Origin of the sequence: Kushneria pakistanensis (genome assembly GCF_014652795.1) — a bacterium.
Taxonomy (GTDB): domain Bacteria; phylum Pseudomonadota; class Gammaproteobacteria; order Pseudomonadales; family Halomonadaceae; genus Kushneria; species Kushneria pakistanensis.
In genome coordinates this window covers 345,632-696,552 of record NZ_BMZM01000003.1, presented here as the reverse complement: position 1 = coordinate 696,552, position 350,921 = coordinate 345,632, and the positions used below count along the sequence as shown (strand labels likewise).

General features: G+C 58.6%; 300 protein-coding genes, 7 tRNA genes, 1 other RNA gene, 1 pseudogene and 1 riboswitch (1 of these 310 cut by a window edge). Of the genes and pseudogenes, 109 read left to right on the top strand and 200 right to left on the bottom strand.

Annotation, left to right across the window (positions count from 1 at the left end):
• Positions 1-161: 161 nt before the first annotated feature.
• The gene (locus IE123_RS13570; protein ID WP_189519067.1) at positions 162-914 is read right to left on the bottom strand and encodes a GntR family transcriptional regulator; all 753 of its coding nucleotides are present in this window, start codon (positions 912-914) and stop codon (positions 162-164) included.
• Positions 915-1,068: 154 nt separating this feature from the next.
• Here IE123_RS13570 and pabB point away from each other — a divergent pair, with 154 nt between their 5' ends.
• The 4 genes from pabB (at position 1,069) to IE123_RS13550 (ending at position 5,138) form a co-directional block, all read left to right on the top strand.
• Positions 1,069-2,436 carry an aminodeoxychorismate synthase component I gene (pabB, locus tag IE123_RS13565; RefSeq protein ID WP_189519065.1) on the top strand — a complete coding sequence of 456 codons (1,368 nt, stop codon included), beginning with the start codon at positions 1,069-1,071 and terminating at the stop codon, positions 2,434-2,436.
• A gap of 109 nt (positions 2,437-2,545) precedes the next feature.
• A complete protein-coding gene (locus IE123_RS13560) occupies positions 2,546-3,610 on the top strand; it encodes a FecCD family ABC transporter permease (protein ID WP_189519063.1) in 1,065 nt (354 codons plus the stop codon).
• Positions 3,607-4,413, top strand: coding sequence for an ABC transporter ATP-binding protein (locus IE123_RS13555; protein ID WP_189519061.1), 807 nt, complete (start codon positions 3,607-3,609; stop codon positions 4,411-4,413). Before IE123_RS13560 ends, IE123_RS13555 begins: the two co-directional genes overlap by 4 nt.
• Before the next feature lie 104 nt (positions 4,414-4,517).
• The gene (locus IE123_RS13550) at positions 4,518-5,138 is read left to right on the top strand and encodes a phosphoadenosine phosphosulfate reductase domain-containing protein (protein ID WP_189519060.1); all 621 of its coding nucleotides are present in this window, start codon (positions 4,518-4,520) and stop codon (positions 5,136-5,138) included.
• 77 nt (positions 5,139-5,215) lie between these two features.
• On the opposite strand, the gene cysB is transcribed toward IE123_RS13550, so the two are convergent.
• Positions 5,216-6,187 (bottom strand): HTH-type transcriptional regulator CysB, encoded by a 972-nt coding sequence (gene cysB / locus IE123_RS13545; protein ID WP_189519058.1) that lies wholly within the window; start codon positions 6,185-6,187, stop codon positions 5,216-5,218.
• A gap of 169 nt (positions 6,188-6,356) precedes the next feature.
• Between cysB and IE123_RS13540 the strand changes: the two genes are divergently transcribed.
• Together IE123_RS13540 and trxA are read left to right on the top strand one after the other, a co-directional pair.
• A complete protein-coding gene (locus IE123_RS13540; RefSeq protein ID WP_308430226.1) occupies positions 6,357-7,136 on the top strand; it encodes a sulfite exporter TauE/SafE family protein in 780 nt (259 codons plus the stop codon).
• 123 nt (positions 7,137-7,259) lie between these two features.
• Positions 7,260-7,583, top strand: coding sequence for a thioredoxin (gene trxA, locus IE123_RS13535; protein ID WP_189519050.1), 324 nt, complete (start codon positions 7,260-7,262; stop codon positions 7,581-7,583).
• Positions 7,584-7,679: 96 nt separating this feature from the next.
• On the opposite strand, the gene IE123_RS13530 is transcribed toward trxA, so the two are convergent.
• The 7 genes from IE123_RS13530 to IE123_RS13500 form a co-directional block, all read right to left on the bottom strand.
• Positions 7,680-8,765, bottom strand: a complete 1,086-nt coding sequence (locus tag IE123_RS13530) for an AI-2E family transporter (protein ID WP_189519048.1) — start codon at positions 8,763-8,765, stop codon at positions 7,680-7,682.
• Positions 8,766-8,829: 64 nt separating this feature from the next.
• Positions 8,830-10,032: a Bcr/CflA family multidrug efflux MFS transporter gene (locus tag IE123_RS13525; protein WP_189519046.1), complete on the bottom strand. Its 1,203-nt coding sequence runs from the start codon at positions 10,030-10,032 to the stop codon at positions 8,830-8,832.
• 63 nt (positions 10,033-10,095) lie between these two features.
• On the bottom strand, positions 10,096-10,587 hold the full coding sequence (locus tag IE123_RS13520; RefSeq protein ID WP_189519044.1) for an STAS domain-containing protein: 492 nt from the start codon (positions 10,585-10,587) through the stop codon (positions 10,096-10,098).
• Entirely contained in the window at positions 10,580-11,722 is a 1,143-nt protein-coding gene (locus IE123_RS13515; RefSeq protein ID WP_189519042.1) for a PP2C family protein-serine/threonine phosphatase, read from the bottom strand. The genes IE123_RS13520 and IE123_RS13515 overlap by 8 nt, the downstream gene beginning before the upstream one ends.
• Before the next feature lie 32 nt (positions 11,723-11,754).
• A complete protein-coding gene (locus tag IE123_RS13510; protein WP_189519041.1) occupies positions 11,755-12,495 on the bottom strand; it encodes an MlaA family lipoprotein in 741 nt (246 codons plus the stop codon).
• Positions 12,496-12,676: 181 nt separating this feature from the next.
• A complete protein-coding gene (hrpA, locus tag IE123_RS13505) occupies positions 12,677-16,660 on the bottom strand; it encodes an ATP-dependent RNA helicase HrpA (RefSeq protein WP_189519039.1) in 3,984 nt (1,327 codons plus the stop codon).
• Between the two features lie 150 nt (positions 16,661-16,810).
• Positions 16,811-18,499 (bottom strand): AMP-binding protein, encoded by a 1,689-nt coding sequence (locus IE123_RS13500; RefSeq protein WP_189519037.1) that lies wholly within the window; start codon positions 18,497-18,499, stop codon positions 16,811-16,813.
• A 188-nt stretch (positions 18,500-18,687) separates the two neighbouring features.
• Between IE123_RS13500 and cysK the strand changes: the two genes are divergently transcribed.
• Entirely contained in the window at positions 18,688-19,656 is a 969-nt protein-coding gene (gene cysK / locus IE123_RS13495) for a cysteine synthase A (RefSeq protein ID WP_189519035.1), read from the top strand.
• Between the two features lie 84 nt (positions 19,657-19,740).
• Here cysK and IE123_RS13490 read toward each other — a convergent pair whose 3' ends face one another.
• The 3 genes from IE123_RS13490 to IE123_RS13480 are packed head-to-tail and all read right to left on the bottom strand — an operon-like array spanning position 19,741 to position 22,776.
• Complete coding sequence (locus IE123_RS13490; protein ID WP_189519033.1) at positions 19,741-20,529, bottom strand: class II glutamine amidotransferase; 789 nt, start codon at positions 20,527-20,529, stop codon at positions 19,741-19,743.
• On the bottom strand, positions 20,522-22,306 hold the full coding sequence (locus tag IE123_RS13485) for a VWA domain-containing protein (protein ID WP_189519031.1): 1,785 nt from the start codon (positions 22,304-22,306) through the stop codon (positions 20,522-20,524). The genes IE123_RS13490 and IE123_RS13485 overlap by 8 nt, the downstream gene beginning before the upstream one ends.
• 5 nt (positions 22,307-22,311) lie before the next feature.
• A complete protein-coding gene (locus IE123_RS13480; protein WP_189519029.1) occupies positions 22,312-22,776 on the bottom strand; it encodes a hypothetical protein in 465 nt (154 codons plus the stop codon).
• Between the two features lie 51 nt (positions 22,777-22,827).
• Here IE123_RS13480 and IE123_RS13475 point away from each other — a divergent pair, with 51 nt between their 5' ends.
• Complete coding sequence (locus IE123_RS13475; RefSeq protein ID WP_189519027.1) at positions 22,828-24,921, top strand: S9 family peptidase; 2,094 nt, start codon at positions 22,828-22,830, stop codon at positions 24,919-24,921.
• A 110-nt stretch (positions 24,922-25,031) separates the two neighbouring features.
• On the opposite strand, the gene IE123_RS13470 is transcribed toward IE123_RS13475, so the two are convergent.
• The 7 genes from IE123_RS13470 to ffs all read right to left on the bottom strand — a co-directional run bounded on the left by IE123_RS13470 (position 25,032) and on the right by ffs (position 30,633).
• Positions 25,032-25,478 carry a YcgN family cysteine cluster protein gene (locus tag IE123_RS13470; protein ID WP_189519025.1) on the bottom strand — a complete coding sequence of 149 codons (447 nt, stop codon included), beginning with the start codon at positions 25,476-25,478 and terminating at the stop codon, positions 25,032-25,034.
• Positions 25,479-25,498: 20 nt separating this feature from the next.
• On the bottom strand, positions 25,499-25,807 hold the full coding sequence (locus tag IE123_RS13465) for a YcgL domain-containing protein (protein WP_189519022.1): 309 nt from the start codon (positions 25,805-25,807) through the stop codon (positions 25,499-25,501).
• A gap of 27 nt (positions 25,808-25,834) precedes the next feature.
• The gene (rnd, locus tag IE123_RS13460) at positions 25,835-26,989 is read right to left on the bottom strand and encodes a ribonuclease D (protein ID WP_189519020.1); all 1,155 of its coding nucleotides are present in this window, start codon (positions 26,987-26,989) and stop codon (positions 25,835-25,837) included.
• Positions 26,990-27,115: 126 nt separating this feature from the next.
• Positions 27,116-27,727, bottom strand: coding sequence for a recombination mediator RecR (gene recR, locus IE123_RS13455; RefSeq protein ID WP_189519018.1), 612 nt, complete (start codon positions 27,725-27,727; stop codon positions 27,116-27,118).
• 14 nt (positions 27,728-27,741) lie between these two features.
• Positions 27,742-28,068, bottom strand: coding sequence for a YbaB/EbfC family nucleoid-associated protein (locus IE123_RS13450; protein ID WP_189519016.1), 327 nt, complete (start codon positions 28,066-28,068; stop codon positions 27,742-27,744).
• A gap of 50 nt (positions 28,069-28,118) precedes the next feature.
• Positions 28,119-30,275, bottom strand: coding sequence for a DNA polymerase III subunit gamma/tau (gene dnaX / locus IE123_RS13445; protein ID WP_189519014.1), 2,157 nt, complete (start codon positions 30,273-30,275; stop codon positions 28,119-28,121).
• A gap of 261 nt (positions 30,276-30,536) precedes the next feature.
• Positions 30,537-30,633, bottom strand: an RNA gene (ffs, locus tag IE123_RS13440) — signal recognition particle sRNA small type.
• A gap of 192 nt (positions 30,634-30,825) precedes the next feature.
• Here ffs and IE123_RS13435 point away from each other — a divergent pair.
• The 4 genes from IE123_RS13435 to IE123_RS13420 all read left to right on the top strand — a co-directional run bounded on the left by IE123_RS13435 (position 30,826) and on the right by IE123_RS13420 (position 34,807).
• The gene (locus IE123_RS13435; protein ID WP_189519012.1) at positions 30,826-31,494 is read left to right on the top strand and encodes a response regulator transcription factor; all 669 of its coding nucleotides are present in this window, start codon (positions 30,826-30,828) and stop codon (positions 31,492-31,494) included.
• A 3-nt stretch (positions 31,495-31,497) separates the two neighbouring features.
• The gene (locus tag IE123_RS13430) at positions 31,498-32,865 is read left to right on the top strand and encodes a sensor histidine kinase (protein ID WP_189519010.1); all 1,368 of its coding nucleotides are present in this window, start codon (positions 31,498-31,500) and stop codon (positions 32,863-32,865) included.
• Positions 32,865-33,974 (top strand): ABC transporter substrate-binding protein, encoded by a 1,110-nt coding sequence (locus tag IE123_RS13425; protein ID WP_189519008.1) that lies wholly within the window; start codon positions 32,865-32,867, stop codon positions 33,972-33,974. The genes IE123_RS13430 and IE123_RS13425 overlap by 1 nt, the downstream gene beginning before the upstream one ends.
• Before the next feature lie 71 nt (positions 33,975-34,045).
• A complete protein-coding gene (locus tag IE123_RS13420) occupies positions 34,046-34,807 on the top strand; it encodes a TlyA family RNA methyltransferase (RefSeq protein WP_189519182.1) in 762 nt (253 codons plus the stop codon).
• A 6-nt stretch (positions 34,808-34,813) separates the two neighbouring features.
• Here IE123_RS13420 and mscK read toward each other — a convergent pair whose 3' ends face one another.
• Positions 34,814-38,173 (bottom strand): mechanosensitive channel MscK, encoded by a 3,360-nt coding sequence (mscK, locus tag IE123_RS13415; RefSeq protein ID WP_229819762.1) that lies wholly within the window; start codon positions 38,171-38,173, stop codon positions 34,814-34,816.
• Between the two features lie 246 nt (positions 38,174-38,419).
• Here mscK and IE123_RS13410 point away from each other — a divergent pair, with 246 nt between their 5' ends.
• The 4 genes from IE123_RS13410 (at position 38,420) to IE123_RS13395 (ending at position 40,438) form a co-directional block, all read left to right on the top strand.
• The gene (locus IE123_RS13410) at positions 38,420-39,325 is read left to right on the top strand and encodes a phospholipase A (protein WP_189519006.1); all 906 of its coding nucleotides are present in this window, start codon (positions 38,420-38,422) and stop codon (positions 39,323-39,325) included.
• Between the two features lie 93 nt (positions 39,326-39,418).
• Positions 39,419-39,745 (top strand): ElaB/YgaM/YqjD family protein, encoded by a 327-nt coding sequence (locus IE123_RS13405; RefSeq protein ID WP_189519005.1) that lies wholly within the window; start codon positions 39,419-39,421, stop codon positions 39,743-39,745.
• Positions 39,745-40,170 (top strand): phage holin family protein, encoded by a 426-nt coding sequence (locus tag IE123_RS13400; protein ID WP_189519004.1) that lies wholly within the window; start codon positions 39,745-39,747, stop codon positions 40,168-40,170. Before IE123_RS13405 ends, IE123_RS13400 begins: the two co-directional genes overlap by 1 nt.
• The gene (locus IE123_RS13395; protein ID WP_189519003.1) at positions 40,157-40,438 is read left to right on the top strand and encodes a YqjK family protein; all 282 of its coding nucleotides are present in this window, start codon (positions 40,157-40,159) and stop codon (positions 40,436-40,438) included. Before IE123_RS13400 ends, IE123_RS13395 begins: the two co-directional genes overlap by 14 nt.
• A gap of 42 nt (positions 40,439-40,480) precedes the next feature.
• Here the strand turns inward: IE123_RS13395 and IE123_RS13390 are convergent, their stop codons facing one another.
• Both IE123_RS13390 and gnd read right to left on the bottom strand, forming a co-directional pair.
• The gene (locus tag IE123_RS13390) at positions 40,481-41,662 is read right to left on the bottom strand and encodes a BaiN/RdsA family NAD(P)/FAD-dependent oxidoreductase (protein ID WP_189519002.1); all 1,182 of its coding nucleotides are present in this window, start codon (positions 41,660-41,662) and stop codon (positions 40,481-40,483) included.
• 82 nt (positions 41,663-41,744) lie between these two features.
• Positions 41,745-42,740, bottom strand: a complete 996-nt coding sequence (gnd, locus tag IE123_RS13385; protein ID WP_189519000.1) for a phosphogluconate dehydrogenase (NAD(+)-dependent, decarboxylating) — start codon at positions 42,738-42,740, stop codon at positions 41,745-41,747.
• A 350-nt stretch (positions 42,741-43,090) separates the two neighbouring features.
• Here gnd and IE123_RS13380 point away from each other — a divergent pair, with 350 nt between their 5' ends.
• Complete coding sequence (locus IE123_RS13380; RefSeq protein WP_189518998.1) at positions 43,091-44,362, top strand: acyltransferase family protein; 1,272 nt, start codon at positions 43,091-43,093, stop codon at positions 44,360-44,362.
• Positions 44,363-44,959: 597 nt separating this feature from the next.
• Positions 44,960-45,979 (top strand): acrylyl-CoA reductase (NADPH), encoded by a 1,020-nt coding sequence (gene acuI, locus IE123_RS13375; RefSeq protein ID WP_189518996.1) that lies wholly within the window; start codon positions 44,960-44,962, stop codon positions 45,977-45,979.
• A 46-nt stretch (positions 45,980-46,025) separates the two neighbouring features.
• Here the strand turns inward: acuI and IE123_RS13370 are convergent, their stop codons facing one another.
• The 11 genes from IE123_RS13370 to IE123_RS13320 all read right to left on the bottom strand — a co-directional run bounded on the left by IE123_RS13370 (position 46,026) and on the right by IE123_RS13320 (position 50,791).
• Entirely contained in the window at positions 46,026-46,322 is a 297-nt protein-coding gene (locus tag IE123_RS13370; protein ID WP_189519186.1) for a hypothetical protein, read from the bottom strand.
• 277 nt (positions 46,323-46,599) lie between these two features.
• Positions 46,600-46,687 (bottom strand) — tRNA-Ser (locus IE123_RS13365).
• Between the two features lie 82 nt (positions 46,688-46,769).
• Entirely contained in the window at positions 46,770-47,330 is a 561-nt protein-coding gene (locus tag IE123_RS13360) for an NAD(P)H nitroreductase (protein ID WP_189518994.1), read from the bottom strand.
• A gap of 14 nt (positions 47,331-47,344) precedes the next feature.
• Positions 47,345-48,169 (bottom strand): NADPH-dependent 7-cyano-7-deazaguanine reductase QueF, encoded by an 825-nt coding sequence (gene queF / locus IE123_RS13355; protein ID WP_189518992.1) that lies wholly within the window; start codon positions 48,167-48,169, stop codon positions 47,345-47,347.
• The gene (locus IE123_RS13350) at positions 48,170-48,943 is read right to left on the bottom strand and encodes an ABC transporter permease (protein ID WP_189518990.1); all 774 of its coding nucleotides are present in this window, start codon (positions 48,941-48,943) and stop codon (positions 48,170-48,172) included. It abuts the gene before it with no gap.
• Positions 48,943-49,893: an ABC transporter ATP-binding protein gene (locus IE123_RS13345; protein WP_189518988.1), complete on the bottom strand. Its 951-nt coding sequence runs from the start codon at positions 49,891-49,893 to the stop codon at positions 48,943-48,945. Before IE123_RS13345 ends, IE123_RS13350 begins: the two co-directional genes overlap by 1 nt.
• A gap of 330 nt (positions 49,894-50,223) precedes the next feature.
• Positions 50,224-50,299 (bottom strand) — tRNA-Glu (locus IE123_RS13340).
• 147 nt (positions 50,300-50,446) lie between these two features.
• Positions 50,447-50,521: transfer RNA gene (locus tag IE123_RS13335), tRNA-Gly, on the bottom strand.
• Positions 50,522-50,538: 17 nt separating this feature from the next.
• Positions 50,539-50,614: transfer RNA gene (locus tag IE123_RS13330), tRNA-Glu, on the bottom strand.
• Between the two features lie 4 nt (positions 50,615-50,618).
• Positions 50,619-50,693 (bottom strand) — tRNA-Gly (locus tag IE123_RS13325).
• Positions 50,694-50,715: 22 nt separating this feature from the next.
• Positions 50,716-50,791 (bottom strand) — tRNA-Glu (locus IE123_RS13320).
• 287 nt (positions 50,792-51,078) lie between these two features.
• Here IE123_RS13320 and IE123_RS13315 point away from each other — a divergent pair.
• The 5 genes from IE123_RS13315 (at position 51,079) to htpX (ending at position 56,767) form a co-directional block, all read left to right on the top strand.
• Positions 51,079-52,734: a gamma-glutamyltransferase family protein gene (locus IE123_RS13315; protein WP_189518986.1), complete on the top strand. Its 1,656-nt coding sequence runs from the start codon at positions 51,079-51,081 to the stop codon at positions 52,732-52,734.
• Between the two features lie 162 nt (positions 52,735-52,896).
• Positions 52,897-53,295, top strand: a complete 399-nt coding sequence (msrB, locus tag IE123_RS13310) for a peptide-methionine (R)-S-oxide reductase MsrB (RefSeq protein WP_189518984.1) — start codon at positions 52,897-52,899, stop codon at positions 53,293-53,295.
• Positions 53,296-53,419: 124 nt separating this feature from the next.
• On the top strand, positions 53,420-54,340 hold the full coding sequence (gene ylqF, locus IE123_RS13305) for a ribosome biogenesis GTPase YlqF (RefSeq protein WP_189518982.1): 921 nt from the start codon (positions 53,420-53,422) through the stop codon (positions 54,338-54,340).
• Positions 54,341-54,509: 169 nt separating this feature from the next.
• A complete protein-coding gene (locus IE123_RS13300) occupies positions 54,510-55,730 on the top strand; it encodes a pyridoxal phosphate-dependent aminotransferase (protein WP_189518980.1) in 1,221 nt (406 codons plus the stop codon).
• Positions 55,731-55,864: 134 nt separating this feature from the next.
• Complete coding sequence (htpX, locus tag IE123_RS13295) at positions 55,865-56,767, top strand: protease HtpX (RefSeq protein WP_189518978.1); 903 nt, start codon at positions 55,865-55,867, stop codon at positions 56,765-56,767.
• Positions 56,768-56,949: 182 nt separating this feature from the next.
• On the opposite strand, the gene IE123_RS13290 is transcribed toward htpX, so the two are convergent.
• Positions 56,950-57,648 carry a GNAT family N-acetyltransferase gene (locus IE123_RS13290; RefSeq protein WP_189518976.1) on the bottom strand — a complete coding sequence of 233 codons (699 nt, stop codon included), beginning with the start codon at positions 57,646-57,648 and terminating at the stop codon, positions 56,950-56,952.
• A gap of 55 nt (positions 57,649-57,703) precedes the next feature.
• Positions 57,704-58,858 (bottom strand): 4-phosphoerythronate dehydrogenase PdxB, encoded by a 1,155-nt coding sequence (gene pdxB, locus IE123_RS13285; protein ID WP_189518974.1) that lies wholly within the window; start codon positions 58,856-58,858, stop codon positions 57,704-57,706.
• Between the two features lie 165 nt (positions 58,859-59,023).
• On the opposite strand from pdxB, the gene IE123_RS13280 reads away from it, so the two are divergent.
• A complete protein-coding gene (locus tag IE123_RS13280) occupies positions 59,024-59,305 on the top strand; it encodes a hypothetical protein (RefSeq protein WP_189518972.1) in 282 nt (93 codons plus the stop codon).
• Here IE123_RS13280 and rlmKL read toward each other — a convergent pair.
• On the bottom strand, positions 59,302-61,512 hold the full coding sequence (rlmKL, locus tag IE123_RS13275) for a bifunctional 23S rRNA (guanine(2069)-N(7))-methyltransferase RlmK/23S rRNA (guanine(2445)-N(2))-methyltransferase RlmL (protein WP_189519180.1): 2,211 nt from the start codon (positions 61,510-61,512) through the stop codon (positions 59,302-59,304). The genes IE123_RS13280 and rlmKL overlap by 4 nt on opposite strands.
• A gap of 201 nt (positions 61,513-61,713) precedes the next feature.
• On the opposite strand from rlmKL, the gene rmf reads away from it, so the two are divergent.
• Positions 61,714-61,923 carry a ribosome modulation factor gene (rmf, locus tag IE123_RS13270; RefSeq protein ID WP_189518970.1) on the top strand — a complete coding sequence of 70 codons (210 nt, stop codon included), beginning with the start codon at positions 61,714-61,716 and terminating at the stop codon, positions 61,921-61,923.
• Between the two features lie 97 nt (positions 61,924-62,020).
• On the opposite strand, the gene IE123_RS13265 is transcribed toward rmf, so the two are convergent.
• The 5 genes from IE123_RS13265 to trmA all read right to left on the bottom strand — a co-directional run bounded on the left by IE123_RS13265 (position 62,021) and on the right by trmA (position 71,521).
• Positions 62,021-63,043, bottom strand: coding sequence for a quinone-dependent dihydroorotate dehydrogenase (locus tag IE123_RS13265; protein ID WP_189518968.1), 1,023 nt, complete (start codon positions 63,041-63,043; stop codon positions 62,021-62,023).
• Positions 63,044-63,109: 66 nt separating this feature from the next.
• Positions 63,110-64,288 carry a prolipoprotein diacylglyceryl transferase gene (locus IE123_RS13260; protein ID WP_189518966.1) on the bottom strand — a complete coding sequence of 393 codons (1,179 nt, stop codon included), beginning with the start codon at positions 64,286-64,288 and terminating at the stop codon, positions 63,110-63,112.
• A 115-nt stretch (positions 64,289-64,403) separates the two neighbouring features.
• The gene (locus tag IE123_RS13255) at positions 64,404-65,228 is read right to left on the bottom strand and encodes an MOSC domain-containing protein (protein ID WP_189518964.1); all 825 of its coding nucleotides are present in this window, start codon (positions 65,226-65,228) and stop codon (positions 64,404-64,406) included.
• 114 nt (positions 65,229-65,342) lie between these two features.
• On the bottom strand, positions 65,343-70,187 hold the full coding sequence (locus IE123_RS13250) for an NAD-glutamate dehydrogenase (protein WP_189518962.1): 4,845 nt from the start codon (positions 70,185-70,187) through the stop codon (positions 65,343-65,345).
• A 200-nt stretch (positions 70,188-70,387) separates the two neighbouring features.
• Entirely contained in the window at positions 70,388-71,521 is a 1,134-nt protein-coding gene (trmA, locus tag IE123_RS13245) for a tRNA (uridine(54)-C5)-methyltransferase TrmA (protein WP_189518960.1), read from the bottom strand.
• A gap of 244 nt (positions 71,522-71,765) precedes the next feature.
• On the opposite strand from trmA, the gene IE123_RS13240 reads away from it, so the two are divergent.
• A complete protein-coding gene (locus IE123_RS13240; protein WP_189518958.1) occupies positions 71,766-72,350 on the top strand; it encodes a DsrE family protein in 585 nt (194 codons plus the stop codon).
• Between the two features lie 113 nt (positions 72,351-72,463).
• Here the strand turns inward: IE123_RS13240 and IE123_RS13235 are convergent, their stop codons facing one another.
• From IE123_RS13235 to IE123_RS13215, 5 genes are all read right to left on the bottom strand, one after another.
• Positions 72,464-73,015: a hemerythrin domain-containing protein gene (locus IE123_RS13235; RefSeq protein WP_189518956.1), complete on the bottom strand. Its 552-nt coding sequence runs from the start codon at positions 73,013-73,015 to the stop codon at positions 72,464-72,466.
• 194 nt (positions 73,016-73,209) lie between these two features.
• Entirely contained in the window at positions 73,210-74,559 is a 1,350-nt protein-coding gene (locus IE123_RS13230) for a replication-associated recombination protein A (protein ID WP_189518954.1), read from the bottom strand.
• Positions 74,560-74,616: 57 nt separating this feature from the next.
• Entirely contained in the window at positions 74,617-75,279 is a 663-nt protein-coding gene (gene lolA / locus IE123_RS13225; protein WP_189518952.1) for an outer membrane lipoprotein periplasmic chaperone LolA, read from the bottom strand.
• 115 nt (positions 75,280-75,394) lie between these two features.
• Complete coding sequence (locus IE123_RS13220; protein ID WP_189518950.1) at positions 75,395-79,150, bottom strand: DNA translocase FtsK; 3,756 nt, start codon at positions 79,148-79,150, stop codon at positions 75,395-75,397.
• A gap of 184 nt (positions 79,151-79,334) precedes the next feature.
• Positions 79,335-81,278, bottom strand: a complete 1,944-nt coding sequence (locus IE123_RS13215) for a methyl-accepting chemotaxis protein (RefSeq protein ID WP_189518949.1) — start codon at positions 81,276-81,278, stop codon at positions 79,335-79,337.
• A 167-nt stretch (positions 81,279-81,445) separates the two neighbouring features.
• On the opposite strand from IE123_RS13215, the gene aat reads away from it, so the two are divergent.
• The 3 genes from aat (at position 81,446) to infA (ending at position 83,318) form a co-directional block, all read left to right on the top strand.
• Positions 81,446-82,135 (top strand): leucyl/phenylalanyl-tRNA--protein transferase, encoded by a 690-nt coding sequence (aat, locus tag IE123_RS13210; RefSeq protein ID WP_189518947.1) that lies wholly within the window; start codon positions 81,446-81,448, stop codon positions 82,133-82,135.
• Positions 82,136-82,208: 73 nt separating this feature from the next.
• The gene (locus IE123_RS13205) at positions 82,209-82,946 is read left to right on the top strand and encodes an arginyltransferase (RefSeq protein ID WP_189518946.1); all 738 of its coding nucleotides are present in this window, start codon (positions 82,209-82,211) and stop codon (positions 82,944-82,946) included.
• A 153-nt stretch (positions 82,947-83,099) separates the two neighbouring features.
• A complete protein-coding gene (gene infA, locus IE123_RS13200) occupies positions 83,100-83,318 on the top strand; it encodes a translation initiation factor IF-1 (RefSeq protein ID WP_007111068.1) in 219 nt (72 codons plus the stop codon).
• Between the two features lie 190 nt (positions 83,319-83,508).
• Here infA and clpA read toward each other — a convergent pair whose 3' ends face one another.
• The 3 genes from clpA to icd form a co-directional block, all read right to left on the bottom strand.
• Positions 83,509-85,782 (bottom strand): ATP-dependent Clp protease ATP-binding subunit ClpA, encoded by a 2,274-nt coding sequence (gene clpA, locus IE123_RS13195; protein WP_189518944.1) that lies wholly within the window; start codon positions 85,780-85,782, stop codon positions 83,509-83,511.
• A gap of 30 nt (positions 85,783-85,812) precedes the next feature.
• On the bottom strand, positions 85,813-86,202 hold the full coding sequence (gene clpS / locus IE123_RS13190; protein ID WP_189518942.1) for an ATP-dependent Clp protease adapter ClpS: 390 nt from the start codon (positions 86,200-86,202) through the stop codon (positions 85,813-85,815).
• Between the two features lie 240 nt (positions 86,203-86,442).
• Positions 86,443-87,708 (bottom strand): NADP-dependent isocitrate dehydrogenase, encoded by a 1,266-nt coding sequence (gene icd, locus IE123_RS13185; RefSeq protein WP_189518940.1) that lies wholly within the window; start codon positions 87,706-87,708, stop codon positions 86,443-86,445.
• A 111-nt stretch (positions 87,709-87,819) separates the two neighbouring features.
• Between icd and IE123_RS13180 the strand changes: the two genes are divergently transcribed.
• The 10 genes from IE123_RS13180 (at position 87,820) to IE123_RS13135 (ending at position 96,440) form a co-directional block, all read left to right on the top strand.
• Entirely contained in the window at positions 87,820-88,428 is a 609-nt protein-coding gene (locus IE123_RS13180) for a pseudouridine synthase (RefSeq protein WP_189518938.1), read from the top strand.
• On the top strand, positions 88,425-88,895 hold the full coding sequence (locus IE123_RS13175) for an NUDIX domain-containing protein (RefSeq protein WP_189518936.1): 471 nt from the start codon (positions 88,425-88,427) through the stop codon (positions 88,893-88,895). Before IE123_RS13180 ends, IE123_RS13175 begins: the two co-directional genes overlap by 4 nt.
• A gap of 105 nt (positions 88,896-89,000) precedes the next feature.
• Complete coding sequence (gene mnmA, locus IE123_RS13170; protein WP_189518933.1) at positions 89,001-90,143, top strand: tRNA 2-thiouridine(34) synthase MnmA; 1,143 nt, start codon at positions 89,001-89,003, stop codon at positions 90,141-90,143.
• On the top strand, positions 90,140-90,751 hold the full coding sequence (gene hflD, locus IE123_RS13165; RefSeq protein ID WP_189518931.1) for a high frequency lysogenization protein HflD: 612 nt from the start codon (positions 90,140-90,142) through the stop codon (positions 90,749-90,751). Before mnmA ends, hflD begins: the two co-directional genes overlap by 4 nt.
• A 72-nt stretch (positions 90,752-90,823) precedes the next feature.
• Positions 90,824-92,230, top strand: coding sequence for an adenylosuccinate lyase (gene purB / locus IE123_RS13160; protein WP_189518928.1), 1,407 nt, complete (start codon positions 90,824-90,826; stop codon positions 92,228-92,230).
• Positions 92,227-93,426, top strand: coding sequence for a cupin domain-containing protein (locus tag IE123_RS13155; RefSeq protein WP_189518926.1), 1,200 nt, complete (start codon positions 92,227-92,229; stop codon positions 93,424-93,426). The genes purB and IE123_RS13155 overlap by 4 nt, the downstream gene beginning before the upstream one ends.
• Positions 93,427-93,428: 2 nt before the next feature.
• Positions 93,429-93,860, top strand: a complete 432-nt coding sequence (locus tag IE123_RS13150; RefSeq protein ID WP_189518924.1) for a GNAT family N-acetyltransferase — start codon at positions 93,429-93,431, stop codon at positions 93,858-93,860.
• Positions 93,861-94,051: 191 nt separating this feature from the next.
• The gene (locus IE123_RS13145; RefSeq protein ID WP_189518922.1) at positions 94,052-94,519 is read left to right on the top strand and encodes an outer membrane lipoprotein; all 468 of its coding nucleotides are present in this window, start codon (positions 94,052-94,054) and stop codon (positions 94,517-94,519) included.
• Positions 94,520-94,670: 151 nt separating this feature from the next.
• A complete protein-coding gene (locus tag IE123_RS13140; protein WP_189518920.1) occupies positions 94,671-95,648 on the top strand; it encodes a lipid A deacylase LpxR family protein in 978 nt (325 codons plus the stop codon).
• Positions 95,649-95,867: 219 nt separating this feature from the next.
• The gene (locus tag IE123_RS13135; protein WP_189518919.1) at positions 95,868-96,440 is read left to right on the top strand and encodes an OmpW/AlkL family protein; all 573 of its coding nucleotides are present in this window, start codon (positions 95,868-95,870) and stop codon (positions 96,438-96,440) included.
• Positions 96,441-96,556: 116 nt separating this feature from the next.
• On the opposite strand, the gene IE123_RS13130 is transcribed toward IE123_RS13135, so the two are convergent.
• Together IE123_RS13130 and IE123_RS13125 are read right to left on the bottom strand one after the other, a co-directional pair.
• Positions 96,557-97,090, bottom strand: coding sequence for a gamma-glutamylcyclotransferase family protein (locus IE123_RS13130; RefSeq protein ID WP_229819761.1), 534 nt, complete (start codon positions 97,088-97,090; stop codon positions 96,557-96,559).
• Positions 97,087-97,443 (bottom strand): YqcC family protein, encoded by a 357-nt coding sequence (locus IE123_RS13125; RefSeq protein WP_189518917.1) that lies wholly within the window; start codon positions 97,441-97,443, stop codon positions 97,087-97,089. Before IE123_RS13125 ends, IE123_RS13130 begins: the two co-directional genes overlap by 4 nt.
• 285 nt (positions 97,444-97,728) lie before the next feature.
• Here IE123_RS13125 and IE123_RS13120 point away from each other — a divergent pair, with 285 nt between their 5' ends.
• The 4 genes from IE123_RS13120 to IE123_RS13105 all read left to right on the top strand — a co-directional run bounded on the left by IE123_RS13120 (position 97,729) and on the right by IE123_RS13105 (position 100,713).
• Positions 97,729-98,751 (top strand): DUF3549 family protein, encoded by a 1,023-nt coding sequence (locus IE123_RS13120; RefSeq protein WP_189518915.1) that lies wholly within the window; start codon positions 97,729-97,731, stop codon positions 98,749-98,751.
• On the top strand, positions 98,744-99,181 hold the full coding sequence (locus tag IE123_RS13115) for an ATP-dependent zinc protease family protein (RefSeq protein ID WP_189518913.1): 438 nt from the start codon (positions 98,744-98,746) through the stop codon (positions 99,179-99,181). Before IE123_RS13120 ends, IE123_RS13115 begins: the two co-directional genes overlap by 8 nt.
• A 22-nt stretch (positions 99,182-99,203) precedes the next feature.
• The gene (rimK, locus tag IE123_RS13110; RefSeq protein WP_189518911.1) at positions 99,204-100,112 is read left to right on the top strand and encodes a 30S ribosomal protein S6--L-glutamate ligase; all 909 of its coding nucleotides are present in this window, start codon (positions 99,204-99,206) and stop codon (positions 100,110-100,112) included.
• 157 nt (positions 100,113-100,269) lie between these two features.
• The gene (locus IE123_RS13105) at positions 100,270-100,713 is read left to right on the top strand and encodes a hypothetical protein (protein ID WP_189518909.1); all 444 of its coding nucleotides are present in this window, start codon (positions 100,270-100,272) and stop codon (positions 100,711-100,713) included.
• Positions 100,714-100,722: 9 nt separating this feature from the next.
• On the opposite strand, the gene IE123_RS13100 is transcribed toward IE123_RS13105, so the two are convergent.
• The 18 genes from IE123_RS13100 to IE123_RS13015 form a co-directional block, all read right to left on the bottom strand.
• Positions 100,723-101,514 carry a SanA/YdcF family protein gene (locus tag IE123_RS13100; protein ID WP_229819760.1) on the bottom strand — a complete coding sequence of 264 codons (792 nt, stop codon included), beginning with the start codon at positions 101,512-101,514 and terminating at the stop codon, positions 100,723-100,725.
• 138 nt (positions 101,515-101,652) lie between these two features.
• Positions 101,653-102,216, bottom strand: a complete 564-nt coding sequence (gene sufT, locus IE123_RS13095; RefSeq protein ID WP_189518907.1) for a putative Fe-S cluster assembly protein SufT — start codon at positions 102,214-102,216, stop codon at positions 101,653-101,655.
• 22 nt (positions 102,217-102,238) lie between these two features.
• Entirely contained in the window at positions 102,239-103,486 is a 1,248-nt protein-coding gene (locus IE123_RS13090) for an aminotransferase class V-fold PLP-dependent enzyme (protein ID WP_189518905.1), read from the bottom strand.
• Positions 103,483-104,811: a Fe-S cluster assembly protein SufD gene (gene sufD, locus IE123_RS13085; protein WP_189518903.1), complete on the bottom strand. Its 1,329-nt coding sequence runs from the start codon at positions 104,809-104,811 to the stop codon at positions 103,483-103,485. Before sufD ends, IE123_RS13090 begins: the two co-directional genes overlap by 4 nt.
• Positions 104,808-105,560, bottom strand: coding sequence for a Fe-S cluster assembly ATPase SufC (gene sufC, locus IE123_RS13080; RefSeq protein ID WP_189518902.1), 753 nt, complete (start codon positions 105,558-105,560; stop codon positions 104,808-104,810). The genes sufD and sufC overlap by 4 nt, the downstream gene beginning before the upstream one ends.
• Positions 105,561-105,652: 92 nt before the next feature.
• On the bottom strand, positions 105,653-107,095 hold the full coding sequence (gene sufB / locus IE123_RS13075; protein ID WP_189518900.1) for a Fe-S cluster assembly protein SufB: 1,443 nt from the start codon (positions 107,093-107,095) through the stop codon (positions 105,653-105,655).
• Between the two features lie 79 nt (positions 107,096-107,174).
• Complete coding sequence (locus tag IE123_RS13070) at positions 107,175-107,642, bottom strand: SUF system Fe-S cluster assembly regulator (protein ID WP_189518898.1); 468 nt, start codon at positions 107,640-107,642, stop codon at positions 107,175-107,177.
• A gap of 175 nt (positions 107,643-107,817) precedes the next feature.
• Positions 107,818-109,113 (bottom strand): adenylosuccinate synthase, encoded by a 1,296-nt coding sequence (locus IE123_RS13065; RefSeq protein WP_189518896.1) that lies wholly within the window; start codon positions 109,111-109,113, stop codon positions 107,818-107,820.
• A 56-nt stretch (positions 109,114-109,169) separates the two neighbouring features.
• Positions 109,170-110,354, bottom strand: a complete 1,185-nt coding sequence (locus IE123_RS13060; RefSeq protein WP_189518894.1) for an ATP phosphoribosyltransferase regulatory subunit — start codon at positions 110,352-110,354, stop codon at positions 109,170-109,172.
• Between the two features lie 172 nt (positions 110,355-110,526).
• Entirely contained in the window at positions 110,527-111,495 is a 969-nt protein-coding gene (hflC, locus tag IE123_RS13055) for a protease modulator HflC (protein WP_189518892.1), read from the bottom strand.
• On the bottom strand, positions 111,495-112,751 hold the full coding sequence (gene hflK, locus IE123_RS13050; protein WP_189518890.1) for an FtsH protease activity modulator HflK: 1,257 nt from the start codon (positions 112,749-112,751) through the stop codon (positions 111,495-111,497). The genes hflC and hflK overlap by 1 nt, the downstream gene beginning before the upstream one ends.
• Positions 112,752-112,928: 177 nt before the next feature.
• The gene (gene hflX / locus IE123_RS13045; RefSeq protein ID WP_189518888.1) at positions 112,929-114,245 is read right to left on the bottom strand and encodes a ribosome rescue GTPase HflX; all 1,317 of its coding nucleotides are present in this window, start codon (positions 114,243-114,245) and stop codon (positions 112,929-112,931) included.
• A gap of 14 nt (positions 114,246-114,259) precedes the next feature.
• Positions 114,260-114,508 (bottom strand): RNA chaperone Hfq, encoded by a 249-nt coding sequence (gene hfq / locus IE123_RS13040; protein ID WP_189518880.1) that lies wholly within the window; start codon positions 114,506-114,508, stop codon positions 114,260-114,262.
• Positions 114,509-114,628: 120 nt separating this feature from the next.
• Complete coding sequence (gene miaA, locus IE123_RS13035; RefSeq protein WP_189518878.1) at positions 114,629-115,573, bottom strand: tRNA (adenosine(37)-N6)-dimethylallyltransferase MiaA; 945 nt, start codon at positions 115,571-115,573, stop codon at positions 114,629-114,631.
• 12 nt (positions 115,574-115,585) lie between these two features.
• Positions 115,586-117,589 carry a DNA mismatch repair endonuclease MutL gene (gene mutL / locus IE123_RS13030; protein ID WP_189518876.1) on the bottom strand — a complete coding sequence of 668 codons (2,004 nt, stop codon included), beginning with the start codon at positions 117,587-117,589 and terminating at the stop codon, positions 115,586-115,588.
• Between the two features lie 36 nt (positions 117,590-117,625).
• Positions 117,626-119,101 carry an N-acetylmuramoyl-L-alanine amidase gene (locus tag IE123_RS13025; protein ID WP_189519174.1) on the bottom strand — a complete coding sequence of 492 codons (1,476 nt, stop codon included), beginning with the start codon at positions 119,099-119,101 and terminating at the stop codon, positions 117,626-117,628.
• Between the two features lie 70 nt (positions 119,102-119,171).
• Positions 119,172-119,657, bottom strand: a complete 486-nt coding sequence (gene tsaE, locus IE123_RS13020) for a tRNA (adenosine(37)-N6)-threonylcarbamoyltransferase complex ATPase subunit type 1 TsaE (protein ID WP_229819759.1) — start codon at positions 119,655-119,657, stop codon at positions 119,172-119,174.
• 66 nt (positions 119,658-119,723) lie between these two features.
• Positions 119,724-121,226, bottom strand: a complete 1,503-nt coding sequence (locus tag IE123_RS13015) for an NAD(P)H-hydrate dehydratase (RefSeq protein ID WP_189518865.1) — start codon at positions 121,224-121,226, stop codon at positions 119,724-119,726.
• A 353-nt stretch (positions 121,227-121,579) separates the two neighbouring features.
• Between IE123_RS13015 and queG the strand changes: the two genes are divergently transcribed.
• A complete protein-coding gene (gene queG, locus IE123_RS13010; RefSeq protein ID WP_229819772.1) occupies positions 121,580-122,692 on the top strand; it encodes a tRNA epoxyqueuosine(34) reductase QueG in 1,113 nt (370 codons plus the stop codon).
• 4 nt (positions 122,693-122,696) lie between these two features.
• On the opposite strand, the gene orn is transcribed toward queG, so the two are convergent.
• Positions 122,697-123,242, bottom strand: coding sequence for an oligoribonuclease (gene orn, locus IE123_RS13005; protein WP_189518863.1), 546 nt, complete (start codon positions 123,240-123,242; stop codon positions 122,697-122,699).
• Between the two features lie 152 nt (positions 123,243-123,394).
• Between orn and rsgA the strand changes: the two genes are divergently transcribed.
• The gene (gene rsgA / locus IE123_RS13000; protein ID WP_189518862.1) at positions 123,395-124,411 is read left to right on the top strand and encodes a small ribosomal subunit biogenesis GTPase RsgA; all 1,017 of its coding nucleotides are present in this window, start codon (positions 123,395-123,397) and stop codon (positions 124,409-124,411) included.
• A 77-nt stretch (positions 124,412-124,488) separates the two neighbouring features.
• Here the strand turns inward: rsgA and IE123_RS12995 are convergent, their stop codons facing one another.
• The gene (locus IE123_RS12995; protein ID WP_189518860.1) at positions 124,489-125,817 is read right to left on the bottom strand and encodes an NCS2 family permease; all 1,329 of its coding nucleotides are present in this window, start codon (positions 125,815-125,817) and stop codon (positions 124,489-124,491) included.
• A 189-nt stretch (positions 125,818-126,006) separates the two neighbouring features.
• Here IE123_RS12995 and IE123_RS12990 point away from each other — a divergent pair, with 189 nt between their 5' ends.
• The 3 genes from IE123_RS12990 (at position 126,007) to IE123_RS12980 (ending at position 128,126) form a co-directional block, all read left to right on the top strand.
• A complete protein-coding gene (locus IE123_RS12990; RefSeq protein WP_189518858.1) occupies positions 126,007-126,834 on the top strand; it encodes a sulfurtransferase in 828 nt (275 codons plus the stop codon).
• A gap of 87 nt (positions 126,835-126,921) precedes the next feature.
• On the top strand, positions 126,922-127,800 hold the full coding sequence (asd, locus tag IE123_RS12985; protein ID WP_189518857.1) for an archaetidylserine decarboxylase: 879 nt from the start codon (positions 126,922-126,924) through the stop codon (positions 127,798-127,800).
• Positions 127,801-127,829: 29 nt separating this feature from the next.
• Positions 127,830-128,126: a YciI family protein gene (locus IE123_RS12980; RefSeq protein ID WP_189518856.1), complete on the top strand. Its 297-nt coding sequence runs from the start codon at positions 127,830-127,832 to the stop codon at positions 128,124-128,126.
• Positions 128,127-128,252: 126 nt separating this feature from the next.
• On the opposite strand, the gene IE123_RS12975 is transcribed toward IE123_RS12980, so the two are convergent.
• From IE123_RS12975 to efp, 5 genes are all read right to left on the bottom strand, one after another.
• Positions 128,253-129,563 (bottom strand): cytochrome c, encoded by a 1,311-nt coding sequence (locus IE123_RS12975; protein ID WP_189518855.1) that lies wholly within the window; start codon positions 129,561-129,563, stop codon positions 128,253-128,255.
• Between the two features lie 2 nt (positions 129,564-129,565).
• Positions 129,566-131,179, bottom strand: coding sequence for a GMC family oxidoreductase (locus IE123_RS12970; RefSeq protein WP_189518854.1), 1,614 nt, complete (start codon positions 131,177-131,179; stop codon positions 129,566-129,568).
• A gap of 2 nt (positions 131,180-131,181) precedes the next feature.
• Positions 131,182-131,718, bottom strand: coding sequence for a sugar dehydrogenase complex small subunit (locus IE123_RS12965; protein WP_189518852.1), 537 nt, complete (start codon positions 131,716-131,718; stop codon positions 131,182-131,184).
• A 104-nt stretch (positions 131,719-131,822) separates the two neighbouring features.
• Positions 131,823-132,806: an EF-P lysine aminoacylase EpmA gene (gene epmA / locus IE123_RS12960; RefSeq protein WP_189518850.1), complete on the bottom strand. Its 984-nt coding sequence runs from the start codon at positions 132,804-132,806 to the stop codon at positions 131,823-131,825.
• Between the two features lie 83 nt (positions 132,807-132,889).
• Positions 132,890-133,456, bottom strand: coding sequence for an elongation factor P (efp, locus tag IE123_RS12955; protein ID WP_189518849.1), 567 nt, complete (start codon positions 133,454-133,456; stop codon positions 132,890-132,892).
• A 138-nt stretch (positions 133,457-133,594) separates the two neighbouring features.
• On the opposite strand from efp, the gene epmB reads away from it, so the two are divergent.
• Entirely contained in the window at positions 133,595-134,638 is a 1,044-nt protein-coding gene (epmB, locus tag IE123_RS12950) for an EF-P beta-lysylation protein EpmB (RefSeq protein ID WP_229819758.1), read from the top strand.
• A gap of 4 nt (positions 134,639-134,642) precedes the next feature.
• Here the strand turns inward: epmB and IE123_RS12945 are convergent, their stop codons facing one another.
• The 3 genes from IE123_RS12945 to IE123_RS12935 form a co-directional block, all read right to left on the bottom strand.
• Complete coding sequence (locus IE123_RS12945) at positions 134,643-134,972, bottom strand: protealysin inhibitor emfourin (protein WP_189518845.1); 330 nt, start codon at positions 134,970-134,972, stop codon at positions 134,643-134,645.
• Entirely contained in the window at positions 134,969-136,012 is a 1,044-nt protein-coding gene (locus IE123_RS12940; RefSeq protein ID WP_189518843.1) for a M4 family metallopeptidase, read from the bottom strand. Before IE123_RS12940 ends, IE123_RS12945 begins: the two co-directional genes overlap by 4 nt.
• Positions 136,013-136,179: 167 nt before the next feature.
• A complete protein-coding gene (locus tag IE123_RS12935) occupies positions 136,180-137,571 on the bottom strand; it encodes a lytic murein transglycosylase (protein WP_229819757.1) in 1,392 nt (463 codons plus the stop codon).
• A 146-nt stretch (positions 137,572-137,717) separates the two neighbouring features.
• Here IE123_RS12935 and IE123_RS12930 point away from each other — a divergent pair, with 146 nt between their 5' ends.
• Both IE123_RS12930 and IE123_RS12925 read left to right on the top strand, forming a co-directional pair.
• A complete protein-coding gene (locus IE123_RS12930) occupies positions 137,718-138,188 on the top strand; it encodes a DUF4385 domain-containing protein (protein WP_189518841.1) in 471 nt (156 codons plus the stop codon).
• A 41-nt stretch (positions 138,189-138,229) separates the two neighbouring features.
• Positions 138,230-138,559: a 5-carboxymethyl-2-hydroxymuconate Delta-isomerase gene (locus tag IE123_RS12925; RefSeq protein ID WP_189518839.1), complete on the top strand. Its 330-nt coding sequence runs from the start codon at positions 138,230-138,232 to the stop codon at positions 138,557-138,559.
• Positions 138,560-138,563: 4 nt separating this feature from the next.
• On the opposite strand, the gene IE123_RS12920 is transcribed toward IE123_RS12925, so the two are convergent.
• The 6 genes from IE123_RS12920 to pgi all read right to left on the bottom strand — a co-directional run bounded on the left by IE123_RS12920 (position 138,564) and on the right by pgi (position 148,281).
• Positions 138,564-140,294, bottom strand: a complete 1,731-nt coding sequence (locus IE123_RS12920; RefSeq protein WP_189518837.1) for a PilZ domain-containing protein — start codon at positions 140,292-140,294, stop codon at positions 138,564-138,566.
• A 97-nt stretch (positions 140,295-140,391) separates the two neighbouring features.
• The gene (gene serB, locus IE123_RS12915) at positions 140,392-141,606 is read right to left on the bottom strand and encodes a phosphoserine phosphatase SerB (protein WP_189518829.1); all 1,215 of its coding nucleotides are present in this window, start codon (positions 141,604-141,606) and stop codon (positions 140,392-140,394) included.
• Positions 141,607-141,696: 90 nt separating this feature from the next.
• Entirely contained in the window at positions 141,697-143,943 is a 2,247-nt protein-coding gene (gene parC, locus IE123_RS12910) for a DNA topoisomerase IV subunit A (protein ID WP_189518827.1), read from the bottom strand.
• 1 nt (position 143,944) lies between these two features.
• Entirely contained in the window at positions 143,945-145,825 is a 1,881-nt protein-coding gene (gene parE, locus IE123_RS12905; protein WP_189518825.1) for a DNA topoisomerase IV subunit B, read from the bottom strand.
• A 145-nt stretch (positions 145,826-145,970) separates the two neighbouring features.
• The gene (locus IE123_RS12900) at positions 145,971-146,594 is read right to left on the bottom strand and encodes a YqiA/YcfP family alpha/beta fold hydrolase (RefSeq protein ID WP_189518823.1); all 624 of its coding nucleotides are present in this window, start codon (positions 146,592-146,594) and stop codon (positions 145,971-145,973) included.
• A 43-nt stretch (positions 146,595-146,637) separates the two neighbouring features.
• On the bottom strand, positions 146,638-148,281 hold the full coding sequence (gene pgi, locus IE123_RS12895) for a glucose-6-phosphate isomerase (protein ID WP_189518821.1): 1,644 nt from the start codon (positions 148,279-148,281) through the stop codon (positions 146,638-146,640).
• Between the two features lie 188 nt (positions 148,282-148,469).
• On the opposite strand from pgi, the gene cmoA reads away from it, so the two are divergent.
• The 3 genes from cmoA (at position 148,470) to IE123_RS12880 (ending at position 151,364) form a co-directional block, all read left to right on the top strand.
• Positions 148,470-149,204, top strand: a complete 735-nt coding sequence (cmoA, locus tag IE123_RS12890) for a carboxy-S-adenosyl-L-methionine synthase CmoA (RefSeq protein WP_189518819.1) — start codon at positions 148,470-148,472, stop codon at positions 149,202-149,204.
• Between the two features lie 37 nt (positions 149,205-149,241).
• Positions 149,242-150,225 carry a tRNA 5-methoxyuridine(34)/uridine 5-oxyacetic acid(34) synthase CmoB gene (cmoB, locus tag IE123_RS12885; protein WP_189518817.1) on the top strand — a complete coding sequence of 328 codons (984 nt, stop codon included), beginning with the start codon at positions 149,242-149,244 and terminating at the stop codon, positions 150,223-150,225.
• Positions 150,226-150,389: 164 nt separating this feature from the next.
• Positions 150,390-151,364: a ChuX/HutX family heme-like substrate-binding protein gene (locus tag IE123_RS12880; RefSeq protein WP_189518815.1), complete on the top strand. Its 975-nt coding sequence runs from the start codon at positions 150,390-150,392 to the stop codon at positions 151,362-151,364.
• On the opposite strand, the gene IE123_RS12875 is transcribed toward IE123_RS12880, so the two are convergent.
• From IE123_RS12875 to IE123_RS12840, 8 genes are all read right to left on the bottom strand, one after another.
• The gene (locus IE123_RS12875; protein WP_189519168.1) at positions 151,299-151,859 is read right to left on the bottom strand and encodes a methylated-DNA--[protein]-cysteine S-methyltransferase; all 561 of its coding nucleotides are present in this window, start codon (positions 151,857-151,859) and stop codon (positions 151,299-151,301) included. The genes IE123_RS12880 and IE123_RS12875 overlap by 66 nt on opposite strands.
• Positions 151,860-152,041: 182 nt before the next feature.
• Positions 152,042-153,196, bottom strand: a complete 1,155-nt coding sequence (locus IE123_RS12870) for a porin (protein ID WP_189518813.1) — start codon at positions 153,194-153,196, stop codon at positions 152,042-152,044.
• Between the two features lie 231 nt (positions 153,197-153,427).
• Positions 153,428-155,659, bottom strand: a complete 2,232-nt coding sequence (locus IE123_RS12865; RefSeq protein ID WP_189518811.1) for a 5'/3'-nucleotidase SurE — start codon at positions 155,657-155,659, stop codon at positions 153,428-153,430.
• 280 nt (positions 155,660-155,939) lie between these two features.
• Positions 155,940-157,364, bottom strand: a complete 1,425-nt coding sequence (cysN, locus tag IE123_RS12860; protein ID WP_189518809.1) for a sulfate adenylyltransferase subunit CysN — start codon at positions 157,362-157,364, stop codon at positions 155,940-155,942.
• Between the two features lie 7 nt (positions 157,365-157,371).
• Positions 157,372-158,283 carry a sulfate adenylyltransferase subunit CysD gene (gene cysD, locus IE123_RS12855; RefSeq protein WP_189519166.1) on the bottom strand — a complete coding sequence of 304 codons (912 nt, stop codon included), beginning with the start codon at positions 158,281-158,283 and terminating at the stop codon, positions 157,372-157,374.
• 200 nt (positions 158,284-158,483) lie between these two features.
• Positions 158,484-159,227: a metallophosphoesterase gene (locus IE123_RS12850; RefSeq protein ID WP_189518807.1), complete on the bottom strand. Its 744-nt coding sequence runs from the start codon at positions 159,225-159,227 to the stop codon at positions 158,484-158,486.
• Positions 159,228-159,342: 115 nt separating this feature from the next.
• On the bottom strand, positions 159,343-159,792 hold the full coding sequence (locus tag IE123_RS12845) for a DUF1249 domain-containing protein (protein WP_189518805.1): 450 nt from the start codon (positions 159,790-159,792) through the stop codon (positions 159,343-159,345).
• Positions 159,793-159,796: 4 nt separating this feature from the next.
• Positions 159,797-160,426 carry an NUDIX domain-containing protein gene (locus tag IE123_RS12840; protein ID WP_189518803.1) on the bottom strand — a complete coding sequence of 210 codons (630 nt, stop codon included), beginning with the start codon at positions 160,424-160,426 and terminating at the stop codon, positions 159,797-159,799.
• A gap of 215 nt (positions 160,427-160,641) precedes the next feature.
• Between IE123_RS12840 and greB the strand changes: the two genes are divergently transcribed.
• On the top strand, positions 160,642-161,175 hold the full coding sequence (greB, locus tag IE123_RS12835; RefSeq protein WP_189518801.1) for a transcription elongation factor GreB: 534 nt from the start codon (positions 160,642-160,644) through the stop codon (positions 161,173-161,175).
• Positions 161,176-161,190: 15 nt separating this feature from the next.
• Here the strand turns inward: greB and IE123_RS12830 are convergent, their stop codons facing one another.
• On the bottom strand, positions 161,191-162,165 hold the full coding sequence (locus tag IE123_RS12830) for a class I SAM-dependent methyltransferase (protein WP_189518799.1): 975 nt from the start codon (positions 162,163-162,165) through the stop codon (positions 161,191-161,193).
• 111 nt (positions 162,166-162,276) lie between these two features.
• Positions 162,277-163,047 (bottom strand): methyltransferase domain-containing protein, encoded by a 771-nt coding sequence (locus IE123_RS12825; RefSeq protein WP_189518797.1) that lies wholly within the window; start codon positions 163,045-163,047, stop codon positions 162,277-162,279.
• Positions 163,048-163,121: 74 nt separating this feature from the next.
• Here IE123_RS12825 and IE123_RS12820 point away from each other — a divergent pair.
• Positions 163,122-163,198, top strand: a tRNA-Arg gene (locus IE123_RS12820).
• A gap of 24 nt (positions 163,199-163,222) precedes the next feature.
• On the opposite strand, the gene IE123_RS12815 is transcribed toward IE123_RS12820, so the two are convergent.
• A complete protein-coding gene (locus tag IE123_RS12815; RefSeq protein ID WP_189518795.1) occupies positions 163,223-163,645 on the bottom strand; it encodes a GNAT family acetyltransferase in 423 nt (140 codons plus the stop codon).
• Positions 163,646-163,828: 183 nt separating this feature from the next.
• Here IE123_RS12815 and IE123_RS12810 point away from each other — a divergent pair.
• From IE123_RS12810 to IE123_RS16210, 4 genes and pseudogenes are all read left to right on the top strand, one after another.
• Positions 163,829-164,686: pseudogene (locus tag IE123_RS12810) on the top strand (alpha/beta fold hydrolase).
• Between the two features lie 506 nt (positions 164,687-165,192).
• Positions 165,193-166,098 (top strand): SIR2 family protein, encoded by a 906-nt coding sequence (locus tag IE123_RS16220; protein WP_229819755.1) that lies wholly within the window; start codon positions 165,193-165,195, stop codon positions 166,096-166,098.
• A gap of 21 nt (positions 166,099-166,119) precedes the next feature.
• The gene (locus IE123_RS16215) at positions 166,120-167,007 is read left to right on the top strand and encodes a hypothetical protein (RefSeq protein WP_229819754.1); all 888 of its coding nucleotides are present in this window, start codon (positions 166,120-166,122) and stop codon (positions 167,005-167,007) included.
• Positions 167,008-167,157: 150 nt separating this feature from the next.
• Positions 167,158-169,020 carry a histone H3 family protein gene (locus tag IE123_RS16210; RefSeq protein ID WP_229819753.1) on the top strand — a complete coding sequence of 621 codons (1,863 nt, stop codon included), beginning with the start codon at positions 167,158-167,160 and terminating at the stop codon, positions 169,018-169,020.
• 273 nt (positions 169,021-169,293) lie between these two features.
• Here the strand turns inward: IE123_RS16210 and IE123_RS12800 are convergent, their stop codons facing one another.
• Together IE123_RS12800 and IE123_RS12795 are read right to left on the bottom strand one after the other, a co-directional pair.
• The gene (locus tag IE123_RS12800) at positions 169,294-170,364 is read right to left on the bottom strand and encodes a hypothetical protein (RefSeq protein WP_189518793.1); all 1,071 of its coding nucleotides are present in this window, start codon (positions 170,362-170,364) and stop codon (positions 169,294-169,296) included.
• A 178-nt stretch (positions 170,365-170,542) separates the two neighbouring features.
• Positions 170,543-170,812, bottom strand: a complete 270-nt coding sequence (locus IE123_RS12795) for a hypothetical protein (protein WP_189518790.1) — start codon at positions 170,810-170,812, stop codon at positions 170,543-170,545.
• Between the two features lie 146 nt (positions 170,813-170,958).
• On the opposite strand from IE123_RS12795, the gene IE123_RS12790 reads away from it, so the two are divergent.
• Complete coding sequence (locus tag IE123_RS12790) at positions 170,959-171,564, top strand: HAD family hydrolase (RefSeq protein WP_189518788.1); 606 nt, start codon at positions 170,959-170,961, stop codon at positions 171,562-171,564.
• Between the two features lie 189 nt (positions 171,565-171,753).
• Positions 171,754-172,944 carry a CynX/NimT family MFS transporter gene (locus IE123_RS12785; RefSeq protein ID WP_189518786.1) on the top strand — a complete coding sequence of 397 codons (1,191 nt, stop codon included), beginning with the start codon at positions 171,754-171,756 and terminating at the stop codon, positions 172,942-172,944.
• A gap of 94 nt (positions 172,945-173,038) precedes the next feature.
• Here the strand turns inward: IE123_RS12785 and IE123_RS12780 are convergent, their stop codons facing one another.
• Complete coding sequence (locus IE123_RS12780; RefSeq protein ID WP_189518784.1) at positions 173,039-174,091, bottom strand: glycosyltransferase family 4 protein; 1,053 nt, start codon at positions 174,089-174,091, stop codon at positions 173,039-173,041.
• A 41-nt stretch (positions 174,092-174,132) separates the two neighbouring features.
• Between IE123_RS12780 and IE123_RS12775 the strand changes: the two genes are divergently transcribed.
• Positions 174,133-176,208, top strand: a complete 2,076-nt coding sequence (locus IE123_RS12775; protein ID WP_189518781.1) for an HAD-IIB family hydrolase — start codon at positions 174,133-174,135, stop codon at positions 176,206-176,208.
• A complete protein-coding gene (locus IE123_RS12770) occupies positions 176,205-177,107 on the top strand; it encodes a glycosyltransferase family 2 protein (protein ID WP_189518779.1) in 903 nt (300 codons plus the stop codon). Before IE123_RS12775 ends, IE123_RS12770 begins: the two co-directional genes overlap by 4 nt.
• On the opposite strand, the gene IE123_RS12765 is transcribed toward IE123_RS12770, so the two are convergent.
• From IE123_RS12765 to IE123_RS12755, 3 genes are all read right to left on the bottom strand, one after another.
• The gene (locus IE123_RS12765; protein WP_189518777.1) at positions 177,098-178,285 is read right to left on the bottom strand and encodes a glycosyltransferase family protein; all 1,188 of its coding nucleotides are present in this window, start codon (positions 178,283-178,285) and stop codon (positions 177,098-177,100) included. The genes IE123_RS12770 and IE123_RS12765 overlap by 10 nt on opposite strands.
• Before the next feature lie 155 nt (positions 178,286-178,440).
• The gene (gene nspC / locus IE123_RS12760) at positions 178,441-179,598 is read right to left on the bottom strand and encodes a carboxynorspermidine decarboxylase (RefSeq protein WP_189518775.1); all 1,158 of its coding nucleotides are present in this window, start codon (positions 179,596-179,598) and stop codon (positions 178,441-178,443) included.
• 6 nt (positions 179,599-179,604) lie between these two features.
• Positions 179,605-180,804 carry a saccharopine dehydrogenase family protein gene (locus tag IE123_RS12755; protein WP_189518773.1) on the bottom strand — a complete coding sequence of 400 codons (1,200 nt, stop codon included), beginning with the start codon at positions 180,802-180,804 and terminating at the stop codon, positions 179,605-179,607.
• Between the two features lie 336 nt (positions 180,805-181,140).
• On the opposite strand from IE123_RS12755, the gene IE123_RS12750 reads away from it, so the two are divergent.
• Complete coding sequence (locus IE123_RS12750; protein ID WP_189518771.1) at positions 181,141-181,416, top strand: metal/formaldehyde-sensitive transcriptional repressor; 276 nt, start codon at positions 181,141-181,143, stop codon at positions 181,414-181,416.
• A 46-nt stretch (positions 181,417-181,462) separates the two neighbouring features.
• Positions 181,463-182,572 carry an S-(hydroxymethyl)glutathione dehydrogenase/class III alcohol dehydrogenase gene (locus tag IE123_RS12745; RefSeq protein ID WP_189518769.1) on the top strand — a complete coding sequence of 370 codons (1,110 nt, stop codon included), beginning with the start codon at positions 181,463-181,465 and terminating at the stop codon, positions 182,570-182,572.
• A gap of 127 nt (positions 182,573-182,699) precedes the next feature.
• Here IE123_RS12745 and IE123_RS12740 read toward each other — a convergent pair whose 3' ends face one another.
• Positions 182,700-185,027: a putative bifunctional diguanylate cyclase/phosphodiesterase gene (locus IE123_RS12740; RefSeq protein WP_189518767.1), complete on the bottom strand. Its 2,328-nt coding sequence runs from the start codon at positions 185,025-185,027 to the stop codon at positions 182,700-182,702.
• A 182-nt stretch (positions 185,028-185,209) separates the two neighbouring features.
• Here IE123_RS12740 and IE123_RS12735 point away from each other — a divergent pair, with 182 nt between their 5' ends.
• A complete protein-coding gene (locus IE123_RS12735; protein ID WP_189518765.1) occupies positions 185,210-186,598 on the top strand; it encodes a methyl-accepting chemotaxis protein in 1,389 nt (462 codons plus the stop codon).
• A gap of 101 nt (positions 186,599-186,699) precedes the next feature.
• Here the strand turns inward: IE123_RS12735 and IE123_RS12730 are convergent, their stop codons facing one another.
• Positions 186,700-187,281: a gamma-glutamylcyclotransferase gene (locus IE123_RS12730; protein ID WP_189518763.1), complete on the bottom strand. Its 582-nt coding sequence runs from the start codon at positions 187,279-187,281 to the stop codon at positions 186,700-186,702.
• 63 nt (positions 187,282-187,344) lie between these two features.
• Complete coding sequence (locus IE123_RS12725) at positions 187,345-187,710, bottom strand: hypothetical protein (protein ID WP_189518753.1); 366 nt, start codon at positions 187,708-187,710, stop codon at positions 187,345-187,347.
• Positions 187,711-188,014: 304 nt separating this feature from the next.
• Here IE123_RS12725 and IE123_RS12720 point away from each other — a divergent pair, with 304 nt between their 5' ends.
• A complete protein-coding gene (locus tag IE123_RS12720; protein ID WP_189518751.1) occupies positions 188,015-188,404 on the top strand; it encodes a hypothetical protein in 390 nt (129 codons plus the stop codon).
• 99 nt (positions 188,405-188,503) lie between these two features.
• Here the strand turns inward: IE123_RS12720 and IE123_RS12715 are convergent, their stop codons facing one another.
• From IE123_RS12715 to lgt, 11 genes are all read right to left on the bottom strand, one after another.
• Positions 188,504-190,921: a phosphoketolase family protein gene (locus IE123_RS12715; RefSeq protein WP_189518749.1), complete on the bottom strand. Its 2,418-nt coding sequence runs from the start codon at positions 190,919-190,921 to the stop codon at positions 188,504-188,506.
• Positions 190,922-190,968: 47 nt separating this feature from the next.
• Positions 190,969-191,127 carry a hypothetical protein gene (locus IE123_RS12710; RefSeq protein WP_189518747.1) on the bottom strand — a complete coding sequence of 53 codons (159 nt, stop codon included), beginning with the start codon at positions 191,125-191,127 and terminating at the stop codon, positions 190,969-190,971.
• Between the two features lie 36 nt (positions 191,128-191,163).
• On the bottom strand, positions 191,164-192,387 hold the full coding sequence (locus IE123_RS12705) for an acetate/propionate family kinase (protein WP_189518745.1): 1,224 nt from the start codon (positions 192,385-192,387) through the stop codon (positions 191,164-191,166).
• 196 nt (positions 192,388-192,583) lie between these two features.
• The gene (locus IE123_RS12700) at positions 192,584-194,680 is read right to left on the bottom strand and encodes an FUSC family protein (RefSeq protein WP_189518744.1); all 2,097 of its coding nucleotides are present in this window, start codon (positions 194,678-194,680) and stop codon (positions 192,584-192,586) included.
• Between the two features lie 2 nt (positions 194,681-194,682).
• The gene (locus tag IE123_RS12695; RefSeq protein ID WP_189518743.1) at positions 194,683-195,660 is read right to left on the bottom strand and encodes an efflux RND transporter periplasmic adaptor subunit; all 978 of its coding nucleotides are present in this window, start codon (positions 195,658-195,660) and stop codon (positions 194,683-194,685) included.
• A 13-nt stretch (positions 195,661-195,673) separates the two neighbouring features.
• A complete protein-coding gene (locus IE123_RS12690) occupies positions 195,674-195,883 on the bottom strand; it encodes a DUF1656 domain-containing protein (RefSeq protein ID WP_189518742.1) in 210 nt (69 codons plus the stop codon).
• Between the two features lie 321 nt (positions 195,884-196,204).
• Positions 196,205-197,350 (bottom strand): porin, encoded by a 1,146-nt coding sequence (locus tag IE123_RS12685; protein ID WP_189518741.1) that lies wholly within the window; start codon positions 197,348-197,350, stop codon positions 196,205-196,207.
• A gap of 383 nt (positions 197,351-197,733) precedes the next feature.
• Entirely contained in the window at positions 197,734-198,522 is a 789-nt protein-coding gene (locus tag IE123_RS12680; RefSeq protein ID WP_229819752.1) for a ProQ/FINO family protein, read from the bottom strand.
• A gap of 99 nt (positions 198,523-198,621) precedes the next feature.
• Positions 198,622-199,149 (bottom strand): dihydrofolate reductase, encoded by a 528-nt coding sequence (locus IE123_RS12675; protein WP_229819751.1) that lies wholly within the window; start codon positions 199,147-199,149, stop codon positions 198,622-198,624.
• Between the two features lie 20 nt (positions 199,150-199,169).
• Positions 199,170-199,964 (bottom strand): thymidylate synthase, encoded by a 795-nt coding sequence (locus tag IE123_RS12670; protein ID WP_189518739.1) that lies wholly within the window; start codon positions 199,962-199,964, stop codon positions 199,170-199,172.
• 13 nt (positions 199,965-199,977) lie between these two features.
• Positions 199,978-200,781 carry a prolipoprotein diacylglyceryl transferase gene (lgt, locus tag IE123_RS12665; RefSeq protein WP_189518738.1) on the bottom strand — a complete coding sequence of 268 codons (804 nt, stop codon included), beginning with the start codon at positions 200,779-200,781 and terminating at the stop codon, positions 199,978-199,980.
• Between the two features lie 175 nt (positions 200,782-200,956).
• Here lgt and IE123_RS12660 point away from each other — a divergent pair, with 175 nt between their 5' ends.
• Complete coding sequence (locus tag IE123_RS12660) at positions 200,957-202,498, top strand: sensor histidine kinase (RefSeq protein ID WP_189518736.1); 1,542 nt, start codon at positions 200,957-200,959, stop codon at positions 202,496-202,498.
• Entirely contained in the window at positions 202,491-203,855 is a 1,365-nt protein-coding gene (locus IE123_RS12655) for a sigma-54-dependent transcriptional regulator (protein WP_189518734.1), read from the top strand. Before IE123_RS12660 ends, IE123_RS12655 begins: the two co-directional genes overlap by 8 nt.
• Before the next feature lie 38 nt (positions 203,856-203,893).
• Here IE123_RS12655 and IE123_RS12650 read toward each other — a convergent pair whose 3' ends face one another.
• The 3 genes from IE123_RS12650 to IE123_RS12640 form a co-directional block, all read right to left on the bottom strand.
• The gene (locus tag IE123_RS12650) at positions 203,894-204,922 is read right to left on the bottom strand and encodes an acyltransferase family protein (protein WP_189518732.1); all 1,029 of its coding nucleotides are present in this window, start codon (positions 204,920-204,922) and stop codon (positions 203,894-203,896) included.
• 249 nt (positions 204,923-205,171) lie between these two features.
• Positions 205,172-207,433, bottom strand: a complete 2,262-nt coding sequence (gene ptsP / locus IE123_RS12645; protein ID WP_189518730.1) for a phosphoenolpyruvate--protein phosphotransferase — start codon at positions 207,431-207,433, stop codon at positions 205,172-205,174.
• Between the two features lie 79 nt (positions 207,434-207,512).
• On the bottom strand, positions 207,513-208,013 hold the full coding sequence (locus IE123_RS12640; protein WP_189518728.1) for an RNA pyrophosphohydrolase: 501 nt from the start codon (positions 208,011-208,013) through the stop codon (positions 207,513-207,515).
• A gap of 170 nt (positions 208,014-208,183) precedes the next feature.
• Between IE123_RS12640 and IE123_RS12635 the strand changes: the two genes are divergently transcribed.
• Both IE123_RS12635 and IE123_RS12630 read left to right on the top strand, forming a co-directional pair.
• Positions 208,184-208,864: a histidinol-phosphatase gene (locus tag IE123_RS12635; RefSeq protein ID WP_189518726.1), complete on the top strand. Its 681-nt coding sequence runs from the start codon at positions 208,184-208,186 to the stop codon at positions 208,862-208,864.
• Between the two features lie 244 nt (positions 208,865-209,108).
• Positions 209,109-210,578 (top strand): FAD-dependent oxidoreductase, encoded by a 1,470-nt coding sequence (locus IE123_RS12630; RefSeq protein WP_189518724.1) that lies wholly within the window; start codon positions 209,109-209,111, stop codon positions 210,576-210,578.
• A gap of 83 nt (positions 210,579-210,661) precedes the next feature.
• On the opposite strand, the gene IE123_RS12625 is transcribed toward IE123_RS12630, so the two are convergent.
• The 6 genes from IE123_RS12625 to IE123_RS12600 form a co-directional block, all read right to left on the bottom strand.
• Positions 210,662-211,189 (bottom strand): disulfide bond formation protein B, encoded by a 528-nt coding sequence (locus tag IE123_RS12625; RefSeq protein WP_189518722.1) that lies wholly within the window; start codon positions 211,187-211,189, stop codon positions 210,662-210,664.
• Between the two features lie 32 nt (positions 211,190-211,221).
• Positions 211,222-212,859, bottom strand: coding sequence for a glutamate--cysteine ligase (gene gshA, locus IE123_RS12620; protein ID WP_189518719.1), 1,638 nt, complete (start codon positions 212,857-212,859; stop codon positions 211,222-211,224).
• A gap of 162 nt (positions 212,860-213,021) precedes the next feature.
• Positions 213,022-215,382, bottom strand: coding sequence for a Tex family protein (locus IE123_RS12615; protein WP_189518718.1), 2,361 nt, complete (start codon positions 215,380-215,382; stop codon positions 213,022-213,024).
• 163 nt (positions 215,383-215,545) lie between these two features.
• Positions 215,546-217,102: a phosphoenolpyruvate carboxykinase gene (locus IE123_RS12610; protein ID WP_189518716.1), complete on the bottom strand. Its 1,557-nt coding sequence runs from the start codon at positions 217,100-217,102 to the stop codon at positions 215,546-215,548.
• Positions 217,103-217,347: 245 nt separating this feature from the next.
• On the bottom strand, positions 217,348-218,235 hold the full coding sequence (hslO, locus tag IE123_RS12605) for an Hsp33 family molecular chaperone HslO (protein WP_189518714.1): 888 nt from the start codon (positions 218,233-218,235) through the stop codon (positions 217,348-217,350).
• A gap of 78 nt (positions 218,236-218,313) precedes the next feature.
• Complete coding sequence (locus tag IE123_RS12600; RefSeq protein ID WP_189518712.1) at positions 218,314-218,706, bottom strand: RNA-binding S4 domain-containing protein; 393 nt, start codon at positions 218,704-218,706, stop codon at positions 218,314-218,316.
• A 179-nt stretch (positions 218,707-218,885) separates the two neighbouring features.
• Between IE123_RS12600 and nudE the strand changes: the two genes are divergently transcribed.
• On the top strand, positions 218,886-219,470 hold the full coding sequence (gene nudE, locus IE123_RS12595) for an ADP compounds hydrolase NudE (protein WP_189518710.1): 585 nt from the start codon (positions 218,886-218,888) through the stop codon (positions 219,468-219,470).
• Between the two features lie 134 nt (positions 219,471-219,604).
• Here the strand turns inward: nudE and IE123_RS12590 are convergent, their stop codons facing one another.
• Complete coding sequence (locus tag IE123_RS12590; protein ID WP_189518708.1) at positions 219,605-219,994, bottom strand: hypothetical protein; 390 nt, start codon at positions 219,992-219,994, stop codon at positions 219,605-219,607.
• Positions 219,995-220,444: 450 nt separating this feature from the next.
• Between IE123_RS12590 and IE123_RS12585 the strand changes: the two genes are divergently transcribed.
• The 4 genes from IE123_RS12585 to IE123_RS12570 all read left to right on the top strand — a co-directional run bounded on the left by IE123_RS12585 (position 220,445) and on the right by IE123_RS12570 (position 225,235).
• Positions 220,445-221,317 (top strand): glycosyltransferase, encoded by an 873-nt coding sequence (locus IE123_RS12585; RefSeq protein ID WP_189518706.1) that lies wholly within the window; start codon positions 220,445-220,447, stop codon positions 221,315-221,317.
• A 59-nt stretch (positions 221,318-221,376) separates the two neighbouring features.
• On the top strand, positions 221,377-222,525 hold the full coding sequence (locus IE123_RS12580; RefSeq protein ID WP_189518704.1) for a glycosyltransferase: 1,149 nt from the start codon (positions 221,377-221,379) through the stop codon (positions 222,523-222,525).
• 78 nt (positions 222,526-222,603) lie between these two features.
• Positions 222,604-223,533 (top strand): hypothetical protein, encoded by a 930-nt coding sequence (locus tag IE123_RS12575; RefSeq protein WP_229819749.1) that lies wholly within the window; start codon positions 222,604-222,606, stop codon positions 223,531-223,533.
• 61 nt (positions 223,534-223,594) lie between these two features.
• The gene (locus tag IE123_RS12570; RefSeq protein ID WP_189518702.1) at positions 223,595-225,235 is read left to right on the top strand and encodes a dihydroxyacetone kinase subunit DhaK; all 1,641 of its coding nucleotides are present in this window, start codon (positions 223,595-223,597) and stop codon (positions 225,233-225,235) included.
• A gap of 84 nt (positions 225,236-225,319) precedes the next feature.
• On the opposite strand, the gene lon is transcribed toward IE123_RS12570, so the two are convergent.
• The 9 genes from lon to nrdR form a co-directional block, all read right to left on the bottom strand.
• Positions 225,320-227,659 carry an endopeptidase La gene (lon, locus tag IE123_RS12565; protein WP_229819770.1) on the bottom strand — a complete coding sequence of 780 codons (2,340 nt, stop codon included), beginning with the start codon at positions 227,657-227,659 and terminating at the stop codon, positions 225,320-225,322.
• Positions 227,660-227,935: 276 nt separating this feature from the next.
• A complete protein-coding gene (locus tag IE123_RS12560) occupies positions 227,936-229,276 on the bottom strand; it encodes a DUF945 family protein (protein ID WP_189518698.1) in 1,341 nt (446 codons plus the stop codon).
• 97 nt (positions 229,277-229,373) lie between these two features.
• The gene (locus IE123_RS12555; protein ID WP_189518696.1) at positions 229,374-229,847 is read right to left on the bottom strand and encodes a phosphatidylglycerophosphatase A family protein; all 474 of its coding nucleotides are present in this window, start codon (positions 229,845-229,847) and stop codon (positions 229,374-229,376) included.
• A complete protein-coding gene (gene thiL / locus IE123_RS12550) occupies positions 229,844-230,863 on the bottom strand; it encodes a thiamine-phosphate kinase (RefSeq protein ID WP_189518694.1) in 1,020 nt (339 codons plus the stop codon). The genes IE123_RS12555 and thiL overlap by 4 nt, the downstream gene beginning before the upstream one ends.
• A gap of 85 nt (positions 230,864-230,948) precedes the next feature.
• The gene (nusB, locus tag IE123_RS12545) at positions 230,949-231,455 is read right to left on the bottom strand and encodes a transcription antitermination factor NusB (protein WP_189518692.1); all 507 of its coding nucleotides are present in this window, start codon (positions 231,453-231,455) and stop codon (positions 230,949-230,951) included.
• Positions 231,452-231,964, bottom strand: coding sequence for a 6,7-dimethyl-8-ribityllumazine synthase (gene ribH, locus IE123_RS12540; RefSeq protein WP_189518690.1), 513 nt, complete (start codon positions 231,962-231,964; stop codon positions 231,452-231,454). Before ribH ends, nusB begins: the two co-directional genes overlap by 4 nt.
• Before the next feature lie 96 nt (positions 231,965-232,060).
• Positions 232,061-233,221, bottom strand: a complete 1,161-nt coding sequence (gene ribBA / locus IE123_RS12535) for a bifunctional 3,4-dihydroxy-2-butanone-4-phosphate synthase/GTP cyclohydrolase II (protein WP_189518688.1) — start codon at positions 233,219-233,221, stop codon at positions 232,061-232,063.
• 88 nt (positions 233,222-233,309) lie between these two features.
• A complete protein-coding gene (gene ribD, locus IE123_RS12530; protein ID WP_229819769.1) occupies positions 233,310-234,473 on the bottom strand; it encodes a bifunctional diaminohydroxyphosphoribosylaminopyrimidine deaminase/5-amino-6-(5-phosphoribosylamino)uracil reductase RibD in 1,164 nt (387 codons plus the stop codon).
• A gap of 79 nt (positions 234,474-234,552) precedes the next feature.
• On the bottom strand, positions 234,553-235,062 hold the full coding sequence (gene nrdR / locus IE123_RS12525) for a transcriptional regulator NrdR (RefSeq protein WP_189518684.1): 510 nt from the start codon (positions 235,060-235,062) through the stop codon (positions 234,553-234,555).
• A gap of 386 nt (positions 235,063-235,448) precedes the next feature.
• On the opposite strand from nrdR, the gene IE123_RS12520 reads away from it, so the two are divergent.
• Entirely contained in the window at positions 235,449-235,712 is a 264-nt protein-coding gene (locus tag IE123_RS12520) for a GlsB/YeaQ/YmgE family stress response membrane protein (RefSeq protein ID WP_189518682.1), read from the top strand.
• A 175-nt stretch (positions 235,713-235,887) separates the two neighbouring features.
• A complete protein-coding gene (locus IE123_RS12515) occupies positions 235,888-236,136 on the top strand; it encodes a GlsB/YeaQ/YmgE family stress response membrane protein (RefSeq protein WP_189518663.1) in 249 nt (82 codons plus the stop codon).
• A gap of 100 nt (positions 236,137-236,236) precedes the next feature.
• Here IE123_RS12515 and IE123_RS12510 read toward each other — a convergent pair whose 3' ends face one another.
• The gene (locus IE123_RS12510; protein WP_189518661.1) at positions 236,237-237,250 is read right to left on the bottom strand and encodes a TerC family protein; all 1,014 of its coding nucleotides are present in this window, start codon (positions 237,248-237,250) and stop codon (positions 236,237-236,239) included.
• 341 nt (positions 237,251-237,591) lie between these two features.
• Between IE123_RS12510 and IE123_RS12505 the strand changes: the two genes are divergently transcribed.
• Both IE123_RS12505 and IE123_RS12500 read left to right on the top strand, forming a co-directional pair.
• Positions 237,592-239,361 (top strand): sugar phosphorylase, encoded by a 1,770-nt coding sequence (locus IE123_RS12505; protein WP_189518659.1) that lies wholly within the window; start codon positions 237,592-237,594, stop codon positions 239,359-239,361.
• A gap of 131 nt (positions 239,362-239,492) precedes the next feature.
• The gene (locus IE123_RS12500) at positions 239,493-242,048 is read left to right on the top strand and encodes an ExeM/NucH family extracellular endonuclease (protein ID WP_189518657.1); all 2,556 of its coding nucleotides are present in this window, start codon (positions 239,493-239,495) and stop codon (positions 242,046-242,048) included.
• A gap of 141 nt (positions 242,049-242,189) precedes the next feature.
• On the opposite strand, the gene IE123_RS12495 is transcribed toward IE123_RS12500, so the two are convergent.
• From IE123_RS12495 to IE123_RS12465, 7 genes are all read right to left on the bottom strand, one after another.
• A complete protein-coding gene (locus tag IE123_RS12495) occupies positions 242,190-243,857 on the bottom strand; it encodes an alkaline phosphatase (protein ID WP_189518656.1) in 1,668 nt (555 codons plus the stop codon).
• Positions 243,858-244,081: 224 nt separating this feature from the next.
• Positions 244,082-245,602 carry a TolC family protein gene (locus IE123_RS12490; RefSeq protein WP_189518655.1) on the bottom strand — a complete coding sequence of 507 codons (1,521 nt, stop codon included), beginning with the start codon at positions 245,600-245,602 and terminating at the stop codon, positions 244,082-244,084.
• 3 nt (positions 245,603-245,605) lie between these two features.
• Entirely contained in the window at positions 245,606-246,916 is a 1,311-nt protein-coding gene (locus IE123_RS12485; protein ID WP_229819748.1) for an HlyD family type I secretion periplasmic adaptor subunit, read from the bottom strand.
• Between the two features lie 32 nt (positions 246,917-246,948).
• Positions 246,949-248,715, bottom strand: a complete 1,767-nt coding sequence (locus IE123_RS12480; protein ID WP_189518651.1) for a type I secretion system permease/ATPase — start codon at positions 248,713-248,715, stop codon at positions 246,949-246,951.
• A gap of 142 nt (positions 248,716-248,857) precedes the next feature.
• Complete coding sequence (locus IE123_RS12475; RefSeq protein ID WP_189518649.1) at positions 248,858-250,078, bottom strand: glycosyltransferase family protein; 1,221 nt, start codon at positions 250,076-250,078, stop codon at positions 248,858-248,860.
• A gap of 21 nt (positions 250,079-250,099) precedes the next feature.
• The gene (locus IE123_RS12470; protein ID WP_189518648.1) at positions 250,100-250,918 is read right to left on the bottom strand and encodes an HAD-IIB family hydrolase; all 819 of its coding nucleotides are present in this window, start codon (positions 250,916-250,918) and stop codon (positions 250,100-250,102) included.
• A gap of 273 nt (positions 250,919-251,191) precedes the next feature.
• Entirely contained in the window at positions 251,192-251,380 is a 189-nt protein-coding gene (locus IE123_RS12465) for a hypothetical protein (protein ID WP_189518646.1), read from the bottom strand.
• A 523-nt stretch (positions 251,381-251,903) separates the two neighbouring features.
• Between IE123_RS12465 and IE123_RS12460 the strand changes: the two genes are divergently transcribed.
• Complete coding sequence (locus tag IE123_RS12460) at positions 251,904-252,119, top strand: hypothetical protein (RefSeq protein WP_189518644.1); 216 nt, start codon at positions 251,904-251,906, stop codon at positions 252,117-252,119.
• 391 nt (positions 252,120-252,510) lie between these two features.
• A complete protein-coding gene (gene mqo, locus IE123_RS12455; protein WP_189518642.1) occupies positions 252,511-254,199 on the top strand; it encodes a malate dehydrogenase (quinone) in 1,689 nt (562 codons plus the stop codon).
• Positions 254,200-254,290: 91 nt separating this feature from the next.
• Here mqo and IE123_RS12450 read toward each other — a convergent pair whose 3' ends face one another.
• The 12 genes from IE123_RS12450 to glyA all read right to left on the bottom strand — a co-directional run bounded on the left by IE123_RS12450 (position 254,291) and on the right by glyA (position 268,683).
• Positions 254,291-255,766, bottom strand: a complete 1,476-nt coding sequence (locus IE123_RS12450) for a mannose-1-phosphate guanylyltransferase/mannose-6-phosphate isomerase (protein WP_189518640.1) — start codon at positions 255,764-255,766, stop codon at positions 254,291-254,293.
• A 67-nt stretch (positions 255,767-255,833) separates the two neighbouring features.
• Positions 255,834-256,721 carry a sulfotransferase family protein gene (locus IE123_RS12445; protein WP_189518638.1) on the bottom strand — a complete coding sequence of 296 codons (888 nt, stop codon included), beginning with the start codon at positions 256,719-256,721 and terminating at the stop codon, positions 255,834-255,836.
• A 1-nt stretch (position 256,722) separates the two neighbouring features.
• Positions 256,723-258,024 (bottom strand): oligosaccharide flippase family protein, encoded by a 1,302-nt coding sequence (locus IE123_RS12440; RefSeq protein ID WP_189518636.1) that lies wholly within the window; start codon positions 258,022-258,024, stop codon positions 256,723-256,725.
• Positions 258,025-258,073: 49 nt separating this feature from the next.
• Complete coding sequence (gene cysQ / locus IE123_RS16365; protein ID WP_308430225.1) at positions 258,074-259,549, bottom strand: 3'(2'),5'-bisphosphate nucleotidase CysQ; 1,476 nt, start codon at positions 259,547-259,549, stop codon at positions 258,074-258,076.
• A 205-nt stretch (positions 259,550-259,754) separates the two neighbouring features.
• Positions 259,755-260,813, bottom strand: a complete 1,059-nt coding sequence (locus tag IE123_RS12430) for an acyltransferase family protein (RefSeq protein WP_189518635.1) — start codon at positions 260,811-260,813, stop codon at positions 259,755-259,757.
• Between the two features lie 387 nt (positions 260,814-261,200).
• Positions 261,201-262,589, bottom strand: coding sequence for an undecaprenyl-phosphate glucose phosphotransferase (locus IE123_RS12425; protein ID WP_229819747.1), 1,389 nt, complete (start codon positions 262,587-262,589; stop codon positions 261,201-261,203).
• Between the two features lie 28 nt (positions 262,590-262,617).
• Positions 262,618-263,916, bottom strand: a complete 1,299-nt coding sequence (locus IE123_RS12420; protein WP_189518633.1) for an O-antigen ligase family protein — start codon at positions 263,914-263,916, stop codon at positions 262,618-262,620.
• A 47-nt stretch (positions 263,917-263,963) separates the two neighbouring features.
• The gene (locus IE123_RS12415) at positions 263,964-265,226 is read right to left on the bottom strand and encodes a hypothetical protein (protein ID WP_189518631.1); all 1,263 of its coding nucleotides are present in this window, start codon (positions 265,224-265,226) and stop codon (positions 263,964-263,966) included.
• A 44-nt stretch (positions 265,227-265,270) separates the two neighbouring features.
• The gene (locus IE123_RS12410) at positions 265,271-265,801 is read right to left on the bottom strand and encodes a glycosyltransferase (protein ID WP_189518630.1); all 531 of its coding nucleotides are present in this window, start codon (positions 265,799-265,801) and stop codon (positions 265,271-265,273) included.
• Positions 265,798-266,232 (bottom strand): glycosyltransferase family protein, encoded by a 435-nt coding sequence (locus tag IE123_RS12405; RefSeq protein WP_189518628.1) that lies wholly within the window; start codon positions 266,230-266,232, stop codon positions 265,798-265,800. The genes IE123_RS12410 and IE123_RS12405 overlap by 4 nt, the downstream gene beginning before the upstream one ends.
• Positions 266,229-267,446: a glycosyltransferase family 4 protein gene (locus IE123_RS12400; RefSeq protein ID WP_189518626.1), complete on the bottom strand. Its 1,218-nt coding sequence runs from the start codon at positions 267,444-267,446 to the stop codon at positions 266,229-266,231. Before IE123_RS12400 ends, IE123_RS12405 begins: the two co-directional genes overlap by 4 nt.
• Positions 267,421-268,683, bottom strand: a complete 1,263-nt coding sequence (glyA, locus tag IE123_RS12395) for a serine hydroxymethyltransferase (RefSeq protein WP_189518624.1) — start codon at positions 268,681-268,683, stop codon at positions 267,421-267,423. Before glyA ends, IE123_RS12400 begins: the two co-directional genes overlap by 26 nt.
• A 252-nt stretch (positions 268,684-268,935) precedes the next feature.
• Here glyA and IE123_RS12390 point away from each other — a divergent pair, with 252 nt between their 5' ends.
• Positions 268,936-270,315 carry an O-antigen ligase family protein gene (locus IE123_RS12390; RefSeq protein ID WP_189518622.1) on the top strand — a complete coding sequence of 460 codons (1,380 nt, stop codon included), beginning with the start codon at positions 268,936-268,938 and terminating at the stop codon, positions 270,313-270,315.
• Positions 270,316-270,403: 88 nt separating this feature from the next.
• On the opposite strand, the gene IE123_RS12385 is transcribed toward IE123_RS12390, so the two are convergent.
• From IE123_RS12385 to IE123_RS12375, 3 genes are all read right to left on the bottom strand, one after another.
• Positions 270,404-271,363 (bottom strand): ATP-grasp fold amidoligase family protein, encoded by a 960-nt coding sequence (locus tag IE123_RS12385; protein WP_189518620.1) that lies wholly within the window; start codon positions 271,361-271,363, stop codon positions 270,404-270,406.
• Positions 271,364-271,924: 561 nt separating this feature from the next.
• A complete protein-coding gene (locus IE123_RS12380) occupies positions 271,925-274,504 on the bottom strand; it encodes an ABC transporter permease (RefSeq protein ID WP_229819746.1) in 2,580 nt (859 codons plus the stop codon).
• A complete protein-coding gene (locus IE123_RS12375; protein ID WP_189518618.1) occupies positions 274,501-275,316 on the bottom strand; it encodes an ABC transporter ATP-binding protein in 816 nt (271 codons plus the stop codon). The genes IE123_RS12380 and IE123_RS12375 overlap by 4 nt, the downstream gene beginning before the upstream one ends.
• 1 nt (position 275,317) lies before the next feature.
• Between IE123_RS12375 and IE123_RS12370 the strand changes: the two genes are divergently transcribed.
• Complete coding sequence (locus IE123_RS12370) at positions 275,318-276,016, top strand: arylesterase (RefSeq protein WP_373295802.1); 699 nt, start codon at positions 275,318-275,320, stop codon at positions 276,014-276,016.
• A 70-nt stretch (positions 276,017-276,086) separates the two neighbouring features.
• Positions 276,087-277,067, top strand: a complete 981-nt coding sequence (locus tag IE123_RS12365) for a zinc transporter ZntB (protein ID WP_189518616.1) — start codon at positions 276,087-276,089, stop codon at positions 277,065-277,067.
• Between the two features lie 12 nt (positions 277,068-277,079).
• Here IE123_RS12365 and IE123_RS12360 read toward each other — a convergent pair whose 3' ends face one another.
• Positions 277,080-277,364: an Rdx family protein gene (locus IE123_RS12360; protein WP_189518614.1), complete on the bottom strand. Its 285-nt coding sequence runs from the start codon at positions 277,362-277,364 to the stop codon at positions 277,080-277,082.
• 261 nt (positions 277,365-277,625) lie between these two features.
• On the opposite strand from IE123_RS12360, the gene IE123_RS12355 reads away from it, so the two are divergent.
• The 3 genes from IE123_RS12355 to ettA all read left to right on the top strand — a co-directional run bounded on the left by IE123_RS12355 (position 277,626) and on the right by ettA (position 280,272).
• A complete protein-coding gene (locus IE123_RS12355; RefSeq protein ID WP_189518612.1) occupies positions 277,626-278,063 on the top strand; it encodes a PAS domain-containing protein in 438 nt (145 codons plus the stop codon).
• Positions 278,064-278,233: 170 nt separating this feature from the next.
• The gene (locus IE123_RS12350) at positions 278,234-278,422 is read left to right on the top strand and encodes a PA3496 family putative envelope integrity protein (protein WP_189518610.1); all 189 of its coding nucleotides are present in this window, start codon (positions 278,234-278,236) and stop codon (positions 278,420-278,422) included.
• A 188-nt stretch (positions 278,423-278,610) separates the two neighbouring features.
• Positions 278,611-280,272: an energy-dependent translational throttle protein EttA gene (ettA, locus tag IE123_RS12345; RefSeq protein WP_189518608.1), complete on the top strand. Its 1,662-nt coding sequence runs from the start codon at positions 278,611-278,613 to the stop codon at positions 280,270-280,272.
• Between the two features lie 86 nt (positions 280,273-280,358).
• Here the strand turns inward: ettA and lpxL are convergent, their stop codons facing one another.
• From lpxL to IE123_RS12285, 12 genes are all read right to left on the bottom strand, one after another.
• A complete protein-coding gene (gene lpxL, locus IE123_RS12340) occupies positions 280,359-281,285 on the bottom strand; it encodes an LpxL/LpxP family Kdo(2)-lipid IV(A) lauroyl/palmitoleoyl acyltransferase (protein WP_189518606.1) in 927 nt (308 codons plus the stop codon).
• A 115-nt stretch (positions 281,286-281,400) separates the two neighbouring features.
• Positions 281,401-282,579: an alanine racemase gene (gene alr / locus IE123_RS12335; protein WP_189518604.1), complete on the bottom strand. Its 1,179-nt coding sequence runs from the start codon at positions 282,577-282,579 to the stop codon at positions 281,401-281,403.
• A 30-nt stretch (positions 282,580-282,609) separates the two neighbouring features.
• Positions 282,610-284,190, bottom strand: coding sequence for a TolC family outer membrane protein (locus IE123_RS12330; protein WP_189518602.1), 1,581 nt, complete (start codon positions 284,188-284,190; stop codon positions 282,610-282,612).
• A 307-nt stretch (positions 284,191-284,497) separates the two neighbouring features.
• Positions 284,498-285,481, bottom strand: coding sequence for an RNA polymerase sigma factor RpoS (gene rpoS, locus IE123_RS12325; RefSeq protein ID WP_189518601.1), 984 nt, complete (start codon positions 285,479-285,481; stop codon positions 284,498-284,500).
• Between the two features lie 110 nt (positions 285,482-285,591).
• On the bottom strand, positions 285,592-286,665 hold the full coding sequence (locus tag IE123_RS12320; RefSeq protein WP_229819745.1) for a peptidoglycan DD-metalloendopeptidase family protein: 1,074 nt from the start codon (positions 286,663-286,665) through the stop codon (positions 285,592-285,594).
• Positions 286,666-286,681: 16 nt separating this feature from the next.
• Positions 286,682-287,629 carry a DUF368 domain-containing protein gene (locus IE123_RS12315; protein WP_189518600.1) on the bottom strand — a complete coding sequence of 316 codons (948 nt, stop codon included), beginning with the start codon at positions 287,627-287,629 and terminating at the stop codon, positions 286,682-286,684.
• 171 nt (positions 287,630-287,800) lie between these two features.
• Positions 287,801-288,577, bottom strand: a complete 777-nt coding sequence (gene surE / locus IE123_RS12310) for a 5'/3'-nucleotidase SurE (RefSeq protein WP_189518599.1) — start codon at positions 288,575-288,577, stop codon at positions 287,801-287,803.
• 85 nt (positions 288,578-288,662) lie between these two features.
• Complete coding sequence (truD, locus tag IE123_RS12305) at positions 288,663-289,721, bottom strand: tRNA pseudouridine(13) synthase TruD (RefSeq protein WP_189518598.1); 1,059 nt, start codon at positions 289,719-289,721, stop codon at positions 288,663-288,665.
• Positions 289,718-290,236: a 2-C-methyl-D-erythritol 2,4-cyclodiphosphate synthase gene (gene ispF, locus IE123_RS12300; RefSeq protein ID WP_189518597.1), complete on the bottom strand. Its 519-nt coding sequence runs from the start codon at positions 290,234-290,236 to the stop codon at positions 289,718-289,720. The genes truD and ispF overlap by 4 nt, the downstream gene beginning before the upstream one ends.
• Positions 290,223-290,966, bottom strand: coding sequence for a 2-C-methyl-D-erythritol 4-phosphate cytidylyltransferase (gene ispD, locus IE123_RS12295; protein WP_189518596.1), 744 nt, complete (start codon positions 290,964-290,966; stop codon positions 290,223-290,225). The genes ispF and ispD overlap by 14 nt, the downstream gene beginning before the upstream one ends.
• Positions 290,963-291,328, bottom strand: a complete 366-nt coding sequence (gene ftsB, locus IE123_RS12290) for a cell division protein FtsB (RefSeq protein ID WP_189518594.1) — start codon at positions 291,326-291,328, stop codon at positions 290,963-290,965. The genes ispD and ftsB overlap by 4 nt, the downstream gene beginning before the upstream one ends.
• Before the next feature lie 195 nt (positions 291,329-291,523).
• Positions 291,524-292,099, bottom strand: a complete 576-nt coding sequence (locus IE123_RS12285; protein ID WP_189518592.1) for an NUDIX hydrolase — start codon at positions 292,097-292,099, stop codon at positions 291,524-291,526.
• Positions 292,100-292,180: 81 nt separating this feature from the next.
• Here IE123_RS12285 and IE123_RS12280 point away from each other — a divergent pair, with 81 nt between their 5' ends.
• The 5 genes from IE123_RS12280 (at position 292,181) to IE123_RS12260 (ending at position 296,974) form a co-directional block, all read left to right on the top strand.
• The gene (locus IE123_RS12280) at positions 292,181-292,846 is read left to right on the top strand and encodes a CoA pyrophosphatase (protein ID WP_229819744.1); all 666 of its coding nucleotides are present in this window, start codon (positions 292,181-292,183) and stop codon (positions 292,844-292,846) included.
• Entirely contained in the window at positions 292,843-293,568 is a 726-nt protein-coding gene (locus tag IE123_RS12275; RefSeq protein WP_189518590.1) for a 2OG-Fe(II) oxygenase, read from the top strand. The genes IE123_RS12280 and IE123_RS12275 overlap by 4 nt, the downstream gene beginning before the upstream one ends.
• A gap of 184 nt (positions 293,569-293,752) precedes the next feature.
• On the top strand, positions 293,753-294,913 hold the full coding sequence (locus tag IE123_RS12270) for a porin (RefSeq protein WP_189518588.1): 1,161 nt from the start codon (positions 293,753-293,755) through the stop codon (positions 294,911-294,913).
• A 10-nt stretch (positions 294,914-294,923) separates the two neighbouring features.
• Positions 294,924-295,349 carry a hypothetical protein gene (locus IE123_RS12265; RefSeq protein WP_189518586.1) on the top strand — a complete coding sequence of 142 codons (426 nt, stop codon included), beginning with the start codon at positions 294,924-294,926 and terminating at the stop codon, positions 295,347-295,349.
• A 2-nt stretch (positions 295,350-295,351) separates the two neighbouring features.
• Complete coding sequence (locus tag IE123_RS12260; RefSeq protein ID WP_189518584.1) at positions 295,352-296,974, top strand: diguanylate cyclase domain-containing protein; 1,623 nt, start codon at positions 295,352-295,354, stop codon at positions 296,972-296,974.
• On the opposite strand, the gene IE123_RS12255 is transcribed toward IE123_RS12260, so the two are convergent.
• Positions 296,966-298,306, bottom strand: coding sequence for an MFS transporter (locus IE123_RS12255; RefSeq protein ID WP_189518575.1), 1,341 nt, complete (start codon positions 298,304-298,306; stop codon positions 296,966-296,968). The genes IE123_RS12260 and IE123_RS12255 overlap by 9 nt on opposite strands.
• Before the next feature lie 225 nt (positions 298,307-298,531).
• Between IE123_RS12255 and IE123_RS12250 the strand changes: the two genes are divergently transcribed.
• The gene (locus IE123_RS12250) at positions 298,532-299,482 is read left to right on the top strand and encodes a lysophospholipid acyltransferase family protein (protein WP_189518573.1); all 951 of its coding nucleotides are present in this window, start codon (positions 298,532-298,534) and stop codon (positions 299,480-299,482) included.
• Between the two features lie 53 nt (positions 299,483-299,535).
• Here the strand turns inward: IE123_RS12250 and IE123_RS12245 are convergent, their stop codons facing one another.
• Entirely contained in the window at positions 299,536-300,021 is a 486-nt protein-coding gene (locus IE123_RS12245; RefSeq protein WP_189518571.1) for a YajQ family cyclic di-GMP-binding protein, read from the bottom strand.
• Between the two features lie 308 nt (positions 300,022-300,329).
• Between IE123_RS12245 and IE123_RS12240 the strand changes: the two genes are divergently transcribed.
• The 4 genes from IE123_RS12240 (at position 300,330) to IE123_RS12225 (ending at position 305,158) form a co-directional block, all read left to right on the top strand.
• A complete protein-coding gene (locus tag IE123_RS12240; protein ID WP_189518570.1) occupies positions 300,330-301,859 on the top strand; it encodes an AbgT family transporter in 1,530 nt (509 codons plus the stop codon).
• 58 nt (positions 301,860-301,917) lie between these two features.
• Positions 301,918-303,252, top strand: a complete 1,335-nt coding sequence (locus IE123_RS12235) for an amidohydrolase (RefSeq protein ID WP_189518569.1) — start codon at positions 301,918-301,920, stop codon at positions 303,250-303,252.
• The gene (locus tag IE123_RS12230; protein ID WP_189518568.1) at positions 303,242-304,720 is read left to right on the top strand and encodes a M20 family metallopeptidase; all 1,479 of its coding nucleotides are present in this window, start codon (positions 303,242-303,244) and stop codon (positions 304,718-304,720) included. The genes IE123_RS12235 and IE123_RS12230 overlap by 11 nt, the downstream gene beginning before the upstream one ends.
• 63 nt (positions 304,721-304,783) lie before the next feature.
• The gene (locus IE123_RS12225) at positions 304,784-305,158 is read left to right on the top strand and encodes a DUF4870 family protein (protein ID WP_229819742.1); all 375 of its coding nucleotides are present in this window, start codon (positions 304,784-304,786) and stop codon (positions 305,156-305,158) included.
• An 89-nt stretch (positions 305,159-305,247) separates the two neighbouring features.
• Here the strand turns inward: IE123_RS12225 and IE123_RS12220 are convergent, their stop codons facing one another.
• Together IE123_RS12220 and IE123_RS12215 are read right to left on the bottom strand one after the other, a co-directional pair.
• Positions 305,248-306,123 carry a pirin family protein gene (locus IE123_RS12220; protein WP_189518567.1) on the bottom strand — a complete coding sequence of 292 codons (876 nt, stop codon included), beginning with the start codon at positions 306,121-306,123 and terminating at the stop codon, positions 305,248-305,250.
• A 93-nt stretch (positions 306,124-306,216) separates the two neighbouring features.
• Positions 306,217-307,464: an MFS transporter gene (locus IE123_RS12215; protein WP_189518566.1), complete on the bottom strand. Its 1,248-nt coding sequence runs from the start codon at positions 307,462-307,464 to the stop codon at positions 306,217-306,219.
• Between the two features lie 180 nt (positions 307,465-307,644).
• On the opposite strand from IE123_RS12215, the gene tenA reads away from it, so the two are divergent.
• The 4 genes from tenA (at position 307,645) to IE123_RS12195 (ending at position 313,600) form a co-directional block, all read left to right on the top strand.
• Positions 307,645-308,310: a thiaminase II gene (gene tenA / locus IE123_RS12210; protein WP_189518564.1), complete on the top strand. Its 666-nt coding sequence runs from the start codon at positions 307,645-307,647 to the stop codon at positions 308,308-308,310.
• An 81-nt stretch (positions 308,311-308,391) separates the two neighbouring features.
• Positions 308,392-308,515: riboswitch (TPP riboswitch) on the top strand.
• Positions 308,516-308,599: 84 nt separating this feature from the next.
• Entirely contained in the window at positions 308,600-310,537 is a 1,938-nt protein-coding gene (thiC, locus tag IE123_RS12205; RefSeq protein WP_229819741.1) for a phosphomethylpyrimidine synthase ThiC, read from the top strand.
• 179 nt (positions 310,538-310,716) lie between these two features.
• Positions 310,717-311,484, top strand: a complete 768-nt coding sequence (locus tag IE123_RS12200) for a FadR/GntR family transcriptional regulator (RefSeq protein ID WP_229819740.1) — start codon at positions 310,717-310,719, stop codon at positions 311,482-311,484.
• Between the two features lie 139 nt (positions 311,485-311,623).
• On the top strand, positions 311,624-313,600 hold the full coding sequence (locus IE123_RS12195) for a beta-galactosidase (protein WP_189518560.1): 1,977 nt from the start codon (positions 311,624-311,626) through the stop codon (positions 313,598-313,600).
• A 121-nt stretch (positions 313,601-313,721) separates the two neighbouring features.
• Here IE123_RS12195 and IE123_RS12190 read toward each other — a convergent pair whose 3' ends face one another.
• Complete coding sequence (locus IE123_RS12190; protein WP_189518558.1) at positions 313,722-315,314, bottom strand: solute:sodium symporter family transporter; 1,593 nt, start codon at positions 315,312-315,314, stop codon at positions 313,722-313,724.
• Between the two features lie 253 nt (positions 315,315-315,567).
• Entirely contained in the window at positions 315,568-315,972 is a 405-nt protein-coding gene (locus IE123_RS12185) for a glutaredoxin family protein (protein WP_189518556.1), read from the bottom strand.
• Positions 315,973-316,141: 169 nt separating this feature from the next.
• Here IE123_RS12185 and IE123_RS12180 point away from each other — a divergent pair, with 169 nt between their 5' ends.
• Positions 316,142-317,080 carry an AEC family transporter gene (locus IE123_RS12180; protein WP_189518554.1) on the top strand — a complete coding sequence of 313 codons (939 nt, stop codon included), beginning with the start codon at positions 316,142-316,144 and terminating at the stop codon, positions 317,078-317,080.
• Here IE123_RS12180 and IE123_RS12175 read toward each other — a convergent pair whose 3' ends face one another.
• The 6 genes from IE123_RS12175 to IE123_RS12150 form a co-directional block, all read right to left on the bottom strand.
• A complete protein-coding gene (locus tag IE123_RS12175) occupies positions 317,081-318,073 on the bottom strand; it encodes an adenosine deaminase (RefSeq protein ID WP_189518552.1) in 993 nt (330 codons plus the stop codon). It lies immediately after the preceding gene.
• Positions 318,074-318,272: 199 nt separating this feature from the next.
• Positions 318,273-318,551 (bottom strand): peptidylprolyl isomerase, encoded by a 279-nt coding sequence (locus tag IE123_RS12170; RefSeq protein WP_189518550.1) that lies wholly within the window; start codon positions 318,549-318,551, stop codon positions 318,273-318,275.
• Positions 318,552-318,699: 148 nt separating this feature from the next.
• The gene (locus tag IE123_RS12165) at positions 318,700-318,879 is read right to left on the bottom strand and encodes a CsbD family protein (protein WP_189518548.1); all 180 of its coding nucleotides are present in this window, start codon (positions 318,877-318,879) and stop codon (positions 318,700-318,702) included.
• 155 nt (positions 318,880-319,034) lie between these two features.
• On the bottom strand, positions 319,035-319,205 hold the full coding sequence (locus IE123_RS12160; protein ID WP_189518546.1) for a CsbD family protein: 171 nt from the start codon (positions 319,203-319,205) through the stop codon (positions 319,035-319,037).
• Between the two features lie 168 nt (positions 319,206-319,373).
• Entirely contained in the window at positions 319,374-319,688 is a 315-nt protein-coding gene (locus tag IE123_RS12155; RefSeq protein WP_189518544.1) for a glutaredoxin family protein, read from the bottom strand.
• Between the two features lie 35 nt (positions 319,689-319,723).
• Positions 319,724-321,073 (bottom strand): hypothetical protein, encoded by a 1,350-nt coding sequence (locus IE123_RS12150; protein WP_189518542.1) that lies wholly within the window; start codon positions 321,071-321,073, stop codon positions 319,724-319,726.
• Positions 321,074-321,276: 203 nt separating this feature from the next.
• Here IE123_RS12150 and IE123_RS12145 point away from each other — a divergent pair, with 203 nt between their 5' ends.
• The 4 genes from IE123_RS12145 (at position 321,277) to IE123_RS12130 (ending at position 323,624) form a co-directional block, all read left to right on the top strand.
• Positions 321,277-322,320 carry a YihY/virulence factor BrkB family protein gene (locus tag IE123_RS12145; RefSeq protein WP_189518540.1) on the top strand — a complete coding sequence of 348 codons (1,044 nt, stop codon included), beginning with the start codon at positions 321,277-321,279 and terminating at the stop codon, positions 322,318-322,320.
• 106 nt (positions 322,321-322,426) lie between these two features.
• Positions 322,427-322,645: a hypervirulence associated TUDOR domain-containing protein gene (locus tag IE123_RS12140; RefSeq protein WP_189518538.1), complete on the top strand. Its 219-nt coding sequence runs from the start codon at positions 322,427-322,429 to the stop codon at positions 322,643-322,645.
• A 52-nt stretch (positions 322,646-322,697) separates the two neighbouring features.
• Positions 322,698-323,033 carry a DUF3140 domain-containing protein gene (locus IE123_RS12135; protein ID WP_189518536.1) on the top strand — a complete coding sequence of 112 codons (336 nt, stop codon included), beginning with the start codon at positions 322,698-322,700 and terminating at the stop codon, positions 323,031-323,033.
• 84 nt (positions 323,034-323,117) lie between these two features.
• On the top strand, positions 323,118-323,624 hold the full coding sequence (locus IE123_RS12130) for a PRC-barrel domain containing protein (RefSeq protein WP_189518534.1): 507 nt from the start codon (positions 323,118-323,120) through the stop codon (positions 323,622-323,624).
• A gap of 43 nt (positions 323,625-323,667) precedes the next feature.
• Here the strand turns inward: IE123_RS12130 and IE123_RS12125 are convergent, their stop codons facing one another.
• The 17 genes from IE123_RS12125 to IE123_RS12045 form a co-directional block, all read right to left on the bottom strand.
• Complete coding sequence (locus IE123_RS12125) at positions 323,668-323,862, bottom strand: hypothetical protein (RefSeq protein ID WP_189518532.1); 195 nt, start codon at positions 323,860-323,862, stop codon at positions 323,668-323,670.
• 188 nt (positions 323,863-324,050) lie between these two features.
• On the bottom strand, positions 324,051-326,288 hold the full coding sequence (gene glgB, locus IE123_RS12120; protein ID WP_189518530.1) for a 1,4-alpha-glucan branching protein GlgB: 2,238 nt from the start codon (positions 326,286-326,288) through the stop codon (positions 324,051-324,053).
• Positions 326,272-329,751 (bottom strand): maltose alpha-D-glucosyltransferase, encoded by a 3,480-nt coding sequence (treS, locus tag IE123_RS12115; protein WP_229819739.1) that lies wholly within the window; start codon positions 329,749-329,751, stop codon positions 326,272-326,274. Before treS ends, glgB (IE123_RS12120) begins: the two co-directional genes overlap by 17 nt.
• A 135-nt stretch (positions 329,752-329,886) precedes the next feature.
• A complete protein-coding gene (locus IE123_RS12110) occupies positions 329,887-331,860 on the bottom strand; it encodes an alpha-1,4-glucan--maltose-1-phosphate maltosyltransferase (RefSeq protein WP_229819738.1) in 1,974 nt (657 codons plus the stop codon).
• Between the two features lie 177 nt (positions 331,861-332,037).
• On the bottom strand, positions 332,038-334,263 hold the full coding sequence (gene glgX, locus IE123_RS12105; protein WP_189518526.1) for a glycogen debranching protein GlgX: 2,226 nt from the start codon (positions 334,261-334,263) through the stop codon (positions 332,038-332,040).
• A 51-nt stretch (positions 334,264-334,314) separates the two neighbouring features.
• Complete coding sequence (locus IE123_RS12100) at positions 334,315-334,776, bottom strand: DUF2934 domain-containing protein (protein ID WP_189518524.1); 462 nt, start codon at positions 334,774-334,776, stop codon at positions 334,315-334,317.
• A 97-nt stretch (positions 334,777-334,873) separates the two neighbouring features.
• Complete coding sequence (treY, locus tag IE123_RS12095) at positions 334,874-337,774, bottom strand: malto-oligosyltrehalose synthase (RefSeq protein ID WP_229819737.1); 2,901 nt, start codon at positions 337,772-337,774, stop codon at positions 334,874-334,876.
• Entirely contained in the window at positions 337,767-339,752 is a 1,986-nt protein-coding gene (gene malQ, locus IE123_RS12090; RefSeq protein ID WP_189518523.1) for a 4-alpha-glucanotransferase, read from the bottom strand. The genes treY and malQ overlap by 8 nt, the downstream gene beginning before the upstream one ends.
• Complete coding sequence (gene treZ / locus IE123_RS12085) at positions 339,749-341,545, bottom strand: malto-oligosyltrehalose trehalohydrolase (RefSeq protein ID WP_189518521.1); 1,797 nt, start codon at positions 341,543-341,545, stop codon at positions 339,749-339,751. The genes malQ and treZ overlap by 4 nt, the downstream gene beginning before the upstream one ends.
• Entirely contained in the window at positions 341,542-343,746 is a 2,205-nt protein-coding gene (gene glgB / locus IE123_RS12080; RefSeq protein WP_189518519.1) for a 1,4-alpha-glucan branching protein GlgB, read from the bottom strand. Before glgB (IE123_RS12080) ends, treZ begins: the two co-directional genes overlap by 4 nt.
• Positions 343,746-345,347, bottom strand: a complete 1,602-nt coding sequence (glgA, locus tag IE123_RS12075; RefSeq protein WP_189518517.1) for a glycogen synthase GlgA — start codon at positions 345,345-345,347, stop codon at positions 343,746-343,748. The genes glgB (IE123_RS12080) and glgA overlap by 1 nt, the downstream gene beginning before the upstream one ends.
• A gap of 219 nt (positions 345,348-345,566) precedes the next feature.
• Positions 345,567-345,740 carry a hypothetical protein gene (locus tag IE123_RS12070; protein ID WP_189518515.1) on the bottom strand — a complete coding sequence of 58 codons (174 nt, stop codon included), beginning with the start codon at positions 345,738-345,740 and terminating at the stop codon, positions 345,567-345,569.
• A 47-nt stretch (positions 345,741-345,787) separates the two neighbouring features.
• A complete protein-coding gene (locus IE123_RS12065; protein WP_189518513.1) occupies positions 345,788-346,855 on the bottom strand; it encodes a class I mannose-6-phosphate isomerase in 1,068 nt (355 codons plus the stop codon).
• Between the two features lie 74 nt (positions 346,856-346,929).
• Positions 346,930-347,823, bottom strand: coding sequence for a metal ABC transporter permease (locus IE123_RS12060; RefSeq protein WP_189518511.1), 894 nt, complete (start codon positions 347,821-347,823; stop codon positions 346,930-346,932).
• Between the two features lie 2 nt (positions 347,824-347,825).
• Positions 347,826-348,695 (bottom strand): metal ABC transporter permease, encoded by an 870-nt coding sequence (locus IE123_RS12055; protein WP_308430224.1) that lies wholly within the window; start codon positions 348,693-348,695, stop codon positions 347,826-347,828.
• On the bottom strand, positions 348,692-349,501 hold the full coding sequence (locus IE123_RS12050; RefSeq protein ID WP_189518509.1) for a metal ABC transporter ATP-binding protein: 810 nt from the start codon (positions 349,499-349,501) through the stop codon (positions 348,692-348,694). The genes IE123_RS12055 and IE123_RS12050 overlap by 4 nt, the downstream gene beginning before the upstream one ends.
• Positions 349,494-350,438: a metal ABC transporter substrate-binding protein gene (locus tag IE123_RS12045; RefSeq protein ID WP_308430223.1), complete on the bottom strand. Its 945-nt coding sequence runs from the start codon at positions 350,436-350,438 to the stop codon at positions 349,494-349,496. Before IE123_RS12045 ends, IE123_RS12050 begins: the two co-directional genes overlap by 8 nt.
• Before the next feature lie 186 nt (positions 350,439-350,624).
• Here IE123_RS12045 and IE123_RS12040 point away from each other — a divergent pair, with 186 nt between their 5' ends.
• A protein-coding gene (locus tag IE123_RS12040; protein ID WP_229819736.1) for a DUF1007 family protein crosses the window boundary here: on the top strand, positions 350,625-350,921 show its start. The gene runs 372 nt beyond the window's last position; the window shows 297 of its 669 coding nt (coding positions 1-297); the start codon lies at positions 350,625-350,627; the stop codon falls past the right edge of the window.

The following is a 350,921-nucleotide window of genomic DNA, read 5'->3' as shown; positions in this document are numbered from 1 at the left end:
TCAAAACAATCACCTGCTTCACTTCCCGCTGCCGCGTTGCGTTGTGCTCCGTGGCAGCGGATGCGTACTTTATAGATCGACCTTCGATCACGCAACCCTTTTCTGAAAAAGATTTCATTTTTTCTCAGGGCGCCTACGAAGTGCAGTAAAGGGATACCTATTCAGACAGAAGGAGGACGGCGAGACAGCGCCTTCCTGTTTCCCCCGGGCAGCTCGCGATCGTCATCCAGTGACATGGCGTAGCGCTCGGCGACCGTCTGCCTTGCAGCAATAACGTGGCGACGCATCAACTGTTCTGCAAGCTCTTCATCACCCGAAGCGATGGCATCCACGATACGGTGATGCTCTATAAAGGCGCGTTGGGGACGCCCTCCCCTTGCGCTATATTGCGTTCGATACAGCCGCACCAGGTAGTAGAGGTCATCACAAAGCGTCGTCATCAACATTCGATTGTGGCTACCGCGTACAATCAAATAATGAAAGTCGAGATCACCTTCACGCTGATAATAGGCTTCAGCCTGATCCAGATCGCCCTGCTCTTCATGCGCGACCAATACATCACGCAGTGCCTGGACTTCCTCTACTGTCATATGCCGCGCTGCCAGTCTGGCAGCCATGCTCTCCAGTGCCTCGCGCATATCAAAAAGCTCAAGCAGCTCACGCATGGACAGCTTGACGACTCTGGCGCCCACATGGGGCTCCCGCTCGATAAGCCGGTGTGCTTCCAGCCGTCGCATGGCCTCACGCAATGGTCCGCGCGAGATGCCATAGGCCTGGGCAAGGCCTGGCTCGGTAATCTTGCTGCCTGCCGGCAATTCACCCCGGACGATGGCATCCTGAAGCTGCTGAAAGACTCGCTCGGCGAGTGTCCGCGCTTCAAGAGGTATCTCACCGGAAGAAGTCGTTGAAGTCATGAGCATTGTCAACAATCAGGGAAACTCCATCACAGTACGACATACTGGTGCCAAAGACCAAAGTTCCCGCGTCATCCATACCCAAACAGGTAGCGCCTGCCATTGATCAGGCCTGTTAAACTGCCTGCTCCGTTAAAGCCTGCGATATATGACCATGTCTTCCGCTCAACTGCTGCTCCATCCCCTCCCCTACCGGGCTGATCCGGCTGTCTGGTTTGAAGGACTTCGCCATCGTCATGAGGCGATACTGCTTGATAGTGGCCGTCCTTATACGCAGTCCGGCCGCTTTGACATCATGAGCGCTGACCCGCTGGCCACCATCGAGATAGATGCTCAGGGACAGCATCACTGTACAAGACCGCTCTCGGCCGTCACGCCACTGGCCGCACAGCGTGAGCTTTTACAGCATCTTGAAACGATCCCCCCGGCAACTACCGATGAACTCCCCTTCGTTGGCGGCCTCATGGGCTACTGGAGCTATGATTTTGGAAGATTGCTCGAAAGACTGGAAAGCCGTGCAGTGGCGGATATCGATCTGCCACTGGCCAGACTTGGCCTCTACGACTGGGCCCTGATTCAGGATCATGACCTGGAGCGCAGCTATCTTGTCGCCACTGCCGAACGTCGTGATCAGGTGCTGGCATGGCTTGAACCTTCCCATGGCCGGCAGGGAACACCTTTTACCCTGACTTCGCCTTTCAGTGCCGATATCAATCGCGCCACTTATGGACAACGTTTTCAACAGGTCAGCGATTACCTTCACGCTGGAGACTGTTATCAGGTCAATCTGGCCCAGCGCTTTCAGGCGCGGTGTGAGGGTGACAGCTGGGAAGCGTATCGCCGTTTGCGCAATGCCACCCCTGCTCCCTTTGGTGCCTGGTTGTCCTGGCAGGGAGAAGATCACCGCGAACGCAGCATTCTGTCACTGTCTCCCGAACGCTTCCTGCATTTACAGGATCGTCAGTTGATCACCAGCCCCATCAAGGGAACACGGCCGCGCGGTCAGACAGCTCAGGAAGATCAACAGCTTGCCGATGAACTGCTCGGCAGCCTCAAGGATCGCACCGAAAACGTCATGATTGTGGATCTGCTGCGCAACGACCTTGGCCGGGTGTGCCGTGCAGGCACGGTAAGTGTGCCGGCGCTGGCTGCCCTTGAGAGCTACCGTAATGTCCATCATCTGGTCAGCACCATTACAGGTGAACTGGCACCAGGTCTTGATGCCATCGATGCCTTGGCAGCGGCCTTTCCCGGCGGTTCCATTACCGGCGCGCCGCGCATTCGTGCCATGGATATCATTGATGAGCTGGAAGGCACTCGGCGCGGGCCCTACTGCGGCAGTATCGGCTACATCGACCAGCGCGGTGATATGCATACCTCCATTGCCATTCGCACCCTGTTCCGGCAGGACGATACCCTTTATGTATGGGGGGGCGGCGGACTGGTTGCCGACTCTCATGAAGAAAGCGAATTCATCGAGACACTGGACAAGATTCGCCACCTGATGAAGGCACTGGCATAAACACGCCTGTACGCTCAGGCAGGCGATGTTTATGATTGATAACCATTCCAATCACCACGGGCATTCGTGCCCGCCGCACGAGAATGCCGATGAGCGCTGGTAGCTTTACATGACAGTCACCGCCCCCTCTACAGACACCAGTATCGAGCGATATCTTCAACGGCGGCGGCGTCACTACTGGCTATTGGCCATCACGGCAGTGCTGACGCTTTGCTCTTTGATAGCTGATGTAGCGACCGGCCCCGGTCAGTACGGGCTTGGCGATATTCTGCACGCCATTGTTTCACCCGACGACGCTCCGCGGGCCATTGCTGTCATCGTATGGGAGATACGCCTGCCGGTAGCGCTCATGGCCATCATGGTCGGCATGTCGCTGGCCAGCGCCGGGGCCGAAATGCAGACCATTCTTAACAACCCGCTGGCTGATCCCTTCACGCTGGGCATTTCGGCGGCGGCAAGCTTTGGTGCAGCACTTGCCATCGTACTGGGTGTATCGCTTTTTCCGGTCGCCAGCGAACTGCTGACCACCCTTAATGCCTTTATCATGGCCATGGTCGCTTCGCTTTTAATCTGGCTGGTCAGTCGCATGCGGGGGGTCAGTGTCCAGACGATGGTACTGATGGGTATTGCCCTGATGTTCTTTTTCAACGCCACGCTGGGCATCCTGCAATACGTGGCTTCAGCAGAGTCTCTTCAGCAGCTGATCTTCTGGTCACTGGGGTCACTGTCACGGGCCAGCTGGTCAAAAATCGGCATTGTTACCGCAGCGCTTCTGATCACGATGCCCATCTTCTTTTTCGCCGGCTGGCGACTGACGGCACTTCGCATGGGCGATCTGCAGGCTCGCGCGCTGGGCGTCAATGTGGGTCGTCTGCGACTGACCGTACTGCTTTGCAGCTCGTTGCTGGCTGCCACAGCCGTGGCGTTTGTCGGCATTATCGGATTTATCGGACTGGTAGGGCCTCATATCGCTCGCATGCTGGTCGGTGAGGACCAACGCGTTTTCCTGCCCATGTCAGCGCTGACAGGGGCGCTTTTAATGTCATTGACCTCGATTGTTTCCAAGACGCTGATTCCCGGTGTGCTGTTGCCCGTGGGCATTATCACGGCACTGATTGGACTGCCGTTCTTTGTCTCCCTGATCCTGAAAAGCCGGCGTGAGGTGTGGGGATGAGTCTCAAGGTTGAATCGCTGTCGGTACGCTTTGGGCGCACATTGATTCTGGATGACGTCAGCGGTCTAAAGGCGTGCCCGGGAGAGTTGACGGCTCTGATCGGGCCCAATGGAGCGGGCAAGTCCACACTATTGAAATCCATTGCCGGCATCGAGCGATCAACGGGTCTTGTCAGCCTTGATGACACTGTGCTGGATACGCTGGACATCGCCCGACGTGCCGGAAAAATCTATTACCTGCCCCAGGACATCACCTCCCGCGCAGCGCTCAGCGTATTTGAAGCCGTATTACTGGCGCGACGCACTACACACCAGACGGACCGGCAGCAGGATCTGAAGCGGGTGCAGCATACCCTGCAGACACTGGAACTTGAGCAATATGCCGAGCGTGACCTTGGCCAGCTTTCCGGGGGGCAGCGCCAGCGGGTTGCCATTGCCCAGGCGGTAGTGCGCGAACCACGCGTGCTCATGCTGGACGAGCCCACCAGTGCGCTGGATTTACACCATCAGTTACAGGTGCTTGAGTGGCTGGTGACCCTGGCCCGGGAGCAGCAGATGATCATTATCATCGCTATTCATGACCTGAGCCTGGCAGCACGTTTTTCACGCCACATGTGGCTGATGGGTACAGGTGGCAAGGTGCGCGCCGTAGGCCCGCCCGAGAAGGTGCTGACCGAGGAGCGTCTGCGCGAGGTCTATGCCATCAGGGCACATGTTGAATGGCCCGAAGGCGAGCCGCCACGCGTGACACCGCTGGCCGCCACGCGCCAGCTTGGCGCGCAAAATAGCCGACAGGACTTCTAAACTTTGAACCAAATGGTATTGGGGATGCGTTCAGGTGATTTGCTATCGTGCCTGCCATCTGCCCCTCCTGAAGGGCTATCTGCTACCGAAGACGGAGACATCACATGTCGCTGAATATCGATGAGATCAATGCAAGGCTGGGTAATGATCCTCAGGCATTGGTGGAGTGGGCGCTGTCGCTTGATAAACGCCCCATCTGCACCACCAACTTTCGCCCCTTCGAAGCCGTTATCCTGCATATGGTGACCCAGGTGCGTCCTGATGTTCCCATTGTCTGGATGGACTCCGGCTACAATACACCCGCGACCTATGCCTTTGCCGATGAGGTAAGCCAGAAACTCGGCCTCAACCGCATCATCTATCTGCCCCTGCGCTCGCGTGCTCACCGGGAAGCCGTGGAAGGGCCCACACCGGCACTCGATGATCCTCGTCATGAAGCATTCACCAGAGAGGTCAAGCTCGAGCCCTTTGAGCGTGCCCTGCGCGAGACAAATCCCGGTGTCTGGTTTACGGCACTGCGCGCCTCCGATACTGCCACCCGCGCACAGATGCAGCCGGTCAGCATCAATCAGGATGGTCTGATCAAGGTCGCGCCCGTACTGCACTGGAGCAGCAAGGACATGCACGACTATCTGGTCCAGCATGATCTGCCCAACAACTTTGACTATTTTGATCCAACCAAGGGTGAAGAAACCCGCGAATGTGGACTGCATCTGCAGCACTGACAAATATCGTCTCGAAGAAATAAAAAAGGCTCGCCAGATTGTCTGGCGAGCCTTTTTATATGGATGCAGCCATCCAGCTATCTGACGGGCAGCTCCATGTTTTCAAACAACGCATTTTCAGCATGCGGACTTGACTCCAGGGCCGCCTCGACCGTATCGCGGTCCAGATGGGCGGCAAACTCATGGATAAAATCAAACATGTAGTTACGCATGAAGGTACCGCGCCGAATGCCGATTCGGGTGACCGAGCTTTCAAACATGTGGCTGGCGTCGATGGCCACCAAGTCGTGATCCGCCACCGGGTCTACCGCCATATGAGCGACGATACCCACACCCAGCCCCAGCCGAACATAGGTCTTGATAACGTCGGAGTCTGCCGCCGTCAAAACCACATTGGGCGTGATACCGTGTGCCTTGAAGGCATCATCAAGCTGGGAGCGGCCGGTAAACCCGAAGGTATAGGTGACCAGCGGATGCTGCCCAAGCGCTTCAAGCGTCAGATGACGCGTTCCGGCCAGCGGATGATCCTTGGGTACCAGTACACATCGGTTCCAGCGATAACAGGGCAACAGAACCAGATCGTTGAATAGATCCAGTGATTCCGTGCAGATGGCAAAATCTGCCATGCCTTCACAGACCATCTGTGCGATCTGACGGGGCGTCCCCTGCTGCATGTGTAATGCAACGTCCGGGTAACGCTGGGTAAAGCCCCCGATAACAGCAGGCAAGGCATATCGTGCCTGGGTGTGAGTGGTAGCAATCGATAGGCTGCCCCGACGATCGTCACTGAATTCCTGCGCCACATGGCGGATATTGTCCACCTTGCGAAGCACTTCCCCCGCCAGCTCAACGATCGGTCGCCCGGCCGGGGTTATTCTCGTCAGATGTTTGCCGCTTCGCGCAAATATTTCGACCCCCAGCTCGTCTTCCAGCAAGCGTATCTGCTTGGAGATGCCAGGCTGAGAGGTGAAAAGACTCTGTGCTGTGGCAGACACATTCAGATTATGCCGGGAAACTTCCCAGATATAGCGAAGCTGCTGAAGTTTCAAGGCATTAACCTCCTGCAGGACGGGTCCGAAAACCGGGTAAAAAAGGACGAAAAATCGGCTGCTAATGCTATCAGGGTCTAAAATAATGAACAATCATTCCTTTTCAGAATAAAAGATTATCCCTAGATTCCTGCAGCGCAATGCTCTTGCCAATGCCATGGGATTTAGCATGTCACTTATCGATTTTCTACTTTATGTACTTGCCGGCGCGGGCGTCGGTATCGCGGTGGGACTCTCTGGCATCGGCGGTGGCTCACTGATGACCCCTATCCTGCTGGGTTTTGGATTTCCGCCCCACGTGGCCGTGGGCACGGATCTTTTGTACGCCGCCTTTACCAAGATCAGCGGCATCGCAAGCCATCAACGTCAGGGGCACATTGACTGGAAGGTCATGCTCCGTCTGACGGCCGGCAGTGTTCCTGCCGCGGTTGTGACGGTTTTTCTGCTCAACCGCTTTTTCACCGGCGCACATGACTACAGCGGGCTGATTACCACCACGCTTGGCATCATGCTGATCCTGACGGCCACGGTATTGATCTTCAAGACGCCCCTTCAGCGCTGGACCGGTCAGGGCGACCGCTGGGTCAATCGCCACGTTGTGCCACTGACGCTGGTAGCAGGGGTGGTGCTGGGCGTATGTGTCACGCTCTCTTCGGTAGGTGCCGGGGTCTTTGGTACTGCCGTATTGATGCTGCTGTATCCCTTCTTTGCGCCGGGTCGCATTGTGGGTACCGATATCGCTCACGCCGTTCCTCTGACACTTGTGGCCGGTGGCGGGCACCTGCTGCTGGGCAACGTTGACTTTGCCCTTTTGCTGGCACTACTCGTGGGTTCTGTACCGGCCATTCATCTGGGCGCCTGGCTTTCGAAGTATCTGCCGGAAAATCTGCTGCGTGGCATGCTGACACTGCTGCTGCTGACCATGGGGATTCGATACGCATTTTTTTGAACCAGCACCGGGGTTAATCGCTTTGCTCAATGACAACCATCGCAGAGACACATTTGCCTCACCCCCCGGTACCCGCTACCATCCCATGCATACAGCCTGTACATGTAATCACTGGAGTAAATCATGGCTAACAATGTTGACGTTACCAGCGCCAATTTCGACCAGGAAGTCATGCAGGCTGACAAGCCTGTACTGCTGAAGTTCTGGGCCCCGTGGTGCGGCCCCTGCAAGATGATGGCTCCGGTCATCGATGAGGTTGCAGAAGAGAAGTCAGGCGAGCTCAAGGTTGTCAGCATCAACGTTGACGATGCTCAGGATATCGCTGCTGAACAGGGTGTTCGTGGTGTTCCGACGGTCATGATGTTCAAAAATGGCACTAAGGTAGCTTCCTTGGTCGGTGCACAGTCCAAGACACAGCTGGTGCAGTTCATCGATCAGAACGCCTGATCCTGCATTACGGCTCTGCCAAAACGCTCCCCATCGGGGAGCGTTTTTTTATGTCTGTCTTAGATCCTGTCCGGTATCAGGTCTCATTAGAGCGGCTCAATCATCAGTCGGCATTCCTTCCCTGGCGCGCCGACGTCGTTCTCTATTGGGGCCCAGCAGTATCGACAGCCAGCGCGTATCGGGATGGCTATCGAGCAATATCTTGAGCGACATGGTCAGGGGAACAGACAGGAAAAGCCCTATTGGGCCGAAAAGCCAGCCCCAGAATACCAGTGACATGAAAGCTGCCAGAGTCGACATGCCCAGGGTCTGGCCCATGATGCGAGGCTCGATAAGATTGCCCAGCACAAAATTGATCATGACATAGGCACCGCTGAGAATGGCGGCCTTGACGGCTCCCCCATCCGGCATGATCAGGGTCAGAAGCACTGCCGGCACCGCTGCAATGATCGAGCCAATATTGGGAATAAAATTGAGGAAAAAGCCCAGCACTCCCCACAGCAGGGCAAACTCGACCTGGAGTATCAGACAGCAGGCAGCAATGAGCGAGCCGGTAATGGCGCTGATAACCGTTTTGACCAGCAGGTAGCGCTGCAGGGTTCTGGAAAACTGCGTAAAACGTGCAAGACTGCCGTGAGGCTGCTGAATGGCCTGGGAAAGCTTGTAGGGGAAGTCCAGCGTTTCATACAGAATAAAGATGATCAAAATGACAATGATGCCAAGCTGGGTAATGAAATTGCCAATACCGCCTAGAAGCGACGGCAGGGAATTCATGAGCATGCCGGGATCCAGATTATCCTGCATTGCTCTGACATCAAATGGCAGTCCCAGCGCATCAAACCACTGCAAAAGACCCGTATAGTGCTCTCTCAGGGACTGTTCGAGCTCAGGCAACTGATTGACCAGATCACCCAGGCGCGCCGTGACCAGCCAGATCAGTAGTGCACTGGCCAGGGCCACGACCAACAACACGCAAAGAATGGACAGATTGACGCTCACACCACGCCCGTGCAGCCATTTGACCGGCCGAGAGCACAGGATGGCAATAAACAGTGATAAAAGCACTGGAATGAAAAGGCCGGCACCCAGCTTGAGACCCGTGACAATAATGACCAGAGAAGCAAAGGTCAGCATGAGGTGATAGGGAAAATGATGCTGGTCCTGCTCGGGGTCGTGCTTCATGTCAGCCTCTCAGATACCGATATCGGACATTACAACGGTCTATACCGGAAGCGCAGTGCGCGTTTCAGGATGTCACCTTCCCGGCACGTGCAAGCGGGGCCAGTACACGCAACAGCGTATTGGCGCAAAGGCTTGCGCCCACCATGCCCAATACCATCGGCCAGATACTCTGTATCTGAAGCCCACTGACCAGTGCACCAGCAAGTCCTCCGGCCGTAAACTGCAAACTGCCCAGTACGGCGCTGGCCGTGGCACTCATGCCGGGGAAGTGATCCAGCATGGAAGAGGCGGCATTGGGCGAAATGAGGCCGTTGACACCAACAAAGAACATCACCAGCAGCACTATCCACCATAGCGTATCCAGCCCCGCAAGTACCGACAGTACGATCAGTACACCCGCTCCCAGCTGAATGCCAAGTCCCAGCCTGAGAAGCTGCTGAGGTGAATATCGGGACAACAGTCGTATGTTCAGGCGGTTGGAAAGTGCCATCACAATGATATTGGCACCAAAGACAAACGGGTAAAGCTGACTGGATACGCCGTAATACTCCATATAGGCATATGGAGAACTGGTAATAAAGCAGAACATACCGGCAAATGAAAATGATACGGCCGCAATATAGCCCATTGCCTCACGATGTCTGAGCACTTGCACGTAATTACGCATTACCTGCCCGGCCCCCGGCGGCACCTGATGATCGGGCGCACGGGTTTCAGGCAGATGATGGGCTATGAGATAAAACAGCGCAGCGCCATAGAGCGCGAGAAACAAAAAGATGGCCCACCAGTCGGCAAGCCCCAGCAACACGCTCCCGACGGCTGGCGCAACAAGAGGTGCCAGCATCAGGATCATGACCATCGTCGAGAGCACGCGCGCGGCTTCCCGCCCTGAAAAGCAATCACGCACGATGGCCGCCGAGTTGACCACACAGGCCCCGCCACCCAGCGCCTGTAAAAAACGCAATATCATGAGCGACCGAAAGGTATCTATCTGTGTCAGCAGCAGACTGGCCAGTGTGAAGGTAATGATTCCTCCCAACAGTACCGGCTTGCGCCCCACCCGATCTGACAGGGGGCCAAAAATCAGCTGTCCCAGCGCCATGCCCAGCAAGAAGATACTGATCGACAGCTCGGTCAGATGAATGTTGGCATCAATATGCAGGGCAAGGGCAGGAATGGCAGGCAGGTAGGCATCGATGGCAAAGGGCGCCAGGGCCGTATTGGCGGCAACCAGAAAGGCCAGACGTCTGGCCCCGATAATAGGCAAGTCATTCTCCAGATCAGACCGTGAGCGTTGTGTGATCTCCGGATAGGCACACGACCGTCACGATCAGTGCTCTCGCTGGGCTTCCAGCAGATCGATCAGCGGCTGAAACTCGATTCGGTTCTGCTCGCTCATCGCCGCCAGGGTGCGGTGTGCTTCAAGGATTCGTGCGCGCAGCTCTTCCTCGCTGCTTTCCATGGCCGGTATATCGCTGAAAAACGCAGGCTCTGACCATGGCATATCAATAATAGTGACATATTTCTGAAGCCCCATGACATCAAGCATGCGTCTGACATCAGGGTGATCAACGGCCACCAGCGGCTGGCCGGGAATGCGATGGCGCACGGCCAGCGCGATCTTGGCAAGAAAGCCCAGTGCCGTGGAATCCATGTTGATGACCTGGCGCAGATCGATGACGACACGCTCAAGCCCCGGCAGCTCCGCCAGCGGCTGTACCTGCTGGTCCAGGGTGGCACACAGTGTCAGGCGCACGTCGCCGGCCAGTCTGAGCACAAAGGTGCCCTTTTCGAAAGCCGCCTGAAGTCGTCCTTCATCCATCGTTGAAACCGCTCAGGGTAAGAAAGGTAATGTCATCCGGTAATGCATCGGACAGGGCCAGTGATGATTTCAGATCACTGATGCTCTGTGCATTGCCGATATGCTCGCACAGCGCAGAAAGTCGCTCTTCAAGATTATTTCCCGGCAGGCAGTCAAAGACACCATCCGAACAGAGCCAGAGCCGAAAATCCTCCGGCAGTTCACAATGATAGGTCGGGTATTCAACGTCCGGGAAAAGCCCGACGGCGGGCCCCTCGCCCTTGAGCTGACGCACACCGCCCCGAGTAGCCAGAATCGGCATGGGCATCTGCGCGCCCAGCGAATAATGCAGCATACGGGTATGGCAGTCGATGACACCCACCACGATGGCGGCATGCTTGCCGATACCGGTATCCAGCAGTTCCCGATTGAGCCGGGCCAGCCATCGCGCAGGCAAATTTTCCGGCAGGCGCGCATTCCAGCGCGACAGCCAGCGCTGAAAAAGTGCCTTCAAGAGTACCGTGACAAAGGCAGAAGAAGCGCCATGCCCCGCTACATCGGCAAAACAGAACAGGACGTGCCGATCACCATGGGCCTGATAGTCAAGAAAGTCTCCCGACAGATAAAGCGAAGGCGCCATCCAGTAATCACCTTCGATACCGTTGAGTCGGGTACACGGCATGGGCTGCAATCGCCGCTGAATCTGTCCCCCGGCCTGAAGATCGGTACGCAGCGTACACAGATGCGTCTGAAGCTGCTCGTTGAGCTGTTCCAGGCGATCCCGATCACGCAGCGTTGAGACCTGCAGACGGCGATAATCCAGCGCACGCAACATGAGGTGCATCAAAAGCTCCTCCTGCCCGACCGGATCCACCACGTAATCGAGGATGCCCGCCTCCACCGCTGCCAGCAGGTCACGGCTGTCGCGCGTCTGGCTGACCACGACGGTAGGCAGGCGTTTTACCAGCGACGCCCAGCATGATACCGGCACGATATCCGCGTGCACGATCAGACCATCCAGAACCTCGGGCAACGCCTCGATATTGTCAGCAACCAGCAATACGAACCGGTCGCACGCTGACAACGCCTGATAAAGCGCGTCACGACGCGCTCCCGGCTTATCGACAAGCGCTATCCTATCTACATTGACAGGCATGAACGCTTTTCCGCCATGGTCGTTCGAAGGATTTATTCTGCAAAGTCACTGTCATCGAATTCAAGATCATCACTGCCGAAGGGATCCTCACCGGCACGGCCATCATTGATCAAAAATTCCCGGCGCTGCAGGTAGGCATCGCGAATGAACGAGTAGCGATCCCCTCGGATCAACTGCTCCTGACCCAGCAGCGAGGCGCGCGTGTCCACCAGATTGATAAAGCGCACGCTCCAGCGGGTGACGTCATGGTCGATATAGGTAACCGGATCGGTATACCAGTCTACCGGCAGACCAGCCGTATCACGCACCGTGCTTGGCCCCAAGAAAGGCAGTACCAGATAAGGCCCTGAACCGACACCCCAGGTGGCCAGTGTCTGACCGAAGTCCTCATCATGCCGCTCGATCCCCATGCGCGATGCCGGATCAAGAAAGCCGCCAAGCCCCAGCGTGGTATTGATCAAAAGACGCCCGATCGAGGTACCTGCATTGGTCAGCTTCCACTGCAGCAGACTGTTGAAGGAGTTGCTGACTTCGCCAAGGTTGGAAAAGAAATTGCCGACCCCTTCCTGAACGGGCTCGGGCGTGACGTAGTCATACCCCTGCGCGACAGGCTTGAGCGCGTAGCGATCCAGCGTATCGTTGAAGGAATACACGCCACGGTTAAAGCCCTCCCACGGATCCTGGGGGTTGCTGTCCTGTGTCTGCGCACCGGCACATCCTGCCAGCGTGGCACAGGTAAAGGTTGCCGCGGCAATATTCGTCCATGTTTTCATTCGTTCACCTTGCCCCTTGTTGTCTGCAGCGCGCGCGGCAACTGCATCATATTCTACTGCGGCAACCACTTGCCTTGCTGCATCCACTGCGCTCTGATTTCAATAGCGCGCAAAGAATCCAAACGCCGCATTGTCAGCCGATTTCAGGTCACTGTACAGCCCAGCGGTCATCAGTCCAGAGTCAGGAAGCCGTGAGCTCCTGCCACTGACGCTCCAGACGCTTGGTCGATACCGGCGCCTGTGTTCCCAACTGCTGAGCAAACAGCGATACTCGCAACTCTTCAAGCCACCAGCCAAACGTTTCAAGCGTCTGATCCTGGGCTGACATGGCTCCATTCCTGCGCCGCCTTTCCTCAAGCCGGCGCTGAAAATCGTTGACCTCCTCCATGGCCAGCTGATCACGACGCACCTCTCGAGGCGCCTTTTCAAGCCGGATCAAGGCGGCTTCCATATAGCGTGGGTAGTGCGTCAGCCACTCTCCGGCAGCGCTGATAAAGCCGGGATGGATCAAACGCTGCATCTGGGCACGCACATCGCTCCAGCTCAGGGCGAGATTAAAACTCACGCGTCCCTTGAGCGCCTTGCTGACCTCAAGATGACGCTTGAGAATGCGCTCCAGCAGTGCCACGAGCGTCTCGGCCGTTTCATGCAGCCGCGCGCGCTCACCATCAAGACGCGCCTCAAACGCCGCCTCATCACGTGGTAGCGGATCAAAGGCAAAGACCCTTAAAAACACGGCTTCAATGAAATCATCCACCAGATCCCGTCGGGTACCCACATTGGCATAAAGCAGCACACAGCGCTCAAGACCGGGCAGGTCGCGCGCCAGAAAACGAACCTGATCCGGCAGGCGGCGCATGGCCAGTCGCTTGATGCCATGGCGATGCTGCTCGTGCGCCTTGTCGGGATGATCAAAAAGCGTCACTCCCAGCGTGTCACCCTCATCCACCAGTGCCGGCCAGGCCTCGACACGGATGCCGGCCTGATCACGCACGTGAGACTGCGGCAGCTCGCCGGCCGGAAACTGCGTCAGGCCCTGCTGGGACAGCGCATCCCCGGCCATGGCTTTCGTGCCGGCCTCGGCTTCCCGCTCGAAACGCTCGATCAGGGCATTCAGATCGCGCCCTTCTCCCAGCACATGACCGTCATGGTTTACCACGCGGATATTCATGATCAGATGCACCGGCAGCTGCTCCGGTCGCCACTCGTCGGCAGAGAGCCGAATGCCCGTTTTCTGACGCAAGAACTCTGCCAGCGCCGAGGTCAGCGATACATTGCCGGGCGTCAGTGCTGAAAGCGCTGCATCCGCCCAATCCGGAATCGGCACCACCTGCCGGCGATACTGCTTGGGCAGTGATTTCATCAGCGCGATCACCTTGTCGCGGCGAAGCCCTGGCACCAGCCACTCCAGCCGCTCACCCGGCAGGGTCGACAGCATGGAAGCCGGCACCGTGATGGTTACTCCATCATCCGGCTCACCAGGTGCAAAGTGATAGGAGAGCGGATAACGAATACCACCGCCCTGATAGCTCAGCTCGAGCGTATCGGGATACTGCTCGATGGTGACCTCGCTGGCTTCACGCGCCAGCAGCGTCTCCATATCAAGAAACAGAATATTGCCATCGTGCTGTTCGCTATGGCGCCGCCAGTGCTCGAAACTCTTGCCGTTGTATATATCGGCCGGAAGGCGCGCATCATAAAACTCAAACAGCGTTTGTTCATCCACCAGAATGTCGCGGCGGCGTGCGCGATCCTCGAGATCCTCGACTTCCTCGATCAGCGCCCGGTTGTGCTCGAAAAATGCCCCCTTCGTCTGGAACTGCCCCTCCACCAGCGCATGACGGATAAAGAGCTCGCGCGACTCCTGAGGCGCAATGGGCCCGTAATGCACCTTGCGCCGGGCCACAATGGGCAGACCAAACAGGGTGACCTGTTCATAAGCCACGACCTGAGCACGCTTCATTTCCCAGTGCGGCTCGCTGTAGCTGCGTTTGGTCAGATGTGCTGCCAGCGGCTCGATCCACTCCGGGCGGATGGCAGCCACCTGTCGGGCAAACAGACGCGTGGTCTCGACCATTTCACCGGCCATGATCCACTTGGGCGTACGCTTTGAAAGCCCGGACCCCGGATGGATCATGAACTTGCGGTTGCGCGCCCCCAGATATTCCCGCGGCTCCTTGTCCGAGCCGGCGTGCAGCCCCAGATTGGATAAAAGTCCGGTCAGAAGCGCCTGATGCAGTCGGGCAATATCTGGCTCCCCTTCGTTTTCCACCAGCGCCAGCTCACGAGTCAGCTGCTTGAGCTGGCGGTAGGTATCATGCCATTCGCGCAGACGCAGATAGCTCAGGTAGTTATCGCGACACCAGCGCCGCAGCTGGTTGCCCGAAAGCTCGGCGCGACTGGCCTCAAAGCCCTGCCACAGATTGATCCAAGCCGTGAAATCGGAATCCTTGTCCAGCCACTGGCGATGCTTCTGATCGGCCGCCTCGCGCTTGTCGGCCGGACGCTCACGCGGGTCCTGGATGGAGAGCGCGCTGACCACGATCAGTGTCTCGCGCAGGCTGCCAAACTCACTGGCCGCCAGCACCATGCGGGCCAGTCGTGGGTCGATCGGCAGGCGTGCCAGCTGGCAACCGGTTTTGGTCAGATGCTGACGCTCATCCACGGCGCCGAGCTCGAAAAGCAGTCGAAAGCCATCCTTGATAAAGCGACTGTCCGGCACATCCACAAAGGGAAACTTGCCGATATCTCCCAGCCCGAGTGACAGCATGGAGAGAATGACCGAGGCCAGGTTGGTACGCTGGATTTCGGGTTCGGTATAGGCCGAACGCGATAGATAGTCCTCTTCGCTGTAGAGGCGAATGCACACGCCCTCGGCAATACGACCACAGCGTCCACGGCGCTGATCGGCACTGGCCTGGCTGATCGGCTCGATCGGCAGGCGCTGTACCTTGGCGCGATAGCTGTAGCGGCTGATGCGCACCAGCCCCGGGTCAACCACGTAACGAATGCCGGGCACGGTCAGCGACGTTTCCGCCACGTTGGTGGAAAGCACGATACGCCGCCCCGTGTGCGGAGCGAAAACGCGGTTTTGCTCACTGTTGGAAAGGCGCGCATACAGCGGCAGCACTTCCGTATCACGCAGTTCAAGCCGCCGCAGCGTATCGGCCGTCTCACGGATTTCGCGCTCGCCGGGCAGAAAGATCAGAATATCGCGCGGTCCGGTGTACCAGCGCTTTTCGCGCTCGATACGGCTGATCTCCTCGACGGCCGCCACGATGCCTTCCTGCAGTGTCTGGTCCTCTTCCTCGCGCTCATCACGTACCAGCGGACGGTAGTGCGTTTCCACGGGATAGGTACGCCCGGAAACCTCGATCACCGGCGCCGGTGTGACGGTGCCATCATCATGATGTTGACCGAAGTGGCGCGAGAAGCGATCCACATCGATGGTGGCAGAGGTAATGATGACCTTGAGATCAGGGCGCTCCGCCAGCAGACGCTTGAGATACCCCATCAGGAAATCAATGTTGAGACTGCGCTCGTGTGCCTCATCAATGATGATGGCGTCATAGCGTAAAAGCTGCGGATCATGCTGGGTTTCGGCCAGCAGGATACCGTCGGTCATCAGCTTGACCCGGGTGGTCGGGTCGGTCTGATCGGTAAAGCGCACCTGATAACCGATGGCGCCGCCCAGCGAGGTGCTCGTTTCCTGCGCCAGTCGCTGCGCCACGCTGCGTGCTGCCAGCCGGCGTGGCTGGGTATGGCCGATCAGGCCACGAACGCCAAGCCCCAGCTCCAGACATATCTTGGGCAACTGGGTGGTCTTGCCGGAACCGGTCTCGCCGGCCACGACCACAACCTGATGATCACGAATGGCCTTTAAAATATCGTCGCGACGCTCGGCGACCGGCAGTTCCGGCGGATATTCAAGCGTGACCGGCTGATCGCGACGCCGTTTGACCAGTTCTGTCGAGCGCGTCAGCCGGGCATTGATATCCTTCAGGGCCTTATCCACGGGCTGGCCGCGCCGAATGCGGCCGGCCAGACGTTCCAGCCGCTGTCCCTGCGTCATGGCATCGCTGATCAGCGCGTCATCGAGGCGGCGACGCAGGGATGCAAGCGCCTCCTGCGCCGACTCACCGGAGTAAGTCACGTTATCGCTCAAGGTACCCTCTGGACTTTTGAAACCGCCGAGGCGGTGGTGACAACGGTCATGGTGCTGCCATGACCGTCTGAGAGAAAGGTGTTTCAGATACTGATAACAGGGGCATTATTGTAGCGCCATTCAGGCCCTGGCGGCCAACCGCCCGCCAGTTCAGGAGGCGTTCTGGCTGCTGTCGCCTGAGAGCTCATCACGCAGTGCCCGGCGCAGCACCTTGCCAACATTGCTGCGCGGCAACTGATCGCGAAACTCGAATCGTCTTGGCACCTTGTAACCTGTCAGCTCGCGCCGACACCATTTTTTCAGTGCTTCGGAATCAAGACTTGCCCCGTTTCGCGGCACAATGAACGCGACCACACTTTCACCACTGTCTTCATCCGGCACGCCAATCACGGCGGCCTCATGAACATCTTCATGTCCAAGCAGTACATCTTCCACTTCGTTGGGGTACACATTAAAGCCCGAGCTGACGATCATGTCCTTCTTGCGATCCACGATGCGCACAAACCCGTCTCGCTGCAGCACGGCGATATCGCCTGACCTGACCCAACCATCATCAAAAAGCGTTTTGGCCGTCTCTTCCGGCAAATTCCAGTAGCCCTTCATGACCTGCGGCCCCTGCACACACAGCTCCCCGGGCGTGTCATAACCCAGCGGCTGGTCGTTTTCATCAAGCACCTGCAGTCGGGTGCCGGCGACCGGTCGACCGATTGCGCCGGGCTGAATTTTGTCCGGTGGATTGACGCACACCACCGGTGAGGTCTCGGTCATGCCATACCCTTCCAGCACCGCAGAGCCGGTAATCTCGTACCAGCGATTGGCCGTGGTGGTATTGAGCGCCATGCCACCGGAGACACTGAGCTTCAGGTGACTGAAATCCAGCTTTTTGAAATCCTCTCGTCGGCACAGCGCTGCAAACAGCGTATTGAGACCGATAAAGGCGGAAAAGGGCTGTTGGGCGAGCGTCTTGACGAAACCGTCAAGGTCCTTCGGATTGGGAATCAGAATGCTGTGATTGCCGGTTTCACAGCCGAACATGCAGTTCACGGTGAAGGTGTAGATATGATAGACCGGCAGCGGTGCAATGATGGTTTCCTGCCCACGGGTCACGGCGCTGCCCAGCACCTCTCCGGTCTGGCGCATGTTGGCTACCAGGTTGGCATGGGACAGCATCGCACCCTTGGGGGTGCCGGTCGTGCCGCCGGTATATTGCAGGATGGCCAGATCATCATCGCGCCCCCAGCGCTGATCATCGACCTGCCCCTTTCCCTTCAAGACCTGACGCATCGATACGGCATTGGGCAGATGGTAACGCGGCACCTGGCGGGCGATATAGCGCGCGCCAAGGTTGTACTTGAGACGCGACGGCCAGGAATGCAGATCCGCCACCTCGGTGACGATGACATGCTCAATCGTCATGCGCTTGAGCACAGCCTCCAGCTTGTCGGCCATATGGGCAAAGATCACTACCCCGGTCACCCCGGCATCCGCAAACTGGTGATGCATTTCATCAGCGGTATAGAGCGGATTGGTGTTCACCACGACCAGTCCGGCCTTCAAGGCGCCGAACACGGCCACCGGATACTGCAGCAGATTGGGCAGCACAATGGCCAGGCGATCACCGGGCGACATCCTGGTCTGCGTGATGATCCAGTGCGCAAAGCGGTCCACCAGATCCTTCATGCCCTTGTAGGTCAGCGTACTGCCCATACAGGTAAAGGCGGGGCGGTCGGCATACTGCGCACAGGCTTTTTCAAACACGTCGAGAATCGACCGGTAACCGTCATCCTTCTCAAGCGCTGGCCCTTCAAGCAGTGCCGGTGCCGTCTTCATCTCGCTCATGCCTTCTCCCGATCATCATGGCGCTTGCAGCCAAATACCGTTTCATGGAAAGACCCTAAAATAGCATGAAAGCCTGTCACTGCGGCGGAAGGCTTCCAGGACTCGACGAAGGTCAACCCCCCCGTCAAAATAAGACAGATCCCTTTATCACTGCCCATGGTGGGCAGCCTACTGACACGGAGCACGCGATGAGCAGGATTCTGGAAGACAATTCCCAGACAATCGGACAGACGCCACTGGTCAGGATCAGACATCTGACCGATCACCCTCGCGTGTATGCCAAGCTCGAATCGCGCAATCCAGCGTTGTCGGTCAAGTGCCGGATCGGTGCCAACATGATCTGGGACGCCGAAAAGCGCGGCGCTCTCAAACCCGGCATGGAGATCATCGAGCCCACTTCCGGCAATACCGGCATTGCACTTGCCTTTGTGGGTGCCGCCCGCGGCTACAAGGTCAAGCTGACCATGCCGGCCTCGATGAGCATCGAGCGTCGCAAGGTGCTCAAGGCACTGGGCGCCGAACTGGTGTTGACCGAACCGGCGCGTGGCATGAAAGGCGCCGTGGAGCGTGCCACCGAGCTGCGCGATGCCGAGCCCGAGCGCTATTTCATGCCGGCGCAGTTTGAAAACCCGGCCAACCCCGAGATTCATGAAAGGACTACCGGCCCCGAACTCTGGGACGCTACCGATGGCGACCTGGATGTTCTGGTCGCCGGCGTCGGCACCGGCGGTACCATTACCGGCATTTCACGCTATTTCGAAAAGACGAAGGGCAAGACGCTTCACAGCGTGGCGGTAGAGCCGCTTGAATCGCCCATCATCGGCCAGCGCCTGCGCGGTGAAGACCTTACGCCTGCCGGTCACAAGATCCAGGGCATCGGTGCCAACTTCATTCCGGCCAATCTCGATCTGGATTATATCGATCAGGTGGAAGCGGTCAGCAGCGAAGACGCCATGGCCATGGCGCGCCGTCTGATGCGTGAGGAAGGCATGCTGGTTGGCATTTCATGTGGCGCCGCCATGGTTGCCGCCCTGCGCCTGGCCGAAGACCCGGCCTACAGGGACAAGGCCATCGCCGTTATCCTGCCCGACAGCGGCGAGCGCTATCTCTCTACCGCGCTGTTTGAAGGCATGTTTACCGAAGAAGAGCTGAGCTGAAAAAGTCTTGAGTTCAAAAAGGCGCCGCAGACATTGACCGTGTCTGCGGCGCCTTTTGATAAGCCATCAGTGACGTTTCAAACGTCAGGCCGTCATGGCTTCCGGGGTGCTGACATCACACCGCTCGCCGTCACAAAAGGCCATCGCCTCCCCCGGATGCATGTCCTGCCAGCCTGCCTCACTGGTCAGGGGCGATGTTGCCAGCAGGGTATAGACCGTGGCGCTATCACAGTTCTCAGCAAGGTCAATATGCTCGCCGCTGTCCAGTGAGGTCACGGTACCGAAGGGCGCACGCCGGGTCAGCCAGCACATTTTTTTGCTGCAGTAGGTATAAAGCGTCCGGCCATCGCTGAGCATCATGTTGAAAACGCCCATTTGGGCCAGTCGGTCACTACACTGGCGCAACAGTTCGCAGACCGCGGAAGAATTGTCGCAATCTTCTTCCGACAGCTGATCAAGCAGCCAGCAGAAAGCGTGTTCGCCATCCGTGGTGCCCAGTGGCGTAAATCGACCGGAAAGTTTCAGCGCTTCAAACCCTTCCAACTGGCCCTGCATGGTATAGCACCAGCGCCGTCCTTTCGTTTCCCGCGTAAACGGATAGGTGTTCTGGATTTCAATGCTGCCTTCATTGGCATGGCGAAGATGGCCCAGCATGATCAGGGCCGGGATATTGTCACGACCAAGCAGCTCCGCCAGCGGTGAATCCATCGCCGCGCGCACATCATGAAAATCGTGATAGCCGTCACGACGATAAAAGCCAATGCCGAACCCATCCCGATGGGGACCATTGTCTCCGCCTCGGTGCTTGAATCCACGCCAGCTGAAACCGGTATTGACCGGCTGATTGGCGCTCATGCCCAGTAGCTCACACACTCGGGTCTCTCCTGTGTCGGGGACGCTGACGTCGCAGGCGACGTCGTCTGAAGGCAAGCAATAGACAAAGCAATACCAGGACGGCGGCCACCCACCACGCGCGCGGGTCCTGCATCCACTGTATGGCCTGCGCCCTGGCCGCCGGCCAGTTATCCTGCGCCAGCTGCCACAGGCGCTGCAGTGACCATCTCTGTTCTTCCTCGTCATCGTCCTGACGGGACGCCATTTTTTCACTGCTGATCGTGTCACGATCAAGACGGGCACCGGACAGGCTGGTGGCCGCCTCACGGTTGAGCACCACCGGCGGCAGCGGGACGTCGTGTATCCGGTCATCCAGGGCCACCGTGGCCGTCAGCTCTACCGATACGGATTCCTCCGGCAGGGTATCGGGTAACGTGACCCGCCAGCGACTCTCCGCCACCGGCGTAACCTTCAGCGTTTCCCCCAGCAGCTGCGCATTGATACGGGTGTTATCCCGCGTCAGACGAGGATGGGCTGCGCTCAGCGTAATGTAGGCCTGGTCACTGGAAAGTGCGGCATCGATGGCCGGAACAACGTTGACGCTACGGGTCAACAATCGCGCAAAGGCATCGCCTTGCGCCTGAAGGGCCAGTTCGGCATTGCCTGTCTGATTGATGTGCTCAAGGCGCCCGCGGTAACGTCCATCCGCCTCGTGCGGCAGGCGAGCGCTGGTGATCTCACCGTTGGCACCTCGCAACACTGCATCTACGGCAGGTCTCTGCGCCGAGGCATCGTCCTGATCGGGCTGACCTTCCAGCCAGACCTCCAAGGGTAGATCGAAATGCTCGTACAATGTGGCCGGTATTTTGCCACTTCGCAATTGCAGTTTTGAGTCGATCAGGATACGTGAGCCTGCACCCACCGGCCCATCAATGCGCCACTGCCCGGCAGCAGGCTCGGGCACGGTAATCAGTTCATAGCGGTCATCATGACGCCAGCGGCTTGCGGCGCCCGGCGACTCGATACTCAGGCGCTCACCGGTGGGACTGATCAGCGTGACCGGACCTTCGTCCCGATCATGAAAGATCAGTGCCGTAAACTCACGGACCTGATCATCGACTTGGAACCGGCCATCTTCCAGCGGCAACTGCTGACGTGGCGCCACCTGATTGAGGACATCAAGAAAGGAGCGCAGAAGCGCCCGCGAATCCTCGGCTACCGAGGCAAGTCCGCCGGTCTGCTGCGAGATGTCACGCATCAGATCAATATCGGCATTGCGCGAAAGTGCAATGGTATGAATGACCACATGACGCTCGGCAAGATCCGGCGCGAGCGTCTCGATGATGCGCTCGCGCGAGGCACGATCCTGGGCCGGCTTGTCGCTGATGGCAGGTACATCCACCATACCATCGGTCAGCACGATCAGATGCGTGCGGCCATCGCTGGTCACATCCTGTGTGGCCAGATTCAGCGCTGACTCAAGGTCGGTGAACTGCTCGTATCGGGTCAGCTGCGGCAACACGGAGAGCGCACGCTGGCGCCACTGGTCGTTGACGGCCTCCATGGCCAGCGGATTGGCGACCTGCTGACCAAAGGTCCAGAGCCCGGCGCGAACATTGTCGGGCAATAGATCCACCATCAGACGGACGCCGCTGGCACGCAGGTTATCCGGATCGTTGTCCTTCATGCTGCCGGACACATCGATGGCCAGGCGAACATCACCCCGTTCAGTGCCGTCCTGCGGCGCTGCCTGTACAGGCAGTACCATCAGAGCCAGCAATAACCATGTACCTGTCACCAGCCACCGATACAGCATAGGGCCTATCTCCCGAGCGAAGGTTCTCGACGCGCCGGGGCACTGTCCTTGCGTCGAGGTGTCTGGTCACGGCCGGATGGACGCCGCTGTGTCCGAGTACCCTCGGCGCGGTCGTCATCTTCACTGTCGTGTCGGCCACGCCGGCCGATAAAGAAGGTGACCAGCATGCCCAGCAGCGCCCCGATGGCCATTAATACGCCGCCAAAAAGGACCTGACCGCCGTTATGCTGTAGAAAGCCGACAGCCGTGACGATCAGCGAAGGGGCCCAGCCTGAATAGCCAAGCTCCGACTCGGGACCGGGTACTGAAAAGAAGGCCGGCATCCAGAGCATGCCTGCTACCCCCCCGGCGATCAGCCAGCGAGGCAGGCGCGGCAGAAATGAAATGGCAAGATAGCCGCAGACCAGCACAATAACGGATAGTACGAACCAGCATAGCCACAATAGTGGGATCGAGTCTGAAATCAGCACGCCCTTGATACCTCCGGGTTAAATACAGCGACCAATGTTACACTGCACATTATGAAAGAACATCCATCCCCCGCGCCGGTTGCGCGCTTCAGGAAAGTCGAAGATCCCCACTGGCACTGGCTTGAAAACCGGGATCACCAGGAGGTGGCCGAGTTTCTTGAAGCCGTAAACCTTGAATGTGATCAGTGGTTTGAACCACTCGATTCGCTCACCCGTACCCTGTTTGACAGCCATCTTGCCCGTCGAGAACTGGCCGTGACGGGGCTGGCCACGCCCTTTGATCATTTCGTGTACTGGAGCGAGACGGCAGCCGATGCTGACTATCCGGTCTTCTGGCGCCATCCGATCGGGGATGACTTCGATCATCTGGATATTGAGCGCCGTGGTCATGAGTGCCTGATTGACCTGCAAGAACTCTCCCGCCACAGCAGCTTTATGGAACTGGGTGATCTCGCCCTGTCCGAAGACGAGCAGTGGATGGCCTGGACGCTGGATACCCAGGGCAATGAGTATTTTGATCTCTATCTGCGCCATCTACCTGATGGCGAGACCATCCGTCTTGAGCGCGGTATCGGGCCTGACCTGTGCTGGGCAGAAGACAACGCCACGGTACTCTTTACCCGTTATGACGCCACCCAGCGCCCGGCCACGGTATGGCGGCGTCATCGCGCCCATGATGAAGCGGTCTGTCTGTTTGAAGAAACCGATGTCGAGTTCTGGGTTGGACTGGACAAGACCCGTTCGCGTGAATGGCTTGTCATCCATAGTGCTTCCAAGGACACCAGCGAGAGCCACCTGGTTCCCGCTACTGCACCAGAGACGGCCCCACGCTGCTTTCATCCGCGCGAAACCGGTGTGGAGTATGGCATCGATCACCGCCCGGGCATGTTTTATGTGCTCCACAACCGTAACGCCGTGCACTTTTGTCTTGAGCGCGCCGATGAGTATGCACCTGATCAATGGGTGCCGATGATCGCGCATCGCGCCAATACCACCCTGGAAGATGTGGATGCCTTTTCCTGGGGGTTGGTACTGACCGAGCGTGACCATGACAGTGCTCAGGTCCACCTGCGCCTGATGCAGCTTGACGAGCAGCATGACGTGACGCGCGATGAATGGCTGCCCATTCCTGAAACGCCCTGCAGTCTTGGACTGGCCGACACGCCGCATTTCGATACGCGCTGTCTTCGTCTGCATGAAGAATCCTTTACGACGCCACCACGCTGGATCGAGTTCAATATTGACAGCGCAGAGCGACGCCTGCTGCGCCAGCAGCCCATTTATGGCGATCTCCAACCCGGACAGCTGGCCTGCCGCCGACTCTGGGCGACCTCCTTTGATGGCGAGCGTGTACCAGTCTCGGTGGTGGCACGTGCCGATCTGATCGATCGTGGTCCGCTGCCGACCCTGCTCTATGGCTACGGCGCCTACGGGCAGACGCTTGACCCCTGGTTTTCGATTTCACGCCTTGAGCTTCTGGCGCGCGGTGGTGCCTTTGCTGTCGCCCATGTGCGCGGCGGCGGAGACCGCGGCGAGCCCTGGTATCTGGCCGGCAAGCTGGAGCACAAGGAAAACAGCTTTCGCGACTTTCTGGCGGCACGTAATGTGCTGGTCGAGCACGGCATCGCACAGGAGCACCATATTGCCGCCTACGGCGCCAGTGCTGGCGGGCTACTGGTCGCGGCCAGCGTGAATCTCGATCCTCACGCCTTCTGTGCTGCTGTACTGGATGTGCCCTTTGTCGATGTCCTGCGCACCATGGAAAATCCGGATCTGCCGCTGACCACTGCGGAATATACCGAATGGGGCAATCCCGAGGAGCCTGAAGCCCATCGGCGCATCAAGGGCTATTCGCCGCTGAACAATCTGGTCCCGGCGCCATGGCCGGCCGTCTATCTGCAGGGCAGCTGGCACGATTCGCGCGTGCCCTACTGGGAGCCGGCCAAGCTTTATGCCCGCCTGATCGAGCTTGATAGCGCCCGCGGTCCGGTACTGCTGCGCACCGACATGAGTGCCGGCCACGGCGGCGCCTCGGGACGCTTTCACGCCTGGCGCGATGTGGCCCGACAGGATGCCTTTATCCTGTGGGCGCTGGGGCTGTCACAGGGCACTCTGTCACCTGACACGCCAGCGCAGGACGGCTGATACTACTCAAACATCGGCAGCCTGATCGAACAAAAGGCACGCTTCATGACGAAAGCGTGCCCCTTTTCTGCCAGGCCGATACAGCGCGCCAATGCTGCCCTTCCCGGGCGCTACTGGCAGGGGATTACGGCAATGATGTAATCCTCATAGTCACTCTCGGGAACCACCGCCTCACTGACGGCCATGCCATGCATGCTGATCCCGGCGCGGCGTGCACCTGACAAATCGCCGCTGCGCAGAGGATGCCATTTGGGCAGCGGTTTTGACTGCGCCAGACGCCGATAGCCACAGGTCTCGGGCAGCCAGTGGAATGCCCGAGCGCGCTCCGGAGTGAGCTGTAGACAGTCCGGCACCTTGTCAAAGCGATGCTCGTAATCACTGCAGCGACAGTCTTTTGTATCAAAAAGACGACAGGCCACCGACAACGTCACGATCTCCTGATTTTCTTCATCTTCAAGCCTGACCAGACAACACTGTCCGCAGCCATCGCAGACGGCCTCCCATTCCTGGGGCGTCAGGGCCTCCAGCGGAAATCTTTCCCAGAATCGCTCACGCATGCTGACTCCTGAAACGTCTATCAGCGCGCCTGATCAGCAGCATGATCGCTGACGTCAAAGGCAAGGTCACGTGATCGCGCATCACCGCCGGGGGGCATCTGCAAGTAATAGCCCTTTTCCTTCAGTGCCGTGATGACCTGTTCGGTATCCACGCGGGCCAGCGTTCGCTCCGGCGTCATGACCATCATCATGATGGATTGCGGGGTCCCAAAACCTGCCAGCAGCTCCTGAGGCACCACTTCCAGCCCACGCGTACGATCCACATACAGAAACATCTCTTCCTGTCGCGGACTCTTGTAGATCTGACACAGTAACGGTGTTGGGGTCATGGTGTTCTCCACAGGGGCATGGTGGTCTCAGCGCTTATCAGGAGCAGAGACTGGAGCACGCTCATTTTTTGACAGTGCCGATGCCAGAGCGTCATTGAGGACATCGCCACGCCAGCCGCTCAGGCTGGGCCAGTCAGTGTGCTGAAGATCGGCACTGATCCAGCGCTCAAGCTCACGACGGGTCACCAGCACTTCGGAGGGAAGTGACAGTTCACGAGCACGATCACTGACTGCAGCCTTCAGCGCCTTCATGCGCTTTTTGTAGGCGTCACTGACAGGGGAAGGCAGTACGGTAGGCAGCACGGATTCATCAAGCATCATCGCTTCCTGAATCAGTGCCAAAAGCGTGTCACCCTCGCGCTTGATCAGGGAAGGCTTGATGCCATCGATCCGGGAAAGCTCATAGCGATTACCCGGCAATGCCGCCGCGATCTCCATCAGAATGGCATCGCTTGCCAGCCAGTTACGCGGCAGATTTCGCTCGCGTACGGCACGTTCCCGCCAGACGCACAGGCGCTGAAAGGCCGCCAGTTGACGCGGCTCGAGCCGCCAGGCATTGCGATGACGCAGATACCAGCGCTCATCATCACGCACGCCTCGTGCTGCCTCGACCAGTGCATGACAGTCCTCAAGCAACCACGCAAGACGGCCCTGCTCGCGAAGAGGTATCTGCTGGCGCTGCCAGATTGATGACAGCCAGACCACGTCCAGCGCTGCATAGCGGCACTGCTCCTCGCTCAAGGGGCGTTGCAGCCAGTTGGAGCGGGTTTCTCCCTTGGGCACATGCTGCTGCTCCCAGTGATCCACCAACCGCTGATAACTGATGGAGCTTTCCTCCCCCAGCAGGGCATGCGCCAGCTGGGTATCCACGATCGGAGAAGGTACGTCCCCTGTCCAGTGCATGAAGATCTCCATGTCCTCACCGCAGGCATGCAAGATCTTCAGGGGCCCTTCATCACCCAGCAGTGTGCGCAGGGAAGCGGTGGGCGCCACCACGGTCGGGTCGATCAGGTAGACCACCTCGGCATCGCCCAACTGAATCAGTGCAGGCACCGGATAGAAGGTCGTTTCACGCATGAACTCGGTGTCCACACCGATCACCTCGCGGGTGGCGAGATCTGCGCAGGCGCGCTCAAGCGCCTCTTCGGTATCAATAAAGTGCCAGGTTACATCAGTGGGCATAGCCATTCCGTCTACTGCGGCCGGCCGGCACAGGTGCCAGCAGGTCATAAAATAAAACAAGCCGCACGGCGGCTTGTCGCATCCAGGATGCTCGTATTCACACAGGCGCTTTTGTTGCAACGGCTTCTAGCCCTGCTCGCCAAAGGGCTGACGTCCCATGAAGGCGCGTGACAGCGTACCGCCATCGACATACTCAAGCTCGCCCCCCATCGGAACGCCATAGGCCAGACGCGAGCAGCGCACGCCCAGCGCGCGAAGCTGCTCGGCGATATAATGCGCGGTCGCCTCGCCCTCCACCGTGGGATTGGTGGCCAGAATCAGCTCTTCTATCTGCTGTTGATGCACCAGCGCCTCAAGCTGATCCAGCCCCAGATCACCCGGACCAATACCATCGATGGGCGAAAGGTGCCCATGGAGCACAAAGTAACGCCCGCGAAAACCGCCGGCCTCCTCAATGGCCAGAAGATCGGCCGGAGACTCCACCACACACAGGGCACGATCATCACGGCGCGTATCCTCGCAGATACTGCAAAGATGACTTTCCGTCAGGTTACGACAGCGCTCGCAGTAGCCCACGTTCTCAAGCGCCTCGCCCAGCACGTACGCCAGCCGACGTCCGCCCTCGCGGTCACGCTCCAGCAGATGAAAGGCCATGCGCTGTGCGGTACGAGGCCCGACGCCTGGCAGCACGCGCAGCGTTTCGAGCAAACGGTCGATCAGGGGTGAAAAGGTCGCCATGAATGCTGCGTATCCTAGAACGGCATCTTGAAGCCAGGCGGCAGGTTAAGCCCCTGCGTGGCTTCTTCCATTTTAGTGCGCGAGTTGACTTCCACCTTGCGCACGGCATCATTGACGGCAGCCGCCAGCAGGTCTTCAAGAAATTCCTTCTCTTCCTGCATGATGGCCGGATCAAGTTCGATCGAGGTGACGTCGTGTCGACCATTCATGGTCACCTTGACCATGCCGGCACCGGACTCGCCATGCACTTCGGTATCAGCAATCTCTTCCTGAACCTTTTGCATCTTGTCCTGCATTTCCTGAGCCTGCTTCATCAGGTTACCCATGCCACCCTTGAACATGATTGCCTTCCTTGAGAGTCGTTGAATCAAACCGTTATCGATATCTACGTTCAGCTGCCGCTGCCAGCATCATCCTGCTCAAACGAGGTCACACTGCGCTCAAGCAGGCGGGCACCGAAGACTTCCTGTAGAGACTGAATATGTGGGTCATCACGCAAGGCTTCAATGGCGCGCTGCAATCGTGCCTTTTCCAGTCGGGCACGGCGCCGGGCCGGCGTTTCGATATGTTCATCAATGTCACCCACCTCAATGGCGACCCGGCGCGAAAGCCCTCGTGCCGTCAGGGCCTTTTCAAGGCGCTCACGATGCACTTCTGCATTCATGGCGCTCTGGGAGTGATGCAGCCACATCCCGAGATGGTGACCATCATCATGGTGCACAACGCAGTTGGCTACCAGATTGGCGGTCATCCCGGAAAGCCCCAGCCCAGGAAAGAGTTCAAGCCAGCGGACGTTATCAAGTGGCGTGTGATCGGCTTCGACCGGCAGGGTACTGATACCCTCGGAGGCCGGCGTATCGTCCGTCGCTGATGTGTCGGCCTCATCCGGCGAGGATTGATCGCAGAGCCCTTCGACCATTGCCTCCAGCGCCTGGCCGGCGGCGTTGTCGCCGAGTGCTTCGTTCATGTACTCGTCGAGCGCATCGTCCTGCTCATCATCTGCTGCAGGCTCATCCACTGTCGGCGTTACGGTCATCCGGGCAGAAGCATTATCCGTCAGCGACTGGCGTGTATCCGGTACTGCCGGTGCATCCGGGGTCACCGCCGGTTGCACAATATCTGCAGGCGCAGCCTCACCCACCTCTTCCTGCAAGGCCTCACCATAGGCGGCGCTCTCGGGCGCACTGACCAGCGAAACGCCTGCGTCGTCATCATTCCAGGGCGGCGCGGGCTCTGGAGCAGCAGAGGGTTCAACCTGACGCTGCTCAACAGGTGCTGTCGGTGTTTCGGCCGTCACCGATTCGCCCTGGGCAGGGGCATGTGGCTGTGAGCTGTTTGAGACCGGAGCAGCGTCAGCAGATGCCTTCTGCGATGCTGCGTCATCGGTCGTCGACGGTGCCGTCGATGTAGAGGAAGACGTCTCGGCCCGGATCGGTAGCGGCTTGTGCTCCGGCGCCGGCGCACCCTGCGGCCGGAAGGCGAGCATGCGCAGCAGTGTCATTTCAAGCGCTGTTCGCTGCTCGGGCGCGTTGTCCATATCGCCGCGGCCGTTCAACCCAATCTGGTAGTAAAGCTGCACGTCCTCGGGGGTAAAATGTGCCGCAAGCTCAATCAGTGTCTCGCGATCACCCTGGGCATTATCCAGTGCCGCCGGCACCATCTGCGCAATCGCCAGACGGTGAAACACGCCACACAGGGCATCAAGTACACCGGCAAAATCCGGGCCCTGCTCGGCCAGCTGGGCCACCCGCGCCAACACGTCTGCAGCATCGCCACCCGCCAGTGACTCGACCAGCGCCAGAATCTGGCGATGATCGAGGGTCCCGAGCATGGCAATGACGTCATTTTCACGCACTTCACCGTGGCCAAAGGCAATGGCCTGGTCGGTCAGTGACATGGCGTCACGCATGGAGCCGTCGGCGGCGCGCCCCAGCAGCCAGAGCGCCGCGGTATCAAAGGCAGTCTGTTCCTGGGCAAGGACGTGGCCGAGATGCTCGACAATGCGCTCGGGCGTCATGCGTTTCAGGGCAAACTGCAGGCAGCGCGACAGCACCGTGATAGGCAGCTTCTGCGGGTCGGTGGTCGCCAGCAGGAACCTGACATGCGGGGGCGGCTCTTCAAGCGTTTTCAACAGCGCATTGAAGCTGTGCGTCGAGAGCATGTGTACCTCATCGATGAGATACACCTTGTAGCGCCCCTGGGTGGGCGCATACTGCACGTTGTCGAGCAGCTCCCGGGTGTCTTCCACGCGGGTACGAGAGGCGGCATCCACTTCGATCAGATCGACAAACCGGCCCTGATCGATATCGCAACAGGTCTGGCACTGCCCGCACGGTCGTGAGGTCACGCCGGTTTCACAGTTCAGGCACTTGGCCAGAATGCGTGCCAGCGTGGTCTTGCCCACCCCGCGCGTTCCGGTAAACAGATAGGCATGATGTAGCCGCCCCTGATCAAGCGCGTTGACCAGCGCACGACTGACATGCTCCTGCCCTACCAGCTCATGAAATGTGCGCGGCCGCCATTTGCGGGCCAGTACCTGATAGCTCATGCAGCGCTATAGCCTGTAGTCAAAGCGGTGAAGTATCGACGTTGGAAAATCGAAAGGGGCGTCGAACCGATGGATAGGCCGACCATTCTATCGACTGGGTATGCAGGCGCCAATCGATCCCTGTCATGAAAGCGTCGATGGAATATCCAGGGCCATGTTGATCTGCCCCTTATCGCTGAAACAGCAAAAAGGTGCCATACAGGGAAGGCAGGCATCGGATAACAAAACGGGGAAGACACTGAAAGACTGGAGGGTGGCGACCCTCAACAGCCACATCCCGGCACACGCCTCCATCACTACCGTTGCTCCCTTCCGGGCCTGGCGGGGTTCGCGATATCGCGTTGCGAGAGGACCATCAAGGGTCACCATCATCGGATGTCAGGGCAGGATATTTACCGGCCGCTGGCCAGCCCCCGATCAACCGAGCGCGCATCTTACCAGCACGCCTGCCTTTATCGCAAGCGATGGCACGGCAGGTTGGGGACAGTCGTGATGAAGCGACCGACCAGGGTAGACTAACCCCCTCCCGTTCAGTCGCTGCGGAGCCTTCATGGCGCTACTGCTCATCGAAGATGACGTGCTGCTGGCACAGACTCTTGAAACACTGCTGCTCGAATATGATGATCAGCTGGACGTCATCACGCGCGGTGATCATGCCTGTGATCATCTCGCCACGCGTCGACAGCTCGATCTGGTGATTCTGGATCTGAACCTGCCCCACTGCAGCGGCCTTGAGGTGCTGGCCACGCTGCGCCGACATGACACTCACACGCCCGTGCTGATCCTGACGGCGCGCGCCTCGATCGAGGATCGTGTGGAAGGCCTTGATCTGGGCGCCGATGACTATCTCACCAAGCCCTTCTCGCTCAGCGAGTTCGAGGCCCGGGTGCGTGCACTTTTGCGCCGCGCGCGACCGACGGCCTCCGATACGCTGAAACTGGGCCAGCTTGCCCTGCACGTACCTACCCAGCGCCTTGAACTCAACCAGACCGTTATGGAGCTGCCGACCCGGGAGCTGCGGCTGATGGCCTGTCTGCTGCGCCATGCCGAGAAGGTCATCAGCCGCGCCGATCTGATGGCAGAAGCCTTTGGCGGTGACGACAGCCTGCGGGACAACGCCCTGGAGGTCTACATCCACCGCCTGCGCCGACGTCTTGAAGGCAGTGACATCCATATACGCACCGTGCGCGGCATGGGCTATCGTCTGGAGCTGCGTTGAATCATGGTGTCGGCCGCCAGTCTTCATCGTCGCCTGCTGGGCGGACTTTCCCTGCTGCTGTTACTGACCTGCACCCTGCTGCTGCTTCAGTCCTGGTACAGTGCACAGCGCAGCGCCGATCGCGCCTACGATCGACTGCTGGCCTCAGCGGCTCAGGTCATGAGTGATCATGTGAGCTGGCGCAACGATCGCCTCTGGTTCGATGTACCGGCCTCGGCACTGAACATGCTGGCTCCGCACGGCGATGAGCGCGTTTTTTATGCTCTCATCGACCGCGAGGGGCACCTCGTCAGCGGCAATGCCGCTCTGGTCGCACTGATCCAGGACCTGCCGGCCACGGGAAGCTTTCAGACCAGTTCGGCCACCTTCAATGGATTGTCGTTACGCGTGGGCGCCCTGGGCGCTCGCCTGACGGGCTGGCACAACCGCGCGCCCTACGCGCTGCTGGTCGCCCATACGCTGGAAGCACGGCACGCCATGACCTGGCAGCTTTTTCGCGACAGCAGCCTGCGTCTGGCCGGCATTGTGGCGCTGGCCGTGGCAGGGCTTTTGATGACCCTGCGCCTGGCACTGCGCCCGCTGAAACAGCTGCGCAGGCGACTCAAGGCTCGCACGGCACATGATCTCTCTCCCATCCATGTGAGGGTGCCGCGTGAGCTTGAAGAGCTTCTCGCCGCACTCAACGCCCTGCTGGCACGTCAGCGCCAGGTGCGCATCCATGAACAACGCTTCATTGGTGACGCTTCTCATCAACTGCGCACACCGCTTGCCGGCATTGCCGCCAGCGCAGAGCTGGCCCTTCGCAGCCAGGACAGTGCCCACTGGCATCAGGCACTACAGGAAATACAGGCCGGAACGCACCGTGCCACCCGTCTGGCCGAGCAGCTCCTGTCATTAACACGTCTTCATTCGCCAGAGGCCCCCCTGACACGACAGCCGGTGGCGCTGGCGACCCTGGCACGCGAGACGCTGGTGCGATTTCTGCCCGTGGCTGACAAAAACGGCATCGATCTGGGCCTTGCCGAGCCCTGTCCCGAGCTGTCTGTCGCTGGCAATCGCTGGCAGCTGGAAGAGGCATTGAGCAACCTGATCGACAATGCCCTGCGTTACGCGCGCTCCCGGGTGACCGTGGGCATTGATGCCGCTAACAGCGTGATTCATGTCGAGGATGATGGCCCGGGGATCAACAATGGCGAACAGGACGATGTCCTGCGCCCGTTTCACCGCTGCCAGGAACAGGGGCCCGGCAGCGGACTGGGACTGGCGATTGCCGACGGCGTGGCACGTGCCCATGGGGGAACCATTGTCATGCATCACCTGCCCGGCGGTGGGTTCATGATCGGCCTGCATCTGCCCGGAGAAATGACCTGATGCTCAAGCCCTGCCGTTACTGTTACCGCCTCATGTTGGTGGCATGGTCAGTAATAACGCTTGCCACGACTGCCAGTGCCGCCGAGCCTTCACTGTCCATTGAAGGTAATCTTCGATTTCAGGGTCAGGGCAACGAAACCCTCAACATACAGGGCGTGGTAGAAGCCGATATCCTGCGCCCGGTGCTTGAGGCCTTTCATCAGCGCTACCCACAGATCACGCTGCACTATCACGACGCCTCTCGCGGCGAACGCCCCCAGCCTGCCACGGTGCCGCCCAACGTCGACCTTTTGATGTCCTCTGCCATGGCGCAGCAGTATCAGCTGGCCAACGCCGGATATGCCCAGCCGCTGGGCAGTGGCGTTATCAACCCTGACTGGCCGGAAAGCGCTCGCTGGCGCGATGAGCTGATCGGACTGACCCATGAACCGCTGGTGATGGTCTATCGTCGGGAGCTGGCCGATATTGCTCCCCCGCCCGAAGATCACGCAGGCCTTCTGGCGCTTTTGAATCAAAAAAACACGGCGCTGACAGGACGTGTGGCCACCTATGACCCCGCTCGAAGCCCGACCGGCTTCATGGCCGTGGCTCAGGATGTGGCACGCTCGACGGAAGCCTGGGCACTGTTTGATGCCATGGGCGAGGCCGATACGCAGCTGCTGGATTCCACCGCGGACATGCTTGAAGGGTTGATCGAGGGCCGTTACCTGATCGGCTACAACCTGATGGGCTCCTATGCTCGCCGCGCCGTTCAGGATCATCCCGACCTGGCAATGCAGGTGCCGACCGATTACGCCCTGGCATTGCAGCGCCTGGCATTGATTCCGATGAACGCTCCGCACCCCGAGATGGCCAGACGCTTTCTGACCTTTATCACCTCAAGGCAGGGTCAGCAGATCATGACGACCCGAACACCGCTGGGCAGTCCGCTCCTGGCCTTCGAAGGCGCCACGTCGCCAGATGACTCACTTGAGCCCATCCAATTGACCCCGGGACTTTTAGCGCTGATTGACCCGCTCAAGCGCGAAGCGCTGCTGGATCGCTGGCAGACCATCTTTGATACCCGCAGCATCGCTGCTCCGAACATTGTCGAAGGCACGGTAGAATAGGTTTTCCAAAGGGTCCTGCCGATCGCGCAGGCCTCGCAACCCTTGCATCGCAGGACATCAACATGAGCAGGATGGTACGTGTCGATCAGCTTCTGGTCGCGCAGGCACTGGTACGTTCACGCACGCGCGCCCAGCGTCTGATTCGCCATGGACGGGTACAACTGATGGGGGATGGCCAGCCGCGCACCCTGACCCGACCCGGGGAAAAACTGCCCGAAGAGAGCCGGTTTCATGTCGTGGAGGACCCCGAGGAACGCTACGTCTCGCGTGCGGGCCTCAAGCTTGAGGCGCTGCTGGCTGCAACCGGCATAACGCCTCAGGACCTCACCCTGCTGGATGTAGGTCAGTCGACGGGCGGGTTTACCGACTGTCTGCTCCATCACGGCGCAGCACGCGTGATTGGCATCGAGGTCGGTCACGGCCAGCTGGATCCTATGCTGCGTGAGGACAGCCGTGTGCACTGTCTGGAAGGTGTCAATGCTCGCCAGCTGCCGACCGAGCAGATCATGGCGCTGGCACCTGACGGCATTGCAGGCGCGGTCATGGATGTATCGTTCATTTCCCAGACGCTGATTCTGCCCGAACTGGCACGGCTGCTACCGGCCGGTGCGCACCTGCTCAGTCTGGTCAAGCCGCAGTTTGAACTTTCCCCCGAACAGATTGGCAGCGGCGGTATCGTGCGTGATGCGCGCCACTTTGATCAGGTCGAGACGCGCCTGCGTATGTGCTGCGAGCAGACCGGATTCAGCCTGCAATACTGGGGCGACAGCCCGATTACCGGAGGCGACGGCAATCGGGAGTTTTTAATGCATGCCACACGCACCCCCTCCTGACAACGATCAGGGGATTTCTGCAGAGGGCGCATCACCCGATGAAGCGTCGCCCGGATCACCATCGTGCGCATTGCTGGCATGAGGTGACGGACGGCCGTCCTTCGCTGCTTTTTGCTGTACCAGACGCTTCTCGCCGTCTTCGTTGTGCAGCCAGACATCCATCTGCTGAAAGGCCACGCGCAGCTTGTTGGACTTGAACTCGGCATCGACTCGACGGTTGATCTCGTCGGTGACCACCAGTCGGTCGACCAATTCGTTGACGAACACGCGCAGCTCGAAGTTGAAGGCGCTCTGACTATAGGCCATGCAGAACACTTGAGGCTCGGGGTCGGCCAGTACCTTCGGGTGCTCGTCGGCAATGCGGCGCAGGATGCGATGAGCCAGGTCGAGATCGGTACCGTGTGCCACGCCGAAAGTCAGTACCACCCGCGTAATGTTATCGCTCAGCGACCAGTTGATCAGCTGATCGATAACGAAGGTCTTGTTGGGGATGATGATCTCCTTGCGATCAAAATCCGTGACCGTGGTGGCGCGGATGCGAATCCGGCTGACCGTACCGTGCAGGTTGCCCAGCGTGATGGTATCGCCAATACGGATAGGCCGTTCAAACAGGATGATCAGACCCGAAATGAAGTTGGCAAAAATCTCCTGCAAGCCAAAACCCAGACCGAGTGACAGGGCGGCCACCAGCCACTGCAGCTTGTCCCAGGTCACGCCAAGCGTGCCCAATGCCGCCACGATCCCGGTACCGATAATGGTGTAGGACAGCAAGGAGGTAACCGCGTAGGCACTGCCCTGCTTGAGATTGAGCCGAGAGAGCACCATGACTTCCAGAAGCCCTGGCAGATTGCGCGCCATGATCATCATTAATCCAAGGATGAACAGTGCGGTCAGCACATCGGCCAGCGTGACCACGTTGACGACACCGCCAGCCGCATCGCTTTCGCTGATCTGACCAATATTGACGTTGTCCAGATAGGAGAGCACCCCCAGAAGGTCGGCCCAGACCAGATACAACACGCTGATAAAGATCAAAAACAAAATGAGTTTGGACAGGCGCAGCGACTGCTGATTGACCTGCTCCATATCCAGCGGTGGCTCCTCGACCACATCTACACCGCTTTCGGCAGCACTGTCACGCCCCTGAGCACGCCGACGCGTCACCGCACGGCGATACGCCAGACGCCGCGCGGCTACGGCCAGCCCGCGCACCACGCTGGCCTCGACCAAAAGCCACAGCGCCAGAATATAAAGCGTCAGAATGAAGCGGCCGCACAGGCGCAGCGCCGTGTACTCGTAGCCAAAAAGAATCATGCCGATCAGCGCCAGCGGCACCATGGCAAGCGTGACACCCAGCAGCAGCCGGAAAAGGCGCACGCCCATCCATGGCACGTGGGCAAGAATCAGGCGCAGCATGAAAACGCTCATGCCCATCAGGCCCACCAGCATGACCAGCAGTGCCAGCGGCTGATCCGCCAGCCGACTGTCGGCCTGCTCGGCGATACTGGCTACCATGACCACCGGCGCCACACTGCAGCCCATCCAGAATATATTGCGCCGTAGTCGGTCAACGTAGGATGCGGGCCAGTGAAAATGGCGTGTTGCCACCCCATCAGGCACCAGCAGACGTCGAATAAGACCGAAGACCTGCAGGGCAAGCGCCAGTTGCAGCAGCGCTCGACCAAACGAGACGGCGAGCCCTTCACCGCCCAGCCACAGGGCAATACCCACTGCCAAAAGTATTAGCGGGGTCGTGGAGGAGAGAATGAGGTTGAGCACGATTGCTCGGGGCGTGTGCAGCTGCGTATCACGCTTGAGACGACCGATCTGATTGTGCAGCTCCAGCAGGTAGGCCTTGATGCGACGACGGAAAAAGGCCATCAGCCCGGCCATGATCAGAATGGGAACGGCCAGCAACGCACGTGGTGAAGGCATTGCCCATAGCGACCCCAGACTCTGAAACCACTGACCACCGAACAGCTGTTGTCCAAGGCGCTCCGGAAGATCACCAAGCCATGTCAATCCCAGCGGCTGGCCGTTGGCGACCCAGAAAAGCTGCTCTTCGATGGTATCGCGCACCGAACGGCTGATATCCAGAAGCTGCTGCTGGTTGAGCTGCACATCGATGGCCCGACTCAGCAGATTGCCGTACTCCCGGTCCAGCTGATCCAGCAGATCCCGACGCATCTCCAGTGTCTGAAGCAGTACCTGGCGTGTCTGACCGGTCAGCGGGTCCTCGTCCTGGAGATGCTCCTCGATATAGCGCGACGGATTGGCCAGTGCCTGGCGTGACTGACCGATATCAAACTGGCGCAGACGCAGATCACCAATCTCCTCCTGCAGGCTGTGCTGGCTCTGGACATCCGGCAGCGACCCGCGCTGCTGGCGCAGCACCCGTGACAACAAAAGGCTGCCACGCAATGCTTCGATCTGCTCATTGAGCGTGCGCTCGACCTGACGCACCTGTTCAAGCCGGGCCCGGGTATTGATGCCATCACGAATCATGGTGTTGGCGCGATCAGTCGTGTGCAAAAGCTCCTGGGCCAGCGCCCGATTCTGGGCTCTCGCCTCGTCTACCACCGGATTGCTGATCCGGTCGTTGTCACCAACGTGAGCCGCCTCGGCGATGGCCTGTTCGGAAGCATCCCGACGCTTTTGATTGATGGCCTCCTGCAGCACCAGCAGCGCGTTCTGGTTGATATCGATCTGGCGCGCCAGAAGCTCTCGGTGCATCTGGTTGACGTCACGCAGTATCGTGCTGTTGGCCAGCTGGCGCTGGCCCAGCTCGATTCGGGCATCCAGCAGCGCCATACGGACGTTCACCAGCTGTTGGCGCTCATTGCTCGGGGCGCCGCCATCGCCTGAATCCAGCGAATCATTGAGCTGCTGCTGCTCACGTCGCGCATCACTGATGGTGGCCTGCACCCGTTCCGGCAGGGTCTGGGCGCTGATCAATGCACGCGAGACCTCACCAAGCTGCTCCTGTTGCCGCTTGAGATCCTCGACGGTGCTCCCCAGTCGTTGCTCAAGCTGCTCAAGCGAACTTCTGCCCAGTGTTTCGCTGTCCAGCGCGCGATCACTCTCCATTCCCTGCAGCTGATCCTGGTACTGACGGCGCTGTTGATCGGCCCGATTGACCCGATCTTCCAGCGCTGCCTGTTCCCTTTGCGTATTACTCAGTGCCTCCAGCGCTTCACGTGTTCTGTTCAGCGTCTCCAGCACCTGCTGGTCAGCCGCACTCTGGGGATCATTGCCTTCAAACTGCCTTATCTGCTCATCAATGGATTGACGAGACGGTATGCCCTGCTCACCGGCCAGTGCCCGGGGTGCCACCAAAAAGAGCATCAATATCGTTAAAAACAGCATGCCTTGGCACGCCAAGACCCTGACAGGCTTTACCATGCTGGCCATACCTCACATGAATGAACATCTCTGGATTAGAACTTCCTGCGCAGACATAATATCGATCTACCAGGAAATAACTAAAACGCTACTCAAGGCTGCCGATAATCACGGTCATCTCGGCAGGGCGCACCCCATCATGGGGCATGTCGAATTCAGGGCGCCATGATAAGCTCATCACGACGTCTGTCACCTCTGGAATGGATCTCTATGACTCATCGTGTTCAACGTCTGTTGCTGGCTCTGCTGCCATGCACGCTGATGATCACTCCGCTGGCCCATGCTGACACCAACAGCGATGATACGCTCGGCCAGGAGCGCAATCGCCAGGCACTGGAACGGCAGGCCATGATGAACCCCGTGGCCATTACGGTGTACAAGCGCAACTATCTGATGCCTTACACCTATAACAGCCGCCCCAATGCCAAGGACTTCAAGGAAATCGACGAGGCCGGGGTTGATCGCGGTGAGGTGAAATTCCAGTTCAGCGTCAAGGTAGGTCTTCTGGACAACATCTTTGGCGACAATGGTGATCTCTATTTCGCCTATACCCAGCGCTCCTGGTGGCAGGCCTACAATGCTGACGCCTCGTCTCCCTTTCGTGAGACCAACTACGAGCCGGAAATCTTTTTAAGCTTTGACAACGACTATGATCTGGGCGGCTGGAACAATACGGCCAACCGGGTCGGGCTACTGCATCAGTCCAACGGGCGCTCCGACCCGCTGTCACGCAGCTGGAACCGCATCTATGTGGACAGCATCTGGCAAAAAGGCAAACTGACCCTGTCAGTGGCGCCCTTCTGGCGCATCCCTGAATCCAGCAGCAATGATGACAATCCCGATATCGAAGACTATGTCGGATACGCCGATATTACGGTGGGTTATCTGTTCGATAATCAGCACGAAGTCACGCTTTTAACTCGTGGCAATCCTGCCAAGGGGCATTTTGGCAACCAGCTGGATTACTCCTTTCCGCTTCATGGCAAGATCAGGGGGATGGTGCAGTATTACGAGGGCTATGGTGAAAGCATGATTGATTACAATCACTACAATCGGCGAATCGGCATTGGCTTTTCACTCAACACGTCATTTCTGGGTATACCGGATACCCTTTGATGCGTTAATCAAAACGTAATGTCTTTACATTGAAGCTAACGCCCAGGCTGTTATGATGATGAGGCAACCTTATTGTCAACGGAGAGACATAGCATGGCCATGAAGCCTATCAAGGGGAATGACAGCGAAAGCCAGGAACAGCTGCGCGAGGATCTGCGTCAGCTTTCCAGCACAATCGAGGAACTGATGCAGGCGACTGCCGATGATTCTCGTGAAAATGTCGCTCGCCTTCGTGAGCGCGCAGAAGCAAAGCTTGAAGAGACCCGCGCACGCCTGGCGGCCAGCGGTGAGCGCGTTCGCCATCAGGCGCAGGACAGCCTGGAATGTGCTGATGAATATGTACGCAGCAACCCCTGGAAAAGTGTCGGCTACGGTGCAGCACTGGGTGTCGTGGTAGGCCTGATTCTCGGTCGCAGCTGATGTCTTCCGGTAGCGGCCCAGCCGAACGCGTTATCCTGGCCGCGCGGCGACTTCTGAAAAATCTTCTGGATACCGGTGAGACGCGTCTGCGTCTTGCCGTTATCGAGCTTCAGGAAGAACGCGCAAGGCTTTTTTCGCTGCTTCTGCTGTCAGGCATTGCGCTGCTGCTGTTTGCCTTCGGCATCGGCATGCTGATGCTGTTGATCATTGTGGCCTTCTGGCAGGACCATCGCCTGCTGGCTATCGGTATCGCGGCTGGCATCCTGATTCTGTCAGGACTTCTGGTATCGCTACGTGTGCGCGCCATCTCGCGAGAACCAAGCCTTTTGCGCTCGACGCTTGCACGCTTTAGCGAAGACAAGGAACTGCTGGATCAAACGCGCATCGACCACACCCGTGTGGGAGAACGGCATGAAGAAAGATGAACTGGCAGCCCGGCGCCATCGCTTTGAACAGCGCATCATGCAGGAACGCCTCCAGATAACGAGCGCTGTACGTGACTGGCATGAAGCCACAGCGCCGATCGATCAGGGGTGGCAGCAGCTTGCTCGTTACAAGGGCCCGATCCTGCTGGGCTCTGGCGTTCTCGTGACCATGCTTTCACGCAGCAAGGGTCGAGTGGGCAGAATGCTCAAACGCTCGATCGTCGCCTACACCATGGCGCGACGTGCCAAAAAGATGATTGGGCGCTGATCGAAAGTCCATATGAAGGTGCCCTTTTCCTGTGCGCAGGTATTAAAGCGCCTGCGCACAGGCATATCCTGAAGCCCAAGCCCATTGAAAGTTGAATCCTCCCAGCTGCCCGGTGACATCAAGCGCCTCCCCGATAAAGTGCAGCCTTGGCCGGTCATTGACGGCAAAGCTCTTTGACGAAATGGCCCGGGTATCGATCCCCCCCATGGTGACCTCTGCCGTACGCCACCCTTCCGTTCCTGCCGGCTTGATCGTAAAATCCGTGATCTGCCTGGCAAGCGCATCAAGCTTTTGATTACTGTAATCCGCCATAATGCCGGAAAGTCCCAGCCATTCTTCCAGCGCCTGCGCCAGTCTTTTGGGCAGGTGTTCACCCAGCCAGCCGCCAAGCGTTCTTTTGGGCGCGTCCTGGCGTACACCCTTGAGCGTTGCAGACAGGTCGTCCACCTCAGGCAGCCAGTTGATACGGACCTCTTCTCCCCCCTGCCAGTGACTTGACGCCTGCAGGATGGCCGGACCCGAAAGCCCGCGATGGGTCAGCAATGTCGCATCCCGATAGCGACCGTCGCCGCATTGCACGATGGTCGATGCCGATACACCCGACAGTGCTGCCATGCGCTCCTTCCATGGCACATCCAGGGTAAACGGTACCAGCGCCGGTCGAGGTGTTACGACGTCAAGACCATACTGGCGGGCAATATCATAGGCAAATCCGGTAGCCCCAAGCGTTGGAATGGAAAGACCGCCGGTGGCGACGACCAGCTTGTCAGCCAGCACTTGCCCATTGGAAGTCGACAGTTGCACCCCTGCCTCATTGACATCGACGTGCTCAATGGCAGTAGACAGTCTGAGTTCTACGCCGGCCCACTGACACTCGGTTAAAAGCATATCCACGATGGGCTGACTTGAATCAGCACAGAACAGCTGGCCGGGCGCCTTTTCGACGGGTTCTATACCGTGACGCTCTACCATGTCCACAAAATCACCTGGCGTGTAGCGTTTGAGCGCTGAAATGGTGAAATGCGGGTTACGCGAGAAAAAATGGCCTGGGGCGGTGGCCATATTGGTGAAATTGCACCGCCCGCCACCTGACATCAGAATTTTCTTGCCGGGGCGTTTGACGTGATCGAGCAACAATACGCTCTTGCCGCGATAACCTGCCTGAAGAGCGCACATCATGCCTGCGGCGCCGGCACCGATGATCACTACATCCCAGTGATTCATTCGCTTTTTAGATTCCCGTTTTAGATCAAAAAAGAGAAAGGGGCCGCAAAAGCGGCCCCTCTTCGTTAAATACGTGCCAGATTTATTTGGTGGGTGACATGGGCGTTTCCACGTGACCACCGAACTGCTGGCGCATGGCAGACAACAGCTTCTCACCGTAGGTATTATCGCTTCGCGAACGAAACCGCGTAAAGAGCGCGCTGGTCAACACGCTGGCAGGTACGGCTTCTTCGATCGCCGCCTCGATCGTCCAGCGGCCTTCGCCGGAATCATTGACCTTGCCGGTGTACTGTTCCAGGTCATGATCTTCAGACAGGGCAATCGAGGTCAGATCCAACAGCCAGGAAGAGATGACGCTGCCGCGACGCCACAGCTCGGCTATATCGGCCAGATCAAGATCATAACGCTCATCTTCAGGCAGGGTCTCGAGGTTGCGGTTCTTGAGGATATCAAAGCCTTCGGCATAAGCCTGCATCATGCCGTATTCGATACCGTTATGAACCATCTTGACGAAGTGACCGGAACCTACCGGACCGCAGTGTAGATAGCCCACTTCAGCACGAGGATCAAAGCGCTCGGCTTCTCGCCCGGGGGTCTTGTCGATATCGCCGGCACCCGGCGCCAGGGTTGCAAAGATGGGATCAAGCCCTTCAACGATCTCCTTCTCACCACCGATCATCAGGCAATAACCACGCTCACGCCCCCAGACACCGCCGGAAACGCCAACATCGACGTAATGCAGATCCTTTTGACGAAGTTCGCGAGCGCGACGCACATCGTCCTTGAAAAAGGCATTGCCGCCCTCGATCAAGGTATCGCCCGGCTCAAGCATGTCAGACAGCTGACTGATAGTGGTTTCGGTAATATCTCCTGCCGGCAGCATCAACCAGATGCTGCGCGGCGCGGGCAGTCCTTCCACCAGCGCCTGCAACGAGTCTGCGCTTTCAGCGCCGTCCTGCTGCAGCGCCTCTCTTGCCTTGTCGCTGGTATCGAACACGGTGCATTCGTGACCGGCGTCCATCAGACGGCGTGCAATATTGCCACCCATTCTGCCAAGACCAACAATTCCTAGTTTCACTGTCGCGCTCCCGTCTCGTTGCCAATCAGGCCGCAGGCCCGACTACGTCACTATCGTGACAAGGAGTCTAACAAAGGTGCCTGTTTCCTGCCTCTTGCCACAACTGGTCACCCGCGGATCCTGATAGCAGGACGCTATGAACCCTCCTGCCATTATGCCGATATGCTGAGCCTTTTATATCAGCCTTAAGGCCCGCCACCATACGATCAACATGGCACAGAGCAATCGTTCATATACGTCAGGCTATCGGTTAACGTGGCTCTTTGAGAGTTACGATAAATGACTTAAAACATCATTAAGTAACATTCTCGCAGACTCCCCGTCCTCATAAGCCCAACAGGGAATGTTATATGCCTCGGGAAAAATTTATTGCTCTGGACTGGCTGCGTTTCGCGCTGGCGATCTACCTGGTGCTTTTTCACACACTCAAGGAATATGGCGATATCAGAGCCGTGCAGTGGATTTATAGCAGCATGAGTCTGGGCTTTTATTCCACGAGCACCTTTTTCGTGCTGTCCGGCTTTTTGTTGGCCCATGTTTATATCGGCAGAAACGAAGGGCGCGATCTCAACTACAAGCGCTTCTGGATCAAACGCTTTGCCTCGCTGTACCCCATCCATATTCTGGCGCTGATCATTGTCCTGCCGCTGGTCGTGATTAATGCAGGCAGCATGTCGCAGATTACGGTCACTCCCAATACCAACGACTGGGCAGAAGGCGGCAGCATGGCCTCTCACATGCTCGGCATGAGTGGCTTTGTGAGCAACCTCCTGCTGCATGTCAGCCTACTGCACGCATGGAGCCCGTTTTATACCACCTTCAACTTTGCCACCTGGTCGTTGTCAGCCCTGTTTTTCTTTTACCTCGTATTCCCCTTCATTGGGCCGGCACTGGCACGCGTGCGCCGCCCCCTGCTGGCCCTTGTCGCCATTGGGCTTATCTATGCCCTGCCGGCGCTATACATGTTTCTCACAGGTACCAATGACAATGTAGTGGCACATGGCATCATGCATCGTAACCCATTGCTTCGTTTGCCAGAGTTTCTGGCAGGCGTGGTACTGCATCAGGTCTATCTGCGCCACAAACTGCTGATGGCAGCGCTTTTCAGCACACGTGGCACGATTGCCTCGCTGGCCTTCATCGTGGGTTGTTTCGCCTTGAGCGCCTGGATCCATGCTGAAGTTCGCGGTGGCTGGTATTACCTGCTGCATAACGGCCTGCTGCTGCCCTCCCAGCTGCTGCTGGTTCTAATGTGCGCCTGGTTTCAGCCGGCAAGTGATACAGCGCAGGCAAGGCTTGCCACACGCCTGGGCGTGGCCTCGCTGTCCATCTTCGCCCTGCATACCCCACTCAACATGATCTCTTCAAAAATTGAAAAGTTGATCCTGGGCGCGATCGAGATGCTGACAACACAGGCGCCTGTTTCAGTAACGTCCCTGTTGAATCTGGCAGGTGAACAAACACGGGAGCTCTGGATGTATCCGCTCTTCCTGGCCGGCGTCGTGATCGTCTGCGTACTTTTTCAGGAGCAGCTGGTCAACCGCACGCGAACGGCCATCCAGGAACGACTCCTGAACAAGCCTCGACGCAGCCACTCCGACCTGTTTCATGGCCGGGTTTGATCGGGCCACCATGGGAGAAAATACGAGGCAGGATAGGCACATATCAGAGCAGGCTCTGAAGTAAACTTTAAGTTACTCAAAGAAACATTTTATGTAACAATAGCGATCACGTTAGCGGCGAATAGCCGTAACGAAATTTCAGGCCGGCCACGCACCCCTCGCAGCCGGCCTTTTTTTATGTCTGAAAAAGCCAATGCGTGGCGATTACACATGATCAGGCATGAAAGTGAGCACATCCCTGTGCAGAAGGTTTTCCGTGACCGTCCGAGCTTCCTGCTCACCACTCAGTGTCCGATATTTGCTTTAGCAGTATTTGATATACGTCAAAGACATACAAAGCGTTACCTTCGAAGGGCCTGCTCACCATCAATCTCATCTGCCACACTCATGGCATTCTCCAGAGGGGGAATGCCGGCCATAACCAATAACCACGTCTGTTGTTTTCAAAGCCAAAAGGCGATGCTTGCAGCACCCACCGCTTCTCACGATGGTACGCTCTGAATGCCAGTCGGCGACAGGCACATGGTGTGAGAGCCGTATTCTCATGTTCGCACAACAATTTGCTCCGGTTTCAGGCATCCCATAAAGGAGAGATCGATGTTCAATGCCATCTTGATACGCAGGGCAGAAGATCAATCAATGGATACAGCGCTCACTGAAATGGCCCCCGAGGCACTTCCCGAGGGCGATGTGCAGGTGCGTATCGACTGGAGCACGCTCAATTACAAGGACGCGCTTGCCATCACGGGCAAGGGATCGATCGTGCGCCATTTTCCAATGGTGCCGGGCATTGACCTTGCAGGCGTGGTGGAACACAGCGACAGCGCAGACTGGTCTCCCGGTGATCGTGTGCTGGTCAATGGCTGGGGGGTCGGCGAAAGCCACTGGGGCGGGCTGGCGCAGAAGGCACGGCTGTCATCACAGTGGCTGACACCCTTACCCGAAAACCTGAATGCAAGACAGGCCATGTCGATCGGCACGGCCGGCTATACGGCCATGCTGAGCCTCATGACGCTTGAACGCCATGGTCTGACACCCCACAAGGGCGATGTGCTAGTGACCGGTGCCAGCGGCGGCGTGGGCTCTTTTGCCATCATGTTTCTGGCACGAAGCGGCTATCGCGTCATTGCCGCGACTGGCCGACCTGAAGAGCAGCATTATCTCAAGGCGCTGGGTGCCTCGGAGATTATTCACCGTGATGAACTGGCCAGTCAGGGCCGACCACTGGGAAAGACACGCTGGGCCGGCGTCATCGATTCGGTAGGCAGCCATACGCTGGCCAATGCCTGTGCTCATACCCGGGAAGATGGCCTGGTGGCCGCCTGCGGCCTGGCTCAGGGACTAAATTTTCCGGGTACCGTAGCGCCGTTCATCCTGAGAGGAGTAACCCTTCTGGGTATCAATAGCGTGACAAGACCGCAGGCGCAGCGCCGGGAGGCCTGGACAAGGCTGGCGCAGGAAGTCGATACCGACATGCTCGACACCATGACCAGAGAAGTGACGCTCTCCGAGACCATCGATGCCGCAGATGAGCTTTTATCTGGCAGGATTCGCGGGCGACTGGTGGTCAATGTCAACGGCCAGGCCGCTGGAAACAGAGCAGACGCCGAACCATAAAAAAGCGCTCAGCGAGTCACTGAACGCCCGGAAGTCTCATGAAAGACTATTCCTTTATGAGCTTTCCCCAATCATCGTCCGTCTCTTCAACAACAATATTGACCAAACACTGATGAAGGTCGGGGTCTTCATCGCTTACCAGGTATCTAAAGAGACGACTTTTCACCCTGCCCGAGAGGATTTCATCCTCCGCCCTGAAATAATTGATTTGTACATAATCGCCTACGTCAGGCAGCGTCGGCGGCTTTGCTGTCTGCTCATCGGTAATACGGACAGCGTCGCCCGTGTCGACAGGCTGCTCAGCGCCTTTGGGAAGATACTGGTAATTGAAGTAATAGCGCATGGTCTCTCCTGATGTGATTCCAGCATCAAGCATGGACCCGAAACGCCCCACAGGAAAGATGGCTTTGTTGCACTATCGGCATCGAACGAATGCCCATAAAAAACGAGAAAGGAAAACCAGACATTGGCCTGATTCCCCTTTGCATTTTGAAGCGAAGCATTGACCGATTGCTGATCAGAGCGCCCTGCCCTTCATTGCGAGCCGGGAATCACCTGTTGCCTCACGCCATTTTTAGACATGAAAAAGCCGGCTCGAGAGCCGGCTGATTCTGAATTCGTGGCGGAGGGGGAGGGATTCGAACCCTCGAAGCCTTGCGACTTACACACTTTCCAGGCGTGCTCCTTCGACCACTCGGACACCCCTCCGCATTGTCATCCGCGCAGACTTGTCTGCGAGAACGGCGCACATCCTGACATGATGGCCCGTTAATTGCAAGCACTGATGACCTCAGCCCTCGACACGCTCGATAAAGTCGGCGGGGTCAAGCGTTCTGATGTCGCGGTCACCGCGGGCGCAGTGCCCCAGATATAAAAAGCCCACCAGCTCATCATCATGCTCGAGCCGCAGTGCCTTTCGCACGTGCTGATGATAGACAACATCACCGGTGCGCCACATGGCGCCCAGTCCCTGTGCGTGCGCGGCATACAACATGGCATGGGCAGCGCAGCCGGCCGACACGACCTGCTCGATACGCGGCACCTTTTTATCGGCTTTTACTGCGGCTATGACGGCAATCACAAAAGGAGCACGCAGTGGCTTGCCGCGCGCCTTTTCAAGCGTTTTATCACTGACGTCAGGGTTATCCTCGAGCTCGGCACCAGCGAATATTTCCCCAAGTGTCTCTCGCCCCTGCCCGCTGTACTCGATAAAACGCCAGGGACGCAGCTCGCCATGATCCGGCGCCCGCAGCGCGGCGCGATAGATCATCTCCATCTGCTCTGCCGAGGGGGCAGGCGCCTCCAGCTTGCCGTGTGACTGACGATCCAGCAGCAATGCCATGGCATCCATGTCTAGCTCCCGCTTCACTGGCGCATCAGACGCATTGTCTTGATGGGTGTCTCGCCGGGCAGCGCCCGCCAGGGGCTGATATCCAGCCCGCCGCGGCGCACGTAGCGCGCCATGACCAGCAGCTGATCCGGTTCGGCCTCACGCAGAATGTCCATGAACATGCGCTCGACGCAGTGCTCATGAAACTCCTGATGCTCGCGAAAGGAGATGATATAGGCCAGCAGTGCGTGGTGATCCAGTGCCGGCCCCCGGTAGCGGATCAACACGCTGCCCCAGTCCGGCTGACCGGTGACCGGACAGTTGGACTTGAGCAGGTGCGAGTGCACGGTCTCTTCAATGATATCGCTGTCGGTAATGATGAGCTCCGGGTCGGGCTGATAGGTATCAACCTCCACGTCCAGATCATCAAGACAGATGCCAGGCAGACGTCCGGGCGCCAATGCTATGTCATCCACGCCAAACAGCGTGACTTCCACTTCGGCATCCACCACACGCGACAGATCCTGCCGAAGCACCCGGCGCACTTCAACCGAGGAGGCAAACCGGGTCTGGTTGAAGCTGTTGAGATAAAGCTTCCACGACTTGGATTCGATCAGAAAACTCGAACTGGCAGGCACCCGAAAGCGCGCAATGGCCACCACGGGCTTGCCGGTAGGCGTCAGCCACGACAGCTCAAAGGCCTGCCACTCGTCTTCACCCTCAAAGGGCAGATCATCCTCGTCAAGATCCAGCGACGCCCGGTTGGCACTACGCGCGATGGGATAAAGCAGTGACGGGTCATACTCGGTGATGTAGGCACTGGTCTGTCCCAGTGGCGCATCTTTCAGGTCGTCGCTCATTCAGCTACGTAGCCCCTTGCCACGGCGCAGCAGCCACATGGCCACGATAAAGAAAATTACGATAAAGACCGCAATTGCCCCGACTGCTACGCCAACATTGATATCGGAAACGCCAAGAATACCGTATCGGAAGGTGTTGACCATATACAGAATCGGGTTGATCAAGGAAACCTTCTGCCAGAACTCGGGCAGCATGTGAATCGAATAGAACACGCCCCCCAGATAAGTCAGCGGTGTAAGCACGAAGATGGGCACGATCGAGATATCATCAAACTTCTTGCCCAGCAGCGCGTTGATAAAGCCGCCAATGGAAAAGAGTACGGCGGTCATGATCACGACCAGCACTGTCAGAATGGGATGCTGAATATCAAGATCGGTAAAAAAGAGCGATACAGTCGTCACGATGATGCCTACTGCCAACCCACGCGCAGAACCGCCAATGACAAAGCCTGTCAGGACCAGCCAGTTGGGCATGGGCGAGATGATCATCTCTTCAACGCTACGCTGAAACTTGCTGCCAAAAAACGAGGAGGCCACGTTGGAGTAGCTATTGGTAATGATCGACATCATGACCAGTCCGGGCACGATATAGTCCATGTAGTCCACGCCATCCATCTGGCCGACACGCGAGCCAATCAGGTTGCCGAAGATGATGAAATACATGGTCATGGTAATGGACGGCGGCAAAAGGGTCTGCGGCCATATACGCATGAAGCGGCGAATTTCGCTGCGCACGATGGTCCATAACGCGATCGCCATCTGTTGAGCGTTCATCAGCGAATCCCCCCCTGCTGCCCTTCTGTATTGTTGCTGCCTTCCACCATGCGCACGAACAGCTCCTCCAGCCGGTTGGCACGGTTGCGCATCGACAGCACTTCTATGTGTTGCTCACTCAGGCGGGCAAAGGCGTCATTGATGTGCTGTCCCTTGTCGATGGACAGTGACAGCTGGCGTTCATCAAGTCTTTCCACATCGAACCCCTCAATGACCGGACACTGCGCTACCGGTGCTGCCAGATCCAGTACAAAGGTTTCCCGAGTGAGCTGCCCCAGCAGATCCCGCATGCTGGTGTTATGCACAATTTCACCGTGATTGATGATGGCGATATTGCGACACAGACTTTCAGCCTCTTCCAGATAATGCGTGGTCAGAATGATGGTGGTGCCTTCCTGCTCATTGATGCGCTTCATGTATTCCCACATGCTGCGGCGCAGCTCGATATCCACGCCGGCAGTGGGCTCATCGAGAATCAGAAGTCGCGGGCGATGGATCAGGGCACGCGCAATCATCAGGCGTCGCTTCATGCCACCGGAAAGCATGCGCGCGGCATCATGGCGCTTGTCCCAGAGCCCGAGATCTTCCAGCAGCTGATGGGCACGATCCATGGCCTGACGGCGTGGGATACCGTAGTAGCCGGCCTGGGTCAGCACAATATCTTCAACCTTTTCAAACTGATTGAAGTTGAACTCCTGAGGCACCACGCCGAGATGATAGCGCGCACGGGCAAAATCACGATCAACGTCGATGCCGTAAATCGAGACGTCACCTGATGTCTTTCTTACCAGCGAACTGACTACACCCAGCGTTGTGGACTTGCCGGCCCCGTTGGGCCCCAGCAGTGCAAAGAAATCTCCCTGCGGGACTTCGAGATCGATACCCTTGAGGGCATGAAAACTGTTGTCGTAAACCTTGGTCAGGCCTCTTATGGAGAGGGCAGCATGCACAGTCAAAACTCCATGACGATCGGAAATATCGCCGCAAATGCACGCATCAGAAGGCGAGCTACCTCACCCCGGTGATAACAGGGCAGAAAAAGGCGGCGATGGGAAGACGCCCGACACCAGGGCGTTGAAATGAAAGCATCTTGTGTCGAAGCGCCGTTACGAAACACTGACAGGGATGCGTATTGCCAGGCAGCAATGATAGTCGAACACACGGGGGACAGCACTGTTCAGCTACAAAAAAGCAGATGCCAGACACGCGAATTCATGGGCATACAGTGGCCCATGTGGCATGCCAACATGACAAGCATGGTATGAGGGAAACAGGAAAGATGGCGTCCCATAGGGGGTTCGAACCCCTGTTACCGCCGTGAAAGGGCGGTGTCCTGGACCACTAGACGAATGGGACACACTGGAGCAGGTAACATGATCGATCCAACGGGAACCCCGCTAAATCCTGTACCCTGAGCAAGCTGTCGAACTGGAGCGGGAAAGGAGATCGACCGCGCTGGCGTTCCAGCTCACGACCCATGCTACCTGACTTGCGCTACCAAATTGGAGCGGGAAAGGAGATTCGAACTCCCGACCCTCGCCTTGGCAAGGCGATGCTCTACCACTGAGCTATTCCCGCATATCGACAAGATGAAGTGGCGTCCCATAGGGGGTTCGAACCCCTGTTACCGCCGTGAAAGGGCGGTGTCCTGGACCACTAGACGAATGGGACGCATTGGAGCGGGAAAGGAGATTCGAACTCCCGACCCTCGCCTTGGCAAGGCGATGCTCTACCACTGAGCTATTCCCGCACCGGTCATCAATGAAGCGAAGTGGCGTCCCATAGGGGGTTCGAACCCCTGTTACCGCCGTGAAAGGGCGGTGTCCTGGACCACTAGACGAATGGGACGTAGTCCGGTTCGCCTCACCGAGTGGCGCGCATATTACCCATGCACCGAAATCGTGTCAAGCATGTGACTGCAAATGAAGATCACTTTTTTGATTCTGCCCTCATGAAGGTGCAAGACCATCCCCCTGAGTAACATACAGCCCTACAAGACTGATATATGGCGCGTTTTTTGCATCCAGTAATGTTCATTCATGAATCACGGGTGCCTGATGCCATTTACACGTCGCAGATTTTTAAGTGCTACAGCAGTATCCACCACGGCAGGTCTTGCCCTGGGACTGCCTCATATGGCTCATGCCCGGCCACAGGAGGATCAGAACGACCAGGCCACCACAGCCTTTCAGCCCGATGCCGCCTTCAATACGCAACGAAGCTACGGCGGCGGCAGCTGTGTCGCACCGCACCATCTGGCGGCCAGTGCCGGACGCGATGTTCTCAAACAGGGCGGCAATGCGATCGAGGCCATGGTAGCAGCGGCAGCCGCCATCGCGGTGGCCTACCCTCACATGAATGCGCTGGGCGGCGATGGCTTCTGGCTGATTCATGAGCCCGGCAAGACACCGGTTGCCATCGATGCCTGTGGCAGCGCAGCACAGCTGGCTACGACCGATTTCTATGCCGGCCGTTCAAGTATCCCGGAACGTGGCCCGACATCTGCCCTGACCATGGCCGGTACCGTTAGCGGCTGGCAGAAGGCGCTCGATATTGGTGCAGACTGGGGCACGCCTCTACCTCTGAGCACCATTCTGGATGACGCCATTCGCTACGGTGAACAGGGCATCGCCGTATCCAGGAGTCAGGAAGCACTGACACGCCAGCATATCGAGCGCCTGTCACAAAGCCCCGGATTCAATGCATCCTTTTTGCTTGATGGCGAAATACCACGTGAAGGCCAGCGCCTGCGCCAGCCGCGTCTGGCTACCACACTGCGTCGTCTTGCCAGCGCCGGACTTGATGATTTCTACCGCGGCGAGCTGGCCCAAAGCATGGCAAGGGATCTTGAATCGCTGGGCAGCCCCCTGCGTCTACAGGACTTTCATAATTATCAGGCACAGGTCGTGGCCCCTCTTGAGGTAGCGCTAAAGGACGCCACCCTCTATAACCTGCCCGCCCCTACCCAGGGCATGGCCTCACTGATGATCCTGGCCCTCTATGACCGGCTCAATGTCGACAGCGGCGAAGGCTTTGCGCATCTGCACGGATTGATTGAATCCACCAAACGCGCCTTTTTGCTGCGTGATCGCTACATCACCCATCCCGAGCGCATGACGACAAACCTCCAGACGCTTCTAAGTGCTGAGCGGCTTGATCAGGAAGCCGCGGCCATTGACCCGCAAAAGGCCATGGCCTGGCCGCACACTCCTGAACCGGGAGATACCATCTGGATGGGTACGGTAGACAGCGAAGGCCGCGCGGTGAGCTTTATTCAAAGCCTTTACTGGGAGTTCGGCAGCGGCGTGGTGCTGCCTGAAAGCGGCGTGCTGTGGCAAAACCGGGGCATCAGCTTCTCGCTGGATCCTGAAGACCTTCGAAGCCTTGCCCCGGGACGCAAACCGTTTCATACCCTTAACCCGGCGCTGGCGCGCTTCAAAGACGGACGCACCATGGTGTATGGCACCATGGGCGGTGAAGGCCAGCCGCAGACCCAGGCGGCCATTTACTCTCGCTACGCCATGCATAACATGCCCCTGCAGCAGGCCATTGCGGCACCGCGCTGGCTACTGGGGCGGACCTGGGGAGAGAACAGCACCAACCTGAAGCTGGAATCACGGGTCTACACGCCCCTGGTGGATGCGCTCAGTCAGGCCGGTCACGACGTGGAAGTCCTGCCCGAGACCTTTACCGATACCATGGGACACGCCGGCGCCATCGTGCACCACCCGGATGGCCTGCTGGAAAGCGCCCACGATCCACGAAGTGATGGCGGCGCTGCGAGCCTGTAGGCGAAACGTCAGCGCAGCGCTGTAGCCGCCTCGCCCTGATCATGTCACCCTCACGGACAGGCATGGTTCGTCCTATCCTGCTAGGATGCCTGCCTGTCCGCGCCACCGCCACCGCAGAGCTGGCATGACTGACCGGCATGAACAGGGACCGAGGAGGACTTCATGAAAAAGGTACATAAAAGCGACAGTGAATGGCGCGAAGCGCTTACCGATGAGCAGTATCGCGTGACTCGCCAGGCGGGCACCGAGCGCCCCTATACCGGTGACTATCAGGTAGAGCCCGTCCAGGGGGTTTATCACTGCGTCTGCTGCAACGCGCCGCTGTTTGAAAACGAGCACAAGTTCGAGTCTCACTGCGGCTGGCCAAGCTTTGATCGACCGCTGGCCGATGCAGCTCTGGAAGAACATGTCGATGAAAGCCACGGCATGCGCCGCATCGAGGTGACCTGCCGTCGCTGTGATGCCCATCTGGGCCATGTCTTTCCGGATGGCCCGCGTGATACGACCGGGCTTCGCTACTGCATCAACTCGGTCGCCATGACCTTTCATCAGGGCGAGTAGACCTGTCGCATCATCATCACCCTGCAGCCCGCTTCGGCATTGACGTCTGACAGGGTACACTGCGCGGCCACGATCGCGGTGCGCGCAGTGTGCCCGCCAAACTGCATGGCAACAGGAGAGACTTATGCTGGGCTGGTTCCCGGGGCATATGAACAAGGCCAGACGCCAGATCAGCGAAGCCCTGCCCGAAATTGATGTGGTCATTGAAGTACTGGATGCGCGCCTGCCCTACTCCAGCGCCAACCCCATGCTGGCCGGCCTCATTCGTCACAAGCCTTCGCTGAAACTGCTGTCTCGTGCCGATCTGGCAGATCCCGCCAGAACCCAGGAATGGATCGAACACTTTGACGCCCAGCCTGACGTACGCGCCATGGCAGTGGTCACAACCGACACCCGAGCGCTCAAGCCACTCTACAAGCTCTGCCATGAGTTGGCCGGTCATATTCGTGAAGACCGCGATGTACGCGTCATGGTGATGGGCATCCCCAACGTGGGCAAATCCACGCTGATCAACACGCTTGCCGGCAAGAAAATTGCCAAAACGGGCAATGAGCCGGCCGTCACCAAGCGTCAGCAGAAGATCCGCATCGGCCAGCGCATTGCCCTTACCGACACGCCCGGCGTGCTCTGGCCGCGTATCGAGGATCAAAACAGTGCCTATCGGCTGGCCGCCAGCGGCGCCATTCGCGACACCGCGCTTGAATATGTCGACGTGGCCTCCGTGGCAGCCCTGGCGCTGGCCGAGCGCTACCCCGAGGCACTCAGATCGCGCTACAAGCTGGAAACCTTCGGCGATACCGGGGAATCCATCGTGCGCGAGATTGCCACGCGTCGAGGTGGCCTGCGTGCCGGCGGCGAGGTCGACATGCATCGTGGTGCCGAGGTGCTGCTGATGGATCTGCGCGGCGGCAAGCTGGGACCCATCACGCTGGAAACACCTGCCGACATTCCCGATGAAGCAGGCCTCGAGGCCATGCGTGCCGAGCGTGAACGCTTCAACAAAGGCGAAACCTTTCTCGACGATGACACGCCTGCCGAGCAGTGATGTCAGTCTCGTGATACGGCGATAGCATCACGGGCAGACGCCGCGGTATGCTGAAATGACAGGCATCCATGCGATGTCCGTCATTTTCATGGTTATGGCAGCTACGTCGGACGCCGCTTTCCCGATCGATGGCTGTCTCCCTTTCATTTCAGCGGATCCCTTGAGCAGCATGACCACGCCGATCAGAAAATCCCACAAGCTAGACCACGTTTCCTATGACATTCGCGGTCCGGTACTTGAGCACGCCAAAAGGCTCGAGGATGAGGGGCATCGCATCCTGAAGCTCAATATCGGTAACCCCGCGCCCTTTGGCTTTGAGGCGCCCGAAGAAATCCTGCAGGATGTCATGCGCAATCTGCCCACGGCCCAGGGCTACTGCGATTCCAAGGGGCTCTATTCGGCCCGCAAGGCGATCATGCAGGAGTGCCAGCGCAATCGCGTGGAAGGCGTGGGCATCGAAGACATCTATGTCGGCAATGGCGTTTCCGAGCTGATCGTCATGGCCATGCAGGCACTGCTTGATGACAGCGACGAGGTGCTGGTCCCTGCCCCCGACTATCCGCTCTGGACGGCGGCCGTCAATCTCGCCAGCGGTCAGGCCGTGCACTATCTCTGCGACGAGAATCAGGACTGGGAGCCGAATATCGAGGATATTCGTCAAAAGGTCACCGCTCGCACCAAGGCAATCGTCCTGATCAATCCCAACAACCCGACCGGCGCCGTTTACTCACCCCAGGTGATCGAAAACGTGCTGCAGGTCGCACGCGAGCATGGCCTGATCGTCTTTTCCGATGAGATCTATGACAAGATCCTCTACGACGGTGCCATCCACACCCCGACGGCGTCGCTGGCGGATGATCTTTTGATCATCACCATGAACGGGCTCTCCAAGAGCTATCGCTGCGCCGGCTTTCGCTCCGGCTGGATGATCGTTTCGGGCGAAAAGCGTCATGCCCGTGACTACATTCAGGGACTGGACATGCTCGCCTCCATGCGCTTGTGTGCCAATGTGCCGGCACAGCACGCCATCCAGACCGCACTGGGTGGCTATCAATCGATCAACGACCTGATCCTGCCCGGCGGCCGCCTGCTGGCCCAGCGTGACGCTGCCTGGGAGAAACTCAACACCATCCCCGGGGTCAGCTGCGTCAAGCCACGCGGGGCGCTCTACATGTTCCCCCGCCTTGACCCGGCGATGTATGACATCAGGGATGACCAGCAGCTGGTGCTGGATCTGCTGCTTGAGGAAAAGATGCTGCTGGTACAGGGCACGGCCTTCAACTGGCCGACGCCCGATCATCTACGCATCGTGACCCTGCCATGGGCGGAACAGCTTGAAGATGCCATCGAGCGTCTTGGGCGCTTTCTGGCGCGGCGTCGTCAGGCCTGATCACCTAAACGATTCTTAAGGCGCGATTGAAACTCCCGGCGACAGCACTTATCTAAGGGCTGTCGTTGGTGACCCCTGCGGTCCCGATGGACGGGCTACCGATTGACGTATCACCCCTATGGAGACCACCGGTCATGATGAGGATTGTCCTCTTTCTTGCCACCAACCTGGCAGTAGTGCTGGTGGCAAGCATTACGCTGCGCCTGTTGGGCGTAGAGAGTTACCTTGCCGGCAGCGGGCTCAACCTGACTTCGCTGCTGATATTCTGCTTTGTGTTTGGCATGGCGGGCTCACTGGTATCGCTGCTGCTGTCCAAGAAGATGGCAAAGATGAGCACCCGTGCCCAGATCATTGATCGCCCGAGCAATGCCAACGAGCAGTGGCTTTATGACACCGTAGCCGAGCTTTCCCGTGATGCCGGTATCAAAATGCCTGAAGTGGGTATCTTTCCGGCGCAGCAGGCCAACGCCTTTGCCACCGGCTGGAACAAGAACGACGCGCTGGTATGCGTCTCGGCCGGGCTTCTCAATCAGATGCGTCCCGAGGAAGTGCGTGCCGTTCTGGGTCATGAGATCGGCCACGTGGCCAACGGTGACATGGTCACCCTGTCATTGATTCAGGGCGTGCTCAACACCTTCGTGATGTTCTTTGCCCGTATCGTCGCCCAGGTGCTGGACAGCTTCCTGCGTCGTGATGACGAGGGCGGCGGTCTGGGTTTCATGGGTTACTTTGCAGTGGTGATGGTGCTGGAGATCGTGTTCGGTCTGGTCGCCTCCATTATCGTCGCCTGGTTCTCGCGCTATCGTGAGTACCGCGCCGATGAAGCCGGTGCAAGACTTGCCGGCAGTGGCGCCATGATCAATGCGCTGGCACGCCTCAAGGCGCAGCAGAACATGCCTGATCAGATGCCGGATTCCCTGACGGCCTTTGCCATCACGACCGGTCAGACACGCAAGCTCATGGAAAGGCTCTTTGCCAGCCACCCGCCGCTGGATGATCGAATCGCGGCACTGAAAAAAGCGGCCTACCAGCAATAACAGAAGTCGGGAAACACCACCCGGCATTCCATAAAAGGGGCTCGCCACATGGCGAGCCCCTTTTGCTGTCGTCATCTGCTGCAATCTATTAAGCAGCGCTGATTCTCTCACGATGATTCATACCATCGCACGGCATCAGAAACACACTATCAGCAGCACCAAGATCTCATATCACCCGGGCGTTATTCGTTAACCTTTTTGGTATAGGTGTAGTTCTCAATGCAGGGATCAAACGTATTTTGCTTTTGCTCCACTCGCTGATAGCCGTTGTTATCGTAAAACTGATACGTGCATAGGCTATCGGAGTAAAGATAATACTTTCGGGCGCCACAGGCCTTCAAAAACGCCTCGAAGTTCCTGACCAGCTGCGAGCCTATACCACAGCGGCGATGTCCAAGTGCTGAGCTGAAAAACACCAGCTCGCTGTCGCAGTCAGACAAAACGGTAGATTTTGGCATCAAGGTGGGGTCACTACTGCCCTCCAGATCGTGCAGCACCTGACGCCCGGCCGCCGTTCGTTTTAGAGCTTCTTCAGAGGCTTCGACCCAGGGTTCGGCATTAAACTCGAGGGCCGATTGTGAGACCTTCTCGGTCGTGCCGATCAAAACGCCGCAAAGGGTCTCATCGACCTCTGCCACCTGAATGTAGTTGGCCTTTTGAAAGTCCTTTGCCAGAAACAGCGTGGCCATATGGCGAAGTGCTTCCGGGTCCGTGACCGCAGTGAAAATGGCAACATTCATGCTGGTCATAAAGATATCGACGACGCCTGCAAAGTCGTCGGCAGTAGCGGGTCTGTATTGAATATTTCGGGACATGGACCTGTCTGTCGAAGCGAGGGAGAACGCCATCGTAATACCAGAAATGCCGGAATCAACCGGCATCTGGCATTAAACTGCTGCTATCAGGCGTGGTGTAACGCAGCGTGAATCAAATCAGTCATGACTTGCGTGGCGCGCGAATGGCAAAGCCGGCATTTTCCAGCACTTCCCTGACCGCACCGGCACTGTGCTTGAGCTCCACGCGCAGTGTCGAAAACTCCCGGCGTGTCGGATACTCCCGCCGCATCAGGTCAAACCCTTTTGCCATGCCGTACTGGCGCCGGTAGCGCTCAAACAGCAGCGCATCTCGGCGCACGTCATAGCAGGTTCGCGTACACAGCAGCAGCGCTTCCTGTGGGGGCGCGCGACGAGAGATGGCGATACGGCGCAGCCAGTTCTCCGGCTTGAGCTGTCCCAGTCGCTTGCGCACCGGCAGACCAAAATGACGGCTCATGGCCTGATACAGCATCTCAGTTCCCCGCAGCTTGCCATCCAGGCTGTAGCCGGCAATGTGGGGGGTGGCGATGGCGGCCAGCCGATACAGCGCCTCATCGATATCAGGCTCGTTTTCCCACACATCAAGCACCACGCGCAGATCAGGATCACGCTCAAGGCGCGCCCTGAGTGCCTGACCATCCACACAATCACCCCGCCCGGCACTGATCAGGATCTGATCAGAGCGCAGCGCCTCGATATGCTGCTCGCTCAGGAGATGATGGGTAGGATGCTCCCCACCCCGAATCAGCGGCGTATGCACACAGACAACATCGGCCTGCTCAATCAGCGTCTCAAGGCTGATAAAGCCTTCATTGCCTTCCCGCTCGGCGCGCGGTGGATCACAGACCAGACAGCGAATGCCCAGCGAACGAAGACGCTCGAGCAGTCGGCCACCCACATTGCCGGCGCCCACAACGCCAACCACGCGATCCGTCAGTGCCACACCATCCTGCTCGCCAAGGAGCAAAAGCGTCGAGATCACATAATCGCCTACCGAGTCGGCGTTGCAGCCCGGCGCGCTGGCAAAACCAATGCCCTGGTTGGCCAGCCAGTCCTGATCCACGTGATCACGCCCGATGGTCGCCGTCCCCACGAATTTCACGCGCGAGCCTTCCAGCAGCTCGGCGTTGACACGCGTCACCGAGCGTACCAGCAGGATATCGGCGTCACGCACCTGCTCACGGGTCATCTCACGTCCGGGCAGCCGTACCAGTTCGCCGTAATCCGCGAAAAAGGCCTCGGCCAGCGGAATGTTCTCATCTGCCACAATACGCATGATTCGATCGATACCTGCACTGCCATGAATGAATAACGCACCGGCCTTCAGACAACTGCCGGTATGCCCTGCTTTGTTGAAATGTCCGTGACCGTTACAATCTGCGCCCTGTCGGCGTCACTGCCCTTACCTTCTTCGTATTCCATACTACACAGGAGCGCTGTCTTGATCATCCGCTGGGAAAGCGAACATGACTACGTGCTGGTGCATGTTCACCAGGACATGTTCGGCGACTGGATCTTTGTCCGCGCCTGGGGGCAGATCGGGACCGCCTACGGGGGGATTCAGCACGCGCTGGCCGAAGACTACGCCCAGGCCATGACCTGGGTCAGCGACGTGGATCATATCCAGCGCCTGCGCGGTTTTTCACGCGTGCTTGAAACCAGCGACGACACCCCGGAGGCCCGGGATGCCGTACGTCAGCTCTCGCTGCTCGATGCCCGCTAGGCAATGCGGTGACGAATCTGATAGACGTGATGAATATCCGGGCGCCGCTCGAAATCGGGGTCCAGCATCTGTTTTGACAGCGCCTTCACCTCAAAGCGTGCGTTGACGCTCTCATCCATCTGGAAACGCCGCAGGTTGTTGGAGAACAACAGCGTGCCTGTCGGTGTCAGATGCGCCATGGCGCGCTCGATCATGTGAGCATGGTCGCGCTGAATATCCAGCACGCTGTCCATCTTCTTGGAATTGGAAAACGTCGGCGGGTCCATGAAGATGAGATCAAACTGCGGCCCCGTTCTTTCAAGCCAGGCCATGCAGTCCTCACGCATCAGGCGATGACGTGACATGTCGAGTCGATTGAGCCGGAAATTGTCTTCGGCCCAGCCCAGATAGGTATTGGACATGTCGATGCTCAGACTCTCGCGTGCCCCGCCCAGCGCAGCCTGAACGCTGGCCGTGGCGGTATAGCAAAACAGATTGAGCACCCGCTTGTCGGCAGCATTCTCAAACAACCAGCGGCGCACGGGCCGATGATCGAGAAACAGTCCGGTATCCAGATAGTCGCGCAGGTTGACCCAGAGTCTGGCACTGCCTTCATTGACCTGAAAACGCTGCCCGGAGCTGTCACGTCGCTCGTATTGCGCCCGGCCCGACTGGCGTTCACGCCGCTTCAGGAAGATATAATCCGCCGCGACACCGAGCACTTCCGGCAGCACGCCAATCGCCTCCAGCAGGCGGCGCTCGGCCTGATCAGCATCGATCGAGCGTGGCGCTGCGTACTCCTGCACGTGCACCCAGGCGCCATAAATATCGATGGCAAGTGCGTATTCGGGCATGTCGGCATCGTAAAGCCGGTAGCATTCAACCCCGGAGCGCTTGAGCCATTTTGACAAACGTTTCTGGTTTTTTCTGAGACGGTTGGCAAACATCTGCGCGCCGGCGGAATGGGTCACGGCGCCAGCTTCTTCATTACCCTTTGTGGCGCTCGGCGCCTGCTCGGGCTTTTCCGAGCGCACACGCTCGTGCACATCGATCAGCAGAAGTTTGGTATCAAGACTGCCGTTTTTGAAGGCGTACTGACGATGGGCCTTCATGCCCAGCCGGTGGCCAAGCTTCGGGTCACCGGTCAAAAGCGCTACCGACCAGCCGACAAAATGCTCGCGCAACAGCGCCCCCAGCCCTTGATAAAGACTGATCAGCGCCGGCAGTTCGCCCAGACGTTCCCCATAGGGCGGGTTGGTGATCACAAGACCCGGCGCCATCGCGGGAGGCGCTGACAGCGCATCGGCATGCTCAATCTGGATCAGTGATTTAACACCGGCACGACCGGCATTGGCACGCGCCGCTTCCATCGCGCGCAGGTTGTGATCACGACCGCAGATTGAAAGTCGGCACTCACGCAGGCCAACGCGCGCTCGATGGGCAGCCTCGCCGTGGACTTCCTGCCACTGTGTCTCGTCATGCCCGACCCAGCCGTGAAAGCCAAAGCGCTCGCGTGCCAGGTTGGGGGCCACATCACAGGCCATCAGCGCGGCCTCGATCAGCAGGGTCCCCGAGCCGCACATCGGATCGAAAAGGCTTTCCCCTTTCGCTGCGCGCGCCGGCCAGTCGGCACGTACCAGCAGTGCCGCGGCCAGGTTCTCCTTAAGCGGTGCACTGGCGCCCTCCAGCCGATAGCCACGCAGGTGCAGGCTGTCGCCGGAAAGGTCGATTCCCAGCACCAGCCGCCCCCGGTGCAGATGCGCGTAAAGGCGCAGATCCGCCGCGCCCGGGTCGATGGTCGGGCGCGCCAGACCGTGATCCTGAAAGCGATCCACCACGCCATCCTTGACGCACTGGGCCCCGAAACGGGTGTGGCGAATCTGGGCACTTTCACCGTGAAAATCGACCCGCAGACTGGCACCGGGGGCGATCATTGTCTCCCACTCGATACTGTTGGAGGCTGCTACCAGCGCCGGGGCATCCTCCACATCCTCGAAACGACCGGCCACCAGAATGATGCGATTGGCCAGGCGTGACCAAAGACACAGGCGGTAAAGCACTTCACGGCTGGCACTGCCATGGACGCTTGAGACACTGGTACGCGCAACCCTGGCGCCAAGCCCTGTCAGCTCATCGGCCAGCAGGGTTTCCATGCTGCGCGGACAGGTGGCCAGAAAGGAGAGCTCCTCATGAGCCGTATCCGGTGAATGTTCAGTGCTGGAAGGCATCATGCGGTGTCATATTCCTGAAAAGATTAATGAGCAATTTGCTTAGATGAAAACGATTTTCGACAGCGCCTCTCGGCTGCTGTAAAGGTATAAGGGTAGCTACGAAATACTGCACGACCGCTGTCAACCTACGACCCTCGTGGTAGCGGCATTGCCACTGTCACGGGAAGAAACACTATTTGTGTGAAGCGAGGTTATCCAATGAAAAGACAGAAACGTGATCCCTTCCAGAAAGCCTATGTTAGTGGTTACAAGGCCGGCGTCACCGGACGTTCCAGAGATGACTGTCCCAGTCAGGGTATCGAAATGCGCGAGTCCTGGATGAGCGGCTGGCGTGAAGGCCGTGAAGCACAATGGTCCGGTATGACAGGGGTCTCGGGTCTGCACGTCAATCCGATGGCAGCGAACTGACCCTCCATCGGCAGCATTGAATTCATCGTATGGCATGACATCCGGGTGCGTGGCAACGTGCCCGGTCTTGAATAAAACCCTTCCATTCTCTGACGTTCTATAAGGTATGCGCTTCCCGTAGAGCTCTGGCGCATTGTCCCACCAGCGCCGGACCTTCATAGATCAATCCACTGTAAAGCTGTACCAGATCGGCACCTGCGCGACGCTTTTCCAGTGCGGCCTCGCCACTATCGATACCGCCGACGCCGATGATGGTGATATCCGCCAGCTTCTCACGCAAGCGTCTGACAATGGTAGTGGATGCCTCTCTTACAGGACGGCCAGACAGGCCACCGGCTTCGTCGGCATGGACACTACCCGCAATCCCCTCACGGCTGACGGTGGTATTGGTGCCAATGACCGCCTCGATATGGCAGGCCCTGAGGCACTCGGCCACCAGATCCGTTTCCGGCTCGCTCATGTCCGGCGCAATCTTGACGGCCAGCGGCACCTGTCGACCATGACGCTGATTGAGCATCCGGTTCTCCTGCTGCAGCGCTGACAGCAGCGCATTGAGCTGCTCGCCAAACTGCAGGCTTCGAAGCCCCGGGGTGTTGGGTGAGGAAATATTGACAGTCACATAATGGGCGTGGCCATGCACGGCGCGCAGACAAGTCATGTAATCATCCACGGCCTGCTCGACCGGCGTGGTCAGGTTCTTGCCGATGTTGATACCAATCACGCCGTCATAACGGCTACGGGCAACGTTGGCGATGAGCTGATCGACGCCCTGATTGTTGAATCCCATACGATTGATAATGGCGCCCTGCTCGGGCAGTCGAAAAAGTCTGGGTTTTGGGTTGCCCGACTGGGCACGCGGTGTGACCGTGCCGACTTCCACAAAGCCAAACCCCAGCGCCCCCAGGGCATCGAGGTGCTCGGCATTCTTGTCCAGCCCGGCTGACAACCCGACCCGATTGGCAAAGCGAAGCCCCATCAGCGTGACGGGATCTTCTATCATGGGCGCTGCCAGCACACGCTGCATGTGAAGGCGATGCGCCAACGCCAGAGACGACAGCGTCAGATCATGAGCCGTTTCAGGGTCGAGACGAAACAACAGCGCACGAGCGGCCTTGTACATGTGGGGCATGTCCTTGAGGAGAGATTGACCTGGCCCGGGCCACCACCCGGGCCTGTAGATGATGGGTTATTCGCCAGGCTGTTCCACACGCAGCGTGAAGTTGTTGGCACCGCCACGCACGCCGCCGAACTTCTGACCGCGTACGCGCACGCTGTAGATGCCGGGCTCAAGGGATTCACGCAGATGGAAATCGCCCTGGAAGCCGCTGCCGCTGTCACTGGCCACCACGTTGCCATCGCTGTCGAGCAGCTCACCGGAAATACGGTAGTTACCGCTGGAATCCATCGTGAAGCTGTCAACGGTCACGGTGCCGGCAGAAACCACTTCAAACCTGAGAACTTCCCCGTTGGTGCGCATGGGCACGTCACGCAGGATGCGCTCACGAATGGGGGAAGCGTCATTGTCAGCCGGCGCTGTCTGCTGCGCCGGACGCGCGTCACTGCTCCCGGCCGTATCGACCTGCTGGCTGTTGCGGGCGGCATTAATGTCTCCCTGCCCTGCCGTCAGGCCCTCGCCCTCTTCGGCAGTTACTGACTGGGCGGCATGCTCCAGTGCCCTGCCAGAAGGGCCGGGCTCGGGACGTGTCTCACCGGGGCCGGCTGTTGCGCTGGCACTGCGCTGCGAGGCGCCGACGCCGGCAGCAGTCGCATCGCCCTGAACGGCACCATCGCGCCCCAGCCGTGCCGGTGCATTGGCATTGTTGACACCGGTGGCTGCCTGCGCAGGCCCCAGTCGTTCGATGCGACTGGCATCGGCCAGCCCCTCGCCACGCACGCTGGCATCGGCCTGCTGTACGGAGACGGTCACGGACTGGGTCTGATCTCGCGCCGGGCTGCGGTTCTGACCGGTAATTACCACATGATAGGTGCCCGGTGCCAGCTCATGACGGATCATCAGGCCGTTGGTCTGGTTGTTGCCGCTGGCCGAGGCCAGTGTCTGACCGGCATCATCACGAAGCTCGGCGTTGACCTCATAAAGCCCCGATGTGCCGTGGAAGGCACGCGCCTCAATGATGTACTCCCCACCCTGCTTGACATCGAAATCATGCGACACCGGCTTTGAGCCCAGGTACATGGACCGGCTCATGGAATCCGTATCGCGCTGAATGGCATCGGAGATATCGACCTGGCCTGCGGCCTGCTCGGCCCGCTCGAGCGCCGGGCTCTTTGCAGCCAGTACCTGCCCCGAGAGAGTGCCAAGCCCTACGCCCATCCCCAGTGCCAGATACAAGATTGTATTTTTCATGATGTCTCTCGTTGGAATGATCCATTGATACCGATGCAGACAGCAGTTGTGGTCGCCGCCGGTCAGCAAAACGGCCACAGCATAACAAAGCCTGCGTATTTGGCGATGGTTTTGACTAGCGCATGCTCACTGGCATACCGGTATGAAGGTATTGCCCGGCACCCTCCATGATGACGGCGTTTTCGCCAAAAAAGGCGCCAGCGCCCGGCACATGATCCATCGTCATCAACGTTTTCAACGGCTCTCCCGGCACGGCAATCTCACCGCTGCTCTGATTGATGGTGGTAATACGGCAGCGTTCGCAGGGCTTGCACAGCCAAAGAGACAGGTACTCACCTGTCAGCGTTTCGCTGTCATGCTCGGCAAAGGCCGGCGCCCCATTGATGACAATATTGGGTCGAAAGCGCGACATGGGGATCGTCGGCAGGGTGCGTGCCGCCAGCCGGGCATTGAGCGCGGCCAGTGACGTCATTGACGCCACCAGCAGCGGATAGCCATCGGCAAAGCCGGTATGGGCCACATGCTCGCCCAGACGCTCGGGGCTGACACGGCGCTGGTTGTCCCGGGGTACACGCTTGAGCCTGACGGGCCGCTCAAAAAAGTCGCTCAGCCACTGCGCTGCCTCATCGCCTTCATCAAGCCCCTGACACTCGGTGCCAAAGATGCGCACGCGTGAAGGCGCCACTTCGGGCGGGGCGAGCGAAATGAAAAGATGACGCCCGTCCGGCGCTTCAAGAATCAGATGATGCTGATCGATGGCGGGGATCAGGGTGGCCATGCGCGTGCAGCTTCGCTGGGTCATGAAATCGCCATTCTCGTCGGTAATGACCCAGCGTCGATCGTGGGCCAGCCCCTCGGCAGTCAACAGTGACTCGCGCAGGTCGATGCCGGCCAGCGATTTTACCGGGTAAATATGCAATGAGCTGATGCAGGGCGTCATGAGCAACCATCCAGTGTCCAGAACGGGTGGGCGTCAATGTAACATAAAAGAAACGCCGCCCCGGGGGGCGGCGTGGATGCTTCGATCACGGCAGGCCGGCGCCTGCTGCGCTGATTACGCCGCGGAAGGAGGACGCTCTGAAAGCTCACCAAGTGCCCTCACGGCAACCGTGAAGAGCGCATAGCCCAGCTCGTCGCTGGAGTGAACTTCTTCCAGCAGCGCACACCAGCGCTTGACGGGCGCCTTGTGCTGCTCCATCCACTGCTCGACGCAGCTATCGACATCCTGGCACTCTTCACTGCGCAGGACGCTTGCTGCCAGCGTCAGCTGCTGACGATCCAGATCGTCGCGAAGGGCTTCCCGCGCGATCGTCTGCCAGCTGTCGTTCACCTCAAGGCGATTGACCTGCTCCAGCATCCAGGGCAGCGAGAGGCGCTCGCCGATGAGATAGTAGGTATCGGCGACCCGCTCCAGCGATACTTCGGTCAGTCGCGCCGTATCGATGATACCCAGCCCGGCATAAAGGCTTTCAGTGGCAGCCACACGCTCGGCGAGTGCCTGTGGCGCACCGGCCTCGACATAACGATCACGCAGTGCCAGACACTGACGCTGCGCCTCGCCCCGCAGCCTTTCACCAATGTTCTCCTGAAGGCGGGCAAGGTCAGGCGCGTACTGCTCGACCACCTCTTCGGCATTAGCCTGCATGTGATAGCGCAGGAAATAGCGCGTGGCACGACGCAGCAGGCGCACCAGTGCGAGCATCATGTCGTACTGAATGGCAGCATCGACCTGCGTATCCAGTGCCTCGATCTGCTCCCACAGCGATTCCAGCCCGAAGCTGTCGCGGGCCATGACATAGGCGCGAACGACCTCACCGGCGCTGGTGCCGGTAATATCCATCAGCCGGCGCACGAACGGAATGCCCATGTGATTGATCACATCCCCTGCCACCTTGGTCGCCACAATCTGATGACGCAGCCGGTGACTGGCGATCTCCTCGCCGTAACGTGATACCAGCGTGGCCGGGAAGGCGCGCTCGGCATGATCGACGATGCCCGGCTCATTGGGCACCTCCGACGCCATCAGCAGACCCTTGAGATCAATCTTGGCATGCGAAATCAGTGACGAGAGCTCCGGATGGGTCAGTCCCTCGCCCCGTTCGGCGCGCGCGGCCAGCGTGGCATCATCCGGTAGCGCCTCCAGCTCACGATCAAGCTGGCCGGTCTCTTCCAGATCACGGATAAAGCGTCGGTAGGGTCCGAGGTTTTCCGCCGACAGCAGTCGTGACAGGGAGAGTGCCTGGGTCTGGCGATAGTTGTCATCCACCACCAGCTCGGCCACCTCATCGGTCATCTGCGCCAGCAGATCGTTACGCTGCTTGCCGGTCATGTCGCCACGCGAGACCACTTCATCAAGCAGGATCTTGATATTGACCTCATGGTCGGAGCAATTCACGCCACCGGCGTTATCGATGAAGTCGGTATTCAGGCGTACGCCGTGCTGGGCCGCCTCGCGACGTCCGAGCTGAGTGACCCCCAGATTACCGCCCTCACCAATCACGCGACAGCCAAGCTCGCTGCCATTGACACGCAGCGTATCGTTGGCCTTGTCACCCACATCGGCGTGACTTTCCTGGCTGGACTTGACGTAGGTGCCGATGCCGCCGTTCCAGAGCAGATCCACTTTTGCCTTCAACAGCGCATTGATCAGCTCGGCAGGCGCCATGCGCGATGACTTGATCCCGAAGCGGGACTTCATGGCATCGGTAATCTCGATCGACTTCGCATCGCGCGAGAAGATACCGCCGCCCTGGCTGATCAGCGATCTGTCGTAATCCTCCCAGCTGGACGCGGCCAGACCAAACATACGCTGGCGTTCCTTGAAGGATGCCGCACAGTCCGGGTCAGGATCGATAAAGATATGGCGATGGTTGAAGGCGGCCACCAGCTGAATCTGCTCGGACAGCAGCATGCCGTTACCAAATACGTCGCCGGCCATGTCACCCACACCGATGACAGTAAAGGGATCCTTCTGGGTATTGAGCCCCAGCTCGCGGAAGTGACGCTTGACCGCCTCCCAGGCGCCGCGCGCAGTGATCGCCATGGCCTTGTGGTCATAGCCGTGCTTGCCGCCGGAAGCGAAGGCATCACCCAGCCAGAAGTTGTATTCCTGTGCCAGCGCGTTGGCGATATCGGAGAAGGTAGCCGTGCCCTTGTCGGCGGCCACCACCAGATAGGGGTCGTCCCCGTCATGACGCACAACATGCTCGGGCGGTACGACCTGTTTGTCGATCAGGTTATCGGTGATATCGAGCATGCCACGAATCAAAATCTGATAGCAGGCAATGCCCTCCTTCTGGATCTCTTCGCGACTGCCACCGACCGGCGCCTGCTTGCAGATAAAGCCACCCTTGGCACCGCTGGGCACGATGACCGAGTTCTTCACATGCTGCGCCTTGACCAGCCCCAGAATTTCGGTACGAAAATCCTCGAAGCGATCGGACCAGCGCATGCCACCACGTGCAATATTGGTGGTACGCAGATGCACCCCTTCCATGCGCGGCGAGTAGACAAAGATTTCATACAGCGGACGCGGGCGTGGCACATCGCTGATCTGACGCGGCGCCAGCTTGAAGGAGATATAGGACCTGGGGCCGCCATCGGCCGCCGGCTGGAAATAGTTGGTGCGCAGCGTGGCGTCAATCAGCTCCATATAGCGGCGAATCAGCTGATCATCGTTGAGGCTGGTGACCTCTTCCAGCCAGGCCTCGATACGCTCACGAATCCTTTTGGCCTCGCTGTCATCACGTGAGGCCTGCGGATCAAACCGGTGTCGAAACAGGGCCACCAGTTCACGGGTGATTCCGGCATGCTGGGTCAGCGCCGTGGCGATATAGTCCTGTGACAGGCCAAAGCGCACCTGCTTGAGATAGCGCGCATAGGCCCGCAGCATCGCCACCTCGCGCCAGTCCAGCTTCGCTGACGTGATCAGGCGGTTAAAGCTGTCACTCTCGGCGGCACCTGACCAGATACGCTTGAAGGCATCGATGAAGTTGTCCCGCATGCCGTGCAGATCGACCGGCTCACGCCCGGAGGTCTCCAGATTGAAGTCGTGAATCCAGAGCACATTATCGGTGCGTTCGATCTCATAGGGCCGTTCGCTGATGACTCGCAGTCCCATGTGTTCCAGCATCGGCAGCACATCGGACAGCGGCACCGGTCGGTTGCGATGAAAGAGCTTCAGATTGACGTCGCTTTCATGCTCCGCCTGACGATAAAGGCTCAGGCCGATTGCGCTTGCATCGTCCAGACTTTCCATGTGGCCGATATCGTAGATGGCGGTCCGTGCCGTGAAGTCTTCCCGGTAGCTGCTCGGGAAGGCGTCGCGGTAGCGCTCCATCAATCGATTGGCAGGCTCTTCGCCATAGCCTTCCACCAGCGCGTCGTGCAGATCGTCACGCCAGCCGCGGGCAATGGCAATGACCTTCTGCTCCAGTGCGCGATTGTCGTAGGTGACCGGCGTATCGCGATTAAAGCGCAGGACCAGTTGAATGCGCGCCAGTACCGACTCGGAAAGATAGGTATTGAAATCGCCAAAACTGGCATCGAGCTCTTCACAGAGCATGTTCTGAATACGCAGTCGCAGATCGGTCGAGAACACGTCACGCGGGACATACACCAGACAGGAATAGAAGCGTCCTGAACGATCCTCGCGAATAAAGAGCCGCACGCGGCGACGCTCACGCATGCTCAGAATGCCCAGCGCCGTACGACACAGGTCGTCTGTCCCCATCTGGAACAGCTCATCGCGCGGATAGACTTCCAGAATCTGCTGAAGCTGCTTGCCGTTGTGCCCGGCCGGATCAACGCCCGAGGTGCTGATGACAGCATCGATCTTGCGACGCAGCACCGGGATGTTGACCGGGCGTTCGTTGTAGACCGACAGCGTATAGAGCCCCAGAAAACGCCGCTCACCGATCACCTCGCCCTTTTCATTGTGACGCTCGACAATGATGTAGTCCGGGTAACTGGGACGGTGAATGCGCGATGGCCAGGCGCTCTTGGCAAAGGAAATCAGCTCGGGAATCAGAACATATTCCCCCGCTTCCTCGGCATCTGCGCTGAACTGCTGAGGCTCTTCGCTGTATCGCGGGGTATCGAGTTTCAGCACCCCAAGCTCGCTGTCGTTCGAGCGCACCAGCTGGGGATGGCCGTCCCGGTCTTCCAGCACGTACTCTTCAAAGCCCAGAAAGGTAAAGTGATCATCCAGAAGCCATGCCAGAAAGTCGCGGGCTTCATCAACATCGCGTGAGGCCGCATTCTGGGGCTGACGCGAACGCATTTCCTCCAGTGCGGCGCGCGCCTGATCACGCATGGCCTCGAAATCGCCCACGGCAGCACGCACATCGGTCAACACATCAAGGATGTTGTCCCTGAGTTCATTGAGCATGGCGGGGTCGGAGTGTCGATCGATCTCGATATAGATGATCGACTCACGGGTCGAGGGCGCATCAGAGGCGCGCGGCGGGGTAAAGCGAATCAGTTTCTGATCATCATCGCGCTCGGTGGCAATCACCGAGTTGAGGATAGAGTGAACGGTAAACCCGCAACGATTGAGCTCGATGCGCACCGAGTCGACGAGAAACGACATGTCCGGACTGAGCACTTCGACAACGGTATGGGTCGTCTGCCAGCCATGCTCCTCGTATTCGGGATTGAACACGCGCACCCGAGGACGATCTGCCCTTTCACGCTGCTGCAGGAAAAACCAGGTGGACAGCGTGGCGCCATAAAGATCTTCAAAATGGCGCTCGCGCAGATCCTCATGGCTGGCCGCCGCGTAATAGTGACGCGCAAAGGCGCTGATATCGCGCGCTTGCTCGGGCGCCAGACGCTCGTCCAGCAGCGTCTCGAGCGCTTTGAAAAAGTCTTCCTTGTTATCCGGCACTGTACTCTGCATCGATTCTCCTCGCGTACCGCAAATGCCTACGCATCCTGATGGGATGACCACAGTGACATCCTAGTTCAGTCAACGCTTTATCCCTACTGTATGCGCATTTTCATCATGCCCCATGACCATCAGGCATGGGCACGCCGGCTTCAATGCTTCTATCGGCATGGCATGGGGAAAAGCGCCGCAACGCAAGCGTGCTGTCGATATCAGACGCCGCTTGGCATCTGACGACGCTTCAACAGCACACCGCACTCACAGTGATGGGTATAGGGAAACTGATCAAAGAGCGCAAAGCGATGAATCTCGTGGGTACGCCCCAGCTGCTCGAGATTGGTTTCAAGCGTATCCGGGTTGCAGGAGATGTAGACGATGTCATCGAAGCGGGCGATCTGTTCGCAGCTTTGCGCGTCCAGCCCCGCCCGCGGCGGATCGACCAGCACGGTCGAGAAGTCATGGGTTTCAAGCTGCATGTCACTGACACGCCGCCCCGTTTTCTCACCTGACAGCGCCTGGGCAAATTCCTCGCTCGACATGCGTGCCACGTGTACGTTGTCGATGCCGTTGAGTGCCAGGTTGTGCTGGGCCGAGGCCACCGACGTGCGCGAAATCTCGGTGGCCACCACGCGACGAAAATTGTCTGCCAGGGCGATCGTGAAATTGCCGTTGCCACAGTAAAGCTCGACCAGATCGGTCTCACGGCGCTGGCCCTCTTCGCCCTGTGTCACTTCGCGCGCCCAGTTGAGCATGCTTTCCGCAATGTCGGCGTTGGGCTGGGTGAAGCTGTTTTCGACCTGCTGATAGCTGAACACGCGCCCGGCCACGTTGAGATGCTCGGTGACCGATTCACGCGTCAGCACCAGACGCTGCTTGCGCGACCGGCCAATGATGGCGGCATCAAGTGTCTTCTCGAGCGCACGGGCGGCCTGCTCCCAGGCATCATCAAGCTTTCGATGATAGACCAGCGTGACCAGCGCCTCACCCTGCCGGGTGGTGAGATATTCGACCTGAAAAAGACGATGACGCAGCACATGACTGTCCCGGATGGCATCAAGCAGTTGCGTCATCAGCGCATTGATACGCCGACTCGCGACCGGGTACTGATCCATTCGCACCGTCTTCTTGCCATCACGCGTACTGGGGTCGGCATCAAACATGGCATGAAAGAGATCATCGCCCTCATGCCACAGGCGAAACTCACAGCGCATGCGGTAATGGCTGGCCGGGGAGGCAAAGACCTCAAGTGTCGGCGCCCTGAAACGGGCGAACTGATCGATGATGCGCTGACGCTTGGCCTCAAGCTGCGCAGAGTACTGGTCGGGATTAACGACGGGTACGCTCAATGTGAAATACCTGATCCGGCCGTCACGAACGATAACGGGCATGATTGAAAAGGCCGCCAGTGTAGCGCCTGCCCATCGCAGCTCAAGTCCTGATGGCGCCTGCCGCGACCTTGCACCATCGTGACATGGTGGCGTCATGACGCATGCTATAGACTCCTGACGCCCTGTCGGCTATACCTCGAACGTTACGCCACCAGGTAACCTCTCCATACGGACATCACTTTTCTCGTTTCAGGGACCCTACATGCTGACTCTTCTCAAGCGGTACTGGATGCTGGCGGCACTCGTGTTCGCAGCCGTGCTTATGGTGCTCTTTGCTGCCGCCATTCCTCGCAAGCCGGCAACAGGCCTTGATCATGTACGCTATCCGGCCATAGAGAAATTTGGCGGCATCGCCGAGCGTCATGACACGGTCGATGTGCCTGACCCCAGCAAGCATTACCATGTCATCTTTGATGTGGTCAGTGGCAGCGATGATCCACGTACCATCAATCCCGGTTTGATGCGCGTGGCACGCGCGGTCAATGTCTTTGCCGAGGCCGGCGTACCGCTGGAGCACCTGGATTTTGTGGCCATCATCCACGGTGACGCGACCCGCAGTGTCGTGACTTCCAGCGTTTATGAAAAGTGGTTCGGAATCGAAAACCCCAACGTGGCGCTGGTCAGTGCCCTGAAGGAAGCCGGCGTTCATGTCCGAGTATGCGGGCAGGTGCTCAACCACTGGAAAATCGCTGATGACGAGGTCAATGAAGAGATCGACATTACGCCTTCAGCGCTCAGCACACTGGCCATTTATGGCAATGAAGGTTACGCCTACGAGCGTCTGTAGTTCCTACTGTCCGGCACTGTCATAAAGATGCTGGCATGAAAAAGCGGGGCGGCATGTGAATGCCGCCCCGCTCATGTTTGTACTGTCATCTGCCGGGGATGCCGGATGTGCACTCAGGCCACCGCCGGACGAACCTCACGAAACTCCGCATAGAGGTCCGGATATTCCTGTTGCAGACGCATCAGCTGCGTACGTGCCTGCAGCGGCAGCGCATCACGCAACTCAACGTACTCCTCTTCATTGAGGCTGGCATCAAGCAGCGGAAACAGATGCTCACGCTCCATGCGCAGCACATGGCGATGCGCGTCCAGATAGGCCTTGAGGCGCTCACCAAACAGCGTCATGGGCATGATGGCATCCATCAGGATATTATCGAGATCGTCGGCCAGATGCCTCAGGCGCTGCTTGAGTTCATGATACTCACCGGCCAGCTCACAGATTTCCTGACCGGTATGCGCCCCGCGCTCGGTCAGGCGATTGCCGCAAAGCGTTTCCAGCGGCACGATGTAGTCATCCATGTAGTCCATGATGTAATCACAGGCTTCACGCATCAGACGAAAGCTGGGGCGCTCTCCGGTCACAAGATAACGATGCTGCAGCGACAGTACATGAAGCAGTCGTGCCATATGCGCATGGTCCTGGCGAAGCTGGGTCAACTTGAGCATGGCGGCGTCTCCGGCAAATTTGACGAGCTACCAGTCTTGTGCTTTTTGAGAGCACCTGCCACTTACTTTGGTCGCATACAGGGTTCAGAAAATTTAATACCCGCCACAGCCTGACCACCTGCGCCGGCGCCCGCCCCGGCCTCGATCCCGCCATGACGGGCATGAGATGACGCCCCTCGAACGTTAATACTTTCTCATGATGATTCGCCGCTGCGTCGATGCGTCGCAGCCTGATCAAGCCCTTCCAGCCAGTCAAGCTTTTCGGCGATGCGTTTTTCCAGCCCGCGATCGACCGGCCGGTAGTAACGCGTTCCTTCAAGCGGTTCGGGAAAGTAGGTTTCACCGGCCGCGTAGGCATGAGGCTCATCATGGGCATAGCGATACTCATGTCCATGGCCCAGCGATTTCATCAGGGAGGTTGGCGCATTGCGCAGGTGGACCGGAACATCATGCCCGGGCGTGGACGCCACATGCGCTCGCGCCTGGTTATAGGCGACATAGGCGGCGTTGCTTTTCGGGGCACTGGCGATATAGAGAATGGCCTGGGCCACGGCAAGCTCGCCTTCCGGACTGCCCAGACGCTCCTGCACCTCCCAGCCATCAAGCGCCAGACGCAGCGCCCGGGGGTCGGCATTGCCGATTTCCTCGCTGGCCATGCGGACTACACGACGGGCAATGTAGAGCGGGTCCGCGCCGCCATCGAGCATGCGACAGTACCAGTAGAGGGCGGCATCCGGCGCACTGCCGCGCACCGACTTGTGCAGCGCTGAAACCTGGTCATAAAAGAGATCGCCGCCGCGGTCGAGACGCCGAGTGCTCTCCCCCAGCACCTCCTCGATGACGGCCTGCGATAGCGTCGGCGCCTCGCCGTCACGCCCGGCCTCGGCCATGTCGGCGGCGATCTCCAGCAGATTGAGCGCCCGACGCGCATCACCATCAGCGGCCTGCGCCAGAAGATCACGCACGCTGTCTGGTGCCTCGATACCGGCGTCGCCCAGACCGGCAGGCTCGATCAGCGCCCGGTCAATCACCTGGCGCAGCTCTTCCACACTCAAGGGCTTGAGTACATGAACGCGCGCCCGCGAGAGCAGTGCATTGTTGAGCTCAAAGGAAGGATTTTCGGTGGTGGCGCCGACAAACGTGAACACGCCCTCTTCAACCCAGGGCAGAAAGGCATCCTGCTGCGCCTTGTTGAAGCGATGCACCTCATCGACGAACAGCAGTGTACGCTGCCCGCTCTGACCGCGCTGCTGCGCTTCAAAGGCGGCAGCGCGAATCTCCTTGACGCCTGCCGACACGGCCGAGAGCGTGGCAAAGTGTGACCGGGTATAGCCGGCAATCAGGCGTGCCAGGGTAGTCTTGCCCACCCCGGGCGGCCCCCACAGGATCATCGAATAAAGCTGATCGCGCGCCAGCGCACGCGTCAAAGGGCGATCCGGCCCCAGCAGATGTGACTGGCCGATATAGTCTTCAAGCCGGGCCGGACGCAGACGCGCCGCCAGGGGTTGCCCGGGCGGCGCGTCACGATCAAACAGGTCACTCATGAGGAAGGCACCTCCTTGCGGGTCATGCCCTCATCATGGCAGATAACGCGATATCAATCAGTTGCCTTCGCGCATCACGTCAGCCCCTTCAGGGATCTCGAACTGAAACTGCGAGGCGCTGATATCGGGATTGACCTCGATATTGCGAAACGAGATTTCCGTACGCTGGCCGGTGCCATCGGTCAGATCGATGCCCGAAAGTCGCTCATTGTTGAACACCAGCTCCAGCGATTCGAACAGGATGTCATTGGAGCGCGGTGAGAGCGCAAAGAACTCGGTGGTCCCCTGCTGGCGACGCGACACATTGTAGTTCTCGGTCAGTTCGCTGGCCTGACCGGAGAGCAGCAGTGCCGGCGTATGGGTCACGCGCTGATCCAGCGGGCGAATGCTCACCTGCTCGAGATCGGGGTCATAGAGATAAACCTTTTGCCCGTCGGAGACCACGGTCTGGCGATAGGGGTCGGAGACTTCCCAGTTGAAGCGCCCGGGACGCGAGAGCCACATATGGCCGCTGGCATCCTGCAGGCTGCCGCCACCGCTGGCGACCTGCTGATTGAAATCGGCCGAATAGGTCTTGAGCGGTTGCAGCAGTGACGTCAGTCGTTCGGCATCGCTGGAGGCCGCCTGGGCCGGCAGTGTCATGCAGGCCGCCATGAGAGCAGCGCCGGTCAGACCCAGTGTACGGGCGAGGCTTTTACGGCCATGAGTCATCAGTGTCATCAAAACATCCTGTCCTTGTTGGCAGAGCGTGCCGTGGTGTCCCTTTGACCTGCCACCGGGCGGCAGGTTCTATCATCCGCCTCGCTGAAACTTAAGATTCAGCGAGACAGTGCCGTCAGTGTGCCGGCGGCGAGGCCAGCACCTCTCTGGCGCCGTTACTGCCCATGGAGGACACCACGCCGGCCATTTCCATGGCCTCGACGAGTCGGGCGGCGCGATTGTAGCCAATCTTGAAACGTCGCTGGACCGAAGAGATCGATGCGCGACGTGATTCGGTCACGTAGGCCACTGCTTCATCGTAAAGCGCGTCCTGCTCCGGATCGTCGCTACCCTCTCCCTCGGCTTCAAGTCCTGCCAGGGCATCGGCCGACACGCCGCCGGAGAGAATTTCATCGATATACTCGGGTTCACCGCGACGCTTCCAGTCATCGACCACGCGATGCACCTCATCATCGTCTACAAAGGCGCCGTGCACGCGCATCGGGATACCGGCACCGGCGGGCAGATAGAGCATGTCACCATGCCCGAGCAGATGTTCGGCACCGCCCTGATCCAGAATCGTGCGTGAATCGATGCGCGAGGAGACCTGAAAGGCCATGCGCGTCGGGATGTTGGCCTTGATCAGGCCGGTCACCACATCCACCGAGGGACGCTGTGTGGCCAGAATCAGGTGAATGCCGGCCGCACGCGCCTTCTGGGCAATACGGGCAATCAGCTCTTCAACCTTTTTGCCCACGATCATGAACATGTCGGCAAACTCATCAATCACCACCACGATATAGGGCAGCTTTTCGAGCACTGGCGGCTGCTCATGCATCTCCCAGGGCTGCGGCTCCCATAGCGGGTCGGCAATCTGGGCGCCGGCGGCGGAGGCTTCATCGATACGTGCATTGAAGCCGGCCAGGTTACGCACGCCCATGGCCGCCATCAGCTTGTAGCGACGCTCCATCTCCGCCACGCACCAGCGCAGGGCGTTGGCCGCTTCCTTCATGTCGGTCACGACCGGGGCCAGCAGATGAGGAATGCCGTCATACACTGACAGCTCCAGCATCTTGGGATCGACCATGATCATGCGCACTTCGTCAGGCGTGGCCTTCAAAAGCATTGAGATCAGCATGGCGTTGACGCCCACCGATTTACCCGAGCCGGTAGTACCGGCCACCAGCAGGTGCGGCATCTTGTTCAGATTGGCCACGACCGGGTTGCCGCCGATGTCCTGTCCCAGTGCCACCGTGACCGGCGAACTGGCATCCTGATAGACATCGGAATCAAAGACCTCCCGCAGCCGGATCATCGCCCGGTTGGGGTTGGGAATTTCGATACCGACCGTTGGGCGGCCTGGAATGATCTCGACCACGCGCACGCTTTTCACCATCAGCGAGCGCGCCAGATCCTTGGCCAGATTACTGATCTTGGAGACCTTCACGCCAGGCGCCGGCTTGATCTCAAAACGTGTGATGACCGGGCCGGGCCAGGTATCGACAACTTCGGCCTTGACGCCGTATTCACGCAGGCGCACTTCGAGAAGCTCTGCCATGTCCTGGAGCTGCTCGGGCGTATAGGTCGGCTCGTGAGACGACGGCGGTGTCAGAAGCGACAGCGATGGCAGCTCACCCAGCGGTTCACCGTCAGACTCATGCACGGGACGCTGGGTCTGCATCTGCTGCACCGTCCAGAGTGTGGGGCCACTGCTGTCATTATCAGTGTTCTCATCAGCGCCCTGATCAGCGACATCAGCTACCGGGGCCGATGGGGCTGATGCAGAGGGTGACGTTGCTGCCGTCGCCCTTGCCGGTGCATGACCCGCAGCATCATTAACCGGCGACTCGCCTTTCGTATCATGTTGATCCGATGGCGCGGCCGTCGGCTCATGTCCCGATGGCGCTATCGGTGCTGATGTCTCGGGCGGTGACTGGGTTGATGCTGGCGGAACCGGCATCACCAGTGCATCGCTGCGAGTATCATCTTCTTCCTCGAAGGTCAGCGTTGACGCAGGGGATACGGACGCCGAAGGCTCTGATGTGTCTTCTTCACGCGCGCTCAACGGTGTCGAGAACTCGGGCTCATCATCTTCCCAGCTCAGTACCGGTCGATCACTGCTCTGGATGTCATCCACGAGTGGTGCCACACGCTCCTCGGAAGGCGCTTCTACCTCGGGCAGAGTCATATCGTCTGATACCGGCGCAACAGGGGCGCCCGGTGTTGACGAAGGCACGCGGGGCTCGTGAACATTCTCGAAGGGCGGTGGCGAATGTCGTGCTGGCTCGGATGGTTCAAATGAAGAAGCACCCGGCGCTTGACCGTCATCGTCATCCTCGGCCAGATGCGGCTCGGGAATGACTTCCGGAATGCGCCTGCGAGTAACATCGTATGCTGATGCCTCGGGACGCTGAAGTGGCTCCGACGGTGCTCGAGAGGCTTCTGCCGGCGCTGGGGCTTCATCTACGCGGGTTTCTGCCATTCCGGAAGCATCGGGCCTTTCTGGTGTTTCATCGATATCGCGGCCGTCATCCGGCGCCTGTACCAGCGGCTCATCCATGTCTGATGCCGGTGTAGATGCGCCTGCTTCAGCCGGGGGCGTCGAGGTCACAGGCGACGCCATACGGGCCTTGTCGTCCTCGACACTGGCAGCCGGCCGGTCAGACATGGCATCAGATGCAAGCGTATCGCGAGCGCTTTCTGTTTGCCGGTCAGCCGCAGGAGTAATCGTCTCGGCAGGCGTCGTTTTGGACTCCGGCACATCACGCCCTGAAGGCGCTTCGCAGGGCTGCTCCCAGGGGATATCGTCATCGCCGGTGCGCATGCCGGATACCGGCACCTGTTCATCATCAGCGTCGCTTTCATGCTGATGTCGAGCAGAGGCTATTGGCTCGTCATGATCATCAAGGTATTCGTCGTCATGGTCCTGCGTGCGACGCCCTGGCATGAAGCGGGCAAAGATACTGCTGCGCTCACGACGGGGGCGCGCATCCCCGGCATCTGCTCGCAGGCCGGTATCGAGGTCGTCATCGTCATGGCCAAAGTCGAACTCATCTTCTGCCTGGGCAGCGAGATACGCCTCGCGGCGCTCCTGCGCCATTTCACGCCGACGCTCCCTGAGCCTTGAGCCAGCACTGCCAATCTGCGCGCCTGCCATCCCTAGGCGACGCGCGCACCAGCGTACGCCACGCCAGATGCCGTTGCCCATTTCATCAATGATGGAAAACCAGGACATGCCGGTCAGCAGTGGCATGCCACAAAGGAAGGCCGCCAGCGACAGCAACGTGGTGCCATGCTTGCCCACCAGCGAGGCAAGCGCTGCCGACACGCCCTCACCCACGATACCGCCCGAACCATAGGGCAGATCGCTGCTGGCATCCTGAAAATGCAGCGCGCCGACATTGCAGGTAGCCACCATGACCAGCAGCAGGCCACCCCCGCGCACCGCCAGCGCCATGGGGTCCCAGACGACATGGGCTTCCCGGGCACGCATCAACCGCCAGGCACCCAGCCCCAGCATGCCGGGCGCCCAGAGCGCACTGGCACCAAACAGGGAATAAAGAACATCGGAAAGCCACGCCCCGACAGGTCCCATCCAGTTGGTCACCTGCTGATCCGGGCCACTATGCGACCAGCTGGGGTCTGCCGGCATGTAGCTGAAAAGCGCCAGCAGCAGAAAGGCGCAAAGCGCCAGCATGATGATGGCAACCCCTTCCTTGGCAGCCCCCTGAAGCCTGGCACTGAAGTGGCGGGCGTTATCCCGGGCTTTTGTCACACGCTGTCGAGAGCGCTGCATGGTGGCGCTTTTACGCGTTGTTCGCGGGCTGGCACCGCTTTTGCTGCGGCGCGCCTGTGACTGCGATTGCGATTGTCTGGTCTTGCTGGCGCTCAACGGCCATCCCCCCTGCACTCATGCGAGTGTTATGGCTGTACCCTGATGAAGCATTCGAAGGCCTGATAAAGGCATATTGGCAGGGTAATGACATCGAGTCACACCCTGCCAGAGGCAGGTATCATACCTGGAGATGATGGTACGGCACAGACCCGGCAATTGCAGCCGGGAAATTGGGGAAATATCAGGCCGGCAGATGGAATACCCGCACGACCTCACTGAGCTTGCGCGCCTGCTCATCCAGATGCCCTGACGCTGCGGCCGACTGCTCGACCAGCGCCGCATTGTGCTGCGTGGTCTCATCAAGCGATGCCAGCGCGCTACTGACCTGCTCGATACCTTCAAGCTGCTCGTCACTGGCGCGACTGATCTCGCTGACGATGATACCCAGCTTTTCCATCCGCGCCGTGATCTCCTCGATCTGCTCGCCGCTTTGCTGGATATGAGCATTGCCGGTAGTGACTTCTTCGATGGTATGTCGAATCAGCTGACCGATATCGGCTGAAGCCTCGCTACAGCGAACCGCCAGACGCCGGACCTCCTCGGCTACCACGGTAAAGCCACGACCATGCGCCCCGGCACGTGCCGCCTCGACCGAGGCATTGAGTGCCAGCAGATTGGTCTGAAAGGCGATACCATCGATAGTGGCGATGATGTCCGACATCTTCGAGGCCGTGGCGTCCAGGTCTCTCAGCGTGGTCATGGCACGCCCCAGACGCTTTTGACCCTCTCTGGCCGAGGCCATTACGTCTTCTGCCATGCCATCGCCCTGACGGGCACGTTCGGTGTTCTGACGCACGGTGGCCGTCAGTTCCTCGATACTGGCTGCCGTTTGCTCAAGGCTTGCTGCCTGGCTTTCGGTACGACGTGACAGGTCCATGTTGCCACTGGCAATCTCGCTGGAGGCATGACCGATTCCTTCTACTGACTGACGCACACGGCTGACGATATCGCGCAGGCCATCGCTGATACCGTTCATGGCGCCTACCAGCGAGCCGATTTCATCCTTGCGATGGCTGTCCAGACGCTGCCTGAGATCCCCGTTGGCCAGATGCCCGGCCATACCCTGAACGCTTGCCAGAGGGCTGCTCAAGCTGCGGCGCATCATGAGGTAAACACCCAGGGCGGCTACCAGCGCCAGTCCCAGTGCAATCAGCAAAAACCGGTTACGCGCTGCAGTAATCTGGTCATCGATGTCGGCATTGATAGCCGTGGCGGCCACGACCCAGTGCCAGTCGGGGTACTGCATGAAATAGGTGGTGCGATGCGCATTGTCAGCACCGGCCTGCTGATACTCAAAAAGCCCCTGCTGACCCTTGAACAACGGCGCGAAGGCAGGCTCGCCCTCGACATTCATCACCTCATTCAGTGCAGCGCCTTCGTTGTCACCACCGGCCAGTACACTACCGGTATTGGCATCGACAATCATGAAGTAGCCATTTTCACCAATACTCAGCGCCCGTACGCGCGCCTTGAAGCTTTCCAGATCTGCAGTGATGTCCACGCCGATAAAACTCGCCCCGATGACACGTCCCCGATCATCATGAATGGGCTCATAGCGGGTGATATAGGGGGTACCGAACAGGGTGGCAATACCGGAATAGACACGATCTTCCATCAGCGCCCTATAGCTTGCAGAATTACGATCAAGCAGCGTGCCGACAGCACGCTCTCCCTGATCGTCCATGACAGATGTATTGACGCGTACAAAGTCATCGCCGGTCCGGGCAAAAAGTGTGACGGGGGTGCTGGTGCGACGCGTAAAGTCATCCACGCGCTGGGTATCCATGTTCAGGACACCGCGCTGATCCATCAGCAGTGGCGTCTGTCTGGACTTGACCTCCATGGTCCGGCTGGGGTCAAGTACAAAGGGCGGGGCCAGGCCTTCAGCCTGAAACAGCTTCAAAAAACGGGCGCTTTGCTGCTGAAGGCTCTGGTCGAAAAGGGTAACCGAATCAGTAAACTGTTGCGTCTGCTGCTTCATGCTGTGCGTGGCCTGCTCACGAAGCGCACGGGCACTGGAGGACGATAATCCCCAGCTTAATGCGACAAACCCTGCGATGGCCACCAGACCGATAACCAGCGCCAGACGTGAGCCAATGCTCATGCGTCGAAAATAGTCCGCCATGAAAAATACCCAATAATGGTTAATGTTTTTTCGGCAGCCAGCGTCCGTTCCGACAAACCTTCCTGCGATCCAATGTCGGCCATCACGGCTAAAACTTAAGAGATAATGAATGTTTTATCAGGTACCCGGATATACAGGGTCATGCCATCCAGCCTCTGGATACCGCCATGATTGACTGGCTTGCCCCCTGGCCCGTTGGATTCCCTGCATTGGATAACGCGCTTGAAACGCCCAATGGCTTGCTGGCGGCGGGTGGAGATCTCACACCTGACTGGCTTCTGGCTGCCTATCGTCGCGGTATTTTTCCGTGGTTCAATGAGGACGACCCCATACTCTGGTGGTCGCCTGATCCCAGAATGGTCCTGTTTCCCGAGGAACTTCGCGTACGTCGCAGTCTGGCCAAACGGCTTCGCAATTCGGGCATGACAGCGACCCTTGATCAGGCATTCGAGGCGGTGATGACACAGTGCGCAGTTCAGCGGGCAGCGCAGGAAGGCACATGGATTTCATCCGACATCATCAAGGCCTATGTGGCCATGCATCAGCTGGGCCATGGGCACAGTGTCGAGGTATGGGAAGGTGACACGCTGGTGGGCGGACTTTACGGCATCATGCTGGGACGCGTATTTTTCGGCGAATCAATGTTTTCCATACGTCCCGACAGCTCCAAGATCGCGCTGGTGCGGCTGGTAGAGTGGCTGTGTGAGCACCACGATCTGGCACTGATAGACTGCCAGATGCATACGCCGCACCTGGCCAGCCTGGGGGCTCGGGATATCTCGCGTCATCAATTCAATGCCCTGCTTGAACGCTATATACCCGCTTCTTTTCAAGAACCCCGGGAATTGCGCCGATAATTGTTATCAGATCATTAATGCTTCAGGCCCCAGACCACTTTATTGGACGTTGCGCCCGTTGAACGACTCAAGCATGCATTCCCCCCTTCAGGATCTTCGGTTTTTCCTGACAGAGCCTCATGGCTGTAGCTATCTGGGCGCCCATGAAGCGACAACGCTGTTCATGGATCCTCATACGCCCGTGGATCATGACATGTACAGCGCACTGACGCTCATGGGCTTCCGGCGCAGTGGCACGCACCTTTACCGACCACATTGCCAGGAATGCAATGCCTGCGTGTCCGTGCGTGTACCGGTCGATGACTTTACGCCCGACCGCTCGCTCAAGCGTACCGAACGCGCCAATCAGGATCTGACAGTCGTCGAACGCCCGGCCTGTTTTGATGACGAACACTATGCGCTTTATGAGCGCTATATCAGGGCGCGTCACAGTGATGGCGAGATGTACCCACCGGCCATCGAGCAGTACCGCGCCTTTTTGAATACGTCACACGATTTTTCACGTCTGGTCGAATTTCGACTGGATGGACGTCTTCTGGCCGTGGCAGCAGTGGACTTTCTGACCCATGGGCTCTCTGCCATCTATACCTTCTTCGAGCCCGATGAGGCCTTTCGATCCCGATCGCTGGGAAGCTGGGCCGTCATCTGGCAGATTCGAAAGGCACAGTCGCTGGGGCTTGATCACGTGTATCTGGGGTACTGGATCAACGAAAGTCAGAAAATGGGGTACAAGCAGCGCTTCAAACCGCTGGAGTATCTTCAGGGACATCGCTGGCGCCGGAGCATTCCAATGACCCAGACGCATCATTAAAGCGTCACGAGCCTCCAGTGCCTTTGCGCTTCAGGCGGGTATCAGGCAAAATATCGCCCGTTCAGTCCGCCATCATTCACGTTGTCTGACCGTCGGGTCAGCAAGACTGCCCTGATGGCGTGCTCATATTACGATTATCGGGGAATGCATCATATGGCAAGAGAAGATCATATTGAAATGGAAGGCGTGATTGTCGATACGCTTCCCAACACCATGTTTCGCGTCGAGCTTGAAAACGGCCACGTGGTGACAGCACACATTTCCGGCAAGATGCGCAAGAACTACATCCGCATTCTGACCGGCGACAAGGTCAAGGTAGAACTGACGCCCTACGATCTCTCCAAGGGCCGTATCGTCTATCGCTCCCGCTAAGGACGCGATGCGTCCTTATTCTGCACGCTCCCTCCTCGCGTCTCCCATGCTTCACGGCGCTCTGGCTTTTTCAGACTGACCGACAGCTCGCTGGCCGATGGATAGCTTCTGGTTTGCCATCCATTCCCGCGCATGAAAAAACGCCCCGTCCGAAGACAGGGCGTCAGTGACTACTGGTATGGCGTGCCGATCAGGCGACCTGTTCGGCAGCCGCTGAAAGCTGCAGCTCTCCATCCTCCAGCGTGACATGCACTGTCCCGCCGTGATCGGCCAGATCGCCGAACAGAATCATTTCGGCCAGCGGCTTCTTGATCTTTTCCTGGATCAGGCGCGCCATGGGGCGTGCACCCATCTGCGGGTCGTACCCGTGCTCGGCAAGCCAGCCACGAGCCTCATCATCAACGTCAAGCTGCACACGCTTTTCGTCCAGCTGTGCCTGCAGTTCCACCAGAAACTTGTCGACGACGTTACGCACAATATCCATATCCAGATGACGGAACTGAATGATGCTGTCCAATCGGTTACGGAATTCTGGTGTGAACGTACGTCGAATGGTTTCCATAGCGTCGGTGGAGTGATCCTGGGTCTGGAAGCCAATGGAGCGACGTGATGCCAGCTCTGCGCCTGCATTGGACGTCATGACCAGAATTACATTGCGGAAATCCGCTTCGCGCCCGTTGTTGTCGGTCAGCTTGCCGTGATCCATCACCTGCAGCAGCAGGTTGAAGACATCCGGATGCGCCTTTTCAATCTCATCAAGCAACAGCACGCAGTGCGGATTCTTGGTGACCGCCTCGGTCAAAAGCCCGCCCTGGTCATAACCCACGTAGCCTGGAGGCGCACCGATCAGACGCGATACGGTATGACGCTCCATGTACTCGGACATGTCAAAGCGTACCAGCTCGATACCCATGATCTGGGCCAGCTGCCGTGCCACTTCAGTCTTGCCCACCCCGGTCGGGCCGGCAAACAGGAAGTTGCCTACCGGCTTGTCGGGCGAACCCAACCCGGCACGGGAAAGCTTGATGGCCGAAGACAGGCTGTCGATGGCCTCGTCCTGACCAAAAACCAGCATCTTGAGATTGCGCTCAAGATCCGCCAGCAGCTTGCGATCGGAGCTGGAAACACTTTTGGGCGGAATACGCGCGATGGAAGCCACAATCGCCTCGATCTGCTCAACGTCGATCTGGGAAAGACGCGCTTCAACCGGCAGCAGCCGCTGATGGGCGCCGGCTTCATCGATGACATCAATGGCCTTGTCCGGCAAGTAGCGGTCATTGATATAGCGCGACGCCAGTCGTACAGCGGCTTCCATGGCAGCATCGGTATACTTGAGCTGGTGATGCTCCTCAAAGCGGCCACGCAATCCTTTCAGAATGCGAATGGCATCCTCGACCGTAGGCTCCATGACATCCACTTTCTGGAAGCGACGCGCCAGCGCACGATCCTTCTCAAAAATGCCGCGGAATTCCTGAAAGGTCGTTGATCCGATACAACGCAGCTCGCCCGATGACAGCATGGGCTTGAGCAGGTTGGAAGCATCCATGACGCCGCCAGACGCCGCACCGGCACCGATGATGGTATGAATCTCATCGATGAACAGAATCGAGTTGGGCTCTTTCTTGAGTTCGGCGAGAAGCCCCTTCAGACGCTTTTCGAAATCGCCACGATACTTGGTGCCTGCCAGCAGGGCACCCATATCAAGTGAATAGACCACGGCGTCACTGATGACGTCGGGTACATCCTCCTCCACGATGCGCTTGGCAAGCCCTTCGGCAATGGCGGTCTTGCCGACACCGGCCTCGCCCACCAGCAGAGGGTTGTTCTTGCGACGACGTGCCAGAATCTGCACCACACGTTCCAGCTCATGATCGCGCCCGACCAGCGGATCGATACGGCCAATGCGTGCCTGCTCATTCAGATTGGTGGCATAGCCGGTCAGCGGATGCGACGAAGCATCACCGGATGCTTCTTCACTATCTTCGGATTCACCACCGCTGTTGTGCTGACCCTGCTGATTATGCCCAGCCACCTTGGCAATGCCGTGTGCGATATAGTTGACCGCATCGACACGCGCCACGTTCTGCTGCTTGAGAAAATAGACGGCCTGGCTTTCCTGTTCGGAGAAGATGGCGACCAGTACATTGGCACCGGTCACTTCCGACTTGCCGGACGACTGCACGTGGAAGACCGCGCGCTGAAGCACACGCTGAAAGCCCAGCGTGGGCTGGGTTTCACGATCATCCTGATCCTCGGGGATCAGCGGGGTCGTGGTATTGATAAAATCCTGCAGATCGGTGCGAAGCTTGTCGAGATTCGCCCCACAGGCGCGCAGGACATCGGCTGCCGAAGCATTGTCCAGCAATGCCAGCAGAAGGTGCTCAACAGTCATGAACTCATGGCGCTTTGACCGCGCCACGGTAAATGCGGTGTTCAGGGTCAATTCAAGTTCTTTGCTCAACATGGCAGTCCCCTCTTGGCCGCTGCAGACAGCTCAGTCTGCCCGGTCGATATCGCACAGCAGTGGATGCTGGCATTCTCGAGCGTATTGATTGACCTGCTGGCTCCTGGTTTCCGCGATATCACGGGTATAGATGCCACAGGTCGCCTTACCCTGAGTATGAACGGCCAGCATGATCTGTACCGCCTTCTCGTGATCCATGGCGAAAAAGGTTTGAAGTACTTCGACGACAAACTCCATGGGCGTGTAGTCGTCATTGTGAAGTACCACCTTGTAAAGCGGCGGTTCTTCAAGCTCGGGATCGCTCGACTGCTCGGCCACGTTTCCCTGCTCCTCGTGGTCGGAGTCGGGTGGTGTGATGCCTGCATGAGTGACCGTATTACGAAAATCGCAGTGAAGTGCCTCACTATCTATCTTGAACATATGTGCCCGGATCGATGAAAACAAGCGGAAAGATGATTGAATGCACTCATCGAGCTAACAGTTTGAGCGCTAACAAGCCTCAGTGTTCCCCTAAAGATGGTGCTGCCCTGCCGACGATGCAAGCGCGCGGCAACAAAAACAGTATCTCATGCCCGCGTGGTGAAACGAGAGCGACGCGCGGCATATCGTGTTGAACGCGCGTCACTGCCGATTGGCGTTACGGCACGTGATTATCGATGTCTATGAGGAGGTCATCTGGCAAATCACGGCGTCAGCGAAGGCCGAAGTGCCCAGCAGCGTCGCCTGCTCCATGACCTGATGGAAGTCGCCTGTCACCTCGCCGCGGGCGATCGTTGACTCCATGGCGTTAATGATAACCGCTGCCGCGTCATCCCAGCCCAGATAGCGCAGCATCATTTCAGCCGACAGGATCAGTGACCCCGGATTGGCGCTGTCCTTGCCGGCGAGTTTCGGTGCCGTCCCATGGGTTGCCTCGAACATGGCCACGGCGTCACCGCGGTTGGCGCCGGGTGCAATGCCGATGCCCCCGACCTGGGCGGCCAGTGCATCGGACAGGAAATCGCCATTGAGATTGAGCGTGGCAATGACATCGAATTGTTCGGGATGGATCAGCACCTCCTGCAGCATGGCATCAGCAATGACATCCTTGATGACAATGGTGCTGCCATCACGCGGATTTTCCATGGAAAGCCAGGGTCCACCATCGAGCAGCTCTGCACCGAACTCGTCACGCGCCACCTCATAGCCCCACTGCTTGAAGGCGCCTTCGGTGAACTTCATGATGTTGCCCTTGTGCACCAGCGTCACCGACTCACGACCATTATCGATGGCATGGTGAATCGCCTTGCGCACCAGCCGCTTGCTGCCCTCTTCCGATACCGGCTTGATACCGATGCCACACTGCTCGGTAAAGCGGATATTGTCGACCTGCATCTCTTTGCGCAGGAACTGGATCAGCTTCCGGTTTTCCTCGGTTCCGGCCTGCCACTCGATACCGGCATAGATGTCCTCGGCATTTTCCCGGAAGATCACCATGTCGACATTTTGTGGCTTGCGTACCGGGCTGGGCACGCCCTTGAACCACCGTACCGGGCGCTCACAAACATAAAGATCCAGCGTCTGGCGAAGCGTGACGTTGAGTGAGCGAATGCCACCACCAACAGGCGTCGTCAGCGGCCCCTTGATCGACACCACATGATCCCTGACGGCTTCAAGGGTTTCCTGAGGCAGCCAGTGGTCCTCTCCGTAGACACGTGTGGCCTTTTCACCGGCATAGATTTCCATCCACTGGATTTCGCGCTGCCCGCCGTAGGCGCTTGCCACGGCGGCATCAACAACCCTTTGCATGGCAGGTGTAATGTCTGCGCCAATGCCGTCGCCTTCAATGAAGGGAATAATGGGTCGATCCGGTACCGCAAGCGTGAAATCGTCATTGATCGTAATCATCCGACCGCTGCTGGGAATGCTGATATTGCCGCTGGGCATGGAAATACTCCGGCGTGATGGGAACGAAAGATTCTGTTCTGAAATGAGTCGACTAATGTAGCATCAAGACCCTGTCACTGCGTAGAGGTTGTCGACAATCAGGCCACGCTTATGAGTACACTTTATCTCTTTCACAAGCCCTTTCAGGTGCTTACCCAGTTCACGGATCATCAGGGTCGCGACACGCTTGCCCAGTGGCTGAGCATTCCTGACATCTACCCCGCCGGTCGGCTGGATTACGACAGCGAAGGGCTTTTACTGCTGACCGATGACGGCATGCTGGCCCACCGGATTACGCATCCTGATCACAAGCAGTCCAAGACCTATCTTGTCCTGGTAGAAGGTCAGCCTGATGACAACGCTCTCAAGGCCCTGGCCAGAGGAGTGACGCTAAAGGACGGCCTGACACGGCCGGCCAGGGTCAGGCGAATCGACACACCGGTAGTGTCACGACGAGAACCGCCGGTACGCCATCGCGCCAACATTGTCGACACCTGGCTTGAAATATCGATTACCGAAGGGCGCAACCGCCAGGTGCGTCGAATGACAGCCCATGTCGGCCATCCCACCCTGCGTTTGATTCGCACAGCCATCGGACAATGGACGCTGGGAACGTTATCTCCCGGCGAATGGCGACGCGAGACGATCCATATGCCACGCACCTCACGACCGGGCCAGGCGCGCGCACCACGCAGCAGGCCACGCAGGAAAGAACAATGAGCCGATTTTTGCCACACGTGACGGTAGCCGCTGTCGTGATCGACCGTGACCGTTTCTTGCTGGTCGAGGAGCGTGATCGCATGAATACGGCCTCAAGCATCACGGTGTTCAACCAGCCAGCCGGTCATCTGGAAGCCGATGAGTCCCTGATTGATGCCGTGCATCGCGAAACCCTTGAAGAGAGTGGCTGGGAGATTGCGCTGGAAGGCTATCTGGGACTTTACATCAACACGGCCCCCAACGACGTCGTCTATCATAGCCATACCTTTCTGGCCCGCCCGATACGACAAGTGAGCCAGACGCTTGATGACGGCATCACCGGTGCGAACTGGTACAGCCTGGCGCAGGTCGAGCGCCTTGAACGTACCCACCGTCTCAGAAGCCCGCTGGTCGCCAGACGGATCCGTGACGCCCTTGAAGAGCGCCCCTATCCGCTGACTCTGATCCGGGACTTGAACCATCCCTGATCGACACTACAAGCCGTTATGCCACGATCATCCGCCACCGCCTGTCAAGGCAGGGGGCGGCTGGCGTATAATGACGGCCAAATGATATCTGACGACGGGTACGCCATGACTTCCCCTGTCAACAATACAGTCCCCTCTTCCACCGCTTCGAAGGTCATCGTGGGCATGTCCGGCGGTGTGGATTCCTCCGTGACCGCGCTGTTGCTGCTTGAGCAGGGCTATCACGTGGAAGGCCTTTTCATGAAGAACTGGGATGAGGACGACGGTACCGAATACTGCACGGCCAAGGCTGATCTGGCCGATGCCCAGGCCGTTTGTGACCGGCTGGGCATCCGCCTTCATACCGCCAACTTTGCGGCCGAATACTGGGATAACGTCTTCGAGCACTTTCTTGAAGAGTATCGGGCCGGGCGAACCCCCAATCCGGACATCCTTTGCAACCGTGAAATCAAGTTCAAGGTCTTTCTTGATTATGCGGAAATGCTGGGCGCCGAGCTGATCGCCACCGGCCACTATGTGCGCCGCGGCGCGCATGGTGAGCGCACCCTGCTGTGCAAGGGTATCGATCCCAACAAGGATCAAAGCTACTTCCTGCATGCCGTCAGCGAACAGGCCCTGAGCCGCACACTTTTCCCCATCGGGGAAATGGAAAAATCAGAGGTTCGGGCGCTGGCCGAACAGCACGGGCTGGCCACAGCGCGCAAGAAGGACTCTACCGGCATCTGCTTTATTGGCGAGCGCCGCTTTGCCGATTTTCTGCGCCAGTACCTGCCGGCACAGCCCGGGCGCATCCAGACAACGGAAGGTGAGGATATCGGCGAGCACATGGGTCTGATGTACTACACCCTGGGACAGCGTCAGGGGCTGGGCATCGGTGGGATCAACGGCTATCCCGAAGCCCCCTGGTATGTGGCAGACAAGGACCTTGAGCGCAACGTGCTGATCGCCGTGCAGGGCAAACATCACGACCTGCTGTATCGACAGTCGCTGACCACTGAAGCCATGCACTGGATCGGCGAACCGCCGACAATGCGTGAATTTCGCGCCAGCGCCAAGATCCGCTATCGCCAGAGCGATCAGCCCTGTCGGGTCATTATCAATGACGATCAAAGCGTCACCCTGATCTTTGATGAGCCTCAGCGCGCCGTCACGCCGGGACAGTCCGCCGTCCTTTACGATGGCAACGTCTGTCTGGGCGGTGCGGTGATTGCCACGACGTTTCGCCAGGCGCTGGAGAGTGCAGCATGAACAGTGAGGCGCGTCAGGCACTGGCGCTGGCCGGCGTTTTCCAGGCCGCGACCGTTGTCGATGAGCTCGCCCGTACAGGACATACCAATGAACGCGCCTGGTCGACCCTGATCAAGGCCACGCTGGAGACCAGCCCGGCTACCTTTGAGGATGTCTACGGCGGCCAGATCAACAACCTGCGACCGGGCATCGAAACACTGGATGGGGTCCTGACACGTCAGCAGGTCTCTCCCAATGTCATGCGTTACGGCTTTTCGCTGATTCTGCTCATGCATCGTCTGCGCAAGAATACGGAGATGATGAACACGCTGGGACAGCGTCTGGGCCGGGTCCAGGCGCAGTCGGAACACTTTGGCGAACTGCATGAGAACGTGATCGCAAGCCTTGGTGAAATCTATCAGGACACGCTGTCCACCTTTCGCTATCGCATCGTGGTACAGGGCGACCCTTCCCTGCTGCAGAGTCGGCAGATGCCTGAACGGGTCAGAGCCATCCTGCTGTCAGGCGTGCGCTTTGCCCTGCTCTGGCATCAACAGGACGGGCGCCGCTGGAAGCTGATTGCCGGTCGTAGCGGCATTCGGCGTGCGCTCAAATCACTCGACGAATAACTGCGTCTCGGGCAGCTCTCCCCGGGCTGCCCTTTTATTTCACAACGATTGGGCACAGACCCGGGAACCATGATGGAACTTTCTGCACTGACCGCTCTCTCTCCTGTTGACGGCCGCTACGGCAGCAAGACAATGGCGCTGCGTGAACACTTCAGTGAATACGGCCTGATTCGCGCTCGGGTCATTGTCGAGGTGCGCTGGCTGGAACGCCTGGCCGAACACGAGCAGATCGAGGAAGTCCCGCCCCTGTCTAGCGCGGCACGACAGTTTCTGAATCAGCTGATCAACGATTTTTCCGTTGACGAGGCCGAACGGGTCAAGACCATCGAGCGCACCACCAATCATGACGTCAAGGCCATCGAGTACTTCCTCAAGGAGAAGTTTGAAGGCCATGCCGAGCTGGAAGCGATCAGCGAGTTTGTGCACTTTGCCTGCACCAGTGAGGACATCAACAACCTGTCTCATGCACTGATGCTGCGCGCCGGGCTGGACAACGTCCTGCTGCCCGCCATGCGCGAGATTGTCGATGCCATCACCGCGCTGTCCCAGGCACATGCCGAACAGCCCATGCTCTCTCGCACCCACGGCCAGACCGCAAGTCCCACCACGCTGGGCAAGGAGATGGCCAACGTGGTGCATCGCCTGCGCCGCCAGCTCAGGCAGATCGAGTCCATCGAGATGCTGGGCAAGATCAACGGCGCGGTCGGCAATTACAACGCACACCTGGCGGCCTACCCGGAGATCGACTGGGCAGAGAACGCGCGCGTGTTTATCGAGCGGCTGGGCCTGAGCTTCAACCCTTACACCACCCAGATCGAGCCGCACGACTATATTGCCGAATTCTTTGACAGTGTCTGCCGCTTCAATACGATCCTGATCGACTTTGACCGCGACGTCTGGGGCTACATCTCGCTGGGCTATTTCAAGCAGCGCACCGTGGAAGGGGAAATCGGCTCCTCGACCATGCCGCACAAGGTCAATCCGATCGACTTTGAAAACTCCGAGGGCAATCTGGGACTGGCCAATGCCATTCTCGGCCATCTGGCCCAGAAGCTGCCGATTTCGCGCTGGCAGCGTGACCTGACCGACTCCACCGTACTGCGTAATCTGGGCGTGGGCCTGGCACATGGCCTGATTGCCTATCAGGCCACCCTCAAGGGCATCGGCAAGCTGGAAAGCAACCCGGCACGGCTGAACGCTGATCTTGACCAGAGCTGGGAAGTGCTGGCAGAGCCGGTCCAGACCGTCATGCGCCGCTACGGCATCGAAAAGCCCTACGAAAAGCTCAAGGCGCTGACGCGAGGTCGTCAGATCGATCAGGCAGGCTTTGCCGAGTTCATCGACACGCTCGAGCTGCCCGAAGACGTCAAAGGCCGGCTCAAGGCCATGACACCGGCCAGCTATACCGGTAACGCCGCCGAACAGGCACACGACATCACGCATATTCAGGACGCGCCAAAAAGCGGGAGCCCATCATGACAGACCATACACGCCTCCCACTGGGAGGCATGTCGGCCGAAACCTTTCTGCGCGACTACTGGCAGAAAAAGCCGCTGCTGATTCGCGGCGCCTTTCCCGACTTCCAGTCACCGCTTGATCCCGACGACCTGGCAGGCCTGGCCTGTGAAGACAATGTCGAAGCGCGTCTGGTCGAGCTGGATGGTCCGGACAAGCCGTGGCAGGTGTCTCACGGTCCGTTTGATGACGAGACCTTTGCGCGCTTGGGACGCAAGGACTGGTCCCTGCTGGTACAGGCCGTGGACCACTATGTGCCGGAGGTTGCCGAACTGCTGGAGCACTTCACCTTCATTCCGCGCTGGCGCCTTGATGACATCATGGTCAGCTTCGCCCCGCCGGGCGGCAATGTCGGCGCTCACGTTGACAACTACGACGTGTTTCTCCTTCAGGCGAGCGGCCAGCGCCGCTGGCAGCTGGGAGGCGTGATGGGTGAGGATGCGCCCATCATTGATGGCATCGATCTTCGCATTCTCGCCGACTTCAGCGTGACCGAGGATCAGGACTGGGTGCTCGAACCCGGCGATATGCTTTATCTGCCCCCGCGCGTGGCACACCATGGCATCAGCCAGAGCGAAGACTGCATGACCTTTTCGGTCGGTTTTCGCGCGCCCTCCATGGATGAGATGGTGACCTCCTGGGCCGATTACCTGGGTGAACAGCTTGATGAATCCTCGCGCTATCACGACCCTGATCTCGAGGCGGCCCATGACGGCGCTCTGATCGATGAAAGCGCCATGGCACGCGTACGCCGGCAGATGCTGGCAGCACTGGATAATCCCGAACAGATGGCCCAGTGGTTTGGACGTACCATGACCCAGGTGAAATACCCTGATCAGTTGATGCCGCCCATCACGCCGGCCAATGAAGAAACGCTGCGCAGTGCACTTTTGGAAGGTGATTTGCTGGAGCCCGCACCGGGGTCGCGTCTGGCATGGCACCCCTGCAAGGACCAGGCAGCCCTTTTCGTTGATGGTGATGGCTATACCTGCAGTACTGCGCTGGCCAAACGACTCTCCAGCGCCCGAGCCATCGATCAGGAAGTACTGGCGCTTGAGGACGCCGCGACACTGCTCGTCACATTGGTCAATCGTGGCAGCCTGCACTGGGTAGAAGATGATGATGACCTTGATGATGACGATGACATCGCGGACGACTGATCATGCGCGATGACGAGGTTACTATCGAGGCGAGTGACTGGGCCACGCTGGGGGAAATCTGCAGCCGCATACGCCTTGTCGTCTTTGTTCAGGAACAGGGCGTGGATGAAAGCGAGGAACTGGATGCACTCGACCCCGAGTGCACCCACTTTCTGATACGCGCTGGTCAGATACCCTGCGGTACTGCAAGACTGCTTCCCGATGGCCATATCGGGCGTGTTGCCATTCTCGCCTCCCATCGCGGTCTTGGGCTGGGAGCACGGCTGATGCATCACGTCATCGCCCACGCCCGATCACAACAATTCACCCATTGCGTCCTCAGCGCGCAGACGCATGCCATGGGGTTTTATGAACAGCTGGGGTTTGTGGCACACGGTGAAATTTACATGGATGCGGGCATTGCGCATCGTGACATGACCCTGAGCCTTGCCTGAGCCGGCTGCGCTATCGCTGGCAGTCGATATGTCTGCAGGCTACAGTGTTGCAGACATGGCTTCTGCCAGTCAGCCTGACAGGCACCATGATCATATTGAAGGGTGGTGGAAACCTGTTCCGGTTTCGATTGTCAAACAGCGTTCCAGAATAAACAGCCCGTCGGTGCAACACGCCGACGCAGGAGTTACCCATGAAGCGTTATCTTGTTGTTGCAGCCCTTGGTGCCCTGACCCTTGGAGGGTGTGCCAATAGCGATATTTATTCCGGTAATACCTATACCGGCAACCAGGCCAAGACCGCCCGTAATGTGACCTATGGCACGGTGACCGGTGTACGTCCTGTTACCATTCAGGCCGGCAACGAGAACAACTCCGGACTCGGCGGTATTGGCGGCGCCGTTCTGGGCGGTCTGCTTGGCAATCAGTTTGGCGGCGGTTCTGGGCGCGTGCTGACCACTGCGGTAGGTGGTATCGGCGGTGCGGTGGCTGGCAGCAAGGTTGAAGATCGCGTCAATCAGGTCAGTGCCTATGAAATTCAGGTACGTACCGATAGCGGCCAGGATATGGTTGTTGTCCAGAAGGCCGATACGCCCTATCAGCCCGGCCAGCGCGTCAGACTTATTGGTTCCGGCAACAGCATGAGTATTGCGCCAGAATAGGCTCCTGAACCAACGCTCGCCTGACTCTTTCGAAAAACCGCCCCATGGGCGGTTTTTTTAATGCGCCTAATATGAGTAAAGCAAGATGTTTTATCATCGGTTAAAGTAAGCCGGTTAATGAAAACAATGTCATTAAAAGGGAACTTTACTCATGATCTGTCGCGCGATACTGATAGGCAGTGGCCTGCTCTTTTCCGCTACTGCCATGGCAGATGGCGTTTTGACCTTCAAGCTTTCCAACGATTTTTTTTCCGCAAGAAGTGACGATGGCCACTACACCAACGGTGTTGAGGGCAATTGGTCCTTCGAGCCAGATCCCAACCACTGGACCCGCTCGGTCGCCAACTGGATACCCGGCTGGGCTTCAGAAGATGTAGACGCTGCTTCCTATCGCTTCGGCCAGCAGATGTATACGCCGGAAGATACCGATCGCCGCGACCTGATCACTGACGACCGACCCTATGCAGGGTACCTCTACGGCGGGCTGTCCCTTTATCGCCATCGCCTGACTCCACAATGGCGTATCGATGATGCCTTCTCGCTGGATATCGGTTTTATAGGGCCGGGGGCCGGTGCGAAAACAGTACAGAAAAACTTTCATCATCTTGTCGACAGTGACGACCCAAAGGGATGGCGCAATCAACTGCATAATGAGCCCACCGCGACATTGATCATGCAGCGCAGCTGGTGGCATCGCAATAGTCTGGGCAGTCTGGCAGTGGAGTATGGCCCCAACGCAGGCTTTGCCCTGGGTAATCTCTATGACTATGCTTCTGCAGGGCTGAGCATCCGCCTGGGTCGGCGACTGGATAATCAATACACCAACCCGGGCATGGCGCCTTATACCTCATCGAACATGATGTTTTCTCGCGATCGTGCCTTCAACTGGTACATCTTCGGGAATGCGCAGGGACGCTTTATGGCTCGCAACATGCTGCTGGATGGCAACACCTTTGAAAACAGCCATAGCGTAGACAAGCGCCAGTGGGTGGGGGACCTGGAAATAGGCGGCGCCATTTCATGGGATCGCTACAATTTAAGTTTGACCACCCTGAAGCGCAGTCGCGAATTCGAAAGTCAGGATGAAAGCGACTACTTTGGAGTAGTGACGCTATCGAGCTGGCTGTAAGCCTGCCAAACGGGCAGTTATCGCCCTGTCGCCACAGGCATAAAGGCACTGACTGCTTGATAGCCTTGAGTTATCAGAACAATAAAAAACACTGTAAAAAAATAACGTGACAAACAAAACAGTGTTCTCTATAGTTGCTCTCAAGCATTAGGAAACAGCGTTTCCCAACCATAACCTCATCGAAATGAAACTATTTTTATTTCGAGCAAGGAGAACATCATGACTCTGAACAAACTCTTCGCAGCTTCTGTTCTGGTAGGCACCAGCGTTTTCGCCGCCCAGTCTGCCATGGCCTATGGTCAGGGCGATGTCTTCGTCCGCGGTGGTGTTGTCAAGTCCGAAACTACCGGTACCGGTAACTACAAGGATGACACCAACTGGTTCGGCGCTGTCGGTGTCATGCCGACCGACAATCTGGGTATCGAAGTAAACACGACCCAGAAGTCCACTTTTGACGGCAGCGGCACCAGCGGCAAGTTTGAATCGCGTCCGGTCAGCCTGATGGCGCAGTACTACCCGCTGGGCGGCACTGATTCCAAGGTTCAGCCCTACGTTGGCGGTGGCGCTACCTACATGACCTTCACCAACTCCAGCGCTGAAGACGGTACCAAGAGCCTCAAGAGCCGCCAGTGGGCACCTTCTGCCCAGCTCGGTGTTGATCTGCAGGTCACTGACAACTGGGGTGTCAGCGGTTTTGCTCAGTACACCGACATTAGCGCCGAGTACAACGAAGGCGGCAAGCAGAAGCTCGACCCGCTGGCAGTTGGCGCTGGCGTCTCCTTCCGCTTCTAAGCGCGATGACATGACAGGTTCTGCATGAACTGATGCGGAATACAAAAGGCCACCCTCGGGTGGCCTTTTTACGTTCTGTGTTTACAAACAGCACTCACAAGCAGCTGCAAGGGTCATCAACGAGACGTGTGACGAGAAATGCCAAGGGTCAGCAACGCCTCGTCATTTAAGGTCTCCACACACTGCTGCTGGCGCAAACGCTCAACATACGTCTGACTAAGGAAATCCTCGCCTGCCAACAAATGCGCCATGTACTCCCTTGCGGGAATACGCCCCAGAGCCGTCTTTTCCGGCAGGGCCACATAGACCCAGGCAGCAAGGGGCCCATCAGCAGTATCGATCATTTCAACCTGACGACAGTATTCAACAGGATGCCCTTCAAAGGGATCCATATCCCTGATCTGCGAAGGATGTTTCAATTCATACAGAACACCTTCTACATGGCTCCCCTCTTCTCTCCTGACATTGGCATGCGCCACGCCTTCAATGCGGGAAGCCTTGTCAAAATAGAGCTGCCAGTGCCTTAGCGTGGCTGCCAGCATACGCCGGGTATCTCCGACCCGCGCCTGCATTCTGGCGACGTTCATATTGCTGCCATAGGCAAAGTAGTAATGCACGTCCGCGTCACTGTCGGCGGCATACTCGCTCATTGCCCCTCCTGCTGCGGTCGCAGCTCCCCGTTGACCAGCACGTTGTCCACATCGCGCAGTGCTTCCAGAATGGGCAGACGCACGCTGGTCCGGTTGTCCTGCAGATAGATTTCAGCAGCCGAGGCAATATTGGCGCTGGCCGGCAGCGGCTGGTCGTTTTCCATCAGACCTCGCAGTCGCGGGATCAGTACAAAGCGCAGCCATTGGCCCAGCGACATGGTATCGGCATAAAAGGGCTGCTCGCTTTCAAAATCAGAAGGTGCCGGCCGGGTCTGGCTCTGCCAGAGATCTCCTGCGCGCATGGCGGCCTCAAGGCGTGTCAGGGCAGTATCAAGCGATTCGTATTGCGTCATGGGATTTCCTGATCATGAAGATGGGATGGCAACCATTATGCGTGCCCTGCATGTTGAATCAAATGATGGGAATCTGATGCACGGCGCCTGACGACCGACGATCCTGTTTTGCACAGATCAGCTGAATGAACATGTGGATAAGACCGGGATAGTTTTATCCGGCCCGGCTGATTCGCAGGCTGCGGGAAATTGTTTATTTTTTGCGCAGTTTCGGACTGGCATACCGACCATCAACGCGCTACATTGCGCGGCCGCGCCGATATGAACCCTGCTGGAAATATCCCGATGTTAACGCCCACGCTTGTCGATCTTTTTACCCATGCCGACATCACGCTCCGAATCTATCATCTCGGACGCCGGGTAACGCCCTGCACCATTGAACAGTTCAGGGGGTTCGAGGCACAGCAGATCGCATGGCCACAGCCCTGGCAGTCGCAGGCACAGGTGGCGCTGGTCTTTACGCCAGCCCTCGAGCGTGAGCCCATTATCTGGTGCCTGGCGCTGCCTCTGGATGAGCAGTCCATGCTGGTGCCGGCACTGCGCGACAACTTCCTTGAACAGCTGATGAGCACCTTCAGGCGTGAGCCTGATGGCAGCATGGCGCTCGACAGTGCTGCAGAAACGCTCAAGGATGTGGCCATTGCCCTTCAGCCCAACGATCTGACCAGAGCGATGTTACATGCGCGCATCGCGCATGATCTTGAGCTGCCGGCCAGCCATTATCATGAGACGGCAAGAACGTACTACCTGGGTGAGGACAGCACGCAGGATTGGCAACAGCTGGGGTTACAGGGCATTGCGGATCTTGTCATACGCAGGACGGATGAGGACGAAAGGTGCCTGTCCCGCCGACTGAGCGAACTACCCGATCAGGCCTTTATTGCCCTGTGCGACTGTCTGGCCCATGCGCCCATACAGCAGACAAGTCTGCTTGACGCCATGACCGACCAGCATGCTGCACTGGAGGCGGATCACCCGCGCCAGCAGGCGGTCATGAGCGCCATACTGGCCAGCCCGCTCGAACAGGCCGGCGCATGGCTGGAAACCCTGCTGCATCGTTCACCTGATGCTACAGCGCTTGCCATCATTGCCGCTCGCGGCTGGCATCATCTTGAGCACGAACGTCGTTCCATTGACTATCTTGTCAGTATTTCGCAGCTTGCCGCGCATGACTTCAGGGTACTGGTTCGCGATCTGACCCGAATTCCGCGCCTTCGCCTGCCCATGATCATGGCGATGAAACAGGCAAGTCCCGGCTCCCCCCTGGGGCAGCAGATTGACGCGATCCAGAGAGAACAGCATGGATGAACTACCCTATACGCCAAGAGCCATCGTGGGTCGTCGGGAGATGGTGGCCCTTCCCGAGCTCGATCTGCGCCTGGCCTGCAAGATCGATACCGGTGCCCGAACGTCCGCCCTTCATGCCGAAAATATCCATGCGTTTGATCAACACGGACAGTGGTGGATCAGCTTTGATACCTGGAGCGGGGAAGATTCGCAGGGCGCCAGTCGCTTTACCCTACCACTCAGTGACCGCCGCAAGATCAGAAGTTCCAATGGTCATGCCAGCTGGCGGTACGTCATTCGCACCACCATGCAACTGGGCGAACTGACCCAGGAGCTGGAGCTGACGCTGGTGGATCGCGCTGCCATGAAACACCCCATGCTGCTGGGACGTCGTGCCATGAGAAGGGTGCTGGTGGCCCCTGGCACTTCCTTCCTGCATGGCACACCTTAAGCCCTGCTCAAAAGGACTTCTCATGCATATCGCCCTGCTGTCCCGCAACCGTAATCTTTACTCTACACGGCGACTGATCGAGGCCGCCGAGCAACGTGGGCATACGGTGCGGGTTATCGATACCCTGCGCTGTTACATGAATATCGCCTCTCACCATCCCACGATTCACTATCGTGGCGAGGAGCTTGAGCCCTTTGATGCTGTTATCCCGCGCATCGGCGCCTCGGTAACCTTTTACGGGACAGCAGTACTGCGCCAGTTCGAGATGATGGGCACCTATGTCCTTAATGACTCGGTTGGCATTACCCGTTCGCGGGACAAGCTGCGCTCGCTACAGCTGCTCTCACGCAAGGGTCTGGGACTGCCCATCACCGGTTTTGCCCACTCGCCGGATGATATTCCTGACCTGATCAAGATGGTCAAGGGCGCCCCACTGGTCATCAAACTGCTGGAAGGCACGCAGGGTATCGGCGTGGTGCTGGCAGAAACCCAGCAGGCCGCAGAGAGCGTCATTCAGGCCTTTATGGGCCTCAACGCCAACATCATGGTGCAGGAATACATCAAGGAAGCGCGAGGCGCGGATCTGCGCTGCTTTGTCGTGGGTGACAAGGTAGTCGCCGCCATGAAGCGTCAGGCGGCGGAAGGTGAATTTCGCTCCAACCTGCACCGCGGGGGCAGTGCCAGCAGCATCCGCATTACGCCGGAAGAGCGCTCGACCGCCATTCGCGCCGCCAAGGCCATGGGGCTGCAGGTGGCAGGCGTCGATCTTTTGCGCTCCAACCATGGGCCGGTGATCATGGAGGTCAACTCCTCACCGGGCCTTCAGGGCATCGAGACCAGCACGGGCAAGGATGTGGCAGGCATGATCATTGAGCACATTGCCCGCAATGCAGCGCCGGTCAAAAAGGCGCCGCCGCGACCGAAAGGCTGAGCACTTCAGGCCTGCCACGACCCCGGCAAAACGCGTCCATACCATCAGCAGGCATTTTCTTTGATAAATCCCTGCTGATGGATGTTACAAATTTTCCGGGCGCGTTAGAATTTCAGCTCCTTCCCCCTTTTTCTGGCATCAGTGGAGATAATTCCTCATGTTTCTCGACAATCGCCAGGCGGCGATGGATGGCCTGCTCGAGGCTCTGGCCGATAGCCTCGACTACTATCAGGATAATGTCGCCCGCCTGCGTAATGACATGCGTGAGGCATTGAATCCCTGCTTTGAAGAGCGCCGACAGGACATGCGTCTGCTGCAGCAGCAGGCGCGACGTCACCTTGACCTTCTTCCCCGCGATGCCGACGTCGAACGCGATGATTATCTCTGGCTCTGGAGTCGTTTGAAGAGCTTTGTGGCCAATAATGCGCATGTATTGATCAATGAGCTGCTCGAGCAGGAGCGCATTATCATGCAGGCCCTTTCCACCATGATGACCCATGCCCTGCCTGAAGAGATAGAACCGGTCATGGAGCGGCTCTGGAAAAACTGCCGCGCCACCATTCGCGTGCTGCATCAATATCAGCATCAGAAAAAACGCTGAGCGATTTTTTCAATAGGCACGCCAGCGCTGCTTCGGGCTCTGGTCATCCTGCGGGCCAAGTAGCACGCGCAAATCGTTGAGCGCCTGCACCACAGGTGTTGGCATGGGAACGCGCTGGTAGACGGGAATAATATATCCGGGCGCCTTCCCATCCGTCGGCAAGGCAATGCTGGGACCCAGAAAATAGGGATGGCGATCAAACAGGTAAAGATCCGCCATGATCTGTACACGGGCCAGTATCTCTCTTGCCCACATCCAGCGGTCATTGAGAATCGAACGCTCACGCGTTGCGCAGCCTCTGGCGTCCAACCCCAGATACTGGGCAATGAAAACCGCGCGCGGCAAATGCCAGCGCTGTGAAATGAGCGTGACCCTTGAGACACCGAAGACATCCCGGCTGCGTGCCAGCGTATCGAAAGTACTGAAACCGGCATAATCCAGCGTCATGGCCGCATCCGGTATCTGCTGGCGCCGAAGGTCGCGCCACATCCTGATGGGTTCATTGTAATAACGCGTGTGGTTATCGCCTGACAGTAGTAGATGGTCCACCTGACCGGACTTCCAGAGACTTGCGGCAAGATCCAGCCTGGCCCGATACCAGGGATTCTCGCCCCCGCCACGCAGGCCATAGGATGTACCAAAGACCAGTCCCACCGGCTCATGGACACACTGCCCGCTTTCAAGCGTGATGCTGGCATGGGTCTTGCGCCACACCCAATAATTGGCGCTCACCGTCGCTACCACGATCAACACCAACGACATGGCACCCACGATTGCCGTGCCCTTGAGCAATCCTGCCATGTATTTATTCATTTGCCCGAAGATCACCAGAACAGATCGTCTGCCAGCTTAAGCGACCGCCTCTGACCGGGCAATACCCCTACAACAACGCCCCGCAGGCGCTGCCTGCGGGGCGTTGAGTAAAGCGTTTGCACGCTGTCAGAACATGTTGAGCGCAAGTCTTGCTTCATCGCTCATCATCTCACGTGACCAGGGCGGATCAAAAACCAGCTCAACGTTGACCCGGTTGATCTGCTCGGCACCCAGAATCTTGTGCTTGGCATCTTCGGCAATGACCTCGCCCATGCCACAACCGGGTGCCGTCAGTGTCATCTTGATCTGGGCCATCTTCTGGCCATCAATCAATGTGGTAATCCGACAGCCATACACCAGACCCAGCTCGACAATATCGACCGGAATCTCCGGGTCAAAACAGGTACGAAGCTGCGCCCAGGCAAAGGCTTCCAACTCTTCGTCAGTGGCTCCATCAGGCAGATGGGGCCTTTCCATCGGCTCCATGCCGAAGGCATCCAGATTGAAACCCTCGATCAAAAACATGTTGCCCTTGTGCAGCACCGATACCGACGTGCCAAGCGCCTGCATGACCTGAACCGTTTCATCCTCATCAAGCCAGACCGGCTTGCCGAAGGGAATCGAGATGGCCTCGACGTTACGCTGCAGCGGTAGCTGTTGTCCCTTTTGCAGGGACGCAATCGCGCTCATCAATACCCCTCCCTGATCATGCCTAATCCCGCACCATGGTCACGACACGCTGAAGAGCGTCGACAAAATAATCCACTTCCTCAAGCGTATTGTACGCGGCAAAGGAAGCACGACAGGTGGCATCCAGTCCATAGTGATGCATCAGCGGCTGCGCGCAGTGGTGCCCGGTGCGGATGGCTACCCCGAACTGATCGACCAGCAGGCCAATATCCTGCGAGTGAGCACCTTCTACCACAAAGGAGATCACGGCCGCCTTGTGCGGCGCCTCACCGATAATGCGCATGCCATCAATACTCTCCATGCGCTCGGTCGCATGCCTCAAAAGACGCTGTTCCCAGCCTTCCAGAAGCTCAAAGTGGAGATTGGTGACCCAGCGAATGGCACGCTCTAGGGCGATGACTTCGGCAATGGCTGGTGTCCCGGCCTCAAATCGATGCGGCGGCTCGGCAAAGCGAGTGCCCTCTTCAAGACTGACAGTCTTGATCATCTCACCACCGCCCTGCCAGGGCGGCATGCGCTCCAGCAGGGAGAGACGGCCATAAAGCACGCCAACACCGGTCGGACCATAGAGCTTGTGGCCCGAAAAGGCATAAAAATCAGCATCCAGCGCCTGCACATCAACGCGGGTATGCGCTACCGCCTGCGCCCCATCCACCAGGATGCGGGCATCGTGCTCATGGGCGATACGCGCCATCTCGGCGATGGGATTGACCGTACCGAGTGCGTTTGAGACATGTGACACGCAGACAAGCCGCGTTTTTGGCGTGAAAAGCTCACGATAGGCCGCCATGTCCAGCTCACCGCGTGCATCCACCGGAATGATCCGGATGGTGAGCCCCTTTTCCTTCGCCAGCATCTGCCACGGCACGATGTTGGAGTGATGTTCCAGTCGCGAAATCAGAATCTCGTCGCCCTCGACAAGCTGGCTGCGACCCCAGCTCTGGGCGACCAGATTAATGGCCTCTGTCGTGCCGCGCGTAAAGATGATCTCACGAACATCTTCAGCATTGACGAACTCACGCACGGTGTCACGGCTGTGCTCATAGGCCTGCGTGGCTTCATCGGCAAGGCGATGCAGCCCACGATGGATATTGGCGTTGTAACGCTCAAAATAATCCACCCAGGTATCCAGCACAGCCTTTGGGGTCTGGGTCGTGGCGGCGTTGTCAAAATACACCAGCGCCTTGTCCCCATGAACCTTGCGGCCCAGCACGGGAAATTCCGCGCGCAGGGCCTGAACATCCAGCGTGAGTTCGTCGGTCATGCTCATAGCGAAGTATCTTCTACCAGGCTTTCGAGGTTGAAGCGGTCAGGCAACTTGCCTGCGACCGCACGTTCCACACGATCCGTCAGCACGCCATGGCGAATACGTTCCATGACTTCATTGGCAAAGGCCAGCGTCAGCAATCCGCGCGCCATCTGTTCATCAATGCCGCGGGCACGAAGGGCAAAGATGGCGTTCTCATCCAGCTGACCGGTGGTCGTGCCATGAGAGCACTGTACGTCGTCGGCATAGATTTCAAGTTCCGGCTTGGTATCAATCTCGGCGCGATCAGATAACAACAGGTTGGCGTTGTTCTGATACCCCAGCACCTGCTGAGCGTCACGCTTGATATAAACCCGGCCATTGAAGACCCCGCGAGCGCGCCCATCGAGAATACCCTTGTAGTTCTCGTTGGAATACGTGCGCGGCGCGTTGTGATTGACCTTGGTGTGATTATCGATGTGCTGACGTTCCTGACCGAAAAATAGTCCCAGCAGGTCTACCGTCGCGTTTTCATCGTTGAGATCACTGATCAGATCGTTGCGTACCAGCGCCCCACCCAGATTCAGGTTGTGCGAGGTGAAGTTCGTATCACGACGCTGATCCACCTGAATGCTGGCGACGTGATACTCGCTCTGGCTTGCTTCCTGAAGCTTGTAATGTGAAAGCCTGGACGCCGGTGCCATATCGATTTCGGTGACGGCATTGGTCAGGTTGGCAGCGCCCTGTTCACCCACGTAATGCTCGATCACCGTTGCTTCACTCTCGGGCTCACAGCGCACCAGAATACGCGGATGGCTCATGACAGGTTCAGCACGATTGCGCGAAATGAACAGCAGATAGACAGGCTTTTCCACTGCCTTGCCCTTGCCAATACTGATCACGGCACCTTCATTGCTCAGGGCCGTATTGAGCGCGGCAAAGGGCGAGAAGCTGATACCCGTCAGATGGCCGAACTGCTCGCTGACAGACCCCTGATCGCTTGTCAGTGCCTGTGACAACGGCGCTACGCTGAGGCCTTCGGGCAGGTGATCGATGTCAGACCAGGTGCTGCTGAAAACGCCGTCCACGAACACCAGACGACAGGCATCGATATCCAGTCTGAGCGCTTCAAACAGCGCCTGATCGAGCTCGCTGTCCGTTGCCTGCCCAAACTCGATGCCCGAGAGTCGGGACATGTCGGTATATTTCCACGCCTCTTCGCGACGCGTGGGAAACCCCTGTGCTTCAAACTGCGCAGCACCTTCACGACGCTTGCCGGCAAGCCATTGCGGCTCCTCGGCGCCTGCGGCTGCATGCAGACGCTGTGTGAGCGTTTCAGGCAAACTCATGCTGCAGGCTCCTCGACAACCCATTCATAACCGCGCGCTTCAAGTTCTTGTGCCAGATGCTGGTCACCGGACTTGGCAATACGGCCATCGATCAGCACGTGCACCTGATCGGGCGTGATGTGATCAAGAAGACGCTGATAGTGCGTAACCATCAAAATGGCGCGATCTTCGCTGCGCAGCGAGTTGACACCTTCAGCCACCACTTTCATGGCGTCGATATCAAGACCGGAGTCAATCTCGTCAAGCAGAGCAAGCTTCGGCTGAAGTACCAGCATCTGCAGAATTTCATTGCGCTTTTTCTCGCCGCCCGAGAAGCCTTCATTTACGGCGCGGTGCAGAAAGCTTGAATCCATCTTCATGAAAGCGATCTTTTCCTTGATCAGCTTCATGAACTCGGGTGCCGGCATGTCTTCCATGCCACGCGCTGCGCGCTGGGCGTTGAGGGCCGACTTCAGCAGATAGATGTTCTTGACCCCGGGGATTTCAACCGGATACTGAAAGCCCATCAGAAGACCTGCCTGGGCACGCTCTTCGACAGCCATCTCGGCAAGATCCTTGCCATCAAACGTGATGGTGCCCTGAGTCACTTCATAGCCATCGCGACCGGCCAGTACGGCCGACAGTGTCGACTTGCCCGCGCCATTGGGGCCCATGATGGCATGTACTTCACCGGGATTAATGGTCAACGTGATTCCCTTGAGAATTTCGTTGCCTTCTACCGTCGCGTGAAGATCCTTGATCTCGAGCATGTTGTAACCCTGATTCTGTAATGGTGCGCCGCCGGGCGGCTGAAAAAATTGTCGGTGTGGACGGCCGGCATGACCGTCCATCAAAACGGTTATTAGCCGACCGAGCCTTCTAGCGTCACGCTAAGCAATGCTTCGGCTTCTACCGCAAACTCCATCGGCAGTTCCTGGAAGACATCCTTGCAGAAGCCGTTGACGATCATGCTGACGGCGTCTTCTTCCGAAATGCCGCGGCTCTTGCAGTAAAAGAGCTGATCGTCGCCAATTTTTGAAGTGGTGGCTTCATGCTCGATGGTAGAGCGGCTGTTACCGATCTCCTGATAGGGAAAGGTATGCGCGCCACACTTGTCGCCGATCAGAAGCGAGTCGCACTGGGTAAAGTTGCGGCTGCCGGTAGCACGTGGCGATACCTTGACCAGTCCGCGATAGGACTGATTACTCTTGCCGGCCGCGATGCCCTTGGACACGATCGTTGACGAGGTGTTTTTACCAATGTGGATCATCTTGGTGCCGGTATCGGCCTGCTGACGCCCATTGGTGACCGCCACCGAATAGAACTCGCCCTTGCTCTCATTGCCACGCAGAAGGCACGACGGATACTTCCAGGTGATGGCAGAACCGGTTTCGACCTGCGTCCAGCTGATGCGCGAACGATCACCGCGACAATCACCGCGCTTGGTCACAAAGTTATAAATACCACCCTTGCCATCTTCGTCACCGGGATACCAGTTCTGAACGGTGGAGTACTTGATGTAGGCATCTTCCAGCGCTACCAGCTCAACAACGGCGGCGTGCAGCTGATTTTCATCACGCTGTGGAGCGGTACAACCTTCCAGGTAGGAGACCTGCGCGCGCTTGTCACACACGATCAGCGTGCGCTCGAACTGTCCGGTATTGGCGGCATTGATACGGAAATAGGTCGACAGCTCCATCGGACAGGTGACGCCCTCCGGGATGTAGACAAATGAGCCGTCGGTAAATACTGCCGAATTGAGCGCGGCGAAATAATTATCGCCCGGCGGCACGACAGTCCCCAGATACTGGCGCACCAGCTCGGGATATTCACGGATGGCTTCCGAGATCGAGCAGAAGATGACACCGGCCTCGGCAAGCTTTTCCCTGAAGGTCGTAGTCACGGAGACCGAGTCGAAGACAGCATCCACGGCCACACCGGCAAGCGCTGCTCGCTCATGCAGCGGAATACCCAGCTTCTCATAGGTCTCCAGAAGCTTCGGGTCAACTTCGTCCAGACTCTGAGGCCGGTCTTCCGGCTTTTTGGGCGCACTGAAATACGAAATGGCCTGATAATCGATCGGCGGATAATCCAGATGCGCCCATGATGGTGACGTCATCTTGAGCCACTGATGATAGGCCTCAAGACGCCAGTCCAGCATCCACTGTGGCTCGCCCTTCTTTTGTGAAATAAAGGCGATCGTGCTCTCGTCAAGTCCGGGCGGTACCGTATCGCTTTCGATATCGGTAATAAAACCCTGCTTGTACTCGCGACGAGCAAGCTGCTCCATTGCTTCGGTTGCCATGATCCTCTCCCCTCAAACGGGTACTGTTCGTCTCATCGGTCGTTGGTCAGAACCGTCGTGTTATATCGTCTGCGGTCCGTCAGATACCGCGTGCCTCACCGAGTGCCACACTCTGTATGGGCAGCTGTACGGGCAATTTGATTGGCGCATCATGCGCCAGGTCCGACAGCGTGACACTGTCAAGCAACTGGCGTACGGCCAGCGATACGCGCTGCCAGTTGCTTGCCACGCCACAGCTGGACATCAGGTCACAATCGCCATGACCATGGCTGCATTCGGTCATGGCTACCGGACCCTCAATGGCAGTGATGATATCGCGCACCGTAATGGCACTGGCACTGCGTGACAGCCGATAACCGCCGTTGACTCCACGCTGTGACGTCAAGAGTCCGGCGCGCAATAAAAGCTTGAGTGTCTTGCTAACGGTGGGCCGAGGCAATCCGACGCGATCAGCAATATCGGCAGCAGCATGCGAACAATCCGGATGACGCGATATCTGCGCCATCACCACTGCTCCATAATCGCTCATTTTCGACAGCTTCAGCATGTCGGCCTCTTGCCTGACTGATTGCGTACTATTTTAGTCCTCATTACGGGCAGTGTGAACCCACTTCCTTGCCAATCAACATGATAGCTTCAGACTTTAAGGCCCCGCATGCGAGTGCCAGATACTAAAAATCCCTGATGAATCATCAGGGATTGGAAGAAACATCACGTCAGGATCAGCTATCAAAAGGATTGCGCAGAACGATGGTTTCTACACGATCCGGTCCTGTCGAAATGATATCGATGGGGGTACCGATCTGTTCTTCGAGGAAATTGATGTAGGCGCGAGCATTGGCCGGCAAATCATCCAGTGAGCGAGCACCTACCGTGGATTCACGCCAGCCCGGCAGGTCGTGATACTCGGGGCTGATGGCCTCGTAACCTTCACTGTCGACCAGATTATCGATCAGTTCGCCATCCTTGGTGCGATAGCCGACACAGACCCGGATGTTTTCCAGGCCATCAAGCACGTCGAGCTTGGTCAGACACAGTCCGGAAATCGAGTTGATCTGCACGGCATGACGCAGTGCCACGGCATCAAACCAGCCACAGCGGCGGGCACGACCGGTGTTGGAACCAAACTCATGACCATGCTCGGCCAGATGGCGCCCGAACTCGTCGAAAAGCTCGGTGGGAAACGGTCCTGAACCCACGCGTGTGGTATAGGCCTTGGTAATCCCCAGCACGTAATCGAGATAGAGCGGCCCCACTCCTGAACCGGTAGCCGTGCCGCCGGCGGTAGTGTTGGAGCTGGTCACGAACGGATAGGTACCGTGGTCGATATCCAGCAGTGAGCCCTGGGCGCCTTCAAACATGATGTTCTTGTCCTGCTTGCGCAGGTTATGCACAAAGGACACTGTATCGCAGATCATCGGACGCAGCTCTTCGGCCATCGCCATGGCCTGGTCCAGCACTTCCTGGAAATCCACGGCCGGCTCGCCATGATAGCGGGTCAGCACAAAGTTGTGATAATCGAGCACTTCGCCCAGCTTGCTGGCAAAACGCTCGCGATGCAGGATGTCGCCGAGTCGCAGGCCGCGCCGCGCTACCTTGTCTTCGTAGGCCGGTCCGATGCCGCGACCGGTTGTGCCGATCTTGGCCACGCCGCGCGCTTTCTCGCGAGCCACATCGAGTGCCACATGATAGGGCAGGATCAGCGGACAGGCCGGCGACAGCCGCAGCCTTTCTCGCACGGGTACACCGCTTTCTTCAAGCTCGGCCATTTCGCTGAGCAGTGCTTCCGGTGATAGCACCACGCCATTGCCGATGACACAGGTCACATCAGGACGCAGGATACCCGACGGGATCAGGCGCAAAATTGTCTTCTTGCCATCAATGACCAGCGTATGACCCGCGTTATGTCCGCCCTGAAAGCGAACCACGGCGGAAGCCGATTCCGTCAGCAGATCGACGACCTTGCCCTTGCCTTCATCGCCCCACTGCGTGCCCAGTACTACGACATTCTTGCCCATTGTTTCATCTCTGATTCAAAGGCCTGCCCGGAACGGGCAGACGCCGGGTGTCAAATTCAGTTGGCGAGCGACTCGATGTGCCAGGCGCCATCACGATAGATGAGTTGACGATCGCAGAAATGGGCCAGTGCATCCGTTGACTGACCGGGTAACTGCTGAACAACACGTTCACCAGCATCACGCAATGCATGAATGCGCTGGCTCAAGGCCTCATCTTCTTCCATGGGTGCCCAGATACCATCATGAGAAGGCGCGCGCTGGCAAAGGGTTGCCAATTGCTTGAGGTCCATGGAACAGCCGGTCGCCGGCCGCGGCCGCCCGAAGGCGCGCCCGGTATCATCATAGCGACCGCCCTTTACCAGGGCCTGCCCATAGCCTGGCACGTAGGCGGCAAATACCAGCCCCGTGTGATATTGATAGCCACGCAGCTCTGCCAGATCAAAATAGAGAGTGACCTCGTCATAGGCAGTGCTGAGCACATGCTGCAGCGCGACCAGTTGGTCAAGCGCATCAACAATGGCCTGTGAGCCATTGGCAAAGATGTTTCGGGCACGCTCAAGCACTTCAACGCTGCCATGCAGACGCGGCAACTGTTTGAACATGGCAGCAAGAGAAGCATCAGAGATGTGTTGCTCGATCAGCGCATCGACTTCCGAGACGGCCTTGCGTTCCAGCGCTTCGAAAATCAATGATTCGACATCGTCTTCAAGATGCGCCTCTTCAGCGAGCGCCCGGTAGATACCGATATGCCCGATGGCCAGATGGACATCATTGGCTCCGGCAAAGGACAGGCTCGCAAGCGCCAGCTTCACGATTTCGATATCGGCCTCGATACCGGCATGACCGAAAAGCTCAAGCCCTGCCTGCACCGGACTGCGCCCACCCTGATGCTCATCGGCCCTGGCCCGCAGCACATGGGCGCAATAACACAATCGCACCGGTCCCTGACGTCGCAGGGAGTGAGCATCCATTCTGGCAACCTGAGGCGTCACATCCGCGCTGGCCCCCATCAAACGCCCTGTCAGCTGATCAGTCAGCTTGAACGTCTGTAAATCAAGATCGGTACCGGCGCCGGTAAGAAGGGAATCAAGAAACTCTACCGGCGGTGGCATGACCAGGTCATAACCCCAGCGATAGTAGAGATCCATCAGGCCGCGGCGCAGCGACTCCATACGCAGCGCCTGAGGCGGAAGCACCTCATCCATACCGTCCGGAAGCAGCCAGCGATCAGCAATGGTCATCGAACATGCCCTGACAGAAGTAAAAAAACGGTGGCCCCGGCCATGCCCGAACGGGTACCACATCAAGCCATCGACAAACGACAGCCACAAAAAAACCGGGGGAAGCCCCCGGTTGAAGGATACTATCACAACTCGTCAGCGGAGAAATCCCGCCCGGGCATCTTCCCTGAATTCAGGGCATGGCTGCCGAGGATGATTCACCGTTGCCCTGCTTGAAAAGCTGCAGGAACTGGTTGCTTGACGGGCTCAATACCATCAGATCGTTATGCCCCTTGAAGCTTTCACGATAGGCCTGAAGCGTGCGATAGAAATCAAAGAATCCGGCATTTTGCTGATAGGCAGCCGAATAGAGTGCCGCCGCTGCTGCATCACCTTCACCACGCGTGGTTTCGGCAATCTGACGGCCGCTGGCAAGAATCTCTTCACGCTGGCGATCGGCATCGGCACTGATTTCTTCCGCCTGACGTGTGCCCTCGGCACGATAGCCACGTGCGGCCTGTTCACGCTGTGAGTTCATGCGTTCATAAACCGCCTGCGTCACCTCACTGGGCAGCTCGATACGCTTGACGCGGATATCGAGAATGCGCACACCGAGCTCACGACGCATGGCAGCATCAAGCTGCTTGATGGGATCCACCATCAGCTCGTCACGCTCGCTGGCCACCGAATCGCCCTGCTGCACTTCCTCGGCAACTTCGCGGTTGTCGCTCTGCGCCGCCGGTCGTTCACGAATGATCTGTGTCATCGTGGTTTGACCAAACTTGTTACGCAGCGCTTCATCGGTGCGTGGTGCAATCAGACGCTCGGCTGCCTGCTCGTTGCCCCGCGTAGCCTCATAGAAAAGACCGGCATCGATGATCTGCCACTTCACGAACGAATCCACGATGACGGCCTTGGAATCGCTGGTCAGATAGCGCGTAGCGCTGGCGTCCACCGACAGCACACGGGTATCGAAAATCCTGACGGTATTGAGAATGGGCCATTTAAAGTGCAGACCCGGCTGGATGTCGTTTTCGATCACCTCACCAAAGCGCAGCTTGATGCCGCGCTCGGTTTCATTGATCGTATAAAGACTTGCGCTGCCGACCCAGGCAAGAATGCCCAGTACGATGATGATGACAAGGGCGCGATTATTGAACATTAGCGTCCCTCCCGCAGGCTATTGCGACCGTTGTTTTGCTGCTGATTGCTTCTCATGTGCTCGACGACCTGCTGAGAGAGCTGCTCAAGCTGACGCGCATCCACATTGCTCTGGTTGCGGTCGCCATCGCGATTGCCACTGTTGTCACCACGTCCCATCTGGTTAAGCGGCAGAACCGTCACTGCATCGTTGCCTTCACCCAGATCCACCAGTGCCTTGGGCGTATTCGCCAGAATCTCGGTCATGGTGTCCAGATACAGACGCTGACGTGTCACATCGGGCGCTTTTTCATACTCGCCCAACAGTGATATGAAGCGATTGGTTTCACCCTGAGCATCAGCAACGACCGCTGCCTTGTAGCCCTGGGCTTCCTCGATCATGCGCTGACGCTGACCTTCAGCTTCAGGCAGGATGGCGTCACGATAGGCATTGGCACGGTTGATGGTACGCTGCTGTTCTTCACGCGCACGGATAACGTCATCAAAGGCGTCCTGCACCTGATCCGGTGGCGAGGTGGACTCCATGTTGACCGTCTGGAGCCGGATACCGGTGCCATAGGCTTCAAGGTATGACGCCAGGCGATCATAAATATCGCCGGCCAGCTCTTCACGACCGGTGGTCAGGATCTGCTGCAGATCCATGTTGCCCACTTCCTGACGAAGGGCGCTGTCCATGGCATTTTGCAGCGTCATCTCCGGCCCACGTACGTTGACCAGAAACGCATGCGGATCCGAGACCACGTATTGAGAAGAGATACTGACACGTACGATGTTTTCATCACGCGTAAGCATGGAGTCCGTCTGACTGGCCGACCGGATCCGGGTCACATTGACACTTTCCACCCGGTCGATCAGCGGCGGGTTCCAGTGCAGGCCCGGGCCGATGGTATTGGTATACTTGCCAAAGCGGAAAACCACACCACGTTCGGACTGGTCGATCAGATGAAAACCCGATCCTGCCCAGATGACGACACCCACGATCAATACAACAATCGGCAATAAAAGAGCACTGCGGCCGCTGCCACCGCCCTTGTTGCCACCGTTGCCATTGTTGTCATCGCCGTTGTTTACCGAGCGAAGCTGGCGACGGCCCAGCAGCCCATTAAGCTTGTTGCGCAGTTTCCTGATGACTTCATCAAGATCAGGAGGTCCCCCACCCTGGTTATTATTGCCACCGCCACCACCGCGACGGTCGCCACCACTCCAGGGGTCCTGCTGGTTATTGTTGCCACCACCACCAGGCTCATTCCAGGCCATACATCTTCTCCACTGGGCAAGAGTTGCTGAACGCCAGCCTCATAACATCATTACGCGCCATTCTTACAGTAGCGCTTTGAATATCCGATCATCCTGATAATGACGGAAGCGTCCCTATTTGTAACATGTCGTCATGCCAAAGACCTGAAATTCTTCCTGGCATGACAGGATGGCGTTTTATTCCTGCCACTGCTCCCGGCCCTGCTCTGCCTGGGAGAGATAGTCATCGGGGTTTTCATCGGCACGCGACAAAAGGCGCAACAGATCATGACGCGGCAGTCGAATTTTCAGATGCGTTCTGCCTTCTTCATCAAAGCTTTCTTCCTGAACGGCGTCATGGGCAAAAAGCTGAGCGCGCAACCAGCCCTGTGAGGGCTCCAGCAGCACGGTGGTTTCTACAAGATTCGTGGCAAGGCGCTCGGAAAGGGCCTGCTCCAGCAGGTCAAACCCGGTGGCATCCTTGGCCGAAAGCCAGACAGTTTCCACCTCCTCGGTGGTGCTGCGCTCAAGACGGGGTGACATGCCCAGCAGGTCAATCTTGTTCATGACCAGAAGTCGTGGCACGTCACCGGCGCCAATTTCCTCCAGTACGGCATTGACCTGCTCGATGTGCGCTTCACGCTGCGGGTCCGCCGCGTCGATGACATGCACCAGCAGGCTGGCCTCGGCCGCTTCCTGAAGCGTGGCCCGAAAGGCCTCGACCAGCTTGTGTGGCAGATGGCGAATGAAACCTACCGTGTCGGCCATGACGATGGGCCCAACATCGCTGATTTCAAGACGCCTTAGCGTGGGATCAAGCGTGGCAAAAAGCTGGTCGGCGGCATACACCTCGGCATTGGTCAGCGCATTGAACAGTGTCGACTTGCCCGCATTGGTATATCCCACCAGCGAAACGGAAGGTATTTCTGCCCGTGTACGCGAGCGGCGATTCTGGTCGCGCTGACTGCGCACCCGGTCAAGGCGCTTGTGAATGGCCTTGATACGCCCGCGTAGCAGTCGTCTATCGGTCTCCAGCTGGGTCTCACCAGGGCCACGCAGACCGATACCTCCTTTCTGGCGCTCAAGGTGCGTCCAGCCACGCACCAGGCGGGTTGACATGTACTCAAGCTGAGCAAGCTCCACCTGCAGCTTGCCTTCATGCGTTCTGGCGCGCTGTGCGAAGATATCGAGAATCAGACCGGTACGATCCAGTACGCGACATTGAAGGGCCCGCTCAAGATTTCGTTCCTGAGAAGGCGAAAGGGAATGGTTGAAGATGACAAGCTCGGCGCGATGTGTAACGAGCATCTCGCGCAGCTCTTCGAGCTTGCCTTCACCAATCATGAGCCTGGGGCTGGGAGAGCGCCGACTGCCTGTCAGCAGGGCCGCCGGCACGGCACCGGCACTGCGGACCAGCTCCATGAATTCTGAAGTGTCTTCGCGCTCGGTGCTGTCCTGGAAGTCGATATGCACCAGGACAGCCGTTTCTCCCGAATCGGGGCGTTCAAAAAACAATCAGCGCCTCTCTATCAGCTTTCCTGACCGGGAGCAGCAGTATCCTGCGCCGGTAAACGGACGTTACGCGCGGGCACTACCGTGGAAATGGCGTGCTTGTAAACCATCTGACTGACGGTGTTGCGCAGCAAAATGACAAATTGATCAAAGGATTCGATCTGGCCCTGAAGCTTGATGCCATTGACCAGAAAGATGGAGACGGGGATACGCTCCTTACGCAGGATATTCAGATACGGATCCTGAAGGGATTGTCCTTTGGACATGTGGCTCTCCCAAAAATATTAATTGCTGTATGTTTATCGGTTTTTAACTTGCTGTAAGCGCAAGAAAGATCCACGTCCCGGAGGCTCAAGCGAGGCTCACTGGTAACCGATCATATTACGCTAAGTACCGGTGTTGCGCACGATTTTCAGCAACTGCTGCGCAACGTCGGCATCCTGCGGGTCAAGCTGAAGAGCGCCCGGCCAGCGCCGCAACCAGGTCATCTGACGCTTGGCCAGCTGCCGGGTAGCGGTCAGCGCCCTGAAGGCCATTTGGGGGCAATCGTCGCCGCGATCAAGTCCTTCCCACACCTGACGATAGCCCACACTTTTCATCGAAGGTAAATCTGGACTTAAATCACCGCGCGCGCGAAGTTTTTTCACTTCATCAACGAAGCCATTGGCAAACATTTTGTCAAGACGCTGTTTGATGCGCTCATGCAACAGCGCCCGCTTGCCGGGCAACAGTGCAATCGGATGCGGCGTGAACGGCAGCGTCACGGGTGACTGACGTGCCCAATGCGCGCTGAGGGTTTCACCGCTGACGCGATAGACTTCCAGCGCCCGCATCAGGCGCTGTGGATCGTTGGGATGAAGCCGCGTCGCGGCCTCGGGATCCACTCGGGAAAGCTCGGCATGCAGGGCGCCGGGCCCGCCCTTTTCAAGCATTTCCCCCAGCGCCTGACGAATCCCGGGATCCGCCTGAGGCATGTCGGCCGCCCCTTCCGTCAGTAGCCGAAAATAGAGCATGGTGCCGCCCACCAGCAGCGGCACCCTGCCCCGAGCGCTAATCTCTTCAATGCATTTGAGTGCATCCTCGCGAAAGGCCACACCGGAATAGGGCTCGGACGGGTCGCGAATATCGATCAGCCGATGAGGGGCGCGGGCCAGCTCCTGCGCCGAGGGCTTGGCAGTGCCGATATCCATGCCCCTGTAGACCAGGGCCGAGTCGACGCTGACAAGTTCGACGTCCAGATGTTCGTGCAGCTCGATGGCAAGATCGGTCTTGCCCACTGCCGTAGGGCCCATCAGCATGATAACCGGCGGCTGCGATGCATCGACATTCATGGTGTTGTCATCCTACTGTCCGCGCAGAAAAAGACGGTCAAGGTCACGCATCGACATTTCCGTCCAGGTAGGACGCCCGTGATTACACTGGCCGCTGCGCTCGGTACGCTCCATATCCCGTAAAAGCGCGTTCATCTCTTCAATGGTCAGCCGTCGATTGGCCCGCACGCTGCCATGGCAGGCCATGGTAGAAAGCAGATCAAACAGATGATCGGTAACGACCTGGCTGCGGCCGTAACGCTCAAGCTCTTCGAGCATTTCACGCACCAGGGCCTCGACGCTGCCGTCCTTTAAAAGCGCCGGTACTTCACGAATCAATAGCGTTTCAGGTCCTGCCGCTTCGAGCGTGACGCCCATGGCGGCAATCGTCTCCTGCTCGCGTTCGGCCAGCTCTACCTGTGCCTCGCTCACTGACATGGAGACCGGGACCAGCAGTGGCTGCGTATCGATACCCGCCCCCAGGTACTGATCCTTCATGCGCTCATAGGTAATGCGCTCATGGGCGGCATGCATATCCACCACCACCATGCCACGCTCGGTCTGCGACAGGATGTAAACTCCATGAAGCTGTGCCACGGCGTAACCCAGCGGCGGTGCCCGGGTATCATCGGCAGGCGCCACGGCCTGCGACGCACTCGAGGTCGGCGGGGTATCGGCTACGGATGATCCACGCGCAAACGATGAAACACCCGCACCGCGCGTCTGCCCATCATGATCACCGCGCCCCGCCGTGCGAGACGTCAGCAGCCGCTCTTCATGTCCCGGATGCAGGGCACGGTAGCCGGCCATGAACTCCCGAACCTGTTGCTCACCCGGTCGACTACTACTGCCATACGACGCCGTCCGGAGGCTGCCATCGGCATCCCCGGCGGACGTCTGCTTACCGGGAGTCTCACCAAGCGCCATGCGCTGCTGATCAAAGCGCGGTGCAGCAACTTCCGGCGAAGAAGGCTCGGCCCTGGGTTCGGGTGCAGTGCGCTCGTTGGGCCTGACCTCCGCCAGCGCCCGATGCAGGCTCGAAAACAGGAAATCGTGCACCAGCCGACCATCGCGAAAGCGTACTTCGTGCTTTGTGGGATGCACGTTGACATCCACTCCGTGAGCATCAAGGTCCAGATAGAGCACGAAAACGGGATGACGGCCGTGAAAGAGCACATCGCGATAGGCCTGACGTACGGCATGTGCCACCAGCCGGTCGCGGATCACCCGACCGTTGACGAAAAAATACTGCTGATCGGCCTGGCTTCGAGTGTGTGATGGCAGCCCCACCCATCCCTTCAGTGCCAGACCGGTGGCCGCCATGTCGATATGGATGGCATTTTCCAGAAAGCTGCGCCCCAGCAGCTGGGCGATGCGCTTTTCCATTGCGGCCTGACTGTTGCCGCCCATCAGCTGATGTACGGTCTTCTGGTTATGGCGCAGCACCAGATCCACATCCTGACGCGACAGCGCCAGCCGGCGAAAGGCCTCTTCAACGTGATTGAACTCGGTCTTCTCGGTACGCAGAAACTTGCGCCGTGCCGGCGTGTTGAAAAAGAGATCCCGCACCGTCACGGTGGTACCACGCGGATGCGGCGCTGGTGAAAGGCGCGGCGCCATTTCGCGGCCCTCCGCCACTACCCGCCAGCCGTTGACCGGGTCATCGCTGGTATTGGAATAAAGCTCGAGCCTTGAGACGGCACTGGTCGCCGCCAGCGCCTCACCGCGAAACCCAAGGCTTGCCACGCCCTCAAGATCGTCCAGTGAGGTGATCTTGCTGGTGGCATGACGAGACAGTGCCAGCCCCAGATCATCATGCTCGATGCCGCTGCCGTTATCGCGCACCTGAATCAGTCGACTGCCGCCGGATTCCAGTTCGATTTCAATGCGTGAACTGCCGGCATCGATGGCGTTTTCAACCAGTTCCTTGACGACCGACGAGGGGCGCTCGACCACCTCGCCGGCCGCAATCTGGTTGGCCAGACGCGGCGCCAGTGACTGAATACGACGGACACCGGATGTTGTGATGTCACTCATTTGCATCCTCCCGTGTCATGACCGCAGTGATATGGCTCATCGGGGGATCGTCAGTACCTGTCCCAGACGCAGCACATCGGTATCCAGCCCATTCACCTTGCGAAGCGCGGCCAGCGACACATTCTGACGTGCAGCGATTCCCGAAAGTGTATCGCCGGGCTGCACACGATACTCGTTGGAGGCCCCTCCGCGCTTCTGGTCACGCTGCCAGGCCAGCAGGCTGTCAGGCGGCGGACTGCGCGAGAAGTGCTGTCGAATGCCCTGGGCAATGGCATCGGCCAGCTTCTCCTGATGCGCCGGGCTCTTGAGCAGACGTTCCTCGGCGGGGTTGGTCAAAAAGCCGGTTTCCACCAGAAGCGATGGAATATCCGGTGACTTGAGCACCACGAACCCGGCCTGCTCGACGCGTGAATGAAACAGCTTGTTGAAGCTGGAGACGCGACTGAGCACGTCAGTACCGGCAGACAGCGAATCATTAACGGTGGCGGTCATGCTCAGATCCAGCAACACGCCACGCAGTACCTGATCCTTGTCATCAAGGTTCAGATCGCCATCCACGCCGCCGATCAGATCGGAGCGGTTTTCACTCTGGGCCAGCCAGCGGGCGCGCTCGGAGGTTGCCCCGTGCTGGGAAAGCGCATAGACGGACGTGCCCCGCGGTGAACTGGAGCCCCCGGCATCGGCATGCACCGAGACAAAGAAATCGGCATGGCGCTCACGCGCGATGCGCGTACGGCCTCGCAGCGGAATGAAGGTATCGTCACTGCGCGTCATATAAGCCTTGAACCCGGACATGGCATTGAGCTTGGTCTGTACGCGCCGCCCGATCTGCAGCACGACATCCTTTTCACGTGTCCCGCCGGGGCCGGAAGCGCCGGGGTCCTTGCCGCCATGGCCAGGGTCCACCACCACAATAATATCGCGCCGCGGGTGGGGCTTTGCCTTCTGGCGCGATTCCACCGTCGGCTCATTGCTGACCTGCTGCGCCACCTGCGGATTTTCTGCAGGGCGACTGCTGGCCAGCTTGCTGCGTGCCGCACGCTCCTGCTCCTGAATCATGGCCGTAATCGGGTCATCGTTACCGGAAGAAGCTGCGGGATTACTGCCGCCCTTTCCCGGTGCCAGATCGACCACCAGCCGATAGCCATGCCCGCCGCCCGGCGGCAGCTTGAAGGCATTGGGCGTGGCCTGTCGGTCCAGCTCCACGACCACGCGAAGACCGGAGCCATCGCGCACACCGGAGCGCACGTCCTTGACCATGCCACGCCCATCAACGGCGCTGCCAAGATTGGCGTTCAGGGTCGTGTTGGCAAGGTCGATCACCAGCCGTGCCGGGTTATCAAGGGTAAATACATCGGCCTTTGCCTCACTTGAGAGGTCAAAAACCAGACGCGTTCCGTCACTGTCGGTCCATTGCCGAAGCCCCTCAAGCTGTGCAGCCTGAGCAGCGGTGGCCATGAGACTCAACATGAGCATGGCAAAAAGGGTCAAAAGGGCTGCCGGAAACTTCATCACTGCCTTATCACTGTATTGGTGTTCATGGCGGTTACGCCGGACAGGCCCGGTACAGGAGCCGAAGCCATCATGAAATGTCCTGTGAAGACACCGCCAGTCGTGTCAGGGCGCGGGCCCCATGATCACTGCCGGATTCGAGCACCAGACGCCGTCCCTGTTCGATCAGCGATAGCGTAATGACAACATCGGCAGCGGGCAGCCAGCCTTCACCCCGTATCGGCCACTCCACAAGCGTCAACGACTCATCAGCAAACATGTCGCGCGCGCCCAGAAACTCGAGCTCCTCGGGATCTGCCAGGCGATAAAGATCAAAGTGATACACCCGCCCGCCATCAAGATTATAAGGCTCCACCAGCGTATAGGTCGGACTCTTGACTGCGCCGTCATGGCCCAGGGCACGTAACACGCCGCGGGTCAGGGTAGTCTTGCCGGCACCCAGCTCTCCGTTGAGATACACGATGCCGCGGTACTCAAGGGCATCGGCCAACTGACGGCCAATGGCCACCTGGGCGGCTTCATCGCCGGCTTCAAGGATGATGGTTGTCTTGCTCACGTTGTCCCACTTTAAACTGATAAGCGGCCTGCACCGGTATCGGCAGGCCGTCATGTCGATGACATCCTATCGCCTGTCGGGATTAGCGCGACGGCGCGCGTAGCATGCCAGATCACTTGCCAGCAGGCCACGCTCGCCATGTTCGCGCGCAGCATCATCAGCCGCCAGGCCATGGATCAAAACACCACTGGCCGCGGCTTCCAGCCCTGGGACCCCCTGTACCAGCAGCGAAGCAATCATGCCCCCCAGCACATCGCCCATGCCGCCGGAGGCCATGCCCGGGTTACCAAAGGGACTGATAAAACACTCACCCGGCCCCTCACCGCCGACCACCAGCGTGCCGGCGCCCTTGAGCACGATGACACCGCCGTAGCGACGGTGCAGGGCAAGGGCTGCCTGATAACGATCGGCCTGCACCTCGGCGACACTGCAGTCCAGCAGCATGGCGGCTTCACCCGGGTGCGGGGTCAGAATCCAGTCATCGCGACGCTCACCGCCATAGCCTGCCGCCAGCAGATGAAGCCCGTCGGCATCCACCAGCCGGGGGCCGGCAGCGTTCATGACGGTCTGCATCAGCCCCTGCCCCCAGGCGCCCTGCCCCAGTCCCGGACCGATCAGTACGGCGGTGGCCTTGTCGACCAGGTCTTCGATATCCAGACCGTTGCGCGCCTCGCGCACCATCATTTCCGGGCAGCGTGTCAGCGCCGGCGGAATATGCACGCTCGCCGTGGCCAGACTGACCAGGCCGGCGCCCAGCCGCGCGGCGGTTTCAGCGCTCATGATGGTCGAGCCGCCAAAACCGGGCTGACCGCCGACCACCAGCAGATGACCGCAGTGGCCCTTGTGGGTGGTGGGGCGACGCCGAGGCAACGTGTTCTGAAGCCGCTCGGGTACGAGCAGCTCACCGGTATAATCACTGTCGGTCAACGTTGTCTCGGAAACGCTCAGCGGCGCCAGCACAATCTCACCGGTGACATCGGGGGCCTGACCGGTATACAGGCCGAACTTGCGTGCAATAAAGGTGACCGTCAGATCCGCCTCGACGGCGTCGCCCAGCAGCGCCCCGGTATCGGCATTCAGGCCCGAGGGGATATCCAGCGCGATCACCGGCTGTGGCGCTGCGTTAATACACGCAATGGCACGATCAAACGGGGCGCGTATCTCACCCCGGGTACCGGTCCCCAACAGCGCATCAACAATCACGTCGGTCGTTTTCGCGATCTCGACACCCTGATGCCAGTCATCAATGGTCACACCGCTTTCGCGGGCAAGATGCACTGCCTCGGCCGCTTCATCCTGCAGCTGATTTGGCGCGCGAAGCGCCAGCAGCTGTACGTCCAGCCCCTGTCGACGGGCCAGCGCCGCCACGACATAGCCATCGCCGCCGTTGTTACCACCGCCGCAAAAAATGCACAGGCGTCGCGCCTGCGGAAAGCGCTTCATGATCTCGTCAAGGGCAGCCTGTCCGGCCTGCAGCATCAGGGCAAATCCCGGCACGCCCTGCTCGATGGTGCGTTGATCCAGTACCTGCACCTGCCGGGTGCTGTAGAGTCGTGCGTTCGCCATCATGGCGTTACTCCCTTTCAAACCATCCATGTCGTTGCTTCGGACCATACCAGCCTCGAATTCTATCGTCCGTCCGGCGCTGGAAAAGCAGTGTTGAGACCCTGTTACCCCGGGCGGGTTCCGGCCATACATGCTTTCTCGCAAGGAAAGACGCCACCACACCTTTGGCCTGAAAGCGTCTGCGCTGTCATACTGGGCACCTATAATGTCCCATCTGCCCGGCATCCAGCATGCCCCGCAATACCGAGCCTCGAGGCTCGAATGCCATGACCACAGCCTTTACGAATACTCCCGCATCCGATGGCGTTAACCCGTCGACGGCTTCTGATGCTGCCCATACGCCCGACCCCGCCGAGATGGCAGAAAAACTGCGTCTCTGGGCGCGCGAGCTGGGCTTTCAGCAACTGGGCATCACCGATACAGACCTTGATGCCCACGAAGCCTATTTGTCCCGATGGCTCGAGGCAGGCCATCACGGCGAGATGGATTACATGACGCGCCACGGCACCAAACGTACCCGTCCGGCTGAACTGGAGCCCGGTACGATACGCATTATCAGTGTGCGCATGGACTATCTGCCACCCGAGATCGAAAGCACACGGGTGCTGGGCCAGCCCGAGCGTGCCTATGTGGCACGTTACGCGCTCGGGCGCGACTATCACAAGCTGATCCGCAAGCGGTTGACCCAACTGGCGCAAAAGCTGCAAAGGGAGATCGGTGATTTCGGTTTTCGCGCCTTCGTGGACTCGGCCCCCGTCATGGAGCGGGCGCTGGCACAAAAGGCCGGCATCGGCTGGTTTGGCAAGAACGCAATGATTCTCAATCCGCAGGCCGGGTCGCTGTTCTTTCTCGGCGAACTGTATACCGACCTGCCCCTGCCGGTGGATCAGCCCTTTGAGCGTGATCACTGCGGCAAGTGCTCCCGCTGCCGCACCTGGTGCCCGACCGGCGCCATCGTGGACGACAAGGTCATCGATGCCCGGCGCTGCATCTCCTATCTCACCATCGAAAAACACGGCCCTATCCCGCTGGAGTTTCGCCGGGCCATGGGCAACCGCGTCTTTGGCTGTGACGACTGTCAATTGGTCTGCCCCTTTACACGCTTCACCCGCGCCACCCGTGAGAAGGACTTTGCCCCGCGCCACGCGCTGGACCGTGCCCGGCTGGTCGATCTGTTCAACTGGAGCGAGCCGGAATTTCTCACCCATACCGAGGGCAGCGCCATTCGACGGCTGGGGTATGAGCGCTGGCTGCGCAATCTGGCCGTGGGGCTGGGCAATGCGCCCTTCAACGAGGAGATTGTCTCGGCGCTGCGGGCACGTCTGGCCTGGCCCAGCGATATGGTGCGTGAGCACGTGCGCTGGGCGCTAACGCAGCAGTACCAGAAACGCGATGAGGATCACCAGACCGGTTCAGCGCCGCTGATCGAGGCCGGCTTTGACGATATTATCGCCCGCCAGCCGGCCTGACACGCTAGAGGGCCAGCAGATGACTGCGGTAGTAGCGCAGCTCTTCGATCGAGTCACGGATATCATCCAGCGCCAGATGCGTGCCCTTCTTGCTGAGGCCGGACAGGATTGATGGCTTCCAGCGCCGTGCCAGCTCCTTGAGCGTCGAGACATCCAGATTGCGATAATGGAAAAAGGCTTCCAGCGCCTGCATCTCGTGCTGCATGAATCGCCGGTCCTGATGGACGCTGTTGCCGCACATCGGCGAGGCGCCCTTCTCCACATGCTGCTCCAGAAAGCGCAGGGTCGCCTGTTCCGCTTCCTGCGTGGAAACCCGGCTCTGACGTACCCGCTCGGTGAGTCCCGTACCGCCATGGGTGCGGGTGTTCCAGTCATCCATCAGCGAGAGCTGTTCATCGCTCTGGTGAATGGCCATCACCGGGCCTTCGGCAATCACATTGAGCTGACTGTCGGTCACAATGGTGGCGATTTCGATAATACGATCCCGCGCGGGGTCCAGACCGGTCATTTCGAGATCGATCCAGATCAGACGTTCGTTTTGAGTACTCATGACACTTTCCGGATAGACTTGAGGGGATATCTCTCCCGACGCGCCTTGATGGGCCGGGATGAAACGCGAATGCCCTAAAGCGTACAATTGCGCGACGCTTTCCACCAGCCGGGATCGGCAGGCGCGGGAGGCCACGACAGTTCAGGAGTTTCATGAGTCAACGCAAGCTATCCCGTCAGCAACGCTGGCGTGTCGAGAAAGTACAGGCCGAGCGTGTCAAACGCGCCGAAAAGCGCGAGCAGCTCGATCAGCGCCAGCTGGCGGAAGGGGAATACGGTCCAGAACAGCTCGGACGCGTGGTGGCTCACTTCGGGCGCAACATGGAAGTGGAAGGTGCTGACGGCGTGCGCCATCTGTGCCATTTGCGCGCCAATCTCGATACGCTGGTCACCGGCGACAAGGTCAGCTGGCGCGAGGCAAGCGATGGCAGTGGCGTGGTCGAGGCGCGCCTTGAGCGTTATTCAACCCTGGAGCGTCCCGATGCCCGCGGCAGACTCAAGAGTGTGGCGGCCAACATTGATCGCATCATGATCGTGTTTGCCGTCGAGCCCGAACCCCATCCCTTCTTGATCGACCGTTATCTGGTCGCGGCTGAAGCCACCGGCATCGCCCCGGCACTGGTGCTCAACAAGATCGACCTGCTTGATGATCAGCACGTGCTGCATGAACTGGCCGGCCGCTATCGCGCGCTGGGCTATCCGGTCGTGGGCGCTACGACGCGGCGTGATGGCGGCCTTGATGAGCTGATTGATGCCATGGATGACACCACAGCAGTGTTTGTCGGCCAGAGCGGCGTGGGCAAGTCCTCGCTGATCGATGCGCTGCTGCCGGATGAGTCACTGGCCGTGGGCGAGCTCTCCGTGGATACGCGCAAGGGCCGTCACACCACGACCACGGCCCGTCTGTATCACTTCAGCCAGGGCAGCGGCGCGCTGATCGACTCTCCCGGCATCCGTGAATTCGGCCTGGGCCATCTGGATGAACGGCAGGTCGAAAACGGCTTTATCGAGTTCCGTCCGTATCTGGGCCACTGCCGCTTTCGTGACTGTCGTCACCGTCATGAGCCCGGCTGCGCCATTCTGGCGGCATCTGAGCGCGGCGAGATTTCTCCCGAACGGCTGGAAAGCTTTCGGCGCATCATTCATGAACTCAACGCACCACCGCGCTGATCGCGCACCGCCATGAGTCGAACACAAGAAAGGCCGCCCAAGGGCGGCCCTTTTTTGTGTAGTACAGGTCAGCGCCCTTACTCCTGAAACAGCAGCAGCAGTGACAGCGCGGCCAGAATCCACATGGTCGGGCGAATTTCATGGCGCTTGCCAACCCCTGCCTTGACCGCCACGAACGCCAGAAAGCCAAACACCACGCCGTGGGTAATCGAGTAGGTCAGCGGAATCAGGATCATGGCGATAAAGGCCGGAATGGCGTCATCAAACTCATACCAGTTGATGTGGCGAATCGGGTCGAGCATGAACACCCCGACCATGATCAGCGCCGGTGCCGTGGCAATCGAGGGGACCAGTGACAATATCGGCGATAAAAAGAGAAACGGTAAAAAGAGCAGCGCGGCCGTCACGGCCACCAGCCCCGAGCGCCCGCCCTGGCTGATGCCGGCGGCCGACTCCACATAGGCATTGGCCGGACTGGTGCCCAGCGGCGCGGAGATCACCGCCGACATGGCATCCACCATCATGGACTGGCGAATGTTGCGCGGCTCACCGTTGCGATCCAGCAGCTTGCCGGCCTGACATACCCCCACGAAGGTCGACAGCGCATCAAAGAACGTGGTGAACAGCACCACGAAGATGAACGGCCAATAGGCAATGTTGAGCGCTCCAATCAAATCAAGCTGCCCGACGGCGCTGAAATCCGGCAGCGCAAAGATGCCGTTGAAATTGACCAGTGTCGCCGTGCCGGTGGGGGAAAACGCACTGGCATCACCCCAGAGCCGGCCGATCGCCGAGGCCATCACCGTCGTCGTTACGATACCGATGATTAGTGCCCCCGGGGTGTTGCGTGCCACCAGAATCGCCGTGATGGCAAGCCCGATCAGAAAGGTCACCAGCGTCGGCGTCATCTCGCCCAGCCCTACCACGGTGGCCGGGTTGCTGACCAGAAAACCGGCATTGACCAGACCAATCACCGTAATGAAAAGCCCGATGCCACAGGAAATGGCGTAGCGCAGCTGCGCCGGGATCGCGTCAATGATATAGCGACGCACATTGAACACGGCCAGCACGGCAAAGAGGATCCCTGCCCAGAATACGCACCCCAGCGCCGTCTGCCAGGGAATACCCGCCCCGACAACCATCGTGTAGGTAAACAGCGCGTTGATACCCATGCCCGGTGCCACCAGAATCGGGTTGCGCGCATAAAGCCCCATCATCAGACTGCCAAAGAAGCTGACCAGCACGGTCGCGGTCAGGGCACTGGCAAAGGGAATGCCCGCAGCGCTCATGATGGTCGGGTTGACCACAATGATGTACATGGCGGCCAGAAAGGTGGCGATTCCGGCCAGGATATCGCGACGTACGCTGCTGCCCTGACTTGTTGTTTTAAAATACGATTCGAGCACGCTGACTCTCCACTTGCACTGTTTGTCCGTCCTGATACCTGAATGATTGTCGACACGTCACTGTCTTCGATGCTGTCAAAACATCACTTTCCCTGAAGACCGCCATTGCCACCGTTCGCGAGGTGCCATCGAGTGTGCAATGCTTGGGCCCCATGTTAACCCGCTCGCGTCGCCAAAAGGAGAGTGAGGATGTCACAGGATGAGGCAAGGTTCCCCCGAATTATCGAGCCCCGGGCGCTGTCAGCGCATCTTGAAGCCCCTGATCTTTTGATCATTGATGTCCCCGCCAACGCCCAGAACTATCGTGACGGCCATGTACCGGGGGCCGTTTTTCTTGATTATCGCCGTCTGCTGTCGGGTCAGGCACCGGTTGCCAACGATGTGCCCGATGAAGCCGCCCTCTCGACGCTTTTTTCCGAACTGGGCCTGACGCCGCAGACCCACGTGATTGTCTATGACGATGAGGGCGGCGGATGGGCCGGCCGACTGGCCTGGACCCTGACCCTGCTGGGTCACGATCAGTGGTCCTATCTCAACGGCGGCATTCATGCCTGGAAGGGAGAAGATCTGCCTGTCACGCCCGAGGAAACAGCGCCGACGCCTTCACGCTTTGAGGCCCGCATTGAGCGTCCGGAACTGATCATTCGTCGTGAGGAGCTGATCGAACGGCTTGAAGATCCCGCACTTGCCATCTGGGATGCGCGCAGCCCCGAGGAGTATGACGGGGTCAAGGGCAATAATCAGCGTCTGGGCCATATCCCCGGGGCGGTCAATCTCGAATGGACCGATACCATGGACAAGGGCCGCGACCTGCGCCTTCGGGATCTCTCGGAGCTGGTGGGCGAACTTGCCGCCATGGGGATCGACGCGCAAAGCGAAATCGCCACCCACTGCCAGAGCCATCATCGCAGCGGCCTGACCTGGATGATCGGTCATGCGCTGGGGTACCACATTCGTGCCTATCCGGGTTCATGGCAGGAATGGGGCAATCGGGAAGATACACCGATTGAAACCTGATGCCCCGCCCCTGCCGGCAATGTGCTTGAGCACCTGGCAGGGGTATGTAACATTGCCCTCATTCATTACTGTTTCCAGGTGTTTCTCTTGAATCGTGATCGTCTGTTTGCCCTGCTGCAATATCCACTGCCCCAGCACGCCATCTCCCGACTGGTGGGGCGCTTCGCCGATGCGCGCACGCCCTGGATTCGCGATACATTCATTCAGCGCTTTGCCAATCACTATGACGTTGACATGAGTGAGGCCCTCAATCCCGATCTGGGTAGCTACAAGAGCTTCAACGAGTTTTTTACCCGCCCGCTGCGCCCCGATGCACGGCCCATCGAATCGGGCATTGTCTCCGCGGCCGATGGTGTGCTTTCCCAGTTTGGACGCATCAATCACGGCACGCTCATACAGGCCAAGGGGCATGCCTACTCACTGACCGCCCTGCTGGGTGGCGATGAAGCCGCCGCCGCCGAGCTTCGCGAAGGCAGTTTTGCGACCGTCTATCTCTCCCCACGTGATTATCATCGCGTGCACATGCCGCTCAAGGGGCGTCTGGTGCGTACCATCTACGTACCGGGTCGGCTTTTCTCGGTCAACCATGCCACGGCGCGTGAGGTTCCGGGGCTTTTTGCCCGTAACGAACGGCTGGTCTGTCTGTTTGACACCGAGCTGGGGCCAATGGCGTTGGTGCTGGTGGGCGCGATGATTGTCGCCGGCATTGAAACCGTCTGGTCCGGCCAGGTGACACCGCAGTCTCGCCAGCCACGCAGCGATGCCTGGCGCGACACGCCGGTCACGCTCGACAAGGGCGATGAGATGGGCCGCTTCCACCTGGGCTCTTCGGTGGTCATGTGTCTGCCAAAGGCCTACACCTTCAATGAGACACTCACGCCCGGCATGAAGATTCGTCTGGGCCAGCAGCTGGCGCCGGATCCTGACATCCCGGCCGACACCCTGGTACCGGAAGAGCTGTCCTGATCGATTTTGACCCTGACAAGGAGCATGACATGACGCAGTACACCCTGTTGGCCTGGGATTATACGGATGACGGAGCGCTCGAGCGCCGTATGGGCTGTCGCGAGGCGCATCTGGAGGGCCTTCGCGAGCTTTATCAGCAGGGGCATTTCATCGGCGGCGGCGTCATGCTCGATGACAACGGCAGAATGATCGGCTCCAACGCCCACTTTCAGTTTGAGGACAGGGCGGCCATGGACGCCTGGCTCGAGACAGAGCCCTACGTGAAGGAAAGGGTGTGGGAGCATATCGAGATCCGGGAGATCAGGCTGTTCAATCCCCAGGCCTGAAGATGCCGACAGGCCGAAATAAAACACTTTCCCCTGACGGTGTCTGATCGACATCGTCGCCTGCATAAAAAAACCGGCCCGGTCATTCACCGGGCCAGTCTGTATTGAAGTGACTGCCAGTGTCACTTATGGCGTGTCATCACGAATCTCCTTCACGCGGCCGACATCGACCCCTTTGGCATCGGGATCGCCAAACTGCGTCTGCACGTAGCTTGCCAGCGCCGAGATCTGCTCATCACTGAGCTGATCACGAAAGGCCGGCATGAAGATTTCACCGTCGTTGTTGGCACGATGCACACCGTTGAGGATGACCTGCGTAAGATTATCGCTGTGTGACGTCCCCACTACGCTGTTGTGCACCAGCGACGGATAGTAGCCATCCGGTGAGCCGCTGCCGTCTGCCTGGTGACAGGTCGCACAGTTGCCCAGATAAAGTGCTGCGCCGTCAGTGGCATTTTCACCGGTATGCTGGCCGTCGCTGCTGTCCTGACCACGCAGGCGGGAAGCGTCGCTGCCCTGCCCTTCATGGCCATAACGCGGCATCTCATCACCATCGTTGACGGCCGGCACATCACGCAGATAGGTCACGATGGCGCGAATATCCTCGTCGCTCATGTAGCGCAGGCTGTGCTCCACTGCTTCGCCCATCGGCCCTGCCGCCTGCCCCTTGCCATGTGCCGCGCCGGTTTTCAGATAGCTGAAGACCTCATCGTCACTCCATCCACCAATGCCGCTGTTGTGATCGCTGGTGATGTTGAAGGCATGCCACCCGCCCAGGTCGGCACCGGACAGAAACCCCTTGCCGGTGTCATCGCTGGCCTTTTCCTGCATGGCCAGGCCTCGCGGCGTATGACAGGTACCACAGTGGGTCGGCCCCTGTACCAGATAGGCCCCGCGGTTCCATTCATCACTCTTGTCGTCACGGGGCTCATAGGCACCGGTATCGACAAATGCCCAGTTCCAGACCGCCAGCGGCCAGCGCATGTTCAAAGGCCAGGGAATATCGCTTTCCCGGTTCTCCTGATGCACCGGCTCGACCCCTTCCTGAAACCAGGTATAGAGCGCCTGGATATCCTCATCCGGCATTTTGGTATAAGCGGTATAGGGCATGGCCGGATAGAGACGGTGCCCATCCCTTGCCACGCCTTCACGCAGTACCCGCGTGAACTCCTCCAGCGAGTAGCCACCAATGCCGGTGTCAGGATCAGGCGTGATATTGGTCGAATAGATATCCCCCATCGGGGTGGGCATTGCCAGCCCACCGGCAAAGGGCTTGTCTTCATCGGTGGTGTGACAGGCCGTACAGTCGGCCGTGCGGGCAATATAGGCGCCGCGCTCAAGCTGGTCCTGATCGGCGCCGAGCGCCGTGGCACTGCCTGCCAGCAGGGCCAGTGGCATGATCATGAGAAGACCATGGCGATAAACATGCTGGGTCATGATCATACCTCCCGCTTGAGCGTGTCACTGATACGAAGCGCCAGTGCGGCAACCGTCAAAGTACAGTTGACAGTGCCAACCGTGGGCATGGTGCCGCTGGTGGCCAGAAACAGATTGTCGTGATCAAAGCAGCGACAATCGCCATCGACCACGGCAGTGCTCGGGTCATCACCCATGATGACCGTGCCGCAGATATGCTGATTGTTGGCAAAGTCATCGCTATAGCTGATTTCCGTGCCACCCATCAGCTCGGCAATGCGCCCGTAGGCTTCACGGGTATGCACGGCGCTTTTACGCACGTAGTCATCAATGGCGTAATGAAATTCGGGTTTGGGAATACCCAGGGCATCCCTGTGCGTCGCGCTGGGGCGAATCCGGTTTTCCGGATGCGGCAACAGCTCATGGAAGCAGTCAAACTGCACATAGCGTGAGGCGCGATCACGGATGCGCTCATCCAGCGCCGGGCCTGTCAGCAGACCATCGGCACTCAATATCTGATCGGCCATCTGATCCACGCGCGAAACGTTGGACTGATGCAGTTTCTTGCCGGCGTACTCACTTCGAAAATCACCGTCACGCCAGCCCACGACCGAGGTCATTTCCTGCGGTCCGCGACCCGGCCAGAGCGGCTCGCTGGCCAGGAAACTGATTCCGGTACCCGGGTGATCCATCAGGTTGCGACCGACCATGCCGGAGCTGTTGCCAATGCCATCGGGGAAGGCGTCGCTGGTCGAAATCTGCATGAGCTTGGGCGTTTCGATGCCGTTGGCGGCTAGCACGAAGTAGCGCCCTTCCACGCGGTAGTCATTCCCCTGCGGGTCCTTGTAGTGCACGGCTGTAATGCGGCCGCCCTCGCCGGCTTCCACCCGGTACACCACCGCCTCGGGAATCAGGCGTGCCCCGGCCTTTTCGGCCTTCTCGACGTGAAAGATCCCGTTATACATGGCCCCGATCGGGCAGATGGGCATGCAGTTGTTGTTGCCACAGCAGGTCGGGCGCTGATCGTAGGGGCGGCTGTTGCGCGCCACCGGCTCGGTGACCACATAAAAGCCATTGTCATTAAGACGCGTCTTGACCGTGCTTTCGTTGTAGGACAGTGGCAGCGGCGCCATCGGATAGGGTTTGGAGCGCGGCGAGCCCAGCTCTTCGTCACTCGGCCCCCAGACACCCAGCTCTTCCTCGGCCCACTGATAGTAGTGCTCGAGATCGTCATAGCTGATCGGCCAGTCACGTCCGACGCCATAGCGACTCTTGAGCTCGAAGTCCTGGGGCAGGTAACGCCAGGTCGAGGCGGCCCAGTGCCAGGTCGTCCCGCCGACCACGCGCAGGTACTGGGCGTCGTAGGCCTGCTCACCCTTCTGGATCAGATAGCCGTTGTCAGGGCTGAACTGCGGGTGCGGCGCATACTCGGTGGAGGGATACGGCGCCTGAAAGTCCATCTTGTCCGGCGCATTGCGGAAATTTTCCACAATCTGCCAGCGCGGACGGCGCGGGCCGGCCTCAAGCATGATCACCGATTTGCCGGCCATCGACATCTGGTGGGCAATCAGCGCCCCGGCCACGCCGGAGCCGACAATGACCACATCGGCCTGTAAATCTTCATGTTCGCGTGCCATGGTCAAGCGCTCCGGGCCGTGGGTTTTTCTGCCCAGAAACCGGGCTTGTTGGGACAATAGCTGCGCACGATCAATTCATTTTCGACGCAGCGAAACTGCAGGGCATCTTCATAGATGACCACCACGGCCTTTTCGCCCTCTCCCACGATGCCGGTGTACCAGCCATACAGGACTCGTTTGGCGGCGTTGCGCTGGGCATCATCCCACTGCGACTGGGGCTGATCGATCACCTGTGCCAGGTATGCCAGCGACTCGGGCGTATCCTCGAAATGCTGATTCAGCGCATCAAGCAGGCGCCGCCCGATGGCCGGGTCAAGGTTGTACTGGGGGATCAGCTTCGCGGAAAGGCTCATGAAGCGCTCGACCAGATCATCATCAGGTGTCGAGGCCTGCGCCAAGGCTATAAAATCATCAAGGGTAAACAGACGGGCAGCGGCCAGTCCGATAGCGCCTGTAATCGCCCCGCCCAGCAGCTGGCGCCTGGTCAATCCGCCTTTTTTGCCATCCATGGGCAGCGGTTGACGATTCGGATCGTCCATACCTTGTTCTCTCATCGTTATCATCGGTCACGGAAAGCAAAAATAAGTGTCACGGCGCGCTATTCTGAAGTAAAACTGAATTAAATTCACGGCGCGTGACCCTATCAGCACTTTTCAAGGCTGAAAGCCATGACGCTGTCGATATCTTCGCGTTCAAGCGCGAGCATGATGAGACGGTCTATTCCCAGGGCGACACCACATCCTGCGGGCATTCCTGAGTGCAGGGCATCGATCAGCTTCTGATCCGTAGATATGCAGGGTTTGCCAAGCGCAAGACGCTGCTGGTTGTCCTTCTCAAAGCGCGCTTGCTGCTCGTCGGCATCGGTCAGCTCATCGAATCCGTTGGCCAGTTCAATACCCTCCAGATAGACCTCAAAACGTGACGCCACCAGCGTACCGTCGCGGTCACGGCGCTTGCGGGCCAGCGCCGCCTGAGACGCCGGATAGTCAACGACGACATCCAGACCGTCGCGACCCAGCGTGGGTTCGATGACCAGTGACATCAAAAGATCACAGCAGTCATCGCGCGACCACGACGTCGTATCAGCTCCTGCGTGACGAGCGGCATGATCGCGCAGTGCCGCCAGCATCTCGGGACTTTCCTGCAGCGGGTCCACCGAAAAATGCGTCGTGAAAAGCTCGCGATAGCGGCGCAGACGCACCTGTGGCAATGGGGAAGCCAGCACCGTCTCGATCAGATCAGCCACCTCCTGGATCAGTTCTTCAAGGGCAAACCCGGGGCGATACCACTCCAGCATGGTGAATTCGATGTTGTGGCGTCGGCCCGCTTCACCATCGCGAAAAACACGCGAGAGCTGAAAAATGGGGCCACTACCTGCCGCCAGCAGACGTTTCATGTGGTACTCGGGCGAGGTCTGCAGCCAGAGTCGCGTATCACCGGCTGGCGTGCGGGCACTCAAGGAAAGCGAATCCAGATGCACATCGCTGCTGCCGGCGTGGCCCAGCACGGGGGTTTCCACCTCAAGCACGTCGCGGGCATGAAAGAAGTCACGGATGCGGCGCATGATGGCCGCACGCGCGTGTAGTACCTCGATGGTGGCGCCGGGTCGCCAGTCAGCAGCACTCATGGCAGATGATCCATTGGTGAGACGGGATAAAACGCAAGCGCCGGACCATGAGGCCCGGCGCTTGCAGCAGTTCAGGGTACAGCTTATGCGCGGCTGACGTACTCACCGCTGCGGGTATCAATCTTGAGCGTTTCGCCCTGATTGATGAACAACGGGACGCGCACCATGGCACCGGTCGACAGGGTGGCCGGCTTGGAGCCGCCCTGGGCCGTATCGCCCTTGAGGCCCGGATCGGTTTCGACCACTTCCAGCTCAATGAAGTTGGGCGGGGTCACCGAGATGGGGTTATCGTTCCACAGCGTAATGGTGTAAACCACCTGCTCCTTGAGCCACCTGGAAGTGTCACCCACGGCCTTCTTGTCGGCGGCGAACTGCTCAAAGGAGCCGTCGGTCTTCATGAAGTGCCACATCTCGCCATCGTTGTAGAGATACTCCATGTCGATGTCGAGAACATCGGCGCCTTCCAGCGTTTCGCCGGACTTGAAGGTGCGCTCCCAGGTACGACCGGTCATCAGGTTGCGCAGCTTGACGCGGTTGAAGGCCTGACCCTTGCCGGGCTTGACGAACTCGTTTTCGACGATGTTGCAGGGATCGCCGTCGAGCATCACTTTCAGACCGCCCTTGAATTCATTGGTAGAATAGCTTGCCATAACGCCTCGTTGTGTTCGCAGCCGCCCGAGTCCGCGGCGCTGCGGGGACAGTGAATGACCAAAACGCTCCGGAGTCGATGTGCCATGCAGCCGCATCGAATCCGGAGCATCAGAATGTGTGCGATGATAACGCGAACCATGCAGCCTGTGCAGACTATCTCTTCTTCTATCGCCTGCGACGATAGTGCGTCCCGGGGAAGCTGGCAGTCACAGCTTTCCGGTGCCATTCGCGACCCGAAGGCCCTGCTGGCCGCCGTTGGCCTGGACGAGCGCTGGCTGCCGGGCGCGCAAGGCGGTCATCAGGCCTTTGAGGTCCGGGTGCCGCAGGCCTATCTGTCACGCATCAAAAGGGACGACCCGAACGATCCGCTGCTGCGTCAGGTGCTGCCGCTGGACGCCGAAACCCGGGCGGTAGCAGGCTATGTCACCGACCCGCTGGAAGAGGCCGATCATACCCCCGCGACCGGGCTGATTCACAAATACGCCACGCGCGTTCTGATGATTACCAGCAGCGCCTGCGCCATCAACTGCCGCTACTGCTTCCGGCGTCATTTCCCCTATGAGGATCACGCCGCCTCCCGCGCGCAGTGGGGGGAAACGCTGGACTACCTGCGCGATGATGATTCGCTGATCGAGGCCATTCTGTCAGGAGGCGACCCGCTGGTGTCCAGCGACAGCCGACTCGCCTGGCTGGTCGGTGAGCTCGACGCCATTTCCCACCTCAAGCGGTTGCGCCTGCATACCCGCCTGCCGGTCGTCATCCCCGACCGGGTCGATGACGCCATGCTGGCCTGGCTCTCGAACACGCGGCTGCAAAAGGTGATGGTGCTGCACATCAATCATGCCAATGAAATTGATGACAGTGTCATCAATGCCTGTGAACGGCTCAAGGGGGTGGGCGTCACGCTGCTCAACCAGAGCGTGTTGCTGCGCGGCGTCAACGATGATGTGGCAACGCTCAGAGCGTTGTCCGAGCGTCTTTTTGAAGCCGGTATTCTGCCCTACTACCTCCATGTACTGGACCCCGTAGCGGGCGCGGCACATTTTGATGTACCGGATCATGAAGCCTGCCAGCTGCATGACGTCCTTCGAGGCCAGCTGCCGGGCTTTTTGCTGCCCCGACTGGTGCGCGAGGTACCCGGCGCCGATGCCAAGACACCGCTTCAGGTACCGCCACGCTAGCGTTTCAATCCGTCTCGGGGCCGTTTTTCCACAGCGCCACCAGTGGCTTCGGCGCCTTTCGCTCCGGCACATGCAGAGTAATCACATCGGTGTCGCTGCCTGCCGGCATGATCACGATGCGGAAATAGCGCTGGTCACCCTGCCCTGCCTGATCGCCGGGGCACTTCAGCTGCTCGGCGTCATCGAGCAGCTGACAGACCTTCTTGCGCTGTGACAGCGAGCACTCCTGAAAATTGATCTCGCGCGGGCGGGCCAGCGCCGGCATATAGGCCACGCCGCCTTCACGTGCGACACGAACGCGCGCGCGCTCACCCAGAGAATGTCGATAGCTCACACGTTGACTCCTACACCCTGCCAGCCCTGTTGAACAGCGTCATGGACTTCATTGCCTTCGAAAAGGCGCGCAGCATGATCCAGCGTCAGCCGGGCAAAATCACTGAACTCGGCATCATTGGCCAGCCGCCGGTCCAAAAGCGTTGCATACCACACACGCCCGGCGCGCTCCCAGCTGTAGCCGCCCAGCGCCATGGCCGTCAGATAGAAGGCGCGATTGGGAATGCCGGAGTTGATATGAACGCCGCCGCTGTCCTCATTGGTTTCCACGAAATCACGCATGTGGCCAGGCTGCGGATCGCGTCCCAGCAGCGGATCGTCGTAGGCCGTGCCCGGCTCGGACATCGAGCGAAGTCCGGTGCCGTTGATACCTGGTGCCAGCAGCGCCCGACCGATCGACCAGTCAGCTTCTTCAACCGTCTGACCAGCGTCATACTGGGCGACCATCACGCCAAAGACGTCCGAGATGGACTCGTTCAGCGCGCCGGGCTGGTTGTAATAGACAAGCCCCGCCTCGCGCTCGGTAATGCCATGCATCAGCTCATGGGCCACGACATCAAGCGCTTTTGTGAAGGAGAGAAAGATGTCGCCATCGCCGTCACCAAACACCATCTGGTAACCGTTCCAGAAGGCATTCTGGTAATCCTCGCCGTAATGCACGCTGCCCAGCAGCGCACCGCCTTCATCATCGATGGCGTTACGTCCGAACACCTCCGAGAAAAAGCGATAGGTGGCCCCCAGATCATCGTAGGCCTCATCCACGGCCTCATCGCCGGTCTCATGCTGGCCTTCACGGCGCACCTGACGCCCCGGCAGCTCCATGGTATTACCGGCATCAAAGATATAGCGCAGTGGCTCTCCCTGCTGGCCACGGCGAGCATCGGTCGGCGCCGTATGCCGCTCGGTACGGGCTCTGAAACGGGCATCCAGTGACAGGGTATTCAACGCGCAACGGCGATGGCGGTCGTTACCGTTTTCAATCAGGTAATTGAGAAGATGAGGAGGAATGACTCCGTAAGGATTGTTGCGCGTCGCCTTCATGATGACTCTCCGACTGTCTGCCGCAGTAACAGCACGACACTGTTACACGGCGGTCCCTGCTGATAATTGAATCCCTTCACTGACAAGCCTAGTCGATCATGGGCTGGGGAAACTTCAAGGTGTGATGAATCACCACACCGACTTTTGTCTTCCCCTGCCCGGTGTTGTCACGACGAACGCAGCGACTCCAGCACGCTGCTGCTGGGAAAGCCGTCCGGCGTTTTACCGACGCTGCGCTGCCATGCCCGCAGCCCATCCCGGGTGTTGGGGCCCATGATGCCGTCCGGCGTACCGGTGCCAAAACCCTTCTGGTTCAAAAGGGTCTGCATCTCTTTGGTCTGTGAGCGTGACAGCGGTTTCAGATCACGCGGCCAGTCACCCTGCACGCCCGGCCCGCCGTCGATGCGCTGCGAGAGAAGCGCCACGGCAAGGGCGTAGCTGGTAGCGTTGTTGTAACGCATGATGACGCGAAAATTGGGACCGACCAGAAAGGCAGGCCCCTGTGCACCGGCCGGGGCAATGACCGAGGCCTGATCGAAATTCGGCAGCGTCTGACCCTGCATGGCGCGAACACCCTGCGACTGCCAGGTCTGCGTGGACTGACGCGTGGCAAGCTCGGTGCGGGTGTAGTCAAAGTTTTCGGGAAGGGTCACTTCCACACCCCAGGGCTGACCGCGCTGCCAGCCATTTTTGGCCAGATAGTTGGCGGTAGAGGCCATCACATCAGGGATGCTGCCCCAGATATCGCGCTTCCCGTCATTGTCACCATCCACGGCGTAGGCCAGAAAACTGGTGGGAATGAACTGGGTGTGACCCATGGCGCCGGCCCAGGACCCCAGCATATGCTCGCGATCAATATCGCCTTCCTGGATGATGCGAAGCGCCGCGATCAGCTGCTCCTGAGCAAAGGCATGACGCCGCCCTTCATAGCCAAGCGTGGCAAAGGCATCGATGGTCGAGAAGCTGCCGAAGTTGCTGCCGTAGTTGCTCTCGATGCCCCATATGGCCGTGATGACCGAGCCCGGCACGCCATATTGCGCCTGCGCCTGGTCGGCAGCGCTGCGATGCTCGGCCAGCTTTCTGCGCCCATTGTCAATGCGCGTTGAGGATACCGCGCCATCCAGATACTCCCATATGGCCCGGGTAAACTCCGGCTGCGAGCGATCCAGCTCGATGATGCGCGGCTGATAGCGCACGTCTGCCAGCGCCTTGTCCAGGGTGGCCGGCGTAATGCCTTCTGCCTGTGCCTTCCGGCGAAACTCGCTGACCCACTGATCAAACGACTCACGCTCGGCGGGCGTCTGATCGTCCGGATTTGCCGACGCAGGCGCTGTCGTGGCCGCTTTGGCATCGCTGGCGCCCTGTGCCTTGCCGGCGTCGGCAGCCGTCGTCTGCGCCGGCGAGGATGAAGGCGACTGCGGTGACGGTGCTGCACCGGCCTGACAGCCCTGCATGGCGCCGCCGCTCAGCAACAGCGTCAGCATCAGCGTGCGAGCCCGCGCGGCCGACATCGCAGCGTGTCGGCGTGGCAATTGTCTTCCCTGAAATTGTGATGGCATTACCGCTTTCCTGTCTGTTGAGCTGAACTATCATGGCTGATAAGGCCCGGCATTGACTACTGCCGGGCACAGTGAACGTCCCGGTATTTCAGCATGGGTTCATGGACAGACGGCAGAACAGCGTCAACGGATGACAGGATGGATCAATGAGCAAGTCCAGGGAGGCCCTGACCGGTCAGCCACAACAGGAGGACGGCGACAAGCCCGACTGTCGAAAGCACCCTGAGCACTATCGCGTGGGCCGCGGTGAACAGGGGGTGCTGACCGTTGAACCCTACAAGGGCGAGCTGCTGCCCCACTGGCGCTTCAAGACGCCGGACGATGCCCGGGCCTCGTCGCAAAAGCTGCTGGAGATGTTTGAAGACTACCGAAAGCGTGACGACTTTGTCGGCATGGACATGGCACGCAAGTTCATCCAGATGGGCCACACCCGCGCCAAGCGCTATGCCAACTATCCCGGGGGGCGCAAATACGATAAAAATGGCGAGATTCGCGAACGCCAGATTGATGAGGAGAAGGCCGAATCGGCAGCCATCTTTGAAAAAATCTGGAAACAGGTGCGCGAAGACGAGGATTATCTCAAACGCAAGAAGGCCCATCAGCGCGCTTATGGCTGACAGGCCGCATGGCTGAAAGACCTTCATGACGAGGCACCGGTATGCCCACACTGCTTTTTCATCATCCGCGCGAGCTGAGCGATGACATTCTCGACCCACTAATGGATGCCCTTCATCAATGCGCGCTGGATTCCGGTCTTTTCGAGGCGCATACGATCAAGGCTGCTGCGCTGGCAATCTCCAACCCCCGTCAGGGTGGCGAGCGAAAGCCCTTTGCGTCGCTGCAGATGCGCCTGTTTACCGGACGGTCGCAGGAACAGCGTCTTGCGCTTTCCAGAGCCCTGCTGGCAGTGATCAACGCGCATCTGGGCGAGCGCATGAGCGCTACCGTCGAAATGGTGGAAACCGACAGCGCTACCTTCTCGCGCTGATATTTCACCAGGGCGTCATGTGGTTATCGTGACGCCCGACGCACCCCTCAAGCGTGCCAAGCTGAACCAGTTCGGGCCCCTCCAGCACCTGATTCATGCTTTTATCATGAGTAAGCTCACGCACGACCCGGACCCGCGACGGCTGCCCCCTGGCGTCAAGGCGCATCACCCAGGCCTGGAAACCGCTTGAAAACGCCACCAGCGAGCCGATCGGGGTAAACCCGTAGCGCTTGACGTAGCGATTGGCGCAGCCCGTATCAAACTGTGCTCCGGCATTGAAGATATGGCGATAGATTTCCAGCGCCAGCCAGGCCGGGCGATCACTGCGCGGTCGGCCCATGGCATCAATGGCATCAATGACGCTGGCCATGCGGGCCAGACGATTCAGCGAGTAACCCTCCAGCCCGCGCGGATAGCCGCTGCCATCAAGCCGCTCGTTGATGCTCAACAGCACGTCACGACGCGCATCGCCGGAGAGTCCGTCGCGCTCGATGCGAAAACGCAAGAGTTCCACATGAGCGTGCAGATGTGACAGCAGTGGCGCTTCCATGACGCCCTGATGAAGCCGTACGTTTTCGGGCAGCAGTATCTTGCCAAAGTCATGCACCATTGCGCAGGCCATCATCTGTATGACCTGCTCGGTGGTGCGACCGCCACTTTCCAGATCCGCCAGTCGTGTGGCCACGGCCAGACCGTGACACACCAGCGGTGTGGAATGGCGCTCAACGCAGGCCAGCGCATATAAAAGCGCCTGACGATCTTCCTGCAACAGGGACAGCAGCATGCGTGCCTGCTCACACAGCACGGCGGTTTCAAGACTTATGCCGGCCTGCAGGTTGATCAGCTGAACGCCCAGCGCACGGGCAATATTCCTGACGTTATCAAAAAGGGGCAGTGCTGCCAGCGCTTCTTCCTGAGGCGTGGCGACGGCTTCTACCTCAAGGGCAGCACTGCCTTCATTAAAAAGTCGTGAGGGCGCCACGGGGCGTTCGGGTGGCGCCTCAAGGCGCACGGCCTCACGCTCGATTTCGCGGACATAGAACCATACCCGACGCTCAAAGTCGGCAAGGCTTGCGTCAAAGACCACCCCGATCAACACATCGTTGCTGTCATCGCTGCAGCGCATATGACGCACGCACCCGGACGCATCAAAGGCCTCGCCACTGGGGAAGACGGCTCGAAGACGATACAGCGACATGCCGATCTGAAAGTTGATGGCATCGTTGACCGAGACCGCTATCAAACAGCCGCCGATGGAAAGATCCACCAGCCGCCCTTCGACCTCACTGCCGTTGCGCTGTGCGGTCATGAGCATGTTGACCTTCATGCCGCGTTCAAGCGTGGCCCTGAACAGGTTGCGCTGGCGAGTCAGCTTGAGCGATACCGGCAGCGCTGTGCGAATATCGATCCAGTCGACCTGACCGCTGACCTGGAGCGGGCGCATCAACGCACTGGTCATCGACATCGAGGTGTGCTGAATATCCAGATAAAAGGGAAGGCGCTGCGTCAGCAGGGTATTGAGATCCTCAAGATCGCTGGCCCTGAGCATGCACTGGTGCAGATCGCGATCCAGCCTGGCCAGCGTCACGGGGTACTGGACATCGAGACCTTCAAAGCGTATCGACAGACGGGCATCGTTACCGGTCAGGTCGGCGAAGGTCTCGACGATTTGATCCGGCGCGCCAATATCAAGATGGCGCGCCTTGCTTGCATTGAGATTGGAACTGGGAAACATGAGATCATCCACCGAGCAGGCCTGAGTGCCTAAATGCCGGGGATATCGGCATGTTACTGCCTTTCTTGAGCTGTGTTAAAGGCTGTCTGCCGCAGCGCTACCCCTGTTGCTGCAGCGTTTGCTCATCGTGGCCCAGCAGGTAAAGGATAGCGTCCAGTCCCAGGGTAGAGAGCGAGATACGCGCCTGTTCGCGCACCAGCGGCTTGGCGTGAAAGGCAATGCCCAGCCCGGCGCTCGCCAGCATCTTCAGATCGTTGGCCCCATCGCCCACGGCCACGGTCTGCTCAAGGGCAATACCGTGGTGCTCGGCGATCTCCTTTAAAAGCACGGCCTTGCGCTCGGCATCCACGATCGGCAGATGCACTTCTCCGGTAACCACGCCGGCCTCAATGATCAGCTCATTGGCATGTACCTCATCAAAGCCGAGTCGCCTTTGCAGATAGTGCGCAAAGTAGGTAAACCCGCCTGACAGAATGGCGGTGCGATAGCCCAGCCGCCTGAGCTGCGTCATCAGACGCTCCAGCCCGTCCATCAGCTCAAGTCCGTCGGCGACGTCTGCCAGCACCGACTCGCTGAGTCCGTTGAGCATGCTCATGCGCTCGCGAAAGCTCTGCTGGAAGTCAATTTCACCGCGCATGGCCCGCTCGGTAATCGCCGCGACCGCATCATAAACGCCGTGGCGGCGTGCCAGCTCATCAATGACCTCGGCCTTGATCAGGGTCGAGTCCATGTCAAAGCAGATCAGACGGCGCTGATGGCGCCAGCGGCTTTCTTCCTGCAGGGCGATATCCACGCCTTCCTGCGCAGCGAAGGCCAGCAGCGCCTGCCTCAGCGCATCGATATTCACCGCCTCGCCACGCAAATGATATTCAAGGCAGACCCCTGCGGCGGGGGCTGTCTCGATCAATGACGATGGCCCGGACAGACGCTGCATTCGCTCGATCGCAAGGCCCCACTTGCTGATCAGCCGGTCAACCCGTGCCAGCAGGTCCCTTGACAGCCGCGTGGCCATGAGCGTCATCACAAGATGAAGCGACTGACCACTTTCGTGCGTATCCTGATCGATCTCATGCACCGACAGCGCGAGATCTGCCTCAGCTGCAAACGTCTCTCTGGCCGCATGAAGACGCTGCGTCAGCGTTGAGGCGCTGTCATGACAGGAGACCAGCGCCTCAAGCACCGTCTGGCCCTGCGTGACACGTTGATCGATATCCAGCAAAGCGACATCGCACGCGTTGAGTGTCTGGCTCAGTATCGCCAGCTGGCCCGGTTTCACCTGACCGATGGCACGTACCAGCAGCCTTTGCGTCATGTTGTTCTCTCACACACCCTGGGGAAAAAGCTCAAGGCCGGGGGTTGCCCCACCGGCCTTTCCAATGTTGTCGCCTGCCTCAAGGGAAGGCTACTCAACGTCCAGACGATCCACCTTCTGAAAGCCCTGCGGAAGCTTCATGCCCCGCTTGCCGGCACTGCTCACGTAACCGGCCAGCTCATCACCTGTCAGACGCTTCTTGCGCTTACCGGCATGCACCACCAGCGCCTGGCCTGCGTCCAGCACGATCCAGTCACGCACGAACTCTTCACGATTGGCCGCCCGCGCACCGGTAATATCCATCATGCGCGCGCCCTTGCCCTTGCTCATGGCCGGCAGTTCACTGGCTTCAAATACCAGCAGTCGCCCTTCATTGGAGACCACGGCCACCTTTTGTGCCTCGCCGGAAAGCGCCAGTGGCATCAGCACGTCACATCCCTTCGCAATGCTCACCACCGCCTTGCCGGACTTGCTGCGCCCGACCATCTCCTCAAGCCCCACGCTGAAGGCGTAGCCCCCATCGCTGCCCAGCAGATAGCGTTGTGTTGGCGCCCCGATCATGGCCGCACGCAGCCTTGAACCCGCAGCCAGATTGACCTTGCCGGACACCGGCTCCCCCTGCCCGCGGGCCGATGGCAGCTGATGGGCGGCAAGCGTATAGGCACGGCCGCTGTCCTCCAGCAGCACCAGCGGCTGATTGGTCTTACCCAGAGCGGAGAAGGCAAAGCTGTCGCCTGACTTGTACGAAAGACTCTTCGGATCGATATCGTGGCCCTTGGCCGCTCGAATCCAGCCCTTTTCGGAGACCACCACGGTGATCGGGTCTGCCCCCAGCAGGTCGACCTCGGACAACGCTCTGGCCTCCTGACGCTCGACCAGCGGGCTGCGGCGCTCGTCACCGTACGCTTTGGCATCGGCACGCAGTTCACGCTCGATCAGGTTGGTCATGGCCTTTTCACTGCCCAGCAGCTTTTCGAGCTGCTTGCGCTCGCGCTCAAGCTCATCACGCTCACCCTTGAGCTTCATCTCTTCAAGCTTTGCCAGGTGGCGCAGGCGCAGCTCGAGAATGGCATCGGCCTGGCGCTCGCTGAGCCCAAAATGGGCAATCAGCGCGGGCTTTGGCTCATCCTCTTCACGGATGATGCGAATCACCTCGTCGAGATCGAGATAGGCAATCAACAGGCCTTCAAGAATGTGAAGGCGATCCTCGACCTTGCCCAGACGATGTTCCAGACGGCGGCGCACGGTGTTACGACGAAACGCCAGCCATTCATCAAGCAGGCGGTCCAGCGCCATGACCTGCGGGCGACCATCGAGCCCGATCAGGTTCATGTTGACCCGCGTGCTCTTCTCCAGATCGGTAGTGGCAAAGAGATGATCCATCAGCGCCTGAACATCGACGCGATTGGAGCGCGGCACGATGACCAGCCGCGTGGGCTCTTCATGGGTGGACTCATCGCGCAGATCCGCCACCATCGGCAGCTTTTTGGCCTGCATCTGCGCGGCCATCTGCTCCAGCACGCGCGCACCGCTGACCTGCCAGGGCAGCGCGTTGATGATGATATCGCTGCCCTCCAGATTGTACCGCGCACGCATGCGCACCGAGCCGCGCCCGGTGGTATAGAGCTTTTGCAGATCCGCACGCGGCGTCACGATCTCGGGAGCCGTAGGGAAATCCGGTGCCGGCAGCAGTTCACACAGGGTCTCGACGCTGCAGTCCGGATGGCGCAGGCGATGCACGGTGGCCTCGACCACCTCGGTCACGTTGTGCGGCGGGATATCGGTGGCCATGCCGACTGCGATGCCGGAGCCGCCATTGAGCAGCACATGCGGCAGACGTGCCGGCAATACCGCGGGTTCGTTCATGGTGCCGTCGAAGTTGGGCACCCAGTCCACGGTGCCCTGCCCCAGTTCGGCCAGCAGGACTTCGGAAAAGCGCGTCAGACGTGATTCGGTATAGCGCATGGCGGCAAAGGACTTGGGATCATCCGGACTGCCCCAGTTGCCCTGGCCATCCACCAGCGGATAACGATAGCTGAAGGACTGCGCCATCAGCACCATGGCTTCATAGCAGGCGCTGTCACCGTGCGGGTGAAACTTGCCCAGCACGTCGCCTACGGTACGCGCTGACTTCTTGTACTTGGCGCTGGCCGTCAGCGACAGCTCGCGCATGGCGTAAACGATGCGCCGCTGCACCGGCTTCATGCCATCGCCGATATTGGGCAGGGCACGATCAAGAATGACGTACATCGAATAATCGAGGTACGCCTTTTCGGTATAGCTTCTCAGCGCCAGACGCTCGACGTCGCCTTCGCGCACGTGAATATCCATGCTCATGTCAGACTTCTACCTCAGCCATATTGCCGTAACGCTCCAGCCAGCCGCGCCGGTCGCCGGCACGCTTTTTGGCCAGCAGCATATCCATCAGCTCCAGGGTATCGTCACCGGCCTCGCGGGTGAGCTGGACCAGCCGACGCGTATCCGGTGCCATGGTGGTTTCCCGAAGCTGTACCGGGCTCATTTCCCCCAGCCCCTTGAAGCGCTGAACGTTGGGCGTACCCCGACGGCTGGCCAGCTTCTTGAGCACGGACGCCTTTTCGCTTTCATCCAGGGCGTAGTGCACCTCCTTGCCCAGGTCGATGCGATACAGCGGCGGCATGGCGACAAACACATGGCCGGCATCCACCAGTGACGGGAAATGACGCACAAACAGCGCGCACAGCAGTGTGGCGATGTGCAACCCATCAGAGTCGGCATCGGCCAGAATGCAGATCTTGTGATAGCGCAGGCGTTCCAGATTATCGCTGCCCGGGTCCATCCCGAGTGCCACGGCGATATCGTGAATCTCCTGTGAGCCCAGCACTTCCTGAGAGTCGACCTCCCAGGTGTTCATGATCTTGCCCTTGAGCGGCAAAATCGCCTGGGTTTCCCGGTTGCGTGCCTGCTTGGCACTGCCACCGGCACTGTCACCCTCGACCAGAAAGAGCTCGCCAACCGTGGGATCCTGACTGGAACAGTCCGCCAGCTTGCCGGGCAGGGCCGGCCCCTGGGTGACCTTCTTGCGCGCCACCTTTTTTGAGGAGCGCTGACGACGCTGGGCAGCACTGATGACAAGCTCCGCCAGCTGCTCGGCCTGCGCGGTATGCTCGTTGAGCCACAGCGAGAAGGCGTCCTTGACCACGGCCGAGACAAAACCTGCCACCGCACGCGAGGAGAGGCGCTCCTTGGTCTGGCCGGCAAACTGCGGTTCGAACATCTTGATCGAGAGCACAAAGGCTACCCGCTCCCACAGATCCTCGCCCGACAGTTTGACGTTACGAGGGAGCAGACTGCGGTAGTCACAGAACTCGCGCAGCGCGTCCAAAAGGCCGGTACGAAAACCGTTGACGTGGGTCCCCCCCAGGGTGGTGGGAATCAGATTAACGTAGGATTCGACCAGTGCTTCTCCCCCTTCGGGCAGCCACTGGATGGCCCAGTCAACGCTGTGTTCATCGTCTTCAAAGGCACCGACAAAGGGTGAGGCCGGCAACGGCTCGAAACCGTCGGTGGACTGGGCAAGATAATCGCGCAGCCCGTCCTCGTAATGCCAGGTACTGACGTTGCCGCTGCTGTCGATCAGCTTGACCTCAAGACCTGGGCAGAGCACGGCCTTGGCGCGCAGCAGATGCGACAGTCGCGCCACGGAAACATTGGGGCTGTCGAAATAGGCCGCTTCCGGCCAGAAGCGTACCGTCGTACCGGTGGCCTTTTTGGGGCAGTCGCCAATGACGGCGAGCTCTTCGACCTTCTCGCCAAAGGCAAAGGCGGTGCGATAGCGCTTGCCCTGCTTGCAGACCTCGACTTCCAGGCGCTCGGAGAGGGCATTGACCACCGATACCCCCACGCCGTGCAGGCCGCCGGAGAAGCGATAGCTGGACTGGGAAAACTTGCCGCCGGCATGCAGACGCGTCAGGATCAGCTCGATCCCCGACACCCCATGCTCGGGGTGAATGTCGATGGGCATGCCGCGGCCGTCATCGGCCACTTCGATGGCACCATCATCACGAAGCTGCACGGTAATCTTGCGTGCATGACCGGCCAGCGCTTCATCAACGCTGTTATCGACCACCTCCTGCACCAGGTGGTTGGGTCGGGTCGTATCGGTATACATACCGGGGCGCTTTCGAACCGGTTCAAGACCGGAAAGCACCTCGATGGAACTGGCACTGTACTGGCTCATACATGAAATCGCGTCGGAAATGAACGAGAAGCGCTCATCGTCAAGCGCCGAAGGGGCTCTCTGGAACAATCAGCGCAGTCGCAATGGACCAGACACACGGTCTGGCCCATCACGTCAACTAACAAGGCGCCATCGGCCCGGGGGCCTACGGTACGGGATTGAAATCTTCCGGCAGTGTCAGGCCGCCATGGGCCAGCACTGTCGAGAGCAGCTCAGGATACCGGCTCAGACCATGATCATCACCTTCATTGATCACAAACCGGCTGCCTTCCAGCATTTCCAGTGCCTGACGGTAATCAAGGATTTCATCCTCGGTCCCCAGCAACACCAGAAAACGGTCGGTATTGACCACCTCGCCCTGCTGCTCGCGCAGGGCATCCGCGTAGCTATCATCAATCAGGAACATCTCACCGGTCTCGACATGGGCAAACTCGCTGCCCATGCGTTCCAGTGCGATGCGCAGTGGATCCACGGCCGGATTGATGAGCACGACCCGCGCCACCTCATGGGTACGAGCAAGGCCCATGGCGAGAAAGCCCCCCATGGAACTGCCGATCACCATGGTGCGCCCGGTCAGCGTACTCATGACCTCCTGAGCCGTCTGCCAGGCAGGACCGGGATGGTGTGACAGGGCCGGGGCGATAAAGCGCGGCCGTGGCCGGGCCTGCTCGCAGGCCCGACGCGTCAGCTCGGCCTTGGCCGAGCCAGGGTGGCTGTTGAAACCGTGCAGATAAAGCACGTTGTCGACGGCATTGGCGTGATCATTCATGACATCAGCATAACGCAATTACTGTATAAATAAACAGCTATTTTTAAGCACTGCCACGCTGACCCAGCACGGTCTCGATCAAATGACGGCTCGAGTCATCCAGCTGATCGGCACCATGCCCGGTTTCCAGGATGTCGGCCGTTTCATTGGCAATCTTCTTGCCAAGCTCTACGCCCCACTGATCGAAGGAGTCGATGTCCCAGATAGCGCCCTGCACATACACCTTGTGCTCGTAAAGCGCGATCAGGGCGCCGAGCGCCTCGGGAGAAAGCGAATCGAACAGAATGGTCGAGGACGGCTGGTTGCCGGCATAGCGCTTGTGGGCCGGCGGCGTCTCACTGCTTTTGATGGCATCATCACCGAGCATCAGCACACGTGACTGGGCAAAGCAGTTGGCCAGCGACAGACGGTGCTGGCGCTCAAGGCTTTCACGCACCGGCGCGCTTTCGATGTAGTCATAACGCCTGATGGGCGCCACGAAATCGCACGCTACTGCCCGCGTGCCCTGATGAAGCAACTGATAGAAGGCGTGCTGGCCGTTGGGACCGATCTCGCCCCAGAGAATCGGGCAGGTGTTGTAATCGACCTTTTCACCTTCATTGGTCGACGACTTGCCGTTGGATTCCATTTCGAGCTGCTGGAGATAGCCCGGCAGGTGCTTGAGGCGACCATCATAGGGCAGTACCGCCAGCGACTCGATATCCAGAAAGTTGGTATTCCAGATACCCAGCAGGGCAAACAGTACCGGCAGATTCTCTTCCAGAGGCGCCGAGGCAAAATGCTCATCCATGGCATGACCACCGGCGAGCAGACGGCGGAAGTTGTCCATGCCCAGACGAATGGCGATGGGCAGCCCAATGGCGCTCCAGAAGGAATAGCGGCCGCCGACCCAGTCCCAGAAGAGCAGCTGGTTGTCAGGGGCAATGCCCCACTCGGTCATCTTCTCGGGCTTGGTGGAGACCCCGATGAAATGATGATGCTTGATGCGCTCGATCTCGCTGCCGGTCTGCTCGGCAAGCCAGGCCAGCGCCGTATCGGCATTGGCCGAGGTATCGATGGTGCCAAACGATTTGGAGGAGTAGATGAACAGCGTCTCGTCGGCATCCAGCGTCGGCAGCAGCTCGGAAAGCTGTGAGCCATCAATGGTCGAGGCAAAGTGAACCTCAAGGGCATGCGGTGTCACGAAGGCATCTTCCAGCGCCTTGACGACCATCAGCGGGCCCAGATCCGAACCGCCCACCCCCAGGTTGATGACCTGTTTGATGGCCTTGCCATTCACGCCACGCCACTGGCCGGCCTGCAGCTTGTCGACCATCTGCTGCATGCGATCCAGACTTTCATGCACCCCTGCCTGAACGTCCTCGCCCTCGACGTGAAACTCACCGCCCTGGGGCAGGCGCAGGGCCGTATGCAGCGCCGGACGATCTTCCGTCAGATTGACCCGCTTGCCGGACAGCAACCGCTCAACGGCGTCTTCCACCTTCGCTTCACGGGCCAGATCCAGCAGCAGATCCAGCGTCTCCTGGCGAATGCGCTGCTTGGAGAAATCAAGTGTCAGCCCGGCTGCCTGACGGGAGAAGGCATCAAAGCGCCCATCCTGTTCAAACAGGGTTTTCAGATGCACGTCGCGCATCGTATCGCGATGACTTTCCAGCGCCTTCCAGGCCTTGTTGTGACGAATTGACATCCTTGCTCTTCCTCCGTGATAGGTGCAGCTTTAGCGCTCAAAGCGTAACATGGTCGGCCATGAAGACCGCCCCTGTTCGATGTTGATTCCGGCAGATGGCGTGTCTGGCACGCAGCGGGTCTCTATCAGACCATTGTCTGCATGACCGAACAACCTCCTTCAGAGCCTGATAGATCGTGGGTACCCCGATGACCGACGTCTCCCGACGCGACGCCCTTTTTTCGACACCGCTGGATCAGGTCGCCGACTTCTCCTTTGACGAGCGTGTGGTCGATTGCTTTCCCGACATGATTCGCCGCTCGGTCCCGGGCTATGCCCAGATCACCAGCATGGCCGGTGTCATCGCCGCCCGCCACCTGAGCCCTGGCGCTCATATCCTGGACCTGGGCTGCTCGCTGGGCGCCTCGACCCTGTCCATCTGCCAGCGTCTGGCCCCTGACGCCTTCACCCTGCAGGCCATTGATCTGTCGATGCCCATGGTAGAAAAGGCTCGTGGCCTGCTGGCGCAGCAGGCGAGCGAGCATCGCATCGAGGTCACCCAGGGCGATATCCGTGACTGTCCGCTGCCCGCGGCCGGCATGATCATGGTCAATTTTACGTTACAGTTTCTTGACCCGAGCGAGCGTGATCATGTCATCGCTCGCCTGTATGACGCGCTCACCCCGGGTGGCGTGCTGCTGCTGTCGGAAAAGATTCTGGGTGAACCGGGTCAGGAGCAGCTGCTGATCGATCTGCATCATGACTTCAAGCGTGCCAACGGCTACTCGGATCTCGAGATCAGCCAGAAACGCACCGCGCTTGAAGAGGTCATGATTCCGGATCGGCTTTCCACCCATCACGACCGGCTGGCGCGCACAGGTTTCACGCGTCATGACACCTGGTTTCAGTATCTCAACTTTGCCTCGATACTGGCTTTCAAATAGCCCTTTCTGATCGTTTTACGCAGCCGGACCCCTTTGAATGTCGATAGACGCACGTCACCTCCCCCTTTATCACGCCTTTCTCGAGCAGGGTCTGGACAGCTGGCTTGCCCGCCTGCCCGACCAGCTGGCCCGCGGGCTGGATCGCCAGCGTTTCGGGGATTTACCGGCCTGGGAGCGCGCCGTCAAGCGCCTGCCCGCCCTTGAGACGCAGGCGGTACATCTGACCGAAGACACCGTAAGCGTGGACGTGGCGATGAATGACGCCAGTCGCCGGCAGTGCGACAACCTTTTGAAGATTCTGGCGCCGTGGCGCAAGGGGCCCTACCGCATCGGTGATATCACCATCGATACCGAGTGGCGCTCGGACTGGAAGTGGCAGCGGCTGGCACCGCATTTAAGCGATCTCACCGGCCGACGCGTGCTCGATGTCGGCGGCGGCAACGGCTATCACGGCTGGCGCATGGCAGGTGCCGGCGCCGGTTTTGTGCTGGTCATTGACCCTTCACCGCGCTTTTACTGGCAGTTTCACGCCATTCGCCACTTCATCGGTGATGCTGGTGCCAACGTGCACTTCCTGCCGGTCGGCATTGAAGAGGTGCCTCCCAACCTTGCCGTCTTTGACACGGTCTTTTCCATGGGCGTGCTCTATCACCGCCGCTCGCCCATCGATCATCTGCGCGAACTGTATGACACGCTGCGCCCCGGCGGTGAACTGGTGCTCGAAACCCTGGTGATTGAAGGCGACGAACATCAGGTGCTGGTGCCGGGCGAGCGCTACGCGCAGATGCCCAACGTCTGGTTTCTGCCCTCCTCCAGGGCGCTCGTGCACTGGTTGTCGCGCGTGGGCTTTGAAAACCCGCACGTGGTCGATGAGGCCGACACCGCACTGGATGAGCAGCGCGCGACCGAATGGATGACCTTCCAGTCACTGGCCGACTTTCTTGATCCCCAGGACACAAGCCGCACGATCGAAGGCTACCCGGCGCCCCGACGCGCCGTGATCATTGCGAAAAAGCCCTGACGCCTCTTGCGTCCTGACAACTCGCACGAAAATCAAGCGCTGAAAAGATGCCCCACCGTTGATCAAAACGGTGGGGCATCTTTTATCTTGATACGCAGTTGCAAATGGTTATCATTAACAATATCTGTTTTTTCACTGATCCATGACGCCGTGAGGGTCGCCACATGTGCCAGGCCAACGTTTTGTTTGAAGCGTTCGAGGAAGCGCGCCTGCGAGCGCCGCACATGGAATGTCACACGCTGGCCGCTCTGCTGGACTGCAGCGAAGGCGAGATTCAGGCCGCGCGCCTGGGCCGTGGCGTACATTCTCTCGCCCTGACTGCCTGCGATCTGGTCATGATGCTGCCGCAGCTGGGTCAGGTGCAGATGGTCACCCGAACCCCTCACGCCGCGCTCTCGAGTCAGCTGGAAACGTGTCGCATCGATGCCGATCAGCACCATGCCAGTATCCGTGATCATCAGGCGCTGGCCATGCAGCTGTTACTGCCCTGCTGGTACTGGGTCTGCCTGTCACATGAGCGGCCGACGCCGACGGCCCGGGAAGTGCCCTGCCTGCAGGTGTTCGATCGTTTCGGCCGTGTGCTGCACCAGCTTTATGGGCTGACGCCCGAGGCCCCCGGCTGGAACATGCTTGAGTACTTCGCTGCGCTGAGAAGACCCGACTTTACCCACCGTATCGACATCGCCAACGTCTGCACCAGGGGCCACCGCCCCGCACTGCTCAAGGCATGGCGCGCCATGCAGGGGCCTGATGATTTCTCAAGACTGCTGTCACGCCATCACCTGCGACGGGTGGAAGCCAACCGCGCCGTGGCCGGGCATTTCAGTACGTCCGTAGCGCCCGAGCGTTTCATCATGGCGCTGGCCGGTGCCTGTCGGCGCACGCAGCCCACCCGGGCCAGTCTGATCCATGCCGGCGGCGCCCATCACCATCGCGCCTGCTTCAGGCATTTCCACCAGGGACGCCGCGGCATCCTGAGCCTTGAAAGCGAACACCTGACACTGTCTCTCGACAGCAGCGCCCTGCATGAAGTGTGGCAGGTCATGCGGCCCGGCCACGCGGGGCTGGATACGTCACTGGAGGCCTTTGATAGCAGCGGCGAGATGATGCTCGCCCTTGACCTGACCGAGACCGACTGACCCTTCAGGACGCCCCTCCAGCGCCAGCAGATGCGCCTTACGCGCCAGTCCACCGGCATAGCCGGTAAGCCCGCCGCTGCCGGCCACCACGCGGTGACAGGGCACGATCATCGAGATTGGATTGCGCCCGACTGCACTGCCTACCGCCCGCGCGTGGCCGCGTGACAGCCCAAGCGCGCGTGCCAGCGCGCCGTAGGTCATCACCTCACCAAAATCGATCCCTTCAAGACGCTGCCAGACGCGTTGTTGAAATGCACTGCCCGGCATTGCCAGCGGCAGGTCAAAGCATGTGCGTGCACCGGCCAGATATTCTTCGACCTCCTCACAGGCCTGACGCATTACCCGAACAGAACTCTCCCTTGCCAACATAAGAGAAGCGCGTGCCGACAGCGGGAAATGCTTCTGATCATGGAAGAAAACACCGGTCAGGTGATCCGATTCGACACGCAGCACGATATCGCCCAGTGCGGAGGGCATGACGGCATGTTCAATCATCACGATGGCTCCTCGTTTGATGGTGCCGACTCGATGTCAGCCGGCGCCCCTGTACCTGGAATGACTTCTGCTGATACCGCCTGCCAGAGTCGAACGACGGCACAGGGAGGCTGTTGAACAAAGGATTTTCCGGCAGAAAGGCTCCTCAGGCCAGCTCGTCGTTTGCGATCCTGTGATTGACGCTAGAAATCGTAGCGCAGCCTGGCCAGTACCGAATCGGGTTCGCTGTCCGAGGTATTGGCAAATATTCGCTCAAGATCGAAGCGAAAGCCGTGGTTGAACTGGGTCGTGACCCCCAGGACCTGATGATTGGTCTGACTGTCAGCACTGCCCATGCGCTTCAAGCGGTCGCCGGCGAGAAAGGGCTTGATGCTTTGTACCCAGTCATTATCGAGCTGGAAGCTGTAGCGGGCGATGTACTCCACCCCGTAGGCATCGCTGGCAAAATAGTCATCGAACCCGCCCGCGGGGTCCGGCACGAAATTGTCATAGTAGCCGGCGCCCACGGCGAGATACCAGTCGCCGCCCGTCCAGGTCAGGGAGCTGCCGGTCAGCTGCTGGCGAAAGGACTGCTGGTCGCCCTCGCCCTTGATCTCGGCCGAGGTATTGGCATAGGCCGCGCCCAGGGTCAGATCATCGGTCAGATGCCACCGAAAGCCGATGGAAGCCCCGGTACGACGACGGTAGTCATACGGATCATTGTCCAGGTGGAGATCGTCGTCAGGAAACAGCCAGCCTGCAAAGACCGTAAAGTCTTCGGTACCGTTGGAGTAGCGCAGGCTTTTGCGGGCACGATAGGAACCGTCGTAATTGCCGTCGATTCCCACGCCGGAGGCCTGGGCGAACATGTTGTAATCCCACACGTCGGTACTCACCCCAACGGTGTCGTAATAAACGCTGTTCTGCTTGCCGGCGGTCACTCGGCCATAGCGGTCGCTTTCGAAACCAAAATAGATCTGCCGACGGTCGGTCGCGCTGTCGCTGCTGTCCCGGTCATAGTGATCATGCCAGCCCATGACCCGGGGGATATTCACGCCCAGCTCGCCATAGCTCAAAAGCGTCAGGTCATCGCTGACGTGGTAGTCGACGTGCAGGCGAAAGCGTGTGCCGCCATCATAGCCCCGATGCTTGTAACTGCCGTCATCGCCGCCACCCAGCTCATTGAAATACTGCGGCCTGATGCTGCCACCGACCTGAACCTCGACACGATCCAGCGGCGAACGTGGCTGCTCGGCAGGCGATAACAGCGTGACTTCTGCCCGGGCGGCACCGACCTGCGCCAGCACAAGGGTGCCCGTGGCGGCCAAAAGTACACGCCCTCCCTTTCCGATACTCATTGTGTGATCCCGACATGACGATAAAAAGGTGCCGTACCATACAGGGCACGCCTCACCTGACGACATAAAATGGGCAGGGAGTATAGTGATGTCGCGTTCGGATTTGAAACCGAACTGAAGACAACAGTGGACATGAAACGTCGCTCCTCGCCAGTCGGCGCAATGCCACCATGAAAAAACGCCTCGCAACTTCTGCGAGGCGTTTTGGTATCAAACCAGCGATAACTGCTCTCAGACAGCGAAAAATTCCATGGGCGGCGCCTGATCATTCAGGCCGGTCAGCATGGCCGTCATCGGCTGGCTATCAATGCCATTGGTCATGTCAGCCGTCACCGTCATATCGGCCTGTATATCAAACATCGCATCGTCACCGCCCGTGAATGCGGCCAGCATGTCATCCTGCAGGAAAGACGCCTGAGCGGCGCCACTGCTGAACGGGGAAACCTCGCTGTGCCAGACATCATGCGACTGCTGACCGTCCGTTCGGCCAAAGGCGTCACGCACGGCGGAAAAGCCGCTCTGCTCGAACATGTGCCCGAAGGTGCCGGCGCTATAGTCCGCGCTCTGACTGGAGAAGGCTTCACTCATGGCGTCGCGGTGATACTGCTCATCGTTGAAGCTGATGGCATGGTGTTGAGGTCCCGAGCTCCATTCAAGGCTGGTGTGCTGGGAGTGGAAGCCGCTTGATGTCTGCGCATCCAGCTGCGCCACGAGCTGACCGATGCCGGCAGTGACGTCCTGAAAAAGCTCCTCGAGCCCGCCGATCAGCGACAGGCCGCTGTCCTCTTCATGGCCTGGCACCTCATGGCCGGGCATCGGCATGACGTCAGCATCGTCTGACTCGGCTGACCAGTCATTGACCCGGCCATACGCCATCCCCAGCAGATCGCCCACTTCCAGCGTGATCGCATCGCTGGCCTGATAGCTGCCATCAATGGGCGTGAGGGTGATCTCGCCCTGGTTGTAATGGGTGCCTTCCGACCACTCATTATCGGTATTGACCGGCGCGTCGATTTGATAGTGATAACCGCCCTCGCCGTCAGCCACGATGTGACGCTGACCGTCATTGGCTGCGTCCGGCAGAGTGAAGGCAAAATCAGTCGTATCGGCATCAAGCGGCACATTGATGCTGAGCCCTTCGCCTTCTGGCAACAACTGGCTGCCATTGCCCGCCTGGGTGGCCTGCAGGCCGCCGATCACTTCCACCAGAAAGTCGGCACTGGTCTCATACAGGCCGTCCGGCACCTCGCCGCTGTCATCGGTGCCCGCCGAGAGGGCAATCGCCGGAATGTCGTAATTGAACACCGAGGCCACGGCCGCCCCCAGCGTGCCGGAGCTGCTGGCCTGCAACCCCACACCGGCGCCGTCATCAACGCCGGAGACGATCAGGTCAGGCTGATTGGCGCCCAGCAACAGCGCATCCAGCCCGGTGTAGACCGTGGTACTGGGCGTGGCGTCCACGTGATAGCCACCGTCGTACTCGGTCACCTCAAACCCGCCCAGCGTCAGCGCACTGCCGGTCGCCTGCTGACTCTCGGTGGGCGCCACCACTGTCACGTCGTAACCCGCCTCCAGCAGTGCTTCGCGCGTAGTGGTCAGCCCCTGCGCCTCATAACCGCCATCGTTGACCAGCATGATATTGAGCGGCGCATGATCACCGGCAGGCGCCACGCCATCGGCAAGCAGTGTCTCCAGCCGGGCCTCCAGCGCACTGCGCGCCGCTTCATTGGCGCCCCAATTGCCATCGATGGCGGAAACGGTAATGTTACCGTCCAGAAACTGATCGCCTTCATTGAACAGTCCGCCCGAGCTCTGCTGATCAATGGCCCGGGAGCCGTAAGTGCCGTCTTCGTTCTCGGTAATGGGAAATTCGGTGCTCGACTTGCGGGTAATCTCGGTGAGTACGGCGCCGTTGATATCGCCTTCCGGCACATTGACGGAGAGCCCGGTGCCTTCCGGCAGCAGCGGCTGTCCTGCCTGCTGCTGGTCTTCAAGGCGCTGCAGCAGATCAACGGTGTAGGCCGCTGCGTTGACGAACCCTTCATCACCGGCCTCATCAGCGGCAGCCGATACGGCGATCGCCGGAAGGCCGTGCTTCAGGCCGGCCATGGCACCATTGACGGTGCCGGAGATGTTCTCGCTGGTGCCAATGTTCTCGCCCTTGTTGGTACCCGAGATAACCAGATCAAACTCCCGGTCGGCGAACAACGCGTCCAGAGCGGTATCCACTGCCACGACAGGGCGTCCATCGATCCAGTAATTGCCGGCGTCATCGTACTGCGCCACTTCAATATCGGATGACAGCGCTTCCTCACCGCCCAGTGAACTGCCCTGCGCGCTCTGGTTGACCCTGGGGGCGGCGACCGTGACGTTATGGCCGGCAGCGCTCAAGGCCTCATGCAGTGAATGAATGCCGGGTGCCTCGTAGCCATCGTCGTTGGTCAACAATATGTTGAGTGCCATCTCTTGTTTTCCTCGCTGATCCGAACAGGGCCCCTTGCCCCGATTCCTGATTATTGGCTTAAGAGATGTCGCCCGGATGTCAGAACGGTCAAACCGGGTAAAGTAATGCAACCAATTGAAAGGACATGACGGTTTGATGCAGCCATGATCGGCCTATCTTCAGGGCGATGGTGTTCAAAGGGGTGCAGGGAAAACCGCCAGAAAAACCAGCGTGTCATCAAGGGCAGGCATAAAAACGCCCGGCACAGGGCCGGGCGTGGATCGATCACTGACTGCGGGATCAGCGCTTGAAGATGTCGCGCACGTCCTTCGCTTCCCAGTGCGGGAAGTGGCGACGGATCAGGTCATTGAGCTCGACCTCAAAGGCCTGCCAGTCGACAGCACCGCTGCCCTGGGTATTGTCGGCTGCCTTGCGGATCATGCCGGCCCCGACCGTCAGATTGGTCAGGCGGTCAATCACGATAAAGCTGCCGGTACCGGGACTGGTGTCATAGGCATCCACCGGCACGGACTGCGTCAGCGTGACATGGCAGCGGCCGATCTCGTTGAGCGCCAGGCGCTCGGCATCGTGATGCTCAAGCGTATTCACATCAATACCATACTCGATGGCATCGATCTGGCCGCTGACATCGCGCGTGGCCAGCTTGAAATCGTAGCCACGACCGGGCGTCAGTTCGCGCTCGTTCATCCAGACAATGTCGGCGACGAAGGCATTGGACATCGGCAGCTCGGTATCGGCTGCCACCAGCCAGTCGCCGCGTGAGATATCCACTTCATCAGCCAGCGTCACGGTAATGGCCTGACCGGGCCAGGCGGCCTCGAGATCGCCATCAAAGGTCACGATGCGCTCAACCGTGGACAGCTTGTTCGACGGCAGTACCTTGACCTGCTGGCCCGGACGCAGGACGCCCGCCTGCAGCGTGCCGGCATAGCCGCGGAAATCCAGATTGGGCCGGTTGACATACTGCACCGGGAAGCGCAGATCCGTCAGGTTCTGGTCGCGCGAGACCTCAACGTTCTCCAGCTGTTCCAGCAGCGGCACGCCGTCATGCCAGGGCATGTTGACGCTCGGGTTAACGACATTGTCGCCTTCCAGCGCCGACATCGGCACAAAGCTGATATCACGCGCCTTGAGGTTCTCGGCAAAGCCCAGATACTCGCGCTTGATCTCTTCAAAACGTTCCTGCGAGTAGTCCACCAGGTCCATCTTGTTGACCGCGATGACCAGATGCTGAATGCCCAGCAGATCCGCGATGAAGCTGTGACGACGCGTTTGCACCTGCACGCCGTAACGCGCATCGATCAGAATGACCGCCAGGCTTGCCGTGGAGGCACCGGTCGCCATGTTGCGGGTGTACTGCTCGTGCCCGGGGGTATCGGCAATGATGAACTTGCGCTTGTCGGTCGAGAAAAAGCGGTAGGCCACATCGATGGTGATGCCCTGCTCACGCTCGGACTGAAGCCCGTCCACCAGCAGCGCCAGATCCACCCGCTCGCCGGTCGTGCCACGGGTCTTTGAGTCCCGCGTCAGCGCCGCCAGCTGATCTTCATAAATCATTTTCGAGTCGTGGAGCAGTCGTCCGATCAGGGTCGACTTGCCGTCATCAACGCTGCCACAGGTAATGAAGCGCAGCAGATCCTTGGCTTCATGCTCCTTGAGATACGCCTCGATGTTTTCGGCTATCAGGGATGATTGGTGTGCCATATGCGCCTCAGAAGTAACCTTCGCGTTTCTTGCGTTCCATGGAGCCGGCCTGATCGTGATCGATGGCGCGCCCGGAGCGTTCACTGGTACGGGTCAGGAGCATTTCCTGAATGATGTCGGGCAGCGTTGCCGCCTCGGACTCTACGGCCCCGGTCAGCGGATAGCAGCCCAGCGTCCTGAACCGCACGGACTTCATTTCGGGCACTTCGCCCTCATTGAGCGGCATGCGCTCGTCATCGACCATGATCAGCGTGCCGTCGCGCTCGACCACCGGACGTTTGGCGGAGTAGTACAGCGGCACGATCGGGATCGATTCCAGATAGATGTACTGCCAGATATCCAGCTCGGTCCAGTTGGAGAGCGGAAAGACGCGAATCGACTCGCCCTTGTTGATGTGGCCGTTGTACAGGCTCCACAGCTCCGGACGCTGGTTTTTCGGGTCCCAGCGATGGTACTGATCGCGGAAGGAGTACACGCGTTCCTTGGCACGCGAGGCCTCTTCATCGCGACGCGCCCCGCCAAAGGCGGCATCGAAGCCATACTTGTCCAGCGCCTGCTTGAGCGACTGGGTCTTCATGATATCGGTGTACTTGGAACTGCCGTGATCAAAGGGGTTGATCCCCGCTTCACGGCCTTCCTCGTTGATGTGCTCGATCAGCTCCATGCCGGTCTCGGCCGCCATGCGATCACGAAACTCAATCATCTCGTGGAATTTCCACGTGGTATTGACGTGCATCAGCGGGAACGGCGGCGTACCGGGATAGAACGCCTTGCGCGCCAGATGCAGCATGACCGAGGAGTCCTTGCCGATCGAATAGAGCATGACGGGGTTGCGAAACTCGGCCGCCACCTCGCGAATGATATGAATCGACTCGGCTTCGAGCTGTTTCAGATGTGTTTGCCGCTCGGGAGAAAGCATGCGTGTCACAACCTCTCATGACCAAACGCCATCGCCGGATGGCGATGACGCTATAAACGGGGTGTCTCGCGATAGAAAAACGTCACGAGCAAATAATGATGCGCTCACGTTAGCGAGCGGTTTTCATAACGTCAAAGAATCAACTTTTCTTCCTTTAGACGTTAACGCTATAAAAGCTACCCATTAATGGATCGCCTTTCTCATACCTTGCTCAAAAGATACTCAACGCGGGTCGATAAACGAGGCCGTTGCGCCTCGTCAATTGACAGCCGTACCAGGCGAAAACCGCCTGGCGCGTGGCTATCGACGGCAAAATCGGGGCTATCGGGTACGAACTGCGCCGCGATAGCCGGCACCGACATGACCGGCACATTGTCATGCAGACAGGTCATCTCATGATGAATGTGGCCACACAAAACGGCATGAACATGATCGTATCGATCAAGTCTTGCCCAGAAGGTTTCACGGTCTTCAAGACCGATCTCGTTCATCCAGGCGGCGTCCACGGTGACGGGCGGATGATGCAGCACAATCAGTGCCGGCGAGGCATCATCTGCCAGCTGCGTTTCAAGCCGCGCTAGCTGCTCCTCCCCCAGCCGGCCGCCTTCCTCACCGTCGATCCAGCTATCAAGCAGAATGATCTGCCAGCCGTCGAGATGGATGACCGTTTTCAGGGGGCGAACGTCGGCCATGGTGGCCGGGTGATCATGGTTGCCGGGCAGCCACACCCAGGGGCAGCCAAGTGCGTCCAGCTGTTTGGCTACCCGCTGATAGGAGGCGATTGAACCGTCATCGCTGACATCGCCACTGAACACTACCAGGTCCGGCTGATGGCGGGAAACACTGGCCAGCATTGCGCTCAGGCGCGCCTGTACATCAACGTCTCGATACAACCCGGCGGGATCAGCCTTCAGATGGCTATCCGATAGCTGAATCAGCAGCATGGCGCTCTCCTGACAACGAAACATGACCGCAACAGGGCGGCGAGCTAAAAGAGTGTGGCAGACAGAAATGACGCGGGGCTAAAAAGGCGGCAATGACCCATGAACGCGGCGTGGTTCAGGGTGTTTCAAAGACGCGGGTATCGTGACCATGGGCCAGACCATGTTCCAGCCACTCGCCCAGAAAGCGATTGAGCTGAAGCTTCTCGTCGGGCTGGTGCATATGGGCGTTGGGGTAGCGGTAGCGCCCTTCAAAGTGACGCTTGCGCTGAAAGTCGGTCACTTCTGCCATCTGCACGTCGTGATAGAGATGCACCACCATGCGCGGGGCATCGATCATGTCATCGAGCACGCCGCTTTGAAAAACACGCACGATGGTCGTGTAGGGCGCACGCTCGACGACCTCAAGATGCAGCGTTCCAAAACGAGTGGTATGGCTTGCCAGCGGCAGCTCAACCTTCTCGCCGGCCACGGTGTCGCCCAGCAGCCGGTCAAGGCGCACGAAGTTGGCCGTACACTCGGCCTGCAGCGTCCTGAGATCGGTGACGTAAGCGGTTCGTCTACTCAAATGACTATCTCCTTGCTCTGAGGGCCGGGCGTTCACGAGCCAGCCAGTACAGCGCGATCAGTGACATGGCATTGTTGATGGTGCCGTCTTCCAGCATTCCCCAGACGTCACGAAAGGGTAACACACGCACCATGATGTCCTCGTGCTCCTCTTCAAGCCCGTGTATGCCACCCACGTCACCTGAATCCACCAGCGCACAGTAAAGCGTAATGTACTCATCACAGGCACCAGGGCTGGGGAAGTAGCGATGCATTTCGATCAGCTGTTCGGCCTCGCATCCCGTCTCTTCCTGTACTTCACGGCGGGCGACCTCTTCCGGTGACTCGTCTGAATCAATCAGACCGGCAGCCGGCTCCAGCAGCCAGGGACTGAACGCTCGCCCCATGGCCCCGGCGCGAAACTGTTCGACCAGCACGACGGCATCACGTTCCACGTCGTAGAGCAGAACGCCCACGGCGTCGTGGTGGCGAAACACCTCACGCTGAATGGTCTCGCTCCAGCCACCCTGATACTGGCGATAACGCACGTTGATGCGATCAAGATTGAAAAATCCGCGATGCAGCGGCTCGTCTTCAATGTGCTCGACGTCCTGCTGATCAAAGCGCGGCAGCGGCGTCCTGTCATGGCTTGTCATCGGCTTTCCTTGAAATACGCAAGCACTGCCGGCGATCGATGACGCCGAGCAGTATTCAGTCACGGGAGTACAGGTTGGAGCAGATCATGAAGAAGTGTGAATACATTTATGGGTGCCGCACCCGTTACTTTCAAGACTGCGCCGGGCGGCAGCCTTGGCAGCACAACACCAGACGATTATGGTAATCGCCCCATTGTCATACGGCCATAACCTGCATGAAAGGACGCAACATGACCCGCTGGCGCGATCCGGCCAAGGATCCGCGGCAGGAAAAAAAGACCGACCTGATCACGCCGGAAGGGTACGCCTCGATGAAGGGCCTTCTCGATCATCTGGTACGCGTACGCCGTCCGGAACAGTCACGCAAGACCGGCGAAGCCGCCGCCCAGGGCGATCGCAGTGAAAACGCCGACTACACCTACAACAAGAAGGCCCTGAACGGCACCATCGCCCGGATCGCCTATCTGCAAAAGCGCCTGGACGCCCTGACCGTGGTTGATCGCCTGCCGGCCGACCGCGACAAGGTCTTTTTCAGTGCCTGGGTGACGCTGGAAGATGAAAACGGCGAAGAGATGCGCCTGCGCATTGTCGGCCCCGATGAGACCGACAATAAAAAGCGCTGGATCAGCGTGGATGCGCCCCTGGCGCGCGCCCTGCTCGGCAAGCCGCTGGACGCCGAAGTGACCGTGGATGCCCCGGGCGGGGAAACCACCTGGATCATCACCGAGATCGATTACGCCGAACGTTAGCGCGGCCTGCAGCCCTCAACGTCGGCTTGCGCGATAGACCCGGAAGCGACTGGTTTCCTTGAGCACTTCCACACGGCCAAAGTGCTTTTTCATCAGATCCATGTAGGGCAGGAAGCTGTTGGCCACCAGATAGAGCGCGCCCTTCGGCGCAAGCTTCTTGCTGGCCTGTTCGATCAGTTTGCGGGCCGGGTCAATCGACACATGGCGCTCCTGATGAAAGGCCGGATTGCTGATGATGGCGTCAAACTGGCCCTCTACGGCCTCCAGCATATCGCTGGGCAATACCTCGCCCTTTAGATCATTGGCCTCAAGCGTGCGCCGGGTGGCCTCCAGTGCCAGATGATTGATATCCACCGCGGTCACCTCGGCGCCCTGACGCGCCAGCCAGGCGCTGATCACGCCATCGCCACAGCCTGCATCGATCACGCGGCCTTCCAGCGTCGGCAGCACTTCCAGCAGCATGCCGGTACCGTCATCCAGTCGCCCATGCCCGAAAATCCCCGGGTGACTGACCAGCGCAAGATCAAGCGCCTCGAACCGTGACCAGTGCTCTCCCGCTTCACCCGCCACGGTGGTCGTCTGATACAGCGAACAGCGCCGCGCGTTATCCAGACGCTGATACGACATGCCGCGCGCTTCCAGCTCGCCGGGCACCCGCTTGCCGCCGCCATGATGCTCCCCCACGACGCGCAGCGTACTGCCCGGGGCACAGTGGGCATTGATCTGATCAATCCACCAGCGGCCCAGATCCATGGTCTTGGGCCAGAACAGCAGGGCAGCGTTCATGTTCTCCGGCGGGGTCAGTCCTTCAACCACCTCATGACCGTGTTTGCGCCAGACCTCGGCAATCAGATGATCCAGACTCCAGATACGCTGTCTTGCACCGTTCAAAAGCCCTTCATCCAGCGGCGGCGCAATCAGCCACTCTCCTTCCCTGATTGCGGGTGACTGTCGATCCAGCAACTGCCCCATCGGCGTGGAAAAACTCATGAATCCCCTGCTCTACTCAAATAGTGATCGGCCTGTCCTGTGACAGACCCATAAAGATAACGGTATATTCACGGGTATCCCCGGAACGCACCTCGAATGAGATGAAGAATATCAGCTCGGGCGGTAAACGCTGTAATGAAGATAGCGGCCCAGCCGCCAGTAGGGCTCCTGCTGGCAATAGCGGTGCTCCAGCTCGAACAGCCTCTCAAGCGTGGCCTCATCCGGATCGCGCTCACGTAGGTAGTCGTGGAACACACGAATACCCGTGACGGCGCGAACCTCCAGCCCCGCATCTTCAAGCCAGCGCACCACATCGTCATGGCGCAGTGGCGAAATCGGGGTCAGGCGCTTGCGCTTGCCAAAGCCGGCCAGCTGATCATCCAGCACCTTCTGCAGATTGCCCTTCACCACGTTGGAAAAGCGCAGCGCATCCTCGTTGAACACCATCAGCGACAGCCAACCGTTTGGTGCCATCTGCTCGGCCAGCAGATCGATGGCCGCTCTGGGGTCGATCAGCCATTCCAGCACCGCGTGGCAGAACATCAGCGGCCAGGGTCCGGGCGCAATATCGGGCAGACTCTGCAGATCGCGCTGATAAAAGCGGGCATCACGGCCTGAAAGGCGCTCGCGTGCAGCGGCGAGCATGTCCTCGGCTGGCTCCAGCAGCGTCACCGGATGGCCGCGCTCACTCGCCCATTGCGCCATCTGCCCCAGCCCTGCCCCGACATCCACCAGGGGCTGCCCTGTCAACGGAATGGAGGACTCGATGGCACGTGTCAGAAGCGCCAGACGCAGCCGACCGCGGGAGTGGTTATACAGGGAGGTTTCGAACTTCTCGGCCATGCCGTTGAAGTGACGGTCCGTCGTGATGCGTTCTTTCATGCGGGCTCGATTGCAGGCGTTGATGCGTCAGGGTTTCACTATACGCGTGAAATCCCTATAATGGCGCCCGCTTCGCCCCCATAGCTCAGCTGGATAGAGCGTCCCCCTCCTAAGGGGAAGGTCGCACGTTCGAATCGTGCTGGGGGCGCCATCGATTGCTCCCCTTCCTGCCAGACTAGTCATCCCTGATCAGCCGTTTCCCCATCGTCACGACCTCGTTTTCCTCAAAGCCCAGCGCGCGATAATAGTTTTCCAGTGCCGGTTGGCCACGACGCACCATCAGCATGAGCTTGGGACAGCCCCGTTCAATCAAACGCTGCTCGGCGCATTCGATTAATGCGCGACCAACACCGCGTCGCTGCTCCTCGGGATCGACTGCCAGGTAATAGAGCCAGCCTCGATGACCATCAAACCCCACCATGGCTGATGCGATGACGAGCTGTTGTTGATTGGTGCCAACCAGAAACAGTGTCGGGTCCTCGCGGCACTTGCGCTCGATATCCAGGGCAGGATCGTTCCATGGGCGCGTCAGTTCGCAGCGCTGCCAGAGCGCGATCACCGCCTCCTGATCCTTCAGTTCGAACGTTCGAATCTGCACGTCTTTCCTCTCCCTATCTGTCCATTCCCACTACTTACCCTGCCATGCCTTTAAGGCCGCCAAAACACAAAAGCTGAAAAGCGCCGCATCAGGACATGATCATCGGATTGTGGCGAGCGAAAGGGGTTGGAAATTAGCACTACTCTCTATTGACCGGACTCAGGTCCTCAAAGGGAGAAAGCGATGTTCAAAGGGTTCCAGCTTGAAATGATTGAACTGTCCGAAGCCACCCTGCGCGTCAGATACGGTGGTTCTGGCCCTCCGGTACTTTTGCTACATGGCCACCCGCGTACACATGCCACCTGGGACCGGGTCGCATCGCGACTGGCGCCCTGGTACACCGTGGTCTGCCCGGACCTGAGAGGTTTCGGCCAATCATCTTAGCCGGCAGATACGCCGGATCATGCGAACTCCTCAAAACGCGCCAAGGCGCGCGACTGTATTGAGCTGATGCATCATCTTGGATTTGATCGCTTCACGATTGTAGGGCACGACCGTGGCAGCTACACCGCCTTCCGCACTGCAATGGATTACCCGGACGCCATCGAGCGCGCCGCCATACTGGACGGCGTCCCGATTCTGGAAGCCCTGGAGCGCTGTGATGCCCGCTTTGCCACCGAGTGGTGGCACTGGTTCTTCTTCGCCCAGCCAGAGAAACCCGAACGAGCCATTCTTGCCGATCCCGATGCATGGTATGGCGGCAGCGAAAAAGCCATGGGAGTTGAATCCTACGCCGACTTTCGAAAAGCCATCCACGATCCGGATGTTGTGCACGGCATGATTGAAGATTACCGCGCAGGGATGAGCATTGATCACCTGCATGACAGAGAGGATCGAGAGCAAGGCCGGCGACTCCAGTGCCCTACCCTGGTGCTATGGTCACTGCGTGATGATCTGGAGCGACTTTATGGCGATGTGCTGGAAGTGTGGCGCCCATGGACGACCACGCTCACGGGTCAAGGTATCGACTGCGGCCACCATATGGCTGAGGAAGCGCCAGAAACACTGGCAAATGCCCTGCTCAGGTTTTTCAGGGGATAGAGATTAACCCTGCTCCTCCCATAACTTCCCCATGTCACGAATCAAACGTTCTGGTGACCGAGCCACTACCCCACATAGCGCGGCGCCCGAGACAGGCCAAGTCAGGACGTAATCATTCCACTCTGGCGAGCGAAAGGGGGTCGTGATGCGCGCTGCTTTTGTCTCACTCATCTGTTACACAACTTTACTTAATCAGTGCGCTCGAATATTGTGCTGAAAAGACTTTTAGAGCTTGCCGAGGACCGCTAGGGCCACCCGTTTTCTAATCATAGCGGCAACGTGCGCAGGAAAGCCGGCTTTTCACCCCGTACCGCCTTATGTGGCAGGTGTGAGATGCAAGGAAATGCAAGGCTTTTTGGGGCCATAAAACCGCCGCGCGGCCTAGTACTGGCGCGGATCGGTGCCGCTTGCAAGGGTGCAATAAAACCGACCCATTTAGTGCGCAGGCGGGGCGGGAAGTCGACAGCGCACTAGATGCGTAAAAGACATGGCTTAAAGAGAGAAAGATGCAATTCATACCTAATGGACCTGACATCCCAGATGAACTTCTTCAGGCTCACGAGGAAGGTCGCGTAGTATTTTTCTGCGGCGCAGGTATTTCTTACCCTGCCGGTTTGCCGGGTTTTGGAGGACTAGTAGAAAAAATCTATAAATTAAATGGAACGGTACCGTCAGAAATCGAGAGCAATGTTCTAGCTAACTTTCAATATGACGCTGCGCTCGATTTGCTAGAACGTCGACTACCTGGACAACGATTAACTGTTCGCCATGCTCTCGCAGATGCGCTAAAGCCAAAATTACGTCGTAAGGGTGCTACCGATACACATGCTGCACTATTAAAGCTAGCTCGTAATCGGGAAGGCGCGCTAAGAATGGTCACTACTAACTTTGACCGTGTATTTCATGCGGCGGCAAAACGTACTGGGCAGACATTCCAATTCTATGCTGCTCCAATGTTGCCAATCCCGAAAAACAGCCGCTGGGATGGGTTAGTTTACTTGCATGGTCTACTACCCCATAAAACAGACGATACGGCGCTAAATCGTCTTGTCGTTACTAGCGGAGATTTCGGTCTAGCTTATCTCATCGAGAGATGGGCTGCCCGCTTCTTAAGTGAGTTATTCCGCAATTATATAGTTTGCTTCGTAGGGTACAGCATCAACGATCCAGTATTGCGCTATATGATGGATGCACTAGCAGCAGATCGAATGCTAGGAGAAATTACGCCTCAGGCTTGGGCACTGGGGGCTTGCAAATCTGGCCAAGAAAAGCGTGAGGCCCTCGAATGGGAGGCTAAAGGTGTAACACCAATCTTTTATAATGTGCCTAATGGCACCCAAGATCATTCTGGTCTCCATCAGACTTTAATTGCTTGGGCAGATACTCATCGCGATGGCGTAATTGGTAAATAAAAAATTGTCGTCAGTCATGCTTTGGCGAAACCTTCTGCGAGCACACAACAAGATAATTTCGTAGGCCGTTTATTATGGGCTTTATCAGACAAGTCAGGCTTGCCTGCCAAGCGTTTTGCTGACTTCGAGCCAACACCATCGCTTGATTGGTTATTAGAATCTTTTTCAGAAGAACGCTTTCAGCACAGTGACCTTCCACGCTTTGGAGTGCCCTCATATAATACAGTCAACCACAAATTAAGATTTAGCTTAGTTCGTCGACCAACTCATTACGACCATGCACAGTTTATGTCTTTGAATTGTGAGAGCATCGACCACAATAAATGGGATAACGTAATGTTTCATATATCCCGTTGGCTTACACGTCACTTGAACGATCCAAGATTAATTCTTTGGATTGCTCAACGTGGCGGGAAAGTACATGACACATGGTCTTTTTTGATCGAGTCAGAACTAGATCGTCTTTCCACTCTTCAACAGGAGAACAAAATTTCTGAGCTGCAAAGTATCAGCTCTCAGGCACCAAATGCGGTTCCAGATGAATTTATGCGCACTTTGTGGCGTATAACCTTAAGTGGGCGTTTAAAAAACCCTCACCTTCATTTAGATCTATACAGATGGGAAGAGCGATTAAAAAAAGAAGGACTAAACACCACTTTACGACTTGAGCTGCGAGATCTTCTTGCTCCAAGAATAGCTTTAAAAAGAACTTATTATCCCTACCAATCAGAAGAAAATGAAAGCACTTCAAATAGTTCGCGCCAATTAATAGAGTGGGAGTTAACTCTAGCTGCAGATTATATACACTCAGCTATACGAGACCTAACTGGGGGTCATTGGGTTTCAGCTTTGCCGCTGCTTATAGAGGATTTTCAGCAGCTATTACGTGATGCTCTGGACTTGGCATGAGAGCTCGGAAAAGCCGATGATTATCATGATCTATCTTATATAGATTTGCCATCTATCGAACCACATTGGCAAAACCGTGGTTTCAGTGAATGGGTCAACCTAATCGAATTATTGCGAGAAGCATGGCTTGTAATTAATGAAAACGACCATATGCGTGCAGCACGGATAGCCCAAAGTTGGTTCGATTTGCCATATCCCTCCTTTAAACGCTTAGCTCTATTTGCGGCCAGCAAGAGTAATTACATTCAACCCGAGAAATGGGTGGAATGGCTGCTTGCTGATAATGCTCAGTGCTTATGGTCGTTAGAGACCATGAGAGAGATGTGCCGAGTTATCGTTTTGCAAGGTTCAAAATTAAGAGGAGATCTTCAAAAACGTCTGGAAGACGCTATAGTAGCTGGCCCACCTAGCGAAAAGTATCGTAAAGATATAGAACCAGATATTTTTCAACACTTAGTAGCTCGATCTATCTGGCTTCGTCTCGCCAAACTCGATGCCTCGGGTATTAGCATAGGAGGAGCCGCAGCAGTCAAACTTAAAGAAATTTCCGATATTTATTCGGACTTTCAATTATCGGATAGTGAAAGGGATGAGTTTTCTAGCTGGATGAGTGGTACCGGCGATCCAGACTTTGAAGACAATCGTGAAATTGACATAGCCCCTAAAAAGCGTAGCGAGCTTTTTCATTGGCTACAAAAGCCATCTTCCAACTCACCATTTTCCGAAGATACTTGGCGTTATGTTTGTCAGAAACATCTTCTTAATAGCCTTTATGCGCTAGGCGATTTAGCGGAAGAGAACATCTGGCCTATTAATCGTTGGCGCGAGGCATTCCAATCTTGGAGCGAGGAACGCCTAGCACTAAAATCTTGGCAATATGCCACCCCGTTCATAAAAAATATTCCTGATGAAATCTTAAAAGAGATAGCCCATAGCGTTACTTATTGGCTTCGAAAGGTATCTGAATCAATAAAAAAAGATGAAGATATTCTTTTCAAACTTTGCAAAAGAATTACGATTCTATTTTCCGGCAAAAATGGCAACATAAATGAAACCAGCAGGGAGTCTTCACAATCTATTAACGAGGCTATCAACCATCCTATTGGACATGTCACTGAAGCTGTAATAAATCTTTGGACAAAAGAAAAACCAAAAGACAACGATTTACTTCCTCCACAAACAAGGTCCTTTTTCACGCAAATCAGCAATATTAAAGAAAAAGAATTTAGGCATGGGCGCGTACTTTTAGGATCAAGGTTAATTGCTCTTTTTCGTGTTGATCGCGAATGGAGTAAGGAATGCCTGTTGCCTTTTTTCGATTGGGAAAACTCTAAAGAGGCAAAAGCAATGTGGGAAGGTTTCCTTTGGTCACCTCGTTTGTACCAGCCTTTATTGCTTTCTTTAAAATCACAGTTTCTTGCAACTGCGAAACATCATGCTGAGTTAGGGGGAAACCTTCAACGTTACGCTGCGTTTCTAACTTATGCTGCACTTGGCCCTATAGAGGGGTATACCTCACAAGAATTCCGTACAGCGATTGAAGACTTGCCTCAAGAGGGGTTAGAAGCTTGTGCACAAGCTTTATCGCAAGCACTTGAGAGCGCCGGCGATCAGCGGGAAAATTATTGGAAAAATCGTGTTCAACCATTTTGGCAACACATTTGGCCAAAATCGAGAGATTTTGCTACACAACGAATTTCTGCATCATTGATTAGAGCAGCAATTGCAGCCAGAGCTGAGTTTCCAGCCGCATTAGCCATGATAAAGAACTGGATACAACCGCTCGAACACCCACATACCGTTATACATTTACTGCATACATCAGAGCTGGATTCACGCTTCCCAGCAGAAGCCTTGACTCTTATGGATGCCATAATCACCGAGCAGCCATGGGTACATCGTGAGCTAGGGCATTGTTTGAACAATATCATACAGAGTTCGCCGGAACTTGAGAGAACCCCCCAGTATCAGCGCTTAAGGGAGCTTTTTCGCAAGCATAGAGGGGATCAATAAAAAAGAGTGCTTAAGACAGCAAGGATAATTGCCATAGTAGAAGTGTTGTGAAATTTACTTCTTACCAGAGGTATACACGATGGTATATTCACACAGAAAGGTAAAATAAATTCCTTAATTATCAATGATATAAAACTATAACAGAATCCTGACGGGCGCCTTGCTTGATGCATGTCCATACACCTGACATAACCTCACTACATTATCCGGCAGATACTAAAAAGCCCCGCTCTGGCGAGGCTTTTCGTTATTCAAGGCGAATCTGACAGTCAATCAGGCAAACAGAAAGTCTTCTGCATTGAGGGCGTAGGCCAGCTCCCCCAGCGGCGCGCCTGAATCGTACTTGGGCACGCCGATCAGCGTCACCGTATTGAATCCGGACCCGTCATCGATCAGCAGGTCAGTACCGTCGCCATGGAACATCGGCCGGATGTCGTCGAAACCGAGCGGCTCACCATCCGTGCCGGTCAGCCCGGACACATCAATGCGATCAATCCCCAGTTCAAAGTCGGTGATCACACTGTCCCACCAGGCATCATCGTCGCCCAGTACAAAACTGTCGGGCGTGTTTTCAGTACCGTTGACCGTCCCTTCTACCAGCACATCCGTAAAGGGTCCTTCGGGCGCCGGTGCCATCTTGGAAATCATGTCACGACGATCCGAAAAGGTATTGGGCCCTCCGGCCAGGTCGCTCAAACGCAGGACAAAATCATTTTCATCCAGTCCGGCCGGGCCGCTATCGCGATAGAGATAGAAGTCTTCCTTGAAAAACACGGGGATCACGGCATCGCCGCTGTCCATCTCCCCTGCCATGGTGAACGCTTCTTCAAGCGACTCGGCATCCCAGGCCGTCACGGCATGATCAAAATTGATGGTCTCAAAGGAGGCCATGATCTCACCGTCCACAAACAGCGTGTCCTGCATGCCATCAAAGCCAACCAGCGTGTCGATGCCATCGCCCTCCTGGCCGTAGCGGGAAGCGTCTTCGGAGAAATACAGCACATCCGCACCGTTGCCACTGCCCCCCAGTACAATGGTTTCCTGCACGTCGGCCGAGGCCGTGTACTCAAGCCCCCCTTCCAGCGCGCTGGCATCCGTATAGGCCACTGCCGTGGTATCGATGGCGCTGTTGTCCCATTCGATGCGGCCGTTGCCACTGAGCATCAGCGTCTCGAGCGCATCGCCCTGGGCGCTGGCCGAGAGCGTCTCGCCGGATCGGGCACGGCTTTCATTGAACTGGGCGTTCAGTTCCAGCGTATCGATGTTATCTGTCAGTACAAATGTCTGATCACCGCCTCTGGTAAAGGCGAAGGATTGGGACTGGTGTTGGGTCAGCTGCGGCATGTGTTCAACTCCTTTGAACGTCTTCTTGTTAAACAGCAGGAGCTTTAATGTAGTCCGCCACCCAAAAAGAACTACAACTATTATTTATACTTTGGTCTTTTCCTGATCCATCAGGCTTGAAAACAGCGACTACCTGCCGCTGCGCCGCTATTTTCGGACGCTAACGGCCTTTGCTTTTCTATCCATCCTTCCCGTCAGCCCCGTCGCGGCCATCCTGTCCACCCATGCCGCCGTCACCACCATCGCCGCCTTTACCGCCATTTCTGCCGGCCACCCCCACACCGCCGTGGCCGCCCTGTGGGCATTGCGCTGTACCATCTTTACCGTTCTCTCCCGGCGCACCGTTCAACCGGCTGCAATCCGTGGTGTTATCCGCAGCCAGTACCGGCCCGGCCGCTGCCGTCAGCAGCATGGCGCTCGTCAGAAGGGCTGCCCTTGCAATGTTCATCGAAGACTCCTTTGGCGCTACAGGGGTTGTCTCAGGGTTGATCCACCTCCCGACTTTCTCTCCAGCTGAAGAAATCTGCAAGACGGCCCTGCCAACCTCGCCGCGGCGTGCCACCATGACATTCTCTTCCTGATCATCGGTGTCTCATGACCATCGCTTCTCTCAACGACTGCCGGCACTGGGTATTCGATATGGATGGCACGCTGACCGTGGGCGTGCATGACTTCAAACTCATTCGGCGCGAGCTTGGGGTGCCGGAGGGCAGCGACATTCTCGAGCATCTTGAGTCACTGCCGGATGAGCAGCGCCGCGCCAGTCATGCCTGGCTGATGGATCATGAGCGCGAACTGGCCGGACGCTCGACACCGGCCGAGGGCGCGGTAGCGCTGATCCGGGAACTCTGCGCGCGCGATTACCGGCTGGGCATTCTTACCCGCAACGCGCGTGAGCTGGCCCATATCACGCTGGAGGTGATCGGGCTGACAGAGTGCTTTGACCGTGAAGATGTGCTGGGCCGGGAGGATGCCTCGCCCAAACCGCATCCGGATGGGCTTGAACACTTCATCAGGCGCTGGGGTGTGGCGCCCTCGGAGGTGGTGATGGTGGGCGACAGTCCGCTGGACATGCAGTGTGGGCGCGCGGCAGGCACCCGTACCGTGCTGGTCAATGCACCGGAGAACACCTGTCCGACGCAGACCGACCATCATTTGAAGGACTGCCATGCTCTAAGAGCGGCGCTTTTTCACACTTGAGCAGGCTTGCACCTTTAACGCTGGAAACAGGACGACACCATGGCCTTCCTGTAGACCTGGCGTTAAGAGCCGCGCCGTACTGCGTACGACATTTGTCCACCGGCGACACCCGATGCTGCTGCCGCTATCCTGATGCGACACTCTGCCCCAGAATGGGGCACTTTTTTGTTCTAAAGGGAATGTCGTTGCATGTCATCTGCAAGCTTCACAAAAAAGGGGTATCAGGGAGCGCTTGCGCTGGTGGGGCTTTTGCTGGTGGCCATCAACCTGCGACCGGCGCTGACCAGCGTCTCTCCGGTGCTGAAAAATATCGCCGAGGGACTGTCGCTGTCGCCGGCCGCTCAGGGCGTGCTGACCACACTGCCGGTGGTCTGTCTGGGGCTGGCTGCCCCGCTGGCACCGCGCATGGCGCGACGCATCGGCCCCGAGCGCACCATCTTCATCATCCTGATTCTGCTGGCCGTAACGCTTTTGGTGCGCCCCTTCACCAGTACGCTGGGACTTTTCATCTTTACGGCGCTGGCCGGTGCGTGTATCGGCATCATGAACGTGCTGCTGCCGGGGATCGTCAAGCGCGACTTCCCCACCCGGGTCAGCCTCATGACGGGGCTTTATACCGTAGCGCTCAACCTGGGCGCCTCGATGGCGGCCGGCGCCACCGAGCCGCTGCGCCAGGCCTTTGGTGAGCAGTGGCAGCCCTCACTTGCCTTCTGGCTGGTGCCGGCGGTGATTGCCGCACTGGTATGGATTCCCCAGCTTCGTGTTGTCCACGCCGCACGCGTGCGCCCCACGGGTCGCCATCCGCTGTATCGCAATGCCCTGGCCTGGCAGGTAACGCTGTTCATGGGCCTGCAGTCATCGCTGGCCTATACGGTGTTTGGCTGGCTGCCGACCATCCTGCAGGACCGTGGCGTGGCCCCGGTGACGGCGGGGCTTGCGCTGTCGGTGTCGATTCTGTGTCAGGTCATTACGGCCATTCTGGCGCCGCTGCTCGGCAGTCGGATGAAGGATCAGCGCGCCGTGCTGATTGGTGTCATGCTGCTGACCCTGTGTGGTCTGGCGGGCTGTCTGTATGCCCCCACACAGAGCCTGTGGCTGTGGATCGTGATTCTGGGACTGGGCCAGGGCGGTACGTTCAGCATGGCGCTGACGCTTCTGGCACTGCGTGCCCCGGATGCCGATACCGCTTCGGAACTTTCCGGCATGGCGCAAGGCTTTGGCTACGTGCTGGCCGCCTTTGGCCCGCTGCTGGTCGGGCTGTTGCATGACTGGTCCGGCGGCTGGGATGTGGTGGGTATCCTGCTGGGCCTGATCGGACTGGGGGCAATGATCGTGGCGCTGGGCGCCGGGCGTAATCGTCTGGTCATGCAGCACGACTGATTCGGCGCTCATGCCCCGGGAGGTTTGATGAATCTCCCGGGGTATTTTCTGCTGTATTACTCTTCTGCTGCATCACGCTTTTGCAGCAGCGCGCTCAGGCCAGCAGCTGTCGATAGAGCGTCACGTAGTCCTGCGCCATGCGGGTAGCGCTAAAGCGCTCCAGAAAGACCGCGCGCACCCGATCGCGATCGATCTCATCGAGCCGGGCCACCGCTGCCACGGCCTCCTCATGGCTTTCGACGACAAAGCCGGTCACGCCCTCCTCGATCACCTCCGCCACCGCGCCGCCGCGCCAGGCAATGACCGGCGTACCGCACGCCATCGCCTCGATCATCACCAGCCCAAAGGGCTCCGGCCAGTCGATGGGAAAAAGAAGTGCCCGGGCACCACCGAGCAGCGTCTCTTTCTGACTATCATTGATGGGACCCACATAGCGGATGTGTGCATCGAGCTCGGGACGCACATGCTGATCAAACCAGTCAGGGTTGCCCACATCCACCGTGCCGGCCAGACGCAGTTCATGGCCGGTGGCCCGGGCGACGTCAATGGCACGATCAGGGCGCTTCTGATCCGTCATGCGGCCAATGAAGGCCAGATAGCCGCCGTCACCGTTACCTGGGTTAAAGCGGTCAGCATCCAGCCCGTGATAGACCGTGCCAAGCCGGTTGGCCGTTGGAATCCCTGCCCCCTGGGCGTGGGAGATGGCCGCCACCGGCAGATCGGGAAAGCCTGCAAAGAACAGCTGGCGATCCAGCTCATCGATGCGCCAGTGGATGGTGGTGAGGCTGTGTCGACGTCGCTCGCCCAGAAGCGCCGCGTGACAGAACTCGCCGTGACAGTGGATGACGTCAAAGTCATCCAGATGCTGGCGCAGCTGTTCAAGCGCCAGGGCTTCGAGCACCCCGGGCACACCCGGCGGAACATTGTCGTGGTGCTGCTGCAAAAGGCTCAGGCTGGGCGAGGCGGCAAGATGGCGGGCCGTCGTATGACTGTCGGAAGGCGCGATGAGGGTCACGTCATGGCCCATGGCCACGAGCGCTTCGGTCAGATCAGCGACGATGCGTTCGGTGCCGCCATGATCAGCAGGCGGCACCGGAAAGATGACCGGGGCAATCTGGGCAATGCGCAAACAATCCTTGTTGGCCATGAAAGGGAATGTTCCATATCAGTGAAAGGGATTTTCACACCATGCATATCGTACATGTGGCGTTACAGGGCTGCCTGCGGGGCAGCGATATCGAGTATGGCATCACTGCTGACACCGGAGGCCATATTCGATATCTGCTGGAGCTGGTAGAGGCCTCCGAGCAGGACCCGGCCATCGATCGCATCACGCTGATCACGCGCGCCTTCGACAGTGATTTCAGCCATGTCGATTACACCTGCCCGCAGGAAGTACTGAGCGACAGGGTCTCGCTGGTACGTCTGGCGACCGATCATCCGGGTTATCTGCCCAAGGAGCAGCTTTATCAGGAGCTGCCTTCCTTCATGGACGCCTTCGAGCAGTGGCTGAGAAGGCAGCCACAACTGCCGGACGCCCTGCATGCCCATTACGCCGATGCCGGTGAGGTGGCCGCCGAGATGCAGGCGCGCCTGGGGATTCCCTTCGTATTCACCGGACATTCGCTGGGACGCAGCAAGCTTAAATGCCTGCAACAGAGCGGGACACCGCTGGACGACGCCACGCATCAGACCCTGATGCGGCGCATCGCCTTTGAAGCACGCGCCATCCGCGAGGCCGGGCTGATCATCGCCAGCTCCCGCGACGAGGCCGAGGTCCAGTATGCCGACTACCCCGGCTATGATGCCGGTCGTATTCGGGTCATCCCGCCCGGCAGTCACCTGAGCGCCTTCACCGACGCTGCCTCGACGCCCTGTGTGGATACGATGCTGGGGCGCTTTCTCACCGACCCGAACAAACCGGCCCTGCTGGCCATTGCCCGCCCGGTCACGCGCAAGAATCTGGCCGCACTGGTGCATGCCTTTGGCAATAGCCCCGCACTGCGGGACAAGGCCAATCTGGTGATCGTGGCCGGCGTGCGTGAGCGCATTGATCATCTGGAGTCCGAGCTTGCCGACAACCTGCGCGAACTCTTGGAGCTGATCGATGATTACGATCTTTACGGGCAGGTGGCCTACCCGCGTTATCACCGTGAGGAGGATATTCCGGCCCTGTATGCCTGGGCGCGCGAGCGCGGCGGTATCTTTATCAACCCGGCATTCAACGAGCCCTTCGGACTGACACTGCTGGAGGCCTCTGCCGCCGGGCTGCCGCTGGTGGCCACCGACAGCGGCGGCCCCAATGACATCATCGAGCAGTGCGGCAACGGCATATTGATCAACCCGCGCCACACCGAGCGCATGGCCTGCGAGATGCTGGATCTGCTCAATGATCCAGCGCGCTGGCAGCGCATGGCCGACCATGGCCATCAGGCGGTGCTGGCCTTTGACTGGCAGCGCCATGTCCAGCGCTATCACGACCTGCTGGCGCGCCTATGCCGGCCCCACACGGACACAACGCCCCCACGGGCACTGTTGATCTGCGATATCGATAACACCCTGACCGGCTCCCCGGTGGGCATCCAGACCTTCAACGCCTGGTATCAGGCCCAGCCGCGGCTCGGTTTCGGCGTGGCTACCGGGCGCAGCTTCCATAGCGCCCTGTCCATTCTGGAACAGGCCGGTATCGTCTACCCGCAGCTGGTCATCTCCTCGGTGGGCTCCGAGATCCACTATCTCGATGACAGCGGCGTGCGCTATCAAAAGGATGAGCGCTGGTCGGCACTGCTGGATCAACACTGGCAGCGCGAGGCCATTGCGCGAGCGCTTGAAGACTTCCCCGGGCTGACGCCCCAGGGGCCGCTGGAGCAGCGGCGCCACAAGCTGAGCTATTTCAGCGACGGCGACACAAGGCTCTCGGCGCGCGTGCAGCGCTATCTTCAGCAGCGGGGGCTGGCCTGTACGGTCATCCACAGCCACGGACGCTACTTCGATATTCTGCCCATCAATGCCTCCAAGGGGCTGGCCGTTGAACACGTCAGACAGCGCTTCAACATCCCGGCAAGGCAGCTGTATGTGGCCGGTGATTCAGGCAATGACCTGGACATGCTGCGCGCGACCCCCTGCTCGATCGTGGTGGCCAACTACAGCGATGATCTGCTGGCCGCCCCCGGCATGAGCCATGTCTACGCCGCCAGCGCCGCCCATGCCCTGGGCATCATCGAGGGCGTCAAACACTTCCAGCAGCAGGAGCTGGCATCATGAAACTCAGCGTTCTGACTCTGGTGCGCCACCGGCGCGATCACCTCGTCAATCTGATGCGAAGTCTCGAGGCCCAACAGCAGCGCCCCGATGAACTGGTGATTGCCTGGATGCAGTCCACGCGGGAGTGCGACCTTCCCGAGACGTCCTTCCCCGTTCAGCACGTCATGGTGGAAGGCGATGCCCTGCCGCTGGCCCGGGCCCGTAACGCCGCCGTCGAGGCCGCCAGCTTCGAGGCACTGGTTTTTCTCGATGTGGACTGCATTGCCTCGCCCGGGCTGATCAAACGCTACCATGAGGCATTGCAGACCAAAGCCGCGCTCTACATCGGTGAGGTCCATTATCTGCCGGCGGATGCCGTACGCTATCGCGGTGATCATGACAGTAAAAACGGCCACGACGGTGGCGATATGGATCTTGAGCGCCTGACCCAGCTGGGCGAGCGCCATCCGGCGCGCCCAGCGCTTTCGCCACACGAAATGCGTCATGAGGCCGATCACGGTCAGCTCTGGGGGCTCTCCTTTGCGCTGATGCGCACCGATCACTGGCGCGCCGGCGGCATGGATGAGGGCTACGTGGGCTATGGCGGTGAGGAGACCGACTATGCCTGGCGACTGGCGGCTGCCGAGATTCCGCTTTACTGGCTGGGCGGGGCGCTGGCCTGGCATCAGCATCATCCGCTGCACGCCCCGCCCTATCCCCATCTTGAGGCGATCGTGGCCAATGCCCGGCGCTTTCATGCGCGCTGGGGGCACTGGTGCATGGACTACTGGCTGGGGCAGTTTCGCGATGCCGGTGTGATCGACTGGTCACCCGAGGCCGATGACATCAAGGTGCTGCGCGCGCCGACCGAGCAGGAGATCGATGACGCGCGGCTGCCGTCGAGTGCGCGTTACTGCTGATACAGATCGTTGGCCACCGGTCGCTGATCCTCCGGCAGGGTGGCCGCCTCCGATGGCACGTGTTCAATGCCGGATTCCGGGGCGCCTTCCCAGAGACGATCCACGCAGGCTTCCAGCCACTGCGCCGCCCGCCGCGCGGCATCAGGCGCGTACAGCTCGGCAAGCGTCTGGACATCCAGCGCGCGGGCACGGGCCAGCACGTCCTGCCAGCCGGCAAAATCGGACGGCCAGTGCGTCATGTTGACCGCCGCACCCAGCCCGGCCAGGCACTCGGCCTTGCGGGCCTGCTCACCGAAGTAGCGCCACTCCGGGGCGCAGATGTAGGGCCGCTCCAGCATGGCCACCTCATGCACCGTGTTATCCCCGGCCGAGGCGATGACGATGTCGCAGGCCACGATGTAGTCGACCACGTTATCGACCCAGCCGCAGTTGATGAGATTGGCAAAATCGGTCTCGTGGCCTTCCAGATGCAGCGGTCCGATGGTCAGAAACAGGGTCTGCGGCGCAGCGCGGGCCGCCACGGTCAACGGCGCATAGGGTGTGCCTGCCCCACCACCGCCGGTCAGGGCGACCACGATTTCCCGGTCCGGATCGAGCCCGAGTCGGGCACGTGCCTCCTCACGCGTGGGCACCTTCGCGGCCGTGGTACACAGCCCACCGCTGTAGAAGGTCTTGTCACGCAGATGATCCGGATAGTCCGCCTGCTCAAGGCGCACATCATAGGGCGCCAGCATGCCCACACAGGCTTCATAGGCGCCCAGATGCCCCGGGTCGTTGCGATCACCATGCATGCGTATCTTGACCGCCGGGATACTGGCCACCCGCGACAGCAGCGCCAGCTCCGCCGACACATCGATCACGAAAAGTCCGGCATCGATATCATCCAGATGATCGAGAATGCGGCGCATGGTCTGGCGCATCTCGACCACACCCATCGGTACGCAGTGCATGACAGATGGTGTCGGCTGATCAAAAAGCGCCTGGGTGGGCACATCGGCACCGATCATGTTGGGCAGCGCGATCAGCTCGATATCACGCTCAAAGCCGTCAAACAGTGACGGGTCGGCGGTCATCACGCTGACCGGGCGCTCGGGAGAAAACTCGCGAATGATCGCCATGGTACGTCGGGCATGACCGCGCCCCTGGTGGTGCACGAAGAAACTGATGGGTCTTGTCATGAGAAGCCACATTCCCTGTGTCATGGAGTATCCATGATCCAGTGTGGCACCAGTCCTGATAAAGCGCCTTTACACCTGTTGCGTCGTCTCGCCTGCTCCATAAAAAACGCCCCGCGGGTGCGGGGCGTTCGGGTCTGGCCATGACAGCGCGCTGATCAGCTCAGGCGCTGCATGTAGTCAACGTAGCCAAAGGTTCTGACCGTTCGAATATCACGGCTTTTTTCATCGATCCGGCAGATCGAGGGCAGACGAATGCCGTTGAAGGTGGTGGTCTTGACCATGGTGTAGTGCGCCATGTCGGTAAAGACCAGCCGGTCGCCGATCTCAAGCGGTGCATCAAAGGCATAGTCCCCGATGACGTCACCCGCCAGACAGGTCATGCCGCCGAGGCGATAGGTGTGGGCCTTCTCACCCGGATGGCCGGCGCCGATGATCTCGGGCCGATACGGCATCTCCAGCACGTCCGGCATATGTGCCGTGGCCGAGGTGTCGAGAATCGCGATCGGTCCGTTGTTGTCGACGATATCCAGCACGGTGGCGATCAGATAGCCGGTATTGAGCGCAATCGCCTCGCCCGGCTCCAGATAGACCTCGAGATGCGGATAGCGCGCGCGGAAGTCACGAATCACGCGTACCAGCCGCGCCACATCGTAATCCTCCCGGGTGATGTGATGGCCACCGCCAAAGTTGACCCAGCGCATCCCATTCAGATACTGCCCGAACTTCTCCTCGAACGCCGCCAGCGTCTCTTCCAGGGCGTCACTGTTTTGCTCACACAGGGTGTGAAAGTGAAGCCCCTCAAGGCCGTCGAGATCGCCCGGGGAAATATCCGCCGTGCGAGTGCCCAGCCGGGAGCCCGCCGCACAGGGGTCATACAGTGCCACCGCCCCGGTGGAGTGCTCAGGGTTGACCCGCAGCCCGCAGGAGGGGCGCCGCGGCGATGCCGCGACCGTGTCACGATGACGCCGCCACTGACCAGGGGAGTTGAAGCTCAGATGATCGGCGTAGCGCAGTACTTCCGCCATTTCGGCCTCGGTAAAGGCCGGCGAGTAGACATGCACCTCGCCGCCAAAGGTCTCGGCCCCCAGACGCGCTTCATCCTGTCCGCTGGCGGTGGTGCCCACCAGGTACTGGCGCACCAGCGGGAAGCTGTCCCACAGGGCAAAGCCCTTCAGCGCCAGCAGGATTTTCGCCCCGCTGTCCTGTTGCACCTGGCCAAGCCGCTCGAGATTGCGCCTGAGCAGCGCATCATCGACCACATAGGCCGGAGACGGGCAGGCGTGGATATCGAAGTCGATGCGGTTATCTGTCATCAGCGCTCAGCCCAGCGGATCATGGTCGGGGTCGAGCTCGACCATCTGCCACGGCAGGCCCATGTCACCAATGCGCTCCATGAAGGGGTTCGGATCAAGCTGCTCGACGTTGAATACGCCCTCGCCCTTCCAGATGCCTTCCAGCATCAGCATGGCGCCGGTCACCGCCGGTACACCGGTGGTGTAGGAGATTGCCTGGGACTGGACTTCGGCGTAGCACTTTTCGTGATCGCAGATGTTGTAGATATACACCTTGCGACGCTTGCCATCCTTGATGCCATCGAGAATGACGCCGATGTTGGTCTTGCCTTTCGTACGCGGGCCAAGCGATGCCGGATCCGGCAGCACGGACTTCAGAAACTGCAGCGGCGAGACCTCGCAGCCGTTGACGTTGATCGGCTCGATGCTGGTCATACCGACGTTTTCCAGCACCTTCAGATGCGTGATGTACTTCTCGGAAAAGGTCATCCAGAAGCGGATGCGCTCGATGCCCTTGATGTTCTGTGCCAGCGATTCCAGCTCTTCGTGGTAGAGCAGGTACATGTCCTTTTCGCCGATACCGTCGAAGTCGAACGTGCGCTTTTCCGCCAGCGGCGCGGTTTCAACCCACTCGCCCTTCTCCCAGTAGCGACCGTTCGCGGTGATCTCGCGAATGTTGATCTCCGGGTTGAAGTTGGTCGCAAAGGGGTAGCCGTGATCGCCACCGTTGGCATCGAGGATGTCGATGCGGTGGATCTCGTCAAACAGGTTCTTCTGGCCATAGGCGCAGTAGATATTGGTCATGCCCGGGTCAAAGCCGCAGCCGAGCGTGGCCATGTTGCCAGCGTCCTTGTAGCGATCCTGGAAGGCCCACTGCTCCTTGTACTCGAACTTCGCCTCATCGGGATGCTCATAGTTGGCCGTGTCCAGATAGGGCACACCGGTACGCAGGCAGGCTTCCATGATGGTCAGATCCTGATAGGGCAGGGCCACATGGATCAGGACATCCGGCTTGAAGGACTCAATCAGGGCGACCAGTGCTTCGACGTCATCGGCATCGACCTGCGCGGTCTGAATGGGACGCGAGAGCTGATCGGCGATTGCCCTGCACTTGGCCTCGTTGCGGCTGGCAAGGCAGATCTCGCCAAACACTTCAGGATGCTGCGCACACTTGTGGGTAACAACGCCACCGACGCCACCGGCGCCAATAATCAGAACCTTGTTCATGGAGTCAATTCCAGATCGGGAAAGTCAACAGTGGTAAGGGTCTTATCGGTAGTGGGCAACCAACTTTTCACCAGGAAAGATTCAGCACACCCCGACCCGATGCCACCCCGGTCGTGGTCTCGCCTGCCCGATGGGCATTGCGGCAAGAAGGCCGCCGATGATGGCCTTGCCGGCCGCCGGTCTCAAGTGTTTTTACATTAATATGCAGGCGTTGACGTTCATCGAAAGAGATTATTGCGCCACTGTGGGAAAGACTGTCAGGCAGGGGTATTGAAAGGGTGCATTCGTGTCAGGATGTCTTTACCATACTGGGGTATAGTATATAGAGACGTTGTCATGCCGCATTCTCCCGCTGCCAAAAAGCGTGTTCTTGCTCGGGTGCGTCGCATTCGGGGCCAGTGCGAGGCACTGGAACGTCAGCTGGAAGCCGGTGCCGAGTGTGCCCCGATTCTTCAACAGATCGCGGCCATGCGCGGAGCCATCAACGGTCTGATGTCAGAGATGATGGAAACCCATATTCGTGAGACCTTCGGTGACGCCGCTTCAAGCGATGATGATCGTACCGCTCGCGTCGATGAGATGGCCTCACTGGTCCGTTCCTATCTGAAATAGCCTGCGGCCCGATGCCCGGGCCTGTTGCAACCTCAAGGAGAGTCACTTGAAATCACGTGCTGCTGTCGCCTTTGGACCGGGCAAACCGCTCGAGATCGTGGAAATTGATGTTGAACCGCCCCGCAAGGGTGAGGTGCTGGTGCGCATTACGCATACCGGCGTCTGCCATACGGATGCCTTTACCCTGTCAGGCGAGGACCCGGAAGGTATCTTCCCGGCCGTACTGGGCCATGAAGGCGGCGGTATCGTCGAGGCTGTCGGTGAAGGCGTGACCAGCGTCAAGCCGGGCGATCATGTCATTCCGCTCTACACCGCCGAATGTGGCGAGTGCAAGTTCTGCCGCTCCGGCAAGACCAACCTGTGCTCGGCCGTGCGCACCACGCAGGGCAAGGGCCTGATGCCGGATGGCACTACCCGTTTCTCCTACAACGGTGAGCCCATCTATCACTACATGGGCACCAGTACCTTCAGTGAGTACACCGTGGTGGCCGAGGTATCTCTGGCGGTGATCAACGAAGAAGCACCGCTGGAAAAGGCCTGCCTGCTGGGCTGTGGCGTGACCACCGGCATCGGTGCCGTGCACAACACCGCGAAGGTCAAGGAAGGCGACACGGTGGCCATCTTCGGTCTCGGCGGCATCGGTCTTGCCGCCATTCAGGGCGCGGTACAGGCAAAGGCCTCGCGCATTCTGGCCATCGATACCAACCCGGACAAGTTCGAGCTGGCCCGTTCCATGGGCGCTACCGACTTCATCAACCCGAAGGATCATGACCGGCCGATCCAGGAAGTGATCGTCGAGATGACCGACGGTGGCGTGGACTTCAGCTTTGAATGTATCGGTAACGTTGATGTCATGCGCTCGGCGCTGGAGTGCTGTCACAAGGGCTGGGGCGAAAGCATCATCATCGGCGTGGCCGGTGCCGGCAAGGAAATCAGCACCCGCCCCTTCCAGCTGGTCACCGGCCGGGTCTGGAAAGGCTCAGCGTTTGGTGGCGTCAAGGGCCGCTCGCAGCTGCCGGGCATGGTCAATGACTATCTGGGCGGCAAGATCGACCTGGATCCGTTCATTACGCATACCATGCCGCTGGAGCAGATCAACGAAGCCTTTGATCTGATGCATGAAGGCAAATCGATCCGTACCGTCATTCATTACTGATCGCCATTACCGACCGGTAATGTAAAGGGGCAGGACAGATTATTATCTGCCCTGCCCCTGATACCTCATTGACGGGTCATTTGCCGCTGGCGGCCATCGCCAGCGGTGAATGATCCGTTATTGTGTTTCAGCAACATCCATCCGGGTCGGAATTCGCTGGAGACCACGTCGTTAACAGCGGCAGCGCCGAACGTGCTCCGGACGGTGCCTCTTCACGTCTTGAAAGCAGTCCTTCGATCTGCTCGGGCGTCATGGGCCGGGAAAGGAAATAGCCCTGCGCCAGCGGACACCCAAGGCTTTGCAGCATCTCCAGCTGCTCCAGGGTCTCGACGCCTTCCGCCACGATATCCAGTTCAAGGGCCCTGCCCAGCCACAAAAGACTCTGCATGATCGCCATGGAACGCTGATGCAACACCATGCGCAGCACGAAGGTGCGATCCACCTTGATGGCATCAATCTCGTACTGATCGATATAGCTCAGCGCCGAATAACCGGTACCGAAGTCATCCAGCACGATACTCACCCCCAGCGCGCGAATGTCATGCAGGATCTGACCGATGATCTCGGGATGATGACGAAACACCCCTTCGTTGATCTCAAGCTGCAGCAGATGCGCTGGCACCCCGCTGTCTTCAAGCACTGACACAAGGTCACTCTTGAAGCTGTGATGCTTGAGCTCCTGCGCCGACACATTGATGTTGAGCGTCAGATGCTCACAGAGTCGGGGGTACGTCCGACGCCACGCCGCCAGCTGCTGACAGGCCTCATGCATGACCCAGTGACCGATGTCGCGCAGTATGCCCAGCTCCTCGGCCATGCCGATAAAGAGTTCCGGGGCGACACTGCCGCGCTCGGGATGCTGCCAGGTCAATAACGCTTCAATACCCCTGATCACACGCGAGTGCGGCTCATGAATGGGCTGATAGCACAGCGTAAATTCTTCACGCGCCATGGCATGACGCAGATCGTTTTGCAGCGCCAGCGTCTCCACCACACTGTCCCGCATGGAGGAGGTGAAAAAAACGTAGCGTCCGACCCCCTCTCCCTTGGCCACATACATGGCGGTATCGGCATCACGCAGCAGCTCTTCGGGAGTATGGTAATGCGACTCCAGCACCACAATACCGATACTGCTGGAAGAAAAGAGATTCTGTCCCTGAATCCTGAAGGGCTTTTGCAAACACTGGGCAATGCGATGGGCCACTTCGCCGGCCGCCCGGGCCGGTGAAACATCCTCGATCAGCACCACAAACTCATCGCCTCCTACCCGGGCCAGGGTATCGGCGCTGCGCAGACAGGATTCAAGCCGTCGGGCCATGCCCATCAACAGCTGATCCCCCGCGCGATGGCCGAGACTGTCATTAACGAGCTTGAAACGATCCAGATCCATGAACAGTACGGCCGCTTCCGGCTGCGCCGGGGGCGCTCTGGAAAGCAGCTCACGCAGCCGCGCCATGATCCAGGCCCGGTTGTAAAGCTCGGTTAGATTATCGTGGGTCGCCGCCCAGGATAGCTCCTGCTCGATACGCTGGCGCTCCAGAAGCCGCGCTTCCAGCGCCATGTTTTGTGCCTGCGTCTGGCGTGCCTGCAGCTCGATCTCCTCGGCCCGCTTGCGCTCGCTGATATCGCGCTGGACCGAGATCCAGTGGGTAAACCATCCTTTCTCGTTGGCCACCGGGACAATACTGAGCTCGACCCAGAACTCGCTGCCGTCACGACGGGAGTTCAGGAGCTCGACTTCAACGGGTTGCCATTTGTCCAGCGCCGCCCTCAAACGATCCAGCGCCTTGCGATCGGTGCGCTCGTTTTGCAGGATGCGGGGCGTTTTACCCAGCACATCTGCTTCGCTATAGCCGGTGGTGCGGGTAAAGGCGGCGTTACAGTAGACGATGCGCGGCCCGGGCAGTCCCACCGGCTCGGCTTCGGTAATCAGGATCGAATCATTGGCGTGCACCACAACCGACTCCAGCAGCCGCAGACGCTCGCGACCGCTGGTATTGGCAATCTCGACCGATTCGCGCACCTGCTGGCAGTCATGATGATGTCCCACCTGAGCGGCATGGGTATGCAGGACATAGCACTGGGCCGTGCTCAGCCCACGGCGCGGTCGATCATCGCTGACCAAAAGCACGCCCAATAGCTCGCCGCGCCCGGATCGCACGGTCGCCAGCGCCGCAAATGCCGTATTTTCCGGCCAGGGGAGTTGCAACAGTGGCGCTTCACTTTGCCGGACATCCTCAAGGCATAAATGGCCCTCTCCACTGCTGTCGATCAGATCGCAGAGCATGGTGATCTTGTCACGCGTCATGGCAGGCAGCAGGCCACCGCCGTAACTCACCATGACCTCGCCCCGGGCACCGTAAAGAACGCTGCGTGCACAGTCAGTGGCATGCGCTGCGCTGCGCAGCAATTGTTGTAATGCCGGGATGCCCTTGCGGTCGTAGCGTACGGTCATTTTAGGGAAATCATCTCTTTTGAGCCTGCCTCGTTGATAACGGCCTCCATACGCTTTCCTGAAGTGTGTCTTCCATATCTTTTGATGCCCTGAACCTGACCGGCTACAGATTCATCAGAGACGGCCGATAATACTGCATCATCAGATAACCCCCCGGGTTTAAAACAGGGTGAAGAGTGAACATGAAGCTGATCGATGACATGACCGTCAAAACAAGCTGGACACTGGTGATTGCCGTCTTCGTGGGGCTGATAGCAGGCGTCAGCGCGCTGGGTTTTTATGGCCTTCATTATAGCGAAGACCTTTTTTTACAGCTTATCGCCGATGACGGCAGTCGCGCCGACCAGCTGCATGCTCGTCTTCAGGACGTCACCTCGATACTGCACACGGCCATGATAGCGGCCATTGTGATCGCCCTTGTGGTCAGCGCCGGGGTAATGTGGGGGGTTACGGTCAACGTGATCAACCCGCTCAAGCGGCTGGTCACCCATTTTGAACGCATGGCGAAGGGCGATCTGTCCGAGACCGACCAACACCGTGGAGACAACGAAATCGGACGGCTTTTCAGCGCTCTGGCCGCGATGCGACAGAGCCTGTCCCACACGGTCAGTACCGTGCGCCAGGGCAGCCATCGTATCAATGACGACGCACGCCTGATCGCCCGTGACAACATGGATCTTTCTGCCCGTACCGAACAGCAGGCCGCCTCGCTTGAGCAGACCGCGGCCAGCATGGAAGAGCTGACGGCCACCGTTACCCAGAATGCCGAGAACTCGCACCAGGCCAGCCAACTGGCACAGGAAGCGTCCCGCCAGGCACAGCGCGGTGGCGAGGTCATCGTCGAAGTCCAGCAGACCATGCAGGGCATCAGTCAGAGTTCCCAGCAGATGGGCGACATCATTGCCCTGATCGACTCCATCGCCTTTCAGACCAACATCCTGGCACTCAATGCCTCCGTTGAGGCAGCGCGCGCCGGCGAGCAGGGCAAGGGATTTGCCGTGGTGGCCGGTGAGGTGCGCGCACTTGCCGGGCGCTCTGCCAGTGCTGCCGGCGACATTCGCGAGCTGATCGATAACTCGCTCAAGCGGGTGGGCGACGGCTCTGCGCTGGTGGAACAGGCCAGCAGCACGATGCAGGTCATTGTTGAATCCGTGCAGCGGGCCACGGAAATCATCGCCGAAATCGCCTCGGCCTCCCAGGAACAGAGCAGCGGCATCGGTCAGGTCAATCAGGCCATCTCGCAGATCGATCAGGTCACGCAGCAAAATGCCGAACTGGTACAAAATGCAGCGCGAGCGGCCGGTGAGCTGGAACGTCAGGCCCACGCCCTGCGTGATTCGGTGAATCTGTTTATTCTGCCGGATGAGCCTGCCCTGCAGACGCCACCGGAAGCCCCGAAAGCTACCACCTCTGCCCCTGCCCTGACCAACAGGACAACGACCGCCAGGGCATCCGCGCCCGTGGCTGATCAACGCCCCGCCCCGAAGGCAGACAAGCCCGCACCTGCACCTGCCGCCCCGGCTCGCAGCACGCGTGCCACCAGCGATGAAGATGAGTGGGAAACCTTCTAACCCGCCCGGTTCCTGTCACGCCCGGCGCTTGACTGCCTGTATCAAAAAGGACCGCTTGTGCGGTCCTTTTTGTATATCGGTGCCAGCGATAACGCTGCGAGTCACGGCGTCCCCGCACGGGTCTCCAGTGCCAGCAGTGCCTGCTCGATGGCATGCACATGGGCATCGTCATGACCCATATCGCGCAACGATGCTGCCAGCATCAGGAGATAATCACGATTGGGGCCGCTGGGACCGCACGCTGTCGAGATCTGCCGGGCAATTTCCAGCGCCGAGGCCTCACCCAGCCAGGCCTCGTTGCCCTCGGTGGCCATATAGACGAGCGCTTCACTGCGCTCGCCGTCATCAAAATAAAGATCGGTGACCACACGCAGATAACCGTTTTTTTCCCGGATATCGAGCCCGTCAAGCACATCAGGCGTGATCAGATAGGCCATGCCATGGCAGATGGCGCCGTCCTGCGGAACCAGTGTCGCCACACGCCCCGGCGCCTCAAGCGTGCCGCGATGATCATGCGAGCCCTGCCAGAAACGACGCGTCCACCCCTTGATGCTGGCAGGACGGCGTGTCTTGAAAACAAACCCGGTCTTGTAGATCAGGGAGCCATAACCAAACAGCCAGATCGGTTGCGCGGCATCGTCGGGGCAGGCGCTGGAAGACGAGGGCATCAGGGTTTCGGACATGGCACGAATCACGGTATTGGCAATGAACAATGAGAGACTGAAAATGAACGGTGCACGTCTTGATCAGCCGGTGCGCTCGGCGTCATCTTCATCGTTGTCTGCTACCAGCGCATTGGTGCGCGATAGAAGTTGTTCCACTTCGGGGCTGCCCGGTACTTCGGCGGCGTCATCGGGCTCCAGAATGGCATCCACATCGTCAATGGTACACAGCATGTCATCGACGACGACAAAGGGAACGCTGCCGCGCTTTTGTACCTGGCGTACCAGCTTCATGGAGGCGGGTACACATTTCAGCAGGGGGCTTTTCTGCCATGCCAGAGGGACGCTGGCCATCGCCTCGTGTTCATTGCAGCCCGCGGCCACGATATGCTCTCCTTCAAGCACGACGATGCCCGCAACAACCACGCCTGTAGTAGAAAGGTCGTCCATGGGTTCTTTTCCTCAAGTGCCCGATAAGAAAGGCCATTCTAAACGTCCGGGGCCAAATCATCACCTTTCAATCAATTGGTTATTCTCATTTCAAGGATATTCGTTACCCCCATCACTTCACGATACTTCCTTCCGCCTCTGAGCACCCCCTGAAAGCTGATCTTTCGTTTTCGGCGACCATGCTGGAAGTGGCGGGTTGAAGAATCAGGCGCCGACCACCACATGACGCAGGGTAATGGCCCACAATGTTCTAGACTCAGGGCAACGGATGTCGATCATCCCCTGACAACGATGGAGTGTACTCATGGACGAGGAAAAAAAGGGCCCCAGCGATAACCGCCCGGCACGCGATGCTACCGATGTGACCGCCGCCACACCGGAAACGGATGCATGGACCAACGATCTGGAAGATATCAATGATGGCACGGGCTCCACGGAGGACGCGTCCATCCTGCCCGATGAAAACGATGAGTACGCCGATCTGGTAGAAACCGGCGCGCTGGATGAAGATGAGCGTCTCGTGGATGAAAAGGACGCCGAGCTTGAAAACGAGCTTGAGGTGACCGATGCCGATGAAGAAGGGATCGAAGCCAATATCAAGGCACTCGATTTCGAGGAATCCGAAGGTGGCGATCATGTTGATCCCCAGCGTACCCGGCCGGATATGGAAAGCCGTGACCCGGATGACCTTTAAGCCTGACACTATTTGATCAGGTGGATTCAACAGGGGCCGATATCAATATCGGCCCCTTCTCATGAGCAGCCCCTGTTCATGGGCAATCGCCAGTACCGCTTACGCTTGCTCCAGCGGATTTTCCCCCTTGCTCCAGCGCCATGCGGTAATGTCCGGCATATCCTCAAAGTGCTCGCGAATATAGCGATGGTGCTGCTCCAGCAACCCTTCAAGCTCATCGATGATACGTACGGCGTTCTTGAGATGGCCCGGGGCATAGCGCAGGGCATCAAGTGCCAGATGGATGCGACTCATGTGGTTGAGCACGACCATGTCGAACGGTGTCGTGGTCGTCCCCTCCTCCTGATAGCCCCGTACATGAAAACGCTCGCTGCTGGAGCGACCATGCAGCAGCTGATGCACGACGCCCGGATAGCCGTGGAAGGCAAAAAGCACCGGCTTGCCGACCGTAAAGAGCTCCACGAAACGCTGCTGGCTCATGCCATGGGGATGTGAATCCCGCGGCGGCAGGCTCATCAGATCCACCACGTTGACCACCCGTACGGCCAGTTCCGGCAGATAGTGGCGCAGCAGATCGACCGCGGCCAGCGTCTCCTGGGTAGCAATATCGCCGGCACAGGCCATGACAATGTCGGGATCTTCCTGATCATCGCGCTCATTGCTGGCCCAGTGCCAGGTGCTGGCGCCTTGCGTGCAGTGCTCACGGGCCTCTTCAACGCTTAAATACTGCAGCTGAGGGTGCTTGTCGATGACAATGGCATTGAGATAGCTGGTGCTTTGAAAGCAGTGATCGGCCACCGATAACAGACAGTTGGCATCTGGTGGCATATAAATGCGCACCACCTCCGGCTGCTTGTTCAAAAGGTTGTCGATAAAGCCGGGCCCCTGATGACTGAAACCATTGTGATCGTTGCGCCAGCAGGTCGAGGTCAACAGATAATTCATGGAGGGAATCGGCTCGCGCCAGGACACTTCGCGAGCATGTTCAAGCCATTTGGCATGCTGCATGGCCATTGAATCCACAATGGTGGCAAACGCTTCATAGCTGGCAAAAAGGCCGTGTCGCCCGGTCAGGATATAGCCCTCCAGCCAGCCATGGCAGTTGTGCTCGCTAAGCACTTCCATGACCCGACCGTCCGGCGAGATGCTGTCATCTTCTTCATTGACCGGGCTCATCAGACACCGATCCGTGGCTTCAAAGACCGCGCCCAGCTTGTTGGAGTTGGTCTCGTCAGGGCAGAAAAGACGGAAGTTATGCGGATTGTCGCGATAGATATCGCGCATGAACTGCCCCAAGCGCTCGGTGGAGCTGGTCATCTCGCGCCCGCGATTGTCGTCATTCACCGAGACACCGTAATCGCCCCAGTCACGCAGCGTCAGAGGCTTGCGCAGTCGCCCGCCGTTGGCATGCGGATTGGATCCCATCCGCCGTTCGCCTTCTGGCGCCTGATCGGTCAGTGCCGCCAGCGGACGGCCCTGGTCGTCAAAAAGCTCGTCGGGACGATAGCTTCTCAACCATTCTTCCAGCAGCTTGAGATGCTCCGGGTTATCCTTCAGCCCGCCCAGTGGCACTTGGTGGGCGCGGTAGCTGCCGGCGATCGGCACGCCATCCACGCGATCCGGGCCGGTCCAGCCCTTGGGCGTACGCATGACGATCATGGGCCATTCGGGGGCCTCCTGACTGCCCTGCTCACGTGCCTTACGCTGGATCTCGCGGATATCATCCAGTGCGTTTGAAAGGGCATCATGCATGTCGCGATGGACCTGCATCGGGTCATCGCCTTCCACAAAGCGCGGCGAGTAGCCATGGCCCTTGAAATAGTGCGTTAGCGTTTCGTCACTCTGACGTGACATGACCGAGGCACTGGCAATCTTGTAGCCGTTGAGATGGAAGATCGGCAGCACGGCACCATCACGTTTCGGGTTGAGAAAGCGAATGCCTTTCCAGGAACCTTCCAGCGGTCCGGTTTCAGCTTCCCCATCCCCCACGACAGCGGCAGCGATCAGGTCGGGGTTATCAAATACCGCACCAAAGGCATGGGTCAGCACGTAGCCCAGCTCGCCTCCCTCATGGATGGAACCCGGCGTCGGCACGCTGACATGACTTGGAATGCCGCCGGGCGTGGAGAATTGACGAAAGAGCGCGCGCATGCCGGCTTCATCCCGGCTCACCTTCGGAAAATGCTCGCTATAGCTGCCTTCAAGCCAGACATTGGCCAGCACGGCCGGGCCGCCATGCCCGGGGCCGGCCAGATAGATCATGTCGAGATCGCGTGTTTTGATCTGATGATTCAGGTGAGTATAAATCAGGCTGAGCCCCGGCGAGGTGCCCCAGTGGCCCAGCAGACGTGGCTTGATATGCTCGATGCTGAGCGGCTCACGTAGAAGTGGATTGTCCCTGAGGTAAATCTGGCCTACCGCGAGATAGTTGGTGGCGCGCCACCAGGCATCCAGCTGTTCCAGCGTCTGTGTATCCACGGTGCTTCCTTCTGATCCCGCCTGCATGTTGGCTGACATGATCTCCTCCCTGAATTGAATGTCTGGCGTTTTATCTGCCGACGGATTCATTCGCCCTTATCCGTGTGCTTGCGCAGAAGACTGACGGTATGGCGTGCCAGCATGCCTTCTTCATCGGTGGGGATAACCCTGACGGTAATGGTGCTTTCGTCTGTCGAAATGATGTCGGGGTCATCGCCCTTGTTGGCCTCATGATCCAGCGCCACTGAATTGAATGTCTGGCGTTTTATCTGCCGACGGATTCATTCGCCCTTATCCGTGTGCTTGCGCAGAAGACTGACGGTATGGCGTGCCAGCATGCCTTCTTCATCGGTGGAGATAACCCTGACGGTAATGGTGCTTTCGTCTGTCGAAATGATGTCGGGGTCATCGCCCTTGTTGGCCTCATGATCCAGCGCCACTGGAAAGAGCGCCTTGAGTCTTTCAACGATCGCCTGGCGAATGGGCGCGGCGTGTTCACCGATCCCGCCGGTAAACACAAGACCATCAAAGCCGCCCAGGGCCACAGCCATGCGTCCGACCTCCTGAGCGGTGCGATAGACAAAAAAATCAATGGCACGTCGTGCCTCTGGCGAGTCGTCATCCAGCAGGGTCTGCATGTTGCTGCTGATACCCGAAATGCCCTTGAGCCCCGACTCCTTGTAGAGCATGTCCTGCAGGGCATCATGATCAAGGTCATGTTGCTGCTGAAGGTACAGCACGGTACCCGGATCCAGCGCGCCGCAGCGCGTTCCCATGGGCAGGCCGTCCAGCGCCGTAAAACTCATGGTGGTTTCCATGCTCTGGCAGTTGCTCATGGCGCACAGGCTGGCGCCATTGCCCAGATGCGCCACGATCACGTGCCCTTTGGACAGCGTCGGATCCAGCTCGGGCAAACGCTGGGCGATGTATTCATAGGAGAGGCCATGAAAGCCGTAGCGCTGAAGGCCCTTTTCAAACCAAAACCAGGGCAGCCCGGTCATCATGGACACTTCAGGGCGCTGATGATGAAAGGCCGTATCGAAACAGGCTACCTGCAGCACGTCGGGGGCGTAGCGCGAAACGGCGTCAATCCCGGTCAGATTATGGGGCTGATGCAGAGGGGCCAGCGCAATCAGCTCATCAAGGCGCCGGCGGACCTGCTCATCGATCACCACCGGGTCACTGAAATCGCGCCCGCCATGGAGGACGCGATGCCCTACGGCTACCGGGCGTACATTATCAAGGGCCTGCGTCACACGCTCGCGCAGCACCTGATAGGCCGCGCGATGATCGCCAACCTGCTCTTTTGACAGGGATTCATCAGCGATATCGTTGCCATCGGCCATATGCGCCTGAAGATGTGGCGCATCGGCGCCAATCTCTTCAATGGCACCATGTGCGGCCAGACGCAGCGCATCGTCATCTTCCAGAAAATACACCGAGAGCTTGAGGCTTGAAGAGCCTGCGTTGACCACGATAATGACTGGCGCTGCCTCGTTTGCCATAGCATTTTACCCTGCTCGAGATGCGGTGATTCGCGCCCATATCAGACAGCGGTCATCAATGGCCCCCCTAAAGGATTAGTGCACACGAGCAATAGGGTCAAAGCCTTGACGAGTACAACCGTCCGGGGGCTAACACACATTAAAAAGGCGGTGCACATCTGTGCACCGCCTTGACAGTCACCAATTACCGCGGCACTTATGGCACCTGCTGCACGGCCATATCGATGTCGCGCTGATCACGACTGCTGCTCATCCGCGCAAAGCGATGCAGCGTGATATCCAGACGCTTGATCATGCCTTCCACCAGTTCGATCTGCTCTTCTTCCATCTCACCGGCCTCGCGCAATCTCTCCAGCAACGCCTGACTGGCGTCAGTGAAGCGTTCATCAAAATCGCCCCAGGCGCAGGCCTGGTAAGCGTGGGCCAGGGCCGTCTGCCACTGCTTCAGGGCAGCCCGGGTCGGTGGGGTATCGTCCAGGCTGGTGACCCGGCGATAGTTGGCCAGAATCACATGACCCAGGTTCAGACCGGTCATGCCCAGATCCAGCAGATAGCGCTCTTCTTCCGGCAGCTGACTGTCGAAGTTGGCCAGACGCTGCACACGCTCCACCATGCGACCGTTGAACCAGTCTGCCGCTCGTTCACGCGAGTGTTTGCACGAACGCGCCCAGAGCTGATCCATGTCATCGGTAATGGCACGAATGGCACGTCGGCGCAGTACCAGAGCATTGGGGGAAGGCACGATCCGAAAGACGGTATAGAGGATGGTGAGCCCCAGCGCGATGGCCAGCGTGCGATCCATGAAGCTGCTGATATCGAAGGTCATGCTGTTACTGGGCATGGTCAGAATGGTGTAGATGATACAAAAGCCCAGTCCGTTAGCCAGCACGGGGCGGTTATTGAGTGCCATCAGCCCCAGAAAGAGCGGCGCCCCGAACACCATGACCAGCATGGGGTACTCGTGAGGAGCCTGTGCCAGCAGAATATTGCCAAACACCAGTGCCGCCATGGCACCGACGGCCCCCCCCTTCATGACCTTGCCCAGCATGACGGTCGGTGCGGGGAAGGAGGCAAACATGGTGCCAAAGATGACGGGCATCACCATCATCAGCACACCCGAGCCCCACTGAGTCGACACATAGATGATCGAACCAATGGCAAACAGCAGGCTGGATCGAATGCCGATGGTCAATGCCGGCATATAGTCACGATGGCGTGACAGGCGTGGCGCCTTGAGCCGGGTATTTTCGGCATCGTTGATGGCGTGATGGGCCTCGACCATGACACTGGCATAACCCAGCAGCATCAGCAGCCCCTGCGCCATGCGTCGTGCCAGCGGCGTCCCCTGGCGATGCAACTCAGCCTTTTGAATCCGCTGTCGAAGACTGTTGATCTCGCGCTTGCGCTCGCTGTAGGTCTGGCGTGAACGGACCCGCTCCATGGTATCGCGGATGTCCCTGAGCGCTTCATCAAACGCCTCACTTGCCAGTGTCGGTCGCTCACGCACCAAGCGGGCGTAGGTCTGCATTTCAGCCATCATGGACAGGGCCCGCTGGGATAGCAGGTAGGCGGCCCGGGCGCGCCCGGGGCCGTGCGGGCCTTCATAAATAACGGCACTGCTGTCATTGTTGAGCGTCAGCGCCTGCTCAAGTGCGGACATGATCTGCGCGCGTGCATCTGTCATCGAGACACTGGCATCAAGATGCATGGAAAGCGCCTTGAAGGTCTGATCGATGACCGTGTTGGCGTGGCTGTGGATGATGTATCTGACCCGGTCGGGCCAGAGCAGCATGCTGACAAGCGTGGCGCAGGTCGCCCCCAGTACGATCTCGCTGACACGCGCCACGGCAATGTCAAAAACACCCTGACTTGAGTTGTCATTAACGATGGTCAGTACCACGACAAGAATGGCCGTGGCGGCCCCCATCGCAAAGCCGTAGGTCAGATTGAAGTTACGGGTCAGCGCCGAAGAGGTGGCACAGATAAAGATCCAGACCATCAACAGCATCAGCGCCATGGCCGGCATCTGCATGCTCAGCGCCATGATCAGGACGCCTACTCCCCCACCGATCACGGTGCCGCCGATCTGACAAAACCCCTTTTCGATCACCAGCCCGCTCTGGGGGCGAATCTGCAGAAATACGGCCGAAATCAGCGCCCAGTAGGGACGGTCCAGCTGCATCTCCATGGCGAGATAAAGCGACAGGGCCATGGCCACCAGACCCTTGGTCGCAAACTTGAGGGTGTTGATGTCAGGCGTGAGATAGACGCGCCCCCAGGGGCCAAGAGCCATGATCAGGGATCCTGCTGCTCGACGTCACCGGTGGTCGCCGGTGGAATATCGGGATTACGGGCCTGCTCGCCGCTGTTGCCCATGCCCTGTGGCCGTACACCGTCCACACCCTCATCCTGTCGATCCTGGTCATCGATGCGCACGCTGGCGGTCATGCCCGAACTCAGATACACACCGTCCGGGATATGATCGATGGCGATATCCACAGGGATACGCTGGGACAGGCGTACCCAGGTAAAGGTCTGCTGCACCTGCGGCAGGAGCTGCCCGTCGGGCGTGGTGTTGGTGTTGGCGATCCCGCGACCGATACTGACCACATGCCCCTGCATCTCCTGATCACCGCCCATCAGCCAGATGCTGGCGCTGTCACCGATATCGATCGAGGGGATCTTGGTCTCCTCGAAATAGGCGGTGATATAAAACGAGCCGTCGCGCACAATCGACATCTGGGCGTTACCCTGGCTGACATAGTTGCCCTGGCGCAGCTGCAGGTTGATTACCGAGCCATCGACCGGCGATGTCACTACGCTACGATCCAGATCTATGCGTGCACTGTCGAGCTGCGCCTGAGCAAGATCGCGCTGGGCCCTGGCGATCTGCGCATTGAGTTTGGCGGTCTGGCGATTCTCGGTGCTGATGGCGTTGCTGCCCAGGCTGCGACGACGCTCATACTCATTCTCGTTGAGCTGGTAAGAGTACTCCCGATTGGCCAGCGTCGCCTCGGCCTGACGCACGGCCGCTTCATAGCGCTCGTGGTTGACGGTAAAGAGCACATCACCGGCCTTCACCTGCTGATTGTCATGGGCATTTAGATCCATGACCCAGCCCGAGACATCAGGCGCGATGGTGACAATATCAGCCCGAACGCGGGCATCGCGTGTCCAGGGTGTATACATGTAGTACTGCCACAGCCAGACACCCAGTGCGATGGCAACGGCTGCCAGCACCAGCGTAATGAAGACTCTAATAATCGTGCGCATTCAGGTTTCGCTTCTACAACACATGACTTGAAAGGTAGGTCACCACGGCCAGCACAATCACGAACAGACTTACATCGAACCACGCCTCCTGCCATACCCAGCGTGTCAGACCTGCCTTGTGCATCACGGTTCGCAGTAACGCCGAAATCACCAGGGACACCAGCGCAAACAGCAGCATCGGACTGATGAAGACACCGCCAATGGTAAGTTCACGCAGTAACACGCCCTTCTCCTGTCTCTATCCTGTCAAACACCTGGGCCACGAAAGGCGTTTTCATGATGGCGGGCTCATCGAAAATGAAGTGCCTGAAGCATAGTGCAGCGCCATGAATCCAGCGCTATTGAAAAGCGCCCATTCGATAACCGCTGCATTGTACGCGCCATATCATATGGCGACATTGCAGAATAAAGGCGCTTTTTTAAATGATGACCGAGCGAACTTCGCTTTGGAACATGTCGAGAATATTGCCCACAAAAAAACCGACCCCATAGGGGCCGGTTTCCTGTGTGTCTTGAAAGTCATGAAGACTATCAGGACAGGTGCTTAGAAGCTGTAGGCGATACCGGTGCCGAAACCATCACCAGTGTTGTTATCACGGTCGTACTTGGCGCCTTCCAGCCAGACGTACATCTGGCTACTCAGGTTATAGGTCGCGCCCAGCACAAACTCGTTGTAGCTCTTGTCACCGCCCTGATCAATACCGGAGAAAGAATCCGGATCGACAAGAGCAACGGCATTACGCTCTGCCCTAACATGCTGATAAGAACCGTAGAGATCCCCGGTACCGTAGCTATAGCGCGCACCAATGCCGTAACGATCAGCATTAGCATCATCTTCCCACTGGCCGTGCACCTGCTCCCATTTGGCAGCAATACGCAGATCATCATTCATTTGCCAAGTTGCATTCAGACCAAACTGCTGACCATAGGTGTGGTCATCGCCGTCGGCATCAATGTACTCAAAATTCCTCAGATTGTCGTAGACCGCAGCCAGCGTCCAATCACCAAACATGTAACGCAACCCACCGAACAAGGCGGCACTTCCACCGTCCTTGGTCTGGAACTGCCCATCCAAACCTGCGCGATCTCTAACGTTGTTTTGAAACTCTTGAGTATCTTCAGCATCACCATAATAACGGGTACCAACAGCGAACTGCAGCCCACTCAGAATTGGCGACGTATAAGTAATCTTGTTACCTTCGCGATAAGTACCACCGCCGATATCATTACCGCTGGTAGTATTACTAAAGTATTCATTGTTGGAGACAGGATCCTGAACCCAGTCATTGAGCAGGTCATCCCAGGAACCAATACGCAGATCACCGAAACTACCCGTCAAACCCAGGTAAGCCTGGTCACCCTTGGAAAGACCGGAAGCACTGGAATTAGAACCACCAGCAGCGTAATAACCTTTCTGCTGATCGGCATTGAATTCGAATTCGGCACGGAAATAGCCGGTCAAATCCGGATTAATGATGTGCTCGCCACGGAACCCAACAGTAGAACCGTTGTCGAAAAGCTCATCAGTCGTTTGGCCATCACCCTCTTTAGTGTTCACCCATCCCAGCTGAACGTTACCGTAAACGTCCATCTTGGAACCGTCCTGATTGTAAACCGTGGCCGCCTGGGCACCAGCCGCCATCGTGCCGAGCGCACCGGCAATCGCAGTCGCTAAGAGCGTCTTTTTCATCTTGATTTTTCCTTAACTGGCTAACTGTTCGATTGTCTGCCGTAGCAGATGCCCGAAGCCGGTGGCGTTCGAGCTTTTATTGTTTGTTGCTCGCCGGGCTACCTTATAACGGCGTTTTAACTAACGCAACAAGAAAAAAACAGCGTTTTCGTTCTTTTTACTATTGGACTACAACGCCGCTGTCAGGCCAATATTCTGGGGCAAACGCGTTACTTTTGTATGACAGTGCTTTATCACAACCCAAAAAAAGAGCGCCCTGTTCGGGCGCTCTTTTTCGTAAAAATAAAAGGCATCAAAGCGTTACATCATACAAATATACCCCGGCAAAACACGTGCCATTTCATTTGCAGCATAACGATTATTTTCTGCCTTTTTTGATGGTCTTATCGCTGATGAAGATGGGCAAGCTCGGACATCTTTTGTGCCAGTCTGCGCTTTTGCTTTTCCGCCTCCCTTTCCTGCTGGCGATCCTGCAGACGCTTGAGCTGTTCCTGCGCGTGTCTGGCATCCTCTTCTTCTACCCTGCCGGCTTCCTGTCCTTCCAGATCAATACGCGCCGCATTGACCCGAACCGACTTGAGATAGCGGGGAAGATTGACATAGCCCGCCAGCGCGCGGCGAATCAGCTTCTCACTGTAGGGCTCACGTGCGGCCAGTGCTTCATGAATACCAATGGCCAGCGGACGCGTATGACGCTCAAAAAAGGTTTTGGGATAACGGCGATACCACTGCTTTAAAAGCGCCTGAGGTGAAATGTCCTCCTGGACGGGTTCAGGCGGTGCTACATCGGCAACTTCGGACATTTTTTGCTCTGAGGGGGTGGATGTATCTTGCGGCGTCGATGAAGAAGCCATGGGCAGTGTTTCCGGCACGGAGGCCTCGGGAGAAGACGCCTGAGAAGTTTCAATGCCTGCCGACTCGATATTGCCGGTCTCTGCGCCCTCAAAAGCTACGGGCACGGCAGTCGCAACATCATCGGATGCCGTAGGCGATGCGGGCAAAGGCGCATCCTGAGCACCCGACATCTGCTGAATGCGTGTCAGGCGCGCTGTCAGTTGCTGATTGGTGCTTTCAAGCTCGCGAATGCGCGCTCTGGCACTTTCCAGACGTGCTGTCAGATCGCTCGCCTGCTTTTCCAGCGCCCTGAACACTTCATCAAAACGGTCGCTCACGCCCATCTCCCAAGGGTTTTCATGATGGATCCTGCATCTAACACCATCGAACCATACATCATTTTATGGGGCTTGCAGCCATCATCCGGCAAGGAAAACTCAACTTTCTGCGACACCATGCCTTTCATAACGTACAAAATCATACCTGGGCTGTTCCTCGGCGGGAGAACCTGCTACCCGCTCCATCTCCTGCCAGTCACTTTCCAGCGCCGGAAAAAAGGTATCGCCTTCAACCTCTACATCAATTTCTGTCAGATAAAGACGTGAAGCGCAAGGCAGCGCCTGCTGATAAATCTCACCGCCCCCGATCACCATGATCTCTTCAACACCTTCGATCATGGCCTGATCATCAGCCAGTGCAAAAGCACTCGCCAGGTCATGACATACCCGTACCCCGGGATGCTCGAAGGTGGTATCACGGGTTACCACGATATTGAGACGGTTGGGCAATGGCTTGCCGATGGAGGCAAAGGTAGCGCGTCCCATGATCAGGGGCTTGTGTAATGTGACTGCCTTGAAGAACTTCAGATCCTCGGGCAGATACCAGGGCAGCTTGCCATCAACGCCAATGACGCGATTGCGTGACATGGCAGCGATGAAGGCGATAGGCACCAGTGTTTCCTGCATTGTATCGCTCTCCGGTTTCATTACACGGCCACCTGGGCACGAATGTGCGGATGGGGGTCATAGTCATCAATGGCGATGTCTTCAAAGCGGAAGGCAAAAATATCCTTTACGTCAGGATTGAGCCTGAGTGCCGGCCTTTGCCTAGGGGCCCGCGTCAGCTGAAGGCGCGCCTGTTCCATATGATTGCTGTACAGATGCGCATCGCCCAGCGTATGAATGAACTCCCCGGGCGCCAGTCCACAGACCTGCGCCACCATATGCGTCAATAGCGCATAGCTTGCAATGTTGAAGGGCACGCCCAGAAAGATATCGCCACTGCGCTGATAGAGCTGACAGGACAGTTTTCCATCCGCCACAAAAAACTGAAACAGCGCATGGCATGGCGGCAGCGCCATCTCATCGACCAGTGCCGGATTCCAGGCCGACACGATCAGGCGCCGGGAATCCGGATTCGCCTTGATCTGCTCGATGACCCGGCTGATCTGATCGACATGACCGCCACCCGGTGCCGGCCAGCTGCGCCACTGATAACCATAGACCGGGCCCAGCTCGCCTTCGTCATTGGCCCAGGCATCCCAGATGGAGACACCGTTATCCCTGAGATAACCAATGTTGGTATCGCCGCTCAAAAACCAGAGAAGCTCATGAATGATCGAACGCAGATGCAGTTTCTTGGTCGTCAGAAGCGGAAAGCCCTGCGAAAGATCAAAACGCATCTGATGGCCAAAGATGGCGCGCGTACCCACGCCCGTACGATCATGTTTTTCCACGCCATGATCGAGCACCTGCTGCATGAGTTCGAGATAGGGCTGCATGTACTTGAACCGTTTATACCTGTGAAGAAGAACGCGCGTCGTCAACATCCTGACGACGCGACCAGACCACCAGCGCCACACCCGCCAGCAGCATGGGAACACACAAGAGCTGCCCCATGGTCAGCCAGTCAAAGGCGATAAAACCAAGCTGCGGGTCGGGACGGCGGAAGAATTCGATGAAAAAGCGGAAGGCACCATAGCAGATCAGAAACAGTCCCGAGATCAGACCACGCTGACGCGGCTGGCGTGAGACGGTCCAGAGAATGCAAAAGAGCACCACGCCTTCAAGGGCAAACTCGTAAAGCTCGGAAGGATGCCGCGGCTCGGGGCCGTACAGGGGATACACCATGCCCCAGGCCACATCCGTGACGCGTCCGGGCAGTTCCTGATTGATGAAGTTGCCCAGTCGCCCGGCCCCCAGCCCGATGGGCACCATGGGCGCAATAAAGTCGGTGAGCTGAAAAAAGGTCAACCGATGTCGGCGCGCATAGAGCAGTGATGCGATCAGTACCCCGATGAGACCGCCGTGAAAGCTCATGCCGCCTTCCCAAACCTTGAACACCCACAGCGGATTGGCCAGGAACTGCTCCCAGCCGTAAAAAAGGGCGTAACCGATGCGCCCGCCCAGCACCACACCCAGGGCACCGTAAAAGATCATGTCACCGACCTGGTCCTTTGTCAGACCAAGCCGCTCGGCGCGTACGCGGGCCAGCCACCAGGCACCCACGAACCCTACCACATACATCAGGCCGTACCAGTGAATGGCCAGCGGTCCAAGCGAGATCGCTACCGGATCAAATTGCGGATGATGAAACATGCAACCTTCCCTGCAGAAGAGCCATACCAGACCCGACAACATCACCCCTTCGCAGGCGATGCCATGACAGCGGCGAGTCTACCATGACCATCAGGCCTCGCGCCTTTATGCCAATGCTCGTCTGCTTGTGTACGGCGCGTTAAGGTAGCAGCCTGATCAACGCCCTCGAGTTGCCATGAGACTACGCAACACCATACTACTGACCATCATCTGTCCCCTGCTGCTGACGCTGATCACCTTCAGCGCCGTGGCGCTCTGGGTGCTAGAAGACAACATGGCGCAGCGCCAGCAGGAAGAAGTGCGTCTTATTGCCCACGGCATACGTCTGCCCCTGTCACAGGCACTGATCGATCATCAGCAGCAGGCCCTGCAGGACGCCTTGAGCACCACCTTTTCACTGTCGCGCCTTTATGGTGCCTTTATTCTCTCCCCGTCAGGCCAGCAGATTGCCGGCGTAGGCCTTGCCGGCGGTCTGCATGATGACGACCTGCTGCAACGGGTGATCAACGCAGGACAGGATGCAGGGCGCTATTCGCAGCAGAACGGGCAGGACTTTTACACTTACCTGCTGCCATTGACCAACGCACAGGGTGAAGTGCTGGGCGTCCTGCAGATCAACCGGCTGGCCACCGGCATCGAGCGCTACATGAGCCTGATGACCACCGTGGCACTGCTGCTGGCTGTCCTCATTGGCATACTGGTCGTCCTCATGGTGTGGTGGGGCTTTCGCCGTTACGTGGACCGCCCGGTCAACCGGCTCTATCGCAGCATGAAGGCCGTCCAGGGCGGCAATCGCCTGCACCGGATGACACCCGGCGGGGCCCGGGAGTTTCGAGAGCTTGGCGAGGCGTTCAACGCCATGCTCGACGCCGTGGCCCACAAGGAGCAGGAGGTCCGTGAACAGCAACAGCAGCAGCTCGCCCTGGAGCGCAGTCTGAAAAAATCCCGGCGGCTTGCCGAAATCGGCGTTCTGGCCGCAGGCGTTGCCCACGAACTTGGCTCGCCACTCACGGTCATTGATGGACAGGTTCAGCGTTTGCAGCGCCGCGAAGATCTGCCCGATGATACACGCCAGCGCCTGGCACGAATCAGACACGAGACGCGGCGCATGGAGAATACCGTACGCCAGTTGATGGACATGGGGCGGCGCCACACGCTGCATCCGGTGCAGCGCTCGCTGGCGTACATGATAAGTGAGGCAGAACAGCTGGCACGCGATGCCCTGCATCTTGAAAAGGCGCATCCGCTGCTCGTGACCCATCTGCCGGCCAGGGATGCCATCACCGTGGACCCGCAGCGATTTCAGCAACTGCTGGACAACCTGGTCAAGAATGCCTTTCAGGCCGGCAGCCACCGGGTCGACATTTCAGCGCACTACTCGGCGGCAGGCGTGGTGCTGCGTATCGAAGATGATGGGCCGGGCATTGATGCCGAGCACCGCAGCCGGATTTTTGACCCCTTCTACACCACCCGAGGGGCCGGCAAGGGAAGCGGGCTGGGACTGACCATCGTTCACCAGACACTTGAGGATCACGGCGGGCATATCACGCTGGAAGAGAGTGCACTCAAGGGAGCGGCCTTTGTGATCACCCTGCCCCCTGAAACGCTATTGCCGCCTGACGCTGCCACCACCAACGACACTGCAACTGGCAGAGACGATATGAAAGATGTCAGTAATGGGGAAAATACCATGCCACGGCGTCACGGCCATGACTGATCGTATTCTGATTGTCGAGGATGACGCTGCCATTCTTGAGCTTTTGACCGAAGAGCTCGAGGAAGCCGGCCATGTCGTCACCGGCATCGACACCGCCGAGCGAGCGCTGACGCTGTCTGATACTCCCTTTGACATCATCATCAGCGATATCCGTCTGCCCGGCATGGATGGGATGACACTGCTGGACACGCTGGTACAGCAGTCCAGAGCACAGCAGGCCAGTCGACCGGCCATCATCATCATTACCGCCTTTGGCAGCATCGAGCAGGCCGTAAATGCCCTGCAGCGCGGTGCAGACGATTTCCTGACCAAACCGCTCGACCTTGATCAGGTGCGCGCCAGCGTCGCGCGACTGACCCGACGCCAGGCATTAACGACACACCAACAGGCCAGCGGAACACGCGACACCTTTCATCTGGACGAGCTATCAAGCTGTACCCCGGCCATGGGGCGGCTTTTTGATCAGGCCCGGACCCTGGCGGCGCAGCAGGCCGCCGTCCTGATTCAGGGAGAAAGCGGTACCGGCAAGGAGCTTCTGGCTCACGCGCTGCACCGGGAAGGTCCTCGCCGAAAGGGTCCCTTTATTGCCGTCAACTGTGCCAGCATCGCGGCCGATGTCATGGAAAGCGAGTGCTTTGGCCACGTCAAAGGCGCCTTTACAGGCGCCATTGCCAACCGCCGCGGCCTTTTTCAGCAGGCTCATGGCGGCACGCTCTTTCTCGATGAGGTCGGCGATATGCCACTTGCCCTGCAGGCCAGGCTGCTGCGCGTACTGCAGACACATCGTGTCAGGCCCGTAGGCAGTGAAGAGGAGCAGCAGATTGATGTTCGTATCGTGGCCGCGACCAATCGCCCTCTCGAAGAACTCATCGAGGCCGGTCTTTTCCGCGAGGACCTGTTCTACCGACTGGAGACCTTCAGTCTGACCCTGCCACCGCTGCGCGAGCGACCCGACGATATCACCCTGCTGGCGACGCATTTCATCGAGCGCTACAGCCGGGAACAGGGCCGCAGCGCCATGACCCTGTCACCTTCAGCGCTATCGCTACTGTGGGCCTACCCCTTTCCCGGCAATGTCAGGGAGCTGGACAATGCCATTCTGCGCGCCGTGACCCTGGCCAGAGCAGACATGCTGGAACCCGATGACTTTCCCGAGCGCTTTCGCCAGGCGGCAACATCAGCGCCGGACAGTCAAGATGCTCGCACTCGGGAGTGGCTCAGCCTTGAACAGATGGAACAGCACTATATCAAGCGCGTCCTCGACGCCGTCGACGGCAACAAGCGCCGCGCCGCAGACATTCTGGGTATTGGCCGCAAGACGCTTTATCGACGTCTCGAGGAGCGCGATACGCCCTAGCCTGCCCTTCTGCTCAAGCACCTGTACCCCTTCTGATACTAGCTGGAGGCCAGCGTGTAATCCTTTTGGCGTCGTTCACGGCGACGCTCGCGACGTTCTGCCAGCACGGCGGGGTCCCCCAGGCACAGCAGTCGTGTCCAGCCGTTATGACGTACCAGCAGATAAAACATGACCGGCAGTGCCGTCATCAACAGCCAGCGCGGGGCCAGTGACGTCACCATGTCATGGTGATCAAGCATAACCTGGATGCTCAGGTGCAAAAACATGATGACCATGGAGGCTTCGCCCACCACGCCCACGCTTTTGGAGATAACCGGCACGCGAGCCAGCTGACGTGACAACGCCATCAGCACCAGCGTGATGGCAAGCGCTGCCAGAAGGCTCAATACCGGCATACCGTAGTCGGCATACTTCATGTCCATCGTGAAGTGGGGATTGGCCTGTACCAGCCACATGGAGAGCAGTCCGGCCAGTGTGGCCGGCAATAGCACGTGCATTTTTTCGACATCGATCCTGTAATGCGCCACCAGGTGCCCCAGGTAAAAACAGGGGGCCGCCATCAGGACCACATTAAGATTGCCGATCAGCCAGAACTCTCTGAAAAACCACTGGTTTACGGTGGCAAGTCCAAGCATGCCCAGCATGACAAGGCCCGTGGTACGCAGCGACAGACGTGTCAGCAGCCAATTGATCAGCTGCTGGGTGGCCCAGAAACAGGTCACGAACCAGAAAGGCGCCAGGCCCGATATCAGCGCACGCCCTCCCAGCGCCATATCCAGCAGTGCATCAAGGAGCGACTGAGCTTCACCCAGCGACTGATAGAGTACCGGGGCATACAAAAGCGCCATGAAAAAGCTGTAGGGCACCAGCAGGTGCAGGCTTTTGCGTCCCAGATAGGCCTTGAGATCGGCATTGGGCCTGAAGAGGTAACCCGCAATGATGAAAAAAAGCGGCATATGAAACAGAAAGAAAAAATTCCTCCAGTACCCGGATGTCATGTGGCCATACACCACCATCATGATGCCGAGTCCTTTCAGAATGTTGATCCATTCAAGCTTCTTGACCATGGGCAGTCACTATCCGTTGATCGTTATCGTCCCTTGGGAGAGCAACGACCATGCCAACATGAGAAGCCTGCACAAAAAAACATTAAACTCATGTTTTTAAAGGATATCTTCCATAACATGACAACAGGATGAATCTGGACAAGCCTCACACCCCATGTATCAGAACGACACATGGGTCGCCATGACACATGGTCAAGGTGGGTCAAAACGAGACAGGGGAGGTCAGAAGGACGCGCGCACGGGCAGATATCAGTCCCGTGGTGGCAGCAGATGGGCCAGCTCCCACTCCTTCATGCGCTGATAGACCAGCTCGCGCGTCTCGGTCAGCGAATGCAGTGCCAGCACATCACTGACCAGATTCTGCGCCCCCTCCAGCGATACGCGACGTATCGCAGCGCGCACGCGTGAAAGGTTGGGCGCGTTCATCGACAGCACTCGATAGCCCATGCCCATCAGCAACAGTGCACCGATCGGGTCCCCCGCCAGCTCACCACATACCGACGCAGAGATATTGAGCCGTCGACTTTCGCGTGCGATATGATCCAGCGCCCTGAGCACCGCCGGCTGACAGGCATCATAAAGTCCTGATACGCGAGCATTGTTGCGATCTACCGCCAGCAGATACTGAATCAGATCATTGCTGCCTACCGAGAAGAAATCAACGCGCTCTGCCAGCGCCTCCAGCTGATAAATCACTGCAGGCACCTCCAGCATCACACCCAGCAGCGGTCGCTCTACCTGGACCCCATCGTTACGCAGTTCCTGTATGGCGCGCTCCAGCAGGCGACATACCGTATCGACCTCCTCAACGCTGGTGACCATCGGCAGCAGAATACGCAGGTTATCCAGCCCCTCGGCGGCCCTGAGCATGGCACGCAGCTGTACCATCAGCACTTCAGGGTGATCCAGCGTCACCCGAATGCCACGCCAGCCCAGAAAGGGATTGTCTTCTTCGATGGGAAAATAGGGCAACGACTTGTCACCGCCGATATCGAGCGTGCGCATGACCACCGGCAGCGGTGCAAACCCCTGAAGCTGCTCACGATAGATCCGCGTCTGCTCCTTCTCGCTGGGAAAGCGCTGATGCATCATGAAGGGCACTTCGGTGCGATAGAGCCCCACCCCATCGATTCGCGCAGCAGGCGAGCCGCTCATTTCCACCGCCAGTCCGGTATTGATCATCAACCGGATACGAAACCCGTCACTGGTTTCGCTGGGCAGGGACTGCTCGCTCTCGAGCATCGAGGTGAGGGCTTCCTCCTCCTCGATCATGCTCTCATAGCGCACCAGAAGATCCGGCTGCGGTCGCAGGATCAGGCGTCCACGATAACCATCCACGATCATCGGTGTGCCGGCCAGTCGCGAGATAGGCAGATCACTCATGCCCATCACGGCCGGGATCCCCATGGCCCGTGCCAGTATCGCCACGTGTGAGGTACTCGACCCTCGCAGCGCGACCAGACCCGCCAGCTTTTCCCGCGGAATTTCACCGAGCTGCGCGGCACTGATTTCATCGCCGACCAGAATGGTGCGATCCGGATAAACCGGCGGACGGGCACTGCTGTCCTTTTGCAGATGCGCCAGCACTCGGCGCCCCAGATCACGAATATCCGCAGCACGCTCGCGCAGATAATTATCATCCACACGCTCAAGATAATTGACGTGACGCTGCACGACCCGCGACAACGCGTAGGGTGCCCACTGCCCTTCACGAATGCGCTTTTCAACCTCGTTGCCCAGCGCGGCGTCTCCCAGCATCTGCTGATAGACATCAAACAGCGCCTGCTCCTGCGCCGAGATGCGACTCGCCAGCCGCTCGGCCGCCTGACGAATATCGTGGCGCACGCAGTCGATGGCCTCGCGCAGGCGCACAACCTCGGCTTCGACATCCTCGGGGACTCGCTCGGGAACCGCTTCGAGATTGGCCGATGGCACCACCACAAAGGCTTCACCGATGGTCATGCCCGGGGCGGCAGCGATGCCGTTCAAAAGCGCCTGCGTACTGGGGTCACTCAAGCGCGCCAGCGCACCGGTAGACAGGGCATGCACCAGTACGCCGGCCAGCTGTGCGGCCATGGTGATCAGAAAGGCTTCTTCACCTTCGCCGAACTGGCGTTTTTCACGCTGCTGTACCACCAGAACGCCCAGCACGCGGCGCTGGTGAATAATGGGAACGCCAAGAAAGCTTGAATAGCGCTCTTCGCCGGTTTCGGCAAAGTAGCGAAAATGGGAATGCGACGGGGCCTCCTCAATATTGAGAGGCTCTTCACGCTGACCGACAAGCCCCACCAGACCCTCGCCCGGCTTTAGCGTCACCTGCCCGATCGCCGAGGCGTTCAGGCCAATGGTATCCATCAGGATGAAGCAGTCACGCTCGTCGTCGCGCAGATACACCGAGCAGACATCGGTCTGCATTGCCTTGCGTATGCGCCGCACAATGATCGACAACGCCGCATCCAGACTGCGGGCGCCGTTAACCTCCTGAACGATGCGGCGAAGAATTTCGAGCATGACGTTATATTTTCATCCCTGTGTATCTGCCATGAACAAAGCGCCCGGACATGACGGACGCCTGAACATGCAATGGCCGCTATTGGCCGGCCGCATCCACCGAATTCTCTCCGGGCAAACGCGGCGCCAGCTCTCGCAGGGCGCGCCGGTAGACGTCACGCTTGAAAGACACCACCTGACCCAGAGGATACCAGTAACTGACCCATCGCCAGCCGTCAAACTCGGGCTTGGGCGTGGTATCCACACAAATGCTTGATTCCTGACATCGCATGCGCAACAGGAACCACTTCTGCTTCTGGCCGATGCAAAGCGGGCGCGAATGGGTACGAATCAGTCCCTTTGGCAGTCGATATCTGAGCCAGCCACGCGTACAGGCCAGTATATCAACGTCATCAGGATGCAGGCCGATCTCCTCTTTCAGTTCTCGATACAAGGCGTCATGAGGTGTCTCATCTTCCTTGATACCACCCTGTGGAAATTGCCATGCATTTTGTCCTACCCGTCGTGCCCACAGCACCTGGCCACCGCAGTTGGCAATGATGATGCCAACGTTGGGCCGGAAACCGTCGGGATCGATCACGACTTGCCACCTTTTGAAAATAGATTACAGGCATTCTTCCACAAAGCGCGAAAGCGCATCAATATGCTGCGCAAGGGCAGGCACGTGTTGTTGCGCATATTAAAGCGCAGTCATCTTTGTAATAATGAAACTAAACAAACCGACCCTTGCCTTTGATGGGAGCTTCCCCCTTGACGCTGGCCATTTTCGATCTCGACAACACGCTGCTTGGCGGCGACAGCGATCACGCCTGGAACGATTTTCTGGTCGAACGGGGCATTGTTGATCGTGACCACTTCCGCCGGGAAAACGATCGGTTTCATCGCGCCTACGAGGCCGGCACCCTGGATATTCATGAGTATCTGGCCTTCGCACTTGCGCCACTGACCCGCCACACCATGGCGGAGCTTGATGATCTGCATCGGCATTTCATGGCAGAGCGTATCGAGCCCATCATCCTGGCCCAGGGCGAGGCGCTTCTGGAAACGCATCGCGCACGTGGTGATCAGATTCTGATCATTACGGCCACCAATCGCTTTGTGACAGCCCCCATTGCTCAGCGGCTCGGTGTCGAGCACCTGATCGCCGTGGAGCCTGAAATGGTCGAGAATCGCTATACCGGGCGCGTCACGGGCACCCCCAGTTTCCGCGAAGGCAAGATTACCCGGCTGGAACACTGGCTTGACGAGCACGACATCTCGCTTGAAGGCGCTTTTTTCTACAGCGACTCTCAAAATGATCTGCCGCTGCTGGAGCGGATCGACAATCCGGTAGCCGTCGACCCGGACCCGATACTGGCCGACATTGCCAGAAAGCGTAGCTGGCAAATCATGACCCTGCGGGATCGCGACGAACGACGTGATTCCCTATAATCGACATATCCATCGTGGAGTGTGTCATTTTGACACCCCTGGCAGCACCGGAAGGGAATTCTCATGGGATCTCCCCGCTTGAGGAACGGCCCCCGGTCAGACAATGGAAATGCCGTTTGACCCAGCGTGTCCTGTTTGTCATTCACCCATCTGCGACGATGACGCTTCGGCGTGTAAAGGCCCCGTGTCATGTCGATTGACAGATCAGGACGCAAATCTCGCATCAAACCGAGCGTGAGAAGCCATGGCAGCAACGACGTATGATGTTCTTATCGTGGGTGGCGGCGTATCAGGCACTGCCCTTTTGTATGAACTGGCCCGATATACCGATCTGAAAGCCATCGGTCTGGTCGAGAAATATGACAAGGTTGCCATTGTCAATTCGCATGGTCGCAACAACAGCCAGACCATTCACTGTGGCGATATCGAGACCAACTACACGCTGGAAAAGGCGCGCACGACCAAGCGTACCGCCGGCATGGTGGTCAATTTTGGCACCAAGCTTTCTGCAGAAGAACGCGACAGCATCATCTACCGCTATCCCAAGATGGTACTGGGCGTAGGTGACAAACAGTGTGACTTCCTGCGCAAGCGCTTTGACACCTTTCGCGAACTCTTCCCGGAAATGCGCCTTCTTGAGCGCGATGACATCGCCGCCCAGGAACCCCGGGTGGTAGAAGGTCGCGATCCGGCCGAAAAGATCGTGGCGCTGGGCTCGCCCAACGAATATACGGCCGTCAACTACACCACGCTGTCGGAAGCCTTCGTTAAATATGCTGAGCAGGATGCCGAGAAAAAGGGCATGACCTGCGACCTGCACCTCTCGACGCCGGTGCACAAGATCGAGAAGGAAGGCGATCTTTTCAAGGTCACCACGCCCAACAAGGGGACACTGCAGGCACGCTACGTGGTCGTGGCCGCCGGCGGCCACTCGCTGCTGTTTGCCCATCAGATGGGCTATGGTCTGGACAAGTCCTGTCTGCCGATGGCCGGCTCGTTTTACTTCACGCCCAAGGTGCTCAACGGCAAGGTCTATACCATCCAGAACGAGAATCTGCCGTTTGCAGCCGTACACGGCGACCCCGATGTACTGGTGGACGGCAAGACCCGCTTTGGCCCCACGGCCCTGATGCTGCCGCTGCTCGAGCGCTATAACAGCAAGACCTTCACGGAATTCCTGCGCGTGTTCCGCTTTGATGGCAGCGTGGCGAAGGTCTTCTGGGACCTGCTCAAGGTGCGTGATATTCGCAACTATGTCTTCAAGAACTTCATGTACGAAGTGCCGGTACTGCGCGAGAGACTTTTCTATCAAAGTATCAAGACCATTGTGCCCGGCCTTCGGGTAGAAGATGTCGAGTTTGCCAAGGGCTTTGGCGGCGTGCGCCCGCAGCTGATCGACAAGACCGCCAAAAAACTGGTCATGGGTGAAGCCAAGATCGATCCCGGTACCGGTATCGTATTCAACATGACGCCCTCGCCCGGTGGCACAAGCTGTCTGGGTAATGCCGAAAAGGACATGTACCTGGCGCAGCAGTTCCTTGGCTTCAATATCGACAAGGAAGCGTTCGAGCGTGACCTCCTGATGGGTGAAGTCGAGCTCCGGGGTCTTGATGAAAACCCGCAGATGTCACCCGAAAAGTCATCTCATGGAGAAGACCTCGAAGGCGAGCGGGAAAAGGAAAAGCAGGATAAAAGCGTCGGTCCCGGCGCCTGAATTCACAGGCCAGCGGCTGGCACAAAAAAGGCACCCTTTCGGGTGCCTTTTTTTATGACAAGACTGATATCACCACGGCATCTTCAGGCGGCCGCGTTCAAACGCTGGCGTTTAACCGCACTCAATATCAGGGCAAGCGCCATCAGAGCCAGAACGATAAAACCAACCAGCGTCCAGCCGGGCAGGGAAACGCCCAGAAAACTGCCTTCGATATCGGCGCACTCGCCTGAAGCGCTCAGCACCGTAGCAATCACGCTTTTCAGTGGCAGCACTTCCATCATGTAATCCAGCCCCGGCCCACAGCTGGGGACCTGATCAGCAGGAAGGCTTTGCAACCAGACATGTCGACCGGCCAGAAAGATACCGGTACCGGCACCGATCAACGCCAGCACACCATAGACGCTGCCGCCCCATCCTCTGGGGTTGTGCAGCGCTCCAATGATCAGGGGCACCAGCGCCGCCAGCACGGCAACGCGCTGAAAGGTACACAGCGGGCAGGGCTCAAGCCCGAAGCCATACTGCAACACCAGCGCAAAGGCCAGCATGAAAATACAAAAGGCGCTACCAGCAAGACACCACTGGCGTGCTGACCGGTTCAAAAGATTCGACATGCGTTGCTCCACCAATTTACGTTATTACTTCGTTATGAGGCGCCAGTATTGACCTTCAATTGGCGCGCATGTTCGAAATAACGCTGCATAAAGGTCGAGAAATCAACGTCGTCATTCTCTTCCGTTTCGCGCTGCTGTTGATGGGAGGTTTCCACCAGTTGATCCAGCAGCGTGTCACGCGCCGGATCCATGGATGTGTCTGCAAACCATTGTGCATGCTCACGCGCACGTGCCAGTGACCAGCTCACGAAGTCATCGCCACTGTCCTGCATCTGCTGATACATGCGACCGGCCGGCGTCTTCTCGGGATGATGAATCAGGGCGCGCAGCTCGCTCAGGGCCTTTTGATGAGGTGTGGCGTCATCATTACTGTCCATCAGCTCGGCAATGGGTGCCATGGCATCAAAAATCTCTTCCAGACACTCATGCAGCGGGCGATCACCGCTGGCGAAGGAGAGCATCAGCGAGGCATCGCGACCACCACGCACCACCTGGGCGCGGTTATCATCAAGGCGATCACACTCCTGATCATCGATCCAGGGACTGGGCGAGAGCAGACACCAGACCAGGAACGTGTCGATAAAGTGAATCTGCTGCTCATCGATGCCCAGTGGCGTGAACGGATTGAGATCCAGACAGCGTACTTCGATATATTCGACGCCGCGCGACTCCATGGCCTGGGTCGGCGTTTCATCATGGCGCGCCACACGCTTGGGGCGAATATCGCTGTAATACTCGTTTTCAATCTGCAGCATGTTGGCATTGAGCTGGCGCCATTCGCCCTCTCTCTCAACGCCCTCACGCTCATAATCGGGCCACGGCGTGACAATGGCATGGCGCAGGGTGCCGATATAGTTTTCAAGCGAGTTGAAACAGATCCTCAGCTGTGACTGCACCTTGTTCTGGTAGCCCAGATCGCTCATGCGAAGCGTAGAGGCGGTATCCGAGATCAGGGTCTGACGACCATGAGGCAGCAGCCCGGCATCACGCCCGTCAAGGAAACTGCGATCCACCGCAGGCGATGCGCCGAACAGATACATCAGTACCCAGCTATTGCGACGGAAGTTACGGATCAGATCAAAATAGGCGCGCGAACGAAATGCCTGTGCCGACACCGCCTGCTGGCCGTCAATTTCCTGTAGATGCGTCCAGAGCTCATCGGGCAGCGAAAAGTTGTAATGGATACCGGCAATCGACTGCATGATGCGCCCGTAGCGCATATCCAGACCGTTGCGATAGACCCGCTTCATGGTACCCACATTGGAGTTGCCGTAATCGGCAATCGGAATGCTGTCGTTGCCATCGAGTTCGGCCGGCATGCTGGCCGGCCAGATCAGTTCCTGCCCCAGGTAGCGATAGCTGTAACGATGAAGATCGCCCAGAAAGGCGAGCGCATCCGAGGGCCGGGAAAAGACCGGCGTGATGTACTCCAGAAGTGATTCCGAGTAATCGGTCGTGATATAGGGGTGGGTCAGCTTCGAGCCCAGAGCATGCGGATGAGGCGTTGAAACGATACGCCCCTGCGAATCCACGCGCAGCCCTTCCTTTTCAATGCCCCGGCGAATGCGGCCAAAAAGGCCCTGCTGCGCCGGTGCGCTCAATCCATCGATGCGGCGAGTGAATTGCTCGGACAAGGTTGAACACCTTCTCTTGCGGGAGCCCGCGCGCATGCCGGCAGGTTGCCGAGGCAGGGCTCCGGAACTGTTTTCGTCGACCAGCGCCTGCTGATATTACGTCAGTCAGGCGCTGGCATCTGCCAATAGTATGCTCATTATGAAGCGCCACCCTGGCCTTTCAAGCGCCAAAGTGTGCATGCTAACGAGTTTATCATCTCAGCGCTTGCGATCCTGTGGCTTGCCGGCGCCCGCCTTGAGCAGCGCCGCGCCCAGCGCGCCGACCGGCTCCTGCGTAGAAGCCGTCTCCCTGTGACGCGTCTGAGGTTTGCCACGTCCGCGGCGCCCCGCGCTGTCATCCCTGCTGCCCTGCTCGTTGTCCGGCGTATCATCAAGACGCATGGACAACGCAATACGCTGACGCGCCTGATCCACGTTCATGACCTTGACCCTGACCACATCGCCGGCCTTGACCACCGAGCGCGGATCCTGCACGAACTGATGCGACAGCGCCGAAATATGTACCAGACCATCCTGATGAACGCCGACATCTACAAAGGCACCAAAGTGGGTGACGTTGGTAATCACGCCTTCCAGCACCATGCCGGCGACCAGATCGCTGACCTTCTCGACGCCTTCCTGAAACTGCGCGGCGCGAAATTCAGGCCGTGGGTCACGACCGGGCTTTTGCAGCTCCTTTAAAAGATCGCTCACCGTCGGCAGTCCGAAGCGCTCATCGACATAATCTGCGGCGCGAACGCTGCGCAGGAAATCACTGTCACCGATCAGCGCCTTCAGATTCCGACGACTGGCCTGAGCAATGCGCTCTGCCAGCGGATAGGCCTCGGGGTGGACCGCCGAGGCGTCCAGCGGATTGCTGCCACCGTTGATGCGCAGAAAACCCGCGCACTGCTCGAAGGTCTTCGGCCCCAGCCTTGCGACCTCAAGAATCTGGCGGCGATTGTCAAAGGCACCATGGCTGTCCCGCCAGGCCACAATGTTATCGGCCAGCGTATTATTAAGCCCCGACACCCGCGCCAGCAGCGCCGAAGAGGCCGTATTGAGATCCACCCCCACAGCGTTAACGCAGTCCTCGACCACGGCGTCCAGCGAGCGGGCCAGCATCAATTGCGAGACATCATGCTGGTACTGCCCCACCCCGATGGATTTGGGATCGATCTTGACCAGCTCCGCCAGCGGATCCTGCAGGCGGCGGGCAATCGATACCGCACCGCGAATGGTGACATCCAGCTCCGGCAGCTCGCGCGAGGCAAACTCGGAGGCGGAATAGACCGAGGCGCCCGCCTCGCTCACCATGACCTTCGCAATATCCCGTCCCTTGAGCCGGTCCAGCAGATCAGCGGCCAGCCGGTCGGTTTCGCGACTGGCAGTGCCGTTACCGATGGCCACCAGCCCGACATCGTGTTTTTTACACAGCGCCGTCAGCGTCTCCAGCGAGGCTTCCCACTGGTTGCGCGGCGCATGGGGATAGATGGCCGTGTGATCGACCACCTTGCCGGTGGCATCCACCACCGCCACCTTGACGCCGGTGCGAAGCCCCGGATCGAGCCCTAGTGTCGCACGCGATCCGGCCGGTGCCGCCAGCAGCAGGTCCTTCAGGTTATCGGCAAAAACGCTGATGGCTGTAGCCTCGGCCTGCTCGCGCAGCTGCCCCAGAAGCTCGGTTTCCAGATGCGTGTAGAGCTTGACTCGCCAGGTCCAGCGCACCACTTCCTTTAACCAGCGATCGGCGGGACGTGCGTGGTCACTGATGCCAAACTCCCGCGCGATCTCAACCTCACACGGATGCACGCTCGCCTCGTCTTCATCGGGCAGTTTGAGCGCCAGCCCCAGCACGCCTTCCTGACGGCCACGAAACATGGCAAGCGCTCGATGCGACGGCGTCTTGATGAGCTTTTCGCGATGATCAAAGTAATCCGAAAACTTGGCGCCGCTGCTCTCCTGACCGGCCAGCACCGTGGCGACCAGCTCGGCCTCCTGCCAGAGCCGCTCACGCAGTCGGCCGACCAGCGCAGGTGATTCGGCAAAGCGCTCCATCAGAATCTGTCTGGCCCCATCCAGTGCGGTGCGGGCATCTGCAATGCCGTGCTCGTCGTTGAAGTACTCGGCGGCCAGCTGTTCAGGCACCAGCGAAGGATCGTTCAGGAGGGCGTCGGCCAGCGGTTCGAGCCCCGCCTCGCGAGCGATCTGCGCCTTGGTACGGCGCTTTTTACGATAGGGCAGATAAAGATCTTCCAGCCGCTGCTTGGTATCGGCGGCCAGGATACTGGCGCGCAGCGCATCGTCGAGCTTGCCCTGCTCTTCAATTGACGCCAGTACCGTCGTGCGGCGCTCATCGAGCTCGCGCAGGTAGCGCAGGCGGGTTTCGAGAAGGCGCAGCTGGCTGTCATCCAGACCGCCGGTAGCCTCCTTTCGATAGCGTGAGATGAACGGCACGGTGGCCCCTTCATCCAGCAGGGCGATGGTGGCCTCGATCTGGGCAGGACGAACGGCAGTGGCACCGGCAGCATCACCAAGCTCTGCTGCCAGACGCTCTGCCATCGAAGAAATCTGTGTCATGAAAACGCATTCCCTTCCAAACAGGGCGCCAGGGTATCACAAACCTTGCGCCGACGGGACAACGCCTGAAGCGAGCAGGCAGCCATAAAAAATGGCGACAGCCCGAGGACTGTCGCCATGATGGTCTGCGCGCTGGCGCAGGCACTGCCAGGATCGATACATCTTATGCCTGAATCAGGCTCGGTCCGGCGCGGGTAATGGCCTCATCAACACCTTCGAAACGACTGAAGTTATTGATGAATTTATCAATCAGGAGACTGGCCTGCTCTTCAAAGGCCGCTTCATCCTGCCAGGCCTTGCGTGGGTCAAGCAGCGTCGACTCTACCCCTTTCACGGCCACTGGCACCGACAGGTTGAGCCCGGGCAGCGTGACCGTCTCGACGTCCTTCAGGTCGCCGCCTTGAATGGCAGTGATGATGGCGCGTGTGGTGGGAATACTGAAGCGCTTGCCGCTCTGCCCGTAGGCACCGCCGGTCCAGCCGGTGTTGACCAGATAGACACGCGAACCAAACGCTTCGATGCGCTTGATCAAAAGCTCGGCGTACTCATGGGCAGGACGCGGAAAGAACGGCGCGCCAAAACAGGTCGAAAAGGTCGCCTCCAGCGCACTGCTGGCGCCGATTTCGGTCGACCCGACCCGGGCGGTATAGCCGGAGAGAAAGTGATAGGCCGCCGCTTCGCGCGACAGGATCGACACCGGCGGCAGCACGCCGCTCATGTCGCAGGTCAAAAAGACAATGGCACTCGGCTCACCGCCACGATTATCCGGTACGCGCTTGTCGACATGCTCCAGCGGATAGGCCGCTCGGGCATTCTGGGTCAGCGAGGCATCGTCGTATACCGGCTGTCGCGACGCATCGAGCACGACGTTTTCAAGCACGGTCGGAAAGCGAATGGCCCGATAGATGATGGGCTCATTTTTTTCGCTCAGATCCACGGTCTTGGCGTAACAGCCACCTTCAAGATTGAAAACGGTACCCTCGCCCCAGCCATGCTCATCATCACCGATGAGATAGCGCGACGGGTCAGCGGAAAGCGTGGTCTTGCCGGTGCCGGAAAGACCGAAAAAGAGTGTTGTCTCACCATTGTCGCCAACGTTGGCGCTACAGTGCATGGGCAGCACGTCCTTTTCCGGCAACAGGAAGTTCTGCACTGTAAACATCGCCTTTTTCATTTCTCCGGCGTAATGCATGCCGGCGATCAACACCCGACGACGGGCAAAATTGATGATGACCGTGCCATCGGAGTGGGTGTGATCACGCTCGGGCTGACAGACAAATTCCGGTGCACTCATGATCTGCCACTCGCGCTTGTCACGCGGATTGAAAGGCTGCGGACGGACAAAGAGATTGCGTGCAAAAAGCGTGTGCCAGGCATACTGGGCCATGACACGAATCGGCAGGTAGTGCTCGGGATCGGCGCCCACGTGCAACTCGGTTTCAAAGGCACGCTTGTCGGCCAGAAACTCTTCGACCCGCTCCCAGAGCGCATCAAAATGCTCAAGGGAAAAGGGTCGGTTGACGCTACCCCAGTCGATCTCGTGACTGGTGGAAGGCTCATCGACGATATAGCGGTCAACAGGAGACCGGCCGGTACGACGCCCGGTTTCCGCCACCAGCGCCCCATTGGCTGCAAGTCTTGCTTCACCGCGCAGGATGGCATGCTCCACCAGCTCGGCGGCACTTGCGTTGATACGGGGCGTGCTCATATTCGTTGTCATGTCTATCCCGGGCATAAGCCGTTCTCTCTCGTTAAGCGCATGGACACTTATCATGTGTCTCTGGCGTTATATTCCCGTATCAGCACGGCGCGCCCTGCATGAGGCGGCACCAGGCGATCGGGAAAGCGTATTATGATCAAAAACGCTTCCGGCAGAGAATGTATCACGATGGCATTAAACGAACAGGCACAACGCGCTACTCCAGTAGAAAAGGCATAGCGCGCAGGTCCAGGGATCAGAAGCGGTCAGTGCAGCGTGGGAGACGGGGCGTCCGGTGATTCAATTAGTGCCTCGATATCGGCGGCGCTGAAAGTGTAATCCGTGTTACAAAAATGACAGGTGGTACTCAGCTCGCCCTGCTCTTCCACCACCGAGCGCAGCTCGTCCGGCCCCAGTTGATGCAGGGCACTGGCAAAGCGCTCACGCGAGCAGGTGCAGCCAAAGCCGATGGGGTCCGGCTCGAACACGCGAATCTGCTCTTCGTGGAACAGACGCGTCAGAATCTCGCGCGCCGGCAGCTCCAGCAACTCTTCGGACTTGAGGGTATCGGCCAGCATGTTGAGGCGCGGCCAGGCATCGGTGTCCTTGAGACTGGCATCTTCCGGCAGGGTCTGGAGCATGAGCCCTGCCGCATGAGTCTTCGAGGCAGAAAGCCACAGACGGCTGGGCAGCTGCTCGGAGCGCTCGAAGTAGCTCTCAAGGCACTGCGCCAGCGTCTCGGATTCCAGCGCGACAATGCCCTGGTAGCGCTGACCGTCACGCGGATCAAGCGTCATGACAATGTGTCCGTCGCCGACCAGCTCCTGAAGCGTTGCCCCCTCATCGGGCAGCGGCTGATCCTCGGCAAGGCGTGCAATGGCACGCAGACGCTGGCCATTGTCGTCATGGCCCGGATTGGACTCCGCCATCAGAAGGCTGACCGGACCGTTGCCCTTGACCTCAAGGGTCAACACGCCATCAAGCTTGATGGTGGCTGTCAGAAGCGCCACGGCCGCCAGCATTTCACTGAGCTGACGATTGACGACCTCGGGATAGCCGTGACGATTGATGATGTCCAGACAGGTGTCGTCGGCCTTGACCAGCTCACCGCGAACATTGGTGTCATCAAAGATAAAGCGTTGAATATGATCCATGGGTCACTCGATAAGGAGAAGGGGTAATCGGCGCGGCAGCCATGACAGGAATCCGCTTGTCCGTGCCTGCCACCGGGGCTACGAGTCGTCGTGCTGATGACGCTGGAAATGCTGGATATCGCGACGATCCCTGCGATCCGGACGCCCCTTCGGAGGCTGCATGCTCTTGTCCAGACGACGAATCTCGGCTTCGCGAGTGCGACGCTCGATACTCCCCGGTGTTTCACGATACAGCGTCTGGGCTTCGGCTGCGCCACGGCGCTTGTCACTGACGGCGATGATCTCTACTTCAACGCGATCCCATCCCTGAGGCAATACGAGCAGCGCCCCGGGTTCTACAATCTTGCTGACCTTGGTGCGCGCGCCATTGTAGTGAACCTTGCCACCATCGATGGCCTTCTGCGCCAGCCCGCGGGTCTTGAAAAACCGGGCAGCCCAGAGCCATTTATCGAGTCGAACCTGTTCGCTCATGCCATGTCTCCACGCCGTTTCTGGATGCCAATATGGGGGCAAAAGTCATGCTCTCAAGCCCCTGGCATTGCGGGACAGGGCAGATGCTCCTGGCCCTGCAATGCGATAATCTGTGAAGCACGTATCGAGATTTGCCGTATCCGTCGTTCCCGTTTTTTGAAGCATCCGGAGGTAAAGACATGTCCCCATCAGGAAAGCCCGAAATCGGGCGGCGCCGCCGTATCGCCCAGAGCCGGCTTTTTGCTGTCGAAGCCCTGGAGCTTGAATTTTCCAATGGTGAACAGCGCACCTTTGAGCGTCTGACCAGTCAGGGCAACGGGGCCGGCGCCGTGATGATCGTGGCGATGCCTGACCCGGATCATGTCCTGTTGATCCAGGAGTATGCAGCCGGTATCGAGGACTATGCCTTGACCCTGCCCAAGGGGGTGATTGATCCGGGCGAAGACATCGTGACGGCAGCCAATCGGGAGCTTCGTGAAGAGTGCGGTTATGGTGCCCATGCTATCGAGCCATTGACCGAACTGACGCTGGCCCCCAATTACATGACCCATCGCATTCATGTGGTCATGGCCACACAGCTTTACGAAGAGCGCCTGCCCGGCGACGAACCCGAGCCGTTGATCGTTGAAAAACATCCCATCGAGGATATTACTGCTCTGCTGGCACGCGGCGACTTTCATGAAGGACGTGCCATCGCAGCGCTGTTTATTGCCCGGGAACGCCTGCGTGAGCGACAGGAAAAACCCGATCCCATGTTCTGGTAAACCAGCCCTTGAAATGTAGCGGCCCTGCCAGTTATCAATAACATGCACATTTCACTAACATGAAGGGCCCGGCAGCCAGGCTGCCGGGCCCTTCATTATATCGTGCTCAACGCGGGTATAGCGTCAAGCAAGGATCAGTGAGACGGGCTGGCACCATGCTCGGTCGTGTCACCGTCATTGATGGGGTCGGTGGATTCCATCTGAGCAGAATGGCCCTGCCGTCCTGTCATGGTCTCATCAGCATTCCGGGTACCGGGGCTATCCATTGAGCTGCTGCTGGACTCACTCATGCCATCCATATCATTCATTTGCGCCGAACCACCATTGCCGCCCTGCCCGGTGGGCGTGGTCTGGGAACTGGTCGCACTGTTATCCATGGTGCTAGAGGATTCATTGGCAGCCGCGCCGGTCATTTCCTGACCATCACTGGATGCACCACTTTGTGTGGCTTCGGTCGAAGCCATGGCAGACATGGCAGGCAACACAAGCGCGGCACAAAAAACGCTGGCGATCAATTTCTTCATGGGGACTTCCTCCTGGGGCTCTGATTTTCATTCCGGTGCGCCAGGCACAATCACGCCTCGCCGCCGGGGACACAGATACTTCCTGCAATGAGCATCAAGCAGTATTGCAGTCTGCCTTCCATGGCAAGCGAGGCAGTCACGGTGGCATCTTCTCCATAACACCACTGCGTAAGTAATCCTGAAATTAGGATACAAAAGGCACGCCGTCAAAGTACTGTACAAAAACAAGTAAAGCTTGGGTAAAGAATTAGACTGTTTTCTGCTGGCTGAATGAAAAAGGAATCGCTGTCTTGTATTCGCCCCTGTCCTCAATACTCTTGCTGCGCAAAAGGCTGGTTTTACAGAATCACTCTCAGTTTTCAGAAAACCTCAGAATCCCTTAATAAAACGGCCCAACAAGATTGTTATTGTGCGCGTTCATGGTGTTTTCACCGCATTGGACGGGACAGGATGCTTTCCTACTACATCAGACAGAAGCGCAAGTTAAAGTCATTGGCGCTTTCCAGCTATCTCCATGGTGTAAACCTTGCCTGCAAAAGGCAGCATTCCAGCGGTGATGGTCATCTCATTGTATCGTTGACCACTTACCTGCCGCGGATACGCGATGTCTACCTGACCATCGAATCCATCCTTTTACAACGCGCCAGAAATTTTGAAATTCATCTTTATATTTCAGAAAAGGATATGGCGACGCTCGGGCAACTGCCTGCAACATTGCAACGACAGATCGCTCGTGGCGTAAAGGTTATTACTACCACTGAAGACTATCGCTCCTACGACAAGCTGGTTCACGTCCTCAAGGCAGCGCCCAATGCGACCATCGTGACTGCCGATGACGATGTAATCTATCCACGCGACTGGCTTGAACGCCTGCTCGAAGGTGCCAGAAAGCATCCTGACTGTATTATCTGCCATCGTGGGCATCTGCTCAGGGAATCGAACCCCGGGTCGGGCAGGATCTGCTATCAGAGTTCCCGATCCGGTATACAGCCCCCCGTTGATCGTCCTCTTTTGAGCCTCATGCCAACCGGCAACGGAGGCGTTCTCTATCCGCCCAATTCACTGGACCCCATGGCTGCTGACCACACGGCCTTCCAGACACTGGCGCCCAATGCTGATGACATCTGGTTCAAGATGGCTTCCCTGAAACAGGGAACAAGATGCTTTCGGGTCAATCCCCATAACATCAATTTTCTTTCCACGCGAGCAGCCCATTGCCAACCCCTGCACAAGAAAAACGTAAAAGGTGATGGCAATAATCAGCAGTTTTCCAATTGTCTGGCCAGCTATCCGGATTTGATGGCAAAGCTTCTTGCGCCATAAGCAGGTAACATGACGCCATCAGATACTGAACACATTCCCGGATTCGTTGGCTTCACTTCATGAAACAGCGCGTTTTACTGATCGTTCGAAAACTCAACATCGGTGGCATTCAACGCGTCACCATCAACCTTGCCAATGTCCTTCACCGTGCCGGTCATGATGTGCACGTGCTGGTGCTCAAGGGTGGCGATGAATTACTGCCCGACCCCGGGGTCACGCTTCATTACGAGGACTTTGACAAGGCCTTTCGCCGTACAGGAGGCGGGCTGGCCTATGACCTGGCGACTCGTGCCCTGCTCAAGCCCCTGCTGCCGGGTTCCGGCTTTCTCTGGCGAGGATATTACGGCGGTCGTTACCTCAAGCGATTCATCACGCGACTTGAAAACGAATATGGCCCGATTGACCGCATTATCATGCGTGGCCAGGGCGCCTTTGAAACCGTCTGGTCCTGGCAGGATCCACGCCTGTGGCAGGTGACCGTGTCCTGGCCGGGCGATCATGGCGGCAGGCTCAAGGGCATGTACCTGCGTCGTCTTTATGAAGGCAAACGCGTGGTTTGCAATACACCCAACGTGCGTGAGCAGCTGGAAAGTCAACTGAGCCATCATCATATATCGCCTTCGCACTGGGCCACGATTGGCAACCCGTGTGATATAGAAGCCATCAGTGCCATGGCAGATGAGACACCTGACGATCTGCCCGTCAGACCCTATGTGGTGCATGTCTGCAGGCTGTCACGGGTCAAGCGTCAGGACTTTTTGATCCATGCCTATTTAAAGGCGGATATTGAAGAGGATCTTGTCATCGTGGGCGATGGCCCCATGCGTGAGAGTGTCGAGCGTCTGGTCGATGAACTGGGCGTCCGGGACCGTGTTCATCTCGTTGGCAGCCGCACCAATCCCTACCCGTGGATGAAGCATGCACGCCTTTTTGTACTGAGCTCGATGAGCGAGGCATTCGGTATCGTACTGGCAGAAAGCATGATCTGTGGCACGCCCTGCGTCGCCGTGGATGCGCCAGGCGGCATTCGCAACGTTCTGATCAATGATCAGCGCCGATTGATTGTCGAAAACACGATCGAAGGGCTGGCCGAAGGCATTCGAGAAGGCCTCAGGCATCCACCGGCACTGGAGAAGGATCCCGAACTGATCGAGCGCTTTCGTGATACACGCATCATGCAACAGTTTCTTGAGCTGCCCACGACGTAGAATACGAGCGCTCTGCCTGCCCTGATCCTCAGGGCGAGCATGGTAAACTTTCGCATACGCAGATTATCGGTTCGGTTCATGTCGTCACGCCACTGTCACACCTCCCCTGCCTCTCGGGATGAGAATGCTTTTGCCGGTCTGGACAGCGATCGTCTTCGCTGGCCCAGACGTCGTGTCAGATTTCAGGAGTGGCTGAAACTCACTTTTCGACAACAGGTGGGCATTCCTTTTGAAGAATTCTGGTTCCAGCGCTGGCTGAAAGGCCAGCCTGGCGGTGCCCGCCTTGAAGAGATGGGGCTGCCTCGGCGCTCCATCGAAAAGCGCCTGGGTGATCAGCTGATCGTGCATATCAACCCCCGGGACATGATCCGTGACGTCAACTTCAAGGGCGTCGGCGGCGTTCGCCCATCCACGTCTGCCTTTATCTGGGATGGCGAGTGGGATGACAGTCGCGGTGATCTGCGTCGTGGCTCGCGCTATGAATTCATCACCGATCTGGATGAGCATCGCCATGATCTCACCCTCACACAGCGCTTTCAGGAGCATGCCGCACGCTTGAGAGCCGGCACTCCATGGGCATCACCGCATGAAGGCATTCTGCTCGATAGCGAGGCAAAGATTCTTGCCTACCTGAACATCTATCTGGATTTTCTGGATGACATGGCCCGACACGGCTTTGATGCCGACCGCGGCAAGGACGCGCTTGGCGTCGTGGTCACGCGTGAAGGCCATCTGCTCAAGATCAACCGCGGCCTGCATCGTCTGGCGATGGCACAGCGTGTGGGACTACCGTCGATACCGGTTGTTGTACGCGCCGTACATCGGCAATGGTGGGACAGGGTGACTGCGGGCACGACCGGACAGGAAGCCCTGGACCAATTGGCACAGGCCCTCAAGACCTGCACCCCCGAAATGCGCCCGGGGCGGCTGGACCCGGGCACCGAGCAGGGCCCGATCCAATGGCCACGCCCTCGAGTTGCGTCTTCTTCTGATACCCGAGTGACATAAAGCCCTCCTGTTTTCCCCTGCAAGGCTCTACGCTGAAAGCGCCCCCTCAAAGGAGCCTTTTATGCATCACTTTTATAACCGTCCGGAAGCGCTGGTCAGCGAACTGCTGGAAGGGCTGGCCATGTCAGCCAACGTTACCCTCTCCGATCATCGGGATGCGCGCATTGTCATGCGCTCGGACTGGCAGCCTGATCGGGAAGGCCGACAGCAGGTCGCCCTGATATCGGGCGGTGGCTCGGGACATGAACCGGCACACGCGGGCTTTGTCGGCCAGGGCATGCTGACCGCAGCCGTGGCAGGCGACGTTTTCGCCTCCCCGGGCGTAGAGGCCATTCTGGCCGGCATTCGTGCCTGCTGCGGAGAAGCCGGCTGTCTTTTGATCATCAAGAACTATACCGGCGACCGGCTCAATTTCGGCCTTGCCGCCGAGCGTGCCCGCGAGGAAGGCTTTCGCGTGGCAACGGTGATCGTGGCCGATGATGTCGCCCTGCCGGACGCGCCGCAGCCGCGCGGGCTGGCCGGCACCCTGCTGGTCCACAAGATGGCCGGCTATCGCGCCGAGCGGGGCGATGATCTCGATACCGTCCATCAGGCAGCCATCGACATGGCGGCACAGGTGCGCTCCATGGGCATGGCGCTTTCAAGCGCCACCCTTCCCGGACAGGAGGCTTCCTCGCGAAAGACACCCGAGCTGGGGCTGGGCATCCATAATGAGCCCGGTGTGCGTCAGGTCACGCCTGAAAGTGCCGATGACGCCGTTGACCAGGTGCTCAAGGCGCTGGGCCGCCCCGATAACGGTCCCTGGGTGGTGCTGATCAACAACCTGGGCGGCTGTGCGCCGCAGGAGATGCAGATTCTCACGCGTGCCTGCCTTGAACGCCTCGGTCGTGACAATGTAGCGCTGATGACGGGCCCGGCGCCCCTGATGACCTCGCTGGACATGCATGGATTTTCCATCACGCTGGCGCCGGCGGATGAGGCAACGCTGGAGGCGCTGAAGGCGCCGGTTCAGGCGCCCCACTGGCCGACCCCGCAGACCGTGCACGATATCAAGACCTTCTCGCCGCGCTTCAGTCAGCAGCCGCCGGCGGGCGAAGGCCAATATGACAACGCGCGCAGTCAATTGATCACACGCCTGGCCACCACCCTGCGCGACAGTGAAAAGGCGCTGGACGAACTTGATGCGAAAGTCGGCGATGGCGATGCCGGTGCTACGGTCGCCGCAGGTGCTCGCGCGGTATTGAAGGCGCTGGATGAGAATCAGCTTTCCACCGGAGAGAATGCGCGCCTGGCCAGTGAGCTGGGCCACCTGTTTGCCACCGCCATGGGCGGCTCCAGCGGCGTACTGCTGTCGATTCTGATGACCAGTGCTGCGCAGCAACTTGAGGACGTCGCCGACTGGCCCTCGGCTCTGCAGGCCGGCGTTGAGCGCATGCAGCATTATGGCGGCGCGCAGCAGGGTGACCGTACCATGCTGGACGCGTTGATACCGGCCATCGAAGCAATGGCCGCCGGTCAGGACCTTGAAGCAGCGGCTCGCGCTGCACGCTCGGGGGCTGACAAGACAGCCACACTGCGCAAGGCCAGCGCCGGACGTTCTTCTCTGGTGCCCGAACAGGCACTCGACGGTGTTGTGGACCCGGGCGCCGAAGCCGTTGCCCGTCTTTTTGAGGCTCTGGCAGGCGACGACGATTCACGCTGAAACGACAGCGGCTCACGCTGAAACACGCAATCGAAACCAAAAAAAAGCCGCCCCACCGGGCGGCTTTTACTTTCAAGCGAGCGATCAGCCAAACACCACCTTTGCCACATCCTGATAGGTGCGAGCAAAGTTCACCGTCATGCCCTCCTTTAGATAATCCGGCAGCTCGTCAAAGTCGCGCTGGTTGGCGTGCGGCAGGATCAGCTCAAAGATGGCACTGCGTCGAGCGGCAATAACCTTTTCACGAATGCCACCTACCGGCAGCACCTGCCCGGTCAGCGTGATCTCCCCTGTCATGGCCAGCGGCCGGTCAATATCCTGCCCGCGGGCCAGCGACAGCAGCGCTGTGGTCATGGTCACGCCTGCCGAGGGGCCATCCTTGGGCGTGGCACCTTCCGGTACGTGCAGATGAATGAAGGCCTGATCAAAGTAGCCGGGCTGCGCGCCAAACTCCTGTAGATGTCCGAGCACGAAGCTGTAGGCCAGATTGGCGGACTCCTGCATGACGTCCCCCAGCTTGCCGGTCAGCTTGATCCCGCGCTGCAGTCCGTGCACCCGCGTCGCCTCAATGGGCAGGGTGGCACCACCCATGGCCGTCCAGGCAAGGCCGGTCACTACGCCGACGCCCTTGAGCACTTTCTCCTTGCGGAAAATCGGCGCTCCCAGAAACTCTTCAAGGTTGTTGACCGAGACCTTGACCGTTTCGAGCTCTTCTTCCAGCAATTTGACGGCGGATTTTCGCACAATGCGATGCAGCTGTTTTTCAAGCTGACGAACGCCGGACTCACGGGCATAGCCATCAATGACATGCTTGAGCGCCGCATCGGTCAGGTTGATGCGCTTTTTGGGGATGCGGTCACGCTCCAGCAGCCTGGGCCAGAGGTGATGTTTGGCAATCGCCACCTTTTCCTCGGCGATGTAGCCGGCCAGTCGAATCTGCTCCATGCGGTCCAGCAGCGGTCCGGGAATCGTATCGAGCTGGTTGGCCGTACAGACAAACAGCACCTTGGAAAGGTCCATGCGCACGTCGAGATAGTGATCGAGAAAATCGACGTTCTGTTCCGGATCCAGCACCTCCAGCAGTGCCGAGGCCGGATCACCCTGAAAGGACTGTCCCAGCTTGTCGATCTCATCGAGCATGATGACCGGGTTTTCGACGTCGACTTCCTTCATCGCCTGCACCAGCTTGCCGGGCATGGCGCCAATGTAGGTACGACGGTGGCCCTTGATTTCGGCCTCATCGCGCATGCCGCCGACCGAGAAGCGGTAGAACTTGCGGCCCAGCGCTTCGGCAATCGAGCGGCCGACCGAGGTCTTGCCCACCCCGGGCGGGCCCACCAGCAGCAGAATCGAGCCACCGACATCACCTTTGAAGGCGCCCTCGGCAAGGAACTCGATGATGCGGCTTTTGACGTCCTGCAGGCCATCATGATCGCGATCAAGTACGTGACGTGCGCGCGGCAGATCAAGCTGATCCTCGGAGGTGATGCCCCAGGGCAGTGCCGTCAGCCAGTCAAGATAGTTGCGCGTGGTGCCATACTCGGGGGAGCCGGTCTCCAGTACGGACAGCTTGCCCAGCTCGTCATCAATACGGGCCTGGACGCGCTCGGGCACCACCTTGCCTTCCAGCCGCTCGCGGAAGGTATCCACGTCGTTTTCCCGATCGTCCTTGGAAATCCCCAGCTCCTTCTGGATGACCTTGAGCTGCTCGCGCAGGAAGAACTCGCGCTGACGCTCCTGCATCTGCGCGTTGACCTGCTCGGAGATCTCGCTTTGCAGCTGCGCGACCTCGATCTCCTTGCGCAGCAGGGGCAGCACCACCTGCATGCGCTCCAGTACCGGCAGGGTCTCCAGTACCGATTGAAGCTCCGGCCCCCGCGCCGAAGTAATGGCCGCGGCAAAATCGGTCAGCGGCCCGGGCTCATTGGGACTGAAACGATTGAGATAGTGCTTGAGCTCCTCTCCGTAAAGCGGGTTGATGGGCAAAAGCTCCTTGATGCCATTGATAATGGCCATCGCATAGGCGCGCGTCTCATCACTTTCCTTTTCGACGGGCTCTCTGGGATAGTGGACCTCGACGAGATAGGGGGGCTCCTGCGACAACCAGCGGGTAATCTTGAAACGACGAAGCCCCTGGGCGATGAACTGCAGCTGCTCCTGGTTGTTTTCGGCGCGATGTACCCGTACGGCAGTGCCATAGACCGGGAATTCTTCCGGAGATGGGTCGGCACCGGTATCACCGATGAAGGTCAGCCCCACAATATGATGCGATGTATTGCCGACCTGCTCGAGCGTGTCACTCCAGCGCTTTTTATTGAGTACCAGCGGCTGAACCTGTGCCGGAAAAAAGGGGCGATTGTGCACTGGCAGCAGATAAAGCCTTTCGGGCAGATATTCACTGGCCGGTACCACGGCCTGCGTCATGGCACTGCCGTTATCATCACCGGGTTCGATGGTGTAGTCGGACTGATCTTCTTCGCTCATGGGCTACCCTGCTCTCCCGTATCGGAACCGTTCGCCGGATGCGATGCCTGAACGACAGCACATGCCTGACGTTACCTGTTGTTTCTGGCAATGCGGGCACCGGACAGCGTTATCAAGTCCGGCATCACGTTAAAACCGTTAACGGACCAAAACGACAGCGGCTGCCAAAGGCAGCCGCGTGATACATTCGAATGAGTCTGTCTCTTGACCGAAAGCCTAGTTCAATAAAAACCAGGGCTCATCATTGATCAGAAAAACGCCTTTTCGAATGGACAGATCCAGCGTGTCCTGTTCCGGCGATTGACCGGCCACCAGTGCCAGAAGCGGTGGCGTATTGTGCAGCGTGAACTGGCCATCAAGGCGACGCTTGAAGGCTGCTCGTCCCCAGGACGTTCTGAGCCGCTCGATGCGGGCTGCTTCAATATCGGTGCCATCCAGTGTCAGCTCACCATCCAGATGCATCTGTTGATCCAGCATCGGACTTTCCAGCTGCAGGCTATTGACCACCAGCTGAGGCGAGTCGGTCAGCACGGCAAAAAACTCCTCCTCCCATGGCGCGATCAGCGCGCCAATATCCTGCACGCCAGCAACTTCATCCGCCGGCATGGGCGTTTGAAGCGCTGTCTGCTCACGGCCCCGCTGCCAGCGCCGCTCGATATCCTGCCCAACGGTCTGCAGCAGTGCGCGAGCGGCCTGCTCATTGATACGTCTGATGACAGCGTCAAGGGAAGCACTGCCCAGCTGCTGCTCGGAGAACGCCGCGTTACCCAAATGCGCCTTTAATCGATAGCTGAGCTCCTGGCGTTCATGGTGGGTACTGCCCTCGACATCCAGATCACTCAACGTCAGGGGCAGTCCACCCTGTCTTTGCAGCATGGCCTGGCTGACGGTCAGTGTATCCAGCCGTCCGGGCCGACCATCTGACGACGTCTCCGTCTGCGCCTCAGTCTCGGCATCATCAGTCGGAAACAGCATCGACCAGTGTGTATCGCCAAGGTGCATCTGACGCAGTGGACTTTTCTGATCCAGCCCTGACCACTGCCCTTCAAGGTGCAGCCCCTGCGCATTATCGACAAGCTTCACACGGGCGCCGGAAAGACGAAGCGTCATGCCCTGGTCCTGATAATGCAGGTTGTCAGGAAGCGTGGCATTGAGGATCAGATCACTTTTCAGATGTCCGATGCGCGCGTTGAAATTGATTTTGCCACCGTCGGACAGCTGGCTGGCCAGCAAGGCGGTGCCAGAGCGGGTTTCGATATCGGCACCGCCTGTAAAGCGGGTACGCAGGATGCCGTAAGCGACGCGCCAGTCGATGATGGCAGCAGGTACGACAGCATCACTGTCGGTCATGATGATCCTGAGCGTCCCGCGAGAGGAAAAAAAGCCGTCATCGTCAATGGTATTGATGGCGCGGATACCCGACAGCGCATTGATGTCAGCCACCTGCTCGGCCATGCGTGACTGCACCTGATGACGACTCCAGGCCAGCATGCCCAGCCAGAGCACCAGCGCCAACACGGCAAGTCCCATCAATCCTGTTGCCACTTTCCTTTTCATCAACGCTCCCCGGGGGTCAACACGGCAGGCCGGACCAGTACGAGTAGAACCTGCGCCGATGGCGCCTACAGTACCGACATTCGTGATTCACATGACATTAATGTAGCCAAAGCCATACATGCATCACACTCCAGGCGTAGATACCGGCCAGAATGTCATCCGCCATGATGCCAAATCCCCCTGCCACACGCCGGTCCACCGTGCGTACCGGCCAGGGCTTGATGACATCAAAGACCCGGAAAATGACAAAGCCCCACAGGGCTGACTGCCAGGAGAAGGGCACGGCAGCCATGGTCAGCCAGTAGCCGACAAACTCGTCCCAGACGATACCCGAATGATCATGCACCCCCAGATCCTTCGAGGTGCGATCACACAGATAGATCCCGATGATGGTAGCCACACCCAGTACCGCCAGGTAAATCCCCAGCGGCAATGTCGACATCAACCAGTAAAAGGGAATGGCGGCCAGGGTACCGAAGGTCCCCGGGGCAAAGGGTGCCGCCCCACTGCCAAGCCCAAAGGCCAGAAAGTGTACGGGGCGGCGCCAGACGCTTGCAGGTGCACGGTTCATGGTGTTGCTCCCGTACTCGGCTCACTGGCATGAAAATGCTGCCAGCCACGCCCGGTGGACACGACACCTGTAATACCGGGCTCGCTGGTGATCTGACCAATCACATGAAGCGTGCCACCCAGCGTCTCGAGCGTCTGGCGAACGGCATCTTCATGCTTCGGCGCCAGTGACAGCAACAGCTCGTAGTCATCGCCGCCGTTGAGCGCGGCCTCCAGTGCGTCCTGCGCACCCAGTGAAGCTACCAGCGCCTGATCCACCGGAATGGACGAGGCCTCAAGGCGCGCACCGACGCCTGAGCGATCACACAGATGCCCAAGATCTGCCAGCAGCCCATCAGAGATATCAAGACCGGCCGATACCATCTGACGGATTGCCATTCCTTCGCTGGTACGCGGCGTCGGCCGCAGATAGGCCGCCACCAGCGGATGGTGCTCATCACGCTCGCCATCAAACCAGGCACGCAGGCCACCGTGCGCGCTGCCCAGCGTGCCTGTCACGGCCAGAAGATCGCCGGGCCTGGCCCCATGGCGGGTAATGGCCTCATCATCGGGCACATCACCATGCACGGTAATGGTGATGGAGAGCTCCCGGCCGCGGGTAATGTCACCGCCCACCAGGGCAATATCATGCTCGCGTGCCAGACCATAGAGCCCGCACGCAAAGCCCTCAAGCCACTGCGCGTCAACATCGGGCAGCGTCAGCGCCAGCACGAACCAGCGCGGTCTGGCGCCCATGGCCGCCAGATCGCTGAGATTGACCGCCAGCGCCCGATGACCGATGGCTTCAGCAGAGGCGTCGCGCGGAAAATGCACGTCGGCCAGCGACGTGTCCACGCTGACGGCCAGGCGGGTGCCAGGCGCAGGTGCCAGCAGCGCGCAGTCATCGCCCTGCCCCAGCACGACGCCGGCACGGGCCTGATGTGGCGAGACATGATCCGAGCTGCAGGCGTGCTCAACGTCCTGCATGAAATAACGCCTGATGAGTTCAAACTCGCCAGGAGTGGCTGCATCGCTCATCGCCCGGTCATCTCCCTGACATGTGAAGGAAAGTGCTGATCAATGAGGACCAACAGGCACAGGCCATGATCGTAATGGACCATGATCAGTCACGGCGCCTGCGCGCCTGAACCTCAACGTCACGCAGCTTTCTGGCCAGGCGATCAAGAATGGAATTGATATATTTATGTCCATCCGTGGCGCCAAATGAACGAGCCAGCTCAATGCCTTCATTGATGACCGAGATGTAGGGCACCTCCGGACGGTGCGCCAGCTCATAGGCGCCAAGACGCAGAATGGAAAGCTCGATACGATCAAGCTCATCAAGCTTTCGATCCAGAGAAGGCGCGATCAGGTTATCCATCTCGCCACAGTGTCTGGCGACGCCGTGAAGGAGCTGATGAAACAGCCCCAGATCCGCAATCTTCATGACCTGAACCCAGTCTTCATGCGGTTCCAGATCATCATCAGCAGTCTGGGCACGAAACTCGGCCTCAAGCTGGGCAATCGAGGTGCCCGTGATTTCCCACTGATACAGCGCCTGCACCGTCAGCTCGCGTGCTGCCCTTCGGGCCTGCTGCTGCTTTGAAGGGGCACGTTTTTGCTGGGTCACGCCACACCTCCATGATCGGCATCATCGCCGTCATTACCGCCGAGCTGACGCAGCAGGGAAACCATTTCCATGGCGGCCATTGCCGCTTCGAAGCCCTTGTTGCCGGCCTTGGTGCCGGCACGCTCGATGGCCTGCTCGATCGAGTTGACCGTCAGGACACCGTTGGCAATGGGGGTGTCAAAATCAAGCTGCAGACGGTTGAGCGCTGCATTGCACTGGCCTGCCACATGTTCAAAATGCGGTGTACCGCCGCGAATGACCGCGCCCAGCGCAATGATGGCATCCGGCTGAATTCGGGTCAGCGCACGCTTGACGGCCAGCGGCAGTTCCCAGGCGCCGGGCACATGAAGAATGTCGATATTGCCATCGTCAACGCCATGACGGACCAGCGCGTCCACGGCGCCCTCTACCAGAGAGTCGACCACGTGATGGTTGAAGCGCCCGACCACGATGACGTAGCGGCCATCGATCTCGTTGAAACGCCCTTCCAGTTGTGCAATCGGTTGCATGTCATGAAATCCTGTTATCTCTGATAAAACGCATCATTGCGTGATGTAAGCCATTGGGGCTGTCATTCTTTGGGCCCTTTCGGGCCCCTGTCATTGCTATTGTCGGTGCTGCGCAGTGCGGCTGTCATCGACGCTGCTGATCTGTTCGATGACCTCAAGGCCAAAGCCCGCCAGCGCCGAAAAGCGCCAGGGCGAGCTTAAAAGACGCATTCTGCCAACACCCAGGCTACGCAAAATCTGTGCCCCGGTGCCGATACTCAGGTAGTTGCCGGCGCCGTCGGTCTGCGGATCCTGAGTTCGCGGGCGCCGCGCCAGGAAAAGATCCAGCTGATCACGAAAATCTGTCATGCCACGCTGGTCGGCCAAAAGCACCAGCACGCCGGTGTCGCTGGCAGCAATCTCGGCCAGCGCATCGCGCGACGACCAGCTCTGATGGCCGTCACGGCGCATCCCCAGCAGATCGCGCAGGGCATCGGCAACGTGCACGCGCACGGTCGTGGCCTGGTCGCTCTCGGGAGAGCCCTTGACCAGCGCCAGGTGATGAGAGCCCTGAATCCGATCGCGAAAGCAGTGCAGCTGAAAGGGGCCGGCGTCCGTTTCTACCGGATGTGACTCCACGTGTTCAACGGTCTGCTCATTGTGAATGCGGTAGTGAATCAGATCGGAAATGGTGCCGATCCTGATGTCGTGAATGGCCGCAAAGCGCTCAAGCTCCGGGCGCCTTGCCATGGTGCCATCCTCGTTCATGATCTCGCAGATCACCCCGGTTGGCTCGAAACCGGCCATCGCTGCCAGATCACAGGCTGCTTCAGTATGCCCGGCCCGGCGCAGTACGCCGCCGGCTTCTGCCATCAACGGAAAGATATGGCCGGGCTGGACGACATCGCCGGGTCTGGCGTCGCGTGCCGCCGCTGCCTGCACCGTGCGTGCGCGGTCGGCAGCCGAGATGCCGGTACTGACACCGGTGGCCGCCTCGATGGACACCGTGAATCGGGTACCAAAACCGGAACCGTTGTCATTGACCATCAGTGACAGGCCCAGCTGCTCGCAACGCTCACGCAGCATGGGCTGACAGATCAGGCCACAGGCATAACGGGCCATGAAATTGATGTGTGAGGCCTCCACACACTCGGCGGCCATGATCAGATCGCCTTCATTTTCACGATCCTCGTCATCCATGAGAATGACCATCTTTCCCTGACGGATATCTTCAATCAGCGCTTCCACGGAAGCGAAGTTGCCCGTTGACTGACTCATAACGCTTGCCGGCTAAGCCGCTCCTTTCGATGCAGGGTCGCTGGGATGAATATCAACATTCGCCACCGATAGCAGCGAACATGCTCAATCAGGATGTTTCGTCGTCATTCACGGGGCGCGCGATAATACGCCAGTCAGGGCCGAAGGCGCGAACATCAACGATCGAAAGCTGTCGACGCTGGGACAGTTTCTCAAGCCCCGGCAGGGTCAAAAGCCCGCGCGCCTCATCACCCATCAGTATCGGTGCCATGTAGATGACCAGCTCATTGACCAGCCCCGCATCAAGCATGGCACCGCTCAGGCGCGAGCCGCTTTCGAGCAGCACTTCGTTGCACTGTTCGACATCAGCCAGATAATGCATCAGTGCTTCAAGGTCGACCTGGCCGCTTGGCCCGGCTGTCAGCGTGACCACTTCAGCACCGGCAGCCACCAGCGTTTCCCGCCGGCGAAAATGATCGCGATTATCAAGCGCACCGGGCCCTGTCGGCGAAACAGTGGCCACCAGCGTACGACCCGGTTCTGTCAGACAGCGGGCCGTGGCAGGCAGAGACAGGGTCGAATCGACAATGACCCGCAGTGGCTGACGCAACCCTCTTTCGTGGGATACCTGAACGGCGTGGGAATCAGGTTGGCTGCCAAGCTGCTCAGCGCGTACGGTCAATCGACTGTCATCGCGGATGACCGAGGCAACACCGCTGAGAATCACGCTGGAGCGCGCCCGCAGATGCTGCACATCGCGACGGGCGCGCTCACCGGTAATCCATTTGGACTCGCCGCTGGCCATGGCCGTGCGTCCGTCCAGGCTCATCGCCATCTTGAGGCGAACATAAGGCAGCGAGCGCGACATGCGCGAGATAAAGCCCACATTGAGCTCGCGCGCATCTGCCTCAAGCATGCCGACCCGAGTACTCACGCCTGCAGCTTCCAGCATGGCAATGCCGCGGCCGGACACCTGCGGGTTAGGGTCGAGCATGGCCGCCACGACAGCGTCCACGCCCGCCTCCGCTAACGCCTTGGCACAGGGACCGGTACGGCCGTAATGCGAACAGGGCTCCAGTGTGACATAGGCCGTAGCGCCACGCGCAGCCTCACCGGCGGCGCGCAGGGCATGAATTTCGGCATGGGGTTCGCCGGTCAGCTCGTGCCACCCTTCGCCCACAATTTGATTGCCGCGCACCAGCACACAGCCTACCCGCGGGTTGGGATCGGTCGTATAAAGCCCGCGGCGCGCCAGATGCAACGCGCGAGCCATGTAATCCTCGGGTTGCCCTGTCACGTCCGGTCTTTCCTTTACGCTGCAAAAGGGTACTACCGCGCCTTCTGCGGTGTCCTCAATGCTCATGAGACTCCTGATCCCTGCCCACCGGGTCGGCAGCCGATGACGGCGCAGACTCACTGGAAAGGCGTTCGATTTCGGCGCGAAATTCATCAATGTCCTGAAAGCGCCGATACACTGAAGCAAAGCGGATATAGGCGATCTGGTCCAGCGCCCTGAGCTGGCCCATGACTTCTTCTCCAATGGCGAGTGCATTGATTTCACGCTCGCCACGGGCGCGAAGACGCTGTCGGATACGCTCGATGGCCGCCTCGATGTGCTCACTGGACACCGGACGCTTTTCCAGTGCCCGCAGCATGCCGGCACGAAGCTTGGCAGGATCAAAGCTTTCGCGTGAGCCATCGGCCTTGACGACGCGCGGCATGACAAGCTCGGCGGCTTCATGCGTGGTGAAGCGCTCGCCGCAGGCCAGACACTGGCGACGTCGGCGGACCTGATCACCGTCAGCCACCAGTCGGGAATCAGTGACTCGCGTATCCTGCGCACCGCAAAAGGGGCAATGCATGAGTGTTCTCTGTCCCGTCGATGAAAGGCCCGGCAACCGGTGCCCCGAGCGCCCTGTCCAGTGTCAAATGGTGACCCGTGGCCATGAAAAGGTAATGCGCCATGGGCAAGGCAGCAGCCTGCCATACCCTGACCTGATCCGTTCTACTGGCAAGCGTTGCGACATGTCGACGCATACCGGGACCCATTATTGTAACGTTTTACCCTGTGTTCGGAAACGCATCCCCATGCCATGGGCGCGAACGTGCATGTTTATCCGTTAAAAAGACGCTCAAGGCCTGCTTTCTTCAGTGTCGCCCGGACGCCACAACGGCGGCTGCTGCAGTTGAGCGCTATCATCTACAGCGCTATTTTGAAGCCGTGGACGTCTACCGACAGAGAAAGCACATGAACATTATCTCCTGGATTTTCGCCAGCATCGCCGTGGGCATGCTGGTCAATTTGATCATTCCCCGGCGCCTGAGTGTCGGCTTTCTCGGCACTGCCGGCATGGGCGTACTGGGCGGCGTGGTACTGGCCTTTCTTGTGACGGTCTTTGGCTTTGCCGCCGAACTTGAATTTGATGTTCGAAGTCTTGCCGCCGCCGTTGTTGGCGCCCTGGGCGGGATCGCGGTCATGACGCTCTGGGTGATGCGTTACGACAAGCGTTAATTCTCGATAGCACTTTGCAATCAGTGACATACTGCAATACAGCCTGCTTGCCAGTTCGTGTTTGCCCATCTAATCTTACGATCGGCGCGGAAAGAAATCTTAAGGAACAATGTTTCTTTTCGGCCTTTGACACTGGAAACTGCCAGATACGAAAAACGGCAAGGAGCTGCTGACTATGGGTATTATCGCGTGGATCATCTTTGGCCTGATTGCAGGTGCCATCGCCAAGTTCCTGATGCCCGGCAAGGATCCCGGTGGCATTATCGTGACCATCATCATCGGTATTCTGGGCGCTGTGGTCGGTGGCTGGATCGGTACCGCACTGGGCTTTGGCAGTGTCGATGGATTCAATATTGGCAGTTTTGCCGTGGCCGTGATTGGCGCTCTGGTGCTGCTGTTTCTTTATCGTGTGGTTAAAAAGTAGCGCCAACAGAAAAGTGGCCGCTACACGCCTGATCAAAAACGTCGCCCCGCAATAGCGGGGCGACGTTTTTTTTAACCACTACTCATTGCGCCATGAAGAGCTACTCGACCGTATCGATGTCCCTGTCCTGACGCCGATCGTGCCGGCTTTTTAAAAGACTGGCCACGGTCGTCACCAGCAAAATACCGATAATGACAGACAGGGATAACACGGTTGAAATATGCGGCACCCATGCCAACGGCTGGCCATCGTTGATAAAGGGCAGCGTGTTTTCGACCATGGCATGCATTACCAGCTTTACCCCGATGAAGCCCAGAATCAGCGACAGCCCGAAGCCCAGATACACCAGCCGATCCAGCAGGCCGCCCAGCAGGAAATAGAGCTGCAAAAGCCCCAGTAGCGCAAAGGCATTGGCAGTAAAGACGATATAGGGTTCCTGGGTCAGGCCGTAAATGGCCGGAATGGAATCCAAGGCAAACAGCAGATCGGTCACCCCCAAGGTCAGCACCACCAGAAAGAGTGGCGTCAGCACGCGCTTGCCGTTTTCCCGTGCCAGCAGCCGCTGCTCGTGGAATTTATCGGTCACCGGCAGATGGCGCTGGGCAAATTTCACCAGCGCATTGGGCTCAAACTCATCGGCGCCCTGCTTTTTATGCTGCGCACTCTCGATCGCCAGCTTGAAGGCGGTATAGAGCAAAAAAAGCCCGAAGAGATAAAAGACCCAACTGAACCGATTGATGGCCGCCGCCCCTACGGCAATGAAGATGCCGCGCATGATCAGCGCCATGATAATGCCGATCAGCAGCGCCTTTTGCTGATAGATTCTGGGCACCGCAAACTTGGCCATGATGATGGCAAAGACAAACAGATTATCGACCGACAGGCTTTTCTCGGTAATGAAGCCGGCAAAGTACTCCACCCCGTGATCATGCCCCCATACCTTCCAGAGCCCAGCGCCGAAAATGGCGGCAAGACTGATATAAAAGACTGACCAGAGGGCGGACTCACGCAGGGTCGGTGCGTGCGGCTTACGCACATGCGAGAAGAAATCAAAGATAAAGATGGCAGCGAAGCCCGCAACAGTGGCTTCCCATACCCAGACAGGAACGTTCATACCTGGTTCTCCGGCAAAGATGATTTACCGGAGGTCTCTTCCGCCCAACGTTTGCCAGCATCTTTTGTGGCAACCCCTCTGGACCAGCGGCACCGGGCAACTGTCTGGCGACAGAATACCGTGATGACGACACCGCTGTAGAAAAACGCAGGCTTGATCACAAGCACTACGCCCTGCAGGGAATACTCCCCTCCTTGACAGCGGCAAGTGTCAGCCAGGTTTTACATCAGTGCAAGCTTATAATTAATCCTTAAGGTTTTTTCAGGCTCAATACCGTTTGAATTTCCATGCACCAGGGGCTTTGATAAGAACATGACAACAATATAAGACGGAGCCCTGCCATGTCTGCCGCCTCTCCTGCCATACCGCTTTCCCGCAGTGATTTCCTCGCCCGTGCCCGTGTCGAACTGAACCTTGTCTACGGCGAACACGCCCCTGACATTCTGCAACGCCTGGAAGCGCTGATCACCCAGCATCAGCAAGGGGTCACTTGCGAGCCACGCCCGCTATGGAGCGAGCAGACCCAGATGATGATCACCTATGGCGACAGCATCATCGAAGGCGAGGACAGCGTCCCGCTGGAAGTGCTGGAGTGCTTCATGCGCGAGCATCTCGAGGGTACCTTCAGTGCCGTCCATATCCTGCCCTTTTTCACCTGGAGCAGTGATGACGGCTTCTCGGTCATCCATTACCGCAGGGTCAGCCCCAGCGTCGGCGACTGGCCACAGGTGCGCCACCTGGCCGGGCGCTTTAACCTGATGTTTGACCTGGTCATCAACCATGTCTCGCGGGAATCGCTGTGGTTTATCGACTATCTCGCCGACACGCCGCCGGGGCGAGACTACTTTATCGAGCTGCCCGAGCAGACCGACGTGCGCAGCGTCACCCGCCCGCGCAATACACCGCTTTTGACCCCGGTATCGACGCGGCGCGGCATGCGCCATGTCTGGGCGACCTTCTCCGAGGATCAGATCGATCTCAACTTTGCCAACCCCGATGTCCTGATCGAGATGGTCGGCGTGCTGCTGTACTACCTGAGCCAGGGCGCGCGTCTGATTCGACTTGATGCCATCGCCTACCTGTGGAAGACACTGGGCACGAGCTGCATTCACCTGCCTCAGACCCATGCCATTGTGCGACTGTTGCGCGCCGTCATGGAACACGTGGCGCCCGGGGCACTGCTTTTGACCGAAACCAACGTGCCGCATCATGAAAATCTGAGCTACTTCGGAGCCGGTGATGAAGCCCACATCATCTATCAGTTCACCCTGCCGCCGCTGTTGCTGCATACCCTGACCACGGGCGATGCCCGAGCCCTGACCGAATGGGCCGCCACCCTGCCCCCGTTGCCGACCGGCTGCACCTACCTCAACTTTACCGCCAGCCACGACGGCGTTGGTGTCCGGGCGCTCGAAGGACTGCTGCCACGTCATGATATCGACGCCCTGCTGGAGCTGATGCAGCGTTTCGGCGGCTTTATCAGCATGAAGACCGACCCGGATGGCCAGGACTCGCCCTACGAGATCAACATCACCTACTTTGATGCCCTCCAGGGGACACGACGTGGCGCCGACGCGTGGCAGATCGCCCGTTTTATCTGCTCGCAAACCATCATGCTGGGCCTGCAGGGCATTCCGGCCGTTTATATTCACAGCCTGCTGGCCACGCTCAATGACCATGAAGGCGTCACCCGCACCGGTCGACTGCGCGCCATCAACCGCAAGCGCTGGCAACGCGAGGCGCTTGATTTACTGCTGGAGGCCTACAGCACACCGACCCATATCGTGTTCGAGGCATTGACGGCGCGCCTGAAGGTCCGTCGTGAGGAGCCCTGCTTTCATCCGGACACGCCGCAGAAGATCATTGACCTGGGGCCACACTTTTTTGCCTTCCTGCGCGGCCCGCTGCCTGACGGCCGACGCCTGCTGGCCGTGCACAACGTGACCGACAAGCCCCATCCGCTGCATCTTCCCGAAGCTTACGCCAACCATCACTGGCGTGACCTTCTCGGGCGCATTGATCCCGACGCCGAATCTCCTGTGCTCAAACCCTATCGCAGCTGCTGGCTGATCAATGAGGACCAGGGGCCGAGGACCAGGCTGAAAGTTTGAGCTGCAATGTCCGCTTCACCGGGCTGCAACAACAACCGCTCAGGATGCAGGGTGCCTGGCGCTATTCATGACGGTCCCATTGATGACAGCCCGGGCCATGACAACCAACAACTTCCTGCAAGGACGCCCCCATGTCATTGTTCTCTCGTCTCCCCTCGCCCTGGAGTTTTCATCAGGACGCCCAGCAGCTCAACCACGGCCCTGGGCTCGTTACCCACTGGACCGAGCAGTGGCGCTCACCCTTCGAGTCACTGCGCACACGTCTTGACAGCCTGCTCGACAGCATCAACGACAGGCTTTTTCCAGCAACGCCTGCCCAGCCGCCCGCCACGGAAACGCCGGCGACGCCGGGATCACTGCTGATCACCGAATACGTCGAAGGCAGTGGCTACAACAAGGCGATCGAGCTGACCAACCGCGGCGGTAGCGACCTCTCGCTGGAAGGCTTTACGCTGTCGCTCTATTCCAATGGCAACACCGAAGCCAACGCGACACTGGATCTGGCCCGGTATAGCAACCTGGCCCCCGGAGATACGCTGGTGCTGGCCAACGCCCAGGCCGATCAGGCCATGCTGGACCGCAGCGATGCCACCAGCAGCGTCATCAACTACAACGGCAACGATGCCATCGTTTTGACCAACGCCGAGGGCGAGACGCAGGATATCGTCGGCACCATTGGCGATGACGCGTACTTTGCCCGCGATGTCACCCTGCGCCGTGATGAAAGCATTACCGAGGGCAATGACCGCTTCGAGGCGTCCCAGTGGCAGGAATACCCGCAGGACACCTTCGACGGGCTGGGCAATGGGGACGCCCCGGGTGATGCATCTGACAACGAGGTCCCGGGCGATGATTCACCGGACAATGGCGTGCCAAACAATGACGGAGACAACATGGATCTACCGCCCGTAGAGCTGATTTCCACGATTCAGGGCAGCGGCATGAGCAGCGAGCGCGTGGGTGACGAAGTCAGCGTCGAGGCCATCGTGACGCTGGACGCTCGCAACGGCCTGAACGGCTTTTTCCTGCAGGAGGAAGACGCCGACCGTGACGGTGACAAGACGACTTCCGAGGGGATCTTTGTCTACCTGCCCGATGACAGCAACGTGGCCGATTTTACCGTGGGCGACCGGGTCCGTCTGACCGGCACGGTCGAGCAGTACCAGGGCAAGACCGAGCTGACCGATGTGAGATCACTGGACGTCACCGCCCGGGATCAGCCGCTGCCCACGATCACCGAACTGGACCTGCCCATCGAGGACAAGTCGACGCTTTCCGCCCGCGAGAGCATGCTCGTGAGCATCACGGGCGAAGACGGCACCCCGCTGACGGTCACCGACACCTATGAGCTGGGTCGTTACGGCACGGTCACCCTCTCAAGCGGCGGGCGCCTTGAGCAGTACACAGAGATCAACGCGCCGGATCAGGCCGGCTATCAGCAGTGGCTGGACCAGATCGAAAGCCGCTCGATCATCCTCGATGACGCCAGCAACGCGCAGAACCCGGAAGAAATCCTGTTCGGCCGCGGTGGCGAGCCGCTCTCGGCAGACAACACCCTGCGCGGCGGCGACACGCTGGCAAACGCCACCGGTGTGCTCGATTTTGCCCACCAGCAATGGCGCATCCAGAGCGACCAGGGGCTCGACTTCCAGCCTGCCAACCCGCGCCCCGATCAGCCCGATGCTCAGGCACTGAATGATGCCCCGCTCAAGGTGGCCTCCTTCAACGTGCTGAATTACTTCGAAACGCTGGACCAACCAGGCCATCAGATCACCACGCCTGAAGGTACCGAGCACAGCCCGCGCGGCGCCAACACCGAGCAGGAACTGACCCGGCAACAGGACAAGCTGGTCAGTGCCATCAATGACAGCGGTGCCGATATCGCCGGGCTGATGGAAGTCGCCAACGATGGCTATGGGGCAGACAGCTCGATTGCCGGACTGGTCGAGGCGCTCAACGCACAGGGCCAGGCGCAGTGGGATTACATCACCCCCCGCGACGAGAACGGCAACGTGGTCTCCCCCGGCAGCGACGCCATTGCCGTAGGGCTGATCTACCAGAGCGACAGCGTGACCCCTGAAGGTGAGGCGGCCATCAACACCAGCGGCGCCTTTGCCACCGGCAACCGGGCGCCCATGCTGCAGACCTTTGCGGACAACGACAGCGGTGAAACCTTCTCGATCGCGGTCAATCACTTCAAGTCCAAGGGCAGCGTGATCAACGGCGAGGAGGCCATCGGTGACGGCCAGGGCAACAACAACCCGACCCGGGTCGAGGCCGCTGAACAGCTGGCCGCCTGGATCGGGACCGATCCCACCGGCAGCGGTGACAGCGATGTGCTGATCATCGGTGATCTCAACAGCTACGCCATGGAAGACCCCATCACCACCCTGCAAAACGAGGGCTATACGCTGCTGGATGACGACTACTCCTACAGCTTTAACGGCCAGTGGGGCTCGCTGGATCACGCGCTGGCCAGTGAATCGATGAGTGATCAGATCACCGGTGTTACCACCTGGCATATCAACGCCGATGAACCGATCGTGCTGGACTACAACACCGAGTACAAATCGACCGAACAGATCGAGTCGCTCTACGGTGACGGCCCCTTCCGTGCTTCGGATCACGACCCGATCATCATCGGCATCGACCCGAGCGTTGATGCTCAGCAGGCCGTCGGCTTCTGAGCCTTGAAGCCCACACCAACAGCCACAAAAAAGGGCGCCATCACGGCGCCCTTTGCGTTGCGGTCTTTTTTATTGTCGTCTCTCGCACGTTTCGTTGTCGTTTTCCTGAACCGGTGCCCCACTCGGATCACTGATCGATGATCAGGCGACCGCCAGCTCGCTGCCCTGCAGCTGGGTATCGACACCCACGACATCGACGGTGGGCAAATCGGAGAACTCAAGACCCATGGCCGCAGCCAGTCCCTGACCGACTTCGGTGTTGTCCAGAAGGCCGGCAAAGATGTCAGAACCCGGGCCGGAGGCATACAGCGGCACGTTTTCGGCCGTGTGGTTGTCGGAACTGAAGCTCATGCCACCGTATTCGTTGAGCGTCTGCGTCAGGGCAGCAAGGCCTGCATCCGCATCGTCGGCCGACAGTACTGCCGTGAGCTCTTCGTCGGTAAGCACAACGGCACCGCCGGTCATCTCGGCCACGGTGTCCTGCATGATCTCGGCAACACCGCTGTCATTACCGCTCATGCCGGCCACATCGATACGCTCGCTGGCCTCGTCGTACATCTGCTCGTAGGTACCAGTGAAGCTCTGATAGATCGAGGCATTGTTGTCCAGCGTGGACTGCGCTGACATGCCACCGGTTTCATGATCCGGCGCGATCACGATCAGCGTGTCCGGGTTTTCCTCAGAGAACTGCTGGGCAGTTTTTACCGCATCTTCAAAGGCCAGGGAATCGTTCATGGCCCAGCCGGCATCGTTGGCATGTCCGGCCCAGTCAATCTGGCTGCCTTCGACCATCATGAAAAAGCCGTTTTCATTCTGTGACAGCGTGTCCAGCGCTGTCTGGGTCATCTGGGCAAGTGTCGGCTGGTCATCACCGCTTTCACCGTAGCTGGTGTCCATCGCATCATCCGCGAACAGCCCCAGCAGACGATCGCCTTCGGCATTTTCCAGATCGGTGGCGTTGCCGACGAAGGTATAACCCTGGGCCTCGGCCTGCACCAGCAGGTCGCTGGCAGCCATGCCGCCGTTCTCTTCAGAGGTGAAGTACTGCAGACCGCCACCCAGCATCACATCAAGCTGATCGTTGTCGATGAACTGCTGGGCAATGGTCGTGGCATCGTTGCGATCATCCACATTGGCACCAAACACGGCAGGCGTGGCATGGGTCACGGACGACGTGGAGACCACGCCAGTGGATTTGCCGGCCGCCTGGGCCAGATCCACGATCGACTCCAGGTCCTGGCCGTCCGGCGCAGTGGAGATCCTGCCGTTATCGGTTTTCTGACCCGTGGCAAAGGCCGTGCCCGCCGCTGCAGAATCGGTAATCAATGAGTTGGCAGAATGCGTCTTGATGGCGCCGGTCAGCATGTTCTCTGCTTCCCAGGCCGGCAGTTCCTCGCCGCCCTTGAAGGTCCGAAAGGCGGTGGAATAATCCGTGCCAAAGCCGTCCGGCACCATCAGAATCACGTTCTGTGCCAGGCCGTCATTGGCAGGGGCTTCAGGCTCCGGCATTTCAGGAGAAGGCATGCCGGGCTTGTCATTGCCGCCAGCCAGCACGTCACGGAAGGCGTCACTCAACTGGCCCAGCGCCTGACTATAGCCATCCAGAATCGATTTTGTGGCATCCAGAAAGGCCGGTACCAGCGCAGGCTCTGACGCCCAGAGCGTATCATTGCCGGACCACAGGTTTGATAGCGGTGACAGTGACTGAAAGGGAGAGAACATCGCAGAAGGTGCGCTGCCCAGTGTCATTGCGTTGCTGCCATACATCGCGCCGGTGCTGCCAAACATGCCGTTGCTGTAGCCAAACATCGTCATTCTCCTGGAGGATAAAGCATGCCTGTCGCGCATCAGGCGCAGACATGATGATCAGGTACCCATGAAATGATTTTCCCGGTACCCGCGAGCTTCTGCAGGCATTGATCGCCTCTCAGAATGCACCGTCATGCTCGCCCGCTATCCATGACGGTTTGCCTCCATTGAGGTGACACTCAGGTTTTAAATGGCATCGATTGGAAATGATACGTAACCGTTCGTTACGACGGCGCATGGCTTTCCGACAGCACATCATCACGGGGCGGCCCGATGATCTGTCCAATCAGCGCCATCGTGTCGGTCATGTCCTGCGTCCCGAGGCGCCCGGCAGCGGCCTGAAGATAAAGCCTGTCGAGCAGCAGCTGTCGAAAGGCATCGACATACTGGATACGCTGATCGTAAAGCGTGGCGCGGGCATCCAGCACATCCACGAGATCACGCAGCCCCAGTGCCGCCCCGCGATCGGCGGCTTCCAGATAAAGCTCGCTGGAGCGGATCGCCTGGGAGAGCGCCTCAAGGCGTGACAGGTTGCCCTGAATGCCGCGATGGCGACGGCGCAGTTCCTCCAGCGCCAGGCGTTTTTGCTGATGGACATCGGCGCTCTGGGCCTGGCGGCGCAGATCGGCCTGGCGCACCTCGGCGCTGGTCGCCCCACCCCGATACAGATTCATGCGCGCCTGGATCACCGCCGAGCGATCCTCGCTTTCACGGTAGGGGTCATCACTGTTGCGATCCGACCAGGAAAGATTGAGCGAGACTTCAGGGTAATAACTGCCCTGGCGGACGGCCTGTACGGCCTGAGCCACTCTGAGCTGCTGATCAGCCAGACGCACCTGTACGTTGTCGTCAATGCCGTCCTCAAATCCGGCCAGTGCGGCGGGTTCGGGCCATTGCGCCTGCGCCAGTTCCAGCAGCGAAAAGCGGGTAAAGTCCGGCGACTCACCGGTCAGCCGGGCAAGCCGGGCCTGGGCGTCAGCGTATTCATTGCCGGCCAGGGCGATTTCGGCATGCGCCTGATCCAGTCGGGAGCGTGCCGCCAGCAGATCGATACGATCACCAATGCCCAGCTCATAGGCGCGCGTGGCCTGTTTGACCTGGAGTTCGAGCGCACGCTGCTTGCCTTCCAGCAGGCGATGCTGCTGGGCGCTATAAAACCCTGCCATGTAGGCGTCCGCAGTCTCCAGTGCCAGCTGCTGCTCGGCGATCGCCAGCTGGAGCTGTGCGGCCTGCACCTGTTCTCGCGACTGTGCCAGCGTTCGCCAGCGCTCCATGGAAAAAAGCGGCTGGGTCAGCTGTAGCTGTGCGGTGCTATCCGTGGAATGACCGCGACAGCGCGCGGCAAAATCATCTCCCCCGAATAATTCACCGGTCCGAGGATTTTCCTCACAGGAGTCGGCACCACGGGAGTAGTAGTTGTCACTATCGGTATACCCATACGAATAGGTCAGGTCCACGGTGGGCAGCAGTCCGGCCCTTGCCCGCGACGTTTCAAGGCCTGACGCCTCGGCTTCAAGCGACTGGCGCTGCAGCTCGGCGTCGTATTCACGGGCATGGGCGTATAACGCCGGCAGAGAAGGAACAACAACCTGTCCTGTTTCCCCTCGCGCCTCGCCTGCCATGGTCAGGGGAACCGGTGCAGGATCGGCCACAGCAGGTGCGGCGATGAGCGTCGAAGGCAACCACACTGCTCCCAGCAACAGCGCACACAGACATCCGGACCTGGAGTAAGTAGACGAAGGCATGGATCAATCCTGACGAACAGCGCGGGCCAGCATGTCGGTGACCGGCGCCATGAGATAGCCCATCAGGGTCCTTTCACCGGTGCGCAACATGACCTCTGCCGGCATGCCCGAGAGCAGCTGCATCTCATCGGTCATGCTTTCCTGCCCGGCCTCGGAGACCCGCACTCGCCCCCGGTAATAGGACGCCCCGGTGGATTCATCCTGAAAGCTGTCGGCCGAAACGTTGATCAACTCTCCCTCTACCACGCTGGCACGGCGCTGATTGAAGGCGCTAAAGCGAATCTCGGCAGGCTGACCGACGTAGATGTTATCGATGTCCTGAGCGGCAATGCGGGTCTCGATCAAAAAGCCCTCGGCACTGGGCACGATATTCATGACCGGCCGCCCCGGCTCCAGCACGGCCCCCAGAGTATGCGTTTCAAGTCCCACAACCGTGCCACTGACCGGCGCCCGAAGCTCGGTACGACGCATCTGATCGGACAGTGCGGTCATGCGCTCGGAAGTATCACCAATCTCGGACTGCGCCTGACGCAGCGCCTGCCCCACCTCCTGCTGATACGCCTGTCGCCGCGTTTCCATCCTGACCCGATTTTCGCTGATCTGTGAGCGCAGCTGGGCAATCTGCGCCTTCGAGGAGGCGCTGTCCGAGTTGAACTGCATGATCTGGCGCTCGAGTTCACGCACCCGCTGATTATTGCCCAACCCTTCACGGAACAAGGCGCGATAGTCCCCGGCTTCGGCACGCAGTGACGCGATGCGCTCGTTGTTAATGGCCATGGTCTGCTCAAGCCCCGAAATCTGCTCGCGAAACTGCCGGCTTTGCTCGTCAAGACCTTCAAGCTCTCCCTCCAGAGCCTGACGGCGAGAGATAAAAAGGCTCTGCTGTACCTGAAGCATCTGTGCAAGACGCGGATGGTCCCGGGCCATGTCCGTCAGCTCGGCGGGAAATTCGAGCTGATCAAGACGCTGCTGCTCGGCCATCAGACGCGCCTCCTCGGCGCTGGCCATGAACCAGCCGGTACGGGCAATGGCGTACTGGGAACGCGCCTGGGTGGCATCCAGCACCATCAGCACATCGCCGGCCTTGACATGATCGCCATCATCCACGTTGATCTGCGAGACAATGCCGCCTTCCAGGTGCTGTACGGTCTTTTTGAATGACTCGACCGAGACGGTACCGGTGGCCACGACGGCCACCGCCAGATTGGCCAGCATCGCCCAGCCGCCGAAGATGCCAAAGGCCAGCAAGACAATGATCAACCCGGCGCGACGGGCACCGCGATCGCTGATGGGTAGTTCCGCGCGCGTGTTCATGAAGGAGGCACCGGACGTGGGGGATGATGGGCTCATTGGTTACCTGCCGCCGTGGTCTGTGCATCAGGCGCTGCAGGTGGCGTCGGTCCGGCGGATGTCATGGGACGCACGTTGGCCGGCTTTTGCGCCTGAAGATGGGTCACAACCTGATCGCGCGGGCCAAAGGCGCCGATCTGGCCCTCCTTCATCACCAGCAGCTTGTCCACGGCCTTGAGCGTGGCCGGTCGATGGGAGATGACAAACACGGTGGTTTTCATCTGCCGCAATCGGGCCAGCGCCTGAATCAGGGCACGCTCGCCGCTGTCATCCAGACTGGCGTTGGGCTCATCGAGCACCACCATGACAGGCCGGCCGTAAAGCGCACGCGCCAGGCCAATGCGCTGACGCTGGCCACCGGACAGCGCACCGCCGCCCGAGGTAATCGGTGTGTCATACCCCTGGGGCTGTTGCAGGATCATCTCGTGAACACCGGCCATGCGGGCAGCTTCGACCACCTTCTCGGCATCCACCTCGCCCAGACGGGCAATATTGTCACTGATGGTGCCATCAAAGAGCTCAATATCCTGCGGCAGATAGCCGATATGCGGCCCCAGTGCTTCACGCGGCCACTGGGCAACATCTACCCCATCAAGACGCACGGTGCCGGTCTGGGCCGGCCAGATGCCCAGCAGCACCCGGGCCAGCGTCGACTTACCCGACGCGCTGGGGCCAATAATGCCGACCTGCTCGCCATGGCCCAGCACGAAGTTGATGCCCCGCAACGTGGGCAGCCGTACGCCCGGCGGCGCCGCCGACACGCCTTCGACGCGAATATCTCCCCGCGGGGCCGGCAGGGCCATGCGCTCCTCCTCGGCCGGCACTTCCCGGAGCAGGGCTTCCAGACGCTGGTGCGCCGAGCGCGCGCTCACAAACCCCTTCCAGGCACCGATCATCTGATCGATGGGCGCCAGCGCTCGCCCCATCAGAATGGACCCCGCAATCATCATGCCGGGGGTGAGGCTGTCCTGTAGCACCAGCCAGGCGCCCAGCCCCAGAATCAACGACTGAAAGGCCAGTCGCAGCACCTTGGACAGGTTGGCCAGCGTCCCGGCACGGTCGCTGGCCTGCGACTGGCGAACCAGATAGTCATGATGACGCTGCGCCCAGCGCGCCTGGATGCCCGACAGCATCCCCATTGCGTGCAGCACTTCAGCGTTGCGCAGGTTGGCACTGGCCAGCTCCTGGGCCTGAATCTGATCGCTGCCGGCCTCGGCCAGCAGCTTGCGCGTGGCACGTTCGTTGGCCAGCGCCAGTGCCAGCAGCACCAGCCCGGCCACGATGGCAAACACTCCGAACCAGACATTGAACAAAAAGAGTACGGCGATATAGACCGGCATCCACGGCGCGTCGAAAAAGGCAAAGAGACCGTTGCCGGTCAGAAACTGACGCAACGTGGTGAGGTCGTTGAGCGGCTGCGCCGTCTGTTGCCCGCCACGCAGCAGGCTGCGTCGAAACATGGCCCGGTAGACACGCGTATTCGTCAACGTTTCCAATCGATTGCCGGTGCGCACCAGAATGCGTGAGCGCACCAGCTCAAGCCCGCCCATGACCAGAAACAGAAACATCACGATCAGCGTGAGCATGATCAGCGTGTCGACACTGCGCGTGGTGATGACCCGGTCATAGACCTGCAGCATGTAAAGCGGCGGCACCAGCATCAACAGGTTGATGCACATGCTGAACCCTCCCACCGACACAAACGAGCGTCGGCAGGCTTTCAGGGCCAGGGCCAGATCAGTGGACGTGTTCGCTGCTGCCATGCTTACCTCAGCTTTTTTTTGACCCTGCCGTCGCTTGCTGCGGCTGCCCGGGGATAGACACAGGGCATCCTGAGCAGAACGCATGACAGAAACATGACAGTGCCAGCGCAGGGCCGGCACTGATGTGTAGATAAATGTAACGCTAGACGTCGCCGGCGTTATCGGCCTCTACTGCGTCATACATGCGCTCAAGCATATCGGGGAAGGCGGACTGCACCCGGCTCCAGCTGGGGATGAAGGGCTTGTCACGCGGGCTTTCAAGGAAGGTAACCCCGGCTTCCATGATGCTCTGCGCGAACAGCTCCACGGCCTGCTCTTCGCTGTGACGATCGACCTTGAGACCATTCATCATCGCATCGTGGTAATAGTTCTCGATGATATCGAGCGCGGTGCGGTAGTAGGTGGCCTTGAGCGTGCGGAAATGAGCCTCGTTCATGGTCACACCCAGCGTTGCCAGCTTGCGATAGAGCGCCTTGGCAATGTCGGTACTCATGCGATAGAGCCCGGTGGAGGCGTCTTCCGGCGAGAGCGGCTGATGCTTGTGGTCGTAGTTGTCGGCAATGTCGACCTGACACAGGCGTTTGGTCGAGTAATTACGGTGCACTTCCGAAAGCACACCGATCTCGAGCCCCCAGTCGCTGGGAATGCGAATGTCGTTCAGCACATCGGCGCGCATGGCGAACTCGCCCGACAGCGGATAGCGATAGCTGTCGAGGTAGTTCAGATAATCCAGCGGACCGTGGATCTTTTTCAGTGCGCGCAGCAGTGGCGTCACCATCAGCCGCCCGACCCGGCCGTTGAGCTTGCCCTCGGCAATGCGGGCGTAATAGCCCTTGCAGAATTCGTAGTTGAAGTGCGGATTGGCCACCGGATAGAGCAGGCGCGCCAGCATCGAGCGGTCATAGGTGGTGATATCGCAGTCATGCAGCGCTATCGCTTCGGCACGACCGGAGGAGATGGCATATCCCGAGCAGAACCAGACATTGCGCCCCTTGCCCGGCGCCGGCGGCGAAAGCGATTCGGCCGCCAGGTCGGCATCCAGTTCCCGCAGGCGTGGGCCGTCATTCCAGAGAATACGATGGCGCTGTGGCAGGCGGGCAAAGAAGTCCCGAGCGCGAAGAAACTGATCCCGATCGGCCCGGTCCAGTCCGATGATGATTTCGCTTAAATAGTCGACATGAGAGAGCTGATCGATGATGCGCGTGAGCGCCGGGCCTTCAAGCTCGGAAAAAAGCGACGGCAGAATCAGCCCCATCGGGCGGCGCTTCGAGAAACCCATCAAATCACTTTCCAGTGCCTCAAGCGGGCGCCGCGTGAGGTTGTGGAAGTTGGTAATAATGCCGTTCTGGTAAAAATCGCTCATGATGTCTTCTCCCTGTCGCTGTCAGCCCAGCCAGTGATCAAGACCTTCCGACCATCCTGCCGGGCCCTTTTGTGTTGTTGTATAGAGATTGACGGTATCGGCAATATTGATCGCGATATCATGTTCGCCGCGAATCAGTACTGCCCTGTCGACACTTTCCAGCATCGGCACATCGTTGGGGCCATCGCCCAGCCCCACGGTCAGAGGGCGTCTGCCCTTGAGAAGATGATAGCGGTCGACCAGCCAGGCGATGGCGCGCCCCTTGCCGCTGTTGTCGCCCAGCACATGATAAAAACGCCCCCCCTGTGTCAGTGACAGCCCTGCACCAATCAACAGCAGACGAAAGCGCTCCAGCGCGTCATCACTGTCTTCCCAGATCAGGGGCTCGGAGGCCTCGCGCAGATGGGCAAGCTCTGCGTCCTGGGTATCAAGACCGGTATGTTCGGCCACTTCCTCAGTGCTGAAATCACCAAAGCCTCGAAACTGAAACCTTTCGGTGGCCCTGATGGCTTCCAGTACATTGCGGATTCGACGGTAGGATTCACCCAGCACGATGTCTGCCCAGCCTCGATCATCAGGGGTTTCATCAAGACACCAGGAGGCCGGCAGATGAATGGAGGCGCCGTTTTCGGTAATGAAGGGCGAGACAAGCCCCAGTGCCTGATGCAACACCATGACTTCCGCCGCCGTCTTGCTGGTATTGATGATCAGCGGCACTGCATTCTTTTCAAGGCGCGCAAGCCAGCTCATGGCTGGCGTGTAGTCATAGGTGGCATGGTCCAGCAGGGAGCCATCCAGATCCGTAAACACCAGCAGCGGTTGTTCAAGCGTTGACGTCATGGTGTCAGCTCTAATCGTAAAAGGCCGTTAATGGCGACAGGAAAATCAGAATAGTCTGTATGAACTTAAACACATCATATAAGGCTCGGGCATGAAAGATTGCCTACCTGTGTCAACAAACGTTGTCCTGGAAAACGAAATATCAGGATTGACGCCCCCATACGCAAAAGGCCCATCGCAGTGCGATGGGCCTTTTACGATCAATGATGTCGGCGCTTTTATACCGACCATACCGACATCATCAATAATTGAATCTTTTGTAACGCTGCTCGCTCAGGAGCACTGCTGCGGGTCGGGGAAGTGGATAGCACCACCGCCGCTACCGCCACCATGACCACCGTGACCGCCCTGGTGATAGCCGGAATGGCCGCCATGATTGCTGTCGTGCCGGTTGCTGTTCCACCAGGCAACACCGCTGCCAAGGAACAGGATAATAAGAAGTGCAATGGTTGCCTGGCTCATGATTTCCCTTTCTCCACCGTCTGATGCGGTAAATGTGAACGGAGAGAAATATGAGGCAACATTGAGTAACGATATGTGCAGATTTGCGGTCTAATCGTCAAAATAAGCCGCCAGTATCAGGGCACCTATCAGAACCTTTAAACGGGCTGTGCCAAAAGAAAAACCGTCAAATCAGACACCATAATGAACAAAAGCATGAGGAGCATTTCATCCGGCCAATACCAATGAATGCCTTTAAAGTTTAATAAATGACATCTCCTGCCAAAGAATTAATTAATCATATTGCTAACCACTTGATGTCAATCACCCTTTTCATGATCCGGCCAGGTGCCAGTATTGGGCTATCAATGTCATGATCCTTCTCATGCCTGTCATAGGGCCATGCGCATCGCGGCCCTCACATCAAGTGTCAACGCCGGGATTTTTAACGATGCAATATTCACCAAAGCGTCATTTTTTTGACGCCATGGCGTCATGGCGCATCTTCATCATGGGCGACAATATCCCACGCAGGAGAACGGTCATGACTTCCTTGTTGATGACGATGGCAGTGGCCATGGTGATGTGGTGTGGCGTCAGCCTGTGGCTGGCCAGCCGTTTTGGACGCGCAGCGCAGACACGGCAGCAACCCATGGGTGATGAACACGCCCTGATCATCATGGGCGCGGCGAAACCCCGCACCGATACCGACAGCGCCAACGATGGCGAATATGATGGTTCGGCGGTACGCATTCTTTAAGCGTTGCTCTGTCAGGCATTCAGATAAAAGGATCGCCTTCTGATAAAGCCATGGTTGGCATGCCTGTCAACGATGTATTTTAAAATCCGCTCAAGGCGGATTTTTTATGTGTCAACATTGTCTATTTCCCGAACCGTGCTGTTTTCACGTCCTGCCTGTTCCCTGACCCTGCCGCTTCGCCTTGCTTTTTCTCCTTCCTCATTTACCGCCTTTTTGAACTAAACAAAACTGCTTATCGATTTTTATAGCTTCACAAATGCCTTGATAAGCAAGGCTGCGTTAAAGTGCCGCACTTCTTTTGCATATCACCTCTGCCCATTGTGTTTTTAGTGCGCGATGGGTGGCTCACCATCAATGGCGAGCCTCAATCTGCAAGTCGAGAAAACGCCCCATGAAAAAGCAACTGACAGCTGCGCTGTGCCTGAACTTCTGTATGTTTTCAGGCTACGCGATGGCTGCTGACGACAACGAAACCATCGATGTCGCCCTGATCGGCGGCGGCATCATGAGTGCCACCCTGGGCACCTTCCTGGAAGAGCTTCAGCCTGACTGGAAGATCAACATGTATGAGCGCCTGGACCATGTGGCCGAGGAAAGCTCCAACGGCTGGAATAATGCCGGTACCGGTCACTCCGCCTTCGCGGAAATGAACTACACCCCGCAGCGTGACGATGGCAGCGTTGACGTCTCCCGTCCGCCCAAGATCACCGAAGCCTTTGAGATCACCCGGCAGTTTCTGTCCTATCAGGTGCTCAACGGCGTCATGCATGACCCGGGCTCGTTTCTCAACAATACACCGCACATGAGCTTTGTCTGGGGCGATGACCACATCGACTTCCTGCGCAAGCGCTATGAAGGCATGCAGCAAAGCAGCCTTTACAAGGCCATGGAGTACTCGGAAGACCCCGAGGTCATCCGTGAGTGGGCCCCGCTGATGATGGAAGGCCGTGACCCTTCACAGAAGGTCGCCGCCACCCGCATGGAAGCAGGCACCGATGCCGAGTGGGGTGAAGTCACTCGCCAGCTCATCAGCGCCCTGTCGGAAAAGCATGACAACTTCAGCCTGAGCACCGGCAGTGAAGTGCGTGATCTAAAGCGCAATGATGACGGCAGCTGGAAGGTCACCTGGGCGGACCTGAACGACAACGGCAAAGAGCACAGCATCAATGCCCGTCATGTCTTCATTGGCGCCGGCGGTGCTGCCCTGCCCCTGCTGCAGAAATCCGGCATTCCCGAAGGGAAGATCTATGCCGGCTTCCCGGTCGGTGGCCAGTTCCTGGTGACCAGCAACCCCGAGATTGCCAACCGTCACCACGCCAAGGCCTACGGTCTGGCCGCGAGCGGTTCGCCCCCGATGTCGGTACCGCACCTGGACAGCCGCAAGCTGGAGGGCCAGCAGCGCATCCTGTTTGGTCCGTTTGCCAACTTCTCGACGAAGTTTTTGAAGGACGGCTCGTGGACGGATCTGTTCGGCTCCATGACCACCAGCAACACTCTCCCGATGATGAAGGTCGGCCTGGATAACTTCAGCCTGGTCAAATACCTGATCGGTCAGGTGATGCTGTCCGAAGATGATCGCTTTGAGGCGCTCAAGGAGTACTACCCGGACGCCAAGCGCGAAGACTGGAAGCTGATCAACGCCGGCCAGCGCGTCCAGATCATCAAGAAGGATCCGGAAAAGGGCTCCGTGCTGCAGTTCGGCACCGAAGTGGTGGCATCAGAAGACGGCACCATGTCGGCACTGCTGGGCGCATCACCGGGTGCTTCCACTGCGCCGGCCATCATGCTGGGCCTGATGGAGCGGGTCTTCCCCGAGCAGCTGGCCTCCGATCAGTGGCAGGGCAAGCTCAAGCGCATGATCCCCTCCTATGGTCAGAAGCTTGATGGCAACGAACAGCTCACCAACGAGATTCGTGCCTACACCAGCAGTGTTCTGGAACTGGGCGACACCCAGCCCACAGCCGAGAACGCCAAGCGCATCGAAGCACTCAAGGCACGTGCCCGTGGCCAGGAGCCCGGCAGCGAGCAGGCTGATGACGCAGACAGCGAAGACACCGCAGAGACGGTTGAGAACGTCTGAGCTGCCTTCGAGTTGAAGCAGGAAGAGGTAAAAAAACGGCACCCTTAGGGTGCCGTTTTTTGTGGGGAACTGCTCAAGAGGCAATACGCTGTCATTCAACCCTGTTATAGACATCCTCAAAACGCACGATGTCATCTTCATCGAGATAGCGACCGGTCTGCACTTCGATCAACCTGAGCGGTACCTTTCCAGGGTTCTCCAGCCGATGCACCGTGCCCAGCGGCAGATAAATGGATTCATCTTCCGTCACCAGCATCGAGCGCAGTGATGCCATGTCCGGATCGTCGCGATCGGCTCGAGTGACCCTTGCCGTACCCTGCACCACGACCCAGTGCTCGGCGCGGTGATGATGCATCTGCAGCGACAGCGCCGCGCCCGGGTTCACCATGATCTCCTTGACCTGAAAACCGGGCGCTCGAACCATGGCGCGATACCAGCCCCACGGCCGGTACACCCGACAATGGCTACGGCTCTCGGTACGGCCTTCCTTCTCAAGGCGTGCCACGATGTGCTTGAGATCCTGCATGCGGTCACGATCGGCCAGCAGGATGGCATCCTCGGTCTCGATGGCCACTACATTGGAAAGCCCCAGCATGGCGACCAGCCGCGACTGGCTCATGACCAGACTGCCAGTGGTGTCGTGCAACATCACATCGCCTTCCGTGACGTTACCCTGCTCATCGCGCTCATGGCGCCGCGCATCAAACACGGCATCCCAGGCGCCGATATCGCTCCACTGACAGTCCAGTGGCAATACAACCGCCTGATCCGTGTACTCCATGACGGCGTAATCGATCGAAATATCCGGGCTTTGCTCAAAGGCCGGCTGATCCACTCTCGTAAAATCGAGATCACTTCGGCGATTTTGCCAGGCATCACGCACCGCCTGTACTACGTCTGGCGCATGTTGTTCAAGCGCTGCCAGATACGTCTGTGCGCTGAACATGAACATGCCGCTGTTCCAGTAATATCCACCCTGTGAGAGATACCCCTGCGCCGTATCACTGTCCGGCTTTTCCACGAACGCGCTGACCATAAGGCCGTCATCCATCGGCTCGCCGGCACGAATATAGCCATAGCCGGTATGGGGTGATGTCGGCGTGATGCCGAATGTGACCATCCTCCCCTGTGCGGCCAGCGCTCGCCCCCTGTTTAGCGCCTGATGAAAGGTCTGAAGATCACCGATGGCGTGATCGGCCGGCATCACCAGAAGCTGAGCATCATCATGAGACTCCAGTGCCTGAAACGCCGCCAGGGCAATGGCCGGCGCCGTATTGCGTCCAACGGGCTCCAGCAGGATGCCGCCATGAGCCAGTTCAAGCTGGCGCAACTGTTCGGCGACCAGGAAACGATGCACTTCATTGCAGACCACAATGGGCGCACCGACCTCCGGCATGCCATCAAGACGTGTCAGGGTTTGCTGCAGCAGGGAGTGCTCGGCATCCAGCAGGGGCAGGAACTGCTTGGGATAGTCCCGGCGGGATACCGGCCAGAGCCGTGTGCCTGAACCGCCGGAAAGCACGACGGGGATCAGTGGGTCGGCAATGTTGGATGGAGTAGCTGGCATGGCGAACTCGATTGGCAAAAGGCTTTTGAAAGCATAGTTGACGCGAGTACGACCTTATATTTTTGTTTCAAACACTCCAACTTTTGAAATTTTTGCCCGTCAGCTTCCTGATTTCAACCCCCTCATTTTTGTAATGCTCAATCAAAAGTTGCCTTGACTCGTTATCAAATTCTGCTTTTTCTTTTTGTACTCTATTTGCCTCTTCCAGACGACGCCGAAAACTTGTTCTAAGATTATATGGTAATATTTTTTTCCCAACAGCTCTTACGAAATAAGAAGATGGTCGGTACCTTGCGATATCCGACAATATCTTGAAGCGAGCGCCACCTTTCGTGTTGTTTTTTACAGCCAAATTTGGCACTCCCCCATGATCGTCAACCCCAATGTATCTATAGACATCCTTTAAAACTTCAAGAGGCTGATTAACCAGATCGTCAAAATCGAGGATCATCAACTGACTCTCTGGATAAAACTTCAAAATTTTTTTGATCTGGTGGGTATATTCGCCATGTGAAAGATAATCGCAATATAGTGAATCTCTTTCGCTGTAGTTACATCCTTCTATTTCTTCCCTGACAGCTTTATTAAAACTACGTTTTTCAATGAACCTTTCTGCTGCATGCGTGTATGCAGAGTAATATCTTTTTACAGGATCTCTCAAAATAGCTATTAGCTTTGCATCAGGCATCATCTCATACATTCTCTCAGGCCCTCTTTCAGCAAACATTGCATTTGCATCTCCTCCTAGGGCCAGAGAGCTTTCAGACGCCTTCTTATTCAAGTCCAAAAAGACATCTCGCCCTTCATTATAAGTATGAGAATCGCTAAAAAAATTAAAATCCTTGGCAAGTTCATCACCATAAATGTCAGAATGTTGCGCCAACCAATCATATAATGTTGTTGTGCCTGACTTTTGCGATCCAACAATATAAACATCCGGCTTTCTTTTATCCATATTACCCTCTAGCCAGCGGATTCAAAAACTTTGAGAATGGCAATACCCAAATTTTTATTTTAACAGTTACGCAAATTAACGCCATTATATTCTGCATTACCAACATGGAAGCCAACGCTGACGCAGCCCCTACCGCCCCAAAAGCTGCCGTTAATATTGTAAAAGAAAGTATGCCCGTAACGCTGCAGAATACTGCAATATTCCTCATGTGTTTTTCATGCCCAGTCATATTAAGTATCAAACCAACAGATCCTGTTATTACATTGACTGCCTGCCCAACAGTAATAATTCTCAAAAAATTTGCAGCATCAACAAACTCTTTACCGAAAAGGCGCAGGACCATTTCCGGAAAAAACAAACAAGCAACTATTAACGGCAAGGACAGCACAAGGCCTATCAGGACACTGCTTCTCGCGAGGCTTTCCAGCTCTGATATCTTTCCTTCCTTGAACAATTTAGCGAACATTGGAGGAAAGACTGCGTTGATGACCATCAGAACGAAACTGATAACAATACCTAACCTTTCAGCCGCCTTGAACAATCCCAGGTCATAATCGCTTAAAAATATACTGGCTATCCATATACTGACCACCTGAGTCATTAATTGCGTAAGACTCAGTATCATGAAAGCATGTGAGCTGGAGAAAAATGCTTTTTTCGAGGCCACTTCCTCGTTGCCGTCGGAAAAAAAACTCTTTTTTTCCCATAACATGATTCGCATTATCGCTGTTGTAACAATGGTCCAGGCCGCTGCAACAAAGCACCATGCTGCCAACTCTATATCGACAACACTTGAAAAGAAAAAATTGACCGAAAGCAAAAGCAAAACTGATATCAAGGATATAAACCCATTTTCCATCAGCGATGCGGATGCAGGCCTTGAGAGCCCTTTCATAAATCCTGAGAGCACAAAGGCTAAAGTATAGGCCGGCAGTGCCAATATAATTATTTTAAGCAGTTGAAAAAGCTCTATACTTTTTTCTGCTGGCACCATGTAAACTGCGGTAAAAATTACACATGAGAATATCCCGCTGGCCATCAAGGTTCTTTGAACAGCCCAACGCAACAAGGTCAACGTTTTTTTATCAAAAGGATTTTGACCAACATGCTTCATCAAAACACTATCAAGGCCGTATTTTGCCAGGATGGATGCTCCAAGCAAAACACTTTGCGCTAGCGAAAAAACCCCTACTCCTGAAGGGCCATAAAGCCTGCCTAAAATGACGCCTAATAGAACTGTTCCCAAGGCAGCGATCATTTTGGCCAAAAATGTTATCACCACCGGCCATGCAAGCTTGTACATTTTCATCAGACTCCAGGTATTGAGTTTTTCGTTAAATTCATCCCGGAATTCATCTGATCTTGCAAAGAATCTTTGTTAGTGAATCAGCCACTTTTTCTTCCTGTAACACAACTTCTGCAAAATCCGGCTTTTCATAAGGACTATCGATTCCCGTAAAGTCGATAATTTTTCCTTCCCTGGCTTTTTTATAAAGCCCTTTCGGATCACGTTGTTCACAAATATTGATAGGGGTATCGACATGCACTTCAATAAAGTCACCTTCATCAAACAGCGCACGAGCGCCATCACGATCAGCTTTAAAAGGTGATATAAAAGCTGTAATGACCATAATTCCTGAATCAACGAATAGCTTTGCTACTTCTCCAATGCGGCGAATATTTTCAGTGCGATCAGCCTGACTCATGCCAAGATCCTTGCAAAGGGCATGACGTATATTGTCGCCATCCAGCAGCATGGTGTGATAACCCTGCCGGTTGAGTTCAACCTCCAAAGCATTAGCCAGCGAGGATTTCCCGGAACCGGAAAGCCCGGTAAACCAGACACACTTTCCCTTGTGGCCTTTGATATTTGCACGCTGTGCTGACGTAATGCTGGTGTGGTTCCAGACTACCTCAGCCTTGCTATCGTTGACCCGGTACTCATAAGGGAGCTCAGGATCATGTCCAAGACACTGGACCAGGGCGTCTTGCCAGCGTCGATCTCGCTGGTTACACACAATAAAAAAGGGATTGAGCACACTCTCCTGCTGATTGCAGCGCAATGGTTGCAGCGTTCGTGTATCCAGCACCTCCCCGCCAGCAGCAGTCACCACAGCCTGAGCGGCAGCGGTATCCCATTCACAGGTGGGCGCGAGTCGTGGATAAAGATCGGCTTTGCCCTCGGCTACCAGACAAAGCTTCAGTGAACTGCCCATCGATACACGGTCGTTGGATGGTAACCGTTTGCAAAAAGCCTCGAAGGTTTCGGAACCATGTAGACGGCTCCCGACCACCTGCCAGTTCTGGTTTTCGGGGTCAGGTAACGTGCGTACCCTAATGGGTTCAGACTCGGCATCACCGATCTGTTTCCACGCGCCCTCACTACTGCCCCACCAACTGGTATCAAGCACCGGTGCATGCACAATGCCAAATACCGGCACACCATTTTCAATCAATGCCAGATTGAGCGTAAATTCACCGTTTCGGTTGATGAACTCCTTGGTGCCATCCAGAGGATCGATCAACCAATAGCGTTCCCATTGACGACGCTCGGCAAAGGGTATATCGCTGCACTCCTCCGAGAGAACCGGCAGCTCGGGCGTAACCTCTCTGACAAGCTTCATCAGACTTTCATTTGCTGTTGTATCAGCTTCGGTCAGGGGGCTTTCATCAGCCTTGGTTTCGATAGAGAAATCACGCTGATATATCTCCATGACCTGCAGGCCTGCAGCTTTAACGCCGGTCAGCAGCTGATGTAACTCTTCTTTTTTAAAAGCATATCCCAGTTTGATTGGTGAATATTTTGGGCTGGCGCTGGAATCTCCCACAGAAAAGGGATTATCAGAACTGTCAGCGTCCCGATCAAAAGGTTCATCGAAAACCAGAGCCGGATGTAATTGCTGACCCAGTATCCGTCTGAGCTACAAACCATGAAGTTGATCTAAAACCTAGTGTTAGCGGAAAAACCAACTTAGAGTAAACGGAGTCAGTTTAAAAAACTTACAGCGCAATGATTGCGCAAACAAAAGCCCCTTAATGGGGCCTTATCAGCCTATCATGGACCGCTTTAGTGACTGGCCTTTCAACCATTTTATAAAACACAATGCCGAGCATAATCGACAAAAAAGAAACAAAAGAATAATATCCAATAACTGCAACCCGAGACCCTATATAAACTCCAAAAAACTCAAATATTGAAGCAATCAAAGCAATTGATGTAATATGAGTTAAATATATCGAATAAGAAGCGTCACCTAGTGATTTTAATAATTTATGTAAGCAGTCTTTTGCTTTTAGTTTTTCGCTAGTTGCTCCTAAAACTATCAACGCAGCTGGGATTCCGGCGTAAACAACCCTGCCTATGTATCCATCACCGTAGCCTCTAAATCCCACAGCAAGCAAGCCTAGTGTCCCGATAACGAGAATCGCTGCTCCAACCATCTTGTTTAGCTTCAACTCTCTTTTCAAGAAAAGACCTATTATGACTCCAAATGCAAATTCTAATGACTGGGGATTGAATACGAATCTTTGAAAAGAGTTCAGCTCTCCCCAAATGTAGAAAAAAATCGAAAAAACTAAGAATTGCGCAATTATAGCTTGAAAAGCTTTTTTTTGGAAAAAGACAGCCATAAAGCTAAGCGAAATATAAAAGAGCATTTCATAATTAAGTGTCCATCCAACAGGAAGTACGGTGCCCAAACCCCATGGCACTTCATAGGGAATAAATAAAGAACTTGACAGTATATGTTGCCAGTCGGGTATTTTCCCACTGGTAAGAAAAATAAGCGCAAGATATAAAGCTGTTGCTATCCAGAATGCTGGCACAATCCTAACTATTCTTTTTTTTAGAAAAAATTTAATTTCATTGGTTTTCGATATGTCTATTTTTGAAAAAGAAAGAGTTATAACAAGGCCGCTTATCACAAAAAATATATCAACACCTGTTTTTCCAAAAGTATCCCATGTTGTGCGACCTATAAGGTATTCGTTGTTACCATTGGCTGCAATATAATGATCAAGACTCACTTTTGAATGAAAAAAAAGGACGATAAGGGCGGCTACACCTCTTAGATATTGGATGCCATAAAGCATTTAAACTATTCCTATAATTTCTCTAGAAATGATCATAGCTGTCTCTGCATCTGGTTCTATGATCGAATCGGCATAATAACAGTGAGGCCTCATATAGTCTATCTTCTATCGATATAGTGAGATGAATAAAATCCGACATACTTATTTGACGTAGAGCTAGGCCCTGCCTAAAACTTTCATTGCTAAGTTATCCCTATTCACTGAGCAGAAGGCTGCTATACTAAACAGTTAAGAGCTTCCCGATAAAAACTGGCAAATAATCGAAGATTTTTATTTTCGCTTATATAGCCTTTATAGCAACCTTGATATCTAAAAGTAACACTATTAGCACATAAGCACCTATAAAATACCATCCCTTATAAACCTTAATTAAATTTTTTAACACAACTAATATACGTTTTTTCCAAAAAAACCTTTAAATACTGTCAAGAATATAATCTTTAGATCTAGTGCCAGCGACCAGTTATCGATGTACCACAAGTCGAACTGCACACGCTTTTGCATTTTTTCCAGCGTATCTGTTTCTCCACGTAGCCCACTGACCTGTGCCCAGCCCGTCACGCCGGGCTTTACCTTGTGACGCTGCATATAGGATTGCACCAGTTCCTTGTAGTGCTCGTTATGTGCCAGGGCATGCGGACGGGGGCCGACGATGGACATACGCCCTTGTAATACGTTGTAAAACTGCGGTAGCTCATCCAGCGAGGTACGCCGCAGAAAGGCACCTACCGATGTAATACGACTATCCCCCCTTTTGGCCTGCGTAACCTGTCCACCCTTTTCCTGATGGATTTTCATTGAGCGAAACTTGTACACCTTGAAATGTTTACCATTGATCCCCGTGCGGTACTGCTTGAAAAGCACAGGACCAGGTGACGAGCATTTAATCGCGATGGCTATAACAATACACACGGGTAATACCAGTAAAGTGATGATGCTACCCAGAATGATGTCTTCCAAGCGCTTGGCAAAACGCGCTCCACCAGCCATGGGGCTTACGCTCAAATCGATGCTGTACAACCCGACAATCTCGCTTACGCGATGATTCAGCAAGGGCAGGTCTGAAAGCTCAGGGAAAAAACGAATTTCTGCGGTTTGATGACGCAAGGCATACATGATGGCCTGTACGGTATTACCCATGCTGAGCGGCATGCATATCCATACTTCGCGGCATTCGGATCGTGCAACGCGTCTGGCGATATTGGCCAGATCGAATTCAGAGAGTTCACGGTTCAACCGGTGAACACCACTCACGGAGTAGCCGGCGCCCTGCCGTGCTCGCATATGCTGGGTGATGTTGAGCAGGGTTTTCCCCGGACCTACCAGAAACACGGGGCGACGATGGCGCCCACGTAGACGATACCTTAAAAGGACTGACCTGGCTCCCCAGCGCACCAGAACAGCAATAGCAAAGGATAGCGCCATGGTAAGCACCAGCCATAACCGCGAATACCGCTCTGCCACATGCAGAAAATAAATGATGGAAGTAGCAGCGATGGTCACCCCGATCCATACCCAGAAAAGCCTGAACAGAATTTCTGAAAATCGGCGTGTACGCCAACGCCGGTAGGCCTCTGCTGACTGATTCAGGAAAAGAAGCAGTAACGTAATGACGCTCAGCGCCCACCAGTAACGCTCTTCAATATCTATTTCACCAAAACGAACGTAATAAATGATCACACCCGAAACGGCAATGGCAATGGCGTCACACAGCATCGCAAATATATGTAGCGGTGCTCGCTCAATTAATAAAGAACCCTTTCTTTTGAACACCATGCCACCTCAATAAATTCAATCCACACATTCAAACTGATACCATGACGCTTTCATTACGGCGTTTCTCATAATACAGGGCAGCAATTGCCAACACTGAAGAAGAGACTCCTGAATTGACAACATGCCCGGCCACAATGCTGACTAACAGAAACAGCAAGGATACCGCTAACAAAAGACTTCCCTCCATGGGTGAATATCTCAATATCCTGAAAGAACAATAAAACATTCGATACATCAAGAAATAAAAGACAAATAAACCCAGAATCCCATAGACAACGAATATATCGAGCGGATCCATCTCGATCCTATGGATATCAAAAGCCTCTCCGCCAATACCCAGCACATGATCAAGAGGAGAAAAATGGCGGACTTTCTCATCGTATGCCTTATCCCAGAACTCGCTCCTTCCGCTAAGAATTAAAAAAGCGATTCCCTTTTCTTTGGCAAAATGTTGCCACCTGTCGAGCACCGTAGGTTTTGGTTTTTGTTCCACAACGGAGGCATCAGCAATTTCTGCTTCTGCTACAGAGATTGAAGAAGAGTCAGACGGGTTTTCGGAAACAGTTAGATCACCCATCCAATCAGGGGCCTTCATGGCCATGACCACTGCCAGAAGAGCTACCCCGACAAGCCCCGCCCCCTTAAAAATTCTCAAGGGCTTTATATACAGATAGATTGAAATAAAACTCACAATGCACAAAAAACCTGCAAGCGTTGTTTTGGTACCCTGCAAGGTAAAAATCACTGAAGCCACGAATGTCAATAATGTTAATCCGGGGTATTTCAATTTATTAACGATGGCAAGCATAAGAATACTAATGGAAGCCAGCAAGAAGAAGCTAAGCTCGTTTCCTGCAATGAAGAACCCCTTGCCACCAACCCCATTGGAATATTGCGGCTCACCAATCCCTATATTACCAAGAACAACGTTAAAACCAGCAACCAGCAGATACCAGACGGGCAAATACAGATACAGGTATTTCCTCAGGCCGTAGCTATTGTCACGCAGAAAATAAAAGTAAATCGAAATAGCCAACAGTGCACGCACGGCCCAGGAAATACTTTCAGTGTTAACACCACTGGAGACATGGTGATACAAAACGCATAACACTATGGCCGAAAGAAACAGCGAAATTTTTTGGGTTTGTTTTTCACCAACAGAACGAACTATAAGAAATAACATCAAAACCAGGAAGAAAAGCGTTTTATATGCAGCAGATACAGAACCGATATCGTACCCATAATAGACTACTGCCCCATTGATAACATCGATCAATGGCCAGCCAAATAAAAAAAACAGGACAACTTTATCTGCAACGCTTCTCATGACAACCTCATGGTTATTGGCATGTTGCTCTCTCGGCATTTTTTCTGCTACTGACTGGAAAAAACATGACTTATATGCTTTCTAAACACATGCCATCTTACGAGGAAAAACATACTCAATATTGATGGAACAAAGAAAATGAAATAATCCACCAATGCGAAACCTGGAAAAACCAGACATATAACATAGCTAACAAGCACGATTAAAAATGCTGACATGTTCATCAAAAAAGCCAACATTTCCTTTTTACAAAAATAAATGATATTGGATTCGAGCACACCAAGCTGCGCAATAACAAAGTTGGAAGCCAACAACAGCAGAAATATAAATGATTTGTAATAATCCTTAGCAATAACATCAGCAAGGTAGGCATAGGAAAACACAGCTATAAATGCTATCGGGGAAGCCAGTACTATTATCCTGTTCAGAGAACGTTTTATTGATGCCATATAAGCCCTATCAAGGCTTTTCTTTCTGATCTGCTCGGCCAGAGAGGACAGATGATTATTGACTACCCCACGTGGTAATACAGCAATAATACTGAAAAAAGAAGCCGCAAGAGACGCCAGAACAGCTATTTCGTTACCTGCAGTCACTAAAAATAGGCTGGGAAGTATAAACGATATGCCACTACTGAATAAGTTGGAAAGTCCAATCAGTGTACCGGATTGATAGTATTCCCTGTCCACCAGCACTGGTTTTTCTATTTCTTCACCGGCGGCTCTACTTAACATGAAAGCAGAAGCAATCATTAGCGCCTGAGCAATGAAATAAGAAGCGGCGACAAGAACTATCACCATGGTGCTGGTATCAGCTTTTGTCATCAGAATAAGAACGAGACTCAGCAATAGTAGTGTCGCCAAAAACACGTCCGCTATAAAAAGGGCAATGAAGTTTTTAATCCCTATGAAATAGGATCTGGCAACCTGATAACCTGAAAGGGAAACAGTGAGAGCTATCATGCCTGCCAGATTTTCCCCATGAAACGCTAGAGATGCTGCCACGCAGATAATGACAGCCAAAAGCATGCCATAGGTATAAACGTTCACCAGACTACCTAGTAGTCTGGTGAACGTTTTTTTGTCGGCTGCGATATTTTTTATAAGCACTGTAGCCGTACCAATACCACATAACATCACGAACGCTGATGACAGGGTAAATTGAGAGGAGAAGACTGCCATCTCATCGGGCATGAGAATATGATTGGCGACCAACAAGACCACAATGCGGATTGCGCCAGGCGAACCAGCGGTAATAACAGGAAGAAAATTTAAAAACCTTCTATAAAGGCTTTGTTTTGAAGTTGTCATTTGACTCATTGAGCTACTGAAGATGGTTATCTGTTATCTGCATATCAATACCTGCTTTCGCCATAAATCAATGAATTCAGGCCATCCCCCATTAGTTTCCTGTTTGACTTTATTAAATCGGAAAAATCATTTTTCAATTTTCTAACATTCCCGCTGTTACTTATATACTCAACAAGCTCATTCTCTTCTGTAAAATATGGTATATCAAATTTTTTAAAAATTGCCACAGCGCTATCCAACTGATGGTTGTTTCTGTGTTCCCCATATTTAACCAACCTTGGGAACATAACGAAATCGACCTGCATGGCAAGCAAGTTAATAACATTACCCATACCTGCATGCGTGACGACAATATCTGACTGTTTCAACAAGGCCTCGTACTTGTCTTCAGGGCAAAAATCGAAAACATGAATTTTGTTCCTGTCGCGGCAACTGCTGCTTACTTCAATATCATAGGCTCCCTTACCGGCTTGATAATATATTTCTGCATTTTCCAACATCGCTGCCATCTTTAAAAAAATATTTGTCATTCTTTCAAAAGGCAGTTGCGTACCATTGCTAAATAGTATTCTCATAGTACACTCCCTACATATTTAACCTTCTTGTCTTCAGCGCTCAAACGCTCCCACTGTGTTAGTGTTTCCGTGCTTATATATTTAGCCACCCTGCCTGACAAGGATATCTTCTGGCTATTCGCGATACTATCTACCCATATCGTTTTGATGCCCTGCATGCGTGCCAGACACAATACCTGCAGACCTGGTGCAGCACCGGTCGTAACGATGACATCCGGTTTTTCCTTTCTCAAAAAGGAAAATATCCTTGAAAAATTGGGAAGAGATTTATGCACACTCCCAAAATTGAAATCGACCAGCTTTAAAGAAGGCTGGTCGGTGCTATTATCGAGTGTCGAGATAAATATTTTTTGATCGGCTTCGATGAGATCGGCCAGAATTTTCAACTGCACCCAATGCCCGCCATAGGAACTTACAAATGCAACTTTCATGATAGGGACAACTCTTCTTTTATCTTGTAGGCAAGCTCACTTAGTACCTTTTCACTGCTATATTTCTGAGCTGTAAGCAAGGCGTTTACTGACAGGTTCTTTTGATCTTTTGCTTCCAACTCTAAAAATTCTTCGAGTGCTTTCTTAAGCTCGCCAGGTTGATGCGGGTTGAAGGCCAGACCATTATAACCATCTTCCAGGTAACTACTGATGCCCGCAATATCGCTTCCGATAACGGGTGTACCACAGGCCATGGCTTCCAGACCGACCAACCCCAGGCTTTCGGAAAAACGCTTGCTGGGGAATACAAATGCATTGGCCTGCTGATAAAAACGGGGCAACGCGTCATGCCTGACACTGCCATGATAATTGATCGTTACGTTCGAATCTTCAAATGCTTTCATGTTGCGTTTCAAACGCTCCAGCATATGCTTTTCGCCATGCCCGATGATATCGACCACACAATTTTTATCTTTTATTTTTTCCAATGCACTCAAAAAATCAAAAACTCCTTTATCTTCAGTAATTCTGCCAACATACAATAGACTTGGTTGCCCCTTCGAACCCATCTCAACATCTGAGGCTTTAAATACTTTCTCATCAACGCCGCCTGAAGGGCTAACAAAGACCTTTTCTTGCATGACGCCATATTGGCGAACAATCACATCGCTCTTGTAATATTGACTCGGAGCCACGACCAGCCTTGATTTATCTAAAAGAAGCTGATTCACCTTCTTTTTCAAAAAAAACTTTCTGTTACTTACCTTGTCTTCCTGAACCAGGTCTCCACCGTGAGCATTTGAGATGATATCTATTTTTTTAAAAAGACTTGCAAATAATACAGGCGCGCCGCAATGCGATAAATAATGCACATAAATACCAGCATATCTTTTGGTCATTATCTTGTTAATGACCAAAAGATAAAAACCAAGATAGGACATGATTTTATCAATGGCACTACCTTTCTTTGTCATTGTTATCATTTCTATTTTAATGTTATTTTTCTTTAGACCGTCGCTGATATTTTTAATAAAAATACCATACTGCGGATGATCAGCCGAAGGATACATATTACTGATCATTAATATGGTTTGATTCTTCATGACAACACCATAAGATACACTTGAAAAGTAGTGACATAAAAAAAGCCATGCCCAGGTGAGCACGGCCATAGGTAAAGAATATTGTTTATGAATAGACAGGTAGTCTTTCACACACTTTGGCTACCTTGCCCTTCACTTCTTCTTCAGCACCTGTGCTGTCACCCTTCTGCATGGCATCCAGAATATCGCAGATCCAGCCGGCCAGCTCGCGACATTCTTCTTCCTTGAAGCCACGTGTGGTGACGGCCGGTGTGCCGATGCGCAGGCCGGAGGTCACGAACGGGCTTTGCGGGTCACCGGGAACGGCGTTTTTGTTGACCGTAATGTGGGCGCGACCGAGTGCGGCATCAGCGTCCTTGCCGGTCAGGCCCTGCTTGACCAGCGAGAGCAGAAACAGGTGGTCTTCCGTACCGCCGGAAACAACGTCAAAACCGCGCTCCATGAAAACGCCGGCCATGACCTTGGCATTTTTGACGACCTGCTGCTGGTAGGTCTTGAACTCGGGCTCCAGCGCTTCCTTGAAGCAGACCGCCTTGCCAGCAATGGCATGCATCAGAGGACCACCCTGCCCGCCCGGGAAGACAGCAGAGTTGAGCTTCTTGTAGAGATCTTCATCACCGTGAGCAGAGAGGATCAGGCCACTGCGCGGACCGCGCAGGGTCTTGTGCGTGGTGGTGGTCACCACATGAGCGTGCTTGAGCGGGCTGGGGTACACGCCAGCGGCCACCAGACCGGCGATGTGGGCCATGTCGACAAAAAACCAGGCACCGACTTCATCGGCGATCTCGCGGAAACGTGCCCAGTCAATGATCTGTGAGTAGGCCGAGAAACCGGCAATGATCATTTTCGGCTGATGCTCACGAGCCAGACGCGCGACCTCGTCGTAGTCGATCAGGCCTTCGTCGTTGAGTCCGTACTGCACGGCGTTGTAGTGCTTACCGGAGAAGTTGGGCCTGGCTCCATGGGTCAGGTGACCACCGGCATCCAGGCTCATGCCCAGCACGGTATCGCCCGGCTTGACCAGTGCCTGAAAAACGGCGCTATTGGCCTGGGAGCCGGCATGCGGCTGTACATTGGCGTAGTCACAGCCAAAGAGCTCACAGGCACGTGAAATAGCGAGCTCCTCGACCTTGTCGACAAACTCGCAGCCACCATAGTAGCGTTTGCCGGGATAGCCTTCAGCGTATTTGTTGGTCAGCTGCGAGCCCTGAGCGATCAATACGCGCGGGCTGGTGTAGTTTTCGGAGGCGATCAGCTCGATGTGATCTTCCTGACGAGCGTTTTCCTGCTGCATGGCCTGCCAGAGCACATCGTCGTAGCCGGCAATGGTCATATCGCGTGTGAACATGAATTTCCTCGATACCAGAAGGTTGAGAACGCACCAGACAGGATAAACAGGCGCGCGGGAAAGAAAATGCAGTGCCTGTCATGATACACAACGCCCTTTTGGCTTTCACTTGAAACGCGGCCATGTTGGTCTTGAAGGCGACATGGCTCGAATGCTTTTTAGGAAATCCTTTTATTAAACCCTGTTAAATATTTAAGCATTTCGTTACATTGCGCCGGCCATGATTAAAACCATCCACAAACAAGGCGTAGCATGGTTAATACTGCTTCCTTTCCCATATGGACACACAGCGCGACCACTCGTTGGTGTCACCGCATTGGCATTGCCGCGCTTTTGCTTTACATGTTCACCTGGATATTGAGCCTGGATGTCTCGCGCGCGCTCGAGCCTCTTTTAATGCTGGTCTACCTCATTGCCCTGTTTGTTCAGCCACAGCGTGCACGTTCATTTCGCGATCCATTATGGTTACTGTTAGGCATTTGGCTGATATTGCAGATGATTACCCTGCCCCCGGCCATGGCCATGTTCCCTGATTACGCCGAGGATCAAATCAAGAGCATGCGGGGTCTGACCAAGGTGTTTTTGATCTTGCCTATTGCCTGGATCATGGCCGGTAGCACGCGCATCGCATTCTGGACATTGAGCGCACTGCTTTTGGGTATGGTCGCAGGCTCTCTGATGACAGGAGAAAGCCTTGCAACGCTAACGCACTACGTCAGTGCCGGTGAACGCCCGACCCTGGGGTTTAAAAACTGGCAGCATGCAGGCGTATGCGCAGGCGTCATTCTCATTGCGCAGGCCTGCTTTTCCTGGCGTTTCATGCAAGTGACCAGGCATGGGGCACGGTGGCAAAAATGGGCGGCTAGATTCTGTTTTACTGCAGTAGCCATATGGGCACTCATGGCATGGACCATTACCATGACACGTGCCAGCTGGCTGGGTTTAGGCATCGTTATTGTTATCGGTTTAGTGGGCATACTAATAACAATGGTTCGAGGCAAATTACACTCGGCCGCCGTAAAAAATTATATTTTCCTGATGGTTTTTATTGTTATCGCTATCGGAATAGCCTTGGCCATTTTTTATGGTGATCAGTTGCTTGCTCGTATATTGCGTGAAGACAACGTCATTGCAGAAGCATTACAGGGCAACCTTGCCAGGGTACCTTACACAAGCATCGGTTTTCGCATTCATGCCTGGCATTACGGTTTGCAGTTGATCGCGGAACAGCCCTGGTTCGGATGGGGCCCCAAAAGCCATATTCCACTGTTGCTACAAAGTACCAACCCTGTTGGTGACACTACGCTAGGTGTCATCGCTGCTCGGGACAATCTGACTCACTTTCACAACAGCTATCTGACCATATTGATCGCCAATGGTATCAGCGGTTTTCTGGTCTACCTGGCTACAGTAATGACAGTAGCTGCAGCAACCTGGAGAAGCTGGCGTCGCGGCGATATGCCTATTGATGTTGCTATTTTTCTAGGGCTTTTCTTCGTCTTCTGGTGTGTTGTTAATCTGTTTGAAAGTTATATGGCCTACCAGACGGGTGTTTATCTGATAGGCGCCGTGGGTGGCATGGCCTACACCTACAGCATGCGCAGGCGTCTTGCCTGTCACACCCAGTCGTAGGCTTTACGGCAAAAACGCTGTATGGACCACAAAAAACGGCAGCCCGAATCGGGCTGCCGTTTTTTGTTCTTGTACCCTTGCCTGATGCTCAGGCCGGTTCGGTCACAGTGACTGCCTCGGTTGCACTTGCACCAGGCACCGCCGGTTTAACCAGCCTTGTCGGCGGCTTCGTCAGATCGATATTTTCCGGGAAACCGATTTTGCTGCCCAGCTCAAAATCCGCGCTGACCGGATCGAGCACGAACTCCCCTGCCACTGGCGTAAACGTCAGCTCGCCCACATAGCAGCGCTCGCCGACCACAAAGAAATCCACGCGGCAGAAACTGAACGGTTCGGAAAGGGCCCTGGCGACCTGGATCATTTCATCAAGGCAGCCGGGCGCCTTGAGTTCCTCTCCCTGCAGAGGCTTGTAGCCACGGCGATTGAACGGTGCGATCTGCCAGTCTTCGGTAAAGAACTGACAGCGAATGTCGGTAAATCGCCCGGCAATCAGCTGAATATAGATCTCCTGCTCATCACCATTATTGAGTACCAGCACCTTGTAATCCGCCGGGACTTCTCCATCAATCAGCAACGCCTTTTCGATCACCAGCTGCGGCTTGATGGCGCGATAATGCTTTTCGCGATGCAGGCTCGCATAGTCATAATCCAGCCATTGATTGGCCTCACAGGCCAGGGCGAACATGTCCGTATGCCAGGGCTTTTTGACCACCTTGACCTGTCCGGCACTATGGTTGGCCTTGATGACAAAGGGCTCCTTGATCGCGCTCAACTCACGCTCGGTGATCGTGTCGTAGACACCGACAAAGGGCACAAGATACTGCTCGCCGGCGCGCTCACGGATGTAGCTGCGTACTGCCACCTTGTCAGCCAGCGTTGAAAAGCACGGATGCGGGTAACGCATGCGGTAAAAGATCTTTTCGCTGACACTTTTAGGGGATCTAAAATTGCAGAAACGACCGTGAAGGCGCAGGTAGTTCAGGTTGAAATAGATAGCGTCCGGCGTTTTTTTGAAGAGTTGGTAGATCAAGCTTCGCAGCTTTCTCATGCTTTTATGCCCCTTGATGATATCAACGCCGACGACGAATGCAGCCAAAACAGTAGAGCGTGCTCTGTACCCTGCATTTGTCAGATAACAGCGCATGCCAGTGTCTGGCAATTTGACAGGCCCTCTGTGCCTTTTTGATTATTAAGGAAGGTTTAATGAGGGGTTATTCAGATTCGCGGAATGTATAGAGACGGGGTCTTTCTGACTATGCAGAAGCGTCCTTTCGGCATTGAAAATGCGAAAAATATGACCAAGGTATGAGGCATTGAAGTTTTGCTAGCTTTTTGATTTTGCAGTCATAATATTAAAATACCAGCATTTTGATATGACAACGGAATCATTATTAATACTTCTTAATAAACTGAAGGCCTTCTTCCTCTGCGGGTAACCGCTCGATGACGATTGACGATATGACTGTCAGCTGATGGCTCTCTTTACCAGCGTACATAATGGACTTTTATTGCCATATCTATTTGAGCAGGCGAGCATTAAAAAACTTCCGGCCAGTGATGGCCGGAAGTTCCAGGGAGCTGAGTGAAGCCTTCAGGATGTCCGTACAGGCTACCCCTCACCCAGCAGCCGCAGGCTCTCCATCGGAGCCTGACGCCTTAGTGGGGTACTGAGCAGATAACCAATGCATCCGATGAGAAGCGCGCCACCCAGCGGCATCAAAAGCCATACGCTCAGATGCACGCGAGGTTCCAGATCAAGCCAGACGCCATACAGTAGCGCGCTTACCCCCTCCGCCAGCATTGCGCCCAGCAGGCCGCTGGCAAAACCGAGCCAGCCGAATTCCGCCAGTTGCGTGCGTACCAGCCTTCGATCACCGGCGCCAAACACCCGTAGCAGCGCCCACTCATGGGCTCGCGCCGGCCGGGACGCCGTCAGCGCCGCGTAAAGCACGGCTACACCGGCCAGCAATACAAACAGCAGGACCAGTTCCACCGCTCTGGACACCTGGCGCAGCAGATCGCGCACCTGCTGCAAAATGGCGTCGATATCCAGCAGTGATACCGAAGGATATTGCTGTATTAGCGGCCCCAGCGCCTGTTGTTCATTCGTGGGCAGATGAAAGGCGGTAATGAAGCTGTGACTGAAGCGCTCCAGCGCGCCGGGTGGGAAAATCACGAAGAAGTTGGGCTGAAACGACTCCCAGTCCACCTGACGCAGGCTGGCAATCTGTGCGGTGACTTCACGCCCGCCGATGTCGAAGGTCAGCCTGTCACCGATGTCGAGGGACAGGTCCCGTGCCATGCTTTCCGCCACCGAGACGGGCACCAGACCATCACGCGTGGCTGCTTCTTCGCCCTGTTCGTCCTCATTTGAAAACCACGCCCCTTCAGTGAGCGTGTTGTTATCGGGCATGGTGGTCGCCCAGGTCAGATTGATCTCGCGGCGCAGGTTGCCGTCGTTTCGGGCCTCCTCGGGCACTGCGTCTCGCGCGGTGATGTCGTTGATCTCGACCAGTCGCCCGCGCACGATGGGATAGACCGCCGAGCGACTATCGGTAATGTTATCCAGCGCACTGATAAAGCCGTCGCGCTGGCTGGGCTGAATATTGATGGCGAACTGATTGGGTGCATCGGCGGGCAGCTTCGACTGCCAGTCATCGATCAGGTCAGTGCGTACCAGCGCGATCAGGGCCATCAGGGCAAAGGTCACCGCAAAGGCCACGATCTGTCCGATACTGGACTGCCGCCGCCGCGCCAGCTGTCGACTGCCCATGCGCCAGTGCAGCGGCAGTAGCCCCGCCCCGCGCAGCAGCAGTGACAACATTCCCTGCGCCACCACCCACAGCACGACCAGGGCCACAAGCCCGCCGATCAGCAATCCGATCGAGAGCACGATATCGCCGCTATAGAGCCACAGCAGCGCGCCAAACATGAGACTGGCACAGCCAATGATCAGCCAGCCGGCGGCCGGCAGCGGCGCCAGTTCCCGACGCAGCACCTTGAGCGCGCTGACCTGCTTGAGACGCAAGAGCGTCGGGCCGGCGAACCCGATCAGAATGGCCACGGCCGTCAACATGCCCAGCAGCAGCGGCAGTGGCCCCGGGGGTGGCAATTCCAGCGGCAGGAACCGTACCAGCAGCGTCAGCAGTGCCCACTGACCGACCAGGCCCAGCACGGCGCCTGCTGCGGCAGCCGTCAGGGCGAGCATGGCCAGCTGGGCGGCAAAGATGCGCGAGAGCTGTTGCTGGCTGGCGCCGAAACAGCGCATCAGGGCCGCCGTATCCAGATGCCGCTCGACATAGCGGCGGGTGGCCATGGCCACGGCAACGCCTGCCAACAGGACGGCGGCCAGCCCGGAAAGACTCAGATACTGCTGGGAGCGCTCCAGCGCCCGACCGATGCGCGGACTGTCCTTGCGCACATCAATGACGCGAATGCCACGGTCCTGCCAGGCTTCCAGCTGATCATCCAGCGAACGCACCGCCTCCGGCGGGCCGGCCGCCAGCAGTCGCCAGGTCAATCGCGCACCGGGCTGGATCAGGTTGGCGCGCTCCAGATCGGGCAGATTGATCATGACCCTCGGGCTGAAGCTGGCCAGCCCCACGTCCTGATCCGGCTCTTCCACGATCCAGGCACTGACACGAAACTGCTCATCTCCCAGCGTTAATGCGTCTCCCAGCTCCAGTCCCAGCGCGGTCCCCAGCCGCGGCTCGATCCAGATGGTGTGTCGCTCCGGCAGCCGGACGGTGGTTTCCGGGCCGTCGCCGAAATCGACCTGAAAGCTGCCATACAGTGGATAGGCCGGGGCCACGCCCTTGAGGCTTGCCAGCTGGAAGCGGTCATTGAAGCCGGCCATCGAGACCGTATTGACCTGCTGCGCCGTGGTCATCCCGGCGTCTTCCAGCGTATCGAGTATCTCGGTATCAAAGGGGTTGCCCTGCACCAGCACCAGATCACCGCCCAGCAACTGGCCGGACTGACGCTCCAGCGCGCTGCCGATGCGATCGAGAAAAAAACCGATCATGGTGGTAGCGGCCACTGCCAGCACCAGGGCCAGAAAGAGCGCGCGCACGTCCGCGGCCCGCAGGTCACGCCGGAGACCGGCCCACCCCAGCCGCAGCGTATGAGAAAGCCCTGACTGAGGCTTGCGTATTTCAGGGACGGCATTGGGAGTCGATCGGGCACTCATTGGTGATCGACTCCATCAGGGACATGGTGCAAAGCGGCGGCGCTGACGCCCTCATGCAGCCGCCCGTTTTCAAGTGTGAGCGTACGGTCACAGCGCGCCGCCAGCTGCGGGTCGTGGGTGACCAGAATCAGCGTGGTGCCGGACTCGCGATTGAGCGTGAACAGCAGATCCGCGACTTTCCCCCCCGTGGCACGATCAAGATTGCCGGTCGGCTCATCGGCAAACACCAGCGTCGGTTGGGTCACAAAGGCACGCGCAATGGCCACGCGCTGCTGCTCGCCGCCCGAGAGCTGTTTGGGCAGATGCTGCACCCGCGCCTCAAGGCCTACGCGCGCCAGCCACTGACGCGCCTGCCGGGCATCGATCCCGGTATCGCTGAGCTCCAGCGGCAGCAGTACGTTTTCCAGCGCCGTCAGCGTGGGCAGCAGCTGAAAGTTTTGAAACACGAAACCGACCTGGCCTGCCCGCAGACGCGCGCGACCGTCTTCATCCAGCGATGACAGGGACGACCCAAACAGCGAAAGCTCGCCGCGGGTGAGCGTATCCAGCCCCGCAAGCAGCGCCAGCAGCGTGGACTTGCCCGCGCCCGAGCTGCCCACGATCGCCACGCTCTCACCGGCATGAATCTCCACGTTCAGGTCTTTCAAAATGGTGAGCGCCCGCGACCCGCTGCCGACGGTCTTCTCCAGCTGGCGCGCCATCAGTATCGGTGTTCTATCCTGTTGGCGAGCGCTTCGCTCATGACCGGCCCGGGGGCTTTCGTCCTGCGCGGGGTGCTCAACGTCATGTTTCCTGGCTTCTGGAGTCGACATCTTGCGCTACCTGAATTGGATGAATGTTTCATGCCGCACCGGTCTGGGCGCCCGACGGACACTACTCATGCTGCTGTTGGTGCTGGCGGCGGCGCTGCAGCCGGTACGCGCCGAGACACTGCTGGTGCTGGGTGACAGTCTCAGCGCCGCTCGCGGTATCGACCGCGATGAGGGCTGGGTCAATCTGCTGCGCCAGCGGCTGGCGTCCGAGGCACCGGGTGAACACACGGTCATCAATGCCAGTATCAGCGGTGACACCACGGCAGGCGGGCTTGAGCGACTGCCCGAGGCACTTGAGACACACCACCCTGATATCGTGCTGCTGGAACTGGGCGGTAACGATGGCCTGCAGGGGCTGCCACCCGATCGCATGCAGGATAACCTGGCGCAGATGATCGAGAAGAGCCAGGCCAGCGGCGCCCGTGTCGCCCTGCTGGGCATCCTGATTCCGCCCAATTACGGCCAGGCCTATACAAAGGCGTTCGCCGACGTTTTCCCGACGCTTGCCAGCCAGTACGATGTGCCGCTGGTGCCCTTTATTCTCGAAGGGGTCGTCCTGAACGACAAGCTGATGCAGCCCGATCGCATTCATCCCAATGCTCAGGGCCAGCCCATCATGCTTGATAATATCTGGCCCACCGTGGCATCAATGCTTGATGAAGCATCATCAGGCGACACGGTTTCTGCCAGCCGCCCTTAAGTACTGATTCAAGCGGGGCGGTCGGGCCGCCCCGCAGCCTGCCCCTTACGACTCATGTGGAAAATCTGTCATGTCCTCTGCGCCTCTCTCTTCCTTTGTGGTTGCCTATCGTCTGGATGGCCAGGGCAACGGTACGCCTCTTGATCCCGAGGCGCTGGCGCGCGTCTGGCATCACGACGAGGCACCGCTCTGGATGCATCTGGACTTTACCCACAAGGATGTCGATCACTTTCTCGGCACCATTGCCGCCCTCGATGAGGACATCATCGAGGCACTGACGGAAGAGGATACGCGCCCCCGCGTGGCCGTATTCAAGGGCGGAAGGATCACCACCTTGCGTGGCATCAACCTGAATCCGGGGGCCGATCCGGATGACCTGGTCTCGCTGCGGGTCTGGCTGACCGACAACCGCCTGATCACCGTGCGCCGGCGACCGCTGCAGTCGATCACGCAGGTACGTGCCTATCTTGAGGCCGGTGAAGGTGCCCGCAATGTCGGCGAACTGATGGCCGGCATGGCCGATACCCTGGTCGACCGGGTGGGTGATCTGACCCATCAGCTGGATGATGCCCTGGGCGAACTGGAAGAGCGCCAGACAGTCGAAGGGGCCGTCGATATTACCAACAGGGATCTGACCGATATCCGTCAGCCCCTGATCACGCTGCGCCGTTTCATGGAGCCCCAGTATCACTGCCTGGCGCGGCTGGCAGAGGATGACATTCTTGATGACACCGCCCGTTTGTGGCTGCGCGAGGCCTCCAACCAGCTCTTTCGCTACGTCGAGGACTTTCGCGCCATGCAGGAGCGTGCCCTGATTCTGCAGGAGCAGATCTGGAACTCGCACAACGAGCGGCTCAACGAGCGCATGTACCTGATGGCCATCATGACGGCCGTGTTTCTGCCCCTGACCTTTCTGACCGGGCTTTTGGGCATCAACGTCGGCGGTATTCCTGGCGCCGAAAGCCCGGCGGGCTTTGCCGTGGTTTTGGGACTATCGATGCTGGTCGGCGCCGGTGTCATGGCCATGTTGAAAAAATGGCGCTGGTGGTAGCCCCTCATCGGTTCAACGATCGATATGGCCCAGATCACGTTCGGGATCAAGGCGGTCCCGTACCCGGCGCTTGAGCTCCTTGATATCGGGAAACCCACCGTCGCGCTTGCGCTCCCAGACCACTTCCGGTTCGCTCTGGGCGTCGGTCGTGATCAGAACCTCGAAATGGCCGCCATGACTTGGAGCAAGCGCCACCTGCTCAAGACTCTCGCCAAAGGTGGATAAAAGCTCCTGCGCGTACCATCCGGCACGTAAAAGCCACTGACACTGGGTGCAGTAATGAATAGTGATTTTCATGAAGATCTCCTGTTGATGATGGCCCTGTCATGGCAATCAGCCCCTGGTGCGGCCTCATGTGTGACATGGGGCAGCAGGAGCATTTAAAAATCTCGCTGGCCATTAACGTCTCTAATGCTACACCGAGGGTTATACGGTTTTACTACTCTTTATGCTGGCATCGCACCTGCTGAGCTTCATATCATGTCCGCCTATCTTTCATGACCGAAAAGCTGCCATCCATCTCACCGGACAGCCTTTTCATTTGAGGAAGTATCGATCATGCAAACACCGCGGATGATCAGTCCCGAACTGCTCGAACGTGTCGTCAATGCCTCGGGTGATGGCATTGTCGTGGCAGAGCAGGAAGGCAATGAGAATATCCTGATCTACGTCAACAGCGGCTTTGAAGCGCTGACCGGCTATAGCGCAGATGAAATTCTCTACCGCGACTGTCGCTTTTTGCAAAACGGTGATAACCAGCAGCCCGGCCTTGACCGCATCCGTGACGCCCTCAAGGAAGGCCATGTCTGCCGTGAAATCATCCGCAATTATAAAAAGGATGGCTCGCTGTTCTGGAATGAGCTTTCCATCACGCCCGTACACGATGAAGAAGACCAGCTTCTTTACTTTATCGGTGTTCAAAAGGATGTCACCAGCCTAGTTGAGGCCCAGCAGGAGCTTGAGCGTCTGCGCGCTCGTGTTGAAGAAATCTCCTGATTCCCTTCCTGTTCTGATCCTCTCCGGGGCCCGCCATGTGCGGGCCCCGTTGCGTTTTCCCGGCAATGCATTCCGCCGCATTTCAACCGGCGTCTCAATGGGTAAAAAACCGCTTGCCTGCGTCATTAAACGGCGCTATATAGCCTTTTTTGCAGCACAGGGCAGCCACCATGAGTACCGAGCTGTTTGATGAAGCACCCGATGAGCTTGACGCCGTCAACGATGACACCTGGACGCCCAACGCACGCCCCAAAAAGGGCGAGGTCTGCGCGCGCCGGCGACTTGAAACCCTGCTGGAAACGCGTCGGCTCGAGCGCGATCTGATCGATGGCTGGGACGAATGGGACGAGGAGGAATAGCCTCCCTGCCTGCCATTGTCCCCTTTCACAGGGCGCCCGCGGGGCGCCCTGCCTGTCTTTGAAGATGATGCTCTCCCCCGCTTTACGCTGGCCGTGATGCCCCCTGATCTCTATCATCACGGTACTGGCAAAAGACTGCCTCTGATACCCTGCCTATCACCATTGACTACGAGGCTGAATCCACTCCCATGGCGCAATACGTATATACCATGAACCGGGTGGGCAAGACCGTGCCCCCCAAGCGTGACATCCTCAAGGATATTTCCCTGTCGTTCTTCCCCGGTGCCAAGATCGGTGTCCTGGGGCTTAACGGTTCGGGCAAGTCATCCCTTTTGAGAATCATGGCGGGCGTCGATCAGGATTATCACGGCGAAGCCCGCGCCATGCCCAATCTCAACGTGGGCTACCTGCCGCAGGAACCGGAGCTTGACGACAGCAAGACGGTCCGCGAGACCGTCGAGGAAGCCCTGTCCGAGATCACCGATGCGCAGGCAAAGCTGGACGCCGTCTACGCCGCCTACGCCGAGCCGGACGCCGATTTCGATGCGCTCGCCGCCGAGCAGGCGCGCCTTGAGAACATGATCGAGGCCAGTGACGCCCACAATCTCGAGCGCAAGCTGGAAGTAGCCGCCGAAGCGCTGCGCCTGCCACCGTGGGATGCCCGTGTCGAGCATCTCTCCGGTGGTGAGCGCCGCCGTGTCGCCCTGTGCCGACTGCTGCTCTCCGGCCCCGACATGCTGCTGCTTGATGAGCCGACCAACCACCTGGACGCCGAGTCCGTGGGCTGGCTGGAACGCTTTCTCACCGAGTTCAACGGCACTGTTGTGGCGGTCACGCACGACCGCTACTTCCTGGACAACGCCGCCGGCTGGATTCTCGAGCTTGACCGCGGCCGTGGCATTCCATGGGAAGGTAACTACTCCACCTGGCTTGAGGCCAAGGAGAAGCGCCTGGAGCAGGAATCCAAGCAGGAAGCCTCGCGCCAGAAGGCCATCAAGCAGGAGCTTGAATGGGTTCGCCAGAATCCCAAGGGCCGCCAGGCCAAGAGCAAGGCACGTCTTAACCGCTTTGATGAGCTGCAGTCCGGGGACTTCCAGAAGCGTAACGAGACCAACGAGATCTACATTCCGCCGGGACCGCGTCTGGGCGACAAGGTCATCGAGCTGCACAACGTCACCAAGCGCTTTGGCGACAAGGTACTGATCGAGGATCTGTCGATGGCCGTACCGGCCGGTGCGATCGTGGGGATCGTGGGCGGCAACGGCGCCGGCAAGTCGACACTTTTCCGCATGATCACCGGTCAGGAACAGCCTGACAGCGGTGAGGTGGTCATCGGTGAGACCGTGGACATTGCCTACGTCGAGCAGCTGCGCGATGCGATGGATGATCGCCAGACCGTCTGGGAAGCCGTCTCCGGCGGCCAAGACATGCTCAGCATCAACGGCTACGAAGTCTCCTCGCGTGCCTATGTCGGTCGTTTCAACTTCAAGGGCAACGACCAGCAGAAGTATCTGAAGGATCTCTCCGGCGGGGAGCGTGGCCGTCTGCAGCTGGCGCAGACCCTCAAGCAGGGCGCCAACGTGCTGCTGCTCGATGAGCCCTCCAACGACCTGGACATCGAGACCCTGCGCGCGCTGGAAGAGGCCCTGCTGGCCTTCCCGGGCTGCGCCATGGTCATCAGCCACGACCGCTGGTTCCTGGATCGTGTGGCCACGCACATCCTGGCCTATGAAGGTGATTCCCACGTGGAGTTCTTCGAAGGCAACTACACCGACTATGAAGCGGACTATCACAAGCGCGTGGGCAGCGACACACCCAAGCGCGTGAAGTACAAGCGCATCGACGCCTGATCCGCGTCCGGATCGCTACCATCAAAAAGGGCCACCCCGCCGGGGTGGCCCTTTTTCGTGTGCGTATTTCTGTCCGTATTGATGCGCTAGTCGTAGAAGGAGGCCTCGCCTTCCGGACGCGTCTTGAAGCGCCGATGCAGCCAGAGATACTGCTCGGGATGCTTGCGAATGGCCATTTCGATGAAGGCATTGACCTGAGTGGCATCGGCTACCTCATCGCCGCTGGGGAAGTTTTCCAGCGCCGGCAGGTACTCCAGCGTATAGGTGCGGTTATCCGGGTTGCGATGAAACATCAGCGGCATGACCGGAGCGCCCGTCATGCGGGCAATCTTGGCCGTCAGCCGGATCGAGGCCGCATCGATGCCGAAAAACGGTGCGAAGACGCTCGCCTCGCGGCCGAAGTCCTGATCCGGCGAATACCACACTGCGTGGCCACTCTTGACACGCCTGACCACGCCACGCAGGTCATGACGATCAATGGCAGCGCCAAAGATGCCGCGCCTTGCCTTTGTCATGAAGCGTTCAAACAGCGGATTGTTGTGCGGGCGATACACCACGTCGGCATCAAAGAACAGCGAGTGCAGCGCCCCACCCAGATCCAGCGTCGAGAAGTGGATACCGATGATCAGCACGCCCTTGCCCTGGGCCTTCGCCGCCTCCATGTGCTCGGTACCCTTGAAGCTGACCCGGTGACGCAGATGCTCGGGGTCGCGGCACCAGCCGGTGGCGGTTTCCAGAATGCCGATCCCGTTGGCGTGAAAGGTACGCCGTACCAGTTTTTGCAGCTCGTGTTCATCAAGCTCAGGAAAGCACAGGCGCAGATTGGTCTCGGTGATATGACGACGACGCTTGACGAAGCGCCAGACCAGCTCGCCAATGGCGGTGCCGATCCAGAGCTTGAGCCGCCAGGGCAGAAAGGCTCCGACGCGCATCAGGCCGATCGCACACCAGGTCGGCCAGTAGCGCGGGTGCGCAAAGGACTCGGGGTATTCGTGACGCTTGCGTTTACTCATCAATCAGCCTGTATCACTTCCTGCGCGCAGACACGTGAGGCCTGAGCATTACGGTCTGCAGCCAGTATAAGAAATCATGGGTCACAAGGTGGCAGCCATCGAGCATGGGCACTGCTCAGCCTGGGGTGCCGACAACACCGCCATTCGGTGCTGCCTCATTCGGCAAGCCTTCATGCGTGCCGCCGTGATGATAACGGCGCGGCACCCGCGGCAGTATACCGGTCAGGAGCGTGTAGGCGATGGTATCGCACCACAACGCCACTTCACTGACGTTGAGCACGGCGCCGCTAACGTCGCGACCCCACAGGGTCACGCGTGAGCCTATGCCGGCCTCGGGCAGCGCCGTGATATCCACGGTCAGCATGTCCATCGACACTCGCCCGGCGATGGGCACGCGCTGGCCATCCACCAGGACCGGGGTGCCTTCTCGTGCATGACGATCATAACCATCGCCATAACCGCAGGCCACCACCCCGACCCGCGTGGGCTGACGTGTGACATGACGGGCACCGTAGCCGATGGGCTCGCCGGCCTTGAGTTCACGCACGGCGATGATCCGGCTTTCCAGCGTCATGACAGGCTCCAGGGCCTGATCAATCTCGCCATGACGCGGATGCTGCGGTTCAAGCGGGTTGACGCCATAGAGCATGACACCCGGGCGCACCCAGTCATGATGGGCCTCAGGTACGCTCAGGGTAGCCGGGGAATTGGCGAAACAGCCGGGGAGATCGAGCTGCTGACGCAGGGTATTGATCGTGGCCAGCTGCGCTGTCAAAAGCGGACTGTTGGGCGTATCGGCCGTCGCAAAATGAGTCATCAGCAGCGTCTGCGCAATGCCCGGGTGTGCCGTCAGCCGCTGACAGACCTCGGCAACATCCTCGGGCGCAAAGCCCAGCCGGTGCATGCCGCTGTCACATTTGACCAGCACCGTGACCCGGTGCTGTGGCCAACGTTCAAGCGCTTCCAGCATGGCATCCACCTGCCAGTGCGTATGCAACACGCTCCAGTAGTGGCCGGCAATGATTTCATCGAGCTCACAGGGCTCGAAAAAACCTTCCAGCAGCACCAGCGGACACGCAATACCGCTGTCGCGCAGGGCCCGGCCCTCTTCCAGACAGGCCACCGCCATGGCGGGGGCCTGATCCGCCAGCGCGTGGGCACAGGCTGTACTGCCGTGCCCATAGGCGTTGGCCTTGAGCACGGCCATGGCGCGCGCTTCCGGCGCGCATCGGCACGCCTGACGGTAGTTGTGGCGCAGCGCATCCAGATCAATATGCGCCGTCAGCGGCCTCATGTGGTCAAATCCCGTGCAGGAGGATGGGTATCAGTAACCGGTATTACCGGGCATGCCGCGGCCCAGCCCATTGATATCACTGTTATCCGGCATGGCAGTGCGATTGGGCGGCGGCAGCTCACGTTGACCGCCACCACCCTGGTTTCCTTCCAGCGGGCTGGGCCCATTCATGCCGGGGTCCGGCTGGTCGTCACCAATACCCAGCCCCATGGTGTCCTGTGACTGAAAGTTCAGCGATACCGCCTCGTCCGCGCGCAGCCAGCTGTTGAGCACCTCCAGCGTATCGACATCGAGAATACCGGCTTCCTGACGCAGGCTCAGCATGTTGAGCACATAGTCATAACGCGCATTCGCGTAGTTGGAGATGGCAGTAAAGAGGTTCTGCTGGGCCTGGAGGACATCCACGATATTACGTGTGCCGACCTCATAGCCGTTGCGCGTGGCTTCCAGGGCACTGCGATTGGACTCGATGGAACGCTGCTGCGCCTGCACGCTCAGCACGTTATTGAGCGCCTGGGCATAGTAGGAGCGTACCTGCTGTACGGCAGTACGCAGCTGTGATTCCTGCTGATACTGCGTCTGCTCCAGCGAGAAGGTGCTCTGGCGGACCTGAGCACTGGTAGAGCCACCGGTATAGATGGGGATGGTCGCTTCCAGCCCGATCTGGTTCTGCTCGTTGTGGCCGCGCAGATTATCCTGACTGCTGTCGCCATACTGATAGTTGGCAAAGGCAGACAGGGTCGGCAGATGCCCGGCACGCGAGGTGTCGAGGTTGGCACGCGCCACTTCTACGGCGGCGCGGGCAGCCAGCAGATTCAGATTCTGGCTGGACGCCATCTCGACCCACGCCTGCTGGCTGGCGGGTGTCGGGCGCTCGATGGGCATATCGTCGGCCAGGCCATCAATGCTGGGATACTGCTTGCCGGTCAACCGCTCAAGCGCTTCAAAGTTGACCTGCAGGGTGCTTTCCTGAGAGATGCGCTGCGAGCGGGTCAGGTCATAGGAGGCCTGGGCTTCATACACATCGGTGGCTGCCACAATGCCGACATCAAACTGCTGGCGAACCTGTTCGAGCTGGCGCTCCACGGCCTGTTCCTCGGCGCGCAGGGTGTCAAGCTGCTCCTTGGCGCGCAGTACCTCAAAATAGGCCTGAGAGACGTTATAAAGCAGCTGCTGGCGATCGACACGCAGATTCAGGGCTTCCTGCGCGGTCTGGCGTTTTGAGGCTTCCAGCTGATACCAGTTGGTGGCATCGAACAGGGCCTGAGTGGCCTGTACCTGCACCGTGGTGCCGGTGTAATGGTCGTCACTGCCACCCCCGGCAAGATTACCCCCGCCACCGCCAGCCCCCCCGCCTGCGCCGGCAAGATTGCTGCGCTGGGAGGAGGTAATGTTGTAGCGTGTCACGCCGCCGCTGGCGCTGACCTGGGGCAGCAGATTGCCCCGTTGAATATCCTCGCCGGCTTCCACACTGCTGTAGCCAGCTCTTGAGGCGGCAAGATCGGCATTGTTGATCAACGCATCGCGCGCGATGGTCATCAGGTCAGCCGCCTGAGCCTGGCCTGCGAGCGAGACGGCAAGCACCAGTGGCAGTACTCTGAACTTACGCATCAAATGAATTCCTGTCTAAAACGGTTATGGCCGTCTCTGGTCAGTATCCTGTGACCGGCTGGCAACCTGGTGACTCTATCGAGTGCATCGTTTTGACAACAATGCAGCGACCTCATGATGTGCCGAGCTTAGCACATTGCAGGATTTTACATACATTCCTGAATGTTTAAAGGTGGTGGTAACTTGCCGAGCATCCCGCAAGACCACATCCAATTAAAAAAACAGCGCCAGAATTGGCGCCGTTTTTGGTCATCCCCTGCCTGCGACAGGGGATGTCTTGACTGGCCGGCCTCAGGCCATGGCCGCCTTATTCGAAGATGGCATCCAGCGACAGCCCCTGCTTTTCCAGCATGCGGCGCAGCTTCTTGAGTGCCTCGACCTGAATCTGGCGAACACGCTCGCGCGTCAGGCCAATCTCTTCGCCCACCTCTTCAAGCGTGGCAGCCTCATGACCGCGCAGACCAAAGCGACGTACCACCACTTCCATCTGCTTTTCGGTCAGCTCGCCGAGCCACTCATCGACATGGGCCTTGACGTCAAAGTCGACCAGCTCGGACTCTGGCCCGGCCTCGTTCTCATCGGCCAGCGTATCCAGCAGCGGCTTGTCGTTTTCACTGCCCACGGGGTAGTCCACCGAGGAGACGCGCTCGTTGAGTCCCATCATCCGCTTGACCGAAGCCACCGGACGATCAAGGTGCTCTGCGATATCGTCTGCCGTGGGCTCATGATCGAGCTTCTGGGTCAGTTCGCGCGATGCCCGCAGATAGACATTGAGTTCCTTCACCACATGGATGGGCAGACGAATGGTACGGGTCTGGTTCATCAGTGCCCGTTCAATGGTCTGGCGAATCCACCAGGTAGCGTAGGTCGAGAAGCGGAAACCACGCTCGGGGTCGAACTTCTCGACTGCGCGAATCAGACCCAGGTTGCCCTCTTCAATCAGATCAAGCAGGGTCAGTCCGCGATTGAGATAGCGCCGTGCGATCTTGACGACCAGACGCAGGTTGGATTCGATCATGCGCTGGCGCCCGGCCGGGTCACCCTTGCGCGCAAGACGGCCGAAATGGACTTCCTCTTCCGGTGTCAGAAGCGGTGAAAATCCAATCTCGTTGAGATAAATCTGGGTCGCATCAAGACTTTGATGCTGCTGACGTTCTTCCCGGTTCAGGGCTTTTTCGAACGCGTCTTCGTTATCAACTTCCTTGTTATTATCATTTTCATCGAGCGAGAGCTCGTTTTCGTTCTCTTCCAGCTCAACGTCGTCGTGCAATCCCTGTTCAACCACGCTCATATCGACTTCCCCTTTTCGTTTGAGGTTCCCGTGTCATCGACAATGTCGGTGATCCCTCGGGTCTCATAACACCGCTCATCTCGATAGGGATGAGCGGTCTCCCTGGTGCCTCAGCGACCCGGCAGATACTGCATCGGATCCTTCGGTTGGCCATCCTGGCGTATTTCAAAATGCAGCTTGACGCTATCAGCGTCCGTCGACCCCATGGTCGCAATCGTCTCCCCCTGACGGACAACATCGTTTTCCTTGACGTTCAAGGCGTCATTATGCGCATAGGCGCTGAGGAAGTGATCGTTGTGCTTGAGGATGATGAGATTGCCATAGCCGCGAACGCCATCACCGGCGTAGACGACAATACCGGGGCCGGCTGCCTTGACAGGTTGCCCCTTTTGACCAGCAATATCAATCCCGGCCGTGAGATTTGTCTTGTCGCCAAAATCACCTACAACCTTGCCTTCGGTAGGCCACTGCCACTTGATATTGGTTGCCGGCGTATAGGTACGATCGGAGCGGTCTTCACTGGTGCTCTTGCCGGCCACGGATGTCCCGCCGTTGTCGGTCCTGCCGGCACTGCTGCTGCCCGATGATGAACCGCTACCCTGTGATGGCGCCGGGCTCTGGCTGCTCTGCTGGCCACTGCTGCCGCTGGCACTTCCGGCGGCGGCACCCACTCCGGCGGCGGCACCCACGGCACTCTGGGAGAGCTGGCCCTGAGAGCCTGATGCCGACGTGCTACCGGCATCCTGATTACGCTTGATGGTGTCTTCATCGGGTGCCAGCCAGCTGTCATCGCCCCCACTGCCGTCACTGCCCTGCGCACCGCTGAGCGCCGTGGCATGGGTACCGCTGCTGCCTGAAGACGATGCCGGAGAAGAGGAAGGCGCCGACGGTGCACTGACACCGTCATTGAGCCGCAGTGACTGCCCGGGCTCAATGTTGTAGGGCGGCTCCAGATTGTTGAGCGAGGCCAGACGGCGGAAATCGATGCCGGTTTTCCAGCCGATCGAGTAGATCGTATCGCCACGCTGCACGTGATAAATGCCGTTGGCCATCGAGTTCTGGTTGAAGGACGCCTCCTCCACCGCAGGCGTACTGCTGACCTGGGCGCAACCGCCCAGCACTGCCATCAGTACGACGCTGCTGCCCAGCGTGACCTGCCGCATGCGCAGATGAAATCGATTCATGTCCCTGTTCTACTCCTTATGGCATTGATTGACTGTCGGTTGATACCCGTGACGAGGTAGCACCGGAGCGCTCTCCCACAGCCACCACGACCACAAATCCGATCAGCGCCAGCGCCAGCGCCATCCACAGATGAGCCGGCTCGCCAGTCACGGCGGTATAGGCCTCCGGCGACAGGAGCTGGTATTTCAGTGGCACCACCTCGCCATCCGGCGACATCGTGTAGCTCTCAAGCGAACGCCAGGGCCACAGCACCGGCAGCGACCCCAGAATGAAGCCGATCAGAAGATACAGCGTATTGGAGTAATGGTGCCTGAAAAGCCATGACAACACGCGCGAGAAGGTGAAAAGTCCCAGCAGACAGCCCAGCGCAAACTGCGCCATGGTCACGATATCAAACGCCTTGATGGCGTCGATCACGGTGTGATACATGCCCATGGTCAACAGCAGAAAACTCCCGGATACCCCGGGCAGCAGCATGGCGCTGATCGCGATGGCCCCCGCCACAAAAAGCATCAAGGCTCCGCTGCCGCTGGGCAGCAAGGCCGGCAGGAAGTGTGCCAGCAGCGCACCCAGCGCCAGAGGGATCAGAAATACCAGCCGCCAGCGATCCAGCCGGCGTGCCACCACAATGGCAGAGGCGACCACCAGCCCGAAAAAGAAGGCATTGAGCAGCATGGCCTGGTGTTCGAGCAGATAGCTCACCAGATGGGCAAGACTGAGTACGCTGGCTGCCACACCGGCCAGAAGCGGTATCAGAAAACCAAGATTGAGATGAACGAGCAGACCTTTCAGACCATGCTCGCGCAGCGCACCGATGGCACTCGGGCCAAAGCGACGAATGGTTTCGATCAACTCTTCATAGATGCCCGTCACAAAGGCGATGGTACCGCCGGAAACGCCAGGCACGGAATCCGCAGCACCCATGCCCATTCCCTTCAGAAAAAGCGTCACATGCCTTTTCACTTGTTCTACTCCAGATATTTGGGCGGCACAAAGACCGACTCGGGACACATGCAAAAGAGCGCATCAGCGCTGAACACAGGCCAGTGTCTGCCACGCCCCTTCGATTCGAGGGGCGCGAGTATCGCATCGCCTTTTGCACCTGTCTGCCCCGGGGTGTTCATCAACGATGAATCAGAGCAGGTCCCCGGACTGCTGACGCTGTCCGGTCAGCGCCTCGAGCCAGCCACGCACATCACCGATCGAGGCATGACGGGTCAGATCCGTCTGTAGCGGCGTGATCGACACAAAGCCTGCCTCGATGGCAGCGAAATCGGTGTCCTCCCCCATATCGGAGCTGGCACCCGAGGCCGCGATCCAGTAGCGGGTACGTCCACGCGGATCCTGCAGGCGCAGGGGCTGGCTGCCCTGGCCACGCTGCCCCTGACGCGTCACTCGAAATCCCTTGAGTTCTTCCCAGGGCACATCGGGCACGTTGACGTTTAAAAGGCTTCGAGGCGGTAGTGCCAGCTGCTCGACAGCACTGACCAGCGTGGCGGCCACACGCCCGGACGTCTCAAAATGCTGATGTCCTGCCAGCGACATGGCGATGGCTGAAAGCCCCAGCGAGCGGCCTTCCATGGCAGCGGCAACGGTACCCGAGTAGAGCACGTCATCTCCCAGGTTGGCACCGTGATTGATGCCGGAGATCACCATGTCCACCGTCTCATCAAAGATATCGCTCACACCCAGATAAACGCAGTCCGCCGGCGTGCCATCGACGCTGTAGAAACCGCTGTCCAGCGGCGTCAGCGATAGCGGATGGGACAGCGTCAGGGAATTGCTGGCCCCGCTGCGATCACGGTCAGGGGCAATGACGCGCAGCCTGGCCTGATCAACCAGCGCGTCATGCAGCGCCTTGAGCCCCGGAGCATGGACACCGTCATCATTGGATAAAAGCAGTCTGCGCATTGGACGTCCCTGTTCAAGTCAGTATGAAGATTGATGAAGCTACCTCGACGCGCGGCCTCCCCGGCAGCCAGGAAGTGCCGACATCCTAGAGCGCCGGGTGTTGAAACAGCTCACGCAGTACGGCGGTGGCAAAGCCGCCACGCGCCAGGGTGAAATGCAGCCAGAGCCCTTCTCCTTCGTGCTCAATGGCAGGCGCCTGGAGGCGAAGACGCAGGGCGCGACGCATCGGGGCCGCACCCGCCCTTTCGATGCCCTCGGCAAGCGTCGGCTCGTTCTCTACAACGCCACGCTCAAGGGCAAGTGCCTCACCGCTGACCTCGCTTTTACCGCGCCCCCACAGCGGGCCGGTAGGATGAATGTCCAGCGCAGCCAGTCGCGTACGCAGGGCATCATCCAGTGTCTGGCCGGCAAACTGACTGGCGCTACCATCGAGATTGAACACGTCACCGTCCAGTCCGCTGGCCCAGTTGCCCTGCTCGATACGCGTGCTCAGCACCTGATTGAACAACCAGCTGCGCGCGCTCGAGAGCAAAATCCCATCCCGGTCATGTCGCTTTTTCCAGCCGCGCGCCATCATTGCCCGGGCACGCGTGATATTGCTGCCCTGGTGGCCAAAGCGCTGCGGCCCGAAATAATTGGGTACGCCGTTGGCGACCAGTTCATGCCAGCGTGTTTCGAGCGAGCCCTGCGTCACGGCCTCACCGGTCACATACAGCGCAAATCGATTGGCGCGATGCACACCACGGCGCAGCTTGCGCGGATGGCGGCCGAAGCTTAAAAGCCGCAGGCCTTCCATTTCGACCAGGTCCGGTAGCGCCGCTGGTGTCGCCCGCCCGGTCAGCGCCACCGACACCCACTGACGCGTCAGCGCGGTGTGGTCCTTGAGCCCGCTGACGCCGATATCGCGCGGCGCCACCTCCAGCGTGTGTGCCAGATGGCGGATCAGCTGCGCTGTGGAAAGATTGCGCTTTTCACAGTGCAGCCACAGGTGCTCACCTTCGCCCTCGGGCGTAAAGGCCATCTGCTCTTCGACCCGAAAGGCTTCGGGAAATTCACGAAACCGCCCCGAGTGCGGTGGTACACCAAGACTTCTGGCCCAGTCGGGCAGCGGTGAGCCCTGCGCCTCGCTCGTCTCTTCGGTCATGAGGCCTCATCACCGTGCACCAGAAGCGCCACGGCTTCCACGGCAATGCCCTCGCCCCGACCGGTGAAGCCGAGCTTTTCGGTGGTCGTGGCCTTGACGTTGACACACGACAGCGCAAGCGCGATGTCCTCAGAGATCACTTCACGCATGGCATTGATATGCGGCGCCATTTTGGGCGCCTGGGCCAGAATGGTGATATCGACATTGATCAGGGCAAAGCCTTTTCGCTGGATCAGCGACACCACATGACGCAGCAGCGCACGACTGTCGGCGCCGCGCCACTGCTCATCGGTATCCGGGAAGTGCTGACCGATATCGCCCAGTGCGGCCGCGCCCAGCAGGGCATCGCTCAATGCGTGCAGCACCACATCCCCGTCGGAGTGCGCTACAAAGCCGTGCTCAAAATCAACGCGCACGCCACCCAGCATCAAATGATCGCCCTCGCCGAAGCGATGGACATCGAAGCCATGACCGATACGCAGCCGAGCCAGTGTAGAAAGATCAGATAGGCTCATGGCCGGGTTCCTTGTCCGAAAGATATAACCGAGACGTATCCTGCTGGGCACTCAGAATCCTTGCCGCCAGCGCCAGGTCTTCGGGATGGGTGATTTTCAGATTATCGCTGCGTCCGGTGACCAGCAGCGGCGCATGGCCAAGCTGTTCGACGCCCGAGGCCTCATCGGTCATGAGAAAGCCTGCCTCAAACGCTGCCGTGAAGGCCTCGCGCAGAACGCCATAGCGAAAACCCTGGGGAGTCATTGCTCGCCAGAGCCCCTGACGGGGAACCGTTGCGTCAATGCGCTGGTCACTGTCCTGACGCTTGAGAGTATCGGTGACCGGCGCCGCCAGCAGCCCGCCCACCGGGTCATCATGGATGGCGTCCATCAGATGGTGCAGATCCGCCACGGTGACACAGGGGCGCGCCACATCGTGGACCAGCACCCAGTCATCGCCGTGGGCATGTGCCGCCAGCCAGTCGATGCCGGCGCGTACCGAATCCACCCGCTCATCGCCGCCATCAAGACGCTGCCAGCGTGCAAAGGGCACCATGGATTCATGAAACCACTGGTCCTCGCCATCCAGGCACAGCAGCAGGGTCGCCTCCGGAAAGGCCTCATGCAGACGCGCCAGCGTACAGGCGAGTACCGCGGCGTCACCGAGCAGCAGGTACTGCTTGGGACAGGCCGCACGCATGCGGGTGCCTCGCCCGGCCGCCGGCACGATCAACCATTGCGGGGCGCTCATTGCTCCCTCCCGGCAAACTCGTCACGGGCTTCATCGGCGCTTTGGTCGGCACCCGGCGGGGCCACGCGGGTGGGATTGCGACTGGCCTTTTCACTGGGCACCCAGAAAAACTGCTCATCGTTGCGCACCATGCCCAGGTCGTTGCGCCCGCGCTCCTCGATCGCATCAAGGCCGTTTTTCAGATCCACCACCTCGGCAGCCAGCCGGTCATTACGATCGGTCAGCAGTTCGTTGCTCTCCTGGAGCTCATCAGCGCGCACCTTGACGCGGCTGTGCTCCAGAAGACCGCCATCACCCAGCCAGAGCTGATACTGCAACGCGGCCAGCGCTACCACCAGCGCGATTGAAATCCATTTGAGCATCGTGATCTATATCGTTGTCGGCCGAACCGGCCTCGGGAAAGCCGCAATTATGCCATTACCCGCCAGTGGATCGTCCAGCAGACACCATCTCCCCGCGAATAAACGAAGCTGTTCTACTGCGTTGCGAGAGCGTTCTGCAGCGTTGAAAGGTGCCCGGCCCATCAGGCCGGGGCATTCCCGGTACCGGCGCCTACGTTACCAGCGGCGAATCACGTCGGCGTGCAGCGGGTAAAGCGCCAGGGTTTGAACGTCGAGCGCTTCCCTTTCAAGACGCGCACGATCGCGAAAATAGCACTCAAGGGTCTTCGTGATCGTCGAAAAGGCAAGCTCGGACCAGGGGATATCCTCTTCCCTGAAAAGACGCACCTCCAGGCTTTCGGGCCCTGCCGAGAAGGCCGGTGCCTGATTGTTGCAAAGCTGCGCCAGATAGATCATGTAGACCTGATTGATATGGGGCAGATCGACCATGGTATAGAGCCCGGCCAGTTCGACCTCGGCACAAGCCTCCTCGCGGGTTTCACGAATGGCCGCCTCGGGCGTGGTTTCACCGTTTTCCATGAACCCGGCCGGCAGGGTCCAATAGCCGTGACGCGGAGCGATGGCGCGGCGGCACAGCAGTACCTGATCACCCGATATGGGTAGGCTGCCGGCCACGATACGGGGGTTTTGATAGTGGATAGTGCCGCAGTTATCACACAGATAGCGCGGACGATCATCGTCCGATGGAATGGCAAAGCGCACCGGCGCGCCGCAATGGCTGCAAAAATTCATGACTTCCTCGTCGCTTACGGCGAGTGACCGAACGCTTTACACTACGTTTGATCACCTCATGTGTCGATTGGCGATTTCGCCATGACACGCTGGTCTTTCTGCTGGAACATGTCCCTTATGCTGCTAAAGGCCCAACATCGACTCAAGGATTACCGCCCGGCAAGGCTGGAGGGCAGCCATCCGCGCGCGGCCGTTCTGATGCCGATCATCAACCATGATGCGCCAACCCTTTTGCTGACACGCCGCAATGCGCGTCTGAGCTCCCATGCCGGTCAGGTCGCCTTTCCCGGCGGCAAGCTTGACCCCGAAGATGACGGCCTTCAGGCCTGCGCCCTGCGTGAAAGCTTCGAGGAGATCGGTCTGCCGCCCGAGCAGGTCACCCTCCTGGGCCGGCTTTCCGAGCGTTTTTCTGCCAATGGCATGATCGTGACGCCCTTTGTGGGGCTGATTGAGCCTGACACGCCCTTTACGCCCAACCCCGATGAGATCGATGTCATTTTTGAAGTCGAGCTGGCGCGTCTGATGACCGACCCGCGCCAGCACACCGATGTCATTTACGATGACGAGACCTGCTGGTACGTGCCCAGCTACACCATCCTTGAGCACACGCTCTGGGGGCTTTCGGCGATGATGGTAGTCGAGCTGTTGAACGTTGCCTTTCATGTCGATATCGGGCTTGATCGCTATCCTGAAGCTTCACCCCTTCGTCATCTTCCTCCCCGACCTTCACGCAGGCGCCCGTCATGACCAACGTCATTGATGATCTTGATCGCGAGACCCACGCCCTGCTGGCCGCCTCCCCGCTCGCACCCGAGCGCATTGATGCCCTGATTGATGATTTGATTCATCAGGGATTCAGCTGCCAGCGCGACTTCTTTCCACCGGTACTGATTAATGCCCTGCTGGCTGACCTTGAAAGGCTTGAGGCCTGTGACGCCCTGGCAAGCGCCGGCATCGGCCGGCTCAAGGAGCATCAGCTGGCCACCAGCATCCGCGGCGATGCCATTCGCTGGTTGAATCAGGAAAGCCCGGCACAAAGGGTGTATCTCAAACGTCTGGACGAACTTCGCAGCCAGATCAATCGGGCACTTTTCATTGGGCTTTTCGAGTTTGAAGCCCATTTTGCCCGTTACCCGCCAGGCGCCTTTTACAAGCGCCACGTGGACAGCTTTCAGGGTCGCGCCAACCGGGTCATCTCCACGGTGACCTATCTCAATCGCGACTGGCCGGTCGACGGCGGCGGTGAGATGGTGCTGTTTGAAAGCCGGCAGCAGGGACCTGACGGGTTCGACCCCAACGCCCCCATTCAGGAAATGGCCCGGGTACTTCCCGAGGCCGGTACCCTGGCCTGCTTTTTATCCGACACCGTGCCTCATGAGGTGCTACCCACCCGCCTGCCGCGTGCCAGCATCGCCGGCTGGTTTCGACGTAACGCCTCGGTCAATGGCGTGGTCGACCCGGCCCGCTGAGCCGTCACTCCCTTCGGCCGCGGCGCTCAGTCCGCGGCCCTGCGTCGTTTTCCCCCTGCCCGCTTTTCCCTTTCATTAAAGTCTGGCGCCGCGCGGCCGACATCATGAGGTGATCGCAACCCAAAAGCCCCGTGGTGCCGAATGGGTTGCCCGACCTTTTTTTACCCCGCGAGACCGCCTCCTGATGAAATCCCTGCCCATTGTGCTCATGGCACTCCTGTTGGCGTGTAGTGCCGGCGCACAGGCGCAAACCCGCCTTCTGGATGACCGGGTGACGCTGAGTGGCTTTGGCACGCTGGGGCTTATCCACAGTGATCAGGGCCATGGCGACTTCGTGCGCGACATCGGTCAGCCAAAGGGCGCCGACAAACATTGGAGCGCCAGAACCGATACACGTCTGGGCCTGCAGGCGAATGTGCGCCTGACTGACGAAATCGATGGCGTGGTGCAGGGCATGAGTCAATATCACAGCTCGGGAGACTTCAGCCCCGAGCTGATGCTGGCGTTCGTGCGCTACGCCCCTGACCCGGGCTTTCAGCTGCGCGTCGGCCGCCTGGGCTGGGATGTCGACATCATTTCGGAATCGCGTTACGTCGGTTATGCCTATCCCTGGATTCGCCCACCGGTGGATCACTTTGGCATGCTGCAGCTAACCTGGATTGATGGCGCCGAGGTAACCCTTACTCGCCCGGTCGGCAGCGATCTGGCCTGGGCCCGTTTTTTTGCCGGTCGCTCTGACAGCCGGTTTTTCATGACGGACGCGCTGCAGGCGGACCTTGATGCCCATAACGTTGTGGGCGGACACCTCAACTATGAAACCGGCCCATGGCGGTTGCGTGCCGGCTACACGCAGATCCACTCGGATGTCAGTTTCAGCGGCGCTGACGCCGATCTGATCGGTCAGCTCTACAGCGTCAATGCCAATCGTTATCTGAATTACCTGACCGGCTTTGACGAGCTGCAGGTCTACTCACTGGGGGCTGCCTACAGTTCGGGACCCCTGCAGCTACAGGCGATCTGGAATCGTGACATCCTGGCCGATGGCGATACCTGGCTGGACACCGGTTTTATGTCGGCGGCGTGGCGCATGGAAAGCTGGACGCCCTATCTCCTGCTCTCCAGCGTGAGAACACATGACAGCCGCGAGGACCCGGTCGGCTCCAATATTGATCAGCACACCTGGTCGCTGGGACTTCGATATGACGTGGCCACCAATCTGGCACTCAAGACCCAGTTTGATCGCATCCATACGCGCTCACCCGGGCTGCTCTGGCGCAGTGCCGACGACCACTTGAAGGGTGATCAATCAAACCTTGTCAGCCTCGGGCTGGATTTCATCTTTTAAGGATATCTCCATGACCCGCTTCATGCGTCTCACGCGCGTCGCCACGGTGGCCATGCTTGTCATCAGCACTACGGCCCGAGCCGATATTGCCATTGTCATCAATGATGCCAGCTCAATCCGTCAGATCAGCCACAGCGAAGCCGTCAATATTTTCATGGGCCGCTATCGCCGGCTGCCCAACGATAGTGTGGCCCTGCCGATCGATCAGGCGCCCCTCAAGGCCCGTTTTTACAAGGCGCTGGTGCAAAAGGACATGGCCGAGATCAACTCCTACTGGGCACGACTGGTCTTTTCGGGGCGCGCCTCACCGCCCCAGCAGGCAGGCACGTATGAGGATCTCGTCGACATCGTAACGCACAACAACAATGCGCTTGGCTATGTCGATGCCACCCAGATGCCTGCCCACATGCACGTTCTGCTGACGCTGAGCGAATAGCCATGGCAAGCCTTCTGACGCATTTTCGCAGTCGTCTGGCCCTGCGGGCTGCCGCCAGCATCGTGTTGATCGTTGGTGTGCTGGGCATCGGCTTTCTGCTTTTGGCCGTGCACCTGCGCGCCGAATCCGAAAAGGACATTCAGCAGCTGCGTCTGGAAGGTCTGATCTCCACGGTCGAGCGCACGGCACAGATTGCCTGTTTTCTGGATGACAGCCAGCTGGCCGAAGAAGTGGCCGAAGGGCTTTTGAGCAATCGCATCGTGCGGGAAGCACGGCTGATTCGTCACGATGGCACCGCACTGGCTGATCGCGTCACCGCGATCGATCATGGCAGCGGCGCACCGCTCACCCGCACGATCAATTCACCGTTTGAACCCGACAAGGCGGTGTGTAAGCTGACCCTGGTGCCGGATCAGGACTGGATCGACAGCATGGTCAACGACGCCACACGGTTCCTGTCCGTTGCCCTTGTCCTGCAGCTGCTGGGGATCGGGTTAAGCGTTATCCTGGTGGTGTTCTATTTCGTCACCCGCCCCATCAGTGACATTTCTCAAAAACTGCATGCCATTGAAGCCGAAACGGGAAAGAAGCTGTCCCCCCCCAGCGGGCATGCCAGGGATGAGATCGGCAGACTGGTCCTGAGCGTCAATGCCATGATCGATCGGCTGGTCAGCAGCCTGAGCGAGGAGCGGCGTCAGCGACTGGCCCGTGAGGTCGAGGAACGACGCTATCGCACTATTTTCGATAACGTCGAAGCCGGCATTTTTGAACTGGACGACCAGGGATGGCTGCTCTCGGCCAACCCGGCCTTTTGCCGTCTTTTCCTGAAGGGTAAAACGCCGGACCCGGCCGGGCCGCCCATTGCCTTCAAGACGCTGGCCAGTGAGGGCGGACCAACGACACAGGAACTGACCAGCCGTCGCGCGAGACGAGACAGTGGGCGTGAGTGGGAAATGGCCGTGGGCGAAGGTTCAGAGCGGCGCTGGGTCAATGTCATGGTCAGTCACCTGGAAAAGGGACGCCTGCAGGGCGTGGCGCACGATATTACCGAACGTCGCCAGGCCGCCGAGGCCGCCGAAAGGCTTGCCGTGACCGACCCCCTGACGGGGCTTGGCAACCGCCTGGGGTTTGAACGGCGTCTTGGCATCATCGAACGATACTGCCGCCTTCATCCCGATCGCCAGCATGCCCTGATGGTGCTCGACTTTGATCACTTCAAGCAGGTCAACGACATTTACGGCCATCATGCCGGTGATGAAGTGCTCCGACAGATCGCCGACATGCTGCGTGACATATCGCGCCGCCATGACTATCCGGCCCGTCTGGGCGGTGATGAATTCGTGCTGCTGCTGGATCATCAGACGCCCCGAACCGACCTGGGCGGGCTGGCGCAGCGGCTGGTCGAGAGCATCAACCAGCCGTTAACGCTGGAAGGCGGACAGCAGGTGCAGCTGGGCGTCAGTATCGGCATCGCCGTGCTGGGCAGTGATACCCAGGATATACAGACCCTGGTCTACATGGCGGATCAGGCGATGTATCGGGCCAAGCGCGAAGGCCGTAACACCTGGCGCTTTCATGACCACAACACCACCCTCACCAGCGGGTCACCGCTGCTCTCAGGATGACGGGCGCGCCTGTTCCGCAGCATGAGCGGCACTGTCAAAACGGGCGTTATCCTGATGCGCGGCCTCCTCGGCCTCATCCTTTTCTGCCTGCGTCTCGGCACCCGAAACCATTTCCTCGGTCACTTCAAGTTCGGCACCCACCACCGACTGCACCGGGTGTGCGGCAAAGGGCGCTACCGGCTGTGGTGCGGGCCGGACGCTGCGTCGCCACATGAAAAAAAGCGCCATGATCGTCGAGATAATGGCAAAGCCATAAAAAAGACCATTTCCACCTGTCTGCCCCATCACACCGGTGAGCATCGGCGCGCTGAGCGTGCAGCCCACGGCATTGATCAGCAAAAGCCCCTGACTCATGCCCACCAGCGCCTGAGGCGGTGCCCGGTCAGCGGCATGGCTCATGGCAACCGGATAGAGCGAAAACGCCACGCCTCCAAACAGGAAGAGCACGACGCCCAGTGTCAGTTCGCTGATGGCGGCCGCCAGCGGCAATGCCAGCGACAGGGCAATCAGCGCCATGCCCAGCACAATCAGCACGATCTGGCGATCGTTGCGGTCCGACCAGCGCCCCATGGGATATTGCAGGGCCATGCCACCGACAATGACCACCGCCATGAATTGCCCCAGCCGCTCGACCGAAAGCCCTGTCTGCTGTAGATACAGCGGCAGCAGCGAATAGAGCGCCGCCACGATCAGCCCCGAGCCGAACACACCCATGACCCCGGTCGGCGTGACCCGTACCAGCCGCCAGGGCGACAGCGGCACGGCATGTTCCAGCAGCGGCGACACGCGGGGAATGATACCCAGCGGCAGTACCGAGAGCGTGGCCAGCATGCCGATCAACACATAGGGCGTGGCGTCAAAGGGCTGCGGGAAGAGCCCCAGCAACAGCTGCCCGAGGGCCAGCGCGGCGTACAGCGAAATCATGTAGAAGGCCAGAATCTGACCGCGACGGGTCGAATCACTGCTGGTTAAAAGCCAGCTTTCGATCACCAGATAAACGCCGACCGTGGCCCAGCCGCCCACCAGACGCATGGCAAACCACCAGCCGGCATCAAGCCACAGCGCCTGGGCAAGCGCCGCCGCCGCCACCAGCGAGGCAAAACAGGCATAGGCGCGAATATGACCGATACGCAGCAGTAGACGGTCATTGAGCACTGCCCCCAGCGCCAGACCTACGTAGTAGGCCGACGACACCCAGCCGATGGTTTCCACCGACGCCCCGGCGTTGTCCAGTCGCAGCGTTACCAGCGTGGACAAAAAGCCATTACCGAGCGCCAGAATGAAAAGCCCCAGCAGCGGCGGCAGTATCAGTGTCAGGAGTGGACGAGCCATGGAGTCCTCACAAATCACGAATGGAGATGGCGCATCACACGTTCTGCCACCACCACTCTGTTACCAACGAAACAGGCAGCCCGTCAGAGCCCCCCGGCGGGTCATTTCGGCCTGCCAATCGGCACAGGCACGAGATGATCACAAGCGATTGCGCCCACTTACCATGAAGGCGCCGATTCAACTGGTTATACTCCCTGTCGATTTCGACACCATTAAAGCGTAGCAATGACGATGAAAGACAACTGGCAGGCGCGCCTTATCATGCGTCTCTGGCAAGTGCTCTCACAACGCACGCCGCATTCGCTATGGCGTCTGGCGTCAAGGTTTGAGCCCTTCTACAGCCTGATTGGCGTACGAGAGCGGCGCATTACGCGCATGAACCTGCGTCAGGCCTTTCCAAAGGTCAGCGACGAGGCACGCCGTCAGCAGATCCATGACAGCCTGCGTCACTCGATTGCCACCATGATGGAGCTGGGATTTGCCTGGCAGGGTGACCCTGACGAGGTGGAGAAATCGATTGTCGAGGTGCACGGACGTGAGCTGCTCGATGAGGCCCGCGCCGAGGGTCGCGGCGTGATCGTGCTGGCGCCTCACTTTGGCAACTGGGAGATTCTCAACTTCTGGCTCTCCAGCCACTTTCCATTCACGGCCATGTATGAGCCGCCCAAGATCAGTGCGCTGGACCCGGTCATTCGAAGCGGACGAGAGCGGATGGGCGCACAGCTGGTACCCACCACCTCCCGCGGTGTGGCCGCGCTGTTAAAGGCCCTCAAACGCAGCGAAGCGATCGGTATCCTGCCGGATCAGGTGCCTGACTGGGGCAGCGGCGAGTTTGCCGACTTTTTTGGTCATCCGGCCTATACCGCCACCCTGCTGCCACGGCTGGTCTCGCGCACCAATGCCCGCGTGGTCACGGGTGTGGCCAAACGGCGTGAGGACCGAAAGGGCTTTGATATCCACTTTCTCAAGGCTGATGAGCGGGTCTATGCCCAGGAAGATGAGGCGCTGTCGGCGCGCGGTGTCAACGCAAGCGTCGAGGCCGCCATCGCGCTGGACCCCATGCAGTATCAGTGGGAGTACAAGCGATACCGACGCACCCCGGGACAGCGGGAAAACGCGCCCGGCTGGCGGACGCGGCGCTTTTACAAGCAGGGCCGCGCCGGTAAAAAGCTTTAGTTCAAAAGGGTCGACCTGCTGCTATCCGAACATGAGGCAGCCCGAGAGATTGCCTAGTCACGGAAGTTGTCAAACTGCAAAGGCAGATCCGGTCCTTCTTCTCCCTTCAAAAGCGCGATGGCCTGCTGCAGGTCATCGCGCTTTTTGCCGGTGACCCGCACCTTGTCGCCCTGAATGGCGCTTTGCACCTTGAGCTTTGACTCCTTCAACTGCTTGACGATCGCCTTGCAGTCAGGCTGTTCGAGCCCCTGCTTGAGCTGCACTTCCTGACGCGCCTTGACGCCGGACAACACCGGCTCCTGCTCATCCATGCAGCGCGCATCAATGCCGCGTGCAATCAGTTTGGCCCGCAGGATGTCGAGCATCTGCTTGAGCTGGAAATCGGCATCGGCTTCCAGCGATACCTTTTCACCTTCCAGGGTGAAGCTGGCATCCACGCCGCGAAAGTCAAAGCGCGTCTGCACTTCGCGATTGGCCTGATCGACGGCATTGGTCGCTTCGTGCTTGTCAAATTCGGACACGATATCGAAAGAGGGCATGTCATGGTCTCCTGAATGCACCAAAAGGGCTGATTCTAGCCGAGTCAAAGGGCAAGGCCCATTCATCCCGGACGGCTTTCGTGTCTGCAAGGCACCACCTGGCAAGGCACCAGAACAATTATCGAACAGTACGCAGCGATATCGTTTGATCGAACGCCGCTTTCCCTTACAGTGTCATGACCTGTTTGTGCTGACGCTGTAAAAAGTCGACTATCCCCAATAAAACCAATGCACGTCAGAGTCAGGTCACCGATAACAATCGCCGGTTCAAGACGGCACACAATAATACGTTACTCGGAGTCTTCATTATGGTTGCCACCACGCAATCCCCGGCGGCATCTTCGCGCCGCTGGGCACGACTGCTCAATGCCATCGAGCGCATTGGCAATCGCCTGCCCGACCCCTTCATGCTGTTTGTCATGCTGGCCCTTGTGGTACTGGTGGCCTCGGTCTTCTTTGCCGCGAGCGGCGCCAGCGTCGTGCTGCCGGCCACGGGCGAAACGCAGCCGATCCGTAGCCTGGTCTCGGGCGAGGGCATCCGCTTTATCCTTGAATCCATGCTGACCAACTTCACCGGCTTTGCCCCGCTCGGGCTGGTACTGTCGATGATGCTGGGCATCGGCCTTGCCGAAAAGATCGGCCTGCTGGATGTGTTGATCCGGCGTACGGTGATGTCGGCGCCCCGACAGCTGGTGACCTATACGGTCGCCTTTACCGGCATCATGATGAACGTGGCCTCCGATGCTTCGCTGATACTGCTGCCGCCGCTGGCGGCGATGGTCTATCACACGCTGGGACGTCATCCGGTGGCGGGGCTGGCGCTCGGGTTTGCCAGCGCCGGCGCCGGCTTTACCGCCAATCTGCTGATCGTGGGCACCGATGCCCTGCTCTCGGGTATCTCGACGGAGGCCGCGCGCCTGATCGACCCGAACATGGTAGTGACCCCGGTCGACAACTGGTATTTCAACTGCCTCTCCGTGGTGGTGCTGACCGTTCTCGCTGCCCAGATCAGCGAACGGATTACCGAGCCCCGTCTGGGGCGCTATGACGGGGACGTCGAGAAGGTTGAACATGACGAGCCATCCAATGCCGGGCGCGGGCTTCGCAATGCCGGCATTGCGGCACTTTTGTATGTGGGTGGGCTGGCCACGCTGATCTTCTGGCCTGATTCGCCCTTGAGAAACGACAACGGCGGATTGATCCCCTCGCCGTTTCTCTCGGGCATTGTTCCCATCATTTTGTTTTTCTTCATCACGGTCAGCGTGTCCTACGGCGTGACCACCGGCAAAATCAAAAGCTCGCGTGATATCTCGGAGAAGATGGCTGATGCCATGCGCGATCTGGGCGGCTATATCGTGCTGATCTTTGCCGCCTCGCAGTTCATTGCCTGGTTTGGCTGGACCCATATCGGCAGCTGGCTGGCGGTCAATGGCGCAGAGGTGCTGACCTCGATCAACTTCACCGGGCTGCCGGTGATCATCTGCTACATCGTCTTTACCGCGTTCATGAACCTGTTGATCTTTTCGGGTTCGGCCAAGTGGGCGCTGGAAGCCCCCATTTTCGTGCCGCTGTTCATGCAGCTGGGCTACCACCCGGGTTTCATTCAGATGGCCTACCGCGTGGCGGACTCCTCAACCAACATCATTTCACCGCTCAATCCCTACATGGTGGTGGTGCTGACCTTCATTCGAAAATATGACCGCGAGGCGGGGCTGGGCACGCTGATCTCGCTGATGCTGCCCTACTCGCTGGCCTTTCTGGTTGTCTGGATCATCATGCTGGTGAGCTTCTATCTGCTGGGGCTGCCCTTCGGACCGGGCGTTTACGGTCTGATGTAAACCGGTCATTTCCATCGGGACGGCCCGCGAGCTGCCCCGTCATGAAAGGAGTATTGTCATGTCAGAAGCGCTTTCACACACGCTTGATCACCATCTGGACACCCTGACGCCGCAGCTCACTGCCTGGCGGCGCGACTTTCATCAGTACGCTGAATCCGGCTGGGTCGAGTTTCGCACTGCCTCGATCGTGGCCGAGGAACTCGACCGGCTGGGCTACGCAGTCACGCTGGGCCGTGACGTCGTTGATGAGACCTCACGCATGGGCGTACCCGATGCCGACACCCTGGCGCGTGAAGAGGCACGCGCCAAAGCGCAGGGCGCCATCGAGCGCTGGCTGCCGCAGCTCTCGGGCGGCTTTACCGGCGTGATCGGCGTACTCGATACCGGCCGTCCGGGGCCGACCATTGGCTATCGCATCGATCTGGACGCGCTGGATCTTGAAGAGTCCAGGGAAGAAACGCACCGTCCCGCCCAGCAGGGCTTCGGCTCGAAAAATGCCGGCATGATGCACGCCTGCGGTCACGATGGTCACACTACCATCGGACTGGGGCTGGCCCGGCTGTTCAAAACGCTGGAATCGGAACTCTCCGGGCGCATCAAGCTGATTTTCCAGCCCGCCGAGGAAGGCGTGCGTGGCGCACGCTCAATGGTAGAAGCCGGCACGCTTGATGACGTCGATATCTTCATTGCCACTCACATCGGCACCGGCGTCCCTCGCGGTGAGGTGGTCTGCGGCCAGGACGGCTATCTGGCCACCACCAAGCTCGATGTGGCCTACACCGGCGTGCCGGCCCACGCCGGCGGCAAACCCGAAGAGGGTCGCAACGCGCTGCTGGCCGCCGCTCAGGCTGCGGTGGGGCTGCATGCCATTCCGAGACACAGCGCCGGCGTCTCGCGCATCAACGTGGGCGTACTCAACGCCGGCAGCGGTCGCAACGTGGTGCCCGCCAGCGCCACCATGAAGATCGAAACGCGCGGTGAAAACACGGCCATCAATGAGGAAATGCGCCGCCGCGCCATCGATGTGATCGAGGGTGCTGCACGCATGCACGGCGTCAGCGTCGAGTATCATCTGGCCGGCGAGGCCGATACCTGCACCTCAAGCCCCGAGCTGGTCGATTACATTCACGGCCGACTCCAGGGGCTGCCGGGCATTGAGGTCATCACACCAAGCATCAACGAGCCCTCGGGCTCGGAGGATGCCACCTGCATGATGAAGCGAGTTCAGGACCGGGGCGGGCTGGCCACCTACATGGTATTCGGCACCGAGCTGGCCGCCGGCCATCACCACCAGTGCTTCGATTTTGACGAGGATGTACTGCCGCTGGCGGTGCGCTCGCTGGCCCATCTTGCCTTCAATATCGATCTGCCCGGAGCCCGCCATGACCGCTGACGCTGCCTGCAGGGACTCTTCGACTGCCCGTATCAGCGCGCGGATCGAAGCGCGCAGGGAGCAGTTTATCGCGCTGGCCGATGCCATCTGGGACCATCCCGAAACCCGCTTTGAAGAGCACGTTTCCAGCCGCCTGCTGGCCGATGCGCTGGAAGCGGAAGGCTTTCACGTCGAGCGCGGCGTGGCCGGCATGGCCACCGCCTTTGTGGCCAGCGTCGGCAGCGGCGCGCCGGTGATTGCCCTGCTGGGCGAGTTTGATGCACTGACCGGGCTCAGCCAGCGCGGCGGCGCCAGCGCGCATGAACCGCTCGAACCCGGTGGCAACGGTCATGGCTGCGGCCATAACCTTCTGGGCACAGCGGCGCTGGCCGCCGCCGTTGCTGCCAGAGACTATCTGCAGGAACAGGGCGGGCTCGAGGACGGTGGCACGCTGCGCTTTTACGGCTGTCCGGGTGAGGAAGGCGGCTCGGGCAAGACCTTCATGGTGCGCGATGGCCTCTTCGATGACGTTGACGCGGCGCTGACCTGGCATCCGATGACCTTTACCGGCATCTTCTCGACCCCCACCCTTGCCAATATTCAGGCGTACTTTCGCTTTTACGGCACTGCCGCCCATGCGGCCAACTCACCGCATCTGGGGCGCAGCGCGCTGGATGCCGTGGAGCTGATGAACGTGGGCACCAACTACCTGCGCGAGCATGTGCCGGATCAGGCACGACTGCATTACGCCATCACCGATAGCGGTGGCACCTCACCCAATGTGGTGCAAAACAGTGCCGAGGTGCTTTATCTCGTACGCGCCCCCGAAATGCTCGACACCGAAGAGATCTACGCTCGGCTGCAGGATGTCGCCCGCGGCGCGGCGCTGATGACCGGTACCCGGGTCGAGGTGCATTTTGACAAGGCCTGCTCCAGCTATCTGCCCAATCGCGCACTGGAAACAGTCATGTTCGAGCAGATGCAGGCCCTGGGCGCCCTGCCCTTTGATGATGACGATCAGCGCTATGCCCGCACCATTGCCGACACGCACAGCGACGCCGACCGGCGCTCTGACCTGGCCGCCATGCGTCAGGCGACCGGGCCGGCCACGCAGGCACTCATCAACACCCTGAGCGAGCAGGCACTGCTTGAAACGGTGCTGGACTATGCGCCCAGCCTGCAGATCATGAAGGGCTCCACGGATGTGGGCGATGTCAGCCGGGTGGTGCCCACCGCACAGTGCTATGTGAGCTGTTTTGCCATCGGCACCGCCCTGCATACCTGGCAGGTGGTGGCTCAGGGCCGCAGCGCGCTGGGCCACAAGGGCATGCTGCATGCCGGCAAGGTGCTTGGTGCCACGGCGGTGCAGATTTTGCGTGATCCGGCACGGTTGTCGCAGGCCCGCCAGGAGCTTGATGCGTCCCTGGCATCATCACCGTACGTGTGCCCCATTGGACCGGACATTCAACCATCGCCGCTCGCGCACTGATCATGCAGTACCGGCCCTGTCAGGGTATGCTGTGCGTCTTGATGATCCTTTCAGGAGAACGCAGTGACTGACAGGGACCCGGTGTTGCAGGACCCGCACAGCAATGGCCTTGATGACGACCCGATGATGGTGCGTATCGGCTATGCCCTCTATCTGGCCAGCATCCTGACCGGCATTACGGCGCTGGCCGGTCTGGTCATCGCCTATATCTACCGCCGCCGCTCGGCCCCCTGGCTGGCAGCCCACTACACCTTTTTGATTCGTACCTTCTGGATCGGGCTTTTCTACATGGTGCTGGCGACCGCGCTCTCCATTCTGGGCATCGGCCTTTTGCTGTATCCACTGATCACGGTGTGGCTCATCGTACGCTGCGTGCGCGGCTGGCGTGAGCTTGAGCGCCGAGGCACGCCGACCCCGCTGATGAACTGGGCCTGGTAGCGCGTCGCCCGTTTTGACTCAAGCCCATACGACAACGCCCGCAGCCATGGCTGCGGGCGTTTTTTATCGCGTCTGGTAACAGGCCTGGCCTACCCGGCAGATAGTCCGCCGAACCTGCCGGCTCGATAATCACTGACGGCCTGCTCGATCTCTTCTCGCGTATTCATCACAAAGGGGCCGTGGGACACCATCGGTTCCTTCAGTCGCGGGGAGTGGCCAAAGATCAGCGTGGCATCGCCTGACCCGCGAATCTCGACGTAGTCGCCTGTCGTCTCGAATTCGATCAGGTGACAGGGGCGAATCGCCTGCTCGGAGATCATGATGTTGCCACGCACCACGTAACAGAAGATCTCATGATCCTCCGGCACCGGCAGCCGAATCAGTGAGCCTTCCTTGATGGTAATGATCGACATGAAGCTGGTGGTCGGCGTCTCGATGGGGCCGCGGAAGGTACTATCCTGCTGATCAAACTCACCGGCAATCAGGGTCAGATGCCCACGGCCTTCATCCAGCTCCACTTGCGTCAGGTCATCGGCCTGAAGCCCGGTGTAGCGCGGTTCAGTCATCTTGAGGCTGGCCGGCAGGTTGATCCAGAGCTGAAGGATTTCCATGCGTCCGCCCTGCCGCCGGAAGGCTTCGGGCGAGACTTCTGCATGCACCAGCCCACGACCTGCCGTCATCCACTGTACGCCACCGGCTTCAATGATGCTTTCGTGATCGCCGCTGTCGGCATGGGCCAGTGAGCCGTCAAGAATAAAGGTGACGGTCTCGAACCCGCGGTGCGGATGCGGGCCGAACGGCAACCCGGTGTTGTTCTCTCCATACACCTGCGGTCCGTGATGGTTGAGAAACAGATAGGGATCGAGATAGTTGATCGAGGGTCCGGGCAGCGGGCGATGCGTGATCAGATCGCCAATATCATCGCGAATGGCGGTATGTAGATGTCTCACCTTGCGCGCAGTCATGGATGTCGTGTCCTGTCGTTAAATGAAACATTAATGTTCCCAAGTGTAAGACACATCCCTCTACCGTGCCGTGATCTTCCGCCGAAATCGCCGTTATCCCGGAATGTCTTCGGTCAGGCGACGCAGCCGCAGCCCCGCCAGCAGCGCGATCAACAATAGCGCGGTAATAAAGGCGACTACACCGTTCCAGCCGCCCATGGTCCAGAAGGCACCGCCCAGGGTGCCGGCCAGACTCGAGCCCAGATAGTAGCTGAACAGATACAGCGAGGAAGCCTGCCCGCGCGCCTGGGTCGCCCGCTGCCCGACCCAGCCGCTGGCAATCGAGTGGGCGGCAAAAAAGCCGAAGGTAAAGATCAGCATGCCGATCATGATCATGATTACCGGCGAGGCCAGTGTCAGGCCAAGGCCCGCGAGCATCACGACAATGAACACCCAAAAGGTCCGCGGCCGTCCCAGCCGGTCGGCAAGCCCACCTGCCCAGGCCGAGCTGTAGATGCCGGAGAGATAGACGATCGACAACAGCCCGATCACCGTCTGGCTGAAGTGATATGGCGCTTCCAGCAGCCGATAGACGATGTAGTTGAACAGCGTCACGAAGCTGCCCATCAGCAAAAAGGCTTCCAGAAACAGCCACGGCAGCCCGGCATCGCGAAAGTGCAGCCGAAAGGCGCCGGCCAGATTGGCCACGCTGAGCTGTCTGGGCACGAAATGGCGGGAAGGGGGCAGCATCTTCATGAAGGCAATCGCGCTGATCAGCGAGATGATGCCCATGGTCGCCAGCGTCACCCGCCAGTGGACAAAATCCACCATCACGCCGCTGATCAGTCGCCCGCTCATGCCACCGATGGCGTTGCCGCCGATATAAAGCCCCATTGAGACGCCGATAAAGCTCGGGTGAATCTCCTCATTGAGATAGGCCATCGCCACGCCGCACAGCCCGGCCATTGAAAGCCCCGCCAGCGCCCGCATGACCAGAATGGCGCCCCAGTGCTGCATGAACGCCGCCCCGATGGTCAGTGCAGAGGCGCTTAAAAGCGCCAGCGACATCATCTTTTTGCGCCCGAGGGCATCCGAAACCGGGCCGGTCATCAAAAGCCCGACCGCCAACATGCCGGTGGAGACCGACAACACCAGACTGGTACTGGCCGGGTCGATACCAAAGGCATCAGACAGGATCGGCAGCATCGGCTGCACGCAGTACAGCAGCGCAAAGGTGGAAAAGGCGCCAAGAAACAGCGCCAGCATGGTGGGGCGATATTCAGGGCCACCGCGTTCGATGAACGGCGCCTCTTCACCGGGCATTGTTGAGGTTTCACTGCCCGGAGGACTGGTGCGGGACATGATGTCTCCCTGTAGGCCCGAACGCTGACCGGCAGCGCTCGGGCATGAACCGTTAGGCCTCATAGTATAAGACGACTCACCGGTTCCCATGGCCTTACCTGCAGGGTGTCACGTGTCAAAGGCGCCATCCCATGGGTTACGCTGGAGGCATCGAACAAGCACGGCTGCGGAGAATTCAACATGGCTCAGGATTTCGACACCCTTAAAAGCACCTGCAGTGATCAATGGCAGGCCTATATCCAGCACCCCTTCGTGGCCGGCATCAGCGAGGCGACGCTGCCCACCCCTGCCTTTCAACACTATCTGCAGCAGGACTATCTGTTTTTGATCCACTTTGCCCGCGCCTGGGGGCTGGCAGTCTACAAAAGCCGCGACATGCATGAGCTTCGTCATTCACTGGAGAATCTCAAAACCATCGTGGATACCGAAATGGGCCTGCACGTCACCTATTGCCGGGAATGGGGCATTGATGAGGCCGCCCTTCACGAGCTGGAAGAGGCGCCCGAGACGCTGGCCTATACCCGCTTCGTGCTGGACTGCGGCCACCGGGGCGAGCTGCTGGACCTGCATGTGGCGCTCGCACCGTGTCTGATCGGCTACGCCGAGGTGGCCGAGTGGATCGGCGCGCGCACGCGGACCGTCACCGTGGATAATCCCTATCAGGCGTGGATCGACATGTATCGCGACGAGGAATATCAGCAGGCCGCGCGGCAGGAGCGTGCGTGGCTGGACGAACGTCTCGCCGAGGTCTCCCCTGCTCGCTTTGCCCAGCTGGCCACAATCTTTCGTGACGCCACGCGCCTTGAAGCCGCCTTCTGGCAGATGGGGTTGGATGCGGCAGGCTGAATCGAGGGGCAAACACCCGGAGGTGAGACTTGACCGGGCACCTTTGCCCGGCACAGACTGACGACGCGATGGCCTGACCATCGCTGCTTGACGGGGTGCCGGTGGAACCGGCTGAGATCATCCTGTACCGCATGCGGTACCACGGTGGATCCCGATGAACCTGATCCGGCTAATACCGGCGTAGGGATTCAAGCGAAGGGTCCGCGCTGCCATTCCGGCATCCTGCAGTACCTCCCCTTCCTGCCTACGCTGTGCGCCGGCTGACTGATGTCACGCTCTGGAGCACAACATGACCGAAAGCACCATCTCTCACGAATCGCACGCCCCGCGTCGCGGCAGAAAACCCACCTTTCTGGCTGACAGCGCCCGCGTCGATAGCGCCTCCGTTGCCCCACTGCCCGCTTCTCGCAAGGTGTTCGTTAAAGGCTCGCGCCCGGATATTCGCGTTCCCATGCGCGAGATTACCCTGTCGCCCACCACGACCCGTGACGGCATTGAAGACAACCCGCCGCTGTTGGTCTACGACACTTCCGGTCCCTACACCGACCCGGCCGCTGATATCGACATTCGCCGCGGTCTTGCAGACCTGCGCCGTGCCTGGATCGATGAGCGGGGTGATACCGAGTGGCTGGATGGCCCCACTTCCGAGTACGGCCGTCGCCGCGCCAACGATCCGCAGCTGGCCACCCTGCGCTTTGATCTAAAGCGCACGCCGCGCCGCGCGAAACCGGGTCGCAACGTCACCCAGATGCATTACGCCCGAAAGAATATCATCACGCCGGAAATGGAATTCATTGCCCTGCGCGAGAACCAGCGTCGCCAACAGCTCGGTAGCGATGAAGTCGAGCGCATTCTGGGTCATCAACATCGCGGCGAGAGCTTCGGCGCCCGCCTGCCGGAAGAAATCACGGCCGAGTTCGTGCGTGAGGAAGTGGCCCGCGGGCGCGCGATCATTCCCAACAACATCAATCACCCGGAAAGCGAGCCGATGATCATCGGGCGCAACTTCTTGGTGAAGATCAACGGCAATCTGGGCAATTCGGCGGTGACCTCCTCGATCGAGGAAGAGGTCGACAAGATGACCTGGGGCATCCGCTGGGGCGCCGACACCATCATGGATCTCTCCACCGGTCAGAACATCCACGAGACTCGCGAGTGGATCATCCGCAACTCACCGGTGCCGATCGGTACGGTGCCGCTCTATCAGGCGCTGGAGAAGGTCAACGGCGTGGCCGAAAACCTGACCTGGGAGATTTTCCGCGACACGCTCATCGAGCAGGCCGAACAGGGGGTGGACTACTTCACCATCCACGCCGGCGTACGCCTACATCACGTGCCGATGACCGCCGAACGCACCACTGGCATTGTCTCCCGCGGTGGGTCGATCATGGCCAAGTGGTGTCTGGCCCATCACGAGGAGAGCTTTCTCTACACCCGCTTTGAAGAGATCTGCGAGATCATGAAGGCCTATGACGTCGCCTTTTCACTCGGCGACGGCCTGCGTCCGGGATCGATTGCTGACGCCAATGACGCCGCCCAGTTTGCCGAGCTCGAAACCCTGGGGGAGCTGACGCAGATTGCCTGGCGCCATGACGTGCAGGTGATGATCGAAGGGCCCGGCCACGTGCCGATGCACCTGATCAAGGAGAACATGGACAAGCAGCTCGAGTGCTGCGACGAGGCGCCCTTCTACACCCTGGGGCCGCTGACCACCGACATCGCCCCGGGCTATGACCACATCACCTCCGGCATCGGGGCCGCGATGATTGGCTGGTATGGCTGCGCCATGCTCTGCTACGTCACGCCCAAGGAACATCTGGGCCTGCCCAACCGCGACGACGTCAAGACCGGCATCATCACCTACAAGATCGCCGCCCACGCCGCGGATCTGGCCAAGGGCCACTCCGCCTCGCAGCGCCGCGACAATGCACTGTCCAAGGCGCGCTTCGAGTTTCGCTGGGAGGATCAATTCAATCTGGGCCTGGACCCGGATACGGCGCGGGAATACCACGACGAAACCCTGCCGAAGGACTCGGCCAAGGTGGCGCACTTTTGCTCCATGTGCGGGCCGAAGTTCTGTTCGATGAAGATCAGCCAGGAGGTTCGGGATCATGCCCGGGCGCGGGGGCTTGTGGGCACCACCGACGAGGAAACCCTCAAGCGCGGCATGAGCGAGCAGGCAGAACGGTTCAGGGAGGAAGGCAGCGAACTGTACAAGGAGGTTTAACCACCAATGCACAGGGCCCCGGCAAACCGGGGCCTTTCGCACGCCCTGCCGTAACGTCTCCTGCCGCCTGCGACAGATCCCTGCCTCTGCGTGGTCAATGTCTATAGGCCGATGGTCCGACAGCCGCTGAGGCAAATATCAGACATTATTATCTTTATATCTGATATTTGGAGATGGCCGTGGCCGAGCGACAATATCTACCTCATGCAGCCGCCAACGCTGATGCCAGCGCGCTGGCATCAACGCTGGCCCACACCATCCTGTCGGGCCAGTGGGCCTGCGGCGATACCTTTCCCCGCGAGCTGGATCTGTGTCAGCACTTTGCGACCAGTCGCAATCGGGTGCGCAATGCCCTGGCGACCCTGAGCGCCTGCGGTCTCATCGAGCGCACCGCCGGGCGAGGTACCATCGTGCGCGATATCTCGCAGTGGCATCTGCTCGACCCCAACATGAGTACCTGGCTGTCCGGCCTGGACACCCCGCACCCCCAGTTGGTGCATGAGGTATTTGCCTTTCGTCTGGCCGCTGAACCCTACGTCAGCGAGCTAGCGGCCCTGTCAGCCACGGCATGGGATCTGGCACAGATCGAGCGCGCCTTCAACGGCATGTGCGATACCGCCCACGACCCGGATCAGCGCAGCGCCCATATTGATTACGACGTTGCCTTTCACGATGCCATCTATTGCGCCAGCCACAACCTGGTATGGCGCCAGATGGGCACTTTGCTGCGCCCCTCGATCGTGGCCCTGATCCAGCGCTCCCATCACCGGGTTGAGCGACTCGACGACAGTCTGGAGCGCCACCGCCGCGTACTGGAAGCCATTCGAATGCGCCAGCCCGACACTGCCCGTGAAGCCACCGAGCACGTGCTGGCGCGCACGGCCACCGATCTTGAACTGTCCGGCCGACCGCCTGAACTGCGCCCCGGGCGCACCACAACACCCTGACGGGCAGGACACAACCTGCGACAGCCCCTTTACGACGATCACCGCGGCGGCCTGCAGCCGACCATGTGTTCTTCATGCGCATCATGCCAGCGCCTGATGCGCCAGCTCTGCCACCAACACCTCTATCCAGGAGCCTCTCATGCAATTAGGTGTCTGTTACTACCCCGAACACTGGCCTCCCCAGCGCTGGGCCGACGATGCCCGCGAGATGGTCGAGGCCGGGATCAGCGTGGTGCGTATCGGTGAATTTGCCTGGAGTCGGCTGGAACCGCGCTCAGGGGAGCTGCAGTTTGAATGGCTGGATGAAGCGGTGTCGACGCTGGCCGAGGCCGGCCTTTCCATCGTAATGGGCACCCCCACCGCGACCCCGCCCAAGTGGCTGGTCGATGCCCACCCGGAGATTCTGGCCGTGGATGAGCATGGTCGGCCGCGGGGCTTCGGATCACGCCGCCACTACTGCTTCGCCTCGCCGGTCTATCGCACACAAAGCGAGCGCATCATCCGACTGATGGCCGAGCGCTTTGCAGGCCATCCCGCCATCATCGCCTGGCAGACCGATAACGAATACGGCTGCCATGACACCATTCTCAGCTATTCATCGGCCGCGCGTGCCGGCTTTGGCCACTGGCTCGAAAAGCGCTATGGCGATGTGGAAACGCTCAACAATGCCTGGGGCAGCGTGTTCTGGAGCATGGAGGTCACCGGGTTTGATCAGGTAGAAGCGCCGGTCGGCACCGTCACCGAACCCCACCCGGCCATCGTGCTCGATTATCGTCGCTACTGTTCGGATCTGGTGGTCACCTACAACCGCCTGCAGGTCGATACCCTGCGCGCTGCCGGGGTATCCGTGGACATTGTTCACAACTTCATGGGGCTTTTTACGGAGTTCGATCATTTCGATGTCGCGCGCGATCTCGATATCGCCAGCTGGGACAGCTACCCGCTGGGCTTTCTGGAGCGCGGCGCACATGATGAGGCCACCCGGGATCGCTATCGCCAGCAGGGCCACCCCGATTTTGCCGGTTTCCACCACGATCTCTACCGCGCCATGTGCCGCGGTCGCTGGTGGGTCATGGAGCAGCAGCCCGGGCCGGTCAACTGGGCCGTCAGCAACGCCGCCCCGCTGCCCGGCATGGTACGCCTGTGGAGCCATGAAGCCTTCGCCCACGGTGCCGAGGTGGTGTCCTATTTCCGCTGGCGCCAGGCGCCCTTCGCCCAGGAGCAGATGCACGCCGGCCTGCTGCGCCCCGATGGCAGCGAATCAAACGCCTGGCCGGAGCTACTGGCCGTGCGTGACGAGCTCCCCCGTCTGGCCCGGGAAGACATCACCACGGCGTCGGCATCAATCGCGCTGATGTTTGACTACAGCGCCATCTGGGCCTGTCAGATTCAGCCCCACGCCGCCGACTTTGATGCGCTGGCGCTGCATCTGAGCTGGTACAGCGCCCTGCGACGGCTGGGGCTGGATGTCGATATCGTATCGCCCAGAGACGCTATCGATGGCTATGCGCTGGTGGTCCTGCCCTGTCAGGTCATCGCCGATGAGGCACTGGCGGAAAGACTCGACGCCGCCCGCGCCGCCGGCACGCGATTGATCATTGGCGCACGCTCCGGCTCGCGCACGGTTGATTTTCAGATTCCCGCTAACCTGGCACCGGGCCCACTGAGTACATTGACCGGCGTGACAGTGGATCAGATCGATGGCATGCGCCCCGGCACCCATCCGCGCCTGAGCCTGCCCGGCAGTCCGCAGGGGCACGGCCTGCGCTGGCGCGAGCAGCTGGATGAAAAGCGCCAGAAGGCCCGTGTCGTGCATCGCTTCGAGGACGGCATGCCGGCAGTGACCGAACATGACAGCGTGACCTACCTCACCGCCTGGCTGGATGAGGACAGCATGGTGGCCATTTTCGACGAGGCGTGTCACGCAGCCGATATCGCCACCACCGTACTGCCAGAGGGCGTCAGGCTGCGCCGTCGTGGCGCGCTCTGCTTTGCCTTCAACTATGCGCCCGAACCCCGCCATCTGCCGGACAATTTGATTCCCTCGCAAGGCTATCTGGTTGGTGACGCGACACTGCCCCCCGCGGGTGTCAGTGTCTGGTCAACGACACGCTAACCAGCCCATTGTATAACGCACTGTCCCTGCCTCGGTTTCCCGAGCGGGGACAGTGCGTTACAGGCCTTGTGCGATCGACATTGAAGCAGCGCCTGCAATCCACAGGTGCTGCGTGTGAACACTAGATAAAGGCCAGGTAAATGGCGACCACCAGCACCAGCAGCGCAATGCTGGCCGGCCAGGCCTTGCTCCAGGGCGTCATGTCGATGGCACCGGCGTCCTGCTGCACCCAGGGTTCGGCGCGCGGTGTTACCTTGCCGATCACCAGCATCATCAACACCAGCAATACCATGACGATCGCGATGAAGTGGAAGTTGGAGACGATATCCACAACGCTTGCCAGCGGCGGCACGAAATAGAATGCAGCGATAATGACACAGCCCAGCACCAGCGCCAGATTGGCGGCAATGGCCGGCACGCGGCGGGTCAGAAAGCCGACCAGAATGACCGACAGCAGCGGCACGTAATACAGCGAATTGACCTTCTGGACATAGACAAACAGGCTTTCCTGACTGGCCATCAGGGGGGCAATGCTCATGGCCGCGATGGCCATCAGCCAGCCGGACCATTTTGACGCACGTACCACCTGAGCATCGGTGGCATTCGGCTTCAATCTTGCCTTGTAGACATCGAGACTAAAGAGCGTTGCGGTCGAATTCAGCGCCGAGTTGAACGACGACAGAATGGCGCCAACCATGGCCGCGGCAAAAAAGCCCGTCAGCGGTGCCGGCAGAACATCATGTACCAGCTGGCCATAGGCCGCATCGGCCTTGACGCCCTCTCCAACATACATGTGAAAGGCGATGATGCCCGGCAGTACCAGATAAAGCGGCCCGAGCAGCTTGAGCAGCCCGGTCAGCAGCACCCCTTTTTGCCCTTCGGCCAGCGTTTTGGCCGCAAAGGTACGCTGAATGATCTGCTGGTTGGTACACCAGTAGAACATGTTCAAAAGCAGCACGCCGGTAAAGATGGTGGAGAAAGGCACTGACTGATTCTCGGTTCCCCAGGAGCGCAATTTTTCCGGATGGCTGGTCTTGAGCGTGTCCCATCCTGCCAGAATGCCCTGACCGTCACTGATCGCGTTGAGGCCGAAATAAACGATCATCAGCCCGCCGATTAAAAGCCCTACGCCGTTGATGGTGTCGGAAATGGCGATTGATCGAAGCCCACCAAACAGGGCATAGATGGCCCCTCCCACACCGACGGCCACAATGGTCAGCACCAGCAGCACCGCATTGGATTCGATACCGGTCAGCGTCTGAAGATCCAGCAGTCCCATCAGCCCGAGCGCGCCGGAATAAAGAATGCTGGGGAGCAAAATGGCGGCGTAGGCAACGACAAAAATAATATTGGCCAGTAGCTGCGTGGTGCGATCAAAGCGCAGCGCCAGCAGCTCCGGCACGGTGGTGACACCGCTTTTGAGAAAGCGCGGTAGAAAGAACATGGCCATGGTGACCAGAGTCACGACGGCGATCACCTCCCAGGCCATGACCGACAATCCATCGGTAAAGGCGGCACCATTGAGCCCGACCATCTGCTCGGTCGACAGATTGGTCATCAGCAATGAGCCGGCAATGATCGGGAAGGTCAGGCTGCGTCCGGCCAGAAAATAACTGCCTGACTGGCGGTAATCATCGTGGCGTGTCATGCGCCAGGTGATAAAGGCGACCAGCGCGGTAAAAAAGACAAACGAGGCCAGGGTCAGCGCGTTCATGAAGTTGCCTTGTATAGACACGAGAGGGAGTTCTACATGAGGCCACCGAGTCTAACGACACCAAAAACAGAGACCATTCGCAATTTGTCTTACTTATCATTATGAAATGTCTGACAATTTCAGACATTTAGTAAAAACCGTTGCAGCTCTTTCAACAGCCGAAACATCAGGCAGGCACGTGCGGTGACATGTACCGCAGTCCTGCACGCAAAAGGCCCCGATTTATCGGGGCCTTTCATGAAGACAAACCGTCTTATACCGCTGCGGTATCGGGTTCGAAGCGCTTTTGCAGATAGCTTTTGATGGCGTCGGATTCATACATCCACTCGGTAGTGCCATCATCACGCTCGATGCGCAGACACGGCACCTTGACGCGCCCGCCGCCGGCCTTCAATGCCTGCCTTGCGGCATCGTCATGCTGGGTATCACACAGCGCAATCGGCAGCGCCAGCCGGTGCATCTCCTGGCGCACCTTGATGCAGAACGGACAGGTACGAAACTGATACAGCGCCAGCCCTTCACACGCCTGATCCACACCCTGCTGCGCGGCGCTTGAACGTGTCACGGGGGTGGGACGATTGACCTTCTCGCTGACGAGCATGACGGGTGCCAGTACCAGGCGCACGCCCTTGAAGAAATAACGGACCAGTATTTTCATGACAACACCGTAAAATGACAAAAGAGGAAGCGGTGACCATGATATCAGTGTGCCGCGCCCATCGTCCCGGTGCCCTCATGCGCTACGCTTTTCATCCGGTGGCCTGAACACCCCTTTTTCTGCCTGTCCCGCCATGTTGCGGGCCAGACATTCGTGTGGAGCATTCCCTGTGCTGGACGTACTCGCCATTACCACCCCCATCTTTTTATTGATCGCGCTGGGGTATGTGGCCGTCATGGGAGGCGTGGTCACCCGGGAACATGTCCAGGGCATCGGGCGACTGGTGGTCAATTTTGCCCTGCCGGCCCTGATTGTGCGCTCGCTGAGCCAGCATCCCCTGCCCGAGATGTTCAACGCCCATTATCTGCTGGCCTACGGCCTGGGTTCACTGGCGATGCTGGCCTTCGGGCTGGCGCTGGCACGATTTCAGCGCAGGCAACTCACGCACGGTGCCATCATGGCCATGGGCATGGGCACTGCCAACAGTGGCTTTATCGGCTATCCGATCGCGGCCATGGTGATTGGCCCGAAGGCCGGCATTGCGCTGGCGCTGTGCATGCTGATCGAGAACATGGTGATGATTCCGTTGAGTCTGGCGCTGGCCGAGGCCGGACGTCAGCAGGGGCTGTCCGTGTCACGCACGATCATGACCACGCTACAGCGACTCGTTCGCAACCCGGTCATCCTGTCCATCATCGTGGGAGCGCTGATCTCGCTGTCCGGCATGGATATCCCGACACCGCTTTACAAGGCGCTCGACATGCTGGCCAATGCCTCGGCACCGGCAGCGCTATTCGTGATCGGGGGCACCCTTTACGGGCTCAAGGTACAGGGGATGTATCGTGATGTGGGACAGATCACGCTGGCCAAGCTGGTACTCCACCCGCTTTTGGTGTTGCTGGGCTTTCAGCTATTTCCCGTGGCGGATACGACGCTGATGATGGGGGCACTGATCATTGCCAGCGCCCCCATGTTGAGCATCTATCCCATCTTTGGCGTGCGCTTTTCAATGGATGGCCTGTGCGCCGCCGCACTGCTGGCGGCGTCAGTTGTTTCCTTTTTTACCATCAGTACGGTGCTGTGGCTGCTGCCATCCTCAGGCGCCTGATCAGCAGGCGGCCACCTGTGCCAGCAGCTGCTCGCGGCGTGATTCGCTCATGAAGGCCGCTTCAATGGCATTACGCGCCAGGCTGCGGAAGGCGTCTTCATCCCAGCCGAAGGCCTCATGACAGGCCACGAAATTGTTGAGCATGCCGCCGCCAAAATAGGCCGGATCATCGGAGTTGAGCGTTACGCACAGGCCATGGTCGAGCATCGCCGGCAGCGTATGGTCTTCAAGGCGTTCGAACACCTTGAGGTAGACGTTGGACAGCGGGCAGACGGTCAGCGGAATCTGCTCGTTGGCCAGACGCGCTACCAATGCCTCGTCTTCGACACAGCGCACACCGTGGTCGATGCGACAGACATCCAGCACATCCAGCGCCCCGCTGATATAGGCAGCAGGCCCTTCTTCGCCGGCGTGCGCCAGGCGGGCAATACCCAGAGTGCGGGCGCGCTCGAATACGGCAGCAAACTTCTCCGGCGGGTTGCCCAGCTCGGCACTGTCCAGACCCACGGCGTCAATCTGCTCATACCAGGGCGCGGCCTGCTCCAGCACATCCATCGCCTCTTCGGTGCTGCGATCGCGCAGGAAACTCATGATCAGGGCCGTCGACATCCCGAAGCGGCGCTCAGCCTCTTCGCGCGCCTGTCCCAGCCCTGCAAACAGGGTACGCATGGCCACACCGCGTGACAGGTGCGGCTGCGGATCAAAGGACAGCTCGATATGCACCACACCGTCCTGATGGGCCCGCTCGAAATAGGCCATCGCCAGATCATAAAAATCCTGCTCGGTATACAGGACGTTCATGCCCTGATAATAGAGATCGAGAAAGGATTGCAGATTGGTGAAGTTATAGGCCGCTCGTACCTCTTCGATGGAGGCATAGGGGAGCGCAACATCGTTTCTGGCGGCCAGCTCGAACATGAGCTCGGGTTCCAGCGTGCCCTCGATATGCAGGTGCAGTTCCGCCTTGGGCAGCGTTTGTAGCCAGTCTTTCATGAGCACTTCCTCACAGTCCTGCAGTCAATCAGCACCAAAGTGCCAGATGATTCATCAAATAACACGACAACGGTCGTTTCAGAGCAGGCAGGATAAACCAGCAGGCTCGTAGTGTCGCCCGTCAGGGTGCCCATGTGTTCGCAGGCACAAAAAAGGGCTGCCCATGATGGACAGCCCTGATACCGGAACCATGCGCCAATCAGCTGCGGCTGGTCACTTCCAGCAGATGGTAGCCAAACTGGGTCTTGACCGGACCATGGACCTTGTTGAGGTCGCCGGTAAAGACGACTTCATCAAATTCACGCACCATCTGGCCGCGACCGAAGGTGCCCAGATCGCCACCCTGACGGCCGCTGGGGCACTTTGAGTGCTCGCGTGCGACATCGGCAAAATCCCTGCCCTGCTCGATTTCGCTTTTGAGTGCTTCGCACTCGGCTTCACTGTTGACCAGAATATGACGTGCACTTGCCTGGGCCATGACTTGAGCTCCTGAAATAAAACCATGATTGTACGATGGCCTGGCCGGCCACAATAGTTACCGTTACGCCATAGGCTCGAAAAAATGGCAAAAAGGAGAAGGGCCGCTCATTGAGCGGCCCTTCCATTAACCTTTGTGGTGCAGGGAATTACTTCTTGAAGGCATCCTTGACGTCACCCTTGGCAGATTTGACGCTGCCCTTGGACTGCTGCGTCTTGCCCTCGGCTTCGGTCCCATGGTCGTCGGTTACCTTGCCTACCGCTTCCTTGACCTTGCCTTTTGCCTTGTCGAGCGCGCCTTCACCCTTATCGGTATTGGAATTTTTCATGATGAATACCTCCGTGTAAAAAATATGATGATGTCTTCGTTGAACACCATCCGCGCATCCGGGATGCACATGTTCAGTGTAGTCGGTGATGCCACGTTGCCAATGCCGTCATTGTCTCGCGACAGCGTCAGCACAGCTGGCAGGTCGGCCTCGTGTCAGGCCTTGCGATCGCTGTCGGTGTTGGACTTTTGCTCGCCCTTGGCCAGATCCTTTTCACCCTTTTCGATCTGATCCTTGTCGCCTGCAGCCTTGCCGGTTTCCTTCTGGATCTTGCCGCCAAGCTTGTCGATCAGACCTTCTGCCTTGCCGCCTTTTGACTCTGACATGCCAACCTCCTGTTCTGCATGATGGTCCCGACGTGTCCGGATACTGCGTTGCCCATATGTCGGCACCTTTTTACAGCATAGACGCCATCCGTCCGTCGTCAGCCATCATTTTGTGAACGATTGTGAATGACTGCCCTGTTTCAAGGCACCCATGCTGATAACGGTATATCAGGCGAAACGCTGGCGCAGCCAGGCCACGATATCGGCAGATTCATACATCCAGTGGGTTTCACCCGTCTCCTGCGTAATGCGCAGGCACGGCACCATGGTACGGCCGCCGCCTTCTCGCAGCTCATCACGCGCTGCCGGATCCTCACGCGTATTGCGAAGCTCGATATTGAGCGACAGCCGCTCGATTTCATGCAGCACACGACGACAAAAGGGGCAGCTTTCATACTCGTAAAGGGCCAGCGACTGACACTGACGATCCACCTCGGCCTGCTCCTCGGGCGTTCGGGCTGTCTGATCGGTATTGTCCTGCATTGCATTCTCCCTGACGTCAATAAGGCATGACGCCTTCAGGGTGTGGACTCTTCGATATCCACAATCCCTGAACGGCTCATGTTGATCTTCCAGCGTTGAACGGTCGTTTTCTGGGAACCGCGGATGCCTCGCGCCACCAGATTGAGCTGATAGCGTCGCTCGACCATCTCACGGCTTACCTCACCATCCACCAACTGATAGACATGATGATGGCTGTCTTCCAGTAGATTCGCGATCATGGAAAGATCGAGCATCATGATTTCACGGGTCTCTTCATACCCGCTGAGAAACCGGGTCGGCAGCATTCTTGATCGACTCCGGTACTGCAGGATGACCTCTTCGCGCTGGGTCACACCGCCGCCGCGCGTCGCGCGAATCTCGTCATCGAGTCGCTTGAAGCGCACATAGTCGAGCCACTCGCGTTGCTGACCGACCATCTCGTTGCTGTGTACATCAAAATACTGGCGCATCCATTTGGGCCGGCCCCGGCGCAGCCAGCGCCACAGCGTATTGCGTAAATCCTCCTTGAAGACCTCACGCATGGCGTACAAAAGCGCCAGTATCAGGACAAACCGCAGGGTGAGATCGCCCACAAGATTGCGCGCCTCAAGCATCATCACCGAGATCACCAGCATTACCACGCCGGTCGCCAGCGCCTTGACGCCCCGCTCCTCCCAGGCCCCCAGCTCGCGTGTTTTCTGCTTGAGCGTGACCGGATATTCAATCAAACGGCGCAGCAGGCGCATCTTGTTGGAAATACGCGACGGGCTCTGAGCGGCGCGACTTGAGTTGTACTGATGCTCGTCACGGTAGCGGTTCTCAAACTGACAGATTTCCAGCAGCGAGGCGCGCGCGAAGGCCTGTGACTCGTCGGCTTCGGGCAATCCGGCGATCAGCTTTAAAAGCCGCTGCTCGGTAATCCAGGACAGGTAATTGTCGATATTGATGAAGTACTTGAGCTGGCTGTCATCAGCGGGCCGATTGCGCCGCATGCGCTTGGGCACGTTACGCGCCAGCTCGACGATCTCCTCGAGCGCCTCCACGGTGACCCGGTCGCTATCGCCTTCAAGTGGTGCAATCAAACGCTCAAGGGCGATCACATACTGATAGGCATAAAGACTCAGGCTCAGGCGATAACGCTCGGGCGACTGCCGGTCGCGCCGCGCCAGACGACTATGGGCCAGCGGCAAATGGCGCTGGTTGCTGTAGTAGGTGCGCTTTAAATGAATGGCGTTGTGATAAAAGCTCCCCTCCGAGACGACATTGCGATGAAGATCGATCTCTGCGGGCACGAACAGATACAGGTCCAGCCCATGCTCGGTCGCCTCCCTGAGCACGCGCGAGATCTTGATGTTGAAACCTTCCCTGCGCTCTACACTGACCAAGAACATAACCCTTGAAGCATGACGTGATGGCGAACCGGCGTTTCTGACGCATGTACTTTCACGCGTCGCGACCTGGTACGAATCTCAATAATGGCATTATTGCCACTACACTGGGAGACGGCACCCACAGGGTATTTCATTTATACGCCAGGCACCCGAATGCATGACGCATCGGCCTGTATCGTTCAACCGGGGAAAACAATATGCAGGACACCACCGACAAGCATCACGGCAAGGGCCGGGGGCATGATTCCAGGTCGCCGTTTGCCATGCCGGGGCGCGGCTGGAAGGATACGATCCTGCGCGTCAAGCGACAGGTAGAGGCCAACCACGCCACCCTGATTGCCGCCAGCATTGCCTTTTATGCCTTCCTGGGGATTTTTCCGGCCATTGCTGCCTTCATTTCGATCTGGGGTCTGGCCTTTGACCCGCAACAGGTGCAGGGCCAGATCGAAATGCTCAGCAGCGTTTTGCCCGAAGATGCCGCCAGCATCATTCGACAGCAGGCCCTGTCGGTCAACAGCAGTGCCGGTACCGGCATGAGCATTACTGCCGTGGCGGGTCTTGTGTTCACGGTCTACAGCGCCTCCAAGGGCATGCGCGGACTGATGGCCGGATTGAACATCATCTATGGGGAACAGGAAGAGCGTGGTCTGATCAAGCTTACCCTGATGACCTGGTTTCTGACTGGCGCCATGATGCTGATGACCATTCTGACCCTGGGCACCATTGCCGTTCTGCCACCGGTAATCGCTTATCTGCCCTTTGGCGATACCCTGGCCGCCCTTTTGACCTATATCCGCTGGCCGATCCTGCTGTTGCTGGTCATCAGCGCCATCACCATTCTTTACCGCTATGGGCCTGACCGGGCGCCCTCAAGGGTCAGCTGGCTCAGTGTGGGTTCTGTCACGGCGACCCTGCTCTGGGCGCTGGGCTCGATCGGCTTTTCCATCTACGTGCGCAACTTCAGCAACTACAACCAGACCTACGGCACCATTGGTGCGGTCATGGTGCTGTTGCTGTGGTTCTGGCTATCGGCCTTTATCGTGCTGCTGGGCGCAGCGCTCAATTGCGAACTCGAGCGCCAGACCAGTGAAGACACGACCACCGGCAAGCCGCAGCCGATGGGCAAGCGTGGCGCCTGGGCGGCTGATACCGTGGCACGCGATGACAAGGATATCGGCCAGAACGCCTTCACCGATGCCAGCAGCGTGCCCAGCAACAGCAGCAGCGACCGCACGGGCTAAAGCCTGTACCACCCGCCCGGCGCAGTAGAGGTCATGCAGCCGGGCCGAAGGTTTACGACAGCATGAATCATGCATACACCAACATGAATCGACAGGGAGCGTCGTCATGAGTGAACACTACCGCCAGCGTCAACGCGTAAAGTGGAAATGGGGTGAACACTGGGCAGAAGGCAAGGTAACGCGCAAATATACTGACAGGGTGACCCGGCGCATCAAGGGCAGCGATGTGACACGCAACGCTACCGAAGAAGAGCCGGCCTACATGATCAAGCAGGATGACGGCGATCGCGTGCTCAAGCTGCACAAGGAACTGCGCAAGGCCTGAGCCATTGCCACGCCAGCAACGTTTTATTCAATCGTGTCAGGGAGGACACACCATGAGTGATGATAACGAAACGATCTATCAGGACTTCAAGGAGAGCGTCAACATGGCGCCGAAGGAGCTTGAAGAGTGGCTGGAAAGCGATGAGTCAAAATCGGTGGGCGACAGCAGCGGCGGAGAATCCACTGGTCATCAATCTGGACGGCGTATCGTCGAGATCAAGAGAAAGCGCAAGGCAGACCTTGATGACGACGACTACCGCCACATGAAAAAGGTCAATCAGTATGTGGCACGCCACCTGGGCCAGCCGCCGCAGAAAGAAGACAGGAAGACCTCACGCTGGCGCTACTCCCTGATGAACTGGGGCCATGACCCACTCAAATCGTCGTAAATATTTAATTGAAACTGAAGGAGCAGGCATGCCCGCTCGGCGGGTGCCATGATTTTCGAGAAACATGACACAAGGATGACACTCATGCGATATCGCTCCCTTCTTGCCGGCGCCATCATGATGAGCGCCGCTGCTGTTGCTCAGGCAGACCAGCCTGCTACTCAGGGACTTTATTCCGCCGACAGACTGATGGATGCCGATGTGCGCCTTCAGGGCAACAACGAGACCATCGGTGAAGTCGAGGATCTGCTGTTTGGCGATGACATGACGCTGCAAGCCATCGTGATCGAAACCGACAACGACAGTTTTGATCCCCAGGATCATGGCTATGTCATCCAGCGTGGTGACTTTACGGTAGATACCAGCAATGACACCGATCTGGACGAGATCGAGTACAGCGTCATCGTCAATCTTGACCGCGAAGCGCTCAAGCAGCAGCCCACGTGGAGCAATGACTGGTGGCAGAACGCCCGTCAGCAGGCGTCACAGACATGGCAAAAGACCAGCAACGCCGCCAGCAGCGCCTGGCAGGATACTCGCCAGGCCACGTCAAGCCTGCTGCAGCGTGCCGGTGAGGCACTGGAAAACTGATTGGCCTGTAAGGTCAGCCACCCTGGAAAACCAGGCGTTCCGGTCAGCCATTGAAACTGCGCGCCGGGTCGCCTGAAACACCCGGACAATGCCCGTCATGGTGCTCGCACCAGGCGGGCATATTGTTGCCTCGATCAGGTGTCAGCGTATCACCGCCGATCAGCACAAGGATGGCCAGCAGTATGACCAGTATGAAAACGGCAATTTCACCGAGGGGGTAATGTCGATGATGGCGCATGGCGACCTCCCGTCTCATGGACCGGAAACAGCCACCAGCGGCTGACACTACAAGGCGGCTGCCCCTGCCTATATAAGGCTACTCCTATATTAAAGAAGTTTTAATACCGAGCCGCGATGCACGTTTTGTCGCACATGGCGTAGCGGGACTACGCACTTCGCCCCCTACGCCATGTGATGGTTGCCTACTCAATCCAGAGCAGTACGCCCGGGCTTGAGGATAACGGCCCCCAGCGGCGGCAGATGCAGTGACAGCGTAAACGGGTGGCCATGACTCTGACGTGCCTCGCTCTCGCGGCCACCATCATTGCCGGTGCCGGTCCCGCCATAGATCTGAGCATTGCTGTTGAAGCACTCCTGCCAATAGCCTGCCATGGGCACACCTACCCCGTAATCCGACAGCACCTGCGGCGTGAGATTGATGACCACCAGTACGGGCTGACCATCACGGCTCCAGCGCAGCCATGCCAGCACGCTGTTATGGGCGTCATCACCCACTACCCACTCAAACCCCTCGGGGACACAGTCCTGCTCATGCAGGGCCGGCTCATGGGTATAGATGCCGTTGAGATCACGTACCAGGTGCTGAATGCCCTGATTTTCGGCATTTTCCAGCAAAAACCAGTCCAGCTCGCGGTCGTGACTCCACTCGCGAAACTGTGCCAGCTCACAGCCCATGAACAGCAGCTTCTTGCCCGGATGGGTCCACATCAGGGCCAGGCACGCGCGCAGGTTGGCAAACTGCTGCCAGCGATCCCCGGGCATCTTGTTGATCAGTGAGCCCTTGCCGTGCACCACCTCATCGTGGGAGATCGGCAACATGAAGTTTTCGGAGAACGCATACACCAGCGAGAAGGTCAGCTCGCCATGGTGGTAGCTGCGATACAGCGGATCCTCGCTCATGTAATTGAGCGTGTCGTGCATCCAGCCCATGTTCCACTTGTAGGCAAACCCGAGCCCGCCCTCTGCGACCGGGCGGCTGACACCGGGCCACGCCGTGGACTCCTCGGCAATCATGACGGCCCCGGGCGCTTCTTCGCCGACCACCTCGTTGAGATGGGTCAGAAAATCGATCGCCTCCAGATTTTCCTGACCGCCGTGGCGATTGGGAATCCACTCGCCTTCCTGGCGCGAGTAGTTGCGATAGAGCATCGAGGCCACCGCATCCACACGCAGGGCATCCACGTGGAAGTGCTTGAGCCAGTAAAGGGCTGACGCCAGCATGAAGCCGTGCACCTCGTGGCGCCCCAGGTTGTAGATGTAGGTGTTCCAGTCCTGATGGAACCCTTCGCGCGGATCCTGGTACTCATACAGCGCCGTGCCGTCAAAGCGGGCCAGCCCGTGCGGATCCGTCGGGAAGTGGGCGGGCACCCAGTCGAGAATGACGCCAATACCGGCCTGGTGACAGGCATCGACAAAGGCCGCGAACTCCTGCGGCTTGCCAAACCGACCGCTGGGCGCGAACTGCGACAGCGGCTGATAGCCCCAGGAACCGCCAAAGGGATGCTCCATGATTGGCAGCAGCTCGATATGGGTAAAGCCCATCTCCTGAACATAGGGGATCAGCCAGCGTGCCAGATCATTCCAGCTGTAGAGCTCACCCTCGTCACCCCCATGGCGCCGCCATGACGCGGCGTGCACCTCATAGACCGAGATGGGCGCATCAGCTGCGTGACGTGCGGCACGCCTGGCCATCCACTCCTGATCCTGCCACTCATGCTCCAGCGGCGCGGCCACGACCGAACCGGTCTCGGGGGGCGACTGGGTCGCCCGTGCCACCGGGTCAGCCTTGAGCGGCAAAAGCCCTGACTGCCCCAGAATCTCGTATTTATAGACCGCACCTTCGGGCAGGCCTGGAATGAAGATCTCCCAGACGCCGGTGGGCTGGCGCAAACGCATCGGATAGCGCCGCCCGTCCCACTGGCAAAACTCGCCGACCACCGACACGCGTCGGGCGTTGGGGGCCCAGACGGCGAAGCGCACACCTTCCACGCCATCCACCGTCATCATCTGCGCGCCGAGACAGGTGCCCAGCTCGCGGTGATTGCCCTCGCCGATCAGATAAAGATCCAGCTCGCCCAGCAGCGGCCCGAAGGCGTAAGGGTCCTCGACGATCTCCTCACCGTGCGACCAGCGGATACGCAATCGATAGGGTACGAGCCGGTCAAGGCGACCCACGAAGAGATCCGGTACCTGTCCCGGCTGCAGACGCGTCAGGACGCGATCGCTGTCGCGCTCCAGCAGCTCCACGCCGATGGCGCGCGGTAAAAAAGCCCGCACGACCATCGCATGATCCACCTCATGCGGCCCCAGCACGGCAAAGGGATCGCCGTGCGAGCCCTCTACCAGCGCCTGAGCGGCGTCAGGGTGAAGCCGGGTACTGTCGATTGACGCGCTGTGAACGTCCTGTTTACTGCGAGTCGTCATGGTGACCCTCCCCTGATTGGGACATGTCATTGCCCGAGCGTGTGCTCAGTTCGTCAAAAAGTGCGACCAGACCCCGCATGGGAACCTTGAGCCAGGCCGGTCGATTGGCGGCCTCGTAGGCAATCTCGTAGGCGGCCTTTTCCAGCGTGAAGAGCGACAGTGCAGCGCTGGCACCATCCTCGAACTGCCACTGGTGGCCCACCTGATGGGTGGCCTGACGATAGGCCAGCAGGAAGGATTGGGTGACGCGCTGGCGATAGTCCACGATGACCTCCTGGCTGAGGGCATCATGGTCATGGGCCACATCGGCCTTGTAGGCATTGTCCAGTGCCATCGCCGAGGCATAGTCAAAGGAGCGCACCACACCTGCCACATCACGCAGCGGGCTGCTCTTCATGCGACGCTCGTCAAGTGAGCGGGCAGGCTCGCCTTCAAAGTCGATGATGTAGGCATCGTCATGCGACACCAGAATCTGCCCCAGATGCAGATCTCCATGAGTACGCGTGCAGAGACTGCCCTGGGCATGACGAGCAAACTCGTCGGCCATGTTCGAGAGCGTGTCGCGATTTTGCAGGAGCCATTCGGCCAGCTGCTGATCCTCTTCGCTGACGCTGCTCTTGTGGCTTTCCAGAATCGTCATGGCATGCTCAAGCTGCGTCCGTACGCTGTCGGCCCATTCACGCGTTCTGGCCTCATCGGCGACTTCAGGCGCGAAATCGGCTTCCGTCGTGTCCATGGCCAGCAGGGTATGCATTTCGCCCAGTCGCTGGCCCAGAAGCCCGGCAAAGCCGGTCAGGGTGGCCAGGGGATCATAGGCATCATGCTGGTCGGCCTGCGCCATTTCGCTGAAATCGCGAATGGCACGCTCAAGCGTATTGAGTGTCCACTCCCAGGCATCGCCCTGATTATCGATATAGCCCTGCAGTACCATCAGCACATGCGGCATGCCCTGATCATCAATCCGGGTGACTTCCCCCAGCATGGGGGCAATGTGCGTAAAGCCGCGCTCGGTCAGATAGCGTCCCATCTCTGCTTCGGGGTGAATACCGCTTTCGATGCGGCGAATCAGCTTGAGCACCATCCGGTCATTGATGATCACGGAGCTGTTGGACTGCTCGGCACTGAGATAGCGCATCTCGGCGTCCTCGGGCACCATCTCCATCTCGCTCAAAAGCGATGTGGATCTGAAATGCAGCTCACCCGGACGCGGAGCATCGGCATCGGTGTCCATCGCACCATGGGTCAGATCCAGCACCTGCCCTGCGCGCAGCGCCTGCACGACCGCCAGGGGGAAGCCCGGCATCGCAAAGGCGTCGGTCAAAAGCCCCACTTCCCGACCGCGGCGGATGCGTGCCATGGCCAGCTGCTGCGGCAGTAACGCACTGTCTTCTTCGCCGATCATCCCCAGCGGCAGCACATAACGCTCGGGAGATGCGTTTTCTGCCCCCTCCTGACGGCAATGCACCTCGATCTCGCCAAGCAGGATTGTGGAAGAGCTCGATGCGTGCTCATTGGCGGCTGCGCCGTCCAGACCAACCGCCCAGGCAAACCTGATCTGATCGATGGTGCTGTTCTTGGCGGCAAACCAGCGCCTGCGCGGCAGATACTGCGGCAGGATGTCGTGCTCCAGCGAATGACGTGCCCGTCCGGTGCCGATCTCCTCCAGGCGCTGCTTGATCACCAGGGTCAACAGGTCCGGCATCATCTCCTGACTCGGCGAATGCCAGTGCGGCAGGGTGGCTGCCGGTGCCAGCAGGAACCAGTAAAAGCCGTAGGGCGGCAGGGTCAGCAGATAACTGAGCTGCCCGATCGGCGGGAAGCTGCTGCCCCCGAGCATTTCCACCGGCACATGGCCTTCCCAGCTCGACAGATCCAGCTCCACGGCCTGCGCCGAGCGCGACACGTTGGCCACGCAGAGAATCGTATCCACCTGACCGGTGTCTTCATGCGTGTACTCACGCACATAGGCCAGAATGCGTCGATTGGAGGGGTACAAGAGCTTCATCACGCCGCGGCCAAAGGCCTTTTGCTGGCCACGCACCGCCAGCATGCGACGCATCCAGTTGAGCAGCGAATGCGGGTCGCGGGTCTGCGCTTCAACGTTGATGGTCTGAAAGCCATACAGCGCGTCCATGATCGGCGGCAGCACCATGCTGGCCGGATCGGCACGCGAGAAGCCTCCATTGCGGTCCATCGACCACTGCATGGGTGTGCGCACGCCATCGCGATCACCCAGGTGGATGTTATCCCCCATGCCGATCTCGTCACCGTAATAGACCGTGGGCGTGCCCGGCATCGACAGCAGCAGGCTGTTGAGCAGCTCGATGCGGCGACGATCACGCTCCAGCAGCGGCCCCAGGCGGCGGCGAATGCCCAGATTGATGCGCGCACGTCGGTCGGAGGCGTAGTGGTTCCAGAGATAGTCACGCTCGCGGTCGGTCACCATCTCGAGCGTCAGCTCATCATGGTTACGCAGGAAGATTGCCCACTGACAGTTCTCGGGGATCTCCGGCGTCTGGCGCAGAATATCGGTAATGGGAAAGCGGTCTTCCTGGGCCAGCGACATGTACATGCGCGGCATCAGCGGGAAGTGAAACGCCATGTGGCACTCGTCCCCTTCACCGAAATAGGGACGCGTGTCCTCGGGCCACTGATTGGCCTCGGCCAGCAGCATGCGATCGGGGAAGTGCTCATCGATGACCGCACGAATGCGCTTGAGCACGTCATGGGTCTCGGGCAGGTTTTCGTTATTGGTGCCTTCACGCTCGACCAGATAGGGAATGGCATCCAGACGCAGGCCATCCACCCCCATCTCCAGCCAGTAGTGCATGACCTTCATGACCTCATCAAACACGACCGGGTTATCAAAGTTCAGATCGGGCTGGTGAGAATAGAACCGGTGCCAGAAGTACTGACCGGCCACCGGGTCCCAGGTCCAGTTGGAGGTCTCGGTGTCCAGAAAGATGATGCGGGTGCCGCTGTAATGGGTATCGCTGTCCGACCAGACATAAAAGTCGCGCTCGGGCGAGCCCTTGGGCGCGTGCCGGGCGCGCTGAAACCAGGGGTGCTGGTCAGAGGTGTGATTGATGACCAGCTCGGTAATGACGCGCAGCCCGCGGGCATGCGCCTCCTGGATAAACTTCTGCGCCTCGTCCAGCGTGCCGTAATCCGGGCTTACCGCGCAATATTCGGAAATATCGTAACCATCGTCACGACGGGGTGACGGATAAAACGGCAGCAGCCAGATCGTATTGACGCCCAGACCCGCTATGTAATCAAGACGCTCAATCAGACCCTGAAAATCACCGATACCGTCATTATTGGCATCGAAAAAGGATTTGACGTGCACCTGATAGATGACCGCATCCTTGTACCACAGCGGATCATTGATAAAGGCAGGCTCTCCCTCGCCGGCCGCCATGGCCTGCTGGGACGAACCGGATACATCGCTGGCATTCATCATGAGATTTTTCCCTCCTCGCCCCGACCAGGGTCGCGGGCGATATGTTGTGCCATGCCTGGCGGGAGACGCTGACATCACACGAGCCCGCGCAGGGGCATCGACTGTAATGTGCGCGTCCTCCCGCCGCCTGTTGGGTTACTGCGCCGGACGAAGGCGCCATATACCAAAAGGCATTTGCGGCGTCAGATGTGTGGTTTGCCACTTGCCATGCCAGACCCATCGATGACCGGTCATCAGATCCTCGCCATGCGTGTCAGCATGATCATCCAGCCCGAGTTCCCATAGCGGCAGCTCGAAGTTACCGGACTGTGCATGGAAGGGATCAAGACTGACGGCGATAAGCACCACGTTGTCCATGTCCGGCGTGGCCTTGACGAAATAGACAATGCGGTCGTTGTCGATGGTGTAAAAACGCACGTTCAGATGGGTCTGCAGCGCTGGATTCTGGCGTCTGATCCAGTTGAGTCGGGCAATCTCGGCACTGATGTTGCCGGGCGCAAAGTAGTCGCGCGCTTTCAGCTGGTACTTTTCGGAGTCGAGATACTCTTCCTTGCCCGGTACCGGCGCCGCTTCACAGAGCTCAAAACCTGAATACATGCCCCAGAGCCCCGACCCCATGGTGGCCAGTGCCGCGCGAATCAAGAATCCCGGACGACCTGAGCCCTGAAGAAAGGTCGGGTTGATATCCGGTGTATTGACGAAAAAGTTGGGCCGATAACATTCGCGCAGCGGGGACTCGTTGAGCTGGGTCAGATATTCGGTCAACTCGGGCTTGGTATTGCGCCAGGTAAAGTAGGTGTAGCTCATGGTGAAGCCGACCTTGCCCAGCCGCGCCATGATGGCCGGGCGCGTAAAGGCCTCGGCAAAAAAGATAACGCTGGGGTCGCGTGAGCGAATATCGGCAATCAGCCACTCCCAGAACGGGAAGGGCTTGGTGTGCGGATTATCCACACGAAAGATCTTCACGCCCTCATCGACCCAGCCCTGCACCACATCGCGCAGCGCCAGCCACAGACCGGGGATGGCATCCTCGGTATAGAAGTCGACGTTGACGATATCTTCATACTTCTTGGGCGGATTTTCGGCATAGCGAATCGTGCCGTCCGGACGCCAGGCAAACCAGCCGGGGTGCTCGGCAAGCCAGGGGTGGTCCGGTGAACACTGAATGGCGAAATCCAGTGCAATTTCGAGATCATGTTCCCGGGCCGCGGCCACGAGATCACGAAAATCCTCGCGCGTGCCCAGCTCCGGGTGAATGGCTTCGTGCCCGCCGTGCTCATTGCCGATGGCATAGGGGCTGCCCGGATCATCGGGACCGGGAGTCAGCGTATTGTTGCGCCCCTTGCGGTGGCTGTGGCCGATGGGGTGAATGGGCGGAAAATAGAGGACATCAAACCCCATGTCACGAATCATCGGCAGCCGGGCGTGAACGTCATTAAAGGTGCCATGACGATCGGGCTCCGGGCCTTCCGAGCGCGGGAAAAGCTCATACCAGCTGGCAAAGACTGCGCGCTCACGATCCACATCCAGCGGCATGGCCGCACTACGGCTCAGGTGATGCTGCGGGTCACACTGCTGCATGAGCGACAGGGTGTCCCGCGAGAGCAACAGCGCCACCTGTTCCTTCTCGTCCTTAGCAGCCTTCAACTTCGCCAGTAACGCTTCAAGCGCGCGCGCCTGCTCACTGCCCGCAGTAATATGCTCCAGTGCCCGGGCCACATGCGCCTGCCCTTCCTGCAGCTCCAGTGCAATCGGTACACCGGCGGCGTGTTTCTTGCTCAGTTCGTAGTGATAGGTGCCGTAGAGATCCCACCACGCCTCGATCACGAACTCATGGGTGCCAACGCTGGTGGGTGTAAAAACACCTTCCCAGAGATCGTTACCCAGCGGTCTGACCAGTGTCAGCGTTTCGGTGTGCCAGTCCTGGGCCGTGCCTTCCTGCGCATCGCGCTGCGTACAGCGCCACCGCACGCGGGCGGCCAGCACGTCGTGACCATCGGCGAAGATGACGGCGGTCACATTGACCGGCTGCCCGACAATGGCCTTGGCGGCAAAACGCCCCTGCTCAACGCCCGGGCTGATATCCTCGATGGCAATGCGATCGGCCATGGTGGCCTGCACTACCGATGCATCCTGCGTCCCCGTGCTTTGTTGGGATGTACTGCGTTGCACCATTGACATTGCTGCTCGCTCCTTTCCCTGGGCGCAGCCCTTCGTCCTTGATGGATACAGACAGGGCTGTCGGCAATCTGCCGGTGGCCATGGGCCACCGGCAGCCTGATTGGACTACCCGTTGCGACCTGCGTCGCTCTCGTCACGTACCAGCTCCAGCAGGACCATCGAACGGCTTTCGACTTCGTAGGTGCTTCCGAAATCGTAGCGATCCCCCTCTCTGCTGGCAGATTCGGCCGTGTTGAGGCGGAAAAGCCAGTGCCTGCCGGAGGAGACTTCCGGCACTGTCCAGCTGATCGGCTCATGATGGGCATTGATGATCATCAGCAGCGTACTGTGCGAGCCGGCCCGACGAATACCGGTCGGCTGTGCACGACCATCAAGCAGCACACCGATGGCGCGGGAGTGATTGGCCTCCCAGTCACCAACATCCATCTCATCGGCCTCGGGTGTCAGCCAGGTGACATCGCGAACTTCCAGCTCATCGTTCCAGTCGCCAGTGAGGAAGCGGCTGCGATGCAGCATTGGATAACGACGGCGCAGCGCAATGAGATGGCGGGTGAAGCTCAGCAGATCACGCCCTTCCTCATCAAGGTCCCAGTTGACCCAGCCAATCTCGCTGTCCTGACAGTAGGCGTTGTTGTTGCCGCCCTGGGTCCGGCCGAACTCGTCGCCGGCCAGCAGCATCGGCGTACCCTGGGAGAACATCAGGGTGGCGAGCATGTTGCGCATCTGGCGCAGGCGCAGCTCACGGATTTCCGGATCATCGGTCTCGCCTTCTACCCCATGGTTCCAGGAATAGTTGTCGTCGCTACCGTCGTTGTTGTCCTCGCCGTTGGCCTCGTTGTGCTTTTCGTTGTAGGTCACCAGATCGCGCAGGGTGAAACCGTCGTGCGCCGTGATGAAGTTGACCGACGAGTACGGCTTGCGACCACGATGGTTGAACAGATCCGCAGAACCGGTCAGACGCGTGGCGAACTCGGCCAGCTGTCCCTCATCGCCCTTCCAGAAGGAGCGCATGGTGTCACGGAACTTGTCGTTCCACTCTGCCCAGCCCGGCGGGAAGCCACCGACCTGATAGCCGCCGGGACCACAGTCCCAGGGCTCGGCAATCAGCTTGCACTGGGAGAGCAGCGGGTCCTGACGGCAGGAGTCGAGGAAACCGCCGCCTTCGTCAAAGCCGTGCGGCTCACGCCCCAGGATGGTAGCCAGGTCGAAGCGGAAACCATCCACCCGCATCTCGTCAGCCCAGTAGCGCAGCGAGTCGGTGACCATCTGCAACACACGCGGGTGAGACAGGTTCAACGTGTTACCGGTGCCGGTATCGTTGATGTAATAACGCTTCTCTTCCGGCATCAGACGGTAGTAGCTGAAATTATCGATGCCCTTCCAGGACAGCGTCGGCCCCATCTCGTTGCCTTCAGCGGTGTGGTTGTAGACCACATCCAGAATGACCTCGATACCGACGGCGTGACAGCAGGCCACCATCTGCTTGAATTCGCTGATGGTGTTGGTCGCCATGTAGGCCGGGTGCGGTGCAAAGAAGGCCAGGGTGTTGTAACCCCAGTAGTTGTGCAGCCCCTTTTCCTGCAGATGGCGGTCATCGGCAAAGGCATGAATCGGCATCAGCTCGAGTGAACTTACCCCCAGCGTGCGCAGGTGATCGAGCACTGCTGGGTCGCTGAGGCCCGAAAAGGTCCCGCGCACTGACTCGTTGACCTTCGGGTTCATCATGGTCAGGCCGCGAACGTGAGCCTCATAGAAGATTGTGCGTTCCCAGGGTACATGGATCTCGCGCGAGCGGCCCCAGGTAAAGGCCGGATCGATAACCCGGCACTTGGGAATAAACGGCGCACTGTCACGCTCGTCAAAGCTCAGGTCGCCATCTTCATGGCCGATGGTGTAGCCATAAAGGGCATCATCCCACTTGAGCTCGCCCACCAGCTGGCGCGCACAGGGATCGATCAGCAGCTTGTTGGGGTTGAAACGGTGGCCGTTTTCCGGCTCGTAGGGACCGTGTACCCGGTAGCCATAAAGCTGGCCCGGACGGGCGTCCGGCAGATAGCCGTGCCAGACCTCATCGGTAAACTCCGGCAGTTCGATGCGCTCAAGCTCTTCTTCGCCATCATCGCTGAAAAGACAAAGTTCCACGCTTGTAGCGTGTGCAGAGAAGATCGCGAAGTTGACGCCAAGGCCGTCCCAGTTGGCACCCAGTGGATAGGGCAGCCCTTCACGAACCCTGCTGCGTTGCTGGCCGGATGCCGAATTGACAGGCCCTTCACGCCCACCCGAGGTAATACCGGGCGTTGGTCCGCCAGGATGAATCGGTGTTGTCGTCATACATCACTCCCGAAAGGGAAATAAAAGAATTCTGGCCGTGCAGAGGCGCGGCTACTGGTCTGACTTGTCATCGTTACTGCTGTCACTGTTCTTGCGACTGGCCGTCGTCTCTTTCCCGGCGGCCGTCTTTTTCTTCGTGGCGGTCGTTTTCCGAGCGCCTGTCGCTGTCTTGCCGGCCGCAGCTTTTGACGTTGTGACCTTGTCGTCAGTGCTACTGGCAGTGCTGCGCCGTTTGGTGGTACTGGCGCGCCTGGCAGGTGCCTTTTTGGCCGCCGGCTCGGCGGTCGTATCGGAAGCCGCCTCCCCATCAGCGGCGTCAGCGACCGGCTCGACCGGTTTTTTGCTGCGCGCTGTCGGGCGGGGCTGGGCGTCCTGGGGGACATCGGTAATACGCTCGGCGGCTACCAGGCGACAGGCCATGTTCCAATGACGCTCGGCCTGCCCTTCAGGGCAGTCCTCGGCCTCCCAGAGCCGGTAGGCCAACAAGCGAATGCGAAGCTGATCGTCTGCCATGTGCTCCATTCTCCGTCATGGGTCATGCCGTTGTTGCCCGGCAGACCCGTATAGTGTCTGAAAGGCCCCGACAGGCATCGGGGCCCATGGTGATGGTTTACACCGACTGCATCTGATCGCTGCGGGTCACGCCGGTCTGCGTGGGCTCGGCCTGCATGGCCTGATCGCTGGTGGCCATGACGGGGGCTGTCTCACGAAACAGCACACAAAAAGGCAGTGATGACATGAGCTCAGCCATCGGCGCCTGCAGGCTGACCGGCTGACCGGTCGCCAGCGATTGCCAGCCCCCGGCTTCATCATCCGGGCACTTCACCCGCGTATTGCCCCAGTGCGATGAGGAAATCTGTAGCGAATCATCTTCCAGCAGCGAGCCACCATGACGTACGGCGATCACCATGACGGTCTGGCCTGCATGCTCACGCGTGAACCCGATCAGCTGCCCGGCGCGCTCGCCTTCAAAGTCGAGCGCCTGATAATCACCGTGCAGGAAAGGCTCCGGCAGGCGCTGCCTGAGTCCCAGCACCTGAGTAATCAGCGCCTGCTTGATGCACCCGTCACGCCAGTGCTCGATCAGCTCAGGCAAGGAGCGGTCATCGGCCAGCTGCGCACGACGTTCATCGAAGTCGACCGGACGACGGTTATCGGGATCAACCAGTGAAAAGTCCCAGCGCTCGGTGCCCTGATAGCAGTCCGGCACACCCGGCACGGTCATGCGCAGCAGGGTCTGTACCAGTCCGTTGAGCGCTCCCGCCGGGCTGATGGTGGCCACCATGTCGTAAATGGATTGACGCAGGGACGCCCCGCGAGCATCGGTGAGCAGCGTCATGACGAAGTCACGACACTGCGCCTCATGATCTTCATCAGGATAGAGCCAGTGTGAATTCAGCTTGGCCTCGCGCAGGGCCTTTTGCTGCCAGTCGGCAATACGTTCGGCAAACTGCTCAAGCCCCTGGGCGTCATCGGGCGCCAGTGTCAGCGGCCAGGCACCAGCAATGAGCTGATAGATCATCATCTCTTCCGCCGTGGAAGGCCCGACAGATGCCCCATCGTGGGAAGGCTGACGCAGCGATGAGGAAGCCGTCAGCCATTCACGTACCCGTTCGGCCCAGGTATCGCCCCACTCCGACAGCGCCGCCAGCCGCGCGCGCACATCCTCGCCGCGCTTGTGATCGTGCGTCGCCGTGGTGACCAGCGTGCCGGGGAAGTGACGTGCCTGCCAGGCATTGAAGCGGTGAAAGCCCTCGCTTGAGCCTGCAAAGTGGGCGCCGTCAAAGCCGACATCATTGCGTGAGATCAGCACGGTGCTGCGGTAGCCGGCCGTATCTTCCACTGCCTTGGCCGCCAGCGGCGAGGTCAGCTGGGCAAAGCGCACAATGGCGTTACGCCGCAGCCGACAGCCCAGCTCATCATCATTGGCGGGCGCCTCGCCGCCCAGCCAGTCATAGAGCTGATCCAGCACCATCTGGTCCGGCGGGGTGAGGTTGTCCCGCGCAGCAACCATGGCATGGGCAAAGAAGTTCTCGTCGCGCGGTGCCAGACCCTGGTCGTCGGCATAGGTGCGATAGATCGGGAACTGCACGGCAAGCTCACACAGCGCGCGGCGAATCATGGCCGGCGTCATGTCCCGGGTCATGGGATCATGACGGGCCACATCGGACAGCGCCCGTACCGTGCGCTCAAACTCGGTGGCCAGCGCACTGTGGATCAGCTCGCGCCGGGCCCGGGCCACCTCCGCCTCAAAACTGTGCTCCCGGCCCGACAGTGACTGCCATAGCGCCTTGAGCGGCGCCTCGCCTTCCGGGTCGTGCTGCAGCTTTGAGACCGCGTTCATGAACTCATAGCCGGTAGTGCCGGTCACGCCCCAGTCCAGCGGCAGCGACTCGTTACCCTCCAGAATCTTCTCCACGAAGATCGGCATCGGTGTCTCGGGCGCTCCCCCGGGGCGACGTGTGGCCGCCTCATCCACCCGGGCGCGCAACAGACGACAATAGCCGGCCGGGTCGGCCAGCCCGTCCACGTGATCTAGACGCACACCGTCAATCAGGCCGCGCTCGATCAGCTCCAGCAGGTAGACATGGGTCTGGGCGAAGACCGCGGGGTCATCCACTCGCAGGGCACCGAGTTCGGTGATATCAAAAAAGCGCCGCCAGTTGAGGCTGTCATTGGCCGTACGCCACCAGGCCAGCCGATAGTGCTGGCGCTCCAGCAGGACGTGTAGCCGCTCGGCGCCTTCCGGTTCTTCGGGGTTGTAGCGTGCCAGCAGGGTATTGAGCGCAGCGCGGCCTTCATCGGTGCGCACGTATTCAGCAAGTGCCAGCCCTGCCCGTTCAGCGCCTTCTTCCAGCGATACGGCGTCTTCGATCTGCTCGAAGAGCCGCGCCTGTTCGCCCATGCCGTTTTCCAGCAGCATCAGCGCATGACAGCGCGGATCAATCGGGAAGCAGTGCTCGAAATAATCGACATGAAAAAGCCCGGTCGTCTCATCCAGCGCCAGCTTCATGTCGCCCGACACCAGCGCTTGGCCATAGGCCTCGCCCAGAAAGGGCACCAGCAGACGGCCTTCAAGCGTCGGATCCCCATTATCGCGCCAGTTGATGTCGAACATGTCGGCAAAGCGACCGGACGGCCCCCAGCGCAGCACATCCTGCCAGTAGGGGTTCTCCCGTCCGCCCACGGCCAGGTGGTTGGGGACAAAATCCACAATCAGCCCCATGCCGTGCGCCCTGAGACGCTCTACCAGCCGGATCAGTGCCGCTTCATCACCAATCTCGGGGTTGAGCCGGGTGGGGTCGATGCCGTCATAACCATGTGTGGAGCCGCTGCGTGCTGCCCACAGCGGCGAGGCATAGAGATGGGTAATGCCCAGACCTGCGAAATAGTCGACCAGTGCCTCGGCATCATCGAGCGTGAAGTCCTTGTGAAACTGCAGGCGCAGACACGACAGCAGCGGTTGCTGGTCCGGCACGTTCGATGGTGCATCCATGGATATCTCACTCATGCGGCCCTGCTCCTGCGCGTGCGTTGGTCATTGCCCGAAGTCTTGCCACGACAGCCGGGGTTTCAAACATGTCATCCACCGTCAAGGGTAGACGACGGCGCCAGTTGGGATGTTCATCCAGCGTCCCCGGCAGATTGGGCTGCTCTTCAAGTCCCAGCAGGTCCTCAAGCTGTAGCAGCACCAGTGGCGAGGGTGTGGCGCCGATATGGCGTGCCGCGGCTTCAAGCCACGTATCGCTGTCAGCATCTGGGGCAATCCCGAGTGTTCCGGCCAGCGCGACAATGTCCTGCTTTCGCATCTCGCGCTGCTGCTCGGGCGTTTCGCCTTCCCCCAGCATGTCGAGTTTGATGCGCCAGTCCAGATCGCGTCCCACTCTCCAGCCGGCGACCGTGGGCAGGTCATGGGTGCTGGTCATGGCCACGGCCCGCGCCGGGTAATCCCGTGCCGGCGTGAAGTCCTCTTCCTCACGTTCAAACCACAACACGCCCATGCCCAGAATCCCGAACTGCTCCAGACGCTCACGAAACTCGGGCTCTACCGTGCCCAGATCCTCACCGATGATCAGGGCGCGATGACGCCAGGACTCGAGTGCAATCAGGCGCAGCAGCGACTGCTCCGGATAGCGCACGTAAGCGCCTTCGGTCGGCGAGGCGCCTTCAGGGATCAGCCACAGGCGGGAAAGCCCCATGATGTGATCGATGCGCAGGCCTCCGGCACCATGCAGGCAGGCCCTGAGCGTGGCGATAAAGCCATCAAAGCCATACTCGATCAGCCCCTGCGGCGAGAAGCCGGTTACGCCCCACTCCTGACCGTTGGCGTTGAAATCATCCGGCGGTGAACCGATCCGCAGCTTGCCCAGCATCTCTTCCGGGCGGCTCCAGGCCTGGCTGCCGTGCGGGTCCACGCCCACTGCGATATCAGCGATCAGCCCAATACGCTGACCCGCTTGTGTGGCGCGCTGCTGCACGGATTCAAGCTCGCGGGCAATCTGCCACTGTGCGAAAGCGTAGAAGGCCACGCGATCGGCATGTTGTTGACTGAAAGTCTCAACCGCCTCGCTGGTGACATCCTGCATGTCGCTGGGCCACGCATGCATGGGGCCCAGCGCTTCGCTGATGGCTTCAAAGCGACAGTGGTTTTCAAGCGTCTCGCCGCCTTTTTTGCGAAAGGCACTCAGAGCCTGCTGGTCGGTTTCGGAGAGCGCGGCAAAATCGCGCTCGAGTGCCTGCCAGCGCGTATGGCTGACGTGGTCATAATCCACCAGCGCTGCCTGATCACTATCGGCCCCTGTCTTGCCCGAGGCGCTGTAAAGCGGATTGAAGGCCAACCGGGTCGACGGCGAATAGGGCGAAAAACGCTCGGGCTGGTGCGGAAAAAGGGCATGCACCGGGCTGATGGCCAGTGCGTCCAGTCCCTGGCGGCCGGCGCGCTCGGCAAGACGACCCAGCGCCTCGCAGTCACCGATGCCCCCGTCGTTGTCACGACGCAGGCCGTAGAGCTGTACGCCCAGGCCCGACATGGCCTTTTCGCCGTCGCTGGCGAGCGTGGCCGCATCCATGCAGCGATGCGGTGCAACCGCCAGACGCCGCTCCTGCCCTTCGATCTGCAGGCGGTAATAGCCGGGTTCGGACACCGCTTCCAGCTGCCCCCGGGCGTTGATGCGGCCCTGTTGGGTGCGGCCATCTTCATCGATCAGGGTGTAGTCGGTATCCGCAGCAACCGCTCCGGGCAGGTCGATGCCCTGTTCGATTTCGCCGATGATCAGCGGTGGCCACTCGGCCAGGGTCGCCGGCGTGTTCAGACGCTCGATGGCGGCTCGACTCTCTTCGATGTCGGCCGGTGAGCCGGTGCGGTAGCCAAGCCCCTCCAGCACGCCCTTGATGGTGGCGTCATCCAGACGGCGCGGGCGGTCCTGGCTGTCCTGCCAGTCGATGACGATGCCGGCAGCCTCGGCCAGCGATATCAGTGTGGAATTCATAGATGGCTGCTCAGACAGGCGCGAATCGCTCCCGGTGCCAGCGTGCTGGCATCGCTCGATTCACCAAGTTCATAGAGTCGCTGCCCTTCGGGGGCATCGATGCTGACACGCTGCTTGCCCAGATTGACGGCAATGCCCAGCACGGTGCCATCACCCATGCGCCAGTGCGCCAGCACGGCGCCCTCGCCCAGCGGTACGGCGCCCATCGGACGGGTGCCCTGCAGGCGCGGCATGATTTCGGCGTGGCGAATATCAAGCAGCGTCATGTAGCGGGTATGCCACATGGCGGCTTCGGCCTCATCTTCCGCGCCGGCTGTCGGAATGGACTGTTCAAAGGTGGATACCGCATTGGGGTCAGGAATCTGTGCGCGTGTTTTCTCATCCTTGAAATGGGAGAACTCGGCAAACTCGCTGCGACGACCTTCGCGCACGGCATCGGCCAGCTCATCGCGATGATCGGTAAAGAAAAGAAACGGATTGCGTGCGCCGTGCTCTTCGCCCATGAAGAGCATCGGAATCATCGGGCACAGCAGCAAAAGCGCTGTTGCGGCCTCAAGACGCTCCTGATCGACCAGCGAGATGAGACGCTCGCCCATCGCCCGGTTACCGACCTGATCATGATTTTGCAAAAAGGCGATAAAGGCCGTGGTGGGCAGATGGCCGCTGGGCTCGCCGCGCGGATGGCCGCGACGATCATTCTGGCCCTGAAAGATAAAGCCGCCGTGCAGGGCACTGGCGAGCTTGTCGGTGCCATGGTCGCAGTAATCGGCGTAGTAGCCTTCATGCTCGCCGGTCAGCAGCGCATGCAACACGTTGTGAACATCATCGTTCCACTGCGCGGTGTAGGCATTTTCCAGCAACGAGGCACTGTTGCGCTCGTTTTCAAGCATCAGATGAACATGACGCGTATCGTTGACCTGCGCCTTGATACGCTCGCTCATTTCCAGCAGGAAGGCATCGTTGTCGATGGCATGTACGGCGTCAAAACGCAGGCCATCAAAGCGATACTCTTCGACCCACATCAACGCGTTGTCGATGAAGAAATCCTTCACCTGAGAACGATTGAAATCGATCGCATCGCCCCAGGGCGTTCGCTTGCCGGTAAAGAAGTCGCCCGCATAGTGCGGCAGATAGTTGCCGTCCGGCCCGAAGTGGTTATACACCACGTCCAGAAAGACCATCAGCCCCAGCCCGTGGGCCTGATCGATCATGGCCTTGAGCTGATCCGGCGTGCCGTAGGAAGCCTCGACAGCGTAGGGCAAGACCCCGTCATAGCCCCAGTTGCGCGCACCGGGAAACTCGTTGATGGGCATCAGCTCAATGGCGGTAATGCCCATCGATGCCCAGTCCTGCAGGCGCTCACGGATGGCGTCAAAACCACCCAGGGCGCCGACATGGATTTCCAGAATGACGGTTTCATGCCAGGGCCGGCCCTGCCAGTGGGCGTTTTTCCAGACATGATGCCTTGGATCGATGACCACGCTGGGCCCGGTCACATCCTCGTGCTGGGCACGCGCTGCCGGGTCGGGTACGGCCAGCTCATCACTGATGCGATAGCGATAGTGCGCACCCGGCGGGCACTCGAGCTCAAGGGTAAAATCCCCGTCATCGTTCTTCTCCATGAGAAGAATTTCGGGCTCATCGTTTGGTGCACGTGACAGCTCCAGCGTGACCGTCTCGACGCCGGGTGCCCAGAAGGTAAAGCGGGTGTGCCGATCATCCAGCACTTTTGCCCCGTAATGGCAGGCGTGAGAAAACCGATCATCGGTGGATTCGGATACGGAAGCACTCATGTTGGCCAGTCTCCCTGACGCAGATAAAGCGTACTTAGTGGTGGTAGCGTCAACAGCAGTGACGCAGGATGATCATGGCTGGGCTCGGGGTGTGCGTGTAAGGCACTCCCGTTGCCCTGATTGCTTCCAGCATAGAAGACACTGTCGCTATTAAATATCTCGCGCCACACACTCATGACCGGCACACCGATGCGATAGTGATGGCGCACCACCGGTGTCAGGTTGCAGACCACCAGCAGCGGCGCTTTGCCGGGCTCGGCATGACGCAGAAAGGCAATGACGCTGTTAGTGCTGTCATCGCCGACCACCCATGAAAATCCGGCCGCTTCACTGTCACAGACATGCAGCGCCGGGTCCTCGACATAGATACGGTTGAGATCGGCAATGGCGCGTGAGAGCCCACGCGGACCGGCCTCATCCAGACGCTCCCAGTCAAGCTCACGGTCGTGATCCCACTCGCGGTACTGACCCAGCTCGGTACCCATGAATAGAAGCTTTTTGCCGGGATGGGCCCACATGAAGGCCAGATAGGCGCGCAGCCCGGCAAGCTTTTGCGCTTCATCACCGGGCATTCTGGACAGCAGCGAGCCCTTGCCGTGTACCACCTCGTCGTGGGAAAGCGGCAGTACGAAATGCTCGGAGAAGGCGTACTGCAGACCAAAGGTCAGATCACCATGGTGCCAGGAACGATACAGCGGATCGCGGGACATATAGGACAGGGTGTCGTGCATCCAGCCCATGTTCCACTTGAAGGTAAAACCAAGCCCGCCGGCAGCGGTCGGTGCGGTCACGCCCGGCCAGGCAGTGGATTCCTCGGCGATCATCATGACCCCCGGACAGCGCTCGGCGATGGTGTCGTTGAGTTCACGCAGGAAATCAACCACCTCCAGGTTCTCGCGCCCTCCGTAGATATTGGGCAGCCAGGCATTATCGCTGCGGCTGTAATCCCGATAGAGCATCGAGGCAACAGCGTCCACACGAAGCCCATCGATATGAAAATGCTCAAGCCACTCCAGAGCGCTGGCGATCAGAAATCCTCTGACCTCATTGCGCCCCAGGTTATAGATCAGCGTGTGCCAGTCAGGGTGAAACCCTTCACGCGGGTCGTCATGCTCATAGAGTGCGGTGCCATCAAAGCGCACCAGCCCGTGCTCGTCGGCCGGAAAGTGGGCCGGCACCCAATCAAGAATGATGCCGATGCCGGCGCCGTGACAGGCGTTGACGAAACGGGCAAAGGCCTCGGGTGTTCCCATGCGTGCCGTGGGGGCGAACATGCCGATGGGCTGATACCCCCACGACCCGACAAAGGGATGTTCACTGATGGGCATCAGCTCGATATGGGTAAAGCCCATGTCGGCGACCCAGGGAATCAAGCGGGATGCCAGCGTGTCCCATTCCAGCGTATTGCCGTCATGATCGTGCTGCCAGGAAAGGACATGCAGCTCATAAATGGACAGCGGCGCCGTGCGGATATCGCTGGCATCGCGTCGTCTGAGCCAGGCATGGTCATGCCAGTTGAAGGGGCGATTGCTGGCGACCACGGAAACGTCCAGCGCCGTCGTTTCGGTTCGGCGGGCCAGTGGATCCACCTTGTGGCGAAGCTGGCCGTCACGATCGAGAAGCTCAAAGCGATAACGTTCACCGGCCTTGAGGTTCGGCACGAAGATGGCCCATATGCCGCTGCCTTCATGGCGCTGCATGGCATGACGTCGCCCGTCCCAGACGTTGAAATCGCCCACGACCGACACGCGCTGTGCATTGGGCGCCCAGAGCGTGAAACGTACGCCATCCACACCATCGATCGCCGTCGGGCAGGCACCGAACACGCGCGCCAGCTCCCGGTGGCGACCTTCACTGAAAAGGTGAAGATCAAGCTCGCCCGGCAGCGGCGCAAATCGATAGGGATCTTCGGTAATCTGTATGACGTCGTCCGGCCAGGTAATACGCAGGCGATAACGCGATCCACGGGGCAGACGCGCGCAATAAATGCCGCCCTCCCCGGCCTCGGCTTCGGCCAGTACCTGATGCACGGCATCAATCAGCTCAACCCGTTCAGCTCCGGGCAATAGCACGCGTACCAGCGTTTGATCCCCATCCTCATGTGGGCCCAACCAGCGAAACGGATCATCGTGTCGCGCCTGTACAAGGCGTGACAGGGCCTCACGCTCGCCCTGGGAAGCGCTGGAATATGCGGTCGCCATTATATGCTCACATGTCTTAACGAATGAGTCGTTACCCCTGCAGGTACCATCAGCTGATGATAGAGGCGTCGATAGGGTGTTACTGATAGCCGCCACTGATAGTGGATGGCCATGGCTGCACGACGCATGGCATAGAAAAGCTCGGTGCAGCCGAAGATGCGAAACGCACGATCAATGGCTTTCTGGAAATCCTGCTGCGAGAGCTCGTCAAAGAGAAACCCGGTAACACCGTCCTCGATCGTGTCCGCGAGCCCGCCGGTACGATGGGCAATCGGCAGTGACCCAAAGCGCTGGGCATACATCTGCGACAGGCCACAGGGCTCAAAGCGTGACGGCATCAACAGGAAATCGCTGCCGGCAAAGATGCAGCGCGCCTCGCGCTCGCTGAAACCGATATGCACGCCGATGGCGCCGGGGAATCGTGCCTCGAGATTGCGCAGGGCATTTTCGATGGCAGGCTCGCCACAGCCGATCACGACCAGCTGGCCACCGGCGCGCACGATGGATTCAGCCGCGGCAATGGTGAGATCAAGGCCCTTCTGATGCACCAGTCGGGAGACCACGGCAAAGACCGGGCCATGACTGACGGCCAGTCGGAACATGCGTCTGACGTGATCGGTATTGGCGCGCTTGCCGGCCCAGTCATTGGTAGCAAAGGCGCAGGCCAGATAGGCATCCGTCTGTGGATCCCAGCTGTCATCGATGCCATTGGCGATACCGCTCAACCGCTTTTCCCGTGCACAGTCCGACAGCAGCCCTTCAAGTCCACAGCCGAAGGCCGGCGTGGTGATCTCGCGGGCGTAGGTTTCACTGACCGTGGTGATGTGATTGCTGTAGATGATGCCGGCCTTCATGAAGGAAAGCCGATCATAAAACTCGAGTCCCTGCGCGGTGAAGGCGCTGTCGGGAATGCCCAGCCGGCTCAGATATTCAGGACCATAGAGCCCCTGATAGGCCAGGTTGTGGATGGTGTAGACACACGGCGTATCATCGTTGTTCCAGCGCAGATAGCCTGCCGCCAGGCCGGTCTGCCAGTCATGCAGGTGCAAAAGATCAGGATGCCAGCCCTGATCGTCAAAGCGACCTTCCGGCGTCTCCATGGCCATCTGGGCCGCCGCCAGCGACAGCCGCGCAAAGCGAATGGCGTTGTCTTCCCATTCCACGCCCTGCTCGTCGAGATAGGGACTGCCCGGGCGATCATAGAGCTCGGGGCAGATCAGGACATAGACGGTCAGACCTTCAGGCAGTTCGATACGGCCCAGATCGCAGGCGGGAATGTCGGCAAGACCGGGCAGATGATCGATGACATGAACCGGCCAGATGCTTTCCAGGACCTCGCGGTAGGCCGGCATCAGAACGCGCATGTCATAGTGATTGAGAAGCGCACGCGGCAGCGCCGCCGAGACATCGCCCAGCCCACCGACCTTGACAAAATCGGCCAGCTCCGAGGTCACAAACAGGATGGGGTCGGACGGCTCGCTCTGACCGGCAGGTACACCGTGGCGCGCAAGGGAGGCTGATACGGATGAGACAGGAGTAGTGGTTTTTAACGTATGCGTAGCGTGAGCCACAGTGGCATCAACAACGGCTGAATTAGACATGCGCAACCTCCTTGCGAAGCGCGCTGACGCCGAAGTGTCTCGAGCCATCAAGCGGTACAGGTGGCAGCCCTGTAGGGCACCGGCTTCTCAGGCGGTACCCACCAGAACACTGTACGGACATCGTTTCTATCGACATTCCTTATCGATAAACGATCGCTCATGGTCGGCTGTGCATCCGGCACCACCGCTACTGATAATCCATTGAAGATGGTGCCGGCGTCATATCGCCATGCCGAACCATGGGCCAGATATAGCGTGAACCGCCAGCAGCGTCAAAGCCCTTTTAGGTCGAGCATCGTCAATTTTGTAACTTTCTTGAACACGATAACCTGGATTAAAAATTTTCATAAAAGAAACGCTGTTTGCGCCATATTGATGAACAATCGCTGTCATTTTCTGCCCATCGTCTCCTGACGGTTATTCCACGGAATTTTCTTTGATTACAGCGGTTCGACGCCCTCGATATCACCAAGGCGCGCAAGCTCCCCGGATGTGAAACCGGCACCTTCAAGAGAAGATGTCAGCGCTTCAAGATCGGGTACGTAACTCATCAGCACCTCGGCGCGTCCCTCAAGGGTCACCTCACCCAGCGCAGCCGGCAGAAGCACGGATTCGCCGCGCTCAAGAGGCACTTCCTCGCCATTGGCCTGAAGGGTAAAGGGCGAACCCAGATTGGATATCAGCGTGGCGCGGTCAATCGGCCGGGTATAGGTGGTGTCGATCAGCACGCGCTCCAGCGCAAAGAAGGGACCTGCGCAGCAAAAGCGCCGCTCCACCCCTGGCGCCTCGCGAATGCTCAAGGGTGTAGAGGGGACCGTCTGCAGTGACAGATCAATCTCTTCGAGCAGGGCATCGATATTGTCTTCGCGCTGTTCATGACTGATCTCGCTGCCATCCTCCATCTGCCAGCCCATGGCATGCTGCTGATGGTCGGCCTGCTGCTGCACTTCATAGAGCAGCGTGTCCGGGCCAAAGCTGTGCAAAAGCCCGGCCTGCACATAAAGCGTATCGCCGGGGCGAATTTCGATACGGTGCATCACATCGTCAAAGCGATCCTCCAGCAGCGCCTTTCGCAACGTGTCGTGATCCACTCCGTCCCTGACGCCTGCCAGCAGCGTGGCACCGGGTGCGGCGTGCAGAATGTGCCAGGCCTCGGTCTTGCCATGTGACCAGGTCTGCTTGCGCCGCGCCGTGGGGCCGTTGGCGTGCAGATGGACGGGCAACATGCCGGTGGCATCAATGAACTTGGCCAGTACCGGAAAATGCGGCCCGTCAAAGCCTTCTCCTACCAGCGACTCGGGGTACTGCTCGACCAGCGCATGCAGGGACTCCCCTGCCAGCTCACCGTTGGTGACCCGGGCGCCCTTGCCCTCGATATCGCTGCTCTCCCAGCTTTCGGCGACCCGGCCTTTTGGCAGGCCCTGGCGCCCCAGGACCTGTTCTATCTGCCGACCGCCAAAAATATGCGGGGCGTAAAAGGATGTCAGTTTCAGGGGGTACCAGCGCATGCCACTCTCCTTGTATGCCGTCAACGCGGAACATGTGGCCTGCCAGTCTAGACGGGATATTGCGGATACACCTCCTAGCCCTGAGCAGCCTCCCTGTCGGCACGAATGGCACGCCAGACACGTATCTTCTGGAAAATCACGCCGCGCTCTGGAGCAAAAAGAAAGGCCAGCAGAAACAGGAACGCCTGAATGAGCACGATGACACCGCCGGTTTCGACATCCACATGAAAGCTCAACATGACGCCCGAGAGTACCGAAAGCCAGGTACTGGTCACGGCCATCATCATCATCGAAGCGAGCCGACGGGTCAGCAAAAAGGCCGTGCAGCCCGGTGTGACCAGCATGGCAATCACCAGCACAACGCCCACGGCCTGAAGCGCCATGACGGTGGCAAGCGTCAGCAGTACCGTCAGCAGAAGCTGTAGCCGGCGGGTATTGAGCCCCACCACCTGCGCCTGCTGCGGATCAAAACAGTACAGACGAAGATCACTGAATTTCAGGATCACGGCCCCCAGCACGACAATGCCGGTCACAACGAGCTGATAACGCGTTGAGGCCTCGATCCCCAGCAGATTGCCCAGCAGAATGTGCATGAAGTGCACATCCGAGGGCACCATCGCCACCAGCACCATGCCAAGCGCCAGAAAGCCGGTAAAGGAGATGCCCAGCACGGCATCGGTGCGAATGCGACAGTGTCGCTCGATCAGGCCGGCCCCCAGCAGGCAGCACAGTGCGCTGACAAGTGCGCCGATCACCATGGGGATGCCGGCAAGCCAGGCCAGCACGATGCCCGGCACCACGGCATGCGAGGCGGCATCGCCGACCAGCGACCACCCCTTCAACACGATCAGACACGACAGGACGGCACAGACCGTGCCGACCAGCAGCCCCATCCACAATGCCTGACGCATGAAATCCAGCGTCAGCGGCAAGACAAACAGGGTCAGCATCTCGTTCAGTGCACTCATGCTCACTCCTCGCCGACGGCCCGCGATGCAGGACGCCGCCGGGCCAGCAGCCCATGACGCGGTGCCAGCACAAAAATGATCAGAAAGCACAGGGTCTGCAGCAGCACAATGGTGCCGCCCACCGAGCTGTCCATGAAATAGCTCGCCCAGCTGCCCGTAAAGGCGCATAGACCGCCAATCAGCGGGGCCAGCCACAGCATGTGGCCGAAGCGGTCAGTGAGCAGCCAGGCACAGGCGCCGGGCGTGATCAGCATCGCCACTACCAGCAGTGCGCCCACGGCCTGCAGTGCGCCCACGGTCATCAGTGATAGCGTCGACAGCAGCAGCACATTGAGCCAGACGGTATTGAGACCGCTTACACGGGCATGGCCCTCATCAAAGCAGTACAGCATCAGGTCCTTCCAGCGCAGCGACAGCACGACGATACAGACCAGCGAAATGATGACCAGTTGAACGGTTTCCGCATCGCCAATACCCAGCAGATTGCCAAAGAGAATCGTGCTGAGCTGCACGCCGCTCGGATTCAGCGAGATCAGCACCAGGCCCAGCGCCAGAAAGGACGAGAAGACCACGCCGATGGCCGCATCGTTTTTTAGCGCCCCCTGCCCCTTGATCAGCCCGATGCCACCCACCGCCAGCAACGCGCTGATAAAGGCAGCCGGGGCAAACGGCAGGCCGAGTGCATAGGCAATCGCAATGCCCGGCACCACGGCGTGGGAGAGCGCATCTCCCAGCAGCGACCAGCCCTTGAGTACTACATAGCAGGAGAGCCAGCCACACACGGCGCCGATCAGCGTGCCAACCCAGATGCCGCGCGTCATGAATTGATAATCAAATGGCGCCAGCAACAGCGCGATCGGATCACCACTCATGACAGACTCCATGACGCCGTGCGCTCAGGGAGATCTGCCTCGACGCCCGACAGCACCGTGTCGGCCATGACATCGCCGAAGGTGGCTGCCAGGTGGCGCTGGGTGAAGGTGGTGGCCACCGGCCCGAAGGCGATGAGCTGCCTTGAGACCATGGCCACGTGATCACAGTACTGCGGCACATTGGACAGCGCATGGGTCACGATCAACACGGTCACGCCCTCTTCGCGCAGGCCGCTGATCAGCGCCATGATGCCCTGCTCGGTATGGGCATCCACGCCCGTAAAGGGCTCATCAAGCACCAGAATGCGGCTGCCCTGGGCCAGGGCGCGGGCCAGAAAGACCCGTTTTTTCTGACCACCGGAGAGCATGCCGATCTGCTTGTGGGCGAGGTCGGTAATCTCCATGCGGGTCATGGCCGCCTCCACATGGCGACGATCGGTGGCCGAAGGGATGCGCAGCCAGTTCATCTGCCCCTGGCGTCCCATCATGACCACATCACGCACCGAGACCGGAAACTGCCAGTCCACCTCTTCGGCCTGGGGCACATAGGCGACGAGATTGCGCTTTTGCGCCTGGCGCACCGTCATCCCCATCAGCTGTACCCGGCCGCTGGTCGGACGTGTAAACCCCAGAATGGTTTTGCACAGGGTGGACTTGCCGCTGCCGTTGGGGCCGATCAGGGCGCAGACGCAGGCGTGAGGCAGGGTCAGCGAAATATCCTGGATGCCCAGATGGCCGTCAGGGTAGCGCACGCTGGTACGTGACACCTCGATGGCCGGGCCGTCATGTTGATATTGATCACTCAAGATCGAACCCCTCTTGTATCAGCCGGGCGTTGTAGTGCAAAAGCGTTTCGTAATCGGGCACCGGCCCATCGCTGCGGGACAGCGAATCGACATACAGCGCACCGCCGTAACGCGCGCCGGTCTCGGAGGTGACCTGCTTCATGGCCCGGTCGTTGACCGTGCTTTCACAAAAGGTCACCGGGATATTATCGGCCTTGAGATCGTCAATCAGGCGGCGCACCTGCTGCGGCGTCCCCTCCTGCTCGGCATTGACCGGCCACAGATAGCGCTCGCGAAAGCCGTACTCACGGGTCAGATAGGAAAAGGCGCCTTCGCAGGTGGCCAGCGTGCGCCGCTCGTCAGGAATGCGGGCAAAGGTTTCCTTCAATTCCCGATCCATGGCCTCAAGCCGCTCTCTGTAGGCCTTCGCATTGCGGTTATAGGTATCGGCCTGCCCGGGGTCCAGCGCGACCAGTGCCTGGCGAATATTCTCGACATAGATCAGGCCATTGCGCGGCGTCATCCAGGCATGAGGATTGGGACGCCCCCTGTAGGGTCCCTCGCCCAGGCCGATGGGTTCAATACCCTCGGTCAGCACGGCCGTGGGCACATCACCCATGCCCTGATAGAAACGCTCGAACCAGCGCTCCAGCCCCATGCCGTTATATAAAATGAGATCGGCCCGGCGGGCCTTGAGGATATCGCGCGGGGTGGGGGCATACTCATGAATTTCAGCGCCCGGGGGCACGATGGAGACCACATCGAGTGCATCACCCGCGACCTGGCGGGCCATGTCAGCCATGATCGTGAAGCTTGCCACCACGGTTTTGCGCTCCTGCGCCAGAGCCGTACTGGAGAGCAGCATCAGCGCCAGCAGCAGCCAGACCGGCGCTGCCTGAGCGCGCGATACATAGCGGCGCGCCTGCATGGCAGCGCCCGTATTAACGTCTGATCTCATGGCGAACCTCCCTTGCGCGGTATTTTTATAAAGTGCTCATGAAATCCTATTTAACCATGGTTAAAAAAGAAAGCCCGAGTTGCTTAATTCATGCTGATGAATCATGACGTCCTGTCAACTTCCCCTCTCGCAACCCCGGCAGGGCTGGGGCAACATGCCGATTCAAATACAGGAAGAGGCAATCACGTGTCCGTACACTCCCGACGCCTGAAGCGTGGGCAGGGCCTGCTGGCGGGGCTTGTCATGTCATTGGTGACACTGCCTGTCATGGCGCATCCGCATGGCTGGATTGATTACCGCGTCGCTGTTCTGATGGATGACCACCAGCAGGTCACAGCGCTTGAGCAGTCATGGAAGGTAGACCCGTTTCAGAGCCTGACCATGGTCGAGGGACTGGAAGGCGTGACAGGTGAGGAAAGCATGGCGCAGCGTCTTGATGCGCTGGGTCAGGAGATTGCGGCCAATCTGGCCACCCAGCATTAC

Excerpts from the sequence above, each read along its gene's own strand:
- IE123_RS13125 (WP_189518917.1), bottom strand. The coding sequence starts at position 97,443 with ATGACGCAATACGAATCGCTTGATACTGCCCTGACACGCCTTGAGGCC.
- IE123_RS13115 (WP_189518913.1), top strand. The coding sequence starts at position 98,744 with ATGGATGAACTACCCTATACGCCAAGAGCCATCGTGGGTCGTCGGGAG.
- ispF (WP_189518597.1), bottom strand. The coding sequence starts at position 290,236 with ATGAGCCTATCTGATCTTTCTACACTGGCTCGGCTGCGTATCGGTCAT.
- surE (WP_189518599.1), bottom strand. The coding sequence starts at position 288,577 with ATGCGCAGACTGCTTTTATCCAATGATGACGGTGTCCATGCTCCGGGG.
- IE123_RS13120 (WP_189518915.1), top strand. The coding sequence starts at position 97,729 with ATGTTAACGCCCACGCTTGTCGATCTTTTTACCCATGCCGACATCACG.
- rlmKL (WP_189519180.1), bottom strand. The coding sequence starts at position 61,512 with ATGCCTTCCAGCACTGAACATTCACCGGATACGGCTCATGAGGAGCTC.
- IE123_RS13155 (WP_189518926.1), top strand. The coding sequence starts at position 92,227 with ATGACAGACCATACACGCCTCCCACTGGGAGGCATGTCGGCCGAAACC.
- rpoS (WP_189518601.1), bottom strand. The coding sequence starts at position 285,481 with ATGAGCGTGGTTGAACAGGGATTGCACGACGACGTTGAGCTGGAAGAG.
- IE123_RS12320 (WP_229819745.1), bottom strand. The coding sequence starts at position 286,665 with ATGAATCGATTTCATCTGCGCATGCGGCAGGTCACGCTGGGCAGCAGC.
- IE123_RS13560 (WP_189519063.1), top strand. The coding sequence starts at position 2,546 with ATGACAGTCACCGCCCCCTCTACAGACACCAGTATCGAGCGATATCTT.
- IE123_RS13240 (WP_189518958.1), top strand. The coding sequence starts at position 71,766 with ATGCTGACTCTTCTCAAGCGGTACTGGATGCTGGCGGCACTCGTGTTC.
- IE123_RS13450 (WP_189519016.1), bottom strand. The coding sequence starts at position 28,068 with ATGTTCAAGGGTGGCATGGGTAACCTGATGAAGCAGGCTCAGGAAATG.
- nspC (WP_189518775.1), bottom strand. The coding sequence starts at position 179,598 with ATGACAGATAACCGCATCGACTTCGATATCCACGCCTGCCCGTCTCCG.
- IE123_RS12110 (WP_229819738.1), bottom strand. The coding sequence starts at position 331,860 with ATGGCCGATCGCATTGCCATCGAGGATATCAGCCCGGGCGTTGAGCAG.
- IE123_RS12405 (WP_189518628.1), bottom strand. The coding sequence starts at position 266,232 with ATGAAAGTTGCATTTGTAAGTTCCTATGGCGGGCATTGGGTGCAGTTG.
- IE123_RS12480 (WP_189518651.1), bottom strand. The coding sequence starts at position 248,715 with ATGGCAGCAGCGAACACGTCCACTGATCTGGCCCTGGCCCTGAAAGCC.
- IE123_RS16220 (WP_229819755.1), top strand. The coding sequence starts at position 165,193 with ATGCAATTCATACCTAATGGACCTGACATCCCAGATGAACTTCTTCAG.
- IE123_RS13060 (WP_189518894.1), bottom strand. The coding sequence starts at position 110,354 with ATGACCATTGCTGATCGCTGGCTGCTTCCGGACGGTATGGATGAGGTG.
- IE123_RS12230 (WP_189518568.1), top strand. The coding sequence starts at position 303,242 with ATGACCGCTGACGCTGCCTGCAGGGACTCTTCGACTGCCCGTATCAGC.
- purB (WP_189518928.1), top strand. The coding sequence starts at position 90,824 with ATGGAACTTTCTGCACTGACCGCTCTCTCTCCTGTTGACGGCCGCTAC.
- IE123_RS13515 (WP_189519042.1), bottom strand. The coding sequence starts at position 11,722 with ATGCCTGTCAATGTAGATAGGATAGCGCTTGTCGATAAGCCGGGAGCG.
- IE123_RS12880 (WP_189518815.1), top strand. The coding sequence starts at position 150,390 with ATGTGCCAGGCCAACGTTTTGTTTGAAGCGTTCGAGGAAGCGCGCCTG.
- IE123_RS12410 (WP_189518630.1), bottom strand. The coding sequence starts at position 265,801 with ATGAGAATACTATTTAGCAATGGTACGCAACTGCCTTTTGAAAGAATG.
- IE123_RS13260 (WP_189518966.1), bottom strand. The coding sequence starts at position 64,288 with ATGAAAAATACAATCTTGTATCTGGCACTGGGGATGGGCGTAGGGCTT.
- IE123_RS12650 (WP_189518732.1), bottom strand. The coding sequence starts at position 204,922 with ATGGTCAAGAAGCTTGAATGGATCAACATTCTGAAAGGACTCGGCATC.
- tenA (WP_189518564.1), top strand. The coding sequence starts at position 307,645 with ATGGCTCAGGATTTCGACACCCTTAAAAGCACCTGCAGTGATCAATGG.
- infA (WP_007111068.1), top strand. The coding sequence starts at position 83,100 with ATGGCAAGAGAAGATCATATTGAAATGGAAGGCGTGATTGTCGATACG.
- IE123_RS13350 (WP_189518990.1), bottom strand. The coding sequence starts at position 48,943 with ATGAACGCTCAACAGATGGCGATCGCGTTATGGACCATCGTGCGCAGC.
- IE123_RS12975 (WP_189518855.1), bottom strand. The coding sequence starts at position 129,563 with ATGACCCAGCATGTTTATCGCCATGGTCTTCTCATGATCATGCCACTG.
- IE123_RS12900 (WP_189518823.1), bottom strand. The coding sequence starts at position 146,594 with ATGAATGATCACGCCAATGCCGTCGACAACGTGCTTTATCTGCACGGT.
- malQ (WP_189518523.1), bottom strand. The coding sequence starts at position 339,752 with ATGAATTCCACACTGATATCGCTGGCCGAGGCTGCCGGCATCGTCATC.
- IE123_RS12500 (WP_189518657.1), top strand. The coding sequence starts at position 239,493 with ATGTCATTGTTCTCTCGTCTCCCCTCGCCCTGGAGTTTTCATCAGGAC.
- IE123_RS12280 (WP_229819744.1), top strand. The coding sequence starts at position 292,181 with ATGACACGCTGGTCTTTCTGCTGGAACATGTCCCTTATGCTGCTAAAG.
- pdxB (WP_189518974.1), bottom strand. The coding sequence starts at position 58,858 with ATGCGTATTGTGGCAGATGAGAACATTCCGCTGGCCGAGGCCTTTTTC.
- IE123_RS12600 (WP_189518712.1), bottom strand. The coding sequence starts at position 218,706 with ATGAGCGAACAGGTTCGACTCGATAAATGGCTCTGGGCTGCCCGGTTT.
- IE123_RS12170 (WP_189518550.1), bottom strand. The coding sequence starts at position 318,551 with ATGGCCCAGGCAAGTGCACGTCATATTCTGGTCAACAGTGAAGCCGAG.
- mutL (WP_189518876.1), bottom strand. The coding sequence starts at position 117,589 with ATGAGTGACATCACAACATCCGGTGTCCGTCGTATTCAGTCACTGGCG.
- IE123_RS13475 (WP_189519027.1), top strand. The coding sequence starts at position 22,828 with ATGAAAGAACATCCATCCCCCGCGCCGGTTGCGCGCTTCAGGAAAGTC.
- IE123_RS12060 (WP_189518511.1), bottom strand. The coding sequence starts at position 347,823 with ATGAGTGCACTGAACGAGATGCTGACCCTGTTTGTCTTGCCGCTGACG.
- IE123_RS12190 (WP_189518558.1), bottom strand. The coding sequence starts at position 315,314 with ATGAACGCGCTGACCCTGGCCTCGTTTGTCTTTTTTACCGCGCTGGTC.
- IE123_RS12725 (WP_189518753.1), bottom strand. The coding sequence starts at position 187,710 with ATGGACGACCTTTCTACTACAGGCGTGGTTGTTGCGGGCATCGTCGTG.
- IE123_RS12185 (WP_189518556.1), bottom strand. The coding sequence starts at position 315,972 with ATGAAAATACTGGTCCGTTATTTCTTCAAGGGCGTGCGCCTGGTACTG.
- lolA (WP_189518952.1), bottom strand. The coding sequence starts at position 75,279 with ATGACACTGATGACTCATGGCCGTAAAAGCCTCGCCCGTACACTGGGT.
- IE123_RS12215 (WP_189518566.1), bottom strand. The coding sequence starts at position 307,464 with ATGTCCCGCACCAGTCCTCCGGGCAGTGAAACCTCAACAATGCCCGGT.
- ptsP (WP_189518730.1), bottom strand. The coding sequence starts at position 207,433 with ATGCTCGAAATTCTTCGCCGCATCGTTCAGGAGGTTAACGGCGCCCGC.
- lpxL (WP_189518606.1), bottom strand. The coding sequence starts at position 281,285 with ATGAGTAAACGCAAGCGTCACGAATACCCCGAGTCCTTTGCGCACCCG.
- IE123_RS12875 (WP_189519168.1), bottom strand. The coding sequence starts at position 151,859 with ATGATTGAACATGCCGTCATGCCCTCCGCACTGGGCGATATCGTGCTG.
- IE123_RS12065 (WP_189518513.1), bottom strand. The coding sequence starts at position 346,855 with ATGCGCTGGTACCCCCTGAAACTGACATCCTTTTACGCCCCGCATATT.
- IE123_RS12840 (WP_189518803.1), bottom strand. The coding sequence starts at position 160,426 with ATGACAAGCCATGACAGGACGCCGCTGCCGCGCTTTGATCAGCAGGAC.
- IE123_RS12475 (WP_189518649.1), bottom strand. The coding sequence starts at position 250,078 with ATGAGCGATTTTTACCAGAACGGCATTATTACCAACTTCCACAACCTC.
- IE123_RS12655 (WP_189518734.1), top strand. The coding sequence starts at position 202,491 with ATGACTGATCGTATTCTGATTGTCGAGGATGACGCTGCCATTCTTGAG.
- IE123_RS12590 (WP_189518708.1), bottom strand. The coding sequence starts at position 219,994 with ATGAAGAAATTGATCGCCAGCGTTTTTTGTGCCGCGCTTGTGTTGCCT.
- IE123_RS12705 (WP_189518745.1), bottom strand. The coding sequence starts at position 192,387 with ATGGCAAACGAGGCAGCGCCAGTCATTATCGTGGTCAACGCAGGCTCT.
- IE123_RS12790 (WP_189518788.1), top strand. The coding sequence starts at position 170,959 with ATGACCATCGCTTCTCTCAACGACTGCCGGCACTGGGTATTCGATATG.
- IE123_RS12490 (WP_189518655.1), bottom strand. The coding sequence starts at position 245,602 with ATGCCTTCGTCTACTTACTCCAGGTCCGGATGTCTGTGTGCGCTGTTG.
- IE123_RS12355 (WP_189518612.1), top strand. The coding sequence starts at position 277,626 with ATGCAAACACCGCGGATGATCAGTCCCGAACTGCTCGAACGTGTCGTC.
- greB (WP_189518801.1), top strand. The coding sequence starts at position 160,642 with ATGAAAGGACGCAACATGACCCGCTGGCGCGATCCGGCCAAGGATCCG.
- IE123_RS12775 (WP_189518781.1), top strand. The coding sequence starts at position 174,133 with ATGCATATCGTACATGTGGCGTTACAGGGCTGCCTGCGGGGCAGCGAT.
- IE123_RS13395 (WP_189519003.1), top strand. The coding sequence starts at position 40,157 with ATGAAGAAAGATGAACTGGCAGCCCGGCGCCATCGCTTTGAACAGCGC.
- sufB (WP_189518900.1), bottom strand. The coding sequence starts at position 107,095 with ATGGCAACCGAAGCAATGGAGCAGCTTGCTCGTCGCGAGTACAAGCAG.
- IE123_RS12930 (WP_189518841.1), top strand. The coding sequence starts at position 137,718 with ATGAGCAAGTCCAGGGAGGCCCTGACCGGTCAGCCACAACAGGAGGAC.
- IE123_RS12795 (WP_189518790.1), bottom strand. The coding sequence starts at position 170,812 with ATGAACATTGCAAGGGCAGCCCTTCTGACGAGCGCCATGCTGCTGACG.
- ylqF (WP_189518982.1), top strand. The coding sequence starts at position 53,420 with ATGCTGGGCTGGTTCCCGGGGCATATGAACAAGGCCAGACGCCAGATC.
- clpS (WP_189518942.1), bottom strand. The coding sequence starts at position 86,202 with ATGTTCAAGATAGATAGTGAGGCACTTCACTGCGATTTTCGTAATACG.
- IE123_RS12055 (WP_308430224.1), bottom strand. The coding sequence starts at position 348,695 with ATGAGTGGTGATCCGATCGCGCTGTTGCTGGCGCCATTTGATTATCAA.
- IE123_RS12660 (WP_189518736.1), top strand. The coding sequence starts at position 200,957 with ATGAGACTACGCAACACCATACTACTGACCATCATCTGTCCCCTGCTG.
- glgB (WP_189518530.1), bottom strand. The coding sequence starts at position 326,288 with ATGACGACTCGCAGTAAACAGGACGTTCACAGCGCGTCAATCGACAGT.
- IE123_RS12750 (WP_189518771.1), top strand. The coding sequence starts at position 181,141 with ATGCCGCATTCTCCCGCTGCCAAAAAGCGTGTTCTTGCTCGGGTGCGT.
- IE123_RS12800 (WP_189518793.1), bottom strand. The coding sequence starts at position 170,364 with ATGCCGCAGCTGACCCAACACCAGTCCCAATCCTTCGCCTTTACCAGA.
- IE123_RS12485 (WP_229819748.1), bottom strand. The coding sequence starts at position 246,916 with ATGAACACGCGCGCGGAACTACCCATCAGCGATCGCGGTGCCCGTCGC.
- IE123_RS12285 (WP_189518592.1), bottom strand. The coding sequence starts at position 292,099 with ATGAATTTTTGCAGCCATTGCGGCGCGCCGGTGCGCTTTGCCATTCCA.
- IE123_RS13100 (WP_229819760.1), bottom strand. The coding sequence starts at position 101,514 with ATGGCAGGATTGCTCAAGGGCACGGCAATCGTGGGTGCCATGTCGTTG.
- ftsB (WP_189518594.1), bottom strand. The coding sequence starts at position 291,328 with ATGCTCAAATGGATTTCAATCGCGCTGGTGGTAGCGCTGGCCGCGTTG.
- IE123_RS13145 (WP_189518922.1), top strand. The coding sequence starts at position 94,052 with ATGAAGCGTTATCTTGTTGTTGCAGCCCTTGGTGCCCTGACCCTTGGA.
- IE123_RS12575 (WP_229819749.1), top strand. The coding sequence starts at position 222,604 with ATGTCGTCACGCCACTGTCACACCTCCCCTGCCTCTCGGGATGAGAAT.
- IE123_RS12385 (WP_189518620.1), bottom strand. The coding sequence starts at position 271,363 with ATGAGAAAGCTGCGAAGCTTGATCTACCAACTCTTCAAAAAAACGCCG.
- IE123_RS12425 (WP_229819747.1), bottom strand. The coding sequence starts at position 262,589 with ATGGTGTTCAAAAGAAAGGGTTCTTTATTAATTGAGCGAGCACCGCTA.
- IE123_RS12730 (WP_189518763.1), bottom strand. The coding sequence starts at position 187,281 with ATGTCCGAAACCCTGATGCCCTCGTCTTCCAGCGCCTGCCCCGACGAT.
- IE123_RS13465 (WP_189519022.1), bottom strand. The coding sequence starts at position 25,807 with ATGACCCCAACACCGTTACTGTGTCAGATCTACAAGAGTCCGCGACAG.
- IE123_RS12740 (WP_189518767.1), bottom strand. The coding sequence starts at position 185,027 with ATGACCGTACGCTACGACCGCAAGGGCATCCCGGCATTACAACAATTG.
- IE123_RS12585 (WP_189518706.1), top strand. The coding sequence starts at position 220,445 with ATGCTTTCCTACTACATCAGACAGAAGCGCAAGTTAAAGTCATTGGCG.
- ribBA (WP_189518688.1), bottom strand. The coding sequence starts at position 233,221 with ATGAGTCAGTCAACGGGCAACTTCGCTTCCGTGGAAGCGCTGATTGAA.
- IE123_RS12175 (WP_189518552.1), bottom strand. The coding sequence starts at position 318,073 with ATGAAAGACTGGCTACAAACGCTGCCCAAGGCGGAACTGCACCTGCAT.
- queG (WP_229819772.1), top strand. The coding sequence starts at position 121,580 with ATGGCAGAAAAACTGCGTCTCTGGGCGCGCGAGCTGGGCTTTCAGCAA.
- cmoB (WP_189518817.1), top strand. The coding sequence starts at position 149,242 with ATGTCGATAGACGCACGTCACCTCCCCCTTTATCACGCCTTTCTCGAG.
- IE123_RS12970 (WP_189518854.1), bottom strand. The coding sequence starts at position 131,179 with ATGGCACGCGAACATGAAGATTTACAGGCCGATGTGGTCATTGTCGGC.
- IE123_RS12675 (WP_229819751.1), bottom strand. The coding sequence starts at position 199,149 with ATGCAGGAAACACTGGTGCCTATCGCCTTCATCGCTGCCATGTCACGC.
- IE123_RS13235 (WP_189518956.1), bottom strand. The coding sequence starts at position 73,015 with ATGCTCAAGTTGACCCAGCTTCGCCAGGACCATGCGCATATGGCACGA.
- IE123_RS13555 (WP_189519061.1), top strand. The coding sequence starts at position 3,607 with ATGAGTCTCAAGGTTGAATCGCTGTCGGTACGCTTTGGGCGCACATTG.
- IE123_RS12240 (WP_189518570.1), top strand. The coding sequence starts at position 300,330 with ATGGTTGCCACCACGCAATCCCCGGCGGCATCTTCGCGCCGCTGGGCA.
- IE123_RS12920 (WP_189518837.1), bottom strand. The coding sequence starts at position 140,294 with ATGTTTCCCAGTTCCAATCTCAATGCAAGCAAGGCGCGCCATCTTGAT.
- IE123_RS13405 (WP_189519005.1), top strand. The coding sequence starts at position 39,419 with ATGGCCATGAAGCCTATCAAGGGGAATGACAGCGAAAGCCAGGAACAG.
- IE123_RS12755 (WP_189518773.1), bottom strand. The coding sequence starts at position 180,804 with ATGAACAAGGTTCTGATTATTGGCGCCGGTGGCGTCGGTGGCGTTGTT.
- IE123_RS12380 (WP_229819746.1), bottom strand. The coding sequence starts at position 274,504 with ATGAGTGCCCGATCGACTCCCAATGCCGTCCCTGAAATACGCAAGCCT.
- IE123_RS12560 (WP_189518698.1), bottom strand. The coding sequence starts at position 229,276 with ATGAAAAGGAAAGTGGCAACAGGATTGATGGGACTTGCCGTGTTGGCG.
- hflD (WP_189518931.1), top strand. The coding sequence starts at position 90,140 with ATGAACAGTGAGGCGCGTCAGGCACTGGCGCTGGCCGGCGTTTTCCAG.
- IE123_RS13265 (WP_189518968.1), bottom strand. The coding sequence starts at position 63,043 with ATGTACAAGGCCGCTCGTGCGCTGTTGTTTCGTCTCGACCCTGAAACG.
- IE123_RS13410 (WP_189519006.1), top strand. The coding sequence starts at position 38,420 with ATGACTCATCGTGTTCAACGTCTGTTGCTGGCTCTGCTGCCATGCACG.
- IE123_RS12785 (WP_189518786.1), top strand. The coding sequence starts at position 171,754 with ATGTCATCTGCAAGCTTCACAAAAAAGGGGTATCAGGGAGCGCTTGCG.
- nrdR (WP_189518684.1), bottom strand. The coding sequence starts at position 235,062 with ATGCATTGCCCCTTTTGCGGTGCGCAGGATACGCGAGTCACTGATTCC.
- IE123_RS13510 (WP_189519041.1), bottom strand. The coding sequence starts at position 12,495 with ATGAAAACATGGACGAATATTGCCGCGGCAACCTTTACCTGTGCCACG.
- miaA (WP_189518878.1), bottom strand. The coding sequence starts at position 115,573 with ATGAATGTCGATGCATCGCAGCCGCCGGTTATCATGCTGATGGGCCCT.
- serB (WP_189518829.1), bottom strand. The coding sequence starts at position 141,606 with ATGACGCAAAGGCTGCTGGTACGTGCCATCGGTCAGGTGAAACCGGGC.
- IE123_RS13105 (WP_189518909.1), top strand. The coding sequence starts at position 100,270 with ATGTTTCTCGACAATCGCCAGGCGGCGATGGATGGCCTGCTCGAGGCT.
- ribD (WP_229819769.1), bottom strand. The coding sequence starts at position 234,473 with ATGGCTCGCGCGTTGCATCTGGCGCGCCGCGGGCTTTATACGACCGAT.
- IE123_RS12250 (WP_189518573.1), top strand. The coding sequence starts at position 298,532 with ATGACGATGAAAGACAACTGGCAGGCGCGCCTTATCATGCGTCTCTGG.
- IE123_RS13025 (WP_189519174.1), bottom strand. The coding sequence starts at position 119,101 with ATGAAGTTTCCGGCAGCCCTTTTGACCCTTTTTGCCATGCTCATGTTG.
- IE123_RS12465 (WP_189518646.1), bottom strand. The coding sequence starts at position 251,380 with ATGAGCCAGGCAACCATTGCACTTCTTATTATCCTGTTCCTTGGCAGC.
- treS (WP_229819739.1), bottom strand. The coding sequence starts at position 329,751 with ATGATGAATGCCAGCGATGTATCCGGTTCGTCCCAGCAGGCCATGGCG.
- IE123_RS13400 (WP_189519004.1), top strand. The coding sequence starts at position 39,745 with ATGTCTTCCGGTAGCGGCCCAGCCGAACGCGTTATCCTGGCCGCGCGG.
- IE123_RS13390 (WP_189519002.1), bottom strand. The coding sequence starts at position 41,662 with ATGAATCACTGGGATGTAGTGATCATCGGTGCCGGCGCCGCAGGCATG.
- IE123_RS16210 (WP_229819753.1), top strand. The coding sequence starts at position 167,158 with ATGCGTGCAGCACGGATAGCCCAAAGTTGGTTCGATTTGCCATATCCC.
- IE123_RS12375 (WP_189518618.1), bottom strand. The coding sequence starts at position 275,316 with ATGTCGACTCCAGAAGCCAGGAAACATGACGTTGAGCACCCCGCGCAG.
- dnaX (WP_189519014.1), bottom strand. The coding sequence starts at position 30,275 with ATGAGCTATCAGGTACTGGCCCGCAAATGGCGGCCGCGCACATTTCAT.
- IE123_RS12715 (WP_189518749.1), bottom strand. The coding sequence starts at position 190,921 with ATGTCAGCCAACATGCAGGCGGGATCAGAAGGAAGCACCGTGGATACA.
- IE123_RS13290 (WP_189518976.1), bottom strand. The coding sequence starts at position 57,648 with ATGCCGGTTGATTCCGGCATTTCTGGTATTACGATGGCGTTCTCCCTC.
- IE123_RS13180 (WP_189518938.1), top strand. The coding sequence starts at position 87,820 with ATGAGTACACTTTATCTCTTTCACAAGCCCTTTCAGGTGCTTACCCAG.
- cysK (WP_189519035.1), top strand. The coding sequence starts at position 18,688 with ATGAGCAGGATTCTGGAAGACAATTCCCAGACAATCGGACAGACGCCA.
- IE123_RS12695 (WP_189518743.1), bottom strand. The coding sequence starts at position 195,660 with ATGCGCACGATTATTAGAGTCTTCATTACGCTGGTGCTGGCAGCCGTT.
- IE123_RS13230 (WP_189518954.1), bottom strand. The coding sequence starts at position 74,559 with ATGAGTGACCTGTTTGATCGTGACGCGCCGCCCGGGCAACCCCTGGCG.
- cysN (WP_189518809.1), bottom strand. The coding sequence starts at position 157,364 with ATGGCACACCAATCATCCCTGATAGCCGAAAACATCGAGGCGTATCTC.
- IE123_RS12155 (WP_189518544.1), bottom strand. The coding sequence starts at position 319,688 with ATGCAGGACAATACCGATCAGACAGCCCGAACGCCCGAGGAGCAGGCC.
- IE123_RS12195 (WP_189518560.1), top strand. The coding sequence starts at position 311,624 with ATGCAATTAGGTGTCTGTTACTACCCCGAACACTGGCCTCCCCAGCGC.
- icd (WP_189518940.1), bottom strand. The coding sequence starts at position 87,708 with ATGCCCAGCGGCAATATCAGCATTCCCAGCAGCGGTCGGATGATTACG.
- IE123_RS12350 (WP_189518610.1), top strand. The coding sequence starts at position 278,234 with ATGAGTACCGAGCTGTTTGATGAAGCACCCGATGAGCTTGACGCCGTC.
- IE123_RS13315 (WP_189518986.1), top strand. The coding sequence starts at position 51,079 with ATGGCTCATGCCCGGCCACAGGAGGATCAGAACGACCAGGCCACCACA.
- IE123_RS12125 (WP_189518532.1), bottom strand. The coding sequence starts at position 323,862 with ATGCGCCATCATCGACATTACCCCCTCGGTGAAATTGCCGTTTTCATA.
- IE123_RS12610 (WP_189518716.1), bottom strand. The coding sequence starts at position 217,102 with ATGACAACGAATATGAGCACGCCCCGTATCAACGCAAGTGCCGCCGAG.
- IE123_RS13300 (WP_189518980.1), top strand. The coding sequence starts at position 54,510 with ATGACCACGCCGATCAGAAAATCCCACAAGCTAGACCACGTTTCCTAT.
- IE123_RS13530 (WP_189519048.1), bottom strand. The coding sequence starts at position 8,765 with ATGAAGCACGACCCCGAGCAGGACCAGCATCATTTTCCCTATCACCTC.
- IE123_RS12470 (WP_189518648.1), bottom strand. The coding sequence starts at position 250,918 with ATGACGTCAACGCTTGAACAACCGCTGCTGGTGTTTACGGATCTGGAT.
- IE123_RS13520 (WP_189519044.1), bottom strand. The coding sequence starts at position 10,587 with ATGGATGAAGGACGACTTCAGGCGGCTTTCGAAAAGGGCACCTTTGTG.
- IE123_RS13135 (WP_189518919.1), top strand. The coding sequence starts at position 95,868 with ATGACTCTGAACAAACTCTTCGCAGCTTCTGTTCTGGTAGGCACCAGC.
- treY (WP_229819737.1), bottom strand. The coding sequence starts at position 337,774 with ATGAGTGAGATATCCATGGATGCACCATCGAACGTGCCGGACCAGCAA.
- thiC (WP_229819741.1), top strand. The coding sequence starts at position 308,600 with ATGACCGAAAGCACCATCTCTCACGAATCGCACGCCCCGCGTCGCGGC.
- IE123_RS12430 (WP_189518635.1), bottom strand. The coding sequence starts at position 260,813 with ATGCTTTATGGCATCCAATATCTAAGAGGTGTAGCCGCCCTTATCGTC.
- lgt (WP_189518738.1), bottom strand. The coding sequence starts at position 200,781 with ATGTTTCATCATCCGCAATTTGATCCGGTAGCGATCTCGCTTGGACCG.
- orn (WP_189518863.1), bottom strand. The coding sequence starts at position 123,242 with ATGAGTACTCAAAACGAACGTCTGATCTGGATCGATCTCGAAATGACC.
- IE123_RS13015 (WP_189518865.1), bottom strand. The coding sequence starts at position 121,226 with ATGATGGCGAACGCACGACTCTACAGCACCCGGCAGGTGCAGGTACTG.
- IE123_RS12140 (WP_189518538.1), top strand. The coding sequence starts at position 322,427 with ATGAGTGAACACTACCGCCAGCGTCAACGCGTAAAGTGGAAATGGGGT.
- cmoA (WP_189518819.1), top strand. The coding sequence starts at position 148,470 with ATGACCGACGTCTCCCGACGCGACGCCCTTTTTTCGACACCGCTGGAT.
- hflC (WP_189518892.1), bottom strand. The coding sequence starts at position 111,495 with ATGTTCAATAATCGCGCCCTTGTCATCATCATCGTACTGGGCATTCTT.
- truD (WP_189518598.1), bottom strand. The coding sequence starts at position 289,721 with ATGACCGAAGAGACGAGCGAGGCGCAGGGCTCACCGCTGCCCGACTGG.
- IE123_RS12625 (WP_189518722.1), bottom strand. The coding sequence starts at position 211,189 with ATGTCGAATCTTTTGAACCGGTCAGCACGCCAGTGGTGTCTTGCTGGT.
- IE123_RS12720 (WP_189518751.1), top strand. The coding sequence starts at position 188,015 with ATGGACGAGGAAAAAAAGGGCCCCAGCGATAACCGCCCGGCACGCGAT.
- IE123_RS12330 (WP_189518602.1), bottom strand. The coding sequence starts at position 284,190 with ATGCGTAAGTTCAGAGTACTGCCACTGGTGCTTGCCGTCTCGCTCGCA.
- sufT (WP_189518907.1), bottom strand. The coding sequence starts at position 102,216 with ATGAGCGCGATTGCGTCCCTGCAAAAGGGACAACAGCTACCGCTGCAG.
- IE123_RS12045 (WP_308430223.1), bottom strand. The coding sequence starts at position 350,438 with ATGAGATCAGACGTTAATACGGGCGCTGCCATGCAGGCGCGCCGCTAT.
- IE123_RS12990 (WP_189518858.1), top strand. The coding sequence starts at position 126,007 with ATGTCACAGGATGAGGCAAGGTTCCCCCGAATTATCGAGCCCCGGGCG.
- IE123_RS12445 (WP_189518638.1), bottom strand. The coding sequence starts at position 256,721 with ATGGATAAAAGAAAGCCGGATGTTTATATTGTTGGATCGCAAAAGTCA.
- ispD (WP_189518596.1), bottom strand. The coding sequence starts at position 290,966 with ATGAGCGCCCCGCAATGGTTGATCGTGCCGGCGGCCGGGCGAGGCACC.
- IE123_RS12700 (WP_189518744.1), bottom strand. The coding sequence starts at position 194,680 with ATGGCTCTTGGCCCCTGGGGGCGCGTCTATCTCACGCCTGACATCAAC.
- IE123_RS12825 (WP_189518797.1), bottom strand. The coding sequence starts at position 163,047 with ATGAAAGAACGCATCACGACGGACCGTCACTTCAACGGCATGGCCGAG.
- IE123_RS13435 (WP_189519012.1), top strand. The coding sequence starts at position 30,826 with ATGGCGCTACTGCTCATCGAAGATGACGTGCTGCTGGCACAGACTCTT.
- pgi (WP_189518821.1), bottom strand. The coding sequence starts at position 148,281 with ATGTCAATTCGTCACAACAAGGCCTGGAAGGCGCTGGAAAGTCATCGC.
- aat (WP_189518947.1), top strand. The coding sequence starts at position 81,446 with ATGATTGACTGGCTTGCCCCCTGGCCCGTTGGATTCCCTGCATTGGAT.
- IE123_RS13425 (WP_189519008.1), top strand. The coding sequence starts at position 32,865 with ATGCTCAAGCCCTGCCGTTACTGTTACCGCCTCATGTTGGTGGCATGG.
- IE123_RS12780 (WP_189518784.1), bottom strand. The coding sequence starts at position 174,091 with ATGGCCAACAAGGATTGTTTGCGCATTGCCCAGATTGCCCCGGTCATC.
- IE123_RS12390 (WP_189518622.1), top strand. The coding sequence starts at position 268,936 with ATGGTTAATACTGCTTCCTTTCCCATATGGACACACAGCGCGACCACT.
- IE123_RS12580 (WP_189518704.1), top strand. The coding sequence starts at position 221,377 with ATGAAACAGCGCGTTTTACTGATCGTTCGAAAACTCAACATCGGTGGC.
- cysD (WP_189519166.1), bottom strand. The coding sequence starts at position 158,283 with ATGCTTTCTCCCGAGCGGCAAACACATCTGAAACAGCTCGAAGCCGAG.
- IE123_RS12555 (WP_189518696.1), bottom strand. The coding sequence starts at position 229,847 with ATGAACCGTGCACCTGCAAGCGTCTGGCGCCGCCCCGTACACTTTCTG.
- IE123_RS13540 (WP_308430226.1), top strand. The coding sequence starts at position 6,357 with ATGTCACTTATCGATTTTCTACTTTATGTACTTGCCGGCGCGGGCGTC.
- IE123_RS13360 (WP_189518994.1), bottom strand. The coding sequence starts at position 47,330 with ATGGATGCCATGGCATTGCTGCTGGATCGTCAGTCACACGGCAAGCTG.
- IE123_RS13550 (WP_189519060.1), top strand. The coding sequence starts at position 4,518 with ATGTCGCTGAATATCGATGAGATCAATGCAAGGCTGGGTAATGATCCT.
- IE123_RS12255 (WP_189518575.1), bottom strand. The coding sequence starts at position 298,306 with ATGGCTCGTCCACTCCTGACACTGATACTGCCGCCGCTGCTGGGGCTT.
- glgX (WP_189518526.1), bottom strand. The coding sequence starts at position 334,263 with ATGACGACAACACCGATTCATCCTGGCGGACCAACGCCCGGTATTACC.
- IE123_RS12365 (WP_189518616.1), top strand. The coding sequence starts at position 276,087 with ATGTCCTCTGCGCCTCTCTCTTCCTTTGTGGTTGCCTATCGTCTGGAT.
- IE123_RS12160 (WP_189518546.1), bottom strand. The coding sequence starts at position 319,205 with ATGTCAGAGTCAAAAGGCGGCAAGGCAGAAGGTCTGATCGACAAGCTT.
- IE123_RS12275 (WP_189518590.1), top strand. The coding sequence starts at position 292,843 with ATGACCAACGTCATTGATGATCTTGATCGCGAGACCCACGCCCTGCTG.
- IE123_RS12070 (WP_189518515.1), bottom strand. The coding sequence starts at position 345,740 with ATGACAGCGATTGTTCATCAATATGGCGCAAACAGCGTTTCTTTTATG.
- sufD (WP_189518903.1), bottom strand. The coding sequence starts at position 104,811 with ATGAGTTTGCCTGAAACGCTCACACAGCGTCTGCATGCAGCCGCAGGC.
- ribH (WP_189518690.1), bottom strand. The coding sequence starts at position 231,964 with ATGCAACCGATTGCACAACTGGAAGGGCGTTTCAACGAGATCGATGGC.
- IE123_RS12770 (WP_189518779.1), top strand. The coding sequence starts at position 176,205 with ATGAAACTCAGCGTTCTGACTCTGGTGCGCCACCGGCGCGATCACCTC.
- hflK (WP_189518890.1), bottom strand. The coding sequence starts at position 112,751 with ATGGCCTGGAATGAGCCTGGTGGTGGTGGCAACAATAACCAGCAGGAC.
- IE123_RS12870 (WP_189518813.1), bottom strand. The coding sequence starts at position 153,196 with ATGAGTATCGGAAAGGGAGGGCGTGTACTTTTGGCCGCCACGGGCACC.
- sufC (WP_189518902.1), bottom strand. The coding sequence starts at position 105,560 with ATGCTCGAGATCAAGGATCTTCACGCGACGGTAGAAGGCAACGAAATT.
- nudE (WP_189518710.1), top strand. The coding sequence starts at position 218,886 with ATGTCCCCATCAGGAAAGCCCGAAATCGGGCGGCGCCGCCGTATCGCC.
- IE123_RS12510 (WP_189518661.1), bottom strand. The coding sequence starts at position 237,250 with ATGAACGTTCCTGTCTGGGTATGGGAAGCCACTGTTGCGGGCTTCGCT.
- gshA (WP_189518719.1), bottom strand. The coding sequence starts at position 212,859 with ATGCGCGCGGGCTCCCGCAAGAGAAGGTGTTCAACCTTGTCCGAGCAA.
- IE123_RS12220 (WP_189518567.1), bottom strand. The coding sequence starts at position 306,123 with ATGACTGCGCGCAAGGTGAGACATCTACATACCGCCATTCGCGATGAT.
- IE123_RS13430 (WP_189519010.1), top strand. The coding sequence starts at position 31,498 with ATGGTGTCGGCCGCCAGTCTTCATCGTCGCCTGCTGGGCGGACTTTCC.
- IE123_RS13570 (WP_189519067.1), bottom strand. The coding sequence starts at position 914 with ATGACTTCAACGACTTCTTCCGGTGAGATACCTCTTGAAGCGCGGACA.
- hfq (WP_189518880.1), bottom strand. The coding sequence starts at position 114,508 with ATGTCCAAAGGACAATCCCTTCAGGATCCGTATCTGAATATCCTGCGT.
- mscK (WP_229819762.1), bottom strand. The coding sequence starts at position 38,173 with ATGCTGTTTTTAACGATATTGATGCTCTTTTTGGTGGCACCCCGGGCA.
- IE123_RS13500 (WP_189519037.1), bottom strand. The coding sequence starts at position 18,499 with ATGAGCGAGATGAAGACGGCACCGGCACTGCTTGAAGGGCCAGCGCTT.
- IE123_RS12830 (WP_189518799.1), bottom strand. The coding sequence starts at position 162,165 with ATGAGTTTTTCCACGCCGATGGGGCAGTTGCTGGATCGACAGTCACCC.
- mnmA (WP_189518933.1), top strand. The coding sequence starts at position 89,001 with ATGACTTCCCCTGTCAACAATACAGTCCCCTCTTCCACCGCTTCGAAG.
- IE123_RS12415 (WP_189518631.1), bottom strand. The coding sequence starts at position 265,226 with ATGACAACTTCAAAACAAAGCCTTTATAGAAGGTTTTTAAATTTTCTT.
- IE123_RS12265 (WP_189518586.1), top strand. The coding sequence starts at position 294,924 with ATGACCCGCTTCATGCGTCTCACGCGCGTCGCCACGGTGGCCATGCTT.
- IE123_RS12420 (WP_189518633.1), bottom strand. The coding sequence starts at position 263,916 with ATGAGAAGCGTTGCAGATAAAGTTGTCCTGTTTTTTTTATTTGGCTGG.
- IE123_RS12935 (WP_229819757.1), bottom strand. The coding sequence starts at position 137,571 with ATGCCATCACAATTTCAGGGAAGACAATTGCCACGCCGACACGCTGCG.
- IE123_RS13130 (WP_229819761.1), bottom strand. The coding sequence starts at position 97,090 with ATGAGCGAGTATGCCGCCGACAGTGACGCGGACGTGCATTACTACTTT.
- IE123_RS13090 (WP_189518905.1), bottom strand. The coding sequence starts at position 103,486 with ATGAGCATGACCGACGAACTCACGCTGGATGTTCAGGCCCTGCGCGCG.
- IE123_RS12865 (WP_189518811.1), bottom strand. The coding sequence starts at position 155,659 with ATGGCACTCAACATATTGTTGACCAACGACGATGGCTACGAGGCACCC.
- IE123_RS13380 (WP_189518998.1), top strand. The coding sequence starts at position 43,091 with ATGCCTCGGGAAAAATTTATTGCTCTGGACTGGCTGCGTTTCGCGCTG.
- IE123_RS12940 (WP_189518843.1), bottom strand. The coding sequence starts at position 136,012 with ATGAAGGCGACGCGCAACAATCCTTACGGAGTCATTCCTCCTCATCTT.
- IE123_RS12145 (WP_189518540.1), top strand. The coding sequence starts at position 321,277 with ATGCAGGACACCACCGACAAGCATCACGGCAAGGGCCGGGGGCATGAT.
- IE123_RS12965 (WP_189518852.1), bottom strand. The coding sequence starts at position 131,718 with ATGGACGATCCGAATCGTCAACCGCTGCCCATGGATGGCAAAAAAGGC.
- IE123_RS13485 (WP_189519031.1), bottom strand. The coding sequence starts at position 22,306 with ATGCTGTATCGGTGGCTGGTGACAGGTACATGGTTATTGCTGGCTCTG.
- parC (WP_189518827.1), bottom strand. The coding sequence starts at position 143,943 with ATGAGCATGGATATTCACGTGCGCGAAGGCGACGTCGAGCGTCTGGCG.
- parE (WP_189518825.1), bottom strand. The coding sequence starts at position 145,825 with ATGAGCCAGTACAGTGCCAGTTCCATCGAGGTGCTTTCCGGTCTTGAA.
- efp (WP_189518849.1), bottom strand. The coding sequence starts at position 133,456 with ATGGCAAGCTATTCTACCAATGAATTCAAGGGCGGTCTGAAAGTGATG.
- IE123_RS12980 (WP_189518856.1), top strand. The coding sequence starts at position 127,830 with ATGACGCAGTACACCCTGTTGGCCTGGGATTATACGGATGACGGAGCG.
- IE123_RS12925 (WP_189518839.1), top strand. The coding sequence starts at position 138,230 with ATGCCCACACTGCTTTTTCATCATCCGCGCGAGCTGAGCGATGACATT.
- alr (WP_189518604.1), bottom strand. The coding sequence starts at position 282,579 with ATGAGGCCGCTGACGGCGCATATTGATCTGGATGCGCTGCGCCACAAC.
- IE123_RS12270 (WP_189518588.1), top strand. The coding sequence starts at position 293,753 with ATGAAATCCCTGCCCATTGTGCTCATGGCACTCCTGTTGGCGTGTAGT.
- IE123_RS12630 (WP_189518724.1), top strand. The coding sequence starts at position 209,109 with ATGGCAGCAACGACGTATGATGTTCTTATCGTGGGTGGCGGCGTATCA.
- rsgA (WP_189518862.1), top strand. The coding sequence starts at position 123,395 with ATGAGTCAACGCAAGCTATCCCGTCAGCAACGCTGGCGTGTCGAGAAA.
- epmA (WP_189518850.1), bottom strand. The coding sequence starts at position 132,806 with ATGAGTGCTGCTGACTGGCGACCCGGCGCCACCATCGAGGTACTACAC.
- IE123_RS12460 (WP_189518644.1), top strand. The coding sequence starts at position 251,904 with ATGACTTCCTTGTTGATGACGATGGCAGTGGCCATGGTGATGTGGTGT.
- IE123_RS13470 (WP_189519025.1), bottom strand. The coding sequence starts at position 25,478 with ATGCGTGAGCGATTCTGGGAAAGATTTCCGCTGGAGGCCCTGACGCCC.
- IE123_RS12450 (WP_189518640.1), bottom strand. The coding sequence starts at position 255,766 with ATGCCAGCTACTCCATCCAACATTGCCGACCCACTGATCCCCGTCGTG.
- pabB (WP_189519065.1), top strand. The coding sequence starts at position 1,069 with ATGTCTTCCGCTCAACTGCTGCTCCATCCCCTCCCCTACCGGGCTGAT.
- rimK (WP_189518911.1), top strand. The coding sequence starts at position 99,204 with ATGCATATCGCCCTGCTGTCCCGCAACCGTAATCTTTACTCTACACGG.
- IE123_RS13150 (WP_189518924.1), top strand. The coding sequence starts at position 93,429 with ATGCGCGATGACGAGGTTACTATCGAGGCGAGTGACTGGGCCACGCTG.
- rnd (WP_189519020.1), bottom strand. The coding sequence starts at position 26,989 with ATGCCCACTGATGTAACCTGGCACTTTATTGATACCGAAGAGGCGCTT.
- thiL (WP_189518694.1), bottom strand. The coding sequence starts at position 230,863 with ATGAGCGATGCAGCCACTCCTGGCGAGTTTGAACTCATCAGGCGTTAT.
- IE123_RS12735 (WP_189518765.1), top strand. The coding sequence starts at position 185,210 with ATGAAGCTGATCGATGACATGACCGTCAAAACAAGCTGGACACTGGTG.
- IE123_RS13065 (WP_189518896.1), bottom strand. The coding sequence starts at position 109,113 with ATGGGCAAGAATGTCGTAGTACTGGGCACGCAGTGGGGCGATGAAGGC.
- IE123_RS12670 (WP_189518739.1), bottom strand. The coding sequence starts at position 199,964 with ATGCAGCCCTATCTCGAACTCATGCAGCAGGTGCTCGATCATGGCGTG.
- IE123_RS12765 (WP_189518777.1), bottom strand. The coding sequence starts at position 178,285 with ATGACAAGACCCATCAGTTTCTTCGTGCACCACCAGGGGCGCGGTCAT.
- IE123_RS12360 (WP_189518614.1), bottom strand. The coding sequence starts at position 277,364 with ATGAAAATCACTATTCATTACTGCACCCAGTGTCAGTGGCTTTTACGT.
- IE123_RS13370 (WP_189519186.1), bottom strand. The coding sequence starts at position 46,322 with ATGCGCTATTACTTCAATTACCAGTATCTTCCCAAAGGCGCTGAGCAG.
- lon (WP_229819770.1), bottom strand. The coding sequence starts at position 227,659 with ATGACGCAGGCCGTGGTACCGGCCAGTGAATATCTGCCCGAAAGGCTT.
- IE123_RS13140 (WP_189518920.1), top strand. The coding sequence starts at position 94,671 with ATGATCTGTCGCGCGATACTGATAGGCAGTGGCCTGCTCTTTTCCGCT.
- IE123_RS12615 (WP_189518718.1), bottom strand. The coding sequence starts at position 215,382 with ATGACACAGATTTCTTCGATGGCAGAGCGTCTGGCAGCAGAGCTTGGT.
- glgA (WP_189518517.1), bottom strand. The coding sequence starts at position 345,347 with ATGTCTAATTCAGCCGTTGTTGATGCCACTGTGGCTCACGCTACGCAT.
- clpA (WP_189518944.1), bottom strand. The coding sequence starts at position 85,782 with ATGTTGAGCAAAGAACTTGAATTGACCCTGAACACCGCATTTACCGTG.
- IE123_RS12135 (WP_189518536.1), top strand. The coding sequence starts at position 322,698 with ATGAGTGATGATAACGAAACGATCTATCAGGACTTCAAGGAGAGCGTC.
- htpX (WP_189518978.1), top strand. The coding sequence starts at position 55,865 with ATGATGAGGATTGTCCTCTTTCTTGCCACCAACCTGGCAGTAGTGCTG.
- IE123_RS12685 (WP_189518741.1), bottom strand. The coding sequence starts at position 197,350 with ATGAAAAAGACGCTCTTAGCGACTGCGATTGCCGGTGCGCTCGGCACG.
- glyA (WP_189518624.1), bottom strand. The coding sequence starts at position 268,683 with ATGTTCACACGCGATATGACCATTGCCGGCTACGACGATGTGCTCTGG.
- epmB (WP_229819758.1), top strand. The coding sequence starts at position 133,595 with ATGCAGCCTGTGCAGACTATCTCTTCTTCTATCGCCTGCGACGATAGT.
- mqo (WP_189518642.1), top strand. The coding sequence starts at position 252,511 with ATGAAAAAGCAACTGACAGCTGCGCTGTGCCTGAACTTCTGTATGTTT.
- IE123_RS13255 (WP_189518964.1), bottom strand. The coding sequence starts at position 65,228 with ATGACGCCCTGCATCAGCTCATTGCATATTTACCCGGTAAAATCGCTG.
- IE123_RS13070 (WP_189518898.1), bottom strand. The coding sequence starts at position 107,642 with ATGCTGAAGCTGTCGAAAATGAGCGATTATGGAGCAGTGGTGATGGCG.
- IE123_RS13215 (WP_189518949.1), bottom strand. The coding sequence starts at position 81,278 with ATGGCGGACTATTTTCGACGCATGAGCATTGGCTCACGTCTGGCGCTG.
- IE123_RS12515 (WP_189518663.1), top strand. The coding sequence starts at position 235,888 with ATGGGTATTATCGCGTGGATCATCTTTGGCCTGATTGCAGGTGCCATC.
- IE123_RS12440 (WP_189518636.1), bottom strand. The coding sequence starts at position 258,024 with ATGTACAAGCTTGCATGGCCGGTGGTGATAACATTTTTGGCCAAAATG.
- IE123_RS12130 (WP_189518534.1), top strand. The coding sequence starts at position 323,118 with ATGCGATATCGCTCCCTTCTTGCCGGCGCCATCATGATGAGCGCCGCT.
- IE123_RS12520 (WP_189518682.1), top strand. The coding sequence starts at position 235,449 with ATGAACATTATCTCCTGGATTTTCGCCAGCATCGCCGTGGGCATGCTG.
- queF (WP_189518992.1), bottom strand. The coding sequence starts at position 48,169 with ATGAGCGACGACCTGAAAGATGCGCCACTGGGACAGACCAGTGCCTAC.
- IE123_RS12245 (WP_189518571.1), bottom strand. The coding sequence starts at position 300,021 with ATGCCCTCTTTCGATATCGTGTCCGAATTTGACAAGCACGAAGCGACC.
- glgB (WP_189518519.1), bottom strand. The coding sequence starts at position 343,746 with ATGGCGACCGCATATTCCAGCGCTTCCCAGGGCGAGCGTGAGGCCCTG.
- IE123_RS13250 (WP_189518962.1), bottom strand. The coding sequence starts at position 70,187 with ATGCAGAGTACAGTGCCGGATAACAAGGAAGACTTTTTCAAAGCGCTC.
- hslO (WP_189518714.1), bottom strand. The coding sequence starts at position 218,235 with ATGGATCATATTCAACGCTTTATCTTTGATGACACCAATGTTCGCGGT.
- acuI (WP_189518996.1), top strand. The coding sequence starts at position 44,960 with ATGTTCAATGCCATCTTGATACGCAGGGCAGAAGATCAATCAATGGAT.
- IE123_RS12165 (WP_189518548.1), bottom strand. The coding sequence starts at position 318,879 with ATGAAAAATTCCAATACCGATAAGGGTGAAGGCGCGCTCGACAAGGCA.
- IE123_RS13205 (WP_189518946.1), top strand. The coding sequence starts at position 82,209 with ATGCATTCCCCCCTTCAGGATCTTCGGTTTTTCCTGACAGAGCCTCAT.
- msrB (WP_189518984.1), top strand. The coding sequence starts at position 52,897 with ATGAAAAAGGTACATAAAAGCGACAGTGAATGGCGCGAAGCGCTTACC.
- IE123_RS13420 (WP_189519182.1), top strand. The coding sequence starts at position 34,046 with ATGGTACGTGTCGATCAGCTTCTGGTCGCGCAGGCACTGGTACGTTCA.
- IE123_RS13175 (WP_189518936.1), top strand. The coding sequence starts at position 88,425 with ATGAGCCGATTTTTGCCACACGTGACGGTAGCCGCTGTCGTGATCGAC.
- IE123_RS12495 (WP_189518656.1), bottom strand. The coding sequence starts at position 243,857 with ATGTTTGGCTACAGCAACGGCATGTTTGGCAGCACCGGCGCGATGTAT.
- treZ (WP_189518521.1), bottom strand. The coding sequence starts at position 341,545 with ATGAGTGCTTCCGTATCCGAATCCACCGATGATCGGTTTTCTCACGCC.
- IE123_RS12570 (WP_189518702.1), top strand. The coding sequence starts at position 223,595 with ATGCATCACTTTTATAACCGTCCGGAAGCGCTGGTCAGCGAACTGCTG.
- IE123_RS12100 (WP_189518524.1), bottom strand. The coding sequence starts at position 334,776 with ATGGCAGACGATCAGCTTCGCATTCGCTTGTTGGCCTACCGGCTCTGG.
- ettA (WP_189518608.1), top strand. The coding sequence starts at position 278,611 with ATGGCGCAATACGTATATACCATGAACCGGGTGGGCAAGACCGTGCCC.
- IE123_RS12505 (WP_189518659.1), top strand. The coding sequence starts at position 237,592 with ATGTCTGCCGCCTCTCCTGCCATACCGCTTTCCCGCAGTGATTTCCTC.
- IE123_RS12260 (WP_189518584.1), top strand. The coding sequence starts at position 295,352 with ATGGCAAGCCTTCTGACGCATTTTCGCAGTCGTCTGGCCCTGCGGGCT.
- IE123_RS12235 (WP_189518569.1), top strand. The coding sequence starts at position 301,918 with ATGTCAGAAGCGCTTTCACACACGCTTGATCACCATCTGGACACCCTG.
- IE123_RS12850 (WP_189518807.1), bottom strand. The coding sequence starts at position 159,227 with ATGCTGCTGATTCAGCTATCGGATAGCCATCTGAAGGCTGATCCCGCC.
- rmf (WP_189518970.1), top strand. The coding sequence starts at position 61,714 with ATGAAAAGACAGAAACGTGATCCCTTCCAGAAAGCCTATGTTAGTGGT.
- trxA (WP_189519050.1), top strand. The coding sequence starts at position 7,260 with ATGGCTAACAATGTTGACGTTACCAGCGCCAATTTCGACCAGGAAGTC.
- recR (WP_189519018.1), bottom strand. The coding sequence starts at position 27,727 with ATGGCGACCTTTTCACCCCTGATCGACCGTTTGCTCGAAACGCTGCGC.